Annotated in this window: 371 protein-coding genes, 7 tRNA genes, 1 other RNA gene and 13 pseudogenes (1 of these 392 cut by a window edge); 208 read left to right on the top strand and 184 right to left on the bottom strand. The window is 66.1% G+C overall.

The genetic code is table 11. The features are described 5' to 3' along the window. Positions 1-216 precede the first annotated feature (216 nt). The 3 genes and pseudogenes from gltX to IPG63_17515 all read left to right on the top strand — a co-directional run bounded on the left by gltX (position 217) and on the right by IPG63_17515 (position 3,441). A pseudogene (gene gltX / locus IPG63_17525) lies at positions 217-1,635 on the top strand (glutamate--tRNA ligase). Position 1,636: 1 nt separating this feature from the next. Beyond that, complete coding sequence (locus tag IPG63_17520; protein ID MBK6728987.1) at positions 1,637-2,116, top strand: transcriptional repressor; 480 nt, start codon at positions 1,637-1,639, stop codon at positions 2,114-2,116. Continuing rightward, on the top strand, positions 2,113-3,441 hold the full coding sequence (locus IPG63_17515) for a succinylglutamate desuccinylase/aspartoacylase family protein (protein MBK6728986.1): 1,329 nt from the start codon (positions 2,113-2,115) through the stop codon (positions 3,439-3,441). The genes IPG63_17520 and IPG63_17515 overlap by 4 nt, the downstream gene beginning before the upstream one ends. Positions 3,442-3,444: 3 nt before the next feature. Here the strand turns inward: IPG63_17515 and IPG63_17510 are convergent, their stop codons facing one another. The 5 genes from IPG63_17510 to IPG63_17490 form a co-directional block, all read right to left on the bottom strand. Next, the gene (locus IPG63_17510) at positions 3,445-3,837 is read right to left on the bottom strand and encodes a hypothetical protein (protein MBK6728985.1); all 393 of its coding nucleotides are present in this window, start codon (positions 3,835-3,837) and stop codon (positions 3,445-3,447) included. 70 nt (positions 3,838-3,907) lie between these two features. After that, positions 3,908-4,801, bottom strand: a complete 894-nt coding sequence (locus tag IPG63_17505; protein ID MBK6728984.1) for a c-type cytochrome — start codon at positions 4,799-4,801, stop codon at positions 3,908-3,910. Between the two features lie 33 nt (positions 4,802-4,834). Then, a complete protein-coding gene (locus IPG63_17500) occupies positions 4,835-8,674 on the bottom strand; it encodes a hypothetical protein (protein ID MBK6728983.1) in 3,840 nt (1,279 codons plus the stop codon). A gap of 64 nt (positions 8,675-8,738) precedes the next feature. Then, positions 8,739-12,842 carry a DUF642 domain-containing protein gene (locus tag IPG63_17495; GenBank protein ID MBK6728982.1) on the bottom strand — a complete coding sequence of 1,368 codons (4,104 nt, stop codon included), beginning with the start codon at positions 12,840-12,842 and terminating at the stop codon, positions 8,739-8,741. Between the two features lie 87 nt (positions 12,843-12,929). Next, positions 12,930-13,154 carry a PIN domain-containing protein gene (locus tag IPG63_17490; protein ID MBK6728981.1) on the bottom strand — a complete coding sequence of 75 codons (225 nt, stop codon included), beginning with the start codon at positions 13,152-13,154 and terminating at the stop codon, positions 12,930-12,932. Positions 13,155-13,299: 145 nt separating this feature from the next. Here IPG63_17490 and IPG63_17485 point away from each other — a divergent pair, with 145 nt between their 5' ends. From IPG63_17485 to IPG63_17475, 3 genes are read left to right on the top strand one after another with little or no spacing between them, the layout of a single operon-like run. Then, positions 13,300-14,049, top strand: coding sequence for a sigma-70 family RNA polymerase sigma factor (locus IPG63_17485; protein ID MBK6728980.1), 750 nt, complete (start codon positions 13,300-13,302; stop codon positions 14,047-14,049). After that, positions 14,046-16,805, top strand: coding sequence for a protein kinase (locus IPG63_17480; protein MBK6728979.1), 2,760 nt, complete (start codon positions 14,046-14,048; stop codon positions 16,803-16,805). The genes IPG63_17485 and IPG63_17480 overlap by 4 nt, the downstream gene beginning before the upstream one ends. Further along, a complete protein-coding gene (locus IPG63_17475; protein ID MBK6728978.1) occupies positions 16,802-19,540 on the top strand; it encodes a serine/threonine protein kinase in 2,739 nt (912 codons plus the stop codon). The genes IPG63_17480 and IPG63_17475 overlap by 4 nt, the downstream gene beginning before the upstream one ends. A 21-nt stretch (positions 19,541-19,561) precedes the next feature. Here IPG63_17475 and IPG63_17470 read toward each other — a convergent pair whose 3' ends face one another. After that, positions 19,562-19,825, bottom strand: a complete 264-nt coding sequence (locus IPG63_17470; protein ID MBK6728977.1) for a hypothetical protein — start codon at positions 19,823-19,825, stop codon at positions 19,562-19,564. A gap of 263 nt (positions 19,826-20,088) precedes the next feature. On the opposite strand from IPG63_17470, the gene IPG63_17465 reads away from it, so the two are divergent. After that, entirely contained in the window at positions 20,089-20,799 is a 711-nt protein-coding gene (locus tag IPG63_17465) for a pseudouridine synthase (GenBank protein ID MBK6728976.1), read from the top strand. A 122-nt stretch (positions 20,800-20,921) separates the two neighbouring features. Here IPG63_17465 and IPG63_17460 read toward each other — a convergent pair whose 3' ends face one another. The 3 genes from IPG63_17460 to yidD are packed head-to-tail and all read right to left on the bottom strand — an operon-like array spanning position 20,922 to position 23,390. Then, positions 20,922-21,740 carry a M23 family metallopeptidase gene (locus IPG63_17460; protein ID MBK6728975.1) on the bottom strand — a complete coding sequence of 273 codons (819 nt, stop codon included), beginning with the start codon at positions 21,738-21,740 and terminating at the stop codon, positions 20,922-20,924. After that, the gene (locus IPG63_17455; protein MBK6728974.1) at positions 21,737-23,080 is read right to left on the bottom strand and encodes a dihydroorotase; all 1,344 of its coding nucleotides are present in this window, start codon (positions 23,078-23,080) and stop codon (positions 21,737-21,739) included. The genes IPG63_17460 and IPG63_17455 overlap by 4 nt, the downstream gene beginning before the upstream one ends. A 28-nt stretch (positions 23,081-23,108) precedes the next feature. Beyond that, positions 23,109-23,390 (bottom strand): membrane protein insertion efficiency factor YidD, encoded by a 282-nt coding sequence (gene yidD / locus IPG63_17450; GenBank protein MBK6728973.1) that lies wholly within the window; start codon positions 23,388-23,390, stop codon positions 23,109-23,111. A gap of 125 nt (positions 23,391-23,515) precedes the next feature. Here yidD and dksA point away from each other — a divergent pair, with 125 nt between their 5' ends. Then, positions 23,516-24,565 carry an RNA polymerase-binding protein DksA gene (gene dksA / locus IPG63_17445; protein MBK6728972.1) on the top strand — a complete coding sequence of 350 codons (1,050 nt, stop codon included), beginning with the start codon at positions 23,516-23,518 and terminating at the stop codon, positions 24,563-24,565. A gap of 51 nt (positions 24,566-24,616) precedes the next feature. On the opposite strand, the gene IPG63_17440 is transcribed toward dksA, so the two are convergent. After that, complete coding sequence (locus IPG63_17440) at positions 24,617-25,036, bottom strand: SufE family protein (protein MBK6728971.1); 420 nt, start codon at positions 25,034-25,036, stop codon at positions 24,617-24,619. Continuing rightward, positions 25,033-26,421 (bottom strand): cysteine--tRNA ligase, encoded by a 1,389-nt coding sequence (locus IPG63_17435; protein ID MBK6728970.1) that lies wholly within the window; start codon positions 26,419-26,421, stop codon positions 25,033-25,035. The genes IPG63_17440 and IPG63_17435 overlap by 4 nt, the downstream gene beginning before the upstream one ends. A 93-nt stretch (positions 26,422-26,514) precedes the next feature. Between IPG63_17435 and IPG63_17430 the strand changes: the two genes are divergently transcribed. From IPG63_17430 to argH, 8 genes are all read left to right on the top strand, one after another. Continuing rightward, the gene (locus IPG63_17430; protein MBK6728969.1) at positions 26,515-27,075 is read left to right on the top strand and encodes a glycine zipper 2TM domain-containing protein; all 561 of its coding nucleotides are present in this window, start codon (positions 26,515-26,517) and stop codon (positions 27,073-27,075) included. Positions 27,076-27,320: 245 nt separating this feature from the next. Then, a complete protein-coding gene (locus IPG63_17425; protein MBK6728968.1) occupies positions 27,321-28,358 on the top strand; it encodes an N-acetylornithine carbamoyltransferase in 1,038 nt (345 codons plus the stop codon). Further along, positions 28,355-29,572, top strand: coding sequence for an argininosuccinate synthase (locus tag IPG63_17420; protein MBK6728967.1), 1,218 nt, complete (start codon positions 28,355-28,357; stop codon positions 29,570-29,572). The genes IPG63_17425 and IPG63_17420 overlap by 4 nt, the downstream gene beginning before the upstream one ends. Then, positions 29,565-30,659 (top strand): acetylornithine deacetylase, encoded by a 1,095-nt coding sequence (locus IPG63_17415; GenBank protein MBK6728966.1) that lies wholly within the window; start codon positions 29,565-29,567, stop codon positions 30,657-30,659. The genes IPG63_17420 and IPG63_17415 overlap by 8 nt, the downstream gene beginning before the upstream one ends. Beyond that, positions 30,646-31,962, top strand: a complete 1,317-nt coding sequence (locus IPG63_17410) for an acetylglutamate kinase (protein ID MBK6728965.1) — start codon at positions 30,646-30,648, stop codon at positions 31,960-31,962. The genes IPG63_17415 and IPG63_17410 overlap by 14 nt, the downstream gene beginning before the upstream one ends. A gap of 2 nt (positions 31,963-31,964) precedes the next feature. Beyond that, positions 31,965-32,582: a GNAT family N-acetyltransferase gene (locus IPG63_17405; protein ID MBK6728964.1), complete on the top strand. Its 618-nt coding sequence runs from the start codon at positions 31,965-31,967 to the stop codon at positions 32,580-32,582. Further along, positions 32,573-33,526 carry an N-acetyl-gamma-glutamyl-phosphate reductase gene (locus IPG63_17400; GenBank protein ID MBK6728963.1) on the top strand — a complete coding sequence of 318 codons (954 nt, stop codon included), beginning with the start codon at positions 32,573-32,575 and terminating at the stop codon, positions 33,524-33,526. Before IPG63_17405 ends, IPG63_17400 begins: the two co-directional genes overlap by 10 nt. Continuing rightward, entirely contained in the window at positions 33,523-34,815 is a 1,293-nt protein-coding gene (gene argH / locus IPG63_17395; GenBank protein MBK6728962.1) for an argininosuccinate lyase, read from the top strand. The genes IPG63_17400 and argH overlap by 4 nt, the downstream gene beginning before the upstream one ends. Before the next feature lie 46 nt (positions 34,816-34,861). Here the strand turns inward: argH and IPG63_17390 are convergent. Beyond that, a tRNA-Pro gene (locus tag IPG63_17390) sits at positions 34,862-34,938 on the bottom strand. A gap of 120 nt (positions 34,939-35,058) precedes the next feature. Between IPG63_17390 and IPG63_17385 the strand changes: the two genes are divergently transcribed. After that, the gene (locus IPG63_17385; GenBank protein MBK6728961.1) at positions 35,059-36,441 is read left to right on the top strand and encodes a histidine--tRNA ligase; all 1,383 of its coding nucleotides are present in this window, start codon (positions 35,059-35,061) and stop codon (positions 36,439-36,441) included. Then, on the top strand, positions 36,438-38,330 hold the full coding sequence (locus IPG63_17380) for an aromatic amino acid lyase (protein ID MBK6728960.1): 1,893 nt from the start codon (positions 36,438-36,440) through the stop codon (positions 38,328-38,330). The genes IPG63_17385 and IPG63_17380 overlap by 4 nt, the downstream gene beginning before the upstream one ends. Here IPG63_17380 and IPG63_17375 read toward each other — a convergent pair whose 3' ends face one another. Beyond that, complete coding sequence (locus IPG63_17375) at positions 38,331-40,145, bottom strand: GGDEF domain-containing protein (protein MBK6728959.1); 1,815 nt, start codon at positions 40,143-40,145, stop codon at positions 38,331-38,333. 170 nt (positions 40,146-40,315) lie between these two features. Between IPG63_17375 and IPG63_17370 the strand changes: the two genes are divergently transcribed. The 12 genes from IPG63_17370 (at position 40,316) to IPG63_17315 (ending at position 49,147) form a co-directional block, all read left to right on the top strand. Further along, positions 40,316-40,663: a hypothetical protein gene (locus tag IPG63_17370; GenBank protein MBK6728958.1), complete on the top strand. Its 348-nt coding sequence runs from the start codon at positions 40,316-40,318 to the stop codon at positions 40,661-40,663. Continuing rightward, positions 40,660-41,559 carry an ATP phosphoribosyltransferase gene (locus IPG63_17365; GenBank protein ID MBK6728957.1) on the top strand — a complete coding sequence of 300 codons (900 nt, stop codon included), beginning with the start codon at positions 40,660-40,662 and terminating at the stop codon, positions 41,557-41,559. Before IPG63_17370 ends, IPG63_17365 begins: the two co-directional genes overlap by 4 nt. Beyond that, entirely contained in the window at positions 41,556-42,848 is a 1,293-nt protein-coding gene (gene hisD / locus IPG63_17360) for a histidinol dehydrogenase (protein MBK6728956.1), read from the top strand. Before IPG63_17365 ends, hisD begins: the two co-directional genes overlap by 4 nt. Next, positions 42,845-43,912 carry a histidinol-phosphate transaminase gene (gene hisC, locus IPG63_17355; GenBank protein MBK6728955.1) on the top strand — a complete coding sequence of 356 codons (1,068 nt, stop codon included), beginning with the start codon at positions 42,845-42,847 and terminating at the stop codon, positions 43,910-43,912. Before hisD ends, hisC begins: the two co-directional genes overlap by 4 nt. Beyond that, the gene (gene hisB / locus IPG63_17350; GenBank protein ID MBK6728954.1) at positions 43,909-44,976 is read left to right on the top strand and encodes a bifunctional histidinol-phosphatase/imidazoleglycerol-phosphate dehydratase HisB; all 1,068 of its coding nucleotides are present in this window, start codon (positions 43,909-43,911) and stop codon (positions 44,974-44,976) included. Before hisC ends, hisB begins: the two co-directional genes overlap by 4 nt. A 14-nt stretch (positions 44,977-44,990) precedes the next feature. Then, positions 44,991-45,572: an imidazole glycerol phosphate synthase subunit HisH gene (hisH, locus tag IPG63_17345; GenBank protein MBK6728953.1), complete on the top strand. Its 582-nt coding sequence runs from the start codon at positions 44,991-44,993 to the stop codon at positions 45,570-45,572. Then, on the top strand, positions 45,569-46,294 hold the full coding sequence (locus tag IPG63_17340; protein ID MBK6728952.1) for a 1-(5-phosphoribosyl)-5-((5-phosphoribosylamino)methylideneamino)imidazole-4-carboxamide isomerase: 726 nt from the start codon (positions 45,569-45,571) through the stop codon (positions 46,292-46,294). The genes hisH and IPG63_17340 overlap by 4 nt, the downstream gene beginning before the upstream one ends. Beyond that, complete coding sequence (gene hisF / locus IPG63_17335; protein MBK6728951.1) at positions 46,288-47,055, top strand: imidazole glycerol phosphate synthase subunit HisF; 768 nt, start codon at positions 46,288-46,290, stop codon at positions 47,053-47,055. Before IPG63_17340 ends, hisF begins: the two co-directional genes overlap by 7 nt. Then, complete coding sequence (locus IPG63_17330) at positions 47,052-47,684, top strand: bifunctional phosphoribosyl-AMP cyclohydrolase/phosphoribosyl-ATP diphosphatase HisIE (protein MBK6728950.1); 633 nt, start codon at positions 47,052-47,054, stop codon at positions 47,682-47,684. Before hisF ends, IPG63_17330 begins: the two co-directional genes overlap by 4 nt. Positions 47,685-47,753: 69 nt before the next feature. After that, a complete protein-coding gene (locus IPG63_17325) occupies positions 47,754-48,002 on the top strand; it encodes a type II toxin-antitoxin system Phd/YefM family antitoxin (protein MBK6728949.1) in 249 nt (82 codons plus the stop codon). Beyond that, complete coding sequence (locus tag IPG63_17320) at positions 47,999-48,193, top strand: hypothetical protein (GenBank protein ID MBK6728948.1); 195 nt, start codon at positions 47,999-48,001, stop codon at positions 48,191-48,193. The genes IPG63_17325 and IPG63_17320 overlap by 4 nt, the downstream gene beginning before the upstream one ends. 39 nt (positions 48,194-48,232) lie before the next feature. Next, positions 48,233-49,147 carry a glycerophosphodiester phosphodiesterase gene (locus tag IPG63_17315; protein MBK6728947.1) on the top strand — a complete coding sequence of 305 codons (915 nt, stop codon included), beginning with the start codon at positions 48,233-48,235 and terminating at the stop codon, positions 49,145-49,147. Here the strand turns inward: IPG63_17315 and IPG63_17310 are convergent. From IPG63_17310 to IPG63_17295, 4 genes are read right to left on the bottom strand one after another with little or no spacing between them, the layout of a single operon-like run. After that, the gene (locus IPG63_17310; GenBank protein MBK6728946.1) at positions 49,137-50,513 is read right to left on the bottom strand and encodes a hypothetical protein; all 1,377 of its coding nucleotides are present in this window, start codon (positions 50,511-50,513) and stop codon (positions 49,137-49,139) included. The genes IPG63_17315 and IPG63_17310 overlap by 11 nt on opposite strands. Before the next feature lie 3 nt (positions 50,514-50,516). Beyond that, on the bottom strand, positions 50,517-51,206 hold the full coding sequence (mtnC, locus tag IPG63_17305) for an acireductone synthase (GenBank protein MBK6728945.1): 690 nt from the start codon (positions 51,204-51,206) through the stop codon (positions 50,517-50,519). Beyond that, positions 51,203-51,748: a cupin gene (locus IPG63_17300; protein ID MBK6728944.1), complete on the bottom strand. Its 546-nt coding sequence runs from the start codon at positions 51,746-51,748 to the stop codon at positions 51,203-51,205. Before IPG63_17300 ends, mtnC begins: the two co-directional genes overlap by 4 nt. Continuing rightward, on the bottom strand, positions 51,745-52,389 hold the full coding sequence (locus IPG63_17295; GenBank protein MBK6728943.1) for a methylthioribulose 1-phosphate dehydratase: 645 nt from the start codon (positions 52,387-52,389) through the stop codon (positions 51,745-51,747). Before IPG63_17295 ends, IPG63_17300 begins: the two co-directional genes overlap by 4 nt. A 141-nt stretch (positions 52,390-52,530) precedes the next feature. Between IPG63_17295 and IPG63_17290 the strand changes: the two genes are divergently transcribed. The 3 genes from IPG63_17290 to IPG63_17280 are packed head-to-tail and all read left to right on the top strand — an operon-like array spanning position 52,531 to position 54,585. Next, positions 52,531-52,851, top strand: a complete 321-nt coding sequence (locus IPG63_17290; protein MBK6728942.1) for a high-potential iron-sulfur protein — start codon at positions 52,531-52,533, stop codon at positions 52,849-52,851. 52 nt (positions 52,852-52,903) lie between these two features. Beyond that, entirely contained in the window at positions 52,904-54,235 is a 1,332-nt protein-coding gene (locus tag IPG63_17285; protein MBK6728941.1) for a DNA recombination protein RmuC, read from the top strand. Continuing rightward, the gene (locus IPG63_17280) at positions 54,232-54,585 is read left to right on the top strand and encodes an Hpt domain-containing protein (protein MBK6728940.1); all 354 of its coding nucleotides are present in this window, start codon (positions 54,232-54,234) and stop codon (positions 54,583-54,585) included. The genes IPG63_17285 and IPG63_17280 overlap by 4 nt, the downstream gene beginning before the upstream one ends. A 3-nt stretch (positions 54,586-54,588) precedes the next feature. Here the strand turns inward: IPG63_17280 and IPG63_17275 are convergent, their stop codons facing one another. Then, complete coding sequence (locus tag IPG63_17275) at positions 54,589-55,134, bottom strand: NUDIX hydrolase (GenBank protein ID MBK6728939.1); 546 nt, start codon at positions 55,132-55,134, stop codon at positions 54,589-54,591. Between the two features lie 190 nt (positions 55,135-55,324). On the opposite strand from IPG63_17275, the gene IPG63_17270 reads away from it, so the two are divergent. Beyond that, entirely contained in the window at positions 55,325-56,770 is a 1,446-nt protein-coding gene (locus IPG63_17270; protein MBK6728938.1) for an amino acid permease, read from the top strand. Positions 56,771-56,779: 9 nt separating this feature from the next. Continuing rightward, positions 56,780-56,856, top strand: a tRNA-Arg gene (locus IPG63_17265). 77 nt (positions 56,857-56,933) lie between these two features. On the opposite strand, the gene yeiP is transcribed toward IPG63_17265, so the two are convergent. The 4 genes from yeiP to IPG63_17245 all read right to left on the bottom strand — a co-directional run bounded on the left by yeiP (position 56,934) and on the right by IPG63_17245 (position 59,787). Further along, positions 56,934-57,497, bottom strand: a complete 564-nt coding sequence (gene yeiP, locus IPG63_17260; GenBank protein ID MBK6728937.1) for an elongation factor P-like protein YeiP — start codon at positions 57,495-57,497, stop codon at positions 56,934-56,936. 25 nt (positions 57,498-57,522) lie between these two features. Continuing rightward, entirely contained in the window at positions 57,523-58,290 is a 768-nt protein-coding gene (locus IPG63_17255; protein ID MBK6728936.1) for an SDR family NAD(P)-dependent oxidoreductase, read from the bottom strand. Positions 58,291-58,350: 60 nt separating this feature from the next. Further along, the gene (locus IPG63_17250; protein MBK6728935.1) at positions 58,351-58,791 is read right to left on the bottom strand and encodes a cell wall hydrolase; all 441 of its coding nucleotides are present in this window, start codon (positions 58,789-58,791) and stop codon (positions 58,351-58,353) included. Between the two features lie 147 nt (positions 58,792-58,938). Beyond that, on the bottom strand, positions 58,939-59,787 hold the full coding sequence (locus IPG63_17245) for a hypothetical protein (GenBank protein MBK6728934.1): 849 nt from the start codon (positions 59,785-59,787) through the stop codon (positions 58,939-58,941). Positions 59,788-59,954: 167 nt separating this feature from the next. Between IPG63_17245 and IPG63_17240 the strand changes: the two genes are divergently transcribed. Continuing rightward, positions 59,955-60,383 carry a phasin family protein gene (locus IPG63_17240; GenBank protein MBK6728933.1) on the top strand — a complete coding sequence of 143 codons (429 nt, stop codon included), beginning with the start codon at positions 59,955-59,957 and terminating at the stop codon, positions 60,381-60,383. 49 nt (positions 60,384-60,432) lie between these two features. Here IPG63_17240 and IPG63_17235 read toward each other — a convergent pair whose 3' ends face one another. Both IPG63_17235 and IPG63_17230 read right to left on the bottom strand, forming a co-directional pair. After that, entirely contained in the window at positions 60,433-61,065 is a 633-nt protein-coding gene (locus tag IPG63_17235; GenBank protein ID MBK6728932.1) for a TetR/AcrR family transcriptional regulator, read from the bottom strand. Positions 61,066-61,079: 14 nt separating this feature from the next. Beyond that, positions 61,080-61,337, bottom strand: coding sequence for an acyl-CoA-binding protein (locus IPG63_17230; protein ID MBK6728931.1), 258 nt, complete (start codon positions 61,335-61,337; stop codon positions 61,080-61,082). A gap of 221 nt (positions 61,338-61,558) precedes the next feature. Here IPG63_17230 and IPG63_17225 point away from each other — a divergent pair, with 221 nt between their 5' ends. Further along, complete coding sequence (locus IPG63_17225; GenBank protein ID MBK6728930.1) at positions 61,559-63,541, top strand: SDR family oxidoreductase; 1,983 nt, start codon at positions 61,559-61,561, stop codon at positions 63,539-63,541. A 205-nt stretch (positions 63,542-63,746) separates the two neighbouring features. Here the strand turns inward: IPG63_17225 and IPG63_17220 are convergent, their stop codons facing one another. Together IPG63_17220 and IPG63_17215 are read right to left on the bottom strand one after the other, a co-directional pair. Then, positions 63,747-64,253, bottom strand: a complete 507-nt coding sequence (locus IPG63_17220) for a phasin family protein (protein ID MBK6728929.1) — start codon at positions 64,251-64,253, stop codon at positions 63,747-63,749. A gap of 107 nt (positions 64,254-64,360) precedes the next feature. Beyond that, positions 64,361-65,599 (bottom strand): patatin-like phospholipase family protein, encoded by a 1,239-nt coding sequence (locus tag IPG63_17215; protein ID MBK6728928.1) that lies wholly within the window; start codon positions 65,597-65,599, stop codon positions 64,361-64,363. A 104-nt stretch (positions 65,600-65,703) separates the two neighbouring features. Here IPG63_17215 and IPG63_17210 point away from each other — a divergent pair, with 104 nt between their 5' ends. Continuing rightward, a complete protein-coding gene (locus tag IPG63_17210; GenBank protein ID MBK6728927.1) occupies positions 65,704-66,408 on the top strand; it encodes a hypothetical protein in 705 nt (234 codons plus the stop codon). A gap of 3 nt (positions 66,409-66,411) precedes the next feature. Here IPG63_17210 and IPG63_17205 read toward each other — a convergent pair whose 3' ends face one another. After that, positions 66,412-66,687 carry a polyhydroxyalkanoic acid system family protein gene (locus IPG63_17205; GenBank protein MBK6728926.1) on the bottom strand — a complete coding sequence of 92 codons (276 nt, stop codon included), beginning with the start codon at positions 66,685-66,687 and terminating at the stop codon, positions 66,412-66,414. A gap of 82 nt (positions 66,688-66,769) precedes the next feature. On the opposite strand from IPG63_17205, the gene IPG63_17200 reads away from it, so the two are divergent. The 3 genes from IPG63_17200 to IPG63_17190 all read left to right on the top strand — a co-directional run bounded on the left by IPG63_17200 (position 66,770) and on the right by IPG63_17190 (position 71,116). Continuing rightward, positions 66,770-67,435, top strand: coding sequence for a hypothetical protein (locus tag IPG63_17200; GenBank protein ID MBK6728925.1), 666 nt, complete (start codon positions 66,770-66,772; stop codon positions 67,433-67,435). Beyond that, positions 67,422-70,124 (top strand): protein kinase, encoded by a 2,703-nt coding sequence (locus IPG63_17195; GenBank protein MBK6728924.1) that lies wholly within the window; start codon positions 67,422-67,424, stop codon positions 70,122-70,124. The genes IPG63_17200 and IPG63_17195 overlap by 14 nt, the downstream gene beginning before the upstream one ends. Before the next feature lie 164 nt (positions 70,125-70,288). Next, positions 70,289-71,116: an FHA domain-containing protein gene (locus IPG63_17190; protein MBK6728923.1), complete on the top strand. Its 828-nt coding sequence runs from the start codon at positions 70,289-70,291 to the stop codon at positions 71,114-71,116. Here the strand turns inward: IPG63_17190 and IPG63_17185 are convergent. Continuing rightward, positions 71,100-71,684, bottom strand: a complete 585-nt coding sequence (locus IPG63_17185; protein MBK6728922.1) for a sulfoxide reductase heme-binding subunit YedZ — start codon at positions 71,682-71,684, stop codon at positions 71,100-71,102. The genes IPG63_17190 and IPG63_17185 overlap by 17 nt on opposite strands. A gap of 2 nt (positions 71,685-71,686) precedes the next feature. Continuing rightward, positions 71,687-72,670: a protein-methionine-sulfoxide reductase catalytic subunit MsrP gene (msrP, locus tag IPG63_17180; GenBank protein ID MBK6728921.1), complete on the bottom strand. Its 984-nt coding sequence runs from the start codon at positions 72,668-72,670 to the stop codon at positions 71,687-71,689. Positions 72,671-72,886: 216 nt separating this feature from the next. Between msrP and serC the strand changes: the two genes are divergently transcribed. Genes serC through aroA form a run of 4 tightly spaced genes read left to right on the top strand, consistent with a single transcriptional unit; the run spans position 72,887 to position 77,548 of the window. Continuing rightward, the gene (gene serC / locus IPG63_17175) at positions 72,887-73,966 is read left to right on the top strand and encodes a 3-phosphoserine/phosphohydroxythreonine transaminase (protein MBK6728920.1); all 1,080 of its coding nucleotides are present in this window, start codon (positions 72,887-72,889) and stop codon (positions 73,964-73,966) included. Positions 73,967-73,974: 8 nt separating this feature from the next. Continuing rightward, entirely contained in the window at positions 73,975-75,135 is a 1,161-nt protein-coding gene (locus IPG63_17170; GenBank protein MBK6728919.1) for a phosphoglycerate dehydrogenase, read from the top strand. Beyond that, positions 75,132-76,232, top strand: a complete 1,101-nt coding sequence (gene pheA, locus IPG63_17165) for a prephenate dehydratase (protein MBK6728918.1) — start codon at positions 75,132-75,134, stop codon at positions 76,230-76,232. Before IPG63_17170 ends, pheA begins: the two co-directional genes overlap by 4 nt. After that, positions 76,229-77,548, top strand: coding sequence for a 3-phosphoshikimate 1-carboxyvinyltransferase (gene aroA / locus IPG63_17160; protein ID MBK6728917.1), 1,320 nt, complete (start codon positions 76,229-76,231; stop codon positions 77,546-77,548). Before pheA ends, aroA begins: the two co-directional genes overlap by 4 nt. Before the next feature lie 80 nt (positions 77,549-77,628). Here aroA and IPG63_17155 read toward each other — a convergent pair whose 3' ends face one another. The 5 genes from IPG63_17155 to IPG63_17135 all read right to left on the bottom strand — a co-directional run bounded on the left by IPG63_17155 (position 77,629) and on the right by IPG63_17135 (position 82,048). Next, positions 77,629-77,820, bottom strand: coding sequence for a hypothetical protein (locus IPG63_17155; protein ID MBK6728916.1), 192 nt, complete (start codon positions 77,818-77,820; stop codon positions 77,629-77,631). A gap of 188 nt (positions 77,821-78,008) precedes the next feature. Continuing rightward, a complete protein-coding gene (locus IPG63_17150; GenBank protein ID MBK6728915.1) occupies positions 78,009-79,121 on the bottom strand; it encodes a DNA adenine methylase in 1,113 nt (370 codons plus the stop codon). A gap of 23 nt (positions 79,122-79,144) precedes the next feature. After that, positions 79,145-80,266 carry a hypothetical protein gene (locus tag IPG63_17145; GenBank protein MBK6728914.1) on the bottom strand — a complete coding sequence of 374 codons (1,122 nt, stop codon included), beginning with the start codon at positions 80,264-80,266 and terminating at the stop codon, positions 79,145-79,147. 218 nt (positions 80,267-80,484) lie between these two features. Beyond that, the gene (locus tag IPG63_17140) at positions 80,485-81,756 is read right to left on the bottom strand and encodes a hypothetical protein (protein ID MBK6728913.1); all 1,272 of its coding nucleotides are present in this window, start codon (positions 81,754-81,756) and stop codon (positions 80,485-80,487) included. Positions 81,757-81,814: 58 nt separating this feature from the next. After that, positions 81,815-82,048, bottom strand: coding sequence for a hypothetical protein (locus IPG63_17135; GenBank protein ID MBK6728912.1), 234 nt, complete (start codon positions 82,046-82,048; stop codon positions 81,815-81,817). A 588-nt stretch (positions 82,049-82,636) separates the two neighbouring features. Between IPG63_17135 and IPG63_17130 the strand changes: the two genes are divergently transcribed. The 4 genes from IPG63_17130 (at position 82,637) to IPG63_17115 (ending at position 88,547) form a co-directional block, all read left to right on the top strand. After that, the gene (locus tag IPG63_17130) at positions 82,637-83,725 is read left to right on the top strand and encodes an SGNH/GDSL hydrolase family protein (protein ID MBK6728911.1); all 1,089 of its coding nucleotides are present in this window, start codon (positions 82,637-82,639) and stop codon (positions 83,723-83,725) included. Positions 83,726-83,732: 7 nt separating this feature from the next. Further along, complete coding sequence (locus IPG63_17125) at positions 83,733-84,449, top strand: hypothetical protein (GenBank protein ID MBK6728910.1); 717 nt, start codon at positions 83,733-83,735, stop codon at positions 84,447-84,449. A 47-nt stretch (positions 84,450-84,496) separates the two neighbouring features. After that, positions 84,497-86,926 (top strand): apolipoprotein N-acyltransferase, encoded by a 2,430-nt coding sequence (gene lnt / locus IPG63_17120; protein ID MBK6728909.1) that lies wholly within the window; start codon positions 84,497-84,499, stop codon positions 86,924-86,926. Positions 86,927-87,302: 376 nt separating this feature from the next. Continuing rightward, positions 87,303-88,547 (top strand): ATP-binding protein, encoded by a 1,245-nt coding sequence (locus IPG63_17115; GenBank protein MBK6728908.1) that lies wholly within the window; start codon positions 87,303-87,305, stop codon positions 88,545-88,547. A 114-nt stretch (positions 88,548-88,661) separates the two neighbouring features. Here IPG63_17115 and IPG63_17110 read toward each other — a convergent pair whose 3' ends face one another. From IPG63_17110 to IPG63_17080, 7 genes are all read right to left on the bottom strand, one after another. Beyond that, positions 88,662-90,320 (bottom strand): acetolactate synthase large subunit, encoded by a 1,659-nt coding sequence (locus tag IPG63_17110; GenBank protein MBK6728907.1) that lies wholly within the window; start codon positions 90,318-90,320, stop codon positions 88,662-88,664. Between the two features lie 20 nt (positions 90,321-90,340). After that, on the bottom strand, positions 90,341-91,489 hold the full coding sequence (locus tag IPG63_17105) for an L-lactate dehydrogenase (GenBank protein ID MBK6728906.1): 1,149 nt from the start codon (positions 91,487-91,489) through the stop codon (positions 90,341-90,343). Positions 91,490-91,557: 68 nt separating this feature from the next. Beyond that, a complete protein-coding gene (locus IPG63_17100; GenBank protein ID MBK6728905.1) occupies positions 91,558-93,405 on the bottom strand; it encodes a PKD domain-containing protein in 1,848 nt (615 codons plus the stop codon). A 96-nt stretch (positions 93,406-93,501) separates the two neighbouring features. Then, complete coding sequence (locus tag IPG63_17095; GenBank protein ID MBK6728904.1) at positions 93,502-97,722, bottom strand: EAL domain-containing protein; 4,221 nt, start codon at positions 97,720-97,722, stop codon at positions 93,502-93,504. A 113-nt stretch (positions 97,723-97,835) separates the two neighbouring features. Then, positions 97,836-99,467 (bottom strand): FAD-binding protein, encoded by a 1,632-nt coding sequence (locus IPG63_17090; protein ID MBK6728903.1) that lies wholly within the window; start codon positions 99,465-99,467, stop codon positions 97,836-97,838. 259 nt (positions 99,468-99,726) lie between these two features. Continuing rightward, positions 99,727-100,884: an isovaleryl-CoA dehydrogenase gene (locus IPG63_17085; protein ID MBK6728902.1), complete on the bottom strand. Its 1,158-nt coding sequence runs from the start codon at positions 100,882-100,884 to the stop codon at positions 99,727-99,729. Between the two features lie 70 nt (positions 100,885-100,954). Next, positions 100,955-102,061 (bottom strand): Glu/Leu/Phe/Val dehydrogenase, encoded by a 1,107-nt coding sequence (locus IPG63_17080; protein ID MBK6728901.1) that lies wholly within the window; start codon positions 102,059-102,061, stop codon positions 100,955-100,957. A 206-nt stretch (positions 102,062-102,267) separates the two neighbouring features. Here IPG63_17080 and IPG63_17075 point away from each other — a divergent pair, with 206 nt between their 5' ends. Further along, the gene (locus tag IPG63_17075) at positions 102,268-102,882 is read left to right on the top strand and encodes a hypothetical protein (protein MBK6728900.1); all 615 of its coding nucleotides are present in this window, start codon (positions 102,268-102,270) and stop codon (positions 102,880-102,882) included. A 92-nt stretch (positions 102,883-102,974) separates the two neighbouring features. Here IPG63_17075 and IPG63_17070 read toward each other — a convergent pair whose 3' ends face one another. Beyond that, on the bottom strand, positions 102,975-104,606 hold the full coding sequence (locus IPG63_17070; protein ID MBK6728899.1) for an alkaline phosphatase D family protein: 1,632 nt from the start codon (positions 104,604-104,606) through the stop codon (positions 102,975-102,977). A gap of 154 nt (positions 104,607-104,760) precedes the next feature. Between IPG63_17070 and IPG63_17065 the strand changes: the two genes are divergently transcribed. The 7 genes from IPG63_17065 (at position 104,761) to IPG63_17035 (ending at position 112,908) form a co-directional block, all read left to right on the top strand. Then, positions 104,761-108,432 (top strand): methylmalonyl-CoA mutase family protein, encoded by a 3,672-nt coding sequence (locus IPG63_17065; protein MBK6728898.1) that lies wholly within the window; start codon positions 104,761-104,763, stop codon positions 108,430-108,432. 14 nt (positions 108,433-108,446) lie between these two features. Further along, positions 108,447-108,950 (top strand): hypothetical protein, encoded by a 504-nt coding sequence (locus IPG63_17060; GenBank protein MBK6728897.1) that lies wholly within the window; start codon positions 108,447-108,449, stop codon positions 108,948-108,950. After that, positions 108,913-109,119 carry a hypothetical protein gene (locus IPG63_17055; protein ID MBK6728896.1) on the top strand — a complete coding sequence of 69 codons (207 nt, stop codon included), beginning with the start codon at positions 108,913-108,915 and terminating at the stop codon, positions 109,117-109,119. Before IPG63_17060 ends, IPG63_17055 begins: the two co-directional genes overlap by 38 nt. 64 nt (positions 109,120-109,183) lie before the next feature. Next, positions 109,184-109,450 (top strand): DUF4160 domain-containing protein, encoded by a 267-nt coding sequence (locus IPG63_17050; GenBank protein MBK6728895.1) that lies wholly within the window; start codon positions 109,184-109,186, stop codon positions 109,448-109,450. After that, positions 109,443-109,712 (top strand): DUF2442 domain-containing protein, encoded by a 270-nt coding sequence (locus tag IPG63_17045; GenBank protein ID MBK6728894.1) that lies wholly within the window; start codon positions 109,443-109,445, stop codon positions 109,710-109,712. The genes IPG63_17050 and IPG63_17045 overlap by 8 nt, the downstream gene beginning before the upstream one ends. A gap of 272 nt (positions 109,713-109,984) precedes the next feature. Next, positions 109,985-110,164: a hypothetical protein gene (locus IPG63_17040; protein ID MBK6728893.1), complete on the top strand. Its 180-nt coding sequence runs from the start codon at positions 109,985-109,987 to the stop codon at positions 110,162-110,164. Continuing rightward, entirely contained in the window at positions 110,164-112,908 is a 2,745-nt protein-coding gene (locus tag IPG63_17035) for a hypothetical protein (protein ID MBK6728892.1), read from the top strand. The genes IPG63_17040 and IPG63_17035 overlap by 1 nt, the downstream gene beginning before the upstream one ends. Before the next feature lie 196 nt (positions 112,909-113,104). Here IPG63_17035 and IPG63_17030 read toward each other — a convergent pair whose 3' ends face one another. Continuing rightward, complete coding sequence (locus tag IPG63_17030; GenBank protein ID MBK6728891.1) at positions 113,105-113,302, bottom strand: hypothetical protein; 198 nt, start codon at positions 113,300-113,302, stop codon at positions 113,105-113,107. Positions 113,303-113,314: 12 nt separating this feature from the next. Here IPG63_17030 and IPG63_17025 point away from each other — a divergent pair, with 12 nt between their 5' ends. The 4 genes from IPG63_17025 to IPG63_17010 all read left to right on the top strand — a co-directional run bounded on the left by IPG63_17025 (position 113,315) and on the right by IPG63_17010 (position 117,155). Beyond that, positions 113,315-113,536, top strand: a complete 222-nt coding sequence (locus tag IPG63_17025; GenBank protein MBK6728890.1) for a hypothetical protein — start codon at positions 113,315-113,317, stop codon at positions 113,534-113,536. 24 nt (positions 113,537-113,560) lie between these two features. Further along, positions 113,561-113,824: a hypothetical protein gene (locus IPG63_17020; GenBank protein ID MBK6728889.1), complete on the top strand. Its 264-nt coding sequence runs from the start codon at positions 113,561-113,563 to the stop codon at positions 113,822-113,824. A 158-nt stretch (positions 113,825-113,982) separates the two neighbouring features. Beyond that, the gene (locus IPG63_17015) at positions 113,983-114,174 is read left to right on the top strand and encodes a hypothetical protein (protein ID MBK6728888.1); all 192 of its coding nucleotides are present in this window, start codon (positions 113,983-113,985) and stop codon (positions 114,172-114,174) included. A gap of 707 nt (positions 114,175-114,881) precedes the next feature. Continuing rightward, the gene (locus tag IPG63_17010) at positions 114,882-117,155 is read left to right on the top strand and encodes a hypothetical protein (protein ID MBK6728887.1); all 2,274 of its coding nucleotides are present in this window, start codon (positions 114,882-114,884) and stop codon (positions 117,153-117,155) included. Positions 117,156-117,189: 34 nt separating this feature from the next. Here the strand turns inward: IPG63_17010 and IPG63_17005 are convergent, their stop codons facing one another. The 3 genes from IPG63_17005 to IPG63_16995 all read right to left on the bottom strand — a co-directional run bounded on the left by IPG63_17005 (position 117,190) and on the right by IPG63_16995 (position 119,687). Next, entirely contained in the window at positions 117,190-117,996 is an 807-nt protein-coding gene (locus IPG63_17005) for a type I restriction enzyme HsdR N-terminal domain-containing protein (protein ID MBK6728886.1), read from the bottom strand. A 124-nt stretch (positions 117,997-118,120) separates the two neighbouring features. After that, positions 118,121-119,110 carry a hypothetical protein gene (locus tag IPG63_17000; GenBank protein MBK6728885.1) on the bottom strand — a complete coding sequence of 330 codons (990 nt, stop codon included), beginning with the start codon at positions 119,108-119,110 and terminating at the stop codon, positions 118,121-118,123. A 232-nt stretch (positions 119,111-119,342) separates the two neighbouring features. After that, entirely contained in the window at positions 119,343-119,687 is a 345-nt protein-coding gene (locus IPG63_16995) for a helix-turn-helix transcriptional regulator (protein ID MBK6728884.1), read from the bottom strand. Between the two features lie 224 nt (positions 119,688-119,911). On the opposite strand from IPG63_16995, the gene IPG63_16990 reads away from it, so the two are divergent. Together IPG63_16990 and IPG63_16985 are read left to right on the top strand one after the other, a co-directional pair. Then, a complete protein-coding gene (locus IPG63_16990) occupies positions 119,912-120,835 on the top strand; it encodes a M14 family metallocarboxypeptidase (GenBank protein MBK6728883.1) in 924 nt (307 codons plus the stop codon). A 19-nt stretch (positions 120,836-120,854) separates the two neighbouring features. Continuing rightward, a pseudogene (locus tag IPG63_16985) lies at positions 120,855-121,408 on the top strand (DUF3228 family protein). 8 nt (positions 121,409-121,416) lie between these two features. Here IPG63_16985 and IPG63_16980 read toward each other — a convergent pair. From IPG63_16980 to IPG63_16965, 4 genes are all read right to left on the bottom strand, one after another. Further along, a complete protein-coding gene (locus IPG63_16980; protein ID MBK6728882.1) occupies positions 121,417-121,881 on the bottom strand; it encodes a hypothetical protein in 465 nt (154 codons plus the stop codon). A gap of 103 nt (positions 121,882-121,984) precedes the next feature. Then, complete coding sequence (locus IPG63_16975; protein ID MBK6728881.1) at positions 121,985-123,238, bottom strand: hypothetical protein; 1,254 nt, start codon at positions 123,236-123,238, stop codon at positions 121,985-121,987. Between the two features lie 98 nt (positions 123,239-123,336). After that, entirely contained in the window at positions 123,337-123,939 is a 603-nt protein-coding gene (locus IPG63_16970) for a DUF1579 domain-containing protein (protein MBK6728880.1), read from the bottom strand. A 60-nt stretch (positions 123,940-123,999) separates the two neighbouring features. Beyond that, the gene (locus IPG63_16965; GenBank protein MBK6728879.1) at positions 124,000-126,633 is read right to left on the bottom strand and encodes a DUF3857 domain-containing protein; all 2,634 of its coding nucleotides are present in this window, start codon (positions 126,631-126,633) and stop codon (positions 124,000-124,002) included. A gap of 126 nt (positions 126,634-126,759) precedes the next feature. Here IPG63_16965 and IPG63_16960 point away from each other — a divergent pair. Both IPG63_16960 and IPG63_16955 read left to right on the top strand, forming a co-directional pair. Continuing rightward, positions 126,760-127,027, top strand: a pseudogene (locus tag IPG63_16960) (DksA/TraR family C4-type zinc finger protein). A gap of 93 nt (positions 127,028-127,120) precedes the next feature. Beyond that, positions 127,121-127,891 (top strand): DUF2189 domain-containing protein, encoded by a 771-nt coding sequence (locus IPG63_16955; protein ID MBK6728878.1) that lies wholly within the window; start codon positions 127,121-127,123, stop codon positions 127,889-127,891. A gap of 15 nt (positions 127,892-127,906) precedes the next feature. Here the strand turns inward: IPG63_16955 and IPG63_16950 are convergent, their stop codons facing one another. Further along, the gene (locus tag IPG63_16950) at positions 127,907-129,277 is read right to left on the bottom strand and encodes a hypothetical protein (protein ID MBK6728877.1); all 1,371 of its coding nucleotides are present in this window, start codon (positions 129,275-129,277) and stop codon (positions 127,907-127,909) included. Positions 129,278-129,557: 280 nt separating this feature from the next. Here IPG63_16950 and IPG63_16945 point away from each other — a divergent pair, with 280 nt between their 5' ends. Beyond that, a complete protein-coding gene (locus IPG63_16945) occupies positions 129,558-130,181 on the top strand; it encodes a hypothetical protein (protein MBK6728876.1) in 624 nt (207 codons plus the stop codon). Next, positions 130,121-132,421, top strand: a complete 2,301-nt coding sequence (locus IPG63_16940; GenBank protein MBK6728875.1) for a GGDEF domain-containing protein — start codon at positions 130,121-130,123, stop codon at positions 132,419-132,421. Before IPG63_16945 ends, IPG63_16940 begins: the two co-directional genes overlap by 61 nt. A gap of 3 nt (positions 132,422-132,424) precedes the next feature. Here the strand turns inward: IPG63_16940 and IPG63_16935 are convergent, their stop codons facing one another. Continuing rightward, positions 132,425-133,033 (bottom strand): hypothetical protein, encoded by a 609-nt coding sequence (locus IPG63_16935; protein MBK6728874.1) that lies wholly within the window; start codon positions 133,031-133,033, stop codon positions 132,425-132,427. A gap of 128 nt (positions 133,034-133,161) precedes the next feature. On the opposite strand from IPG63_16935, the gene IPG63_16930 reads away from it, so the two are divergent. Then, positions 133,162-134,835 (top strand): hypothetical protein, encoded by a 1,674-nt coding sequence (locus tag IPG63_16930; protein ID MBK6728873.1) that lies wholly within the window; start codon positions 133,162-133,164, stop codon positions 134,833-134,835. 10 nt (positions 134,836-134,845) lie between these two features. Here the strand turns inward: IPG63_16930 and IPG63_16925 are convergent, their stop codons facing one another. From IPG63_16925 to smpB, 5 genes are all read right to left on the bottom strand, one after another. After that, positions 134,846-135,427, bottom strand: a complete 582-nt coding sequence (locus IPG63_16925) for a sigma-70 family RNA polymerase sigma factor (protein MBK6728872.1) — start codon at positions 135,425-135,427, stop codon at positions 134,846-134,848. A 617-nt stretch (positions 135,428-136,044) separates the two neighbouring features. After that, positions 136,045-137,472 (bottom strand): putative DNA binding domain-containing protein, encoded by a 1,428-nt coding sequence (locus IPG63_16920; GenBank protein ID MBK6728871.1) that lies wholly within the window; start codon positions 137,470-137,472, stop codon positions 136,045-136,047. Continuing rightward, positions 137,469-139,889 carry a DEAD/DEAH box helicase family protein gene (locus tag IPG63_16915; GenBank protein MBK6728870.1) on the bottom strand — a complete coding sequence of 807 codons (2,421 nt, stop codon included), beginning with the start codon at positions 139,887-139,889 and terminating at the stop codon, positions 137,469-137,471. The genes IPG63_16920 and IPG63_16915 overlap by 4 nt, the downstream gene beginning before the upstream one ends. Before the next feature lie 511 nt (positions 139,890-140,400). Further along, positions 140,401-140,749, bottom strand: a transfer-messenger RNA (tmRNA) gene (gene ssrA, locus IPG63_16910). A 626-nt stretch (positions 140,750-141,375) separates the two neighbouring features. Further along, positions 141,376-141,870, bottom strand: a complete 495-nt coding sequence (gene smpB / locus IPG63_16905) for an SsrA-binding protein SmpB (protein MBK6728869.1) — start codon at positions 141,868-141,870, stop codon at positions 141,376-141,378. 65 nt (positions 141,871-141,935) lie between these two features. On the opposite strand from smpB, the pseudogene IPG63_16900 reads away from it, so the two are divergent. Together IPG63_16900 and IPG63_16895 are read left to right on the top strand one after the other, a co-directional pair. Then, positions 141,936-142,381: pseudogene (locus tag IPG63_16900) on the top strand (type II toxin-antitoxin system RatA family toxin). Continuing rightward, entirely contained in the window at positions 142,362-142,667 is a 306-nt protein-coding gene (locus IPG63_16895; protein ID MBK6728868.1) for an RnfH family protein, read from the top strand. The pseudogene IPG63_16900 and the gene IPG63_16895 overlap by 20 nt, the downstream one beginning before the upstream one ends. Here the strand turns inward: IPG63_16895 and IPG63_16890 are convergent. Next, complete coding sequence (locus IPG63_16890) at positions 142,654-143,040, bottom strand: outer membrane protein assembly factor BamE (GenBank protein MBK6728867.1); 387 nt, start codon at positions 143,038-143,040, stop codon at positions 142,654-142,656. The two genes, IPG63_16895 and IPG63_16890, sit on opposite strands and share 14 nt — an antisense overlap. A 76-nt stretch (positions 143,041-143,116) precedes the next feature. Here IPG63_16890 and fur point away from each other — a divergent pair, with 76 nt between their 5' ends. Both fur and IPG63_16880 read left to right on the top strand, forming a co-directional pair. Further along, entirely contained in the window at positions 143,117-143,524 is a 408-nt protein-coding gene (fur, locus tag IPG63_16885; GenBank protein MBK6728866.1) for a ferric iron uptake transcriptional regulator, read from the top strand. Positions 143,525-143,577: 53 nt separating this feature from the next. Then, complete coding sequence (locus tag IPG63_16880) at positions 143,578-145,293, top strand: hypothetical protein (protein ID MBK6728865.1); 1,716 nt, start codon at positions 143,578-143,580, stop codon at positions 145,291-145,293. A 178-nt stretch (positions 145,294-145,471) separates the two neighbouring features. Here IPG63_16880 and recN read toward each other — a convergent pair whose 3' ends face one another. Further along, positions 145,472-147,139 carry a DNA repair protein RecN gene (gene recN / locus IPG63_16875; GenBank protein ID MBK6728864.1) on the bottom strand — a complete coding sequence of 556 codons (1,668 nt, stop codon included), beginning with the start codon at positions 147,137-147,139 and terminating at the stop codon, positions 145,472-145,474. A 104-nt stretch (positions 147,140-147,243) separates the two neighbouring features. Here recN and hrcA point away from each other — a divergent pair, with 104 nt between their 5' ends. From hrcA to dapE, 12 genes are all read left to right on the top strand, one after another. Further along, positions 147,244-148,299, top strand: a complete 1,056-nt coding sequence (gene hrcA / locus IPG63_16870; GenBank protein MBK6728863.1) for a heat-inducible transcriptional repressor HrcA — start codon at positions 147,244-147,246, stop codon at positions 148,297-148,299. Between the two features lie 47 nt (positions 148,300-148,346). After that, positions 148,347-148,880, top strand: coding sequence for a nucleotide exchange factor GrpE (grpE, locus tag IPG63_16865; protein MBK6728862.1), 534 nt, complete (start codon positions 148,347-148,349; stop codon positions 148,878-148,880). An 80-nt stretch (positions 148,881-148,960) separates the two neighbouring features. Then, positions 148,961-150,880: a molecular chaperone DnaK gene (gene dnaK / locus IPG63_16860; GenBank protein ID MBK6728861.1), complete on the top strand. Its 1,920-nt coding sequence runs from the start codon at positions 148,961-148,963 to the stop codon at positions 150,878-150,880. A 131-nt stretch (positions 150,881-151,011) separates the two neighbouring features. Then, positions 151,012-151,824 (top strand): NYN domain-containing protein, encoded by an 813-nt coding sequence (locus IPG63_16855; protein MBK6728860.1) that lies wholly within the window; start codon positions 151,012-151,014, stop codon positions 151,822-151,824. Between the two features lie 46 nt (positions 151,825-151,870). Beyond that, complete coding sequence (gene dnaJ, locus IPG63_16850) at positions 151,871-152,980, top strand: molecular chaperone DnaJ (GenBank protein MBK6728859.1); 1,110 nt, start codon at positions 151,871-151,873, stop codon at positions 152,978-152,980. A 119-nt stretch (positions 152,981-153,099) separates the two neighbouring features. Beyond that, positions 153,100-154,908: a DUF885 domain-containing protein gene (locus IPG63_16845; GenBank protein ID MBK6728858.1), complete on the top strand. Its 1,809-nt coding sequence runs from the start codon at positions 153,100-153,102 to the stop codon at positions 154,906-154,908. Positions 154,909-154,942: 34 nt separating this feature from the next. Continuing rightward, entirely contained in the window at positions 154,943-155,737 is a 795-nt protein-coding gene (locus IPG63_16840) for a glycosyltransferase (GenBank protein MBK6728857.1), read from the top strand. Positions 155,738-155,807: 70 nt separating this feature from the next. Further along, positions 155,808-156,605: a type I methionyl aminopeptidase gene (map, locus tag IPG63_16835; protein ID MBK6728856.1), complete on the top strand. Its 798-nt coding sequence runs from the start codon at positions 155,808-155,810 to the stop codon at positions 156,603-156,605. Next, on the top strand, positions 156,602-159,217 hold the full coding sequence (gene glnD, locus IPG63_16830; GenBank protein ID MBK6728855.1) for a [protein-PII] uridylyltransferase: 2,616 nt from the start codon (positions 156,602-156,604) through the stop codon (positions 159,215-159,217). Before map ends, glnD begins: the two co-directional genes overlap by 4 nt. Beyond that, complete coding sequence (gene dapD, locus IPG63_16825) at positions 159,214-160,041, top strand: 2,3,4,5-tetrahydropyridine-2,6-dicarboxylate N-succinyltransferase (GenBank protein ID MBK6728854.1); 828 nt, start codon at positions 159,214-159,216, stop codon at positions 160,039-160,041. The genes glnD and dapD overlap by 4 nt, the downstream gene beginning before the upstream one ends. A gap of 5 nt (positions 160,042-160,046) precedes the next feature. Continuing rightward, positions 160,047-160,409, top strand: a complete 363-nt coding sequence (locus IPG63_16820; protein MBK6728853.1) for a Spx/MgsR family RNA polymerase-binding regulatory protein — start codon at positions 160,047-160,049, stop codon at positions 160,407-160,409. Next, entirely contained in the window at positions 160,406-161,545 is a 1,140-nt protein-coding gene (dapE, locus tag IPG63_16815) for a succinyl-diaminopimelate desuccinylase (GenBank protein MBK6728852.1), read from the top strand. Before IPG63_16820 ends, dapE begins: the two co-directional genes overlap by 4 nt. Here the strand turns inward: dapE and IPG63_16810 are convergent. From IPG63_16810 to parC, 3 genes are all read right to left on the bottom strand, one after another. Then, positions 161,509-161,958, bottom strand: a complete 450-nt coding sequence (locus IPG63_16810) for a hypothetical protein (protein MBK6728851.1) — start codon at positions 161,956-161,958, stop codon at positions 161,509-161,511. The genes dapE and IPG63_16810 overlap by 37 nt on opposite strands. 57 nt (positions 161,959-162,015) lie before the next feature. Beyond that, positions 162,016-162,993, bottom strand: coding sequence for an energy transducer TonB (locus IPG63_16805; protein ID MBK6728850.1), 978 nt, complete (start codon positions 162,991-162,993; stop codon positions 162,016-162,018). A gap of 107 nt (positions 162,994-163,100) precedes the next feature. After that, positions 163,101-165,350 carry a DNA topoisomerase IV subunit A gene (parC, locus tag IPG63_16800; protein MBK6728849.1) on the bottom strand — a complete coding sequence of 750 codons (2,250 nt, stop codon included), beginning with the start codon at positions 165,348-165,350 and terminating at the stop codon, positions 163,101-163,103. 97 nt (positions 165,351-165,447) lie between these two features. Here parC and IPG63_16795 point away from each other — a divergent pair, with 97 nt between their 5' ends. From IPG63_16795 to IPG63_16785, 3 genes are read left to right on the top strand one after another with little or no spacing between them, the layout of a single operon-like run. Next, complete coding sequence (locus IPG63_16795) at positions 165,448-166,701, top strand: multidrug effflux MFS transporter (protein MBK6728848.1); 1,254 nt, start codon at positions 165,448-165,450, stop codon at positions 166,699-166,701. After that, a complete protein-coding gene (locus tag IPG63_16790) occupies positions 166,701-166,850 on the top strand; it encodes a hypothetical protein (GenBank protein ID MBK6728847.1) in 150 nt (49 codons plus the stop codon). Before IPG63_16795 ends, IPG63_16790 begins: the two co-directional genes overlap by 1 nt. Continuing rightward, positions 166,834-169,296, top strand: a complete 2,463-nt coding sequence (locus tag IPG63_16785; protein MBK6728846.1) for an ABC transporter permease — start codon at positions 166,834-166,836, stop codon at positions 169,294-169,296. Before IPG63_16790 ends, IPG63_16785 begins: the two co-directional genes overlap by 17 nt. A gap of 52 nt (positions 169,297-169,348) precedes the next feature. On the opposite strand, the pseudogene IPG63_16780 reads toward IPG63_16785, so the two are convergent. The 3 genes and pseudogenes from IPG63_16780 to IPG63_16770 all read right to left on the bottom strand — a co-directional run bounded on the left by IPG63_16780 (position 169,349) and on the right by IPG63_16770 (position 172,446). Beyond that, positions 169,349-171,276, bottom strand: a pseudogene (locus IPG63_16780) (M2 family metallopeptidase). Between the two features lie 47 nt (positions 171,277-171,323). Then, entirely contained in the window at positions 171,324-171,830 is a 507-nt protein-coding gene (locus IPG63_16775; GenBank protein ID MBK6728845.1) for a hypothetical protein, read from the bottom strand. Between the two features lie 10 nt (positions 171,831-171,840). Then, positions 171,841-172,446: a GNAT family N-acetyltransferase gene (locus IPG63_16770; protein ID MBK6728844.1), complete on the bottom strand. Its 606-nt coding sequence runs from the start codon at positions 172,444-172,446 to the stop codon at positions 171,841-171,843. Between the two features lie 121 nt (positions 172,447-172,567). Here IPG63_16770 and IPG63_16765 point away from each other — a divergent pair, with 121 nt between their 5' ends. From IPG63_16765 to rplS, 11 genes are all read left to right on the top strand, one after another. Further along, the gene (locus tag IPG63_16765; protein ID MBK6728843.1) at positions 172,568-173,797 is read left to right on the top strand and encodes a sensor histidine kinase; all 1,230 of its coding nucleotides are present in this window, start codon (positions 172,568-172,570) and stop codon (positions 173,795-173,797) included. Further along, entirely contained in the window at positions 173,794-174,435 is a 642-nt protein-coding gene (locus tag IPG63_16760; GenBank protein MBK6728842.1) for a response regulator transcription factor, read from the top strand. The genes IPG63_16765 and IPG63_16760 overlap by 4 nt, the downstream gene beginning before the upstream one ends. 87 nt (positions 174,436-174,522) lie before the next feature. Beyond that, a complete protein-coding gene (locus IPG63_16755; protein ID MBK6728841.1) occupies positions 174,523-175,575 on the top strand; it encodes a hypothetical protein in 1,053 nt (350 codons plus the stop codon). Between the two features lie 160 nt (positions 175,576-175,735). Next, positions 175,736-176,668 carry an ATP-binding cassette domain-containing protein gene (locus IPG63_16750; GenBank protein MBK6728840.1) on the top strand — a complete coding sequence of 311 codons (933 nt, stop codon included), beginning with the start codon at positions 175,736-175,738 and terminating at the stop codon, positions 176,666-176,668. Beyond that, on the top strand, positions 176,665-177,402 hold the full coding sequence (locus IPG63_16745; GenBank protein ID MBK6728839.1) for an ABC transporter permease subunit: 738 nt from the start codon (positions 176,665-176,667) through the stop codon (positions 177,400-177,402). The genes IPG63_16750 and IPG63_16745 overlap by 4 nt, the downstream gene beginning before the upstream one ends. 12 nt (positions 177,403-177,414) lie before the next feature. After that, positions 177,415-179,277 carry a Gldg family protein gene (locus IPG63_16740; GenBank protein ID MBK6728838.1) on the top strand — a complete coding sequence of 621 codons (1,863 nt, stop codon included), beginning with the start codon at positions 177,415-177,417 and terminating at the stop codon, positions 179,275-179,277. A gap of 13 nt (positions 179,278-179,290) precedes the next feature. Next, complete coding sequence (locus IPG63_16735; GenBank protein MBK6728837.1) at positions 179,291-180,472, top strand: DUF4340 domain-containing protein; 1,182 nt, start codon at positions 179,291-179,293, stop codon at positions 180,470-180,472. 183 nt (positions 180,473-180,655) lie between these two features. After that, on the top strand, positions 180,656-180,907 hold the full coding sequence (gene rpsP / locus IPG63_16730; protein MBK6728836.1) for a 30S ribosomal protein S16: 252 nt from the start codon (positions 180,656-180,658) through the stop codon (positions 180,905-180,907). A gap of 8 nt (positions 180,908-180,915) precedes the next feature. After that, complete coding sequence (gene rimM, locus IPG63_16725; protein ID MBK6728835.1) at positions 180,916-181,419, top strand: ribosome maturation factor RimM; 504 nt, start codon at positions 180,916-180,918, stop codon at positions 181,417-181,419. 13 nt (positions 181,420-181,432) lie between these two features. Then, positions 181,433-182,185 carry a tRNA (guanosine(37)-N1)-methyltransferase TrmD gene (trmD, locus tag IPG63_16720; protein MBK6728834.1) on the top strand — a complete coding sequence of 251 codons (753 nt, stop codon included), beginning with the start codon at positions 181,433-181,435 and terminating at the stop codon, positions 182,183-182,185. Between the two features lie 46 nt (positions 182,186-182,231). Beyond that, the gene (gene rplS / locus IPG63_16715) at positions 182,232-182,591 is read left to right on the top strand and encodes a 50S ribosomal protein L19 (protein ID MBK6728833.1); all 360 of its coding nucleotides are present in this window, start codon (positions 182,232-182,234) and stop codon (positions 182,589-182,591) included. 64 nt (positions 182,592-182,655) lie between these two features. On the opposite strand, the pseudogene IPG63_16710 reads toward rplS, so the two are convergent. Further along, positions 182,656-184,690: pseudogene (locus IPG63_16710) on the bottom strand (enoyl-CoA hydratase/isomerase family protein). Between the two features lie 93 nt (positions 184,691-184,783). Here IPG63_16710 and IPG63_16705 point away from each other — a divergent pair. From IPG63_16705 to recO, 12 genes and pseudogenes are all read left to right on the top strand, one after another. Beyond that, positions 184,784-185,293, top strand: coding sequence for a hypothetical protein (locus tag IPG63_16705; GenBank protein MBK6728832.1), 510 nt, complete (start codon positions 184,784-184,786; stop codon positions 185,291-185,293). Between the two features lie 7 nt (positions 185,294-185,300). Then, complete coding sequence (locus IPG63_16700) at positions 185,301-186,269, top strand: PAS domain S-box protein (GenBank protein MBK6728831.1); 969 nt, start codon at positions 185,301-185,303, stop codon at positions 186,267-186,269. A 166-nt stretch (positions 186,270-186,435) separates the two neighbouring features. Continuing rightward, on the top strand, positions 186,436-187,890 hold the full coding sequence (locus tag IPG63_16695; protein ID MBK6728830.1) for an EAL domain-containing protein: 1,455 nt from the start codon (positions 186,436-186,438) through the stop codon (positions 187,888-187,890). A 148-nt stretch (positions 187,891-188,038) separates the two neighbouring features. Beyond that, positions 188,039-188,641, top strand: a complete 603-nt coding sequence (gene rpoE / locus IPG63_16690; protein ID MBK6728829.1) for an RNA polymerase sigma factor RpoE — start codon at positions 188,039-188,041, stop codon at positions 188,639-188,641. Continuing rightward, on the top strand, positions 188,638-189,252 hold the full coding sequence (locus IPG63_16685) for a sigma-E factor negative regulatory protein (GenBank protein ID MBK6728828.1): 615 nt from the start codon (positions 188,638-188,640) through the stop codon (positions 189,250-189,252). The genes rpoE and IPG63_16685 overlap by 4 nt, the downstream gene beginning before the upstream one ends. A 1-nt stretch (position 189,253) precedes the next feature. After that, positions 189,254-190,132, top strand: a complete 879-nt coding sequence (locus tag IPG63_16680) for a MucB/RseB C-terminal domain-containing protein (protein MBK6728827.1) — start codon at positions 189,254-189,256, stop codon at positions 190,130-190,132. A 52-nt stretch (positions 190,133-190,184) separates the two neighbouring features. Then, positions 190,185-191,591, top strand: coding sequence for a DegQ family serine endoprotease (locus tag IPG63_16675; GenBank protein ID MBK6728826.1), 1,407 nt, complete (start codon positions 190,185-190,187; stop codon positions 191,589-191,591). Positions 191,592-191,680: 89 nt separating this feature from the next. Beyond that, positions 191,681-193,474, top strand: coding sequence for an elongation factor 4 (lepA, locus tag IPG63_16670; protein MBK6728825.1), 1,794 nt, complete (start codon positions 191,681-191,683; stop codon positions 193,472-193,474). A 20-nt stretch (positions 193,475-193,494) separates the two neighbouring features. Next, entirely contained in the window at positions 193,495-194,322 is an 828-nt protein-coding gene (gene lepB / locus IPG63_16665) for a signal peptidase I (GenBank protein ID MBK6728824.1), read from the top strand. Positions 194,323-194,536: 214 nt separating this feature from the next. Further along, positions 194,537-195,376 (top strand): annotated as a pseudogene (rnc, locus tag IPG63_16660) (ribonuclease III). Further along, positions 195,373-196,266 carry a GTPase Era gene (gene era, locus IPG63_16655; GenBank protein MBK6728823.1) on the top strand — a complete coding sequence of 298 codons (894 nt, stop codon included), beginning with the start codon at positions 195,373-195,375 and terminating at the stop codon, positions 196,264-196,266. Before rnc ends, era begins: the two are co-directional and overlap by 4 nt. A gap of 3 nt (positions 196,267-196,269) precedes the next feature. Next, positions 196,270-196,998, top strand: coding sequence for a DNA repair protein RecO (recO, locus tag IPG63_16650; GenBank protein ID MBK6728822.1), 729 nt, complete (start codon positions 196,270-196,272; stop codon positions 196,996-196,998). Here the strand turns inward: recO and IPG63_16645 are convergent. Further along, a complete protein-coding gene (locus tag IPG63_16645; protein ID MBK6728821.1) occupies positions 196,964-197,680 on the bottom strand; it encodes a response regulator in 717 nt (238 codons plus the stop codon). The two genes, recO and IPG63_16645, sit on opposite strands and share 35 nt — an antisense overlap. 62 nt (positions 197,681-197,742) lie before the next feature. On the opposite strand from IPG63_16645, the gene rlmD reads away from it, so the two are divergent. From rlmD to IPG63_16605, 8 genes and pseudogenes are all read left to right on the top strand, one after another. After that, entirely contained in the window at positions 197,743-199,059 is a 1,317-nt protein-coding gene (gene rlmD, locus IPG63_16640) for a 23S rRNA (uracil(1939)-C(5))-methyltransferase RlmD (GenBank protein MBK6728820.1), read from the top strand. Positions 199,060-199,061: 2 nt separating this feature from the next. Next, positions 199,062-199,557 (top strand): annotated as a pseudogene (locus IPG63_16635) (CYTH domain-containing protein). Then, complete coding sequence (nagZ, locus tag IPG63_16630; protein MBK6728819.1) at positions 199,551-200,564, top strand: beta-N-acetylhexosaminidase; 1,014 nt, start codon at positions 199,551-199,553, stop codon at positions 200,562-200,564. Before IPG63_16635 ends, nagZ begins: the two are co-directional and overlap by 7 nt. After that, positions 200,561-201,112: a hypoxanthine-guanine phosphoribosyltransferase gene (locus tag IPG63_16625; GenBank protein ID MBK6728818.1), complete on the top strand. Its 552-nt coding sequence runs from the start codon at positions 200,561-200,563 to the stop codon at positions 201,110-201,112. Before nagZ ends, IPG63_16625 begins: the two co-directional genes overlap by 4 nt. A 4-nt stretch (positions 201,113-201,116) precedes the next feature. Beyond that, positions 201,117-201,869, top strand: a complete 753-nt coding sequence (locus IPG63_16620; protein MBK6728817.1) for an S-methyl-5'-thioinosine phosphorylase — start codon at positions 201,117-201,119, stop codon at positions 201,867-201,869. 88 nt (positions 201,870-201,957) lie between these two features. After that, positions 201,958-202,164, top strand: a complete 207-nt coding sequence (locus tag IPG63_16615) for a cold-shock protein (GenBank protein ID MBK6728816.1) — start codon at positions 201,958-201,960, stop codon at positions 202,162-202,164. 79 nt (positions 202,165-202,243) lie between these two features. Next, complete coding sequence (locus tag IPG63_16610; GenBank protein ID MBK6728815.1) at positions 202,244-205,117, top strand: serine/threonine protein kinase; 2,874 nt, start codon at positions 202,244-202,246, stop codon at positions 205,115-205,117. 37 nt (positions 205,118-205,154) lie between these two features. Then, on the top strand, positions 205,155-206,447 hold the full coding sequence (locus IPG63_16605; GenBank protein ID MBK6728814.1) for an NCS2 family permease: 1,293 nt from the start codon (positions 205,155-205,157) through the stop codon (positions 206,445-206,447). 195 nt (positions 206,448-206,642) lie between these two features. Here IPG63_16605 and IPG63_16600 read toward each other — a convergent pair whose 3' ends face one another. From IPG63_16600 to IPG63_16575, 6 genes are all read right to left on the bottom strand, one after another. Continuing rightward, positions 206,643-208,355, bottom strand: coding sequence for an OmpA family protein (locus IPG63_16600; protein ID MBK6728813.1), 1,713 nt, complete (start codon positions 208,353-208,355; stop codon positions 206,643-206,645). Further along, on the bottom strand, positions 208,352-209,206 hold the full coding sequence (locus tag IPG63_16595) for a hypothetical protein (protein ID MBK6728812.1): 855 nt from the start codon (positions 209,204-209,206) through the stop codon (positions 208,352-208,354). The genes IPG63_16600 and IPG63_16595 overlap by 4 nt, the downstream gene beginning before the upstream one ends. Continuing rightward, positions 209,203-210,852 (bottom strand): AAA family ATPase, encoded by a 1,650-nt coding sequence (locus IPG63_16590; protein ID MBK6728811.1) that lies wholly within the window; start codon positions 210,850-210,852, stop codon positions 209,203-209,205. The genes IPG63_16595 and IPG63_16590 overlap by 4 nt, the downstream gene beginning before the upstream one ends. 4 nt (positions 210,853-210,856) lie before the next feature. Continuing rightward, positions 210,857-211,615, bottom strand: coding sequence for a PspA/IM30 family protein (locus tag IPG63_16585; GenBank protein ID MBK6728810.1), 759 nt, complete (start codon positions 211,613-211,615; stop codon positions 210,857-210,859). Positions 211,616-211,721: 106 nt separating this feature from the next. Next, the gene (locus IPG63_16580; GenBank protein ID MBK6728809.1) at positions 211,722-212,141 is read right to left on the bottom strand and encodes a type II toxin-antitoxin system VapC family toxin; all 420 of its coding nucleotides are present in this window, start codon (positions 212,139-212,141) and stop codon (positions 211,722-211,724) included. Further along, positions 212,138-212,383, bottom strand: a complete 246-nt coding sequence (locus IPG63_16575) for a plasmid stabilization protein (GenBank protein MBK6728808.1) — start codon at positions 212,381-212,383, stop codon at positions 212,138-212,140. The genes IPG63_16580 and IPG63_16575 overlap by 4 nt, the downstream gene beginning before the upstream one ends. A gap of 127 nt (positions 212,384-212,510) precedes the next feature. Here IPG63_16575 and IPG63_16570 point away from each other — a divergent pair, with 127 nt between their 5' ends. From IPG63_16570 to IPG63_16550, 5 genes are all read left to right on the top strand, one after another. Beyond that, positions 212,511-217,166 carry a hypothetical protein gene (locus tag IPG63_16570; GenBank protein ID MBK6728807.1) on the top strand — a complete coding sequence of 1,552 codons (4,656 nt, stop codon included), beginning with the start codon at positions 212,511-212,513 and terminating at the stop codon, positions 217,164-217,166. 148 nt (positions 217,167-217,314) lie between these two features. Then, entirely contained in the window at positions 217,315-218,367 is a 1,053-nt protein-coding gene (locus IPG63_16565; GenBank protein MBK6728806.1) for an efflux RND transporter periplasmic adaptor subunit, read from the top strand. A 10-nt stretch (positions 218,368-218,377) separates the two neighbouring features. Beyond that, positions 218,378-221,491 (top strand): efflux RND transporter permease subunit, encoded by a 3,114-nt coding sequence (locus tag IPG63_16560; GenBank protein ID MBK6728805.1) that lies wholly within the window; start codon positions 218,378-218,380, stop codon positions 221,489-221,491. Between the two features lie 75 nt (positions 221,492-221,566). Further along, positions 221,567-222,466: an ankyrin repeat domain-containing protein gene (locus tag IPG63_16555; GenBank protein ID MBK6728804.1), complete on the top strand. Its 900-nt coding sequence runs from the start codon at positions 221,567-221,569 to the stop codon at positions 222,464-222,466. After that, entirely contained in the window at positions 222,463-222,717 is a 255-nt protein-coding gene (locus IPG63_16550) for an N-acetyltransferase (protein MBK6728803.1), read from the top strand. Before IPG63_16555 ends, IPG63_16550 begins: the two co-directional genes overlap by 4 nt. A gap of 9 nt (positions 222,718-222,726) precedes the next feature. On the opposite strand, the gene IPG63_16545 is transcribed toward IPG63_16550, so the two are convergent. The 7 genes from IPG63_16545 to IPG63_16515 all read right to left on the bottom strand — a co-directional run bounded on the left by IPG63_16545 (position 222,727) and on the right by IPG63_16515 (position 228,862). After that, the gene (locus IPG63_16545) at positions 222,727-222,966 is read right to left on the bottom strand and encodes a hypothetical protein (protein ID MBK6728802.1); all 240 of its coding nucleotides are present in this window, start codon (positions 222,964-222,966) and stop codon (positions 222,727-222,729) included. Positions 222,967-223,018: 52 nt separating this feature from the next. Then, positions 223,019-224,254 (bottom strand): TIGR03862 family flavoprotein, encoded by a 1,236-nt coding sequence (locus IPG63_16540; protein ID MBK6728801.1) that lies wholly within the window; start codon positions 224,252-224,254, stop codon positions 223,019-223,021. 5 nt (positions 224,255-224,259) lie between these two features. Next, positions 224,260-224,454, bottom strand: a complete 195-nt coding sequence (locus IPG63_16535; GenBank protein MBK6728800.1) for an addiction module toxin, HicA family — start codon at positions 224,452-224,454, stop codon at positions 224,260-224,262. Continuing rightward, positions 224,451-224,663 (bottom strand): type II toxin-antitoxin system HicB family antitoxin, encoded by a 213-nt coding sequence (locus IPG63_16530; protein MBK6728799.1) that lies wholly within the window; start codon positions 224,661-224,663, stop codon positions 224,451-224,453. The genes IPG63_16535 and IPG63_16530 overlap by 4 nt, the downstream gene beginning before the upstream one ends. 34 nt (positions 224,664-224,697) lie before the next feature. Next, positions 224,698-225,519: an enoyl-CoA hydratase/isomerase family protein gene (locus IPG63_16525; protein ID MBK6728798.1), complete on the bottom strand. Its 822-nt coding sequence runs from the start codon at positions 225,517-225,519 to the stop codon at positions 224,698-224,700. A 10-nt stretch (positions 225,520-225,529) separates the two neighbouring features. Beyond that, positions 225,530-227,449: a DEAD/DEAH box helicase gene (locus IPG63_16520; GenBank protein MBK6728797.1), complete on the bottom strand. Its 1,920-nt coding sequence runs from the start codon at positions 227,447-227,449 to the stop codon at positions 225,530-225,532. 288 nt (positions 227,450-227,737) lie between these two features. Further along, complete coding sequence (locus tag IPG63_16515) at positions 227,738-228,862, bottom strand: hypothetical protein (protein ID MBK6728796.1); 1,125 nt, start codon at positions 228,860-228,862, stop codon at positions 227,738-227,740. Positions 228,863-229,017: 155 nt separating this feature from the next. Here IPG63_16515 and IPG63_16510 point away from each other — a divergent pair, with 155 nt between their 5' ends. After that, on the top strand, positions 229,018-232,575 hold the full coding sequence (locus IPG63_16510; GenBank protein MBK6728795.1) for a DUF11 domain-containing protein: 3,558 nt from the start codon (positions 229,018-229,020) through the stop codon (positions 232,573-232,575). Between the two features lie 243 nt (positions 232,576-232,818). Here IPG63_16510 and IPG63_16505 read toward each other — a convergent pair whose 3' ends face one another. Beyond that, positions 232,819-234,948 (bottom strand): M3 family metallopeptidase, encoded by a 2,130-nt coding sequence (locus IPG63_16505; GenBank protein ID MBK6728794.1) that lies wholly within the window; start codon positions 234,946-234,948, stop codon positions 232,819-232,821. Between the two features lie 268 nt (positions 234,949-235,216). On the opposite strand from IPG63_16505, the gene IPG63_16500 reads away from it, so the two are divergent. Then, positions 235,217-237,406: a TonB-dependent receptor gene (locus tag IPG63_16500; protein MBK6728793.1), complete on the top strand. Its 2,190-nt coding sequence runs from the start codon at positions 235,217-235,219 to the stop codon at positions 237,404-237,406. A gap of 388 nt (positions 237,407-237,794) precedes the next feature. On the opposite strand, the gene IPG63_16495 is transcribed toward IPG63_16500, so the two are convergent. From IPG63_16495 to IPG63_16480, 4 genes are all read right to left on the bottom strand, one after another. Beyond that, positions 237,795-238,574, bottom strand: a complete 780-nt coding sequence (locus IPG63_16495; protein MBK6728792.1) for a ferredoxin--NADP reductase — start codon at positions 238,572-238,574, stop codon at positions 237,795-237,797. Between the two features lie 81 nt (positions 238,575-238,655). Next, positions 238,656-240,812, bottom strand: coding sequence for an acetyl-CoA hydrolase (locus IPG63_16490; protein ID MBK6728791.1), 2,157 nt, complete (start codon positions 240,810-240,812; stop codon positions 238,656-238,658). Between the two features lie 59 nt (positions 240,813-240,871). Then, a complete protein-coding gene (locus IPG63_16485; GenBank protein ID MBK6728790.1) occupies positions 240,872-241,342 on the bottom strand; it encodes a DUF2721 domain-containing protein in 471 nt (156 codons plus the stop codon). Further along, positions 241,339-242,913, bottom strand: a complete 1,575-nt coding sequence (locus tag IPG63_16480) for an amidase (GenBank protein MBK6728789.1) — start codon at positions 242,911-242,913, stop codon at positions 241,339-241,341. The genes IPG63_16485 and IPG63_16480 overlap by 4 nt, the downstream gene beginning before the upstream one ends. A gap of 134 nt (positions 242,914-243,047) precedes the next feature. Here IPG63_16480 and IPG63_16475 point away from each other — a divergent pair, with 134 nt between their 5' ends. The 6 genes from IPG63_16475 to IPG63_16450 all read left to right on the top strand — a co-directional run bounded on the left by IPG63_16475 (position 243,048) and on the right by IPG63_16450 (position 247,563). Next, complete coding sequence (locus IPG63_16475) at positions 243,048-243,683, top strand: chromophore lyase CpcT/CpeT (GenBank protein ID MBK6728788.1); 636 nt, start codon at positions 243,048-243,050, stop codon at positions 243,681-243,683. 138 nt (positions 243,684-243,821) lie between these two features. Further along, positions 243,822-244,046 (top strand): addiction module protein, encoded by a 225-nt coding sequence (locus IPG63_16470; protein MBK6728787.1) that lies wholly within the window; start codon positions 243,822-243,824, stop codon positions 244,044-244,046. Further along, positions 244,043-244,342: a type II toxin-antitoxin system RelE/ParE family toxin gene (locus IPG63_16465; GenBank protein ID MBK6728786.1), complete on the top strand. Its 300-nt coding sequence runs from the start codon at positions 244,043-244,045 to the stop codon at positions 244,340-244,342. Before IPG63_16470 ends, IPG63_16465 begins: the two co-directional genes overlap by 4 nt. A gap of 197 nt (positions 244,343-244,539) precedes the next feature. Continuing rightward, positions 244,540-246,054, top strand: a complete 1,515-nt coding sequence (locus tag IPG63_16460; protein ID MBK6728785.1) for a fumarate hydratase — start codon at positions 244,540-244,542, stop codon at positions 246,052-246,054. 77 nt (positions 246,055-246,131) lie between these two features. Next, positions 246,132-246,617, top strand: a complete 486-nt coding sequence (locus IPG63_16455; GenBank protein ID MBK6728784.1) for a glutathione peroxidase — start codon at positions 246,132-246,134, stop codon at positions 246,615-246,617. Between the two features lie 133 nt (positions 246,618-246,750). After that, complete coding sequence (locus IPG63_16450) at positions 246,751-247,563, top strand: hypothetical protein (protein ID MBK6728783.1); 813 nt, start codon at positions 246,751-246,753, stop codon at positions 247,561-247,563. A 17-nt stretch (positions 247,564-247,580) separates the two neighbouring features. Here the strand turns inward: IPG63_16450 and IPG63_16445 are convergent, their stop codons facing one another. From IPG63_16445 to IPG63_16435, 3 genes are read right to left on the bottom strand one after another with little or no spacing between them, the layout of a single operon-like run. Beyond that, complete coding sequence (locus IPG63_16445) at positions 247,581-249,125, bottom strand: hypothetical protein (GenBank protein ID MBK6728782.1); 1,545 nt, start codon at positions 249,123-249,125, stop codon at positions 247,581-247,583. 13 nt (positions 249,126-249,138) lie between these two features. Beyond that, positions 249,139-250,215: a Rieske 2Fe-2S domain-containing protein gene (locus tag IPG63_16440; protein MBK6728781.1), complete on the bottom strand. Its 1,077-nt coding sequence runs from the start codon at positions 250,213-250,215 to the stop codon at positions 249,139-249,141. Continuing rightward, positions 250,212-250,682 (bottom strand): TerB family tellurite resistance protein, encoded by a 471-nt coding sequence (locus IPG63_16435; GenBank protein MBK6728780.1) that lies wholly within the window; start codon positions 250,680-250,682, stop codon positions 250,212-250,214. The genes IPG63_16440 and IPG63_16435 overlap by 4 nt, the downstream gene beginning before the upstream one ends. A gap of 321 nt (positions 250,683-251,003) precedes the next feature. On the opposite strand from IPG63_16435, the gene IPG63_16430 reads away from it, so the two are divergent. Next, complete coding sequence (locus IPG63_16430; GenBank protein ID MBK6728779.1) at positions 251,004-251,216, top strand: cold-shock protein; 213 nt, start codon at positions 251,004-251,006, stop codon at positions 251,214-251,216. A gap of 95 nt (positions 251,217-251,311) precedes the next feature. Further along, positions 251,312-253,381, top strand: a complete 2,070-nt coding sequence (locus IPG63_16425; GenBank protein ID MBK6728778.1) for a GGDEF domain-containing protein — start codon at positions 251,312-251,314, stop codon at positions 253,379-253,381. A 50-nt stretch (positions 253,382-253,431) separates the two neighbouring features. Here the strand turns inward: IPG63_16425 and IPG63_16420 are convergent, their stop codons facing one another. Together IPG63_16420 and IPG63_16415 are read right to left on the bottom strand one after the other, a co-directional pair. Further along, the gene (locus IPG63_16420) at positions 253,432-254,505 is read right to left on the bottom strand and encodes a hypothetical protein (GenBank protein MBK6728777.1); all 1,074 of its coding nucleotides are present in this window, start codon (positions 254,503-254,505) and stop codon (positions 253,432-253,434) included. A gap of 134 nt (positions 254,506-254,639) precedes the next feature. Beyond that, a complete protein-coding gene (locus tag IPG63_16415) occupies positions 254,640-257,144 on the bottom strand; it encodes a hypothetical protein (GenBank protein ID MBK6728776.1) in 2,505 nt (834 codons plus the stop codon). A 144-nt stretch (positions 257,145-257,288) separates the two neighbouring features. On the opposite strand from IPG63_16415, the gene IPG63_16410 reads away from it, so the two are divergent. Continuing rightward, entirely contained in the window at positions 257,289-258,089 is an 801-nt protein-coding gene (locus tag IPG63_16410) for a tRNA threonylcarbamoyladenosine dehydratase (GenBank protein MBK6728775.1), read from the top strand. Here the strand turns inward: IPG63_16410 and IPG63_16405 are convergent. Together IPG63_16405 and IPG63_16400 are read right to left on the bottom strand one after the other, a co-directional pair. Next, on the bottom strand, positions 258,065-258,850 hold the full coding sequence (locus IPG63_16405; protein ID MBK6728774.1) for a TatD family hydrolase: 786 nt from the start codon (positions 258,848-258,850) through the stop codon (positions 258,065-258,067). The two genes, IPG63_16410 and IPG63_16405, sit on opposite strands and share 25 nt — an antisense overlap. Before the next feature lie 3 nt (positions 258,851-258,853). Then, positions 258,854-259,042, bottom strand: a complete 189-nt coding sequence (locus IPG63_16400; protein ID MBK6728773.1) for a hypothetical protein — start codon at positions 259,040-259,042, stop codon at positions 258,854-258,856. A gap of 67 nt (positions 259,043-259,109) precedes the next feature. Between IPG63_16400 and IPG63_16395 the strand changes: the two genes are divergently transcribed. Further along, on the top strand, positions 259,110-259,799 hold the full coding sequence (locus IPG63_16395) for a DUF4124 domain-containing protein (GenBank protein ID MBK6728772.1): 690 nt from the start codon (positions 259,110-259,112) through the stop codon (positions 259,797-259,799). Here IPG63_16395 and IPG63_16390 read toward each other — a convergent pair. Continuing rightward, on the bottom strand, positions 259,734-260,078 hold the full coding sequence (locus IPG63_16390; protein MBK6728771.1) for a hypothetical protein: 345 nt from the start codon (positions 260,076-260,078) through the stop codon (positions 259,734-259,736). The genes IPG63_16395 and IPG63_16390 overlap by 66 nt on opposite strands. Before the next feature lie 225 nt (positions 260,079-260,303). Here IPG63_16390 and IPG63_16385 point away from each other — a divergent pair, with 225 nt between their 5' ends. Then, positions 260,304-261,689 carry an APC family permease gene (locus tag IPG63_16385; protein ID MBK6728770.1) on the top strand — a complete coding sequence of 462 codons (1,386 nt, stop codon included), beginning with the start codon at positions 260,304-260,306 and terminating at the stop codon, positions 261,687-261,689. A gap of 33 nt (positions 261,690-261,722) precedes the next feature. On the opposite strand, the gene IPG63_16380 is transcribed toward IPG63_16385, so the two are convergent. The 4 genes from IPG63_16380 to ppsA all read right to left on the bottom strand — a co-directional run bounded on the left by IPG63_16380 (position 261,723) and on the right by ppsA (position 268,471). Further along, positions 261,723-262,919 (bottom strand): acetyl-CoA C-acyltransferase, encoded by a 1,197-nt coding sequence (locus tag IPG63_16380; GenBank protein MBK6728769.1) that lies wholly within the window; start codon positions 262,917-262,919, stop codon positions 261,723-261,725. 20 nt (positions 262,920-262,939) lie between these two features. Beyond that, complete coding sequence (locus IPG63_16375) at positions 262,940-265,315, bottom strand: 3-hydroxyacyl-CoA dehydrogenase/enoyl-CoA hydratase family protein (protein MBK6728768.1); 2,376 nt, start codon at positions 265,313-265,315, stop codon at positions 262,940-262,942. Positions 265,316-265,341: 26 nt separating this feature from the next. After that, on the bottom strand, positions 265,342-265,986 hold the full coding sequence (locus IPG63_16370; GenBank protein ID MBK6728767.1) for a TetR family transcriptional regulator: 645 nt from the start codon (positions 265,984-265,986) through the stop codon (positions 265,342-265,344). Positions 265,987-266,077: 91 nt separating this feature from the next. After that, positions 266,078-268,471 carry a phosphoenolpyruvate synthase gene (ppsA, locus tag IPG63_16365; protein ID MBK6728766.1) on the bottom strand — a complete coding sequence of 798 codons (2,394 nt, stop codon included), beginning with the start codon at positions 268,469-268,471 and terminating at the stop codon, positions 266,078-266,080. Between the two features lie 134 nt (positions 268,472-268,605). Between ppsA and IPG63_16360 the strand changes: the two genes are divergently transcribed. Both IPG63_16360 and IPG63_16355 read left to right on the top strand, forming a co-directional pair. Beyond that, the gene (locus IPG63_16360; protein MBK6728765.1) at positions 268,606-269,421 is read left to right on the top strand and encodes a kinase/pyrophosphorylase; all 816 of its coding nucleotides are present in this window, start codon (positions 268,606-268,608) and stop codon (positions 269,419-269,421) included. A 77-nt stretch (positions 269,422-269,498) separates the two neighbouring features. Beyond that, positions 269,499-269,960: a DUF1249 domain-containing protein gene (locus IPG63_16355; GenBank protein MBK6728764.1), complete on the top strand. Its 462-nt coding sequence runs from the start codon at positions 269,499-269,501 to the stop codon at positions 269,958-269,960. A 48-nt stretch (positions 269,961-270,008) separates the two neighbouring features. Here IPG63_16355 and IPG63_16350 read toward each other — a convergent pair whose 3' ends face one another. Together IPG63_16350 and IPG63_16345 are read right to left on the bottom strand one after the other, a co-directional pair. Further along, entirely contained in the window at positions 270,009-270,824 is an 816-nt protein-coding gene (locus tag IPG63_16350) for a PhnD/SsuA/transferrin family substrate-binding protein (protein MBK6728763.1), read from the bottom strand. Positions 270,825-270,907: 83 nt separating this feature from the next. Beyond that, positions 270,908-271,675 carry a hypothetical protein gene (locus IPG63_16345; protein ID MBK6728762.1) on the bottom strand — a complete coding sequence of 256 codons (768 nt, stop codon included), beginning with the start codon at positions 271,673-271,675 and terminating at the stop codon, positions 270,908-270,910. A gap of 102 nt (positions 271,676-271,777) precedes the next feature. Here IPG63_16345 and IPG63_16340 point away from each other — a divergent pair, with 102 nt between their 5' ends. Genes IPG63_16340 through IPG63_16285 form a run of 12 tightly spaced genes read left to right on the top strand, consistent with a single transcriptional unit; the run spans position 271,778 to position 280,948 of the window. Continuing rightward, positions 271,778-271,936, top strand: coding sequence for a DUF1674 domain-containing protein (locus IPG63_16340; protein ID MBK6728761.1), 159 nt, complete (start codon positions 271,778-271,780; stop codon positions 271,934-271,936). Positions 271,937-271,966: 30 nt separating this feature from the next. Beyond that, positions 271,967-272,356, top strand: a complete 390-nt coding sequence (sdhC, locus tag IPG63_16335; protein MBK6728760.1) for a succinate dehydrogenase, cytochrome b556 subunit — start codon at positions 271,967-271,969, stop codon at positions 272,354-272,356. After that, positions 272,353-272,733 carry a succinate dehydrogenase, hydrophobic membrane anchor protein gene (gene sdhD / locus IPG63_16330; GenBank protein MBK6728759.1) on the top strand — a complete coding sequence of 127 codons (381 nt, stop codon included), beginning with the start codon at positions 272,353-272,355 and terminating at the stop codon, positions 272,731-272,733. Before sdhC ends, sdhD begins: the two co-directional genes overlap by 4 nt. Before the next feature lies 1 nt (position 272,734). Beyond that, positions 272,735-274,525, top strand: a complete 1,791-nt coding sequence (locus tag IPG63_16325; GenBank protein MBK6728758.1) for a succinate dehydrogenase flavoprotein subunit — start codon at positions 272,735-272,737, stop codon at positions 274,523-274,525. Between the two features lie 8 nt (positions 274,526-274,533). Next, positions 274,534-275,322, top strand: coding sequence for a succinate dehydrogenase iron-sulfur subunit (locus IPG63_16320; protein ID MBK6728757.1), 789 nt, complete (start codon positions 274,534-274,536; stop codon positions 275,320-275,322). A 20-nt stretch (positions 275,323-275,342) separates the two neighbouring features. Continuing rightward, the gene (locus IPG63_16315; GenBank protein MBK6728756.1) at positions 275,343-275,567 is read left to right on the top strand and encodes a succinate dehydrogenase assembly factor 2; all 225 of its coding nucleotides are present in this window, start codon (positions 275,343-275,345) and stop codon (positions 275,565-275,567) included. Next, positions 275,539-275,958 (top strand): hypothetical protein, encoded by a 420-nt coding sequence (locus IPG63_16310; GenBank protein ID MBK6728755.1) that lies wholly within the window; start codon positions 275,539-275,541, stop codon positions 275,956-275,958. Before IPG63_16315 ends, IPG63_16310 begins: the two co-directional genes overlap by 29 nt. Positions 275,959-276,005: 47 nt before the next feature. Continuing rightward, positions 276,006-276,443 (top strand): putative toxin-antitoxin system toxin component, PIN family, encoded by a 438-nt coding sequence (locus tag IPG63_16305; protein ID MBK6728754.1) that lies wholly within the window; start codon positions 276,006-276,008, stop codon positions 276,441-276,443. Then, positions 276,443-276,682 carry a hypothetical protein gene (locus IPG63_16300; GenBank protein ID MBK6728753.1) on the top strand — a complete coding sequence of 80 codons (240 nt, stop codon included), beginning with the start codon at positions 276,443-276,445 and terminating at the stop codon, positions 276,680-276,682. Before IPG63_16305 ends, IPG63_16300 begins: the two co-directional genes overlap by 1 nt. A gap of 42 nt (positions 276,683-276,724) precedes the next feature. Then, positions 276,725-277,969, top strand: coding sequence for a lipoprotein-releasing ABC transporter permease subunit (locus tag IPG63_16295; protein ID MBK6728752.1), 1,245 nt, complete (start codon positions 276,725-276,727; stop codon positions 277,967-277,969). Beyond that, positions 277,966-278,655, top strand: coding sequence for an ATP-binding cassette domain-containing protein (locus IPG63_16290; GenBank protein MBK6728751.1), 690 nt, complete (start codon positions 277,966-277,968; stop codon positions 278,653-278,655). Before IPG63_16295 ends, IPG63_16290 begins: the two co-directional genes overlap by 4 nt. Positions 278,656-278,662: 7 nt before the next feature. Then, entirely contained in the window at positions 278,663-280,948 is a 2,286-nt protein-coding gene (locus tag IPG63_16285) for a DNA internalization-related competence protein ComEC/Rec2 (GenBank protein MBK6728750.1), read from the top strand. 5 nt (positions 280,949-280,953) lie between these two features. Here the strand turns inward: IPG63_16285 and IPG63_16280 are convergent, their stop codons facing one another. The 4 genes from IPG63_16280 to IPG63_16265 are packed head-to-tail and all read right to left on the bottom strand — an operon-like array spanning position 280,954 to position 287,041. After that, complete coding sequence (locus IPG63_16280) at positions 280,954-281,100, bottom strand: hypothetical protein (GenBank protein MBK6728749.1); 147 nt, start codon at positions 281,098-281,100, stop codon at positions 280,954-280,956. Next, positions 281,057-281,530 carry a hypothetical protein gene (locus IPG63_16275; GenBank protein ID MBK6728748.1) on the bottom strand — a complete coding sequence of 158 codons (474 nt, stop codon included), beginning with the start codon at positions 281,528-281,530 and terminating at the stop codon, positions 281,057-281,059. Before IPG63_16275 ends, IPG63_16280 begins: the two co-directional genes overlap by 44 nt. Position 281,531: 1 nt before the next feature. After that, positions 281,532-282,122: a hypothetical protein gene (locus IPG63_16270; protein ID MBK6728747.1), complete on the bottom strand. Its 591-nt coding sequence runs from the start codon at positions 282,120-282,122 to the stop codon at positions 281,532-281,534. Then, on the bottom strand, positions 282,119-287,041 hold the full coding sequence (locus tag IPG63_16265; protein ID MBK6728746.1) for a hypothetical protein: 4,923 nt from the start codon (positions 287,039-287,041) through the stop codon (positions 282,119-282,121). Before IPG63_16265 ends, IPG63_16270 begins: the two co-directional genes overlap by 4 nt. Before the next feature lie 351 nt (positions 287,042-287,392). On the opposite strand from IPG63_16265, the gene IPG63_16260 reads away from it, so the two are divergent. The 16 genes from IPG63_16260 to fdhF all read left to right on the top strand — a co-directional run bounded on the left by IPG63_16260 (position 287,393) and on the right by fdhF (position 303,122). Further along, positions 287,393-287,965: a MotA/TolQ/ExbB proton channel family protein gene (locus tag IPG63_16260; GenBank protein MBK6728745.1), complete on the top strand. Its 573-nt coding sequence runs from the start codon at positions 287,393-287,395 to the stop codon at positions 287,963-287,965. A gap of 2 nt (positions 287,966-287,967) precedes the next feature. Then, on the top strand, positions 287,968-288,393 hold the full coding sequence (locus tag IPG63_16255) for a biopolymer transporter ExbD (GenBank protein ID MBK6728744.1): 426 nt from the start codon (positions 287,968-287,970) through the stop codon (positions 288,391-288,393). Between the two features lie 3 nt (positions 288,394-288,396). Then, positions 288,397-290,169: a lipid A export permease/ATP-binding protein MsbA gene (msbA, locus tag IPG63_16250; GenBank protein ID MBK6728743.1), complete on the top strand. Its 1,773-nt coding sequence runs from the start codon at positions 288,397-288,399 to the stop codon at positions 290,167-290,169. Next, positions 290,166-291,170 carry a tetraacyldisaccharide 4'-kinase gene (locus tag IPG63_16245; protein ID MBK6728742.1) on the top strand — a complete coding sequence of 335 codons (1,005 nt, stop codon included), beginning with the start codon at positions 290,166-290,168 and terminating at the stop codon, positions 291,168-291,170. The genes msbA and IPG63_16245 overlap by 4 nt, the downstream gene beginning before the upstream one ends. Next, positions 291,152-291,961: a 3-deoxy-manno-octulosonate cytidylyltransferase gene (kdsB, locus tag IPG63_16240; GenBank protein ID MBK6728741.1), complete on the top strand. Its 810-nt coding sequence runs from the start codon at positions 291,152-291,154 to the stop codon at positions 291,959-291,961. The genes IPG63_16245 and kdsB overlap by 19 nt, the downstream gene beginning before the upstream one ends. Then, positions 291,961-292,449, top strand: a complete 489-nt coding sequence (locus IPG63_16235) for a low molecular weight phosphotyrosine protein phosphatase (GenBank protein MBK6728740.1) — start codon at positions 291,961-291,963, stop codon at positions 292,447-292,449. Before kdsB ends, IPG63_16235 begins: the two co-directional genes overlap by 1 nt. 3 nt (positions 292,450-292,452) lie before the next feature. After that, positions 292,453-293,880, top strand: coding sequence for a hypothetical protein (locus IPG63_16230; GenBank protein ID MBK6728739.1), 1,428 nt, complete (start codon positions 292,453-292,455; stop codon positions 293,878-293,880). A 4-nt stretch (positions 293,881-293,884) separates the two neighbouring features. Beyond that, complete coding sequence (gene uvrC / locus IPG63_16225; protein ID MBK6728738.1) at positions 293,885-295,708, top strand: excinuclease ABC subunit UvrC; 1,824 nt, start codon at positions 293,885-293,887, stop codon at positions 295,706-295,708. A 21-nt stretch (positions 295,709-295,729) separates the two neighbouring features. Further along, positions 295,730-296,293 (top strand): CDP-diacylglycerol--glycerol-3-phosphate 3-phosphatidyltransferase, encoded by a 564-nt coding sequence (gene pgsA, locus IPG63_16220; protein MBK6728737.1) that lies wholly within the window; start codon positions 295,730-295,732, stop codon positions 296,291-296,293. A 70-nt stretch (positions 296,294-296,363) separates the two neighbouring features. Next, positions 296,364-296,439, top strand: a tRNA-Gly gene (locus IPG63_16215). An 82-nt stretch (positions 296,440-296,521) separates the two neighbouring features. Beyond that, positions 296,522-296,595 (top strand) — tRNA-Cys (locus IPG63_16210). A gap of 65 nt (positions 296,596-296,660) precedes the next feature. Then, positions 296,661-296,746: transfer RNA gene (locus tag IPG63_16205), tRNA-Leu, on the top strand. An 89-nt stretch (positions 296,747-296,835) separates the two neighbouring features. Further along, positions 296,836-299,466: a DUF559 domain-containing protein gene (locus tag IPG63_16200; protein ID MBK6728736.1), complete on the top strand. Its 2,631-nt coding sequence runs from the start codon at positions 296,836-296,838 to the stop codon at positions 299,464-299,466. A gap of 177 nt (positions 299,467-299,643) precedes the next feature. Beyond that, positions 299,644-300,030 carry a hypothetical protein gene (locus IPG63_16195; protein MBK6728735.1) on the top strand — a complete coding sequence of 129 codons (387 nt, stop codon included), beginning with the start codon at positions 299,644-299,646 and terminating at the stop codon, positions 300,028-300,030. Between the two features lie 96 nt (positions 300,031-300,126). Further along, positions 300,127-300,363, top strand: a complete 237-nt coding sequence (locus IPG63_16190; protein MBK6728734.1) for a heavy-metal-associated domain-containing protein — start codon at positions 300,127-300,129, stop codon at positions 300,361-300,363. Between the two features lie 65 nt (positions 300,364-300,428). Then, the gene (gene fdhF / locus IPG63_16185; GenBank protein ID MBK6728733.1) at positions 300,429-303,122 is read left to right on the top strand and encodes a formate dehydrogenase subunit alpha; all 2,694 of its coding nucleotides are present in this window, start codon (positions 300,429-300,431) and stop codon (positions 303,120-303,122) included. Positions 303,123-303,194: 72 nt separating this feature from the next. On the opposite strand, the gene IPG63_16180 is transcribed toward fdhF, so the two are convergent. The 11 genes from IPG63_16180 to IPG63_16130 all read right to left on the bottom strand — a co-directional run bounded on the left by IPG63_16180 (position 303,195) and on the right by IPG63_16130 (position 313,353). Next, positions 303,195-304,361: an aminotransferase class V-fold PLP-dependent enzyme gene (locus tag IPG63_16180; protein MBK6728732.1), complete on the bottom strand. Its 1,167-nt coding sequence runs from the start codon at positions 304,359-304,361 to the stop codon at positions 303,195-303,197. 13 nt (positions 304,362-304,374) lie between these two features. Beyond that, complete coding sequence (gene galU / locus IPG63_16175; protein MBK6728731.1) at positions 304,375-305,256, bottom strand: UTP--glucose-1-phosphate uridylyltransferase GalU; 882 nt, start codon at positions 305,254-305,256, stop codon at positions 304,375-304,377. After that, a complete protein-coding gene (locus tag IPG63_16170) occupies positions 305,256-307,142 on the bottom strand; it encodes a polysaccharide biosynthesis protein (protein ID MBK6728730.1) in 1,887 nt (628 codons plus the stop codon). Before IPG63_16170 ends, galU begins: the two co-directional genes overlap by 1 nt. 5 nt (positions 307,143-307,147) lie before the next feature. Continuing rightward, positions 307,148-308,170 carry a glycosyl transferase family 4 gene (locus IPG63_16165; GenBank protein MBK6728729.1) on the bottom strand — a complete coding sequence of 341 codons (1,023 nt, stop codon included), beginning with the start codon at positions 308,168-308,170 and terminating at the stop codon, positions 307,148-307,150. 1 nt (position 308,171) lies between these two features. After that, positions 308,172-309,347, bottom strand: a complete 1,176-nt coding sequence (gene lapB, locus IPG63_16160) for a lipopolysaccharide assembly protein LapB (protein MBK6728728.1) — start codon at positions 309,345-309,347, stop codon at positions 308,172-308,174. Further along, positions 309,344-309,616, bottom strand: coding sequence for a LapA family protein (locus IPG63_16155; GenBank protein ID MBK6728727.1), 273 nt, complete (start codon positions 309,614-309,616; stop codon positions 309,344-309,346). Before IPG63_16155 ends, lapB begins: the two co-directional genes overlap by 4 nt. 8 nt (positions 309,617-309,624) lie before the next feature. Then, positions 309,625-309,930 carry an integration host factor subunit beta gene (locus IPG63_16150; protein ID MBK6728726.1) on the bottom strand — a complete coding sequence of 102 codons (306 nt, stop codon included), beginning with the start codon at positions 309,928-309,930 and terminating at the stop codon, positions 309,625-309,627. 70 nt (positions 309,931-310,000) lie between these two features. Further along, positions 310,001-311,671, bottom strand: coding sequence for a 30S ribosomal protein S1 (gene rpsA / locus IPG63_16145; protein MBK6728725.1), 1,671 nt, complete (start codon positions 311,669-311,671; stop codon positions 310,001-310,003). A gap of 135 nt (positions 311,672-311,806) precedes the next feature. After that, positions 311,807-312,490, bottom strand: a complete 684-nt coding sequence (locus tag IPG63_16140; protein ID MBK6728724.1) for a (d)CMP kinase — start codon at positions 312,488-312,490, stop codon at positions 311,807-311,809. A gap of 151 nt (positions 312,491-312,641) precedes the next feature. Next, positions 312,642-313,142, bottom strand: a complete 501-nt coding sequence (locus IPG63_16135; GenBank protein ID MBK6728723.1) for a putative toxin-antitoxin system toxin component, PIN family — start codon at positions 313,140-313,142, stop codon at positions 312,642-312,644. Beyond that, positions 313,087-313,353 (bottom strand): hypothetical protein, encoded by a 267-nt coding sequence (locus IPG63_16130; GenBank protein MBK6728722.1) that lies wholly within the window; start codon positions 313,351-313,353, stop codon positions 313,087-313,089. The genes IPG63_16135 and IPG63_16130 overlap by 56 nt, the downstream gene beginning before the upstream one ends. A 319-nt stretch (positions 313,354-313,672) precedes the next feature. Here IPG63_16130 and IPG63_16125 point away from each other — a divergent pair, with 319 nt between their 5' ends. The 4 genes from IPG63_16125 (at position 313,673) to IPG63_16110 (ending at position 319,551) form a co-directional block, all read left to right on the top strand. Continuing rightward, positions 313,673-314,572 (top strand): IPT/TIG domain-containing protein, encoded by a 900-nt coding sequence (locus IPG63_16125; protein MBK6728721.1) that lies wholly within the window; start codon positions 313,673-313,675, stop codon positions 314,570-314,572. Positions 314,573-314,641: 69 nt separating this feature from the next. After that, positions 314,642-315,199: a sigma-70 family RNA polymerase sigma factor gene (locus IPG63_16120; GenBank protein ID MBK6728720.1), complete on the top strand. Its 558-nt coding sequence runs from the start codon at positions 314,642-314,644 to the stop codon at positions 315,197-315,199. A gap of 1 nt (position 315,200) precedes the next feature. Next, entirely contained in the window at positions 315,201-317,915 is a 2,715-nt protein-coding gene (locus IPG63_16115) for a serine/threonine protein kinase (GenBank protein MBK6728719.1), read from the top strand. 124 nt (positions 317,916-318,039) lie between these two features. Further along, positions 318,040-319,551 carry a DUF3369 domain-containing protein gene (locus IPG63_16110; GenBank protein ID MBK6728718.1) on the top strand — a complete coding sequence of 504 codons (1,512 nt, stop codon included), beginning with the start codon at positions 318,040-318,042 and terminating at the stop codon, positions 319,549-319,551. Here the strand turns inward: IPG63_16110 and IPG63_16105 are convergent, their stop codons facing one another. Beyond that, positions 319,552-323,334 carry a PAS domain-containing protein gene (locus IPG63_16105; GenBank protein ID MBK6728717.1) on the bottom strand — a complete coding sequence of 1,261 codons (3,783 nt, stop codon included), beginning with the start codon at positions 323,332-323,334 and terminating at the stop codon, positions 319,552-319,554. 115 nt (positions 323,335-323,449) lie between these two features. Here IPG63_16105 and IPG63_16100 point away from each other — a divergent pair, with 115 nt between their 5' ends. The 3 genes from IPG63_16100 (at position 323,450) to IPG63_16090 (ending at position 326,781) form a co-directional block, all read left to right on the top strand. Further along, positions 323,450-324,631, top strand: coding sequence for an acetyl-CoA C-acyltransferase (locus IPG63_16100; GenBank protein ID MBK6728716.1), 1,182 nt, complete (start codon positions 323,450-323,452; stop codon positions 324,629-324,631). 99 nt (positions 324,632-324,730) lie between these two features. Beyond that, complete coding sequence (locus IPG63_16095; GenBank protein MBK6728715.1) at positions 324,731-325,072, top strand: hypothetical protein; 342 nt, start codon at positions 324,731-324,733, stop codon at positions 325,070-325,072. Between the two features lie 101 nt (positions 325,073-325,173). Further along, positions 325,174-326,781, top strand: a complete 1,608-nt coding sequence (locus IPG63_16090) for a methylcrotonoyl-CoA carboxylase (GenBank protein ID MBK6728714.1) — start codon at positions 325,174-325,176, stop codon at positions 326,779-326,781. 3 nt (positions 326,782-326,784) lie between these two features. Here IPG63_16090 and IPG63_16085 read toward each other — a convergent pair whose 3' ends face one another. From IPG63_16085 to IPG63_16065, 5 genes are all read right to left on the bottom strand, one after another. Further along, positions 326,785-327,183 carry a type II toxin-antitoxin system VapC family toxin gene (locus tag IPG63_16085; GenBank protein MBK6728713.1) on the bottom strand — a complete coding sequence of 133 codons (399 nt, stop codon included), beginning with the start codon at positions 327,181-327,183 and terminating at the stop codon, positions 326,785-326,787. An 11-nt stretch (positions 327,184-327,194) separates the two neighbouring features. After that, on the bottom strand, positions 327,195-327,428 hold the full coding sequence (locus tag IPG63_16080; protein ID MBK6728712.1) for an AbrB/MazE/SpoVT family DNA-binding domain-containing protein: 234 nt from the start codon (positions 327,426-327,428) through the stop codon (positions 327,195-327,197). A gap of 75 nt (positions 327,429-327,503) precedes the next feature. Beyond that, positions 327,504-327,761 carry a hypothetical protein gene (locus IPG63_16075; protein MBK6728711.1) on the bottom strand — a complete coding sequence of 86 codons (258 nt, stop codon included), beginning with the start codon at positions 327,759-327,761 and terminating at the stop codon, positions 327,504-327,506. Next, positions 327,758-329,605 carry a ferrous iron transport protein B gene (gene feoB, locus IPG63_16070; protein ID MBK6728710.1) on the bottom strand — a complete coding sequence of 616 codons (1,848 nt, stop codon included), beginning with the start codon at positions 329,603-329,605 and terminating at the stop codon, positions 327,758-327,760. Before feoB ends, IPG63_16075 begins: the two co-directional genes overlap by 4 nt. Continuing rightward, on the bottom strand, positions 329,602-329,844 hold the full coding sequence (locus tag IPG63_16065; GenBank protein ID MBK6728709.1) for a ferrous iron transport protein A: 243 nt from the start codon (positions 329,842-329,844) through the stop codon (positions 329,602-329,604). The genes feoB and IPG63_16065 overlap by 4 nt, the downstream gene beginning before the upstream one ends. A 133-nt stretch (positions 329,845-329,977) precedes the next feature. Between IPG63_16065 and IPG63_16060 the strand changes: the two genes are divergently transcribed. The 9 genes from IPG63_16060 (at position 329,978) to IPG63_16020 (ending at position 340,466) form a co-directional block, all read left to right on the top strand. Continuing rightward, the gene (locus tag IPG63_16060) at positions 329,978-330,772 is read left to right on the top strand and encodes an enoyl-CoA hydratase/isomerase family protein (protein ID MBK6728708.1); all 795 of its coding nucleotides are present in this window, start codon (positions 329,978-329,980) and stop codon (positions 330,770-330,772) included. A 55-nt stretch (positions 330,773-330,827) separates the two neighbouring features. After that, on the top strand, positions 330,828-331,097 hold the full coding sequence (locus IPG63_16055) for a type II toxin-antitoxin system Phd/YefM family antitoxin (GenBank protein MBK6728707.1): 270 nt from the start codon (positions 330,828-330,830) through the stop codon (positions 331,095-331,097). Positions 331,098-331,107: 10 nt separating this feature from the next. Next, on the top strand, positions 331,108-331,512 hold the full coding sequence (locus IPG63_16050) for a type II toxin-antitoxin system VapC family toxin (protein MBK6728706.1): 405 nt from the start codon (positions 331,108-331,110) through the stop codon (positions 331,510-331,512). 63 nt (positions 331,513-331,575) lie between these two features. Next, positions 331,576-333,573: an acetyl/propionyl/methylcrotonyl-CoA carboxylase subunit alpha gene (locus IPG63_16045; GenBank protein MBK6728705.1), complete on the top strand. Its 1,998-nt coding sequence runs from the start codon at positions 331,576-331,578 to the stop codon at positions 333,571-333,573. Further along, positions 333,570-334,250, top strand: coding sequence for a hypothetical protein (locus tag IPG63_16040; protein MBK6728704.1), 681 nt, complete (start codon positions 333,570-333,572; stop codon positions 334,248-334,250). Before IPG63_16045 ends, IPG63_16040 begins: the two co-directional genes overlap by 4 nt. Continuing rightward, positions 334,243-335,160, top strand: a complete 918-nt coding sequence (locus IPG63_16035; protein ID MBK6728703.1) for a hydroxymethylglutaryl-CoA lyase — start codon at positions 334,243-334,245, stop codon at positions 335,158-335,160. The genes IPG63_16040 and IPG63_16035 overlap by 8 nt, the downstream gene beginning before the upstream one ends. Then, complete coding sequence (locus IPG63_16030) at positions 335,157-337,268, top strand: tetratricopeptide repeat protein (GenBank protein ID MBK6728702.1); 2,112 nt, start codon at positions 335,157-335,159, stop codon at positions 337,266-337,268. The genes IPG63_16035 and IPG63_16030 overlap by 4 nt, the downstream gene beginning before the upstream one ends. Before the next feature lie 58 nt (positions 337,269-337,326). Then, positions 337,327-339,942, top strand: a complete 2,616-nt coding sequence (locus IPG63_16025) for an EAL domain-containing protein (GenBank protein ID MBK6728701.1) — start codon at positions 337,327-337,329, stop codon at positions 339,940-339,942. Between the two features lie 41 nt (positions 339,943-339,983). Continuing rightward, positions 339,984-340,466, top strand: coding sequence for a GNAT family N-acetyltransferase (locus tag IPG63_16020; GenBank protein ID MBK6728700.1), 483 nt, complete (start codon positions 339,984-339,986; stop codon positions 340,464-340,466). Here the strand turns inward: IPG63_16020 and orn are convergent. From orn to guaB, 4 genes and pseudogenes are all read right to left on the bottom strand, one after another. Then, complete coding sequence (gene orn, locus IPG63_16015) at positions 340,463-341,023, bottom strand: oligoribonuclease (protein MBK6728699.1); 561 nt, start codon at positions 341,021-341,023, stop codon at positions 340,463-340,465. The two genes, IPG63_16020 and orn, sit on opposite strands and share 4 nt — an antisense overlap. A gap of 28 nt (positions 341,024-341,051) precedes the next feature. Then, positions 341,052-341,534 (bottom strand): tRNA adenosine(34) deaminase TadA, encoded by a 483-nt coding sequence (gene tadA, locus IPG63_16010; GenBank protein ID MBK6728698.1) that lies wholly within the window; start codon positions 341,532-341,534, stop codon positions 341,052-341,054. A 264-nt stretch (positions 341,535-341,798) separates the two neighbouring features. After that, positions 341,799-343,540, bottom strand: a pseudogene (gene guaA / locus IPG63_16005) (glutamine-hydrolyzing GMP synthase). A 183-nt stretch (positions 343,541-343,723) separates the two neighbouring features. After that, entirely contained in the window at positions 343,724-345,178 is a 1,455-nt protein-coding gene (gene guaB, locus IPG63_16000; GenBank protein MBK6728697.1) for an IMP dehydrogenase, read from the bottom strand. A 98-nt stretch (positions 345,179-345,276) separates the two neighbouring features. Between guaB and IPG63_15995 the strand changes: the two genes are divergently transcribed. After that, entirely contained in the window at positions 345,277-347,124 is a 1,848-nt protein-coding gene (locus IPG63_15995) for a sulfatase-like hydrolase/transferase (GenBank protein MBK6728696.1), read from the top strand. Here the strand turns inward: IPG63_15995 and IPG63_15990 are convergent. The 10 genes and pseudogenes from IPG63_15990 to IPG63_15945 all read right to left on the bottom strand — a co-directional run bounded on the left by IPG63_15990 (position 347,088) and on the right by IPG63_15945 (position 356,321). Then, the gene (locus IPG63_15990; GenBank protein MBK6728695.1) at positions 347,088-348,368 is read right to left on the bottom strand and encodes a TRAP transporter large permease subunit; all 1,281 of its coding nucleotides are present in this window, start codon (positions 348,366-348,368) and stop codon (positions 347,088-347,090) included. The two genes, IPG63_15995 and IPG63_15990, sit on opposite strands and share 37 nt — an antisense overlap. Next, on the bottom strand, positions 348,365-348,850 hold the full coding sequence (locus IPG63_15985; GenBank protein ID MBK6728694.1) for a TRAP transporter small permease: 486 nt from the start codon (positions 348,848-348,850) through the stop codon (positions 348,365-348,367). Before IPG63_15985 ends, IPG63_15990 begins: the two co-directional genes overlap by 4 nt. Continuing rightward, positions 348,847-349,863, bottom strand: a complete 1,017-nt coding sequence (gene dctP / locus IPG63_15980) for a TRAP transporter substrate-binding protein DctP (GenBank protein MBK6728693.1) — start codon at positions 349,861-349,863, stop codon at positions 348,847-348,849. The genes IPG63_15985 and dctP overlap by 4 nt, the downstream gene beginning before the upstream one ends. Before the next feature lie 10 nt (positions 349,864-349,873). Next, positions 349,874-350,737: a hypothetical protein gene (locus IPG63_15975; GenBank protein MBK6728692.1), complete on the bottom strand. Its 864-nt coding sequence runs from the start codon at positions 350,735-350,737 to the stop codon at positions 349,874-349,876. Positions 350,738-350,791: 54 nt separating this feature from the next. After that, positions 350,792-351,646, bottom strand: a complete 855-nt coding sequence (folD, locus tag IPG63_15970; protein MBK6728691.1) for a bifunctional methylenetetrahydrofolate dehydrogenase/methenyltetrahydrofolate cyclohydrolase FolD — start codon at positions 351,644-351,646, stop codon at positions 350,792-350,794. Between the two features lie 78 nt (positions 351,647-351,724). Continuing rightward, positions 351,725-352,435: a purine-nucleoside phosphorylase gene (gene deoD, locus IPG63_15965; protein ID MBK6728690.1), complete on the bottom strand. Its 711-nt coding sequence runs from the start codon at positions 352,433-352,435 to the stop codon at positions 351,725-351,727. Between the two features lie 11 nt (positions 352,436-352,446). Then, positions 352,447-353,639: pseudogene (locus IPG63_15960) on the bottom strand (phosphopentomutase). Continuing rightward, positions 353,636-354,970 (bottom strand): thymidine phosphorylase, encoded by a 1,335-nt coding sequence (locus tag IPG63_15955; GenBank protein ID MBK6728689.1) that lies wholly within the window; start codon positions 354,968-354,970, stop codon positions 353,636-353,638. Before IPG63_15955 ends, IPG63_15960 begins: the two are co-directional and overlap by 4 nt. A gap of 102 nt (positions 354,971-355,072) precedes the next feature. After that, on the bottom strand, positions 355,073-355,333 hold the full coding sequence (locus IPG63_15950) for a hypothetical protein (protein ID MBK6728688.1): 261 nt from the start codon (positions 355,331-355,333) through the stop codon (positions 355,073-355,075). A 349-nt stretch (positions 355,334-355,682) separates the two neighbouring features. Beyond that, a pseudogene (locus IPG63_15945) lies at positions 355,683-356,321 on the bottom strand (S1 RNA-binding domain-containing protein). 313 nt (positions 356,322-356,634) lie between these two features. On the opposite strand from IPG63_15945, the gene IPG63_15940 reads away from it, so the two are divergent. The 3 genes from IPG63_15940 (at position 356,635) to IPG63_15930 (ending at position 361,056) form a co-directional block, all read left to right on the top strand. After that, complete coding sequence (locus IPG63_15940; GenBank protein ID MBK6728687.1) at positions 356,635-356,886, top strand: hypothetical protein; 252 nt, start codon at positions 356,635-356,637, stop codon at positions 356,884-356,886. 1,019 nt (positions 356,887-357,905) lie between these two features. Next, complete coding sequence (locus IPG63_15935) at positions 357,906-358,181, top strand: tail fiber domain-containing protein (GenBank protein ID MBK6728686.1); 276 nt, start codon at positions 357,906-357,908, stop codon at positions 358,179-358,181. Positions 358,182-358,359: 178 nt separating this feature from the next. Further along, complete coding sequence (locus tag IPG63_15930; protein MBK6728685.1) at positions 358,360-361,056, top strand: serine/threonine protein kinase; 2,697 nt, start codon at positions 358,360-358,362, stop codon at positions 361,054-361,056. A 4-nt stretch (positions 361,057-361,060) separates the two neighbouring features. Here the strand turns inward: IPG63_15930 and IPG63_15925 are convergent, their stop codons facing one another. From IPG63_15925 to IPG63_15800, 26 genes and pseudogenes are all read right to left on the bottom strand, one after another. After that, a complete protein-coding gene (locus tag IPG63_15925) occupies positions 361,061-361,615 on the bottom strand; it encodes a hypothetical protein (GenBank protein MBK6728684.1) in 555 nt (184 codons plus the stop codon). Positions 361,616-361,819: 204 nt separating this feature from the next. Then, complete coding sequence (gene pnp, locus IPG63_15920) at positions 361,820-363,925, bottom strand: polyribonucleotide nucleotidyltransferase (GenBank protein ID MBK6728683.1); 2,106 nt, start codon at positions 363,923-363,925, stop codon at positions 361,820-361,822. Positions 363,926-363,949: 24 nt separating this feature from the next. Further along, positions 363,950-364,219, bottom strand: coding sequence for a 30S ribosomal protein S15 (rpsO, locus tag IPG63_15915; protein MBK6728682.1), 270 nt, complete (start codon positions 364,217-364,219; stop codon positions 363,950-363,952). 150 nt (positions 364,220-364,369) lie between these two features. After that, positions 364,370-365,236 (bottom strand): tRNA pseudouridine(55) synthase TruB, encoded by an 867-nt coding sequence (gene truB / locus IPG63_15910; GenBank protein MBK6728681.1) that lies wholly within the window; start codon positions 365,234-365,236, stop codon positions 364,370-364,372. A 6-nt stretch (positions 365,237-365,242) separates the two neighbouring features. Then, on the bottom strand, positions 365,243-365,584 hold the full coding sequence (gene rbfA, locus IPG63_15905; GenBank protein MBK6728680.1) for a 30S ribosome-binding factor RbfA: 342 nt from the start codon (positions 365,582-365,584) through the stop codon (positions 365,243-365,245). Between the two features lie 12 nt (positions 365,585-365,596). Next, on the bottom strand, positions 365,597-368,245 hold the full coding sequence (infB, locus tag IPG63_15900; GenBank protein MBK6728679.1) for a translation initiation factor IF-2: 2,649 nt from the start codon (positions 368,243-368,245) through the stop codon (positions 365,597-365,599). 34 nt (positions 368,246-368,279) lie between these two features. Next, positions 368,280-369,765: pseudogene (nusA, locus tag IPG63_15895) on the bottom strand (transcription termination/antitermination protein NusA). A 38-nt stretch (positions 369,766-369,803) separates the two neighbouring features. Then, positions 369,804-370,319, bottom strand: coding sequence for a ribosome maturation factor RimP (rimP, locus tag IPG63_15890; GenBank protein ID MBK6728678.1), 516 nt, complete (start codon positions 370,317-370,319; stop codon positions 369,804-369,806). Positions 370,320-370,477: 158 nt separating this feature from the next. Next, a tRNA-Met gene (locus IPG63_15885) sits at positions 370,478-370,554 on the bottom strand. A 61-nt stretch (positions 370,555-370,615) separates the two neighbouring features. Beyond that, on the bottom strand, positions 370,616-372,064 hold the full coding sequence (nuoN, locus tag IPG63_15880; GenBank protein ID MBK6728677.1) for an NADH-quinone oxidoreductase subunit NuoN: 1,449 nt from the start codon (positions 372,062-372,064) through the stop codon (positions 370,616-370,618). 45 nt (positions 372,065-372,109) lie between these two features. Beyond that, positions 372,110-373,621 carry an NADH-quinone oxidoreductase subunit M gene (locus IPG63_15875; protein ID MBK6728676.1) on the bottom strand — a complete coding sequence of 504 codons (1,512 nt, stop codon included), beginning with the start codon at positions 373,619-373,621 and terminating at the stop codon, positions 372,110-372,112. Positions 373,622-373,631: 10 nt separating this feature from the next. Then, on the bottom strand, positions 373,632-375,677 hold the full coding sequence (nuoL, locus tag IPG63_15870) for an NADH-quinone oxidoreductase subunit L (protein MBK6728675.1): 2,046 nt from the start codon (positions 375,675-375,677) through the stop codon (positions 373,632-373,634). A 4-nt stretch (positions 375,678-375,681) separates the two neighbouring features. Continuing rightward, positions 375,682-375,987 carry an NADH-quinone oxidoreductase subunit NuoK gene (gene nuoK, locus IPG63_15865; protein MBK6728674.1) on the bottom strand — a complete coding sequence of 102 codons (306 nt, stop codon included), beginning with the start codon at positions 375,985-375,987 and terminating at the stop codon, positions 375,682-375,684. Further along, positions 375,984-376,598: an NADH-quinone oxidoreductase subunit J gene (locus IPG63_15860; protein ID MBK6728673.1), complete on the bottom strand. Its 615-nt coding sequence runs from the start codon at positions 376,596-376,598 to the stop codon at positions 375,984-375,986. Before IPG63_15860 ends, nuoK begins: the two co-directional genes overlap by 4 nt. Before the next feature lie 9 nt (positions 376,599-376,607). Beyond that, positions 376,608-377,096 (bottom strand): NADH-quinone oxidoreductase subunit NuoI, encoded by a 489-nt coding sequence (gene nuoI, locus IPG63_15855; protein MBK6728672.1) that lies wholly within the window; start codon positions 377,094-377,096, stop codon positions 376,608-376,610. Positions 377,097-377,104: 8 nt separating this feature from the next. After that, positions 377,105-378,151, bottom strand: a complete 1,047-nt coding sequence (gene nuoH, locus IPG63_15850) for an NADH-quinone oxidoreductase subunit NuoH (protein ID MBK6728671.1) — start codon at positions 378,149-378,151, stop codon at positions 377,105-377,107. Between the two features lies 1 nt (position 378,152). After that, positions 378,153-380,510: an NADH-quinone oxidoreductase subunit G gene (locus IPG63_15845; GenBank protein MBK6728670.1), complete on the bottom strand. Its 2,358-nt coding sequence runs from the start codon at positions 380,508-380,510 to the stop codon at positions 378,153-378,155. Continuing rightward, positions 380,507-381,820 (bottom strand): NADH-quinone oxidoreductase subunit NuoF, encoded by a 1,314-nt coding sequence (gene nuoF, locus IPG63_15840; protein ID MBK6728669.1) that lies wholly within the window; start codon positions 381,818-381,820, stop codon positions 380,507-380,509. The genes IPG63_15845 and nuoF overlap by 4 nt, the downstream gene beginning before the upstream one ends. A gap of 7 nt (positions 381,821-381,827) precedes the next feature. Then, a complete protein-coding gene (gene nuoE / locus IPG63_15835) occupies positions 381,828-382,355 on the bottom strand; it encodes an NADH-quinone oxidoreductase subunit NuoE (protein MBK6728668.1) in 528 nt (175 codons plus the stop codon). 19 nt (positions 382,356-382,374) lie between these two features. After that, positions 382,375-383,628, bottom strand: coding sequence for an NADH-quinone oxidoreductase subunit D (locus IPG63_15830; protein ID MBK6728667.1), 1,254 nt, complete (start codon positions 383,626-383,628; stop codon positions 382,375-382,377). Positions 383,629-383,630: 2 nt separating this feature from the next. After that, a complete protein-coding gene (locus IPG63_15825) occupies positions 383,631-384,359 on the bottom strand; it encodes an NADH-quinone oxidoreductase subunit C (GenBank protein MBK6728666.1) in 729 nt (242 codons plus the stop codon). 9 nt (positions 384,360-384,368) lie between these two features. Continuing rightward, a complete protein-coding gene (locus IPG63_15820; protein ID MBK6728665.1) occupies positions 384,369-384,917 on the bottom strand; it encodes an NADH-quinone oxidoreductase subunit B in 549 nt (182 codons plus the stop codon). After that, the gene (gene ndhC / locus IPG63_15815) at positions 384,908-385,267 is read right to left on the bottom strand and encodes an NADH-quinone oxidoreductase subunit A (GenBank protein ID MBK6728664.1); all 360 of its coding nucleotides are present in this window, start codon (positions 385,265-385,267) and stop codon (positions 384,908-384,910) included. Before ndhC ends, IPG63_15820 begins: the two co-directional genes overlap by 10 nt. A 75-nt stretch (positions 385,268-385,342) precedes the next feature. Then, positions 385,343-385,427, bottom strand: a tRNA-Leu gene (locus IPG63_15810). Between the two features lie 28 nt (positions 385,428-385,455). Beyond that, the gene (gene secG / locus IPG63_15805; protein ID MBK6728663.1) at positions 385,456-385,935 is read right to left on the bottom strand and encodes a preprotein translocase subunit SecG; all 480 of its coding nucleotides are present in this window, start codon (positions 385,933-385,935) and stop codon (positions 385,456-385,458) included. A 19-nt stretch (positions 385,936-385,954) separates the two neighbouring features. After that, the gene (locus IPG63_15800) at positions 385,955-386,701 is read right to left on the bottom strand and encodes a triose-phosphate isomerase (protein ID MBK6728662.1); all 747 of its coding nucleotides are present in this window, start codon (positions 386,699-386,701) and stop codon (positions 385,955-385,957) included. A gap of 67 nt (positions 386,702-386,768) precedes the next feature. Between IPG63_15800 and IPG63_15795 the strand changes: the two genes are divergently transcribed. Further along, positions 386,769-387,587 carry an SDR family oxidoreductase gene (locus IPG63_15795; protein MBK6728661.1) on the top strand — a complete coding sequence of 273 codons (819 nt, stop codon included), beginning with the start codon at positions 386,769-386,771 and terminating at the stop codon, positions 387,585-387,587. A gap of 13 nt (positions 387,588-387,600) precedes the next feature. Here IPG63_15795 and glmM read toward each other — a convergent pair whose 3' ends face one another. From glmM to smc, 5 genes and pseudogenes are all read right to left on the bottom strand, one after another. Further along, the gene (gene glmM, locus IPG63_15790) at positions 387,601-388,941 is read right to left on the bottom strand and encodes a phosphoglucosamine mutase (protein ID MBK6728660.1); all 1,341 of its coding nucleotides are present in this window, start codon (positions 388,939-388,941) and stop codon (positions 387,601-387,603) included. A 13-nt stretch (positions 388,942-388,954) separates the two neighbouring features. Next, positions 388,955-389,915, bottom strand: a pseudogene (gene genX, locus IPG63_15785) (EF-P lysine aminoacylase GenX). A 3-nt stretch (positions 389,916-389,918) separates the two neighbouring features. Further along, positions 389,919-392,099 carry an NAD-dependent DNA ligase LigA gene (ligA, locus tag IPG63_15780; GenBank protein ID MBK6728659.1) on the bottom strand — a complete coding sequence of 727 codons (2,181 nt, stop codon included), beginning with the start codon at positions 392,097-392,099 and terminating at the stop codon, positions 389,919-389,921. Further along, complete coding sequence (gene zipA, locus IPG63_15775) at positions 392,005-392,844, bottom strand: cell division protein ZipA (protein MBK6728658.1); 840 nt, start codon at positions 392,842-392,844, stop codon at positions 392,005-392,007. The genes ligA and zipA overlap by 95 nt, the downstream gene beginning before the upstream one ends. Positions 392,845-392,853: 9 nt before the next feature. Further along, a complete protein-coding gene (gene smc, locus IPG63_15770) occupies positions 392,854-396,354 on the bottom strand; it encodes a chromosome segregation protein SMC (protein MBK6728657.1) in 3,501 nt (1,166 codons plus the stop codon). 113 nt (positions 396,355-396,467) lie between these two features. Here smc and queF point away from each other — a divergent pair, with 113 nt between their 5' ends. Further along, complete coding sequence (queF, locus tag IPG63_15765; GenBank protein MBK6728656.1) at positions 396,468-396,857, top strand: NADPH-dependent 7-cyano-7-deazaguanine reductase QueF; 390 nt, start codon at positions 396,468-396,470, stop codon at positions 396,855-396,857. A gap of 3 nt (positions 396,858-396,860) precedes the next feature. Here queF and IPG63_15760 read toward each other — a convergent pair whose 3' ends face one another. Genes IPG63_15760 through IPG63_15745 form a run of 4 tightly spaced genes read right to left on the bottom strand, consistent with a single transcriptional unit; the run spans position 396,861 to position 398,154 of the window. Beyond that, positions 396,861-397,256: a type II toxin-antitoxin system VapC family toxin gene (locus IPG63_15760; GenBank protein MBK6728655.1), complete on the bottom strand. Its 396-nt coding sequence runs from the start codon at positions 397,254-397,256 to the stop codon at positions 396,861-396,863. Further along, a complete protein-coding gene (locus IPG63_15755; protein ID MBK6728654.1) occupies positions 397,253-397,528 on the bottom strand; it encodes an AbrB/MazE/SpoVT family DNA-binding domain-containing protein in 276 nt (91 codons plus the stop codon). The genes IPG63_15760 and IPG63_15755 overlap by 4 nt, the downstream gene beginning before the upstream one ends. A gap of 51 nt (positions 397,529-397,579) precedes the next feature. Continuing rightward, positions 397,580-397,855 carry a BolA family transcriptional regulator gene (locus IPG63_15750; GenBank protein ID MBK6728653.1) on the bottom strand — a complete coding sequence of 92 codons (276 nt, stop codon included), beginning with the start codon at positions 397,853-397,855 and terminating at the stop codon, positions 397,580-397,582. Continuing rightward, a complete protein-coding gene (locus IPG63_15745) occupies positions 397,855-398,154 on the bottom strand; it encodes a YciI family protein (GenBank protein ID MBK6728652.1) in 300 nt (99 codons plus the stop codon). Before IPG63_15745 ends, IPG63_15750 begins: the two co-directional genes overlap by 1 nt. A 275-nt stretch (positions 398,155-398,429) precedes the next feature. Here IPG63_15745 and IPG63_15740 point away from each other — a divergent pair, with 275 nt between their 5' ends. From IPG63_15740 to IPG63_15710, 7 genes are all read left to right on the top strand, one after another. Next, positions 398,430-399,299 carry a segregation/condensation protein A gene (locus tag IPG63_15740; protein MBK6728651.1) on the top strand — a complete coding sequence of 290 codons (870 nt, stop codon included), beginning with the start codon at positions 398,430-398,432 and terminating at the stop codon, positions 399,297-399,299. 14 nt (positions 399,300-399,313) lie between these two features. Beyond that, the gene (scpB, locus tag IPG63_15735; protein MBK6728650.1) at positions 399,314-400,120 is read left to right on the top strand and encodes an SMC-Scp complex subunit ScpB; all 807 of its coding nucleotides are present in this window, start codon (positions 399,314-399,316) and stop codon (positions 400,118-400,120) included. Between the two features lie 10 nt (positions 400,121-400,130). Next, positions 400,131-401,582: an rRNA pseudouridine synthase gene (locus IPG63_15730; GenBank protein ID MBK6728649.1), complete on the top strand. Its 1,452-nt coding sequence runs from the start codon at positions 400,131-400,133 to the stop codon at positions 401,580-401,582. A gap of 74 nt (positions 401,583-401,656) precedes the next feature. After that, positions 401,657-403,750, top strand: coding sequence for a hypothetical protein (locus IPG63_15725; protein ID MBK6728648.1), 2,094 nt, complete (start codon positions 401,657-401,659; stop codon positions 403,748-403,750). Further along, entirely contained in the window at positions 403,747-404,370 is a 624-nt protein-coding gene (locus IPG63_15720) for a sigma-70 family RNA polymerase sigma factor (GenBank protein MBK6728647.1), read from the top strand. Before IPG63_15725 ends, IPG63_15720 begins: the two co-directional genes overlap by 4 nt. Next, complete coding sequence (locus IPG63_15715) at positions 404,367-407,195, top strand: serine/threonine protein kinase (GenBank protein ID MBK6728646.1); 2,829 nt, start codon at positions 404,367-404,369, stop codon at positions 407,193-407,195. Before IPG63_15720 ends, IPG63_15715 begins: the two co-directional genes overlap by 4 nt. A gap of 73 nt (positions 407,196-407,268) precedes the next feature. Then, positions 407,269-408,144 carry a neutral zinc metallopeptidase gene (locus tag IPG63_15710; protein ID MBK6728645.1) on the top strand — a complete coding sequence of 292 codons (876 nt, stop codon included), beginning with the start codon at positions 407,269-407,271 and terminating at the stop codon, positions 408,142-408,144. Between the two features lie 47 nt (positions 408,145-408,191). Here the strand turns inward: IPG63_15710 and IPG63_15705 are convergent, their stop codons facing one another. The 7 genes from IPG63_15705 to IPG63_15675 all read right to left on the bottom strand — a co-directional run bounded on the left by IPG63_15705 (position 408,192) and on the right by IPG63_15675 (position 412,408). Next, positions 408,192-408,557, bottom strand: a complete 366-nt coding sequence (locus tag IPG63_15705) for a Txe/YoeB family addiction module toxin (protein MBK6728644.1) — start codon at positions 408,555-408,557, stop codon at positions 408,192-408,194. Continuing rightward, entirely contained in the window at positions 408,457-408,738 is a 282-nt protein-coding gene (locus IPG63_15700) for a type II toxin-antitoxin system prevent-host-death family antitoxin (protein ID MBK6728643.1), read from the bottom strand. The genes IPG63_15705 and IPG63_15700 overlap by 101 nt, the downstream gene beginning before the upstream one ends. Before the next feature lie 357 nt (positions 408,739-409,095). Continuing rightward, on the bottom strand, positions 409,096-409,629 hold the full coding sequence (locus IPG63_15695; protein ID MBK6728642.1) for a transposase: 534 nt from the start codon (positions 409,627-409,629) through the stop codon (positions 409,096-409,098). A gap of 359 nt (positions 409,630-409,988) precedes the next feature. Further along, on the bottom strand, positions 409,989-411,218 hold the full coding sequence (locus IPG63_15690; protein MBK6728641.1) for a hypothetical protein: 1,230 nt from the start codon (positions 411,216-411,218) through the stop codon (positions 409,989-409,991). Between the two features lie 251 nt (positions 411,219-411,469). Continuing rightward, positions 411,470-411,739, bottom strand: coding sequence for a type II toxin-antitoxin system RelE/ParE family toxin (locus tag IPG63_15685; GenBank protein MBK6728640.1), 270 nt, complete (start codon positions 411,737-411,739; stop codon positions 411,470-411,472). Beyond that, a complete protein-coding gene (locus tag IPG63_15680) occupies positions 411,723-411,953 on the bottom strand; it encodes a ribbon-helix-helix protein, CopG family (protein MBK6728639.1) in 231 nt (76 codons plus the stop codon). The genes IPG63_15685 and IPG63_15680 overlap by 17 nt, the downstream gene beginning before the upstream one ends. 44 nt (positions 411,954-411,997) lie before the next feature. Then, on the bottom strand, positions 411,998-412,408 hold the full coding sequence (locus IPG63_15675) for an MGMT family protein (protein ID MBK6728638.1): 411 nt from the start codon (positions 412,406-412,408) through the stop codon (positions 411,998-412,000). Here IPG63_15675 and IPG63_15670 point away from each other — a divergent pair. From IPG63_15670 to secF, 4 genes are all read left to right on the top strand, one after another. Continuing rightward, on the top strand, positions 412,379-412,783 hold the full coding sequence (locus tag IPG63_15670) for a hypothetical protein (GenBank protein ID MBK6728637.1): 405 nt from the start codon (positions 412,379-412,381) through the stop codon (positions 412,781-412,783). The two genes, IPG63_15675 and IPG63_15670, sit on opposite strands and share 30 nt — an antisense overlap. Before the next feature lie 79 nt (positions 412,784-412,862). After that, positions 412,863-413,192 (top strand): preprotein translocase subunit YajC, encoded by a 330-nt coding sequence (gene yajC / locus IPG63_15665; GenBank protein MBK6728636.1) that lies wholly within the window; start codon positions 412,863-412,865, stop codon positions 413,190-413,192. Positions 413,193-413,216: 24 nt separating this feature from the next. Next, on the top strand, positions 413,217-415,082 hold the full coding sequence (secD, locus tag IPG63_15660) for a protein translocase subunit SecD (protein MBK6728635.1): 1,866 nt from the start codon (positions 413,217-413,219) through the stop codon (positions 415,080-415,082). A gap of 14 nt (positions 415,083-415,096) precedes the next feature. Further along, positions 415,097-416,035: a protein translocase subunit SecF gene (gene secF, locus IPG63_15655; GenBank protein ID MBK6728634.1), complete on the top strand. Its 939-nt coding sequence runs from the start codon at positions 415,097-415,099 to the stop codon at positions 416,033-416,035. Positions 416,036-416,218: 183 nt separating this feature from the next. On the opposite strand, the gene IPG63_15650 is transcribed toward secF, so the two are convergent. Beyond that, the gene (locus tag IPG63_15650) at positions 416,219-417,013 is read right to left on the bottom strand and encodes an inositol monophosphatase (GenBank protein ID MBK6728633.1); all 795 of its coding nucleotides are present in this window, start codon (positions 417,011-417,013) and stop codon (positions 416,219-416,221) included. Between the two features lie 122 nt (positions 417,014-417,135). On the opposite strand from IPG63_15650, the gene IPG63_15645 reads away from it, so the two are divergent. The 3 genes from IPG63_15645 (at position 417,136) to IPG63_15635 (ending at position 421,055) form a co-directional block, all read left to right on the top strand. Beyond that, a complete protein-coding gene (locus IPG63_15645) occupies positions 417,136-417,900 on the top strand; it encodes an RNA methyltransferase (protein ID MBK6728632.1) in 765 nt (254 codons plus the stop codon). Between the two features lie 102 nt (positions 417,901-418,002). Continuing rightward, a complete protein-coding gene (locus tag IPG63_15640; protein MBK6728631.1) occupies positions 418,003-418,959 on the top strand; it encodes a phosphate/phosphite/phosphonate ABC transporter substrate-binding protein in 957 nt (318 codons plus the stop codon). Then, positions 418,956-421,055: an EAL domain-containing protein gene (locus tag IPG63_15635; GenBank protein MBK6728630.1), complete on the top strand. Its 2,100-nt coding sequence runs from the start codon at positions 418,956-418,958 to the stop codon at positions 421,053-421,055. The genes IPG63_15640 and IPG63_15635 overlap by 4 nt, the downstream gene beginning before the upstream one ends. Here the strand turns inward: IPG63_15635 and IPG63_15630 are convergent. From IPG63_15630 to IPG63_15620, 3 genes are all read right to left on the bottom strand, one after another. Continuing rightward, the gene (locus IPG63_15630; GenBank protein MBK6728629.1) at positions 421,048-421,701 is read right to left on the bottom strand and encodes an exopolysaccharide biosynthesis protein; all 654 of its coding nucleotides are present in this window, start codon (positions 421,699-421,701) and stop codon (positions 421,048-421,050) included. The genes IPG63_15635 and IPG63_15630 overlap by 8 nt on opposite strands. Continuing rightward, entirely contained in the window at positions 421,701-423,002 is a 1,302-nt protein-coding gene (locus tag IPG63_15625) for an HlyC/CorC family transporter (protein ID MBK6728628.1), read from the bottom strand. Before IPG63_15625 ends, IPG63_15630 begins: the two co-directional genes overlap by 1 nt. Before the next feature lie 95 nt (positions 423,003-423,097). After that, complete coding sequence (locus tag IPG63_15620) at positions 423,098-423,847, bottom strand: sulfite exporter TauE/SafE family protein (GenBank protein ID MBK6728627.1); 750 nt, start codon at positions 423,845-423,847, stop codon at positions 423,098-423,100. 141 nt (positions 423,848-423,988) lie between these two features. Here IPG63_15620 and IPG63_15615 point away from each other — a divergent pair, with 141 nt between their 5' ends. Together IPG63_15615 and IPG63_15610 are read left to right on the top strand one after the other, a co-directional pair. Continuing rightward, positions 423,989-424,618 carry a DUF47 family protein gene (locus tag IPG63_15615; protein MBK6728626.1) on the top strand — a complete coding sequence of 210 codons (630 nt, stop codon included), beginning with the start codon at positions 423,989-423,991 and terminating at the stop codon, positions 424,616-424,618. 7 nt (positions 424,619-424,625) lie between these two features. Beyond that, positions 424,626-425,759, top strand: a complete 1,134-nt coding sequence (locus IPG63_15610) for an inorganic phosphate transporter (GenBank protein ID MBK6728625.1) — start codon at positions 424,626-424,628, stop codon at positions 425,757-425,759. Positions 425,760-425,831: 72 nt separating this feature from the next. Here IPG63_15610 and IPG63_15605 read toward each other — a convergent pair whose 3' ends face one another. Then, a complete protein-coding gene (locus IPG63_15605; protein MBK6728624.1) occupies positions 425,832-427,859 on the bottom strand; it encodes a M13 family metallopeptidase in 2,028 nt (675 codons plus the stop codon). A 111-nt stretch (positions 427,860-427,970) separates the two neighbouring features. On the opposite strand from IPG63_15605, the gene IPG63_15600 reads away from it, so the two are divergent. After that, the gene (locus tag IPG63_15600; protein MBK6728623.1) at positions 427,971-429,359 is read left to right on the top strand and encodes an MBL fold metallo-hydrolase; all 1,389 of its coding nucleotides are present in this window, start codon (positions 427,971-427,973) and stop codon (positions 429,357-429,359) included. Positions 429,360-429,553: 194 nt separating this feature from the next. Continuing rightward, the gene (locus IPG63_15595) at positions 429,554-430,891 is read left to right on the top strand and encodes an ISL3 family transposase (protein MBK6728622.1); all 1,338 of its coding nucleotides are present in this window, start codon (positions 429,554-429,556) and stop codon (positions 430,889-430,891) included. Between the two features lie 94 nt (positions 430,892-430,985). On the opposite strand, the gene merA is transcribed toward IPG63_15595, so the two are convergent. From merA to merT, 3 genes are read right to left on the bottom strand one after another with little or no spacing between them, the layout of a single operon-like run. After that, positions 430,986-432,680 carry a mercury(II) reductase gene (merA, locus tag IPG63_15590; protein MBK6728621.1) on the bottom strand — a complete coding sequence of 565 codons (1,695 nt, stop codon included), beginning with the start codon at positions 432,678-432,680 and terminating at the stop codon, positions 430,986-430,988. Between the two features lie 7 nt (positions 432,681-432,687). Beyond that, entirely contained in the window at positions 432,688-432,966 is a 279-nt protein-coding gene (gene merP, locus IPG63_15585) for a mercury resistance system periplasmic binding protein MerP (protein MBK6728620.1), read from the bottom strand. Between the two features lie 11 nt (positions 432,967-432,977). Beyond that, a complete protein-coding gene (merT, locus tag IPG63_15580; protein MBK6728619.1) occupies positions 432,978-433,328 on the bottom strand; it encodes a mercuric ion transporter MerT in 351 nt (116 codons plus the stop codon). 71 nt (positions 433,329-433,399) lie between these two features. Between merT and merR the strand changes: the two genes are divergently transcribed. Both merR and IPG63_15570 read left to right on the top strand, forming a co-directional pair. After that, positions 433,400-433,861 carry an Hg(II)-responsive transcriptional regulator gene (gene merR, locus IPG63_15575; GenBank protein ID MBK6728618.1) on the top strand — a complete coding sequence of 154 codons (462 nt, stop codon included), beginning with the start codon at positions 433,400-433,402 and terminating at the stop codon, positions 433,859-433,861. Between the two features lie 129 nt (positions 433,862-433,990). After that, positions 433,991-434,547, top strand: partial view of a DEAD/DEAH box helicase family protein gene (locus IPG63_15570; GenBank protein MBK6728617.1) — the beginning only. 1,990 nt of this gene lie beyond the right edge of the window; 557 of the gene's 2,547 nt are visible here — the first part of the coding sequence; its start codon is at positions 433,991-433,993; the stop codon falls past the right edge of the window.

Here is a 434,547-nt window from a genome sequence, read left to right as displayed (position 1 = left end):
AGCCGCTGGTCGGGCCACACGCCGCAGAAGTCCAATTGATTGCTTGATCGCGGCTTCCTGCGTCGAGAGCAGGGAAGTACTTCTGCATTCGGATCGACTTCGACGCGATTGCCCGCATCGAGCCCGCACTGAAGGCGGTTCGGGTGTAGCTGCCATTTCGGTTCCGGTTTCGTTCGCGCTTGCTAGACTCCGCGCCTTGTTTCGGAAGCTCTCCGGATGACCTATCGCACCCGCTTTGCCCCGAGTCCCACCGGCCTGCTGCACCTTGGCGGGGGCGCGCGCACCGCCGCTCTACTGCTACTGGGCTCGCAGCGAACGGCACCTTCATCCTGCGCATCGCAGGACACCGACCGCGCGTTCGACCAGGAATCAGGTGAACGCGATCCTGGACGCGATGGAGTAGCCCGGCCTGATTACGACGAGGGGCCGTTCTATCAGACACGATGCCCGATCGTCTGGTCCTATCGCCAGGTCGCACAGCACCTGGTCGCAGATGGCAAGGCGCTCATCGGTGCTGGTGCAGCAAGTAACGGCTGGAAACGCTGCGCGAGGCACAGATGGCGAACAACGAGAAGCGCCAGCGACGGCAAGTGCCGCCATGTTGCCGACGCAGTCGAGGCCCGGTGGTGCCGGTGATCCGCTTCAAGAATCCGCAGTCCGGCACGGTGGTGTTCGCGGACAAGGGTGCGCGGCCAGCATCGAGATTTCTAACGGGGACTTCGGATGATCGATCATCTGGCTTTCAGACGATTTCCGGCCTACAACCGCGCGGTCGTGGTCGACGACATCGACATGAAGATCACCGAGGTGATCCGCGGCGACGACCACATCAACAACACCCCGCGCCAGATCAACATCTACTACGCCATGGGCCACGAGCCGCCGGTGTTCGCGCACTTGCCGATGATCCTCGGCCAGGATGGCGCGCGCTTCCAGCGCCATGGTGCGGTCAACGTGATGAACTATCGCGACGACGGTTTTCTGCCGCACGCGTTGCTGAACTATCTGGTGCGCCTCGGCTGGTCGCACGGCGACCAGGAAGTGTTCTCGCGCGAGGAACTGGTCCAGTTGTTCGATGTGCGCGACGTGAACCGCGCACCGGCGCGCTTCGACATGGACAAGCTGCACTGGCTGAACCAGCACTACCTCAAGACCGACCTGCCGGAGAAAGTCGCGGCGCATCTGATCCCGCACCTGGAGGACCTCCACTACGCGATGGCGCACGGACCGAAGCCGGCCGAGATCGTGATCGCTGCACGACCGGGCGGAAAAACCCTCGGCGAATTGGCCGAGAAGGCGCGCTGCTGGTACGAGGAGTTCGAGAGCTACGACGCCGATTCCGCGGCGAAGCATCTGGTTGCGGGCGCAGCGCCGGCGCTCGAAGCTGCGCACGACGCGCTGGCCGCGATCGGCGAAGGCGAATGGTCGCCAGCCACGGTGGATGCCGCGCTGCGCGCCGCGGCCGAGAAGATCGGCGTCGGCCTCGGCAAGGTCGCGCAGCCGCTGCGCGTCGCGATCACCGGCTCGCAGGTGTCCCCGTCGATCGACCAGACCGTGTACCTGACCGGCCAGAAGCGTGCGCTCGCGCGCATCGACGCCGCGGTGCGTCGCGGCCAGCGCCAGCACGCGGCCTGAGATGAGTCCGCTGCGGCACGGAGGGCATCAGCATGCGCATGCGCCGGTGTCGTTCGTGCACGCGGTGGAGGCGGCCTGCGCTGCGCGTAGCCTCAAGCTGACGCCGATGCGACGACGCGTGCTGGAGCTGATCGCGGCCGCGGATCGCCCGGTCAAGGCCTATGAACTGCTCGACCAGTTGCGCCCGGACGTGGCGCGCGCTGCGCCGACCCAGGTCTACCGCGCGCTCGACTTCCTGATCGAGCACGGCTTCATCCACAAGCTCGAATCGATCAACGCCTTCACCAGTTGCCATCACCCGGCGGAGCAGCACACGGTGCCGTTCTTCATCTGCGACCGCTGCGGCGTGGCCACCGAGTTCTGCGATTCCAGGGTGGCGTCGATGCTGGTGGCGCACGCCGACTCGCTCGGATTCACGCCGCACGCGCAGACGCTGGAAGTGCACGGTGTCTGCGCGCATTGCCGGGTGGCGGGCGCATGAGGCGGGTGCTGGCTGGCGTCTGGTTGTGCGCGGGGCTGGCCGTGGGTGCCCAGGATTTTCCGATCGACGCCAAGCCCGGGCCCGCGCAGAGCACCAGCGAGCCTGCGCGCGAGGCAGCCGCAGCGCCGGCGGCAGTTGCACCCGCAGCGTTGCCAAAGACGCCGATGGCGGTGGTGGCACCGACCATGGACGCAGTCGCGGTGACGCCGTTGCCGATCATGGCCGAGGGGGCCGAAACCACGCCGCTATCGCTGCTCGGCCAGTCGGTGCGGCCGGGAACACGCGCCGAATTGCACTGGGCGTCCGGACAAAGTTTTGACGGCACCGTGGTGACCACGCCGGTAATCGTCGCGCACGGGACAACGGCGGGGCCGCGCATCTGCTTGACTGCAGCGGTGCACGGCGACGAACTCAATGGCATCGAGATCGTGCGCCGCCTGATGAATGAGTTGGATCCTGCGAGCCTGTCCGGCACCGTGGTCGGCGTGCCGATCGTGAACTACCTCGGCTACGCGCGCGGCTCGCGCTACCTGCCGGATCGGCGCGATCTCAACCGCTATTTCCCGGGCACGACGAGCGGCAGTTCGGCCTCGCGCATCGCGCACAGTTTCTTCTCTGAAGTGGTGTCGAATTGCCAGGCGCTGGTGGATTTCCATACCGGATCCTTCGATCGCAAGAATCTGCCGCAGGTGCGCGGCGACCTGCGCATCCCGGCCGTGCTCGAGTTCTCGCGCGGCTTCGGAGCGACCGCGGTACTGCATTCGCCGGGTTCGCGCGGCATGCTGCGCCATGCCGCGGTGGCGGCCGGCATTCCGGCGATCACCTTCGAGGTCGGGTCGCCGATGCGCCTGGAACCGGCCGAGATCGACCATGCGGTGCAAGCCCTGCACACGCTGCTGCACAAGATGGGCATGACCCGCAGCTTTCGCATGTGGGCCGAGCCGCAGGCGCTGTTTTACGCGGCCAAATGGGTGCGCTCGGATAGCGGTGGCATGCTGTTCTCGGAGGTGAATCTTGGCGATCGCGTGCGCGTCGGCCAGCGTCTTGGCAAGGTCATCGACCCGGTGCAGAACAGCGAGCGCGCGATCGTGTCGCCGGTGCAGGGCAAGGTCATCGGCATGGCCCTGAATCAGATCGTGCTGCCCGGTTTTGCTGCCTATCACATCGGCGTGCAGACCGACGAGCAGCAGGTGCGCGAGGCCGCCACGAATGACCCGCAGAACGCCGAGGCCGCCGCCGCGGCTGGCGATGAATCGGCGGAGACCGAGGACGGCGATGCCTCGCCGATCGAGACCCCGCGCGACGACGAGGACGGCGAGCGCTGAGCCTCAGTGCCCCTGCGCGAATTGCGCGAAGGTGACGTAGTGCCCACCGGGATCGATGAAGCCGGTTTCCTCGGAGCCGTAGAAGGTGCTGCGCCGTGGCATGTACACGGCGTGGCCGGCGAGCGCGGCCTCCACCGCCGCGAGGTCGGGCACTTCCATGAACAGGAAACCGCGGCCGCGCGCGGCAGCGCTCAGCGCCGGCATGTCCGCGGCCAGCGACGCGAAGCTCTGCAGCATCACCTCGACGCCCGCACAGTCGAGGATGCAGAAGCCGAGCCGGTCGCCATCCGGCACATCCATCACCTTGACGAATCCGACCGCCTCGAAGAACGGCAGCGAGGCTTCGATGCGCTCGACGAACAGGATCGGGGTGGACTTGCGTACGGTTGTGGACATCGAGGGGATCTCCGCAGGAGGTGGCATGGTGCCGTCGCCGCGTGGCCGCTGCAAGCCAGACGGCTCGGCGTCAGCGTGCACGCGGCGGCAGCGAGCGCAGGTAAGCCCAGAGCGCGCTCAACTCGATGTCGTCCATGTGCCGCAATTCGCGCCAGGGCATGACCGCGTCGATCGCGCTGCCGTTCGGGCGCTTGCCTTCGCGTATCGCGCGGAAGAAATCCGCTTCGGACCAGTCGGCAAGGCCGTTCGCGTGTGGTGTCAGGTTCGCCGCAGCGATGAAGTCCGGCGGCGTGCCCGGGATGCGGCCGCCCACCAAGGTGGCGCCATGGCAGCCGATGCAACCTTGGGCGACGTAGGCACCGTAGGCGACATCTGCTGTCGCTGGCGGCGCTGGTGCGCCACGGCTGGCAAGTGCGTGGTCGATGCTCCCTGCCTTCCACACCGGCAGTTGCCCGAACAGGTACAGCACGCGGCCCAACGGTCCGATGCGGCTTGCGGGCTGGGTCGTGGTCACCGGCGGGAGTTGCTTCAGGTACACGAACAGTGCGACCACATCCTCGTTCGAGAGCAGCGCGAAATCCTCCGCGGGCATGACCAGCAGGGGACGGCCGTCGCGAGCCACGGCGTGGCGCAGCGCGTGCTCGAAGCGGGCAAGGTCGTGCGTGGCGAGCACGCCGCCCGGGGTCAGGTTCGGCGTGTAGACCTGCATCACCGGGCCGGCATCGATCATGTGTTCGCCCATCAACTCCGGGCCGTGGCAGCCAGTGCAGCCGCGAGTGCGCGCGAGGTGCTCGCCACGAGCGATGCGTTCGGGCGTGACGGTGGCCTCGATCGCCAGGCGAGGCAATGCGTAGTGTCGGTTGCGTGCCTGCTCGGAGCGAAACCACGCGAGTCCGAACACGAATACGGCGAGCACCACGCACAGCGCGGCGAGGCGGATCAGAAAACGTAGCAGGGTTCTCATCGAGACTCTCCGTCTGGGAAGGGTGCAGCCTTGTTACTCGAAGCCATCGAAGAAAACCAACTCGGCGAGGTCGTCGCTGAGGATGCTGCCGGTGCCGCTCAGCGAGGCCGGGCTGGCGTTGGTCACGCCGGTGGCGTTGAGGGTGAAGGTCTCGTCGGCTTCCTCGACGGTGTCGCCGAGCACCGGCACGTTGACGGTGAGCGTGGTTGATCCAGCCGCGATGTTGCGCGCGGTTGCGGCGTGCGCGGTGTAGTCGCTGCCGGCAGTGGCGGTACCGTTGGCGGTCGCAGTGTTGAAGGTCACCGTCTTTCCGCTGGCTGCGGACAGGCGCAGCACGAAGGCGCAGTTCACCGACCCGGTATCGCCCTCGATCACGCTGCAGCCGGCGCCGTCGATGCCGAGCGTCGGTGGGGCGTCGTCGTCGCTGATGGTGCCGGTGCCGCTCAGCGAAGCTGGAGTGGCGTTGACAACACTGGTGACATTGAGCGTGAAAGTCTCGTTGTCCTCGTCGAGCGCATCGCCGAGTACCGGCACGGTGACGCTGAGCGTGGTCGTACCGGCGGCGATGCTGCGGGCGGTGCTGGCATGCGCGGTGAAGTCACTGCCGGCGGTCGCCGTGCCGCCGGTAGTGGCGGTGTCGAACGTTACCGTCCTGCTGCTGGCGGCCGACAAGCGAAGCACGAAGCCGCAGTCTATCGACCCAGTGTTGCCCTCGGTAATGCTGCAGCCGCCGGCGTCGATGCTCAGCACGGGCGCAGCGTCGTCGTCGGTGATCGTGGCGGTGCCGCGGTTGTCGCTGATGCTGCCGGCGCTGGGGTTGGACAGGTCGATGTGGAAGGTCTCGTTGTCTTCGTCCAGGGTGTCGCCGATGACCGGGCGCGTGATGGTGGCTCCGGTGGCATTGGCGGCGATGGTCAAGGTGCCGCTGCCTGCGGTGTAGTCCGCAGGCGCTGCGGCGCTGCCGTTGGCGCTGGCCCAGTTCAAGGTGATGGCGGTCTTGCTGGCGTGGCTGAGCGACACGGCAAAGGTCGCGGTCGAGTTGCTGCCGGTGCCCTCCACGATGGCCGCAGGGTCGGCGATCGAGATCTGGCAGGGATTGACTGTGGCTGTGGTGGCGCCGGCCGGCCCGGTGACGCCGCCGATGGTAGCGGTGACGCTGTAGTTGCCACTGGCGGCGGTCGTGGCGTTTGCGATCGCCGGGTTCTGCAGGGTGGAGGTGAATGCGTTCGGGCCAGTCCACGCATAGCTCGCGCCGCTGATCGTGCTGGCCGTGAGTTGCAGCGTCTGCCGGTTGCAGATCGCGCCGTTGTTGCCGGCGGTGGGGGCGGGCGGTGGCGTGACCACCGTGACGCAGGCGGAAAACTCCGAGGTGCTGTAGTCGATGAAGGGTTCGGTGCCGCTGACCACGGTGGCCGTCGCTGTCACCTTGCGTCCGTTGGCCAGTGCGGGCAGATCCACGCTGAAACCGGCATGGCCGGCGCCGTCGGTCGTGGCGTTGGCGCTGCCGAGCCAGTTCGCGCCCTCGCCATGGCCACTGGGGTCGCAAGTGGCGTTGTCGAAAAACTCGATGCGGTAGTTCAGGCTGGCCGCCGCGTCGAGCGCGCCCTGCACGCGGGTTGCGCTGCCGAGGTTTGCGGCGCTCGCCAGCACCGGGAAGTTCTCGCGCCACACGTCTCCATCGCCGGGGTCGTTCGCGGTCACGCCGTCATTGTCGATATCGATCGCCAGGCCGCCATTGCCGTTGAAGGTGTTGCGCAGGAAGCCGAAGCCGCTGTCGTTGCCGAGGATGGTGATGCCATTGCCGACGTTGCAGTCGATGCGATTGCCCTCGCCAGCGGCGATGCCGCCGACTTCGATGAAGCGCGAGCCGTCGTTCAGGCGGATTCCGTCGCGACCGTTGCCGAGGCAAGCACCGTTGGCAGCAATGCCGATCGCATTGGCGCGCACGGTCTGGCTGGCCGACATGGCCGGTTCGTTTTCGACGAACTGGATGCCATCGCCGCCGTTGCCCGAAAGCTGGTTGCCCTTGCCGGCCGCACCGAGTTCGAGATTGATGCGGTCGGGCCCGATATGGACACCATCGCCGCTGTTGCCGACCGCAGCGAGGCCATCGGCACTCGTACCGATGCGGTTGCCGTAGAGGCTCAGCCAGCCATCAACCGCAGTGATGCCGCTGCCGGTGTTGCCGGAGATCAGGTTGCCTTCGCTGCCGACACCGCCGATTTCGGCATAGGCCTGCACCAGCACGCCACCAGAGCCATTCGCCCGCGCTGCCGTGCCGGCGAGATTGCTGCCGATGAAGTTGCCTTTTACCGCGTGCGGCCCGTTGGAGGTGTTGCCGAGGCGCAGACCGTAGAGTGTGTTGCCGGAGATCAGGTTGCAAGCGCGGTTGCAGGTCCACGCATCGTGGTCGCCGCTGCCGATCACGGCGCCGTTGTAGACCGACTGAACCCAAATGCCGTAACCGTTGTTCGAGAGCGCGGCGCTGCCGTCCGCCGTAGTGCCGATGCGGTTGCCGAGGATCGTCAGCAGGCCTTCGCTCTGGATGTCGATGCCGGTGCCGGCGTTTCCCGAGATCAGGTTTCCGGCGGTGATGGAGCCGATCACGGTGTTCCAGCCGTTGTAGATGTCGATACCGCCGGAGCCGTTGGGAAGTGCCTGTGTCCCGTTGACATCGGTGCCGATGCGGTTGCCCTGGATCAGGGTGGCATTGGCATTGTCGATCTGGATCCCGGCCCAGCCGTTGCCCGAGATCATGTTGCCGCCCGCGCCCCAGCCGCCACTGCCGATGACGTTGCCGGAGGGAATGTCGCTGCCACCGCTGGTCGGAGCGACGTTGACGCCAGCGCGACCGTTGCCGCGGTCGAGCGTGCCGAACAGGTCGGAGCCGATCACGCCGCGCTGCACGACATTGTTGTCGCTGGCATCGCCGCTGATCTGCACGCCGTGGTGCCCGTTGCTGCTGAGGACATTGAAGGTGCCGGCAACGTCGCCGCCGATCTTGTTCGAGGGCGAGTCGAGAATGATCACGCCGTTCTCGCCGTTTCCGAGCGGTGCCGCGCCGTCGGTGGCGACCCCGATGTGGTTGCGCTCGATCAGGTTGCCGCTGGCACCTGCGGCGATGCCGATGCCGTTCAGGGAGTTGCCCGAGATCACGTTGAGGTCCGCCGCTGTTGTGCCGCCGATGCGGTTGTTGCTGGCCGCGGTGATCACCACGCCGTTGTAGCCGTTGGGAATGGCCGCGGTTCCGGCGGGGTTGGTGCCGATGCGGTTGCCGGCGACGACGTTGCCGGTGGCGGCGGCCGCGTCGATGCGCACGCCATCCACGCCGTTGCTGGAAATCGTGTTGCCCGGGCCGATGACGTTGTTCGGGCTGGCCGCGATGAACACGCCGCTGCCGTCGTTGCCGGACGCCCCTCCGGCGTTGTTGAGGCCGATGTGGCAGTACGCCACCGTGTTGCCGCCGCCGGCGCCGTCAATGCGGATGCCGACACCGTTGAAGCGCATCACCGAGAAGCCGCGGATGGAGCTGCCCGAGGTCGACAGCTGAAGGCCGATCGCCCCGGCGCCGGCGTTCAGTCCGTCGAGCTGGATCAGCGGCGAACCGGCGTACCCTGGCTGCGTCGTGGCGTCGATGCTGGCCGGCCCGGTGAGCGCGGGCAGCGCCGTCGCGAGCGCGATGTTGCGGCCGCCGCCACCGCCGATGTTGAACACGATGCTGTCGGCTCCGGCGTTGGCGTTGGCCTGCTGGATGGCCCAGCGCAGCGTGTTGGTGCCGGAGTCGTTGGCGGAGGTGACGGTGTAGGTCGCCGCCGCCGCCAGCGTGGGCAGGGCGGCGAGCAGCAAGGCGAGCAGGTGGCGGCGTGCGGTCATGGTTTTCCCCAGGTTTCGCTTACCCATACGCGCTGGCGGGGAATTTCTTTCGTGGGCGCGGAAGTCAGTCGAACCCGTTCCGGAAAATCGCGTCCGGCCAGCTGTCGTCGTTGATGATGGATGCGCGCTGACGGACGCACAGGCCCTCCTGCAGGCAGACGTGCAGGTCGAAATCCTCGTCGGCCTCCGGTGTGGTGTCGCCAATCACGTCGACCAGAAACGACTGCATGGTGGTTCCGGCCGCGATCTGTAGCGGTGAATCGGGGGAGGCCCAGGCAGGGACGAAGTCGATGCCGCTGCTGGCAACGCCGACCGGAACAATGGAGATGTCATCGAGCGTGGGACCACAGCTGCCCGGGGTGGTGCTGGCAAAACGCATCCGCATGCTGCTCGCGTTTGCCACCACGTCCACGGCGTGATACTGCCAGCCCATGTTCGAACTGGTGTGGCCGCTGCCGTTGAAGCTGAAGTTGCCAAGCGTCTGTCCGCCGAAGCTGACGGTCATGGTTTTGGTCACGGACGGACAGGAAGGGTCGCCCGCCATCGCGAAGGAAACGACGTAGCGCTGCCCGGGCACGGTTGCAAAGTCGCGTCCCAATGTCGCGGGAACGGTTCCCTGCAGATCGAGCGACTGGCGATAGTGCGAAGGCTGCCATTGCTGCCAGGACTTGAGTTGGATGTCGCCGCTCTCGATCAGCCACAGTCCCATGCTTTGTCCGGTGCCGAAGGAGATCGGTGTGTCGGTCACCAGCGGCATGTCGAAGCTGCTGTCAGCGGCACCCTGGAGCAGACTGTCGTCGGCGTCGGTCCAGGCGATCAGCTCCAGCGCGCGCCCCGAGGCAGCCGCCAGCCGGACCTCGAAGACACAGGGGCGGGTGGCAGAGTTGCCCTCCGCGACCACGCAGGGCTCGACGGTGAAGGTCGGCGTCGCGTCGTCGTCTTCGATCGTGGCGGTGCCGCGGCTGTCGCTGATGCTGCCGGCGTTGGCATTGGACAGGTCGATGTGGAAGTTCTCGTCGTTCTCATCGAGCGTGTCGCCAATCACCGGGCGGTTGATGGTGGCGGTGGTGGCGTTGGCGGCGATGGACAGTGTGCCGGCGCCGTTGCCGTAGTCGGCCGGTGCGGTGGCGGTGCCGTTGGCGCTGGCCCAGTTCAGGCTGATCGCGGCCTTGCTCGCGTGCGAGAGGCTGACCGTGAAGCTCGCGTTGCTGTTGCTGCCGCTGCCTTCGGTGACCGCAGCGTCGCTGATCGAGATCGAGCAGTTGTTCACCGTCGCGGTGGTCGTCCCGGCTGGACCGGTGACGCCGGCGACGGTGGCGGCGACGCTGTAGCTGCCACCGGCGGCGGTCGTGGCGTTTGCGATCGTCGGGTTCTGCAGGGTCGAGGTGAATCCGTTCGGGCCGGTCCACGCATAGCTGGCGCCGCTGATCGTGCTGGCCGTGAGTTGCAGCGTCTGCCGGTTGCAGATGGCGCCGTTGTTGCTGGCGGTTGGGGCGGCGGGTGGTGCGCTGATCTGGCGGCAGGCGGAGAACTCTGAGGTCTCGCTGCCTGCACCGTTGGTCGTGGTGGTCGCGGTCAAGTACTTGCCGGCGGCTACGGTGGAGGGCACGGTGGCCAGGAGTACGCCGTCGCCGTTGCCGTCGGTGGTGAGGTCCACGTACCCGAGGTAGCTGCCGCCCTCGCCGTAGCCCGTCGCGTCGCAGGCATCGCTGGCGAAGAACTCGATGCGAAGCGTCGCGGGCTGGCTGTTCAGCGTGCCGCTCACGTGCAGGCTCGCGCCATCGGCCACGGCGGCGGAAAGCACGGGGAAGTTCTGCTCGTTGTTGGCGCCGCCATCGCCATCGCCGGCGTCGTTGGTGGTCACACCGTTGGCGCCCAGATCGATTCCCAGCCCGCCGTTACTCGAGATGTTGTTGGCCACGATCTCGTTGCCGTCGCCTCCTGCGGCGGCTAGCACGATGCCAGTGCCGGCGTTGAAGCGGATGGTGTTGCCGCGCGCCGGGCTGTATCCGCCGATGCCGTTGTTGCCCGCGGAATTGGCAATGAAAATGCCGTGACCGGCATTGCCCAGCGCAGTTGCGCCATCGATTTGCGTGCCGATCTTGTTGGACTGGATCAGCACGTTGCCCGCATCCGCCGCATCGATCACGACGCCATGGCTGCCGTTGCCTGAAATCAGATTGCCCTGGCCGCCGGTGCTGCCGATGACATCGGTGCCGCTGGGCCCCAGGTCGCCGCTGACGCGCACGCCGGCCCCCGTGTTGCCGAGCCGAATCGTGCCGCTGATGTCGGTACCGATGTAGTTGCCGTACAGATAGCGATCGGCATTGAATCCGTAGTCCAGATCGACGCCGTCGCCGCCGTTGGCCGAGATGATGTTGCGTTTGGACGGGGTCGAACTGCCGATGATCAGATTGTTGGCGTAGAGTGCGTAGATGCCGTCGCCGGCGTTGGGCATGGGCCCCGTTCCGGCCGAATCGGTGCCGATCAGGTTGCCGATCACCGTCGTCGCATCGCCCTCGATGGTCACCCCGTTGCCGCCGCTGTTGGCGATCACGTTGTACATCAGCGTCGTGCCCGAGCCGTTGATGGTGACGCCTGCGCCGATATTGCCCAGCGCCGCACCGCTCGCCCCCAAGCCGATCCAGTTGCGGGCGATGACGGTGCTGGTGTTGTCGCCGCCAAAGAGGCGGATGCCGTTGGAGCCGGCAATGATGTTCCGGTAGCTGTCATCGTCGCCGCCAATCCGCGTGCCGGTGTTGTTGAAGACCAGATCCACGCCACCGATCCCGCCCGATGCGGTATTGCCATCCGCCAGCGTACCGATGACATTGCTCTGAATTCGGGTATTCGAGGAGTAGCTGAGATCAATGGCCCAGAACGAGGACGGACCGGCGATGACGTTGCCGGCACCGGGTTGGCCGATGGTGGTGTTCGTCGATTGCGCGATTAGGAGGTCGTAGCTGTTGTTGCCTAGGCGGACATCGCCCGCGAGGTTGGTGCCGATGCGGTTGCCCTGAATCAGGGTGCCGCTGGCGCCTGGATAAGGGATGTAGATGCCGGCCGCATTTGCGCTGATCAGGTTTCCGCCGCTGCCCCAGGCGCCGCCACCGACGACCGTATCGGGGGCAGCATCGATCTGGACGCCGAAGTTGTTTCCGCGAGCGAGGGTGCCAAACAGATCGGAGCCGATGATGGCTCTCTGGATCACGTTGCCGCTCGCCGCGGCTCCGGTGATCTTGACACCGGAGGCGACATTGGCACTGATGATGTTCCAGGTGCCGGCCACGTCGCCGCCAATCTTGTTTGTGGGCGAATCGATGATGTACACGCCGTTCCAGCCATTGCCGAGCGCGCTGACGCCATCGGCCGCGAGCCCGATGTAGTTGCGCTCGACCAGATTGCCGCTGGCGCCGCCGCCGATGCCGATGCCGTTGCGGGTGTTGCCCGAGATCACGTTGAGGTCCGCCGCCGTGGTGCCGCCGATGCGGTTGTTGTTGGCTGCCGTGATAACGATGCCGTTGAACCCGTTTGGCATCGCCGCCATGGCGCTCGGGTCGGTGCCGATGCGATTGCCTTTGATCACGTTGCCCGTGGCGTTGGCGCCGTCGATGCGGACGCCATCGATGCCGTTGCCGGCCACGAGGTTCCCCGGTCCGATCGTATTGTCGGGACTGCTGCCGATCCAGATGCCGCTGCCCGCGTTGCCTTGCATCACCGTGGTTCCGGTGCCGACCTCGCACAGGCTGACGGTGTTGCCACCGGCGCCGCTGATATCGAGACCGTGCAGGCTGAAGTTGTTGATCGCCAGCCCCTTCACGGTACTGCCTGCGCTGCTGAGCCTGAGTCCGGTCACGCCCGAGCCCGCGTTGCCCCCGGTCAGTTCGATGACCGGCGTGCCGGCATAACCGGGCTGCGTGGTGCCGTCCAGGTTGACGGTGCTGGTGACCGTCGGCAGGGCACTGCCGGGCGCGATGGCGTGCACGCCGCCGCCGGGAATGTTGAAGGCGATGGTGTCGGTGCCGGCATTGCCGTTGGCCTGGTTGATCGCCCAGCGCAGCGAGCCCGAGCCGCTGTCGTTGGTGTTGGTCACGGTGAAGGTCGAGGCACCGGCCAGCGCGGGCAGGGCGGCGAGCAGCAGGGCGGACAGATTGCGGCGTGCGGACATGGTTTTCCCCTGATCTGCCCATCCATACGCGCTGGCGGCGGAATATTTTCGCATGGCCGCCGTGGCCGCACTCCGCGCCGCGCGGCCTTACACCAGCGGGTTGCGGATACGCAGACCGGAAAACCGGCTGAAGTCGCGGTCGGCTGACCACAGTTCGCGCACGCCATGGCTGAGGCACAGCGCGGCGATGCGCGCGTCGTGCACCATCGGCCCCTGCACTCTGGCCCTGTCGATCAGGCCGCGCAGCAGCGACCAGTGGTGTTCGTTTTCGGCCAGCAGCACCAGTGAGGGCGAGGCCAGCCAGGCATCGATCTGGAATGCGGCCGGCGCCGCGAAACTCCGGTGTCAGGCCGTTGCCGCCGACGCTGGCATCTGCGAGTTGGAACGGTGGCTGCTCACGCGGCTCGGCCAGTACCGCGCGCAGGCCCTGTTCCGCCAGCGCCTTCAGTGTGATGCGATGCGCCTCGATGTAGCGCCGAGCCTGCTTGAACAGTGCATTCGGGATCTCGATGGTGGTTTTTCATATGGGCGCCCATGTCCGGAAGTGCGGGCGCCCTTACTAGTGTTGCCGGCGCCGATTTCCCTCTGGCCCGCCGACAGCGCAGAATCGGGCATCGGCGTGGGCCTGGGGGCGGATGTGGCGCAGGACGACGGCAAGGGTGCGGACCTGACCGGCTGGCTCGCGGCCTGGCACGGTGGCGATCGTGCCGCGGCCGAGCGATTGTTCTCGAAGGTCTACCGCGAATTGCGGCAGATGGCCGCGGGTCTGCTCTCGGGCGGGGCGCCGGCGCGCACGTTGCAGCCGACCGCGCTGGTCAACGAGGCGATGATCAAGCTGATCGGCGGCACGCCCGACTTCGAGAATCGCGCCCACTTCTTTGGCGCCGCCGCGCGCGCGATGCGACAGGTGCTGGTCGACCATGCGCGTCGCCACTACGCCGACAAGCGCGGCGGCGGCCAAACGCTGGAGGCGCTCGATGCCGCCGCCGGCGTCGCCATCGACGACAGCGCCGAACTGATCGCGCTCGACGATGCGCTGTCGCGTCTCGATGCGCTCGATCCGGAGGCAGCGCGCGTGGTCGAGCTGCGCTATTTCGCCGGGCTCTCGATCGAGGAAGCCGCCGTGGTGATGGGTCAGCACCCGTCCACCACCTATCGCGAATGGCAACACGCCAAGGCCTGGCTCAAGCGCGAGCTCTCGGCATGAGCGAAGCCGCCGCGCGCTACCGCCAGGCGAAGGCGATCTTCCTGCTGGCGCAGCAGCGCCCGCTGGAGGCGCGCGACGGGTTTCTGGCGGAGGCTTGCGGCAGTGACGCGGCCTTGCGCGCTGAGGTCGAGGCGCTGTTGGAAGAAGACCGCACGCGTGGCGCTGCGCTCGATCATCTCGACCATGCCAGCGCGCTTCCGAAGCTGCCGCCGGGGTACCGGATCGAGCGCGAACTGGGTCGCGGCGGCATGGGCGTGGTCTGGCTGGCCGAGCGCGACAGCGGAGACTTCAAGCAGCGTGTGGCGCTGAAGCTGCTCGGCTTCGACGCCTTGCGCGATCCCGACCGACACGCCCGCTTCCGCGCCGAGCGGCGCATCCTCGCGAGTCTGGAGCACCCAAACATTGCGCGCCTGATCGACGGCGGCAATCTCGCCGACGGCACACCGTTCCTGGCGATGGAATACGTCGAGGGCGAGCGGCTGGATGTCTGGGTCGAGCGTGCCGCGCCCAAGCTGCGCGAGCTGCTGCGCCTGTTCGTCGCGATCTGCCGCGCGGTGCAGGCCGCGCACCAGCGGTTGATCGTGCATCGCGACCTGAAGCCGGCGAACATCCTGGTCGATGGCTACGGTGCGCCCGCGCTGCTCGACTTCGGCATCGCCAAGCTGCTCGACGACAGCGTCGAGGCCGAAGTCGCGACCGGCACCGGCATGCAGCTGTTGACGCCGCGCTACGCCGCACCCGAGCAGGTGCGCGGCGAAGCGATCACCACCGCGACCGATGTCTATGCGCTGGGCGTGATCCAGTACGAACTGCTCACCGGCAGTTCGCCCTACGGCCGCGCGGCGGCGATGCCGGACCAGTTGCGCGCGATCTGCGACACCGAGCCGGCGCGCCCCAGTCAGGCCACACGCGCCACCGGCACCACCTCGGCTGCGCACCTGCGCGGCGACCTGGACGCGATCCTGCTCAAGTGTCTGCGCAAGGAGCCGGGCAAGCGCTACCGCGGCGCCGCCGAGCTCGCCGACGATCTCGAGAGCTTCCTCGACGGCCGCCCGGTATCGGCACGCGCCGGCAGCACCCGCTATGCGTTCGGCAAGTTCGTCGCCCGCCACCGCGTGCTGGTCGCGAGCACGGCGGTGGTGTTCGCGGTGCTGGTGGTAGCCATGCTGTTGCTCAGCCGGCAGCTGGCCGAGACCCGCCGCGAGCGCGATATCGCCGAACATGAGCGCGACCGCGCCACGCAGAGCTTCGCCCTGCTGCAGGAAGTGTTGGTCAGCGCCGATCCGTCAATCAGCAAGGGCGAGGAGCTGACCGCGCGCCAGATCCTCGAAGCGGGAGCGCGGCGCATCGAGGCGCAGGCCTGGGTCGCGCCGGAACTGCGCGCCGAACTGCTGGCGCGGATTGCCGACACCGAGACCACGCTCGGCATGCGCGAGACGGCGCGCGCCCACCTCGACCGCGCCGATGCGCTGACCGGCCCGGATGATGTCGCGATCCGCGGGCTGATCGCGGTACGCAGGCTGGTGTCGGCCAGCGTCGCGGGGGAGATGCAGGAGGTCGAGTCGCAGAGTGCCGTGCTGCTCGCGCAGATCGACGCAGGAGACAGCACGCTGTCGCTTGCAGACCGCGCCGACGTGCTGATCACGCGCGCCAACGCGCTGAACTTTCTCGGACGCGGCGGCGAGAGCCTGGTTCTGCTGCAGCGCGTGCTCGCGCTGCTGCCGCAAGGGCCGGAGCTGGCGCGCAAGCGTCTTTCGGCGCACAGCCAGCTCGGCCAGAACCTGCAGAACCTCGGGCGGCTGCAGGAGGCCGAGTCGCACCTGCGCGAGGCGCTGCGGGTGAGCCTGGCAAACGGTTTCGACCCGCTGCGCGTCTCGCGTGATCGCAACAACCTGGCCGGGGTGCTGGCGATGCAGGGGCGCTTCGCCGAGGCGATGGCCGAACACCGGCTTGGCATTGCGGACTTCATCGCGGTCGCCGGGCGCGAGCATCCGGAATACGGCGTGCGCCTGAACAATCTCGGCATGACCGAATACGGCGCAGGGGATATCGATCACTCGCTGCAGCACATGCGTGAATCGGTCGCGCTGAACCGCGAACGCTATGGACCGCAAAGCCACATCGTTGCCGTGGCCGAGGCCAACCTGGCCGGCGTACTCACCGCCGCCGGGCGCTTCGCGGAAGCGCAGTCGCTGATCGGTGCGGCGCATGCGAGCCTGCTCGCCAAGTACGGGTCGAACAGCCTGCTGGTGCTGCGTGCCGCGCGCGCGGCCGGGGTGCTGGCGATGGAACAGCAGGACTTCGCAGCCGCGCGGCGCTGGTTCGGGGCCTGCGAGCAGACCGCGCGCGCAGCGCAGCTCGAAGCCAATCCGGCGACGATGCGTTGCCAGGTCGGACTCGCGGAACTGGAACTCTACGGCGCCGACATCGATGCCGCGTCGACGCGCATGGAACGGGTCGCGGTACAGGCGGCGAAGCTCGACCCGCGCCACTACGAACGCGGCATGGCGACGCTGGTTGCGGCGCGACTCGCGTTCGCCGCGGGCGATCGCGAGTCGCTGGCGCAGCAACTCGGCGCGGTGTCGGACGAAGCGTTGGTCGAGCTCTGGCAGCTCGCCTGGCGCGACCTGTTGCGCGCCGCTGGCGAAACCCGTTGTGACGCGGCCGCGGCAAACGCCCGCGGCCTGCTGCTGGCGCGCTCCGGACGCCCGCATCCGCGCTTCGCGCCGCTGTGCGCGAAAGAGGACGGGGCATGAGCGAGCAGGCGGAGCGCTATCGCCAGGCCAAGGCGATCTTCCTGCTGGCGCAGGAACGGCCGCTGGCTGGGCGCGCGGCTTTCGTGGCCGAGGCCTGCGGCGACGATGCCGAACTGCAGCGCGAGGTCGAGACCTTGCTCGCCGACGACCAGACCCGCGGCGCCGCGCTCGACCATCTCGACCACGCGCCGGCGTTGCCGAAGCTGCCGCCCGGATATCGGATCGAACGCGAACTCGGTCGCGGCGGCATGGGCGTGGTCTGGCTGGCCGAGCGCGACAACGGCGACTTCAAGCAGCGCGTGGCGCTGAAGCTGTTGGGCCACGACGCCTTGCGCGATCCCGACCGGCGCGCGCGGTTCCGCGCCGAGCGACGCATTCTCGCCAGCCTCGAACATCCGCACATCGCGCGCCTGATCGACGGCGGCACGCTCGCGGATGGCACGCCGTTTCTGGCGATGGAGTTCGTCGATGGCGAGCGTCTCGATGTCTGGGCCGAACGCGCACGACCGGACCTGCGCGAGCTGCTGCGGCAATTCGTCGCGATCTGCCGCGCGGTGGCAGCGGCGCACCAGCGCCTGGTCGTGCACCGTGACCTCAAGCCGGCGAACATCCTGATCGACGCTTACGGCACGCCCAAGCTGCTCGACTTCGGCATCGCCAAGCTGCTCGACGACAGCGTCGAGGCCGAAGTCGCGACCGGCACCGGCATGCAGCTGTTGACGCCGCGCTACGCCGCACCCGAGCAGGTGCGCGGCGAAGCGATCACCACCGCGACCGATGTCTACGCGCTCGGCGCTGTGCTGTATGAACTGCTCACCGGCAGCACGCCGTTCGCGCGCGCCTCCTCGACTCCGGACCTGCTGCGCGCGATCTGCGACACCGAACCGCTGCGCCCGAGCGCGGCACTCGCCGGCACCACGCATGCCGGCGGCACCACGGCTTCGAACTTGCGCGGCGACCTCGACGCGGTGCTGCTCAAGTGCCTGCGCAAGGAACCCGGCAAGCGCTACCGCGGCGCCGCCGAACTCGCCGACGACCTCGAAGCCTTCCTCGACGGCCGCCCCGTATCCGCCAGCGCCGGCAGCACCCGCTACGCGCTCGGCAAGTTCGTTGCACGCCATCGCGTGCTGGTTGCAAGCGCCACTGTCGTGTTCGCAGTGCTGGTTGTGGCGCTAGCGCTGACCAATCGGCAGCTCGAGGAGACGCGCAGTCAGCGAGATCTCGCCGCGCAGGAGAGAGATCGGGCGGAAGCGGTGACCGAGTACCTGGTCGATGTATTCGAGCAGGCCACGCCTTTGCGGCATGGTGGCCGCGAGCCTACCGTTCGGGAGGCGCTGGAGTCGGGAGCCAAGCAGTTGGAGCAGGACCGACGGCTGCCGGAGGAGACACGCGGCGTCATCGAAACAGCCATGGCCTCGGTGCTGCAGGATCTCGGTGATTACGACACCGCGATCTCGATTGCGCAGCGAGCAGTAGCGCGTTTCGAGCTGCAAGCAGTGAGAGACCCCCGGCGCTACGCCGAAGCGCTGGCAAGACGCGGTTCGTTGCGACAGGAAAAGGGGCGCTACGCGGAAGCGGCGGCGGACTTCCGCCTGGCGATCATCGCTCTCGGGCGAGCGGACCCAACCGCCACCGCGTCCTTGCTCAACAACCTGGCGACCGTGGCGATGGACCGTGACCGGCCGGAAGAGGGTGATCGCTATCGAAAGCGGGCGATGAAACTGCTGCTTGTCCTTGCGGGCAGCGAGACCCTCGAACAGGCGGCGAAAGAGGTTCCGTCGGGAGAAGTCGCCGAATTGATGGCCGTAGTTGCGCACAATGAGTGCGGAGTCCTGGAGATGGGCGGGCACTATGCCGAAGCGCTGCGTGTGTGCGAAGCGACCGTGACGTTGAAGCGCCGGCTCTTTCCGGAGTCGCCAGCGAGATGGCAAGGCACGCTCTCGGTCATCGGCAATGTCCACTCCGGACGCGGCGACTACGCTGCGGCTGCGCGTGCTCATGGCGAGGCGCTGGAGATCTCGGAGCGCGTGTTCGGCCCGCGGCATCCGCAGGTGGCCATCGCGTCCTTGAACCTGGGGGTGGACCTGCGGCAACTGGGGGACATCGCTGGCGCCCGCGACGCCTACCAGAAGGCCGCGTCCATCTTCACTGGCAGCCAGGGGCCGGAACATCGATACACACTGATCGCACGCAACAATCTCGCCAATCTCGAAATTGACGCAGGCAACTTCGCCGAAGGACTCGCCGAGCACCGCGCGATCATGGAGATTCGCCGTCGCGTGCTTGGCGCTGACGCGCCTGAACTCGCGCAATCGCTGTCGAACATCGCGAATGCGCTGTCAGCGTTGGGGGACGAGAGCGGTGCAGTCGCGGCCAATCGCGAAGCGCTGCGGATTCTGCAGCGGGTTCGCAGCAGCGACCACCCCGATCTCGGGTATGCCCGCCTCGATCTGGCCCAGCGGCTGGTCAGTCGGGGGCAGTACGAAGAGGCGTTGGCATTGCTCGAGTCGGCGCACGCGTGCTTTGCAGGAACGGGTGATAACGCGCTTGCACGCGCGCAGATCGACTTTCTTCGAGCACAGGCCCGCATCGACCAGGCCGGGCAACGCGAAATTTCCATCGCTTTGGCGCGCAGTGCGCTGGCTGTGGCTCAAGCTCAGCCGGACAACGACCGAATCGATCCGGTCGAAGTCCAGGCATGGCTGGAGAAGCACGGAGCAGCGTTTGGGCCTTGAACGGCGAGGCAGGCGCGATGGTTACTGCTCGCAGCCGAAACCGACCATGCAGAGCAGCCACGTGAGCATGTCTCCGCCATTGAGTCCTGGCGTATCACCAAAGTTGCCGCCGGCACCGGCAACCGTGTCGCCGCCATTCAGTCCCGGCGTATCACCGAAATTGCCCGTGGCTTTGATGGTGGTGGGCATGTCAGCGCCATTGAGGCCCGGGGTGTCGCCGGCGCTGGCGGTGGAAGCAAAGGCGAGGAGAGCGGCGAAAGTCGTCGTGGCGAGGAACTGCTTCATGGGAGAACTCCGGAGGTGGCTGAAAAGGTGTAACGATCCGTTACAGCCAGGCATCGTAGGGGAGACTGTCGCGCCGGAGCAAGCGCGGGATCTGCAGGCCTTCTGCTTTGGCGAGAGCATTCCGAGTCCCGCGCGCGAGCTTGCCGCGCAATTCCGAACCGACTGCGGCCGCGGGCACCCTCAGCGCTCGTGCCCATCGCGCGATGTGACGGTTCGGCGGCGATGTGCCAGCATCGCGCCCCGTTTTCGATCGAGCGCCCGCCATGCGCATCAGCAAACACATCGCCGACACCGGATTTTGCTCGCGCCGCGAGGCGGACAAGTTGCTGGCCGAGCGGCGGGTGACGGTGAATGGCGTGCCGGCCGCGGTCGGCACGATGTACGCGGAGGGCGACGACGTGCGCGTCGATGGCCAGGGCCTGCGCGCGCGGGTGAAGAAGGCGGGGCGCACGCATGTCTACATCGCGTTGAACAAGCCGGTCGGCGTCACCTGCACCACCGACACATCGGTGAGCGGCAACATCATCGACTTCGTCGGCCACGAGAAGCGCATCTTTCCGATCGGCCGCCTCGACAAGGACTCCGAAGGCCTGATCCTGCTGACCAGCAACGGCGACATCGTCAACGAAATCCTGCGCCACGAAAACGGGCACGAGAAAGAATACCTGGTCGGCGTCAACAACGAAGTCACGCCGGAGTTCCTGCGTGGCATGGCCAAGGGCGTGCGCCTGCACGAGCAGACGACCAAGCCCTGCAAGACCGCGCGCATCGCCCGCTTCGGCTTCCGCATCGTGCTCACCCAGGGCCTGAACCGGCAGATCCGCCTGATGGCGGCGGCCTTCGGTTATCGCGTGGCCGAGCTGCGCCGCGTGCGCATCGACAACGTCAAGCTCGGCGCCCTCAAGATCGGCCAATGGCGCAACCTCACCGACGCCGAATTGCACGGGCTGATTCCGGGAAGGGCCGAGTGGTGACGGCGTGCTGCAGCGGTGTCACCGGCGGCGCTGAGGTTGGGTGCCGGAAAAAGTCGGGCTGAAGCCTGACCCACGTTCGGAGCCCTGTGGGTCAGGCTTCAGCCTCACTTCTTGCACAGCAACTACTTCGGCATCGGGCCGGCGGCCAGCTGCGGATCCAGTCGTGTCTCGAACCAGTTCATGCCCCAGTGCAGGTGCGGGCCGGTGGCGCGGCCGGTGGCGCCGACGGCGCCGAGCACCTGGCCCTGTTTGATGCGTTGTTCGGGCTTCACGTCGATGCGGCTCATGTGCACGAACACGCTCGATAGCCCGTACCCGTGGTCGAGGATGACGGTGCCGCCGGTCAGATACAGGTCGTTCGCGACGAAGCTGACGATGCCGCCCGCAGGTGCATGGATCGGCGTACCGGTGCCGACCGCGATGTCGACGCCGTAGTGCGGATTCTTCGGCGTGCCGTTGAGGATGCGCTGGCTGCCATAGACACCACTGATGCGGCCCGTGTTCGGCCAGAGGAAGCCGAAGCGCCAGTCCTGGCGCGGATCATCGCGTTCGCGCGCTGTCGCAACCATTGCCTGCTCACGGGCGATGCGCGCGGCCAGCTTCGCGTCGGGATTGACCGTGGACTCGGGCAGGCCATCCACGCGTTCGATCGCGAATTCGCGCGGCGTGACCGGAATCTCGAACGCCTGCGCGGCGCCATCGCGATAGCGTACGTTCACCGCCACGCGGCCGTTGATGTCGCGGCCAAGCCCGAACACGAAACTACCGTCTTCGCTCACGCGCAGACTGCGCCCGCCAAACTGCACCTCGGCGCCCGGCTCGGTGCGGCCGACCACCAGCGCGCCCGGCGTGGTCGAGGCGGGCAGCTCGGTGCGCAGTTCCAACGCGCTGGCGCCGGCTGCGAGCGCGGCCAGCACCAGGGCCGAGGGCGCGCGCATCATTGCGCGTCGAATTCCAGCCGCATCGCCAACGCCGGCTGATCGAACGCTCCGTTGTACCAGACGCGGCGGCCGTTGACGAAGGTCGAGTGGATCGACGATCGAAACGTATCTCCCTCGAACGGCGACCAACCGCAACGCGACAGCGTGTCCTCGCGACGCACGAGCTGCGAACGGTTCGGATCGACCAGCACCAGATCGGCGAAACCGCCCTCGCGCAGGAAGCCACGGTCGCGAATCCGGTAGCGCTTTGCGGCCGCATGGGCGAAGCGTTCGACCAGGGTGGCGACCGCGAGATCACCATCGAACGCGCGCTCCAGTGCGCATTGCAGCGCGTGCTGCACCAGCGGCAGCCCGGACGGCGAAGCGGTGTAGTGGCGCGACTTCTCCGGCAGCGTGTGCGGTGCATGGTCGGTGGCGAGCACATCGATGCGGCCCTCGACCAGCGCGCGCAGGATGGCCGCGCGATCCGATGCGTGCTTGATCGCCGGATTGCACTTGATCAGCGCGCCGCGGCGCAAGTAGTCGCGGCTGTCGAAGTGCAGGTAATGCACGCAGGTTTCCGCAGTGATGCGCTTGCTTTCGATTGGCCCGGGTTCGAACAGCGCCACTTCCTCAGCAGTCGAGAGGTGCAGCACGTGCAGGCGCGTGCCGTGCCGGCGTGCGAGCGCCAGCGCCAGCGTGGTCGACTTGAGGCAGGCTTCGCGCGAACGCAGCTCCGGATGCAGTTCGACCGGGATGTCGTCGCCGAAGCGCGCCTTCGCGGCCGCGACGTTGGCGTCGATCATCGGCGTGTCTTCGCAGTGCGTGATGATCGTGCACGGCGCCTCGCGGAAGATCGCGTCCAGCGTGTCGGGATTGTCGACCAGCATGTTGCCGGTAGATGCACCCATGAAGATCTTCAATCCCGGCACGCGCTTCGCGTCAATGCGGCGGATCTGGTCGAGATTGTCGTTGGTCGCACCGAGGTAGAAGCCGTAGTTCGCCGCCGAAACTTCCGCCGCACGCGCGTACTTCGCCTCCAGCGTCTCGATGTCGACCGCCGGGGGTTTGGTGTTCGGCATCTCCAGGTAGCTGGTGATGCCGCCTGCTACGGCTGCGCGCGATTCGCTGGCGATGTCGCCTTTGTGCGTCAGGCCGGGGTCGCGGAAGTGCACCTGCGAGTCGATCATGCCGGGCAGGAGCCACAGGCCGCTGGCATCGATCACGGTTTCGTCCGCGCGCGCCTGCAGGCCGCGTTCGATGCGTTCGATGCGACCCTCGGCGATGCGCAAGTCGGCATGGAAGCTGCGCCCCTCGTTGACCAGCAGGGCGTTCGTGATCAGCCAGCGTGGGTCGCTCATGGAGGGCTCGCGTTGTGGAGCGCAGATTCTAGCGGTCCGGGGCATCCGGCGGCGGGTCGGAGGAGGCGTTGCGTGCCCAGAAGCGTCGGGTGAACCTCTCCGGCACCGGGTCGAGTCCGCCTTCACACAACGGTTGGCAGCGCAGCAGGCGCGTGCTGGCCAGCAACGAGCCGCGCATCGCGCCATGGCGTTCGATCGCGGTGATCGCGTAGTGGGAGCAAGTCGGGTGAAATCGACAGCGTTGCCCGAGCAGCGGGCTGAGGAAACGCTTGTAGGTTTGCAGTGACTTGATCAGCAGGCGATCGATCATGCGAATATGCTAGCCGCTGCATCGCGGTTGTGACCGCCGGCTGCATCAGATATAAAGCGCCCCCTTTGAGGCGTCGGGCTTTCCGGCATCTCGATTGCAAGCAACTGGACGGAGGTTGTCCGATCATGGCAAAACCCGCAAAGAAGCCCGCCGCCAAGGCGAAAGCCGCGAAGTCCGCCGCCAAGGCGGCAAAGAAGCTGGCGGCGAAGAAGGCCGCGAGCAAGACCCCGGCAAAGAAGCCCGCTGCGAAGCCGGTGGCCAAGAGCAGCCTGGTCAGCAAGCTCAAGTCGTTGCTCGGCAAAGGCAAAAGCCCGACGAAGCCGACGAAGCCGACCAAGCCAGTGAAACCCGCGAAACCGGTCAAGTCGGCCAAACCCGCGAAGGCCGCGAAGCCGGCGCCCGCCAGGAAGCCGTCGAAAGCGGTCAAGCCAGCGGCCAAAAAGCCCGCGTCGAAGCCCGTCACCAAGCCTGTGCCGAAGCCCGCTGCGAAGCCCACGGCCAAGCCTTCGGTGAAACCGTTGGCGAAGCCGACGCTGGCTGCGCCCGTAGTGAAGCCGACCATGCCGCAGAAGGGCCCGGCCAAGGCCGCAGCCCAGATCGCAAGGCCGATCCCGCCGCCACTGGTCAAGCCGACGCCCGCGCCGGGCAAGCCTGCGAGCAATGTGCGCAAGGCGGTGGCAGTGGCACCGAAGGTCGACAAGAATTCCAGGAAACAGCAGAGCCCGATGCAGCCAGTACGTCAGTTGGAAAAGAAGAAGCCCGTACGCGTGAACCTCCCCGCCGGCTACAGGCCGAACGCGAAGGAGCGCTACATGAACGAGTTCCAGGTCGAGTATTTCCGTCAGAAGCTGCTCGGCTGGAAGAACGAACTGGTCGAAGAGTCGAAGCAGACCATCGACAATCTGCGCGACGAGGTGCGTGACGTCGGTGACGAAGCCGAGCGTGCCACGCGTGAGACCGAGAACTCGCTGGAACTGCGCACGCGCGATCGCTACCGCAAGCTGATTTCGAAGATCGACGAGGCGCTGCGCCGCATCGAGGACGGCGAATACGGTTTTTGCATCGATACCGCAGAGGATATCGGTTTGGACCGTCTTGAGGCACGTCCGACCGCGGAACGCACGGTGGATGCGCAGGAGCGCTGGGAGCACCGTCAGCGCCAGATCGGCGATTGATCGCACTCCTCGCGATGACACGAAGACCCCGCTGCGGCGGGGTCTTCCGTTTCAGGCCTTGGCGGCGGTGTCCTTGATCCTTGCGATCAGTGCGGCCAGACCGTTGGCTCGGGTGACCGACAAATGCTTGCCCAGGCCGATGGCCTCGATGAACAGAGGTTCGCAGGCGAGGATCTCGGCGGCGCTGCGTCCGGAATACACGCGCAAAGTGAGGGCAATCAGCCCGGACACGATCGAGGAATCGCTGATCGCGTGGAAGACGAGTTTGTCGGCGTTTCCTTCATGGACGACCCAGACCATCGACTGGCAGCCATGCAGGCGGTTCGCCTCGGTGCGCCATTCCTCGGGGAAGGGCGGCAACTTGCGGCCAAGGTCGATCAGGTACTGGTAGCGCTCGCTCCAGTCTCCGAAGAAACCGAACTCGTCGGCGATTCCCTGCTGGACCGGGTCGGTCAGCGCGACGTCGCTCATTTCGCGGCGACCTTCCAGCGCGGACCGGCCGGCGTGTCCTCGACTTCGATGCCCTTCTCCGCCAGTTCCTTGCGGATGGCATCGGCTTTGGCGAAATCACGCGCCTGCTTCGCCGCGTGGCGTTCCTGGACGCGGGCGTCGATGGCGGCGGTATCGAGCTTGCTTCCCGCAGTGCCGCGCGCGAACCATGCTGCCGGGTCTTGCTGCAGCAGTCCCAGCGCAAGGCCACCGGAAAGCAGCTCCGCCTTCAGTCGTGCGCGATCGGCATCGTTGTCTGCGCGACGCGCATCGGCAGCGATCTGTGACAGCGCGGCCAGGGCTTGCGGCGTGTTCAGATCATCGAGCAGGGCCGACTCGACGGCGTCCGGGACCGTGCCGGGTGCGGCTTCGATCGACACCAGATCGCGCAGGGTGCCGTACAGCCGGTCGAGACTGCGCACGCATTGCTCGATCAGGCCCTCGGTCCAGTCCAGCGGCTGGCGGTAGTGCGCCGACATCAGCGCCAGGCGCAGCGCCTCGGCCGGGTGGTGGGCCAGCACCTCGTCGATTCGGAAGACATTGCCGAGCGATTTCGACATCTTGCGCCCGTCCATGTTGAGCATGCCGTTGTGCAGCCACCAGCGCGCGAACGGTTTGCCGCCGTGGGCGCATACCGATTGCGCGACCTCGTTCTCGTGATGCGGAAACTGCAGGTCGATGCCGCCGCAATGAATGTCGATGGTCTCGCCGAACGCGGACTCGCACATCGCCGAGCACTCGATATGCCAGCCGGGGCGGCCGCGGCCCCAAGGTGAGTCCCAGCCGGGCAGTTCCGGCGTGGACGGCTTCCACAACACAAAGTCGCCGGCGCTGCGCTTGTACGGCGCCACTTCGACACGCGCGCCGGCCAGCATCTCGTCGGTCGAGCGCCGCGACAGTTGGCCGTACTTTGGATAGGTGTCGACCGCGAACAGCACATGGCCTTCGGCGGCATAGGCGTGCCCGGACTCGATCAGGCGCTCGCACATCGCGATGATCTGCGGGATGTGCGCGGTCGCGTGCGGCTCCAGATCGGGAAGGTCAACGCCGAGCGCGCCCATGTGTTCGCGATAGGCGGCGGTGAACTTGTCGGTGATTGCCGTGATTGGCACCTGTTGATCGATCGCCGCCTGGTTGATCTTGTCGTCGACATCGGTGATGTTGCGGGCATAGACCAGTTTCGGATAGTGGCGGCGCAGCAGCCGCGCGAGGATGCCGAACACTACTGGACCACGCGCATTGCCGATGTGCACATAGTTGTAAACGGTGGGTCCGCACACGTACATGGTCACGCGGTCGTGCTGCAGCGGCACAAAACGCTCGGGCTGGCGGGTCATGGAATTGAACAGGGTCAGGGGCATCGGCATGGGTCCTGGCGAGCTGCCTAGTCTATCCGCCATTAGCAGCCGTTCAGTCCGTACCTGCTGTAATTTCACTGACTTCCCAGGAACGCGCCGACCATGAATCGCAACCTGATCGCTCTTGTGCTCGCCCTCGCCAGTTCGCTGGTTGCGGCCCAGTCCGCGTCCTACGACGACCGTTACGGACGAGCGCCTGCGGCCGAAAGTGTCAGTTACGGGTATGCCGATGTGTTGCGCGTCGATCCGGTCTACGAGACCGTGATGACCAGCGAACCTCGCGAAGAATGCTATGAACGCGATGGTCGCTATCGCGGCCGTTCCGGCGGCGATCCGAGCGGTGGCACCGTGCTCGGCGCAATCATCGGCGGGGTCATCGGCAACCAGGTCGGCAAGGGCGACGGTCGCCGCGCAGCAACGGTTGCCGGTGCGGTCATCGGCGGCGCCATCGGCCACGATGTCGACAAGAACAACGGCTCCGCCGGCGGGCGTTACGAGCGCGGTGGCGAGGTCTGCCGTATGGTCGAGGTGCAGCGCGAGGAGCGGCGCGTGGTCGGTTACGACGTCGAATACCGCTACCGTGGCGAAGTGTTCATGTCGCGGCTCGACTACGACCCGGGCGAGCGCATGCGCGTGCGGGTGTCGATTGCGCCGGCGGACTGATTCCGCTGGCAAGCATCGAAGTTCGGGGCCGCCTTGCGCGGCCCTTTGCTTTTTCCAGCCATCGCATGTTTCAATGCGGCCATGCAGCAATTCAACGCCAACGCCATGTTCAACAGCTCGGCCTACCAGGCCTCGGGCATGACCTCGCGCGCGCGCCGTCGATCCGACTGATCCGGCCGGCATTCCGTTTTTTCCACGAAGCCCGGCCCTGTGCCGGGCTTTGTCGTTTTCGTCCAGGAGAATCCATGATCCGCCATTTCTTGAATACACAGGACCTGAGTCGCAACGAACTCGACGGCTTGCTCGACGAGGCCGCGTGCCTGAAGCAGTCGCCGCTCGGCAAGGACCTGGCCGGACGCACCATCGCGCTGCTGTTCTTCAATCCGTCCATGCGCACGCGCACCTCGTTCGAGATCGGCGCCTGGCAGCTGGGCGCACACGCCGTGGTGCTGGCGCCGGGCAAGGACGCCTGGGGCATCGAGTTCGAGCCGAACGTGGTGATGGATGGCGATGCCGAAGAACATGTCGCCGAGGTCGCGCAGGTGTTGTCGCGCTACTGCGACCTGATCGGCGTGCGGGCTTTCCCGAAATTCCGCGACTGGGCCCATGACCGCGAGGACCGCGTGTTGAAGGCTTTCGCCAAGCATTCGCGGGTGCCGGTGATCAACCTCGAGACGATCACCCATCCCTGCCAGGAACTGGCGCATGCGCTGACCCTGCGCGAGAAATTCGGCCGTGACCTGCGCGGCAAGAAGTACTTGCTGACCTGGACCTGGCACCCGAAGCCGCTGAACACCGCGGTCGCGAATTCGGCGCTGACGATCGCAACCCGACTCGGCATGGACGTGACCCTGCTCTGTCCGAACCCGGACTATATCCTCGACCCGCGCTACATCGATATCGCGAAGCAGAACGTCGGCGAAGCCGGCGGATCGTTCCGCATCACCCATGACATCGAGGACGGTTATCGCGGCGCCGACGTCGTTTATGCCAAGAGCTGGGGCGCGCTGCCTTATTTCGGTGCCTGGGAAGGCGAAGCGCCGATGCGCGCGATGCTCAAGCATTTCATCGTCGACGAAGAAAAGATGGCGCTGACCAACAACGGTCTGTTCTCGCATTGCCTGCCGCTGCGCCGGAACATCAAGGCCACCGACGGCGTGATGGATGCGCCGTACTGCGTCGCGGTCGACGAGGCCGAGAACCGCCTGCACGTGCAGAAGGCGGTGATGAAACAACTCATTCAATGGCAGTCGAATCAGCAAGAGACGGGAGCAAAGGCATGAGCGGGAAGGACGACAACAAGCGGGTGGTACTGGCGTTCTCGGGTGGTCTCGACACCAGCTTCTGCATTCCCTACTTGCAGGAGCGCGGCTGGGAGGTGCACACCGTGTTCGCCGATACCGGTGGTGTCGATGCCGAGGAGCGCGCCTACATCGAGCAACGCGCCGCCGATCTCGGGGCCAAGACGCACCAGACCGTCGATATCGCGCAGCCGATCTGGGACTCGTTCGTGGTGCCGTTGATCCAGGCCGGGCAGTGGTACCAGGGCCAATATCCGCTGTTGGTCTCGGATCGCTACCTGATCGTCGAGCATTCGCTGAAGCGTTGCGACGAACTCGGGACGCGGGCGTTCGCACACGGGTGCACCGGCATGGGCAATGACCAGGTGCGCTTCGACCTGACCGTGAAGGCGCTCGGCGACTACGAGATCCTGGCGCCGATCCGCGAGATCCAGCGCGAGGTGGGCGAGGTGCGCAAGTACGAACGCGAATACCTGGAAGCGCGCGGCTTCGGCGTGCGCGACAAGGTGAAGGCGTACACCATCAACGAGAACGTGCTCGGCGTGACCCTATCCGGCGGCGAGATCGACCGCTGGGAGGAACCCGGCGTCGGCGCGCGTGGCTGGTGCAAGCCGCGCGCACAGTGGCCTGTGCAGCCGCTGCGACGCCGGATTCGCTTCGAGCAGGGCGTCGCGGTCGCGGTCGATGGCGTCGCCATGAATGGTGCCGCGATCCTGGCGCAGTTGAACCGCGAGTTCGCCGATTACGGCGTCGGTCGCGGCCTGTACACCGGCGACACCACGATCGGGCTCAAGGGTCGCATCGTCTACGAGGCGCCGGCACTGACCGTGCTCGCTTGCGCGCACAATGCACTCGAGGAAGCCGTGCTGACCAAGGCGCAGAACCGCTTCAAGCCGATGATTGGGCAGAAGTGGGTGGAACTGGCCTACGAAGGCTTCTTCCATGATCCGCTCAAGCGCGATTGCGAGGCGTTCATCGCGTCCAGCCAGGCGCGCGTGAGCGGCGAGGTCACGGTCGAGACCCAAGGGGCCAAAGTCGATGCCATCAAGGTCGAGTCCGACTACCTGCTGACCAGCCGTGGCGCCACCTATGCGCAATCCGCGAACTGGGGTGTGGCCGAGGCCGAAGGTTTCATCCAGCTCTATGGCATGTCGTCCAGCCTGTGGGCCGAGAAGGGCAGGGCCAAGGGTGCGTGAGCAGATCCTGAGCCATCTCGAACGACTGGTCGCGTTCGACACACGCAATCCGCCGCGGCGGATCGACGAGGGCGGCATTTTTGCGTACTGCGCGTCGCAGCTGGCCGGATTCGACGTGCGCATCCGTGATCATGGTGCCGGCTCGGTCAGCCTGTTCGCGACGCGGGGCACGCCGCGCGTGCTGGTCAACGTGCACCTCGATACCGTGCCATCGAGCCCGGCCTGGACCGCCGCACCGCACGTGTTGCGCGTCGCCGGCGATCGCGCGATCGGGCTCGGCGCCTGCGACATCAAGGGCGCAGTCGCGGCCCTGCTGGCCGTCGTGCAGCAGGTGCCAGGCGACATCGCCTTGCTGTTCACCAGCGACGAGGAAGCCAATGATGCCCGCGGCGTCGCCGCGTTCCTCGCCGAGAAGCCGGCCTTCGACGCGGTGCTGGTCGCCGAGCCGACCATGTGCAAAGCCGTGCTTGCGCATCGCGGCATCAGCTCGGTGCTGCTGCATTTCAGCGGCCAGGCCGGACATGCCAGTGGTGCGAACGCGCTGCTCGATTCGGCGCTGCACCAGGCGGTGCGCTTCTCGAACGCGCTGCTCGATCGCGTCGAAGCCGACCGCTCCCTGCGCTTCGGTGGACTGACCGGCCTGCGCCTGAACATCGGTCGCATCGAGGGTGGCATCAAGGCCAACATGATCGCGCCGACGACCGAACTGCGCTTCGGGTTCCGCCCCTTGCCGTCGCAGGAGGTCGAACGCCTGCATGCGGACTTCCGTGCCCTGCTGCCGGTGGCGGAGCGTGCGGTGTACCAGGAGACGTTCCGCGGACCGTCGTTGCCGAGCGGCGACGTCGCCACTGCCGAGGAACGTCGATTGGTCGCGCGCGATCTCGCCGATGCGCTCGGCCTGCCGATCGGCAATGCCGTCGATTTCTGGACCGAGGCCTCGCTGTTCTCGCAGGCCGGCTACCACGCGATCGTATTCGGCCCGGGCGACATCGCTCAGGCGCACACGGCGGACGAATGGGTCGCGCTCGAACAACTCGAGCGCGCAGCAACGCATTATGCAAAGGTGATCCAACATGGACTCGGCTAAGGACGTGCGTCCCGTCATCCTGCGCCTGCTCTCGGGCATCGGCAGCGCGAAGGAGATCAACCAGTACCTGAAGCGCTTCTCGCAGCTCGATGCGGCGCGCTTCGCCGTGGTCAAGGTCGGTGGCGCGATCCTGCGCGACGAGATCGAGGATCTCGCGTCCGCGCTCGCCTTCCTGCAGCAGGTCGGGCTGACGCCGATCGTCGTGCACGGCGCCGGCCCGCAGTTGAACGATGAACTCGCCGCTGCCGGCATCGACACGCCGACCCGCGATGGCTTGCGCGTCACCTCGCCCGAGGCACTGGCGGTGGTGAGGCGCGTGTTCCATGCCGAGAACCTCAAGCTGGTGGAGGCCCTGCATGCGGTCGGCGCGCGCGCGAGTGCGATCGTCGGCGGCGTGTTCGAAACCGAGCTGCTGAACAAGCGCAAGTTCGGTCTGGTCGGCAAGGTCACCAACATCGACCTGACCCAGATCCAGGCCTCGCTGCGCGCGAGTTCGATCCCGATCATCGCCTCGCTCGGCGAAACCCCGGGCGGGCAGATCCTGAACATCAATGCCGACATGGCCGCGAACGAGCTGGTGGTGCGGTTGAAGCCGTACAAGATCGTGTTCCTGACCGGCACCGGCGGGATGCTCGATGGCGACGGCGAGCTGATCGATTCGATCAACCTGAGCACCGATCTCGATGCGCTGCGCGCCGCGCCCTGGCTGCATTCGGGCATGCGTCTGAAGATCGAGCAGATCGCCGACCTGCTCGATCGATTGCCGCTGTCGAGTTCGGTCTCGATCACGCGCCCGGCCGAACTCGCCAAGGAGCTGTTCACGCACCGCGGGTCCGGCACCCTGGTGCGCAAGGGCGAGAAAATCAGGGTCCACAGCAAGTGGTCGACGCTCGACAAGAAGCGCCTGCAGGCACTGATCGAATCCGGTTTCCGCCGCAAGCTGACGCCGGACTGGTTCGAGAAGACCCGGCTGCTGCGCTGTTACGTGTCCGAGAACTATCGTGCCGCGCTGGTGATCACGCTCGATGAGGGCATGCCCCACCTCGACAAGTTCGCGGTCGCCGACGACGCGCAAGGCGAGGGCCTCGGGAAGGCCGCCTGGCAGGTCATGCGCGCGGACACGCCGAAACTGTTCTGGCGCTCGCGCCCGGACAACACGGTGAACGAGTTCTACACCGAGGAGTGCGATGGTTGCCTGAAAGGCGAGAAGTGGACGGTCTTCTGGTACGGCCTCGAGTCCTTCGACGAGATCGAGCGCGCGGTCACGCATTGCCGCGTACGTCCGGCGACCTTGAAGGGATGAACATGCTCGGAGCCATCGATCCAACCTGGTGGGTGCAGCCGGTGGCGCTCGCGAGCCCGCAGGTCTCGCTGTCGCCGCTGTTGCCCGAACATGCCGAGGCGCTGGGGCGCGCGGCCAGCGATGGTGAGCTGTGGCGACTGTTCTACACCTCGGTGCCGACGCCGCAGACCACGGTCGATTACGTCGTGCAGGCAATGCAGCAACAAAGCGCTGGCTGGGCGGTGCCCTTCGTCGTGCGTGACCCCAGTGGCGAGATCGTCGGCAGCACGCGCTACTGCAATATCGACGTCACCAACAGGCGCCTGGAGATCGGCTGGACCTGGTATGCGCAGCGGGTGCAACGCACGGCATTGAACACGGCCGCCAAGTCCCTGCTGCTCGCGCACGCCTTCGAGGCGCTCGGCGCCGGTGCCGTCGAGCTGCGCACCAGTTACATGAACCATCGCTCGCGCGCCGCCATCGCCCGCCTTGGCGCCAAGCAGGACGGCATCCTGCGTAACCACATGAAACTTCCCGGTGGTGGATATCGCGATACTGTGGTGTTCTCGATCATCGAATCGGAGTGGCCGGCGGTGAAGCGCAATCTGCAATTCCTGCTGGAAACGGGAGCATGTCCATGAATGCGAAACGCATCGGCATCGTTGGTGCACGCGGCCATGTCGGCCAGGAGCTGCTGCGCCTGCTGGTCGCGCACGGCGAGCTGGAGGTCGACTTCGTCGCCTCGCGCGAATGGGCGGGGCAGGAGGTCATCGTCGACGACGACAAGCCGTTCGGCCTGCTGCGTTACGAGCACCTGAGCGCGGACGCGGTCAGCCGGCGCCAGGTCGATGCGATCGTGCTCGCGTTGCCGAACGGACGTGCGGCCGAGTTCGTGACCGCCATCGACGCGCGGGGCCACGATCCCGTGCTGCTCGACCTCAGCGCCGACTATCGCTTCGACGACGGCTGGTATTACGGACTACCCGAACTGACGCGGTTCAGCGCGCCGGGTCAGCGCCGGATCAGCAACCCGGGTTGTTACGCGACCGCGATGCAGCTGGCACTGGCGCCGATCGCCGATCTGTTGTCCATGCCGGCGCAGTGTTTCGGCGTGTCCGGCTACAGCGGTGCCGGCACCACGCCGAGTGACAAGAACGACCCGTTCAAGCTCAAGGACAACCTGATGCCCTACAGCCTGATCGGGCATCTGCACGAGCGCGAGGTGACCCGCCATCTCGCGCATCCGGTCGAGTTCCTGCCGCACGTGGCCGCGCATTTTCGTGGCATCACCATGACCGTGAATGCGCATCTGTCCGACCGCTGCGATGTCGAGACCTTGTACGAACGCTTCCGCGACCGCTATGACGACGAGCCGCTGATTTCGATCCGCGAGGAGGCGCCGTGGGTGTCGTCGATCGCGAACAGGCACGGCGTGCTGATCGGCGGCATCACCGTCAGCGAAGACCAGCGTCGCGCGGTCGTGGTCTGCGTGCTCGACAACCTGCTCAAGGGCGCGGCGACGCAGGCGATGCAAAACCTGAATCTCGCGCTCGGCTTCGACGAGCTCAAGGGCATCGAACTGTGACGGCGCCGATCTGGAACAAGGCAGGCGTGGAGATCGACGCGGAGTTGATGCGCTTCATGGCCGGCGACGACGTGCGTCTTGACCGTGAACTGCTGGTGCACGACATCGCCGCCAGTGCGGCGCACGCGCGCGGCCTGGCGCGCATCGGCATCGTGACCGCAACGGAGTGCGCGCAACTCGAGACCGAGCTCGCGGCGCTGTCGAGCGCATTTGAGAGCGGTGCCTTCGTGCTCGATGAGCGCTTCGAGGACGGCCATAGCGCCATCGAATGGTGGCTGACCGAACGGCTCGGCGATCTCGGTCGCAAGATCCACACCGGGCGCAGCCGCAACGACCAGGTGCTGGTCGCGTTGCGACTGTGGCTGAAGCAGCAGTTGCTCGACACGCAGCAAAGCTGTGTCGGCATCGCGGCATTGGCGCTGCAACGTGCCGACGCCGAGGGCGACTTGCCGATGCCGGGCTACACCCACCTGCAGCGCGCCATGGTTTCGTCGACCGGCATGTGGTGGGCGGCGCTGGCCGAGTCGTTCATCGACAACGCCGAACTCGCGCGGCAGACGCGATCCTGGATCGACGCCAATCCGCTTGGCACCGCCTCCGGTTATGGCGTGAACCTGCCGCTGGATCGAGCGGGCGTCAGCGCCGACCTCGGCTTCGCGCGCTTGCTGCTCAACCCGATCGCGGCGCAGTTGTCGCGTGGCAAGTTCGAATGGCAGGCACTGGCCGTGTTGGCGCAGGCCTTGAACGACGTGCGCCGCTTCGCCTGGGACCTGAGCCTCTACAGCAGCGCCGAGTTCGGCTTCATGGCGCTGCCGAATGCCTTCACCACCGGCTCCTCATTGATGCCGAACAAGCGCAATCCCGATGTCGTCGAGCTGCTGCGTGCGAGCCCGTCGGTGGTGTACGGCGCGATGTCCGAGCTGCAGTCGCTGACGTCGCTGCCGCTTGGCTATCACCGCGATCTGCAGGCGAGCAAGGGACCGCTGCTGCGCGCATTCGCGCATGGCCGAGCCGCGCTCGCAGTGGCGCAGCGCCTGTTCGTGGCCGTCGAATGGAGCCCCGACGCGCTGCGTGCCGCCATCGATCAGGGCATGTACGCGACCGATCGTGCGATCGAACTCGCGGTCGCCGGTCTGCCGTTTCGCGAGGCCTACCGGCTGGCTGCGGACACCGCGAGCGAGGACCGCGAACGCAGTCCCGAGACGAGTTTGGCTGAGCGCGTGTCGCCCGGCGCCGCCGCCGCGCTGCACCTGGATGTGCTGACCACGCGCCTGCAGTTGCTGCGCTGAGGCCACAAACGACGACGCCACCCGAAGGTGGCGTCATGGTCTGGATTGGTCGGGGTGACAGGATTCGAACTTGCGACTTCTACCTCCCGAAGGTAGCGCTCTACCAGGCTGAGCTACACCCCGAACACGTGAGGGCGCGCATCTTAGCGAGGGCTTCCGGGTTCGGCAACACCTGCAGGATCGGCCGTTTCATTCTGCTAGCCTTTGCGGCCTTTCGGACCACCTTCTGCCGCGCCCATGAGCCTGACCAAGCCCCGCACCATGCCCGGTGTGCTCGAACTGTTGCCGCTGGAACAGATCGCGTTCCAGGGCGTGCTCGACAGCATCCGCCGCAACTTCGAACGCTTCGGCTTCCTGCCGGTCGAGACGCCGGCGATCGAGCTCAGTGACGTGCTGCTCACCAAGACCGGAGGGGAGACTGAGCGTCAGGTCTATTTCGTGCAGTCGACCGGTAGTCTGAAACAGGGCGACGAGCCGGAACTGGCACTGCGCTTCGACCTGACCGTGCCGCTGGCGCGCTACGTCGCCGAACACGAGCACCAGCTGCAGTTCCCGTTCCGTCGCTACCAGATGCAGCGCGTCTATCGCGGCGAGTCGGCGCAGCGTGGGCGTTTCCGCGAGTTCTACCAGTGCGACATCGACGTGATCGGCAAGGACGCGCTGTCGGTGCGTTTCGATGCCGAGCTGCCGGCGGTGATCCACGGCATCTTCTCGGAACTCGCGATCGGGCCGTTCACGATCCAGATGAACAACCGCAAGCTGATGCGCGGCTTCTTCGAGCGTGTCGGTGTGACCGATCCGGAACAACAGGGCCTGGTCTTGCGCGAAGTCGACAAGATCGACAAGCGCGGCGAGGCCTATGTGCGCGATGCCTTGATCGGCGAGCACTTCAAGCTTGGCGCCGACACGGTTGCGCAGATCCTCGCTTTCATCTCGCAGCGTTCGAGCGGCCACGACGATGCGATTGCCAAGCTCGATGCGCTCGGCAGCGGCAACGCCATGCTCGAGGCCGGAATCGCCGAACTCCGGGAAGTGCTGGCTTTCGTTCGTGCACTCGGCGTGCCGGAAGCGAATTACGCGATCAACTTTTCAATTGCGCGCGGCCTCGACTACTACACCGGCACCGTCTACGAAACCACGCTGAACGACCATCCACAGATCGGCTCGATCTGCTCGGGCGGCCGCTACGAGAACCTGGCTTCGCACTACACCAAGTCGAAGCTCCCTGGTGTCGGCATCTCGATCGGATTGACGCGACTGTTCTGGCAGTTGCGCGAGGCCGGACTGATCGGTGTTGCGAACAGCAGCGTGCAGGCGATGGTCGCGTTGATGAACGAGGCCGACCTGCCGAAGTACATCGAGCTGGCCACGCAGTTGCGCGCGGCCGGCATCAATACCGAAGTGCAGTTGGAGCCAAAGAAGCTCGGCAAGCAGTTCCAGTACGCATCCAAGGCCGGCATTCGCTTCGTGCTGGTGCTGGGCGAAGACGAGATGGCCAAGGGGACGGTGTCGGTGAAGGACATGCCGCGCGAATTGCAATACGAGGTGCCGCGCGCCGAGCTGGCGAAGACGCTGCGTGTGGAAATCGAACAGTTGGCGGCGATGCCGAAGGGGCTGGCCTCGTGAGCACGAGCGTGATCCGACTCGATGGGCATTCGCTGACGCGCGCCGATGTCGCTGCGCTCGCCGCCGGCGCTAGCGTTTCGCTGGCGCCGGAGGCGCTGCGCCGCGTTGCGCGCGCCGCCGACTTCCTGGCCGAAAAGGTGACGGCCGAGGAACCGATCTACGGCGTCAACACCGGATTCGGCAGCAATGCCGACAAGCTGCTCGGTGCGCGCCGTGCGCGCGACGATCTGCCCGGCGGCAATCCCGAGGCGCATGAGCGCAGCCTGATGGAAGAGCTGCAGCACAATCTGGTGATCACGCACGCGGTCTGTGTCGGCGAGCCGTTTTCCGAGTCGATCGTGCGCGCGATGCTCGGCATCCGCATCAACACCTTGCTGCGTGGACATTCCGGCATCCGCGTGTCGACGCTGGAATCGCTGGCGGCGATGTTGAATCGCGGCGTGATCCCGGTGATCCCGGCCAAGGGTTCGGTCGGTGCGTCGGGTGATCTGGCGCCGCTGTCGCATCTTGCGATCGTGCTGCTTGGCGGCGGCGAGGCCTTCCACCAGGGCGATCGCATTGCCGGTGCGGAAGCGCTGAAGCGTGCCGGCCTGGAGCCGGTGCGGCTGTCGTTCAAGGAAGGTCTGGCGCTGAACAACGGCACCACGCAGATGCTGGCGCTGGGCGCGCTGGCGCTGAATCGCATCGAGCAAATGATCCGCACCGCCGATCTCGCTGCCGCGATGACGCTCGAAGCCTTCGCCGGCCGCTCCGGCGCGTTCCGACCCGAAGTGCATGCGCGGCGTCCGCATCCGGGCCAGGTCGCGACAGCGGACTCGCTGCGCGACCTGCTAGCCGGCTCCACCCTGATCGACATTCCCTACCACCTGGTGCCGCGCTTCCGCACCTGGCTGGCCGATGCCTGGCAGGAGCCCGAGGACCAGGCCCAACGCTTCGATTTGAGCTGGGACTGGGTGCCGTCGAGCCAGCGCCACGGTCGCGAGAAGTTCTACACGCGTTTCTTGCCGTTCAAGGGCGGCAAGAAGCACCAGCCGCAGGACGCGTATTGCCTGCGCTGCATTCCGCAGGTGCATGGCGCGGTGCGCGATGCCTGGGCGCAGGCGGCGCGGGTGATTGACGTCGAACTGAATTCGGTCACCGACAATCCGCTGGTATTCCCGGAGCAGCCCGACGCCCGCGAGATCGAGGACCAGGTGATCTCGGCCGGTCATTTCCACGGCATGCCGCTGGCGCTGGTGCTGAGTTATCTGAAGGTGGCGATTCCAGTGCTCGCGAGCATTTCCGAGCGGCGCACGAACAAGCTCCTCGATCCGGCCAACAATGACGGCTTGCCGGCATTCCTGATCGGCAACGAGGATGCGACCGACTCCGGCTTCATGATCGTGCAGTACACCGCGGCCGCACTGGTCAACGATCTGGCGACGCGTGCGCATCCGGCATCGGTCTATTCGATCCCGACCAGTGCCAATGCCGAGGACCACGTGTCGATGGGTGCCAACGAAGCGCGCCACGTGCTCGACATGTGCGACGACCTGGAGCGCGTGATCGCGCTCGAGCTCTACACCGCGGCGCAGGCGCTGGAGTACCGCCAGGACATGCTCAACGCCGCGCGCCGGCTCGCCGCCCGCGGTGATCTGGCCATGCTCCGGCGCAAGATCAGCAATGCCCCGCGCGAGGACTCGCCTGAAGCCGCCGCGTTCGATCGCGATTGCGCCGACTTGCTCAAAGCCTTGGCGACGGCGGACTCCTTCCACCCTTCGCCGCGCGTGGCTCAGGCGTTTGCCGCGATTCGCGAGCGCATTCCGTTCATGACTCGCGACCGCGCCATGGACGGCGACATCCGCGCGATTTGCGATTGGGTGCGCGACGCGAACCCCGGCTCGGCCTGATCAGTCGGCGCAGACCAGGCGATTGCGGCCGTCGCGCTTGGCCTTGTACAGCGCCGCGTCGGCGGCGCGGATGAGCTTGTCCGGGCCGGAGTGGATGTCCTGGCCGTCGAGCGCGGCCAGGCCAATGCTGATGGTGAGCGTGATCGGCTCACCGTGGCCATCGATGCGCAATGCCGCGATCTCCTTGCGCAGAATCTCGGCACGACGCGCGGCATCCTCGCGCGCGGCGCCCGGCAGCAGCACCACGAACTCCTCGCCGCCATAGCGCGCGACGAAATCATCGCCCTCGCGCACATGCCGGCGCAACACCTCGGCAACCGCGCGCAGGCAGTCGTCCCCGGCAAGATGACCATGACTGTCGTTGATGCGCTTGAAATGGTCGATATCGAGCATCAGCAACGCGATCGGTGCGCTGCGTTCGCGCGCCTGCGCCACCGCGTGCGCCAGCGTCTCATCCAGATAGCGGCGATTGTGTACACCGGTCAGTCCATCGCGCAGGCTGAACTCGTGCAGGCGGCGGTTGGCGGTGCGCAGCTCGCCCATGGCGCGATTGAGTTCGCCGGTGCGCTCGGCGACGCGCAGTTCCAGACGCTCGGTCGCTTCCAGTTGCAGCTGCAGATTCTGCTCGCGCAGCAGCTTGAAGCGGTAGGCGAGGCCGAGCGAGAGCAGAATCATCTCGATGGCGGCGCCGAACTGGATGCCGTATTCAGTGAAGAAGTTCTTCGGCAGCAATCCGAACGAGACGCTGGCGTAGACGACGATGCCGACCAGCATGAAACTCCACGCAAACAGGAAGTAGAACGCCGGGCGATAGCCGGCCAAGCGCGCGCGGATGCCGGCGTACACGACCATCACCGCCAGCAGGAACACCGAGGCGGTTTCCAGCAGGATGGCATGGCGATAGCCGATGAACGGGGACGACACCGTGAGGGCCGCAAGCACCCAGGCGCCGGTGCGGAACACCCGCGCCAGTCGCGGCTGGCGGCTCTGCATCTCCAGAAAGCTGTTGGTGAACAGCAGCATGCACAGCAGCGAACTGCCGATGGCGAGCAGCAGCACCGCGTCGTCCCAGACTGGCCAGTTCGGCCACAGCAACTGGTAGCTGATGCCATTCAGGCACGCTTGGCCGAGTCCGAAGGTAGCGACGTAGCCGATGTAATAGGTGTAGCTACGATCGCGCACCGACAGGAACAGCAGCAGGTTGTACAGCAGCAGGCCGATCAGGATGCCGTAGAAGACGCCGAGCCCGATCTGGGTGCGCTGATGCTTCTCCAGGAAAGCGTGGTCGGAATAAATCGCCACCGGCACCTGCACCGAACTCTCGGTCTGGACGCGGAGCAGGGTGTGCACGGCCTGCCCACGCGGCACCTTCAAGGCGAAATTGAAGTGGCGATGGTCGACACTGCGCGCGCTGTAGGGTTCGCGGTCGCCGGACCGGAAGCGTTGCTCGCCGCCGAGATCGTCGCGCACGCGCAAGTCCAGATGGTCGAGCAGGGCGTATTCGATGACGTACAGCCAGCTCGTGTCGGCGTGGTCGAGGTTGCGCAGGTCAAGCGCAAACCAGTACACGCCGTCGGCGAAGCCAAAGGTCGGCGGCCAGACCTCGATGCTGCGGAACTGCCCATCGCGCAGCGCGGCGTCGGCGTCCTGTTCCGTGGAGTCGGGGTTGGCATCGACCCAGTAGCGCAGCTGCTCGGCGGGCTGGTAGCGCGACTGGCCTTGTTGCAGCGTCAACGCATTCGCATCGACTGCCGCCGGCCACGCCAGCAGCGCAGCAGTGATCGCCAGGAGCAGCAACGCCAGCGCGCGAACCATGCGCTTTCCTCCGTCATTCGCCAGAGCATAACCACAGCGCCCCGGCACGATGCGCGACCAACTGCAACCACTTGCAACAGGAGGCGCTGCGGCTACCCGACGCGTGGCCCCGCTTGCCCGAACGCGTGCGCTGATGTAACAATGCGCTATCGCAATAGTGAGGCAGCCCAATGAAGCGCAAGTCGATCGAGGCCGAAGCACCGCCCGAAGTCGCCGAAGCATCGCTGTACGCGGCTTTGCTGACCTTGCGCAGCGAGGCCGAGTTGCATGCGTTCTTCCATGACCTGTGCACGCCGGCCGAGCTCGAAGCGCTGCGCGACCGCTGGCGCGTAGTGCCGTTGCTGGCGCGCGAGCTGCCGTACCGCGAGATCCACGATCGCACCGCGGTCAGCGTCACCACCATCGGTCGTGTCGCGCGCTGCCTGCAGATGGGCGAGGGCGGCTACCGCATCGCCGCCGAGCGCTTGGGCTGGATCGCAGCCCCGGTCAAACCTTCGAAGAAACGGAATCCCCGATGAAAACCCGTGACCGACTGCGCATCGCCGTGCAGAAATCCGGAAGGCTCTCCGAGCCTTCGCAGAACCTGCTGGCACAGTGCGGCCTCAGCTTTCGCCAGAGCCGGGACAAGCTGTTCTGCTACGGCGACAACGCCCCGGTCGACCTGCTGCTGGTGCGCGACGACGACATCCCCGGCCTGATCGACGAGGGCGTTTGCGACCTCGGCTTCCTCGGGCGCAACGTGTTGGAGGAGGCGCGCCTGGAACAGATCGCGGCCAAGGGTGCAAGTGGGCTGGAGGAAATCCGCGCGCTCGGTTTTGGCGGCTGCCGCTTGTCGATTGCGGTGCCGCAGGAGGAGAACTACGCCGACGCCGCGCAGCTCGCCGGCCGGCGCATTGCGACCAGCTATCCGCGCTTGCTCGCGAATTTCCTGTCCGGGCGCGGTGTCGCGGCCGGCGTGGTCACGCTGTCTGGCTCGGTCGAGATCGCGCCGCGGCTCGGCACCGCCGATCTGATCTGCGACCTGGTCTCCTCGGGCGCGACCCTGGTCGCGAATCAGCTCAAGGAGGCCGAGGTGATCCTGCGCAGCGAGGCGGTACTGGCCTGCGCGACCATGGCCTTCGGCGACGAACGCGATGACATCCTGGCGATGCTGATGCGCCGTCTCGACGGCGTGCTCGCGGTGCGCGAGACGCGCATGCTGATGCTGCGCACCAGCCGCGTGGCATGGCCGACGGTGCGCGATGCGCTGCCGCCAGGTTCGCTCCCGACGCTGACCGGGATCGAGGGCGAGGCCGCCGACATCGCGGTGCAGGCGATTGTGCCGCGCCCAGTCGGTTGGCCCGAGCTCGAAGCGATGAGCCGCGCCGGCGCGCGCGGCCTGATGGTGCTGCCGGTCGAGAGGATGCTGGCATGAGGCGGGTCGACTGGAGCGCACTCTCTGCAGCCGAGCGCGCGACGCTGTTGCAGCGGCCCGCAAGCCTGCGCAGCGAAGAATTGCGGCGCACGGTGGGGCGCATCCTGGAGCAGGTGCGCGCCGATGGCGACGTGACGCTGCGCGCATTGACGCGCAAGTTCGATGGCGTCGAGATCGGCGAGTTGCTTGTGGATGATGCCGAGTACGCGGCTGCCGCCGGCGCCATCAGCGACGCGGCGCGCGCCGCCATCGACGAAGCCTATGTCCGCATCGGCAGCTTCCACGAAGCGCAGCAGCCGCTGCCGTTGCGCGTGGAGACCGCGCCCGGCGTGGTCTGCGAGCGCATCGCGCGGCCGATCGCTTCGGTTGGACTGTACGTGCCGGCCGGTAGCGCGCCGCTGCCGTCGTCGGCACTGATGCTCGGCGTGCCGGCGCAACTCGCCGGCTGCGAACGCATCGTGCTGTGCTCGCCGCCGATGCGCGACGGTCGCATCGAGCCGCACGTGCTCTACGCTGCGCAGCGCTGCGGCATTCGCGAGGTGTTCAAGCTCGGCGGCGCGCAGGCGATCGCGGCGATGGCCTGGGGCACCGAGTCGGTCCCACGCTGCGACAAGCTGTTTGGGCCCGGCAATGCCTACGTCACCGAAGCCAAGCTGCAGCTTGCCGGCGCGGGCATCGCCATCGATATGCCGGCGGGACCTTCGGAAGTGATGGTGATTGCTGACTCCGGCGCCGATGCGGCCTTCATCGCCTCCGACCTGCTGTCGCAGGCCGAGCACGGTTCGGACTCACAGGTGTTGCTGGTGGCGACCGATGGCGCGCTGATCGATGCCGTGCTGCGCGAGATCGAGACGCAGATCGCGAAGCTGCCGCGCGCCGACATCGCACGCGCCGCGCTCGCGCACGCCCTGCTGATCGCGGTGCCGGAGCTGGCGACCGCGGCTGATGTCGCCAATGCCTACGCGCCCGAGCACCTGATCGTGCAGACGCGCGATCCGGGCGCGCTGTTGCCGCGGCTGCGCGCAGCCGGCTCGATCTTTCTCGGCGCCTATGCTGCGGAGTCGCTCGGCGACTACTGCTCCGGCACCAACCACGTGCTGCCGACCAGCGGCGCGGCGCGCGCCTTCAGCGGCGTGTCGCTGGCGAGCTTTCTCAACTTCATCACCGTGCAGGAGGTCTCGGTCGCCGGCTTGCGCGCGATCGGACCCTGCGCGATCACGCTGGCCGGTATCGAAGGCCTGGACGCGCACGCCAACGCCGTGCGCCTGCGCCTGGAGCGTGCGCCATGAGCGTGCTCGATCTGGCGCGGCCCGAGTTGCGTGCGATGGCGCCGTATTCCTCGGCGCGCATGGAAGCGGTTGGCGGCGACATCTGGCTCAATGCCAACGAATCGCCATGGAATCCGTTGGCGAGCGGGCGCATCAATCGCTATCCCGATCCGCAACCGCCGCCGTTGCTGGCCGCGCTCGCGGACCTCTACGCGGTGCGCCCGGAACAGCTGCTGGTCGGCCGCGGCAGCGATGAGCCGATCGACCTGCTGACGCGCGCTTTCTGCCGCGCCGGCGTCGATTCGGTGCTGGTCTGCCCGCCGACCTTCGGCATGTACGCGGTCGCCGCCAACGTGCAGGGCGCGCGCGTGCTGCAGGTGCCGCTGCGCGCGGAGGATGACTTCCGCTTCGATGCCGACGCCGTGCTCGCTGCGCTCGGCACCGACACGCGCATCGTCTTCGCCTGCACGCCGAACAATCCGACCGGCAACGCCACCGCGCCGGAACTTCTGCTCGATCTCGCCGAGCGATTGCGTGAGCGCGCGTTGTTGGTGGTGGACGAGGCCTACATCGAGTTCTCGGACCGCCCGTCGTTGGCGACGCGCGCGGGCAGCCCGGAGAATCTGGTGGTGCTGCGTACCTTGTCCAAGGCGCACGGCCTGGCCGGCGTGCGCATCGGCACTGCGATCGCCGCCCCCGCCGTGATCGATCTGCTCAGGCGCATCATGGCGCCGTATCCGCTGCCCGAGCCCTGCATCGACGCCGCGTTGCGCGCCCTGGCTGTGGACGCACGCCAACGCACCGGCGAGCGCATCGCCAGCATTCGCAGCGAACGCGAACGCATGCGCGCGGCACTGGCGCGCTGCACCGGCGTGCGTGCGGTGCTGCCGTCCGAGGCGAACTTTCTGGCCGTGCGCTTTGACGACCCGGTGCAGCGCTACGCGCAGTTGGCAGGCGCCGGCGTGATCGTGCGGCAACTGATGAAGTACCCGGGCTTGGCCGACGCGCTGCGCATCAGCATCGGCAGTGTCGATGAGAACAACGCCGTGCTGCGTGCGCTCGGCGCCAGCGAGGAGGCCGCATGAACCGCCGCAGGATTCTGTTTCTCGATCGCGACGGCACGCTGATCGAGGAGCCTGCCGACTTCCAGATCGATTCGCTGGCCAAGTTCCGGCTGGTGCAGGGCGTGATCCCGGCACTGCTGAAACTCAAGGCCGCAGGCTACGAGTTCGTGATGGTCAGCAATCAGGATGGGCTCGGCAGCGACAGCTTCCCGCTCGCCGATTTCGAGCCGCCGCAGCGCTTGCTGCTTCAGATCCTCGAATCGCAGGGCATCGGCTTCAGCGCGATCCACATCGACCCGCACTTCGAGCAGCAGAACGCACCCACGCGCAAGCCCGGCATCGGCATGCTGCTCGACTACCTGCGCTCCGGCGATCTCGACTTCGAACGTAGCGCCGTGATCGGCGACCGCGAGACCGATCTGCAACTGGCGCGCAATCTCGGCGTGCGCGGCTTCCGGCTCGGTCCCGACCACGACGACTGGGCAACGATCGCGCACCGCATCGCCGATGCGCCGCGTGTGGCCGCGGTCGAGCGCGTGACCAGCGAGACGCGCATCCGCGTCAGCGTCGATCTCGATCGCGAAGCACGCGCCGAGGTCGCGACCGGGATCGGCTTCTTCGACCACATGCTGGAGCAGATCGGTCGCCACGGCGGCTTCGCGCTGACGCTGACCTGCGCCGGCGACACCCACATCGACGAGCACCACAGCATCGAGGACTCGGCGCTCGCGCTCGGCGAGGCGCTGCGCAAGGCGCTCGGCGACAAGCGCGGTATCGGTCGCTACGGCTTCACCCTGCCGATGGACGAGACGCTGGCCAGCGCCGCGCTCGATCTGTCCGGGCGCGCCTGCCTGGTGTTCGAGGGCGTGTTCCCGCGCAGCGAAGTGGGCGGCATGGCCACCGAAATGGTGCCGCACTTCTTCCGCTCCTTGTGCGATGCGCTCGGCGCCAACCTGCACCTGTCGGTGCGCGGCGAGAACACGCACCACATGGTCGAGGCCTGCTTCAAGGTGTTTGCGCGCGCCCTGCGCCAGGCGATCCGCCGCGAAGGCGACGCCATCCCGAGCACCAAGGGCACGCTGTGAGGACGGACGTGGTCATGCTCGACTCCGGCGGCAGCAATCTGGCTTCGGTGCAGTTCGCGTTCGAGCGTCTCGGCGTGGCCGCAGCGTTGTCGCGCGATCCCGAGCGCATCCGTGGCGCCAGCCATGTCGTGTTGCCCGGGGTTGGCGCCGCCGGGCCGGGCATGGCGCGCTTGCGCGAGACCGGATTGGACCGATTGATCCCGACGCTGACCCAGCCGGTGCTCGGCGTCTGCCTTGGCATGCAGCTGCTGTTCGACTCCAGCGCCGAGGGCGACACGGCTTGTCTTGGCATCCTTGCGGGGCGGCTCGAACGCTTCGATGCGGCGCGTTGCGGCCGCGTGCCGCACATGGGCTGGAACCGCATTGATGCTGTGCGTGACTCGCCGCTGCTCGCGGGTCTCGGCGCCGATGCCTTCGCCTATTTCGTGCACAGCTACGCCGCGCCGCTGACTTCCGCGACGGTGGCGACCTGCGACTACGGCGGGCCGTTCGCCGCGGTGGTGTCTGAACGCAATTTCCACGGCGCGCAATTCCATCCCGAGCGTTCGGCGGCGGTCGGCGCGCGATTGTTGGCCAACTTTCTGGAGCTCGAATGATCCCGATTCCCGCGATCGACCTGCGCGGCGGGCGCGTGGTGCGCCTTGCGCAAGGCGACTACAACCAGCAGCGCGACTACGACTTCGACGCCGTGACACTGGCGCAACGCTATGCCGCCGAAGGCGCGCAGCGCCTGCACGTGGTCGATCTGGATGCCGCGCGCGATGGTGGCAGCCGCAACCGGCTCGCGATCTGCGAGATCGCGACTGCGCTCAGCGTGCCGGTGCAGGCCGGCGGCGGCGTGCGCGATGAGGCCGACCTCTATGCCCTGTTCCGCGGCGGCGTTGCCGCCGCCGTGGTCGGCAGCGTGGCGGTGCGCGATCCGCAGCGGGTGATCGAGTGGGCGCGCAGTTTCGGGCGCGATCGCATCGTCATCGCACTCGACACGCGTCTGGTCGATGGCGTGTGGACGCTGCCGCTGCACGGCTGGACCGAGGCCAGCGGCACCACGCTGCCGGAACGCCTGTCGCGCTATCTCGACGCCGGGCTCGACCAGTTCCTGGTCACCGACATTGCCCGCGACGGCATGATGGGCGGGCCGAGCTTGGCGCTGTATCGCGAACTGCGCCACAGCCATCCCGATGCGCGCATCCAGGCCTCGGGCGGGATCGACAGCGTCGCTGCGCTGGCCGCGCTGCGCGCGCTCGGTGTGGCCGGTGCGATCATCGGCCGCGCCCTGCTCGAAGGCCGCTTCGGCGTGGCCGAGGCCAACGCATGCTGACGCGGCGGATCATTCCCTGTCTCGACGTGCGCGATGGCCAGGTGGTCAAGGGCGTGCGCTTCCGCGACCACGTGGTCATGGGCGGGATCGAAGAACTGGCGCTGCGCTATCGCGACGAAGGCGCCGACGAGCTGGTGTTCTACGACATCACCGCGAGCCCGCAGGGGCGTTCGGCCGATGCCGCGTGGGTGCGCCGGGTCGCGCGCCATCTCGACATTCCGTTCTGCGTCGCCGGCGGAATCCGCTCGGTGGCCGATGCCGAGCGCATCCTGCATGCCGGCGCCGACAAGGTCTCGGTCAACTCGCCGGCGCTGGAGCGGCCACAGCTGGTCGACGACCTGGCCGCCGCGTTCGGCGTGCAGTGCGTAGTCGTCGGCGTCGATTCGCAGCGGGTCGAGGGCGAACTGCGCGTGCACCAGTACACCGGCGATCCCGACAAGACTCGCGTGTCGCCACGCGAGACCACTGCCTGGGTGCGCGAGGCGATCGAACGCGGCGCCGGCGAGATCGTGCTGAACTGCATGAGTTCCGACGGTGCCCGCCATGGCTACGACCTCGCGCAGTTGCAGGCGGTGCGGGCGGTCTGTGGCGTGCCGCTGATCGCCTCCGGCGGTGCCGGCACGGCGCAGCATTTCGCCGATGTGTTTCGCGCCGCCGATGTCGATGGCGCGCTCGCGGCCAGCGTGTTCCATTCCGGTACGCTGCCGATCCCTGAACTCAAGTCATTCCTGCGCGGGCAGGGCATCGAGATGCGACCATGAGCACAGTGCCATTCGATATCGCCGCAGTCGATTTCGCCAAGGGCGAAGGCTTGGTGCCGGCGATCGTGCAGGACGCGACCACGGCGCGCGTGCTGATGCTCGGCTACATGGATCGCGAAGCACTGCGGCACACGCTGGAGCACGAGCGCGTGACGTTCTGGTCGCGCTCGAAACAGCGCCTCTGGACCAAGGGCGAGACCTCCGGACACACGCTGGACCTGGTCTCGGTCGCTGTGGATTGCGATGGCGACACCTTGCTGCTGCTAGCGAAGCCGAACGGTCCCACTTGCCACCGCGGTTCCGAGACCTGTTTCGATCCGCAGCAAGACACGCTGGCCGCGGAGCTGGCACGGCTCGACAGCGTGATCGCGCAGCGCCTGCGCGATCGTCCCGCAGGCAGCTACACGACCCGGCTGGTCGAGGGCGGCATCCGCCGCGTCGCGCAGAAGGTGGGCGAGGAAGGTGTCGAAGTCGCGCTCGCCGCCGTCGCCCAGGATGAAGACGCCCTGGTCAACGAAGCCGCCGACCTGATCTTTCACCTCGGCGTCGCCCTGCACCTGCGCGGTCGCAACTTCCAGGATGTGCTGAGGCGGCTGCGGGAGCGGGCCAACGGCGGGGCTGCCCGATGAAAATCGGCGGGGTGCGTGGTGCTTGTTGCCTGGCCAGACTAGACTAAGGTACAAACGGGAGTTGCACCCATGCCGTCGGTCAACATGCTGGAAGCCAAGTCTTCGCTATCGCGCCTGGTCGAAGCGATCGAGCAGGGACGCGAACGCGAAATCGTGATCGCGCGCAACGGCCGCCCGGCGGCGCGTCTGGTCCCGGTGGACGCTGTGCCGGCCGGCAAGCGCCTCGGTGTGGCCAAGGGCAAGTTCAAAGTTCCCGACGATATCGACTCGCACAATGCGGAGGTCGCGGACCTGTTCCTTGGCGCAAGTCCGCTGTGAACCTGCTGCTCGACACGCACGTTGCGCTGTGGGCGATTGCCGAGCACGCGCTCGCGGTCGAAGCCCTGCCGGCGCACCATCGAGACCCGTTCGATCGCATCCTGATCGCACAGGCGTTGGTGGAACCGCTGCGGCTGATGACCCACGATGCGATCGTGGCCCGCTATAGCGACACCGTCATCGCGGTCTGAACCCGGCATGCACGAACCTGCGCCGCGCGGAGCGAAACCATGATCCAGTGGCAGACCCTCGATGGCCGACCGACTCGCATCATCGCGCACCGCGGTGCTTCCGGGCTGCGGCCGGAGCACACCCGGGTGGGTTATGAACTGGCGATCGCGCAGGGCGCGGACCTGATCGAGCCGGACCTGGTGCCGAGCCGCGATGGGGTGTTGTTCGCACGCCATGATGCCGGGCTGCGACGCAGCACCGACATCGCGCGCCGCGTGGTATTCGCGGCGCGCAGCGAGCGCGATCGCTGCGGTCGCCACGATTGGCCGGTGCACCACTTTCGCAGCGAGGAGCTGGCGACGCTGCGTGCGTTGCAGCCATTTGGCCAGCGCAGTCGGGTGTTCGATTCGCGCTTTCCGCTGCCGCGCTTCGAGGATTTGCTCGACATCGCCGCAGCCGCGAGCGCGACGGGGGCGCGCGTCGGGGTCTATCCCGAGCTCAAGCATCCGGCCTTCTTTGCCGCTGCTGGCATCGACGTCAGCGCGATCTGTATCGACCTGCTGCGCGCGCGCGGTCATGGCGGCAAGCTCGATCCGGTGTGGCTGCAGTGCTTCGAGACCGAGCCCTTGCGGCGCGTGCACGAGGCGCTGGCGCTGCCGGTGTTCCTGTTGCGCGAATCCGCAGACCTTGCCGATCCCGCGTGGTTGCAGAACTTGCAGCGAACTCATCCCTGGCTCGATGGCGTGGCCCTGCCGAAGTCGGCGCTGATCGGCGCTGGGGGCGATGCCGGTCTGGTGCGCGCGGTGCACGATCGCGGCTGGCAGGTGCACGTCTGGACCTTGCGTGATGATCAGGTGATGCCCGGATTCGCCGATGTGCGCGCCGAACTGCGCGCGCTGTTCGATCTCGGCGTCGATGCGCTGTTCGCGGATTTTCCCGCGACCGCGGTCGCGGAGCGCGCGCTCAACGCTTGAGCGCGACCGGCGGGCGTTGCTGCCGCCACGCGGCGAGTTGCGCCAGCACGGCGTCGCCGGCGGAGATCTGCGGCTCCGACGCTTCGAAGCCTTCGGCGCGTTCGCGTTCCGCGACTTTCTTCGCCGCCGCGGCGAACGCGGCCACCAGGTCGTCCTCGACCGCGAGCGCGCCGGAGAGGAATGCGCGGCCGAAGTAGGTCAGTTCGGCATCGCGGCCGCATCCGAACGAAGTACGGTCGGCGCGGGCCGAGCTGATGACCAGGCTGGTCGGCGAGCGCAGCGGTTCGATCCAGCCGCCCGAGTAGCAGGCCGAGACAATGGCGATGCGCCAGCGGATGCCGGCGTCGTCGAAGGCGTCCGCGAGGTCCTCGGGGACGATCTGCGTCAGCGCGTAGTCGCCGACTTGCACCAGCCATTCGTGGTCGGGCGAACCATGCGAGGTCAGGAACACCAGCACCAGGTCTTCGGTCGGGTCGATGATCCGCCCGATACCGGCGAGCGTGCGCGCCAGGTTGCGGCGCGTTGCCAGCGGTGTGTCGTCGAGCGTGTCGATGTGGTTGAGCAGCCGCAGGCTGCGCTGCGTGGTGCCGAAGCGTGCTTCGAAGCGCTGCAACGCGAGATTGACCTCGTTGCGAAACACCGACTCGGAGGCATCGCCGCCGAGCGCCAATGCATACAGGTCGATGGTGCCCGGACGCTGCGCGGCCAGGCCCGCGAGTTGCGTGTCGACCAAGTCGTCCTGAATCGCGAGCAGGTCTTCGGGATCGACGTCGAGATTGGCATCGGCGCGAGGTGGTTCTGCGGTCGCAGCGGCTTCCTCCATCGCGTCCTCCTCGGTGTAGTAGTACGAGGACCAGTTATCGCTGCGGCCCAGCAGGAACATGGCCAGCGCGGGCACCACGAGCGGCGCGGTCCAGCGCCGCAGGCGCGTGGCGTCCGGGACGAAGTGTCGTGTCCGGGCCAGGCAGACGAGTGCGGCCGCCGGAAGCGCTGCGCGCCACGCGCTGCCGAAGGAATAGTCGAGATCGTCGTGGGATACCGTTGCCCAGCCGAACAGGTCGAAGGCCAGCACGATTGCGGTCGGAGTCACGAGCAGCAGGATGCCGAACGTGGCACCCGCGGCCGGGCGCCCGAGCCAGCGTGCGGTCAGTGCGCCGCTCGCCGCGGCGAGCACGATCAGCAGGGCCCAGGCGCCGCTCGCCGACCACGTGAAGCGCATCCCTGGCTCCGCCGCGGCCCAGTCGCCAAAGGCGCCAATGAGCACGCAGGCGAACGCCACCAGTGCGAAGTCGCCGGAGCCTGCGAGTGCCGCCGGCTGTCGCACCCGCCAGCGGACGGCGTCGCGCCAGAAACGCGGGTTCAGCATCGCTCAGGCTCCACCGTCCAAGCGGATCTCGCGGAAGCTGGTGGCGCTGGCGTGACGGCCGTGGCTTTCGGGCAGCGTGTCCGGGCGCAGCAACTGCGTCGTGGCCATGCCGGCGCCGCGCGCGGCGTCGAGTTCGGCCTCGATGTCCGACAGGAACAGAATGTCGCCCGCCGGAACGCCGATCGCCGCGGCGATGCGGCGGTAGGACTCGGCTTCGCGCTTGCCGCCGATGTGGGTGTCGAAATGGCCGGCGAACCATGGCAGCAGATCGCCGAATACCGAGTGCGCGAAAAACAGCTTCTGCGCGGCGACCGAACCGGACGAGTAGACATACAGCGGCACGCCCTCGCGCTGCCATTGGCGCAGGCGGTCGAAGGCATCGACATAGACGTGCGCGCTGAAGTCGCCTGCGGCGTATCCGGCTTCCCAGATCAGCCCTTGCAAGGTCTTCAGCGGCGTCGCCTTGCGGTCGATGTCGATCCAGTGCAGCAGGGTTTCGATTGCGGCCGCGTCATCGGCAGCGCCGCTCTCGGCGCGTACTGCATCCAGCGCCGCGCGCACCTCCGGTTGCGCGGCATGGGCGTGGACAAACGCGGGCAGCCGCTCGCGCGAATACGGAAACAGCACGCGGTGTACGAAGTCGATGGCGCTGGTGGTGCCCTCGATGTCGGTGAGGAGGATGCGGGCCATCAGTTCTCCAGACGCGGGAAGCGCGTGGCGATGTCGTCGCCGCTGAATTCGGCGACCCAACCGTCGGGGTTGGAGAAGATGCGGATGGCGATGAACGATGGATTCGGGCCCATGTCGAACCAATGCCGCGCTCCATCCGGCACGCCGATCAAGTCCCCCTGTTCGCAGCGCACCTCGAACACGCGCTCGCCGAGGTGCAGGAAGAACAGGCCGCAACCGGCGACGAAGAAACGCACTTCGTCTTCGCGATGGCGATGCTCATTGAGGAACTTGCTGCGCAGCGCTTCCTTCTGCGGGTGGTCCGGCGCGATGCTGATCACGTCGAAACTGCGGTAGGACTTCTCCGCCATCAGACGATCGATGTCGCCACGATACGCGGCGATCACGGCGTCGGTGTCGGCGCCCGCTGTGAGTGCAGCGCTCGCTTGCCAGCGCTCGAAGCGGACGCCCTCGGCTGCGAGCAACGCGGCGATGCGCGCGCCATCGTCGGTGTCTTCGAGCAGCGTGGCTGCGTCGTGTTCGGGGTAGATACGCAGGCGACTCATCGGCGCAGGCTCCGCAGGTCGAGTTCGCAGGCGAGCAGGAACTCGAAGGCATCGAGGTGACGGCGCGCCTCGGCGAGGTCGCGGCCCCAGGCGTAGAGGCCATGGCCGTCGATCAGATAGCCGTGCAGCGGCTGCGGATGCGCAAGCCAAGGCGCGATCAGGGCGCACAGCGCCGGGATGTCCTGCGAGTTCGGCAGCACGCGCAGGCTCATGCTTGCTTCGTGCGTCTCGTAGCCGCGGAAGGCCTTGAGCAGTTCCCAGCCGGCGAACAGCACTTCGCCACGCTCGGCGAAACAGCGCGAGGCCACGGTCTGCACGCGCGAGTGCGTATGCAGTACGCAGCCGATCGCGGCGTCGTGCGCATACAGCTGGGTGTGCAGCAGGGTTTCGGCCGAAGGTCGGTGCGCGCTGCCTACGGCGCGGCCAGCGAAATCCACGACCATGATGTCTTCGGCGCCGAGCCTTCCCTTGTCACGCCCGGAGATGGTGATGGCCGCGAGTTGCGGCGAGAGGCGCAGCGAGAAGTTGCTGCTGGTCGCGGGCGTCCAGCCGCGCAACGCGAGCTCGCGACCGGTTTCTGCGAGCGCTTCGGCGGCAGAACGAAAATCATTCGCATCAATGACTTGCTTAGGCTGAAGCATTCTTGACCGCGATCAACCAGAGGGCGCGCGAATATACCCGAGATGTTGCATGATCGCGGCGCGAACGCGGCTCCGATTCATGGGCCGGCCGCGAGTTGTCTGTTTCCAGATTTCATCCACAGGAGTTTGCGCATGAACGAGATCAAGACCAGCCGCCGCCAGTTCCTGGCCATCGGCATGACCGCCGTGGCCGCCGCCGCTGTCGCACCGCGCCTCGCACATGCGCAGGGCGCGCTGCCGCAGATTGACGAAGCGGATGCCACCGCCGCCGCGCTTGGTTACAAGCACGACAGCAGCAAGGTCGACGCCGCCAAGTATCCGGCGCACAAACCGACCCAGACCTGCGCCAACTGCAAGCTCGCGACCGGTGCCGACGGCGACGCCTGGCGTCCGTGCAGCATCTTCCCGGGCAAATCGGTCAACGCCAAGGGCTGGTGCGCGGCCTACGCCGCCAAGGCCTGAGCAACAAGCCGGCGGGGCGACGCGATACGCCGCCTCTGCTAGCGTTCGCGACATGGATGTTGCCAGTGTCCTGATCGGAATCTTCATCGGCGCTGCCCTCCTGGCCGCGCCGATGTCGTTTTGGGCTGCGCGCAATGCGCAGCGGCGCTTCGACGCCGGACGTGCCAGCCGCGATGGCGAATTCGCGGCACTCGCTGAACGCCTGCAAACGCTTCAGGCTGACCTGCACGAGGAGCGCACGCGCGCCCGCGAGGCGGCAGAAGCGCGCGCCGCGCTCGCGGCGCGGATCGAGGAGTCGACCCAGGCGCAGGGCGAGAAGCTGCGCTGGATCGACACCGCGCGCGAGCATCTGGGGCAGCAGTTCCAGACGCTGGCCACGGCCATCCTCGAAGCCAAGAGCGAACGCTTCAGCACGGCCAACGCCGAGCAATTGGGTGCCTTGATGGCGCCGCTGCGCGAGCAGTTGCAGCAGTTCCAGCAACTGGTGGTCGAATCGCGCGCGCAGGAAGGCGAGAGCCGCGCGGTGCTGCGCACCGAGATCGTCCACTTGCGCCAGATGAGCGAGCGATTGAGCGGCGATGCATTGAACCTGACGCGCGCGCTGACCGGCGACAGCAAGAGCCAGGGTGCCTGGGGCGAACTGGTGCTGGAGCGCTTGCTCGAAGCCTCAGGCCTGTGCGCGGGCCGCGATTTCGAAACCCAGGTGGTATTGCGCGACGAGGGCAGCGAGGTACGGCGCCCGGACGTGATCGTGCGTCTGCCCGGTGGCCGCGATGTGGTGATCGATGCCAAGGTTTCGCTGACCGCGTTCGAGCGCTGGTGCAACGAGGTTGATGCGACCGCGCGCGAGCGGCATCTCGCCGAACACGTCGGTTCGATGCGCCGCCACGTCGACGACCTCGGACGCCGCGGCTATGCCAACTCGAGCGGCCTCGCGTCGAATGGCATCGTGCTGATGTTCGTGCCGATCGAAGCGGCCTATCTGGAAGCGATCCGCGTCGAGCCGAAACTCTACGAACTGGCGCTGCGCAGCGACGTGGTCGTGGTCAGCCCGGGCATGCTGCTCGGCATGCTGCGCACCATTGATCACGTCTGGAAGGCCGAGGCCCGGCAGCTGAATGCCGAGAAGATCGCCGAGCGGGCCGGGCTGCTCTACGACAAGTTCGTGGCGCTGATCCAGGACCTGCAGCGCGCCGCCGAGCAGGTGGGCAAGGCGCGCGAGGGCATTGATGCCGCGATCAGCAAGCTCGGCAGCGGACGCGGGCATCTGCTCGGGCAGGTCGAAAAATTGAAACAATTGGGGGCACGCAGCAGTCGCGACCTGCGCAGCGTGTTGCCGGTGCACGACAATGGCGACGACGACCCCGAGGAGCCGCTGCCATGACCACGGTGCAGATCGATCAGTCGATGCTCGACCAGTTCCGCATGCTCGAACGCGCAGGCAAGCCCGGAGTGCTGAAGCAGATGATCGGCATGTTCCTCAAGGGCTCGGCCGAGCAGGTCGCTGCGATTCGCGCCGCATCGGCCGCCGCGGATGGCGAGAAACTGCGCGTTACCAGCCACACGCTCAAGTCGAACGCGGCCAGTTTCGGCGCGACCGCGCTGGCCGAACTCTGCCGCGAAATCGAGTACGCCGCCAAGGCTGGTACGCCAACGCTGGCGGCGCAGTCTCTGGCGCAGCTCGAAGCCGTGCACCAGGCCAGTTGCGAAGCACTGCGCCGCGAAATCGCCTGAGCGTCAGCCGGCGCGGGCCAGCCAACGCCGCGCCATGCGCCGGATCGAGGCATCGAGTTCGAAATCGCTCGCGATGTCCGTGATCGCGCGCCAGGCCATGTCGCGGGATTCGCTGTTGGCGATGAACTGCTCCGATGCAGTGGCGCGCACCACGAAGCGCAGATCGTAGTGCCAGTGTTCCGGTTCGTCGCCGCGCGCGGGAATCACATGGGCGTCGAGATCGAACAGATCGGCATCGACGGCCAGCCCGGCGAGGCCGGTTTCTTCAGTAGCCTCACGCAACGCGACGCGCGCCAGGTCGCTATCGCCATCGGCGTGACCCCCCGGCTGCAGCCAGCGTGCAAGCTTGCGATGGTGCAGCAGCAGGGCACGTTCGCCATCAGCGGACACCAGCCAAGCCGACGCCGTGAAGTGCGCCGGAAAACAGTCGCGCGAGAAGCAGCGCGGACTCTCGCCGAGCAGTGCCAGGAAACGGCTGCGCGTCGCGGCTTCGATGGCTGAGCTGGCTTCGTGTTGGCGCAAGGCGCGGTCGAGATCGAAGTCGTGCATGGCTCGTGAAAGGGCTTCGGAGGCCAGCAGTTCAGCACATTCGGGCTTGCCGCATGCGTGTGGCAACAGTATGTTACCGGCGCTTAGCAGGGGCGGACTCGTGATGGCGCAAGCCAGTCGATGCGCGATCTGCGCACCACAGCCTCGGTCGTGCACGACCGGTGCCGACCACATCTACTGGGAGAACCGAATGCTGTTCGATCGCATCAAACCGCTGGATCAGATCCTCGCGGCCGCCGAAAAGAAGGGACTGAAGCGCCAACTCGGCGCGTTCGACCTGACCATGTTGGGCATCGGCGCCATCATCGGCACCGGCATCTTCGTGCTGACTGCGGTGGCGGCGAACAAGGCCGGTCCAGGCATGATGTACAGCTTCGTGATTGCCGGTGTGGTCTGTGCGTTGACGGCGTTGATCTACGCCGAAATCGCGGCCATGGTCCCGGTGGCCGGCTCTGCCTACACCTACTCTTACGCTGTGCTCGGCGAGTTGATCGCGTGGATGGTTGGTTGGGCGTTGATTCTGGAATACGCCGTAGCGGCCGGAGCGGTCGCGGTGGGTTGGTCGGGATATGCAAATGGCTTCCTGCGCGAGATCGGGATGGGGCTGCCTTTGGCCTTGACCGCCGGACCCGCCGACACCATCACCCTGGCCGATGGCACCACCGCCAAAGGAGGTTTCAACCTCATCGCTTGCCTCATCTCGCTGCTGATCACTTGGCTGCTGGTGATCGGCACGTCGAAGAGCGCGAAAGTCACCGCGGTGCTGGTCTTGGTCAAGGTCGCGGCACTAATCGCTTTCATTGCGGTGGCCCTGCCGGCCGTGGACACGGCCAATTTTGAACCGATGCTGCCGAATGGCTGGGGTACGCCGCTGTCCGGCACCGGTGTGCTCGGTGCAGCTGCCTCGATCTTCTTCGCTTACGTCGGATTCGACGCGGTCTCGACCGCGGCTGAAGAAACCAAGAATCCGAATCGCAACATTCCGATCGGACTGATCGGCTCGCTGGCAGTGTGCACGGTGTTCTACCTGTTGGTTTCTTACGCGGCGATTGGCACCACGGGTGCGCAGCCGGGCGGAGCCTTGTCGCAGTCCAAGGAACCACTGGCATTCGTATTGCGCAATCTCGGTTGGCCGCAACTCGGCAACTGGGTCGGCGTTGCCGCGATCATTGCCTTGCCCTCGGTCATCCTGATGATGATCTATGGTCAGACTCGAATACTGTTCACCATGTCGCGCGATGGACTGATGCCCAAGATGTTCTCGGACATCCACCCGCGCTTCTTCACGCCGCACAAGGTCACGATCGTGACCGGTGTTGCGGTATCGCTGTTCGCCGCGATGTTCCCGGTTGATGCACTGGCCGATATTTCCAACTCCGGCACCTTGTTCGCGTTCTTCGTGGTGGCGGCGGGCGTGATGATGCTGCGGGTCCGCGAGCCGAACCGTCCGCGTCCTTTCACCACGCCGCTGGTGTGGCTCGTGGGCCCGGCGGCGATGGCGGGTTGCGGCCTGCTGTTCGTCAGTCTCGGCTGGTACACCATCAAGTTGTTCCTGATCTGGGCGGTGATCGGCATGGTCGTTTACTTTGCCTATGCCCGGTCGCGCAGCGTTCTCGCCCATGGGGAGCGTGCGTAGTCACCCGCAGCGTCCGTAGCTCAGCTGGATAGAGCACCGGGCTTCGAACCCGGTGGTCGGGGGTTCGAGTCCCTCCGGGCGCGCCAATGCAGAAGGCCAGTGGATGCGAATCCACTGGCCTTCGTGTTTCAAGCTGCGCGCGTTGCGTGGAAGTCGGCGATGTTCAGGCGCGGCCGGCGAATTCCCCGGTGGTCGTGCTCACCTGGATCTTCTCGCCGTTGACGATGTACTCCGGCACCATGATCTCGATGCCGGTGTTGAGCTTGGCCGGCTTCGGGCGCTTGGTGGCGGTTGCACCGCGCAGCTCGGGCGCGGTCTCGACCACCTGCAGGATCACGTTCGGCGGCAGCTGCAGGCCCACCGGCGACTCGTCGAGCAGACGCACGTAGCACTCCTCCAGGCCTTCGGTGATGTAGCCGGCATTGTCGCCGACCAGATCCGGATCCAGTGTGTAGGGCGTGAAATCCTCGACATCGAGAAAGACGAAGGCGTCACCGTCCTTGTACGAGAAGGTCACCGCGCGCCGCGACAGTTCGACTTCGGGCAGATCGTCGTCGGCGCGCAGGCTCAGGTCGAGCTTGACGTTGCCGGGCACCGAATACATCGCGAAGCGGTAGGTGGTGTTACCGCCGCGTCCGGTCGGCGCGCTGCGCTCGACGTCCTTGATCTGCCAGATGCGGCCGTCGTGCTCGACCGCGGTACCGCGCTTCATATCGTAGGCTTTCATCGGTTGGTCCTGGAGGCTGGATGGGTTATTTCGGCTGCATGCGGATGGCGCCGTCGAGGCGGATCACGCTGCCATTGAGATAGCGGTTCTGCAGGATGAAGGCGACCGCGTCGGCGAACTCCTCGGGCTTGCCGAGGCGCGGCGGGTAGGGCACCTGCGCGCACAGCGAGTCGTAGATCGCCTGCGGCATGCCATCCACCATCGGCGTGTGGAAGGCGCCGGGCGCCAGCGTCATCACGCGGATACCGATGCGGGCGAACTCGCGCGCCATCGGCAGCGCCATCGCCACTACGCCGCCCTTCGACGCCGAATAGGCGCATTGCCCGATCTGGCCTTCGAAGGCGGCAATCGACGCGGTGTTGATGATCACGCCGCGCTCGCCATCCTCGCCCGCCGCATTCGTCTGCATCAGGTTGGCGGCGGCCTTGGCGACATTGAACGAGCCGATCAGGTTCACCCGCACCGTGGTCTCGAACTGCGACAGCGGCATCGGGCCTTCCTTGCCGAGCACGCGGCCGGCGCCGAGGATGCCGGCGCAGCTGATCACCGCATTGAGCCCGCCCATCGCCGTCTGTGCCTGCGCCAGAGCGGCTTGCACTTCGCTTTCCGAAGTCACGTCGAGTTTGGCGAAGCGCGCGCGCGTCCCCAACTCGGCTGCGGCTGCCGTTCCCTTGTCGGCGTTGACGTCGAGCAGGGTCACCGCAGCGCCGTGCGCAATCAGATGGCGGGCTACGGCGAGGCCGAGCCCGGAGGCGCCGCCGGTGATGGCAGCCTGGGTCGATGCAAGTTGCATGGAGGTCTCCGGAAAGGCCGCGATTGTAGCGGACGCCGGCGACCGGTCGATGCTGCTTGCTCAGGGACTCAGGCGGTAGAACGCGTGGTCGCCGATCTGCGCGATGCGCACGCCGTGCGCGGCCCAGGAGGGTTCGCCGTAGGCAACAGCGAAGAAGTGATCGGCAGTAGGAACCACCGAGAGTCGATCACCCTGGTGGCTCCAGCGCGCCATCGTTGCCGCGGAGATCCGCGAAGCGCGGTTCCATGCCGCGAGGTTGCGGAAACGGAAGTGCGGCGAGACCATGGTGAGCGCGAACTGCTTGGGCATGCTCAGCACGTGACACAGATCCAGGGGCGATCGACTCGCGCGCTGACGACGCAGCGCCACCTCCGCCACCGCCACCTGGCCCAGGATCGGCTGGTCGCGGGCTTCGAGGTACAGTGCCGCGGTCAGGCAGGTCTGGTCCGCAAGTGGTTGCGGGAGCCAGTTCGCGATCATCAACAGCGTGGCGAGTTGCATGCAGGATTACTCCGTCATTCGTCCCCAGAGCATCGACCGCATGCTCGGGAAGGATTTTCGGGGGCCATCCTGCGGGTGGCCGCTAGAGTCGCCGCTCTAGTGCTGAACGCACGGTTCATGCGCGCAGCTCGCGGCCAGGCGGGTGGGCTACTCCATCTGTGCCTTGGCGTAGGCGATGTCGAGGGCTTCCATCGCCTCGTGCGGCTTGAGCTTGATCGCCTTCGCGTACAGCGCGGCGGCCTCGTCTTCCTTCTTGTCGCCGTGAATGAGCATCAGCGCGTTGGCGTATTCGATGAGCGCGATCGGTGACTCCGGGGTCAGCTTGATCGCAGTCTTGCAGTGTTCCTCGGCCAGTGACGCCTTGGCGCCGTAGGTCAGGCTGGCGATCATGCCGCCGATCTTGCCGACGATCTCGGCGTGGTACAGGCCAAGGGCAGTGTGCGCCTCGGCGTGCTTGGGCGCGAGCTTGAGCGTTGCATCCAGGCTCTCCTTGACCTTGCCGGCCAGGCCTTGCGACAGCGCCTTTGCAATCGACAGCAACTGGCTGTAGCGACCCAGCGCGAAGGCGCGGAAGTAGTGGCTGTTGGCTTCCTTGGGCAAGGCGGCGATGGCGTCTTCGGCGCGCTTGGCCACGGCCTCGAATCGTTTCAGCTTCTCCTTCTCGTCATCGACCAGATAGACCGCGTGGATGCCCATCGCCTTGTTCGCAAGCGTGGCGCCGAGTGCGCCGAGTGCTTCGCCGGTCTCGAACGCATGCTGGAATTCTCCGGCGTGGTAGGCGCACCAGCCCTCCTGCAGGCGCGCCGCGTGCTTGGCGGCGTCGGCGGACTTGCCGAGCTTGCTGTTGCCCTTGAGCAGAGCGGCGATGCGGGCCTCGTCCGGAAACGGCTCCTGGTCGCCAGCGTGCAGTTTCGACCAGGCCTTGTGCAGCTTGTCGCCGCTGTAATCGAAGGCCTTGTTGCTGTGTGGAAACGCCGCCCATTTTTTCGCTGCCATGGTGTCCTCCCTCCGGAAGCCGCGAGCATCCTGCAATCGTGGTGTCGCGACAAGCGCCGGTAGTGTGATTGTTCTAGCGCCGCTGTCGAAGATGCGCCGCAGGCGACGCGTGGGTCGGCGGTCGATGTGACCGCAGCGCGGCGCAACAGTCCCAGCGGAGAATGTCGATGCGTATCCAGAGCAAGTCGAAGAAGGTCAGCAAGGTCGTCGAAGCCAACGAAGCCACGCGCAAGTTCGTGCTCGCTGGTCTCGGCGCGGTGTCGCTGGTGCAGAAACAGGGCCAGAAGGCGATCGACGCCCTGGTCGCCGAAGGCGAGGGCTTCCAGGCGCGCACCAAGAAGTTCGTGAAGACCGCGAACAACGACGCGCGCAAGTTCACCGCCGGTGTGCGCAAGCAGGTCGGGGGCTACATCAACCCGCTGCGTGCCAAGGCGCGCAAGAACGTGACGACTGTCGAAAATGCAATCGGCGAACGCGTCGGCGCCGTGCTCGGCCGCTTCGGGGTGCCGTCCAAGGGCGATGTCCAGGAACTGCTGGCGCGCGTCGCCGAACTGAACCGCGAAATCAAGGGTGGCGCCCGCCGCGCGGCGCGCTGATCCCCAGAGAACGGTTTGAACGAAGCCCCGGCCGCGAGGTCGGGGTTTTCTATTTGCGGTAGTTGTCGGCCAGCGTGTTCAGGTGCAGGCGCTCGGCGTCGCGCAGGAACGGGGCGATCAGCATCATCAGCTGGAAGATGCCCTGGGTCAGATCCTCGGAGCCCTTCTCCAGTGCTCCGCCGCGGACGGTGTTGAAGCTCAACCAGAAGGTCGCGACGAGGATCACGTTGCTGGCGGTGGCTTCGATCTCGGCGCGGCTGGCGCGCATGATCCCGGCTTCGACCAGACCCTTCAGCACGTCGGTCGCGTTTTCGGTTGCGCGCTTGAGGATGCGTGCGAAGTGCATGCGCAGCTTGCGATTGCGGCTGGTGATATCGACCAGGTCGCGGTACACGAAGCGGTACTCCCACATCGTTTCGAACGCCAGGTGCAGTTGCAGCCAGATGTCCTCGAGATTGGGCAGGCGTTCGTCCGGCGCAACCATCACCCGGTCGATTTTTTCTTCGTAGCGCGCGAACAGGTTCTCGACGATGTCTTCCTTGTTGCGGAAGTGATAGTAGAGATTGCCCGGGCTGATCTCGAGTTCGTCGGCGATGTGGTTGGTAGTGACGTTCGGTTCGCCGCGATCGTTGAACATGGCGAGGCTGATGTCGAGAATGCGCTCGCGGGTCTTGGGTGCCACGGCGGCCAACGGCCTCAGCCGGCCAGTTTCTTGACGAGATCGACGTACTGCTTCTGGGCCGCGTCCTGCGCCGTGCCCTTGAGCTTGGCCCAGGCTTCGTACTTGGCAACGCCGACGAAATCGAAAAAGCCGGGCTTCTCGCCGCTGACATCTCCCTGCGCGCCCTGCTTGTACAGCGCGTAGAGCTTGAGCATGGTGTCGTTATCCGGACGCTCCTTCAGATTCAGCGCCTTCTTTCCGGCATCTTCGAACTGCTTCTTGAGATCGGCCATGGGGTGCGCTCCGGTGCATCGCGTCGAGGGGAACGCTGGGCTTGTAGCACGCGTTTCCGGAAACGGTCAACGCGCGCCGAATCGTCGTCGCGCATGGTCGTCAGGGCTAGGAAAGCGGTTGGGGCAGGGCTATCTTTGGGCGGTCGCGACGCCACGTCGCGCGCCTGATGCCAGTCCCGCAGCGCGGCCCGCACGCGCTGCTCCAACCTGAGGGGAGCACCATGACGTATTTCGTGACCGGCGCCACCGGCTTCATCGGCCGCCATCTGCTCGAAAACCTGCTGAAGCGTCGCGGCAAGATCTATGCGCTGGTGCGCAAGGGATCGCTGGAGAAACTGGAGGCGCTGATCGAGAAGCTCGGGGCCGGCAAGGGAGAAATCGTCCCGGTCATCGGCGACCTGACCAAGCCAAAGCTCGGGGTGACGCCAGCGCAGCAGAAGCTACTTACCGGCAAGGTCAAGCACTTCTTCCACCTTGCGGCGATCTACGATGTCGAGGCCGACGAGGAGACCAACCATCTGGTCAACGTCGAGGGCACCAAGCACGCGCTGCAGTTCGCCGAGGCGATCAAGTCCGGCTGTTTCCACCATGTCAGTTCGATCGCGGCTGCTGGCCGCTTCCCGGGCGTGTTCAAGGAAGACATGTTCGCCGAAGCCGAAGGTCTCGATCACCCCTACTACCGGACCAAGCACGAATCCGAGGGACTGGTGCGCACGGACGCGAAGATTCCCTATCGCATCTATCGTCCGGCCATCGTCATCGGCCACTCGAAGACCGGTGAAATCGACAAGATCGATGGTCCCTACTACTTCTTCCGCCTGATCAAGCGTATGCGCGAGTGGTTGCCGGCGTGGATGCCGACGATCGGGATCGAGGGCGCACGCGTGAACGTGGTGCCGGTGGACTATGTCGTCAATGCCATGGACCACATTGCGCACAAGAGCGGGCTGGACGGACATTGTTTCCAGTTGGTCGATCCCGAGCCGATGCGCGTTGGCGAATTGTTGAACACCTTCGCGCGCGCTGCGCATGCGCCGGAAATGACCATGCGCCTCGATGCGCGCATGTTCGCGGTGATCCCGCCGATGGTGCGCGGCGCAGTCGCCAACCTGCCGCCGGTGAAACGGTTCACCACCTCGCTGCTCAAGGACCTCGGCATCCCGCGCGAGGCCTTGAAGTACGTGAACCAGCCGACCCGCTACGACAACCGCGAGACCGAGCGCGCCCTGCGCGGATCGAAGATCAAGCTGGCGCCGCTCGACAGCTACGCCTGGCGCCTGTGGGACTTCTGGGAGCGCCACCTCGATCCAGACCTGTTCATCGACCGATCGCTGGAAGGAAAGGTCAAGGGCAAGGTGGTGATGATCACCGGCGGCTCCTCGGGGATCGGGCTTGCCGCAGCGTTGAAGCTGGCGCCGACCAAGGCGAAGATCCTGATCGTCGCGCGTGGCGTCGAGGAATTGAACCAGGCCAAGGCCACGGTGGAGCAGGAAGGCGGGCACTGCTGGGTCTATTCGGCCGACCTCACCGACGAGAAGAGCTGCAATGACCTGGTCGCGAGCGTGATCAAGGACCACGGTGGCGTCGACATCCTGATCAACAACGCCGGCCGATCGATCCGCCGCAGCGTCGCGCTCAGCTACGACCGCTTCCACGATTTCACCCGCACCATCGAACTGAACTACTTCGGTTCGTTGCGTCTGATCATGGGCTTCCTGCCGGGCATGACCGAAAAGAAGCGCGGCCACGTCATCAATATTTCATCGATCGGTGTACTCGCCAATTCGCCGCGATTCTCGGCCTACGTCGCGTCCAAAGCCGCACTCGATGCGTTCTCGCGCTGCGCCCAGGCCGAGTTCTCGGACTCCGGCATCGCTTTCACCACGGTCAACATGCCGCTGGTGCGCACGCCGATGATCGCGCCGACCAAGATGTACGACAGCGTGCCGACCTTGTCGCCGGAAGAGGCAGCAGACCTGATCGTGAAGGCGATCATCGAGCGCCCGAGTCGAGTCGCGACGCGCCTTGGCATCTTCGCGGCGACACTGAATGCGGTCGCTCCCAAGGCCTACGAGGTAGTCATGAACACTGCCTTCAACCTGTTCCCGGATTCGGCGGCGGCGAAGGGCATGAAGGGGCGCGACGAGAAGCCGTCGAGCGAACAGATCGCGTTCGCGGCAGTAATGCGCGGCGTGCACTGGTAGCAAGGCGCAAACAGCATCGACCTGTAGGAGGCCCACTTGTGGGCCGATGCGTGGCTCGCGAGCCGATGCGCGGCCCGATCCGCGGCCCGATCCGTGGGCTTGCGTCCACGGAAATAAGAAGCCCGCCAGCCGGCCGAAGGGGAGGGATCTGTCGGCGTGATCGGATGGCGGGCTAAGCGGTAGGCGCGCGGGGCGCCGAATGCAGTTACTTGGCAGCAGTCTTGCGCACGGCGTTCTTGGCCGAGGCTTTCTTCGCCGGGGCTTTTCTGGCCGCCGGCGCTGCCGCCTGCGGGTTCAGCTTCTTGACCGCCTTGCTCAGCTCCTCGACGCGCGAAACCAGCGCTTCCATCTCGTCGCGGCCGGGCACGCCGAGCTTGCCGAGTGCACGCGAAACGCGATCCTCGAACACCTTTTCGAGCTTGTCCCAGGTATCCGATGCGCGTTCCTTCACTTTTTCCACCTTGGTCTCGACCACGTCACGGACTTCGTCGACCTTTCCGGTCGCAAACTTGCGCGTCTTCTGTTCGATCGACATGCCTTCCTTCACCAGCGACTCGAACAACTTGCCGCCCTGGCCCTGCGCATTCTTCAGCGCGCCGAGGCCTGCGGACCAGATTTGCTGCGCCGACTCGACCAGTGCCCCGGCCTTCTGGGCGGCAGCGGCGGAAGCCTGGGACGAAGTGCTCTTGGACTTGAACTTGGGCTTGCTCATGTTCCCTCCACGGAATGGTTTGACCAGCGAGACGCTGGTTCAGTGCGCAGGATCATCTGCACGCAGCCTAGAATAATCACACTATGCAGCCGCGTCGCTCGCGGCGCTCAGCGGCGCTTGCGCTCGACAATGGCGCGATCGAGATCGTCGAGCGCATGGCGCAGGCGCGCGGTGACATCGGTGCGCCGCGGCCGCCGACCGAGGCCATCCATCAGGTTGCGAGCGGGATCGTCGATGACGTCGCGGCGCAGGGTGATGCCGTGACGCGCGAAGATCGGCGCCACCTCGTCGTAGCGCGAGGCGAGGTCGTCCAGCGTCGCTCGGTAGGCATGTTCGGCGACGCGCTGGCGCATGGTGTAGCTGAACGGGTTGGTGAAGAACATTTCGACGTCGTCCGGGCTCGGCTCGAACACCATCAGGTCGGCGCGTTCGAACTGCTTCTGGTACTTGTCCAGGCCGACCTGCATGCGCGACTTGAGCATGGTGCGAAAGGTCTGCGACAGCACCGCCGGCAGCCCGTTTTCGGTGAGGCTTTCGGGCGCCTTGTGCAGGTTGCGGGTGGCGAGCGCGGCGTCGAACGGCACCAGCGGGTTGATGCCCAGCACCAGTTCGGCACCGGCTTCCAGCGCCACTGATGCGTGCAGGGTGCGGCGCAGGGCGCCGTCGACGTAGAATTTTCCCTCGATTTCGACTGGCGGATACAACCCGGGCAGCGCGGAACTGGCCTGGATCGCGCGCGAGATCGGGATATGGTCGAGCCCGGGCGCGCCGAAACGCACGGTGGCGCCGGTATCGAGTTCGACCCCGATGACGTAGAGTTTGCGCGCCAGTTCGCGGAAATCGTTGGTACGCCCGTGCGTCTCGAACAGCTTGCGCAGGAAACTCTCGATCTCGTTGTTGTCGAACAGTCCGGTCGGGATCAATGCGCCGAGGCGACCGAAGACATCGGTAAAATTGGTCTCGAGCGGGTGCGTGGCGAGATCGCCCAGCCAGCCGAACAGCGTGCGCGGGATGGCTGCGAGGCGCTTGGCGTATTCGCCGAAGGCCGGGCGCAGGAAGATCTCGGGCCGGAAGCGCTCCTGGTCGGTGATGTCGGTCAGGAAAATGCGGCACATCTCGGCGGTGTCGAGGCGATTCGCCAGTCCCGACGCGAGGAAGGCCCCTGAGCTGACGCCGACGTAGACGTCAAAATTCGTCATGTCGAGGCCGTCGAGCGCTTCGTCCATTGCGCGCAGCGCACCAAGCTCGTACATGCCACCAATCGGTCCGCCGCCGGCGACCGCAAGGCCGATGCGCGGGCGAGAGCGTTTGCGCAGCGGTCGCGCGGATGCTTGAACAATCAGCATGCAGGTTCCATCTCAGGTGCGTAACCGTTCGATTCTAGCCGAGCCGTTCCAGTCACGGTCGCCTGTCACGACCATCGTTTACAGCCGGGGAAAGTCTGCACGCCATGACCGAGATCGCCGAACGCCTGCAAGGCCTGCTGCATGAACTGCACCGTGCCCGCCATCCGCAGCACGAGCCGCGCAATCGCGAGCCGCAGTTGCCGCGGTTGCGTCGCTGGCAGTCACAGCGCCTGGCGCGAAGCTTCGACGCCTTGCGCATGCACCCGCGTTACGGGCGCGCCGCCGAATTTTTCCTGAGCGATCTGTACGCTACCGAGGACGTGAGCTGGCGCGACCGCGACCTGGCGCGGGTGCTGCCGACGATGCTGCGCTGGTTGCCGAACGGCGTGCTCGGCTCGCTCGCCGACGCGCTCGAGCTGGACCTGATCTCGGTGCGCTGCGATCTCGATCTGGTCGCGCACTTGCCGCGCGGGGAAATCGACGTCGATGCCTATGCCCGCGCCTATCGCGCCAGTGCCGATGCGCGCCAGCGCCAGCGCCAGATCGCCCTGATCGGCAATGTCGGCCGCGAGTTGGAGGCGATCGTGCGCAAGCCCTTCATCCTCGGCGTGCTCAAGTTGGCGCGCGGACCGGCGCGCGGTGCCGGCTTCGGTGAGCTGCAGACCTTTCTCGAACGCGGATTCACCGCTTTCCGCGCAATGGGCCCGGCACACGAGTTCCTCGGCACCATCACCGCCGGTGAAACCCGCGCCATGACGCGTTTGCTGGACGCACACCCGGACCCGTTCGGGTTCCAACTCAAAGCCTGAGCCTCAGCCGAATTCCTGGTCGAGGTAGCGTTCGATCTCGTCTTCGACCGAGCTCTTGATCACCATCAGCAGAAAGCCGAGCGTGGCCTCCACGGTGACGCTGCCCTTGCCGAGCGCGATGTGGCCATCGACGCCGGGACGCGAGAAGTGCAACGTGTTGCCTTCCCACTCGTGGCTCACCGAGAACTTCTTGGCGATGCCCTTGGCGACGCGATCGACCGCGGCGCGGGCCTCGGTCGCGGACTTCTTGTGCTTGCGGGAAATCGAGATTGTCGCCATGCGGGGCCCCGTCGAAAGTCGCTGTTGCCGGTGAGGTAGTGCGCTAAGATCATGCCAGAAGCCCATGATCCGGGGGAAAATTGTGAAACACCTGCGCCTCCTGTCGATGCTCGTGCTGTGCGCTGCCGAGGTTTCTGCGGCGGATCTCTCTGGCACCTTGCGCCTGTTCGCGAACGGCAAGCCATTGCGCGAGTCCGAGGCGGCTGAAGCGATCATCTACTTTCGACCGGCGACGCCGGTGCCGGTGAAACCGGCCGGCGAGCCCGCGGTCATGTCGACGCGGCGCAAGCAGTTCGTGCCGCGGGTGCTGGCGATCACCGTAGGCGACTCGGTGCGCTTCCCGAACGAGGATCCGATCCTTCACAACGCCTTCTCGACCTCGCCGGAGAATGCCTTCGATACCGGACAATACAGCCGCGGTGAAGGACGTACGCAGATGTTCTCCAAGGCTGGCCTGGTGCGGGTGTATTGCAACGTGCACCACTCGATGTTCGGCTTCGTGCTGGTGCTCGACACGCCGTTTCACACCCGCGCCGATGCCAGCGGCCGCTTCCGGCTCGACGGCTTGCCGGCGGGCGAGGGTGAGCTGGTCGTGTTCCATGACCGCGGCGCTCCGTTGCGCCAGCAGCTCGCAGTGGGCGTGGGCAGCCGCATCGAATTGAAGCTCGATCTGAACAAGCGGCGGGTGCCCGAGCATTCGAACAAATTCGGCAAGCCCTACGTGAAGAAGCGCAATGGTCGCTACTGAGCCGCGCAAGTTCCGGCTTCCGCTCGGGGCGCAGATCTTTCTGGTCTGCGCCGCGCTGATCACCCTGGCCGTGGGTGCGGCGGTGGCGATCACCTACGTGCAGGGGCGCAAGATCGCCGAGGACAGCGTGCAGCGCGCGCTGGACACCAGTTCGCTGGCGCAGACCCATTCCAAGCGCGCGCAGTTGCAACAGGTCCAGAATCTGGTCCAGCTGATCGCCCAGGACCCGGCCATCGTACAGTACTTCGAGAGTTCGACCGACATCGAACTCGGCTTGGGCGATGTCGGCGGCGGCACCTCGTCCTTGCTCGACCTGCTGGCAGAACGACGCGACCAGTACGGGTTCGATCTCGGCATCTTCCTGGATGCGAATGGCGAAGTGCTGGCGCGCACCGACGAGGAGGCGGCGCTGAAGCAGAACCTGTCGGGCGATGTCTTCCTGGCGTCGGCGATCAGCGAGGCTTCGCCGATTTCGGGCCTGTGGCGGCAGCAAAACACCCTGTTTCAGGCCGCGGTGATGCCGATCCTGCGCGGCGATGATCTGCTCGGATTCCTGGCGCTGGGCGAGGCAGTGGATGCCGACCTGGCCGAGGAGATCAGCAAGGTCAGCGGTGCCGATGTCGCTTACGTGTTCGTTGACAGCGACCAGTCGGTGCTCAGCGCCAGCAGTCTCGACGTGGATACGGCCGAAGCGCTGATGGCAGTGCTCGGAACGCGTGCCGATCTGCGCAGTGCCATCGCCGAAGCCAGCCCGCTGGAACGCGTCGACCTGCGGCTTGGCAGTCGCGACTGGATCGGGCGCATCGGTCCGGTCGAGCCCGACGCCGGCGGAGCGCTGGGGGCAACCGTGTCGCTCACCTCGCGTGATCGCGCCTACGCCGGTTTCCAGCGGATACTGAATCTGGTGCTGGCCACCGGTATCGGTTCGCTGCTCGCGGCGCTGCCCTTGTCCTACCTGCTGGCGCGCGTGTTGCTGCGCCCGGTCGGAACGCTGGCGGTGGCTGCGGAGTCGGCGGCCGACGGGCACTACCAGACCCGACTTGCGATCGCCGGCAACGATGAACTGGCGCGGCTGTCGCGGGCGTTCGAGCGGCTGCTGTCGGATCTGCGCGAAAAATCCGATATCGAAGGCTACGTGACCAATCTCTCGCGATTCCTCCCGGACACGTCCAGCGAAAAGGCCTCGGGGGCGGGCGAAGCGCGCAGCAGCAATCCTGCACCAGCGAAGCGAGCCCCCGATCTGGCGACACGCGTGCTGCTCGGTGTCGACTGCCGGGCACTGGCCAAGCCGGTGGCGCGCGATCAGGTGGAACGCATCGGCAATGCCGTCGAACAGTTCGCCGCAGCGGTGGATGATCTCGCCCGACGTGCTTCGGCGCACGTGCTGGCGTTCAATGGCGTGCGCGCGGTGCTCGGACTTGCTGGTGCTGAACCGCTGTCGCGTGCCCTGGGTGGCGCTCGCTTCCTGCGCCGCGATTCGGCCTTGCCGGATTCGCTGTCGGCGTCGCTCGCATTCGCGCTGCACGAGGGCGATGTCGTCGAGGGCCTGCTGCCGATGGGAGGAGGCTCGGTCCCCGTCGCCGCGGGCGGGACCATGTACCAGATGGACCGGCTGCTATCCGAGGCGAACGAAGGTCAGGTCCTGGTCGCCAAGCCCATGCTCGAACAGGTGAAGCAGGCAAGCGGTCAGGACGTGCGAGCCGGCACCGGCTTGGTCAGTGGGCGAAATTTTCCGGTGCTGGAACTCACCGCGCTGGATGCGTTGCCAGGCCTGACGCAGTCGGCAGCAGCTGCGGTCGATTCGGCAACCGTGATCACGCCCGCAGCTTCGCTGGTCACGGCTCAGCGCGCATCGACCCAGGCGGTAGCCATCGGCAGCGTGTTCGCCGAGCGTTACGAAATCCTTTCCGAACTCGGCGCCGGCGGCATGGGCGTGGTCTACAAGGCCCGCGACCTCGAACTCGACGACATCGTTGCGATCAAGATGCTGCGCGGCGCCGGCCTGATGGATGGCGAACAGCTGGAACGACTGAAGAGCGAAATCAAGCTGGCGCGCAAGATCACCCATCCCAACGTGCTGCGCACCTTCGATTTCGGCGACTCCGGCGGGCACCCCTATATCTCGATGGAGTATGTGCGCGGCATGACCTTGCGCTATCTGATCAAGCAGGCCGGGCGCATTCCGTATTCGGCTGGACTGCGCATCGCCAAGCAGCTGTGCGCGGGCCTCGGTGCAGCGCACGAGGTCGGTGTCCTGCATCGCGACATCAAGCCCGAGAACCTGATCCTCGAAGCCAGTGGCAATGCCAAGCTGATGGACTTCGGTATCGCCCGGCCGATCCGTCGCACCGAGCCGGGCCACACCCAGCAGGGCATGTTCGTCGGCACCCCGCACTACGCGGCGCCCGAGCAGCTGGCCGGGGACGAGGTTGACCATCGTGCCGATCTCTATGCCTGCGGCGTGCTGTTGTGCGAGATGTTCTGCGGCAAGCTGCCCTTCACCGGCAGCAACACCATGGAGATCTACATGGCGCAAATGCAACAGGCGCCGACGCGGCCTTCGGAGTACTGGCCGGAGATTCCGGCCGGGCTCGAAGCCTTGATCTTGCGTTCGATCCAGCGCCGCGCCGAGGATCGATTCCAGAGCGTGGCCGAGCTGGGTGCGGCGCTCGCGCAGTTGCGGGCGTGAGCGTGGGCGCCGCTCGCAGCCTCGGTGACCTCTCCCAGGGCTGCGCGAGAGCAGGCACAACCCTGTGCTACATTTCCTGAAGTCGACGGATACGGCGGTGTATGCGGCTCCATTTTCCGCACGGTGAGCTAACGGATGTGCTGCTTCGCGAAGGTGAGACTTCGTTGGGCTCGGCTGCCTCCAATCTGGTAGCGCTGAAAGGCGAGGGCGTGCAGCCGATCCATGCGTCGCTGCTGCATGATCGGCGCGGCCTGGTGCTGATCGTGCGCGAAGGCGTCGGTGGCACGCACCTGAACGCGCGCCCGGTCCGCGAGAAGGCCATCGTGCGCGTCGGCGACCTGATCAGCATCGGCAACGTGCTGATCGCGGTAAAACCCGACAGTGACACTTACATCACCAGCCGCGTGCCACCGAAAAGCACGCCTGAAGAGCCCATGTCCGAAACCAACAACGAAACCCGTTATCGCATGGCGCCGCCGAAAGCAGTGCTTCGTGGCGTTTCCGGTCCCTACTTCGGCAAAGTCATTCCGATTTCCGGAAGGCTTGCCATCGGCCGCGGCAGCGACTGCGATCTGGTGCTCGACGAGGCCGAGATGTCGCGACGGCACGCCATGGTCGAGGTGACGCCGGGCGGAATCTGGTTGAGGGATCTCGGCTCCGCGAATGGCACTTTCGTGAACGGCGTGCAGGTGCGTGACGCGGTGCTGTTCACCGGCGATCAGTTGGCGTTCGATCGCAACCGTTTTCTAATCGAGGCGCCCGGGACGCCGACGCGTCCGCTCGGCATGGATGTTCAGGAAATCGGCGGTGCCAAGGCGCCGGTTGAGATCACCCAGACCCTGCACACGCTGCGTCCGGTAACTGCGCAGCCGACCGCGCCTACCGGGTCGCCCGAAACTGTCGACGCGAAGTCGGGCAGCCCGTGGCTGCTGGTGCTGGTCGGGGCCTTGATCGCGATTGGTGTCGTGGCGCTGTTCAGCTTCGGTCGTTGAGGCGACGCGGGCGCCAGCGCGCCAGCATCAACACCACGAACAGGGTGGCGTATAGCAAGGGCTCGCGCAGGTCGGCCTTGACAAGCCAAAGAAAGTGCAGCACCCCAAGCAGCGCGATCAGGTAGCTGAGCCGGTGCAGTTGCTGCCAGTGGCGGCCGAGGCGGCGCATCATCGCGTTGGTCGAGGTGAAAGCGAGCGGCACCAGCAGCAGCCAGGCGCTGAAGCCGACGGTGATGTACGGGCGTTTGACGACGTCGGTGAGCAGTTGCGACCAGAACGCGCCGAGGTCGAGCAGCAGATAGCTCGCAAAATGCAGGCTGGCATAGAAGAACGCGTACAGCCCGAGCATGCGCCGGAAGCGGATCAACCCGTTCCAGCCGCTGACCCGGCGCAATGGCGTCACCGCGAGCGTGAGCAGCAGCAGGCGCAAGGTCCACGCTCCGGTTTCGTGCACGATGCGTTCCACCGGGTCTGGCCCCGGATCGCCAAGCAGCACTTGCCAGGTCAGCAACACTGCGGGCAGCAGGCACAGCACGAACAGCGCAAGCTTCGCGAATGCGATCGGCATCGTCAGTACAGTGTCGTCGGGTCCATGCCGGCGTACAGCGATGCGACCTGCTCGGCATAGCCGTTGAAGGGCAGGGTCGCGATGCGTGCCTTGAAGATCGACGCGCCCTCGGCGATGCGCCGCTCCGAAGCCTGGCTCCAGCGCGGATGATCGACCGCCGGGTTGACGTTTGCGTAGAAGCCGTATTCGTCCGCTGCCATGTCGCTCCAGCTGGTGTAGGGCTGGGTCTCGGTGAACTCGATGCGCACGATCGACTTGGTGCTCTTGAAGCCGTACTTCCACGGCACCACCAGACGCAGCGGCGCGCCGTTCTGGTTGGGAAGCCAGCGGCCGTAGATGCCAACCGCAAGCAGGGTGAGCGGGTGCATCGCCTCGTCAATGCGCAGCCCCTCGCGATAGGGCCAGTCGAGCGTGTTTCGACGCTGTCCCGGCATCTGTTGCGGGCGTTCGACGGTGGTGAAGGCGACGTACTTGGCCCGCGAGGTGGGCTTGAATCGCTGCAACAGGGTCGAGAGCGGAAAGCCGTTCCAGGGAACCACCATCGACCACGCTTCCACGCAGCGCAGGCGATAGATGCGCTCCTCCAGTGCGATGCCCTTGAGCAGGTCGTCGAGATCGAAGCGCCCGGTGATTTCGGCGGCGCCGGCGATCTCCACGCTCCACGGTCGCGGCCGGAAGCGACCTGAATGCTTGGCCGGGTCCGACTTGTCGGTGCCGAACTCGTAGAAATTGTTGTATTGGGTCAGGTCGCGGTAGCTGGTGCGCGCCTCACTCGTGCTCTCCGGCCAGCGCCGCAGCCCCGGGATTTCCGGCTTCGGCGCTGGCGCGGGGGGCGTTGCGTTCATCGCTTCGGCAGGACGTTCGCAACCGGCAAGAGCGAGGGCCACGCCGGCCGCTGCGGCGCGGATCAGCTCACGGCGTTGCAGATACACGGTCTCCGGGGTGATGTCGGAAGACAGGATCGGGTCGAACAGACGACTTCGCATCGGCTTACCTCCGGGTCATGAGACCCGAACCATGCCGAAATCCTGACAGTGCCCCGTGCATACGTTGTCAACGTCCCGGCTCGGTTTCCTGCCCCAAGCTTCGCTGGTAGGTTCGGGTGGTCTGCGGCCGTGCACGTGCTGTTCTCCGCGCGCGGTCCGCTCCGGGTTCCCCATCGCAAGTCGTTCCGTGTCGAAGCGGAGCGCAAAGGAGTGTTTGTGAGCCGCGCATTCAATTTTTCTTCCGGCCCCGGAGCGATTCCGGAACCTGTCCTGACCCAGGCGCGCGACGAGATGCTGGAGTGGTCGAGCGCGCGCGCGTCTGTGATGGAGATCAGTCATCGCGGCAAGCACTTCATCGCGCTGGCGGAACAGGCCGAGGCCGACCTGCGCGCGCTGATGGCGATCCCGTCGAACTACAAGGTGCTGTTCCTGCAGGGCGGCGCCACCCAGCACTTTGCGCAGATTCCGATGAACTTCGCCGCCGGCGCCAGCGCCGACTACATCGTCACCGGCCAGTGGGGACAGAAGGCAGCGAAGGAAGCCAAGCCCTACACCAATGTGCGCGTGGCGGCTTCTTCCGAGGAGGACAATTTCTTCAAGCTCCCACCGCGCGAACACTGGCAGCTCGACCCCAACGCTGCCTACCTGCACATCACGCCGAACGAAACCATCCAGGGCGTCGAGATCCATGAGGTACCGGAGACGGGCAGCGTGCCGCTGGTCGCGGACATGTCCTCGAACATCCTGTCGAAGCCGGTCGACGTGTCGCGTTTCGGCGTGATCTACGCCGGCGCGCAGAAGAACATCGGTGCCTCGGGCCTGGTCGTGCTGATCGTGCGCGAGGACCTGCTCGCGCGATGTCCCGCGAGCATCGCCGGCATCTTCAACTACGCCGCGCATGCCAAGGAAGGTTCGATGCTGAACACGCCGAACACCTTCGGCTGGTACCTGGCCGGACTCACCTTCCAGTGGCTCCAGCGTGAGGGCGGGCTCGCGGAGATGGAGCGGCGCAATGACGAGAAGGCGCGCCGTCTGTACGACTACATCGATGCGTCCGGCTTCTACAGCAACCCGATCGAGAAAACGGCGCGCTCGCGCATGAACGTGCCGTTCCGCCTCGCCGACGAGGCGCTCGACGATGCCTTCCTGAAGCAGAGCGAGGCCGCTGGTCTGATGGCGCTCAAGGGCCACCGCTCGGTCGGCGGCATGCGCGCCAGCATCTACAACGCGATGCCGATGGCCGGCGTCGATGCATTGATTGCCTTCATGCGCGACTTCGCGCAGCGCCACGGTTGAGGTTGCCCATGTTCCGCATCGCCACCCTGAACAACATTTCCCAGAACGGCCTGAAGCGCCTGCCCGCGGAGCGCTACCGCGTCGTCGACGCGCTGGCCGATGCCGACGCCGTGCTGCTGCGTTCCGCCGACATGCATGCGCTCGACATCCCCGACTCGGTGCTGGCCATCGCGCGCGCCGGTGCCGGCACCAACAACATCCCGGTGACGGCCATGTCCAAGCGTGGCGTGCCGGTGTTCAACGCGCCCGGAGCCAATGCCAACGCGGTCAAGGAGCTGGTGATCGCCGGCATGCTGCTGTCGGCGCGCAACATCGCTGACGCGCTGGCGTTCACGGCAACCTTGCCGGCGGAAGGCGGCGAGGAACTGATGGAGAAGGAGAAGAAGCGCTTCGTTGGCGGCGAGTTGATCGGGCGCACGCTCGGCGTGATCGGCCTCGGCGCGATCGGCGTGCGCGTGGCCAACGCGGCGCGCGCGCTCGGCATGCGCGTGATCGGTTTCGATCCGCACATGACCGTCGAGGGCGCGTGGGCCTTGTCGTCCGACGTGATCAAGGCCGGCAGCATGAACGAGGTCTATGCCGGTTCCGACTTCATCAGCTTCCATGTGCCGTTGAACGACGCGACCCGCGGCTCGTTTGCGCTGGCATCGCTCGACGTGGTCAAGCCCGGTGTGGTGTTGCTCAACTTCTCGCGCGACGGCATCGTCGCCCATGACGCCATCCAGGCCGGTCTCGCCGACGGCCGCATCGGTCGCTATGTCACCGACTTCCCGAAGCCGGACTACCGGGGCAATCCGCGCGTGATCGGCCTGCCGCACCTCGGAGCCTCGACCGCCGAGGCCGAGGAGAATTGCGCGCTGATGGTGGTCGACCAGCTGCGCGAGTTCCTGGAGAACGGCAACGTCGTCAATAGCGTCAATTTCCCGACCACGCGCATGCACCGTGCCGGCAAGGCGCGCATCTGCGTCGCCAATGCCAACAAGCCGAACATGATCGGGCAGCTCTCGGCCACGCTGGGTGCAGCCGGCATCAATATCGCGCAGATGCACAACGCTTCGCGCGGCGACCACGCCTACAACCTGGTCGATGTCGACAATGAAGTCGGTCCCGAAGTGATCGAGCAGCTGCGTGCGATCGACGGCGTGCTGATGGTGCGGGTGATCGGATGAGCGACCCGTCGCCCAAGCCCAGCCTGGCCGAGGTGCGCAGCCGCATCGACGCGATCGACACTGCGATCCAGCAGCTGATCGCCGAGCGTGCGCAGTTCGCGCGCCAGGTCGGGCTGGCCAAGGGACCGCTGCGCGCGGCGGTCGACTACTACCGGCCGGAACGCGAAGCCCAGGTGCTGCGCATGGTCATCGAGCGCAACCAGGGGCCGCTGTCGAACGAGGAGATGGTGCGGCTGTTCCGCGAGATCATGTCCGCTTGCCTGGCGCAGCAGGAACCGCTGACGATTGCCTTCCTCGGTCCCGAGGGCACGTTTTCGCAACTGGCGGTGCACAAGCATTTCGGGCACTCGGTCCATGGCCTGCCGCTCGGTTCGATCGAGGAGGTGTTCCAGGAAGTCGAGGCTGGGCATGCCGATTTCGGGGTAGTGCCCGTCGAGAACTCGACCGAAGGTTCCGTGCACCCGACCCACGACATGTTCCTGACCTCGCCGCTCAAGATCTGCGGCGAGGTCGAGCTGCCGATCCACCAGTACCTGCTCGCGAAGCAGGAGGATCTGGCACGCATCGAGCGCGTGTTTTCGCACCCGCAGTCGCTTGGGCAGACGCGCAACTGGCTGCGCCAGCACCTACCCAAGGCCGAGCGCATCGCGGTCGCCAGCAACGCCGAGGCGGCGCGTCGCGCCAAGGCGTCGGAAGACGCGGCCGCGATCGCGGGCGAGGGCGCGGCGCGCGTCTATGATCTCAAGGTGCTGGCCGGTCCGATCGAGGACCGGCCCGACAACACCTCGCGCTTCGTCGTGCTCGGTCGCGACATCTTCTCGCCGAGCGGCCAGGACAAGACCTCGCTGATGCTGATCGCCAAGGACCAGCCTGGCGCGCTGCACCATCTGCTCGAACCGCTCGCGCGCCACGGCGTCAGCATGACCCGCATCGAGTCGCGACCGACCCGGCAACGCAAGTGGCAACACGCGTTCTTCATCGATGTCGAAGGCCATGTCGAGGACGCGAAGCTGAAACAGGTGCTGAACGAACTCGGTCCGGTCACCGACCAGTTGACCATCCTCGGTTCTTATCCGGTGGCGGTGTTGCCGGGATGAGCGGCGGCCTGCGCTTCGTCACCGGTGCGGCCGGGCCGCTGCGCGGTCGCGTTCGCGTGCCGGGCGACAAGTCGGTATCGCATCGCGCGATCCTGTTCGCCAGCCTGGCCGATGGCGTGTCGCGCATCCGCGGTTTTCTGGAAGGCGAGGACACGCTGGCGACGGCGGCGGTGTTTCGTGCGCTCGGCGTGCGCATCGAAGCGCTTGGTCCTGGCGAACGCGTTGTCCATGGCGTCGGCATCGACGGCCTGCGCGGCTGCGACGCGGCGCTCGACTGCGGCAATGCCGGCACCGCGATGCGCCTGCTCGCCGGCCTGTTGTCTGCCCAGCGCTTTGGCTCGACGCTGATCGGTGACGCCTCGCTGTCCAAGCGGCCGATGCGACGAGTGATTGAGCCGCTGGAACGCATGGGCGCGCGCATCGAATCGCACGATGGTCTGCCGCCGTTGCGCATCCACGGCGGGCAAGCCCTGCGCGGCATCGACTACACGCTGCCGGTGGCCTCGGCGCAGGTGAAGTCGGCGCTGCTGCTTGCCGGCCTGTACGCTGAGGGCGAGACCACGGTGCGTGAGCCGCACCCGACGCGTGACTACACCGAGTCGATGCTGCGCCAGTTCGGCGTCGCCATCGACTACGCACCAGGCCATGCGCGGCTGCGCGGCGGGCAGCGGCTCGCGGCCAGCGATGTCGAGGTTCCGGCGGATTTCTCGTCCGCGGCGTTTTTCCTGGTCGCCGCCAGTATCGTGCCCGGTTCCGACCTGCTGCTCGAAGCGGTCGGCATGAATCCGCGTCGCACCGGCTTGCTCGCCACTTTGCGCGAGATGGGCGCCGACATCGCGGTCGTACGCGAGGCAGTGCAGGGCGGCGAAGTCGTCGCCGACCTGCGCGTTCGCTACGCGCCACTGCACGGCATCGAGGTGCCGATCGAACGCGTGCCGGACATGATCGACGAGTTCCCGGCACTGTTCGTCGCCGCCGCAGCGGCCACAGGCCCAACCGTGGTGCGCGGCGCCGCCGAATTGCGCGTCAAGGAAAGCGACCGGCTGGCGACCATGAGCACGGTCCTGCGCACGCTCGGCGCCGGCATCGATGAAACTCCGGACGGCGCCACCATCCACGGCGGCAGCCCGCTCGCCGGCGGCCATGTCCACGCCCACGGCGACCACCGCATCGCCATGAGCGCCGCCATCGCCGGCCAGATCGCCAGCGCCGCCGTCACCATCGACGACTGCGACAACGTCGCCACCTCCTTCCCCGGCTTCGTCGAACTCGCGACCTCGATCGGCTTCGACCTCGCGGCACGGCGCGACGCGTAACCGATTCGCAGCGGGCGTATTGCGCGGTCGCATGCATGCGCGAGCGCGCAGCGCCACTCGCCGATCGCTGTCGACCACAATCAGCCGCGGCGCTCGCGCTTGAAGGCACTGATGTCCTGCGGGTGGAACTCGACGTTCGCCAACGCGGCGCGCAGTGCGCGGGCTCGTTCCAGCCGTTCGGCCACCGCGACGCGTTCCGAAAGCGGCATGGATTCGAATCCCGCGATGCGCTCGAAACTCGCGCTGTGGTGGTGGTTGGCTGGTGGTTCCATGGTGGTTGCAGCATGTAGGCGATCTTTGGATCTGCAAGTCCCTTGGCCCGCAAGGAACACAGCCACGCCCTCGTCGCAAAGGTTTCACGTCTTAATTGGCTTTGTCCTCACGTCACCGCCCTCGTCCATCGAACGATTTCCGCTCGCCTGCGATCACCTTCGATCAATAGGCATCCAAGAACCTGGCGTTACGCCGAGCGCTTGGGTGACAGTTGCAAAATCAATTCGTTGGCTTGTTGGCGCGCGGCTCTTTCACTACCTCTCGCCGATAGGCCAGATGTGCCTCCCAGAGTACTAAACTTGCTCGAGACAACTTTCTCCCGCACTTCGAAGTGTTGTCTCGCGACGCTCCGAACGATGTCACCTGACAAGCCGTTGGAGCAGTTGTGATCCGGGAACGTGAGGATGGCGCTAGCGCCTTTCATTGCGACCCTACCTAGTAGCTTGTCCAATGCGCCCTTCGATTTGGTCTTGAAGCTGAACTCGGATTTCGGGCGACGGATCGCCTCCGGATACCGGCCGACACCTTCGGCCTTGCAGCGGTCTCCCGTCGCGATCGTTTCCAGTACGTGATAGAAGCGGCTGTAGTGAACACCCGAGTACGGCGGGTCTATGAAAACGAGGTCGCCCTTGCGGAGTCCGTTGGCGAGTTTCGTCGCTTCGCCCACAATCGCCCTGCCATGCTGCTTGGCGTGAATCTCACATAGCTGGACAAAGTTCGCCTTCACTCGGGACGGCACGTCCCGATTCCACGCATCGACCAGGAAGCGCTTTGCAGTTCGCGTGGGCTGGAACGGTTGCGCGGTATGGCCTGGCGCCGCGACGCACTGACTGGCGGATTCAATCAATGCGGCCAACGCCACAGTGAAGTAGGGCGATTTCGAGGGAAGCGTCGCTCGAAGCGCATCGATCCAGAGTGCTTGGATGGGGGAAAAGTAATGTCCACCGTACGCAGCGGTGATGGGGCGGGAACGCCGAAGCTCGCACCATCGTCGAGCAGCGCGAACAGTCTCACGCGTCACTCTCGAAACATCTGGTGTGTCTCGAGCAGAGCGAACCTTTCGCAGCGCTGCATCGAACCACGTGTCCCACGCCTTGTCCGCATCGAGGCGCTTTGTTCGTCCGATGATCGCTGTCGCCAAGACGCTGCTGTAGGCCTGAAGGTCAACGGCCAGCACTGGAATCGCGTGTCGCGTGGCCACGAATCGCGCCACGGCCGTCGATCCGGAGAAGAGATCCACGAATCGAGTCGCCGTTGGAACAGTGGCATCTATCAACTCGCCAAGACCGTTCTTCAGCATCCATCGCTTCGACCCCATGTACTTCAAGGCAAGAGTCCCCAGATCGAACCGATCTCAAAGCCAGCCAGGCATCGCATTGGCGTAGCGATGCTTCGGCTCGCCGTGTGAAGCGTGAAATCGGCCGGTTGACTTGTGCGCCAAGCTCGAATTTCATCGAGGGAATCGGTGACCTCGCTCCAGAAGTCCAGAGAATCGTCGGGCTCTCCTCCGAGAGGCCATAGACCGCGCTGAACGCCAAACTGGTGCCACCAAAACGATAGCGCGTTGGAATCGAAGCCACCGACCGCCAAGTGACGCCTGGTCGAAGCGGACGCGAGGAAGAGGATGAGAGCCGCGCGGCTGAGGACCTGAAGATGGCAGCGCGAGTCATCAACGTCACTCTTCTTCTGTGAATCATCCAAGGGAACCAACGTTTCGTTGCTGGCCAGAAAACGAGACCAGTTGATCGCTTCTGCCTGATCAATACCGAGACTCTCGATCATTGTCGCCGAGGGCGTCACACCAGACATGCGTAGGATCTGCTTGAGCAGGTGTTGCTCGAGTGTTTGGAAGCGCGTTCGCTGCGCGCTCGGCTCGAACAGTCGCCAAAGGTCTTCCACGAAATCGAGGACTTGCGCTGGGGCTAGCCGATCGGGACTGCGAAAACACGAAGGACGGTAACTGACCAAGTTCCGATTGGAGTGATCGTCGTTCGTAGCTGCGAGATCGACACCCCATTTCGACATGCACCGATAGGCCGCGGCAGATGAAACGCCCAGCCCACACCCATGCATCCAGCGAGAAAGTGGAACTCCAGCGGGCTGAATGATGTGGTCAAACAGACGCTCAGCGCTCTTCTGCTGCGCCCAATGCTCGAGACAAGGCCAAACGATGGCGTGCGTTCCTCCGAATCTGTAGCCCGACTCCATCTTGATCTTGGGAATGACTGTGACTGTCCCGTCCTTCAGGATTGCCGGGTGCCGTTGGTTGAAGATTCCGACTCCCTCTGACGCCAAAAGACCCATCGCGGCTCTCAATTCGGCGTAATAGCCGAAGTGCAGTGCCGAATAGGTGTCGCCTCTCACCGCGCAGTCAACACCGCGACTGAGGAATGACCATCCGTCGACGACGTGTGCAGGCGCAGACGCCGAGACGTATTCGATCAAATGGCCTCGGTTGATTGTTGATCCATGGTTATCAGCGTCAAATCGCTCAGTGCAGTCAATTCGATATCGATTCGATTGCCGCATCCATCGCTTCCCACGAACGGGACTCCGTTGCGCTACGAAGTAGCTCTCAATTGCGTCCCTCGAAATGTTCCGAAGCGTCTTCTTCGCTTTCACACCAAGCTGAGCGGGTCTTTTCGCCATGTTCTTGCCCCGACTCAGTTGACCGATCCAAGCACAGCCTTGGCCGCTTCGCCAACGTCTCCGCCATCCTTCTCTAGGTGCCTGAGAAGCTGGACGCGCATTTCCTTGTAGCCACTGCTCCCGCGAAAAACTGCCTGACGCAGCCGCGCGCTTTCGGTAAGACCGGGTGCGGATGAAGTCCGCCAGTCATATCCCGCGAGTGAATTCGCGGCCTTCTTCAGGAAAGCCGCGAGAGCCGTGGTCTTGAGAGACGCGAGTGCGCCGCTAACTGCACTGTCATCCGTCGCCGCATTCTTCTTGCCTTTGGCCGATCCGAAGATTTCGTCCTCGGTCCAGGCGTGCAACTCCAGTTCCTCGGCTTGAACAAAGCAGATGTCATTGAAGACGTGCAGGAATCCGCGAATGCCCTGATCGGTTGTGAGCAATGAGTGTCGTCCGAAGAAGGTCTGGTCAGTTTCGGAACTGAACAGTTCGGGATCTTTCACCTTGCGTAGAGACTCCGCCCAAGGCGCTTTCGACTTCTCGACTGCATTCTGCAAGAGCATGCCGCTGAAGATCAGAAAGGCCGCTTGCATCGATCTTGTCCAGGGCAACACCGGTTCGTTGGAAGCCTTCGGCGCACCGAACAGCCCGCCCATTCGCGTCGGGCCATTCTCGAACGGCTTCACGAAGGTCGCCATCAGAGACCTGATCCACGCGGCTTGCGTCACCATCAACGCCGCACCGGCAAGTTCGGACGACTTCTCCCCCAACATGTTGATGCGTTGTTTCCAAGGGCTTTCGGGGTGGCGCCACAGCGACTCCACTAGCTCCTGACATCTGGTTTCTCGATAGATCGAATGACCGGCCAGCTTGTCTAGCCAGGTTTCGCGGCGCAGCAGCGGATAAAGGTCGAATGCGAGCGATCGATTGATTCGCTTCGGCGTGATGTTTACAGACCAGAATAGGTAGGCCTGCCAGCTGTGATCCAAACCCGCGAACAACACGACTGGTAGTTCATAGTCGTCACCTGGATCGAATCCTTCGAACGCCCACAAGCGATGTTGGCCATCGATAACCTCGAGAGGATAAATCGATGACGGATTCCACTTTTCTGAAAACCCTTCCGGCAAGACCAATTGCGAGTGTCCGTCCGCTTCCTCGACGACAACCAGGTCGGACTTCTCGATCTTCTTCTTGTGTCGCTCGGCATTCGGAGGCAGGACATTGACCAGGATGGCCGTGGGCAGCCATCCAGGCTTTCGAAGCTCATCCGCGTCGGGACTCGTGCGGTTTGCCTCACTCATTTCACACCAAGGATACCCGAACTTTACGAATTCCCGGATGGTGGCGGACCGCGCTTCCTCATGCCCTCGTTGCCGTTTGGGTCTTGCGCGCGCAATCCCCAGACTTCGTGCTGCGGCGATAGACGCCGGTCAAGGCCTTCAAGTCAGATGCCTTCAGCGAGCACAAGTAGAAATGGGGATTCGGCTTCTTTTGGAGCGCCTTTTCATTGAATTGGACGCGGTCCCATTCCTTGAGCCACTGGTGCACCTTTAGACAGGGCACAGTCTTGCGTCCTTTTTGCTTACTGCTCATGGTTCTCCCCTTCGCCAAGAGTGCGGCCAAATTCGCCAGAAAGTTTGATGCTGCCCTGGCAGGTTCGACCACTGCGCCAATTTGCCAACACGACTTCTCCGACGTTGTTATCGTCGCTTTGATCGCTGCGAGTGTACTCGGTGGTGCGTCGACCTTGGCGTCCGACCGACTACCGTGCCGAGTTGAAGGGACGTCTAGTTCATCTGGGCGTGTTGGACGGATTCCGCAGTTCGAGGCGAACAACCCCGGCGGGTGGGCGGGCACGAAGGCGAACCATTCCCCTTCTCTTGATGACAGCAACGCAAACCGGTGGTCCGACCGGTACCGGCCAAGTGTCGTGACTGTCCTTCGCAACACCCGTTGTCAGCGACCGTCCCGATGGCGCCATTCCGCAGGCTGGGGCTCATTCCGCCACTTCTTGTTGCAATGCGACGTGACAGTGAACTGGTTCACACCATACGGTGCCGTCCGGTCAGGGTTGGGTCGTGAGGGAGCGACCCGCCAGGGCGGCAGTACAGCCATCGGCGAGAGGCCGGCGGCTTGAAAGATGCGATGTCGAAGAACACCACTTTCCTCGGGAGGGAAAACATGAATATCCAGCATCACGGCTGCCGCCTGCGGCTGCTGACAGCCATGGCCATGCTCGCGCTCGGTTCCTCGGCGTGGGCCAGCACCCTGAACCAGAACGTGTCGTGGACCGTGGACCGGTCGGGCACCGCCGCGAAGTACCGCATCGTCGCCTACGGCGATTCGATCTACGCCGGTTACAACGGCTCGGTCAGCAACGCCGCGAAATACTCCGCGCCCACGGTTGATGCCGAGTATCTCTCGGCGCTGTGGAACGCGGACATGGAGAGCATCCGCCGCGCCAAGTCCGGCGCGGTGGCCAAGGACGTGTACGACAACAAGATCGTTGCCGAGCGTTCCTACATGCAGGCCAGCAGCACCCGCGTCGTCACCTTCGAGATGTGCGGCAACGACGGCCTGCAGGCGCGCACCGCGTTCAAGGACCAGAGTGGCACCTGCAGCTACAGCGGCATGCAGACCGCGCTGAACAACTGCAAGACCTACGTCGCCGCGGCGATGGACTACATCAATGCCAACGCGCACGCGAATACCCGGCTCAAGGTGATTTCGAACGTGTACTACCCGGGCTACAACGCCGACAACGTGCAGAGCACCTGCAAGGACGCCTCCACCGGCGCAACGGTCAACCTGCGCGACCGCTTCCTGCCGTACCTGAGCAAGATGAACTACTGGATGTGCGAGTACGCACGCCAGAAGGGCTTCAAGTGCGCCGACAGCTTCGCCGAGTTCATGGCCGCCGACTACGACAGCAACGGCGATGGCCAGGTCGATTCGGCCGCGCTGCGCTACGTCGCCGGCGACACCGAGGCGGCCTATGTGACGCGGATCACCTCGACGCTGAAGTCGACGCTGCGCGATGCCAACGTCAAGCTGGTCAGTTCGTCGAGCAGCTACGACTACATCCAGTCCGACGACACGCACCCGACCTACAGCGGCGGTACGGTCAAGGCCGGCCTGTGGGGTGGCAGCACCGGCACCGGTGCGCCGCGTTACACCAGCTTCAGCGGCGGCAAGAGCCCGATCTGGCGCAACTACGGGCATGAGCGCATGGGCTGGACGGTGTCGGTGTTCAATCCGCCGAGTCCGTGAGGGCAGGGTGAGCTCGACGAGCGACCGTCATGCCGCGGCGTCCGCAACGGACGCCGACGGCGTGTGCGTGCAGCGTGCGGAACGATCCGGCGGCCACTGGCGCCGCTGGATCGGACCCGGGTGCGCGATTGTGGGACTGCTCGCCGGGCTGGTGCTGGTCTCACGTGACAAACCGCACGAAGTCGCGACGAGCGCGCAGCCGGCCGGCACCGTGGTGGTCGAACGCGACCGCAGTGGCGTGGTGAGCGCGGTGCGGGCTGCGCAATCCAGTTCGTTGCCCGCGGTGAAGCGTTCGGCGCCCACGCCGCAGAGCGATGCACGCATCGACGCCAGCGATTTCACCGAACCGAGCAACGATGCCGATGACATTGCCGCCTACTTCAGTCCAGGCGATGCGGAGCCGACCATGGGCGAGCTGATCGAGGCACTGCGCGACAGCGGCGTGCGCGAGGGCATTGCCGCATTCAATCCGCCGGGCACGAGTCCGCTGCTGCGCGGCATCGCCGTACCGCCGGATTTCGCACTGCCGCCGGGCTATGTGCGCCATCACCAGGTGACCGATCAGGGCGAGGACATCGAACCGATCCTGATGTTCGCGCCCGAGGTGCAGTTCTCTGACGAGCAAGGTCAGCCGATCGCGATCCCGCCAGACCGGGTGGTGCCAGCGGAACTGGCACCGCCGGGATTGCCGATCCGCACCATCGAACTGCCGCCGGAATCGTGAGCCCGGCGAACGAGGCCCAGGGTGGGCTCCGCAGCGCCTCGGTGGCGTTGGCCGGCATCGTCGTGAGCGGCGTGTTGCTGGCGCTGTACGCGCGCGGCGGCTTCGGCTGGCCGCTCGGCTTCGTGGTGCTGGTGCCCTGGCTGTGGACGCTGCACCGCCTGCGTTCCGTGATCGCCGTGCTCGCCTACGCCGCGTTGATGGCTGCGGTATTCGCGCTGGCCGCGCTCGGCTGGTTCGGAGCCGCATTCGGCGCCTACGTCGGCATCAACACCTGGCTCGCGACGCTGCTGTTCGTGCTGCTCGCGCCCTTGCTGCAGCCGCAGTTCCTCGCCTTCGCGTTGGTGTGGCATGCGCTTCGACGCCAGCTCCATCCGACAGTGCGGGCGCTGGCTGCAACTGCGGCGTGGGTCGGCTGCGAATGGCTGTTGCCGAAGCTGCTCGGCGACACGCTGGGACATGGCCTGCAGCCATCGCCGCTGCTGCGCCAGGCCGCAGACCTCGGTGGGGCCGCCTTGCTGACCGCGGTGCTGTTGCTGGTCAACGCGGCGCTCGCGCAAGCGCTGCGCGCGGGTCGCGCGGCGTGGCGTCCGTTCGGCGCCGCCATGATGCTGGTCGCGGTGCTTGCGGGCTATGGTCAGTGGCGCCTGTCCTCATTGCAGACGGCGCTGTCCGGGCCCGCGCCGGCGTTGCGCATCGGCGTGGTGCAGGCCAATCTCGTCGATCTCGAACGCGCGCGTGCCGAACACGGCAGTTACGCGGTGGTGCGGCAACTGCTCGACTCCCACTTCGCGATGTCCGAGCACGCAGTGCGCGCGCAGGGCGCCGAGGCGCTGCTGTGGTCGGAGACGGTGTATCCGACCACGTTCGGCAGCCCCAAGAGCGACGATGGTGCGGCGTTCGATCGCGAGATTGGTGACTTCGTTGCCGAGCTCGGCGTGCCGCTGGTGTTCGGTACCTACGACCGCGACACGAGTGGCGAATACAACAGCGCGGCAGTGATCGATCCGGCGCGCGGCCTGCTCGGGCACTATCGCAAGACGCATCTGTTCCCGTTCACCGAGCGGGTGCCGGACTGGCTCGATGGTCCTCGCGTGCGCCGATGGCTGCCGTGGACCGGTCGTTGGCGACCGGGCGATGGTGCGCGCGCGTTCCCGTTGACGCTCGCCGATGGCCGCGAAGCCAATGTCGTGCCGCTGATCTGTCTCGACGACGTGCGCCCGCAACTGGCGATCGATGGCGCACGACTGGGCGCGCAGGCGATCGTCGGGTTGTCCAACGATTCCTGGTTCAGCGCGCATCCGGCAGGGGCGCGATTGCATCTGCAGGTCGCGGCCTTCCGCAGCATCGAAACGCGCCTGCCGCAGTTGCGCGCGACCACGAATGGACTGAGCGCGATCATCGACGAGTCCGGCGAAGTGGTCGTGCATACCGAAATGGGTCAGCAGGCGGTGCTGGTCGGCGAGATTCCACTGCGCGCGTCGGTGCCCACGCTGATGCTGCAGCTGGGCGATTGGGTCGGCCCGGCCGCGCTCGGTTTCCTCGGGTTGCTTGTGCTGACCGGCCTGTGGCATCGATGGGGAAGGGCGACGGCGCCGAACCCGGTCGTACCGCTGGCGACGACGCCGGTCGCGCCAGTTGCGGTGGTGTTGCTGTCCCCGCAGTGGTGCTACGCCGCGATGCTGTTGCGCATCGGCGCAGCGCTGACGCTGGCCTGGCTGGGCTGGCGCATGTTCGCGGTCGATGGCCTGCAAGTGAATTCGCTGCTGCAGGTGCGCGGCTTCGTCTTCGGCGTCGCCTTGCCGCTGGTGCTGGCATGGGCGATCCGTCACGGGCATGCGGCGACGGCGCGCGTCGAGGCCGCGACGCTGGTGTTCGAGTCCGGGGCGCAACGCTTCGACCTGCCGATCGCCAGCATCGCGTGCCTGCATGCCATCTGGGTCGGCGGCCCGGGCGCAGCGCTGCAACTGGGCCTGGCCTCGGGTCGGCGCTGGCCGACCACCATCGCGCTCGCCGATCCGCAGCCGCTGGCATCGCTGCTCGAAGGCGCTGGCAGCGGCGTGACCTGGGCGACACCGCGCGCGCAACGACTCGCCGAATTCGCCACGCTGCGCGCAGTCACCGGCCAGCGCTGGCTCGACCACGCCGCGATCAAGTTCCTGCTGTTCCCGTTGCTGCCCGCGCTGCTCGCATTCCGGTTGCACCAGCACATTGCCTTCGGTGGGACCTTCGGCGAACTCCAGACCTACGGACCCATCGCCTGGTTCACCGGCCTGCTGATCTGGTGGGCGGCGTGGTCGCTCGGGTTGATGCTCCTCGCTGCAGCAATGCGCCTGCTGATCGAAGCCACCACCACCGCCATGTTCTTCGCGCACCGCGCTGCGGCACCCGCAACGCGTCGGTTGCTCGAACGCATGGCGCACCTCGTCTACTACCTCGGCGTGCCGGCGTGGCTGGTGCTGCGGTTGCTCTGGGGCTGAGTCGGCGCTGCGTTTCTGTCGGGCAGTGACTGAACCGACCTGCACTCCCTCGGCGTCCCGACCCTGACCGGATCGGCCGCCCTCTGCGCCAAGCTCGCCGCCATGTGCGACTCCGGCAATCGGAACGCCTGCCTGCAATACGATCGCATCTGCGATTTCGGCAACTGATCCGTCGAATACCCTGCAATCTCCCCGTCGCGCAGAGCCTGCGCGGCGGGGACCTGACGACGGAACGCCTCCGCTTGCTGCGGACACCAAAGCGGCCCATGAATCAGCAACCAGCCAACGCGCGAACTAGCATTCAGCCGATGGTCGAACTAGCATTCAGCCGAGGCCCGAACTAGCATTCAGCCGACTGCCAACTTCGACCCTCAGCATGCGTAGCGCTCACCCGTTCCCTCGGTTTCTTGCACCGCGCCTGCGCGAAGCGCTGCGGGACACGCCAGCCGTGCTCATCCATGGACCTCGGCAAAGCGGCAAGACCACGTTGGCCAGAGAGGTCGGGGAGGGCCGTGGCTACCGGTACTTGTCTTTCGACGATGACGCCATCCGGACCGCGGCACAGGCCGACCCGGTCGGGTTCGTCACGCGGCTGTCGGCGAAGACCATTCTCGATGAAGTTCAGCGGGTCCCGGAAATCTTCACCTCGCTGAAAGCTGCGATTGATTCGCGGCGTACTTCCGGCAGGTTCATTCTGACCGGTTCTGCCAACGTACTGCTGGTTCCGAACCTGGCCGACTCGCTTGCCGGTCGGATGGGCATTCTTCAGCTGCATCCGCTCGCGCAGTGCGAGATTCAGCGTATTCGTCCGCGCTTCCTCGATGATCTGCTGCGCGGACGGTTCCGGACTGTTCTGGGCGAGCCGCTTGGACGTGATTTGGCGCGTCGCATCACGGATGGCGGTTATCCAGCCGTCCATGCACGGAGAGAGGCAGCGCGGCGGCGAGCCTGGTATCGCGATTACGTCGAGACCCAGATCCAGCGCGATGTGCGCGATCTGAGCCGCATTCGCTCACTCGACACGCTTCCGAAGTTGATGCGCCTGGTGGCCACCCACACCGCTGGGCTGATCAATGTGGCGGACCTGGCCGCGCCGTTCGAACTGACCCGCCAGACGATCCACGAGCACGTCACCCTACTCGAACGCGTGTTTCTGCTCGAGCGTCTGCCCTCATGGCACGTCAATCCGTTGAGTCGGCTCGTCAAGCGACCGAAGCTGCACATCGGTGATACCGGGATCGCATGCGCGCTGCTCGGGCTCGATGCCGCCCGACTGGACTCCAACCGGACCCTGCTCGGCGCCCTGCTGGAGACCTTCGTGTTGCAGGACTTGCGTCGCCAGGCCAGCTGGCGCCGCGATCCGATTGACTTCTTCCACTACCGGGATCGTGACAACTTTGAGGTCGATATCGTGGTCGAAGGCGAAGGCGTCGTCGCCGGCGTGGAGGTGAAGGCCGCTGCGACCGTAACCGATTCGGACCTGCGCGGGTTGCGCAGACTGCAGAGCGCCGCAGGACCGCGTTTCGCCGCGGGCGTCGTGCTTTACGAGGGCAGCGCCACGATCAGCTTTGGCAACGCGATGTTCGCAGTGCCCGTGCGCCGACTTTGGGAAACGGAATAGGCGCAACTTCCTGCACCTGGACGCCCGGCGGAATGTCGGGGGTCTTGCTCGGCACGACGACCCGCCGCATCTGCGCGCTGAAGGGATGGCGCCAGTCCATCGCCGATTGCGGCCTCACGGCGCCAGCTTGCGCTTCAAGGCCTGCGCGATGGCGGGGGGCAGCGAGGGCAGTGCGCGCAGGAGCCAGGGGAGGATGCGGCGTTTGGTGCCGCTGAGCGACTCCGGGATCAGCGCTTCGATCAGGTGCGGGCCCGGGTGCGCGAGCGCATATTCGAATGCCGTGCAGAAGTCTTCGGCGGTGTCGGCGCGGGCGGCGTGCACGCCCATGCCCTGGGCGAGGCGTGCGAAGTCGAGGCGCGGTCCGCTGAGGTCGAGCTGCGAGCGCGCCTTGGCGCCAATGCGTTCGGCGCCGACGCGTTCGAGTTCGACGTTGAGCACCGAGTAGCTGGCGTTGTTGAAGATGATCGCGGTGATGTCGAGCTGTTCGCGCGCCATCGTCCACAGCGACTGGATCGTGTACATCGCAGTGCCGTCTCCGATGAGCGCGATGACGGGTCGCTGCGGGCAGGCGATGGCGACGCCGATCGCGTTCGGCAGGCCCTGGCCGATGGCGCCGCCGGTCAGTGTGATCAGATCGTGTGCGGGGCAGCCGGCGGTCATGCGCGGCAGCATCAGTCCGGAGGTGATCGCCTCGTCGATGACGATCGCGTCCTCGGGCAGCAGATGGCCGACCGCCTTGCACACCTTTTCCGCGCTGAGTCGTCCACGCGGCCGACCCGGGCGTTGCGCGGGTTGCAGTGTGACGGGTGCCTGATCGGCATCGAGCGCACGCGCGAGCGCCGCGAGGCTGCCGGCCGCGTCCTGCGCGGGCGTCGAGAGCGTATGCACCGTGCAGCCGGCGGGCACCAGGTCGCTGGCCTTGCCCGGATAGGCGAAGAACGACACCGGCGACTTGGCATCGACCAGGACCAGATGCTCAAGGCCGGCGAGCTGCACGCCGGCGAGTTCGGCCAGGTAGGCGATGCGTTCGATCGGTGGGCGGCCGGCGCCGCGTTCGAGCCGGGTCGGGAACACTTCGGACAGCAGCTTGGCGCCGGATTTCGCGGCGATGCGCGCCGCGGCCATCAGGGCCGGTTCGCGCAGCGCACGGCCGCCAAGCAGCAACGCGCTCTTGCGACCGGAGCGCAGGATCGCGGCGATGGCTGCGACGGTGGCGGCATCGGCCGCTGCGGGCGTCGGTGCCGGTGGCGGTGGACAGGGCACGCCGCCCTCGCCCCAGGACACGTCGGCGGGCAGGATCAGCGTAGCGACCTGACCCGGCAAGCCACGCGCGGCGGCGATGGCATCGACCGCGTCGCGGCACAGTTCGGCCGTGGACTTCGAGGTGCGCACGAAACCCGGCGACACGTTGCGCGCCACGGTCTCGATGTCGGACTGCAGTTGCGCGTCGAGCGGCGCGTGGTAGGTGGCGTGGTCGCCGACGATGTTCACCACCGGCACCTTGCCCTTGCGCGCGTTGTGCAGGTTGGCAAGCCCGTTGCCGAGGCCGCAGCCCAGGTGCAGCAGGGTCGCCGCGGGGCGGTCGGCCATGCGCGCGTAGCCGTCGGCAGCGCCGGTGGCGACCCCCTCGAACAGGGCCAGCACGGCGCGCATGCGTGGCTCGTCGTCGAGCGCGGCGACGAAGTGCATCTCGCTGGTACCGGGGTTGGTGAAGCACACGGTGACGCCGGCATCGGCCAGGGTCTGCATCAGGGCTTGGGCGCCATTGGGCATGGGATTCTCCGGAAACGGGATCAGGGCGGGTCGAGGTGCTGCGCGCCGATGTCGGCGATGCGGGTGACGCCGGTCAGCGCCATGGTGATGGCGAGTTCGCGCTGCCAGCGCGCGAGCATCGACGTCAGCGCGCTTTCGCCACCGGCGGCGAGCGCGAAGATCCACGGCCGCCCGATCAGTACGCCGCGGGCGCCGAGCGCCAACGCGCGGAACACGTCGATGCCGCTGCGCACGCCGCCGTCGACCAGCACCGTTGTCTGGTTGCCGACCGCGGCGACGATGGCTGGAAGTTTCGCCGCCGTCGCCGCCGCCCCATCGAGCTGGCGCCCGCCGTGGTTGGAGACGACCAGGCCGTCGGCGCCGGCCGCGACTGCGGCACGTGCGTCGTCGACATCGAGGATGCCCTTGAGCAGTAGGGTGCCCGGCCAACGCTCGCGCAGCCAGGCGAGGTCGGCCCAGGTCACGCGCGGATCAAACTGCGCGTCGATGAAGCGACGGAAGGCATCCAGATCCCGCGCCGTGGGCACGTGCGTCTCCAGACTGCCGAGGCGCAGGGGACCACCGCGCAGCGCCACGTCCCGGATCCACGCCGGCCGAGCCAGCACCTGCGCGAGCTTCTGCCATCGCGCACGCAGCCCCTGCTGGCCGAGGCCATTGCGGGCGTCGCGGTGGCGGGCGCCGGCGAGCGGCAGGTCCACCGTGAACACCAGCGTGCGGCAGCCGGCGGCCTTGGCCCGCTCGATCAGCGCGGCGACGAGGGCGCGGTCGCGCAGCCAATACAACTGGAACGCAAACGGCGCGCCGGTCGCGGCCACCTCGTCGATGCCACACAGCCCGACCGTGGACAGCGTGAACGGCACGCCCGCGGTGCGCGCGGCGCGCACCGCCTGCACCTCACCGCGCCGCGCCATCATGCCGGCGAGCCCGATCGGTGCGAGCGCGAGCGGCATCGTGCAGTCGAGGCCGAACAGCGAGGCCGAGCTATCCACACCACCGACATCGACCAGCACGCGCTGGCGCAGTTGCACGCGCGACCACGCCGCCACGTTTGCTGCCAGCGTCTGCTCGGCACCGGCGCCGCCGTCGATGTAGTCGAACAGGAACCGCGGCAGACGGCCGCGCGCCAACGCGCAGTAGTCATCCGCAGTGACGGGCAGGGATCGCGGCATCGACACGGGGCTCGATCGGTGGAGCGCCGATGCTGCCACGTTCCGACCCGCAGGTGGCGTCGCGCTGCTCAGCCCTCGAAACCGTTCGCGAACAGCAGGCCGATAGGAACGAACGCCTCGCGCTCGATCGCGCCGATGTCCGGCGCCGGCGCACCCTGACCATCGCCGTCCTGTGGGCGCGGACGACCGTGGTAGTCGGCCTGCGTGCCGCTCGGCAGCGCGGAATCCACCGCGGGGCTGGTGGCGAGCAGGTCGAGGAAATTCGCCGCGTTCGGGTCCAGCGAGACGAATTGCGGTGCGGCCTCGATTGATCCGGTGTCGATGCCAAGCGTCATCCACTGCGCCTGCGTGTGGTAGCCGGCATTCGGGCCGCTGGCAATGAAGTTGTCGATGGCGTGGTCGGGCTTGTAGACCAGGTTGTGCGACAGGGTGATGCCGTTGCCGTCCTGCAGTCGGATGAACAGCCCGGGCTCCGGGTAGGCGGATCCGGCCACGGTGGCCAGGATCGCCACCAGGTTGTGGGCGAACACGAAGTCTTCGAGGGTCTGGTGGAAGCCGATGAAATCGCCGTTGGCCAGGTTGAGGCCGCGCACGGCATCGGTCATCAACACCGTGTTGTGCAGCACCCGCACATCGGCCGCGTGCCCTTCGCCGCCACCAAAGGCGATGTTCATGTCCACCAGCAGGTTGTTGCGCACCATGACTGCGGTGTTGAAGCCGAAGCTGACGCCCCAGGTGTTGTAGTCGTCGACCACCGGGTTGCCGTTCGGCTCCAGCCGGTTGCGCTCGATCAGCAGCATGCCGAGGTCGCGATCGACGTCGAGGCCCGTCGGCGACCCTTCGGAGTTGGATAGCCCGATGCGCGAGGTGCCGGCGCGGATGCGGTTGTCGGTGATCACGCCCTGGCGGCCATGCCACTTGATGCCGGTGGTTGGCGCCGGCCGTGAGGCGTCGATCACGTTGTGCGCGATGAACACCTTGCGGCTCTCCAGCGGGCGCAGAAAACTGGTCGCGACCCGCACCTGGTCGATGCGCGAACCCATCACCGCCACACCAACGCCGTCGGTGTAGACCGAGAAGTAGCTGTTGTCCTCGATCACCGAATCAACCAGGAACACGTCGTCGCCGCCCATGCCCCAGCCGACCAGCGGCGCGTGATGCGCGCGGATGCGCAGTGCCAGCACGTCGCTGCCACCGGCGCCGCCCGCGCTTTCCGCGGCGCCCATCTGGCTGCCGTTGATTTCGATGTCCATCACGCGCCAGTCGGTGCCCGACACGTCGACGCCATCCTGCGCCCCCGCCTGGGTGTGGAACACCGGGGGTGCGCCTGGACCGAAGGCCCCGAGCGTTGCCGGACCGGCGCCGGACAGATGCAGATTTCCCGTCCACGACTCGCCGCGCCGGAACAGCAGGCGCCGTGTCGCTGCGCCGTTCAGCCAGGCCAGTTGCGCCGCGAGATCGGTGGAGCTGACCGTGCTGCATCCGGCTGGGGCGGCCGTGAAATCCCCGGTGCGCGATACGCAGCGGGTGCGTCCGGCGTAGGCCGATTCCGGGTCCAGCACCTGGATCTGGACGCTGGCGCTGGCGCTGTTGCCGGCGACGTCGGTGACGCGGACCGTGGCCGTGTACTGCCCCGGCGTCTCGAACACATGCGCGGCCAGGAACCCGGTGGCAAGGTTGCGCGGTTTGCCCGTGGTCGACCAGGAGCCCGCGCCCACGTCGCCGAATTCCCATTCGATGTGCGCACCGAGCAGGTCGTTGCCGGACAGACCGGTGCTCGACGTGGCGTCGAAGTAGACCGCAAGCGGCGCCACCCCGCTGCTGCGGCTGGTGTCAATCTGGGCGAGCAACTGCGCGTGGACCGAGAGCGGCAGGGCGCACAGCAGAAGGGCGAAGCGAATCAGGGTGGCTCGCATGGTCGAGGGCTCCGGAACTTGGGTCACGGAATGTAACGTCTGCCGGAGCCGCGGAACCGTGCGCGCGTCGAGGTCCGGAGGAACGGCGCCGGGTGATCAGCCGATCGTCGTGGAGGCCAGGACGCCACGCCCGGACTGTGCGCGCAGATACTGGGTGAAGGCCTCGGCCTCCAGCGGGCGGCTGTGGAGGAATCCCTGCGCCTGGTCGCAGTGCTGCTGGCGCAACAGCGCCAGCTGCTCGGACGTTTCCACGCCTTCCGCCACCACCAGATGGCCGAGCGCATGGCCCATGGCGATGATGGCACTGACGATCGCGGCGGCGTCGCGGTCCTGGCCGATGTCGAGCACGAAGCTGCGGTCGACCTTGAGGATGTCGATCGGGAAACGCTTCAGTTGCCCGAGGCTGGAGTAGCCGACGCCGAAGTCATCGATGGCGATGTGCACGCCGAGCGCCTTCAGTTCGCGCAGCACGGTAATGGCGAGCTCGGCGTTGCTGGTTACCGCAGTCTCGGTGATCTCGAGTTCGAGCCGCTCCGCTGGCATGCCGGTCTCTTGCAGCACCCGCTCAACCAGCGCGACCAAGCCACCACGCATCAACTGCAACACCGAAACGTTGACCGACAGTGCGAAGGGCGACAACCCTTGGCGCTGCCAGTGCATGTACTGCTCGCACGCGCTGCGGAGCAGCCATTCGCCGAGCGGCAGGATCAAGCCGGAATCCTCGGCCACGGGGATGAACTCGGCCGGCTCCACCGCACCCAGTTCGGCACTCTGCCAACGCGCCAGGCTTTCGGAGCCGACAAAGCGCTCGTTCGCGATGCCGATCCGAGGCTGGTACACCAAGCGCAGTTCGCCGCGTTCGATGGCGCGGCGCAGCCCGTTCTCGATCGCCAGCCTGCGTACGACGGCCTGGTTCATTTCCCGGGTATAGAACTGAAACCCGTTGCGACCTGCATTCTTGGCGCCGTACATCGCGGTGTCCGCGTGCTGAAGCAGCACCTCGGCACCGTCACCGTCGTCCGGGAACAGGCTGATGCCGATGCTCAGGCTCACCGCCAGTTCGCGGCCGTCTACCCACAGCGGCGTGGCGAAGACCTGCAGCAGCTTGTTGGCCAGGGCAGCCACCTCGTGGGCACCCTGGATGCCTTCAAGCATGACCGTGAATTCGTCGCCGCCGAGTCGTGCGACCAGGTCGCCTTCGCGCAAGCTGTGCCGCAGTCGCTGCCCGACCACCTTCAGCAGACCATCTCCGACCCCATGTCCGAGCGAGTCGTTGACGTGCTTGAAGCGGTCCAGGTCCACGAACAGAAGGGCCAGCTGCGATCCCTGCCGGCGTGCCTGCGACAACGCCGCGTGCAGGCGGTCGAGGAACATCGCGCGGTTCGGAAGCCCGGTGAGCGGGTCGTACTTGGCGAGTTGCAACAACGCCTGCTCGGTTTCCTTGCGCGCCTGATCGTTCTTCAGGGTGCCGGCGATGCGCGTGACCTGGCCGCTCACCGGGTCGGTCTCGACCACCTTGCCGCGATCGAGCACCCACAGCCAGTGGCCATCCTTGGTGCGGACGCGGAACTCGGCGCTGTAGTCGCTGGCCTGGCCGCGACGCAGGCGCTCCAGTCGCTCCATCACCCCCGGCAGGTCGTCCGGATGGATCAGGGCCTCCATGGTCGAGATGGTCGGCGCCAGGTCGTTGGCTTCGTAGCCGAGGAATTCCAGTCCGGCGCGGTGCACGCTGCCGTGGGCGAGATCCCAGTCCCACACGCTGTCGCCCGAGCCCCACAGCGCGAGCTTGAGGCGCTCTTCGGAAGCGCGCACGGCGGCGAGGTGACGTTGTTCGGTGCGGTGTTTCTCGCGACGCGTCCAGGCCCAGCGCCCGCCAATCGCCGCGAGCGTCAGCAGATAGCCGAGGTAGGCCAGCGGTGAGCGCCACGGTGGCGCCAGCACCTCGATTTCGAGACTGGCCGGCTGCGCGCTCCAAAGCCCATCCTCGTTGCTGGCCTGGACCTCGAAGCGGTATTGCCCGGCTTCGAGGTTGGTGTAGGTCGCGAAACGCCGGCTCGACGGCGTCTGCTGCCAGTCGCGATCAAAGCCGACCAGACGATAGCGATAGCGGTTGCTGGCCGGATCGGCGAAGTGGGGCGCCGCGAATTCGAGGGCGAACACGCTTTGCCGATGATCCAGCCGTACCGACGGCGCGAACTCGATGGCGTCCGACAGCGGCGAGTCCGCCTGTTGCCAAGCCAGCGGCACCGGGCTGTTGAACAGCAGCAGGTCGGTCAGCCGCACCGGTGGTGGAAACGGGTTGTCGCGCACTAGCGCCGGTTGCACCACGCTGACCCCGGCGAGGCCGCCGAAGTAGAGCCGCTGGCGATCGCTCGCGGCGAGGCCGGAATGCACGAAGTAGCCGTTCGCCTGCGCGCCGTCGCGGGCACCGTAGTTGCGAATGCGGCTGGTGTCGGGAGCGAGCGAGGACAGTCCCGCGGTGGTACTCATCCAGAGCCGGCCGTCCGGCGCTTCCAGCACCGTCCCGACCGATTCCGCGGCCAGACCCTGTTCCGGTCCGTGCGCGATGAAGTGCAACCCGTCGCTGCGTGCCTCGATCCGGTCCAGCCCTGAGCCGGTGCAGGCCCAGAGGCGCCCTTTGCTGTCCTCGTACAGGCAGTTCACGCGATCGTGGGCGAGGCTGTCGGGTTGCCCGGGCTGGTGACGCCAGGACTCGAAGTCGGCGCGCTCCGATCGCCAGCGGTTGAGTCCGCCCTGGGTGCCCACCCAGAGCTGCCCGTGTCGATCCTCGAGCAACACGTTGATCCAAGGGTTGCCGAGGCTGCCGGGCTGCCCGGATGCGGGACCCGCACGCTCGGCCCGCCCAGTGTCGCGGTCGAAGCGGTACAGGCCAGCGCTCTCGGTGCCGACCCAGAACCGACCCTGGCGGTCCTCCAGGATCGCGCGCACGGGGCCCGCACCCAGACTGCCCGGTGACTCGCCATGACGGAAGTGATCGAAGCCGCCATCCGCTCGCAACCGGTCCAGTCCGGCATGGGTACCGACCCAAAGCGTGCCCGCGCGGTCGCGCGCCAGCGAGCGGACCACGTCGTGGCTGAGGCTGTGCGGGTCGTCGGGATCGTGGCGGTGGGACTGCAGCGCACGGCCATCGGCCGCGACTCGCTGCACGCCGTGGCCGATGGTGCCAAGCCACAGACCGCCATCCTCCGCACCGGCGATCGCATACACCTGCCAGGCAGCCTCGTCGGTGACGCCGAAGCGGTCGAAGCCGACGCTGACCAGATCCAGGCGGTGCAGGCCGTGGTTCCAGTTGGCCACCCACAGACCGCCGCTGCGATCGGGGAGCAGCGCCGAGATGCGGGCATCGGCGAGTGCCCGCGGATCGGCGGGCTGCGCCGGGAAGTGCCGCCAGCTGCGCCGGTCGGCCTCGAGTAGCCAGAGCCCATCGGCGAAGGTACCGAGCCACAGGCGGCCATCGGCATCGCTGGTCAGGGCGGTCACGGCGTTGGCGCGAAATTCGGGGGGCATGGGCGTCGGCTGCAGGCGGTCGCCGCCCGCAGGCAGCCAAAACAGCGTGCCGTACTCGCTGCCGACCCACAGGCTGCCGTCGCGCATGCGGTGCAGCGCCGAGATCGGGGGCAGGGGGGATGCCTCGGCAGCCACCACCGGCTGCCAGTTGCCGTCCGCGTGCCAGTGCCCGAGCTGCCGACCGCTGCCCACAAATGCGCCTCCGGCACCGTCCGACACCAACGCACTGACCCGATCTGAGCGCGCGCGTGCCGCTGCAGCGTCATGGTCGGGCCAGTCGATCGGCTGCCCGCTGCGACGATCGATACGCGATAGGCCTGCGCTGCCGCCGAGCCAGAGGGGGCCGCTGTCGCTGTCGAGCGCGCGCGCATCCGCCGTAGATGGGCCGTTGGGCGGCGCCGGCGTCCGAAACAGCTCGAACCGTCGCTGCTTGGGGTCGAAGCGATTCAGTCCGCCGTCAAGGGTGGCCACCCAAAGCCGGCCGTCGGCGTCCTCGTGCAGCGCCCAGACCCAGCCGTCGGACAGGCCGGCGCCACGCTCCGGTGCGCGTTGGTAGGCACGGAACTGGTAGCCGTCGAAGCGGAACAGGCCGCTCTGGGTGCCGATCCAGAGGAATCCGAGGCGATCCTGGAGCAGGGCGGTCACGTTGCCGTTGGGCAGTCCCTGCTCGACACCAAGTCGTTCGAAGCGGCCATCGACCTCGGCCCGCGACGCGCCCGCCGCAAGCAAGCCGAGCAGCCCGATCAGCCACCCGACACCGCAGCGGAACAGCGCCGTGCATGCATTCACGCAGGCCTCGCAGTAGAAACACGGGCATCCAGGGCCCTGCCGCCCGAGCATACGCCGTCGCCTCGGGCAGGCAACGGCTGAATTGGAACCAATGATGGAGCCCGCGTGGACGCTCAGCCGCCACCCACGATCGAGCGCGCCGCCGCGCGAGCGGTGAGGATGCAACCGGGCAGAAAGGTGCCTTCGAGCGAGCGCTTGCCGCTGCAACCGCCGCCGCCGAAGCCGGCCGCCTCGCCGATGCAGTACAACCCGGGGATCGCTGCGCCAGCGCCATCGAGCACACGGCTTTCGAGGTCGGTACGCAGGCCGCCGAGGCTCTTGCGCGTCACCAGTTGCGTGCGGATCGCGATCCAGGGGCCGGCGCCCGCTTGCTGCAACGGCGCCGGCTTGCAGGTGCGCAGCCGGTCCGGCGGCCATTGCCGCGCATGCACGATGCGACGGATCTGGTCGTCGTTGGCGAGCGCCAGGCCGCGGGCGAACTGCGCGTCGAAGGCGTCCACGGTCGCCTGCAATCGCGTCGCGTCGATGTCGTGCGTCGCGGTCAACGCGTTCATCTGCGCCGACAGCCCGGAGAGCGTTTCGTCGACCAGGAAGTCGGCGCTCTCGCGGCTCATCTGGCGGACCAGGCGATGGTTGCCGAACAGCGTCTCCCACAGAAACCGCAGGAACTGGCGGTCGCGGATGCGCTGGTTGTGCTCGCCGCCCGAGATCGCGAACTCCTTGGCCGCGATGCGCCAGTTCAGCAGCTGCCAGGTCCAGGGCTTGGCCTGCTCGGCGACGCGCTGGCACAGCCAATGGGTATCGAAGCCGGTGACCAGCGGCTCCGGCCCGATGCGCTCGCCGCGATGGTCGAGCCATAGCGCCGACTTGCACGGGATCGTCGAGAGCCCGTGGCCGTCGAAATGCGGGAACGGGTGGGGAAAGCCGGCGGCGTAATTCCACATCTCGCCGGCGTTGACGATGCGCCCGTCGAGCGTTTCGGCCACGTGATGGTGCAGCTTGCCATCTGCAAACGGATGCGCACCGTTGAGCATCGTTGCCGGCTGCGGCCGATCCTTCGGCCAGTTCGCCCGGCATTCGTCGTGGGCGCCATTGATGCCACCCATCGCCAGCACCACCACCGGCGCCTGCAGGCGGAGCTCGCGGCCGCTGTTCTCGTCGATCGCCAGCGCGCCGTCGATGCGGCCGGCGCTGTGCTCCAGTGCAATGACGCGATGACGATGCAAGCGGCGCAACGATCCGCCGCGGTCGGCGCGGTCGAGCGCCGCGCTCAGGCACAACACCAGTTTACGCGCGCAGCCCCAGATCACGTGGTAACGCGGCAACGAATTGCCCTCGCCGAAGCGTCCGCGCTCGACCCAGTTCACCGCCGGCAGGAAGGTGATGTTTTCCTTGAGCAACCAGTCATAAACGTCTGATCTGGAACGCTCAACGTAGCATCGCGCCCAGGCCATCGAGCACTGATCGGCGGGGTCGAGTTCACCGAAGCGGACCCAGTCGCGCAGCGCGATCTCGGGTGTATCCGCAATCCGCAAGCGTGCCTGCAGCGGCGTCCCGACCAGCGCCATGCCGCCGAAGGCCCAGCGTGCCAGCCCGCCGAATCGCTCGCGCGTATCGCGATCCACCAGCGTCACGGAATGCCCGGCGCGCAACAATTCCAGCGCCGCGACCATGCCTGCGAGACCGCCGCCGACCACCACGACGTCCGAGGCGTGAGTCACGCCGAGGGCCTGGCCAGTCTGCATCTGCGCGAAATGCTTCGCGGCTTCTTCTGTGCAGGGGCCATGCGTGAAAACCCTCCCGAAGCGTTAACGCCGATGCGGCAATTCCCCGTTGGAAGCGTCGGGTGCATGGCTGGAGTCTGAGGCTGCGGCGCCGAAGCAGTCAACGCGAGCGGCCTCGCCACCCGGACGGTGGGCACGGCTACCGGTTCGGTGCTTGGGCAGATGCGTGGTGGCCATGCTGCAGGAGCCGCGGCAGGCACGACCGAAGCATTGCGTATGCTCAGGCACGCCCTTCGAACAACTCTCGCCCGATCAACATCTGGCGAATTTCGTTGGTGCCGGCGCCGATCTCGTAGAGCTTGGCGTCGCGCAACAGGCGGCCGGTGGGGTATTCGTTGATAAAGCCGTTGCCGCCGAGTGTCTGGATGGCTTCGAGCGTGACCTGGACCGCCGAGCGCGATGCGTGCAGCAGGCAAGCGGCGGTGTCGATGCGCGAGCGGTGGCCGGCGTCGTAGTCGCGGGCGATCTGGTAGGCGAAGGCGCGCGAACTCTGCAGCGCGGTGTACATGTCGGCGAGCTTGGCCTGCATGATGCCGAAGGTCCCGATCGGCGAGTCGAACTGCTTGCGTTCGCGCGAATACGCGAGCGCGATCTCCGTCGCCGCCTGCATCAGCCCGAGCGGGCCGCCGCTGAGCACCAGGCGCTCGGTGTTGAGGCCGCTCATCAGCACCTTGACGCCGTTGTTGACCTCGCCGAGTACGTTCTCGGCCGGGATGGCGCAGTCCTCGAACACCAGTTCGCAGGTGTTGGAGCCGCGCATGCCGAGCTTGTCGAGCTTCTGCGCGGTACGGAAGCCGGGCATGCTCTTCTCGACGATGAACGCGGTCATTGCACGCGACTTCATTTCCTTGCCGGCGGTGCGCATGTACACGACCAGCACGTCGGCCTCGGGACCGTTGGTGATCCACATCTTGGAGCCGTTGGCGAGCCAGTGGTCGCCACGCAACTCGGCGCGGCAGGCCATCGAGCCGACCACGTCGGAACCGGCGCCGGGTTCGCTCATCGCCAGTGCGCCGACGTGCTCGCCCGAGCACAACTTCGGCAGGTAGCGCGCGCGCTGCTCCGGTGTGGCGTTGTTGTACAAGTTCTGCACGCACAGGTTCGAGTGCGCGCCGTAGCTCAAGCCCACCGAACCCGATGCGCGCGAGATCTCTTCCATCGCGACCAGATGCGCCAGATAGCCCATTTCCGAGCCGCCGTATTCGGCCGGCAGGGTGATGCCGAGCAGGCCCAGTTCGCCGAGCTTGCGCCACAGGTCCGCCGGGAACAGGTTGTCGTGATCGATCTGCGCCGCGCGCGGCGCGATCTCTTTCTCGGCAAAGGCGCGCACCGTGTCGCGCAGCAGGTCGATGTCTTCGCCGAGGGGAAATGCGCGCATCGCGGAAACTCCGTAGGTCCGAATAAAAACGCCACGCGCGGGGTGCGCGTGGCGTCGGGGGCGCCAGTGCTCAGCCCAGTCCGCGCATGCGGCCGAGGAAGCGCGGGGCGCCGTTGCCCATGTGCGGCAGGCGGATCTTGCCGATGGTCTGGATGCGCTCTTCCGCCATGCGGTCGGCGGCCTTGTACGACGGAATGTTGTCGCGTTTGGCGATCGCGAAGATCTTGCCGAGGTTGTGGTAGATCGTGCGCATCATGCGCATCGCGCGTTCGCGGTTGTAGCCGTCGATCTCGAGCGACACGTTCATCAGACCGCCGGCGTTCACGGCGTAGTCGGGCGCATAGATGATGCCGCGCTTCTCGACTTCGTCGCCGCAGTCTTCGGTGGCGAGCTGGTTGTTGGCGGCGCCGCAGATGACCTTGAACATGAAGCGCGGAATGGTGCTGTGGTTGACGGTGCCGCCGAGCGCGCACGGCGAATAGACGTCGGCATCGACGTCGTAGATGTCGTCCAGGCTCACCGCCTCGCAGCCATAGTCGTCGACGCAGCGCTGCACCGACTCCTTGTTGATGTCGGTGACGAACACCTTGGCGCCCTGTTCGCGCAGCAGCTTGACGAACTCGCCGCCGACATGGCCAACGCCCTGCACCGCGTAGCTGTACTTGCCGACGTCTTCATTGCCGAACTTGGCGTTCAACGTCGCCATCAGGCCCTGCAGGGTGCCGTAGGCGGTGAACGGCGAGGGGTCGCCGGAGCCGCCATGCACCTGGTGCACGCCGGTGACGAAATCGGTTTCCTTGAGCACCCATTCCATGTCGTTGACGTCGATGCCGACGTCCTCGGCGGTGATGTAGCGGCCGTTCAAGGAGTTCACGTAGCGACCGAAGGCGCGGAACAGCGCTTCCGACTTGTCCTTGGACGGATCACCGATGATCACGCCCTTGCCGCCGCCCAGGTTCAGGCCCGAGACCGCGGCCTTGTAGGTCATGCCGCGCGACAGGCGCAGCACGTCGTTCAGCGCGTCCTGCTCGGTCTTGTACGGCCACATGCGCAGACCGCCCAGCGCCGGCCCGAGGACCGTGTTGTGGATCGCGATGATCGCCTTCAGTCCGGCGTCCTTGTTGTGGCAGAAGACGACTTCCTCGTGACCCGTGGACGCGAGCGTTTCGAAAATCATGGGATGGAACTCCAGAACGGAAGGATGAGGCGGGTTGCGGCGGCAGTCGAAGGCCCTCCCGGGAACGGCCGGCCGCGAGCGGCGCGAAGTGTAGCCACGTCGCCGCGGCGCGGGAACCCGGCGCCGTTTGAAGGGGAGTGGCCGGTTCTGCCGTGGTTCTGCGGAGGCTTGCTATCGTTCGCGTCCCCCACCTGAGGAGTCCAATGATGTCGATCCGGTCCCTGCTGCTGTCGCTCGCGCTCGCCTGCGGCAGTCTCGTTGCCCCTGCCGTGCATGCCGATGATCTGGCCGCCCGCGCCGAACTGATGGGTCTGTGGGCGAAGATGTTCGATGCCCGCGACCTGGCCTTCACCGCGAAGATCAGCAGCACCGACAAGAAGGGTCGGGTGACGAGCTCGGAGATGCGCACCAACTGGCCGAACAAGTTCCACATGAAGTCGGCGGAGAGCGAGTTCATCATCATCGGCGACGGCACCTGGATGAAGCACCAGGGCGGCAACTGGATGAAGTTTCCGATGAGCATGAGCAAGATGATCGATGCCTACAAGCCGGAAATGATGAAGGCGTCGATGGAAGGCACGCGCAACGTGCGTATGCTCGGCGACGAAACCATCAACGGTCACGACTGCAAGGTGTTTGCCTACGACTTCGACGTGAAGATGATGGGCATCCGTTCGGCCGGCACCAGCACCATCTACCTCGACAAGGCCAGCGGCTACCCGACGCGAATCGATACCGATGGCGAGGCGATGGGCCAGCGCAGCAAGACCGTGGTCGATTACGACTACGACCCGGGGATTCGGATCGTGGCGCCGAATTGAGCCAAGGCATCGCGGGCCGGAGCCCGCTCCCACAGGGGCCCCAGGTGGGTTTGTCTGTGCACCTGTGGGAGCGGGCTCCGGCCCGCGATGCTCTAGACCTTGTCCACCCCGGCCTTGCCGTCTTCGACGCGGAAGCTGGCCAGCGTGCTGATGCCGCTGTCGGCGCGCTTTTCGTTGTCGAGCACGCGCAGGCGGGCGTCGCAGCCGCGACGGTTGATGTCGAAGGCGATGTAGCCGCGCTTGGTGGTGTTGCCGAACTGCACGTGCGGGTTCTGCGGCAGGCGCGGATTGAACATGTCCTCGCTCCAGCCTTGCGAGGCGATCGAGGTGCCGCAGAACTCCGCGGCCACCTTCGCCGATTCCGGATTGCCGGCTTCGCGATGCACGTTGGCGACCACGGTGGCGTGGATGTCGCCACCGAGGATCATCGGGTTGCGCACGCGGTGCGTTCGCAGAGACGCGAGCAGGCGCTCGCGCGTGGCCGGGTAGCCGTCCCAGCCGTCGGTCCAGGCACTCATCTCGTCCTCGCGGAGGCTGCCGAAGCGCGAGAAGATGGTCTGCTGCGCAATCACGTTCCACTGTGCACGGGCGGTTGCAAACGTCTGGTCCAGCCACCGCTCCTGCGTGGCGCCGAGCATGCTGCGCGACGGGTCCTTCAGTTCCGGGCACTGGCTCGGCAGCACGTCGGTCGAGCCACCGCCCTTGTAAGCGTCCGGACACGCTTGTGGGGCGCGGTACTGGCGGTTGTCGACCAGATAGAAGCGGGCGAGATCGCCGTAGTCGAGGTGGTCGTAGATGCGCATCTCGTTCGTCTGCGGACGCATCGTCAGCGGCACCGGCATGTGCTCGAAAAACGCTTGATACGCGGCGGCGCGGCGTAGCAGGAACGACGGGTCGAGATTCTCGCTCTGCGCGCCGGCGTAGTCGTTCTCGACTTCGTGGTCGTCCCAGGTGAAGGCCCAGGGCACCGATGCGTGGATGCGCTGCAGGTCGCGGTCGGTCTTGTACTGGGCGTGGCGCACGCGATAGCGCGCCAGCGTATCCGCTTCCGGGCCGACATGGCGGCGCACCAGATCATCGCCCCAGTTGCTCTCGTAGATGTAGTCGCCGACGAAGAACATCAGGTCGAGGTTTTCGTCAAGCAGATGCCGGTGCGCCGAGAAGTAGGCCTGCTCGTAGTGCTGGCAGGAGGCCACGGCGAAGCGCAGGCGGTCGAGCTTGGCGCCCTTGGCTTCGGCGGTGCGCGTGCGTCCGACCGGGCTGACCTCGTCACCGCAAGTGAATCGATACCAGTACCAGCGGCCCGGTTCGAGACCGCGCACGTCGACATGCGCGCTGTGCGCCAGTTCCGGTACCGCGCGCACGCCGCCCTTGCGCACGACGTTGGCGAACTTGTCGTCGCTCGCCACTTCCCATCCGAGATGGATCATGTCCGGGACCATGCCTCCATCCGGCTGCAGCGGTTCCGGTGCCAGGCGCGTCCACAGCGATACGCCGTCGGCGCGTGGATAGCCGGAGGCGACCCCGAGCGTGAACGGGTACCCGGTGAAGCGCGGTGTTTCGAAACCGTAGGCACGCGCCGGTTTCGGCAGCAGCGACGCAGCGATGCCGGCGGCGCTGAACGCGAATGCGGCGCGGATCACATCGCGGCGCGTCGGACGCGGCAGACGCTCGCGCAGTCGACGGATCAGGCGTTGGGCGCGGTCGAATGAGTCGTCTTGCATGCGCGGCTCCTTGGGGCAGGATGGGGCTCGAATCGTCGGAGCTTAGCGTTTCCGGAACATTTCCGTACCGCTGCGCACGGACTCCGGCAGCGGGCCAATCGCGCCGATGGCGTCGCTACAATGCGCGCCTCACCTCGATGCACCGGAGTTCCCGATGAGCACACCCGCGAGCCAGATGCCCGCCGCCGAACGCTTGAGCGAGGCGACGCCGCTGCGCTTTGTCACCGCCGCCAGCCTGTTCGACGGCCACGATGCCGCGATCAACATCATGCGCCGGCTGATCCAGGCGCAGGGCGTGGAAGTGGTGCACCTCGGTCACAACCGCTCGGTCGAGGACGTGGTGCGCGCTGCGCTTCAGGAAGACGCCGACGGCATCGCGCTGAGTTCGTACCAAGGCGGCCATGTCGAGTATTTCAAGTACATGGTCGACATGCTCAAGGAACGCGGCGCAGCGCATATCCGCGTGTTCGGCGGCGGTGGCGGCACCATCACGCCGGAGGAAATCCGCGAGCTGCAGGACTACGGCGTCGAGCGCATCTACCACCCCAACGACGGCATGGCCATGGGCCTGGTCGCGATGATCGAAGATCTGGTCCGCCGCACCGGACAGCGGCATGGAAAACGGGGTCAGAGTCCATTTCCGGTCGGCAACAAACATGCTGGCGCCGCGATCGCCCGGGAAAAGGACTCTGACCCCGTTTTTTCGGTTTCGATGGACGATGAGATTGCGGTCGGGCGGATGCTGTCGGCGATCGAGAACGGCGAGTTCAGCGATTCCGAGTTGACCACGCTGCGCAAGCAATGGCAGCTGGCCGGCGGCAAGACGCCGGTGATCGGGCTGACCGGCACCGGCGGCGCCGGCAAGTCCTCGGTGACCGATGAACTGCTGAACCGCTTCCTCGCCAGCTTCCCGGAGATGCGCATCGCGGTGATCTCGGTTGATCCGACCCGCCGTCGCAGCGGCGGCGCCCTGCTCGGCGATCGCATTCGCATGAACTCCCTGCGCAGCCCGCGCGTGTTCATGCGTTCGATGGCGACCCGGCGCCAGCACGTCGCGACGAATGCGGTGCTCAAGGACTGCATCGCGTTCCTGCGCGGCCAGGGCTACGACCTGGTCATGGTGGAGACCGCCGGCATCGGCCAGTCGGATTCGGAGATCGTCGACCTGGTCGACTTCCCGGTCTATGTCATGACCAGCGACTTCGGCGCGCCGAGCCAGCTCGAGAAGATCGACATGCTCGATTTCGCCGAACTCGTGGTGTTGAACAAGTTCGACAGACGCGGCGCCGAAGATGCGCTGCGCGACGTGCGCAAACAGTGGAAGCGCAACCGCGTCGCGTTCAAGCTCGCCGACGAGGAGGTGCCGGTCTATCAGACGATCGCGAGCCAGTTCAACGACCCCGGTATCGGCTGGATGTTCGCGAACCTGTGTCGCTTGCTGCGAACCAAGTTGCAGTTGCCGGAAGCGAAGTGGACGCCCGACATCGACACCTCGCTGCGCGAACCACGCGCCACCGTGCTGATCCCTGGCAACCGCACGCGCTACCTGGCCGAGATTGCCGAGCAGGGCCGCGGCATCAACCGTTCCGTTGAATCACAGTCCGAGATCGCGAGCAAGGCGCAGAGCTATTACGAAGCCCTGCGTGACCTCGAGGACCCGGCGTTGCCGAAGCCCCTGGAGTTGTATGCGCCACAGGCTCTGCATCCCTCTCCCACCGGGAGAGGGACCGAGGGTGAGGGAGCGGGCTTGCGGGAAGCTTCGTGGCAGGCTGTCCCTCACCCCCAGCCCCTCTCCCGGGGGGAGAGGGGAGAAAGCGAGATGATCGACCGCTCCCTGCTGACCCTGCGCCAGCGCTACAACGAGGCGATCAAGGCGCTGTCCAACGACGCGCTGAACCTGTTGCGCGAATGGCCGCAGCGGCGCGCGTCGATCACCAGCGAGTTCAACGAATACACGGTGCGCGACAAGGTCATCCGCGTCGAGAACTACCGCGAGTCGATGAGCCACCAAAAGATCCCGAAGATCGCGGCGCCGACCATGCGCGACTGGGGCGACCAGCTGCGTTTTCTGCAGAAGGAGAATCTGCCGGGTGCGTATCCGTACACCGGCGGCGTCTATCCGTACCGGCGCAGCGGCGAGGACCCGACGCGCATGTTTGCCGGCGAGGGCACGCCCGAGCGCACCAACCGCCGCTTCCATTACCTGAGCAATGGTCAGGCTTCGGCGCGGCTGTCGACGGCGTTCGACTCGGTCACGCTGTACGGCGAAGACCCGGCGCCGCGCCCGGACATCTACGGCAAGATCGGCAACTCCGGCGTCAATGTGCCGACGCTCGACGACATGAAGAAGCTCTATTCCGGCTTCGACCTGTGCGCGCCGACCACATCCGTGTCGATGACCATCAACGGACCGGCGCCGATCATCCTGGCGATGTTCATGAACTGCGCGATCGACCAGCAGGTCGAGAAGTACCTGCGTGCCGACCAGGCGCGCTGGGACCGTGCGCACAACACCATCGAGAAGCTGTTCGAGGGCAAGCACCGCCCGAGTTACCACGGCATGTTGCCGGACGGGAATGATGGCCTCGGCCTTGGCCTGCTCGGCGTCACCGGCGACCAGGTCGTCGAGCCCGAGGTGTACGCGCGCATCAAGGCGGAGACACTGCAGTCCGTGCGCGGCACGGTGCAGGCCGACATTCTCAAGGAGGACCAGGCGCAGAACACCTGCATCTTCTCGACCGAGTTCGCGCTGCGCATGATGGGCGACATCCAGCAGTATTTCGTCGACCAGCGCGTGCGCAACTTCTATTCGGTGTCGATCTCCGGCTACCACATCGCCGAAGCCGGCGCGAACCCGATCTCGCAGCTGGCGTTCACGCTCTCGAACGGTTTCACCATCGTCGAGTACTACCTCGCGCGCGGCATGAAAATCGACGACTTCGCGCCGAACCTGAGCTTCTTCTTCAGCAACGGCATGGACCCGGAATACACGGTGATCGGCCGTGTCGCGCGCCGCATCTGGGCACGCGCGATGCGCGAGCGCTACGGTGCGAACGAGCGCAGCCAGATGCTCAAGTACCACATCCAGACCAGCGGCCGTTCGCTGCACGCGCAGGAGATCCAGTTCAACGACATCCGCACCACGCTGCAAGCGCTGTACGCGTTGTTCGACAACTGCAATTCGCTGCACACGAACGCCTACGACGAAGCGATCACCACGCCGACCGAGGAGTCGGTGCGGCGTGCGGTGGCCATCCAGCTGATCATCAACCGCGAGCTGGGATTGAATTTCTGCGAGAACCCGTGGCAGGGCAGTTTCGTCGTCGAGGCGTTGACCGACATCGTCGAGGAGGCCGTGTACAAGGAGTTCGAAGCCATCAGCGAACGCGGCGGCGTGCTCGGCGCGATGGATACGATGTACCAGCGCGGCAAGATTCAAGAAGAGTCGATGTACTACGAGCAGAAGAAGCACGACGGCTCGCTGCCGCTGATCGGCGTCAACACCTACCTGCCGCGCGAACACGGCGGCGAAGTCGCGACCGAGATCGAATTGATCCGCTCGACCGAAGCCGAGAAGCAGCAGCAGATCGACAACGTCGCGACGTATCAGTCCTTGCGGAACACTGCTTGTCTTCCCTCTCCCCCCGGGAGAGGGACCGAGGGTGAGGGCCGGGTCAGCGCGCATGGCCTCGCATTCCTCCAATCCACCGCCCGCCGCCGCGAAAACTTGTTCACCGCCCTGATCGAAGCCGTGAAGACGCACAGCCTCGGCCAGATCAGCCACGCCCTCTACGACGTCGGCGGCGAGTACCGGCGGAACATGTAGACCGGACCTCAGCCATGGACATCGAAAGCATCTTTGAGACACTGAACGACGCCGGCGTTCGCTATGTGTGCGTCGGCGGTGTCGCAGTAGTGCTTCGAGGTGTGGATCGGATCACGGCAGACCTTGACCTGATTCTCGACTTGCAGCGAGCCAACGCACTCGCGGCCGTCGATGCGCTGTTGGGCGCTGGATTTCGCGCGAAGATCCCGGCGGATCCACGCGGATTCGCAGACCCGGCCATTCGCCAATCGTGGATCAGTGACAAGGGCATGCGGGTCATGAGTTTCTACGATCTTTCCAGTGCGCGCCCGGATGTCGATTTGTTCGTAGAGAATCCGATCGAATATGCCGAATTGGATGCGGCTGCGACCACGGTCGCGCTGCGCCGTACCCACTGCCGGGTCGCCTGTGTCGAGCATCTGGTACAAATGAAGCAAGCCGCCGGCCGCCCGAAAGACCTGAGCGATATTCAGCAACTGCATGAACGCCAACGATCCCAAATCCAATCCGATCCTTGATCGCATCGACGAACCAAGCGAGCGCTGGGGCACCTGGGAAGACGCCGAGCACTGGCGCAAGGAGAGCTTCATGCGCCGCACTCCCGCGCAGCGTCTGCAGTGGCTCGAAGAGATGATGGACTTCGCCCGCATCGGCAAGCAGCAGGGCCGTGATCGGTCTTCGGAGTGATCCGGGCGGGTGGATTGCGGGCGGGCAGGTAGACTCGATCCCTGGCCCAGTGGAACATGTAGCCATGCCGATCATCGCCAGTTTCTTCGGGATCTATGTGCGCATGTACTTCGCGGATCATCCACCGCCGCACATGCGCGTGGAGTATCAGGGCCGGGAGGCGCTGGTATCCATTGTTGACGGATCGATCTTCGAGGGCGCACTGCCGAAACGCGCCCATGTTCTCGTCAAGCAATGGTGTCTCGACCATGCCGCAGAACTGGCGCAGAATTGGGACAACGCTCAGGCGTTGCTGCCCCTCTTTCGAATCTCGGGAGCGGACAATGATTAAGCTGGTCAGCGTTGAGCCGAAGCAGGGTTACTGCCTGCTGCTGCACTTCTCGGATGGTTCTGGAGGTGTGTACGACTTCGCGCACTTCGTTGAGGCGAACACAACCATGACGGCGCCGCTGCGCGATCCGGCGTATTTCAGCCGACACTTCATCGAACTCGGCGCATTGTCCTGGCCCAATGGCTTCGACCTGAGCGCAGCTTCCTTGCACCGAAGTCTGGCCGAACGCGGCGAACTGAATCTCGCGACCGCGGCCGCATAATGCCGATGGACGCGACGGCGGGCATGTCATGCGGCCGGGATCAGGTCGCGCGCGACCATCTGCGCATTGAGAATTGACCAGGAGTGGATGCCGGGAAAGTCCCTGCCGGCGGGTTCGACGGTAGTCGCTGGAGCCTCGGTTGGAACGGTTCGGGGAGATGCGGTGAGAGCGTCCGAACAAATGCGGACCCACAAAGGCAGCGCGCGTCACAGTCCAGGATCGATGGCGGCGTTAGCGTTCGCCGCCGTGGATGGCATGAGCGGGGCTGGGTGATGCGAAGCGGATGGAAGCTGATCGGGTGTTTGCTCGCGGCGGTGTTCGCGGGCGAGGTCTGCGCGCAGGTGGTGAGCTACGACATCGTCTATGTGCGCCAGCCGCGTTTCGGCGACAACGTCAACACCACCTGGCCGGAGGTGTTTCACCCGGCCGAGATCGATCCCGGGCTGATCTGATGCTGCTGCACCCGAACGGCAGCGAAGAGGTGCTGGTCGCCGGCGGCAACGGCAGCGTCACCGACCCGTTCCTGTCGTTCGATGCGCAGTGGGTCTACTACAGCTATTTCCCGGACATGCGACCGGCAGCAATCAACCCGCAGCGTGGCTTGCCGCATGCCGGCGCCGATATCTTCCGCATCCATTTGCAGACGCGTGCGATCGAGCAGCTCACGCACGGCGAGTTCACGCCGAACACCGGCGCCGGGAACTGGGACGAGAGCAATCCGCTGAATCCGCCGGGCCAGTTCAATCGGCTCGGCTATGGCATCCTCAATCTTGGCCCCTGCCCGCTGCCGGGCGGCAAGATCGCATTCACCAGCAATCGCAATGGCTTCGAGCCGCCGAAGGCCTATACCAATCCGACGCTGCAGTTGTACGTGATGGACGAGGACGGCCAGAACGTCACCCCGATCGCGCCGATGAACATTTCCAGCGCCCTGCATCCAACCATCCTGCGCGATGGCCGGATCATGTTCAGCACGCATGAGAGCCAGGGTCTGCGCGACCGCCGCCTGTGGGGCATCTGGTCGATCTGGCCGGACGGCCGCAATTGGGGGCCGATCGCGAGCGCGTTCAACAATGATCGTGCCTTCCACTTCATGACCCAGCTCGGCAATTCCGATCTGGTCATCCTCGACTACTACAACTTGAACGCCAACGGCTTCGGCGCGTTGTATCGGCTGCCGCTGAATCCGCCGCCTGGCATGCCCGGGTTCCATAGCGCATTTCCGGCCGAGAACCCGGCGATCGCGCAAACCGTTGGCGCCGGTTACCGCTACGACTTCCGCATGGGATTCACGCCGCGCGGGCTGTACTCGATCACGCCGTTCACCACCGCGCAGGACGAAGCCGCACCGATCGGAGCCGATGGCGTCACCCGTGTCGGCAAGTTCACGCATCCCTCGGCGGCGCCGAACAACGATCTGCTGGTGGTGTGGACGCCCGGTCCCGCGAATGATCTGAATCGGCCGACGCCGCTGCCGTATTACGACGCCGGCCTCTATCTCGCGCCCGGCGGCAACGTTCTCAACAGCCCCGCCGATCTGGTGTTGATCAAGAACAATCCGGCGTACAACGAAGCCTGGCCGCGCGCGGTGGTGCCGTATCAAGCGGTGCATGGCGTGGCCGAGCCGGCGACGCTGCCGTGGCTGCCGAATGACGGCAGCGTGCACGCGGCGCTGCCCGCGGGCGGCGCGCATGGCCTCGTGGGTACGTCGAGCTTCTACAAGCGCGAGAGTTTTCCGGGACTGGTGCTGTCGTGGTCGAACACCTTCGATGGCCTGGATGCCTTCAATACCGGCGAGAACGGCCAGTCCGGCAACTGGGGTAGCCAGGGCGCCGATGCCGGCAAGTACAACAACAGCGACATCTGGGCAGTGCGCGTGGTCGGCATGGAGCCGCACAGCCATCGCAGCTACGGGCCGAACATCGGCCGTCAGTTCACCAGCCATGCCGAAGAGCGCCTGCGCATCCTCGGCGAGATTCCGCTGCGCAAGTTCAATGGCCAGGGCCAGCCGGTGCTCGATCTCGAAGGCAACCCGGACACCAGTTTTCTCGCCAAGCTCGCGGCCGATACGCCGTTCACGTTCCAGACGCTCGACCGCAACGGCATGCTGCTGAACATGGCCCAGACCTGGCACCAGGTGCGGCCGGGCGAGTTGCGCGCCGACTGCGGTGGTTGTCATGCGCATAGCCAGCAGCCGCTCGCGTTCGAGAGCACGGCCGCGAGCCTGCCGAGCTACGCGCTGTTCGACCTGAGTCGACAGACCCCGCTGCTGACGCGCAGCGCGCCCGGTGGCGATCCCGGCCTGCGCGTGGAGAACAACGGTGCGGTGAGCGTCGAGTTCCTGCGTGATATCCGCCCGATCCTGCAGGCGCGTTGTGTCGGTTGCCACCAGGGCACGAATCCGCCGGGCAATTTGAATCTGGCCGATACCACGGTCGTCAATGGCCTGCCTGGTGACTATCGCCGCCTGGCCGCCGACGAGAACGCGCAGTACGGGCATCCGCCGGTGATCGCGAATGGCCGCTGGCGCCAGACCAATGCCAGCCGCTACATCCGCAGCTTCCAGAGCCGCAGGAGCCTGCTGATCTGGAAGCTGTTCGGGCAGCGTCTCGACGGCTGGAGCAATGCCGATCATCCGACCGAGAGCGTGCCCGGCAATGCCGCGACGCTACCGGCGGGCGCCAACGCCAACGAGGCCGATCTCGACTTCAGCGGCACGATCATGCCTCCGCCACCGATGCAGCCGCTGACGGAAGAAGAGAAACTGATGTTCGTGCGCTGGATTGACCTCGGTGCCGCGATCGACACCGGCAACCCTGCCTATGGCTTCCTGCTCGATGACTTGAAGCCGACGCTGACGGTGAGTTCGCCGCGACCCGGGCTCAACGCGACGGCCATCGAGGCACTGCGCTTCGCCGCTGCCGACAATCATTCGGGGCTCGCCCTCGGCACGCTGTCGGTACGTGCCGACTTCGCGGTCAATGGCCGCGCCGCCGACAGCGAACTCGCAGACCTCGCGAGTGCGCTCGGCGATGGCCGCTACGTCATCGCGTTGTCGACGCCGATCAGCACCGCCAGCGACCGCCACCTGCGTGTCGAGATCCGCGATGTGCAGGGCAATGTCACCCGCGTCAACCAGGCCTTCAGCGTCGACGCCATCGCCGATCGCCTGCTGCTCGACGGCTTCGAGTTCTGAGCCTCCGGGCCGCAGCTGCCCGCTGCTCACCGGCGGTCGCGAATGACCCGGAGTTCTTTCGCGACCAGCAGGTCCTTGTCGCGACCGAGCGCTTGTTTCGCCTGAATCAAGTCATCGAGCCAGATCGGGCCATGAAGCGAGATCGCGCGTCCGCACGCTCGAACCGTGCAGGACCGCGGCGAACTCGATGCCGGACTCAGCGAGCCGACGCAGCAGCCGTTGCAGATCGATCACGCAAGTCCTGTCCGACACGTTCGAGTTCGAGGGCGAGGTTCAGCGCGTCCTGATGCTGCAGCACGCGCTGCTCGTGGCTCAGTCGCAGGTCGTCCGCGAGCAAGCCGAGGTCGATGCCGGCGCGGCGGGCGATCTCGGCGGCGGTGGAAGGTTTCTGCATGCCGCGAGGATAGTGCACCCACGGCGCGGAGACGAGTTCGCCGCAGTCGCATCCCGGTGCCGCGCCGATGCCAGCACCGGCGAACCCGGCTTCATCGTGTTCGCGGGCGGGGTGCTGAACGACGAGCACAACAACACCGTGCAGTCGCACGAGATGGGCCACTTCGCCGCTGCGCTGTGCGACGAATACTCGACCTTCGGCGGCTTCCACTGGCTCACCGGCTCGACCACCTAGGACCTCGAATGCGCCAACGCCGCCGTGCGCGTCGACCCCGCGCAGATTCCCTGGCGCGATCATCTGCCCGAACCGGATGCCCCCGTGCCCACCGTGCACCGCGACGGCGTGCTCGGCGTCTACGAAGGCGCCAGCTACTACAGCAACGGCGCCTACCGCCCCTCGCGCGACTCGACCATGCGCTTCAACCGCCCCTTCTTCAATCTCCCCTCCCGCCTCGCCATCAACGCCGCCATCCAAGCCCACACCACCGCCGCCGACACCCTCTTCGCCTCCAGCTTCGAATAGCGCTCTCGTCGTCGCGCTCAGCTCTGGTGGGTGCGCTCTGCTCTTGTGGGTGCGAACTTGTTCGCACGCTCTCCCAGCCCCCAGCTTCAATCCACACAGTTGCCGCCCAAGCGGCCGCGCTGCATCATCAACCGCAGCCAACCCCACCGAGCCCCGACTTGAAACCGCAGCGTCTGTTCGCGCCCATGGTCGCCCTGATGCTCGCCGCGTGCACAGACGCGTCGGCGCCGTCTGCATCGACGGCAGAGCGCAAGCCGCAGCGCGCCGGCGAACCCGTACCCGTCGCCGACACCGCAGCCAGCGTTACCATGCCGGCGTATTGCTCCCCTCTTGGCGAGGAGGAACACTGAATGATGTTCGTGGTTGACTACGACAACATTGCCAATTCGGAGAGGCAACTAGGCGTTGAGCACGTAGTCCGGAAAATGCTTCGGTTGTGTGAGGCGGAAATCCCCGCAGACGTTTCGAGAGTCGAGGTGCGCCTGTATGGCGGTTGGTACGAGAGGGGCTCCCTGACTCGAATCGCTCAGAAGATCAGCGCCGATCTCGCTCAGTACTCCCCGATAAGTCACCAATGCCAAGTGGGTCGGCGCATTCTCGCAACCGTGGCGCTCGCCAGCTCTCTTCTTGCAGACCCAGCCACGCTCGTGGATAACACGTTTCGTTCTCGATCAGCGCCTAAGAACATACTGTGCAAGTCGCAACCTTGGGTGAAGTGTTCGAATCCATCTAGATGCCCGAGTTCGGATGTTCACGCATTCATGACGAGCGGTTGCTCAGAGGCGAACTGCAGTGTTTCGCACGCAGATGTACTGGAACGAGGTGAACAGAAGGTGGTGGACACCATGATGGTGGCTGATCTTATTGAGTATTCCACGAGAGCGAGCGCACACATCGCAATCGTCTCTCGAGACGATGATATATGGCCGGGGATAAACATGGCCGCGCAGAGGGCGCGCGCAGTCATTCACCTTGTGCCGACGGGCGGTGCAAGTCTTCCCGCGTATTACCAGTCTGTTCGTCGATCCGCATACAAACAAATAGATTGGAGATGACCGTGAAAGTAAAGGACTTCAAACGAGTTGTTGGATGCTTCTCCGAGTCGCCAGCCAATTTTGAGAACAGCAACGGGCAGTTCATATTGCAGATGATGGATGAAGTCATCGATGCGCACTTCGAGATGCGTGAAGGTGCTCTGTACGTAACCGAAGGCTCCGATACTCTTCTTGCGCAAAACTGGATTATTCGGCGTCTCGCTCGCGTCCAGACGCTCGCGGATCGGATACTGATGTCGATTCCAGAGGTTCAGAGTTTTGTTACTCCGGGCGCTAGCTACCTACCGAGCCTCGAATCAGCGCAAGGATCGACGTCAATCGAAGAGGCGGATGCTCTAGCCGCTTGCACTCGTCTTCTTTCCAGTCAGAGTCCAGGTACTACCCAAGTCGTCTACCTAACATCCGATGCGGGAGAGGGCAAGACCACACTAATCGGACGCATGGCTAGACAGATAGCCGAAAAATACAAGCGGAGAGAAGTCGATTGGTTGCTAGTGCCAATTCCTCTGGGCGGAAGGGCATTTCTCAGATTTGATGAAGTCGTGCTCGGCGCATTGATGACCACCTACCGATTCCAGTACTGGTTCTTCGATGGTTTCATCGAGCTCGTCCGGATGGGCGTTGTGGTTCCGGCGTTTGATGGATTTGAGGAAATGATAGTTGAGAACTCGTCTGGCGAAGCTGTTTCGGCGCTAGGCAACTTGGTTGACCAACTTCAGTCTGAAGGCAAGGTTCTATTTGCGGCAAGGAAGGCATTTTTTGAGTACCAAAGCTTCAGAACTCAGGCAAGGCTTTTCGATGCAATCGGGTCCGAAGAGTCGGTCTCTTTCTCCCGTGTGGCACTGAAGCGGTGGTCAAAGATCCAATTTCTCAAGTACGCGAGTAAGCGCGGACGCAAGGATGCTGAGTCGATTTATGAGGCTGTGCGATCCAGACTTTCTGAGGATCATCCGGTCTTGACTCGAGCAGTTCTCGTTAGAAGGCTATTTGATGTAGCTCAAGACCTGAAACAGGCGCACCAACTGGTTGACCTTATGGGCGTGACGACTCAGCAGTACTTTCATGCCTTTGTGATCGCTATCGTCGAGCGAGAAGCCGCGGAGAAGTGGCGTGACAAGGACGGACATGCCAACCTTTTAACCGTCGACGAACACACCCGGCTGCTCGCAGCTGTAGCTAGGGAGATGTGGGCTTCGACGACGGATGTTCTTCGGGCTGATGTCCTGCAAATCGTTGCAGACATGTTTTGCGAGGAGAATCAGAAGGGTCCAGTCATTGCACGCCAAGTTACAGAGCGGTTGCCAAACCATGCTCTATTGGTCAGCACGCTCGGCGGTCGTGGGGGCATTGGATTCGATCACGAGGACTTCAGGCAGTTCTTTGTCGGAATCAGCCTTGGCAATGCGCTGGTGAAGGGCGATTCGGAAGAGATCCGCTCGTTTCTGCGGGTGGGGACTGTTGCAGAAGTCACGATCGATGAGGCAATCCATGAATGCTTGCGCCAAGAACGCGATGCGAGATCTCTGGTTGCGCTACTCACCGCGGTCGCAAGGGGAGAGCTCTCTACCTCGTTCGTGCCGGAAAACGTGGGCAACTTGGTGATTCGATTGGTGACCGACGGTGAAAGCGCCAATTGGACAGGGTTTGAACTTGACGGGCTCTCATTCGGAGCGCAGGCCATGCGCGGTAGGCGACTGCGCGAGTTGACTTTCCGAAACTGCAGTTTTGGCCCCACTGGATTGGCGCATTCTGAACTCATTTCGATTGAGTTTTCGAACTGTTCTTTCGAGCGCATCGAGTTGGCGGGGATCGTTGTTGCAGATGCAACGTTCGTTGACTGCCATGTTGCTTGCGCTGTTGGTGACGATGAAGACGCCCCCTACTTTGATCCCAGCATGATCTCATCCCAACTGATTCGAGCTGGATTCCGCTTAAGCTCGCAGCCAGGCGGGGAGGCAGCGCCAATCATTGATCGCGACGAGGAGCTGACGCTAGTCGAGAAGGTGATGCGGGCATTCATGCGTTCCACGCAGCACAATGAGGATACGTTGCGAGTCAGACTAGGAGCTTCGGCCAGCAGCTTCTTCGATGGAGTACTTCCCAGGCTTCTGGATTGTGGGGTTTTCGCTGAAGTTCCCTATCGCGGCTCTGGCACGCAAAGACGATTTCGGTTGGCCCGGCACATGAGCGAAGTGGAGGAAGCTCTCGCGAAGTGCGAAGGGCGATTCTCGAGATTCGTCCGCTTCTGGAACGAAGGGAAGAAGAGTCAGCTTTGACTTGACCTGGAAAGGATCGCAAAGCGGGAAGCGCTCATGAGTCGCTACTCGCTGCATCTTGTGGGGATTGTGCTGCAGGCGCAGACCTCGGTTGTGCTGCGCGAAGGGCCTTGGATGCCGCACGGGCGATTCGTCGTCTTGCGTCGTCTGCCTTTTCGCCTTCGAGAACGTCCCGCTTCAACACCTCTGACGTCAGCACTTCCCGAATCTGGTCCGTGTCGATGCGCGCGTCAGGAGTCAGTCGGCGCAGTTCGCGCCGTATGACGTCCAGGATCGGGTCGGTCATGATCGTCGCGGCAATCACGAACCGGCTCAGCGCGTCCTTCCGGTCCTTGAAGTCGCCCAGAGCAGACTTCACCCAGCCTTCCTTGCACCAGAGATAGAGCTTCTCGATCGTCGCGTCTGAGCGCGGATTGAGCTGGAGAAAGTCGATATCCACGATGAGTTCGAAATCTATCGGCTTGCCGAAGATCAGGTGGTAGACGCGCCATGACACACCGTTGGTCAGTAGCACCCACTCCACGCCCTGATTGGCTGCGTAGTCGACCGCTTGCTTGACGTGCTGGTCTTTGAGATCGATTCCGATCGCCTTCACTTCGATGAGCGTCGCGATGCGTCCATCCAACTTGGTCGCCAGATCGCAATAGCTGCCGCGAATCGCGAATTCCGAGGTGACCTCGGTGTACTTGTCGTAGCCGAAGACGTCGGCGAGCATGTCCTTGATGATCGTTACCGTGTCCGCTTCGTTGACGTCGCGCGCTCGCGCGGCTGCCAGGATTGCCTGATAACGCTTCAGGCCAGCAACCACTCGCTCTGCAACTCGCTTTGGTACGGCAGCCATTTCGTTCTCCCAGGGGATCGACAAGCGCTCGAGTGTCGACAATTACCAGAACTATTCGGTTCGGCCAACGTCAGGTCGGCGAACGGTGCGTTGCTGACTTGCACACAGCGCGAAGCGCGAAGTGTCAGTTGGCAGCCACGCCCGCATCCGTGGTCGCAGTCGCGGCCACGGTGCATGGTCGGGGCCAGTCGGCGCGGTTTTTGGAGAGTTCGGAGATGAGGGCGTTGACCAGGGGTTTGCCGCCGGGGAAGGGGAGGTAGAGGCCGACGACGCGCGGGGAGGTGATGGTCTCCTGGGCGTAGAGCAGGGACTTGATCGAGCCGACGGCGACGATGGCGTTCTGGGCGGTGGTGCGGTTCAGTTCGCTCTGGATCGGCAGCGCTGCGGCGATGGCCTTGCCGTTGATGCCGAGCGTCTGCACCACGAGTGATCCGCGCAGCCGTTCGGCTTCGGCTTCGTAGCCGATCACGCCGATGCCCGAGATGTTCGCGTTCGCGCCGATCACCGTCACGTTGGCCGACACGCGCAGGCCGACGCCGACGTACACCGGAATGTTGAAGACCGCGCGCGGGTCGACGTCCGGGTCGGGCGCCGTGGTGTCGATGCGCTGCACGCGGTAGCTGACGCGCTTGGGGTCATGCTCGGGACCGAGCTCGGAGAACAGGTCGACTTCGTGCTTCGTGCCGTTCGCCTGATGCGCGAGCCGCGTGATCGCAACCGGGACATTGATGGTGTCGGCGTTGATGTAGTCCACCGTCACCCGATACGACTCGCCCTTCGCGCCCGCCTTCGACGTGCCGTAGGTGATTCCACCGCTGCGATCGAACTGCTCGACCAGCATGCGCACCGCATTGTCGGGCAAGGCCTCGAGCAGCGGCTTCCAGACGCGCTTTCCCGCGGCTTGCCCGTCGGAGCCTTCCTTGCAGCTGTCGCCATCGACCGACTTGACCGGGAACGGATCGACCGGCACATAGGTGTAGCCCGACTCCGATTCACCGAGACTGGTTGAAACGCCGATCGAGCCGGTTTCGGTGAAGGAGTGCATCGACGCGCATCCGCCCAGGGCCAGCGCCAGGGACACAGCGACCAGCAAGCGCGTTCGTGCAGGGATCATGCCGTGCTCCTGACCATGGGATGGGGCCTGCGGCGAAGCGCTGGCTGCTTCGTCGCGTGCGCGTCTGGATTGGAGCCAGCTCGGTGCGTGCCGGGCAACCTGTCAGTAGTGGCAGCTTGACAGGCACCGCGGCGGCGCGGACGGTTGCTCGAATGAATGACGCACGCATCGCGCCGAGACAGGTGAACGGGCAGGGTGCGTTTTCAGCGGTCCGGGTCGATGACCGCGGGCATCAGCGCGCAGTGCGCGATGGCGCCGGCTGCGCTTGCGGCATCCGCCGGGCGTTGCCGCGCCGCAGTGCGTTGTCCTGCAGTTCGCGGCCGAGACGGTCCTGGGTGGCGATCAGGTCGATGTCGTCGGTGAGGCCGAGCGCGGTCAATACGCGCAGCATCGTCGCCAGGCTGGTCGAAGGCTCGCCGCTCTCCAGCTTGGCGATGGTCGGGACGCTGACCCCGACGCGCTCCGCCATCACTTCCTGGGTCATCGAGCGGCGCAGCCGGGCTGCACGCAGGCGTTGCCCCAGCGCCTCGATCTGGCGCCGCACGCGCGGATGGGTGGGTGGGGTGCGCTTGGCCATACCAAATTAAAGCATGATTCCTGGCCTTAAATGCAATTTAATTTCTGATTGAGCGGTCAGAGCCTGTCTCCCGGGGTGATGCCGCGGGCTCACCTCGGCCGCGCCTTCGGCGCTCAAGCAAGGCCGATGACGGGTGGGCGCAGATCATCCGGACGGTCGGTGCGCGGAGCCGGGGACAGGCGATAGAGTTCGGGACTGTCCTTCCTGATCAGAGCGAGTCCGCCATGTCGACACCTGTTGCCTATCCCATCGGTATTCCCGGTACACCCTGGGGCGCGGCGGAGCGGGCGGCGTGGTTGGCGGGGCGGCGGCGGTTGCGGAGTTTTGCCGAGGAGGTGTTGGCGAAGATCGAGGCGCTGCGCGGGCGGTTTGGGGTGGAGCAGTACGGGGAGGTCGCGTACGGCGGCGAGCGGTTTCCATTGTTGGCGATCCGCAGTCGAGGTTGGGATGAGGCGCGGCCGTTCGCGCTGGTTACCGGCGGCGTGCATGGCTACGAGACCAGCGGCGTGCAGGGCGCGCTGCGCTTCCTCGAAGCTCACGCCGAGCGCTATGCCGGGCGCTGCAACCTGCTGGTCGCACCGTGCATCAGCCCCTGGGCGTACGAGCGCATCCATCGCTGGAATGCCGATGCCGTCGATCCGAACCGCTCGTTCCGCGATGGCGGCCTGTGCCAGGAGGCGGCGGCGCTGATGCGCTTCATTGCGCCGTGGCGCGAGCGGATCGTGGTGCACGTCGATCTGCACGAGACCACCGACAGCGACGAGAGCGAGTTCCGCCCCGCGCTCGCCGCGCGCGACGGCAGCGCGTTCGATCCCGGCACCATTCCCGATGGCTTCTATCTGGGCGACGACGCCGCCAACACACAGCCCGCGTTCCAGCGCGCGATCATCGAGGCGGTGGCGAAGGTGACGCACATCGCGCCCGCCGACGCCCGTGGCGAGATCATCGGCTCCAAGGTACTGGCGGAGGGCGTCATTGCCTATCCGTTCAAGTCGCTCGGGCTGTGCGCCGGCATGACCGATGCGCGCTACACCACCACCACCGAGGTCTATCCGGACAGCGCGCGTGCCACGCCCGAACAGTGCATCGCCGCGCAGGTGGCGGCGGTGTGCGCGGCGCTCGACTTCGTGCTGGGCGCGGCGCATTGAAGCCGGGGATCATGCTTCCATGGCGATCGTGCTGACCGAGTTCGCGCGGCCGCGGCTGTTCCCGCGCGAGCCGCGACGCAACACCCTCCAGGACATCAGCGCCGAACAGTTCGAGCGCTACCTCAACGAGCACGCGCCGCTGCAGGTGCTCGCTGGCTACGCGCCGTTCTGCAAGTTGCACGTGCATCGCAACTGGACCTCGACGCGCTGCCTGACGGTGCCGATCACCGACGCGAACCGGCACCTGCTGCGCTCCGACTACGAAGCGCGCAACAGTACCGAGCTGCCGGTGCTGGTGCGCTGGTTCGAGGGCGTCGGGCGCCGGTTGCGGACTATCTGGTGGTGATCCTCTACAGCCGCGAGCAGATGGCGAAGGAGGGCACGCCGATCGATGCCGACTGGGGCGTGGTCGGTTGCATGTACACCGCCGAACCCGAGGAGACCCCGATGGCGCCGATCACCATGCTGCGCAATGCGCTCGGGGTCGAAGAAGGTGGCTCCGGCGTGGCCATTGACCGCGAAGCCTTTGCGCGCAGCGTGGCGTTCTGGCGCACGCACGCGAACTGGCGGTAGCGCCTGCTTCAGTCCTCGAAGCCGTCCGCGAACAGCAGCGGCGAGTCGATGACGTTGATGGTGCCGGTCATCGCGGAGTGGAACTGGCAGTTGTAGAACAGCGTCGACGGCGCGGACGCGGCGACGGTCCAGGTGATGCTGCCGACCTGGGCGCCGTTGCCGACCACGCCGTCGCTGACCAGATTGCCGGTGCCGCTGCCCTGCACGGTCTTGAGCAGAAAGGGATGGCCGGAGGCGTTGACGTTGAAGGTGTAGCTGCAGCCGCGCACGACGGTAAGAGTAGGGTCGCCGATGCCATTGATCAGGTAGTCGGAGAAACCGCTGTTGGTGACCGCGAAGGTCGGTCCATCGCCGGCCGAGCAGAGGTCGCCGGCCTGGCTGGCGAATGCCGTCAGCGCCAGCGCCAGACCGATTGGAAAACGCAGTGCGGCGCGCGCGCGGGGGGATGCGAGGTCGTAGTCACGACGGTGCATGGGAGTCTCCGGAGTCAGGCATGGGCTGCGCAGGGCAGCCGCTCCTTGTAGTCCGCAACTTGTAGAACAACTGTGAACTGCTCCGGGCTACGAGTGGGCGCGATTACTCGAATCCGTCGGCGAAGATCGCAGCGGGCAGGGCGCCGCCGACTTCGACCGCACCGATGTCGCAGGGACCGGCATTGCGCTGGTAGTCGCGCTGGTCATCTGCCTCGCAGCCGCTGCCGGCGCTGTTGATCGCGGCGCTGCCGGGCTGTGGCAACAGCGTCTTGGTGGCGCCGCCATTGTTTGCGAGGGGGCCAAGCGCGAGCGCCAGATCGCTGATGTTGATCAGATTGCCGGCCGGAAACGCGCAGGTGTTGCCGGGGCTTTCCAGATTGCTGCTGGCCGTGATTGCAGCACCCGAGCAGGTGCCGGCGACGATGCTGTTGCCAAGCGTCACCAGCGGCGCACCGAGGAAGGCCAGCTCGCTGCTGCTCGGGTTGGCGATATGCCGAAACGTCACGTTGTTGATGCTGCCGCTGGTGCCGGAACCGCGCACCGACAAGCCGCTTCCGGCAGTGGTCGCGACGTTGCCCCAGAAGGTGCTGTTGGCCAATGTCATCTGGTTTACCGAGATCACCGCGCCACCGCCGTCTTGCGCCGCGGTGTTCTCGGCGATCAGCGCGTTCGTGATCGTCGTCGGCGTGTTGGCCGTGTAGATGCCGCCGCCGCGGACGCCCGACTCGTTGCGTTCGATGCGCGAATGTCGCACCTCCAGCGTGCCGCCATCGATGAACAGGCCACCGCCCTCGCCACCGGCGACGTTGTAGCTCAGTTCCACCTGATCGAGCAGCAGCGCGGTATCGCGCGCGTAGATGCCGCCGCCCTGGCCGCCGCTGGCGGCGGTACCGCCGCTGACGATCGAGTCGTGGATGCGCAGCGACGTGGGCGGTGTCGGCAGCAACGGGAATGCCGCGATCACGCCGCCCTGTCCGCTGATCGTGCCGCCCAGCAGGTCGAGCTTGCGCAGCGTCAGATCGGCGTTGCGCACCGTCAGCACGCGCGTGGTCGCGACATTCAGGCGCAGCCGCGATGGCGCCGCGAGCGCACCGATGATGGCGAACTGGGCGTTGTCGATGATCAGCATGCTGTCGAGATTGCATTGCGCGACCGCGACCAGCACGCGGTGCCCACTGCCACTCGCGGCCTGCTGTACCGCTTCGCGCAAGGTGCACGGCTGCCCGCTCGCGCAGTTGAAGCCGAATGGAATATCGCCGGACTGGTTGACCACGAAGTCGGTCGCGGCCGCGTTACCCAGCAGCGCCCAGCCCGACAGCATCAGCCACTGCCAGCCACATCGCATCGCAACGCGCATGGTGCCTCTCCATCCAACCGGTGCCGCCAGAGTAGCCGAGCCGCGTGTGCTGGAAACTGCAGCGGCCCACACTTGCAAGAGCCAGCCTCGGCAGAGACTCAGGGCTTCTGGCGGCGGTAGCGGATCTCCATCATCTGGAACTCCTTGCCGTCGGGGCCGGGGGCGAACATGGCGAAAGTCTCGGTGTCGGCGTCGCTCCAGTTCGAGGTCATGCGCGCGTTGACCTTGGCCTTGCTGATCGGGTCATCCCAGCTCCCGGTGAAGCGGCAGGCGCCGGCGTCATCGCAATCGCCCTCGGCCACCATCAGGCCCGTGGACATGCTGTCGTTCCAGGTCGACCAGTGCTTGCCGGTGACGTTGTTGAAGCCGCTGAGGCCGAAGCCGCTGAATGGCTGGCCGCCCATCGATGAGGACATCTCCTCGACCATCACCCGACCGTCGAGAATCACCCGGCGCGTGACCGTGCCCTGGTCCACCGTCGGCTCGGCGCCGGGCTGCTGCCAGCTCTTCACCGTGATCATGTAGCTGCCAGCGGCTTTGGCCATCCGCGCATGCTGCGCGCCCGGTGTTCCGGCCTTGACGAAGGCCTCCATCATCGCCTGTTCCTCGGGCGACATCTTCGGCGCCTCCTCGCCAGCCACGACCGACAGCGAGAACGCGAGTGCGAGCGGAATCAATGCGAGAACGGGTGAGCGAATCATGGAAATCTCCGGTTGAGGAAGACGCCGCGTCGAGGGGAATGCTTCCACCCCGTGCCGCGGCTAGGCAATGGTATCGAGCGGCAGCTCGGGAGGGGACGGTGCGGCATGGGCCGTGGTCGCTGCAGCGGTGCGGCGCCGCGTAAACGTCGCCTTGACCCGTTGCGATCTCTGGAAGTAGAGCGTCCAGATCACTGCGGCAACAAACGCGCGCACCGACTCCTGGATGTCTTCAGAGTTGACTTGCACCCCTGGCAAGGAGGATGCGCCAGCGATGAAGAGGTCAAGCACCAGAAATCCGAGGGAGAACCACAAATAGGCCGTGTACATGCGCGGCGCGCTGGTGCGTCGGGTGAACCAAAGGGCCAGCACCAGGAAGACCATGACCAGTTGCACGATGTTGCCGCCGAGTTCGAACAGCAGAATCGGTGCCCAAGCAGCGTGGTAGGCCTCACCACCGGGGCTGGTCAGACTCGCCCAGGTCGACATCGCGAATGGGGCGAGCACGGTGTTTCCATGGCGCAGGACAAGGAAGACGTTGGCTACTGCTGCGATGGTCGGCAAGACCAGCCAGCCACCGAGGCCGATCGGTGCACCAGGCGCTGGTTCGGCCTGCGGCGCAGGATCGTAGGCATGCAGACGACGGGCCGCCCAAACGGCTGCGCCGAGCATGAACAGTCCGATCAGCGCAGCGCTCCAGTTCATTTCGTCCCATGGCGACGCTTCGGCCACGCCGAGGTTGTAGTAGTACTCATAGCCGACGCTCTCTCGCGCCTTCTGCACATTCGAGGTGAATTCGCTGACGCGGCTTGCCGGCACGTGGTCGGCAAGAGAGCGGTAGCGTTGCTTGAACACCTGGTGGCTTTGGTCGCCGCTGATTGCATGCGAAAAAGAGAATTGTGGATCGTCTACCGTCACTGTTTCCGGGGTGATGGGCCAGGCTTCGGGCAGGCGTACTTCGGTGTCGACGCGCAATTCGAATGGATGGCGCAGGCCGAGCGGAGCAGTGCGCACTGCTTCGGATGGCTGCGTCAGGTAGCTGAGCAGATCGGGGGCGCTGATCGACGCCGTGCGCCGCTGCTTGGCATCGTCGAGTGGCCAGAAATCGGGCACGCGGTAGTGCTCGGTGATCGTGAGCCGGTTCGACGACGGCGAATCCTGCACGTCCAGCGGTGCAGCGCTCTCGATGCCCGGGTAGTACGAGGCGTAGAAGTTCAGGTATTGCTTCTGGACCGCATCGGTGTTGTTCCCGACCAGCTCCGAGCGCTGCTGCTCGGCGCCAGCGCCCTGGTACGTGGTGCGCACGACCATCAATGCCGGAGCATCCATTCCATTGCGCAGGTCGATGTCGACATGCACTTCGCGAACCTGCCGGCGCTCCGGCGTCATCGGCACCAATGATCGCGTCGAAGCGTGGACGATGAGGGCCAGGCCGAAATCGGGCTGGTACAAGGTTGCCAGCGACGAGGACTGGGTGGGCCGGGTGGGATCGAGCCAGTAGCTGCGCCCCTCGCGCTGGACCTGCACGATGGCATGGTCGAACCAGTTGGGACTCGGTGGGCGATCGCTGGCATCCACGATCCGGTCGCTGTGCACCAGGGCCACGTGCGCATCGATGTCGAGCGACTTGAGCAGGCTCACCAGCAGGCGCGACTTGTCCTTGCAGTCGCCGAAGCGTCGCTCGAACACGACATCGGGCGGAGACGGTGCATGAGATCGATTGCCGATCTCGATGCCAAGGTAGCGGACCTTGCCCTGCGCCAGGCGCAGTGCCGCGAGCAGTCGTGACTCCTGGTCCGCGTGGGTGCTGCGGATGGCGGCAAGTTCCGCCTCCAGCTTCTCGCCCAACGCGGCGGGGGTTCGATAGAGCGGCTCGGCCCACTTCGCGACCGCGACCCAATCGCCGAAATCACTCCATTGCACGGTCGGGTAGGGGTCGAACCAGGCGGGCGCCTCGGCGTCGACGCGCAGACCGGGAACATCGTCCAGGCGCCAGACGTACTCGCGACGGGTGCCGCGGTGTCGCTTGTTCGGCGCGCGATCGCTGCGCACCAAGACCGGCTCCAGACTCCGAGCGTGCGGAACCAGCAGTCGCAACTGCAGCCTGGACAATGGACGTTCCCATTGCAATGGCAATGCGCCGGCTTCTCGACCGCCGAACACCGGATTCGAGCCACGCACGGTATATGCGTATTCCAGAATGTCGCCGATCCGCACATCGTCGAGGATGATGCTGGCGGTGCGGCTACCGTCGATGATGCTTGCCTCGAGGTTGGTCTCGCGCTGCAAAATGCGCACCGCGGCGCGGTCGCGCTGCGAGATCACCTGGTCGCCGCGCGTCAGCCGGAGCGTGTGCAGCGTCAGCTCCTGAAACGACGGATCGAAGTCGATCTCGATGCTGCCCAATGCAGCGACACCCTCATCCGTGATTGCGCGAGCGGCAAAGTGGCGATAGATGCTTCGCCCTTCGAGGGCGAGATCGACTTGATAGTCGGCAAGCAGGTAATGCGTTCCGTCCTGGACCAACGCATCGTCCCCGGCGGGCCGTGCATCGAATTCCGCCGGTTCGACCCAGTCGGGTTCGGCAGCCCGGCGCAGCGTGTCCTGCGCATTCACCAGCGTGGCAGCCGCGGCACATAGCATTGCGAGGATCAGGTGCTGGAGGTTTGGAACACGGACCCGGCTGTGCTCGTTCATCACGTTCCCTGTGGATCAATCTGTCGCCCGCGGCACTGCCGCCATGATCGCATGCAGCCGAGGATGCGTGCGCGGAGTGATCGCCGGCGCGTGCGTACAATGCCGGCTCGGCGGAAGGAGAACCTCATGGCCACCGGTTGGGCCGGCGACGGCGCGGTGCAGAACCAGATCGATGCGACGGTGAAGGACGCCGTGGAGCGCGCGCGCAGCCGATTGGCGAAGGGGCCGTCACGGGTGCTGTGCGAGGAGTGCGGCGCGGCGATTCCCGAGGCGCGGCGCAAGGCGGTGCCGGGGGTGCGGCTGTGCGTGCCGTGCCAGGACGTGGCCGATCGCAATTCCACGGCGGTCGGCGGCTACAACCCGGCGCGGCAGCAAGGACAGCCAGTTGCGCTGATTTCGTTCGTCGCAGGTCCGACGTTCGCGCGCCGAAGACATCGCGACGACTAGCTTCGCTGGTGGCGGCGGTGGGAGACAGCGGGTGGATGCGATGCAACAACCAGTAGGCAGTGGTGGTGCGCTGCGGCCGTTCGTGACGCCGTGCCGCACGCTCGATGCGCGCGCGCCCTGGCGTTGGCTGGCGCTCGGCTGGCACGACCTGTGTGCAACACCGGTGCTCAGTGCCGGCTTCGGGCTGGCGATCGTATTGGTCAGCGCACTGGTGTCCTTGCTGGCCTGGTCGCTCGGCGGCTTCGCGCTGCTGACGATGCTGCTGTCCGGGTTCGTGTACGTCGCGCCCTTGGTGGGTGTCGGGCTGTATGCGGTCAGTCGTGCTCGCCTCGCCGGGCGCGAGCCGAGGCTGGCCGATTCGGTCTGGATGATGCGGCGCGTGCTCGGCCATGCCGGCATCTTCGCGTTGGTGCAACTGGTGATCATCCTGGTCTGGGCGCGTGCCGGGATGTTGGTCACCGCCTTTATCGAAGTGCGCGCCGGCGACACCCGCGCCTTGGTCGAATTCCTGCTCGTGGGATCGGTGATCGGTTCGCTGTTCGCGGCGCTGACCTTCGCGACCAGCGCGTTTTCGTTGCCGATGATTGCCGACCGCCGCGTCGACATGGTCACCGCCTGCGTGTCGAGTGTGCATGCGGTGCTGCGCAACAAGGGGGTGCTGCTGCAGTGGGCGCTGCTGATCTGCGCGCTCACCGCGCTCGGCTTCGCCACCGCACTGCTCGGCCTCGGCCTGGTCATGCCGTGGCTGGGCTACGCCACCTACCACGCGTATCGCGAAACCATCGACGCGAGCACATGGCCGGAACCGTGAGCCGGTGCTGCGCACCTACTCGAAGCTGTCGCGGAAGATCTTGCGTTCGTCGGGCGTCAGCCACAACAAGGTGACGCGATTCGCCGGTCCGTGGCCGACGGCGAGTTGGCCGCGGCTCGGGTCGTAGTCGTAGTAAAGCGCGGAGCCTTCGTCGGTGACGGTGCCGAGGACCGAGTGGCTGGCGGGGACGATGCCGGTCAGACCGCCGAGGGGAAGCAGGGTAGTGGCGCCGCTATCGGTCGCGGGTGGTTGGTCGAAGTACTCGCTCTGGATCACCGCTCGACCGTCGGGCAAGGGGTCGAGCGCGCTGACACCGAACTGGTCGTCGGCGAGCGCCCCAACCAGCGAGTTGGCCATCGCCACCGTGCCGATTTTTCCGCCGGCCCCGCACCAGGTGACGGCGCCGACATCCAGCAGCGCGCCGTTGTCCCAATACGGACTGCCGACCAGATACCCGCCCTGGGTCAGCGCGTAGACGTAGCGGCCGGTGCGGTCGCCGGCAGCCGGGCCGACCAGCGAGTTCGCGACACTGACCGTGCCGCTCAGCCCGGCGCTTCCCGACGCCCAGGTAGCGGCGCCGGCGTCGAGCAGGGCGCCGTTGTCCCAGTCCGGGCTTCGGACCACGTAGTTGCCATCACTCAGCGGCGTGACGCCACTGACCGGGCTGCCGGCCGTACCGACCAGCGCGTTCGCGGCCGAGATCGGGCCGCTGCATCCGGTGTTGCCGTTGCACCAGGCGTTGGCTCCGGCATCCACGACGGCGCCGTTGTCCCAGAACTGGCTGAAGACGACGTAGTGGCCGTTGGCGAGCAGCACGGCGCCGTCTTCCGCGACGCGGTCCATGGTCGTGGTGCCGTACAGTGAGTTGGTTGCGCTCACGGTACCGGTCGCGGGTCCGCTGCCGTTGACCCAGGTCGAGGCACCGGCGTCGCCGACGCCATTGATGTCGACGCGCCCGCAGTTGATCACGTAGTGGCCGTTGGCGAGCGCCAGCACGCGGCTGGAGCCGATGAAGTCGCCAGCGATGGTGCCGAGGATCGAGTTCGATGCATTGACGGTCCCGGTGGTCGCCGCAGCGCCGTTGGCCCAGGTGACGGCGCCAGCGTCTGCGGCTGCGCCGTTGTCCCAGTAACGACTGACCACGACGAAGTGGCCATTGTCGAGCACGCGGATGCCCCAGTTGCCGATCTGGTCGTTGGCGCTGGCGCCGCGCAGCGTGCTGATCAGGGTGCCGGTCGGCGAGAACAGGTGCACGGCGCCGGCCTTGGTGGCCGGGATCGAGGCCTCTTCGTCGCGCACCACGATGTTGCCGTTCGGCAGCACGATCACGTCGCTGCCGAACGTCACCGATCCGATCGGTGGCACGAGTTCGATCTGTGCCGCCATGGCCGCGTGTGCAAGCAGCCAGGCCGGTAGAGCCAGCCCGCAACAGACTTCCTGACCCTCGGGTGCGCGGTTCGTGGTCGGTTCGGAGTGTTCATGGGCACATGCCTTGGTCGGGCGATCTTGGTGGAAACCAGGGTGTTGCCATCATCATGCGGACTTCACGATCAACATACGCGGCCACGCGGAAAATCTTTCAACGCAACAGTTCGCAACCGCTGCGCAAACCACGACTGTCGCCGCGGTCGCGCTCACTAGACTGGGGGCGGGCGCAGAGGTGCAGATGGTTCAACGCAGTCATGGACGCGGGTGGTGGGGGTGGCTGCTGGCGGTGGCTTGCGTGGCCGCCCAGGCACAGCAGTTGCTGGCGGTGAAGTTCCAGCCCGACCTGCGCGTCTATCCGCAGTTTTTCACGCTGATCCAGGGGAGCGAGGGCGATCTGCGAATCGGCGGCATCGACGGCGTGTTGCGTTTCGACGGCGGTCGCTGGCACTGGTTGGCGCTGCCGCGTCCGGGCGCGGTGCGCGCGCTGTTGGCCGGTTCGGACGGCCGCACCTGGGTCGGTGCCGCGAACAGCTTTGGCTACATCGAGCGCAGCGACAGCGGCCGCGAGCGCTATGTCGATGTCTCGGCGCAGTTCGAAGCCGACCTGCAGGGACGCCGCTTCGCCGATGTCTGGGAAGTGATCGACGCCGGCGACACCGTGTACTTCCGTGCCCTCTACGACGTGTTCGCCGTTGGCAAGGACGGTCGGCGGCGGGGTTTCTGGCATCACCCGGGCGCTTCGGCGGGATCGCCTGGGTCGATGGTGAAGTCTGGCTGCAGTGGCGCGGACAGGGGCTCAAGGTGCTGCGCGGGCAGAACTTCGAACTGCTGCCCGGCGGCGAGCGCTTCTCCGAGGCGCTGATTTACAACCTGCTGCCGCTCGCCGATGGTCGCGTGCTGCTGCATGACGTACGGCCGTCGCTGTCATTCTGGCAGGACGGCGCTTTTGTCGATCGCACCACGCCGGAGCTCGCGCGCGAGATCGCCGAGGCCGGCCGTGGCGAACTGTTCGATGACGGGCACGCCGTGCTTGCGGCATCGGACGGGGCATTGCGCGTGCTCGACCTCGCCCTCGGCACGGTCGAGAAGGTGCCGCTCGGAAATCACTTTCTGGTCGACGTAATCCGCGCACGCGATGGCAGCCTGCTCGCCCTGGACCTGTCCGGTGTCTCGCGCCTGGACTGGCCACCGAGCTGGCGCCGGGCCGATCCTGCAACCAACGAGGTGGGTGGCATCTACGCACTCCACCAGTCCGCGGGTGCGCTCTACGCCAGCACCTGGAACGGCGTCTTCGCGAAGACCCTGGCGGGGGAGGATGGGTTGCAGCGGCTGCTGCCCGCTGAGGCGGCGGACGCCGAATATTGGGGCGTGCATGGCGATGGCGGCGGACTGCTTCTCGCCAGTTCGAAACAGCTGTTCCGGCTGCGCGCGGGAGTGATGACGGCGTTGTCCGACGATGGCTTGTATCCGCGCCAGTTCCTGCCCGACCCGCTTGATCCCGCGCTGCTGTGGGTCGGCACCGAACATGGCCCGGCGCTGTTCGCGAAGGTCGAAGGCGAGTGGCAGCTGCGCCGGCAGCAGTCGTCTCCGGGTTGGCAGATCCAGTCGATGGTCGCGTCGGCCGGATCGATCTGGCTCGGTTCCAGCGACCGCGGTCTGCATCGCTTGCGGCGTGACGTTGCCGATCCCGGCAATTGGCGCTTCGAGGCGGTGGGCGAGGGGTCCGGCTTGCCGGCAAGCGCGGAGGTGCCGGCGCTGGTGTCGATGTTCGATGGCGCGTTGTACGTGAGCCTGGCGCGCGGCTTGTATCGCAACGATGGCGAGCGCTTTCGCAGCGACGATGCCGATGGACTGGCCGCCCTGCTCGATGAGAACGAGCAGGTGCTGTTTCGCACCGGCGCCGATGGCAGCATCTGGGCGTTCAGCTTCCACAGCGTGTACCGCCACGACGCCGGGCACGGCTGGTCGGTGGTGCTGCTTGGAGGCGTGCATACCGGAGCCGTCTACGACCTGCTGCCGCAGTCGCACGATGCCGCTTTCGTCGGCAGCGAAGCCGGCCTGCTTCGCTACGCGCCGATGCCGACGGCGGCACGGCCGGAAGCGTCGTCGGTGCGGCCGCGCATCAGTGCGGCCCGCGTGCTGCATGGTCGCGCGGCGCCGCTCGACTTGCCGCTGAACCGCCCCGCGCAGGTGCAGCTGAATGGCGGCAGCCTGGAGTTCGAGTTCGCCTATCCGCGACTGGACGGCGTGGGGGTCAGCGAGTTCCAGTTCACGCTCGATCCGGAAGGGCGCACCTGGTCGCCGTGGCGCAATCGCGCCAGTGCCGCGTTCTTCGCGCTGGCGCCGGGCGACTATCGCTTGCGCATGCGCGCGCGCAGTCGCTATGGCCCATCTGCAGAGGCGGCAGCGTTCGAGTTCAACATCGTGCCGCGCTGGTACCAGCGTGCCTGGGTCATCCCGCTCGCCATCGTGTTGCTGGTCGGGCTGCTGGCCTTGGCACTGGTGCAGCGCCAACGCCTCAAGGTGCGGCGGCTGCGTGCGAGCAATCGCGAGCTCGATGCCCAGGTGCAGGCGCGCACGCGCGAGCTGCAGCACGCCAACGAGCAGTTGCGCGGACTGGCGCAGAGCGATGGCCTGACTGGGCTCGCCAACCGTCGTCACTTCGACGACGAACTGGCGCGATCGTCCGCGGCGATGCTGGCGGAGCCACGTCCGCTCAGCCTGCTGTTCGCCGATGTCGACCACTTCAAGGCCTACAACGACGATCGCGGCCACCAGGCCGGGGACGACGTGCTGCGCACGGTCGCGCGCGTGCTGCGCGACGTGGTGCCGCGCGAACAGCTGGTGGCCCGCTATGGCGGCGAGGAGTTCGCGGTGGTCGCTGCCGGGCTTGATGCGGCGGCGGCAGGGCAGTTGGCCGAACGCATCCGTGCTGCGGTCGCCGCGGCGATGTCCGGTGTCACCATCAGCATCGGCATCGCCACCCGTTCGGGCGACCGCGAGGAATCCGCGGCGGCGCTGATCGCGCGCGCCGACGCGGCGCTGTATCGCGCCAAGCGTCTCGGCCGCAATCGCGTGGAACTGGCGGTCGACGCCGCCTGATGGTCAGCGGCGTTGAGCAGCGGCATCGCCGGCAAAGCGTGACCACAGCGCATTCGCGGCAAGTTCGACCGCGAGCTTGAGCGCCGCGAACAGCATCAGGATGTTGCGCGGCTCGGCTGCCGACAGCGCCAGGAAACCGCCGACCAGCACGATCACGTGCAGCACCAGCACGCGGGCGTAGGGCTCGGCCATCAGTCGGCCGCTGCTGCTGCGCATCGCACCGTCGGCGCGCTGCCATTCGCGGTAGCCCTGCCATTGCAGGAACACCACGACGGCCGCGGACAGCCACCAGCCGTTCGCGGCTTCGCGGAAGCCGCCGCTGGCGAGGCCGAAGAACGCCAGCACCAGGATCCCGTGCACGCTGGTGAAAATGCCGTAGTGCATCGCGAAGAAACGGCTCATCGGGAACGGTTGCCGCGGGTCCGGGCGCGCACGTTCGAGATCGCTCATGCGCCGGTACTGGAACCAGCCGGTGCAGGCATTCTCGAACCAGTACAACCCGAGCACCGGGAACACACCCCACCAGCCGAGCCCGATCGGCAACAGTGCAGCGAGGTTCCAGAACAGGATCAACAGATAGGCCATGGCGGCTAGGGTAACCGCCGTCGGCACGTTGCTTGCAGTGACCGGCTCGACGATTCGTCTTGCCGTGGCGGCCTACCATGCGCGCGCTTGATCGGCGTCAAGGGCGCCGCTGCCATCACTGCCTAGGCTCGCTGTAAAGATTGTGGGGAAATATTATGGGCAATATGCGGGGACGAGGCCGGATCGCGCTGGCGGCGATGCTGGCTCTGGGCTGGGCGCTGACGGCAGCGGCACAGATTCCGATGACCCAGACCGACTTCCATGTGCCCGGCACCCAGATCGGCGACATGTCGCTAGCCTACCTGCGCCCGGCCAGCGAATGCGCGAACTGCCACGGCGACTACAACGCCGCGGCCGAACCCTCGGCGACCTGGGCCGGAAGCCTGATGGCGCTCGGCGGCAAGGACCCGCTGTTCTATGCGCAGATGACCAATGCCAACCAGGACGTCGCCAACGTCGGCAGTTTCTGTCTGCGCTGCCACGTGCCAGTCGCGGTGGTGACCGGGCACGTTGCGCAAGCCAACGGCAGCACGCTCGATGCCCGCGACAAGGAAGGCGTGACCTGCCACTTCTGCCACAGCATGGTTGACCCCAGCTACCAGGCCGGGGTCAGCCCGCCGGAAGACCAGGCTGTGCTCGCAGCACTGGCGGCGGTGCCCAACTACGCGGCGAACGCCATGTTCGTGCTCGATCCGCAGGGCCGCCGGCGCGGCCCGCGCAGCGACCACTCGGCATCGCATGAGTTGCTGGTCTCGCCGTTCCTGCGCGAGGCCAAGCTCTGCGGCACCTGCCATGACGTGGGCAATGTCGCGGTGTCGAAGCAGGGCGATGGCACCTACCTGTACAACCTGGTCAATGCCGAGTCGCCGAGCCACGACCCGTGGCAGCAGTTCCCGCTCGAGCGCACCTATACCGAATGGAAACTGTCGGCCTTCGCGACTGGCGGTGTCGATCTCGGCGACCGTTTCGGCGGCAACCGCAGCCCGGTGGTGGCGACCTGCCAGGACTGCCACATGCCGACGGTTGCGGCCAAGGCCTGCTTCTTCGGGCCAGACCGCAACGACATGGCCACCCACGACTTCGCCGGTGCCGCGGTGCCCTCGCTCGATCTGATCGCGGCCTACACCGTGGGCGATCCGGACGTGAACCCGGCGCACGTGGCGGCCGGTCGCGCCAAGGCGCTGTCGATGCTGCAGCGCGCGGCGACGGTCGAACTGTCGCGCGACGGTGCCGACGTGGTTGCGCGCGTCATCAACCAGTCCGGACACAAGCTGCCGACCGGGCACATCGAAGGCCGTCGCGTCTGGCTGAACCTGAAGTTCTACGACATCAACGACACCTTGCTGCTCGAACGCGGTCACTACGACAGCGGCACCGCGCATCTGGACGAAGCTACGACCACGGTCTATGAAATGCAGGTGGCGCTGAGCGCGGGCGCTGCTGCCGCCACCGGTCTGCCGGCCGGCGTGACCACGCACATGGCGCTGGCCGACACCATCGCCAAGGACACGCGCATTCCGCCGCGTGGTTTCAACAACACGACCTTTGCGAACGCCGGCGCGCCGGTGGTCGGTATCAGCTACGGTGACGCCGAGTACTGGCACGAACAACACGTCGCCATGCCGCCCAACACCGCGCGCGTAGTCGCCAAGCTCTACTACCAGACGCTGACCCGCCACTACATCGAGGCCCTGCGCGACGGCAACGTCACCGACAGCTGGGGCACCACGCTGCATACGCTGTGGGAAAGCACCGGTCGCGGCGCGCCGATCGAGATGACCACGGCGACGCTGGAGCTGGAGCGCGTGTTCGCCGACAGCTTTGAGTGACCGCGCCGCCTCAGCCTGCCGCCACCCAGCCCAGCTGCTCGCCGATGAAGGCACGGGCGAAGCGGGCGTCGCGCTTGACGGTGGGGGCGGAGATTGCGAGCACCTGGGCGACGTCGTCGACTTCAAGACCGGCGAAGAAGCGCAGCTCGAACACCTGCCGGGCCCGTGTGTCGAGTGCGTCGAGGGCAGCGAGCGCGGCGTCGATCGCTACGATCTGATCGGCGTCGGCATCGACCGAGAAGTCGAAGTGTTCCAGCGCATCGAGCGAGGTGACCTGGCCGCCGCCACGCTTGCCGGCGAGGCGCGCGCGGGCATAGTCAACCAGCACCTGGCGCATCGCGGTTGCGGCGATCGCGAGGAAGTGGCCGCGGTCACGGAAGCGCTGCTGGTCCTGGCCGAACAGCTTGAGATAGGCCTCGTTGACCACGGCGCCGGTGCACAGGGTCACGCCGCGTTCGCCGCGACGCAGCGCACTGCGCGCCAGGCGTTGCATTTCGGCGTGGACGTAGGCCATCAACTCGCGATCGTCACGCGTTGCTGCGTTCAGGCGCTCGGTCAGCTGCGGAGCGTGCTCGGGTTCGATCAGCGGCATCGGGCGGGCTCCTGCGTGACGCGGCAAGCGTAGCGGGGCACAGGCGTGCTTGTCGCCGCACGTCATGGTGCGGAGCAGTGTATTTGCATGCGTCATTTTTCGACGAGAACCACCCTCGAAAGTGGGTCAGCCTTGCGCGAGCATCCAGACCGAAAGGCACCCATTCTGCTTCCCACGCTCGCAGTCGCGCGCCCGAGCGAACGAAGATGCAAACTGCTGTGCCGCGACGCTCCATGCGCTTGATTGAGATGAATCTGAAGAGCCGGAAAGGCCAGAGCGTTGCGTGTCCATGACGAAGCCTGCTTTCAGCAATTGCGGAGCGGTGGCTGTCTCAGGTCGCATTGGCACGGGGGGCAACCTGCGCACAAGCAAGGGGCTCAAAGCGCTCGGTCACTCCGTCAGGATCGCGTAGCGAGTGCGCCGATTGCGGAGCGCACATGAAGACGGGGATCAAGGCGTCGGGCTTACGCCCCAACCTTGACCCCCACAATGTTGCAAGCCCCTAAAACCCAAGGACTTCTTTGATTGGTGGCGGATGGTTGACGGTTCAATTCCGCCTTTCTCCATTGAATAGCAATGCAGCGGACTGGCGAGAAAGTGCGCGTGAGCCGCGAACATCAGGTCTGGCCACCACCGGCATGCTTCTTCAACCACTGTCGCCCGAGGGCGGTTAACCGGTAGCGCTGGTTGCTGCTGCGCGGCTTGTCGGGCAGGGTCATCTCCACCAAGCCCGACCCGAGGGCCGGCAGCAGGTAGGCTTTGCGGAAATGCTCGTCGTTCTTGAGTGCCAGGCCCTCCTGCAGTTCTTGGCGGGACATCTCCACGACCAGCGCCCGTAGCACGCGTTCGACTTCCGTGGCGACTTCCGTGGTGACTTCCGTGGTGACTTCCGTGGTGGTCGGCCTCGGAATCACCGCCCTGAACTCGTTCCCCTCCACATCGTCGAGTAGCCGTGTCTCCGGCCAGTCTTCCAGGACGCGCGGGATGCCGGTGCCGATGCCGCGGTACGGCAGGATCTTCACGGCGTGATCGGTCAAGGTCGGGTTGCGCCGGTTCGACTTGCCTTTCCGGATCTGCGCCGTGCTGAGGTTGTCGGGCAGGTGGCCGGGGCTGATGATTTCGATGCGGTCGGCGAAAATCAGCAACCGAATCGACGCGCTGGTGAAGTAGTCGCGGTGGATCAGCGCGTTGACGAGCAACTCGATGATCGCCTGTTCCGGCACCTCCAGAACGCCCAACGAATTGAAGTTCTGACCTGCCTGCACGTGGTGCAGGTTGCGCTTGATGAAGGCGAGGCTGCGCTGGTACTGCTCCAGCAGCGTGCCGTCGATGTCTTCGCTGTCGAGGTAGTGATGGCTGGCCAGCGAGGTGCCGGGGAAAGCCACCGCCTTGACCATGAATGCAGGGCGGTACCGCTGCGGGCGTTGGCCGAACAGCAATAGCCCTGCGAGATTGAGCTCGCGCCCATCGCCCAGTCCGATGTTCTGCAGCACCTGCGACAAGGGCTGGCCGGAAGCCTGGGCCGACTGGCCGTAGCGCCGACTGAAATACCCATCGAACGCCTTGTCATCGATGTCGGCGGCCGAGGTGCCTTCCACCGGCACGACGTCGGCGTAGATCAGGCCGGCACGCTGGAACAGCCGCTGGATTTCCTCACGTGCCGTGACGTGGCGTTTGTCCGCACCGCTCTTGACCCAGATGCGGCCCTGATTGTCGAGGTAGGGCTTGCTCAAGCCATCGGGAACGGTGACGGCGATCACCACGCCCTGCGCCGTCTGGACGTTTTCCGTGGTCGGATGAATCGGCGGCCGCACGTTCTGCGAAGCCGCGTTCGAGATCAGCTGGTTCAAGCGCCGCACGCTGGCCGCGTCCAGCCCGATCACGCTGCCATCGTCGCCCGCGCCCAGCAGCAACATCCCGCCGCCGCTATTGGCGAACGCCGCCAGCTCGGCCGCGATGCTGTCGGCGCTGGTCTCGTCGCGCTTGAACTGGTGGCGACTGTCTTCGCCGCGCGCGAGGATCTGCAGGAGATCGACTTCGGTCATGACGTGCTCTCCATTCGATATCCCATCGCGCGGTAGCCACGCTGGCGCTTGTCCCACATCCGGAGCAGCGCGGGGTGCCCGGTGTCGACGAAGTCGATGATGCGGACGTCTTCTTTGCCGGCATGATCGCGGTGCAGCCGGCCGGCGTACTGTTGGAGGGTGCCCTTCCACGACACCGGCATCGCCAGCACCAGGGTATCCAGCGGCGGATGGTCGAAACCTTCGCCGACCAGTTTTCCGGTGGCCAGCAAGACGCGCGGTGCGTTGGGCGGAAGCGCGTTGAGCGCGGCGACCAAAGCAGCGCGTTGTTTCTTCGACATCCGACCATGCAATACGAACGGTGCAGGGATCTCCTCGGCTACGGCCGCCTGGATGGCGTCGATGTGCTCGGTGCGTTCCGTGAGCACGAGTACCTTGCGACCCTGCCGATGGGCTGTGGTGATGGCATGGGCGACGGCACGACTTCGCGCCGAATCCTGTGCGAGATGGCGAAAGACATCCTGTATGCCGGCTTCCGGCGCCAGTTCAATCGGTGATTCGATGAAGTTCGGTGTCACCGACAGGTGGTGAGGTGCTTCCGCCGGTCGCGCAGCGCGGTGACGAATGGGTCCACACTGCATGAAGATGATGGGCTGTTGGCCATCTCGGCGGATCGGTGTTGCGGTCAGGCCGAGCACGTACTTCGCCTTTGCGCGGCGCAGGATGGCGTCGAACGATGCCGCGCCGACGTGGTGGCATTCGTCGACGATCACCTGGCCGTAGTTCTCGACCAATGGATCGACATCGCCCTGTCGCGACAACGACTGCATGACGGCAATGTCGATCTTGCCCGTGGGCTTGGCTTTGCCGCCGCCGATGACGCCGATCAGGCCCTTGCCTGCGCCAAGGAAGGCGCCAAGGCGTTCGTGCCACTGCTTGAGCAGTTCGGTGCGGTGCACCAGCACCAGGGTGTTCACACGGCGTCTTGCGATGATCGCCGCCGCCGTCACGGTCTTCCCGAATGCCGTCGGTGCGCACAGAACGCCGGCATCGTGGGCCAACATCGCGGCAACCGCGGCCTCCTGGTCGGGGCGCAGTGTGCCGACAAAATCGACCTCGATGGATTCGCCGAGATAACGCTCGTCGTGCAGGTCGATGCTTACGCCGTTGTCGGCCAACAGTTCGGATGCGGCGTCGAGACAGCCGCGTGGCAGCGCAATGTGCCGCGGGAAATTCTCGGCGCGGCCTATGACGCGGGGCTTGTCCCATACCGAGATCCGCATTGCCTGTGCCCGGTAGAACTCGGGATTCTGAAAGGCAGCCAGACGGATCAGTCGATTCGCCAGCGCTTGCGGTAGCTGGCTCTTTTCGAGATAGACCTGATTGGCCAGCGTCACCGTCAGCGTGGTCGGCATGTCGACGGTCAAGTGCTGAACCGCGGCGCCAGTCCGCCGCCACGGCGTGGCCAGGTCTTCGTCTTCGATAAAGGTGACGTCCAGCGGATGAACACCGCCGGTTGCCCGCAGGATGATCGGCTCGATGTCGTGGGCAGGCATCGGAACGATGGATGCGAGAAAGCCCCACTGATCGGCTAAGGGTTGCAGATCTGCATCCACGAAGACGCTGAAACCATCCTCGCGCGGCTTCTTCTGCAGCGGCAAAGCGATCAGGTTGCCGAAGCCACCCTTTGGCATCGTGTCCTGATTCGGAAACAGCCGGTCGTAGGAAGCCAACTGCAGTTGCCGGGTGCGTGCGCAGGTGTGGCTGATGATGGCCGTGCCCAGGCGTCGTGCGTCGCGCGCCGGTACCGCGCTGGCGAAGAAAATCCATGCATGCGCGCCATTGCCGGAGCGCGAGATTTCCAGGGCAGCAGGTACCCCTAAGTCGGCGCATGAGTGCATGAACGCGCGGGCGTCGTCGCGCCAGTCGGCTTCGTCGAAATCGACGGCGAGGAAGTGGCAGGTATCATCTTCGAGCAGCGGATAGACGCCGACTGTCAGGTCGCCAGCCAGATGCTTGTAGATGACGGCATCGGTGAGCGGCAACAGCAGGCGATGGCCGCAGTCGCCACACTTGATCCGCGGTTTTTCGCAGACGCGGGCACGCCATTCACTCGGGCCATCCATGGCCCTCGCCCTGCGGGCGGCTTCGCCGTGCAGATCTGCATTCCGTGCAAATCTGTCATTTCCACAGGCCGGCGCGTAGCCTGACTTGCCGCTGGTCTTGCCCTCCCAGCGGACCGGGTAGACATCGGTACGCCCGCGGGACAGCTTGCGGAACAGCGCGATCTTCTCGTTCTTGCTGAGGCGCGACGGCTCAGCAACCTGCGGCTTCGGCGCTTCGGGTGGCCCGCGCCAGGCGATGCCGTGAGATGCGAGCAGCGCGATGAGGCGAAAGTTCTCGGCGCGAAGGGCCGCCAGGTCATCGAGATTCGGCATTGAACCTGAACCTGGAGCACAGGGCGTCGATGGCTGGCGGTTGGTAGTGCATCGCGTTGTAGCGTCTTCCGTTGGAGGCGGTTACCCGGAATTTCCGGGCAACTGAATCTTCATGCGGCTTGCTGTCGCTTAAGATCCCTTGCGGGTGAGGTAGCTGGAATAGCGGGCGATGCGCACATCGTCGACTTCGCGCTGGGCACCGGAGCCGATACCGACCCATTCCGAGGGCATCCTCGAAATGGTCGGCCACGCGCTGGCCACTGGCTTGGCAGGCCGCCTTTCTTCCTCGTTGAATGGCGCCGTTGCCCCCTCGGGTGGGTCCAAATCTAACAGGCGTTGATCGAGCCGGCCACGCGTCAGGTACGCCGACGAGTCGCCTTGCGCAATCCTGTCGTGAATCTCCTCCCTGCGGCGCGAGACTGATCGATGGATTCCCGGTCAATGGCGACAGTTCGAAGGCGACGGCGCTCAAGAAAGAAAAAGGGCCCGGAGAGTATCCGGGCCCATCGATTGGTGGAGATGGCGGGAATCGAACCCGCGTCCGAAAGTGATCCATCCCAGGCACTACATGCTTAGCCCTTCTTTGGTCTCGTGTCTGGCATGCCGAAGGGCGCGCTTATCCAGACACCAGCTCGTTGATTTTGGTCGCTGCAACCCGAGCACAGGCAGCGCTTATCCCGCGAGCATGACTCAACTTTTGAGAGCACGGGCACTCTCGCAGTCGAGGCTTAGGCCTTAAGCGGCCAGAGCGTAGTTGTCGTCGTTGGCAACTAAGAGTTTGCAGCTGGATTAACGAGGAAAGCCACCCCCTCGGCATGCACCCGGTAACTTCACGACTCCCGTCGAAGCCGATCATCCCCGTGTGTTACGACGGGGAGCAGTATGGGTGTGCAGGAGGCGGGATTCAAGGCGAGGTTTGTGGTTGTCGTTCAGCTGATCGCGAACGCCCTTCGACAAGCTCAGGGCGAACGGAAGCGCGCCCTTCGACAAGCTCAGGGCGAACGGGGGCTGGTTGCGAACGCCCTTCGACAAGCTCAGGGCGAACGGGGCTGATCGCGAACGCCCTTCGACAAGCTCAGGGCGAACGGGGCTGATCGCGAACGCCCTTCGACAAGCTCAGGGCGAACGGGGCTGGTTGCGAACGCCCTTCGACAAGCTCAGGGCGAACGGGGCTGGTTGCGAACGCCCTTCGACAAGCTCAGGGCGAACGGGGCTGGTTGCGAACGCCCTTCGACAAGCTCAGGGCGAACGGGGCTGGTCGCGAACGCCCTTCGACAAGCTCAGGGCGAACGGGGCTGGTCGCGAACGCCCTTCGACAAGCTCAGGGCGAACGGGGCTGGTCGCGATCGCCCTTCGACAAGCTCAGGGCGAACGGGGCTGGTCGCGAACGCCCTTCGACAAGCTCAGGGCGAACGGGGCTGGTCGCGAACGCCCTTCGACAAGCTCAGGGCGAACGGGGCGGTCGATCAGGGCAACGCGGTGGCGGTCAGGCGTCGCGGTTCTTGGCGCGCATGGTGCGTTGCTTCTCGATCTGCCACTCGCGGTCCTTGATGGTGTCGCGCTTGTCGTGCTCTTTCTTGCCGAGCGCGAGTCCGAGCTCGACCTTGGCGCGGTTGTGCTTCCAGTACAGCGCGGTCGGCACCAGCGTGTAGCCCTTGCGCTCGACCTGCCCGGTGAGGCGGTCGATTTCCTCGCGATGCAGCAGCAGCTTGCGTGTGCGGCGGTCGTCGGCGACCACGTGCGTGGACGCCGCGCCGAGCGGGACGATCTGCGCGCCGAACAGGAACATCTCGCCATTGCGGATGATCGCGTAGGCATCGGTGATGTTGGCGCGACCGGCGCGCAGCGATTTCACTTCCCAGCCCTGCAGCATCAGCCCGGCTTCAACGCGCTCGTCGAACTTGTATTCGAACTTGGCGCGCTTGTTCAGTGCGATCGTGCCGCTGTGGCTGTCGTCCTTGTCTTTTTTGTTCTTGCTCATGGCAGCGAGTGTAGCGGTGTGCGCACGCTGGTTAGAATGCGCGCCCTTGTCGGAGTGGATGGCCCGTGAGCCGGATTGATCGCAGCAGCCTGATCGCACGGCCGAGCGTCGTTGTGTTCGATCTGGTCAATGAAGTGGCGGCGTATCCCGGTGCATTCAACTGGTGCCGTGGCGCGCGCGTGCTTGAATGCGATGGCGACTCGATGCTGGCGCAACTCGATCTGGCCTACGCCGGCTTTCGCTCCTCGTTCACCACGCGCAACCGATTTCTGCGCCCGAGCCGCATCGATCTGGAGTTGGTCGAAGGTCCGTTCAGCGCCCTGCGTGGTGCCTGGACCTTCACCGCGCTTGGCGAACATGGTTGTCGGGTGAATTTGCATCTCGACTTCGAGATGGCCGGAAATTCGTCGGATCGGCTCTGGCGATCGGCTTCCAAGGATTGGCCGATCGCATGGTCGATGACTTCGCGCGTGTCGCCCGCACCCTGACGGATCCGGGCGATGCGCGTTGAGGTGGTGTACGCATTGCCCGACGCGCAGCAGTGCATCGAACTTGATCTGCCTGCTGGGGCGTCAGTGGCCGATGCAATTGCCGCTGCGGGTCTGGAAGCGAAAGCTTCCGGCGACGAGCAGGTGGGCATCTGGAATCGCCGCGCCACGCTGGCGACGCTGCTGCGCGAGGCCGATCGCGTCGAGATCTATCGGCCCCTGCGCGCCGACCCGATACAGGCGCGGCGCTTGCGCGCCGAACGCAATCCGGTCGGGGTGCAGGCGAAGCGGCGCGTCAGCCGTTCTTGACCTTGCGGTTGTCGTCCGGGCTGTGGCGCTGCAGGTCGCGGCTTTCTTCCAGCAGCTCGTCGCCCGACTTCGGCAGCCAGTCGCCCTCGATCTTGCTCAGCGTGCCGCTATCGAAGTGCAGGGTCAGCGTCTTGATCTCGGGTTCCTTGCGGCGGTGGCTGTTGCTGGTCACATATTCCCAGCGGTCCTGGTTGAATGGCGAAGCCACCTGCGGCGTGCCCATGACCAGTTCGACCTGACGCATGGTCATGCCCGGCTTCAGCTGGTCGACCATTTTCTGGTCGACCAGATTCCCCTGACGCATGTCCATCTTGTAGATCAGGGCACAGCCATTGAGCAGGGCCAGAACGAGCAGCAGGGCGATTCGGAGCATCGTGGGTCACCGGGAAAACGAGGCGGCGATGATACACTGCGCGCCTGAATCACAACCGTTCCGGAACTCACGCCGCATGGAAACGCAGGATCTGCGCAAGGCCGGCCTGAAAGTCACGCTGCCGCGCGTGCGTATTCTCGAAATCCTCGAGGAGAAGCACGGCACGCACATGACTGCGGAGGACGTGTACAAGGAACTGCTCAAGCACAACGACGACATCGGCCTCGCCACCGTGTATCGCGTGCTGACGCAATTCGAGGCCGCCGGCATCGTCTCCAAGCACAACTTCGAGAGCGGCCAGGCGGTGTTCGAACTTGATCGCGGCGAGCACCACGACCACATGGTCTGTGTCGAGACCGGCAAGGTCATCGAGTTCGTGGACACCGAGATCGAGCAGCGCCAGCAGGAGATCGCAGCGCGCCATGGATACGACCTGGAAGAGCACAGTCTCGTGCTCTATGTCCGCCCGAAGCGGAAAAAATAGTCGGGAACGCAGGCTCGCTTCGGGCGACGCCGCCAAAGCCAACGGGAAACGAGATGAAGAAGCTGCTGATTGCCGGCGCGGTGCTGGTTGCCGCGGGTGTCGGTTATTACGTGATGAAACCGGCTGCGCCGGGTGGTGCATCGCGATCGCTGTCGGCGGTGGTCGGACCGCTCGACTACGTGCCTGCCGATACCGCATTCGTGATCGCGAACGTCGAACCGATGCCGCGGCCGGTGACCCAGGCGTGGATGGAACAGTTCGCGCAGATTTCCGGCGTCTATGCGATGCAGGCGAGTCTGCTCGAGAAGAAGCTGGCCGAAGAGGATCCTGAGGCCAAGGGCTTGAACTGGGTGCGCGCGCTGGCGGCCGAGGTGAAGGACCGCACGCCCGAACAGATCATGACCGAGGTCGGCATCGACCTGCAGATGCGTTACGCGGTCTATGAAGTCGCCGGCAAGCCGGTGATGCGTTTCGAGCTGGCCGATTCGGCGAAGACGCGAGCGTTCGTCGCGCGGGTCGAGCAAAAGGCCGGCGACAAGGTGCCGACCGCCAGGCTCGATGCGCTCGACTACTGGAACTTCGTCGACCCGGAAGGCAAGGCGCGTATGGTTGCGGCCATCGATGGCTCGCAACTGGTGATCGCCCTGCTCGAAGGCAGCGCCGATGAAGCTGCGCTGCGCACGGCACTCGGTCTGACCCGCCCGCAGCAGTCCCTGGCCGCCTCCGGCAAGCTGGTGGCGCTGAACAAGGAGTTCGGCTACACGCCGTATGCCAGCGGCTACGTCGATACGCGCAAGCTGATCGCGCTGGTCGATGACGCCGTACCCGCAGCCGATGCCGCAGACACGGCGCAGCTGAAAGCCGACTGCAGCAAGGACTACGACGCGATCGCGCAGGCGATGCCGCGCATGGTGTTCGGCTACACCCGCTTCGAGGCCAAGGCCATGCACGCCAGCATGCTGCTCGAATTGCGCCCGGACATTGCCAAGGGTCTGCAGCCGTTGCCGGCGCCGATGCCGGGCTTGGGTGCGACCGCCGGCAGTGCCTTCAATTTCGGCTTCGCGATGAATCTCGAAGCGCTCGCCGGCTTCGTCAACACGCAGGCCGACGCCGTGCTTGCGGCGCCCTACACCTGCCCGGCGCTGGTCGATCTGAATGACGGCGCGAAGAAGGCCAAGGAGCAGTTCAACAACCCGATGCTGTACGCGACCGCGGCGGCGTTCCACTCGATCCACGTCATCGCCAGCCGGTTCACGATGCCGCAGCCGGGCGTGGAAGCAGCATCGAGCGAACCTGACTTCGCCGGCAAGCTGCTGATCGGCTCCAAGAGCCCGGCCGGGCTGATGGGCATGCTCGCCGGGTTCGCCCCGCCGATTGCCGCGTTGCAGCTCAAGCCAGATGGAGAGCTGAAGGAAATCCCGGCGGATCCGTCGATGCCGGTGAAGGGGCCGATGCACGCGGTGATGAACGATTCCGCGATCGGCGTCAGCGTCGGTGATGGCGAATCGGCCGGGTTGAAGGATGCACTCGCGGTGGATGCCGACAACAAGGCGTTGTTCGTGTTCGGGTACGGCGGCGTGTTCTTCAAGACCCTCTTCGCGCAGGCTGCGGCCGACCTGGCCCGGTCGGGCGATCCGGAAGCCGCCGAGATTCAGAAAACCATGGAAGCGCTGCAGCAGATGTATGCCGAGAAGATCGAGCGCATCGACATGCAGATGCGCGCCGGCGAACGCGGCATCGAGTTCGTGCAGGATGTGCGGTTGAAGTAGCGCCTGCAGAGCAACCCCCATCCGATCTCCCCCTGGCTGCGCCAAGGGGAGGAGACAAGAGAGAGCAACCCCCACCCGACCTCCCCCTGGCTTCGCCAAGGGGAGGAGAACAGCGCGGCGATCGAAGCTTCGCGATCTTTGCCCGCTTGCGCGCGAAGCGCGGAGGGGAGGGCTTTCCTTAGCGCGCCGCCGCGATCAGTTCCTTCGCGGCCGAGCGCGTGGCGCTGGTGATCTCGGCGCCGCCGAGCATGCGTGCGATCTCGTCGATGCGGGCCTTGGCTTCGATCGCGTCGAAACGCGTGTGCGTCTGGCCGTTGGCGACCGACTTGCGCACGGCGATGTGCTGATGGCCCTGCGCAGCAACCTGTGCCAGATGCGTCACGCACAGCACCTGCCGCGTGTTGCCGAGTTCGCGCAGCTTGCGTCCGACCACTTCCGCGGTGGCACCGCCGATGCCGGAATCGACCTCGTCGAACACCATCACCGGCACATCGTCGGAGCCGATCGCGGCGACCTCGATCGCCAGGCTGATGCGTGCCAGCTCGCCGCCCGAGGCGATCTTGCGCAATGGCCGTCCGGGTTGCCCCGGATTGGGTGCGACCACGAACTCGATCTCGTCGCGTCCGGCCGCCGGAAACTCGTTTTCGCCGCGCGCTTCCATGCGAATTTCGAAAGTGCCGGCGATTGCCAGTTCGCGCAGCAACACGGTTACGCGTGTGGCCAGCGTGGTCGCTGCGAAGCGGCGCGACTCGGACAGGGCGCGCGCGGCGCGCGTGTAGTCGACGGCGGCGCTGTCGCGCTCGCGCCGCAGCGTTTCGATCTTGCTGCCGGCATGTTGCAGCCGGTCGATTTCCGCGGCCAGTTCATCCAGGCGGATGGCGAGATCCTGCGCCGGCACGCGGTGCTTGCGCGACAGGTCATGCAGCCGGGCCAGTTGCGAGTCGATCTCACCGTAGCGTTCCGGATCGAGGTCCTGGGCCGCGCGATAGCGTTCCAGTTCGCTGATCGCCTCGACCAGCTGGATGCCGGCCGATTCCAGCAGTTCGGCCACCGGTGCGAGCGTGCCATCAACCTGCGCCAGCTTGCGTGCGTCGCCGGCGCAGTGCGCGAGCAGCGAGGTGGCCGAGCGCTCATCGTCGCTGTCGAGCGCGTCGATCAGCTGCTGGCTGCCGGCGAGCAAGGTGGCGGCGTGCGCGAGGCGGCGATGGTCGTCGATCAGGCGCGCGTAGGATTCCCCGCCTAGCGCGAACTTCTTCAGTTCCTGGTGCTGGAAGCGCAGGTAGTCGAGACGGTCCGGATCGCCCTTCTCGGCGCCCGCCAGGTCGCTGATCTGGCGGTCGATTTCAAGCATGCGCCGGGCGCTACGTTCCACGTCCTGCAATCGCTCGGAGTGCTGGGCGAAGGCATCGAGCAGGCGCAACTGGTGGCGACGCGAGAGCAGCGCCTGGTGTTCGTGCTGGCCATGGACCTCGACCAGGAAGGCGGCCGCCTCGCGCAACACCGCCAGTGACACCGGGCGGTCGTTGATCCAGGCGCGCGAGTTGCCATCGGCGCGGACCACGCGGCGCAGGCGCATCTGTTCTTCGTCGTCGAGTTCCTGCTCGCGTAGCCAGGCGCGCGTTGCGGGTAGCGCGCGCAGGTCGAACTCGGCCGAGATCTCGGCGCGATCGGCGCCATGGCGCACCACACCGGCGTCGCCGCGCGCGCCCGCCAGCAGCATCAGGGCGTCGACCAGCAGCGACTTGCCGGCGCCGGTTTCGCCGGTGAGCACGCTCATGCCGGACGCGAAAGCGACGTCGGCGGCGTCGATGATGGCGAAGTCTTTGACGAACAGGGTGCGCAACATGGACCAGAGGCTAGCAAAGGCCGGGCCATCGCGTCACCGAGCCCGGCGTTGACCGCTGCCGCGCGCAATTGATAGCGTCGCTGCCGCCCCCAAATGAAGCGATCATGCGCCGCCGCCTAGCCGACCACCTCGATGCCCGTGCCCGCCACCTGCTGCGCACCCTGATCGCGCAGTACATCCGCGACGGCGAACCGGTGGGCTCGCGCACGCTGGCGCGCCAGAGTGGGCTGGACTTGAGCCCGGCCACGATCCGCAATGTACTTTCGGATCTGGAAGAAATCGGCCTGATCGCGGCACCGCATACCTCGGCCGGTCGCATTCCGACCGCCCAGGGCTACCGCCTGTTTGTCGATTCGCTGCTGCAACTGCAGGCACCGCGACCCGACGAGATGGACGCCCTGCAGCGCGAGATTCCACCCGGCGCCAGCACCCAGGACATGCTTGGCCGGGTGTCCGCGGTGCTCAGCGAGCTGACCCACTTCGTTGGTCTGGTGACGGTGCCAAAGCGCGAGCAGTTCGCGTTTCGCCAGATCGATTTCGTGCAGCTCGGTCCGAACCGGGTGCTGGTGATCCTGGTGTTCACCGACAACGAAGTGCAGAACCGCGTGCTCGATCTGCCGCGCGCCTATGCCCCGGGTGAGTTGGAGCAACTCGCGAATTATCTGAACCAGAACTTCTCCGGCATGGCACTGGACGAGATCCGCCGCCGCATCGTTGCGGAGATGGAAGCGGCACGCGACTCGATCGACCGCGTCTTGCGCTCGGCGATCGACCTGGCCAGCGCCTCGTTCCAGGTCGAGTCGCGCGAAGCCTTCGTGGTCAGCGGGCAGACCAATCTGATGGGCCTGTCCGAACTCGCAAGCGTGGATCGTCTGCGCGAGCTGTTCGAAGCCTTCAACCGCAAGCGCGAGATCGCCAAACTGCTCGATGGCTGCATCCATGCCGAAGGCGTGCGCCTGTTCATCGGCGACGAGTCCGGCTACGCCCCGCTCGGCGGCTGCAGCGTCGTCACCGCCCCCTACGGCGCCGACGGCAAGATGCTCGGCGTGATCGGCGTCATCGGCCCGACGCGCATGGACTACGACCGCGTGATCCCGGTCGTGCAGACCACCGCCCGGATCCTGTCCGGCACCTTGAAGAACGCCGGACTGGCCCCATAAGCCCGCCGGGGCAATCCGGCCACGACGGCCGCAGTACGGAGAATCCAATGAGTCAGGACACGACGTCGGCAGAGTCCGGCGACGATTTCGGCGCGCTGCCGGTGGAGGAGCTGGAGGCGCGCCTGCGCGATCTCGAGAACCAGCTGGGCGTGGCCAAGGACGAACAGGTGCGCCTGCTCGCCGAAATGGACAACCAGCGCAAGCGCGCCGCGCGTGATGTCGATGCGGCGCGCAAGTTCGGCGTGGAGCGGCTGTTGAACGACTTGATGCCGGTGTGCGACGGGCTCGAGATGGGCCTGAGCCAGGGTGGCTCCGACCCGACCCGATTGCGCGAAGGCATGGACCTGACCCTGAAGCTGCTGCTCAAGGCGGCCGAGGGCCATGGTCTCAAGCGGCTGCATCCGGTCGGCGAAGCGTTCAACCCGGAGTGGCACCAGGCCATGGCCATGGTGCCGACCGGTGATCGTCCCGCCGGCAGCATCATCGACGTCTACCAGGCCGGCTATCGCCTGCACGAGCGCCTGATCCGTCCGGCCATGGTCACCGTCGCCGCCGACCCGCTGCCGCCTGAAGACGCCTGACCCAGACCCTTGAACCTCGCTTTCACAGCCACATAACAGCGCCATCCGCCGCAAGGCATTTGCTATTCCGGAGACATCCCATGGGCAAGATCATCGGTATCGACCTCGGCACCACCAACAGCTGCGTTGCGATCATGGACGGCGGTTCGGTCCGCGTGATCGAGAACGCCGAGGGCGACCGCACCACGCCGTCGATCGTCGCGTTCGCGAAGGACGGCGAAGTCATCGTCGGCGCCGCTGCCAAGCGCCAGGGCGTGACCAACCCGAAGAACACCTTCTACGCGGTGAAGCGCCTGATCGGGCGCAAGTTCACCGACGCCGAAGTGAAGAAGGACCTGGATCTGGTGCCCTACAGCATCCTCGCCCACGACAACGGCGACGCCTGGGTGCAGACCTCGGATGGCAAGCGCATGGCGCCGCCGGAAATCTCGGCCAAGGTGCTGATGAAGATGAAGAAGACCGCCGAGGATTTCCTCGGTGAGGCAGTCACCGAAGCGGTGATCACGGTGCCGGCCTACTTCAACGATTCGCAGCGCCAGGCGACCAAGGACGCCGGCCGCATCGCCGGCCTCGACGTCAAGCGCATCATCAATGAGCCGACGGCGGCCGCGCTCGCCTATGGCCTCGACAAGTCCGGCGGCAAAGATCGCAAGATCGCCGTGTACGACCTCGGTGGCGGCACCTTCGACGTGTCGATCATCGAGATCGCCGAGGTCGATGGCGAGAAGCAGTTCGAAGTGCTGGCGACCAATGGCGACACCTTCCTCGGCGGCGAAGACTTCGACAAGCGCGTGATCGATTTCCTGGTCGAGGAGTTCAAGAAGGAGCAGGGCATCGACCTGCGCAAGGACCCGCTCGCGTTGCAGCGCCTGAAAGACGCCGCCGAACGCGCCAAGATCGAACTCAGCACGCTGCAGCAGACCGACGTCAGTCTGCCCTACATCACCGCCGACGCCAGTGGCCCGAAGCACCTGACCGTCAAGCTGACTCGCGCCAAGCTCGAGTCGCTGGTAGAGGACCTGATCCGCAACACCATCGAACCCTGCCGCACGGCGATGGCCGACGCCAAGATCAAGACCTCGGATATCGCCGAGGTGATCCTGGTCGGCGGCATGACGCGCATGCCCAAGGTACAGGCCGCAGTCACCGAGTTCTTCGGCAAGGAACCGCGCAAGGACGTGAACCCGGATGAAGCCGTGGCCGTTGGTGCCGCGATCCAGGCCGGCGTGCTCTCGGGTGCGGTCAAGGACGTGCTGTTGCTCGACGTGACCCCGCTTTCGCTCGGCATCGAGACCATGGGCGGCGTGTTCACCAAGCTGATCGAGAAGAACACGACGGTGCCGACCAAGGCTAGCCAGATTTTCTCGACGGCCGAAGACAACCAGACCGCGGTGACCGTGCACGTGCTCCAGGGCGAACGCAAGGAAGCGCGCTACAACAAGGCACTGGCGAAGTTTGATCTTGCCGGGATCGATGCAGCCCCGCGCGGGATGCCGCAGGTCGAGGTGACCTTCGACATCGATGCCAACGGCATCCTGCACGTGTCGGCCAAGGACAAGAAGACCGGCAAGGAACAGAAGATCGAAATCAAGGCCGGCTCGGGCTTGTCGGAAGCCGAGATCGAACAGATGGTGCGCGATGCCGAAGCGCACCGCGAGGACGACAAGCGCTTCGCCGAACTGGTCGAAACCCGCAACAAGGCCGACCAACTCGTGCACAGCGTGCGCTCGTCGCTCAAGGAACACGGCGCCAAGGTGCCGGGTGACCAGATCGGCCGCATCGAGGAAGCGACCAAGGACCTGGAGTCCGTGATGAAGGGCGACGACAAGGCCAAGATCGAATCCAAGATCGCCGCCCTCGAAGCCGCCGCCGCGACCCTCGCCGCCGCCGCCCAAGCTGGCGCCCAGGGCCCCGGCCCGGAAGCACCGGGCGCAGGTGCCCAGGCAGCGCGAGACGACGTGGTGGACGCCGAGTTCACCGAGGTCAAGGACGACAAGTAAGCCGCTCGGGCGTGCCGCTGGCTTGACACCGGCGGACATGCCCTTAAGATGAGCCCATCGCTCCGACTACTATTCATGGAGCGGTCTACTATGGGGCTCCCTCGGGAGCCCCTTATTTTTTGGAGGTGTCGATGAAGCAGGTCGCGGTCTTCGTTGATGCCGGCTATCTGTTCGCCCAGGGGTCACAGGAACTGTTCGGAGAGAAGCTGCGACGGGGCGAGTTGGTTCTGGACGAACGCGCAGTCATCCAGAAGCTGACGGAGTTCGCGGGCGCTGTCTCGGGCCGGAGGCTGCTGAGGATCTACTGGTACGACGGCACATCGGCGGGTCCGACAGCGCAGCATGCGTCCCTTGCCTTTCTCGACAATACCAAGGTGAGGCTCGGCTTCGTCAACTCGGTTGGCGAGCAGAAGGGCGTTGACTCCTTGCTCGTGACCGACATGATCACGCTGGCACGCAATCGCGCGATGTCGGACGCCGTGCTGCTCGCTGGTGATGAGGATCTCCGGGTCGGAGTCCAGCAAGCGCAGGAGTTCGGCGTGCGTGTGCACCTGGTGGGCATTCGGCCGGCGCGTGGAAGCCAGTCCACGTTCTTGCTGCAAGAAGCCGACACCAAGGTCGAGTGGGATGGCGCGCAGCTTGGCGCATTCCTGTCTCGTCGCGAGCGCGTCGATGCGTCCATCGTGGTGGCACCTGTCGTAGCGACGACGGGGCTGCTCGCAGAGGTGGAATTTGGCGCCTTGCTCGACGAGTTGACGGAATCCGAACTACAGGCGTTGATCACCGAGTTCGAGCAGTTGCGCGGTGTGCCCAGAACCATCGATGCCAGGCTGCTCACGATCGCGCGAGCGCAGTTGGGACGAGATCTGGAGCAGAGCGAGAAAAGGCTGCTTCGCGAGCGCTTGGTGGGAGGCGCGAGAGACCGTGTCCTCAAGACCCCATGACGTTTTCGGCAAGTGAACTGATCTTGGCAGGCATCGAAGCGAGAGCATGAGCAAGCGCGACTATTACGAAACCCTCGGCGTGGCCAAGGATGCGTCGGAAGACGATCTGAAGAAGGCGTATCGCCGTCTGGCGATGAAGCATCATCCGGATCGCAATGACGGAGACAAGGAGGCCGAGGTCAAGTTCAAGGAGGCGAAGGAGGCCTGGGAAGTCCTTTCGGACCCGGGCAAGCGCCGCGCCTACGACCAGCACGGTCATGCCGCGTTTGAGCAAGGCATGGGTGGCGGTGGACATGCCGATGTCGGTGACATCTTCGGCGACATCTTCAGCGACCTGTTCGGCGGCGGTCGCCGCGGACAGGCACCGCGGCGCGGTGCCGACCAGCGTGTCGTCGTCGAACTCGATCTCGAGGAGGCCGTGTTCGGCGTCGCCAAGGAGATCGACGTTCCCGCTGTGGTGAACTGCGACGAGTGCGACGGCACCGGCTCGCAGGATCGCAAGACCAGCACCTGCTCGATGTGTCGGGGACGCGGACGAGTGGTTGCCGCGCGCGGGATCTTCCACGTCGAGCAGGCCTGTCCGACCTGCAGCGGCAGCGGCAAACAGATCGAGAAACCGTGCAAGAGCTGCCGTGGCCATGGCCGCGTGCAGAAGGAAAAGACCCTGTCGGTGAAGATTCCTGCCGGTGTTGATACCGGCGACCGCGTGCGCCTCGCCGGCGAAGGCCATGCCGGGCCGCCGGGCACGCCGAACGGTGATCTGTTCGTCGAGATGATGGTACGCGAGCACAAGATCTTCTCGCGCGAGGGCAACGACCTGTATTGCGAAGTGCCGATTCGCTTCTCGCTCGCCGCGCTCGGCGGCGACGTGGTGATCCCGACACTGGAAGGCGATGCCCGGATCAAGGTGCCGGCCGAAACCCAGACCGGCAAGCTCTTTCGCCTGCGCGGCAAGGGCGTCAAGTCGGTGCGCGGTCACGACTACGGCGACCTGCTGTGTCGCGTCGTGGTCGAGACCCCGGTGCGGCTGAGCAAGCGCCAGCGCGAACTGCTGGAGGAATTCGAGGGCACCTTCGACGATGGCCGTGACCACATGCCGCGTCAGACTTCCTGGCTCGACGGCGTCAAGTCGTTCTGGGACAAGATGACCTCGTGACCCCGGGTCTGGGCGTGCGCCTGATTTGAACCGTGCCCGGGCCGTGATATTCACGCGCGGCGCTTGCCGCCGGTGGTGGCAGCGCTGCTAGTCTGCGCTCCCGTTTTCCGGAGCCTGCCATGACTGCTGCACGTCTCGCGTTTGCGATCGCCCTCGTCCTCGGAGTGCCGTTGATTGCGGCGTGCACGCAAAAGCCGGCGCCGGTGGTGGAGCCGGCGAAACCGCTGGCGGTGAACCACGATCAGCAGTTCGAGGCCTTGTCGCGTTCGTGGCTCGGCGACTGGTTTCGCTTGAACCCGGTGTCGGCCACCCAGGTCGGCAGCCATATCGTCGATGGCAAGCTCGACGACCTGAGCGAGAAGGGGCGCAAGGCTGCACTCGATTTCGCGCGCCAGAGCTTGGTCGCTCTGGATGCGATCGACCCGGCGACGTTGTCGCGCGAGAACCAGATCGACTACGCGATCTTGCGCAACCAGTTGCAGAGCGATGTCTGGAGCACGGAGACGCTGCAGGCCTGGGCCTGGGACCCGCAGGTCTACAGCCAGCTCGCCGGCAGCGCCATCTACACGCTGATGGCGCGGGACTTCGCGCCGCTGCCCGAGCGCCTGAAATCGGCGACCTTGCGCATGGAGAAGTTGCCGAAGCTGTTTGAGCAGATGCGCAGCAATCTCAATCCGGCGCGGGTGCCGTCGATCCACGCCGAGACCGTGGCAAAGCAGCACAACGGCATCCTCGGGCTGGTCGACCAGTTCATCACCCCGAACCTCGGGCAGCTGGGCGAGGAAGACCGCGAACGCGCCGAGAACGCGATCGGCAACCTGCGCATCGCGGTGGCCGCGCACCAGACCTGGCTTGACCAGACGTTGATGCCGAGTGCGCAAGGCGATTTCCGCATTGGCGCCTCGCTGTACGACCGCAAGCTCGCCTTTGCGCTGAACTCGCCGCTCGGCCGCCGCGAGATCCGCACTCGTGCCGAGGCCGAACTGCAGCGCGTTCGCGCCGAGATGTACGAGATCGCGCGTGCCGTGCTGGCCGACCAGAAGGGCGCACCCGAACTGCCCGAGCAGCCGACGCCGGAGCAGCAGCAGGCGGCGATCGCGGCGGCGCTGGAACTCGCCTACGCCGACCGTCCGGAACGCGACAAGGTGGTCGAACTGGCGACTGCGAGCACCGAGCGCGCGACCGCCTTCGTGCGCGAGAAGGGCCTGATCACCCTGCCGGAATCACCGGTGAAGATCATCCTGATGCCCGAGTTTCAGCGCGGCGTGTCGGTCGCCTACTGCGACTCGCCGGGTCCGCTGGACAAGCACCTCGACACCTTCTACGCGGTCTCTCCGATCCCGGACGAGTGGACGACCGAACAGGTCGATTCGTTTCTGCGCGAATACAACACGCGCTCGATCGAGGAGTTGAGCATCCACGAAGCAATGCCCGGCCACTTCCTGCAGATCGCGCACTCGAACAAGCATCCCTCGGTGCTGCGCGCGGTGCTGTCTTCCGGCTCCTTCGTCGAGGGCTGGGCGGTGTTTTCCGAGAAGCTGATGGTCGATGCCGGCTACATGGACAACGACCCGCTGTTCAAGCTCGTGAACCTGAAGTGGTACCTGCGCGTCATCACCAACGCCATCATCGACCAGGCCATCCATGTCGATGGCATGAGTCGCGACGAAGCGATGTTGCTGATGACCGAGCAGGGCTTCCAGCAGGAGCGCGAAGCCGCCGGCAAATGGGTGCGCGCGCAATTGACTTCGGCGCAGCTGCCGACCTACTTCGTCGGCTTCCAGGAACACCTGGATCTCGAAAAGGCCGTGCGCGAACGCGACGGCGAACAGTTTGATCTGCGCCGGTACAACGACACGGCGCTCTCTTTCGGCTCGCCACCGGTGCGCTTCGTGCGCCAGATGATGCTGGACGAAGCGATTCGATGAGGGCGCTGCGTCGCGATCGGTCGGGACTGCCGAGATGCTGATTTCGGTCGTACTGCCCTCGCGCCTGGCGCCGCTCGATGCGGCGACGCCGGACGGTCGCTGGTTCGTGGAGCGAGCGCTCGACTGCATCGAACGGCAGACGGTACTCGCCGACGGGCACCGCATCGAAGCGGTCGTCGGTGTCGATCCCGGCCAGGGCCAGCGCGCCGGACTGCGTCTGGGTGCGCGTGCGCGCGTCGCCGAGGCGGAAGCTGGTGGTCAGGCACAGGCCTTGAACGCGGCGGCGGCCGCGATTCGCGGCGACTTCGTCGCGTTTCTCGAAGACGACGACTGGTGGGACGACGACTACCTCGCCTTCGCCCTGCGCGCGCTGCAGCAGGTCGACTTCGTCAGTTCGACGCAGCTCGAGCGCACACCAGACGGCACCATCCTGCGCATTTTCGATTACCCGACGCCTTCGTCGTGGGTGATGCGTCGCGCGGTCTGGGACGCGGTCGGTGGCTTCGATCCCGGCTATCGCTGGCATCTCGATTCCGACTGGCTCGGACGCCTGCGCGAGCAGGACGCGAAGCGCTTGCATTTCGTCGAGGCGACGGCGCCGATCACGCTGAACGAGATCGGCGAGTCGCGCCTGCAGCTCGCCTATCTGGTGCGCTTCGCGCGCGAGAAACTGCAACTGGCACGCCACACCCGTTTCCTGCCGCTGGTAACGCGTACCGTGCATCCGGGTTCGGGCATGGCCCGCATCCGCATCGATCCGGTGTTGCGCGGTGAAAGCCAGCTGGAATATGCACGCCTGCAGGAGCGCTTCGGTGGCCTGCCGTACTGAGCGTGCTCGTCACCGATTCGTCACGATCGCGGCGTGGGCAGGGCGTGCCGCGCTTCGCTAGACTTGTGCCATGGAAACACCAGCGCGCAGCAACAAGTTCAGCATCAAGTCGGCGGCCGACATTGCGCGCATGCGCGAAGCGGGGCGTCTGGCCGCGGATGTGCTCGACATCGTCACCGAGCACGTCAAGCCCGGTGTCAGCACCGAGGAGCTGGACCGCATCTGCCACGAGTACATCGTCCAGGTGCAGCAGGCGGTGCCGGCCAACCTCGGCTACAAGGGCTTTCCGAAGGTGCTGTGCACCTCGGTCAACAACGTCATCTGCCATGGCATTCCGAGCGCGTCGAAGATCCTGAAGGACGGCGATATCGTCAATATCGACGTGACCGTGATCAAGGACGGCTGGCACGGCGACACCAGCCGCATGTACTGCGTCGGCACGCCGCCGGTGCTGGCGAAACGGTTGGTCGATGTGGCGTTCGAGGCGATGTGGCGCGGCATCCGCGTGGTGCGGCCCGGGGCCACCCTCGGCGACATCGGGCACGCCATCCAGAGTTTCGCCGAATCGCACCGCTTCTCGGTGGTGCGCGAATACTGCGGCCACGGCATCGGGCAGGTCTACCACGAAGACCCGCAGGTACTGCATTACGGTAAGTCCGGCACCGGCCCGGTCCTGGTCCCGGGCATGACCTTTACCATCGAGCCGATGATCAACGCCGGCGCCGCTGCCACGCGGCTGATGCCGGATGGCTGGACCGTGGTCACGCGCGACCGCTCGCTGTCGGCGCAGTGGGAGCACACCATCGCGGTGACCGACGACGGCTTCGAGGTGCTGACCTTCGGCGCTGCGGACCGGGCCACGACATGAACGACCCGCGCGGCGCCGAATCCGCCGCGCCCGCGGCCTTTGTCACTTCGCACTGGCGCGAACGCCTGCGCAAGGAGCAATTCGGCGACGAGGCCAGCTTTGCGCTCGGCACTCCGGCCGAACAACTGATTGCGGCCCGTGCCGCTCGTGTCGACGAAGCGCTGCAGGCGGCGTATGCGGCCGGGCTGGCGGATGCGCCCGGCATGGTGCTCGCCGCCACCGGCGGCTATGGCCGCGGCGAGTTGTTTCCACAGTCGGACATCGACCTGTTGCTGATCATCGCCGAGGACGACGACGCTCGCCATGTCGCGATCGAACACTTCCTCGCAGCGATCTGGAACATCGGCCTCTGCGTCAGCCACATCGCGCGCACTCCCGAGCAATGCCTGCGCATCGGCGCCGAAGACCTGTCGTCGGCGACCGCGATGTTCGAGTCGCGCTATCTCGCCGGCGACGAAGCCCTGCTGACGAGCACGCTGGCAGCACTGGATGCGCAGGGCGTGTGGCCGCCGCAGGCGTTTTTCGCGGCCAAACGCGACGAACTGCGCGCGCGCCATGCGCGCTTCAACGACACTTCGTTCAACCTCGAGCCCAACCTGAAGGAAGGCCCGGGAGCAATCCGCGACCTCGACACGCTCGGCTGGATGGCGCGCCGCTGTTTTGGCGTCAGTGCACTCTCCGGGTACGCGGCCGCCGGAGTCTGCAGCGACGCCGATCAGGCCGCACTGCTTGCCGCGCGTGCGGTACTGGCGAAGTTGCGTTATGGCCTGCACCGCGCGGTGCAGCGGCGCGAGGAGCGGCTGCTGTTCGATCATCAGCGCGAACTGGCGAAACTGTTCGGTTATGCCGATCAGCATCGCGAGAACCTCGCCGTCGAGCAGTTGATGCAGGGCTTTTTCCGTGCCGCTTCGAGCGTGCGCCGCATCACCCAGCGGCTGCTGCTCGATTGGGAGGAACGGCTCGCTTCCGAGCCCTCGCCAACGATCTGGTTCGAGGACGACTTCGGTCTGCGCCGCGGACGCCTTGCGCATCGGGATCCGCACCGGATCGCCGCGAGCATGGCCGGTGCAATGCAGGTCTGCCATCGGCTGGCGTTGACCGCGGCGGCCGAGGGCTTGGCGCCGGAGCTTGCGGCCACGATCCAGCAGGCAGTGCGCGGCTATGCGCCCGAGGCCGAACGCGATGATTGCGTCGGTGCTTTCCGAACGATCCTCAAGCAACCGCTGCGTGCGGCGCGCGTGTTGCGCGTGATGTCCGAGCTGGATCTGCTCGGGCGCCTGATCCCCGCGTTCGAGCGCGTGACCGGGCGCATGCAGTACGACATGTTCCATGCCTACACCGTCGACCAGCACACGCTGCGCGTGCTCGAGCACCTGGCGCGTTTCGCCGATGCCGCCACCGCCGCGGCGCTGCCGCTCGCGGTCGAGGTGCGTGCACGCCTGCGCAAGCCGGAACTGCTGCTGCTCGCCGGCTTGTTCCACGACATTGCCAAGGGCCGTGGTGGCGACCACTCCGAACTTGGCGAGCGCGATGCGCGCGAGTTCGCGCGCTGGCTCGGCCTGTCGCAGGCGGATGCCGACCTGGTCGCGTGGCTGGTCCGCCACCATCTCGACATGTCGCTGACCGCTCAGAAGCAGGACGTTGGCGACCCCACGGTGGTGCACCGCTTCGCCTCCTTGGTGGCCGACTGGGAGCGGCTCGATTACCTCTATCTGCTCACGGTCGCCGACATTTCCGGAACCAGTCCCAAACTCTGGAACGCGTGGAAGGACCGCCTGCTCGCCGACCTCTACAACGCCACGCGCTATGCGTTGCGGCGCGGTCTTGAACATCCGGTGCATAGCCGTGAGCGCGTCGCCGAGATGCTGGATCAGGCGCGCGACGCGATGCAGGCCGCTGGCGGCGATGTGGCCGCTGCGGAATGGGTGTGGGCCGACTATCCCGAGGACAGCGTGCTGCGTTTTTCGCCGGCGCAGCTCGCGTGGCAGGCACAGCAGATCCTGGCGCAGGGTGGTACTGCCGAGGCTCGCGTTGCAGTGCGCAACGATGACAGCGGCGGCACCGAATTGCTGGTGATTTCTCCGGATCGCGACGGGCTGTTCGCGACCATCACTGCCGTGCTCGATCGCATGCAGGTCAACGTGCACGATGCGCGCATCGTCACCACGCGCGGCCAGCGCGTGCTCGATACCTTCCAGATTCTCGATGCCCAGGGCCAGCGGCTGACCGATCCGGCACGCATCGATGATCTCTGCCGGCGCCTCGCCGAAGAACTCGGCAAGCCGGAGCTGAACCTGACTCCGGCACGGCGTGCCTGGTCGCGCCAGCAGAAACACTTCCAGGTGCCGCTGCAGTTCGAGTTCAGCGAGCGCGAAGGCGGCAGTCGCACGCAGTTGGCGCTGGTCTGCTCGGATCGGCCCGGGCTGCTGGCGCATGTCGCGCAGGCGTTCCGCGCCTGCGGCGTGCGTGTACACGACGCGCGCATCGCCACGTTCGGCGAGCGCGTTGAAGACTTTTTCGTGCTCTCCGACGAACAGGATCGCGCGCTCGATGCCGCCGCGACCCAGGCGCTGGAACGCACCCTCGGCAACGAACTGGCGCCATTGAGATGACTCGCGAATTGCAGGAACGGATCGACGCCGCTTTCGAGCGGCGCATGCTGCTCACGGAGGCGGAGATCGAGGCCGAGGTACGCCCGGCGGTGGACACGGTGATCGCTGCCCTGGACACCGGCGTGCTGCGTGTTGCCGAACCAGGCGAGGGCGGCTGGGTCGTGCACCAGTGGCTCAAGAAGGCGGTGCTGCTGTCGTTTCGCATCGAGCACAACCGCGTGATGCCGGGTGCGCCGTCGCCGTTCTTCGACAAGGTGCCATTGCGCTACGAGGGTTTCGACGAAGCCGCGTTCCGCGCCGGCGGCGTGCGCGTGGTGCCGGGTGCGATCGTGCGTCGTGGCGCCTACCTCGCGCGCGACGTCGTGCTGATGCCGAGCTTCGTCAACATTGGCGCGCACATCGGTGCTGGCACCATGGTCGATACCTGGGCCACCGTTGGCTCCTGTGCGCAGATCGGCGCCAATGTGCACCTGTCCGGCGGCGCCGGCATCGGCGGCGTGCTCGAACCGCTGCAGGCCGCTCCGACGATCATCGAGGACGACTGTTTCATCGGCGCGCGTTCGGAAGTGGTCGAGGGCGTGATCGTCGAGCGCGGCTCGGTGATCGGCATGGGCGTGTTTCTCGGCGCCAGCACGCGCATCTACGATCGCGAGAGCGGCGAGGTCCACCTCGGGCGCGTACCCGTCGGCAGCGTCGTCGTCTCCGGCTCGCTGCCGGCCCGCGACGGTTCGCACAGCCTGTACGCGGCGATCATCGTCAAGAAGGTCGATGCGAAGACGCGTGCCAAAACCAGCCTCAACGAGCTGTTGCGCGGGATCGAGTGATGCAGTTGCCGATCCTCTACGGCCTCGATACCTGCGATACCTGCGGCAAGGCGCGGCGCTGGCTGGACCGCGAAGGTGTGGCCTACCGTTTCATCGATTACCGGGCGCAGCCGATTCCCGGTGAAACACTGAAGGCCTGGGCTGCGGCGCTGGGCTGGGATGCGCTGATCAATCGCAGCAGCACGACCTGGCGCAACTTGCTGCCGAACCGCAAGGACCCGCGCAGCGATGCCGAGTACATCCTGTTGCTGCGCGACCATCCGGCGTTGTTGCGACGGCCGTTCGCGGTGATCGGCGACGAGTTCTTGATCGGCTTCAGTGGGGGTCACTACGAAAAGCGCTTTCGGCGCGCGGACTCGCCGTCGTGAGCACGTTCTCGGACACGATTCGCCTCGCGATCGACCTGTGCGCGCGTGGCTCGGTGACGCCAGCGGATGCCGGCTGCCAGGACCTGATCGGCGAGCGCTTGGCGCGCTCCGGCTTCACCATCGAGCGCATCGACACCGGTGGCGTGTGCAACCTCTGGGCCTGGCATGGCAGCGTCGGTCCGGTGTTCGCTTTCCTTGGCCACACCGATGTGGTGCCGACCGGCGACCCGGCCGCCTGGACCTCGCCGCCGTTCGTGCCGAGCCTGCGCGATGGGCTGTTGTTTGCGCGCGGTGCCGCTGACATGAAAGGCAGTGTCGCGGCGATGGTGGTCGCGCTCGAAGCCTTCGTCGCCGCGCATCCGGCGCATGCCGGCGTGGTCGGTCTGCTGCTCACCAGCGACGAGGAAGGCGACGCGGTCCACGGCACCCGCCACGTGGTCGATGAGTTCCTGCGCCGCGGGCAAGCCATCGACTATTGCGTGGTCGGCGAACCATCGAGCGAGCAGTATCTGGGCGATCGCATCCGCATCGGTCGCCGCGGCTCCCTGCATGGGCACCTGCGCGTGCGCGGCGTGCAAGGCCATGTCGCGTTTCCGGAGAAGGCGTTGAACCCGATCCACGCCGCAGCGCCGGCACTGGCCGAGCTCGCGGCGCGGCGCTGGGACGACGGCAACACGCATTTTCCGCCGACCGGCTTCCAGATATCGAACATCCACGGCGGCAGCGGCGCATTCAACGTGATCCCGGCCGATCTCCGCGTCGACTTCAACTTCCGCTTTGGCACCGCCTGCAGCGCCGAGGAACTGATGCGCGACAGCGAAGCGGTGCTGGTGCGCCACGGCCTCGACTACCGCATCGAGTGGGATTTGTCCGGCGCGCCATTCCTCACTGCGGACGGCGTGCTGCGCGACGCAACGCTGGCGGCGCTGCGCGCGCGCGGCATCGCCGAAACCATTGCCGATACCGGTGGCGGCACCTCCGACGGCCGTTTCATCGCCACCCTCGGCAGCGAGATCGTCGAACTCGGACCGGTCAACGCCAGCATCCACAAGATTGACGAGCACGTGCGTCTCGCCGATCTGGAGGCGCTCGCCGAAATCTATCGCGACATTGCCGAACGGGTGCTACTCGCGTAGTCGCGCAGTGCGGGATCGCCGACGAGGACACAATCAGGCGGAAGGTTGGCAGCCGCGAATGGCTCGGGCCGGAAGCTGAGAAAGATCCCGTGCGGCGCGCCGGCTTCGGTCACGTCGGATTGCGAGGCGTCATCGCGGATGGCGGTGATCCGGACGGGGATGCGCTGGTTTTCGCGGTCAAGCAGGTACAGACGGTCGCCGACGCGGATGCGGCCATGCTCAAGCACGGCGCCGGCCATCCACGGGTCGCTGTCGCCGAACACCATGCCGAGGCGGATGCGGGCGGTGGCGTCGGTCGCGGTTTCGCTCGTGTCCGGTTCGAATGGCTTTGCTGCGCCCGGTGCCTCGGGCGCGTCAGTTGAACAGGCGACCAGCGTCAGCGCGAGCAGGAAGAAAAGCAGGGTCTTGGTCATCGGACGGCAGGGTAGCGGACACACTGCCGTCGCACATGGGGACGCGCGGCGCTGGCCTCAACTCAGGCGGAAGTTCATGGTCGTGCGCGTGGTGGTGGCTTCCGCCGCGCCATTGCGTTCCGCCGGCTTGAACTTCCAGCGCATCAGCGCGCGCACCGCGCTGCGGTCGAACAAGCCCTCCGGTTCGCTGCGCACGACGCGGATCTCCTGCGGGCTGCCGCTGGTGGTGACGAGGAACTCGAGCTCGACGAACCCTTCGATCTTGCGGCTGCGTGCCTGCGGCGGATAGTCGGGTGTGACCTTCGCGATCGGACGCGGTGCGGTCAGTGATGGGCTGGCGGGAGCGGTGGCGGTCGCCGGCACGTTCGGTGCCGACGCTGCAACGGCCGGCGCGGAAGTTGGCTGAGACGTTGTCTTCGCATGGTCCGCATCCGCAACAGCTGCTGGAGCCGGCTTCGCGATCAAGTTCCGCGACCGAGATGCGGCCGCGGTTTCGGTTTCGTTGTCGCTGCTTGGCGGGCTGGCCGGCGCGGCCGCGGCGATCCGCGCCGTGGCCTCGGCGGCGGCTTCTTGCGCGATCTGCTGCCTCAGTTGCGTCAACTGGGTGCGCGCACTGTGGGTGACCGCAGAATCGCTGTTGAGGCGCGTGAGCAGTGCCAGCAAGCGTTCTGCCTCGGCCGGGTCGCGATTGCGAATGGCGGCTTCGAGCGCAAAGTTCGCCAGCGGCATCAGTTCAACCAGCGCTTCGGCCAGGCCTGGATGCAGCGGATCTAGATCGCGCACCGCGAGGAAGATCTCGACCGCGTTGTCGCCAGCCGGGGACGCGATGCGGTTGGCGCGGAAGGCGTCATTGGCACGGCGCATCAGCTCGGTCGCCGATGCGGGCGCGGCTTCTGGCACTGCGGCGATCGGCGATGCGCCAGCCGGCACGGTGGCCGTGGGGAGGTCCGAAGGCGGTTCCGTGCAGCCATTGATCAGGGTGGCGATGGCGATGGTCAGCAGCAGCGGACGCAAGCGCGGGAAGGGTGCGGACATGGCGAGGGCTCGGCACGGGGAACGGACGCGGAGCCTACGGGCCAGCGATGACAAGGTCGCGACATCACCCTGACGCGCGCCCGAACTGCGACGCGCATCACACGAAATCACCCGCGCGTGATGCCTTCGATCTTCTGGTAGCCACGTGGCAGCAGGGTGCCGCGGGTGGCGCGGGCGGCGGCGACTTCGACGAGGTCCGACCAGGAACGCTTGAGCGGGCGACCGCCGGCGGTGACGATGACGTCGGCGCCTTCGGGGATGACCACAAGACCGAGCAGGCGCTCGCCGGTGGCGAAGCTCTTGCGCGGGATTTCGATCAGCTTGTTGCCCTTGCCGCCCTTGTCCAGTTCCGGCAGTTCGGCGACCGAGCACATCAGGATGTAGCCGGCGCTGGTCACCGCGACGATGCGGTCGCGTGCCGAGTCGTTGCAGACGGACACCGCCGCCACGCGCGCACCTTCGGGCAGCGACACCAGCGCCTTGCCGGCCTTGTTGCGCGAGGCGAGAGCGTCGTAGCGGGTGACGAAGCCGTAGCCGAGGTTGGTCGCGATCACCAGTTTCTGTTCGACATCGGCGATCGCGACGGCATCGAAGCGTGCGCCCGCCGGCAGCGTGAAGCGACCGGTCAGCGGCTCGCCATTGCCGCGCGCCGAGGGCAGGGTATGCGCCGGCGTGGTGTAGGCGCGGCCGCTGGAGTCGATGAAGGCCGCCTGCTGGTTCGACTTGCCGCGCGCGAACCCGAGCAGCCCGTCGCCTTCGCGGTAGGACAGGCTGGCCGGGTCGATGTCGTGGCCCTTGGCCGAGCGCACCCAGCCCTTCTCCGAAATCACGATCGTCACCGGCTCGGCTGCGACCAGATCGGATTCCGACAGCGCCTGCGCCGCGCCGCGTTCGATCAGCGGCGAGCGGCGCGGATCGCCGTACTGCTTGGCGTCCTGCAGCAGTTCGTCCTTGACCAGTGCGCGCAGTCGCTCCTTCGACTTGAGCGTACTGACGATGCGCGCGCGCTCCTCTTCCAATTCATCCATCTCGCCGCGGATCTTCATTTCCTCGAGTCGCGCGAGTTGCTTGAGGCGCGTGTCGAGGATGTAGTCGGCCTGGATCTCGCTGAGTTTGAAGCGCGCCATCAGCACCGGTTTCGGTTCATCCTCGGTGCGGATGATGCGGATCACTTCGTCGAGGTTGAGATAGGCGATGCGCAGGCCTTCGAGCAGGTGCAGGCGCTTCTCGACCTTGTCGAGACGGAACTGCAGGCGCCGCCGCACGGTGTCGGTACGGAACGTCAGCCATTCGCCGAGGATGGTCTTCAGCGGCTTCAGCTGCGGTCGGCCATCGAGGCCGATCAGATTCATGTTGACGCGGAAGCTCTTCTCCAGATCGGTGGTCGCGAACAGATGCCCCATCAGTTCTTCGGCGTCGACGCGGTTGCTGCGCGGAATGATGACGATGCGCACCGGGTGTTCGTGGTCGGACTCGTCGCGCAGGTCCTCGACCAGTGGCAGCTTCTTGGCGCGCATCAGGTTGGCGATCTGCTCGATGATCTTGGTCGGCGAGACCTGGTGCGGCGTTGCGGTGATGACGATGTTGCCGTCCTCGCGCGTGTACACGGCGCGTGCCCGCACCGAGCCATTGCCGGTCTCGTACATTGCCAGCAGTTCGGCACGCGGGGTGATGATCTCGGCCTCGGTCGGGTAGTCAGGCCCGAGGATGTGCTCGCACAGATCGCGTGTGCTCGCCTCGGGGTCGTCGAGCAGGCGGATGCAGGCGCTCGCGACTTCGCGCAGGTTGTGCGGCGGAATGTCGGTGGCCATGCCCACCGCGATGCCGGTGGTGCCGTTCAGCAGCACATGCGGCAGCCGAGCCGGCAGCCAGTTCGGTTCCTGCAGGGTGCCGTCGAAGTTCGGGCCCCAGTCGACCGTGCCCTGGCCGAGCTCGTCGAGCAAGACGGCGGCGATCCGGGTCAGCTTCGACTCGGTGTAGCGCATTGCCGCGAAGCTCTTCGGGTCATCCGAGGAGCCGAAGTTGCCCTGGCCCTCGATCAGCGGATAGCGGAACGAGAACGGCTGCGCCATCAGCACCATCGCCTCGTACGCGGCGCTGTCGCCGTGTGGATGGAACTTGCCGATCACGTCGCCGATGGTGCGCGCCGACTTCTTCGGCTTGGCCGCGGCATCGAGTCCGAGTTCGCTCATGGCGTAGATGATGCGCCGCTGCACCGGCTTGAGCCCGTCGCCGACAAAGGGCAGGGCGCGGTCGAGCACGACGTACATCGAGTAGTCGAGGTAGGCGCGTTCGGCGTAGTCCTTGAGCGGAACTTGCTCGAAGCCATGGAAACTGGGGCGGGCGGGATCGGTCATGCGGGGTCCTTCGGGGTCGGGCATTATCCGGCTTCGCATCGTGGCGACAAGGTGCACCGGCTGGCGATATGCTGCCGGCGCCCCTGTTCGCACCGGCATGCCGCATTCCGCAACCGACCTGAAACCCCGGGCCATCGTGCCGCTGCTCGCAGCGCTGGCGATGTTCGGGCCGTTCACCATCGACTCGTTCTTCCCGGCCTTCGCGGAAGTGGCGACGAGCCTGCACGCCAATCCGTGGCAGATGCAGCAGACGATCAGCGCCTACCTGCTCGGCTATGCGCTGATGTCGTTCCTGCACGGACCGCTGTCGGACGCGCACGGCCGGCGCGTCGTGATCCTGTATGGAGTTTCCAGCTACATCCTGGCGTCGATCGTGTGCACGATCGCGCCGAACATCGAAACCCTGCTGCTTGCGCGCTTCTGGCAAGGCTGCTCGACCGGCGCCGGCATGATTGTGGGGCGCGCGATCATCCGCGACCGCTTCCATGGCGGCGAAGCGCAGCGCGTGATGTCGTGGGTGGCGATGCTGTTCGGCATCGCACCGGCGCTGGCGCCGATCGTCGGCGCCATCATCCATGGCTTCGCCAGCTGGCGCGCGATCTTCGCGTTCATGGTCGTGTACGGCGCACTGATGCTGTGGGCCTGCGTGCGCCAGTTGCCGGAAACTCACGCGCCGGCGGCGCGGGTGCCGCTGCGGCCGATCTCGCTGTTCGCGACCTACCGACGCATCGCGCTGGATCGCCCGTTCATGCTCTGGATCGGCGCCACCGGCCTGTTCTTCGGCGGGCAGTTCGTCTACATCAGCTCGGCGCCGGTGTTCATCGAGCAGTTCCTGAAGCTGGATTCGTTCGGCTACGCCTGGTACTTCGTGCCGACCATCGTCGGCATGAGCATGGGTTCGGCGCTTTCGGCGCGGCTGGCCGTGCGCACCAGCCCCGCGCGCTGCGCCTACATCGGGCTGCTGGTGATGGTCGCAGGCCAGGCGATCAACCTGGCCTACAACGCAGTGGCCGAGCATCCGGCGGTGCCCTGGGCAGTACTGCCGTTCGCGATCTACGGCTGCGGCGTGTCGCTGGCGACGCCGCCGATCAACGTCGCCACCCTCGATCGCCACCCGCTGCACCGCGGCGCCGCGGCTTCGGTGCAGTCGGCGATGTGGTCGCTGATGATGGTGTTCGTCTCCGGCTTCGCAGCGCCGCTGGTGCACGACACGCCGCTGCACCTGGCGCTGGCCTCGCTCGCCTTCTGGACCGCCGGCGCGCTGTGCCTGTGGCTCGGCCCGCAGATCGTTTTCGTGCAAGCACCAACGCGCGCGGACGCGGCGGAATCGGAGCTCGAGGAACCGGTTTGATGAGGCGAGTCGTGGTCGATGCAATGCTAGACGTCGAACCGAAACGCAGCGCGGTCGTGAGTGCGGCGCATGCGCGTGGCGGACGCATGGTGCCGGTGCAGCGCCTGCTCGCGTTGCGGGAGACCACGACCGATGCGCGCCCGGCTTGAGCTGGCCTGTACGGCACTGCGGCAGGCGCTGCGTGCGTTGCGGCGTGCGCCGGGATTCACCGCGACCGCGCTTGTCGCGCTGGTGCTCGGGCTGGCCGCGGCTGGTTCGATGTTCGCCATCGTGTACGGCGTGTTGCTGGCGCCGCTGCCTTACGGCGATTCGGAACGCCTCGTCGATGTCGGGCTGCAGTCGGCCGATGGGCAGCGCATCCAGCAGCCGCCCGCCGCCTACCTGACCTATCGGGCGCTGGCGGATCGGCTCGACGGCATTGGGTTCCACCGCAGCGGCAACGCCATCATCGGCGACGAAGGCGAATCGGTCGAACGCGTCGCCGCGACCTGGGTCACGGCGTCGACCCTTCCGCTCCTGCGCGTGAATCCGTTGCTCGGCCGCAGCTTCAATGCCGACGAGGAGCGCCGCGACGGTCCGCAGGCGGTGATCCTGAGCGAGTCCGAATGGCGGATCCGGTTTCATGCCGCGCCTGATGTCATCGGACGGACGCTCGTGGTCAACAGCGTGCCGCGCGTGATCGTCGGCGTGATGCCCGAGGGTTTCGCGTTCCCCTTGGCCGGCGCTCGCATCTGGCTGCCGGTGCGCACCCATGGCGATGCGCTCGTGGGAGAGTTCCTGTTTTCCGCCGTGGCGCGACTGGCACCGGGGGTGTCGGTGGCCGAGGCCGAAGCGCAACTCGCGGCCGTCTTGCCGCAGATGGGGGTGTCCGCGCCGCGCCTCGCGTCCGGCGCTTCGACCGCCAGCTGGTTTGCCGAAGTGCGGCCGCGCCCGGTGGTCACGCCGCTGCGCGAGCACATCACGGGGCGCTTCGCGAGTACCCTGCGGCTCGTCGCGGCAGCGGCCGTGCTGGTGCTGCTGGTCGCCTGGGCCAATGTCGCGAATCTCGTGCTGATTCGCGCCGAGGACCGCGCCGCCGAGTTCGGCTTGCGTGCCGCTCTGGGCGCCGGTCGATTCCGCACGGTCGCGCATCTGCTCTCGGAGTCGCTGTGGCTCGGGTTGCTGGCCGGGGCCATCGCCCTGGTCCTGATCGCGATTGCGCTGCGCCTGTTCGCGACGCTGGGGCCGCAGGCGTTGCCGAGAATGGCCGAGATCGGTCTGGGCTGGGCGACGTTCGGGTTCGTCGCGCTGGCGGCGCTGACCGGGGCGTTGCTGTGCGCCGCGGTGGCGGTGCTGCGCATTCGCTCGGCGCAGGCGGCGCTCGATCTGCGCGGCGGCAGCCGGATGGCCTCGGGCGGACGTGGCCGGCAGCGGCTGCGCGACATCGTCGCGGCGCTGCAGATCGCCTTGGCCTTCGCGGTTGCGGTCGGCGCGTTGCTGCTGGCGCGCACGGCGTACCGGCTGGATGCCGTGGAACCCGGTTTCGAGGCCGAAGGCGTGATCCTGGTGCGCACTGGATTGCCCATGGCCCGCTATGACGATGCGTCCGCGACAGCGTTTTATGCGCGTCTGGGCGAACGCACCGCGCAGTTGCCGTCGGTGCGCGCGGCCGGCGTGGTCGCGACCGCGCCGCTCGAGGGCCGAGACACCATGAAGCTCAGCCTCGATCGCGGCGTAGGCGGGCAGTCCCTGGCCTTGCCGGTCAACGTCGCCGATGCCGGCTACTTCCGCGCGATGCGGATTCCGCTGCTTGCCGGTCGCGGGTTTCGATCCGCAGACCTGGAAGACGGCCGCAACGTCCTGGTCAGCCAGCGTGCCGCAGCGATGCTCTTCGGCGAAGGCGACATCGGCCGCATCGTTGGAAAAACGCTGGCCGTGACCTCGTCGGACCTGCGCTACACCGTGGTCGGCGTGGTCGGCGACGTGCATGCGCACAGCCTGGCGCTGCCACCGACGGCGATGCTCTATCGGCCGAATCGGGCACCCAGCGAGCCGTTGCGCGAGCCCGGCGCGCGCGGCGGGATGGTGCTCGCGGTCCGTACCGAAGTCGCGGCGGACGCCGTGTTGCCGGCGATCCGCAAGATTCTGCGCAACATCGATCCCGGCATCCCGATCTTCAGCGTCGAACCGATGCGCAACGTGCTCGGCCGTTCGCAGGCGCAGTGGTCGCTGGCACTGGCGCTCACCGTCGCCGCTGCGGCGGTCGCTTCGGTGCTGGGCATGATCGGCCTGTACGGAGTGATGGCGTATTGGGTGGCACTGCGCCGGCGCGAGTTCGGCATCCGCGTCGCGCTCGGCGCCAGCGCAAGCGCGATCGCGCGTGCCGTCGTGGTGCGTGGCCTGCTGCTCGGCGTCCTCGGCGTCGGGGCCGGATGCTTCCTGTACGCCCTCGGCGCGCCCCTGCTGCACGCGCTGCTGTACGGGGTGACGGCGTACGATCCCGCGACGCTTGCAGCGGCGGCGCTGCTCGTCGTCGGCATGGCGATGACGGCGAGCTCGCTGCCCGCGCGGCGCGCGGCCAAACTCGACCCGGCGGAAGCGTTGCGCGCCGACTGAAAGAAAAACGGGCCGAAGCCCGTTTTTCGTTCGCATCGAGCCGACGTGCGGATCAGGCCGCCGGCGGCGTCCACGAGCACTGCTGGCCCTGGTTCTTTTCCTGTAGCCAGGCCATCAGCGGCGCGAAGTAGTCGAGGATGGCGCTGGCGTCCATCTGCTCGGTGCCGGTGAGTTCCTTGAGTGTGGCCGGCCACGGCTGGCTTTGGCCATGCTGCAGCATCGCCCAGTACTTCTTGCCGGCTTCCTTGTTGCCGTAGATCGAGCATTCGTGCAGCGGCCCTTGAAGCCGGCCGCATCGCAAAGCGCCTTCTGGAACTGGAACTGCAGGATGAACGACAGGAAGTAGCGCGTGTACGGCGTGTTGCCCGGGACGTGGTACTTGGCGCCCGGATCGAAATCGGCTTCGCTGCGTTGGTTGGCCGCGGCGACGCCCTGGTACTTCGCGCGCAAGTCCCACCAGGCCTTGTTGTAGTTCTCCGGCGCGATGCGGCCGGAGAACACGCCCCAGCGCCACTGGTCGATCATCTTGCCGAAGGGCAGGAACGCGACCTTGTCCATCGCCATCTTCATCTGCTCGTTGATCAGCGCTTCCTTGCTCACCGTCGGGGTGCCGACCAGGCCGATCGAGTTCAGGTAGTTCGGCGTCAGCGACAGCACGATGGTGTCGCCGATGGCTTCGTGGAAACCGTCGTGCGCGCCGCTCTGGAACAGCGGCGGCAGATGGTTGTAGGCGAGGTAGTAATAGACGTGGCCGAGCTCGTGGTAGATCGTGGTCAGCTCGTCCTCGGTCGGGGCGATGCACATCTTGATGCGCACGTCGCCGCTGTAGTTCATGTCCCAGGCGCTGGCGTGGCAGACCACATCGCGGTCGCGCGGCTGGACGAACTGGGTGTTGGTCCAGAACGATGCCGGCAGCTTGGGCATGCCGAGCGAGACGTAGAAGCCCTCGGCCAGTTCGGCCATCTTCTTCGCGTTCGCCAAGTCGGCCTGGCGGCCGATTTCGATCTGGCGGGCGGGGTCGACCTTGCCGGCGGCCTTCATCATCGCGTCGAACCCGGCATCACGCTGCTTCTGCAGGCCGGCGTTGACATCGAGGCTGGACACGCCCGGGTAGGGTTCGACCAGGTCCCAAATGTTGCCCCACTGCTGCGCCCACATGTTGCCGGTCAGGTGCGCCGGGATCATGCCGTTGACCTGGCCCTTGTCACCGTACTTCTCGACCAGTTTGCCGCGGGTGTAGCAGTGCAGCTGTTCGTACAGCGGCTTGACCTGATCCCACAGGCGATCGGTTTCCTGCTCGAACGCGGCCGGGCTCATGTCGTAGCCGGAGCGCCACATCTCGCCGACGTCGGCGTAGCCAAGTTCCTTGGCGCCTTCGTTGATCAGCCCGGCGAAGCGCTGGTAGTCGGCGCGCATCGGCTTGGAGATGGTGTGCCAGCCGTTCCAGGCATCGAGCTGGGCGTCGTAGTCGCGGCTTTTCGCGAGCACTTCGGAAAGTACGACCAGGTCGCGGCACTGGTCGCCGCTCTCGCCGTCGCGGCAATACTTGCCGGCGCCGTACATGCCTTCCATCTTGGTCGCGATCGCGGTCAGTTCGCCGAGTTTGGTCGGGTCCTTCGGAGCCGGCATCGCCGTCGACAGCTTCAGCAGGTCGATGGCGCGGCGTGTATCCGGCTTCAGTTCGACGCCGTTGAACTGTACCGACTTGTCGACGTTCGCCTTCAGCTCACCGAGAAACTTCTCGTTCGATTTCGCCGCCAGCAACTGGGTGTCGCCATTGATGTAGGTGACCGAGAGCCACTGCGCCGCGGTGATTTCCGGATAGTCCTTCTTGATCTTTGCGTTGATGTCGGCGACGAACTTGTCGGCGCCGGCGGCATCCGGCTTGGCACTGTCGGCGGCCGGCTGTGCGGGCTGGTTCTGGCAGGCGGCGAGGCCGAGCGCGACCGCGCCGGCGAGCAGAGTACGGGTGAGATTCACGGAATGCTCCGAGGTAGCAGTGTAGGTGGGAGAGGGGGCGGCGCAGGCTAGTGGCCGCGCCGGTCGGCGGCAAGTGAGGTTGCAGCATGCGTGAGCGGGTCGATCAGGCCGCGGCAAAGCAGCCAGGCGCGTGCATCCTCGGCATCACGCTCGAACCACGCGCGCGTGCTGCCGAGGCGGAAGCTGTAGCCCCAGAGGTCCATGTCGGCCATGAGACGGTCGCGGCCCACGTCGGGCAGTTCGTCGCCCAGCAGGATCTGCAGATAGCAGGCCGCGTCTTCCTCGAGTTGGCAACTGCTGGCATCGGTGTGCAGCGCTGCGCGCTTTTCGGGGGGAGCACAAATGACGTGGCAGGCCTCGTGCAACAGCGAGTGCAGCGGCGTGTCGGCTCGGGCGTACAGGTGCATGCCTATGATGCCGGCCTCGGGCTCGCCCCAATAGCTGCCGGGAATCTCCGCTCCGGCATCGACCCGGTTCAACACCAGCCCGAAGCGCCGCAGCAGCGCGACGAGGCGCTCAGGATCGACCGCGGCCAAGGTCAACACTTCGCCCATGGACCAGCGCTCAGCCGTGCTTGACGGCCCGCGTCGCCGCCGCCACGCGCTCGCGTTGCGCGAGCCAGGGCATCGACGGCAGCCGGCTCTGGCCGCTGCTGCCATAGGTGTCGCGAACCCAGGGGAAGCTGCACAGGTCCTTGGCCAGAAGACTCACGCGACCGTAGGGTTCGAGCGCCTGTTGGCCGACTTCGCGGAAGCCATAGGTGCCATGAAACAACACTGAGGCGTCGTCGCGCGGCTCGAGCTGGACTTCACAGCACAGGCGCGGGCTGCGCACTTCGGCGAAGCTCTGCACGTCGGCGTAGAACACACGACCGAGACCGTGGCGGCGATAGGCGCTGGCGACGACGATGCGATCGATGTAGACGAAATCATCGTATTCGCGTCTGAACCAGTGGAAGTTCGGGCTGTGGTAGTCGGCGTCGGGACTCAACGCGACCAGGAATCCGGCGAGGTGACCGTCGATCTCGGCGACCCGGAAATAGTGCGCCTCCGCGAAAAACCGGCGCGCGCTTTCGCCATCGATCGGCAGGATGGTGGGTCCGGCGCTGTTGTTCAGGGCAAGAACTTGGTCGAGTTCGTGATCACGAACATCGCGCAGACGTAGCGTCATGAGGTCGCGGCGGGACAGGGGAGCGGGCGCGGATTATGGCAGACCGGGAAGCATTGACCAGTCGCGCGGGCATGACTTTCGTGGCGTGCTGTGGCACTGGACGAGGCCCTATCATGGCGCTATGGCGCTGACCCGCATCGACCACGTGAGCTGGCTCCGCTACGGCGGGCTGTTCACCTATGCCTGCGTCGGCGTGCCGCTGTTGCGCGAGTCGTGGCTGCTCGCGATCGACGTCGGCTGGCTGTCCGGATCGACGAGTGACGCGCCGCTGCTCGAGCTGAGTCCGCTCGAATGGCGCAATTTCATCGGGTGGTGGCTCGCGTACGTCGCTTTCGGGCTGTCCTACTGGTGGCTGACACAAGGCTTGTTCCGCGTCCGCCGACGCGCGGTACGCGTGCCGCTGCTCCTGGTGATGACGCTGGCGGCCTCCGCGATCAGCTGGTTCAGCCAGAGCGGCCTGTCCGGGATCCTGTTGGCGGTGATGGCCGGCGTGCTGCCTTGGCTGCTGTCGCAGCGCGCAGCGGTCGGCTGGGCGGTGGTGCAGAACCTGAGCCTGCTGCCGGTGTTCATGGGGCTTCGCGACCTGACCGGTGAGCCCTTGTACGGCTGGTTCGATGCGGTTCTGCAGAGCTTTCTCTACCTCGGATTCTCGAGCTTCACCTTCGTCACCTCGATGGTCGCGCGCGGCCAGACCGACGCGCGCGAGGAACAGCGCCGGCTCAACTCGGAGTTGCGCGCGACCCGTGCTCTACTGGCCGAGTCCAGTCGCATCGCCGAGCGCGTGCGCATCGCGCGCGAGTTGCACGACCTCGTCGGTCACCACCTGACCGCACTTACGCTCAACCTCGAAGTCGCGAGCCACCTGGTCGAGGGCAATGCCAAGGACAAGGTGCGCCAGGCGCAGTCGGTGGCCAAGCTGCTGCTCTCGGATGTGCGCGAAGTCGTCAGCCAGTTGCGCGACGAGGCCGAAATCGACCTCGGCGGTGCATTGCGCTCGCTGGTCGAGGGCGTGCCCGCGCCGAAGGTGACCATGGAGTTGCCGGAGGACTTCCGCGTGGAAGACGCGCGGCGTGCCCACGTGCTGTTGCGCTGCGCCCAGGAGATTCTTACCAATACCATCCGTCACGCCCGCGCCGAGCATCTGTGGCTGAGTTTTGCGCGCGAGACCGACGGCACGCTGACGCTGCGCAGTCGCGACGACGGAGTTGGCGGCGAGGCAATCGCGGTCGGCAACGGCTTGTCCGGCATGCGCGAGCGCCTCAATGAATTCGGCGGAACACTGGAATTCGAAACTGCCCCCGGCCGCGGCTTCCGGCTCGCGGCCCACTTGCCAATGGAGAGCAAACCATGATTTCCGTCGTACTCGTTGATGACCAGACTCTGGTGCGCCAGGGCGTGCGCAGCTTGCTTGAGCTGTCCGATTCGATTCGCGTGGTCGCCGAGGCCGCCGACGGTGCCCAGGCGATCGAGATCATTCCGCGTCTGAAGCCCGATGTCGTGCTGCTCGACATGCGCATGCCGAACCTCTCCGGGCTCGACGTACTGAAGACGTTGACGGCGCGCAGCCAACTGCCACCGACGATCATTCTCACCACCTTCGACGACGACCAGTTGGTGCTCGCCGGGCTCAAGGCGGGCGCACGCGGGTACCTGCTCAAGGACGTGACCTTGGAGCAGTTGGTGGACGCGGTCAAGACCGTTGCCGGCGGCGGCTCGCTGGTCAAGCCGGCGGTCACCCAGCGTTTGCTGGCCGGCCTCGAGCACATGCACAACCAGTTCGCCAGCCTGGATCAGCCCGACCCGCTGACCGAGCGCGAGACCGAGATCCTGCGGCTCATGGCTGGCGGTTACAGCAACAAGGAAATCGCCAATTCGCTAGGCGTGGCCGAGGGCACGGTGAAGAATCATGTCTCCAACATCCTGTCCAAGCTCGGCGTGCGCGATCGCACGCGGGCCGTGCTCAAGGCCTTCGAGATCGGTATCGTGTGACGGTTTTCGCAGCCGCCGGTAGCAAAGCAGCGGCCGAAGCCAGTAACATCGCCCACCTTTTGCGCCCCCGGAAAGAAGCCCCTGCCCATGTTGCGAATCGTCGAAATTGTCCTGGCGGTCATCTTTGCCGCGCTGTTCTTTGTCGTGCTTGGCCTGTTCTTCGGCAAGGACGCCCGCATCACCCGCACGGTCGAGGTTGGCAACCCGATCACCCAGGTGCATGACAACCTCAACGGTTTCCACAACTTCACGCAGTGGAATCCGTGGCTCCATGTCGATCCGGAGATGAAGCAGACGGTCAGCGGCGAGACCTTCGGGGTCGGTGCGCGGCTCGACTATGAAAGCGCCGAAGACCGCGTCGGCAATGGCTCGCTGCAGTTGATCGAGAGCTCGCTTGAGGAGACTGGCAAGATCCGTTTCGCGGTCGACAACGACTGGCTCGGTACCAACAAGGAACTGGTGTTCCACTTCAGGCAGGACCCGAAGACCCGCGCCGTCAGTATCGTTGCCGAGTTCGACGTCGAATATGGCTGGAACGTGATCGGGCGATACGCCGGTCTCTATCTGGACGGCCGCATCGGCGAGGATCTCGAAATCGCGCTGGCGCGCCTGGCCACCAACCTGGCCACCGTGCCCAAGGTGGACTACAGCCAAATGCTGGTGGAAGAGGTCGATCTCGCCGGGCAGAGCATTCTTTATGTGGGTGGCGGCATTCCGGCGGCACCGCGCAAGTGGGAAGAGGCCCAGATCGAGATGGACAAGGCCTGGAAGCAGGTCGAGGACTTCATGAAGTCGAGCAACATCACCGCGACCGGCCCGAAGCTGCGCGTGGTCAATGTGCTCGGTGAGGAGTTCAACGACTTCAGCATGGCTTATCCGGTCGACTCCGACAGCATCGCGGTCAAGAACAACGTGCGCATCGGCAAGACCTATGCCGGCAAGGCGCTCAAGTTGCAGTTCGTCGGTGACCGTCTCGCCATTGGGGTGCCGCGCGGCCCGCGCGAGGCGCTCAAGGCGTACGCGATGACCCACGGCCACGTCTATCCCTGGGACGGTTCCGGCCAGTACGACGAGTGGGTGGGCGACGATCCAGCCACCGGCTATCCGATGACCAATGTGTTCCTGCCGCTGATCAAGTAGTCCGGCAGCTGCTGCGCACCTCTCGCCCCGGTTTGTCCGGGGCGAGTCGTTTGTGCGGGAACTTTTCTTCCGCAGCGCGCACCCAGCACGGTTTGAAAATCCCGGCGCCTGCCCCCTGTCCGCGGCGCTGTTCCCGGTTCCACCAGCGCGAGTCGCGACCATGATCGAAACCAGAGACCTCGGCAAACGCTACGGCGATCTCGTCGCCGTGGATGGCATCAGTTTTTCTGTCCAGCCCGGACAAGTGCTCGGCTTCCTCGGGCCGAACGGCGCCGGCAAGTCCACGACCATGAAGATGCTGGCCGGATTCCTGACGCCGAGCGCCGGCAGCGCCAGCATTTGCGGTTACGACGTGATCGACTCGGCGCTGGCGGCAAAGCGACTGGTCGGCTACCTGCCCGAAGGCGCACCGAGTTATGGCGAGATGAGCGTGCGCGCCTTCCTCGAATTCGTCGCCGACATTCGCGGGCTCGATGGCAGCGCGCGGCGCCGGCAGCTCGACGATGCCATCGGTCGCCTGAGCCTGCAGGGCGTGGTGCAGCAGTCGATCGATACCCTGTCCAAGGGCTTCAAGCGCCGCGTCGGTCTGGCGCAGGCGATCCTGCACGATCCCAAGGTGCTGATCCTCGATGAACCGACCGACGGACTCGACCCGAACCAGAAGCACGAGGTGCGCGCCCTGATCCAGGCGATGGCCAAGGACAAGACCATCATCGTGTCCACGCATATCCTCGAAGAGGTCCATGCGGTGTGCAACCGCGCCATCATCATCGCGCGCGGCAAGGTGCTGGCCGACGACACGCCGGCCGCGCTCGAAGCACGTTCGCGCTTCCATCAGGCGGTTTCGCTGACCGCCGACAACGCCGCCGCAGTGCGCGATGTCCTGGTCCGCATCGGTGATGTCGCGGCGGTCGAGATCGACGCCCAGGACCTGCGCCTGACTGCCTTTCCGCGCAAGGGCAAGGCGATCTTCGCCAGTGTCGTCGAGGCCTTGCGTGCCAACGCCATCCAGGTGCGCGAGATTGCGCTCGAACAGGGCCGTCTCGACGAAGTATTCCGCCAGATCACCACGCCGGCAACGGAGGCAGCATGAACCCGATCCGTATCCTGTTCCGGCGCGAACTCGCGAGCTATTTTGCGACACCGGTCGCGTACGTGTTCATCGTCATCTTCCTGCTGCTGTCGGGAGCATTCACCTTCTACATGGGCGGCTTCTACGAACGCGGCCAGGCCGACCTGCAGCCGTTTTTCGGCTTTCACCCGTGGTTGTACCTGTTCCTGATCCCGGCGGTCGCGATGCGGCTGTGGGCCGAGGAGCGCAAGTCCGGCAGCATCGAGTTGCTGCTGACGCTGCCCGTGACCATGGGCCAGGCCGTGCTCGGCAAGTTCCTCGCCGCCTGGGCCTTTGTCGGCATCGCCCTGGCGCTGACCTTTCCGATCTGGATCACTGTCAACTATCTGGGAGATCCCGATAACGGCGTGATAGTCGCCAGCTACCTGGGTTCGTTGCTCATGGCCGGCGCATTTCTCGCGGTCGGTTCCTGCCTGTCGGCGATGACGCGCAACCAGGTGATCGCGTTCATCCTGACCGTGGTCGCCTGTTTCCTGCTGCTGCTGTCCGGCTTCCCGCTGGTGCTCGACTTCTTCCGCGGCCTGAACTTGCCGCAGGGCGTGATCGATGCGATCTCCGGGTTGTCGTTCCTGACCCATTTCAACGCGATCAGCAAGGGTGTGCTCGATTTGCGCGACCTGTTCTATTTCGCACTGATGATCGGCTTCTGGCTGTATGCCACGACCATCGTCATCGACCTCAAGAAAGCCGACTGAGGAGGCCGAGCCATGTTCCCACTGAATCGACGTACCCTGACCGGCGGCTCGCTGGTGCTGCTCGGCGTGCTGCTGGTCGCAGTGCTGGTGATCGGCAACGTGGTGCTGCGCGGTGCGCGCATCGACCTGACCGGAAACCGCCTGTACACGCTGTCGCAGGGCACCCGCAACATCCTCTCCGACATCGACGAACCGATCAATCTGTATCTGTTCTATTCCGACCGCGGCACCCAGGACATCCCGTTGCTGCGCAACTACTCGGTGCGCGTGCGTGAATTGCTGGAGGAAATGGCGGCGAAGAGCGGGGGCAAGCTTCACCTCTCGGTGATCGACCCGCTGCCGTTTTCCGAAGACGAGGATCGTGCCTCGGGTTTCGGGCTGCAGGCGCTGCCAGTCGGCCCGGCGGGCGAGTCGGTGTTCTTCGGTCTGGCCGGCACCAACAGCACCGACGGCCAGAGCGTGATTCCGTTCTTCCAGCCGGACAAAGAGGTGTTCCTGGAGTACGACATCGCCAAGCTGGTGCACAGCCTGGCGGTCGGCAAGAAGCCGGTGGTCGGCGTGATCTCGACGCTGAACATCGCGCCTGGTTTCGATCCGGCGACGCGCCAGATGCGCGATGGCTGGGCTTTCTACCAGGAACTCGGCGACCTGTTCGATGTGCGCCAGCTCAATCCGGCGGCAACTACCCGAATCGATGATGAGATCGGCACGCTGCTGCTGGTCCATCCCAAGGGCTTCAGCGAGGAGTTGCAGTACGCCATCGACCAGTTCGTGCTGCGCGGCGGGCGTCTGGTTGCATTCGTTGATCCCTATGCGGAGCGTGACGACTCCGGCAACGACCCGGAGAATCCACAAGCGGCGATGTTCGCCAAGCGCGATTCCGATCTGCCGGCGCTGTTCAAGGCCTGGGGTATCGACTACGACCCGGGCAAGGTGGTGCTTGACGCGGCCAATGCGCTGCCGGTGCAGACGCAGCCAAATGCGCCACCGACGCGTCATCTTGCGATCCTCGGTCTTGGCAAGGGCAGCCTGAGCCAGGACGAGATTCCGACCGCACAGCTGGAAACCGTCAACTTCTCGACTGCCGGCCAGTTCAAGCTGGTCGAGGGATCTACGTTGAAATTGATCCCATTCGCGCAGTCGAGCGGCGACGCCATGCTGTACGACGCCGAGCAGATGAAATTCATGCCCGATCCCGAGCAACTCTACGAGCGTTTCGCGGCGACCAAGGAGCACTACGTGATCGCCGGTCGGCTGGTGGGCAAGTTGAAAACCGCGTTCACGGGTCGCAGCGGCGACGGTCATCTCACAGACTCCAAGGGCGAGGCCAACATCGTGCTGGTCGCCGACACCGATGCGCTCAGTGACCGCCTGTGGGTGCAGGTGCAGAGCTTCTTCGGGCAGAAGCTGATGAACGCATTCGCCAACAATGGCGACCTGATCATCAACATCGTCGACAACCTGGCCGGTTCCGCCGATCTGATCGGAATTCGCGGTCGCGCCGCGTCGGCGCGTCCGTTCACCACCGTCGAGGCGATCAAGCGCCAGGCCGACCAGCGCTTCCGTCAGAAGGAGCAGGAGCTGCAGCAGCAACTCGCCGCGACCGAGCAGAAGTTGAACGAGTTGCAGCAGGGCAAGGCGGCCGAGAGTGCGACCATCCTGACCACCGAGCAGCAGACGGAACTGGAACGATTCCGTGCCGACAAGCTGCGGATTCGCAAGGAGCTGCGCCAGGTGAGGCGCCAGCTTGATGCCGATATCGAGTCGCTTGGCAGTCGTCTGAAACTCATCAACATCGGCCTGGTGCCGTTCCTGATCACGCTCGGCGCACTCGGTGTGCTGTGGTGGCGCAGGCGTGAGCGCATCAAGGCCTGAGCGGGAGAACACCATGACACGACAAACGCTGATCAAGCTCGCCGTCGGTACGGTGGTGGCCGTGGTACTGGCCCTCTGGGCAAGTTCCTCGCGGACGCCGGGTAGCGAGGTCGCCGGTACTGGCGGCCCGCTGGTCAAGGGGCTGAGAGCGGCGATCAACGAAGTCACCTTGTTACGCGTCGTCGAGGCCGGCGACAAGACGGCGGTGACGCTGCAGCGCTCCGCGGAAGGTTGGCAGGTGCTCGAGCGCGACGGTTACGCTGCGGATATCGCCAAGGTGCGAGAGACCTTGATCCAGTTCGCGGAATCCAGCCTGATCGAGGCCAAGACGGCAAATCCGGAACGACATTCGGTACTCGGTCTGGAGGATGTGACCAAGGCCGATGCCAAGGGCATGCGCGTCGAGATCGAGGGCAAGGTCGCGGCCAGGATCGTGGTCGGCAGTTACAGCAGCCAGGGCGGCGGCAGCTTCGTGCGCCGTAATGACGAGGCCCAGACTTGGCTGGCGAAAGGCAATCTGGTGGTGGATCGCCTGGTCACGAACTGGTTGCAGAAGGACCTGCTCGACATCGGATCGGACCGCATCATGCGCGTCGAGATCCGTCGTGGCGATTCTGTTTTCGCGGTGTTGAAGACATCCCCCGAAGCGGACAACTATCAGGTTGAACCGATGCCGGCAGGGCGCGAACTGCTCTCGGAATATGAGCCGAACGCGATCGCTTCGGTACTCGCAGGGCTGAAGCTCGACGATGTGGCCAGGGTCGATGCCGTCGTGCCGGACCCTGCTTCGATGTTGTTGGTCCGCGTGCACACCTTCGATGGCCTGATCGTCGAAGTCGCCGGTTTCGCGTCCGCGGGCAAGCGTTACGCCACGTTCAAGGCCGAGATCGACGGCGCACGCGCGAATCTTGCGGCCAAGGCCGCCCAGCTGAATGCGGTCGCGGAGCATCAGCGGGCGGCCAAGGATGATGATGCGGCGGCGACCGGCCCGGACGCGGCAACGCCTTCGGAACCCGCTTCGACGCCCTTGGCGGTGTCCGATCCGGCGGCGTTTCAGGCCGAGCGTCGTCAGGCGATCGAGGACGAGGCGGCAAGTCTGAATCGCCGCACACAGGGTTGGGCCTACGTGCTTCCGGCCTACAAGTATGCGAACATGGACAAACGCCTTGAGGATCTGTTGAAGCCCAAAGGCTGAGTCGAGGTTCCTCGCCTTCGGGCTGGGTTCCGCCCCGCACGACGTGTCGTGGCGGTCATTCCCCCGCAAGGGCAGTGGAGCGAAAAGGGCTCCGGCTTTCTTTTTTGCGAACGGGTGGCTATAGTCGCGCGCTTTGTTTACCCCGCCGGATCACCGGCAACGATCGCAAGAGAACCCCAAGCCATGGTCAAGATTCGCCTTTCCCGCGGCGGCGCGCCGAAGCGTCCCTTCTATCACATCGTCGTGACGGACAGCCGCAGCGCCCGTGATGGTCGTTCGCTCGAGCGCATCGGCTTTTACAACCCGGTCGCAGTCGGCAAGGAAGTCAAACTGCAGATCGACGCCGCGCGTGCCGCCCACTGGGTGTCCCAGGGTGCGCAGCCGAGCGACAAGGTCGCCTATCTGCTGAAACAGGCCGCCAAGCCGGCAGTCTGAGCACAACGATGAGTGGCCGCCAGATCACGGTTGGCCGCATCGTCGGGGTGCATGGTGTGAAGGGGTGGGTGAAACTGCTCTCGCACACCGATCCCATCGACAATCTGTTGCGCTATCGGCCTTGGCGCGTTGCGCTGGACGGTGTCGAAAGCGTGTTGGTGCCGGTGGAGGGCAGGATGCAGGGAAGATCGCTGGTCGTCCGCTTGGAGGGCGTTGCCGATCGCGACCAGGCCTTGCGCTGGGTCGGAGCCGAAATCCGCATCGACCGCTCGCAGTTGCCGCCGCCCCGCAAGGGAGAGGTGTACTGGGTCGATCTGGAGGGACTCAGGGTCAAGACCATGGAAGGCGTGCTGCTCGGGACCGTTTCGCATCTGTTCGCCACCGCGGCGAACGATGTGCTGGTGGTACGCGGCGAGCGCGAGCGCATGCTGCCCTTCATCCACGACCGTTTCGTGAAGTCGGTGGATCTGGGGGGTGGAGAGATTGTCGTCGACTGGGATCCGGAGTTCTAGGCGATGCGCTTCGATGTGCTCAGCCTGTTTCCCGAATTCGTGCTCGACACGGTCAAGGTTGGTGGTGGGGCGCGCGATGGATCGTGGCCTGCTCGACGTGCGGGGATGGAATCCGCGCGACTACACCGGGGACGTGCACCGCACGGTCGATGATCGGCCTTGTGGCGGTGGCCCCGGGATGGTGATGCTGATCGAGCCGCTGCGCCGTTGTCTGGCCGCAGCGCAGGCGGCGGACCCACGGCCGGCGCCGGTGTTGTATCTCAGTCCGCAGGGAGCGCGGCTGACGCAGCGCAGGGTGGAAGCATTGGCGCGCAGTGGGCGGGTGGTCTTGCTGTGCGGGCGCTACGAAGGCGTCGATGAGCGCTTTCTCGCCACCGCGGTGGACGAGGAAGTTTCGATCGGCGATTATGTGCTGTCCGGCGGCGAGTTGGCCGCTGCGGTGCTGATCGATGCGGTCGGACGACTGCAGGAGGGCGCGCTCGGTGATGCCGCTTCTGCGCAGGAGGATTCGTTCTCCCACGGATTGCTGGACTGTCCGCATTACACGCGGCCGGTGTGCGACGCAGGGCAGGATGTACCCGAGGTGTTGTTGTCCGGGAACCACGCGCTGATCAGGCGCTGGCGACTGAAACAGTCCCTCGGCAGAACGTGGTTGCGTCGCCCCGACCTGTTGGCGCGATGCGATCTGGACAAGGCAGCGAGGAAGCTGCTTGAGGAGTTTCGGCAGGAGTATTTCGCCGAGCGTGGCGCAGGCCGGTCAGGATGATCGGACAGCCGAAACTGAGCAATACGGATTTCCATAAGGTGATGTCATGAACTTGCTGCAGCAATTTGAACAGTCGCAAATCACCCGCACGCTTCCGGCCTTCGGTCCGGGCGACAGCGTCGTCGTCAACGTCAAGGTCAAGGAAGGCAACCGCGAACGCGTGCAGGCCTATGAAGGCGTCGTGATCGCGATCGCGAATGCCGGCCTGAACTCGTCCTTCACCGTGCGCAAGATCTCGCACGGCACCGGCGTCGAGCGCGTCTTCCAGACCCACAGCCCGATCATCGACTCGGTGCAGGTCAAGCGCCGCGGTGCGGTGCGTCGCGCCAAGCTCTACTACCTGCGTGATCTGGAAGGCAAGGCCGCGCGTATTCGCGAGGACCTGTCGCAGAGCATCTCGGGCTGATCCAGTCCCGCAGATACGAAGAAGCCGCGCGTCGCGCGGCTTCTTCGTTTCCCGTGGTGCTCGACTACAGCGTTTCCCATCCCGGCTTCGGCCGGAATCGATCGCCGTAGCGGATGGCAAGCGCTTCCAGCCGTGGCTTCAGCACCGCCGCACCGCTATCGCGGATGTGCTGGATCGGACCGCCCGGAACGGCGCGAAGCCGGTGCCGAAGATGATGCCGGCGTCGAGTTGCTCGGCGTCGTCCACCACGCGCTCGTGCCAGCAGGCCACCGCCTCGTTCAGGAAGGCCAGGATCATGCGGTCTTCGATATCCTCGGGGGCGCGATAGCCGCTGGCGACTTCCGGTTTCTGGGCGCGTCCGTCCCGCCAGACATAGAAGCCTTCGCCGTCCTTCTTGCCGCGCTTGCCCGCGGCGATCATCGACTGCAGTCTTTCCGGGATCGAAATCCCGAGGAACGGACATAGCACCTTGGCGACACCGGTCGCGACGTCCAGTCCGACCGTGTCCATCAGTTCGATCGGCCCCATCGGCATCCCGAACGTCTTGGCTGCGCGATCGATGACGGGGCCCGGCACGCCTTCCGCGTAGAGCGTCGCGGCCTCGAGCAGGTAGGGGAACAGCACGCGGTTGACCAGAAAACCGGGCGAGGTCGCGACCGGCACCGGCAGTTTGTCGATCGCCTTCGCGAACGCGGCGATGCGGGCGGCGATGGTCGGGTCGAGGCCATCGTGTCGGACGATCTCGACCAGCGGCATCATTGCCACCGGGTTGAAGTAGTGCAGTCCGACGAACCTGTGCGGCTGCGCGAGTTGGCTGCGCAACTCGGTCAGCGGGATGCTCGACGTGTTCGACGCGAGGATGGCCGAGGTTTTCATGCGCGCTTCGAGACTCGCATACAGGCGCGCTTGGCGTCCAGATTCTCGAAGATCGCTTCGATGACCAGGTCGGCTTCCGGCACCTTGGTCGAATCGACATCGGCGACCAGGCGTGCGCGCACCGGTGCGATGCGGTCCTCGGTCTTGAGCTTCTTCGCAAACAACTCCTCCGCGCGCTTCAATGCCGGCTCGATGTACTTCATCTCGCGGTCCTGCAGGCTGACGCTGAAGCCCTGCAAAGCGCACCAGGCAGCAATATCGCCGCCCATCACCCCGGCACCGATCACATGCACATGACGGATGCCGTGGTCGGTACCGCCGCCGAGGCCTTTGAGCATCTCCTGCAGGAAGAAAATGCGTACCAGATTGCGGGCAGTCGGGGTTTCGGCGAGTCTTGAAACCGAGTGCGGTTCGGCCATCAGGCCGCTGACCACGCTGCCGCCGTGGCGACGCCAGAATTCAATCATCGTGAACGGTGCCGGGTAGTGCTTGGGATTCGCCTTGCGCGCGACCTGCTTGCGCATCTGTGGTGCAAGGATCTGGCGTGTCAGCCATTGGTTGCTTGCCCAGACCTTGAGTCGATGAGCAGCGGGTTGCGTGGCGCCGCGCAGGGCGAGTTGCTTCGCCTTGGCCGCCAACTCCTCCACTGCGCAGACCTGGTCGACCAGGCCGATGGCGCGCGCATTGCTGGCACTGAGGCCGCGTCCGGTCAACATCATGTCGAATGCGGCCGGCGCACCGACCAGGTGGGGCAGGCGCGCGGTCCCGCCCCAACCGGGCTGGATGCCGAGCTTGACCTCGGGCACGCCGAGTCGCGTCTTCGGATCATCGCTGGCGACGCGGTGCCGACAAGCCAAGGACAGTTCCAGTCCGCCGCCCATGCAGTGGCCATGGATGGCGGCGACCGTTGGCAGTGGCAATGCCGCCAGTTTGGCAAAGACGCGATGTCCGCGCCGAATCGCCTCGATCGTTTCTCCACGTTCGGCGAAGCTGCGGAACTCGCGGATGTCGGCGCCGGCGATGAAACCGGCCGGTTTTGCCGAACGCAGAACGACCGCCCGCGGCGGCTCGATGCAGATGCGTTCGATCAGGCATTCGAGTTCCTCCAGGACCTCCCGTGACAGGCTATTTACCGACTCTCCAGCGCGATCCAGAAACAGGGTCAGGACCCGATCGCCATCGAGTTCGTGCTTCCAATGGCGTGGGCGCAATCCTTCGAACATTACGGACCTCGTGGTCGTCGGGGCAGGGGACGACCATCTTCCCGGCGCGGCCTCTGTCTGGTCAATCGCTCCGCGCGAGGCTATGGTTGGCACATGAGCGCAGAAGCCCGGGTCAGCACCACGTCGGAAGCTACGTCACTTTTCGTGACGCCGAAGCTGTACGACGACATTGCCGGATGCGACAAGCACCTGATCGTGATCGAGTCGCCGCGGGTGGACGACATCATCGCCCAGTTCCGCCAGTTCGCGATGCGCAGTGGCAATTCCGTGTATCACTGGTCCGAGGGCGCCGGTGTGGTGTCGATGCGCGAGAGCGAATTGGCGGTCCCCGGCAGCCAGCGCTTCCATGAAGCCTTGCGTCACATCCAGAATAGCCTGCACGTCGGGGTCTATCTGTTCACCGGGTTTTCCAAGCTGCTGCGACCCCCGGTGACGGGCGTGCTCAGGCAGTTGGCCAGGCAGCAGGGCCATGCGCGCAAGTTGGTATTCATCGATGCCAAGGTGCGCATGCCCGAAGGCCTCGATGCGATGGTGCATCGCATCGTCCACGACATCGATTCAAGGCGCCCGCCGCGATTGCGCGACGGCCGCTGGGTGACCTGAGGCAAACATGGCGAACGGAGCGGTACTTCTTCTCGTCAACGAGCGCGGCGACCGGCGCCTGCTCTGGGAACTGATGGACGGACAGGAGTTCGAGGCCATCTATGCGGCCAAGGACCCGGCACAGGCGCGCTCGGTAATCGCGCAGGACAGCGGCATCGAACTGATCGTGCTCGAAGTGCCGGAAGACGACGTAGAGGTCAAGGCCTTCTGTGCAGAGCTGGAAAATGACCCGCACACGGCAGCGACGCCGGTTCTGTTGGTCAGCACGATCGAGCCGAAGGTGCTGTGGCCGATGGCGACGCCGAGGAACATCCGTGGCTGGCTGCATTCTCCGGTGGATGCGGAAGATGCCTTGGCGCGGATCCTGGTGGCGATGACCCCTGCGGCGATGCCGGTGCCCGAGATTGGGCTGGGTACGGGTGCGAGCACCGAAGACTATCGTTTCGCATTCGACGCCAGCCTCGACGAGTTGCTGGTGTCCGATCCCGAGACCGGTCTGGTGCTGGACGCCAATCCGGCCTTTCTCAAGCAGTCCGGCTTCAGTCTGGCCCAGGTGCGCGCGCAGACGATCGATCAACTGGATCTCACCCATCGCGGTGATGCTCGCCGTGAATTGATGCAGCTGGCGCGGCGCCAGGGCAGTGTGCGCACGCGCCAGATGACGCCGCGCGCGGATGGCCGTCGCGTTCCGGTGGAAGCGGTTTCTTGCCCGGTCCAAATCGGTCCGAATCTGCGCCTGCTGACGTCCATGCGCCCGATCCCGCCCGATGCCGTGGGGCGTCCGTTTGGCGAGTTCCTCGACCTGCTGTGGAGCCAGCGTGGCAGCGACGGTCTGGCCAAGGCGTTGACCCAACGCCTGATCGAGTGGGCCAAGTTTGATTTCCTGCATCTGGTGGCGCAACGCGCCGAGATCGGCGAGGAGGGCGATCTGGTCGTCAGCTTCCAGCGCCCCCGGATTGCCGCCGGTGATCGGTGAGCACCTGCGCAACGCGGCACTGCGTAAGGTCGTTAATGGCGATGCCTTCGCGGTGCATGCCGATGCCTGGAAAGCGCTTGGCGGCGAAGCGATCGCGAACTCCTATCGTTTCGAATCCCTGATCGGTATTCCCTTGCGCGACGAACGCCAGGTCGTGGTCGGTGGCATGGTCTGCGCTGGGCGCCATGTTCTCGCCGAGGATTCGGGCATGGTGCAGGCGGCGCGCTCGGTGGTAGCGAGGCTCTCCATCGAACTCGAGATCGAGCGCGCGCATGAGCTCGGCCGCGCCAAGGGTTTGCAGGATTCGCTGACCGGGTTGCCGAATCGCTTGCTGTTCAATGACCGCCTGGAGACCACGATCAAGGAAGCGCACCGTACCGGTGAGTGCTTCGCGGTGCTGTTCGTCGATCTCGACCGCTTCAAGACCGTGAATGACAGTCTCGGTCACGGCGTCGGTGACGAGTTGCTGATTGCGGTGTCCAAGCGCTTGCGCGCCTGCGTGCGCGGCAGCGACACCGTGGCCCGCTACGCCGGAGACGAGTTCACCCTGATCCTGCGCCACATCGTGCAGCGCGATGATGTTCTGCGCATCGCCGACAAGATCTGTCGCGTGCTGGAAACCCCGCTCACGCTCGGCGATGGCCGCGAGCTGCACATCACCTCGTCAATCGGCATCAGCTTCTATCCGGATGATGCGACCACCGCCGAGAAGATGCTCAAGCATGCCGACATCGCCATGTACAACGTCAAGGGCATGGGTCGCAACAGCTTCCAGGCCTACGTTGCAGTGCCCGAGGAGTCGCACCAGCAGCGCCTGTCGTTGGAGACCAAGCTGCGCGTCGCCGAGCGCAACAACGAGCTGCGCGCCTACTACCAGCCGCAGGTCAATGCCCAGACCGAGGACATCATCGGCATGGAGGCGCTGATCCGCTGGGAGCACCCGGAGCTCGGCATGATTTCCCCGGGCTTCTTCATCCCGCTGGCCGAGGACAATGGGCTGATCATCCCGATCGGCGAGTGGATGCTGCGCACCGCCTGCGCAGACACCAAGCGCTGGCACGACAAGTTCGGGGTGCCGTTGCGCATCTCGGTGAACCTGTCGGCCCTGCAACTGCGCCAGCCGAACCTGGTCGAAGTGGTGCAACGGGTGGTGACTGAAACCGGGCTGGACCCGAATCACCTCGAACTGGAAGTGACCGAGAGCATAAACGTCAAGACCATTCCCAATCTGATCGAGACCCTGCAAGGATTGCGCGACATGGGTTGCTCAATCGCGATCGACGACTTCGGCACTGGCCAGAGTTCGCTCGACTACATCAAGCGCTTCCCGGCCGACCGCATCAAGATCGACCAGACCTTTGTGCGCAACATTGGCGTCGATCCGGACGACGAGGCCATTGTCCGCGCCACCATCAACATGGCCCAGCACCTCAATCGCGGCGTCATCGCCGAGGGCGTGGAGTACGAAGAACACCTGAACTTCCTGCGCGAGCACGGTTGCGAGGAACTGCAGGGTTACCTGTTCTGCCGTCCGCTGCCGGCCAGTTCGTTCGAGAACCTGATGGCGGAGCGTCAGCGCCTGATTGAGGGTGGCCCGGTCGAAGCAGCGGAACTCACATGAACTTTGTCGTGCGCCGGTGGTCTACGCACCAGAATCCTCACTCCTGGACCCTGCGATGCCAGCCAGCCTGTCTCTGCTCCACAAATCCGCAGGAATCCTGCCGCTCGCGGTAGTGATTCCGGCGCAGCCAGACACCGGAGCGCCGCGCATGAGCGAGGCTGATGCCGATCTAGAACTCGTCCGTCGCGTCCAGGCTGGGCACAAGAATGCCTTCGATCCGCTGGTTCGCAAGTATCAGCACAAGGTGTTCGCGATCATTTCGCGCTATGTGCACAACCACGCCGAAGCCCAGGATGTCGCCCAGGACACCTTCCTGCGCGCTTATCGCGCGCTCGCGAATTTCCGCGGCGACAGCGCGTTCTACACCTGGCTGTACACGATCGCGACCAATACCGCCAAGAACCACCTGGTGGCGATGGGTCGCCGTCCCCCCGGCGACGACATCCAGATCGACGACGCCGCGCAGTTCGAGAGTGCGATGCGGCTGCGCGACCCGGCCACGCCGGAACGCGAGCTCATGCGTCAGGAAATCGAACGTGCGGTCACGACTGCTGTTGCGCGGCTACCTGAAGAGTTGCGGCGCGCGATCACGATGCGTGAGGTGGATGGGCTCAGCTACGAGGAAATCGCCCAAGCCATGGATTGCCCGATCGGCACCGTGCGTTCGCGAATCTTCCGTGCGCGCGACGCCATTGACCAGAACCTGCGGCCGCTGCTTGACGACCGCACGACAGCAGTGGAGGCAGTATGAACGACGAAACCGTGCGCGAACAATTGTCGTCCCTGATGGACGGCGAACTGGCCCCGGACAGCGCGCGCTTCCTGAGCAAGCGTCTGGGCAATGACCCCGAGCTTGCCGCCACCTGGGAACGCTGGCACTGCCTGCGCGACAGCCTGCGCCAGCAGGGAACGCTGGCGCCGGTGGACCTGTGCGCGCGGGTCCGCGAGGCAATGGCGGATGAATCGACGCCGGTCGTCGCGCCGCGTGCCGGAAAGCTCTGGCGCGGACTGGCCGGTGGCGCGATTGCTGCCAGCGTCGCTGCGGTCGCACTGATGTTCGGACAGACGGCGCTGGTGCCGGAGACGGCGATGCCGCCGGCAGAAGCGACGCTTGCGCACGTGGCACCGGTCACCACCACCGATCTCACGCCCAACTGGCGGCTGTCGCCGGTCGCGGATCGCCAGAGCTATCTGCTGGCGCCGCCGCAGCTCGGCAGCGAATTCGACGGCTACTTTCTTGACCATGGCTTGACCAGCGGTAGCGCCGGTGCGCTCGGTATCGTTTCCTATGTGCCGGTAGTGGCGATGCCGGCCACGCGTGAAGGTGGCGATCAGGTTTCCTCCGGATCTTCGTCGCGCTGAAATGATCAAGCAGTGGCTGCAATGGTTGTGTTTGGTGCTGGCTGCCGTAGCGGCGTCGCCGTTGCGGGCTGGCGATGCGCTCGCGCTGCTCGCCGCGGCGCAGCGGGCGCAGGCGACGCGTTCGTTTGAGGGCGAGGTCGTGTTCATGCACGATGGACGATTCGATGCGGCTCGTGTGACGCATCGACCCGGCAGCGGCGGCTACGAGCAGTTGGCCACGCTCAGCGGCATGCCGCGCGCCCTGTTCCGCGATGCGCGCGAGGTACGTATCGAATCCCCCGGTCGCGCGCAGCGCTTGCCAGCGTCAGTATTCGCTTCGCCGGCGTTCGATTCCGCGCGTGTCGGCGCCAGCTACCGGCTCGACGACGTCGCCGAGGAACGCATTGCCGGATTCAACGCGCGCATTGTCGACGCGGTGGCGCGCGATACGCTGCGCCACTCGCAGCGGCTGTGGATCAATCCAGACAACGGCCTGCTGATGGGTGTCGCGCTGATCGGGCCGCGCCGGGAGACGCTGCAACAGGTCATGTTCACCTCCCTGGTGGTCGACGCCCGGCAGCAAGCGGACGCGGTGGCATCGGTGCCGGCGGCTGAAACTCCCGGCAATCTCCCGGTGGCGTTGCCGGCCGGGTTCCAGTGGGTCGCCGAGCGCAGCGTCGACGGGCGGCGCAGCCTGATGCTGAGCGACGGTCTTGCGATGATCACGCTCTACTTGGAGCCGCGCAGCGAGTCGCTGGATCGACTAACCACCCTGCGCCGTGGCGCGACCCATCTGGCGTCAAGGCAACTTGGGCAACAGCGCGCAGTGGTGATTGGCGAAGTACCGCTCGCGACCGCGGTCGATCTCGCCAATCGCGCGGCGCAGGCATTGAACGATTGAGCAGCCGGCCGCATCTGTGCCGGCGATGAACCCAGTGAAGGAGAACCCATCCATGTGGAAACGTTGTCTGCAGATCGGCATTTTTGTCGTGGTCACAGCGGTGTCGCCGCTGCGCGCGCAAGGCTTGCCCGATTTCACGCAACTGGTCGAGCGCAATGCGCCGGCCGTGGTCAACATCACCGCACGCAAGAATGCGTCCGACGCGAACGACCCTTCACAGCTGAGCGAAGAGGAAGTGCCGGAGATCTTCCGACGCTTTTTCGGTGATCCGCGCCAGTTCCAGGACCCGCGACGCGGCGGTGGTGAGCGCGTTTCGGGCGGCTCGGGCTTCGTGATCTCGCCCGATGGCTACCTGTTGACCAATCACCATGTCGTCGATGGTGCCGACGAGGTGACGGTGCGTACCAAGGATCGACGCGAGTTCAAAGCCAAGGTCATCGGCAGCGACCAGCAGAGCGACGTCGCCCTGCTCAAGATCGACGCTACCGGCTTGACCGCTGCGACGCTCGGTGACTCCTCGAAACTGAAACCCGGCCAATGGGTGGTCGCGATTGGTTCACCGTACAACCTGGATTTTTCCGTAACCGCCGGCATTGTCAGCGCGGTTGGACGCAATCTCGGCGACGACCAGCGCTATGTGCCCTTCATCCAGAACGACGCGGCGATCAACCGCGGCAACTCCGGAGGGCCGCTGTTCAATTTGGCCGGCGAAGTCGTCGGCATCAATTCGCAGATCTTCTCGAACACTGGCGGCTCGATTGGCCTGAGCTTCGCGATTCCGATCGACTACGCCAACCAGATCGTGGCGCAGTTGCGCGCCAAGGGCAAAGTGTCGCGCGGCTACCTCGGGGTGGCGCTGGAAGAGGTCGATTCGCTCAAGGCCAAGGCGCTCGGGCTGTCACGGGTCACCGGGGCGCTGGTCAACCAAGTCAACAAGGACACGCCGGCCGCCAAGGCCGGACTCAAGGAGGGCGATGTGATCGTCAGCGTCGACGGCACCCGCATCGAGCGCTCCGGCGACCTGCCCCCGGTCATCGGCGCCACCGCGCCGGGAACCAAGGTGCATCTCGGCATCGTGCGTGATGGCAAGCCGTTGACAGTGCCGCTGGTGGTCGGCGAACTCCCGGGCAATCTTGCCGCAGGCGCCACTGCGCCCGGGCCCGACGCGAGCAAGGTGCACGGCGACGCACTCGGTCTGGCCGTGCGCGAACTGAGCGACGAGGAGCGTGAGCAATCGGGCATCGACAACGGCGTGCTGATCGAGAACGTGACCGGCACTGCCGCACGGCGGATTGGATTGCGCGCCGGCGACGTCGTCATCATGGTCGGCCGCAAGCGCGTCAACAGCGTCGCCGAGTTCAAGGCCGCAGCCGCAGGCGTGGCCAAGGGCGAGTCGGTGATGCTGCTGGTGCGGCGTGGCGGCAGCAATTCCTTCCTGGCGCTGCCGCCCGAGGACTAATCCGGCGCCGGAAACGGGCCGCTTCGTGCGATAATCCGCCATCCCTTCGAATGAGTGGCCCCGGCATCCCGCCGGGGCCTTGGTATTGCATGAAGCACATCCGCAATTTTTCGATCATCGCCCACGTCGACCACGGCAAGTCGACCCTGGCTGACCGCATCATCCAGATCTGCGGTGGCCTCGAGGCGCGCGAAATGGAGGCGCAGGTGCTCGACTCGAACCCGATCGAACGCGAGCGCGGCATCACCATCAAGGCCCAGTCGGTGTCCTTGCCGTTTACCGCGAAGGACGGGCAGACCTACCTGCTGAACTTCATCGACACGCCCGGCCACGTCGATTTCTCCTACGAGGTGTCGCGCTCACTCGCCGCCTGCGAGGGCGCGTTGCTGGTGGTCGATGCCGCCCAGGGCGTCGAGGCGCAGTCGGTCGCTAATTGCTACACCGCCGTCGAGATGGGCCTCGAAGTGCTGCCGGTACTCAACAAGATCGACCTGCCGACCGCCGATGTCGAGCGCGTCAAGAAGGAAATCGAGGCGGTCATCGGCATCCATGCCGACGAAGCGTTGCAGGTCAGCGCCAAGACCGGTCTGAATGTGCGCGACGTTCTGGAAGCCATCGTCGAGCAGATCCCGCCACCGGCGCCGCGCGACTGCAGCCAGTTGCAGGCGCTGATCATCGACTCGTGGTTCGACAACTACCTCGGGGTGGTGTCGCTGGTGCGGGTGATGCAGGGCGAGATCAAGCCGAAGGACAAGATCCTGGTGATGTCGACCGGCCGCGTCCATGACGTCGACCAGGTAGGCATCTTCACGCCGAAGCGCAAGATCACCGATCGACTCGGGCCCGGCGAAGTGGGTTTCGTCTGTGCCTCGATCAAGGAAGTGCATGGCGCCCCCGTCGGCGACACGCTGACCTTGGCCAAGGATCCTGCGCCAAGCGCTCTTCCGGGCTTCCAGAAGATGCAACCGCGCGTGTTCGCTGGCCTGTTTCCGACCAATGCCGACGATTATCCGGATCTGCGCGAGGCGCTCGAAAAGCTGACGCTGAACGACTCCTCGCTGCATTTCGAACCGGAGAGTTCGGATGCGCTCGGTTTCGGCTTCCGCTGCGGCTTCCTCGGCATGCTGCACATGGAAATCGTGCAGGAACGACTGGAGCGCGAGTACGACCTCGATTTGATTACCACGGCTCCCACCGTTGTATACGAGGTGCTCGACAGCGACGGCAAGATCCTGACGCTCGACAATCCCTCGAAGCTGCCGCCTCCGAACCGGATCGCCGAATTCCGCGAACCGATCATTCAGGCCAATATCCTGACGCCGCCCGACTATGTCGGCAATGTCATCAAGCTGTGCGAGGAAAAGCGTGGCGTACAGCGCTCGATCACCTATCTCGGCTCGCAGGTCCAAATTGTCTACGAGATGCCCTTGGCCGAAGTGGTGCTCGACTTCTTCGATCGACTGAAGTCGGCGAGCCGCGGCTACGCATCGCTCGACTATCACTTCCTGCGCTTCGAGGCCGGCAGCTTTGTGCGCCTCGATGTAATGATCAACGGCGACAAGGTCGACGCGCTGTCGACGATCGTGCACCGCTCGCAGTCCGATCGTCGTGGCCGCGACCTGTGCGAGAAGATGAAGGAACTGATTCCGCGGCAGATGTTCGACGTTGCGATCCAGGCGGCAATCGGCGCCCAGATCATCGCGCGATCCACGGTCAAGGCGATGCGCAAGAACGTGCTCGCCAAGTGCTACGGCGGCGACGCGACGCGCAAGAAGAAGTTGCTCGAAAAGCAGAAGGAAGGCAAGAAGCGCATGAAGCAGGTCGGCCGTGTCGAAATTCCGCAGGAAGCCTTCCTCGCCGTGCTGCAAACCGACAACAAGTAATTCCAGACACGGATACCCGCATGGGAAACATCAAGCTCGATTTCGCCCTGATTCTGGTCAGCCTCAGCGCCATCACCGGCGTGATTTGGGCGATCGATCACCTGTTGTTCGCCCTGGCGCGTGCCACGCGCAGTGGCGATGCCGGCAAGGAGCCCTTGCTGGTCGAATACTCGCGTTCGTTTTTCCCGGTGATCTTCATCGTGCTGATCATCCGTTCGTTCATCGCCGAACCGTTCCGCATCCCGTCCAGTTCGATGATGCCGTCACTGCTGATCGGCGATTTCATCCTGGTCAACAAGTTCTCCTATGGCCTGCGCATTCCGGTACTGAACCGCGAGTTCGTGGCGATCGGCAAGCCCCGGCGTGGCGATGTCGTCGTGTTCAAGTATCCGGGCAAGTTTCCCGGTGACCCGATGGCCGGTACCGACTACATCAAGCGCGTGATCGGCCTGCCCGGAGACACCGTCAGCTACCTGGACAAGGTCGTGCACATCAATGGCGCCGCGGTATCGCAAGTGCCGATCGGTCGCTACGAAGGAGTGGGACAGGGCAGCGGCATGACCGGATCGATCCGCTCGATCGAACAGTTGCCCGGCCGCGAGCACGAGATCCTGCAGGACCCCTACGCGATGCGCCCGCTGCCGCTTGGCGATACCTGGGTGGTGCCGGAAGGCGGCTATCTAGTGCTCGGCGACAATCGCGACAATAGCGAAGACAGCCGCTATTGGGGTATGGTTCCGGAGGCGAATCTGGTCGGCCGTGCGTTCTTCATCTGGATGAACTGGGACAGTCAAAACGGCGGCGTGGATTTTGGTCGAATCGGCACGGTCATCCGAGGAGGAGAGTAAGATGAGGGTTTTGCGCGCGCGTCAGCAAGGCGTCTCGTTTCTGGGTTTCATCATCATTCTCGCGGTCGCGGGTTTTTTCGCGTTTCTCGGCATGAAGATCTTCCCGGCGTACTCCGAGTACTACAACGTGGTTAGTGCCATGGAGCAAATCGCCCGAGAGCCCGGCGCTGCACGCTGGTCGCCAGCCGAGATCCTGACGTCGCTGGAGAAGCGGATGTACATCAACTACGTCGATGAGAAGAACGTCAACAAGCGGAGCTTCCAGATCAAGCGTGCCGGCACCGGCTATACCTTGTCGGTGAAATACGAGCGTCGCGAGCCGCTGCTCTACAACCTCGACTATGTCGCCAAGTTCGAGCGTGTGGTGCAGATTGGCACGAATTCCAGCGATCAGAACTGAGGCGTGAATGCCACGCTCAGCGAGCAGGCGCTGACCCACCGCAGCGCCCGCGGCGCCAACAATGAGCGGCTGGAGTTCCTGGGTGACGCGGTGGTCGGTCTGGTGGTCGCGGAACTGCTCTACGAGCGCTTTCCCAAGCTGGACGAGGGCGTGCTGACACGCATGCGCGCGCATCTCGTCTGCGAACCCGGATTGGCCGAAGTGGCGCGCGCCTTGAATCTCGGCGAACGCCTGCAACTGGGTCCGGGAGAACTGAAATCGGGCGGGCACCGCCGTGAATCGATTCTGGCCGATGCACTCGAGGCGCTGGCTGCAGCGCGCTACTTCGAAGCTGGCTGGGAGGCCTGTCGTGCCGAGGTGCGCGCCTGGTTCGAGCCGCGCTTGAGCGGTTTGCGCAGCGATGAGTTCGGCAAGGACGCCAAGACCCGGCTGCAGGAGTGGCTGCAAGCACGCGCGCTGGGCTTGCCGCAGTACCGGTTGGTGGACGCCACCGGACCGGAACACGCCCGCGAGTTTCTGGTTCATTGCCGGGTCGATGCGCGTGCCCGCCAGACGGAAGCCCGCGGACACAGTCGCAAGCTCGCCGAGGCACGCGCTGCGCAGGCCATGATCACCCAACTCGAAGCCGATGAACGCAAGGCGGAATCCGCATGACCGAGCACCGTTTCGCCACTGTCGCCGTCGTAGGCCGTCCGAATGTCGGCAAGTCGACCCTGCTCAATGCCCTGGTCGGTTTTTCGTTGAGCATCGTTGCGCCCAAGCCACAGACCACGCGCCACCGCCTGCTCGGCGTGCTGACGCGCGACGAGGTGCAGTTCGCGTTTCTGGATACTCCCGGCATCCACCGTGCCCAGGCGCGGGCGCTGAACAAGATGCTGAATCGCACCGCCTTCTCGGCGCTGGAGGAAGCCGACATCGTGCTCTGGCTGCTCGATGCCATACGCCGCACCGATGAAGACGAACTGGTTGCCGAGCGTCTGCGCGGGCGCAAGGTCCCGGTGGTGATCGCCTTGAACAAGGCGGACAAAATTGCGGACAAGGGCAAGTTGCTGCCGATCATTGCGGAGTTGCAGCAGGCCTATGCGCCCGAGGCGATCGTGCCGATCTCTGCGCTGAAGAACTCAGGCACCGAACAGTTGCTCAAGGTGCTGGCCTCGCTGGCGCCGATCGGCGAGGCACAGTTCGATGCCGAGGACCTGACCGATCGCAGCGAGCGCTTTCTTGCCGCCGAGCGCGTGCGCGAGCAGTTGATCCTGCAGTTGCACGACGAGTTGCCCTACGCGACCAATGTCGAGATCGAACGCTGGGAGCAGGAGGGCGATCTGGTCAAGATCGGTGCGGTGATCTGGGTCGAACGCGATGCGCAGAAGGCGATCGTGATCGGCGCCGGGGGCGCACAGTTGAAGGCGATCGGCACGCGCGCGCGCAAGGTGCTGGAAAAGCTGCTCAATGCCCGCGTGCACCTGGAAACCTGGGTGCGCGTGCGCGAGAACTGGTCGGACGACGAACGCGCGTTGAAGCGCATGGGCATCGACCAGGCCTGAGCCATGCGCGAACGCGTCGATCGGCAGCCGGCGTTTGTGTTGCATGAACGCGCCTACCGTGAAACCAGTGCAATCCTCGAACTGCTGACCCGCGACCATGGCCGCGTCGCGGTGGTTGCGCGCGGGCTGCGTGCGCCAAGGCCGCGATTTTCGCGAGGCAGCTTGCGTGCACTGCAGCCGGTCGAGTGCGACTGGATCGGGCAGGGCGAGATGGGCCTGCTGGTCGCGGTCGAGGCGACGGCTTTGCCGATCGCCGCCGCCGGAGTGCAGCTGCAGTCGGCCCTGTACGTGAATGAGCTGCTGGTACGCCTGCTTGCGCGCCACGATCCGCACCCGAAACTGTTCGATGCCTACGCCGGCTTACTCGCAAACCTGCCTGGAGACCATGCTGCGCTGGGCTTCGCGCTGCGCCGCTTCGAGGTCCAGTTGCTGGCCGAACTCGGCTACGGCATCGATTTCGCATGGGACCTGTCTTCGCGGTCAGTCGTGCTGCCGGAGCAGCACTACCGGGTCGATCCCGAGCAGGGCGTGTTCGCGGCAACCGGGCCGGGTCGTGGTGCCGTGTCCGGGCGTGCGCTGCTGGCGCTTGGCGGCGACCAGTTGCCTGCGGCCGATGCGCTCGCGGACCTGCGCCGGATGATGCGCAGCTTGTTGTTGCATCACCTCGGCGGCCGCGAGCTGAATGCCTGGCGCGTGCTCAGGTCGCCAGTGCGGCCAGCAGATCCGGTTTGAGTGCGGCGCAGGCGTCGTCGTAGCGCTGGAGCAGCGCGTTCCAGTCGGTCGCATCACGCGGCGTGGCCTGGATGAAGGTCTGCAGTGGTTTCGCGCCACAAAATCCTGCCGACGACTTCATTCGATGCAGCGCATCGCGGAGCCTGACTTCGTCGTGGCTGGCCGCGGCGGTTTGCAGCATTTCGCGATACACCGGCAGTTCCCCGAGCAGGATGCCGCGCAACGAACGCACCGTTTCCGGCGAGCCCCAGATCGCGAGTGCCGCCGCGTCGTCGAGGGCAGACGTGCCAGCTGGTTCGGTCGCGGGCGAAAGGTCTCCGGCCAACGCGAGTTGCAGGCTTCCGGCCGTGATCGGCTTGGCCAGAGCGACGGCGAAGCCGCATTGCCGCAGCTGGCGTTGGCGGGCGTCGTCGAGTTCGGCGCTGATCGCGATCGCGCGCGCGTGCCGGGCTCCTGCGATTTCGCGCAGGCTGGACAGCAGCGAGCTGCCGTCCTCCCCGGCCAGGTTCTGGTCGAGCAGGATCTGGTCGAAGCGCGCGTCGAGCGCGGCGGCGATTGCGGCGGCAGCCGAGGCCGCTGTGGTCACCGTATGCCCGAGCGCGCGCAATTGTGCCGACAGAACTTCGAGCACGATCGGGTCATCGTCGACCAGCAGGATGGATTGGCTTGCGGTTACGTTCACCAAGACGCCCTCGGGGATGGCTTGCCGGTAGACTACACGGCCCGAATCCAGCGGTTGATGTCCTGTTGAACCGACGTGTCCCCGCCGAGCCGGTGCAGCTCGAGATCCACAACCTCGGCCATGACGGTCGTGGTGTCGCGCGCCACGAGGGCAAGGCCACGTTCGTGAGCGGTGCGCTGGCCGGCGAGCGCGTGCTCGCCAGGCTCACCGCCCGCCATCGCCAGTACGATGAGGCCGAGGTTGTCGAAGTGCTTTCGCCGTCGCCGGACCGCGTCGCCCCAGGCTGCGCGCACTTCGGCGTCTGCGGCGGCTGCGCGCTGCAGCATCTCGCGCCTGCGGGCCAGATCGCGGCGAAGCAGAACGCACTGCTCGAAAACCTCGTTCGCATCGGCGACGTCGAGCCCAAGCGTGTGCTCGACCCGCTGCGGGGCGAGCCCTGGCGCTATCGCCGCCGTGGCCGCCTGTCGGTGCGCCATGTCGAGAAGAAGGGGCGGGTGCTGGTCGGCTTCCGCGAGACCAATGGCAAGTATGTGGCCGACATCGCGTCCTGCCCGGTACTTTTGCCGGCGATCGGCGAGCGCATCGGGGCGATCGCCGAGCTGCTGGCGACGCTGGATGCGCTGCGCGAGATTCCGCAGATCGAGTTTGCCTGCGGCGATGCGCTGACCGTTCTGGTGTTCCGCCACCTGCAACCGCTGTCGGCGGGTGACCAGGACAAACTGATCGCGTTCGCGAAGCAGCATGATCTGGCAGTGATGCTGCAGCCCAAGGGTCCGGACTCGGTACATGCCCTGTGGCCGGAGACGGTCGAGCTGTTTTTCGACATCCCGCGTTTCGACCTGCGCCTCGGCTTCGATGCGCTCGACTTCATCCAGGTCAATGCCGCGATCAACGCGCGCATGATCGACCACGCGTTGGACTTGCTCGATGTGCAGCCCGGTGACTCGGTGCTGGACCTGTTTTGCGGCCTCGGCAATTTCACTTTGCCGCTGGCGCGTCTGGCGAAGGCGGTGGTCGGCATCGAGGGTGACCATGCCCTGGTCGCGCGCGCCAAACGCAATGCCGAGCGCAATGGCATCAGCAATGCCGAATTCTTCATGGCCGACCTCGCCGAGAACCAGCGCGACGCTTCGTGGGCGCGGCGACACTACGATCGCGTACTGCTCGACCCCGCGCGCGCCGGCGCCGACAAGCTGATCGAGTGGTTCCCGTTCAAGCAGGTCAAGCGCGTGGTCTATGTGTCCTGCCATCCGGCGTCGCTGGCGCGCGATGCCGGAATGCTGGTTCGCCAGCACGGCTTCAAGCTCAAGGCCGCCGGGGTGATGGACATGTTCCCGCACACCGCGCATGTCGAGTCGATCGCGATGTTCGAGCGTTGAGCATGGCGGTCGAGATCGAACGCAAGTTCCTGGTGCGTGGTGCCGACTGGCGCCCTCAGACGGTGCGCAGCATCGCGATGGACCAAGGTTATCTTGGGGGCGACCGTTGCTCGGTGCGCGTGCGTCTGGAAGGCGAGGCGGCGGCACTGAACATCAAGTCACGCGAGGCGGGTGCGGCGCCTGGAGTTCGAGTACCCGCTGCCGATGGCGGACGCCCTGGAGCTGCTCGACCGACTGGCCGGAACACGGGTCACCAAGACCCGGCATCATGTCGAGGTCGATGGCCATCTGTTCGAGATCGACGAGTTTGCCGGCGCCAATGCCGGGCTGATCGTGGCCGAGATCGAGCTGGATGCAGTCGATTCGCCGTTTCCGCGGCCAGCTTGGCTCGGTCGCGAACTCACCGACGAGGCGCGCTTCTACAATTTGCGCCTGGCGACGACGCCGTTCGCGACCTGGCCGGATCGCGACGCCATCCTGGAGGAAATCGCATGCTGATGATCGGCATCGCCGGCAAGACGCTGGCGCCCGAGGAGTGGGACTGGATTCGCGCGCCGATGGTCTGCGGCGTCATCCTGTTCACCCGCAACTTCGAGTCGCGCGAACAGGTCAGTGCGTTGTGCGCCGAGGTTCGCGCGTTGCGCGGCGGGCTATTCCTGATCGCGGTGGACCAGGAGGGCGGCCCGGTGCAACGCTTCCGCGACGGCTTCACCGAATTGCCCGCCTTGGCCGGGCTTGGTCAGCGCTATGCGATAGATGCCTCGGGTGCGCTCATGCTTGCAGAACGGCATGGCTGGCTGATGGCCGGCGAGATGCTCGCGCTCGGCATCGATCTCAGCTTCGCGCCTTGCATCGACCTCAAGCGCGGCAATCGCGCCATCGGTATCCGCGCCTTCCACGATGACCCGGCGGTGGTCGCGGCGTTCGCGGCAGCCTATGTGCGTGGCATGCACCGGGCTGGAATGGCGGCCACGCTGAAGCACTTTCCCGGCCATGGTTCGGTGCTCGAGGACACGCATTTCGATGCCGCGCTCGATCCGCGCCCGCTCGCAGTGATCGAACGCGAAGACCTGTATCCGTTCGGCGCCGGCTTCGCCGCCGGGGCCGAGGCGGTGATGATGGCGCACGTCGCTTATCCCGAAGTGGCACCGGAGCCGGCCGGCTATTCGCCACGCTGGATTCGCGAGATCCTGCAGCAGCAGATGAAGTTCGCCGGCATCGTGTTTTCCGACGACATCGGCATGGCCGCGGCCGAGTCCGCGGGCGGCATCAAGGCGCGCATCGATGTGCATCTGGATGCCGGCTGCGACATCGTGCTGGTCTGCGCGCCGACAATCGTCGCCGAGGCCATCGCCGCGGTTTCGAGCCGTGAGCCAGTCGCCCCGCCGCGCTGGGTGGCGCTGCTGGCGCGGGCGCAGCCTGATTGGAGCGCGCTGGTCGAAGCCGAAGAAGTCCAACAAACCCGCGCAGACCTCGCTGCGCTTCGCCTGGAGACCTTGGCATGAACGCACATCCGCTTTCCGATGCACTGAAGCACTCCGACCGGCTGTGGTCGCGCGAGCAATTGTTCGCGGCCATCACCCGCCTCGGGGCCGAACTCGACCAGGCCTATGCAGATGCGCCGCAGCCACCAGTGTTCCTGACGGTGATGAACGGTGGCATGTTCTTCGGCACTTATCTCGCCCACGCCAGCAGGCTCGATTACCACTTCGACTATGTGCATGCGACGCGTTACCGCAGCGGCACCATGGGCCACGCGCTGGAGCTGGTGAAGGCGCCGCGCACGCCGCTTGCGGGACGCGACGTGCTGATCGTCGATGACATCCTCGACGAGGGCAAGACGCTGGTGATGGTGCGCGACTGGTGCCTGGCGCAGGGCGCGTCCAGCGTGCGCATCGCGGTGCTGGCGGAGAAGAAGCACGACCGCTGCGTGCCCGGCTTCAAGGCCGACTTCGTTGGCGTTGAAGTTGCCGACCGCTATGTCTACGGCTTCGGCATGGACTACTACGAACAGGGCCGCAGCCTCGATGCGATCTACGCACTGAAGGATTGACGCCATGGCGATCGAACTGGGCTTGATCGGTGGCACCGGCTTGTACGCGTTCCCCGGGTTGCAGCACGCGACCCGCGTCGAGATCGACACGCCCTACGGCGCGCCGTCCGGCGCCTATGTTTGCGGCGAGATCGATGGTCATCGCGTCGCCTTCCTGGCGCGCCATGGCGAGTCGCATACGATCGCGCCGCACCGGGTGAATTACCGCGCCAACGTGCACGGCTTCCGCCAGCTCGGCTGTCGGCGCGTGCTGGGCATCAACGCCGTGGGCGGCATCCGCTACGACAGGGGGCCGCGTGCGCTGGTGGTGCCGGACCAGATCATCGACTACACCCACGGCCGCTGCACCAGCTTCAGCGATGCGGCCGGGGTCAAGGTCGAACACGTAGATTTCTCGCATCCGTACTCGCCGCAGTTGCGCACGCGGCTGCTGGCCGCGGCAGCGCAGGCGGGGATCGAGGTGATCGATGGCGGTTGCTACGGTGCCACCCAAGGGCCACGTTTGGAGACCGTCGCCGAGATCGCTCGCATGCGACGCGACGGCTGCGACCTGGTCGGCATGACCGGCATGCCGGAAGCGGTGCTCGCGCGCGAACTTGGTTTCGAGTACGCCTGCATCGCGCTGGTTGCGAACTGGGCCGCGGGTTGTGGCGATGCGAGCGAGATCAGCATGGAGGAGATCCACGCGCATCTGGCCGCCGCCACAGCGTGCGTTCCGGACCTGGTGCGGACCCTGCTGGCGATGAATCCGGCCTGAAGGCTTGTAATTATTTTCAATCTGGGAAAAACTCCGGTCGCTGCGCCGCTGTGGCCAGCCGTGTTTCCCAGCAAAGGTTTGTTCAGCAATGCGCACCGGTACCGTGAAGTGGTTCAACGACGCGAAGGGCTTCGGCTTCATCGCGCCCGATGACGGCGGCGAAGATGTCTTCGTCCATTACTCTGCCATCACCGCGAAGGGCTTCCGTAGCCTTCAGGAAGGCCAGAAGGTGAGCTTCGAGGTCCAGCAAGGACCGAAGGGCGCACAAGCCGCAGGCGTCGTGCCGGTCGGCTGATCCGACCTTCGACGATGTCCGGAAAAGCCCCGCTTCGGCGGGGTTTTTCTTGTCAATGGGGCCATCATGAGATCGTGCGGTGAAGAGCCGATGGCGGGTGGCCGCACTCGATCTCGGCATTGTTGGTCTCCGCATCGGCGTCGCGGCGATCGCGGGTTATGCTCGGCGCATGGCTCCCGATCCCGAACGCTTTGCCAGGGCGCGTGCCCTGTTCGATGAACTTGCCGCGCTGCCGGGTGCGGAGCGCGATGGCGCGCTGGCGGCGCGCGGCGATGTCGATCCGGCGGTGCGCGCGCAGGTGGCGGCGTGGCTGGCGGCCGATGACGGCAACGATGAGGATGCGACCGCGCCCGGGCCGATCGCGGCGCTGCGTGGCCAATGGCAGGCCGAGCGCGCGGCGCAGGTACAGGCGGTGTGGGTCGGGCGACGCGTCGGTCAGTTCGAGCTGGTGCGCGCGATCGGGCAGGGCGGCATGGGCACGGTCTGGCTTGGCGAGCGTCGCGACGGCGCCTTCGTGCAGCGGGTCGCGGTCAAGCTGCTCGGCGCCGCGCACGACCCCGAGGGCGAACTGCTGCGCCGTTTCCGTACCGAGCGCGAATTGCTGGCGGCGCTCGATCATCCTGGCATCGCGCGCCTGATCGACGGTGGCGAGACCGAGGAGGGCGTGCCCTGGCTGGTCATGGAATACGTCGATGGCGAGCGCATCGACCGCTGGTGCGAGCTGCAGCACGCCGACTTCGTCACGCGCGTGCGCCTGGTGCTCGCCGTAGGCGAGGCGCTGGAGGCAGCGCACGCGGCGCTGATTGTGCATCGCGATCTCAAGCCGGCGAACATCCTGGTCGATCGCAACGGGCGGCCACGCCTGCTCGACTTCGGCATCGCCAAGGCCATCGACGCGCGCGGCCTGCAACACACGATCCAGCAGACCGCCGCCGACCAGCGACTGATGACGTTGCGTTACGCCAGTCCCGAGCAGGTGCGCGGCGGATCCATCGGAACCGCGTCCGACCAGTATTCGCTGGCGGTGGTGCTGTACGAACTGATTGCCGGCCAATCGCCCTACGGCGAGGTCGACACTTCCAGCCTGGATCTGATGCAGGCGATCTGCGAGCACGACCCCGCGCCGCCGAGTCGCGTCGCGCGCGCGCTGGACGCCACTGGCCGCACGCTCGAGCGCGCCCGGCGCGGCTTTGGTTCCGACCTCGACGCGATCCTGCGCAAGGCCTTGCGCAAGGCGCCGGGCGAACGCTACGCGAGCATCGGCGCATTTCTCGACGACCTGCGCCGCCTGCTCGACGGCCAACCGGTCGCTGCGCGCCAGGGCGATCGCGCGTATCGGGCGCGCAAATTCGTGCGCCGCCATCGCGTCGCCATGACGATGCTGGCGACGGTGCTGTTGGCGCTGACCACGGTGGCGCTGAACTGGCGTTGGCAGCGTGACGCGATCACACGTGAACGCGACCGCGCCGAGCAGACCACGCGTTTCCTGACCGACCTGTTCGAGCAAGCCAATCCGATGCGTCATCGCGGCCAGGTGCCCGACGCGGTGGCGATGGCCGGGCGCGGTGCCGACGCATTGCTCGCCGACGCCGCGATGGACCGCGCCACGCGCGCCGGACTGCTGCGCACTTCGGCGCACGTGCTGCTGGCGCTCGGCCAGTATGCGAAGGCGCTGGAGGTTGCCAATGCCGCACTCGTCGGCAGCGAACAATGGCGTGTGCGCGACGCTGATCTGCGGGTCGCGCTGCAACTGCTGCAGGCCGACGCGTTGGCGGGCAACCGACGCGATGACGAGGCAGTTGCGATCCTCGAAGCATTGCGTCGCGATGCGTCGCTGCGCGATGGCCTGGTACAGGGTCGCGCGCTGCGCACCGAGGTGCTGAACCTGCTCGCGCGCGTCGAGTTCGAACGCAACCGCATCGACGCCGCCGCCGCTGCCCTCGCGGCCGCGCTGGCTTCCTGGCAGAACGTGTTCGGTCACGATCCGGAACGGGCCCTGCTGGCCGCGCCACAGGCCGGTGTCAGCGGTGAGTTGCTGGCTTCGTTGCTGCTGACGCGCTGTCGCATCGCCGTGCTTCGGGCTGCCGGCGGCGATGCGCTGGAGCGCTGCAACGAGGCGCAGCAGTATCGCGAGCGCTATTTCCCGGCCGACCACCCGGGCCAACTGAACGTGCTGAACGAACTCGCGGTGCTGGCCGGCAACGCCGGCGAGGCGACGCGCGCCCGCGAACTGGCGCAGCGCATCTTCGACCGTACCCGCGAGATCTTCGGCGACGCCCACCCGCGCACCGCCGTCGCGGCGCTGAATCTCGGCATCGAGTACCGCGCTGCCGGCCGCTATGAGGAAGCGATCACGCTGTATCGCCTTGCGCACCAGGTGTTCCTGGCGACGCGCGGACCCGACCACCCGCACACACTGCTGGCGCTGAACAACTGGGCGAACGTGCTGTACACGCGCGGCGACTACACGGCGGCATTGCAGATGCACCGTGACGTCCAGCTGCAGCGGCGCGCGTCATTGCCGGCGGATGATGCGGACCTGGCGCAGTCGGCCGCCAATGTCGCGAAGTGCCTGTGGCGCCTGGGTCGCAACGCCGAGGCGCAGGCGGAGCTGGCGGCATCACCGACGCAGGTCGATGCCGGCGCGCGGCGAGCGCGGCGGCTGCTGCTGGCGCACCTCGCCCTGGCCCGCGGCGAGGCCGAGCAGGCACTGGCCGAGGTGCGCGCGGTGCGCGCGGAAATCGCTGCTGCAGCGCCGGACGTGCGTGGTCTGGCTGCCAGTGCCTGGATCGAAGCCCTGGCGCTCGCCGCCATGAACGCCGACGTCGAAACCTTGCGCAGCGCGTTGACCGCCACCGAAGCCGCGCTCGGCCGTGACCCGGGGCGCGAGTTCGTGCGCGAAGACGAAGTCGCGCGCTGGCGTCGCGAACATCCGCGACTCGCGAAGCCCTAAGCTTCGCCCCTGGTCCACCGAAGGCATCGCCGCGTCCATGTTCGAGTCCCTGTTCGACCTCAAGGCCCATGGCAGTACGCCGCGCACCGAGTTGCTGGCCGGCTTCACCACCTTCCTGACCATGGCCTACATCCTGTTCGTGAACCCGGACATCCTGTCGGCGGCCGGCATGCCGAAGGAGTCGGTGTTCGTGGCGACCTGTCTCGCGGCCGCAATCGGCTCGGCGGTGATGGGGCTGTATGCGAACTATCCGATCGCGCTCGCGCCCGGCATGGGCCTGAATGCGTACTTCGCCTTCGTCGTCTGCGGCACGCTCGGCTATGCGTGGCAGGCCGCGCTTGGTGCGGTGTTCCTGTCCGGTTGCCTGTTCGTGCTGGTCAGTCTGTTCAAATTGCGCGAGTGGATCGTCGATGCCATCCCGCGCTCGCTCAAGCTCGCGATCTCGGCCGGCATCGGCCTGTTCCTGGCCCTGATCGGGCTGAAGAACGCCGGCATCGTGGTCGCCGATGCGGCCACCTACCTGCGCCTTGGTAATCTGCACGCGCCGGCGCCGCTGCTGGCGCTGGCCGGGTTGGCGCTGATCGTCGCGCTCGAAGCGCGGCGCGTCGTCGGCGGCGTCATTCTTGGCATCCTGGCAGTGACCGCAGCCTCGATCGCGCTTGGCCACTCCGCCTTCGCCGGCGTGTTTGCGCCGCCGCCATCGCTCGCTCCGACCTTCCTGCAGCTCGATATCCGTGCGGCGCTCGATGTCGGACTGGTGAGCGTGGTGATGAGTTTCTTCCTGGTCGAACTGTTCGACGCCACCGGCACCCTGATCGGCGTCAGTCATCGCGCCGGGCTGCTTGCTGCCGACGGCAAACTGCCGCGACTGAAGCGCGCGCTGCTGGCCGATTCCAGCGCCATCGTCGCCGGCAGCCTGCTCGGCACCTCATCGACCACGGCCTACATCGAGAGCGCCGCCGGCACCGCGGTCGGCGGCCGCACCGGGCTGACGGCGGTGGTGGTTGCGCTGCTGTTCCTGCTGGCGCTGTTCCTGGCCCCGCTCGCCGCCAGTGTGCCCGCCTACGCCACTGCCCCGGCACTGATCTACGTGTCCATCCTGATGACGCGCGGACTGGCCGAGATCGACTGGCGCGACCTCACCGAAACCGCGCCGGCGGTGCTGTGCGCGCTGGCCATGCCGTTCACCTTCTCCATCGCGCACGGCATCGCCTTCGGCTTCGTCAGCTACGCGTCGATCAAGCTGCTCGCCGGTCGCGGTCGCGACGTGCCACTCGCGGTCTGGATCATCGCCGCCGTGTTCGTCGCCAAGTTCGCGTGGTTGGGCTGAACCGTCCCGATCGCGCCGCAATACAACATCGGAGCGACGTAGGAGCGGCTTCGGCCGCGACCGTTGACGCGGTGCGTTCGATGTTCGCGATGCGGCGTGTTCGGGAAGACCGCGGGCGTCCGCGTCATCGGTCGCGACCGGGGTCGCTCCTACATCGCTTCGTGGAAAATCATCGGTGCGAGATTGTGGCGGTGCTTATTCCAGCGTGAACCACTGCACCTCGACGCGGCGGTTGAGGTCGCTGTCGGGGCCGGCGGGTTCTTCCCAGCCGCGGCCGACGACTTCGATGCGGTCGGCGGCGAGGCCCTGGTGTTTCTTCAGCAGCGCGTCGCGCACGGCTTGCGCACGTTGGCGCGAGAGCTCCATCGCCTTCATCGCCATCGTGCGCACCAGCGCCTGGCCGCCTTCGCGTTCGAACTCGCCGACGCGGGCGTTGTCGACATGGCCGCGCAGCACCACGATCGAGCCCGGGCTCACCTGCAGGAAGTTCTTGATCGAGTCGAGGTACTTCAGGTTCTCCTCGGCATCGCGATCGAGCGCGGACGAGTTCGGTTCGAAGAAGAAGCGGATGTCCTTGCTGAGCAGCGCGTCGCCTTCGAGCGAACCGCCATCGCGGGTCTTGATCGGCGCGATCGCAATCGTCTGCTTCGCGAACTCGGACTTGCCCTTCAGCGCGTCGAGCGGCTTGCCATCGAGGAAGCGCGCCGGGTCGGCCGGGTTCTTGATCAGCTTGCCGTAGGCCAGCACCGACGACTGGAAGATGCCGTTGAACGAACCGGCGGCGTCGATGGTGCCGGCGAAGAAGGCCTGGTTCTCCGGCAGGTTGGACAGATGCACCTTGCTCAGTTCATCGCGGGTGTCGGCATCGGTCCACTTGAAGGCCTTGGCGATGGTCGCGATCTGCGTCTCGGGTTCGTCGCGTACGCGGCGATTGCCTTCAAGCAGGCCGTGCACCAGGCCTTGCACCCATTCGGGCTTGGCTTGGGCGAAGCCTTTGTTGACCACCAGGAGGTCGGCGATGATCAACAGGTTGCGGTTCGAGACCAGCATCTTCGCCTTGCCGGCTGAGGCCTCGATCACCTCGTCGGTGCGCGGCGACCAGCCGATGCAGCCATTCAGACGGGCATGGCCGGTGGCGAGTTCGTGCTCATAGGCATCGCAGGCGACGTCGTTGTCTTCGTAGAACACCAGGCCGAGTTGGTCGGCCGGCGGGCGCGCATCGAGATCGCGCAGGATGGTCACAGGCACATTGGCCTCGGAAGCGAGATAGCGGATGAAGAACTCGCTCTCGTTGAACTGCGAGGCCGACAGCACCTTGCCTTTCAGCTGGTTGATGCTGCTGATGCCGGTGTCGACCACCACCATGTCGGCGCCGCGCGAGAACCCAATCTGCGCCGGCACCGTCACTTCGAACTGGCGGCCGAGTGCAGCCAGCACGTCGGCGGTGGTCACGCTCGCCGCAACCTTGCCGTTGTTGAGCTTGGACCAGCTTTCCTCTTCGCTGAGCGTGAGGCGTACCTGGAAGCCGTAGTTCTTCGCGAAGAACGAATCCGGATTCGGATCCAGGCCACCATTGGCGACGACCAGTCCGGCGTAGCCGGCGTATTCGCTGATGTCGACTTCGACGATGCCATTCTGCGCCTGATAGGCCGCCGCCGCGTCGAGCGTGGGCAAGCCATCGACCGGTTCGATCGGCGTCGGTGCTTCGCCATCGACCACGGGTGCGGGGCCGTCGCTTGTGGGTGACTGTGTCTGCGTGGTCGACGCGGCGCTGTCGGCATCCGGCGCCTTCTTGTCGCGCAGCATCAACCAGGCGCCCATGCCGAGCAGGGCGAAGATCAGCAGCAGGGTGAGCACCGTGCCGGCGGAGTTGCCGCGCATCGCGAAGCGGGAGGGAAGACGGGTCATGACGATGCTCCTGAGGACAGGGGAGGTGGCTTGCTGGCCGCATTGCGGACGCGCTGCGGCAACGGTTGCGGCGTGCCGGATTCGAACGCGCCGAGCAGATCACGCTGGCTGTTGAGCCAGCGGTGGGTTTCATTGAACGAGGTGGTGAGCGCGTTCAGCGATGCGCCGACCGCGCCGTCATCGGATGCGAGCAGGGCTTGTTCGCGGATCAGCGCGATTTGGTGGTCGATGCGTACCAGTTCGGCTTCGACCTGTTCCAGTCGCTGGGCAGCATCGTCGTGCGCCTGCTGGCGCTGGTCGATGACTTGCTGCTGCTGCTCGAGGCTGCGCTTGAGTTCGGGACTGATGTCCGGCTTTGCGAGGCGCGCAGCGATCTGTTTTTCCTGCTCGGCCAGTTGCGTGCGTTCGCGTGCGGCGGTGTCGATCACGCGATTGATCGAGACCAGCGCCACCAGCAGGCGCAGATGCAGCCAGACCAGCTGTTCGACACTGTCGCTGTGGCTGTCGAGCAGGGGCGTGCGCTTGAGCGTCGCCAGGATCTCGCTGGCGCGACGCTCGATCTCCTGGTGGCGACGCTTCTCGGGATAGCCGAGTTGCCCCACGAACTCGTCATAGCGCGCGTCCGCAGGATCGACCGGCGGTGGCGTGCCATTAGCGGCATCGACGGTCTTGCGGAAGCGTGGGTTGCCAGACAGCGTCTTCAGATAGGCGAGTTCGAGCCCGGCACCGAAGAACCAAAGGCCAGGGTTGAGAAAGGTGCCGAGCAGTGCGATCGCAGCCAGACCGAACCAGTTCGGCGGAATCGGCATGCCGAGCGGTCGCGCATTGAAGGCGGCCCACCAGTACTTCATGCCACGCCGCCCTGGGCGAGCGCGCGCAGCGAAGGCGGCACGAACTGGGTGTCGGTGGCCTCACGGATCGCGATGCGCATCTGGAATTCGAGCACATCCGGCGCGACCGGTGGCTGGTATCCATCGAGACAGGCCGTCAGTGCGACCAGGGGCATTTCGTTCGCGGTGCGCACGCGTCGGTACACCTTCACCGACAGCGCCTCTGCGGCGCCCGGCGTCAGCAGCAGGGGCAGCTCGAGCTTCTCCATCTCGGCCGGATCGATCGCGATCTCGAGACGCTTGAGCAGGGCATTGATGAGACCCGCACTCTCGGCCTTGGTCGTGGTCGGCAGCAGCGGCACCTTCACGTCGATGCGACCGGGACGCTTGAGATCGACCTCGATCAGGTCCGGGCGCGAGGTCGCGAGGATCCAGACGACACGCCCGCGATTCGATGCGTCGCTCATTTCCTGCGCGATCATCGAATACAGGCGACCGGAGAGGCCGCTGTCACCGCTGCCCGAGTCGCGCTTGCCAAGGCTCTGGTCAGCCTCGTCGATGAACACGATGCAACGACCGAGGGCACGGATCAGGCGGAAGATCTTCTCGAGATTGCCTTCGCTGGAACCGACCCAGCGGTCGCGGAAGTTCTTGAGTTTCACCACCGGCACGCCGGCCTCGCCGGCCAGGCATTCGACCAGATAGGTCTTGCCGGTGCCGACCGGTCCGCAGAACAGATAGCCCATCGGCATCGCCCGTAGATCATGCGCCTGCCACAGCGCGATGTCCTGGCGCAGCCAGGTCTTCAGCGCGTCCTGGGCGTGATAGTTCGCGAGGGTCTTCTTCGATTCGATGAATTCGATCAGTCCCGCCGAATCGGCTTCGACCATCTGTTTCTTCGCGGCGACCCAGTCGGATTGGGTCAGCGGCTTGCCCTCGTGTTCGCGCAGCTTGACCAGGGCATTCAGCGCGGTGACGGTGACGCCGGCGAGCAGCGGCGCCGCCTGCGCGCCATCGTTCTCGGCGAAGGCCTTGCGGTGGTCGAGCTTGAGCTGGGCCAGTGCCTGTTCGATGACCGGGATATCGGGCAGGGGCACGCGTACGCGGGCGACGCGCGGATTGGTCGCGATCAGCGGATGCAGGTCATTGAGGTTGTCGGCGATCAGGAAACTCGCGAACGGCAGGTCGGTGAATGGCGGCTCGGCCGCCCAGTCGCGCACCAGGCTGGCCAGGCTGGCGGTCTCGAACTCGCCCTGGCGGTTGGCGGGCAGGACCTGGTCGGCACCGCGGATGATGCAGGCGATGTGTTCGGGCTTGTCGCGGCCCATCGCGCTCAGGTTCGCGCGGTAGCGCAGGTAGCGCGTGATCAGTTCGACGGCGGCGCGCGGTTCGCGCGTTGCGGCGCCGACCAGTTGCGCGCCCGGCCATTTCTGGAAGGCCTCGCTGGCGCGCGGCACGCTGAGGCCGTTGCCCGGGTCGTACAGGAACACCAACTCGAAACCAGACAGCAGTTGCGCATCAAGAAATGCGGTCAGGCTGACGAAGCGACCGCGCAATGGAAAGCGGTCGGCGACATTGCCGTACAGCACGAACTGGCCCTGCGCGCCGCTTTCATAGGCCAGCGCGAGTTCACGGGCCCAGGCGGGCGCGTCGCCTTCGAGCGGCATCCGATCAACCCTGCTGCGATTCGGACGGTTTCTCCGCCGCCGCACCCATGTTGCGCGCCGCCGGGGCGGGTGCTGCCTCGTTGCCGAGCGAAAGGCCCTCCGCGGCCGCGAAGTCGGCCAGCGCCTGGTCGGCGAGCGCGGTCATCTCGGCTTCCTTGAGATTCACGTCGGTCATGTCGAGCGCGTCCTTGGCGACACGGGCGCGGCCGGCGGCCTTGGTGCGCTCCTCTTCGACCATTTCGTGCAGACGGTTCAAGGTATCGCCGGAACCGCCGATCGAGCCGATCATGCCGGCTGCCATCTCGTTCATCTCGGCCATCGCCTTCTTCATCTTCATGTCGTTGATCGCGCCCTTCAGGCCTTCGATCTTGGCGCGCGCGGCATTCACCGCGACGTCGCGCGCCTTGATCAGGTCCTTGTAGGTGCCTTCGGCCGACTCGAGCTGCTTGCGGTTCTCTTCCAGCTCGCGCGCCACGGTCTGCAGGCGCAATGCGTACTGGCCCGCGGCCTGCTTGTTGCCGGCGCGCAGGTGCGCGGTGGTCTTGGCGCGCAGTTCGGATTCCTCGCTCTCGAGCTTGCGCACCTGGCTCATCAGCCGCTCGGCCAGCCCGGCATGGCCGGCCAGCCCCTGGTTGTAACTCGCGATCTGCTTGCGCAGGTTTTCCTGCTCGAGTTCGAGCAGCGCTTCCGGGCTGCGCTTCTCCATGTCCTTGACGAACAGGGCGAAGAAGCCTTTGAACACATTGATCAAGCGCTGGAACATGACCACTCCTCAAGCAAGCGCAAAGCCTCGCGGCGACGGCCGACACGTTAGCGGGTTTATGCTGCGCTGCAAGGGGTGTGAATTCGCCCGGAAGCCCGCATGCGCATCAGGCCGACCATGGATCGATCAAGTCGATTCCGCAATCGTTGAAGTGCCGTAGGTTTCTGGTCGCGAGCCGTGCGTTTCGCTGGCGGACGATGCCCGCGATCATGGCGTCGCGCTGTTCGATCGGGCGGCCTTGCTTGCGGGTCAAGGCCGAGATCGATGCGGTTCGCGCCGCGGCGTCGGCGTCGAAGGGAAGAACCCGCCCGTCGAGGTCTTGCTCCACCATGGACTGGAATGCACGGCGCAGCCGCAGTCGACGTGCGCTGTCGTCGATCAGCTCCAGGCCGAATTCGATTTCGTAGACGGTGATGGCGCAGATCCAGATGTGGTCGGCGATTTGCGCATCGAGCCATGATGCGACCGCGATGCTTGGCGCCGGCCGCATGAACTCGGACACCACATTCGTATCGAGGACGATCACTCGAACAGCTCGGCTGGCTTCGCAATCGCCGGGTCGGGCAGCTCCAGTTCGACACCGCCGACCCGGGCAAACCGCTTCCTGAAGCGAGTGCCCAAGCCGGCTCGTGCGACGGACGGACGCAGCAAGGCACGTTGCAGGATCTCGCGCGCCTCGGCTTCCATGCTCACACCGCGACGCGCGGCACGTTGCTGGAGGGCGGATTTCACCGCTTCATCAAGGTTCCTGACGAGGATCTGGGCCATCGCTGCGCTCCCGGGCACCGGACAGCGATGATAGCGCGATAGCATCGCGAGGGTTGTCGAGTGCCAAACCAGAGGGCGGTCGCGCGACATGTTATGTTGCAATTTTCACGGAACGGTGGAGAGGACGATGCATCGACAGTCCGCAGGGTATGAAGGCTTGGGCCGGCTGGTGCTGCTGTGCTTGCTCGGTCCATCGCTGGGGCAGGCAGCGGTGATCCGCACGGTGGATCGCACCGATGACGCGCTGGTCAGCACCTGCAGCGCGGCGGCTTCCGACTGCACCTTGCGCGGTGCGCTGACCGTAGCCGGAACCGGCGACACCATCGTCTTCGATGCAGCGGTGTTCAACCCCGGCGTGATCAATCTCGGCTCGGCCTTGCCCAACCTCGCGGTCAACACGCTGACCGTCGAGGGACCGCTGGCCGCACAGCCGCAGGTGATCCTCGACGGCACTTCAGCTGGTGCCGGCACCCATGGCCTGCACGTGACCGCCAATTCAGTGGTGGTGCGCGGCTTGTGGCTGCGCAACTTCGGCGGCGACGGCGTGTTCATCAGCGGCGCCGGCAACAGTTTCGGTCAGTCGAACTGCAGCTTCGGTGTCGTCATCAGCACCGGCAACGGTGGCTACGGTTTCCATATCAATGGCGAGGCGGCAGATGGCAATCTGCTGAATCACTTTCGTAGCGGTACCGACGGCAGCAATGCGCTCGGCAATGGCCTGGGCGGCGTGCTGGTCGACGGTGGCGCCGACGCCAATCAGATCGGTGCGTATGGATGCTACGGCGGCATGGTGCGCGCGAACCAGGGCCCCGGAGTCAAGCTGCAGGGCAGCGCCACCACCGGCAATCTGCTCCGTAGTGTCGAAGCGGGCAGCGTGGCGCAGCCCAATACCGGCCACGGCATCTGGATCGACGGCGCCTCGAACACGGCGATGTCCTACGTCGTCAGCGCCATCGGCAACGGCGGCGATGGCATCCGCATCGAAGCCGGTTCCGGCAACTGGTTCGATGGCAACTATTACGGGGTCATTCACAGCAATGGCGGGCTCGGCATCAATTTGGTGGCGCCGGGAGATCCGCCGAACGGGGTGACGCCGAACGATCCCGGCGATGCCGACAGTGGTCCGAATGGCTTGTTGAACTTCCCGGTGATCACGACCATCGTCGGCGCCGGCAGCGGCAATGTCGCGTTGACCGGCAGCGCCTGCGCCGGGTGCACCGTCTCCCTCTATCGCGTCGCCGCCGACCCGTCGGGCCACGGCGAGGGACTGGACTACATCACCACGGCCACGGCCGACGGCGGCGGCAACTGGAATGCGATCGTGCCGCTCGCGATCGGCCAGTCGCTGACCGCATTCGCGAAGGACCCGGCGAACAACCTCTCCGAGTTTGGCGCCAACGTGCTCAATCCGGTCGATCAGTTCACCGTCGACCGCACTGATGACGCACTGGTCAGCGCCTGCACGGCAGCGGCTTCGGACTGCACCCTGCGCGGCGCATTGACCGTGGCCGGCGCCGGCGACAGCATCGTGTTTGATGCCGGCGTGTTCAGTCCCGGGGTAATCAGCCCGCTGACGAGTCTGCCCGCGATCACGCAGGGGTCGCTGACCATCGAGGGCCCGATCAGTGCCACGCCACAGGTCATTCTCGATGGCTCGTCCTTCGATACCAATGGCCAAGGTCTGCTCCTGGCCAGCAACGGCAATGTCGTGAGCGGGTTGTGGATCCGCGGATTTGCCACCGACGGCGTGGTCGTGACCGGGTCCGGCAATCACCTCGGGCACAGCAGCTGCACGCCGATGCGCGGCCTGGTCGTTACCGGCAACAGCAACTGGGGCATTCGCATCAGCGGCGAAGCGGCTGACGCCAATCAGCTGTTCAGCCACATGGTTGGCACCGACGGCAGCAGCGCGCTCGGCAATGGCCTCGGCGGATTGCTGGTCGAGGGCGGCGCCGACGGCACCGGCATCGGCGGATACGGCTGCGCCGGCGGCGTCTACCGCGCCAACCTGGGGCCGGGAATCAAGCTGCATGGTGTCGGCACCAATGCGAACCTCATCCGCAACGTCGAGGTCGGCAGCGTGACGCAACCGAATGCCGGCCATGGCATCTGGATGGACGGTGCGGCCGACACGGCGATGTCGTATGTGGTCAGCGTCATTGGCAATGGCGGCGATGGAATCCGCATCGAGGCCGGTTCCGGCAACTGGCTGGACGGCAACTCTTACGCGATCGTCCACGGCAATGGCGGGCTCGGCATCAACTTGGTGGCGCCAGGCGATCCGCCGAACGGAGTCACGCCGAACGATCCCGGCGATGCCGACAGCGGGCCGAATGGCCTGCTGAACTTTCCAGTGATCACCACGATCAACAGCATCGGTGCCGGAAACGTGGCGGTCTCCGGCAGCGGCTGCCTCGGTTGCAACGTCTATCTGTATCGCGTCGCCGCCGACCCCTCCGGCCACGGCGAGGGGATCGAATACCTGATTTCCGCGGCGGTGGACGGCAGCGGCAACTGGAGCACCGTGGTGCCGCTCGCGATCGGTCAGTCGATCACGGCGTTCGCCAAGGACGCCGCGAATAACGTTTCCGAGTTCAGCGCCAACGTCGCCAATCCCGCCGTCCAGCGGGTCGTCGACCGTACCGATGACGCGCTGGTCAGCGTCTGCACCGCGGCTGCCAACGACTGCACCCTGCGCGGTGCGCTGACCATCGCAGCGAGCGGTGACACCATCGTCTTCGATACCGGCGTGTTCAATCCCGGCGTGATCAACGTCGGTTCGACCTTGCCCGACCTGGCCGTCAACGCATTGACCGTGCAAGGACCGGTGTCGACACAGCCGCAGGTGATCCTCGACGGTACCTTGGCCGGTGTCGGAGCCACTGGTCTGCGCGTGACCGCCGACCAGGTGCTGGTGCGGGGCCTGTGGCTGCGCAACTTCGGTGCCGACGGCGTGTTCATCAGTGGCGCTGGCAACAGTCTCGGGCAGCCGGGTTGCAACGGCGCGGTCATCGCCACCGACAACGGCGGCTTCGGTTTCCACATCCATGGCGAGGCTGCTGATGGCAACGCGCTGAATGCTTTCCGCAGCGGCACCGACGGCAGCAATGCGTTCGGCAACCTGCAGGGCGGCGTGTTGATCGATGCCGGTGCTGACGGCAACCTGCTGGGCGAGACCAGCTGCATCAGCGGCGCGGTCCGCGCCAATCAGGGCCCGGGCATCAAGCTGCAGGGCAGCGCCACCACCGGCAATTCCATCCGCAGCGCCGAAGTCGGAAGCGTGGCGCAGCCGAACAACGGCCACGGCGTCTGGATCGACGGCGCCTCCGGCACCACGATGGGCTATGCGGTCAGCGTCATCGGCAACATGGGCGACGGCATCCGCATCGAGGCCGGTTCCGACAACCGCTTCGACGGCAACTATTACGGCGTCATCCACGGCAATGGTGGGCTCGGCATCAATCTGGTCGCACCCGGTGACCCGCCGAACGGAGTGACGCCGAACGATTCCGGTGATGCCGACAGCGGTCCGAACGGACTGCTCAATCATCCGGTGATCCTGGCGCTGACCAGCCTCGGTGGCGGCAACTATCTGGTGCGCGGACGCGCCTGCGGAGGTTGCCTGGTGACGGTGTTCCGCGACGGCGCCGATCCCAGCGGCTATGGCGAGGGGCAGGTGCATCTCGGCGAAAACATCGCCGATGGCTTCGGCATCTTCTCGGTCGGCGTGGTGCTCGGCGTGCCTGGCCCGGGCATGACCATGGCGGCCATCGCCGAGCATTCCGTGCACGGCGTCTCCGAGTTCTCGCCGAGCATCAACGTGCTGGTCATGCTCGCGGCCACCCAGGTCTGCGGCAACACCCTGACCGAACCGCCGGAACAGTGCGACGACGGCAATGCCGTTTCCAACGACGGCTGCAGCGCGGTGTGCACGCTGGAAGGCTGCGGTGACGGCTGGGTCCACACCGGCATCGGCGAGCAATGCGACGACGGCAACACGATCAACAGCGACGGTTGCACCAACAGCTGCCAGGCGATCAATCCGGCGGTGCTGTTCAGCGCCACCTCGGGGCTGCAGACGTCCGAACTCGGTGCCACCGACACCTTCACCGCACATCTGAGCGTGCAGCCGCAAGCCAGTGTCACGCTGAACCTGGCGAGTTCCGATCCGGGCGAGGGCACGGTGACGACTCCGCTGCTGTTCACCACCGGCAACTGGCAGACGCCGCAAGTCGCCACCCTCACCGGCGTCAATGACTTGCTCGGCGACGGCGATGTCGCTTACAGCATCGTGACCACGCTCGCCTCCGCCGACACGAACTACGCGGCGGTCAACCCGGCCAATATCGGCGTGGTCAACATCGACAACGATGCCGATGCCTCGATCACGATGAGTGATGGCGGCATCGCCGTGGCCGGGCAACCGATCGCGCTGACGATCACGGTGAGCAATGCCGGACCCAAGCCGGTCAGCGGCGCGGTGGTGACCTCGTCGATTCCGGCCAGCGTGCTCGGCAAGACCTGGGCCTGCACGCCCGGCCCGGGCTCGACCTGCACCGCGTCGGGCAGCGGCAATGTCGCCGATGCCAGCGTTACCGTGGCGGTGGGCGGTAGCGTCGTCTACGTCGTTTCCGGCACCGTGGATCCGCTCGCCAGCGTCGCCATCGTCTCGGCGGCGGCGGTGTCGTTGCTCAGCGGCATGGACGATCCGGTGCCAGCCAACAACAGCACCCTGCTCACCACGTTGATCGAAGGCCTGTTCAAGGACGGCTTCGAGAATTGAGGGCAACCGTGCGCACGCTGTGCGGAGCAGTGCGCCGGTTGACACGACGTGACAGGCGCGGGCTCGCGGCGGCGGCATAATCGCGGCCTGTCCATGGAGTCGCGGTCGCTTGCGCTGGCTGCGAAACGGAGTGTCGATGAAATCTGCAATGAACTTGGCTGGCGGCGCGACGCTGCTGGTCGTGGCAAGCCTGCTGGCTGGCTGCGCTGGCAAGCCTGGGTCGCAGCCGGGTGGTGCCGGAGCCCCGATCACGGTCACCACCCTCGTGCTGGCACCGAGCGAATGGCAGGACCGCGTGCAGGCGCTGGGTACCGCCAAGGCCAACGAGTCGGTGACGATCACCGCCAAGGTCAGCGAGACGGTGCAGAAGGTCGTGTTCGATTCCGGCGATTTCGTCGAGGCCGGGCAGGTGCTGGTGGACCTGACCGGCCAGGTGCAACTGGCTGGGCTGGAAGAGGCGCGCGCGGCGTTCAAGGAAGCCGAGCAGCAGCTCAAGCGCGGTGAGGAACTCGCGGCCAGGAACCTGATCCCCGGCAGCCAGCTCGACACCCAGCGTGCCACCCGCGACGCCGCGCGAGCGCGCATGGACCAGGTGCGCGCACAGTTGTCGGACCGCGTCATCACCGCGCCCTTCGATGGTGTGCTGGGCCTGCGTCAAATCAGCGCCGGTTCGCTCGTGACCCCGGGTGCGACGATCGCCACGCTCGATGATGTCTCGGTGATCAAGCTCGATTTCTCGGTGCCGGAGACGCTGATTCCGGCGTTGGCGCCGGGCCAGCAGGTGCAGGCGATTAGTGCCGCGTGGCCGCAGCAGCCGTTCGCCGGCGTGCTGCGGCACATCGATTCGCGCGTCGACCCGGTCACGCGCTCGGTGCTGGTGCGGGCCGAACTGCCGAACCCGGAACGCCGGCTGCGCCCGGGCATGCTGCTCACGGTCGAAGTACAGCGCGCACCGCGGCCGGCGCTGGCGCTTCCGGAGCTGGCCTTGCTGCAGGTCGGGCGCAACAGTTTCGCCTGGCGTGTCGCGGCCGATGGCAGTGTCTCCCAGGTGGCGGTGCGCACCGGGGCACGCGAACGCGGTCGCGTCGAGGTGCTGGAAGGCCTCGCCGCGGGCGACCGCGTGGTGGTCGAAGGCATCGTGAAGCTTCGCCCCGGGGCGAAGGTGGTCGAGGCGGCGGCTGCCGCTGCGGCCCAGGGCTGAGGGCGCGCCGATGGTGCTCTCCGATCTTTCGGTGCGTCGGCCGGTCTTCGCCACGGTCGCTAGCCTGATGCTGGTCGTGCTCGGCCTGATCGCCTTCGTGCGCCTGCCATTGCGCGAACTGCCGAACATCGACCCGCCGATCGTGTCGGTGGATGTCAGCTACCCGGGGGCCTCCGCCGGTGTCGTCGAGACGCGCGTTACCCAGCTCATGGAAGACGCGCTCTCGGGCATCGAAGGGGTCGAGACGATCCAGTCGCAAAGCCGCAACGGGCGCTCCTCCATCACCCTCGAATTCTCGCTCGGGCGCGACATCGAGGGCGCCGCCAACGACGTGCGCGACGCCGTCAGCCGCGTCGCCGACCGCTTGCCGCAGGAGGCCGATGCGCCGCAGGTGGCCAAGGTCGAGGGCGACGCCGAGGTCATCCTGTGGCTGAACCTGAGTTCGCCGCAACTCGATTCGCTGGCGCTGACCGACTACGCCGAGCGCTACATCGTCGATCGCCTGTCCAGCCTCGAAGGTGTCGCGCAACTGCGCATCGGCGGCAGCCAGCGCTATGCGATGCGCATCTGGATCGACCGCGACGCGCTGGCCGCGCGCGGTCTGACCATCGCCGAGGTCGAGGCGGCGCTGCGCTCGGAGAACATCGAACTTCCGGCCGGACGGCTGGAGTCGGACACCCGCGACTTCACCCTGCGGCTGGATCGCGGCTATGCCGAAGCGCGCGACTTCGAAGCGCTTCCGCTCACGCGCGGCGACGACGGCCATGTCGTGCGACTGGCCGAAGTGGCAACGGTAGCGATCGAGTCGAGCGACCGCCGCGCGCTGTTCCGCGGCAATGGCACGCCGCAGATCGGACTCGGCGTGATCAAGACCTCGACCGCGAACAGCCTGGATGTCGCCAATCGGGTCAAGGACGAGATCGCGCGCATCAATGCCGGGCTGCCCGAGGGCATGAAGATCGGCGTCACCTTCGACAGCACCATCTTCATCGATGCCGCGGTTTGGCAGGTCTACAAAACCCTGGCGGAAGCGGTGTTCCTGGTCGTGCTGGTGATCTGGCTGTTCCTCGGTTCGGCGCGCGCCGCGCTGATCCCGGCGGTGACGGTGCCGGTGTGCCTGGTGGCTGCGTTCATCGCGCTGTGGGCGTTCGGCTTCTCGATCAACCTGCTGACGCTGCTGGCGCTGGTGCTGGCGATCGGACTGGTGGTCGACGATGCCATCGTCGTGCTCGAGAACGCGCAGCGTCGCGCCGACCTGGGCGAGCCGGTCGCGGTGGCGGCCTTGCGCGGCACGCGCCAGGTCGCGTTTGCGGTGATCGCGACGACGACGGTGCTGATCGCGGTGTTCGTGCCGGCGTCGTTCATCGAGGGCAACAACGGACGCCTGTTTCGCGAACTGGCCGTAGCCCTGGCCGCGGCGGTGGCGATCTCGGCATTCGTGGCGCTGACGCTGACGCCGATGATGTGTTCGCTGCTGCTGCGTCCGCACGCCGCCACGAGCGGCTTCGCGGTGCGCGTCGATGCCGCGCTGGTCGCCATTTCCGGCAGCTACCGACGAATGCTGGAACGCGCCATCGGCCGCCCGTCGCGCTGGGCACTGCTGATGCTCGGCGCACTCGCGGCCAGCTACGGGTTGGCGCAGTGGGTGCCGCGCGAACTGGCGCCGCCGGAGGATCGCGGTGCGTTCTTCCTGTCGGTGGTCGGGCCCGAGGGCGCGGGCTTCGACTACACCGCGACCCAGGTGCTCGCGGTCGAGCAGTTGCTGCTGCGCTACACCGGCGAAGGCCAGCCGATCGAGCGCGTCAACATCCGCGTGCCCGGCGGCTTCGGCGCCAGCGAGGAAATGCATACCGGCCAGGGTATCGTGGTGTTGAAGCCCTGGGACCAGCGCACGCTGTCGACTGCTGCGGTGGTCGACCGGGTGCGTGCCGACATGGCTGCCGTTGCCGGCGTGCGCGGCCTCGCGCAGATCCGCCAGGGACTGGTGCGCAGCCAGGGACAGCCGTTCCAGCTGGTGATCGGCGGTCCCGACTATGCCGAACTGGTGGACTGGCGCGACCGCCTGCTGACGCGCATGGAGAAGAACCCGCGCCTGTTCGCGATCGACTCCGACTTCAAGGAAACGCGTCCGCAGATTCGCGTCGCCGTCGACCGCGAACGCGCCGCCGCGCTCGGCGTATCGCTGGCCGACATCGGGCGCACGCTCGAGACGATGATGGGTTCGCGCCGCGTCACCACCTACGTCGAAGACGGCGAGGAATACGATGTGGTGCTGCAGGCCAGGCGCGATGACCGGGCGCAGCCGGCCGACCTGCAGAACCTGTACGTGCGCGCCCGCTCCGGCCAATTGGTGCCGTTGGCGAGTGTGGTCACGCTGTCCGAGCTGGCCGAGCCTGGCAGCCTCAATCGCTTCAACCGCCTGCGCGCGATCACGGTCTCGGCCTCACTCGCGCCGGGCTACACGCTGGGCGAAGCGCTGGAGTGGATCGGCCAGGTGGCGCGCGAGGAGTTGCCGCAGGCCGCGCAGCTCGACTACAAGGGCGAGTCGCGCGAATACCAGCAGTCCGGCTCGGCGCTGTTGTTCACCTTCGCGATGGCGCTGCTGATCGTGTTCCTGGTGCTGGCGGCGCAGTTCGAGAGCTTCCTGCATCCGCTGATCATCATGCTCACGGTGCCGTTGGCGATGCTCGGCGCATTTGCGGGCCTCGCCATCAGCGGCAGCTCGCTCAACCTGTTCAGCCAGATCGGCATCATCATGCTGGTCGGGCTGGCGGCGAAAAACGGCATCCTGATCGTCGAGTTCGCCAACCAGCGGCGCGATGCCGGCCTGTCTGTGCGCGATGCCGTGCTGGAGTCTGCGGCAACGCGACTGCGCCCGATCCTGATGACCTCGATCGCGACCATCGCCGGCGCGTTGCCACTGATCATCGCCGGCGGCCCCGGCTCGGCCAGCCGCGCCACCATCGGCATCGTCATCGTGTTCGGCGTCAGCGTCTCGACGCTGCTGTCCCTGTTCGTGGTGCCCGCGTTCTACTTGTGGCTGGCGCCCTTCACCCGCTCGCCCGAAGAACGCACCAAACGCCTCGAACGCCTCGAACACGAAGCGCCGGAAGTGGAGTCGTAGCGCCAGTGGGCTGGTGGTGTCAGATGGACGCGCGCCCTAAGCTTCAGCGATCGCGGATTCGCGGAGCGCGCAGACATGACGGGAAAGCGGCATCCTTTGGTCCTTGTGGCGCTGCTGATGGTCACGGCGGGGCTTCCGCTTCGCGCTGGTGATAGCGAGGCAGCGCCTTCGGTACCTCTGATCGAGGCAACGGCGGCGGGCGATGCCGGCGAGGTCCGGCGCTTACTCGACGCCGGCACGGCAGTCGATGTTCGCGACGAGTCGGCGGCGACTGCGCTGATCTACGCTGCTGCGCGTGGGCACGATGATGTCGCGCGGCTGCTGCTCGCGCGCGGTGCCGATGCTTCGTTGCAGGATGCGCAGGAATACAACGCCATGGACTACGCGATGGAGCGTGGACGCCATGGCGTGCTGCTGGCGCTGCTCGAACATCGCGTCGCCCGCGCCGATGCCACCGGTGAGCGCACGGCCCGACTGTTGCTCGCCAGTGCGCGTGGTGATCTTGCGGCGGTCGCGGATGTGTTGGCTGACAAGGTCGCCGCCGATGCCGGCGCCGCGCACGGCTACACCGCGCTGGCCATGGCCGCGCGCTGGAATCATGGTGAAGTCGTCGCGAAGTTGCTTGCTGCCGGTGCCGATCCGAACCAGGCAACGCAATCGCGCTATCGCACCGTGCCGCTGATGGAGGCCTCGCGCGATGGTCGGGTGGCGATCGCGGATCAGCTGATCGCTGCGGGCGCCGACGTGAATCGCGGCGACCGCTACGGCGATCACGCCCTGAACTGGGCCTGCTATTTCGGCCATGCCGATTTCGTCGCATTGATGTTGCGTCACGGCGCCGATTTGACCCGTACCGGCCAGACCGACGACCAGCCGCTCGAAATTGCGCTGCGCGAGAAGCACGCAGCAGTGGTGGAGTTGCTGCGCGCCGCCGGCGCCGTCGCGCGTCCCGGCAAGGGCGGCGGCGCGCCATGATCGAGGTCGTGCACGACCCGCAGGACGAGTGTTTCGTAGCCACCGTGGATGGGCTCGATTGCCGCGTGCGCTATCACATCGACGGGCCGGTGCTGCAGGTGCTGGCGACGTTCGTGCCGCCGGTGCTCGAAGGGCAGGGGATCGCCGCGGCACTGACGCGGGCGGTAATCGAACATGCGCGCGAGCGCGGGCTGCGCGTCGATCCGCGGTGTTCCTACACCGCCGCCTACCTGCGCCGGCACCCGCAGTGAGCGCGGGCTTCAGCGGATGTCGAAGCCGGGATTTTCGTCGAGGCTGCCGTCGGACTTGAGCACCGCGAATTTCTTGCGGGCGGAATCGAACACGACCGGAATCGGCGTCTTGGACGGCGGGCGACGCACGAACTTGAGTTCCCAGCCGTACCGCTCGAGTCCGCGCAGGGACATGATCTGGTCTTCGTTGAGGTCGCGTTCCATGGCACGCAGCGGCCTGGGCATGTCGAGACGCCGTTCCAGACTCATCGAGGATCCCCCGTGGCTCGTGGCCCGATTGTTACCCCAGTGCCATGCAAGTTCAATGCCGCGACTGCAACCAGGCTGCCGCCGCGGAGCCGGCGACGTGGCCGCTGGCGAAGCAGGCGGTGAGCAGGTAACCGCCGGTGGGTGCTTCCCAGTCGATCATTTCGCCGGCGCAGAACACGCCGGGCAGGCGCTTCAGCATCAGTCCCGCGTCGAGTTCGGCGAAGCGCACGCCGCCGGCGCTGCTGATCGCTTCCGCCAGTGGTCGTGGTCGCAGCAGTTCGATGCCGGCATCCTTGATCGTTGCCGCCAGTCGTTGCGGATCATGCCAATCGGCGCGCGGCAGCAGTTCGAACACCAGCGCCGACTTGGCGGCGTCGATGCCGGTCTGGCGACGTAGATGCTCGCCGATGCTGCGGCTGCCACGTTCGCGCGCCAGCGCCGCGGTCAGCCAATCGCGGCTGCGACCGGGCAGCAGATCGAGGTGCAACCGCGCCGAACCGTGCGCACGAATGCGCTCGCGGATCGCCGCCGAGAGTGCATAGACCAGGCTGCCCTCGAGTCCGTAGGCGCTGAGCACGCATTCGCCGCTGCGCACGCTGTCGCCAGGGTCCAGCCAGGCGGCGATGCGCTTGAGCGGGGCGCCGGCATGGCGGCTGCGCAGCACCTCCGACCAATTCGCTTCGAAGCCGCAGTTGGCCGGTTCCAGCGTGGCCACGTCGATGCCCACCGCGCGCAGCAGATCGACCCAGCGGCCGTCGCTGCCGAGCGCCGGCCAGGAACCGCCGCCGAGCGCGAGGATGCTGGCCTCGGCCCGAACCGACACGTTGCCCGCGGGCGTTGCGAACTGCAGCGTCTGATCGGCGTCCCAGCCGAGGAAGCGATGATGCATGTGCATGCGCACGCCCTGCGCGCGCAGCCGCCGCACCCAGCCGCGCAGCAACGGCGCCGCCTTGAGATCGTGCGGGAACACGCGGCCGGAGCTGCCGACGAAGGTCTCGACGCCGAGTCCGCGCGCGAACTCGCGCAGGGCATCGGCATCGAACTGCCGCAGCCAGCCGCGCACTTCCGCCTCACGGCCGCGGTAACGCGAGACGAAAGTCTCGAACTCGTCGCTGTGGGTCAGGTTCAGCCCGCCCTTGCCGGCGAGCAGGAACTTGCGCCCGACCGAACCCATGGCATCGAACAGATCCACTTCGATCCCAGCCATGACCGCCCGCTCCGCCGCCATCAACCCGGCAGGGCCGCCGCCGAGGATGGCCAATCGACTTTCTTCGATGCGGGAAGTCATGTGGGTCAAAACGAGGTCGGCGACTGGATGCCGAGATCACGGCAGATCTTGCGCACGAGGTGGTTATCGATTTCGGCGTGCCGTGGCACCGCCGACCGGGCCTTCGATGCTGGCTGATGCCACCAGGAATTACGCGCACCTTCCCGCAACATGCGACAACCGTGCTGGGTCAGGTGGCGCAGCAAGTCGAGCCGCTTCATACCGCGATCGGCAATTCCTCGAAGCCCCTGCCGGCTGCCGACCGCGCATCTTCACGGTTGAGCGCGATGGCCTCGGTCAGGGTGACACGGAGCGATTCGATCAGCGCTTCGCGCGTTGGCTCCTGACAGTTCACGCCGGGGACCTCCTCGATCCAGCCGATCCAGGCGTCGGCCTGCTGCTTGATCACTGCGGTGTAGGTGGCGTGCATGCTCGGACTCCGGTCGCGGTCGGACACAGTGTACTCAACTCCCCCGAAACACCGCTTCGCGGCGCTCGATGAATGCGCGCATGGCTTCGGCGAAGTCTTCGGACTGCATCAGCAGGCCGTTCTGGATCGCGGCGTCGCGGTTCACGCGCGTCACTTCAGCGTCGATGCGCGCGTTGAGCGTGCGCTTGATCGCGGCCACCACCATGGGCGGATTCGCGGCCAGGCGCGCGGCCAGGCGCAGCGATTCGCGTGTGAGCGCGTCGGAGTCCTCGACCAGATGCGTGACCAGCCCGATGCGCAGCGCGGTCTCGGCGTCGATGTCGTCGCCGAGCAGGGCCAGTTCGCGCGTCCATGCCTCGCCGATCAGATGCGGCAGTCGCGACAGGCCGCCGAGATCGGGCACCAGCCCGACGCGCACTTCGCGCAAGGCAAACTTCGCCGACTTGGTGGCGATGCGCAGGTCACAGGCGGCGATCAATTCAATGCCCGCGCCGATGCACCAGCCGTCGATCGCCGCGACCACCGGCAGGCGACTCGACGCCAGCGCCGCAAAGCCGCTGTGCATGCGCTCGGCCAGGGCCGGAACCTCGACGCGGCCACGCGCACCGTCGTTCAGCAGCGCGCCGATCTCGGCGGCCATCGACGGCAGGTCGAGCCCGTAGGAAAAGTGTTCGCCGGAACCGCGCACGATCAGCGCGCGGATATCGGCCGCGGCATCCACCGCCGCAACCGCTGCCGGCAGTTCGCGCCAGAAATCGGGGCCGAGCGCATTGCCGCGGCCGTGGCCGAGCAGGCGCAGCTCGGCCACGGGCGAATGCACGGCATCGAGCTTCAGCGAGCGATGGTCGGTGAGCATGGCCGCTTCCTCAGAACGAACGACGCGGTTTGCCCTTGGGCACGAAGCCGCCGGACTTGCGGATCGGTGCGCGCGGCGGCACGCCGTCGACGCGCGAGATGCGCATCGGCTGGCCAGCCACGCGTACGCGCTTGAGGTGCTCCATCACGTCGTCGGGCATACCTTCGGGCAGGTCGAGATAAGTGTGATCCTCGCGGATGTCGATGCGGCCGATGAACTTGCTGTCGAGGTCGATCTCGTTGGCGACCGCGCCGACGATGTTGCCTGGTTTGACGCCGTGTTCGTGGCCTACCTCGATGCGGAAGGTCTCCATGCCGACTTCGGGCTCGCCGCGCACGCGCGGCTCGCGTGGGCGATCCATGTCGGGTGCCGAGCGTTCCGCGAACTCGCGCTGCGGACGCTCGCCGCGTGGCGCAGGCGCGGCCTGCTCGCCGGCGGCGTACTCGCGGCGCGGACGATCCTCGGCGGCATGCTCGCGCACCGGTTTGCGCTCGGCGAACTCGCGTCGAGGCCGTTCACTGAACGGTGTGCGCTCGCTGCGTTGCGGACGTTCCGGGCGTTCGCCGCGCTCCTGGTATTCGCGCGCCGGCGGTGGATCGAAGGCGTCGAGCAGCAGCGGCTTTCCGCCCTGGTACAAGCGCGCCAGCGCAGCGGCGATCTCGATCGCCGGAACGTTCTTCTCGGTCTCGAACGACTCCACGATCTTCTGGAACGAGGCCAGGTCTGGCGCGGACAACGCTTCGACGATCTTCTCCTTGAAGCGCTCGATGCGGCGGTCGTTGACCGCGGCCACGGTCGGGAGGTTCATCTGCGTGATCGGCTGGCGCGTGGCACGCTCGATCGCGCGCAGCATGCCGCGCTCGCGCGGCGTCACGAACAGGATCGCCTCGCCGGTGCGCCCCGCGCGCCCGGTGCGGCCGATACGGTGCACGTAGCTTTCGGTGTCGTAGGGGATGTCGAAATTGAACACGTGGCTGATGCGATCGACGTCGAGCCCGCGCGCGGCGACGTCGGTCGCGACCAGGATGTCGATGTCACCACCCTTGAGCTTCTGGATGGTCTTCTCGCGCGCCGCCTGCTGCATGTCGCCGTTGATCGCCGCCGCGCGGAAGCCGCGCGCCTCGAGCTTCTCGGCGAGTTCCTCGGTGGAGACCTTGGTGCGCGCGAACACGATCATCGCGTCGAACACCTCGGTTTCCAGGATGCGGGTGAGCGCGTCGAGCTTGTGCAGGCCACTGACCAGCCAGTAGCGCTGGCGGGTGTTGATCGTGGTCGCCGTGGCCGCAGCGATCTTGATTTCGGCCGGGTCTTTCAGATGGGTGCGGGCGATGCGCCGGATCGACTCCGGCATGGTCGCCGAGAACAGCGCGATCTGGCGCGTGGCCGGGGTCTTCTGCAGGATTTTCTCGACGTCGTCGATGAAGCCCATGCGCAGCATCTCGTCGGCCTCGTCGAGCACCAGGTGGCGCAGCTGCGACAGGTCGAGCGTGCCCTTGTCGATGTGGTCGATGATGCGCCCCGGCGTTCCGATCACCACGTGCACGCCGCGGCGCAGCGCCGACAGCTGGGCGCCGTAGCCGCTGCCGCCGTAGATCGGCGCGACGTGGAATCCGGGGATGTGATGCGCGTACTTCTGGAACGCCTCGGCAACCTGGATCGCCAGTTCGCGCGTCGGCGCCAGCACCAGCGCCTGCGGCGCACGTGCCAGCGGCTGCAGGCGCGCCAGGATCGGCAATGCGAACGCGGCGGTCTTGCCGGTGCCAGTCTGCGCCTGACCCAGCAGGTCGCGACCTTCGAGCAGCGGCGGGATGGTGGCGGCCTGAATCGGCGAGGGCGATTCGTAGCCGACGTCGGCGAGCGCCTTCAGCAGGGAATCGGGCAGGCCAAGGTCGGCAAAGGAGGAAGCGACGGGCACGGGCGCGTCAGACATGGGAGTTCCCGGAAAGCGACGCACAACGCGTACCCGCACAAACTAGCGGAAGCCCGTGGAGCTGACCAGTCGCGATGGGGTTTTGTGGGTCCGAATTTATTCGGACGCTCTTCGCGATGGGCTTGGCAGAGAAGCGTCCGAACAAATTCGGACCCACGAAAGAGGCGATGCGATCGCCCAACCCGATCGTCGGCTCGGCCGCTGCGCGGCTTGAGCCGACCTACTTCAACCCGCGCCGCACCAACAGCGGTTCGATCACCGGGTCGCGGCCGCGGAACCGACGACGACTCAACCACTCCTCGCCAGACGCTGCAACTCGCCCTGGCTGTGCACGCCGAGTTTCAGGAACAGGCTCTTGATCTGCGAGCGGATGGTTTCGACCGCGAGTCCGCTGTGCGCGGCAATCTCGCGCGTGCACTGGCCGCGCAGCAGGTCGAGGCAAACCTCTTGTTCGCGCAGTGACAGCGCGTTTGCGCGCGTCCAGCGCTCGACCATGCGCCGTTGCTGGCGTTCCGGAAAGCTCACGTGCAACAAGTGGCTGTGCTGCGTGCAGCCTGGGCTGCTGTCGTCGATCAACGGCGTCAGCGTCCATTGACAAGCCTCGCCACCGAGCAGGAACGAAGCGCTGCGCGCGGCCAGGTCGTGACTGCGGGCGGGTGGTTGCAGCAACGCAAGCAGCGCGCGCTGCGCGTCGGCTTCGCGGCAGATCAGCCGGCTGGCGAACAGGCGCACGTGGCGCTGGCCGAGCAGCCACGTCTCCGCTGCCGGGTTGGCGATCTCGACGCGGCCGGTCGCGTCGATCAGGAGCAGTGGCTCGGGCACGCTGTCGAATGCACGCGACAGCAGTCGCTCGCGCAACCGCTGCCGTTCGAGTTCGAAGCGCGTGCGCAACGCCGCGCCGAAGTGCGGGTTCAGCGCCGCGAGCAGGTTCTTCACCGCGCTCGGGTATGGCCCGAACCGGCGTGCGCGCGGGAAGGCGATGTGGCCATAGCGTTCTTCGTCGATCGCGAACAGGCTGCCCGTGGTGTGCATCAGATCGGCGTGCGGGCGCCAGAAGTCCTGGTAGTACTCGGTGCGACGAAACTCGTGGACGCTGACCATGTCCTCGAACAAGGCCGGCGTGCCGACTCCGATGCCGGCACGCGCGGCATAGCCCTGCCAAGGTTCCAGTCGGTGGAAGTAGGCGGCGTAATCGCGCTGCGCGGCTTCGGGCAGACCGTGGGTGGTGAACAGCTGCGGCGCTGATCCGTCGTGCGGATGCGCGAGCACCACCGACCACTCGGCACCGATGCTGGCGCCGATCCGTCGCAACAGTTCCCGCAGCGACTGCTCCTCGACCACCGAGCGATACAGCAACGGCAACCAAGCCGAGACCAGGCTCGGCACATCCAGCCCGCTGCCGCTCTTGCGCATGCTTGGACCCCTTTTTCCGCAGGCCAGGATCACCCGAGCGCACGCTACCGCGTTCCCCCGGAAGGGTGAAGACAGGAGCGGGGCATGCGGGCATGCTCCGCGTGTCCGTGGCTGCGCGGTTCGGGCCGCGCGTGGTTGGGTGGCAGGGGAACATCATGCAAGAGCGAGGCGGTATGCGTGCAGCGGCGCTGTGTGGTTGGCTGATCGTGCTCAGCGCGGGGCCGATTGCGGCGCGTGCCGGCGAACTGTCCGCGCCCATTCGACCGACGACCCTCAGCCCCAGTTCGATCGCCACCGGGGAACAGCACTCCTGCACCCTGGCCGCTGCTGGTGCAGTCAAGTGCTGGGGCAACAACGGCAACGGCCAACTCGGCAATGGCACGACCACGAACAGCAATACCGCGGTCGATGTCACTGGCCTGAGCAACGCCATCGGGCTGGCGACTGGTTACTCCCACACCTGCGCTTTGTTGAGCGACGGCACGGTGCGCTGCTGGGGGCACAACGGTCATGGCCAACTCGGCGATGGCTCGACCACCAGCAGCAGCGCGGCGGTGGCGGTTTCCGGGATCAGCGGCGCGACGGCTCTGGCGGCGGGCGCCTTCCACACTTGCGCCCTGGTGGCCGGCGGCCTCGTGCAGTGCTGGGGACGCAACTCTGAAGGCCAGCTCGGCGATGGCACGACCACGCAAGCCAGCACGCCAGTCGCTGTCTCCGGCCTCAGCGGCGCGTCGGCGCTCGCGGCCGGCGGCTACCACGCCTGCGCGGCGGGTGGCGCCGGTGTGCAATGCTGGGGTTACAACAGCGACGGCCAACTCGGCAACGGCACGACTGTGAGCAGCAGCATCGCGGTTGCGGTTGGCGGTGCCAGCGGTGCGACATCGCTGGCGGCGGGTTTCTTCCATGTCTGCGCGCTGATGCCCGGCGGCGCGATCAAGTGCTGGGGCCGCAACGCCGAAGGACAACTCGGCAACGGCGCATTCTCGAACAGCACCACAGCCGTCGATGTTTCCGCGATCAGCGGAGCGGTGGCGTTGGCGTCCGGGTTCCATCACACCTGTGCGGTCATGGCGAGTGCCGCGCTCAAGTGCTGGGGGTACAACGCCCAAGGTCAGCTCGGCAACGGCACCACGATCGTCAGCAACACCGCGGTCGATGTCATCGGCATCGGCAACGTCGCAGTACTCGCGGCCGGCGGCTACCACACTTGTGCGCTGTTGGCGGATGGCGCGGTTCGGTGCTGGGGTCGCAACAACATCGGGCAGCTCGGCACCGGCCGGATCAATTCCAGTGCCGTCCCGTGGGATGTTGACGACATCAACAGCGCAACCACACTGGCCGCGGGGATCTACCACACCTGCGCGACGCTGGCTGGCGGTGCCGTCCAGTGTTGGGGGCTCGACGATTACGGCCAGTTGGGCAACGGCACGACCGCGAGCAGCGGCACACCCGCCAGCGCCAGCGGGATCGGCGGTGCGCCGGTGGCGGCGGCCGGGGGCCATCTCTCGTGCACGGCGGTGAGCCTCGGTGCGGTGCGGTGTTGGGGCTACAACGGCGTCGGTAAACTCGGTAACAGCACAACTACGAGCACCAATGTTCCGGTGGCGGTCACGGGTGTCAGTGGCGCCATCGCGCTGGCGGGAGGCGAGCAACATGTTTGTGCGCTGATGACTGGTGGCGCGCTCCAGTGTTGGGGTTACAACGGCAGCGGTCAGCTCGGCAATGGCACCGCGGTGAACAGCAGCATTGCGATCGCGGTCAGCGGCATCAGTGACGCGACAGCAGTGGCTTCGGGCTCCTACCACAGCTGCGCCGTGGTGACCGGCGGCGCGGTTCGTTGCTGGGGCCACAATGGATACGGGCAGCTCGGTGATGGATCGACCACGACCAGCGCCACGGCGGTGCAAGTCAGCGGAATCAGCGGCGCAACCGCGCTGGCGGCGGGACAGCAACACACCTGCGCTTTGGTGGCCGGAGGCGCGGTGCGGTGTTGGGGCGGCAATGGCTACGGCCAACTCGGTAACGGCACCTTCAGCAACAGCAGCGTTCCGGTTCCGGTCACCGGCATCAGTGGGGCCACCGCACTCGCGGCGGGGGCCTACCACACGTGCGCAGTCGTGGCGGGCGGTGGTGTTCGCTGCTGGGGCAACAATTTCAGCGGCCAGCTCGGCGACGGCACCACCACGACCACCAGCTTCGCGGTCGCTGTGGCCAGTCTCGGCGGCGCGACGTTATTGACTGCAGGCCTGAGCCATACCTGCGCGCTGCTGACTGGCGGTTCGGTCAAGTGCTGGGGCGACAACTACAACAATCAGCTTGGCGCCGGAGGTCGCGACAGCTACTACGCTCTGCCGCAGCGAGCCCTTGGTTCCCCCTTCCTCTCAACTTACGCGGTGACCTACACCGCCGGAGCCAACGGCAGCCTCAGCGGCTCGGCTTCGCAGACGGTACTGCATGGCGGCGACGCCTCCGCCGTCGCCGCCGTTGCCGACTCCGGTTACCACTTCGCGCAGTGGAGCGATGGTTCGACCGCCAATCCGCGCACGGACAGCACCGTGACCGGGCCGATCAACGTATCCGCGCAGTTCGCGAACGACGCGCCGGTGATCGCGTCGATCGCGGCGCAATCGGTGTTGGAGGATTCCGGTGTCGCGAGCGTGACCATCAACGTCTCCGACCTGGAATCTGCCGCGGCCACGTTGGCCGTCACCGCTGCATCCGGCGATACCGGGGTCTTGCCGCATCCATCGGTCGCGACCGGCTCGACCGATGGCGAGCGCGTCGTATCCTTCGCGCCGCTGGCGCAGCAGAACGGGGTCGTCACCGTGACACTGACGATCACCGACCCGATCGGCGCGAGTTCGCAGCGGACGTTCCAGCTGACGGTGACCGCAGTGAACGACCCGCCGCTGCTGACGCTCGGCAGCGTCGCGACGCACCCCGCTGCAACCAGCGGCGCGCAGAGCGTGGCGGGCTTCGCCAGCGTCGATTTCGGTCCGCCGGACGAAGACAGCGCGCAGGCGGTCGATGATTTTCTGATCGACAATGTCAACGATCCCGATGGCGTGCTCGCCGGCGGTAGTGTCGATCTCGCCAACAACGGCACGCTCGGCTACACGCTGAGCGGTGTCGGCGGCAGCGCCACGATCGGCCTGCGTGTGCGCGACACGGGTGGAACCGCGAATGGCGGCGCCGACACTTCGGGCACGCAGCAGTTCACGATCGCGGTCGCGCCCGGCGCTGATCTGCAAGTCGCCAAGGACAACCACCGCGTCGGTCTGCTCGATGGCGAGACCATCACCTATGCCATCGTCGTCGCCAACGCCGGGCCGAATGCCGTCGCCGGCGCCACGCTCACCGATCCCCTGCCCAGCGCGCTGATCGGCGGCGCCTGGCAGTGCATGCCGGCAAGTTCCACGGCCACCTGCCCGGTGCCCGCAAGCGGCAGCGGGAATCTGAGTACACCGATCAACCTCGGCGTCGGCCAATACCTGCGCCTCGATGTGGTCGCCGAGGTCGATGGCAGCGTCGGTGCGTTTGTAACCAACAGCGCCAGCGTGACCTTGCCCATCGGCATCAGCGCACTCGACACCGCCAACGACACGGCGACGGACCAGGACCCGATCGTCCCGATCGGCTTGTTCCTCGATGGCTTTGAAACCGCAACGCCACCGCCGACGGTGCCGGGGGCGGTGCAGGCGCTGCGCCACTGACTGGCAGCGGTGTCGCAGGAGCGCACCCTCTCTCCCGGCCGCTCTCCCGCGAGGGGAGATGGGTCGGCGAGATGGTGATGCGGCGCTGAACAGTCGGACCGCGCTTGGTGGGTCCGAATTTATTCGGACGCTCTTCGCGATGGGCTTGGCGGAGAAGCGTCTGAATAAATTCGGACCCACGAAGGAGGCGATGCGGTCGCCCAACCCGATCGTCGGCTCCGCCGCTGCGCGGCTTGAGCCGACCTACTTCAACCCACGTCGAACCAGCAGCGGCTCGATCACCGGGTCGCGGCCGCGGAAGTCGCGGAACAGCTGCATGGCGTCCACCGAGCCACCCTTGGACAGCAGGGTGTTGCGGAAGTGATCGCCGTTCTCGCGCTTGAGGCCGCCGTGTTCCTTGAACCACTCGACGCTGTCGGCGTCGAGCACTTCCGACCACAGGTAGGCGTAGTAGCCGGCGGCGTAACCGCCCGAGAAGATGTGGCTGAAGTAGGTGCTGCGATAGCGCGGCGGCACCGGCGCGAAGTCGAGTCCGATCTGCTTCAGCGTCGTCTGCTCGAAGGCGATCGCGTCAGTCGGCACCTGCTCGGGCTTGAGCTGGTGCCAGGCCTGGTCGAGCATCGCCGCACCCAGATACTCGGTGGTGGCGAAGCCCTGGTTGAAGGTGCCGGTGGCGAGCACCTTGTCGAGCAGTTCCTTGGGCATCGCTTCGCCGGTCTCATGATGCTTCGCGTAGTTCGCGAGCACGGTCGGGTCGGTCATCCACATCTCGTTGACCTGCGACGGATACTCGACGAAGTCGCGCGGCACGCTGGTGCCGGAGAAGCGCGGATAGCGCACGTTCGAGAACATGCCGTGCAACACGTGGCCGAATTCGTGGAAGGTGGTGTTGACCTCGTCGTAGCTCATCAGCGTCGGCTCGCCCTTGGGCGGTTCCGGTACGTTCAGGTGCAAGGCCACCACCGGCTTCGTGCCGAGCAGGGTGTTCTGCGCGACGTAGTCGGTCATCCACGCGCCACCGCGCTTGGAGCTGCGCGCGTACATGTCGGTGACCAGGAGCGCGAGCTTGCTGCCATCGCTGTCGAACACATCGAAGATGCGCACGGTCGGGTGGTACTTCGGCAGGTCCTTGCGTTCCTTGAACGAGAGACCGTAGAGCTTGCTCGCGGCGAAGAACACGCCGTTTTCGAGCACCGAATCGACCTCGAAATAGGGACGCAGCTGGTTCTGGTCGAAGGCGTACTTCTCGGCGCGCACCTTCTCGGTGTAGTAGGACCAGTCGGCCGCACCGAGCCGGAATCCGCCTTCGCCGGCGCCGATCAGCTTCTGGATCTCGCCCGCCTCGCGGCGCGCGTTGGCGACCGCCGCCGGGGCCAGTTCGCGCATCATCTTGTTGACTGCGGCCGGTGTCTTGGCGGTCTCGTCTTCGAGCACGTAACTTGCGAAATCGGCGTAGCCGAGCAACTGCGCGCGATCGGCGCGCAGTTTCGCGAGGCGCAAGGCGATACCGCGATTGTCGAACTTGCCGTCGGTGGCGCAGCGCTGTTCCGAGGCCTGCTGCAGCTTCGCGCGCAGATCGCGGTTCACCAGCGCGGCGGTGGCCGGCTGGCCGCTGGTGTTCATCAGCGCGATCAAATAGCCCTTGTCCTTGCCTGCCGCCTTGGCGGCAGCTTCGGCAGCGGCGATGGCGTTGTCGCCGAGTCCGTCGAGCTGCTTGCGTTCCTCCACATACACGCCCGAGGCATTGGTCGCATCGAGCACGTTCTGGGTGAACTGCGTCTGCAGCGTCGCGATTTCGGCATTGAGCTTCTTGAGCTTGTCCTGATCGGCGCCCTTGACCAGCGCGCCGGCGCGCACGAAGTCGGTATGGTAACGATCGAGCAGGCGCAGCGACTCGGCATCCAGCCCGAGCGACTCGCGCTTCGCGTGCAGCGTCTGCACGCGTGCGAACAGCGCCGGGTTCAGCAGAATCGCATCGAGATGCGCGGCCAGCTTCGGCGCCACCGTCGCGCGCACCTGGTTCATCGTGTCGTTGGTGACGGTGCCGCTGAGATTGAAGAACACCGTGGTCGCGCGATTGAACAACTGGCCGCTGCGCTCCATCGCGACGATGGTGTTGTCGAAGCTCGGCGCGTCCTTGCTGGCCGCGATTGCGGCGACTTCGGCCAACTGCTCGCGCATGCCCTGTTCGATCGCCGGCAGGTAGTGCTCGTCGCGCAGGCGGTCGAACTGCGGGAACTGGAACTCGAGCGGGCTCGCTTGCAGCAGCGGGTTGGCAGTGGCGGTTTGCGACATCGGGCGGTCGGCTTCAGCGTGGGCGAGTGGGGCAAGGCCGCAAACAATGGCGACGGCGAGCAGGATACGGGAGGGCATGGTGGGTTCCGGTGTCGATCGGGGACCCACACCCTAAGTCACCCGATGTGCAGACGCCGCAGGCAAAGGTCACTCGGGCCGGCGCTTCGCCCCGGCGTGGGCACGCTTCGTCCAACCGGGAGGCGGCGCGACGGCTTCCCGCCGTGCGCAAGAAGGAATAGGCTCGGCGCACCCTCTGCGCCAACCACAGGAGAACGTCATGCGCTGCCACCCGCACCGTTTCGCATTCCGCAGTTCGAGCTTTGCCGTTGCCGTTGCCGCGGCGTTGATGGTCGGCAGTGTGGGCGCCCAGGACGTGCCGAAGCCCGAGTCCGAGGACGACGCCGCGCAACTGGATGTCGTCACCGTGACTGCGCAGCGACGCGTCGAGGATGTGAACGAGGTGCCGATCGCGGTCACCACCCTCGCCGACGAGAAACTCGACGTGATCGGTTCCGGCGGTGACGATATCCGTGTGCTGTCCGGTCGGCTGCCGAGCCTGAACATCGAGTCGAGCTTCGGTCGCGCTTTTCCGCGCTTCTACATCCGCGGTCTCGGCAATACCGACTTTGATCTCAACGCATCGCAGCCGGTATCGCTGATCTACGACGACATCGTGCAGGAGAACCCGCTGCTCAAGGGCTTCCCGATGTTCGATCTGGACAGCGTGGAAATGTTGCGTGGGCCCCAGGGCACGCTGTTCGGCCGCAATACGCCCGCGGGCGTGCTGAAGTTCCAGTCGCGACGCCCGGACCAGGAACACGACGGCTATGCCCAGGTCAGCTACGGGCAAATGGGCAATGCGAACTTCGAGGGCGCGGTCGGTGGCGGCCTGAACGATGCCTGGTCGATGCGCGCTTCGGCGCTGTACCAGCGCCGCGACGACTGGGTCGACAACACCCACAGCACCGGCGGCGATGACCTGGAGGGGTACAAGGAGTTTGCAGCGCGCGTGCAGCTGCTGTACGCGCCATCGGACGACAGCGAGGCCTTGTTCAACATCCACCTGCGGTCGCTCGATGGCACGGCACGCTTGTTCCGCGCCAACATCATCCAGCATGGCAGTAATGACTTCGTGCCTGGGTTTGATCGCGACAGCATCGCGATCGACGGCGACAATCACCAGGAACTGGATACCTGGGGAACCAATGCGCGCCTGCGCTTCGATCTCGGCCGCGTCACGCTGTTCTCGGTGACCGGCTATGAAAGCGCCGAGAGTTTCAGCCGTGGCGACATCGACGGCGGCTTCGGTGCCGTGTTCGCGCCACCCTCCGGACCGGGCTTCATCCCCTTCCCGGCGGAATCGGCCGACGGCCTGCCGGAGCATCGCCAGCTCTCTCAGGAGTTCCGCTTCGAATCCAACGACTGGGGCGACTTCGACTGGCAGGCCGGCGTGTTCTGGTTCGACGAGTCGATCAGCATCGACAGTTTCAGCTACGACACGCTCGCCGGCGGCACCCAGAACGGCTACGCGCGCCAGGAGCAGGACAACACTGCCTGGGCGCTGTTCGCATCCGGCGAATACCAGGCCAGCGACGCGCTCACCCTGCGCGCCGGCCTGCGCTACACGCGCGACGAGAAGGACTTCGTTGCGTTCCGCACGCAGTCGCCATTCGGCGCACCGGACATCGGGCCGCTGACCGCGAATCCGTCCGATTCCGATGTGAGCTGGGATCTCAGCGCGGTGTACGCGCTGGGCGACGAGGTGAATCTGTACGGACGCGTGGCGCGCGGTTTCCGCGCCCCCAGCATCCAGGGCCGCATCGTGTTCGGCGACGTGATCTCGGTGGCGAACTCGGAGACCTCGCTGTCCTATGAAGTCGGCATCAAGGCCGACCTGTTCGATCGCCGCGCGCGCCTCGGTTTCGCGGTGTTCGACTACACCGTGGACGACCTGCAGCTGACCGCGGTCGGCGGTGCGGCGAACTTCAATACCCTGATCAATGCCAGGGAAGCCGACGGACAAGGCTTCGAACTGGATCTCGAGGCCCTGCTCACCGACCGTCTGAGCGTCACCGTCGGCGCCAGCTACAACGACACCGAGATCAACGACCCTGGCCTCGGTATCCAGGCCTGCGGCGGCGGCTGCACGGTGCTCGATCCGGCCGGCAGCGTCGCGGGCACGGTATCGATCGATGGCAACCGTCTTCCGCAGGCGCCGGAGTGGGTCGGCAACCTGACCGCGCGCTACGGCATTCCGATGGGCGAGGGGGCCGAGTGGTTCGTCTTCACCGACTGGGCCTATCGCGACGAGGTCAATTTCTTCCTGTACGAGTCCGCCGAGTTCCATGGCGACGCGTTGCTCGAGGGTGGCCTGCGCGTTGGCTACAACTGGGACTACGGCAATCGCGAGATCGCGCTGTTCGGTCGCAACATCACCGACGCCGAGGAACTCGTCGGCGGCATCGACTTCAACAACCTGACCGGCTTCGTCAACGAGCCGCGGCTGTGGGGCGTGGAGTTCACCGCGCGGTTCTGAGGCTGGGCAGATAGGGCGTTCGAATGAATTCGAACCCACCAGAGCAGGGTCCGCTGCATTTGTGGGTCCGAATTCATTCGGATCTGAGGCTGGGCAGATAGGGCGTTCGAATGAACCCACCCAGAGCAGGGTCCGCTGCATTTGTGGGTCCGAATTCATTCGGATCTGAGGCTGGGCAGATAGGGCGTTCGAATGAATTCGAACCCACCAGAGCAGGGTCCGCTGCATTTGTGGGTCCGAATTCATTCGGATCTGAGGCTGGGCAGATAGGGCGTTCGAATGAATTCGAACCCACCAGAGCAGGGTCCGCTGCACTTGTGGGTCCGAATTCATTCGGACGCTGCACTGCACTTGTGGGTCCGAATTCATTCGGACGCTCCTCTACCTGTCACTTCTCCACAAACGCACGCTCGAAAACGTATTCGCCGGCGCTGCCGATACGTGGCGCTGCGTGGAAGCCGCGGGCGTCGAGGATGCGGCGGAAGTCGGCGAGCATCTGCGGGCTGCCGCAGATCATCGCGCGGTCTTGCGCCGGGTCGAGCGGTTCGAGACCGAGGTGGTGCTGCACGCTGCCGTCGTCGAGCAAGGTGGTGATGCGGCCGTGGTGCTGGAAGGCTTCACGGCTGACCGCGGGGTAATAGAGGAAACGGTCGCGCACCAGGTCACCGAGGAACTCGTGACGCGGCATCTCGCGCTCCAGATAGTCGCGGTAGGCGAGGTCTTCGAGGTTGCGCACCCCGTGCATCAGGATCACCCGCTGGTAGCGCTCGTAGGTCTCCGGGTCCTGGATGATGGCGAGGAACGGCGCCAGCCCGGTGCCGGTCGCGAGCAAGTAGAGATTTCGGCCCGGGTGCACGTCGCTGACCAGCAGCGTGCCGGTCGGCTTGCGCGACAGCAACAACTCGTCGCCGGGTCGAATGTGTTGCAGGCGCGAGGTCAGCGGACCGTTCTGGACCTTGATCGAGAAGAACTCGAGGTGCTCCTCCCAGTTCGGGCTGGCGATCGAGTAGGCGCGCATCAGCGGCTTGCCCTCGACCATCAGCCCGATCATCACGAACTGGCCATTGTCGAAGCGGAAGCCATCGTCGCGGGTGACGGTGAAACTGAAGTAGGCGTCGGTCCAGTGACGCACGTCGAGCACGCGCTCGCTGATGAAAGCTGAAGACATTCGCAGGCTTCGCGGCGGGCGCCGCGCAAAGGAGACTGGCGCGCATTCTACGGGATGCGCGCAGCACCAGTTTGACTGCAGTCAACGCGGATGTGGCGTAGCGCTGGCGTCGAGCGCTGCGCACAGCAGCTTGGCGTAGAGCCGCTCCTCGGCGTTGGTCGGAGCCGCAAGTCCCATGCGCGCGAGCGCGGCTTCGTGCTCCGGCAGCCGGCGCGCGCGCAGCAGCGCGTGGCCAATTGCGCCGATGCGGCCGATGCGGGTAGCGGTCTCCGCCTTGAGTTGGCGCAGTGCCGGGATCAGCTGCAGTTCGGTGGTGTCGAAGTCGGCGCCGAACGGCCACTTCGGCAATTCGGAAAGCGCGCCGGTGGCGCGCAGGCGCTGGTACAGCCCTTGCGGCGTGTTGGCGCGGATGGCGTCGGGGAGCACGTAGTCGCGCGCCAGCTTGCCTGCGGCCTTGGCCCGGTTCGCCAGTTCTTCGACGAAGCGTGCGTCGCAGATCGCGAGCATGCGCTGGATGCACTCCTCGTCAGTGGCACCCCTCAGATCAGCGATGCCGTACTCGGTGATGACCAGATCGCGCAGATGTCGTGGAATGGTGACGTGGCCGTAGTTCCAGACGATGTTCGACTGGGTGCCGTGGGCGTTGTCGCGGGTGGCGCGCAGGGTCAGCGCCGAGCGCCCGTTGGGAATCTCCTGCGCCATCGCGACGAAGTTGTACTGGCCGCCGACGCCGCTGACCAGTTGTCCATCGGCCAGGCCATCGGAAACCGCCGCACCGAACACGGTCGCCATCATGCAGGTGTTGAAGAAGCGCGGCTGGTGGCGCTGCGCGATGTCGAGTGCCTCGCGCCCGCCATAGAGCTGATTGATGTGCGCGACCCGGGTCATGCACAGGCCGTCGTAGTCCGCGCCGTCGAGCGCGCCGAGCCATTCCTGCAGCAGGCGTGTACCGAGCCAGAACGCGCCATGCAGGTAGCGGCCGCCGCGCAGGTGTTTGCCCTGCACATGCTCGATCAGCATGCGCCTGGCACCGCGGTCGGCAAGGTCGGCGCCGCTGCGCATGCCGTCCGGCCAGCGCAGTTCGCCATCGACCAGGTCCACGCGCGCATCGACCAGACCGAATTTCTGCAGCCAGTCGAGCGAGGGCCGGTCGAGTTGCATGGCCACCAGTCCGGCCTCGATGCAGCGGTCGATGGTGGAGGCATCGGCGGCTTCGGCGATGGCACCGCTGTTCAGCAGTCGCTGCAGGCCCAGGTCATCGAACACATGGCGGCGCAGGATGCCGGCGCGGCGCAGATGCATGAATCCGTCCATCACCATTTCGCTGGCGCCGTAGAGGCCGCGTTCGAACTTCGCGGTTTCGTAGGGTAGGCGTTCGCTGCGCTGTGCGCCAAGTGCGCGCACGCTGCGGTCGAAGGCGGCCGGGTCGCGGTCGCGCCAGAGCAGAGCGTGCACGATCGCATCCGACAACGCGCCAATGCCGATCTGCAGGGTGCCGCCGTCCTTGACGATGCTCGCCGCGTGCAGGCCGATCGCGTGCTCGCTCGGCAGCACCGGCTCGCGCGGCAGCGCGAACAGCCGGTGCGATTCGCCCGGGTCCTCGACCAGCAGGTCGGCGAAATCGAGACCCACCTCGGCGTCGTTGCCGAGGAAGGGCAGCTGCGGATGCACCACGGCGACGACGTAGGGCCGCGCCTGGCCGTTCGCGGCCATGCGCTCGAGCAGTTCCAGGGTGACATCGGGGTTGCACGACAGGCTGAGCCGATCGCCGCGGCGCGCGACCATCTGCAGCAGCAGGGTCGGGCCGCGCGCGGCCATGTCGCGCGCGACATGGGTGTAGTTGATCGAGGCGTAGTGGCGCTGTGCGGCTTCGACACCGAGCCAGGCACCGGACTGGAAGTAGAACTCGTGCACGCTGACGTTCGCCGGTGCTCGCCCGGCGCGCAGATCGAGCACGTAGTCGAGATCGGGGTAGTCGGGCCCGAAGTGGCGCTCAATGAACGGCTGCGCGAAGCGCGCCTCCAGCCCCGGCTTCGGCTGCGGCCGCGCCAGCGACAGTGCGGTGAACAGCTGCAGCGAACGACTGGTGTCGTCGCGCACCGCGCGATAGACGGCGTTGAGCAAGCGATTGGGCTTGCCGAGCCCGAGCGGAGCGGCCACGACGATGTGCTGCGGGCAACGTTCGAGGATACGCGCGAGCGCGCTGGCGGTGTCGTGGACGAGGTCGGGTCGGGTCATGGCAGGTTCCGTTGTCGCCCGAATCCTAGCGCCGCCGCGGTACCTGCGACTGACCGCGGTCAATCCGGATCGCGGCGACTGAGCTCGACGAAGGTGGCGCCACCGAAGCGCAGCGTTGACAGCGCCAGGTGCACTTCGCGCAGGAACAGGGCCAGCGCCGCGATCATCGAACCCATCGCGGCGATGAACAGCAGCGCCACCGGCACCGAAGCATCGAAGGCGAAGAAGGCGCCGATAAACATCAGCGCGATCACCGCGGCGATCAGCAATGCGGTCAGCGTGCACAGCGCGATCGACCAGCTGACCACGCGGCCACGCTGCGCGATCACGCGCAACTCGGCGCGCGCGCGGCGGCCAATGTGCCCTTCGGCTTGCGCGATCGGCTCCAGGTCACGCGCCCGATCGACGATGCGTGCGAGGCGATTGGTGATCACCGCCAGCAGCGCGGCCACGCCCGAGAGCAGGAACACCGGCGCCACCGCGAGCTGGATGGCATGGGCGATGCCGGGCGTGCCGAGGTTGGGAATCATGGGGTTGTTCCGAAGGGCGAGACCGGGGTGCGCGGGACCTCGCTTGAGTTGCTCACCCGCGTTTCCAGTGCCTGCATCAGTGCCAGCACGCGCGACTCCTGCCAGGGCGGGGCGGCCAGTTGCACGGCGACCGGCAGGCCGCTGGCGTCGCGTTCGCACAGTTGTGCGGCGTGGGTGGCACGATCGCGCGTGGTGGCGCGGCCGAGGGCTTCGTCGGCACGGATGCGCGTCACCGGCACGATGCCGGCCGGCCAGCCGAGCACGTTCCACAGCGAGGAGTAGGTGCCGGCCACGCCGAGATCCGAGGCCTGGCCGTGTCGGTACGGCGGGGTGCCGAAAGCGGGCATCAGCACGGCGTCGAAACCGGCGGCCTGCAACTGCGCATGGAAGCGTTGCTCGAACTGCTGGCGGCGGATCACGTTGCGCCAGTAGTGGTCGGTGTCGCCGTGGCCGAAGCAGGCCAGCATCTCGGCAGCATTGATCTGCCCGAAGATGCGCAGCAACGCAGCGACGGCGAGGTTGAACACGCGTCCGCGCGAGGCGAAGAACTTGAGCCGGGCGATGCGTCGATCCACCGGCGAGCCTTCGAGCTGGCGGCGGATCTCGGCACCGCGGTCGCTCGACAGCAGGTGATAGAACAACTCCTGCGCCTCGATCAACGGTGGCGGCGTCCACGCCTCGACGAACACGCCCTGCGTGCGCAGATGGTCGGCGGCTTCGCGCAGCGCGCGTCGACCGGCGGCGTGCACCGGAAACACGCCATCGTTTTCGATCATCGCCACGCGCAGCGCGCCGAGTTCGATCTGACGCGGATCGGCGAGAGGCGACAGCGGCGCGCTGCTGCGGTGGGCATCGAACTCGCCCAACACGACGCGCGTGCCGAGTTCGATGTCGGCGGTACAGCGGGCGAGCACGCCGGCCTGGGAGATGATGGCGCGCTGACCGGCGGAAAAGCCAAGTCCGCAGGCGTCGTTGCTGCGGCCGTTGCCCGGCTTCAGTCCGAAAATGCCGCAGAACGCGGCCGGCACGCGAATGCTGCCGCCGATGTCGGTGCCGAGCCCGAGCGGCGAACCACCGGCGGCGACCAGCGCGCCTTCGCCGCCGGTCGAGCCGCCGCAGGCGCGTTCCGCATGCCAGGGATTGCGCGTCAGCCCGTACAGCGGATTCTCGGTTTCGACGAAAGCCATCAGTTGCGGCACATTGGTCTTGCCGAGCACGATCGCGCCGGCTGCGCGCAGACGTGCGACATGCGGATCATCGACGGTGTCGATCATGTCCTTGCGCGGCAGCAGACCGCCGGTGGCGGCGGTGCCGGCGACGGCGAGGCATTCCTTGATGCTGATCGGCAGCCCGTGCAAGGGCCCGAGCGCATCGCCGCGCGCGCGTCGGGCGTCGGCGGCATCGGCCTCACGTCGCGCCTGATCGAAACATCGCACGACCAGCGCGTTGATCGCCGGATTCACCGCCTCGATGCGCGCGATCTGCGCCTCCACCGACTCGCGCGCCGACACTTCCCCGCGCGCCAGGCGTCGGCACCATTCCGTTGCGGTCAATTGCCAGAGTGCGGTCATGGTGGACGGCGTCGCCTCGCTGCACGGTCCTCGCCAAGCGAGGGGACGCCGGCGAGCATAACCGAGGCGCTTGCCAACGCCGCCCCTGGGCGCAAGCATTGGCCGGCGTTCCGCATCCGTATTCTGGAGAACCCATGATCCGTCGTATCGTGCCCGCCGTCGTGCTGCTCGCGTTTCTCGCCGCCTGCGCCGCCACCCGTGAGGCAGCGCCGGCCCGCGCATCGCTCGACGAATTGCTCGGACATCTGAACGGTGATTTTTCCAGCCGCGCACAGGCCGAGCGCGACCACGCCTACTTCGAGGTGCTGCTGTCGATGCGCCCGATCTGGAGCGAGCGCAGCGACGGACCCTGGCTCTATGTCGAACAGGCAATCGCCGGCAGCGAAGACAAGCCGTATCGCCAGCGCATCTATCACCTGCGCGCCGAGGCCGACAGCGTCGTCAGCGAGGTCTATGAACTGCCGGGCGATGCGCTGCGCTTCGTCGGCGCGCAGCGCGACCCCGCAAAGCTGGCTTCGCTCGATCCCGCGCAACTGCTGCCGCGCATCGGCTGCGAGCTGCGCCTGCAGCGCCACGACGATGGCAGCTACGTCGGCCGCACCGGTGAGCGCAGCTGCTCGAGTGACCTGCGTGGTGCCAGCTACGCCACCTCGGAAGCCGTCATCGTCGCTGATCGATTCCACTCCTGGGACCGCGGCTTCGACGCCACCGGCAAACAAGTCTGGGGCGCCGCCGCCGGACCCTACGAATTCGTGAAGCAACAGCGCTGATGCGGCTCCGGTCGAGCTTCGGGGCGGGGCGGACCGAAGCGTTTGACGTGGAGCCCAACGTGCCAAACTTCGAAGTGCTGGAATTGCAGGCTCGCATCGCCCAAAATCCTGCACTACTGCTGTCAGGAAGTGGAAGCCATGAATGCCACCACGCTCGAAGAAGCTGCTCTGCGCTTGCCCATTCAAGAGCGCGCCGCGCTGACGCACAAGCTGCTGCTCAGTCTCGAGGAACAAAGCGAGGAAGAGATTGCCCAAGCTTGGCATAGCGAAGCTGCGCGCCGAGCGGCGGAGATCGACAGCGGAATGGCCGACACGGTGTCGTCTGAGGAAGCGCGCAGCGCCGCTCGCCTGTTGTTGCGATGAACTTCCGCTTCCACCGTGCCGCTCTGCGCGAGCATCTCGATGAGGTCGCGTTTTATGAAGGTCGTCTGCATGGATTGGGCGCGGACTACCTTGCCGAGTTTGAGGCGATCATGGTGTGCGTTTGCGCCTCGCCCGATGCTGATCCGGTGGTGACACCGCAGGCAATCCGCAAGGCCAGACTCAAGCGCTTTCCGTTCGATGTCCTCTTCCGCGTCGAGTCAGCGCAAGTCGTGATTCTCGCGATCGCCCACCAACGTCGTCGACCAAACTACTGGATCGGGCGCGCCGTCAAGTGAGCGAGGTGATTCCGCAGCCGCCACGACGCGGTTGCGGCCCCGCTGTTTGGCCTGGTTGAGCGCCTGGTTGAGCGCCTGGTTGAGCGCCTGGTTGAGCGCCTGGTTGAGCGCCTGGTCGGCGCCCGCATCGGCGCTCAAGCGTGACCTGTCACCGCATGCAGCCGTAAACTCGGCGTTTGCCGCAGCGAACCCGCCCCGTGACCACGATCCAGCAAGAACACTTCATCCAGTCCGTCGCCGACGCGCTGCAGTACATCAGCTACTACCACCCGGTCGACTACATCAAGAACCTGGCGAAAGCCTACGAACGCGAACAGTCGCCGGCGGCCAAGGACGCGATTGCGCAGATCCTGATCAATTCGCGCATGTGTGCGGAAGGGCATCGGCCGATCTGCCAGGACACCGGCATCGTCACCGTGTTCCTGGAAGTGGGCATGAATGTGCGCTGGGACGCGACGCTGTCGGTCGAGGACATGGTCAACGAAGGCGTGCGCCGCGCCTACCTGCATCCCGACAACAAGCTGCGCGCCTCGGTGCTCGCTGACCCCGCTGGCAAGCGCACGAACACGAAGGACAACACGCCCGCCGTCGTCCACGTCAAGATCGTGCCCGGCGACAAACTCGACGTGACGGTGGCGGCGAAGGGTGGTGGTTCCGAGGCGAAGTCGAAGTTCGCGATGCTGAATCCGTCCGACTCGGTCGTCGACTGGGTGCTCAAGACCGTGCCGACCATGGGCGCCGGCTGGTGCCCGCCGGGCATGCTCGGCATCGGTATCGGCGGCACCGCCGAAAAGGCGATGCTGCTGGCGAAGGAAGCGCTGATGGAGCCGATCGACATCCAGGACCTGATCGCGCGTGGTGCGAAGACCCGTGCCGAGGAACTGCGCATCGAGCTGTATGGCAAGGTCAATGCGCTGGGCATCGGCGCGCAGGGACTCGGTGGGCTGACCACCGTGCTCGATGTGAAGGTGCGCGACTATCCGACCCACGCCGCCAACCTGCCGGTCGCGATGATTCCCAATTGCGCGGCCACGCGGCACGCGCACTTCACCCTCGATGGTTCCGGCCCGGTGATGCTCGATCCGCCGTCGCTCGATGCCTGGCCGAAGCTCACTTACGACGTATCCAAGGGTCGGCGCGTGAACCTGGACACGATCACCAAGGCCGAGGTCGCGACTTGGCAGCCGGGCGACGTGATCCTGCTCAGCGGCAAGCTGTTGACCGCGCGCGATGCCGCGCACAAGCGCCTGATCGACATGCTCAACCGGGGCGAGCCGATGCCGGTCGATTTCCGCAACCGCTTCATCTACTACGTCGGCCCGGTCGATCCGGTGCGCGATGAAGTCGTCGGCCCCGCCGGCCCGACCACGGCCACGCGCATGGACAAGTTCACGCGCCAGCTGCTCGAGTCGACCGGATTGCTCGGCATGGTTGGCAAGTCAGAACGCGGCCCCGAGGCGATCAGTGCGATCAAGGACAACGCCGCGATTTATCTGATGGCCGTCGGTGGCGCCGCCTACCTGGTGTCGAAGGCGATCAAGGCCGCGCGCGTGCTCGCTTTCGCAGATCTCGGCATGGAAGCGATTTACGAGTTCGAAGTGCGCGACATGCCGGTCACCGTCGCGGTCGACAGCAAGGGCACTTCGGTGCACCAGACCGGTCCGCGCGAATGGCAGGCGCGCATCGGCAAGATTCCGCTGGTCGCGGTCTGATCTGGGAACCGGCTTGATGCCGCCTGCACGTCGGGCGCGATAGTGTGAGGGCCATTCCATTCGCAAGGGGCGTAAACATGACCGCGATCCACGATTTCAGCGCGCAGGACATCGACGGCAAGAACGTCAAGCTGTCGGCCTATGCGGGCAAGGTGATGTTGATCGTCAATGTCGCCTCCAAGTGCGGGTTCACGCCGCAGTACACCGGTCTGGAAGCGCTGTGGCGCAAGTATCGCGAGCGGGGCTTGGTCGTGCTCGGATTTCCCTACGACCAGTTCGGGCACCAGGAGCCGGGCGATGCCGAGGAGATCAGGAACTTCTGCGCGCTGAATTACGAGGTCAGCTTCCCGATGTTTGCCAAGGTCGAGGTGAACGGCGCCAACGCGCATCCGCTGTGGCAGTGGCTGAAGTCGCAGAAGTCCGGGTTCCTCGGGCTCGACGCGATCAAGTGGAACTTCAGCAAGTTCCTGGTCGACCGTTCCGGCAATGTGGTCAAGCGCTACGCGCCGACCGACACCCCGGAGAAGATCGAGAAGGATCTGGCGGCGGCGCTGCTGAGCTGAGGACCGGGGCGCAGAGCGCCCCTTGCAGCGCGGCCTATACTGCGGCGGACTCCGCCGGCTTGGCTCCGGACGAGAGTCGCCGCCGGAGATTTTCCTGCCGGCGGAATCGGCTCCATCTGCAGCAGGAGGCTCCATGAAGCCCGTGCAACTGCTTTGCGCCATTGCCCTCACCAGCGTCTGCGTACTCGGCGCCATGCCGGCCCTGGCCGCAACCACGCCCTACGTCGAGGACTTCGAAAGCTACCCGCCCGGCGACGTCGCGGTGACAAACTTCACCGAGATCGCGACCGCAGACTGGACCGTGGCTGCCCCGAGTTTTTCCGGCAAGGGCTACGAGAACGCGATCAGCGTAAGTGTGGCGGGCGTTGGCTTCGCGGCCGGAAAAGCGTCGTCGTCGGCGATCCAGCTCACCGACATTGCCGGCACAGCGTTTTCGATCTCGACTTTTTTCCGTATCGACAGTCTGGTCGCCACCAGCGTCGACCCGAGCGGGAATGCCTTCATCGGATTGGCCGCACGGGCCGGCGACGGCAGCTACGCCGCGTCCAGCGCCGACCGCTACGAACTGGCGTACTACCTCGACGGCATCAGCACTCGTCCGACCGGCAAGTTGTACTTGAGCGAGAAGAACATCTCGTTCGGCGACGGCCTCGGCGGCGCCCTGTCGGCGGGGACATTGGTCCCGGTTCCGGGCAATGTCTACTGGCTCAACCTCAGCGGAACGCCGATGGGTGGGAGTCTCGCGATCACCGCGACCCTGGTTGACATCACTGGCGGTGGTTCGATCACGGTATCCGCGACCGATGGCGCCAACGTGCTCACTGGCAGCTATTTCGGCTACTCGAGCTACGTCCGCGTGCAAGACGGCGGAGTGACCGCGATCAATGTCGACTTCGACACCTTCTCGACGCTCGCCAACCAACTGTTCAGCGACAGCTTCGAGTAAGTGCGCCGGCGCTCGCGCTAGTTCTTGCCCGCCGCTGCGGATGCTGCGGCGGTTTGCGCCTTGGTCCAGACCACTCGTACCGAGACCACGGTGTCCTTCGGTACCTCCAGTTCCATGCCCGGACGATTGCGCAGGGCGATGCGCAGGCCGGCGCGGTTGAAGGACTTGAGTTCGCCTTCGCGGGTCGAGCTCATGGTGGTTTCGATGATCACGCGTTCGCCGATCATCAAAGCCAGGTCGTCGTAGCTGACTTCCTCGACCACCGGCTTGTCGGCGGTCGGTACCTGGCCGTCAACGCCGATCATCGTCGATTCGGCGTTGACCAGCATGGTCGGCACGGCCGGACCGGGCGCCAGCGCCGGCTCCGCAGCGGCGGCGACCTGCGCGTCTGCCGGCAACGCCGACAAGGCCTGGGCCACGAGGTCGTGGATCTGTGGGGCGCTTTCGATTTTCCCGGCATCCGGATAGGGAACCGCGGTGACGAAGTGCAGCTTGAATGGCACCGCCTTCTCCTCGTTCACGCGCAGGTTCGCGTTCAGCATCCACAGCAGGTCGCTGCCCGAGTAGCTGGCGAGTTTTTCCAGAGACACTGCATCCGCTGGCGTCGCTTCGTAGGTCATGGCACCGCCGGAGGTGACGAAGTTGCGGTAGCGCTCGACCAGTTGCGGGCTCGCGAGCATGCCCCAGTTCAGCAGTCGACGTTGCACGTAATCGATGTGCTGGTCGACGAACTGCGCTTCCGTCAGTTGCGCCCGCTCGGCGCAGTAGGCATTGCGCGCCGCGATGAAACCGTCGTCCTGCACCGTCCAGCGTTCGTTGCGCAACTTGGCCTGCTCCCAGTCGACCAGCACCATGTTGCCTGCGTGCGTGGCTTGCCAATTGGCCTCATAGCGCCACGACGAACGCCCAGGTGCGGTGAGCGCGAGCACCATGGCGATGCTGTCGCTGCCGCTGGCGTTGAGATCGAGTTCCAGATCGACGCCGCGGGTCGGCAGCTGCATTGCCCCGTGCAACTCGTCCTCGGTCCAGTACAGATCCTGGTCGCAACCCTCTCCCTCGAACACGGATCCGGAGGCGAGACCGTGGACATCGTCGTCCCACATGTACTGATGCGCGTAATCGGAAAACACCACGCCCTCGAAGCGCGCATGGATGCGCGGCATCGCTGGAATGTTCTCGAGCGGAGAATCTCCGCTGGCCTGCTCTGCGGCCTTTGCAGCCCAGCGCGCGGCGCGGCTCTTCAGTAAGCCACTCGGCGCCCCGAACGAGAACGCCGACTTCAGCACCCAGCCCCAGCCGGGGGTGTCGATGATCATGCGTTCGGCGGTGATGGCGTCGGTTTCGGGGTCGCCGTCCCAGGCCCAGAGTCGCACCTTGTGCGCGCCAATGTCGCCGTTCCAGTCGACGAACGTCCCGTCGAAACTGGCCCAGCCGATCAGGTTCAAGGACTGCATCGCATCGGAAGCGACGCCGCGAATGCGCACGTAAGCGAAGCCGCCGAGTCCGACGAGCAGAACGAAGACCTTGGCCCACCATGGCCAGCCAGCAGTGGATTTCGACACCGGAACTCCTGGGTCAGGTTCGGGCTGCGCGATAGGCGTCACGCAGCAGTTCGTGGAAATGGAACAGCGCATTCTCGCGCTTCGGATTCAGGCGCCCCGCAGCATAGCGACCGCTCGCCAGCGATTTCTGCACGTGTGCACAGATGTCCGCGTCCTCGGCCTGGACTTCGTCGCTGAAACGCTGGTCCTGCTCGTTGCGGCGAAGTGCTTCGGGTGAAGCATCGGCCGGGTAGTAGAAATCAAAGTCGACGGCACAGCGGTCGATCGCAAGCGGCACGATCCGGTTCGTCTGCAGCCGGTTCGGCAGGATATTCAACATCAGGTTTGGCCACAGATAGAAATACAGCGCCACGCCATCGCCGTAGAAATTGCCGGCGCCCTCGATCGGGCTGTACTGCAGGGAATGCCAGCGTGCGGTCGTGGTGACGTAGCTGCGATAATCGAGCAGGCGGTTCAGCACCGGATGCACGTGCGGGACGTGGTAGCCCTCCAGATAGTTGTCGGCGTACACCTTCCAGTTGCATGCGACCGGATAGCGTTGAGAACGCGCGAAACGGTAGTCGGAAAAGTCGCGGTCGTCGAGATGTTGCTCGCTGCCCGCGAACAGGTCGGCGAGCGCCAGTTGCGGGTCGAGTGCGGCGAAGACCAAGCCGCGCCAGACGTCGACGGCGATCGCTTCCAGATGGATGGTCGCCGGATTGAACGCCTCGGCATCCTGCATTTCGGTGGCGGCCTTGAGCGCACCGTCGAGTGTATAGGTCCAACCGTGATAGTGGCAGCGCAGGCTGCGGGCGCCACGGCCGTCGCAGGTGGCGAGCGGGCCGGCGCGATGTCGGCAGGCATTGACGAATCCGCGCAGGCGACCGTCTTCCCCACGCACCACCAGGATCGGCACGCCGGCGATCTCGGAGACGACGTGGTCACCACCTGCAGCCAGTCGCGAGACGCCCGCGACCAGTTGCCAATGCCGCGCGAAGATGGCGCGGCGTTCGAGATCGGCGATGTCCGACTCGGTGTAGAAGCGTGCGGCGAGCGCCGTTGCGGTGGCGAGTGCCTGCGCTTGCGACTGCGAATCGGCGACCGTGGTCATGCGACCGGTCGGCGCTCCATCGCTTGCAGGCGCGAGTTGAGAATGTCTGGTGTGAAGCCCAGCCCGGCCGTCACCTGCTCCAGGAACTCGCGTTCACGTGGGCGCACGCGACCATCCGATCCGGCCAGGTTCAGCAGCGTTTCGTAAAGCCGGCCGACCTCGGGCGATCCGGCGGGATGCACCGAGAGGAAGCGTTCCAGCTCCACGCCGATGTCGATCTGGCGGGCCTTGCCGCGGTTCATCGCCTCCAGGGCAATCTTGCGTGCGGAGATCGACAGGTGCATGTCGTCCATCAAATTGTTGAGAAATGCCGCCTCGTCGTCGGTGACGATCGAATCGGCGCGTGCCAGGTAACCGAGCAGTCCGAACACCACCTGCAGGGTGACCTGTTGGTTGTCGTCGATCTTGCCACCGGAGAACAGCTCACCGAGCGCCAACCGGATGTCCTTCAACAGTCCACTTGCCATGGAAGCCTCCACTCTGTCGGGATGCCGATGGTGCGCCGTCCAGACCGTTCTGAAAAGAGGGCCGCGAGCCACCCGATTGCAGCGAGCGGTAAACGAAACGAGCGCGAATTCGCGCGACAGGCCCCTTTTTGCGTTTTTCGTGCTAGGGTGCCGCCGCTGTGTGTGTTCGGACGCCCGGAAACGGGATCCGCCCAGCGGCCGCTTCGCCTAGTCTGATCCATGATCTGCATGACGAATCGCCCTCGGTTTTGGGCATTTCCAGCAAGTCGGTGATCCTTTTTGATCACCTGGTCTAAATCTTTGGAAATTGGAGTTACAGCAATGTCAGCAGATCGTCAGGTTGGTACCGTCAAGTGGTTCAACGAAGCCAAGGGCTTCGGTTTCATCGCCCGCGACAGCGGCCCGGACGTGTTCGTTCACTTCCGCGCCATCCAGGGTACGGGTTTCAAGACCCTCCAGGAAGGCCAGAAGGTGAGCTTCAAGGTCGTGCAGGGCCAGAAGGGCCTGCAGGCCGATCAGGTCACGCCGGTCTGATTTCAACCCGCAACGGTTGATACCGAAGACACCGGGAGCGATCCCGGTGTCTTTTTTTATGCGCTCGCCAACGTCGGCCTTGCTAGATTCGGCGCATGACCCGCGCCATCCATCCGCGTCGTACCAGACCGCTGCCCGCGTGGCTGCTGCTTTTCGCCAGTGTGCTCTGCAGCGCCGGGGAACCTGTCTGGTTTGAGCCCCTGGATCTGCTGATCGGGGCGCAACCCGGTCGTGGGCGCGCAGAGGTCGAACGGCGTCTGCGGGAAACCCACGACCCCGTCGAACAGCGCTGGCTGCGCGCGCTGGCTGCACAGGCCTATGCCGAGCAAGACCCCGGTGGGGCGATGCAACTGTTCGCGGCGGTGGAACGCGAGGCGCGCGCGGTCGGGGATGACGAACTGCTCGTGCTCGCCGTGTCCAGACATGCGCTGCTGCTCGATGGCAGTGGCGGAGCGCAGCGCGCACGCGGGCTGCTGCTGGACTTGCGCGATGAACTGGGCAAGCGCGGCCACCCGCAAGCGGAGGCCCGGTTGCTGCGCTCGCTGGGCGTTCTCGAGCGCCGCGCCGGGGAGATCGACCGCGCGTTGGCATATTTCGATCAGGCGCTTGCCCTCGACGGCAGACGCGGCGACGCACTGGGCGAAGCGGCGTCGCGCAATCTGCTGGCCAGCCTGCAGGTGCGCCGCGGCCAGTTCTACGAGGCCATCCAGAATCACTCGCGCGCGCTCGGCATCTACCGCGGCGCCGGCCGTGACCGTGATGCCGCGCAGACACTGCGCGCGGTAGCTGCGCTGTATCTGACCCTGCGCGACTACGTCCAAGCCGAGGCGACGGCGGTGGAGATGTTGGCAATGCTGCCGGGCGAAGCGGTCGGTGGGCGCGTCACCGGGCTGTGCCTGCGTGCGCAGGCACTTCAGTCGATGGACGATTTCGAGACCGCGGAAGCACACGCGCGCGCGGCGGTGGCCTTGGCCGAATCGCGCGGTGGCCTGCCTTCCCAGTCGGAAGCGCTGCGTACGCTCGCGCGCGTATTGGTCGCGCGCGGGCAGGGTGTCGCCGCGGTCGTCATCGCCGAGCGTTCGCTCGCGATCTCGCTCAAGGTCGATGGCTCGCGCGCGCAACTGGACAAGCGGCTGACCCTGGCGTCGGCGCGGCACGCGGCCGGATCGCTGGCGGAGGCGCGAGGCGAAACCGAGGTTGTGCTTGCCGCCGCGCGCCAGCAACAGGATTCGGTGCTCGAGCGCGAGGCACTGGAATTGCTGTCGCGCATCCTGCTGGCGCAGGGCAAGAGCGCTGAAGCGTTTGCCGAGCGACTGCGCTACGAGGAGGTCGATGCCAGCCTGGAGACGGCGCTGTCGAGTCGCCGCATCGCCGACCTGATCACCGGTCTGGAGCGTGATCGGCAGAAGGCGGCGATCGAACTGCTGGAGAAGGACAACCGCATCCAGGCGCTCGATCTGACGCGCAATCGCTGGACCGTGATCGGACTCGGCGCAATCGCGGCACTGGTGGCGATTGTGGCGGTAGTGTTCTTCCTGCGCGCCCGCTATGCCGACCGGGTAGCCGCGTTGACCAACGCTCGCCATCGCGAAACCGAGGCACAGCATGCGGCGCTGCGGGCTGCGCACGAAGCGCTGGAGCGCAGCGCCGCCGAACTGGAACATGTTGCCAGCCACGATGCGCTCACCGGCTTGTGGAATCGACATGCGCTCGGACGGCGGCTGGCGAGTTTCCTGGATCGGGGCCGGGACGGTGCGCAGCGCGCGCTGATGCTGATCGATGTCGATCACTTCAAGTTGATCAATGACACCCACGGCCACCACGTCGGCGATGCCGTGCTGTGCGAGATCGCGCGGCGCATGCGCGATGCGCTGGACGCCGACGAACTGCTCGGACGCTGGGGCGGCGAGGAGTTTTTGCTGGCCTGCCGCGGCGCCGATGCGGGCAAGGTTCGGGAGGCCGCGCAAGCGCTGCTCGAATCCCTGCGCGGTCGACCGATCCGCGTCGACGAACTGTCGATCGCGGTCACCATCAGCATCGGTTTGTCGGAACTCGGTAGCGATACACCGATCGATCTGGATGCCGCATTGCGCCGCGCAGATGCCGCGCTGTATCGAGCCAAGCATCTGGGTCGCGACCGCGTCGAGGTCGTGGCCCAGGTATGAAAAACCCGGCGCAAGGCCGGGTTCTTCAAATACCGCGTGGATAGCGCCGGTCAGTTCTGGCTGGGCGTGTTTTCCGAGAAGTACTCGTGGTTGTCGGCGTTGTCGAGGGCGTTGTCCGGGTTGCTGAGCGCGAGGCTCTTGGCGCCGCTCTGGCCGTAGACGTGGTCGTCGGTGCCGGCGACGGCGTTGAAGTGGCTCATCTCGTGGATCAGGGTGCCGGCGCGCGAATCGGTACCGGTGTTGGCCGCAGACCAGAACGCCTTGCAGACGTAGATCTTGTAGGGCTGGGTCGGATAGACGTAGGCGAAATAGGTCTTCTTGCAGCCACAGTCGACGGTGATCGGCTTGGTCGCGAACGCGGCCTGGATGGCGTCGAAGTGGTTCTTGCCAGTGGTGTAGCGGGAACTGGTGGCCGCTCCAAACCAGGTCGAGTAGCGCGCGCTGATGTTCGTGTAGGAGTGCGATGCGAAGTACGACTTGGCGTTGCCGGCGTAACTGTCCGCAGAGTTCAGTGCCGTCATCAGCTGCGATTTCTGCGTGGTCGTGCACTTGGTGAAGGTCGGCGTGATGCCGAGTGCCTTCACGCCCAGACCGGCGTAGGGATCATCCCCGGCGCGCTGGGCGAGGAACTGGTCGGAGCCGTCCACCCACATCAGCGTCGGCGTGGTGTTGATGCGCTTGGCGCGGCCAGAGTTATCGAACAGGAACTCGTCGTAACGGACTTCGTACTGGCCGCTCTTGGCGAAGTTGTAGAACGCCGAGAGGTCGAGTTCGACCGAGCGTGTCTCACCCGGGCGCAATGTCATGTAGTCGCGCGAGGTCGGTTCGCCACGCTTGATCATGCGTCCGGTGTAAGCAACTTCCTCGCCGCCGACGTTGATCGCGAACAGCTTGCCGTTGACGCCGAAGAAAGGGGTCTGCCACTTTAGGATGCGCACGACCTGGTCGCTCGGGTTGCGCATGGTGAAGCGCACCGACCCCAGATAGTCGCCGACCGACTTGTCGAGGACCGGCGCCATCTCCACCTGCAGCGAGGCGCCGCCGGAGACGTTGGCAGCCAAGGCGTGGCCGATGGAAGCGGCGAGCAAGGTCGTGCCCAGCGCGAATGCACCCAGATGCTTCATTCTCGATTCCCCTGTTGGTTGGACGTGCCGGCGTGGTGTCGGCACGAGCGGAACTTACGCGCCGAAACTGTGAACTGGCAAGCACTTTCGATGTTGCGCCGCGGCAGTATGGCGGCGCATCCAGGGGGCTGCAATCAGGCCAGCAGGCGGCCGAGCGCCACACGAATGCGCTCGTCGAAGGCACTGCGCGCATTGCTTCCGCTGCCAGGCAGAGCCAGCCACTCTCGCCACAAACGTTCCGCCTCGTCAACCGCGGCTTGCGCTGCGCCGCCGCTGAGCTTGTCGGCCAGCCGAGCCATCTGCAGCTGGCGGCGTTGTTCGCGATCCGCTTCGGGCGAGGCGACCCCGGCGAGCAGTTCGCAGCGAATCGCGAGTACGGTAATCGCGATGTCGTCAGCCAGCTCGTCAGCCAGGGCAGCGGCCTGTGCCGCGTCGCTAAGTGCGGTCACGAGCGACTGGTGCCGCGACGCCAGTTCGGCCGGAATGCCTTGCTCGCGCAAGGCGTCCAGCACGCTCGCCTCCGAGCCATCGGCGCTGGCGTGGGCGATGCGCTGTTCGATCGCGGCGAGCCGCGCGGCAAGTTCCGCCGTGTGTGTGCGAGCCTCGCGCAGCTGCTCGGCTCGAAGCACCGCCATGCGGCGTTCGATCCGGGCCTGGGCGCGATCGCAGGCGAGATCGTCGTCGCGCTGGCGGCCTTCGAGACTCTGGAAGCGCTGGCGCAGCTGGGATGACTGTTGACGCAAGGCGTCCAGCGACAGCTCGGCGTCGGCGAGAGCTTCGATCTCCGCCAGCGTCGAGGCCACCGCCTGCTGCTGCGCGCCGCGTTCGTCGCGCACGCGCTGGCTGTCGTCGCGCTCGCGTTCGAACACCGGGTCGATCAACGCACGCAGCTCTTCCCACAGCGCGTCTTCGCTCTTGCGCTGCCCGCGTGGCAGCGCCTTCCATTGCGGCATCACCGCCTTGGCGATGTTCACCTGGTCGCGGGCATCGGCGGCAGCAAGTTGGCGTCGCACCTGCGCGATCAGTTTCTGCTTGGCTTCGCGTGCCTCGCTGTTGAAGGCCTCGATGCGGGAGTGCACAGCGTCGGCGAGTTGCTTGCGCCGTTGCCCGCTGTCGCGGCGGGCGCTGCCGACCAACTCGGCGACTGCGGCACCGGCGTCGTTCAACTGTTTTCGCCAGTCGAGCAGGGCCGGCAGTGGCAATGCCGGGTCGGCCAGCGCAGCCTCGGCACTGTCGAGCAGCTCGCTCAAACCGCGACCTTTTTCATCGCGCAGCTCCTTGCGCTTTTCGAGGTACGGCTTGGCCGGCGCAATTGATTGATTGAGGATGGCGCGAAAGCGCCTTGCGATGCTGTCGCCGGACTCGCTGGCAGCGTCGGTGATGGTCAGACGCTCCCACTCGCCCTGCAGTTCGCGCACCCGCGTGAGCAGGGCGTCGGGATGCAGGCCGCTGCCGATCAAGGCCTCGGCGGCTTCGCACAGGCGCTGCTTCTGTTCGCGCGACGACCACTGTTGCCAGCGCTCCAGTTTGGCGTAGTCGTGGTCGAGTGCCGCGAGGCGCTTGCCTTCGTCCCAGTGCGCGCGTGGCCATTCGCCTTCCAGCTGCTGCAGCGCCAGACGGGCACTGCGGGCGTCGACGAAACGGCCGCCATCGAGTGCCTCGGCGTAGCGTTGCACAGCGGCATGGACGCGCTCGCGCTGTTGTCGGCGCAGGCTCTGCGCGGCTTCCTGCGCGGCCGCAGCCTGGGCCTTTGCGGCTTCGGCGCCAGCATCCGGCAACACCGCCTCCGCCACCACCTCGACCACGGGGACCATTTCGGCCGCGACCGGCACTGGCTCGGAAACGGCAGGCGGCTCCGGTTTCGGCGGCGGGTTGAGCATGTGCCGCAGGGTATCGACCAGACCGCCGAAACGGCGCGAGATCGGTTGCTCCGCAGCGATGGCCAGATGCAACCAATTCTCCTCGATCTCTGCCAGGCGGCGCTCGGCGTCCTCGCCGCGCGCGCGCAGCAGCTGGTCGACCGCGGCGCACAGTTCCTGCGCGCGCGCCTCGATGGCTTCGGCATCTCCGGCCGCCAGGCGCAGCCGTTGCAGCCGCTCGCGCGCCATCCGCGCCAACTGCTTGTCGTTCTTGCGCGCGCGCTCGTGGATACGTTCGATCTGTGCCGGTTCGTCGATGCGCTCGAGCAGTTGCAGGCGCAGGCTGGCATCGGTGTCCTTGACGCAGCGATCGGCCAGGAACGCGACGCGCTGGATACGTTCCAGGGCGCAGGCGCGCAGTTCGCGTTCGCGGGCTTCGCTGGCGATGAGTTCAAGCAGCGGCGAGTTGTCGAGCACGCGCACGATGCGGACGCGGGCGTCGAGCGCGACACCTGCGTCGAGCAACTGCTGGCGCAGCCGCGCGCCGGCGGCATCGCGTACTTCCGGCGACAGGTCGAGCCGTGCGCGATCTCCGAGCAGCGAAAGATCGACGATGCGTCTCACCGCCGCCAACCGCACCTTGGCGTCGGCGTCATGGCGGGCGATGTCGGGCAGGCGCTCGGTCAGCGCGCTGTCCTGCGACGTGGTCACGGCCTGCGCGCGCTTGTCGGCGTCGGCGCTTTCCCAGGCCGGTCTGGAGAACAGGGAGAACAATTTCATCGGGGCATCCTTGGCGGGTCCGCGTCAGTGCTGCGCGGACGATTTGTCGCAAGCCTAGCAAGGGCGGTCGCCGATCGGCCAGAAGGCAATGCATCGCGGCGCTGCCGCTATGCTGCGCGCCCGCCATTGCACCGAATTGCGCCGATGTCCGATGCCAGCAGATTCTCCGGGATCGACCGCCTCTACGGGCGCGGTGCGGTGTTGCGCCTGCAAGCCCGGCATGTGGCCGTGGTCGGGGTCGGCGGTGTCGGGTCGTGGGCAGCCGAGGCGCTGGTGCGCAGTGGCATCGGCGAGCTGACCTTGTTCGATGCCGACGAGATCTGCGTGTCCAACAGCAACCGCCAGGTGCACGCTCTGGTCGGCCAATTCGGACGGCTCAAAGTCGAGTCCCTGGGTGAGCGTTTGCGCTTGATCTCGCCGCAGATCCGGATCAACGAGGAGGCCGCCTTCGTGACGCCGGCCACGCTCGCCGAGCAGATCGGCCGCGGTTATGACCTGGTGCTCGACTGCTGTGATGCGTTTCGGGTCAAGGTCGAGCTGATCGCTTTCTGCCGGCGGCGCAAGCTGCCGCTGATCGTTTCCGGCTCGGCAGGCGGGCGCACCGATCCGACCCGCATCAGCGTGCGCGATCTGTCCAAGACCGAACACGACGCGATGCTTGCGCTGATCCGCAAAAAGCTTCGCGACGAGTTCCATTTTCCGCGCGGACCCAAGCGCTACTTCGGCGTGCAGGCGGTTTATTCGCTGGAGAACGTGCGCTATCCGCAAGCCGATGGCAGCGTCTGCGGGCTGCGTCCGCAGGCGGGCGAGGGCGGCAAGCTGGACTGCGGTGGCGGCCTCGGCGCGGCCATGCACGTGACCGCGGGATTTGCCATGGCCATGGTCGGACGGGCACTGGAGCGCCTGCTGCTGGAGCCGCCTCAGGAGGCGGCGAAACCGGCCTGATCGAGCCCGAAAAGGCGGACCGCGTTGGCGGTGGTTGCGGCGGCGATGTTCGCCGCATCGACCCCACGCAGGCCCGCGACGACGGCCGCGACCTCGACGATCGACGCCGGCTCGTTGCGGGCGCCGCGAGCGCTGGCGTTCGGCTGGTCCGGTGCGTCCGACTCCAGCAGCAGCCACTCGATCGGCATGGCCGCGACGATGCCCCGCAGGCGCTGCGCACGTTCGTAGGTGACCGGCCCACCGATGCCGAGATGGAATCCGAGCGCCCACAGCTGCTGCGCCTGTTCCAGGCTGCCGCTGAAACTGTGCACGACGCCACGCAGGCCGCGCTCGCGGCGCAGCCACTGGATCACCTCATCGACGGCGCGGCGCGCGTGCAGGATCAGCGGCAGGTCGAACTCGCGCGCCATCCGCAATTGCGCGGCGAACAGGGAGCGCTGACGCTCGCGGTCCAGACCCCCGACAAAGTAGTCGAGACCGCATTCGCCGACTGCCACCGCGCCTTCGCGCTCGATGAACGCTTCGATCTGCTGCAGGTCCGCGTCGCGATGCTGTTCCAGATACACCGGATGCAGGCCATATGCGGCAAAACGGTCGCGGCGTCCACGACAAAGCGCGGCCAGCGCCGGGAAGGCTTCGGCCGCGACCGCGGGCAGGATCTGTGCGATTACGCCGGCGTCCCGCGCACGCGCACTCACCGCATCGCGGTCAGCGTCGAACTCCGTCGCATCGAGGTGGCAGTGGCTGTCGATCAGGCGCATGACTCACGCCGCCGGCGGCCGCTCGCCACGCTTCCACGCCGAGAACAGCAGCGTGAGCGCGCCGAGCAGGATTTCATCGACGAACGGGATGAAATCCGGAATCAGCACGTCAACGATGAAGATCGCGGCGCTGAACAGGAACAGGGTGCGAAATCGCAATCGCGACAGGAAGGCGAGGATCAGGGCCGGCATGCGCTCACCACGGCTGGGCAGGGACGCCGGAATATCGCATGCTCCGCAAATGCCTGCGTGGAAACCCATGGTCGCGGTCGCCCTGTTCCTCGCCGCGACCGCGGCGATGGCGCAGCCGCGGCTGTATCGCTGCCGCCAGGCGAACGGTCAGTGGGTGTTTCAGGGCCAGCCCTGCGCCGCGGGCGAAGCACCGAGTGACGCCGAACGCGGCCAGCCGCCGGAAATCACGCCGGGCGGGCGCACGGCAGCGCTGCCGGCGCAGTGCGAGACGGTGCCGCTGCATTTCCCGCTGGCCGATCCGGCGCTCGATGGCGCCGAACTCACCTTGTTGTTGCGGCGCGATGCCAACGGCTACCAGGTGGTGTTGCGTCTGGCCGGTGTGGTGGAACGCGATGGCGGTCCGGTGCCGGTGCAATTCAGCGATCGGCTGGGCGCGCAGGGCCTGCGCTTCGACGACGGCGAACGCATCCGACCGGACTTCCGTCGCGGCGATCGCGAGATCGGATGGGGCTACGCACGTTCGGCGGCGCTGCTCGAACGCGCCGGAACGTCGATGCTGGTCGATGTCGAGGTTGAACCGCGCGGTTATGCGCAGTCGCTGCTCTCGGCTCCGCTCGCAACCACCGCATTGGCTGCGGCTCGATCGGAAATGCTGCGTTGCCACCTGCTGCGCGAACGCGTGCGCAAGGCCTCAGATGCGGAACGCGCAGACCAGGTCGACCAGGCAGGCAGCGATACCGAGGCACCGCGTCCCTAGCGAGTACCCGCGCAGCCGCGCGGCGACCATCAGTGCCCGCTCGCCGCTGCATGCGTCAGCCAGTCCGTTGGGTGGAGTATCTACGCCAGCGGGCGGGTATTCGTGTTGTGCTTCGGTCTTCGCGGCAAGCTCGTCGAGACGACTGGACAGGAGTGCCGCCACGATCACGACAACCGCAGTCAGCGCCAACATGATCCAGCGCATTTCCCCGAAGAACGCGGGCAGGCCCTGCTCGGTGACTGCACCCATGCGGCCGAGTTGCACGGCGGCCGCAGCCATCACAACACATCCGGCCGCAATCGTGAAACGGGCCGTAGCATCCGGCTTGAACTTGGGCATGGGCTCGCTCTTGTTGCCGATGGGCGCAAGGTATCGAAAATTGTGAAATTCGGGCAAGCCATCCGATCGGCTCGAGCGCTCCGCTGGTCCGGAAATGCGCCGCCACTCTGCGCCGGTTTTTGAACTATGTTCGGCGAGGTGTCTACCAGCCGCAGGGCAAGCAACATGTCCGAGCAAGGAAACCGGTCCGACCGGGAGCAAGGCGCAGTAGCAGGGGAAGCGAAGCGGACCGGGCGGCTGCTGAGTGTGCTCGGCGTCGCCTTCGGGCTGGCGGTGCTGGTCGGCAACACCATCGGCATGGGCATCCTGCGCACGCCAGGCGAAATCGCTGCGCATCTGCCCTCGGCCGCAGCGTTCCTGCTGGTATGGGTGGCCGGCGCGGTGTATGCGCTGCTCGGAGCGCTGTGTGTGTCCGAACTCGGCGCGATGCGGCCGCGCTCGGGCGGTCTCTACACCTTCGTGCACCACGCGCTCGGCGGATATCCCGGATTTGTCTCCGGCTGGACCGACTGGATCGCTACCTGCGGCAGTGCCGCGGCGGTGGCGATGGTGATCGCCGAATACCTTGGACCGCTGGTGCCGGCACTGGCCGATTGGCAGACCACGGTCGCCGCGGTGCTGCTGGTCGCCTTCACGCTGCTGCACTGGCGCGGCGTGCGCATGGGCGACCTGGCGCAGCAGGGCACCAGCCTGCTCAAGGGCATCGCCTTGGTGGTGCTGGCGCTGGTGGCGCTGGTGGTATCCGTGCCCGAGGCCGCTGGCGCGCCGGTTGCTGCTGCTGCGCCCACGCTGCCGGCGGGCATGGCGCTGGCCGCGGCGGTGGTGCTGTCGTTGCAGTCGGCGATCTACACCTATGACGGCTGGACCGGCCCGGTCTATTTCGGCGAGGAAGTACGCGACCCCGGGCGCAACCTGCCGCGCGCGATGATTGGCGGCGTGCTGATCGTGCTCGCGATCTACCTGCTGCTCAACGCCGCGTTCCTGCGCGTGGTGCCGATCGAGCAGATGGCCGGCGATCCGTTCGTCGCCGCGACCGCGGCCACACGCCTGTTCGGCCCGGTCGGCGACACCGTGCTGCGCGTGCTGATGATCCTGTCGCTGGTCGCTTCGCTCAGCGCGCTGCTGATGATGGGTTCGCGCGTGCCGTATGCGCTAAGCCGCGACCGTCTGTTCCCACAAGTCCTGCAGCGGGTCAACTCCGGCGGCACGCCGGTTCCGGCGCTGCTCGCCGGATTGCTGCTGGCGCTCGCGTTCATCGCCAGCAACACTTTCGATACCGTGGTGTCGCTGCTGGCGTTCTTTTTCGTCGCCAACTACGTGCTGACTTTCACCAGCCTGTTCGTGCTGCGCATCCGCGAACCCGACGCACCACGCCCGTTCCGCGTCCCGCGCTATCCGCTGGTGCCCGGCCTCGCGCTGCTCGGCTCGCTCGCCTTCCTCGCCGCCGCGATCTACAGCGACACGAAAAACAGCCTGCTCGCCCTCGGCCTGGTTGCGGTCAGCTGGCCGGTGTATTGGCTGTTGCGCAAGGGCCACGCCGGATCCAAGTGACGCTCGCGCCGCGGGCGTCACTTCTCCGAGCGCTTAGACCCGCTCGAAGATGCCGGCGGCGCCCATGCCGGTGCCGATGCACATGGTGACCATGCCGTACTTCTGCTGGCGGCGTTGCAGGCCGTGGGTGAGGGTGGCGATGCGGACGGCGCCGGTGGCGCCGAGCGGGTGGCCGAGTGCGATGGCGCCACCGAGCGGGTTCACCTTGGTCGGATCGATGCCGAGGTCCTGCATCACCGCGATCGCCTGCGCGGCGAAGGCTTCGTTGAGCTCGATCCAGTCCAGATCCTGCATCGAGATGCCGGCCAGCGCGCAGGCCTTCGGGATCGCCGCCTTGGGGCCCATGCCCATGATCTCCGGCGGCACGCCGGCGACCGCGAACGAGACGAAACGGGCGAGGGGAGTCAGGTTGAATTCCTGGATCGCCTTCTCGCTGGCGAGCAGCACCGCACCGGCGCCATCCGACATCTGCGAGCTGTTGCCGGCAGTGACCGAGCCTCCGGCGCGGAACACCGTCTTGAGGCCGGCGAGCGCCTCCAGCGTGGTGTCGGCGCGCGGGCCTTCGTCCTGCTGGATCAGCTTGCGCAATACGCGCACGTCGCGCTTGTCGAGGTCGGGCAGGCGATCGTCGATCTCGTAGGGCAGGATCTCGCCGCCGAACTCGCCGGCTGCGATCGCGGCCGCGGCCTTCTGATGGCTGGCCAACGCAAACTGGTCCTGCGCCTCGCGCGTGACCTTCCACTGCTCGGCCACCTTCTCGGCGGTGATGCCCATGCCGTAGGCGATGGCGAAGTTCTCGTTCTGGTAGACCGCCGGGTTCATCGCGATCTTGTGGCCCATCATCGGGATCATGCTCATCGACTCGGCGCCGGCACCGATCATCAGGTCGGCCTCGCCGAGACGGATGCGATCGGCCGCGAGCGCCACGGCCTGTACGCCCGAGGAGCAGAAGCGGTTGATGGTCATCGCGCTGATCGTGTTCGGCAACCCGGCGAGCAGCATGCCGATGCGCGCGAAGTTCATGCCTTGCTCGGCTTCCGGCATGGCGCAACCGACGATGATGTCGTCGATGCGCGTGCGGTCGAGTTGCGGCAGCGGATCGAGAATGCCGCGCAGTGCATGCGCGAGCAGGTCGTCCGGGCGGGTGTTCTTGAACACGCCGCGGGGCGCCTTGCCGACCGCGGTGCGGTTGGCGGCGACGATGTAGCAATCCTGGACTTGCTTGGACATGGGATTCTCCGAATGCCTGATCAATTGCGCAGCGGCTTGCCGGTCTTGAGCGTATGCAGGATGCGCTCCTGGGTTTTCGGCATCTGCGCCAGCGCGACGAAATGCTTGCGTTCCAGATCGAGCAGCCACGGCTCGTCGACCAGCGAACCGCGTTCGATCTCGCCGCCGCACAGGGTGTCGGCGATGCGGCGACCGATCTCGGCGTCGTGCTCGGAGATGAAGCGGCCTTCGAGCATGTTGATCAGCAGCATGCGCAGCGAGGCGGTGCCGGTGTCGCCGGCGACCGGGATCGCGCGCGCTGGCAGCGGCGGGCGATAGCCCGATTCGTACAGTGCACGCGCTTCGTTCTTGGCCACGTACAGCAGCTCGTGGCTGTTGAACACGACCACGTCGGAGGATCGCAGCAGACCCAGTTCCTTCGCTTCCAGCGCGGAGCCCGAGACCGTCGCCATCGCCACTGCCTGGAACGCGCGTTGCAGGAACGGGAACAGATCGCCGCCTTCGGCCTTCTGCGCGCAGCGCACGCTCAGTTCCTTGAGACCGCCACCGGCTGGCAGCAGGCCGACGCCGGCTTCAACCAACCCGATATAGCTCTCGAGCGCAGCCACGGTGCGCGCCGAATGCATCTGGAATTCGCAGCCGCCACCGAGCGCCATGCCGCGCACCGCGCACACCACCGGCACCAGCGAATGCTTGATGCGCATCGAGGTCTGCTGGAAGCGGTCGATCATCGCCTCGAACTCGGCCAGCTTGCCGGCCTGCAGCGCACCCATCGCGCCGGTGAGGTCGGCGCCAGCGCTGAACGGCTCGCCGTGCTGCCAGATCACCAGTCCCTTGAAGCCGCGCTCGGCTTCGTCGACGGCGCGATGGATGGCGTCGAGCACTCCGCCGCTGACCGTGTTCATCTTGGTCTTGAAGCTGAGGATCGCGATCTCGTCGCCCTGGTGCCACATGCGCGCGTCCGCGGTATCGAACACGGTGGTGCCTGGGTGTGGCAGTTCGCCGAGCAGCGGATCCGGGAACAACTGGCGCTGATACACGGCCGCCTTGCTGCGCGCACGATAGGTGTTGTCGCGCGGTGCGAAGGAACCATGCGAAGCATGCACGCCGGCGCGCGTGGCATCGACCGCCCACTTCGGCAGGGCAGCGTTCGACATCGACTTGCCGGCATCGATGTCGGCCTGGATCCACTCGGTGATCTGTTTCCAGCCGGCGGCCTGCCAGGTCTCGAACGGGCCCTGCGCCCAGCCGTAGCCCCAGCGAATGGCAAAGTCGACGTCACGGGCATTGTCCGCGATTTCCTCGAGGTGCACCGCGGTGTAATGAAACAGGTCACGGAAGCAGGCCCACAGGAACTGCGCCTGCGTCTCGGTCGAGTTGCGCAACGCGGCCAGCTTCTCGGCCGGGTTCTTGATCTTCAGGATTGCCTCGACCTCGGGCACCACCTTGCCGGTCTGCGCGACGTAGGCGCCCTGGGCGAGGTCGATCATCTGGATGTCGTTGCCGACCTTCTTGAAGATGCCGGCCTTGCTCTTCTGGCCGAGCGCGCCTTTCTCGATCAGCGCCTTCAGCCACAGCGGCGCCTGGAAGTAGCTGCGCCACGGATCGTCGGGCAGGGTATCGGCCATGGTCTTGATCACGTGCGCCATGGTGTCGAGACCGACGACGTCGGCGGTGCGATAGGTCGCGGATTTCGGGCGGCCGATGGCCGGCCCGGTGAGGGCATCGACGACATCGAAACCGAGACCGAACTTCTCGGTGTGGTGCATCGTTGCCAGCATCGAGAACACGCCGATGCGATTGCCGATGAAGTTGGGGGTGTCCTTCGCGCGCACCACGCCCTTGCCCAGCGTAGTGGTGAGGAAGGATTCGAGTGCATCGAGGATGGCCGGCGAAGTCGCGCGGATCGGGATCAATTCGACCAGATGCATGTAGCGCGGTGGGTTGAAGAAGTGCACGCCGCAGAAGCGTTCGTGACGCTCTCTCGGCAGGCCTTCCGCCAACTGCTGGATCGGCAGCCCGGAGGTGTTGCTGGCGATCACCGCGTCGTCCTTCAGGTGCGGCACGATCTTGCGGTACAGGTCGTGCTTCCAGTCCATGCGTTCGGCGATCGCCTCGATCACCAGATCGCAATGCGCGAGCAGCGGCAGGTGCTGCTCGTAGTTGGCCGGGATGATCTCGCCCGCCTTCGACTTCAGTGCCAGCGGCGTCGGGCTCAGCTTGCCGAGATTGGCGATGGCCTTGGTCGCGATGCCGTTCGGATCGCCTTCCTTCGCGGGCAGGTCGAACAGCAGGACTTCGACATTGGCATTGGCGAGGTGCGCAGCGATCTGCGCGCCCATCACGCCGGCGCCGAGCACGGCGGCACGGCGGATTCTGAGCGTTGCGTCGGTCATGGGAGCTTTCCGGGTCGGGGTTTGGATTACGGTGCGCGCAGGCCGGCGGCGGCGAAGCGCACGAAATGTTCGGCGGCGGTGCGGCGATGCTGTTCGTCGCTGACCCCGGCCGGCTTCTTGATCATGCCGAAGTCGGACATGGCGTAGGTCAGCGCGCCGCTGACGAAGTCCAGACGCCAGTACAGGGCGTCCTTGGGCAGGTTTGGCAACAGGTTCGCGATCACCTTGGCGAATTCGCCCAGCACGTGCCCGTAGTTGTCGGAGACGAAACGGCGCAGGCGCTGGTCGTGTTCGGCGAAGGCACGCGCGAGCAGGCGCACGAACGAGGAACCACCGCGTTCCGAGGCCAGCGACAGCGCCGGCTGCACGAACGCCTCCAGCACCTGCTCCAGCGTCGCCTGGCGCGAAGAACGAACTTTTTCGAGCGCGGCCATGCGCGCTGCGGTGAGGTCGTCGAGGCGGCGCTTGAACAGTTCGTTGATCAGGTTTTCCTTCGACCCGAAGTGGTAATTCACCGCGGCCAGATTGACGTTGGCCGCGGAAGTCACCTGGCGCAATGACGCGCCCGCGAAACCGGACTTCGCGAACAGGTCTTCGGCCGCACTGAGGATGCGTTCTTTGGTCGAGAAATGGGGATTGATCACGGGAGGCGCCTGGGATGCGGGGAACATGGAGGCCGATTGGTCGCCGCCACGGCTCGCTCGAACGCTTCAAACGGGCGTTCGAAGGCTAGCGACCACCACGCCCTTCGTCAATGCGCGTTCAGCCTTGCCGGTGTTTTGCCAGACGCAACCAGGTGTCGACGACGGTGTCCGGATTCAGCGACACCGACTCGATGCCCTGGTCCATCAGCCACTCGGCGAGGTCGGGGTGGTCGCTCGGGCCCTGGCCGCAGATGCCGATGTATTTGCCGCGTGCGCGGCAGGCCTGGATCGCCATCGCCAGCAGGAGCTTGACGGCATCGTTGCGTTCGTCGAACAGGTCGGCGACCAGGGCGGAGTCGCGGTCGAGGCCGAGCGTGAGCTGGGTGAGGTCGTTCGAGCCGATCGAGAAGCCGTCGAAGTGATCGAGGAACTGGTCGGCGAGCAGGGCGTTCGAAGGCAGCTCGCACATCATGATCAGCTTGAGCCCATCCTTGCCGCGTTCAAGGCCATTTTTCGCGAGCACTTCGACGACGCGGCGGGCTTCGTCGACGGTGCGCACGAACGGGATCATCACCCAGGCGTTGGTCAGGCCCATTTCCTCGCGCACCTTCTTCATCGCGCGGCATTCGAGCGCGAAGCAGTCGGCAAAGTCGGCGGAGACGTAACGACTGGCACCGCGATAGCCGATCATCGGGTTCTCTTCATGCGGCTCGTAACGCTTGCCGCCGATCAGGTTCGCGTATTCGTTCGACTTGAAGTCGGACAGGCGCACGATCACCGGGTTTGGTGCGAACGCGGCAGTCAGCGTCGCGATGCCTTCGGCGAGGCGGTCGACATAGAACTGCACCGGGTCGGTGTAGCCGGCCATGCGTTCGTCGATCAGCTTCTTCGTCGCCGCGTCCTGCTGCGCGTAGTTCAACAGCGCCTTCGGGTGCACGCCGATGTGGCTGTTGATGATCATCTCCAGTCGCGCCAGGCCGACACCGGCATTCGGCAACTGGGCGAAGTCGAAGGCGCGCTCCGGGTTCGCGACATTCATCATGATCTTGAGCGGTGCCGGTGGCATCTGCTCGAGATCGGCGGTGATGCGTTCGAACGCGAGTTGGCCCTCGTAGATGAAACCGGTGTCGCCTTCGGCGCAGGACACGGTGACATCGGTACCGTCGGGAATGCTCTCCAGCGCATTGCCGCAGCCAACGACGGCGGGCACGCCGAGTTCGCGCGCGATGATCGCGGCGTGGCAGGTGCGGCCGCCGCGGTTGGTGACGATCGCCGACGCGCGCTTCATGATCGGTTCCCAGTCCGGGTCGGTCATGTCGGCGACGAGCACGTCACCGGGCTGCAGCTTGTTCATCTCCTTGATCGAGCGGATCACGCGCGCCTTGCCGGCGCCGATCTTGTGACCGATCGAACGACCCTCGCACAGCAATGGGCCCTTGCCGCTCAGGTGGAAGCGTTCGAGTTGGGTGGTGCGGCCGCGCGATTTCACCGTTTCCGGACGCGCCTGCACGATGAACAGCTTGCCGCTGATGCCGTCCTTGGCCCATTCGATGTCCATCGGGCGCTGGTAGTGCTGTTCGATCACCAAGGCCTGCTTCGAGAGTTCCTGCACGTCGGCATCGCTGATCGAGAAGCGGTTGCGCAGCTCGGCGGGTGTCGGCTCGGTGCGCACGCGCTCGCCGGGCTGGTTCGAATAGACCATGCGGATCAGCTTGGAGCCGAGCTGGCGACGCAGGATCGCCGGCTTGCCGGCGCGCAGCGTCGGCTTGTACACGTAGAACTCGTCCGGGTTCACGGCGCCTTGCACGACGGTTTCGCCGAGGCCATAACTCGCCGTCACGAACACCGCGTCGCGGAATCCGGACTCGGTGTCGAGCGTGAACAACACGCCGGACGCGCCGACGTCGGAGCGCACCATCAGCTGCACACCGGCCGAGAGGAACACGTCCTCGTGCTTGAAACCGTGGTGCACGCGATAGGCGATGGCGCGATCGTTGTACAGCGACGCGAACACTTCCTTGACCCGATGCAGCACGTCGTCGATGCCGACGACGTTCAGGAACGTCTCCTGCTGACCGGCGAACGACGCATCCGGCAGGTCCTCGGCGGTCGCCGAGGAGCGCACTGCAACGCTCACGTCCGCTGCCTGCCCTGAGCCTGTCGAAGGGCCGTTGTCGCTGCACAGCTTGGCATAGGCGACGCGAATGGTCTGGTCGAGCGCTGGGGTCAGCGCAGTTTCGATGACCCAGCTGCGGATCTCGTTGCCGGCCTTGGCGAGTGCGTCGACGTCCTCGATGTCGAGCGTGGCCAGCTTCGCGAAGATGCGCGCCTTCAGCCCACTCTGGTCGATGAACTCGCGGAAGGCGTGTGCGGTAGTGGCGAATCCACCCGGTACCGACACACCGAGACCGGCGAGGTGGCCGATCATTTCGCCGAGCGAGGCATTCTTGCCGCCCACCTGGGCCAGATCGGACAGACGCAGACGATCGAGCCAGAGCACCTGGTCGGTCATGGAGTTCTCCGGGAGCGTGCGGCGGGGCGCCGTGATGGCTGGATTTTCGGGGATCACGCCGCCAGCGGCAACCCTCGATGCGCGTCGGAGGTGGGCATTGCGTATGCTCGCCGCAAGACAGATGGGGCAATTCCATGGCGCGACAGATTTTCTACATCTCCGATGGCACTGGCATCACCGCGGAGACCATCGGCCATTCGGTGCTGACCCAGTTCGAAAGTGTCGAATTCGAGACGATGCGCATTCCCTTCGTCGACTCGGTCGAGAAGGCGCTCGAAGCCGCCGAACGCGTGCGCCTGGCCGGGATCGAATCCGGCGAACGACCAATCGTGGTCAATACCGTGGTCGATCCGGAATGGTCGCGCATGATCGCCGACAGCGGTGCGCTGATGCTGGATGTGTTCGCACCCTTCATTGCACCGCTCGAGCAGGAGCTTGGCACCAAGCGTCAGCCGCGCGTCGGCAAGGCCCACGGCCTGGTGAACTTCGCGCAGTACGAGGCGCGCATCAATGCGACCAACTACGCGTTGACCCACGATGACGGCATCGACTTCAACTACAGCGATGCCGATGTGATCCTGGTTGGGGTATCGCGTTCCGGCAAGACGCCGACCTGCCTGTTCATGGCCCTGCACTTCGGCGTGCGCGCAGCGAATTTTCCGCTGACACCGGACGATCTGGAGAGCCAGGAATTGCCGCGGCGACTGGCGATGCATCGGCACAAGCTGTTCGCTCTGACCATCGACCCGGCGCGCCTGCAGCAGGTACGCGAAGCGCGCAAGCCGGGCAGTCGTTACGCGACGCTGGAGCAATGTCGATTCGAAGTCAGCACCGCCGAAAAGCTGTTTCGGCGCGAGCGACTGCCGGTGCTGAGCACCACGCATACATCGATCGAGGAGATCGCCAGCAAGGTGCTGTCTGCACTCGGCATCGAGCGGCACCTGTACTGAGCGGGCTTCGATGATACGCCGCATTTCCGTGCATGTGCAGGCTGGTGGGAGTGAAGCGAATCGCTACCATCGAACCCATGAATTCGATCCTGCGCCAGCACGACTTGCAACGCCCGAGCCGATTCGGCTATCTGATGGGCTTGTACGGATCCAACTACTGGCAGCTGACGCGCTTGTTCGGGCCGCGCGGCTTGGCCCCGGGCGGCTACCGCTCGTTGGGGCAGGTCGGGCTGCCGCTGCGGCTGGATGTTCTGGAGCAGCATGCGTTCACCACCGACCTGCGGCTCAGCTATGAGTTCGTCGATGACCTGACCGGCCAGCCCGATCCCTCCGCACGCCTGCGCCTGTTCAGCGACGCGCGCATGGCCGAGGTCACGGCCTGCTATTTCGGGTCACGGCTGGAGGATGTGCTCGGTCGCAGCGCGCCTGCGGCTACCGTGTTCCGCCACCGCTTGCGGATGAATGCGTTTCTGTCGAAGTGGCTGGAGTATCTGGAGCAGAGCGGGCACTCGCGCTTCGGTCTCGAAGCCGTCGCCTGAAAACGACACGGGCGCCCTGCGGCGCCCGGTGCTGAAAGCGGAAGTCGATCACTTGTAGCCGAAGAAGCCCTCGAGCACCTTTTCGTTGCCGTCATAATTGGCCGCGGACGCTTCGATGAACTGGGTGACGCCAAGCTCGGCCAGCACTTCATAGGCGCCCTGATCCTCGTGCAGCTTGAGCAATGCATCCTTCATTGCCTGCTTGGCCTCCGGCGGAACCGTTGGCGCCGCCGACATCGCTGCACCCGGGTATTCCTTGGAGGTCGCGATCGGGATCAGGTTCGGGTACTGGTTCATGAGCCAGGTCGGCACGATGGCCGCGTCGGCCTCGCCGGCAAACACGATCTCGACCCCGTCCACCCAGCTTTGCGCGGTGGACATCAGGTTGGGTTGCCGCACCGGGTCCGGGAAGAACTGCAGCAGCATCGCGAAACCCATGCTCGGCGACGGCATCGACACGATGTTCTTGTTGATCAAACCACGCAGCGTGGTGTCGGTGAGCTGGTCGCTGCCGAGCAGGGTGTAGCTGGTGTTCTCGACAGTGCGCGCAATCGGTTCGTACTGGAAACGCTTGGCGCGAAAATCGGTGAAATGGGCTTCGGAAAACATGAAGTCGACCGGCGCGTTCTGGCGCACGTCGCGCCAGAAGAAGTGGTAGTTGCGCGAGGTGACCAGGGTGATCTTGTGTCCCGTCGCCTTGCTCAGATATGCCACCAGCGGCTGGTAGACCTCGGTTGCCCGCTGCACGTTGTAGCTGGGCTCGACCAGCAGCTTGTATTCGGCAGCCGAAGCGCTGGTGACGGCGGTGACGCCGAACAGCGTCAACACTGCGAACTGCTTGCCCTTGCGCAACACCTGGTTCATGGAGCTGTCTCCTCCTGATGCTGCTGCTATAGCACTTTTTCTCTGGAGTGCCAACGATCTAACGAAACTCTTTGTATCTGTTTCTAGGTGACGGGCGCGTACAACCGCAGCACCGCGCTGTCGATGCCGCCAGCACCGACCTGCAGCCGCGATGTGGACGGCACGCCAGCGATCACCGCAAGCGCGAGACTGCGGCCCGCGAGCACGATCTCGCCGAGTTCGGCGCCAGCGTCGAATACGGCGTCCACCGATTTCCAAGCGGCGCAAGGCGTGGCTTCGAGCAGCACCAGCGAGCGCTTGTTGCGGCCGAGGAAATGCGTTCGCGCAACGATCTCCTGCCCCGGATAGCAGCCCTTGCCGACGCTGAAGGCTGCGAACCGGTCGATCTGCAGCGAATGCGCCAGCTGCCTGCCGCTGGCGGTGACGTCGATCAGAGCCAGCCCGGCGCGCGCGAAATCGTCCAGCGCCTCGGCCGCCAGCGCCCGTGCGTCCTCGCGTGCAACCAAGGACACGCGCATCCCGGCGACATCGCAGTCCACACCCTCGGCGTCGCGTCCCAGGGTTCGAGACGCATCGACCTCAATCCGCACCTTGCGCCGGAACACCATGCGGCGCAGTGACGCGCCCAGTTCCTCACCGCGCGCGAAGGGCACCAGCAGGCGCCAATGATCGGCGGCGACGCGCCACACGCCAAGCACATGCAACACGCGCCCCTGCGCGTTCAGCAGCGCCGACCAGCGCCATCCGGCATCGGCCAATGAATTCAGATCGGCCGCCAGTTGCGCCTGCAGGAACGCCAGTGCATCGGGGCCGCGCACTTCGAGCAGATCAAACAGCGGCGCGTGGTTCATTGTGCAATTGTGCCTGCGCCGGGTGCACCGCGCACGAGGTCGCGAACAAGCGCGCAGCTTGTGGCTGATGGGCCCGAGCGCATAAACTCCACTGGCTACGCCATGAACGAACAGCCCGCTCTCATTCCTGCTCCCGACCTCCCGGCAACTGCGCCACTGGCGCCCGCGTCCGGCACGGCTATCGAGATCGGTGGCCGCAAGGGTCCCGAGCCGACACGCTATGGCGACTGGGAAAAAGACGGTCGCTGCATCGACTTCTAAGCGATTCCACTTTCCGAACAGGAGATTTCGATGAGCGCGCAACGCCCGTTGTCGCCTTTCATGATCGGACCGTACTACCGGCCCCAGCTCACCAGCGTCCTGTCCATCCTGCATCGCATCACCGGCTTGTTCCTGTGCCTGGGGGCGATCGGCCTGATTGCCTGGATTTTCGCCTTGGCTTCCGGTCCGGACAGCTATGCCGCGTTTGCCGGATTGGCCCATGGCGTCATCGGCAAGTTGCTGCTGGCGTCCTCGGTGTTCGCGCTCTGCTATCACTTGGGCAATGGCATCCGCCATTTGTTCTGGGACGCGGGCAGGGGCTTGGAGCTGAAGTCCGCCTACGCCAGCGGCTACGCGGTAGTCGCGTTCGCGATCGTGGCAACGGCAGGCGTGCTGCTCCTGGCGGGAGGTGCGCGATGAGCCTACGCACACCGCTCGCGCATGTGCGCGGCCTCGGTTCTGCAAAAGACGGCACCTCGCACTGGTGGATGCAACGCGTCAGTTCGGTGCTGCTCGCGCCGCTGTCGATCTGGTTCCTCCTCTGTGCGCTGCCGCTGTTCGGCGCCGATTACGCCGATGCCCGCGTCTGGCTGGCGCAGCCACTGAACTCCTTTCTGATCCTCGCGCTGGTGCTGACCGTGGTCTACCACGCGCTGCTCGGAGTACAGGTCGTGGTCGAGGACTACATCCACACGCGTTGGCTCGAAGTCGCCGTGCTGACTTCGATCCGGCTGCTCGCTTTCCTTGCCGCGCTCGCGACTTCGCTCGCCGTCGTGCGCATCGCCGTTGGAGGCTGACATGGCGAAGGACGCCTACAAGATCATTCACCACAAGTACGATGCGGTCGTGGTCGGCGCCGGCGGCGCCGGGTTGCGCGCCACCATGGGACTCGCGGCCAAGGGGCTCAAGACCGCCTGCATCACCAAGGTGTTCCCGACCCGTTCACATACCGTCGCGGCGCAAGGCGGCATGTCCGCCGCACTCGCGAACATGGGCGCGGACGACTGGCGCTGGCACTTCTTCGACACCGTGAAGGGTTCGGACTGGCTCGGCGACCAGGATGCGATCGAATACATGTGCCGCGAAGCGATTCCGGCAGTGATCGAACTCGAACACTATGGTGTGCCGTTCTCGCGCACCGAAGACGGCAAGATCTACCAACGCCCGTTCGGCGGCATGACCACCAAGTTCGGCGAAGGTCCGCCGGCGCAGCGCACCTGCGCCGCCGCCGACCGCACCGGCCACGCCATCCTGCACACCCTGTACCAGCAGTCGCTGAAGCACGACGCGCGCTTCTACATCGAGTACTTCGCGCTCGATTTGATCATGGACAACGGCGTCTGCCGTGGCGTGATCGCCTGGGATCTGGCCGAAGGTACCCTGCACGTGTTCCGTGCGCATGCGGTGATCCTCGCGACCGGCGGCTATGGCCGTGCCTATTTCTCGGCAACGTCCGCGCACACCTGCACCGGCGACGGTGGCGGCATGGTGCTGCGCGCCGGACTGCCGCTGCAGGACATGGAGTTCGTGCAGTTCCACCCGACCGGCATCTACGGCGCCGGATGTCTGATCACCGAAGGCGTGCGCGGCGAAGGCGGCTACCTGACCAACGCCAAGGGCGAGCGCTTCATGGAACGCTATGCGCCGAGCGTGAAGGACCTGGCGCCGCGCGACATGGTCAGCCGCTGCATGACCATCGAGATCCGCGAGGGCCGCGGTGTCGGCGCCGAGAACGACCATATCCACCTGCACCTCGAACACCTGGGCGCCTCGACCATCCACGAAAAGCTGCCGGGCATCGCCGAGTCGGCGCGCATCTTCGCCGGCGTCGACGTGACCCGGGAACCGATCCCGGTGATCCCGACCGTGCACTACAACATGGGCGGCATCCCGACCAACTACCACGGCGAAGTGGTGACCAAGCAGGGCGACAACCCGGATGCGGTGGTGCCCGGACTGTTCGCGATCGGCGAGGCGGCGTGCGTGTCCGTGCATGGCGCGAACCGGCTCGGCTCGAACTCGCTGCTCGATCTGGTGGTGTTCGGCCGCGCGGTCGCGAACCGCTGCGGCGACGTGGTCCAGCCCGGCGCGATCCACAAGGAGCTGCCGGCTTCGGCGCTCGATCCGGCACTGTCGAACTTCGATCGCCTGCGCCATGCCAACGGCGGCACTCCGACCGCCGATGTCCGCATGAACATGCAGCGCACGATGCAGCGTGACGCCGCGGTATTCCGCACCGGCGAGACGCTGAAGAACGGCTGCACCAAGATGAGCGAGGTGTTCGCCTCTTTCGCCGACGTCAAGGTGACCGACCGCTCGATGGTCTGGAACTCGGACCTAGTCGAAACCCTGGAATTGCAGAACCTGCTCGGGCAGGCGGTGGCGACCATCTACTCGGCCGAGAACCGCACCGAGAGCCGCGGCGCGCACGCGCGCGAAGACTTCGCCAGCCGCGACGACGTGAACTGGATGAAGCACACGCTGGTCAGCGTCAGCGACGCCGGCGCCTGCTCGTTCGACTATCGCCCGGTGCATCTGTACACCCAGGGCGGCGTCGATGCGGTGCCACCCAAAGAACGCAAGTACTGAGGTCCGCCATGGCCGAATTCTCTCTTCCGAAGAACTCGAAGGTCACCGCCGGCAAGCACCATGCGGCCAAGGCCGGCGCCAAGCAGGTGCGCCAGTTCAAGGTCTATCGCTGGAGCCCGGACGATGGCGCCAATCCGCGCACCGACACCTATGAAGTCGACGTCGGCAACTGCGGCCCGATGGTTCTCGACGCGCTGATCAAGATCAAGAACGAGATCGACCCGACCCTGACCTTCCGGCGTTCCTGCCGCGAGGGCATCTGCGGTTCGTGCGCGATGAACATCGACGGCACCAACACGCTCGCCTGCACCAAGTCGATCGGCGAATGCGGTTCGGGTGAAGTGAAGATCTATCCGCTGCCGCACATGCCGGTGGTCAAGGACCTGGTGCCGGATCTGACGCGGTTCTACGCACAGTACGCATCGATCCGCCCCTGGATCCGCACCCAGAGCGCTCCGCCGCCGGACCAGGAGCGGCTGCAGTCGAAGGAAGATCGCGCCAAGCTCGACGGGCTCTACGAGTGCATCCTGTGCGCCTGCTGCTCGACCTCGTGCCCGAGCTACTGGTGGAACGGCGAACGCTACCTCGGCCCGGCGATCCTGCTGCAGGCCTACCGCTGGATCATCGACTCGCGCGACGAAGATGCAGGCGACCGCCTCGACCATCTCGAGGACCCGTTCCGGCTTTATCGCTGCCATACCATCATGAACTGCACCAAAACCTGCCCCAAGGGCCTGAACCCGGCCAAGGCGATCGCCGAGATCAAGAAACTCATGGTGCAGCGGCGCACGCTGTGACCGAAATCCGCATCAAGCGCATGCGCTGGCACTGCCGGCGTGGGACACGCGAACTGGATCGCGTGCTGGAGCGCTGGCTGGATGAACATGCGGCGACCGCCGACGATGCGCTGCTGACGCAGTTCGAGTCCGTGCTCGCCTGCGAGGACCGGGAATTGCAGCGCTGGATTCTCGGTTACCACGACTGCGACCGCGTGGAGCTGAAGGCGCTCGTTGATGCGATCCGCGCCAAGCCTCTCGTTTGAGGCCTCGCCCTCGCGCATCGCCGGAGCGCTGACGCTCTGCATCACGCTGATGGCGATGCTGGCAGTGGCGGCCAGTGGGCTCGCCAGCAGTGCGAAGCTTGTGCTGCTCGCGCTGATCGTCCTCGCCGGCTCGCTCCAGCTGCGACTGCGCCGCGGCGATCCCGGCCCGCGTTGCACGCTGCAATCCGAAGGCGACTGGTTGCTCGTGCTCGGTACGGACGAAACCCGCGCCGAACTGCAGCGCAGCCACGACCTCGGCTTCCTGATCGCGCTGCAGTTCCGGAGCGACGGCGGCCGTCGCATCGATCTCGCCCTGTGGCACGATTCCATTCCCGCGGAGACCAGGCGACGCTTGCGGGTATGGCTGGGGCGAAAGGGCGGGCTGCACTGAGCCGCGCGCAGGTTGACTTGTGCTGTCGCAGCCATATCATATGCGATATGAGTTTGTTTCGTGTCGCGCTCGATACCAACGTACTCGTCGCGGCTTCGCGTAGCCGAACCGGCGCGTCCTTCGCCGTGCTGCAGGCGTGGAGAAGCAGGCGCTTCAAGGCACTGGTGTCGGTGCCCTTGATGCTCGAATACGAAGCCGTGCTGAATCGTCCGGAACAGCTTGCAGCGAGCGGGCGCAGCATCGCGATGAATCATGCGTTCCTGGATGCCATGTGTCTGCTGATCGAGCCGGTGCATCTGCACTACCTCTGGCGGCCGCAATTGCGCGATCCGTCCGACGAGATGGTGCTGGAGACAGCTCTGAATGGCCGCGCCAGCGGCATCGTCACACTCAATGGCCGGGATTTCGACGCCGCATCGGATTTCCGTATGTCCGTCATGACGCCTGGCGCGTTCCTCCGTCAACTGACCAAGGAGAATCTCTGATGGCCAACTACGCTCTGCGAGTTCCGGATTCACTGCTGGACTACGCGCGACAGGTCGCGGAGGAGGAGCATGTGTCGATGAACCAGTTCTTCGTCATGGCGATCGCGGAGAAGGTGTCGGCCCTCAAGACCGAGGCGTACTTCCGCATGCGCCAGTCGCGTGCTGATCTGGCTTCGCTCGACACCTGGCTCGCGGCCACCCCGGATCTTGCACCCGAGAAGGGTGACGAACTGCCCTGATCGCGCCTTCGCTACACTGTGCGCCTGCCACGAAGTCCCTGCATGTTCCGACCCCTAGAACTGTTCATCGGCCTGCGCTACACGCGCGCCAAGCGCCGGAACCATTTCATTTCGTTCATCTCGATGGTGTCGATGCTCGGCATTGCGCTCGGGGTGACGGCGTTGATCACGGTGATATCGGTGATGAACGGCTTCGAGGGCGAGTTGCGCGCGCGCATTCTCGGCATGGTTTCGCACGCGACCGTGGCCGGGGTCGGTGACGGGCTGGAGAACTGGGAAACCGCGCTGAAGACGGCGAAGACGCAGGCGCATGTCGTCGGTGCGGCGCCCTACATCGAGCGCGAGGCGATGCTGCAGGGCGGACGCGTCAGCGGCGCGATCCTGCGCGGCGTCGAACCGACCCTGGAACGCGAGGTCAGCGAGATCGCCGATCGCATCGTCGAAGGTTCCTGGGACGCACTGCAGCCCGGCGAATACGGCATCGTGCTCGGGCGCGAACTGGCGATCTGGGCCGGCGCGGAACTCGGCGGCGACGTGCTGGTGTACGCGCCGCAGGTGCGCGCCACGCCGGCGGGGGTGCTGCCGCAGATGCGTCGCTTCAAGGTCGTGGGCATCTTCGAAGCCGGGATGCAGGAGTACGACCGCGGCATGGCCATCATCCATGTGGGCGATGCCGCGAAGCTGTTTCGCATGGGCGACAAGGTCACCGGCGTGCGCCTGAAACTCGACGATTTGTTCCAGGCCAAGCGCGTCTCCGCCGATCTCGCCGACACGCTCGGCGGCTTCTACCGGGTGCGCGACTGGACCCACGAGCACTCGAATTTCTTCCGCGCGATCCAGACCGAGAGGATGGTGATGTTCATCATCCTGTCGCTGATCGTGACCGTGGCCGCGTTCAATCTGGTGTCGTCGCTGGTGATGCTGGTGACCGACAAGCAGGGCGACATCGCGATCCTGCGCACGCTCGGTCTCAGTCCACGCTCGGTGATGGGCGTGTTCGTGGTGCAGGGCACGATCATCGGCCTGGTCGGCATCGTGCTGGGCAGCATTGGCGGCGTGCTGCTGGCGGAAAATGTCACCAACGTCATGCGCTTCCTCGAATCCATGCTCGGCTTCGAGCTGATGCCGGCAGACATGTACTACATCAGCGATCTGCCCTCCGACCTGCGCTGGGACGACGTCACCACCATCATCGGTATGACGCTGGTACTGTGCCTGATCGCGACCCTGTACCCGGCCTGGCGCGCCGCGCGCACGCATCCGGTCGAGGCCCTGCGCTACGAATGAACGCTCCCGCCGACATCGTCCTCGCCGCCAGCGGCGTGTCCAAGACCTACCGCGAAACCCGTGTCGAAACGCAGGTGTTCGCTGACATCGACCTCACCGTGCGTGCCGGCGAGGCAATCGCGATCATGGGCGCTTCCGGCGCCGGCAAGAGCACGCTGCTGCATCTGCTCGGCGGGCTCGATGTGCCGGATCGCGGCGAAATCACCGTTGCCGGCCAGCACATGAACTCCCTGAGCGACAGCGCGCGCGGACGCCTGCGCAACGAGGCGCTCGGCTTCGTCTACCAGTTCCATCACCTGCTGCCCGAGTTCACCGCACTCGAGAATGTGGCGATGCCGCTGCTGATCCGCGGTTTGCGTGCATCCGCGGCGCGCGCCGAGGCGACGCGGATTCTGGAACGCGTCGGGCTCGGTCCGCGCCTCGAACACAAGCCCGGCGAACTTTCCGGCGGCGAACGCCAGCGCGCCGCGATCGCGCGCGCCCTGGTGACGCCCGCGAAGTGCGTGCTCGCCGACGAGCCCACCGGCAACCTCGACGCCGGCAACGCCGACGCCGTCTGCGCCATGCTGCTGGAACTGAAGCGCGACCTCGGCACCGCGGTGGTGATCGTGACGCATTCGGCCGAACTGGCTTCGCGCATGGACCGCGTGCTGGAACTGCGCGGCGGCAAGCTCGTCGCACGCTGAGGCGACGATGGCCTTGCACCTGCTGCGATTCGCGCCCGGTTTCCTGATCGGCGCGGTCGCGGCGCTTGTCGTTCCCGCACTGCCGGCGCGACCGGTCGCACTCTCGCTGCTGATCCTGGCCGCTGCCGCGCTTTGGTCGCGCGCGCGTTGGGTGGTCGCGATCGCCACGGTTATCGTCGGCATGTCCTGGTTTTGGCTGCACGCCGACGCCGCGCTGCGCGCACGGCTGCCGCCCGCTGCGGATGGCGGTGATGCCGCGATGCGGATTGAAGTGGTCGGCCTGCCCGAGGCGGGTGAACGCCAGATCCGCTTCGAGGCGCGAGTGCTGGAATCGAACTTGCTCGCACCCGGCACGAAGCTGCGCCTGGGCTGGTACGCACCGACACCCATGTTGTCTCCGGGCGATCGTGTCCAGGCGACCCTGCGCCTGCGGCGGCCGCGTGGTCGCGTCAATCCCGGTGGCTTCGATTTCGAACGCCACGCGCTCACAGAACGCATCGCTGCGGTCGGCTACGTGCGTTCCGGCGAGGTCGTGGCCGGGCAGGGCGGTGGCGCGATCGACCGCTTGCGCCTGCGTATTGCCGAGCGGATCGATGCCCGCGTGGCCGATGCGACGATGGCGGCGTTGCTGCGCGCGCTCGCGATCGGCGACGTGCGCGGTCTGCACGATGCCGACTGGGACGTGCTGCGCGCCACCGGCACCGGGCATCTGGTCGCGATCTCCGGCTTGCACGTCGGCCTGGTCGCGGCATTCGGCGCGTGGTGGTTCGTGTTGCTTTACCGGCTGTTTCCGCGCCTTGGCTTGCGCTGGCCGCGGCCGCAGGCGATGGCGGTCGGCGCGCTGGTCGCCGCCAGTGGCTATGCGTTGCTGGCCGGCTTCGGCGTGCCGGTCGTGCGGACCCTGCTGATGATCGCGGTGGCGCTGTCGGCGACGCTGATGCGACGTTCGCTGCGCAGCGTCGATGCGCTCCTGCTCGCCGCGCTGGTGATCGTCGCCATCGATCCGCTCAGCCTGCTCGGCGCCGGCTTCTGGCTGAGTTTCGTCGGCGTGGCGTTCCTGATCTGGGCGTTGACCGGATCGGAGACCTCGTTCGCCGGTTTGTGGCGCGCGCAGGTCGCGATGAGCATCGGCCTGCTGCCGATCGGCGCCTGGTGGTTCGCGCAGACCAGCGTGATCGGCTTTGCCGCGAATCTGTTCGCGGTGCCATGGATCACCTTCGTGATCGTGCCGCTGCTGTTGCTGGCGATGCTGGTCGATGCCGTCAGCGGCTACTCGGGGCTGTTCGCGCTGCCCGCCGCGCTGCTGCAACCGCTGTGGTCGGGGCTGAGCGTGAGCGCGCAGTCGCCGCTGGCCGAATGGCAGTTTGCGCAATTCTCTTGGTGGGCGCTGCCTCTGGCCGTGCTCGGATCCGCGTGGATGCTGCTGCCGCGCGGCGTGCCGCTGCGTATTCTGGGATTGGCGCTGCTGCTGCCGTTGCTGGTTCCGGCGCGAGACGATTTCGTCGACGGTGAGGTCGAGCTGACCACGTTCGATGTCGGCCAGGGCTTGTCGGTGCTGGTGCGCACGCGCAACCATGCTCTGCTCTACGACACCGGCGCGCGGCTCTCGGCCGACTTCGATCTTGGCGATGCGGTGGTGGTGCCGAGCCTGCGCGCGCTCGGCGTGCGCCGATTGGATCATCTGATGATCAGCCATCTCGACGGCGATCACGCTGGCGGCCGCGGCTCGGTGCTGCGCGCTTTCCCGGACACGATCGAGAGCATCGGCAACGAGGCCGACCCGGCGCCGCGCTGCGCGGCCGGGCAGCACTGGGAATGGGACGGCGTGCGCTTCGAACTGCTGCATCCGCCGCCGTATTTCCCCGACCTGGACAACGACAATTCCTGCGTGTTGCGGATCAGCTCCCGCCACGGCAGCGCGCTGCTGCCCGGCGATATCGGCGCGCTGATCGAGCAGCGCCTTGCGCGCGAGCAGGCGCACGCGATCGACGTCGATGTCGTGATCGCCGCGCACCACGGCAGCAAACACTCCTCCTCGCCCGAGTTCGTCGCCGCCACCTCCGCCGAAACCGTGATCTTCGCCCGCGGCTGGCGCAATCCTTTCGGTCATCCCGCGAATGAAGTCGTCGCTGGCTGGACAGCGGCCGGTAGCGAAGCGCACGACACTGCGGTCGAAGGCGCGATCAGCGTCCGCTTCACCGCCAAAGGCCGCAGCGTCCACTCGGCGCGTGCCGCCAGCCGCGCGTTCTGGCGGGAACACGGCGCAGAGCAGGATGGTCGAGCAACGCGTTGAACCGATTATTCGAATCCGTTCGCGAACACGAGTTCGCTGCCGATCACGATCAGGCCATCCTGCAACAGCAGGTGGCCGTTGGCGACGGTCTCGCTCTCGGTGGCGCTGTCATCGATCAGCGCGGCGTTGGTGGTCTGCAGTTGCAGCGGCATCGGCGGTTCCAGGCGCCAGGCCGGGATCGAGCAGGACCACCAGTTCGCCGATGACATCACCGGGCGCCACGGCATTCAGCGTGAACGCGAGCGGATTGCTGCTTTCGTCATAGGCCTTGAGCACGTAGACGTTGCCCGCCCCGGGCGTGACCTGGCTGAAGAACGCGGTCTTGCCAGCGGTGACACCGGCCGCGTCGAAGCCGATGCCATCGACCGCCGCCGCCGGAAACAGCACCTGGAATGCGAAGCTCTGGATCTCGTGGTCCGGCCCGTCGCCTTCGTCGAGCAGGGTGCCGGCGTTGTCCTGGACACGTACCGGCACCCGCACCGTAGTGCCAGCGTCGGCCGTTTGCACCGCGATCGACAGCCGATCGGCGGCCACGCAGGGCAGCGACGCCCACAACGTCAGCAAGGCGGCAACGACGCGCACCTCAGGGCACCTTGATGGAACCGTCGCGCAGCTCGAGCCAGCCGTTGCCGATGCTTTCCTCGATGCTGCCATCGCGATTCGCGAGCAGGCTCGTGCCCGGGTCCAGTTGCAGACGGATGCGCGCACCGCTGGCCAGGCCGGGCGCAAGGCGCAGGCGCAGCTGCGCGACCATGCCCGTAGCATCGGTGGTCTGGCGCGGGCCGAACAGGCCTGCGTCGAGGCTGACCAGCCACGACGCGCCGTCCGCGGTCCGCGGGTTGACCTCGAACAGCGGCACCACGTTCGTCAGCAACCCGGCGCGCTCGATCTGCGCGCTCGTGACCGCGGTGCCCGGAAGGATGCGCACGCGCAATGCGATGCCCTGCACCTGCGCTTGCCGTGGCTGCTCGGGGCCTAGCGGCGTGCCGCGCCGATCCTGGATGCGGATCGGCACCAGCACCTCGCTCGCGCCGCGCGGCGCTTCGACGCGGTCGAGTTCGAGCACGCTCTGTGTCGGCCGTGCCGTGACAGGGGTTTCTGCATCGCCCGCGACCGCGGGCACTGTGGCGAATGCGCAGCACAGCGCAAGCGCGAGCCAGCGGGACCTTGTCATGACACGCCTCCCGTGGATACGACGGTCGGGATCGGACCGCCGCCGAAGAAGTAGTTGATCAGGAAGAAGATGTCGGTGACGGTGACGGCACCGTCGCCGTTGGCGTCGCCATCGCCGAGCGGCGCCGCGCCGTCGCCGAGCAGGAAGTTGATCAGGTAGAAGATGTCGGCGACATCGAGCGCCCCGTTGCCGTTGGCGTCGCCGGCGCGCGTCGAGAAGGCGACCAGGGCGCAGGCGCTCGATTCCTGGAAGGCCCGGTTCATCGCGCGCAGCTCGTAGCTGTGCACGGCGGCGGTGTCGTAGCCGCTGTCATCGAACTGGGTCGCGGACGCGGGCAGTTCCGCGGTCAGCCCGCCGTCGCGGTAGACGTGGAAGCGCCACAGCCCGGACTCTGGATCGCTGATCGGCGCCCAAGTCAGGCGCACGTGGTTCGCCACCGATGCCACGCTTGCACTCGGGCAGGGCGGTGGCGTCGGATCGGCCAGACAGCGATCGGTCTGGAAGTGGATGTCTTGGGTCTGCGGCGCGCGCCAGGCGAGCGCCAACGTGGCACCGTCGTGCGCGGTGGCGATCGAGGCACTGGCCCGGTTGGCGAGGAAGCGGCTGCCGGCCACCACTGCGCTTCCCGGCACCAGGTCGATGTCGATCTCGCGCAGTCCGCTCGTACCCTCGATGTCTGCCGCATAGACCAGGTGGAAGCGTCCCCCGCCGTGATGCAGTTGTGCGGGTCCGTCCCAGTAGGGGGTCGCCACCAGAGCCACCTCCGGGAAGACCTTGCTGCCGTCGCGATTCAACGTCGTGAAGTAGATGTCCTGGCCGGGCGGATCGGCACCGCGCACTTCCGACCAGGTTACTGCGAGCGAGCTTCCGTCGTAGTCCAGGCCGAGATCGCCGGAGGTGAAATAGGGCGGTGTGGTGGCAGCGGACAGCGGCGTCGGCGCGAGCAGGATGCTGCCGTCGCTGGCGAAGCGTGCGAAGCGTGGCGTGCCGTCGCTGGCATCGACCAGCAGCAGACCCCAGCCATCGCCCATCCAGGTCGTGCGCCAACCCGAGAAGCCTTGGGTCAAGCCCAGGGCCAGCGTGATCGGGGTGCCGGCGACGCCGGCCTCGTTGATGCGCGCGTAGCGCAGGCTGCCGCCCTGGCCCCAGGTGACGCCGAACTGCTCCCCGTCCCAGCCCAGCTCCACGTTGCCTGTGCCGACCCCGCTCAGGACGGTGGTCTCCGGCAGCAGCACCGTACCGTCGCCGGCCAGTCGCATGAAGCGCAGCGTGCCGCCGGCCACGCGCCAGGCCAGCGCGACCGTGTTGCCGACCGCGGCGACGCCTGGACGCGCGGCGGCCGAGGTGGACAGTGGCGCGAAGCTCGCTGCGAGATTGCCGGCGGCGTCGTGGATCTGCCCGTGGATCTGGTTCGTACCTGCGACCGGCTCGGTCCAGAAGCTGGCGAATCCGCCCGCCATCGACACGACGCGTGGTTGTCCCGGGGTCACCACGCCGGCTGTGTTCGCCGTGTCGTGGCCGCTGGTGAACCACACCTCGGGATCGAGGTTGCCGCTGACGCCATCGCTCAGCCGCCCGGCGACTTCCAGGGTGGTGTTCGCTTCGTTCCACAACAGCAGCGCGCGCGCGCCATCCGTGGCCATGCGCGGCCGGCCCGAGCGGCGGCTGTCGAACGCCGATACGGCGGTCGGGCCGGTCAACGGCGCGCCGTTGGCGTCGAGGTGGTAGCGCACGATTTCCTCCACCGGCTGCCACGATTCCAGCAACAGCACATAGCCTCCGGGTCTGGGCGCCAGGCGCAGCCGGTAATCCAGGCTGCCGGGCGGGCTGATCGACACGCGCCCACCCGGGTCTGGCGTGCCATCCGCCGCGATGCGGCGGGTGTAGGCCAGGCATTCGCCAGTGGCATCCGCGCAGGCCGACCACGCCGCCAGCCAGCCACCACCGGGCATCGCCACCAGATCGGTACCGCCGATGCCGCTCGCATCCGTCACCGCGTCCAGAACGGCGGGAGCTGCCAGCAAAGGGACACCCGTGGATTCCTCGACGCGCTGGAAGCGCAGTTCGGTCAGTGCGTCCTTGTTATACAGCCACGCCAGGCCGAGTTCGCTGCTTGCTGGTTGCCAGGCCGCCGTGGGTTGCCCGATCCAGGCATCGGCCGCATTCGCGACGGTGACCGGACCGAGCACGCGGTCGCCATTCTCGGCGAGCCGGAAATAGTCGATCCGGGCCACGAAACCGACCGCCTGTCCCGGCGCGAACAGGGCCCAGTGGCTGCCATCCCAGTGCGGACGAACGACCTCGTTGGCGCCGAGATTGTTGATCACCGGGGGCGCAGCCTGGATGCGCCGGGGCTGGCGCAGCACCTGGCCGTTGCCATCGAGTTCGGCGAAGCGCAGCTCGGAGGCCGGGAAGGACCCCGGTGCGCCGCGCAGCGCTTCAATCCAGGTGAGGGCGTAGTGGTTGCCGTTGTAGCCAATCGCCGCCATGAACGCGGTCGTGGCGCTGGTGCTGACCTGCACCCGCGGCCCGATCGGCGCGAGCGTGCTGCCGTCGATGCGCTGGAAGTACACCTGCTCATGCGTGCCATCGTCGCGATCGTGATAGACCAGCCCCCACTCCGGGCCTCGATAGGCCGCGTCCGGCGAGCGTGCCCAGCGCCGCGACACGACCTGCGCATCGACGCAGACATTGGCGCCGATCGCGGGCGCGGTGCTGGCAGTGGCGCGGTTGGAGACACCGCCCGCATTGCCGCCGACCAGGCTGCGCACACGGTAGTAGTACAGCGTGGCCTGGGCGAGGCCGCTGTCGTCGTGGCTGGTCACGTCGGGACCGAGGTCGATCACCGGGAGGTAGGTGCTGCCGTCGGTCGAACGCTCGATGCGGAAGCCGGTCTCGACCAGGTTCGGATCGAACCAGGACAGGTGCACGGTGGACGCCGAGGTCGCGATCGCGAACAAGCCGCTCGGTCCGTTGCCGGTCACCGCCAGCGTGGACCCGACCCGTTGCAGGGTTCCGGTGCCTGCGTTCTCGGCCAGCGTACCGGCCTGGTTCGACAGTTCGCTGACCAGGTCGAAGTCGAGCGGCAGGGTGCCACTCGGCTGGTCGGCAGCGACCGTCAGGTTAAGCGTGGCGACCACGTCACCGGGGGCCGCGGCATCCAGCGTGAGCGGGATCAGGTTGCCGGTCTCCTCGTACGCGACCAGATAGCTGACATTGCCCGCGCCGAAGCTCGAGGTCGGGCCGAACAGCGGCGCCAATGCAGCGGTGATGCCGGCCGGCACGATGATGGCCGCGCTGATGCTGCCCGCCGGGAAGGTCACACGCAGCGCCAGTCCCTGGATGCGCTCGCCCACGGCGCGGTCGCGGCCGAGCGGGGTGAAGCCAAGATCACGCAGGTGGATCGGGACACTGATCGGCGTGCCGGCGATGACGCCGCCGCCGCTGACTGACACGACATCGGCGCCGGTGCCGTAGGCGAGGTTGTCGGCGAACTCCGAGGTGTTCCCCAGCGGGTCCGTGGCAGTGGCAGTCACCAGGCTCGGCTGGGCCGGCAGCGGCAGGGTCAGTGAAAAAGTGCCGCCGGGTGTGGCGACGGTGTCGGCCAGGAAGCTGCCGGCCTCGCCGGCGCCGCTCGGGTCGGCCACGGCGATGAACACTTCGACCGTGGCGCCAGGTGGCGCAGTGCCGCTCAGCGTGTAGTTGCCACCGCCGGCGCTGGCGATGCCGGTGAACTCCGGTCGGTTCAGCCAGGTATTGGCGCCCAGATCGGTATCGCCCGCGTCGTTCGGGAGCGGCCCGCCGCAGCAGCGCAGCTGGATGCCGAGATCACCGTTGTCGGCAATGCGGTTGCGGGTGATGCGATTGCGCTCGTGCGCATTGCGCAGTTGGAACAGCTCTGCGCATAGTCCGGGTTGACCGGTGGCGCAAAGCGCCTGGGCATTGGTCGAGAGTGTGGCGCTGCCCGGTCCCGCGATGGCGAGCGCGACTTGCGCCCCGCCCGAATACTCGACGTAGTCGACGCGGATGGTGTGCGCGCCGGGTGTCAGGCTGATCGAACCGCTGAGCGGCCCCGGACCGTTGCCGCTGACGACGAGGCCGGCATCGACGGTGACGCGCACCTCGTCGTCGAGCGGGTCGACAGTGAAGGTGTAGCTGCCGGCATCGGACACCACGAGTTCCCCTCGCAGGCGCATGCCGAAGTGATCGGTAAACGGATGGCCGCTGCCGTCGAGCGGTGTGGTCGCGCTTGCAATGTGGCGCAGCGCATCGTCCGGGGCATCGAACGCGATCGGCGTGTAAATCCCGACGTGGTCCGCGGTCAGTGCCGTGAACTCGGGATAGCCGGGCAGCATCGAGTCATGCACCAGCACACCGACCCAACCGTTGTGGCTGATCACGTTGTCTGGGCCGATGACGTTGTCCGACCCATAGATCGCGACGCCGTAATCGGTGTTGCCGAAGCCCGTCGCCTGCGCGGCGTTGGTGCCGATGTGGTTACAGGTGACGGTCGATGCGTCGCTGTCAAGGTAGAGGCCATTGCGGAAGCGCTGGATCGATAGGCCGCGGATGATCTGCCCGGGCGCGGTCAAGTGCAGACCATCGATGTTCGATAGCGCGCTGCCGTCGATCGCGATGTCCGGCACGCAGTCGCTGTTGCGGTCACCGTCGATCGTGGTGCCGGCCTCGGCAAGATCGGGAAAAGGCGTGCTCGGAGCGATGGTCTGGCCATCCAGCAACGCGTCGAAGGTGATCGTGCTCGGCCCGCCGTCGCCATTGGCGTCCATCACCGCCTGGCGCAGGCTGCCGGCGCCGCTGTCGGCGATGGTGGTGACCACATAGTCGGCAGCGAGCAGGGGCGCGCTCAGCAGCGGGGCGAGGAGCGGGAACAACCATCGAGTGAAGTGAAGACGGTTCACGAGACACCTCCAGGGGCGTCCGCGAGTGGGCCGGCTCAGGATCCAGACGTAACGGTGCGCCACCGACAGGCAGCGCCGGGCGACGGTTGGACCCTGGATGAGCCCAGGGGCGTGTTTGCGGGGGGATCGGGGCGCGCAGTTCCCGTGATGCCTGCGGCAAACGCAGGCCAGTTGGCGCGAGCTGGACCGATCGTGCCCAAGAAGAGCCTCCACATCGCGGTCAAGCGAGCGGGAATCTACTCCGGAGCCGGAGCCGGGTCAACGCTCGCGGACGCCAGCGCCTTCGTGCGCGGCCGCTCCTCGGGTGGGGCTGTTAGAATCCGCGCGTTTTGGACTTCGGGAGTAGGGCGCGTGTGGGAACTTCTGGCAGCGGGTGGCAAGGCGATGATTCCGATCGGCATCGCGGCGGTGGTGGCGCTGGCCATCATCCTCGAACGGTTCTGGTCGCTGCGTCGCAAGGAGGTGCTGCCGCCGAACCTGCCGGGCGAGGTGCGCCGCGTGTGCGCGGCGGCGTTGCGCGCACGGCACCTCGGGCGTGAGGCGATCAAGGAGCGCGTCGAAGACGCCGGCCGCCATGTCATGCACGACATGGAGAAGTTCCTGAACACGCTCGGCACGATTGCGCTGATCTCGCCGCTGCTCGGTCTGTTCGGCACCGTGATCGGCCTGATCAACATGTTCCTGGCGATTCTGAACTCCGGTATCGGCGACGCCAACCAAATGGCCGGCGGCATCGGCGAGGCGCTGGTCTGCACCGCGGCCGGCCTCAGCGTCGCGATCCCTGCGTACATCTTCCATCGCCACCTGCGCGCCAAGGTCGTCGGGCTCGGCATCGAACTGGAGAAGGAAGTGGTGGCGCTGATCGACACCATCGAAGCCGAGGTGCCGGTGCAGGTGGCAGCCGCGCGGAGAGCGGCGAAGTGAGGATCGCGCGTTCGGCGACCGCGCACGACGAGTTCGAGATCAACGTGATCTCGCTGATCGACGTGATGCTGACCTTGCTGATGTTTTTCGTGATGACCGCGACCTTCGAGCATCGCTCGCTGATGAAGGTCGCGCTGCCCGAGGCCGAAAGCAAGGAAGTGGCCGCGGCGCAGAAGGCGCTGGAGATCCTGGTCGACCGCGAGGGCCGCTTTTACATCGGCGCCAACGAGGTGATCAACCCCAGCTTGGCGACGTTGAAGGAAGCGATTGCGCAGGAGGCGGGCAGCGACCGCGAGCGCCCGGTGACGCTGCGTGCCGACGGCCGCACGCCGCACCAGGCGGTGGTTATCGCGATGGATGCGCTCGGCCAACTGGGTTTCGCCCGCCTTTCCATCGCCACCGTGCCGACCAAAGCCGGCAACGAGTAGCCGATGCAGCCCAGCGCCGCGTCCGCGCGCCCAGGCACCGTGGCGCTGTATCGCCGTCTGCTCGGCTTCTCCAGGAGCTATTGGCCGGTGGCATTGGTGGCGCTGCTCGGCATGCTGCTCGAAGCCGCCGCGGCGGGTGCCTTCACCTGGCTGATGCAGCCGCTGATCGATGGCACCTTCGTCGAACGCGACGTCGAGGTGGTGCGCTGGCTGCCCGGCGTGATCATCGCGATCTTCTTCGTGCGAGGCATCGCGACCTTCACCGCGGACGTCGCCATGGCGCGGATCGGCCGCGGCCTGGTGCGCGACATGCGCGATCGCATTGTCGAGAAGTCGTTGCGGATGCCGTCGAGTTGGTTCGACCGCGAGGCTCCGGCGGCGCAGATCTCGCGCCTGACCTACAACACCGAGCAACTCGCCTACGCGGCAGCCGAGGCGGTCAAGGTGGTGCTCACCGATGCCCTCACGATCGTGTTCCTGCTTGGAGTGATGCTCGCCAACAGTGTCAAGCTGACCCTGACCATGCTGTTCATGGTGCCGCTGATCGCGTTGATCGTGGCCACCGTCGGCAAGCGCTACCGGCGCATCAACAGCACGCTGCAGGATGCCTTCGCGCAGTTCTCGCACCGCGCCGAGCAGGCGCTGGCCGGGCAGGAGGCAATCAAGATCTACGGCGCGCAGGCAGTGGAACGCGCGCACATCGCTGCGCTGGCGCAGCGCAACTACCGGCTCAACCTCAAGGTCATCGCCACCCAGGCGATGAGCTCGTCGCTCGTGCAACTGCTGGCGGCATGCGCGCTGGCTGCGATCGTCTATGTCGCCGGGCGCGAGGCGGTGCGCGACGGCATGACCGCGGGTGGCTTCATGGCGCTGATCAGCGCGATGATGGCGATGCTGCCGTCGCTGAAACGGATCACCAACGTGCAGAGCCTGATCCAGCGCGGCATCGCCGCCGCCGAGTCGGTGTTCGCCGTGCTTGACGCCGAGGCGGAGCCCGACCACGGCACGCGTCGCATCGAACGCGCGCGGGGCGAACTGGTGTTCGATGCGGTCGGATTCGCCTACGCCGGGGGCAAGGGCGCGGCGCTCGACGGCGTCGGTTTCCGCGTGGCGCCGGGCACGACCACGGCCATCGTCGGTCGCTCGGGCAGCGGCAAGAGCACGCTGGCCCGGTTGCTGCCGCGCTTCTATGAGCCGGGTTCGGGAACGATCCTGCTCGATGGCGTTGCGCTCTCCGACTATCGCCTGGAAGACCTGCGCCGGCAAATCGCGGTGGTCAGCCAGAACGTGGTGTTGTTCGACGACAGCATCGCCGCCAACATCGCGTTCGGCGCGCTCGCCGGCGCCGCGCAGGAAGACATCGTGGCCGCCGCGCGCGCTGCCAATGCGCTGGAGTTCATCGACCGCCTGCCGCAGGGGTTCCAGACCCGGGTCGGGGATCGCGGCGTGCTGCTGTCCGGCGGCCAGCGCCAGCGCATCGCGATCGCCCGCGCGATCCTGAAGAACGCGCCGATCCTGATCCTCGACGAAGCCACGTCGGCGCTGGACAGCGAGAGCGAACAGCTGATCCAGGAGGCGCTGGATCGCATCCTGGCAAGCCGCACCGCGATCGTGATCGCACACCGACTCTCGACCATCGAGCATGCTGACCAGGTGGTCGTGCTCGATGACGGCCGCGTCCAGGAGATCGGCAATCACGCCGAACTGATCGCGCGCAATGGCGCCTACGCCCGCCTGCATCGTCTGCAGTTTCGCGACGCCGAGGACGCGGGATGAGCGGGCGTGCGCGGCTCGAATCGCGCCTCATCCGGATCTGGTACGAGGGCGCCGCCGTGCCGTTGTGGGCCGAACTCGGCGAACGGCTATACCGCGGTCTGCTTGGACTGCGGCGCTGGGCCTATTCGCTGGGCCTGCGGCGCGCGACACGATTGCCGGTGCCTGTGGTCATCGTCGGCAACCTCACCGCTGGTGGCACCGGCAAGACGCCGCTGGTCGCCTGGCTGGCCGGCGAATTGCTTCGGCGCGGCTGGAAGCCGGGAATCGTCACCCGCGGCTACGGCGCCGCGGCGCACTCGGCGCGACGCCTGCCTCCGGGCGCGGAACCGGCCGAGTTCGGCGACGAACCGGTGTGGCTGGCACACGCCACTGGCTGTCCGGTCGCGATCGGTCGCCGCCGTATCGAAGCGGCGCGGCTGCTGATCGAGAGCGACGGCGTCGACGTGCTGATCAGCGACGACGGGCTGCAGCACTGGGCGCTGGCGCGTGATCTGGAGATCGTGCTGATCGACGGCCAGCGTGCCTTCGGCAATGGTCGACTGTTGCCGGCCGGTCCGCTGCGCGAACCGGTCGAGCGACTGCACCGCGTCGACGCCGTGGTCGTCAACGGCGGCGAACGCGAGGGCGCGTTCTCGATGCAAGTGCACGCCGAGCGCGCGCTGTCGCTGCGCGACCTGGCACATGCGCGGCCCATCGCCAGTTTCTCCGGGCAACGCGTGCATGCCATCGCCGGCATCGGCAACCCGAACCGGTTCTTCCAGTTGTTGCGCGGCCACGGCATCGAGGTCGACGCGCATGCGTATCCCGACCACCATGCGTTCGATGGCAGCGAACTGGTCTTTGCCGATGACTTGCCGGTGCTGATCACCGAGAAGGACGCCGGCAAATGCGCGCCCCATGCCGACGGGCGCATCTGGGTGGTGCCAATCGACGTCGAACTTCCACCCGCCTTCGGCGACTTCGTCCATCGCCAACTGCATGCATGGAGAGCGCAGCCATGATCCCCGCGTTCAGCGTTGCCATTCCCGCCCGCTTCGGCGCCAGCCGCCTGCCGGGCAAGCCACTGCGCCTGTTGCGTGGGCGGCCCCTGATCACCCACGTGGTCGAGCGGGCACTGGTCGCCGGGGCCGAAGAAGTCGTGGTCGCCACCGACGACGAACGCATCGCGGCGGCGGTGCGCGACAGTGCGGTCCGCGTCTGCATGACCCGGGCCGACCATCCCTCCGGCACCGACCGGCTCGCCGAAGTCGCCCTGCAACTCGGCTGGGACGATCAGCGAGTGGTGGTGAACCTGCAGGGCGACGAGCCGCTGGCGCCGGTCAGCGGCATTCGCCTGGTCGCCGCGACATTGGCCGCGAGCAGCGCTGCCGTGGCCACGCTGGCGACGCCGGTACTGGACGCGGCCGAGCTGTTTTCCCCGAACTGCGTGAAACTGGTGCGGGCGGCCAACGGCGACGCGCTCTATTTCAGCCGTGCGCCCATTCCGTGGGCGCGCGACGCCTTTGCGGTCAATCGTGATCACCTGCCGGACGGCATCGAGTTCCTGCGCCATATCGGCATCTACGCGTATCGGGCCGGGTTCCTGCGGCGGTACCGCGCGATGGCGCCGGGAGCGCTGGAGCGCATCGAGTCATTGGAGCAGTTGCGCGTGCTCGAGGCCGGTGAGCGCATCGCCGTCGCCCTGGCCCCCGAACCGTTCCCTGCCGGCGTCGACACCGAGGCCGATCTGGCGCGAGTGGAAGCCCTGCTCGCACAAGAGAATTCACTTTATGATATTCACGTAAAACGCTGATGCAAATACTTTTTGTCTGCATGGGAAACATCTGCCGTTCGCCCCTGGCCGCGATCGAGGCGCGACGCTCCCTCGCCGCTGCGGGTCTGGACGGCGTGATCGGAATCGACTCCGCGGGCACGCTCGACTTCCATGCCGGGTACCCGGCCGACGCCCGCGCACGATCGCTCGCGACCGACCACGGCATGGACCTAGGTGCGCACCGGGCACGTCAGGTCAAGCCAGCCGATTTCAGCCGCTTCGATCTGGTCATCGCCATGGACCGCCAGAACCTGGCGACGTTGCGGCGACTGGCGCCCCCGCAGGCGAGCGGGCGCATCCGCCTGCTGCTCGAGTTCGCCGGCCGACCGCAAGACGAGGTGGCCGATCCCTATTCCGGTACGCGAGCCGATTTTGACTCGAGCTTCAGCCAGATCCGCGAAGGCGTTGCGGGACTGACCAAACACCTGCTGCGCCTGCATAATGCCGGGCACAGGCTTACGGAGTAGAGCATGTCCGCGAATCTGATCGCACCCGAACTGCCGTCCACGCTGCAGTGGCTGAACGTGCAGCATGCGCCGGTGCTGGAGAAGCTGCGCGGCCGCATCGTGCTGCTGCATTTCTTCAACGCTGCCAACGTCAATTCGCTGCACATGACGCAGGATTTGCGCTCGGTCGAGATTCGTCATCACGACGGCCTCAGCGTCATCGGCATCCACACCCCCAAGTTCGACCACGAACGTCAACCCGACAACGTGCTCAAGGCGGTAAATCGGATGCATCTCTCGTATCCGGTGGCGAGCGACGCCGACTGGGTGGCTTGGCGTCAGTTCGGGATCCAGGCGTGGCCCTCGGTCGCGGTGATCGACGCCGAAGGCCGGATCGCCGGTGTGATCGCCGGCGAGGGCAATCGCGCCCAGATCGACGCCCTGGTCGGGTCGCTGCTCGAAGATGCCGCCAACCGCGATATTCGCTTCTACGAACCGACCCAGCCCGTCAGCCGTCCGGAACCGCGCACGCCATTGGCCTTCCCGGGAAAGGTCATGCTGACGGATACCGCCTTGTTCGTCGCCGACTCCGGGCATAACCGCGTGCTCGAATGCACCCACGATGGCCGCATCATCCGCCAGATCGGTACCGGCACCAACGGTTATCTGGACGGCAAGTTCGGCGATGCCGCATTCAACGACCCGCAAGGGATGGCGCTGATCAAGGACATGCTCTACGTCGCCGACCGGGGCAACCACTGTATTCGCCGCGTGCACATGATCACCGGCGAGGTCGATACGGTCGCCGGCACCGGCCAGCATGGGCGACCGGCCACGCAGGACTACAGCGAACCGACTACGGTCGCGCTCAATTCCCCATGGGACCTGATCGCGGCGAACGAGAAGCTGTTCATCGCCATGGCCGGCCAGCACCAGATCTGGGCGCTCGACCTGAACCGCAAACGCCTGAACCTCTACAGCGGCACCGGCAAGATCGGTCGCGACGACGGCGACGGCATGTTCGCGACCTTCGCCAAGCCCACCGGGCTCGCCTACGTCAACCAGGTGCTCTATGTCGCCGACGCCGACGGCTCGGCGATCCGTGCGGTGCGCAGCGATGGCCGCGTGCAGACGCTGGTCGGCGCCGGGTTGTACGAGTTCGGCGATGTCGACGGGCCTCCGGCCCAGGTTCGGCTGCAGCACCCGATGAGCGTGGCCGCCGACGCCAACGGCCAGATCCTGTGGCTCGTGGATACCTACAACAACAAGCTCAAGGCGCTGTCGTTGCGCGGCGGCGGGGCCAAGTCGATCAACCTGGCCTTCAGGTTCAACCAACCGTCGGGAGTCGCCAGCCTTCCGGGCAAACTCTTCGTCGCCAACACCGGCGCCCACGAAGTGGTGCGCATCGACACCAGCAACGGCCAGGTCACGCGCTTGCCGATTGGCGAGTGAACGCATGACTGCGGGCGCGCCGCCGGCGTTCGATGGCCGCGCCTTCGTGCGCGACCTCAGCGGCGCGCCCGGTGTCTACCGGATGCTGGATGGCGGCGGTGCGCTGCTCTACGTCGGCAAGGCCAAGAGCCTGAAGAAGCGCGTCGCCAGCTACTTCGCGCGGCCGCAACTGGAGCCGCGCATCGCGGCGATGCTGGCGCAAGTGGTGGCAATCGAGACCACGGTGGTGCGCACCGAGTCCGAGGCGTTGATCCTCGAAAGCGAGCTGATCAAGTCGCTGAAGCCGCGATACAACGTGCTGCTCAAGGACGGCAAGGGCTATCCCTCGATCTTCCTCAGCGCGGACGATTTTCCGCGAATGGCTTTCCATCGGGGTGCGCGCAAGACCAAAGGCCGCTATTTCGGGCCGTATCCGAGCACGGTCGCGGTGCGTGAAAGCATCAATCGGCTGCAGAAGCTGTTCCGCCTGCGCAACTGCGTCGATAGCTTCTTTCGCAACCGGTCGCGCCCCTGCCTGCAGTACCAGATCCAGCGTTGCACGGCACCCTGCGTCGGGCTGGTGTCCGCGGCCGACTACGCCCGCGACGTGCGCCATGCCGCGATGTTCCTGGATGGACGCTCGTCGGACGTGATCGACGAGTTGGTGCGGAGCATGGAGCAGGCCAGCGCCGATCTCGCGTTCGAGCGGGCAGCCACACTGCGCGACGAAATCTCGCGCCTGCGCCAGATGCAGGCGCGCCAGTTCGTGACCGGCAACGAGCAGGATGCCGACGTCATCGCCTGTGCCGTGCGCGATGGCCAGGCTTGCGTGCAGGCGCTGTTCTTCCGCGATGGCACCAGCCTCGGTAGTCGCCACTGGCTGCTGCGCGCGGCCGAGGACGCAGGACCGGCCGAAGTGCTGGAAGCATTCGTTTCGCAGCACTACGCCGAATTGCCGGCGCCGCGCAGCCTGATCCTGAGCCACGACATCGATGATGCCGAACTCATCGCCACCGCGCTCTCGACGCGGTCCGGGCGCAAGGTCGAAATCCTGCGCCCGCAACGCGGCGAACGCGTGAAACTGGTCGAACTGGCGCTGCGCAACGCCGCCATCACGCTCGGCACGCGGCTCGGCTCCGACGCCATGCAACGCGAGCGCTGGCAAGGACTGGTGCCGCTGCTCGGACTGGCCGAAGCGCCGGGACGCATCGAGTGTTTCGACATCAGCCACACCATGGGCGAGGGCACCGTCGCCGCCTGCGTGGTGGCCACCGAGGACGGCCCGCAGAAGTCGCTGTACCGCCGCTTCAACATCCGCGACATCACCCCCGGCGACGATTACGCAGCGATGCGACAAGCGATCACGCGGCGATTCCGGCGGCTGCTCGACGCGCAGACCGACCTGCCCGACCTGCTGCTGATCGATGGCGGCGCCGGCCAGGTCGGCAAGGCGCTGGAGGCATTGCGCGAACTCGGTATCGACGGCGTCAACGTCGTCGGCATCGCCAAGGGCCCCGAACGCAGGCCAGGCTGCGAGGAACTGGTGCTCGGTGACAGTGGCCGCGTGCTGCATCCACGTGCCGATGCCGGCGGGCTGCTGGCGCTGCAAGCGGTGCGCGACGAAGCGCATCGTTTCGCCATCGCCGGGCACCGCGGTCGCCGCGAGAAGGCGCGCAGCGGCAGCGTGCTCGACGAGATCGAGGGCATCGGCGCGCGGCGGCGCAGCGCCTTGCTCAAGCAATTCGGCGGATTGCAGGGCATTGCCGGCGCCGGTGTGGAAGAATTGGTCCAGGTGAAGGGGATTGACAGTGCACTCGCAGAAAGGATTTATGCGCACCTGCATCGATGACAGCCACCGCGGCCGGCGCCCATGAAGCTGACCATCCCGAATCTGCTGACCCTGTTTCGCATCGCGCTGGTGCCGATCCTGGTCGCCACCTTCTACCTCGACTTCAAGGGCGCGCACATCGTCGCGGCATTGATGTTTGCCGCCGGCGCCATCACCGACTGGCTCGACGGCTGGATCGCGCGTCGCTTCGGACAGATGTCTGCGTTCGGCGCGTTTCTCGACCCCGTCGCCGACAAGCTCACCGTTACCGTCACCTTGTTCCTGATCGTTCAAGCCGACCCCAGCCCGCTGATGGCCATCGTTTGCGCCGTCATCGTCGGCCGCGAGATCACCATTTCCGCGCTGCGCGAGTGGATGTCCGAAATCGGCGAGCGCCGGCACGTGAGCGTAGCCGGCATTGGCAAGATCAAGACCATCGTGCAGATGGTCGCAATATCTTTTCTGCTCTGGCGCGAGCCCATTTTCCAGATTCCGATCTACCTGATCGGCCAGGGCCTGCTGTTCGTCGCCGCCGTGCTGACCATCTGGTCGGCCGCGATCTACATGCGCGCCGCCTGGCCCGTCATCAGGGCGCGCGATGATTGAGCACTGGTGAACGAGTGGCTGAGTGAGTGTTGACACGAAAAAATTTGCCACTAAGATGCGCGGCTCCCAAGCGGGAATAGCTCAGTTGGTAGAGCACGACCTTGCCAAGGTCGGGGTCGCGAGTTCGAGTCTCGTTTCCCGCTCCAGATCAAGCGAAACCTCGGGAAACCGGGGTTTTCTTGTTTAAGGTACGGACGCCGCGATCCCGGTCGCGTCGCCCACGCCGCCGGCCTGGTGGCAGAGTGGTCATGTAGCGGCCTGCAAAGCCGCGTACGCCGGTTCGATTCCGACCCAGGCCTCCAAACCCGAAAGCCCGCCCGCAAAGGCGGGCTTTTTTGTTGCCGCATTCACCGCAACAATGCCCCATGCCCCGGTGGCGAAATCGGTAGACGCAAGGGACTTAAAATCCCTCGGCCAAAAGCCATGCCGGTTCGAGTCCGGCCCGGGGCACCACGGTCGTCTCCCTTCTCCCACCGGGAGAAGGGCTGGGGATGAGGGCGGGCTTGCGTTAGCCTTCACTGCTTGAACGTGGAGATGTCGCCGTGACGGAAGCCAGCAGGGATGCGACGCAGCGTTTCATCTCGAAGTGGCAGGGCATCAGTGCCTCGGAACTGTCGACCTCGCAGAGTTTCCTGATCGACCTGTGCGCATTGCTCGGGGTCGAGGTGCCGCATGCCACGGCTGCGCAGGACTACATGTTCGAGCGGCCGATCACGTTCAGCCATGGCGACGGTTCGACCAGTGCCGGGCGTATCGACCTGTATCGACGCGGCGCCTTCGTGCTCGAATCCAAGAAGCTGAAGTCGGCGACCCACAGCAAGGGTTTCGACGACGCGCTGTTGCGCGCGCGTTCGCAAGCCGAGGCCTATGCGCGCGCCCTGCCGGCGAGCGAGGGCCGGCCGCCGTTCGTGGTCGTGGTCGATGTCGGCAACCGCATCGAGCTGTACGCGGAGTTCTCGCGTTCGGGCGCCACCTACACGCCGTTCCCGGACCCACGCTCGCATCGCATCGCGCTGGCCGATCTGGCCAGGCCGGAGATCCTCGACCGCCTGCGCCGGGTCTGGACCGATCCGCTCTCACTCGATCCGAGCCGCGAGTCGGCACGGGTCACGCGCGAGATCGCGGCGCGTCTGGCCGAGTTGGCCAGGAGTCTGGAGCGGGCAGGGCATGCGCCGGAACAAGTCGCGCAGTTCCTGATGCGCTGCCTGTTCACGATGTTTGCCGAGGACGTGCGGCTGTTGCCGGAGGCCAGCTTCCGCAACCTGCTGGCGCAGCATGAGGAGCGGCCGGACACAGCGATGCGCATGCTCGCGCAGTTGTGGCGCGACATGGATGCGGGCGGCTTTTCGGCGGTGCTCGCCGGTGATGTGCTGCGCTTCAACGGCAAGCTGTTCAAACAACCGGACACGTTGCCGCTGGACCGTGAACAGGTCGGCTTGTTGATCGAGGCCGCACGCGCCGACTGGAAACACGTCGAGCCGGCGATTTTCGGCACCTTGCTGGAGCGTGCGCTGTCGACCAGCGAGCGGCACAAGCTCGGTGCGCATTACACGCCGCGCGCCTACGTCGAGCGCCTGGTGCTGCCGACGGTGATCGAACCCTTGCGCACCGAATGGAGCGATGCGCAGGCGGCGGCGATGACGCTGGCAGCCGAGAGCCGGCACGACGAGGCGGTGGCGGCGTTGCAGCGCTTTCACCATCGCCTGTGCACGGTGCGGGTGCTCGATCCGGCCTGCGGCAGCGGCAACTTCCTGTACGTGACACTCGAACACCTGAAGCGGCTGGAAGGCGAGGTGCTGAACGCGCTCGATGAACTCGGCTTCCGCCAGACCGGGCTGGCGCTCGGCGGTGAGCGTGCCGACGCGCTCGGTGGCGAGACGGTGGACCCGCACAACCTGCTCGGCATCGAGTTGAATCCGCGCGCGGCGGCGATTGCCGAAGTGGTGTTGTGGATCGGCTACCTGCAATGGCACTTCCGCACGCGCGGCGACGTCAACCCGCCGGTGCCGGTGATCCGCGACTTCCGCAACATCGAGAACCGCGATGCGGTGCTGGCCTATGACTCGGTGGAGGTGGTGACGGATGCGGCGGGGCGGCCGGTGACGCGCTGGGACGGTCGCACGATGAAGCCGTCGCCGGTGACGGGCGAACTCATCCCCGACGACAGCGCCCGTATTCCGCTCGAACGCTACACGAACCCGCGCAAAGCCGAATGGCCACAAGCCGATTTCGTGGTTGGCAATCCGCCGTTCATTGGTAACAAGCGCATGCGTACTGCGTTGGGGGATGGCTACGTGGAAGCATTGCGTTCGTCGTGGAAGGACGTGCCCGAGTCGGCGGACTTCGTGATGTTCTGGTGGGACCACGCTGCCGAACTGACGCGCCACGGCAAGCTGGAACGTTTCGGTCTGATCACAACCAATTCGATCAGCCAGACCTTCAACCGTCGCGTTGTTGAACGCGCACTTCTCCCTTCTCCCACCGGGAGAAGGGTCGGGGATGAGGGCGGACTTGCGGCAAAGCCTCCCTCATCCGGCCCTGCGGGCCACCTTCTCCCGGTGGGAGAAGGAAAGGGCGCGGGTTCGCTTGGCGCCGAGAGCCCCTCATCCGGCCCTGCGGGCCACCTTCTCCCGGTGGGAGAAGGGAAAAGCGCGGAGGTACTGGCTGTCGGGGGAGAAGGGAAAAGAAAACCACGCTTGCCGGAGGATGCGGTGTTCTTTGCACGCGAGTTGCGCAAGTCGATGACTGACCCCGAACAGATGATGTGGGCGCTCTTGCGCGATCGTCGTCTGCAGGATCGCAAGTTCAGGCGGCAACATCCGTTTCCACCGTACACCCTCGACTTCTATTGTCACGACTTGCGCCTCGCGATCGAACTCGACGGTAGCCAGCATCTCGATTCAGCAACCGATGCACGGCGGGATGCCGTACTCAAAGACGCTGGCATTGAGACGATCCGCTACTGGAACCATGACGTCTCGCATCGGACGGATGCAGTGCTCGAAGACATCTGGAACCGGTTGTCTGCGCGCGCAGATGCCTGTCTCCCTTCTCCCCCCGGGAGAAGGGCCGGGGATGAGGGCGGGCTTGCGGGAGAGCTTCCCTCATCCGGCCCTGCGGGCCACCTTCTCCCGGTGGGAGAAGGGAAGAGCGTGGGTGGCCTTGGTGCTTAGAGCCCCTCATCCTGCCCTGCGGGCCACCTTCTCCCGGTGGGAGAAGGGAAGAGCGTGGGTGGCCTTGGCGCCGAGAGCCCCTCATCCGGCCCTGCGGGCCACCTTCTCCCGGGGGGAGAAGGAAAGACGCGCGACGAGGCGAAGCGAGCGTTTGACGAGGCGATTCTGGAGCGATTGGTGGCGTTGAATGCCGAGCGGGCGGTCGAGGAAGCGCGTGGGCTGGTGCGTTGGTTGCGGCCTGAGTTTCAGAACTCTGGCGTGGGCGCGAAGCCGCAGCAGGTGGAGATCGACACCGCGGCGATGGAGGACGAGGCGCCGGTGGATGGCGCCGTGGCGGTGGTGGGCAAACCGCAGCCGTGGCCGAAAGATGCGATCGAGCAGGTGCGCGCCGTGGCCGATCTGCTGGCGGCGAGACCGGCGCCGCTGACGGTGGACGAGATCGCCGCGCGCTTCAGCGGTCGATGGCCGTGGCGGAAACGGCTACCGCAGCTGTTGGACATGCTGGTCGCGCTTGGACGCGCGCGGCAGGACGGCGAGGGCGCGTTCCACTTCGGCATGCGTTGATCGGGCACGGAGCGAGTCGCGCGCTTGACGAAGGTCAGTGCCGGCCGCGGCCATGGGCGGCAAGCTCGCGGCCTTTCCATCAAGCGGGGAATTACCATGGATTTCAAGGTGCAGGGTCTGGAATGCGGTCACTGCGTGGCGGCGATCGAGAAGGCAGTGGCGAAGTTCGATCCGACGGCGGTGGTGGAAGTCGAGATCGAGTCCGGTACGGTGCGCATCAGCGGACTGATCACGGAAACCCAGGCGCGGCAGGCGATCGGCGATGCCGGCTACCAGGCCGAATTGATGGGTGGCCCGGCCAAGGCTGAGCGCTGCTGCGGCTGTTGCGCCTGATCCATGGCCGCCGGTGCCGCGCCGGCAGTTGCGTCCAATGACCTGAAAGCCCGACGATGCGCGGCATGAGTATCCGGGCCGTGATCGATGGTGTGGCGCACGAGTTCCCTTCCGGCCTGAGCGTGCTGGAGGCGCTGCGCAGCATCGGCGTCGAATTGCCGACGCTGTGCCACGACCCACGCCTGGAACCGGCGGGCCAATGCTGGGCCTGTTCGGTGGACATCGCCAATGCGCCGGGCGAAGCATTTCGAACACGACCCTCATGCCGCGAGCCGTTGCGCGATGGCAGCAGCATCCGCAGCACCCATGCCGCGCTCGACTCGTTTCGTCATGACCTGATCGGACAACTCGCGGCGCGCGTCGCGCCCGACGAGCAGGCGCGCTTCCCGGACAAGGCCCTGCACCGCCTGCTGCGCGAACACGGCATCGCCGGCAGCGCGCCGGCATCGCCGCCGGCGTCGATCGACACCTCGCATCCGTACATCCGCGTCGACATGAGCCGTTGCATCGCCTGCAGCCGCTGCGTGCGCATCTGCGAGGAAGTGCAGGGTGAGTCGATCTGGCATGTGTTCGGTCGCGGTCCGGACCTGCGTATCGCGACCGCAGGCGACGTGCCGCTGGCCGCGAGTGCTTGCGTCGGCTGCGGCGCCTGCGTCGATACCTGTCCGACCGCTGCGCTGACCGATGCCAGTGCCTGGCACGATCCCATCGCCGAGACCTGGACGCGCACCACCTGTGCCTACTGTGCGGTCGGCTGCGAACTGCAGGTCGGCGTCGCCGACGATCGCATCGTCAGCGTGCGCCCGGCGCTCGATGGTCCATCGAACCGCGGCCATGCCTGCGTCAAGGGCCGCTACGCGCACGGCTATGTCGATGCCGGAGACCGTGTCACCACGCCGATGCTGCGCCGTGATGGGCAGTGGCAGCGCGTCGACTGGGACGAGGCCGAAAGCGAAACGGTGGCACGGTTGCGCGGCATCCTGGCCAAGTACGGACCGGACTCCGTCGGCGTGCTCGGCTCTGCGCGCGGCACCAACGAAGAAGCATTCCTGACGCAGAAATTCGCGCGCCTCGTGCTCGGCACCAACAACGTCGACGGCTGCGCCCGCGTCTGCCACATGCCGAGCGCCGCGGCGCTGAAGCGCGTGCTCGGTACCGGCGCCGCAACCAACAGTTTCGATGACATCGAGCAGGCACGCTGTTTTCTGGTGGTCGGTGCCAATCCGCTCGCGAACCACCCGGTGGTGGGCGCGCGCATCCGTCAGCAGGTGCGCCGCGGCGCGCAGCTGATCGTCATCGATCCGCGCCGCACGCCGCTTGCCGAAATCGCCAACGTGCATCTGGCGCTGCGCGCGGGCAGCAATGTGCCGCTGCTGAACGCGCTGGCACACGTGCTGGTGGTCGAGAACCTGGTCGATCGCGCCTTCGTCGCGGCGCGTGTCGATGACCTGGACGAGTTCGTGAACTTCATCGCCGACTGGACGCCAGAGCGCGTCGCGCCGATTTGTGGCGTCGGCGCTGCCGATATCCGCAAGGCGGCGCGCCTTTACGCGGAACATATGCCGGCGATGTGCGTGCATGGTCTCGGGCTGACCGAGCATGTGCAGGGCACCGAGGGAGTGATGGCGCTGATCAACCTGGCACTGCTCACCGGAAATCTGGGCCGTGCCGGGGCAGGGGTGAACCCGTTGCGCGGACAGAACAACGTGCAGGGCGTGGCGGTGATGGGTTGCGAACCGGATTCGCTGACCGGCGGCGCCAGTCTCGCCGACGCTCGACCACGCTTCGAGGCACGCTGGGGTGCGCCCGTTCCGGCGCAGCCCGGCCTGAACGTGCTGGGCATGATCGACGCGGCACGTGCGGGGCGCTTGAAGGCCCTGTACGTGATCGGCTTCGACATTCTGGCGAGCCTGGCCAACGCCCGCGAGACTGCGGCGGCCTTGGCCCAGGCGGAGCTGGTGATCGTGCAGGACCTGTTCCTCAACGACACCGCGCGCGAGTTCGGGCACATCTTTCTGCCAGCGGTCACCAGTTTCGAGAAGGACGGCACCTTCATGAACTCGGAGCGGCGCATCCAGCGCATTCGTCGCGCCATCACACCGCGTGGTCACGCGCTGGATGACGCCACCATCCTGGTGCGTCTCGCTGCAGCCTTCGGCCACGGCACGCAATTCCCGAGCGCCGATGCGCAGCAGGTGTGGGACGAGGTACGCGAACTCTGGCCGGCCGGCGCGGGCATCAGCTATGCGCGCATGGAGCAGGGCGGAATCCAGTGGCCGTGCCGCGACGAGGCCCATGCCGGCACGACCATCCTGCACACCGAGCGCTTCGCCCACGGACCACGCGCCAGTCTGCGTCGCATCGACTACCACCCGACGGTCGAATCGATCGACGACGAGTACCCGTTCCTGCTCAGCACCGGCCGCGACCTGCACCAGTTCAACGTCGGCACCATGGGCGGCCGCACCGCGCAGAATCGACTTCGCCCGACCGACACCCTCGACATGCACCCGCAAGACGCCACCGCACTCGGCCTGCACGACGGCCAGGACCTGCGCGTGACCAGCCGCCACGGTAGCGTGGTGCTGCCACTGCGCCTTAGCGACGGCATCGTGCCCGGCCAACTGTTCACCACCTTTCACGACCCGGCCCGCGCCGTGAACCAGCTCACCGGACCAGCCCGCGACAACATCACCTCAGCGCCGGAATACAAGGTCACCGCGGTGCGGGTGGAGGGGATGCCAGCACGTGCAGCGTGAGGAACCAAGGTCGAGTGACCGTGGGTTACTCTGTACTAGACATAATATACATTGTGCGCTGATTGCGGCCGTTCAGATCGCTGCCAGCGCCTGGTCCAGATCGGCGATCAGTGCCGCAGGATCTTCGAGTCCGATCGAGAGGCGCACGAGGTTGAGCGGTACGCTGGCCGGTGCATCCAGACGACCCCAGTCGCGCACGCCGGCGACCGGGAATGCCAGCGATTCATAGCCACCCCAACTGGCTGCGAGCAGGAAGCGCTTGAGCGCATTGCAAAAGCGATCGATGGCGGCGAGGTCGGGCACGTCGAGTTCGATCGAGAACAAGCCGCTGGCGTGGTGCAGTTGCGCGGCGCTCAATTCGGGTTGCGTCGAATACGGTGTCACCGGTGCATGGACGCAGCGCACCTTCGGGTGCTTCGCGAGATGCGCAAGCACCGTGGCGGTGGTGGCGGCGATGCGCTCCAGCCGCACCGGCAGCGTGCGCAGGCCACGCAGCAGCAACCACGCATCGAACGGCGACAGGATCGCCCCGAGCGTCATGTATGGGCCATCGAAGACCTTGCGCAGCATCGCATCCGAACCGCACAGCGCACCGGCGATGACATCGCTGTGGCCATTCAGGTACTTGGTCGCCGAGTGCGCAACCAGATCAATGCCGAGCGCGACCGGCGATTGCCCGAGCGGGGTCGCGTAGCTGTTGTCGACCAGGGTGACGATGCCCCTGCCCTTCGCCAGCATCGCGATGGCGGCCAGGTCCTGCTGCTCGAAGGTCAGCGAGTTCGGACTCTCAAGCACGATCAGGCGCGTGGCCGGCGAGATCGCTGCCGCCACCGCGGCGGTATCGGCGGCGTCGACGAACACGCCGCGCATGCCGAATTGCGCCAGCAGCTTGCGCACCAGTTGTCCGGTCCAGAAGTAGGGCTTCTCGACGCAGAGCACCTCATCGCCGGCGCGCACGTTGGCGAGCACTGCGGCCGCCATCGCCGCGGCGCCGGAGCCGAACATCAGCGCGCGCTCGGCGCCTTCCAGCGCGGCAAGTTTCTTCGCCACGATCTCGACCGTCGGGTTGTTGCCGCGGGTGTAGACGTGGGCGTTGAACTCGTCGGCGAGGCGCGCGCGCATGGTCGCGATGTCCGGGTGCGCGAAGATCGCGCTCTGCACGATCGGCGGGATCACCGCATCGAAGTAGCGGTCGCGCTCCTCGCCCAGGTGGTTGATGATGAACGACAGGTCGCGCACCACCCTGCCCCGCTCAGTTCGCTTCGAGCGCGAGCCGTTCGCGCATCATCGCGACCACGGCGTTGTGCAGTTCGGGATCTTCCAGCGCCAGGTGCACGGTCGCCTGGACCATGCCGAGACGGTTGCCGCAGTCGAAACGGCGCCCGATGAAGCGATACGCCAGCACCGGGTCGTTGACCAGCAGCGCAGCGATCGCGTCGGTCAGCTGGATCTCGCCGCCACTGCCGGCGCGGGTCGTCTCCAGCAGCTCGAAGATCTTCGGCGACAGGATGTAGCGGCCGACGATGGCGAGCGTGGATGGCGCGACATCGGGCCTCGGCTTTTCGATCACGCCGCGCACGCGCGCCAGGTGGTCGTCGACACGCTCGGCCGAGACGATGCCGTAGCGGTGGGTGTGTTGGCGCGGGACGTCTTCGACCGCGATCACGCTGGCGCCATCGCGCTCGGCGATGTCGGCCATCTGGTGCAGTGCGCCGCGACCGCGGTTCCAGATCATGTCGTCGGGCAACAGCACCGCGAAGGGTTCGTCGCCGACGATCGCGCGCGCGCAGAGCACGGCATGACCGAGACCGAGGGCCTCGTGCTGGGTCACAAACACCGTCTGCACATGGCGCGGCAGGATGTCGCGCACCATCTCCAGCAACTCGTGCTTGCCGGCGGCTTCGAGCTTGGCTTCGAGTTCGTAGGCCTTGTCGAAGTAATCGGCGATCGCGTGCTTGTAGCGATTGGTGATGAACACCAGGGTGTCGCAGCCGGCCTCGACCGCTTCCTCGACCGCGTACTGGATCAGTGGCCGGTCGATCAGTGGCAGCATCTCCTTGGGCACCACCTTGCTGGCGGGCAGGAACCGGGTGCCAAGCCCGGCCACCGGGAACACGGCTTTGCGGATTCGCATCAGGAGACCGCCTTGTGGATCGAGACGATGTCTGCGTCGCGCTCGGTGCGCAGCTGGTCGAACTCCGGCACCAGCGACTGCAACAGGCGCAGCACTTCGTCTTCATCGAAGCGTCGCGCCGCGGCATCAAGCTTGTGCAGGCAAGGCGTCAGCTCGGTAAACGGCACCATGCGCGGCTGCGACAGGAAAATCTTCGGATGGCCGGTGCTTTCGTGGTTCTCCTGCTCATGGAACAGCTCCTCGAACAGCTTTTCGCCGGCCCGCAGGCCGGTGTAGACGATCTGGATGTCGCGCTCCGGCACCTTGCCGGCGAGCAGGATCATCTGGTCGGCGAGATAGCGGATGCGCACCGGCTCACCCATGTCGAGCGCGAAGATTTCGCCGCCGCGACCGAGTACCGCCGCCTGCAGGATCAGCTGGCAAGCTTCGGGGATGGTCATGAAGTAGCGCGAGATTTCCGGATGCGTGACGGTGACCGGGCCGCCGCGGTGGATCTGGTCGCGAAACAGCGGCACCACGCTGCCGGCGGAATCGAGCACGTTGCCGAAACGAACGGTGATGAAGTGCGTATTCGACTGCTGCGCCAGGCTCTGGCAGAAAATCTCCGCGGCGCGCTTGGTCGCGCCCATCACGCTCGACGGATTCACCGCCTTGTCGGTCGAAATCAGCACGAAGTTGTGCACGCCATGCCGATCCGCCGCCAGCGCCAGCGCCTGCGTCGCCAGCAGGTTGTTGCGCACCGCTTCGCGCACCTGCTGCTGCAACAACGGCACGTGCTTGAACGCCGCAGCATGGAATACCGCCTCGGGCCGAACGCGGCTGAACACGCGCTCGAGTGTCGCGGCGTCGCCACAGTCTCCCAGGATGGGATCGATCACCAGGTCTGGAAATTCGACGCGCAGTTCCTGCTCGACCTTGTACAAGTTGAACTCGGACAGTTCGAGCACGGCCAGGCGTTCGACACCGAGACGAGCGACCTGACGGCAGAGTTCGGAGCCGATCGAGCCGCCACCACCGGTGATCAGCACGCGCCGCGAGGCGAGCCCGGCGCGGATCGCGGTCCAGTCCAGTGACACCGGTTCGCGCCCGAGCAGGTCCTCGATCGCGACTTCCTTGAGTTCGTTGAAGTTGGATCGGCCTTCGACCACGTCCTCCAGTCGCGGCACGGTGCGAAACGGCAGCGTGGTCTGCTCGCAGATGCCGACGATGCGCTGCATCTGCTGGTTGCTCGCGGTCGGGATCGCGATCAGCACCATTTCCGCTGCGACCTCGCGCGCGATCTGCGGCAACTGCTCGATCGGGCCGAGCACTGGCACCCCATGCACATTGGCACCGCGCAGACCCGACTTGTCGTCGAGGAAACCGACTACACGGTACGCGCCCTCGCGACGCAGGTCGCGCACCAGGGTCTCGCCGGCGCGTCCGGCACCGAGCACCAGCACGCGCTTGACCGGGGCGCCACCGCTGTCATAGCGACTGTCCTTCCAGTAGCGATACGCCATGCGCGGCGTGCCGAGCAGCAGCATCAGCGCGATCGGATACATCAGCAGCACCGAGCGCGGCGTGCCCTCGAGCCGATCGAGGAAGAACAGACCGAGCGCGATCGCCAGCGCGCCGAGCACCGAGGCACGCGCGATGTTCCACAGGTCAGGCAGGCTGGCGAAGCGCCACAGCCCGCGATACAGGCCGGTCCAGGCCAGGATCAGGGTCTGCGCGACCAGCACGATCGCGTGCTCGGTGCCGAACCAGGCGACAACCGGCGGATCGATTTGCAGGTTCCAGCGCAACCAGTTGGTGCCGAACCAGGCCAGCCAGATCATGCACAGGTCATGTGCGACCACGGCGAGGCGCGGATGGAGGATGGCGATCAGTCGACGCAAGTGCATGCCCGCTATTGTGCCCGATGCGCGCGCCGCAGCGCACGTCGCGCAGCGATCCAGACGCCGATTCCGAGTCCGTAGACCGCGACCGCGAGTGCAAATTCCAGCAGTGGCGGATGCGCGCGCAGTTCGAGCAACGCCAGCGCCGGCAACACGATCAGCAGATTCCATCCCTGATAAGCGGCTACCACGCGCGCGGCACGCCAGCCGCGACGACGCAGCCATTGGTACAGGTGATCGCGATGCGGCTTGAGCCAATGGCGGGTGCGGCGCATGCGCCCGAACAAGGTGGCTGCCGCATCGACCATGAATCCGGACGACAGGATCAATGCCCCGCCCCACCCGATCAGTCCGCGATCCACCGCGACCAGCGAGAATGCCGCGACCAGGAATCCGAGCGAAATGCTGCCGACGTCGCCGAGAAACACGCGCGCAGGCGGCCAGTTGAACGGCAGGAACGCGAGCACCGCGGCCGCGGCCGCGGCGAACAGCACAGCCGCGGCATCTGCATCGTGCCGAGCCGCGAGCAACGCGAGCACGGAGAAAACGAACAGCGACTGGCTCGCGAGGTGCGCATCCGAGCCATCCATGAAGTTGTGCAGGTTCATCGACGCGACGCCCATCGCAATCAGCAACAGGCCCGCTTCGAACCAGTACTTGCCATCGAGCCCGCTGTTCGCGATGAAGGCCACCGCGAGCACCGTCGCCGCGAGCAGATGCACGGCAAGGCGCAGGCGCACCGAGCGCGCACGATGGTCGTCCGCGGCGCTGACGCCGGCTGCGAGCAGCAGCCCGGCGATCAGCGGCAAGGAGAACCCGGCGAGTGCAGCGGGCTGCACCGTGTGCTGGGCCAGCAGCACGAGCAGGATCGCGGCGACCGGGCCGATGCCGCCGCCACGCGGCGTCGGTGCTTCATGCAACCGCCGCCGCTCCGGCGCGTCCAGCAACTGCAGGCGCTGCGCGCGCCGGATCCACAACGCGGTCAGCAGCGGCGACACGAGCAGAGCCAGCGCGGGCAGCCACCAGAGCGACACGTCAATTGCCGGCGATGCCGTGCACCGGCTTGATCGTGCTCCACGACTTGCAGCCCGGGCACTGCCAGTGATGCGCGCGCGCACTGAACCCGCAACGCGAACAGCGGAACAAGGCCTGGCCGTCGAGCAGCTGCTTGAGCAGGTCGCGCAGACGTTCCAGCTGTTCGCGGGCGTCGCCGTGCAGGCCGCTCAATTGCAGATCGACCAGCTCGGCCAGGCCGCGTACTGAAGGCTTCTTGCTCAGGCGGTCGGAAAGAAAGCGAATGGCGGCCTCATCACCGTCGCGGTCGCGCACGCGACGCGTCATCTTGATCACCGGCGAGATGCCGGGATAGCGGCGCATCGATTCCTCGAGCATGGCGTCGATCGACTCGCGTCGGTCGAGCTGCTCCAACGCATCGAGCAGCGGCCCGATCGCGATCGGCAGGTACTCGATGTCGTTCTCGACCGCGCGCTCATAGGCATTGGCGGCGCGGCTCCAGTCCTGGCGTTCGTGCGCGAGGCGTCCTTCGATCAAGCGCGGACGCACCGCCAGCGGCGCCACCGTCACCGCCTCGGTCAGATAGGCGCGGGTCTGCTCGGCATCTTGTTTCACCGCCGCGTGCTCGGCCAGTTCGCACAGGAACTGACTGACCAGTTCCGCCTGTGATTCGCCGGTGATCTCCTCGAGCCGGCGCGCGTGTTCGATCGCGCGCTTCCAGTCGCGTTCCTGCTGGCAGATCGCGATCAGATGACGCAGCGCCGCCGGCGCATGCGCATCGATGCCGACCAGATCGGTGAACAACGTCTCGGCGCGATCGAGCAGGCCGGCACGCATGTAGTCCTCGCCCAGTTCGAGCAGCGCCAAGGACTTCTGCTCCGACGTCAGATTGGCGCGAGCGATCAGGTTCTGGTGCACGCGGATGGCGCGGTCGGTCTCGCCGCGGCGACGGAACAGATTGCCGAGTGCCAGGTGCGTCTCGACCGTCTGCTTGTCGATTTCGGCGATCTGCAAGAACACCTCGATCGCCTTGTCCGGCTGCTCGTTCAACAGATAATTCAAGCCGCGGAAGTAGTTGCGGCGCAGACGGTCGGCCTGCGCACCCACGGCAGCGCCGGGATCGCGTCGCGCCAGGATCCAGCCGGTGAGGAATGCGGCCAGTACCAGCAGGGCCAGTACCGACAGATCGAGCGTCATGGAGCGGCTGGTCCGCCCTGGCGGGCGATGCCGAGTTGCCGCTGCAGCGAGCGCATGCGCAGCCGCTGTGGGAGGATCACGGCGACGGCGAGCGTGGCACTGGCGAGCAGGAACCCGGCGAGCAGACTGGTCATCACTAGCAGACCCAGCGATACGTCCAGCGCCAGTACATGGAAATCGAGATGCACCACGGCATCGTTCAGCAGTGCAAAAGCGGCGGCGAGCAGCGCCACCAGCAGCGCCAGGACGATGACGATCCAGCGCTTCATCGCAGGCCTCAGTCGTCCGCGCCGTCGGCGGAGACGATGCCGTTGACGCGGTCGCGCAGTTCCTTGCCGGGCTTGAAGTACGGCACGTACTTGCCGGGCAGCGCGACGGAATCGCCGGTCTTGGGATTACGGCCCACACGCGGCGGGCGGAAGTGCAGCGAAAAGCTGCCGAAGCCGCGAATCTCGATGCGCTCGCCGGTCGCCAGCGACTGGCTCACGTACTCGAGGATTTCCTTGACGCCGAGTTCTACGTCATGGTGCGCGAGATGGATCTGGCGCCGCGCCATGGCTTCGATGAGTTCGGATTTCGTCATATCGGTCCGGACGGTTCTGCGTGGAAAAACAGCACCGCCGGCAGGGTGACTGCCGGCGGTGCAGTGGGACTTACTTGTTGCGCATCTGCTCTTTCAGCAGGGCGCCGAGCTTGGTCGTGCCGCCCGCTGCCGACTGATAGTCGGCTAGCGTGTCGGCCAGCTCCTGCTCGTCCTTGGCGCGAATCGACAGCTGCAGCGTGCGGCCCTTGCGGTCCATGCCGATGAACTTGGCTTCGACTTCGTCGCCCACCTTCAGGCGCGTGGTCGCGTCCTCGATGCGCTCCTTGGCGATGTCGTTGGCTCGCAGGTAACCCTCGACACCCTCGCCGAGGTCGATGGTCGCACCGCGCGCATCGACTTCCTTGACCGTGCCCTTGACCACCGAACCACGCGGGTTGTTGGCCATGAACGAGGCGAACGGATCCTGTTCGAGCTGCTTGATGCCGAGCGAGATGCGCTCACGTTCCGGATCGACGGCGAGCACGACTGCATCCAGGTTCTCACCCTTCTTGAAGTTGCGCACGAGGTCTTCGCCGGTGCCCTGCCAGGAGATGTCGGACAGATGGATCAGACCATCGATGCCGCCGTCGAGGCCGATGAACACGCCGAAGTCGGTGATCGACTTGATCGTGCCGGAGACCTTGTCGCCCTTCTTGTTCATGGCGGCAAAGGTTTCCCACGGATTGCTCGTGCACTGCTTCATGCCGAGCGAGATGCGGCGGCGCTCTTCGTCCACGTCCAGCACCATGACTTCCGACTCGTCGCCGACCTGGACCATCTTGCCCGGGTTGACGTTCTTGTTGGTCCAGTCCATTTCCGAGACATGCACCAGGCCTTCGACGCCCGGTTCCAGCTCGACGAAGCAGCCGTAGTCGGTGACGTTGGAGACCTTGCCGAACACGCGCGAACTCGACGGATAGCGGCGCGCGATGTTGACCCAGGGATCTTCGCCGAGCTGCTTGAGTCCGAGCGAAACGCGGTTGCGCTCGCGGTCGAACTTGAGCACGCGCACATCGAGTTCCTGGCCGACTTCAACCACTTCGGAGGGATGGCGCACGCGCTTCCAGGCCATGTCGGTGATGTGCAGCAGGCCATCGATGCCACCGAGGTCGACGAATGCGCCGTAATCGGTGAGGTTCTTGACCACGCCCTTGACCACGGCGTTTTCCTGCAGGCGCTCCATCAGCTGTTCGCGCTCGGCGCTGAACTCGCTCTCGACCACGGCGCGGCGCGAGACCACGACGTTGTTGCGCTTGCGATCGAGCTTGATGATCTTGAACTCGAGTTCCTTGCCCTCGAGGTAGCTGGTGTCGCGCACCGGGCGCACATCGACCAGCGAACCCGGCAGGAACGCGCGGACGTCGCCGATGTCGACGGTGAAGCCGCCCTTGACCTTGCCGCTGATGCGACCGTTGACCGTGGCGTTGGCTTCCAGCGCCTTCTCGAGTTCGTCCCAGACCATCGAGCGCTTGGCCTTCTCGCGCGACAGCACGGTTTCGCCGAATCCGTTCTCCAGCGAATCGAGCGCGACCTTGACCTCATCGCCGACGGCCACGTCGATCTCGCCCAGGTCGTTCCTGAACTGCTCGATCGGCACGATGCCTTCGGACTTCAGTCCGGCGTGGATGACGACCACGTCGGTGCGCACTTCGACCACGATGCCAGTCACGATGCTGCCCGGCTTCAGGCGCGACAACGAGGCTTGGCTCAGTTCAAACAGTTCAGCAAAACTTTCGGTCATGTTGGGTTCCAATGGGGATGAACCGTCGGACCGCTGCGCGGACCACGACGGGCTTGGGTGGATGGCGTTGCCGCCGTTGCGAATACCCGGCCGGAGCCGGAACCACGTCTGCGCCGAGTCGGCGGCGGGTCGATGTCAGACCAGGTTCGTCGGAACCAGGGCCAGCACGCGCTCCACCAGTTCATCGATGCCGATGCCGGTGGTGTCGATCAGGATCGCATCGGCTGCGGGCTTGAGCGGTGCCACCGGACGCTCGGCGTCGCGGGCGTCCCGCGCGAGGATCTCGCGCAAAAGGGCCGAGAGTGTAACCTCGAAGCCCTTTTGCTTCAACTGCTTATATCGCCTCTCCGCGCGCTCCTCGGCGCTCGCGGTCAGGAACACCTTGAGCACGGCATCGGCGAAGATGACCGTACCCATATCGCGCCCGTCCGCGACCAGCCCTGGCGCCTGCCGGAACGAGCGTTGCTTGTCGACCAGCGCCTCGCGCACCGCCGGCACCGCAGCGATCGCCGAGGCGGTCGCACCCGCCAATTCGGTGCGCAACTCGCTGCTCGACTCCACGCCGTTCACGAACACCAGCGGATCATCGCCTTTGCGATCAACGAACTGCACTGAAGTCTCGAGTGCGCATCGAGCCAGCGCGTCGTGGTCGTTGAGGTCGATGTCGGCCCAGCTAGCGGCCAGCCCCACCGCCCGGTACAGCGCCCCGCTGTCGAGGAAATGCCAACCGAGTTTCTCTGCCACCGCCCGCGAGATCGTCCCCTTGCCCGAACCACTCGGCCCGTCGATCGTCACCACCGCAATCCCCGATCTGTCCATGCGCATCCTCCGAAAGCGCGCATTGTAGGTCTCGCTTTCAGTGCGTGCGTTGTTTTGATCGGCGAGCCGCGCCAGCCTGACCGCGATTCTCGACGACGGGCTGCCGGGCTTCAATCAAGAGCGCCATCAGTCAAGGCGGGCGTTGACAATCTCACCGGCGGGGCTTCGTCAACTCGCGGCAGTCTCGATCTTCTCCACGCCGCCCGAGGATGGCAATGCCGCGCCAGTGCGGTTGCAGGCCGAGCAGATGGCGGTCGCCGGAGACGATGATGTCGGCGCAGGCAGTGAGCGCACAGGCGAGCACGTGGTCGTCGTCGGGATCGTCGGCGATCACGCGCGGGACTTCGGTCGGCACGACGATCTCGACGACGACGACGTAATCGGCCAGCACGCCGGTCGGGGTCTTGCCGATGGCGGCCATGGGCTTGACCAGATGCGGTCGCGCAAGCACTTCGGCCAGTTCGGTCAGCAGCGCTTCGCTGCTGTAGAGATGCACCGCCTCCGGCCGGCGGCGGATGGCTTGCAGGAGTCGGTACGGGGCGCCGTGCCAGACCAGGCCTGAGAGCGCGACATTGGTATCCAGCACCAGCCGCACGTCAGGCGCGATCCTTGGGATCTTGCGCTGCGGCCGCCCGGGCGCGCCGTTCGGCACGGGCAGCCTGAATCTCGGACTGGATCTCCTCTTCGGTCATCGGCTGCAGGCCGGCGGCTTCCATTGCCGGCGCAATCGCCATCAGCCGGTCCAGCGCCGCAATTTGTGCCTCCTTGCGGGCTAGGAAGTCCATGAAGTCTTCCACCTCCGCGCGGCGTTGTGGCGGCAAGGCCTTGAGTTTTTCGTACAGCACATCGGGATTGGCGCTCATGGCGTGGTCCTGTTAGCGGCTGGCGGAAGCGCGACGCCCGGCGCGGCCGCACTTGGGCATGCGTTCAACCGGATGGCGCATGATAGTCCGGGCAGCATCCAATCGGCGGAACCTTTGCAGGAGCGGCAGAATCGGCAACGGAGGGTAATGGATCGTGCGTCGCGACTACACCGGCATCACCGCGGTGGCGGCGGATCGGGCGACGCAATGCGTCGGCCATGCGGGGTAGTGCGCCGACTCTTGCCTTACCGCATGCGTGAGCGGTTTGCGATCGAAACCGTGCCTTGGGGAGTGAACCCACCCGCCCGAGGAGAAGTCCATGTCGTACCTGCGCTTGTTTCGATCGGTCCTGTCCGTGGTTGCCGTGCTGGCCAGCGCGACGGCTCTTGCGGGTGGGTTGCCCACCTTGACCGGGATCCAGCCTGCCGGCGCGAATGTGGCGGGCGGCAACTCGGTGCTGCTGACCGGGAGCAACTTTCCGCCCACCACGTTCGTCACCTTCGATGGCGTGGCCGCCAGCATCCTGAGGCTGGATGCCAACAACATCTACGTGACCGCCCCGGCGCATGCCGCCGGGACCGTTGCGGTGGTGGTCTACGACAACACGCGCTCGACCAGCGGTGCTCCGACGCTGCCGTTCACCTACAGCGAGGACTTCGACGCCAGCCGCGACTTCTCCGCGGTGCAGAATCCGGTCGGTGTCTGGACCTACGGGGTCGCGCCTACCGAGGGTCAGGCGATCACCGTCGCAACCGGCACGACGATCGATGGCTGCGTCGACACCTGGAGCGCGACCGACTTCTTTCCGGTGATCGGGCGCAACCGCACCGGCACTACCTGCAACCAGTACACCTGGTCCTGGCCAGCCGGAATGATCGGAATCCATCCGGACAACACCGCGGAATTCGGAGTGATCCGCTTCACGGTGCCCCAGGCCGGACGCTACGAGATCGACGGACTGTTCCTGTGCATCGACTATGTGGTGGCCTGCACCATCGACGTCTCGATCCGGCACAACCTGAGCAACGTGCTGTTCCAGAGCCCGATGAACCAGGGCGGCGTGCCCAAACCCTTCGGCCTGGTGCTCGACCTGAACCTCGGCGACACCATCGACTTCGGCCAGGGCAACGGCGGCAACGGCCTTCCCTACGACCAGATGGTGCTCGACGCCCATGTGCGCCCGGCTCTGTTCGGTGACGGCTTCGAAGAACTGAATTGATTGCCGTGCGCGGTATCCGCAGCCGGGAATGGGCGGCTAGAATCGGTCGCCCCCCGGTCCGGACCGCGCATGGACGACAGCTCCGATCTTTCGCAACGGTTCAGCGCCGCCCGCGCCGGCGATTCCGAGGCCCTCAATGCCCTGCTGCCCCTCGTCTATGCCGAACTCAAGCGCATCGCCCGCGCGCAGTTGGCGCGCGAGAAACCCGGACACACGCTGCAACCGACCGCGCTGGTGCACGAGGCCTGGCTGCGGCTGTTGTCCTCGCACTCGGTGGATTTCGCCGACCGCGCCTATTTCCTCGGCCTGGCCGCGACGATGATGCGGCGCATCCTGGTCAACCATGCCCGCGACAAGGCCGCCGACAAGCGTGGCGGCGGGATGGCCCGCACCGATCTGCCCGAGCACCTTGCCGCGCCCGCGCCCGATCCGGATCTGCTGGCGCTGGATGGCGCGCTCGAACGGCTCGCACAGCAGGACCCGCGCAAGGCGCGCGTGGTCGAGCTGCGCTACTTCGCCGGCATGGAGTTCGACGAGATCGCCGACCACCTGTCGCTGTCCAACGCCACCGTGCGGCGCGACTTCAGTCTGGCCAAGCTCTGGCTGGCCGAAGCGATGCGGGACTGAAATGAGCGGCGTCGCGCCCACGCTGTCGCGCTGGCCCGAAGTCGAGCGCGTGTTGGCCACGGTGATCGATCTGCCCGCAGCCGAGCGCGAATCGCAGATCGCCGCGGCCTGCGGCGGCGATGCCGCGCTTGCGGCCGACGTTCACCGGCTGCTCGGGCACGAGCACCGATTGCCCGATGCCTTGCCGGTGCAGTGGTTCGCGAACGTCGCTGAAACCGGCGAAAGCGAAGACTGGATCGGCACGCGGATCGGTCCGTACCTGATCGAGGCGCTGATCGGCGAAGGCGGCATGAGCCGCGTCTTTCGCGCCAGCCGCGCCGCGGACTTCCGCCAGCGCGTCGCGATCAAGCTGCTGCGCACGCTCCCCGACGCCCACGCGATGCGGCGTTTTCGCAACGAACGCGATGCACTTGCCGCGCTTGAACACCCGGGCATCGCGCGCCTGCTCGACGCCGGCGTGCTCGCCGAAGGCACTCCCTATCTGGTGCTGGAACTGGTTGAAGGGCGCAGTTGGGCAGGATGGCTTGGCGAATGCCCGGCAACGCCTGCGGCACGCATCGAACCGTTGCTGCAGGTGTGCGACGCGCTGCAGTACGCGCATGCGCATTCCCTGATCCATCGCGACCTCAAGCCCGGCAACCTGCTGGTCGGCAACGACGGCCGCGTGCGCCTGCTCGACTTCGGCGTGGCCCGACTGCTCGAAGGCAACAGCGGCACGCTGACGCGCGACGCCGGGATCGCATTGACGCCGGCCTACGCCGCTCCGGAGCAATGGCGCGGCGAAACCGCGACCACCGCCACCGACATCTACGCACTCGGCCTGCTGCTGCACGAGACCGTGAGCGCGACGCGAGTCTTCGCCGATGCCGACTGGCAGCAGGCGATGCAGCGCGCGCAGGCACCGGTGCCGCTGCCGAGCAGCTGTCGCGCGCCGCACGGACTTCCCGCGCGGCAACTGCGCGGCGACATCGACAACATCGTGCGCAAGGCCTGCGATCCCGATCCGCGGAGGCGCTATGCCTCGGTGGCGGCGGTCGCCGACGACCTGCGCGCCGTGCTGTCGGGCCGCCCGGTGTCGGCGCGTGCGCCGGCGACGCTGTATGTGGCGCGCAAGTTCATCGGGCGCCACCCATTGGGCAGCCTGCTCGCGGCTGCAGCCGTGTGCGTGATCGGCGCCAGCCTGGCCCTCGCCCTGCGCGAGGGCGCCCGTGCCGAGCAGCGTTTCCTGGAAGCGCGCTCGCTCGCCAACCGCACCCTGTTCGACTACAGCGATGCGCTGGCTGAAGTGGCCGGCACCTTGCCGATGCGCCGACGCATGGTCGACGACGCCCTGCGCTATCTGGACTCGCTGCGCGCGAGCGCGGGCAACGACGCCACGCTGTGGTCCGACCTCGCCCGCGGCTATCTGCAGGTCGGCGATCTCCAGGGCCATCCCTGGCAGCCGAACCTGGGCGATTTCGCCGCCGCGGCCGCAAATTACGACCAGGCGGCCGCGGCGCTCGCGCGCTGGCGCTCGTTGACACCCAACGACGGCACGCTGGCCGTGGTCGACGCGCGCCTGACCCTGCGCCGCGCCGTGCTCGCCCACCAGGGCGGCCGCCTCGATGACGCCGATCGCGACTATCGAGCCGCGACGGCGGCGTTCGCGGCGACCGCGGGGCTGGACGCGACCAGTCGCCTCGAATATGCCGAGGCGCTGGATGACTACGGCGATCTGCTCGGTGACCCGAGTCAGCCCTCGCTGCTCGACCAGGCCGGCGCCGCGGCGCGTCATGCCGAGGCCCGGCGCGTGCGCGAGGCACTGCTTGCCGCCGATCCCGACGACGACCGCGCGCACTTTGCGCTCGCCGGATCGCTGCTGCGCGCAGGCGACGCGGCCCTGGGCGAGCGCGACCTCGCCACGGCCGAGGCGCACTACGCGACGGCTCGGGCCGAGGTCGAGCGCGCCCTCGCCGCGGCACCCGCAAACGCCGTGCGACGACGTGAACTGGCCAGCATCGATACGCGCCGGGTCCAGGTGCTGGAACAACTGGAGCGCCGCAGCGAAGCGATCCGCGTGGCCGAGCAGGCGCTGCGCAGCACCGAGTCATTGCTGGCGGTCGATCCGGACAACGATCAACTGCGCCAGGGCGCCGGGGCCCTCCTCGGCGCGCTCGCCAAGCTGTTGCTCCAGGAAGGCCGCGCCGATGCCGCGGCGCCGCTGATCGAACGCCAAATCGCGATCAACCAGCTTCGCACCGCCACCGCACCCGAAGACCCGGATGTGGCGCTGGCGCTATCGCTGTCCTATCGGCGCCAGGGCGAACTGCGTGCCGCGCGCGGCGATCCGGCCGGCGCCATCGCCGCGCACCAGCAAGCGCTCGCGCTGCAGGAACCGATCGCGCCGCAGGCCGCGTGGTACGAGTCGAACCGCAGCATCAGCCTGCTGCACCTGGGTCGCCTGCACGCAGCCAACGGCGAGACCGCGCAGGCGCGCAGGCGCCTGGATGAGGCCACCCGTGCGATCGCCGCCCTGCACGCGGCCCACCCGGACACGCCGATGTTCACCGAGGACCTTGCCGACGTGCACGAGGCACTCGGTGACCTGGGCAGCACCGATGCGGCCGAACACTACCGCAGCGCGCTGGCCGCCCTCTCCGCCTTGCCGGCCGAGGCGCACACCCCAGCGGTCAGCGAGCGCGAACGGCGCCTGCGACAGAAACTTGTCCATCCATGACCCGCCGCGGCGGCGAGTGATCTTTCCGGGCGCGGCCATGCACGCGGCGGTGTCGCCGCGTGCGGCTTCCGTTTTCATGCGGGGCTGGTATGTTCGGTCGGCCGCTTGAGAGGGGGTCGTCGCGATGGATGAACTGTTCGCACCCGAGGAAACCGCCACGGTGCAACCGTGGAAGGTGATGATCGTCGACGATGAGCCCGAGGTGCACAATGTCACCCGTCTCGTCCTGTCGAACTTCCGCTTCGAGGGCCGGCCGCTGCTATTCCTGCAGGCGTATTCGGCCAGGGAAGCGCGCGGGTTGATCGCGCAGCATCCGGACACCTCGGTGATGCTGCTCGACGTGGTCATGGAGAGCGACCAGGCCGGGCTCGACCTGGTCAAGGTGATCCGCAACGAGATCGGCAACCGCTTCGTGCGCATCGTGCTGCGCACCGGTCAGCCCGGCCAGGCGCCGGAACAGGAAGTGATCGCCAACTACGATATCAACGACTACAAGGAAAAGACCGAGCTCACCGCGCAGAAGCTGTCGACGATGATGTACGCGACCCTGCGCGCGCATCGCGACATCATGACCATCGAGGCCAACAAGCGTGGCCTCGAGCGCGTCATCGAGGCGTCGGCCAGGATCTTCTCGCACCAGCATTCGCACGAGTTCGCCTCGGCCGTGCTCGGCCAGTTGACGACACTGGTCGGGGTCGAACGCGGCGCGCTCTATTGCAAGGTGCCGCGCCCGGCGGCGCAGACACCGGAGCACTTCGTGATCGCGGCGGCGAACGGCGACTACGCCCGTTTCGTCGACAACAACGCCGACGAGCGCCTGCCGCCGCACATCGCCGACACCCTGCGCGACGCCTACACGCGCAAGCGACACGTGTTCAACAAGGACCACTACGTCCTGCATTTCACCGACAGCCACCGCACCGAGAGCCTGCTCTACGTCGGCGAGACCTGGGACCTGACCCCGCTCGACATGAAGCTGGTCGAGGTGTTCTGCACCAACGTGTCGATCGCATTCGAGAACCTGCACCTGCAGCGCGAGATGTTCGACTCGCAGGTGGAAATCGTCACTTTGCTCGCCGGCGTCGCCGAGAGTCGTTCCAAGGACACGCTGAACCACGTCAAACGCGTCGGCCACCTCGCCGACCTGATCGGCGAGGCCTGCGGACTGGAATCCCGTGCGCGCGAAATGCTGCGATACGCAGCGCCGCTGCATGACATCGGCAAGATCGGCATTCCCGATTCGGTACTGAACAAGCCCGGGACGCATTCAACCGAGGAAACCGACGTGATGCGCACGCACGCGCGCATCGGGGCGCAGTGGTTGGCGGCATCGCGGCTGCCACTGCTGCAGCTGGCCGCGATCATCGCCGAGGACCACCACGAGAACTGGGATGGTTCCGGCTACCCGCGCGGCCTGCGCGGCGACGAAATTTCGATCGGGGGTCGCATCACCGCGCTCGCCGATGTCTTCGACGCACTCGGCAGCAAGCGATGCTACAAGGAAGCCTGGCGCGCCGAGGACATCCGCGCCTTCATCAGCGAACAGACCGGCAAGAAGTTCGACCCGCGCCTGGTACAGCTGTTGTTCGACAACTGGCAGCGCGCCGAGCAGATCCGCGCCCGCTTCCCCGACTGATCAGTCGATCGCTTCGAGGTCACCCTGCGGAAAGCGCAGCAGGAAGTGCACGCCATGCCCCGGCGCGCTCTCGCAGTCCACGGTGCCGCCGAGCATCTGCGTCACCAGGTTGTAGACAATGTGCATACCAAGCCCGGACCCGCCCTGGCCGCGCTTGGTGGTGAAGAACGGCTCGAAGATGCGCGTTCGCACCGTTTCGCTCATGCCACAACCGTCATCGCTGAAGTCGACTTCGATCTGGCCTTCGACGCAGCGCACGATGATGCGCACGGTGCCGTTCTCACGATTCTCGAACCCGTGCACCAGCGAGTTCATCACCAGATTCACGATCACCTGGTAAAGCGCACCCGGATAGGTGTGGGCGCGGATCGATGCGTCGCAGTCGACCAGCACGCGGTGCCCGGTGCGCTTGAGTCGCGGGTGCAACGAGGTCAGGATCTCGTCGAGATATTCGGCCAGATCGACGACGCGGCGCTGTTCGCTCGACTGATCGACGGCAACTTGCTTGAAGCTCTTGACCAGGTGGTCGGCGCGCTTGAGGTTGCGCAGGATCAGCTCCGAACTGTCGCCGGCGGTCGCGAGGTAGCCATCGAGATCGGAGCGCTTCATGCTGCCGTCGGCCACCAGCGTCTGGATGCGCCGCGATTCGGTGGACAGGTGCGAAGCCGCGGTGACGCCGATGCCGAGCGGCGTGTTGATCTCGTGCGCGACGCCGGCGACCAGCCCACCCAACGCAGCCATCTTCTCTGATTCGACCAGTTGTTTCTGCGCCAGGCGCAATTCGTCGAGGGTGCGGCGCAGTTGTGCGTTGGCGCCCTGCAGGTCGCGCGTGCGCGCGTCGACGCGATGCTCCAGCTCGCTGTTCAGGCGTTGCAGCGCCTCCTCGTGCTGCATGATGTCGCTGATGTCGCGCGAGACGCCGATCAAGCGTGTGGCGCGGCCCTGGGCATCCCGTTCGACCACGCGCCCGTAGGACAGCGCCCACAACCAGCCTCCGTTGCGCGTGGCGATGCGGAAGCTGGTCTTCAGTCGATCGCTCAAACCCTTCACTGCGGCGTGGTACGCATCCAGGAAGCCCTGCTGGTCGTCGGGATGCACCGCCGCAAAGATGTCCTGCACGCCGAGCCGATCGCGGTCCGGAATGACCGTCTCCGGATTGGGATTGCGGCGCACGATGCTGCCGCCAACGAGGTCGGCATCCCAGATCTCGTCGCCCGAGGACTCCAGCGCCATGCTCAGCCATTCCTCGCTCTGCTTGAGCCGGCGTTGCTCGTCGAGACGCTGACGCGCGTAGCGGGCGAGGCGCCCGAGCGCCAGCCAGCCGAGCAACAGCATCGCAGCGGCGTAACCCGTCACCGCCCACCAGGACCACCACGGCGCGGGCAGCACCCGCAACTGCAGCGCGTCCTGCGACTCGATCCAGCGATCACCGAACGGCCCGGTGGCGCGCAGCCGTAAGCGATAGTCGCCGGGCCGGAGGCTGGTGAAACTGGTGCTGGCGGTGCCCGCGGCCAACGCGATCCAGCGCTCGTCGAGGCCGTCAAGCTGGTAGGCGTAGCGAGTCGATGCCGCATCGATGAAATTGAGCGCGCTGAAATCCGCCTGCAGCACGGTGTCGTCGTGGCGCAGCAGCACACGCTCGCCGTCGCGTTCCGGGCGCCGCTCGGCGGACTCCGGGTCGTGATCCCGCGACCGACTCGGACCGAGCACGCGCAGCGCCGCCACGATCGGCGCCTTGGGTGGACGCGGTTCGGCCACCGCGCGCGGGTCGAAGATGGTTACGCCTTCCAGGCCACCGAACGCAAGCTCTCCGGCCGCGGTGATCGCCGCCGATCCGACAAAATAGCCGCGACCCTGGGCACCTTCGGCCGCGCCGTAGTTGACGATGGCGAGGTCGGCGATGCGCACGCGGGTGATGCCCACCGTATGCGCAACCCACAGGTGCCCGGCGCCATCGGGCAAGATCGAGGCGATTGCATCGGCGGCGAGGCCGCCGTCGCGACGAAGCGCGATGAACCCGTAGCGCCCGTCCGGCCCACGCCGTCCCCGGTTCAGGCCGCCTCCCTGCGTGCCGACCCAGAGTTGTCCCTCAGCGTCCTCGTACAAGTGGGTAACCAAGCTGCTGCTCAGGCTGCCAGCCCCGCCGTCTGCGCGGTAGGGCGTCAGCGTCTGCGTCGCGGCGTCGAACCGCACCAGGCCACCGGCACGCAAACCGAACCACAACGCGCCGTCGCGCGTCTGTCGCGTCAGATTGACGAATTGCAGCGGCAGTCGCTGGCCGCCCGAGATCTGCTCGAAACTCTCGAAGCCGGCGCAGGTCGGGCAGGTCCGCGCGACGCCGGCACCGATGGTCGCGACCCAAACGCGACCATCGCGGTCCTCGAACAGGCTCGAAACATTGCGCGCACGCAAGGAGGCCGGATCGTCAGCATTCGGCACGAATCGCTGGAAGCGGTCGGCACCGCCACGAAGCAGGCTCAGCCCGGCGGTCTGCGATCCCACCCAGAGGCTGCCATCGCGGGTTTCGAGCACGGCCTGCACCGACGATGCGCCGAGCGAACGAGGGTCTCCGGGTTCATGCAGCCAGTGCGTGTCCACCCCCGCGCGCGGATCGAGCCGCACCAGCCCGCCCTCCTCATTGAGGCCAACCCAAAGCTTGCCACCGGCCGCGGCGGCCAGGGCAGTGGCGGTCGGCCGCGGCAGGAAGCGCGGATCCCCCGGACGGAACGGCGCCAACCGGAAGCCGGTCGCCAGTGGATCATGCAAACTCACGCCGTTGGCCCAAGTCCCCACCCAGAGCAGTCCGTCACGATCCAGCATCATCGACTCGATGCGGTGCGCGCCAAGCCCGGTGCGCCCGTAGGGGTCGTAGTGCCAGGACAAAAACTCTCCGCGCTGCGGGTCCAATCGCCCAAGCCCGTTGAGAGTTCCGATCCAGAGCCGACCCGCACGGTCGAACTGCAGCGCGCGCACGGTGTCGCTGACCAGGCCGTCTGCCCGCTGCAGTCGCCGCGGCGCGGCGTCGGCAGCGGGCCAGTGCAGCAGTCCGGCATCGCCCGATCCCAACCAGAGGCTGCCATCTGGACCCTCGCTTACGGAGTAGCAATCGGGCGCCTCGCCGCGCTCATCGAGCCAGCTGCGCAACAGCACGCCCTCTCCGTCGAGTTCGTACAGACCGCTGCGCGTTGCCACCAGCAGGTGGCCATCGCGCCGGAACTGGAGATCGCGGGTAGCGTTCAGTCCGGGCAGTTCAGTTGCATCGCGCACCCGCACGAAATGGCGCTGGCCGGGCACGATGTATTGCAATACTCCGGCCGAAGTCGCCAGCCAGACGCGGCCCTGCCCGTCCACGGCCATCGCCGTGACCGCATCGCCAGCCAGTGCGCCCGGCTCGTCCGAACCGTGCGGGAATCGCTCGAAGCGCTCGCTCTGCGGATCAAAACGATTCACGCCTCCGGCCGCGGTCCCCACCCAGATGCCACCCTCGCGGTCCTCGACCAGGGTCCAGATGTGATTGTCGGACAGCGAATCCGGCTGTGTGGCCAGCGCGCGAAAGGTGCGGATGCGCACGCCGTCGCTGCGATTCAGGCCGTCGAGCGTGCCCATCCAGACGAAACCACGGCGATCCTGCAACAGCGCGCGCACCGTCGCCTGGCTGAGTCCGTGCTCGACCGTGATCGAACGAAAGCGCACGCTGTCGACCACCGGGGCACCGCCCGCGCTGGCAACCGTCGCAAGGAACGCGGCCACGACGACGATGCAGGAAAGCCACAGGCGATGCATGGGACGAGGCTATCGCTGCGACCGCACGCCGACAACCGTGACGATTCTTGATTGCCCCGAGCATGTTGCACCGCGATAATCGGGCGTTCGCACCATCCCACCCACTGGAGTCGCCATGTCGCAAAATCCCGTTGTCATCGTCGGCGCGAAGCGCACGGCGCTTGGGTCGCTGCTCGGTCAGTTCACCGGTGTTGCGACGCCGCAACTGGGTGCTGCGGCGATTCGCGCGGCGCTCGCGCAGGCTGGTATCGCCGGCGACCAGGTCGAGGAAGTGTTGATGGGCTGCGTGCTCCCGGCGGGCCTGGGCCAGGCGCCGGCGCGTCAGGCGGCACTCGCCGCTGGCGTCTCCACCGCAGCGGCCTGTCTAACCTTGAACAAGGTCTGCGGCTCGGGCATGAAGGCAATCATGCTCGGCCATGACGCGCTCAAGCTCGGAAACGCGAGCGTGGTCGTCGCCGGTGGCATGGAGTCGATGACCAATGCTCCGCACCTGCTGCCGGGCAGTCGCACCGGCGTCAAATATGGCGGTTTCGAGGCATTGGATCACATGGCCTGGGACGGTCTGGTCAATCCCTACGACAAGCAGTCGATGGGCGTGTTCGGCGAACTGTGCGCGGACAAGCTCGCCTTCACCCGCGAAGCGCAGGACGCGTTCGCCGCCGAATCGGTGCGGCGCGCGCTGGCAGCGCAGGCTTCCGGCGCGTTCAAGAACGAGATCGCGCCCGTTACCGTCGCCGGTCGCAAGGGTGATGTCGTCATCGATAGCGACGAACAGCCGGGACGCTGCGACATCGGCAAGATCGGCACGCTGAAGGCCGCCTTCAAGAAGGACGGCACCATCACCGCAGCCAGTTCCTCGAGCATCAACGACGGCGCCGCGGCGACGGTGCTGATGCGCGAAAACGACGCGCGGGCGCGGGGTCTGCGGCCGATCGCACGTGTGCTCGGACACGCCACCCACGCCCAGGAACCGGCCTGGTTCACGACTGCGCCGGCGCCGGCAATCGCGAAGTTGCTGAAGCAGGTCGGGTGGTCGGTCGCCGACGTCGATCTGTTCGAAGTCAACGAGGCCTTCGCCGTGGTGGCGATGGCAGCGATGCAGGAACTGGGCATCGCGCACGAGCGCATCAACGTCAACGGCGGCGCCTGCGCACTCGGTCATCCGATCGGCGCCAGCGGTGCTCGCATCGTGGTCACGCTGATCCACGCGCTCGCTGCGCGCGGGCTGAAAAGGGGCGTGGCGTCGCTGTGCATCGGCGGCGGCGAAGCGACCGCGATCGCGATTGAACTCGTGTAATATCCCGCCCCGACCTTGTCACCCCTCCGCGACCGACTGGCAGGCCAGCCCGGCGGCGCGGAAAGGTCGTGTCTTTCACTGACTCCTTGGAGAAAACCCATGCAACTGAACAAGCTCGCCCTGATCGCCGCACTCGCCGCCGCCCTGGCCGCCTGCGGTGGTGATGCCCAGCAAGCCGCCGACACGGCCGCCACCGAAGCCACTCAGGCTGCGGAACAGGCTGCCGACGCCGCCGCCGCTGCCGCCACGGAAGCCGCCGCCGCCACGACCGACGCAGCCACCGACGCCGCCGCTGCCGCGGGCGAAGTCGCTGCCGATGCCGCGACCGCCGCGGGTGAAGTCGCCGCCGATGCCGCAACTGCTGCTGGCGAAGTCGCTGCCGACGCCGCTGCCGCTCCGGCCGATGCCGCCGCTCCGGCCGAAGAAGCGCCGCAGCAGTAATCCGCTTCGCTGCTTGCAAGACCATGAAACCGCCGGGGCAACCCGGCGGTTTTTTGTTGCGCGCTCGCTAAACTCGCCGCTTCCTCCAGGAACGCCTGCCCATGCCCAAGATCCAGTCGAGCATCGATCCGCGCGCCGCGGACTTTGTCGCCAATGCCGAACACATGCTCGGTCTGGTCGCCGACCTGAACGCGCAGACCGCGCACGTGGCCGGCGGTGGCGGCGAAAAAGCACGGCGGAAACACACCGAACGCGGCAAGCTGCTGCCGCGCGAACGCATCCGTGCCCTGCTCGACCCCGGCTCACCATTCCTGGAGCTTTCGGCTTTGGCGGCACACGGCATGTATGACGACCAGGCACCGGCGGCCGGCGTGGTTACCGGCGTGGGCCGCGTCCATGGCATGGAAGTGATGGTCGTCGCCAACGACGCCACCGTGAAAGGCGGGTCCTACCTGCCGATGACGGTCAAGAAGCACCTGCGCGCGCAGGAAATCGCGCTCGAGAACCGTCTGCCCTGCGTCTATCTGGTCGACTCTGGCGGCGCCTTTCTGCCACTGCAGGACGACGTGTTCCCGGACAAGGAGCACTTCGGCCGCATCTTCTACAACCAGGCGCGACTGTCGGCGCGCGCCATCCCGCAGATCGCGGTGGTGATGGGTTCGTGCACCGCCGGCGGCGCCTACGTGCCGGCGATGAGCGACGAATCGATCATCGTGCGCGAACAGGGCACGATCTTCCTCGGCGGTCCGCCGCTGGTGAAGGCCGCGACCGGCGAGATCGTCGATGCCGAGTCGCTCGGCGGTGCCGAGGTGCACTGCTCGGTCTCCGGCGTTACCGACCACTTCGCCGAGAACGACGAGCACGCGCTCGAAATCGCACGCGACGTGCTGGCGCACTTGAATCGCGGCAAGACCCTGCCGGTAACGGTACGCCCACCGGCGGATCCGGCCTACGCCGCGCAGGATCTCTACGGCATCCTGCCGCGCGACACACGCTATCCCTTCGACGTGCGCGAGATCATCGCGCGCCTGGTCGATGCCTCCGAGTTCCAGGAGTTCAAGGCGCGCTACGGCAAGACCTTGGTCTGCGGCTTCGCCCATCTGCACGGTTACCCGGTTGGCATCGTCGCCAACAACGGCATCCTGTTCTCCGAATCCGCGCTCAAGGGCGCGCACTTCGTCGAGCTGTGCAACCAGCGCAACATCCCGCTGGTGTTTTTGCAGAACATCACCGGTTTCATGGTCGGCAAGAAGTACGAGAACGCCGGCATCGCCAAGGACGGTGCGAAGATGGTGACCGCGGTCGCCTGCTCGCACGTGCCCAAGTTCACCGTGATCATCGGCGGCAGTTTCGGCGCCGGCAACTACGCAATGTGCGGCCGCGGCTACCAGCCGCGCTTCCTGTGGATGTGGCCGAACGCGCGCATCAGCGTGATGGGCGGCGAACAGGCCGCGAGCGTGCTCGCCACCGTGCGCCGCGACGGCATCGAAGCCGCCGGCGGCAGCTGGTCGAAAGAAGAGGAAGACGCCTTCAAGGCCCCGATCCGCGAGCAGTACGAGCGCCAGGGCCATCCCTACTACGCCAGTGCCCGCCTCTGGGACGACGGCATCATCGACCCCGCCGACACCCGCCGCGTCCTCGCCCTCGCGCTCTCGGCTTCGCTCAATGCGCCGATCGAGAAGACCGGCTTCGGGGTGTTCCGGATGTAGTCGTCAGAGCCAGTTTTCGGAGACCAGTCCGGGCACGCATTCGAATTCGCGCAGATTGTTGCTGACCAGGATCAGACCTTCACCGCAGGCATGCGCGGCGATGTGCAGGTCGTTGACGCCGATGGGCGTGCCGGAGCGCTCCAGCACCGCCCGAATCCTCCCGTAGTGTTGCGCGGCCTTCTCGGTGTAGGGAAGCACCACCAAGCGACTGCAGAAAGACTCGACGACTTGCTGGTTTCGAACCGGTTCCAGGCTCTTCTCCGCACCAAAAGCCAACTCGGCGTAAACGATGCTGGAAATGGCCATCTGTCCATGGCGCTGATTGAACACGTCCAACACCTGCAGTGGCTTTCGCTTCAGCACGTACACCGCGATGTTCGTGTCCAGCATGTACCTGAGCATCGTGCGCTGCCTCAGAATTCTTCGCGGGGCGATTGATGCTGGCTGCCACGATCCTCGAGAAAGTCCTCGGAGACCGTATTGCCGTCGCGGAAAAAGCTCTCCCAGGACGACTCAACGGGAGAAATGATGCGGTCGTTGCCGATCACACGAACCTCGACACGCCGGACGCCTGCCGGGAAGCGCGCATCCTCCGGCAGCGGAATCATCTGGACTTGGTCCTTGATCAACACGGTGCTGTGCGTCATGGCCGCTTCTCCTGAGCCGATTTCTGCGGGGAATATACAGCCTCCCAACGACCTCCTTCGGATGCCGAATGAAGGCTACTTCGAGCGGTCGCCTTTGGTTTCACACCCATCGCAAGACCCGCCACCGCATCCGCCACCGGCCTGCGGCTTCGGCGCAAGCCAGCGGCCGATCCGGCGTGCGCTCGGGCCGCGGCTAGGTTGCAGGAAGACCAGGGCGATCTCGGTGCGGACGCGGCGCACGCTGCGCGGGGCGAGCCTGTGGATGGCGTAGCTCGCGCTCGCCAGCACCGCGAGCGCGATGATCGTCCACTGCATCGCGTCGTAGCCGCTCATGTCAGCCACGAGGTCAGTTGATAGGTGACCAGCGACGCGGCATAGGCGAGCGCGAACAGATAGACGGCGGCAATGCCGACATGCTTCCAACCATTGGTTTCGCGCCGGATCACCGCGAAGGTGCTCAGGCACATCGGCGCGTAGATGTACCAGACCAACAGCGACAAGGCGGTGGCCAGCGACCACTCGCTCGCGACGATGCCGGACAGTTGCATGATCGCGACATCGTCACTGGTCGCAGACAGCGCGTACACGGTCGCCAGCGAGGACACCGCCACTTCGCGCGCGGCGATGCCGGGGATCAATGCGATGCAAATCTGCCAGTTGAAGCCGATCGGTGCGAACAGCGGCTCCATCCAGTGGCCGATGCGACCGGCGAAGCTGTAGTCGATGGCCGGTCCGACAGCGCCCGCCGGCGCTGCCGGAAAACTCGACAGGAACCACAACAACACGGTGAGCGCGAGGATGATCGTGGTCACCCGGCGCAGGAAGATCGCGGCGCGTTCCCACAGCCCGATCAGCAGGTCGCGCGGATGCGGCCAGCGATACGAGGGCAATTCCAGCAGCAGTGCGTGCTCGCCACGGTCGCGCCGCCAGCGCTTCATGATCGTCGCCACCAGCAGCGCACTGGCGATGCCGGCCGCGTACAGGCCGAACAGCACCAGACCCTGGAGATTGAACAGGCCAACGACTTCGCGCTGCGGTACAAACGCGCCAATCAGCAGGGTGTACACCGGCAAGCGCGCCGAACAGGTCATCAGCGGCGCCACCAGAATGGTCGCGATGCGATCGCGCGGGTCCTGGATCGAGCGTGTCGCCATGATGCCGGGGATGGCACAGGCGAAGCTCGACAACAGCGGGATGAACGAGCGCCCGGACAACCCGGCCGCGAACATCAACCGATCCAGCAAGAATGCGGCACGCGGCAGATAACCGGATTCCTCCAGCGTCAGGATGAACACGAAAAGCAGCAGGATCTGTGGCAGGAACTCGAGCACTGTACCGACACCGGCAAAGACGCCGTCGGTCAGCAGGCTCTGCAGCGGACCATCCGGCATTGCCGCCGCCAGCCAGGCACCGACGCTCGCGGTGCCTGCGGCGAGTGCGTCCTGCAACGGTGCCGCCCACGCGAACACCGCCTGGAAGATCAGGAACATCACCGCGCCGAGGATGGCGAGCCCGAATACCGGATGCAGCACGACGCGGTCGATCGCATCCTCCAGCTCGGCGTGCTGCATGGGCAGTTGTACCGCGGCGCGCAGCAGGCGCCGGGTTTCGGCATGCAAGTCGAGATCGGCCACCACCGCGGGCGCCGCTGGCGGTGTGCCGTCGATCGCGGCGCGCAGCGCATCGGCGCCGTGCCGCCGCACCGCCACCGTCTCGATCACCGGAATGCCGAGTTCTCCAGCGAGCTTGGCGACATCGATGCGAATACCGCGTCGCGCCGCCGCGTCCATCATGTTCAGCGCCAGCAGCATCGGCTGGCCGAGCTGGCGCACTTCGAGCACGAAGCGCAGGTGCAAGCGCAGGTTGGTGGCATCAGCCACGCACACCAGCAGGTCCGGCTTCGGTTCTTCCGGATGGTGGCCCTTGCAGACGTCGCGGGTGATCTGCTCGTCCGGGCTGGTCGCGTCGAAGCTGTAGGCACCGGGCAGATCGAGCACGCGCACCAGACGGCCGGAGTCCGTGGTGAAGCGGCCTTCCTTGCGCTCGACGGTCACGCCGGCGTAGTTCGCGACCTTCTGGCGGCTGCCGGTGAGCGCGTTGAACAGCGCGGTCTTGCCGCAGTTCGGATTGCCGACCAGCGCGATTTGGCTGGCGATGGTGGCGGCTGCGGTGGTCACGGGCTCTGCGCCTGCAACCGCACGCGCGCCGCCTCGGCGCGACGCAACGCGAAGCGCGCATCGCCGATGCGCACCAGCACCGGCTCGGAGCCGAGGGGCCCGAACGCGAGCACGCTCACCGCCTCGCCAGCGACGAAGCCGAGATCGCGCAGACGCCGAGCAATCGCGTCGTTCGCTCCGACTGCGTCCACCGCAACCACGATGCCTCCGCCGCCACGCGGCAACTCCGACAGTTTCACCACCGAGCCCACCCGGAACGAATGCGAATGGTTCGCATTATAGACAGAAATCGAGGCAGCGGAATCTCCCGGCCGGAAGCGACCTCGATTGCCCCACCGTTATCATCCGCGCCCCAGACCGCCCGGAGCCGCCATGACCTCGTCCATCCGCATTGAACGTCGTGGCGCGATCGCCGAACTTGTCCTCGATCGCGCTTCGGTCCACAACGCCTTCGACGATGGCTTGATCGCCGAAATGACGCTTGCGCTCCAGCAGTTGGAACAGGACGACAGCGTGCGCGCCCTGGTGCTGACTGGCGCCGGCAACACCTTCTCGGCCGGCGCCGACCTGAACTGGATGCGGCGCATGGCCCGGGCATCGGCCGATGAAAACCGCCGCGATGCGCTCGGACTGGCTACGCTGATGCGCACCCTGAACTTCCTCGGCAAACCGACCATCGCCCGCGTCAACGGCTCGGCCTACGGTGGCGGCGTCGGTCTGATTGCCTGCTGCGACCACGCCATCGCCACGCCCGCCGCAAAGTTCTCGCTCTCGGAAGTGAAGCTCGGGCTGGTGCCGGCGGTGATCTCGCCCTACGTGGTCGCGGCCATTGGGCTGCGCCATGCGCGCCGGCTGTTCGTCAGCGGTGAGGTGTTCGATGCCGACTACGCGCTGCGTATCGGCCTGGTCCATGAACTTGTCGCTGCGGATGAACTGGACGCCGCCGTCGAACGCGCCCTGCACTTCCTCGCCAAGGGCGGCCCGCTGGCGCAGCGCGAAGCCAAGCAACTGGCGCTGCGCCAGGCCGGCATGACGCTCGAAGTACAGCACGCCCTGGATAGCGAAAACGCCGACCTGATCGCCCGCCTGCGCGTCTCCCCGGAAGGCCAGGAAGGCCTCGGCTCCTTTCTCGACAAGCGGCCGCCGCGGTGGGTCAACGCGACTTGACGGCGACAGCGGCGAAGCCCATGATCTGGACAGATCAACTGGTCAGATCGTCGCCGTGAACAAAGCGAAGCGCAACAACTGGATCCTTCAGGACGCCAAGAACCAGTTCAGCAGCGTGGTCAATGCAGCGTTGTCGGGCCAGCCGCAGCATGTGAGCCGTCGCGGCAAGCCCGCGGTCATCGTGCTGGATGCGGCCGAATTCGAACGCCTGAGCCGCCTCGACAAGCGCCAACACGGGTCGCTCGCGGAACTGCTGTGCGCGATGCCTGGCGACGACGGGGCATTCGAGCGTCGATCCGTGCCGTCCCGCGACTTCAAGTTCTGACTCGAATCGCATGTACCTCCTCGATACGGACGTGCTCTCGGGCTTGCGCAAGCGGCAACGCAACCCGCGGCTCATGGCGTGGATCGGGGCACAACGCGACGCCGACCTGTTTCTGAGCGCCATCACCATCGCCGAGATCGAACGCGGGGTGATTCAGGTGGCGCACGACAACCCGCAATTCTCTGGGGAACTGGCGCGCTGGCTGGACCGCGTGCTCGACCATTACGGGGACCGCGTGCTGCCCTTCGACCGCTCCGCCGCACGCCGCTTCGGCGCCCTGAGCGCGCGCATCGGCAACGATTCCCCGGACCTGATGATCGCTGCCATCGCGCTCGACCGCGGTTTGCGCGTGGTCACTCGAAACGTCCGCCATTTTGTACCCACCGGAGTCGAGACGATCGACCCGTTCCGATGAACCAGAAGGCCTCCTGCTTGGCTTGCGCTGCCCGTACAATCGCAACCCCCGCAAGGAGCGACCGTGTTCCGTAAAGTCCTGATCGCCAACCGCGGCGAAATCGCCTGCCGCGTGATCCGCACCTGCCGCCGGCTCGGCATTGCCACCGTGGCCGTGTATTCGGATGCGGATGCCAACGCCCAACACGTGATGCTGGCGGATGAAGCCGTGCACATCGGCGGGTCGCGCCCGGTCGAGAGTTACCTGCTTGGTGACGTGATCCTCGAAGCGGCGAAGCAGACCGGCGCACAAGCGATCCATCCGGGCTACGGATTTCTGTCGGAGAACGCCGACTTCGCCGAGGCGGTCGAGACCGCCGGGCTCGTCTTCATCGGGCCGAATGCGGCCTCGATGCGCAAGATGGGCTCCAAGGCCGGCGCCAAGATCCTGATGCAGGGCCACGGCGTGCCGGTGGTGCCGGGCTACACCGGCGAGGACCAGGACGCCGCGCTGCTGCAGCGCGAGGCCGACCGCATCGGTTACCCGCTGATGATCAAGGCGGCGCACGGTGGCGGCGGCAAGGGCATGCGCATCGTGCGTGCCTCCGGCGAATTCGCCGCCAACCTCGAGAGTTGCCAGCGCGAGGCGAAGAACGCCTTCGGACGCGAGCGCGTGCTGCTCGAGCGCTATGTCGAGACCCCGCGCCACATCGAGATCCAGATCTTCGGCGACGCCCACGGCGAAGTGATCCACCTCAACGAGCGTGAATGCTCGGCGCAACGCCGCTATCAAAAGGTGATCGAGGAATCGCCCTCGCCGTTCCTGACGCCGCAACTGCGTGCGCAGATGGGCGCCGCCGCGGTCGCCGCGGGCAAGGCCATCGACTACCGCAATGCCGGCACGGTCGAGTTCATCGTCGGGCCGCAGGGCGATTTCTACTTCATGGAGATCAACACCCGCCTGCAGGTCGAGCATCCGGTGACCGAACTGGTGACCGGTCTGGACCTGGTCGAGTGGCAACTGCGCGTCGCCGCCGGCGGCACGCTGCCGCTGCGCCAGGAACAGGTCACGACGCGCGGCCACGCCATCGAAGTGCGTCTCTACGCCGAAGATCCGGAACAGGGCTTCCTGCCGGGCTCCGGCCGCATCACGCGCCTTGCGCTACCGGCCGCGGACGCGCATGTGCGCATCGACGGCGGTGTGGTCGAGGGCGACACCGTCTCGATCTACTACGACCCGATGATCGCCAAGCTCATCGTGCACGATGCCGATCGCCCGGCGGCCTTGCGACGCCTGGCCGAAGCGCTGGCGCAGTGTGACGTGCTCGGGCCGAAGTCGAACATCGACTTCCTCGAGCAGTTGATCCGCCACCCCGCGGTGGTGGACGCGACCATCGACACCGGCTACCTCGACCGCCATCTGGACGAGATCCTGGCGACACCGACCGAACTGCCCGAAGCCGCGCTGATCGCCGTTGCCTGCGCGGAATTGCTCGACGAGGAGACCGCCGCGATCGACGCCGCGCGTGCCAGTTCCGACCCGCATAGTCCCTGGGGCCGCGCCGACGCCTGGCGCCTCGGCCACGCCGGCAAGCGCGTGGTTCGCTTCGAGTGGCGCGAGCACAAGCCGATGCTGGTCGCGCATGGGACCAATGGCCGCTACGCACTGGATATCGCCGGCCGCCACCTCGAAGTGGCGCGAGCACTGCACCAGGGCGAATGGCTGAGCGCACGCCTCGGCAGCGGCGCCATGCGCGTGCGCGTGCGCCGTTCGGGCGCCGACTGGCTGGTGTTCGTCGATGGCCGGCGCTATCGCCTGCACCCGAGCAGCCCGTTCGCGTTCGATGCCGCAGCCGCGCACGGCACCGGAGTGATCAAGTCGCCGATGCCGGGCCGCATCATCGCGGTCAAGGTCGCGATCGATGTCACGGTCGAGGCGAACCAGGAACTCGTCATCATGGAAGCGATGAAAATGGAGATCACGCTGCGCGCGCCACATGCGGGCAAGGTCGTCGACCTGCGCGCAGTTGCCGGTGATTTCGTCGAAGCCGATGTCCTGCTCGCCAAGGTGGAGGCCGCATGAAACACATCCTCTGTGCCCTGATCGCCGCATTCGCGCTCGCCGGCTGCGAGCAGTTGCACGTCGAGTCGATTCCGACTGGCGAGGTCATCGCCTGCGATCCGGCCTTCGCCGGCTGGTGGCGGGTGGAGTCCGAAACCGTCGACGACACCGGCGATGACCCGATGCATCTGCACGTCGATGCGGACTGCGCGCACTGGGTCAGCGTCGAGACCGCCGCCGATGGCAAGCGCGAGCGCGAAGATCTCTCCGAGAAAATGCGCTTCGAGTTCCGTCGGGTCAACGACGACGTTTATCTCGCGGTCTCCGATCGCGATCCGGGCGAATCCGGCAAGCGCGAAGTGGGCGATGGCCATGTGCTGCTGCGCTATGTCGCGCGCGCCGACCGCATCGACCTGTTCGACGGCGACCCGCGCCGCGAGGCACACCGCATCGCCGAAGGCCTGGTCAGCGGCAAGGTCGAAACCGGCTCACACGCCAACTGTGGTGCGGATGGCAAGTGCAGCGTCAACACCATGATCAGCGGCGACGGTGATGCCATCGCGGCCTGGCTGAGACGCTTCGACCCGATCGACCGCGCGTTCATGGAATTGCGCCGCGTCGATGCCAAACAACAGGCGCAACTCGACGCGCTCTTGAAAAGCCCGCCCGCCGACGGCAAGCCCAAACCCCATGAATGAGCCCATGAACGACAGTGTCCGCATCGTTGAAGTTGGTCCGCGTGACGGCCTGCAAAATGAAAAACCCATCGTGCCGACCGCGACCAAGATCGCACTGATCGACCGCCTGTCCGCGGCCGGCTTGAGGAGCATCGAGGCGACCAGCTTCGTCAGCCCGAAGTGGATTCCGCAGCTCGCCGACGCCGCCGAGGTGTTCGCCGGCATTCAAAAGCACGAAGGCGTCGCCTACCCGGTGCTGGTGCCGAACCTGCAAGGCTACGAACGCGCGCTCGCGGTCGGCGTGCGCGAGGTCGCCCTGTTCACCGGCGCCTCCGAAACGTTCACACGGCAGAACATCAACGCCAGCATCGAGGAGTCGATCGATCGCTTCCGACCGATCCTGGAGCGCGCCGGCAACGATGGCGTGAAGGTGCGCGGCTACGTGTCAACCACGCTCGGCTGCCCGTACCAGGGCGCGGTCGATGTGCGCGAGGTCGTGCGTGTCGCGCGCCGCATCCATGAGCTTGGCTGCTACGAAGTTTCGCTCGGCGACACCATCGGCGTCGGCACCCCGTCCAAGGCGCGTGCGATGTTGAAGGCGGTGGCCGGCGAAGTGCCAATGGGCGCACTGGCGGTGCACTTCCACGATACCCGCGGCCAGGCGCTGGCGAACGTATTCGCCTGCGTCGAAGAAGGCGTGCGCGTGGTCGATGCCTCGGTCTCCGGTCTTGGCGGCTGCCCCTACGCCACCGGCGCCAGCGGCAACGTCGCGACCGAAGATGTCGTTTACCTGTTGCATGGCATGGGCTTCGTCACCGGCGTCGACCTTGACGCGCTGGTCGAGACCGGTCAATGGATCAGCAATGAAATCGGCCGCGGCAACGGCTCCAAGTTCGGACGGGCACTGGCCGCAACCGCCGCTCTGGCATGAGCGCAGACCTGCTCGTCCGCGCCCATGCCGCGTTTCGTGCAGGCGACCACGGCGCCGCGCTGCAGATCAGCGAACGCGTGCTGGCCCGCGATCCGGGCCACGCCCAAGCGCTGGCGCTCAAGGCCAACGCCGCGATGCAACTTGGTGACAACGACGCATTGATCTCTGCACTGCAACGATTGCATGCGCTGCGCCCGGATGATGCCGCCATTCGTCGCAACCTGGCGACTTGCCTGAACCGGCGCGCCAACCGCGCGCTGGAACGAAATGACTTCGACGCCGCAGAAGGCGACTGGCGCGCCGCGCTGGCCCTGGTTCCGTGGCATCGCGAAGCACGTTTCAATCTCGGCGGACTGTACCGGCGCGTCGGCGACGGCGCAGCGGCCCTGGTCCTGTACCAACCCTTGGCAGCGGAGGCAGACGAGCCGGCGCTGCGTCTTGCGATCGCCGATTGCCTGGCACTCGAAGGACGTGCCGACGACGCGCGAGCGCTGTTCGACGGACTGGATCTGCCCGACGATCTGCGCGCGGCCGGCGCCGCAATTGCCGCGCGTTGCAGTGCCCATGCACTGGCCGCTTCGCTGCTGCCGTCGCCGGAAGCACCGCCCGAACAGCGCGTCGAAGCTGCGGCAGCGGTAATTCGCGAACTCGTCGCCCATCGCGTCGATAGCGCTGGCTTCCTCGCCGCCTATGCTCCGCCACCACAACTCGGGGAGCGTTCGCCCGAACTGCGCGTCGCCCTGGCCCAGGCCCTGGCCCTGCCCGAAGTACTCGACAGCGTTGAGGAAATCGCGGCCGTGCGCGAGAACTTTCGACAGCGACTGGAGGCGCTGGTCGAACGATTCGACCACGATCGTCTGCGACGCTGCGAGCCGCGTATCGCGCAACTGGCCGCCTCCACCTTCCTGCTCGCGTATCACGGCCACAATGACCATCCACTGCAATGTCGCTACGGTGACTGGCTCGATGGCGCCACGCGCATCCTCGGTGCCGATCTCCCGGCCCTGGCCGAGCGCCGGCAGCCTGGGCGTCCGCGCATCGGACTCATTTCGGCGAACTGGTACTACTGCACCGTCGGCTCATATTTCGGCAGCTGGATCGACGCCCTGGCACAGCTCGATGTCGATCTGCACGTGATCCAGCTCGGTCCGCGCGAAGACGATGAAACCAGCGCATTCGCGCGACGCGCGCCGCACTTCCATCGATTCGGGCCGGACGCGGATGCTTTCGCCGCCGCTGTCCGCCGACTCGATCTCGACCTCGCGATCTATCCCGAACTGGGCATGGATCAACGCCTGTTCGCGGCCGCCGCTGCCGGCCTCGCCCATCGCCAGTGGATGGCCTGGGGCCATCCGGTCACCTCGGGGCTGCCATCCGTCTCGCACTATCTGACCTGTGGCGACATGGAACCCGAAGGCGCAGCTGCCGTCTATCGCGAGCAATTGCTGCCGCTCCCGGGGCTTGGCACACGCTTCGCGTTGCCGCCGCAGCCAGTGGGCCGCACGCGCGCCGAACTCGGGCTACCGGCCGGCCGTCTGGCGGTAGTGCCGCAGTCGATCTTCAAGGTCCTGCCAACCAACGATCCGGTGTACGCCGAGTTGCTCGACCGCGATGCGTCGGTCCGGCTGTTGTTCTTCGGCGGCGAGCTGAACGCCGAGGCACAGCGTTTCCGCAAGCGTCTGCGCCAGTCGGTCGGCGCCGCCGCGGCCAGTCGCCTGCATTTCCTGCCAGAGCTTTCGCGCCCGCGATATCTCGAAACCCTGACCGCCTGCGACCTGATGATCGACACCCTCGGCTGGTCGGGCGGAAACTCGGCGCTGGATGCCCTGCGAGCCAAGCTTCCGATCGTGACCTGCCCGGGCGAGTTCATGCGCGGCCGCCAGTGCGCCACCATGTTGCGCCTGCTGGGGATCGAAGGCGCCTGCGCCGAGTCGGCTGCGACTCTGGCCGAACTCGCGGTGCAGCGCATCGCCAATCGCGACTACGCCGCACAGTTCCGTGCCCGTGTCGAAGCCGGCCTGCCTGCTCTGGTCGACGACACGACCTGCGAGCGCTCGCTACGCGCCCATGTCGAAGCGGAACTCGCTCGCAGCTCGCGCATTTTCTGATCTGAAAGTGTTATCTTGATCACAGTTTTCGGTACTCGATGGAGTTCCGGTTGCGGTCATGAAGCCTGATCCAGCGCGCGCACTGGCGACCGGCCCAGCCTCGCCGAGGCAACTCTGGGAAGACGCGGTTGCCCGTCTCGCCGACGCCATTGCCGCACTCGAACCGGAAGCCCCCGCCGCACAGCCCTTGCGGCGCGCGCGTGACCGCCTGGAAGCCCTGTTGCGTTCGACAGAGGCGCTGGAATCGCGATATCGCACCCTGCTCGATGCTGTGCCGGAAGCGGTGACCGTGCATGATCGCCACGGCCACATTCTGGAAGCCAACCGCACTGCCGAGGGCGTCTACGGCTATCCGCTGGAGCAACTGCGCCGATTGCGCGTGCAGGACCTCAACCCGACCCTGCCCGACAACTACATGGAGCAGGTGTTCCAGACCTTCCAGGTAGGCCGCACCGAAACCGTCGAGACCAGCAACCGTCACGGCGACGGCCACTACTTCCCGATCGAGGTGCATTCGCGCATGTTCCTCGACGGCGAGGAGATGCGCATCATCGCAGTGGTGCGCGACGTCAGCGCCCGACTGCGGGCGGAAAGCGAGTTGCGCGCCTCGGAACGGCGCTATCGCAAGCTGTTCGACGCCGTCGACAAGGGCATTCTGGTGCAGGACCAGAACGGCCGTGTGACCTCGGCCAATGCCGCCGCCGAACGCATGCTCGGCATGCAGGACTCGGAACTGCGTGCAGAAGCACTGAGCATCGCCGAGTGGCGCTTCGTCGACGCCGCTGGCAGGGCGCTGAAACCACGGGATCTCCCACCGCTGCGAGCCATCAGCGAACGTCGTGCAATCCAGTCGACCGTGATCGGCATCAACAGCCCGGCGCTGGGGGGGTACTCCTGGTTTTCCGTGACCGCGGTGCCGCAGTTCCGTGACGACGTACCTGCGCCCTTCGAAGTGATCACGCTGTTCAGCGACATCACCGCACTGATGCTGGAATCGGTGCTGTTCGACGAAGTGCAGTCGCTGGCCAGCATCGGCGGCTGGCATTACGACTTCCGCCGCCGCCGCATGTACGGTTCGCGCGAATTGCACCGGCTGCTCGAACTGCCGCGCGACGGTGTGCTCGAGCGCGAGGCGATGTATGCGCTGTTCGTGCCCGGCGACCGCGAGCGCCTGCGCACCGCCATGGATGCGGCGCGCCTGAGCAGCGAAGCCTTCGATCTGGAGTTGCGCATCGTCACTGCCTCCGGCCAGCGCCGCTGGCTGCGCGTGATCGGGCAGCCGCAGCTGCAGCGCGGCGCTGCCGAAAGCGTGATCGGCACCGCCCAGGATGTGAGCGCGCGCAAGCGCCAGGAAGAACAGCTGCGGCGCCAGGCGTTGACCGATTCGCTCACCGGCCTGTCCAACCGCGATGCGCTGATGCGCGCGCTGGCCTTGGCCCTCGATGAAGCGCAGCCGGGCAGCGGCCCGGCGCTGCTCTATGTCGATCTCGACCGCTTCAAGGTGATCAATGACCTGCTCGGCCACGCCGCCGGTGACGGCCTGCTGGTCGCCGCCGCCCAGCGCTTGCGCCGCGCGCTGGGCCCGAACACGCTCTTGGCGCGCTTCGGTGGTGACGAGTTCATGATCATGATCGCGCCGTGCAGCGACGAGGTGCAGGCACGCGACACCGCGGTACGTATCACCACCGCCTTCGCCGAACCGTTCCCGCACAGCGGCGAAGAGTTCTCGATTACCGCGTCGGTCGGCGTTGCCCATTACCCGCAGGACGGCGCCACCATCCAGCAGCTGATCAACCACGCCGATGCCGCGATGTTCGATGCCAAGCGCCGCGGTCGCAACAACTGGCAGGCGTTCTCTCCGGCACTGGCGCGCAAGCTCACCGATCGCCTGCTGATCGAGACCCAGTTGCGCCGCGCGCTCGACAACCAGGAGTTCTACCTGCGCTACCAACCGCAGGTGGACCTGCGCAGCGGTCGTGTGACAGCAGCCGAAGCGCTGATTCGCTGGCGCAACCGCGTGCTCGGCGAACTCGCGCCAGACCTGTTCATTTCGCACGCCGAGAACACCGGCGACATCGTGCGCATCGGCGTCTGGGTGATCCGCGAAGCCTGCCGCCAGCTGCGCCTCTGGCACGACGCCGGGCTGACGGTGCCACGGGTCGCGGTCAACGTCTCCTATCGCCAGTTCCTGAGCGACAACCTGCCGGAAGTGGTCGCCGCAGCACTGCATGACCACGGCCTGCAAGGTTGCCATCTGGAACTGGAGATGACCGAGCGCGTGCTGGTCGAGGACGTGCCGGACACCCTGGAGATCTTCAGGGCGATCAAGCAGCTCGGCGTCTCGCTGGTCATCGATGATTTCGGCGAGGGCTACTCGGCCTTGAACTACCTGCGCCAGCTGCCGTTCGATGGGCTCAAGATCAGCCATCACTTCATGCAAGGCATTCCGGCGACGCCGAGCGACACGGCCATCTGCGAAGCCATCATCCGCATCGCCCAGAGCCTCGGCATGACCGTGATCGCCGAGGGTGTCGAGATGGAGACGCAGCGGCAATTCCTGCTGCGCCAGGGCACGACGCTGGCGCAAGGATTCCTGTTTTCGCGACCGATTGCGCCGGACGAGATCGCCGATTTCGTGCGCCTGCACGGCTGCGCCGAACAGCAGGCCGGATAGCGACAGTTGCCGAACCCGCCGCAATGGTGCAGATTGCGCCGATGAGCCAGGTCATCCGTCCCATCACCGCCGCTGACAATGCCGCGGTTGCTTCCATCATTCGCCGAGTCATGCCCGAATTCGGAGCCGACGGCCCCGGCTTCGCCATTCACGACGCCGAGGTCGATGACATGTGCGCAGCGTATGCCATTCTGCGGGCCGCGTATTTCGTGGTCGAGAAGGATGGCGTGGTCATGGGTGGCGGCGGCATCGCGCCGCTGGTCGGCGGTGATGCCGACACCTGCGAACTGCGCAAGATGTACTTCCTGCCCGAACTGCGCGGACTCGGCGCCGGCAACGCGCTGATGCAGACCTGCCTGGCCAAGGCCAAGGAACTCGGCTACCACCGCGTCTACCTGGAAACGCTGACCGGCATGGACGCCGCCAAGAAGCTCTACCGCATGTCCGGTTTCACCGCAATCCGCGAAGCCCTCGGCCGCACCGGGCACTTCAGCTGCGACAGCTTCTTCGTGCGCGAGATCTAGGTGGCTCCACCGAGCTTGCCCATGAACTGGCGGTAGTAGCGCAACTCGGCAACGGATTCACGGATGTCGCTCAATGCGGTGTGCGTACCCTGCTTACTGAAGCCCTCGAGCAGGACCGGGTTCCAGCGTCGCACCAGTTCCTTGAGCGTGGACACATCGAGGTTGCGGTAGTGGAAGTAGTGCTCCAGCTCCGGCATGCAGCGCGCCAGGAAGCGGCGGTCCTGACATATCGAGTTGCCGCAGATCGGCGACTTGCCGCGCGTGACCCAGGACTCGAGGAAGCGGATCGTATCCGCCTCGGCCTCGGCCATGCGGATGGTCGAGTCAAGAACGCGCTGCCATAGCCCGGTCTTCTGGTGGGTGTTGTGGTTCCACTCGTCCATCGCCTGCAGCCGCGAGAGCGGATGCGCGATTGCGTATTCGGGGCCTTCGGCGATCACGTTGAGTTCAACGTCGGTGACGATCGTCGCAATTTCGAGGATCGAGTCGCTATCCGGGTTCAGCCCGGTCATTTCCAGGTCGATCCAGATCAGATGGTTGTCGTTCGCAGAGGCCATGCCGGTGTTCGCGGTGGATGGACGCGGATTAGAGCGCAGCTTTGCCGCGTTTGCGACGGAAATAGTTGCTGAGCAGGCGCCCCGCCTCCTCGGCCAGCACGCACTCACTCACCTCGATGCGGTGGTTGTGCTGCGGTGCGGTGAGCAGGTCGAACACGCTGCCGGCCGCGCCAGTCTTGGGGTCGCGCGCTGCGAACACGACCCGTGCAACGCGCGCGTGCACCATTGCCATCGCGCACATCGCGCACGGCTCGAGCGTCACGTACAGCGTCGTGCCCGGCAGCCGGTAATTGCCCAGCCTGCGTCCGGCCGCACGCAACGCGACGATCTCGGCATGGGCACTCGGATCAGCATCGCTGATCACGCGGTTCGACCCCTCCGCCAGCAACTGCCCCTCGGCATCGACGATCACCGCCCCGACCGGCACTTCGCCATCCCCCCCCCCCCCCGCCTCGTCGGCTCGGTTTCGCCCCCCCCCGTTCGGCCTGACTTGCGCAGGCGCTTGCTGCATCCAGCTTGCCGAAGGGCGCTCCGTTTCGCCCTGGGTTGTGAGGCGCTGACATCGCTGCGACGGCCTGCGAGCGCCGGCAACAAACAAATCGCGGGGCGCCCTTTTCCCGCCGCCATCCTGATCCTCGTGCGCCGCGCCTTTGGCGCGTGAAAAGCCCGCTAACAGACGCGATGCCGTGACACGCGGCGAAGTTCGCTGGCCGGGAGCCCCAGGAAGAGGCGTGGAAGGCCGGAGAATGGTGGTCTGTCGCAACGCCCTGCAAGCTCAGGGCGAAATCTGCGGCATTACTCGTTCCGTCGGCAACGCCCTCGAGTGGAAATCGCGCGAAATCGCACTTGTCCGGCGCCTGACAAGCTCGGGCGAACGGGGTCGGGTGATCTTGGCAAGTGCCCTTCGACAAGCCCGGGCGACCAGTCCGGGCATGTCGATCCGCCGAGATCCCTTCCAAGCCCGCGGCCCCCCCCACTCGATCGTCGCCGGCGGCTTGCCGGAGATGTCGTAGACCACGCGCGAGATGCCGCGGACTTCGTTGACGATGCGGCGGGCGACGTGGTCGAGCAGGTCGTAGGGCAGGTGCGCCCAGTGCGCGGTCATGAAGTCGATGGTTTCGACGGCGCGCAAGGCGACCACCGGTTCGTAGGCGCGGGCGTCACCGACGACACCGACCGAGCGCACCGGCAGCCACACCGCGAAGGCCTGGCTGACGCGGTCGTACCAGCCGTGCTTGCGCAGTTCCTCGATGAAGATCGCGTCCGCGCGCGCCAGCGTGTCGGCGGCTTCGCGGGTGACTTCGCCGAGGATGCGCACGCCAAGCCCTGGGCCCGGGAACGGATGGCGATAGACCATCTCTCGCGGCAGTCCGAGCTCGACGCCGATGCGGCGCACCTCGTCCTTGAACAGTTCGCGCAGCGGCTCGACGAGTTTCAGGTTCATGCGCTCGGGCAGGCCACCGACATTGTGGTGCGACTTGATCACGTGTGCCTTGCCGGTCGCGGAGCCGGCCGACTCGATCACGTCCGGGTAGATCGTGCCCTGTGCGAGGAAGGCGCGTCCTGGAGCTTCGCCGATTCTTCCTCGAAGATCTCGACGAACAGGCGGCCGATGATCTTGCGCTTGGCTTCCGGATCGCCGACGCCCTTCAATTCACTGAAGTAGCGGTCGGCGGCGTTCACGCGGATCACGTGCACGCCCATGTGCTGCGCCATCGTCTCCATCACCTGGTCGCCTTCGCGGAAGCGCAACAGGCCGGTGTCGACGAACACGCAGACCAGTTGATCACCGATGGCGCGTTCGAGCAGGGCTGCGACCACCGAAGAATCGACGCCGCCGGACAGGCCGAGCAACACCTTCTGGCTGCCGACCTGGGTGCGCACGCGCGCGATTGCATCCTCGATGATGTTGGCGCTGGTCCAGCGCGTCTCGCAGCCGCACAGATCGACGACGAAACGGCGCAGCAATTCGCTGCCGAACTGGGTATGCGTCACTTCCGGATGGAACTGCACCGCGTAGTAGCGGCGCCTGGCGTCCATCATCGCCGCGATCGGCAGGTCGTCGGTGGCGCCGAGGGTGGAGAAACCGTCGGGGATGCGCACGACGCGGTCGCCATGCGACATCCACGCCGTGAACGCATCGCCTTCGGCCTGCAGCAGCGGATTCGCGACGGCAATGCCGAGTCGCGCCAGGCCGAACTCGCGGTTGTGGCCGCTCTCGACCTTGCCGCCGAGTTGCTCGGCCATGGTCTGCATGCCGTAACAGATACCGAGCACCGGCACGCCGAGCGTGAACACTTCCTCCGGCGCACGCGGCGAATTCGCTTCGGTCACCGACTCCGGACCGCCGCTCAGGATGATGCCGGTCGGCTTGAACTCACTGATGCGCCCCGCGGCGCGGTCCCAGGCCCAGATCTCGCAGTAGACCCCGATCTCGCGCACGCGGCGCGCGATCAGCTGCGTGTACTGCGCGCCGAAGTCGAGGATCAGGATCTTGTGCTGGTGGATGTCGGTCATGGCAGGCCGTTCACGGTTCGACAGGCTCACCACGAACGGCGCTGAAGCCACTCGCAGACACCGTTCGCCCTGAGCCTGTCGAAGGGTGAACGATAACGTGCATCAGTCCCGACCCACCGTTCGCCCTGAGCCCTTCGACCGGCTCAGGACGGGCCCGTCGAAGGGTGAACGGTGCGCGACCAACTAGCCCATCCGGTAGTTCGGCGGTTCCTTGGTAATCGTCACGTCATGCACATGCGATTCGCGCATGCCGGCGCTGCTGACGCGCACGAACTGCGGCTTGCTGCGCATCTCGGCGATCGAGGCGCAGCCGACGTAGCCCATCGACGCGCGCAGGCCGCCGGCGAGCTGGTGCACGATGTTGCGCAGCGGACCGCGATACGGCACGCGCCCCTCGATGCCTTCCGGCACCAGCTTGTCGGCGTCGGACGCGTCCTGGAAGTAGCGGTCCTTGCTGCCCTGCTGCATCGCGCCGAGCGAACCCATGCCGCGATAGCTCTTGTAGGAACGACCCTGGAACAGTTCGACTTCGCCCGGGGCTTCCTCGGTGCCGGCGAACAGACCGCCGATCATGACCGCACTCGCGCCCGCGGCAATCGCCTTGCCGATGTCGCCCGAGTAGCGGATGCCGCCGTCGGCGATCAGCGGGATGCGGTCCTTCAACGCGGTCGCGACCAGGTCGATCGAGGTGATCTGCGGCACGCCGACGCCGGCGACGATGCGCGTGGTGCAGATCGAACCGGGGCCGATGCCGACCTTGACCGCGTCCGCGCCGCAGTCGGCGAGCGCAATCGCGGCCTCGCCGGTGACGATGTTGCCGCCGATCACGCACAGGTTCGGAAACTGCTTCTTGACCCAGGCGATGCGATCGAGCACGCCCTGCGAATGGCCGTGCGCAGTGTCGACCACGAGCACGTCGACGCCAGCCTCGACCAGCGCGGCGATGCGTTGTTCGGTGTCGCCGCCGGTGCCGACCGCGGCGCCGACGGCGAGGCGTTCGGCCGAATCCTTGGCGGCATTCGGGTTGTCGCGCGCCTTCTGGATGTCCTTCACCGTGATCAGGCCGCGTAGCTTGAACTGCTCGTTGACGACCAGCACCTTCTCGATGCGGTAGCGATGCATCAGCTGCAGCACCTCGTCGTCACTGGCGCCTTCGCGCACCGTCACCAGGCGATCCTGCTTGGTCATGATGCGGCTGACCGGCTCGTCGAGGTGGGTCTCGAAGCGCAGGTCGCGGCTGGTCACGATGCCGACCAGATGCCCGCCCTCGACCACCGGCACGCCGGAGATGTTGCGCGCGCGGGTCAGGCTCAACACGTCGCGGATGCTGGTCTCGGGCGAAACCGTGATCGGATCGCGAATCACGCCGGCCTCGAACTTCTTGACCAGCCTCACTTCAGCCGCCTGCTGCTCCACCGACATGTTCTTGTGGATGATGCCGAGACCACCAAGCTGGGCCATCGCAATCGCCAGCGAGCCTTCGGTGACGGTGTCCATCGCCGCGGCGATGATCGGAAGATTCAACTCCAGGCTTGGCCCGATCCGCGTCGCAAGACTGACGTCACGCGGCAACACGATGGAATGGGCAGGAACAAGGGAAACATCGTCGAAGGTCAGGGCTTCGGCTAGGATGCGCATGGCGACTCCCGAAAAGGATCGCGCATTTTAACCGCGCGGCGGCCCGGCCGCGGAACCGGAACCTGCGCCCGGCGCGCTGCCCACGAATTGCCACTTTGATGCCGACTTCTTCCCGCAACCCGATGGCTGCCGCCGGCGTCGTGCTCGCGCTGCTGCTGTTGCTCGTGATCGCCGTGATCCGCGCCCACTTCGTCGATGCCATCTACGCACCGGTGGTGGGCTGCGATGCCTGCTTCGTGCTGCCGGCGCTGACCCATGACCTGACCCTGGTCGCGGCCGCCCTGCTCTGGATCACGCTGATCCTGGTGTTGCGTGCGCGCTGGCTGCGCGTGTTGCTGCTGGCGCCGCTGCTCCTGTTCATCGTGCTGCTGATCGCCGATGTCGCCTTGCTGCGCCTGCTGGCGCAGCGCCTGCTGCTCAGCGACCTGTTCAAGTTCGGGCATGAACTGGCCGCGATCGAACGCATCACCCGCGCCGGTTTCTCGATGCGCGATGCGCTGGTGCTATTGGTGCTGCTGACCATGTCCCTGGTCCTCGGCTTGCTGCTGCGCCACGCCGCACCGCTGCAACGGCGCGGCTTCACGTGCCTGGTGCTCACCGCTGCCGCTATCGCCGCTGTCGGCGCCTGTGGTCGCAGCAGCGCGCCCGGCTACGTGCACGCCGACGCCTATCGCAACTGGGTCGAGGTCAATCTTGCGCAGTCGATTGATGCGCCCTACAGCGAGGAGTTCCTGGCCGAGCAACGGTCGATACCGGTAACCAAGCTGGTCTGCGCTCCGGGGCAGGCGCGTCCGATCTCGATCATTCTGGTGGTCGTAGAGTCGCTTTCCGCCTATCACTCTTCGCACTACGCGACCGATGAGTCGTATGTCCCGGCGCTGGATGCATTGGCGGTACGGGAAGGCAGCTGGTTCTCCGAGTTCATCGCCAACGGGTTCACCACCGATGGCGGCTTGATCGCAACGATCACTGGGCGCGCGCCGATTCCCGGCTTCTTCCGCTACTCGAGTACGGATGCATTTGCCGGATTTGACGAGCCCGCGGGCGGTTTTGTCGATGCGGTGCGTGCGTCCCATGCCAGCGCCTTCTTCACGACCGCGACGCTCGATTTCGTCGAAACCGGCGTGTGGCTGCCGAAGCTCGGCTTCGAGCACTACGAGGGCGCCGAGGCGCCGTTCTATGCCGGGATGCCGCGCGGAATTTTCGGCGCCGCCGACGATGCCGAGTTGTTCGCCCGCGTCATCGACTGGTACCACAGTGAGCGCGACCCATCGCGACCGTTTGCCGCAGCCCTGCTCACCGTCGCCACGCACCCTCCGTTCCTGGTGCGCGGCGATGGCGAGCGCAGCGAACGCAGAGTCTTTGCCGATCTCGATCGGGCGCTGGTGGCATTCCATGAATCGCTGCGTCGTGCAGGATACTTCGAGAACGGACTGCTCCTGATCACCGGCGATCACCGCTCGATGACGCCGCTGAGCCGCAGCGAACTGGACCGCTACGGGCCGACCGCTTTTGCGCGTGTTCCGCTGTTCGTGTTCGGCGCCGATTTGCTGCCCGGCGGCGCGATCCGTGGCCTCACCCAGCAAACCGACCTGCCGGTCTCACTGCGTGACCTCACCGCAGAACGTGCCTGCCGTGATCCATCGCAGGGCCTGTTCCTGCGCCCGGACCCGATTCCCGCGACTTACGCGCTGCATGCGCGAGGTATGCCGCGCAGCCAGATCGATGTCTACCGCCGCGAGGGCAGCTTCGCGCTGCAACTCGCCGGTGACGACAGTCGTTGGGTCGGGGCCGCACCGCCGGATGCGGCGCTGATCGCGGCGCGCATCCATCTCGACCGTGCGCGTCGTTCACCGAACCGTGGCGACCTGCTCGAGCGCTTGATCGAGCTCAATGCCGCTGCGGCCGATCACTCGATGAAGACCAGCGACAGCGACGGCCAGTAAGTGATCACCAGCACGCAAGCGAGCAGCAGGAAGAAGAACGGCACGGTGTAGCGCGCCAGCGTCAGCAGCGGCCGCTCGAAGCGGTAGCTGGCGATGAACAGGTTCATGCCCATCGGCGGCATGAAGTAGCCGATTTCCATGTTCGCCAGGAAAATGATGCCGAGATGCACCGGGTGCACGCCGTAGTGCATCGCGATCGGCAACAGGATCGGCACCATGATCACGGTCGCCGAGAACACGTCGAGCATCATGCCAAGGCCGAGCAGGAACAGGTTCAGCAGCAGCAGGAAGGCGAGCTTGCTGTCGACATGCGCACTCACCCACTCGATCAACCGCGCCGGCACCTCGGCGTCGATGATCACGTTGGTCAGACCCATGGACACGCCCAGGATGAGCAGGATGGCGCCAACCAGCATCATTGACTCGCGCAGCACCGCCGGCAGGCGCGCGATGCTGATCTCGCGGCGCACGACCACGGTCACGAACAGCACATACAGCGCAACCACGGCTGCGGCTTCCGAGGTAGCGAAGACGCCGCCATAGACACCGCCCAGCAGGATGAAGGGCAATGGCAGTTCCCAGCGTGCATCCCAGATCGCGGCCTTGGCCTCGGCCAACGAGAACGGAATGTCGTGCGCGCGCTTGGGCGCCCGCCACATCGCGTAGGCCGAGACCACGACCAGCATCATCACGCCGGGCAACACGCCGGCAACGAACATGTCGGTGATGCTGACGCTCGGCGTGGTGCTCAATTGCTGCGCGACGATGCCGTACAGGATCAGCGGCACCGAGGGTGCGAACAGCATGCCGAGGCTCGGTGCGGTCGTGACCAGGCCGAAGGAGAATCGCTCCGGATAGCCGGCCAAGCGCAGCGCCGGCAACAGCAACGCGCCGAAGGCGATGATGGTGACGCCGGACACGCCGGTGAACGCGGTGAAGAACGCACAGACCAGCAGCGCGACGATCGCGAGCCCACCGTGCAACCAGCCGAGCAGGGCTTCGGACAGGCGCAACAGGCGTTGCGGTGCCTTGCTCTCGGTGAGCAGGTAACCGGACAGCGTGAACAGCGGGATCGCGATCAGCACCGGCATCTCGGTGAGACTCCAGAACTGCACCGCGAGCAAGGTCTCGTCATAGCCCGCGGCACGCAGTCCCAGCCAGGCCACTGCCGCGACCAGCGCGAACAGCGGCGCACCGAGCGCCGCGAACAGCAACACCACCAGCGCCACGACCAGCAGGCTCATGCGCCGCCCTCGCGTTCCGGAGCAGCAAATGCGCGCAGCACGAAGCGCAAGGCCAGCAGACCAAACGCCACCGGCAAGATCAGCTCCGCCCACCAGGTCGGCACGCTACCGAACAGCATCGTGCCGGACTCGCGGTCCATTTCGATCAGCCCGAGCGAGGCGCGCAGCAGGGTGCACGCGGCGAGCGCCGCGAAGCCGAACGCAAACACGCGTGCGACGCGCACGCCGCGACCGTGCAGCAAGCGTCCGATCAGGTCCAGGCTGATGTGCTTGTCGTGACGCGCTGCCGCCACCGCGCCGAGCAGCGCCACCCAGATCACCAGCACGCGCAGCAACGGGTCCAGCCACACCAGCCCGTGTTCGAGCAGGCGCAGCACGATCTGCAGACCCGACAGCAGCACCAGCGCCAGCGCCAGCGTTGCGATCAGCCAGTTCTCGATCGTGTTGATGACGCCGAGAACGCGTGCGACGCCGCTTCTCACGGAGCCTTGCCAGCCGCGACCGACGTCGCCTTGGCGCGGTATTCGACCTGCGCCTTCGCAATCAAGTTCAGCAGTTCCCTGGAGATTTCGCTGCTCGCGAGCATCTGTTTGCGGGTTTCTTCGCCGATGCTTCGCCAGTAGCCGATCTCGTCGCTGCTCGGCGCCTTGAACACGATGCCCTGCTTGGCCAGCGCCGCGCGCGCCAATTCGTTGTCGCGCTTGTTCGCGGCATCGAGGTCAGCGAACGCCTGGCCCAGTTCCTCGCGCACGATCGGCTGGTCGGCCGCGCCGATGCGATTGAACGCCTTCTGGTCGATGGCGAGGATGCCCATCACGTAAGTCAGCGGCAGGTCCACCGCATGCTTGACCTTGGTGTGCCACTGGAACGCGATCGCACCACTGGTGGTGATCGCCACCGTCTCCAGCAGACCGGTCTGCAGCGAGGTATTGACGTCGCCCAGTGGCAGCGCGATCGGGTTGACGCCGGCCTTGTCGAAGGCGACCTGGGCGATGCGGTCGTTCTGCGGCACCCAGACCTTGGTCGCGCGCAGATCCTCCTTGTTCGCAATCGGCTTGGTGCTCATCAGGTAGGCAAAGCCGCCACCCGAGAGACCGACCGCGACCAGCCCGACTTTCTCGAACCCGGCGCGCAGCAACGGATCGACCTTGCCGCGCACGTACTCGACCTCACCCAGATCGTTGAACAGGAACGGCAGGCTGTAGACGGTGGCATCGCGATACACCGGCGACAGTTCGGCGCCGGAGAACGCCCCTCCTTGCAGCTGGCCAAGCTTGATCTTGCGCATCACTGCGGCGTCGTTGCCCATCACGCCGCCGGGGAAATACTTGATCTCGACGCGACCCGCGGTGCGCGCCTTGATGTTGGCACCGGCCTCGCGCATCTCCTTCATCCACACCGTGCCCTCGGGCGCGATGGTGGCGATCTTCAGGATTTGGGCATCGGCGGCCGTGGCGGCGCAGGCGGCAAGGGCGAACAGAATGCGCTTCAGCATCGGGTGTTCCTCAGAAATAGTCCTTGCCGGAGACGACCAGTTCGGCCGCGCGGCGTTTGGCGATGGTGTTCGACAGCGTCAGGCCGGGGATGTTCGCGTCCGCAGCCTGAACCTCGTCCAGCAGGCGATCATGCGCCTGCTGATCGAACAGCAGGCGCTGGCAGTACTCGGCATCCAGCACCTTCGGCAACAGGTTGCGCCCGGCATCGACCGCGGCGGCTGCCTGCATGCGCTGCTGCCCACGCTCGGGGTTGCCGCCGAGCGAAGCCGGCCGCAGGCAATCGAGCACGCCGAGATAAGCGAGCACATTGCCGTGGTCGTGCGCCGGCGAGAGTTCGTTGACGCGATTCAGCAGGGTCTCGATGCGCGGCAAGTCGGCGACGCGGTTCCAGTCGGCGCTGTCGGCGCGCAACCAGCCGACCCAACTGGACGCCAAGGTGTAGGTGGCGTCGATGTCCTTGGGCCCGACATTCGCCGTGACAAAGGCGTTGAAGGCATCGAAGTCGTTGCTGTCGAACTGCTTGCAGAACGCCGCGTCGCGCGCGCAGATGCCGCGCGTGGCGTAACCGAAGCTGCGGTCGGAGAGACGCTTGGCGCGTTCGGCATCAGCAACGAAGCCGCCGGCATAGGTGCCATAGAGCCTGGCTGCGGAGAGCAGCAGCGCCGGATTTTGCGGATCCCCTTCGATCAGACCATCGAGCAACAGCAGGTAGGCCGGCAGACCAGCCGCGACGGTGTCGACGTCGTCGTGGTTGCTGACGCCTTGGGTCAATCCAGCGCCGAGTCCATCGGCGGCGCGCTGCACGACCATGGCGCAGGCGCTGAGCGTCGCGAGCGCGAAAACAAGGACGGCGGAACGGAGAATCGGGCGCATGTGCAACATCAGCTTCGGGAGCGTGGATTGTAGGCGAGCGAAGATGACATTGGTTCAACCGCCGCGAACTTCCGCCGCTTCCAGGGTGTTCTGCATCAACATCGCGACCGTCATCGGACCCACCCCGCCCGGCACCGGCGTGATCCAGGAGGCGCGCTCGGCCGCCGCGGCGTACTCGACATCGCCGGTCAGGCTGCCATCCCCGAGACGGTTGATGCCGACATCGATGACCACCGCGCCGGGCTTCACCCACTCGCCACGGACCAGACCCGGAATGCCCACGGCCACGGTGAGCAGGTCGGCCTTGGCGACCTGCTCCGCCAGATCGGCGGTGAAGCGATGGCAGGCGGTGACGGTGGCGCCGGCCAACAGGTACTCGAGCACCAGCGGACGACCGACATGGTTCGAGACGCCAACGACGACGGCGTGCCGCCCGCGCACCGGTTTGTCGGTATGCGCGAGCAGGGTCATGATGCCCTTTGGCGTGCACGGGCGCAGGCCCGGCTGGCGCAATGCGAGGCGGCCGACATTCTCGGCGTGGAAGCCATCGACGTCCTTGTCCGGGCGAATACGCTGGATCAGGTCAGTGGCGTCGATCTGCGGCGGCAGCGGCAACTGGATCAGGATGCCGTCCACCGCGGCATCGGCGTTGAGCCGATCGATCAGCGCATAGAGTTCAGCACCGTCGATCGATGCCGGCAGATCGAAATCCCGGGTCACGAAACCGACGCGCTCGCAGGCGCGGCGCTTGTTGCGCACGTACACCGACGAAGCCGGATCGGCCCCGACCAGCACCACCGCCAGACCCGGCCGCCGCTGCCCGCTCGTCACCCGCGCGCGCACCCGAACCGCGATGCCGTCGAGCACCTCGTCCGCGATGCGCTTGCCATCAAGAATGCGTGCCGTCATCGGACCTCCTCGAAGGCGCGCATTATCCCCGAGCGCGCGCATCGCGTGGCAGGCGGAATCGGGGCGCGCGTGACGCGGCTACCTGCCGACGACCGCATCCAGCACCAGCCGCACCATGGCATCGACGCCGAGCTGGCGTTGTTCCGGCGACCAGCTCCGGTGCGTGCGCAGATGATCGGAGACGGCACACACGGCCAGCGCCTCGGCGCCGTACTGCGCGGCGAGTCCATAGAGTCCGGCCGCTTCCATCTCGATGCCGAGGATGTTCATCGCCGCCAGCGTGTCGACCATGGTCGGGTCGGGGCCGTAGAACAGGTCGGCGCTGAACAGATTGCCGACCTGCACCGCGATGTCCTGCCGCTGCGCCTCGTTGGCCACCGCGGCCAACAGGCCGTAGCTCGCCACCGCGGCGTAATCCATGCCCTTGAAGCGTGCGCGATTGACGCCGGAGTCGGTGCAGGCACCGATGCCGAGCACGATGTCGCCGAGTTGCAGCGAGTCGGCCACGCCACCGCAGGTGCCGATGCGCACCAGGCGCTTGACGCCATATTCGCGCACCAGTTCGGTGGCGTAGATCGACGACGAGGGAATACCCATGCCGGTGCCCATCACCGACACGCGCCGACCGCGCCAAGTACCGGTATAGCCGCCCATGGCGCGCACCCGGGTCACTTCGACGGCGTCGTCGAGCAGGGTGTTGGCGATATGCAGCGCGCGCAGCGGGTCGCCCGGCAGCAGTACGGTCTCGGCGAAATCACCGGGCTTGGCGGAGATGTGCGGGGTTCCCATGGCGGGCTCCTTCAGTGCGGATCGTTCAATGGCAGGGCGCGGCCGTGCGCCAGCGCGGCAATGCCGAAATGGCGGGCGAGCGTCTGGCCAAGATCGGCGAAACCGTCGCGCAATCCGGCGTTGCCGGGTCGCAGGCCACCGCCGAGCGCGAGCAGCGGAACGCACTCGCGGGTGTGGTCGGAACCGGGCCAGGTTGGATCGTTGCCGTGATCGGCGCTGAACAGCAGCAGGTCGCCCTCACGACGCGCGGCCAGCAACTCGGGCAGGCGCGCGTCGAACCGCTCCAGCGCCGCGGCGTAGCCGGGAACATCGCGACGATGGCCGTATTCGGAATCGAAGTCGACCAGGTTCACGAACACCAGACTGTCATCGGGCGCATCACGGAAACTTTGGATCGTGGTCTCGATCAAGGTATCGAGCCCGCTCGCCGGCAATGAGCGGCTGATGCCTTGCGCGGCGAAGATGTCGGAGACCTTGCCGATCGCGATCACTTCGCGGCCCGCGGCAACGAGCGCATCGAGCAGGGTTGGCGCGCTCGGCGGCACCGCGTAATCGTGACGGTGGCCGGTGCGCTTGAAGCCCTGCGTGGCGGAGCCGAGGAAGGGCCGCGCGATAACGCGCGCGATGCGGTATTCGTCGACCAGTTCGCGCGCGATTTTGCAAACGTGGTACAGGCGCTCAAGCCCGAACGCATCTTCATGCGCGGCGATCTGGAACACCGAATCGGCCGAGGTGTAGACGATCGGCTTGCCACTGGCGACGTGTTCCGGACCGAGGCGGTCGATGATCTCGGTGCCCGACGCGCGGCAATTGCCAAGCACCCCGGCAGGCCGGCGCGTTCGATCAGCGCATCCAGCAGCGCCGGCGGAAAACTGTTTTCGTAGGCGGTGAAATAGCCCCAGTCGAAGGTCACCGGCACGCCGCACATCTCCCAGTGGCCGCTGGTCGTGTCCTTGCCGGTGGAGCGCTCGTGCATCGCCGCGTACACCGCGTCCGCGCCGGCACGCTCGCGATCCGTGGGTTCGCGCCCCTGCGCGAGCGCATGCGCCGCGGCCAGCCCGAGCGCGGTCAGGTGCGGCAAGTTCGGCGCACAACGCTCGACGATATGACCGTAGGTATCGGCGCCGACATCGCCGAAGCGTTCGGCATCGGGCGCGGCACCGATGCCGAGCGAATCCAGCACCACCAGCAAGGCACGGCTCATGGCGTCGCTCCCATCGTGACCTGCGCCTGCACCAGAGCCACCGCCGGGGCGGCGTCGCCGATTTCGAACGCAGCCAACACGCGCTCACGCGCCCAGGCTTCCTGCGCCGCATCGCGCAGACACAGGCGCAGCAACGGATCGCCTGACTGCAGCGCGGTGCCGACGGCGCGAACCTGATCGAGACCGACGGCGAAATCGATCACGTCGTCGGGATGGCGGCGGCCGCCGCCGAGATCGACCACCAACTCGCCGAGGCGACGGCAGTCGATCGCGCGAATGTGTCCTGACGTCGGCGCCAACACGTCGCATTGCAAGGGCGCCTGCGCCAGTGCGGCTGCGCCACTGCGCAGCACATCGCTGCATCCACCGAGTGCCACGACCATGCGCTCGAAGTGCTCGGCCGCAGCACCGCTGGCGAGCGCGCGTTGCAGGAGCGCGTGCGCCTCTTCCGGCGTCGAAGCCAAACTACCGCGCCACAACACTTCGGCGCCGAGTGCGAGGCAGGCCGCGTGCATCCGCGCTGGCTGTGCATCGCCACGCAAGTAGGCAAGAACGGCGCGCATCTCGGTGGCATTGCCAACCGCCGGCACCAGTGGCTCCCCCATGTCGGTGATCAGTGCCGAGCACGCCACCCCGGCGCCATTCGCGACATCGACCAGGCCGCGCGCGAGACGCAGCGCGTCGTCGCGATCCGGGAAGAACGCACCACTGCCGCACTTCACGTCGAGCACCAGCGCATCGAGTTCGACCGCGAGCTTTTTCGACAGGATCGAGGCAACGATCAGCGGCATCGCGTCGACGGTTGCAGTGACATCGCGCACCGCATACAGGCGCCGATCGGCCGGCGCCAGGCCCTTGCCGGCGCCGACGATGGCGCAACCGGCAGCACGCAGCGCGCGGCGCAACATTTCGGTATCGACGTCGACGCGGTAGCCGGGAATCGCGCAGAGCTTGTCCAGCGTGCCGCCGGTGTGGCCGAGCCCGCGCCCGGACAGCATCGGCACCGCCGCACCGCAGGCCGCCAGCATCGGCGCCAACGCCAGGCTCACGGCATCGCCGACGCCGCCGGTCGAATGCTTGTCGAGCAAGGGCAGATCAATGCCGAGCATCGCCCGCGTCAATCGCTCGCCGCTGTCGCGCATCGCCAGCGTCAGCCGCACGGTGTCGGCATCCGCCAGGCCGCGCAGCCGCACCGCCATCGCGAACGCCGCCATCTGCCCCTCGCTGGTACGGCCATCGGCCATGCCCTGCACGAACCGACCGAGCGCGCCCGGATCGGGCGCGCGTCCATCCCGCACATCGGCGATCACCGCCTGCGGCGAATCGTTCATCTGCACTGCTCTCCTGCACCTCGCCGCGACACCAAGCCACGACCGTCCCGCACTCCCGGATGGTACGACAGTCGCCGCCGGACGCCCTACCCCGCCATGGCGTCAGCGTCGCACGCCAGCCGGCTTCCGTCTCCCGAACACCCACCAGGCGGGAATGCCGAACAGCGACAGCAACAAGGCCGGCTGGATCAGCAGCAGCGGCAAGTCCTGCAGTCGGATCGGCGGCTTCGGGTAGAAGTTGGGATCCAATGGCCGCCATGAGGCGATGTCGTCTTTCTCGCCCCGGTCGTCGATGCCGTCCGCGCCGAACGAATAGACGCCGACTCCTTCGCTCAGGGCGATCGGGCGACGCCACGAGTCCACTGGCCGCCGCACGCTCGCGTAGGAACACTGCCAGGCGTCAAATCCCGCAGGAGGGGCAGACAGAATTCCTGGCCACTCCTCGGAACGAAGCGGGCGCCCGATTGCGCGCTCCAAGTCCACACGGCAACCGTCGGCCAACCGCACCAGGGCGGCTGTGCTACCACTCTTCGTCGAACTTGCATGTGCAAGCGGCGCGACGCAGGCGGCGCCGCAAGCGACGATGACGCAGCCAAGGATGGTGCGAAGGAGATCATCCACTCTTTCGCAGACCTGGGATCGATCACGAAGTTCGCGGCAACAGAAAACGGGCCGAAGCCCGTTTGTTGTTTGGTGCGTTTCGCTGAAGCGATCAGGCTTCGGCGGCGGCGTCTTCGAGGACGGCTTTGATCGAGAGGCGGATGCGGCCCTGCTTGTCGACTTCGAGCACCTTGACCTTGACGATGTCGCCTTCCTTGAGCTTGTCCGAGACTTTCTCGACGCGCTCGTTGGAGATCTGGGAGGCATGGACGAGACCGTCCTTGCCTGGGGCGATGGTGACGAAGGCACCGAAGTCCATCAGTTTGGCAACCTTGCCTTCGTAGATGCGGCCCGGTTCGACATCGGAGGTGATCTGCTCGATGCGTGCCTTCGCTGCTTGCGCGGCGGCGGCGTTGACCGAGGCGATGATGATCGTGCCGTCGTCCTGGATGTCGATCTGGGTGCCGGTTTCCTTGGTGATGCCCTGGATCACGGCGCCGCCCTTGCCGATCACTTCTCGGATCTTGTCCGGGTGGATCTTCATTGTCAGCAGGCGCGGCGCGTAGTCCGACAGCTCGGCACGCGGCGCACTCAGGCCCTTGGCCATTTCGCCGAGGATGTGCAGACGGCCGGCCTTGGCCTGGCTCAGCGCGACCTTCATGATCTCTTCGGTGATGCCGTCGATCTTGATGTCCATCTGCAGCGCGGAAATGCCTTCCGAACTACGGGCAACCTTGACATCCATGTCGCCGAAACATCGCGTCGCCGACGCCGCTCGCCTACGAAATGGCGCGAACCGCAGGAAGCCATCTGGCGAATGGCTCCGCGCGGGAGTGAAGTGCCCCGCGAGCGTCGCGGGCGCCCCAGAATGGCGCAGCAAAGGCCTGCGCGGCATGCGTGCGGGACGATTAACGGTATCCGCCCGCGGCGTACACTGAGCCCCGCACGGCGCGCAGCGTGGTTCTGGATTTCCTATCCCTACCCGCTTCGACGCGCAGGCCAATGATCGCTGACGCCGGCAAACGTCGTTCCTTGATCTCGACGTACTTCGACGAGATCCACTCATGCCGCAGTTCCTCAGTCTCACCCTGGCCGCGCTATTGGCGGCCCCTGCTGCTCCCGACAGCCCTGCGCGCTTTGCGCTGACCGGCGCGCTGAACGAGGCCCCTGCCCGCTCGGCCGATGCCCGCTTCGAGATCGAGGCAAGCGCCCGTGTCGATGCCGACAATGCCGCCAGCACCGGGCGCTTTGCCCTGAAGTCCGCCCAGGCCGTCTGCGACACCAGCAACGGCATCTTCCTCAATGGTTTCGAATAAACAGGACCACCGCATCATGACCACACCTGCGCGCAAACTGCTGCTGTTGTCGCTGCTGCTTTCCCTGGGCCATGTCGTCTCGGCCGCGCCAATGCGCTACCACGGCCAACTCAGCGACGGCGGGCGGCCGGCCAACGGCCGCTATGATTTGCAGATCAGCCTTTACAGCAGCGCCGAAGCGGGCACACCGCTTGACTACCCGACGACACTGGAAGACGTCGAGGTCGTCGACGGTCAATTTCAGGTTGAACTGGATGCGCCGCCGGCGGCTCAGAACAGCCCAGCCTGGCTGCAGGCGGCGGTGCGCGACGGCGCCAGCAACGGAGCATTCAATGAAATCGCTGGCCGCGAGAAAGTGACCCTGGCGCCGCTGATCGGCGCCTGCTGGAGCACCACCGGCGACAGCGGCAGCGATCCGGACGTCAATTTCGTTGGGAACACCGACAATCAGACCCTGGTGCTGAGTTCTCCGCGCGGAGTGCGGGTCAATGCGCTGGGGCAGATTGCAGACACAGCCGGCGATCTGGTGGTCCACGCCCGACCCGCCAGCGGCGGCGGTGACGCCGATGCCGATTTCCGGCTGACGTCCCGCTCGGGCAAGACTGGATCGATCTACTTGATCGACTCCAGCGGCGACCTGGTGGTGCGCTCGGAAGCAGCATCGTCGGGACTGCTGTTCTCCAGCAATTTCACTCCAGCAATCCAGAACGACGGCCGGCCGGTGGCTACCTTCGACGGGCGGCTGCGGCTGGGAGCCGCGGGCGCGAGCGCCGGTGATGTCAGCGGCGGCATCTGGCTCGATGACGAAGCGCAGCAACGATCCTACCTGGGACGGGGCAGCAACAGCCAGAACTGGACTGGCGTGTTTGCCGACAACGCCTGGCGCATGGCTGTGCATGACGACGGGCTGGTCACGATCAACACGACCGTCGAAACGCTGTCCGGGGCTGATCTGACGCTGGGCGCACGGCCAGCCAGCGGCGACGCCGACGCGCGAACTCAAGGAAGGCTTCGCAGCGATCGATCCGGGCGCGATCCTGGCCAAGGTGCTGACGCTGCCGATCACCACCTGGAGCTACAAGACCTCGACCGAGGGCACCCACATCGGCCCGGTCGCCGAGGACTTCAAGGAAACTTTCGGCTTTGCCGGCGACGGCAAGTCGATACCGACCGTGGATGCCGATGGCGTCGCGTTGGCGGCGATCCAGGGCTTGAATGCCAAGCTGGAAGCCGAGAACGCCGATCTGCGCGCGCGCCTGGAACGGATCGAGCAGCGTTTGCAGGTGGGGCAGTAGCCCCGAAAGCAAATCGCGCGCGCGCACTCCTACCAGCCTGGCGTCAGTCCACGAAGAACTTGTGGGAGCGCGCTCGCGCGCGATCAGGGACCCGCCTCTCGATAGACTCGACCGATCAACGCAGTTCCAGCCCGCTTTCGGCGATGATTGCACCCTGTCGTTGATCGCTGGGTCCTGCATGTCCGTCTCCCCGCACGCCACCCGTGCCGCCGAGTTGTTTGTCGAATGGATCGAACTGCCACCGAAGGCGCGCTCGGCGCGGCTGCGGGAGTTGTTGGCTGTTGAACCCGAACTCGGCGCAGAACTGGCGGTGTTGCTGCAGCATTTCGACGCCGATCCGCCGCCACCGGATATGGTGCAAGCCTTGGGCGATGCTGCCCCAGTGGACAAGCATCAGGCCGGCCAGCGCCTCGGCGCCTATGAGCTGATCGAGGAGATCGGTCGCGGCGGCATGGGCGCGGTGTGGCGCGCGCGGCGCGTGGATGGGCAGTTCACGCAGGAAGTCGCGATCAAGCGTCTGCATCCGGGCTCGGCGACGGCTGCCAGCGCCGCGTTGCTGGTCGAGCGCTTCCTGCGCGAGCGCCAGGCTCTGGCGGGACTGAAACATCCGCACATCGCCGCGCTGCTCGACGGCGGCGTCGACGCCGACGGCCTGCCCTGGTTCGCGCTGGAGTTGATCGAGGGCATGCCAATCACTGAGTTTGCGCAGACGCGCGAATTGCCGATCAGCGACCGCGTGCAGCTGCTGCTGCAGGCGCTGGAGGCGGTGCAGTTCGCCCACCAGCACCTGATCGTGCATCGTGATCTGAAGCCCGACAATTTGCTGGTGACGGCGGCGGGCGAGCTGAAGTTGCTCGATTTTGGCATCGCCAAGTTGCTGGATGGGGTGGATGCCGATGCCCGAACACAGACTGGCGCACGCGTATTCACCCCCAACTATGCCGCTCCGGAGCAGGTCGAAGGCGGCGAGATCAGCGTCGCCACGGACGTCTATGCCCTCGGTGTGGTTCTCTTCGAACTGCTGGTCGGGCGGCGGCCCTTCGTCAACACGGGCGGGATGCAGTTGCCCCAGGTGAGTGCGAACTGGCGCGTCGAGGCGCCGTCCAAGGTGCTGGCTCAAGGCCAGCTGCGCGCGGCGCGTAGTTTGCGCGGCGATCTCGACATCATCGTGTTGCGCTGCCTGGCGCGCGAACCGCAGCGGCGCTATCCGACGGTGCAGGCCGTGACCGACGATCTGCGACGCTATCTGGACGGCCGGCCGATTCAGGCACGCCCCGACAGCGCCTGGTACCGCGGCAGCAAGTTCATGCGTCGGCACACTCTGGGCGTGGGCGCTGCGGTGCTCGGCCTCGGTCTCTTGCTTGCGATGACCGCATTCAGCGTGCGCCAGGCCGACCGCGCCGCAGCCGAAGCCCTGCGCGCACAGGAGTTTGCCGCCACTGCCGAACGCGAGCGCGATCTCGCCAACGCGGAGGGTCGTCGCCAGGAGTTGTTGCGCGAGCACTACGCCAATGTGCTCAATCGCGCCCTGTTGAGTGGAACTGCGGTCGAACCCACAGCGCTTCTGGACTTGATCGGCCAGGTCGACCTGAGCGCCGCTGCCAGCGACGCCGCCGCACGGCGCTCGATCCTGCTCGGCGTGGCCGAGCTCTACCTCGTCCGCAACGACTTCGCCCGCGCCATCGCGCTGCTCGAGCCGATGGCTGCGGAGCGTGCGAAGTTCAGCGCCAGCGAGCAGGTGGCCTTTGCCGAAACGCTGGCGACCAGCTACTTGCGCACCGGCAAGCCAGAGCAGGTCGATGCCGTCTTGCAGGGTGGCGAGGCGGCCGCGGCGAGCCTGGGCGAGCGTCGCCCGGCGGCGCTGGCGCCACTGCTGATCCTGCGCGCGCAGTGGTTGCGCAGCAGCGGCCAGATCGAGGCCGGCTACGCCGTGGTGCAACAGGCGGTGGCGCTGGCGCGCACCTCGACCACGATGAGCCCGTTGATTCATGGACAACTGCTGATCAACGCGGCACAGACCGCGATGGCGGCGAATCAGTTCGAAGCAGCTGCGGCGATGGCCAGCGAAGGCCTGAAGCGCTGGGCCGACGCCGACCTCAGCGGCAGCATCGGTTACCGCGTCGGCCAGACGCTGCTGGCCAATCTGCAACTGCTGCGCGGCCAGCCACGACTGGCGCTGGCCGCCTATGAGCAGATCGCGGCGCAGCCCGATGTGGGTGAGAACCTTCCGGCCGCTGCAGCGCGCCGATCCTCACAGGCACGCGCGCTGTCGTCGATGGCGCGGCACGCTGAGGCCATCGCGCTGGCGCAATCGGCGAGTCGGCAGTTCTGCGATGCCGTCGGCAGTGCAACGCCGGATTGCCTGCGCATGCGCCTGATCCTGGTCGATGTCGCGCTCGCCGCCGGTGAGTCGACACTTGGCCAGGACGAACTGGATCAGGTCGACGCCATCGCCGGCGACACGCCACCTGCGGCCATCGTCCCCTCCCTGCTGGTCTACCGCGCGCTGCTGCAGTTGCTCGACGCGCCTGGGCAGGAAACGCTGCGCAGCACCGATCAGGCGATGCTTGCCATAAGCACCTCAGGACCGAACGGACCGCGCAATGCGCTGCGATTGCGTCTGGGCGCCGCCGAGCGCCTGCTGGCGTCAGGCCAGGAGTCGCTGGCGCAGGAGTTGCTGGCGACGACCTTGGCAAACGCGGCGCCGGTGGATGCGACCAAAGGCGGTATGGATGCGGCGCTGCTGGCGTTGTGGCGCAGTCGCCGGGACAGCAGTGCTGCCGCTGATCACGCTGCGGCATGGAGGGTTCTGGAGGAACAGTTGGGACCGATGCATCCGAGTGTGCTGCGCTGGCAAGCTCACGTCGCCCCTTGAGCCATCAGCCAGCCTGCAACCAGTGCTGCACCAGCGTACACGCGGCGCGAAAATCGCGACGCACGGTGATCTCGGCGATCTCCAGCAAGGTCGCGATTTCCTTCATCTCGAGCCCGGCCAGCACGCGCAGTTCAAACACCTCCGCCTTGCGCGCGTCGACTAGTCGCAACTGGTCGAGGGTGCCATCGAACAGAACGATGTCGAAAGGCTGCACCGAATCACTGATGTCGAGCCCGGTCAGCGTCACCCGATTCAAGTCGCCACCGTGGCGCCGGGCATCCTTGACGCGAACGCGATCGAGCAGAATCTGACGCATCGCCAGCACCGTCAATCGGTACAGATGCCGGCGGTCAGCGACACTGCCCGCGTGCTGCAGCAACTTGAGGAAAGCCTCGTGGACCAGACCCGTCGTGTTCAGAGTCTCGTTGCGGTGCGCACTCAGCAATTGATGCGCCCGCGGTTTCAACTGAACGTAGATCTCGCCGAAAACGGCGACATCCGCAGGCGACAAGCCACGCGAACGGGCGGCAATCGATTCGAACGGCAGCGCCGCGGGCATCAGCAGTTTCCTTGATGAGCTTGGTCTGATTCCATGGCCGCGCACCCTGATCGCACCCGCCGGAGTGTAGCGGCTGGCACCCACCGGTAGCGTCCGCGCCGAACGCCCGGCTGCAACGCACGCGGGAACGCCGCAACGGTGAGCGGAAGCCAACAAAAAACGGGCCGAAGCCCGTTTGTTGTTTGGTGCGTGTCGCTGAAGGGGTCAGGCTTCGGCGGCGGCGTCTTCGAGGACGGCCTTGATCGACAGGCGGATGCGGCCCTGCTTGTCGACTTCGAGCACCTTGACCTTGACCAGATCGCCTTCCTTGAGCTTGTCCGAGACTTTCTCGACGCGCTCGTTGGAGATCTGCGAGACGTGGACGAGGCCGTCCTTGCCCGGGGCGATGGTGACGAAGGCACCGAAGTCCATCAGCTTGGCAACCTTGCCTTCGTAGATGCGACCCGGTTCAACGTCGGAGGTGATCTGCTCGATGCGTGCCTTCGCGGCTTGCGCGGCGGCGGCATTGACCGAGGCGATGATGATCGTGCCGTCGTCCTGGATGTCGATCTGGGTGCCGGTTTCCTTGGTGATGCCCTGGATCACGGCGCCGCCCTTGCCGATCACTTCGCGGATCTTGTCCGGGTGGATCTTCATCGTCAGCAGGCGCGGCGCATAGTCCGACAGCTCGGCACGCGGCGCACTCAGGCCCTTGGCCATTTCGCCGAGGATGTGCAGGCGACCGGCCTTGGCCTGGCTCAACGCGACCTTCATGATCTCTTCGGTGATGCCGTCGATCTTGATGTCCATCTGCAGTGCGGAAATGCCTTCCGAACTACCGGCCACCTTGAAGTCCATGTCGCCGAGATGATCTTCGTCGCCGAGGATGTCGGACAGCACCGCGTAATCGGCGCCTTCCTTGATCAGGCCCATGGCGATACCGGCGACCGGCGACTTCAGCGGGATGCCCGCGTCCATCATCGCCAGCGACGAACCACAGACCGAGGCCATCGACGAGGAACCGTTCGACTCGGTGATTTCCGACACGCAACGGATCACGTACGGGAAGCCTTCGATCGTCGGCATCACTGCCGCGACGCCGCGCTTGGCGAGGCGGCCGTGGCCGATTTCGCGACGCTTCGGACCACCACCGCGACCGGTTTCGCCGACCGAGAACGGCGGGAAGTTGTAGTGGAACAGGAACGGGTCCTTGGTCTCGCCTTCGACCGCGTCGATGATCTGCGCGTCGCGGGTGGTGCCGAGCGTGGTCGTGACCAACGCCTGCGTCTCGCCGCGGGTGAACAGCGCCGAACCGTGGGTGCGCGGCAACACGCCGACACGCACGGTGATTGGACGCACCGTCACCAGGTCGCGGCCGTCGATGCGGACCTTGGTATCGAGCACGCTGCGACGCATGGTGTGGTACTCGAGATCGACGAATTCCTTGTTGATCGCGGCCGGCTTCCAACCATTCGCTTCCGCCTGCGCGGCGAGCGCTTCCTGGACTTCCTTGCGGATGACCGCGATCGCATCACGGCGCTGGCCCTTGTCGTGGATCTTGTAGGCGGCACCGAGACGATCGCCGATGACGGCCTTGATCGCATTGATCAGGGCGTCGTTACGCGCCGGCGTCGTGTACTCGAAGGTCTTGCGACCGGCTTCTGCGGCGAATTCGTTGATCGCGTTGATCACGACCTGCATCGCCTTGTGGCCGTGCGTGACCGCGCCGAGCATCACTTCTTCGCTGAGCAACTTGGCTTCGGATTCGACCATCAGCACCGCGTTCGCGGTACCGGCAACGACCAGTTCGAGCTGCGAGGTCTTCAGTTCGGTCGCGGTCGGGCACAGCAGGTACTGGCCATTCGCGTAACCGATCTTGGCCGCGCCGATCGGGCCGCCGAACGGCAGGCCGGACAGCATCAACGCAGCAGACGCACCGATCAGAGCCGGGATGTCGCCATCGACTTCCGGATTCAGCGACAACACGGTCGCGATGATCTGGACCTCATTGCGCATCTCTTCCGGGAACAGCGGGCGGATGGGACGATCGATCAGGCGCGAGATCAGCGTTTCCTTTTCGGTCGGGCGACCTTCACGCTTGAAGAAGCCACCGGGGATACGGCCACCGGCGTAGAACTTCTCCTGATAATCCACCGTCAGCGGGAAGAAGTCGGTGCCTTCACGCACCGACTTCGCGCCGACGACCGACACGAGTACTACCGTGTCGGACATCTTTACGACTACCGCCCCGCTGGCTTGGCGCGCGATCTCACCAGTTTCCAGGGTGACATCATGATTTCCGTACTTGAACGTCTTGACTGTCTTGGCCACGAGGCGGTTCCTTTGGATGATCGATTAGCGACGGAGGCCGAGTTTCTCGATCAGCGCCTTGTAGCGCGCGCTGTCGTTCTTCTTCAGATACGCCAGCAGGCGACGTCGGCTGTTGACCATGGTGATCAGGCCGCGGCGGGAATGATGGTCCTTCGCGTGCGCCTGGAAGTGCGGCGCGAGCACGTCGATCTGGGCCGAGAGCAGTGCGATCTGGACTTCCGGCGAGCCGGTGTCGTTGGGCTTGCGGCCGTGCTCGGCGATGATCTTGGCGGATTGTTCAGCAGTCAGGGACATGGTGGTTTTTTCCTGAAACGGGACGATGCCGCACGGCGCCAGATTCGCGCAGTCGGTCTCGGGGAGTGGTTTTGGGCGAAGGAAGGCGCGCATTCTAGGGGCGTGCCGTGGTCTCCACAAGCAAAGCCGCGTGAATTTCCGCAGGCGTCATCATCCGGTAGCCATCAGCCGGTCCGCCCGCAAGCAACGGTTCCCGACCAGACCGAGCCCGAAAAAGCCGCCATCGGGTCGATACAGGCGATAGCGACCCTCGGCCTCGGTGCGCGCGCCGAGCACGCGCCCGAATCGCAGTTCGGCCAGGGACGCCGTATCCAGCGCCAATGCCGGCAACTGACCGAGGGCTCGGTCGATCGGCAACAGGTGCACGCAGGGATCGACACAGTCGTTGAGTTCGTCCAATCCCAGCATCGGTTCCTGTTCGAACGGACTGACCCATAGCCGTCGCAGTGCCGACAGGTGCGCGGCCGAACCCAGCGCTCGTCCGAGATCGACCGCGAGACTGCGGATATAGGTTCCGGAACCGCAGGCGACCTCCAGTTCCAGCGCCTCGGGTGAATACGCGCGCACCTCGATGCGTTCGATCACGACCTCGCGGCTGGGCGCCTCCACCATCTGTCCCTGGCGCGCAAGCTTGTACAGCGGCACGCCATCGCGCTTGATCGCCGAGTAGACCGGCGGCGTCTGCCGGATCCGGCCGACGAAGCCGGCCAGTACCGCATCAAGTTCGGCGCGTGACACGAGCGGCAGCGCCGCGGTGGCCACGACGTCGCCTTCACGATCCGCGGTCGCCGTTTCGCTGCCGAAAGCGAGTGTCGCCCGATACGCCTTGCGTGCGGCGATGACGTGCTGGATAAACTTGGTCGCCTCGCCGAGGAAGATCGGCAACATGCCGGTGGCGAGCGGGTCGAGCGTGCCGGCGTGACCGGCCTTGATGCGATCAAAGCGCCGACGCACGCGCTGCAGGGCCGCATTCGAACTCAGGCCCAGCGGTTTGTCGAGCAGGACGATGCCATGCACTCGGTTCTATTCCGGCTCGCGCAGCAGCGTGTCGATACGCTCGCCGCGGTCGACCGAGTCGTCGTACTTGAAGTGCAGGGCCGGCACCGTGCGCAGCTCGACGCGATGCGCAAGCTCGCGCCGGAATTCCCAGGCCGCCTCGTTCAATTCCTTGACCGCCGGCTTGCCCTGCTCGCCGCGCAAGGCGGTCACGTACACCGTGGCGTGCGCAAGATCACGCGTCACCTCGACATCGGAGACCGACACCGAGGGGATCAGCTTGTCGCGCACGGCATCATGCACGAGCGCGCCGATCTCGCGGCGCAACAGCGCCGCGATGCGATCAGTTCGATGAAAGCCGGCGCGCATGGTCCCTGCTCCTTACAGCGTGCGCGCCACTTCGATGCGCTCGAAGCACTCGATCTGGTCGCCCGCCTTGACGTCGTTGTACTGCTTGACGCCAATGCCGCACTCCATGCCGTTGCGCACCTCTTCCACCGCTTCCTTGAATCGGCGCAGTGACTCGAGTTCGCCCTGGAAAACCACGACGTTTTCGCGCAACACGCGAATCGGCTTGTTGCGCTTGACCTGGCCCTCGATGACCATGCAGCCCGCGATCTGGCCAAACTTGGAGGAGCGGAACACGTCGCGCACCTGGGCGACACCGATGATCTCCTCGCGCACTTCCATGCCGAGCAGCCCGGTTGCCACCTGCTTCACCTGATCGATCACGTCGTAGATGATCGAGAAGTAGCGCAGGTCGAGGCCGTTGTCCTGAACGATCTTGCGCGCGGTGGCATCGGCACGCACGTTGAAGCCGATGATGACCGCCTTAGACGCTGCCGCGAGCGTTGCATCCGATTCGGTGATGCCGCCGACGCCGCTGGCGATGACGTTGATCTTGATCGCGTCGGTGCTGAGTCGGGTCAACGAGTCGCGTAGCGCCTCGACCGAGCCCTGCACATCGGCCTTCACCACCAGGTTCAGCGTACGCAAGTCGCCCTGGGTGACGCTTGACCAGACATCTTCCATCTTCGCCGACTGCTGCTTGACCAGACGCGTCTCGCGGCGCTTCTGCTCGCGTTGCTGGGCAACGTCCTTGGCCAGACGCTCGTCCTCGACCGCGATGAAGTCATCGCCGGCGTCGGGCACACCCGACAGGCCGAGCACAACCACTGGAATCGAGGGACCGGCGTCGCTCACCGGCCGACCGGCTTCGTCGAACATCGCACGCACGCGTCCATACTGGATGCCGCACACGAGGAAGTCGCCGCGATTCAGGGTACCGCTCTGCACCAACACCGTGGCCACCGGACCGCGGCCCTTGTCGAGGCTGGATTCGATCACCGTGCCGCTGGCGCGGCCGTCGGCCACGGCAGTGAGCTCCATCATCTCCGCCTGCACCAGCACCGCATCGAGCAGGTTGTCTACGCCCATGCCGGTCTTGGCCGATACCGGAACGAAAATCGTGTCGCCGCCCCACTCCTCCGGCACCACTTCGTGCTGGATCAGGCCCTGCTTCACGCGCTCCGGATCAGCATCCGGCTTGTCCATCTTGTTGACCGCGACGATCAACGGCACCTTCGCCGCACGTGCATGTTGCACCGCTTCGATGGTCTGCGGCATGACGCCGTCATCGGCCGCCACTACCAGGATCACGATGTCGGTCAGCTTGGCGCCGCGTGCGCGCATCTGCGTGAACGCGGCATGGCCGGGCGTATCCAGGAAGGACACGACGCCCTTGTCGGTCTCGACGTGATAGGCACCGATATGCTGGGTGATGCCACCGGCCTCGCCCGCGGCAACCTTGGTGCGGCGGATGTAGTCGAGCAGGGAGGTCTTGCCGTGATCGACATGGCCCATGATCGTGACCACCGGCGGACGCGTCGTGCGCTCGCCCTGCTGCTGATCCACTTGCGCCGCCAGCGCCGACTCGGCATCGGTCTCGGTCGCGCGCATGGCCTTGTGTCCGAGTTCTTCCACCACCAGCACCGCAGTGTCGTGGTCGATGCTCTGGTTGATCGTGGCCATCACGCCCATCTTGAACAGGGCCTTGACCACGTCGGCACCCTTCGACGCCAGTTTCGTCGCGAGATCGGCGACGACGATGCTCTCGCCGATCGCCACTTCGCGCACCATCGGCGCGGTCGGGCGCGAGAAGCCGCCGGAGACGCCGCTGTTGGTGTTGCCGCGGTCGCCGAACCGGAAATCCGGTTTGGACGGGCGCGGCTTCTTGCGCGGCCGCCGGGCATGGTCGCCCGGCAGGTGCAATTCACCCGCGGCGAAGCGCGTTGCGGCGCCGTCATCTTCGACCACATCGGTGACCACCATGCGATGGCTACCCTTGGCACCCTTGTGCCGGTGCGGCGGCTCGCTGCCCTTCGGGGCCTCCTTGCGCACCGGTGCCGGCGCCTTGTCCTCGATCTTCTTCGGAGCCTCGTGGTGGTGCTTCTTGCCCGCGCGCGCCTCCTCTTCCTCGCGCAGGCTGGCGGCCTCGACCTCGGCGCGCTTGGCCGCTTCCACGACCGCTTCCTCGGCACGCTGGCGATCTTCCAGCTCGCGCCGTTGCGCGTCGAACTCCGCGCGGCGCGCGGCATCCATCTCGCTCAGCCGCTTCTGCTCGGCGTCATTGCGCGCCTTGGATTCGGCCAGCAGCTTCAGCGCATTTTCCCGTTCCGGATCCACTTCCGGCGCCGCCTGCTGATCGTCGACCTCGCTGCGCTTGACGTAGGTGCGCTTCTGGCGGACCTCGACGTTGACGGTCTTGCCCTTGGCCGCGCCGCTCGACACGGTCAGCTCGCCGACCTGCTTGCGCTTCAGCGTGATCTGCTTGGGCGCGCCGGTTTCGACGGCCTCTTCCTTCTTGCCATGCGTGCGTCGCAGGAAGCCGAGCAGTTTGACCTTCTCGGTGCTGCTCACGACTTGATCCGCCGCGTCGAACTTCATTCCCGCTTCGGAAAGCTGCGCGAGCAGCTTGTCCGCGGTCATGCCGAGGACTTGCGCGAGCTGTTGTACGGTGACATCGGACATGCTGTGCCTCTTTGCGGCTTTCGCTGCGGCGTAATTACTGGAACCACGGCGCACGCGCCGCGAGGATCAAGGCGGCGGCGCGTTCGGCGTCCATGCCTTCGATGTCGGTGATTTCATCCGCAGCCAGTTCGGCCAGGTCTTCCTGGGTACGAATGCCGCGCTCGGCCAGAGCATAGGCAATGGTTTCGTCCATGCCGTCGAGTGCGAGCAGGTCTTCCGCTGGCTTGTGCGTCTCGACATCTTCCTCGGCCGCGATCATCTGCGTCAGCAGCGAATCGCGCGCACGCGCGCGCAGCTCGGCAACGATGTCCTCGTCGAACTCTTCGACGGCGAGCAGTTCGCTCTCCGGAACGTAGGCGATTTCCTCGATCGAAGAGAAGCCTTCCTGCACCAGGATCGAGGCGATCTCGGAATCGACTTCGAGTTTTTCGACGAACAGCGCGTGCCGTTTCCTGCTCGGCCTCACTCTTTTCCTGCACCTGGGCCTGGGTCATGACGTTGAGCTGCCAGCCGGTGAGCTTGCTCGCCAGACGCACGTTCTGGCCGCCGCGGCCGATCGCCTGCGACAGCTTGTCCTCGGCCACCGCCACGTCCATCGAGTGCTTGTCCTCGTCGACGATGATCGACTGCACCTCGGCCGGGGCCATCGCGTTGATCACGAACTGGGCCGGATTCTCGCTCCACAGGATGATGTCGACGCGCTCGCCGTTGAGCTCGTTCGAGACCGCCTGCACACGCGAGCCGCGCATGCCGATGCAGGCACCGATCGGATCGGTGCGGTGATCGTTGGCCTTGACCGCGATCTTGGCGCGGTCACCGGCGTCGCGGGCACAACCCATGATCGTGACCAGACCCTGGCCGACCTCGGGCACTTCGAGCTTGAACAACTCCATCATGAACTCGGGCGCGGTGCGCGAAACGAACAGCTGCGGTCCGCGCGCCTCCATGCGCACGTCATGCAGGTAGCCGCGCACGCGGTCACCGGCGCGCACGTTCTCGCGCGGGATCGCCTTGTCGCGCGCAATGAAGGCTTCGGCATTGCTGCCGAGATCGAGATAGACCGCGCCGCGCTCGACGCGCTTGACGATGCCGGTGACCAACTCGCCGATGCGATCGGTGTAGGCATCGACCACCTGCGCACGCTCGGCCTCGCGCACGCGCTGCACGATCACCTGCTTTGCGGCCTGTGCGGCGATGCGACCGAACTCTGCGTTTTCCACCGGTTCCTCAAGGAACTCGCCGACTTCGGCATCGGCCTTGACGTCGACCGCGTCCATCAGTCGCGTCTGGCGATCGGGCGACTCCATGACCACGTCGTCGGCGACCACTTCCCAGCGCCGGAAAGTCTGGTATTCGCCGCTGTTGCGATCGATGGCCACGCGCATTGCCACGTCGGCTTCGCCGTAGCGCTTTTTCGCCGCGGACGCGAGCGCCGCCTCCAGTGCGTCGAAGATGACCCCGCGCGCGACGCCCTTCTCGTTGGCAACCGCGTCCACCACCATCAGCATCTCTTTGCTCATCGCAACTCTCCAAGGCTCGCCTTCGCGGGCCGACGTGATCAGGATTTCTTCTTGCTCTTGCCCGGTTTCGCACCGCTCGGCTTGGGCGCCGGGTCAATGTCCGAAAAGTCCGGTACCAGCTTCGCCTTCTCGATATTCGAATGGGCGATTGCAACTTCGCTGCCGTCCTGGCTCAGGACGATGTGTTCGCCCTCGACGCGCACGATCGACCCCTGGAACCTGCGGCGACCGCCGACTGCAAGATTCACGCTCACCTTGGCCTGCTCGCCGATGAAACGCGCGAACTGCTCGGGTTTGAACAGCGGTCGATCGAAACCGGGCGACGACACTTCGAGCGTGTAGCGTCCGCTGATCGGATCGTTCACGTCGAGGATGCCGCTGATCTCTCGGCTGACCGCCTCGCAATCCTCAACCGTGACGTGTCGATCTTGCACATCGATGTAGACGCGCACCAGGCCGTTGCCGCGGCTGGCGACGAACTCGACGCCGAGGCACTCCAGCCCGAGCGAGGCGATCACCGGTTCGAACAGTTCGGTCAATTGTTCGGCATTCATCTCGTCTCCTGCAACGCAGGACTCCAAAAACAAAAATGGGCCCGTAGGCCCATCGCATCGTGCACGGTCCGCTTCCGTGCGCGCCGCGCAGCGTGACCGGAGTCACGCATGCGGTGCGAAAGAAAAGGGCCTCCGAAGAGGCCCTTTCCATGGATCATTGGTAGCGGGGGCAGGATTTGAACCTGCGACCTTCGGGTTATGAGCCCGACGAGCTGCCAGACTGCTCCACCCCGCATCAGGCGACGCGCACTATAGTGTCGGGCGTTGCGCAAAGCAACAAAAAACACCGTTTCAATTCAACTGGCAGCCACTGCGTTCAGGCACCAGGTCATCAACGGACCACCGAAGATGCCGAGCGCGATCAGCGCCAGCACGTTGCCAGACAACACCAGGCGGAAACCGAGATCGGCATCGGCAATCACCGGCGCGTTGCCGACCGGCTGGTCGAAGTACATCACCTTGATGACGCGCAGGTAGTAGAACGCCCCGATCACCGCGCACACGCCCGCGACCAGCGCTAGCCACAGCGCGTCGGCACGCATGACCGCCTTCAACACCTGCAGCTTGGCCAGGAAACCAACGAACAGCGGCACGCCGGCGAACGAGGCCATCACCGCCAGCATCAGGAAGGCGTAGAACGGATTGCGCTGGTTCAATCCGCGAAAATCGTCGATTTCCTCGGCCTCGAATCCGGCCCGTGACAGCAGCACGATCAACCCGAACGCGGCGACCACGGTGATCGAATAGGTGGTGGCATAGAACAGCGCTGCAGCGAAACCGTCAGGGCCGCCGCCGATGATGCCGAGCAGCAGGAAGCCAACGTGGGAAATGGTCGAATAGGCGAGCATGCGCTTGAGGTTGGTCTGCGCGATCGCGACGATGTTACCGATCACCAGCGACAGCACCGCCAGCACCGACAGCATCGCCGCCCAGTTCGCCCACAGCGACGGCGTACCGAAGCCGTTGTCGAGCAGACGATAGGCCATGCCGAATGCGGCGACTTTGGGCGCGCTGGCGACGAACAAGGTCACGCCGGTGGGCGAACCCTGGTAGACGTCAGGCACCCAGGCGTGGAACGGTGCGGCGCCGAGCTTGAAGGCGACGCCGACGACGAGGAACACCAGACCGAAGCGGAGCAGATCCGGATGCAGCATGTTGCTCGACGCCATCGCGCGAATGCCGCCGAGGTCGAGGGTACCGGTGGCGCCATAGACCATGCTCATGCCGTACAGCAACAGCCCCGAGGCCAGCGCGCCGAGCACGAAATACTTCATCGCCGATTCCGACGACAAGGGGCTGTCGCGGTTCAACGCGACCAGCGCGTACGAGCACAGCGCCAGCAGTTCCAGCCCGAGATAGGCGCTGAGCAGATTGCCGGCGGACACCAGCAGCATCATGCCGATCACCGCGAACAGGCTGAGCGTGTAGAACTCGCCCTGGAACAGGCCGCGCGGCTTCAGATGCGGTCGCGCATAGACAAAAGCGAGCGCACTGCTGCCGAGGATGAACAGCTTGCACAGCTCCGCCACCGGGTCGCGCAGGTACATGCCGCCAAAGGCGGTGCGCGCCAGCGAATCATCGCCGCTCGAACGCCAGACCAGCACGCCCGTCACCAGCAGCGAGCCGATCGCCAACCAGTGCGTGACCGAACGCTGCGCCTGCGGGATGAACAAGTCCGCCATCAGGATGACGAAGGCGGCGGCGAGCAGGAACATCTCCGGCAGCATCACCCGGATGTCGGCCATCGAGATCGCGATTTCGACTGCATTGTGGACCATGTCGCGAACTCCTCAGACCTTCACGCGCATCAGTTGCTCGACGACACTGCCGAGCGATGCGTTCATCAGATCGGTCAGCGGCGCCGGCCACAGACCCAACAGCAGCGTGGCCGCCGCGAACCCGCCGAGCACGATCGCCTCGCGCCCATTGATGTCCTGCAGCGTCTTCACGTGTGCGTGTTGCGCCTCGCCGAAGATCACCCGCTTGACCATCCACAAGGTGTACGCCGCACCCAGGATCAGGGTCAGCGCAGCGGTTGCCGCGATCCACGGCTTGGCCTGGAAGCTGGCGAGAATGACCATGAACTCGCCAACAAAACCCGAGGTACCGGGCAGGCCGCTGTTTGCCATCGCGAAGAACACCGCGAAGAAGGCGAACCAGGGCATGCTGTTGGCAACGCCGCCGTAGTCGCCGATCATGCGGCTGTGCACGCGGTCGTAGAGCACGCCGACGCAGGAGAACAGCGCCGCCGAGATGAAACCGTGCGAGATCATCTGCACCATCGCACCCTGCAGCGCCAGTTGCGCGGCGCCCATGTTGCCGGCGTCGCGCGCCAGCATCAGCGGCAGGAACGCACCCAAGGTCACGAAGCCCATGTGCGAGATCGACGAATACGCGATCAGCTTCTTCATGTCCTGCTGCACCAGCGCGACGAAACCGATGTAGACGATCGCGATCAGCGACAGCGCGATCACCAGCCAGGCGAACTCGTGCGATGCGTCCGGCGTAATCGGCAGTGCGAAGCGCAGGAATCCGAAACCACCGATCTTCAGCATGATCGCGGCCAGGATCACCGAACCGCCAGTGGGCGCCTCGACGTGCGCATCCGGCAGCCAGGTATGCACCGGGAACATCGGCACCTTGACCGCGAACGCGAGCAGGAACGAGAAGAACAGCCAGGTCTGCTCGCTGCGCGACAGCGGATATTGGGCCAGGAACGAAAGGTCGAAGCTGCCTGACTTGAGGTACAGGTAGATCAGGCCGATCAACATGAAGATCGAGCCGAGAAAGGTGTACAGGAAGAACTTGATGGTCGCGTAGACGCGCCGCGGCCCGCCCCAGACGCCGATGATGATGAACATCGGAATCAGCATCGCCTCGAAGAACACATAGAACAGCAGTGCATCGAGCGAGCAGAACACGCCGATCATCAACCCCTCGAGCACCAGGAACGCGGCGTAGTACTGATGCACCTTGTCGTCGATCGCATCCCAGGCGCCGATCAGCACCAGCACCGTGGTAAATGCAGTCAATGCGATCAGCGCCACCGCCACGCCATCGACACCGACGTGATAGTTGACGTTCAGCGCCTCGATCCAGGGCAGGTTCTGCACGAACTGCATGTTCGCCGCGGAGGCGTCGAAGCCGGTCCACAGCGGCACGCACAACGCCAGCGTCGCCACTGCGAACAGCAGCGCAATCCAGCGCGCCCGGTTGCTGTTGCTGCCGCCGGAGGCGAGGGTCGCGGCGCCACCGAGTACCGGCAGCGCGATCAGCCAGCTGAGCAAGTGAGTTGAGATCATCGACTATTCCTCACTCGATCCAGACGAACGCGCCAAGCAGCGCGATGAGCCCGAGGATCATCGCGAAGGCATAGTGGTAGAGGTAACCGGACTGCATCCAGCGCAAGATGCTGGCGGCCCGTTCGATCACCGCAGCGGAGCCGTTGACCATTGCGCCATCGATGATGGCGACGTCGCCGCCTCTCCACAGGCCGCGCCCCAGCAGCAGGCTTCCGCGTGCGAACACCGCCTGATAGAGGTCATCGAAACCGTACTTGTTCTCGAGGATGCGCGCCAGCGGCCGCAGCGCCGAGTAGATGCGAGCCGGCATCGTCGGATTGAACAGGTACAGATAAGTCGCCACGGCGAAACCGGAGAACGCCAGCCAGAACGGCAGCGAGGTCAGCCCGTGCAGCGCGAACGCGACCACGCCATGGAACTCCTCGGCGAAATGCCCGAGGCGCGCATGCTGCGGCTCGACCAGAATGGCGCCGGCGAAGAAATCGCCGATCAGCATCGGTTGCACAAAGAACCACGCGATCACCACCGACGGTATCGCCAGCAGGATCAACGGAATGGTGACCACCGCCGGCGATTCGTGCGGTGCATGGGCGAGATGGCCGGGCGTGTGGTGATCGTGGTCGTCGCCATGACCCTCGTGGCCGGCGTCGCCGTGATGCGCATCGACCACGAAGCGTTCCTTGCCATGGAAGGTCAAGTAGAGCAGACGGAATGAGTACAGCGCGGTCACGAACACGCCGAACAGCACCGCGTAGTGGGCGTAGGCGAAGGCGACGCCGCCTTGGTGTGCCGCGGCTTCAGCGGCGACGATGATCGCGTCCTTCGAGTAGAAGCCGGAGAACAGCGGCGTGCCGACCAGCGCCAGCGTGCCGATCACCGCCGTCCAGTAGGTCACCGGCAGGTATTTGCGCAGGCCGCCCATGTAGCGCATGTCCTGCTCGTGGTGCATGGCCATGATCACCGAACCGGCACCGAGGAACAGCAGGGCCTTGAAGAACGCGTGCGTCATCAAGTGAAACACCGCCGCCGAGTACGCCGACACGCCTAGCGCCACGGTCATGTAGCCGAGCTGCGACAGCGTCGAGTACGCGACCACGCGCTTGATGTCGTTTTGCACCAGGCCGATCAACCCGGTGAAGAACGCGGTCGTTGCGCCGATCACCGCAACCGTGGCCAGCGCCGTCTCGGACATCTCGAACAGCGGCGACATGCGCGCAACCATGAAAATGCCTGCGGTGACCATGGTCGCGGCGTGGATCAGCGCCGAGATCGGGGTTGGGCCTTCCATCGAGTCCGGCAGCCAGACATGCAACGGCACCTGCGCCGACTTGCCCATCGCGCCGATGAACAGCAGGATGCAGATCACCGTCGGCACCGCCCAGGCGTGCCCGGCGAGCAGCTCGATGGTCTTGCCATCGATCGCCAGGCGATTGGTGAATACCGTGGCGTAGTCGAGGGTGCCGAAGTACATCAGGATCGCGGCGATGCCGAGCAGGAAGCCGAAGTCGCCGACGCGGTTGACCAGGAACGCCTTCAGGTTGGCAAAGATCGCGCTTGGCTTCTTGAACCAGAAGCCGATCAGCAGGTACGAGACCAGACCCACCGCTTCCCAGCCGAAGAACAGCTGCAGGAAGTTGTTGCTCATCACCAGCATCAGCATCGAGAAGGTGAACAGCGCGATGTAGCTGAAGAAGCGCTGGTAGCCGGGGTCTTCGGCCATGTAGCCGATGGTGTAGATGTGCACCATCAACGAAACGAAGGTGACCACCACCATCATCATCACGGTGAGACGGTCGATCAGGAATCCGATGTGCGCCGAGTAACCGCCGATGTCGAACCAGGTGTAGAGGTTCTCGTTGTAGCTCGGCATGCCGTCGAACGCGACCAGCTTGAACACGTACAGCGACAGCAGGCAGGACACCGCGACGCCACCGATGGTGACGATGTGCGAACCGCGACGCCCGATCTGGTTGCGCAGGAAGCCGGCGACAATCGCGCCGAGCAGCGGCGCCAGCGCAATGGTCAGGAGAATTGGACTGAGGGATGTGGCCTGCATCGGATCAACCCTTCATCGTGTCGAGTTCTTCGACATTGATCGTGGCGCGGTTGCGGAACAGCAGCACCAGGATCGCGAGACCGATCGCCGACTCCGCCGCTGCCACGGTGAGAATGAAAAACACGAAGATCTGGCCGCCGGCGTCGCCGAGGAAAGCCGAAAACGCGACGAAGTTCATGTTCACCGCGAGCAGCATCAGCTCCAGCGCCATCAGCAGGATGATGACGTTCTTGCGATTGATGAAGATGCCGGCGACGCTGACACAGAACAGGATGGCGCCGAGCACGAGGTAGTGGCCGAGCGTGATCATGCCTGCTTGCTCCCGTTGCCGCGCGCCAGGTCGACCAGATGCAGGCGGTCGGCCTTGCGCGTCGCTGCCTGCGCCGTCGGGTCCTGGGTGCGCACGTTCGGGCGCCGCCGCAGGGTGAGTGCGACCGCAGCGACGATCGCCACGGTCAGGATCACCGCAGCGATTTCGAACGGCAAGATGTAATCGGAAAACAGCGTGCGGCCCAGCCATTCGGTGTTCGAAAGGCCCTGCTCGGCAGCGGCATCGCGCACCGGCCCGCCGGCCATCAACTTGCGCGCACCCATCAGGCCGACCAGCTCCGCGAGCATGACCGCCGCGACCACCAGACCGGCCGGCAGATAGCCGGTGAAGCCTTCGCGACCGGGCAGCGTCTTGATGTCGAGCATCATCACCACGAACAGGAACAGCACCATCACCGCGCCGACATAGACCAGCACCAGGGCGATGGCTAGGAACTCGGCGCGCAGCAGCAACCACAGGCAGGCGCAGGTGAAGAAAGTGAGTACCAGCGCCAGCGCGCAGTGCACCGGATTGCGCAGGGTCACCACCGCGAGGCTGGCCGCGACCAGGACCGACGCGAAGAAGTAGAACAGCAGGGCTTCGAAGGACATGCGGGCTCCTCAGCGATACGCCGCGTCTTGCTGACGCGCGGCCGCGATCTCGGTCTCGAAGCGGTCACCGAGCGCAAGCAGCTTCTGCTTGCTCAGGATGTTCTCGCCGCGATGCTCGAAATGGTATTCGTGGACATGGGTCTCGACGATCGAGTCGACCGGGCAGCTCTCCTCGCAGAAGCCGCAGAAGATGCACTTGAACAGATCGATCTCGTAGCGCGTGGTACGGCGCGAGCCATCGGCTCGCTGCTCGGAATCGATGGTGATGGCGAGCGCCGGGCACACCGCTTCGCACAACTTGCAGGCGATGCAGCGCTCCTCGCCGTTCGGGTAGCGACGCAAGGCGTGCAGGCCGCGGAAGCGGTTCGACTTGGGGATCGACTCTTCCGGGTAGCGCACCGTGTACTTGGGCGCGAACAAATACCTGCCGGTGAGCGCCATGCCCTTCAGCAGCTCGATCAGCAGCAGACTCTTGAAATAGCGGACCACGGCGTTCATGCGTTTCCTCAGGCGTTCGGCACGAGCACGCCGGTGTAGACGAGCACACCGGTGACCATGACCCAGGCGATCGTGATCGGGATGAAGACCTTCCAGCCAAGACGCATGATCTGGTCATAGCGATAGCGCGGGAAGGTGGCGCGGAACCACAGGAATGAGAACGCGATGATGGCGACCTTGAGCGCCAGCCAGTGCGGTCCACCCGTGCCGATCCAGCCCCAGTCCTTAGGGAACGGCGACAGCCAGCCGCCCATGAAGAACAGCGGCACCAGGAACGACACCAGAATCATGTTGGTGTATTCGGCGAGGAAGAAGATCGCGAATGCCGAACCCGAATACTCGACGTGGAAGCCGGCAACGATTTCCGACTCGCCCTCGGCGACGTCGAACGGCGCGCGGTTGGTTTCGGCCACGCCCGAGATCAGATAGATCACGAACAGCGGGAACAGCGGCCACATGAACCACTCGCCGATGCCGAGATTGCCGGCCTGCGCCTGCACGATCTCGGACAGGTTCAGCGTGCCCGAGGCGATCAGCACGCCGACCAGGGCGAAGCCCATCGCGATCTCGTAGGAGATCACCTGCGCCGCCGCGCGCATCGCGCCGAGGAAGGCGTACTTCGAGTTCGAGGCCCAGCCAGCGAGGATGATGCCGTACACGCCCATCGAGGTCATTGCCAGCAGGTACATCAGTCCGGCGTTGACATCGGCATGCACCATGCCCTCGCCCGCCGGCACCACTGCCCAGGCTGCGAACGCCGGGATCAACGCCAGCATCGGCGCAAGGCGGAACAGGAACAGGTTCGACTTCGACGGGATGATCAGTTCCTTGAACAGCAACTTGAAGGTATCGGCGAACGGCTGCAGGATGCCCATGCCGATGTAGACCGGACCGCGGCGCACCTGCATCCAGCCGATCACCCAGCGTTCGGCGAGCGTGTAGAACGCGACCGCGATGATCAGCGGCAGGATCGGCAGCAGCAGGATCTTGAGGGTCAGCCACAGCGTCGGGAACTGCGCTGTGTAGCTGTTGAACAGGGACAGCATCTGGTCCATGTCAGGCCCTCGTCACGGTCAGGCGGGCACCGTTCGGTGCCAGTGCGGCGGTTTCCGAATGGCCGAGTTCGATCCAGACGCCGCCAACCGGCACGCGCGCATCGGCCACGGCCGGCAATTCGATACTGTTCACGCCATCCGACACCTTCGCCCGGCCACCGTCACTCAAGCCGGCAGCGAGGAAGTCGGCCGGGTTCAATGCGGCCTGCGCCGGGTTCGCCAGCGGCGTCGCCTGCAATGCCGGCGAGCGGCGCAGCACGGCATCGGACTTGTAGATCGGCACCGTCGCGATGCGGGTGAGGCCCTTGCCTGGTGCGACGAGCTTGCCCGCTTCCGAGCGCGTCGCCACCGCGCTGGACAGCATGCCGGCGATGCGTTCGCGCAGCTCGGAGAGTTCGGTGAAATCGAAACCCGGAAGACCAAGTGCCGCACCCAGCGCGCGCAACACACGCCAGCCAGGACGCGCTTCACCGGGCAACTTCGCGCCCGCAGCAACGACCTGCACGCGGCCATCGACGTTGACGTAACTGCCGTCGATTTCCGGCGCCAGTCCGATCGGCAGCACGGCGTGCGCGGTGCGACGCACGCCGGTACAGGCATAGCCACCCAGATAGACGTGGAACTCCGCGCCGCTTCGCGCTGCGTCGTAGGACTTCGAGCGCAAGGTATCCTGGGATCCGGCGTGGTGGACGATCAGCGCCTTGCGCGGCTGCGCCAGGATCTGCGCTGCAGCTGCCCCACCCTCACCCGGCAGCACGCCGACACGAGCCAGACCAACGCCGTTGGCACCCGAGGCGATTTCGTTGAACGCGGAGTTCGTGGCCTTGGCGATGAAGCGCGCCAATGCGCGCAAACTTGATGCCGCCGGGTGCTGCACGGCGAAGTCGCCGAAGATGAGCACCGAGCACCCGCTTTCGTGCAAGCGCCGGGCGATCTCGCGATGCGCGTCTGCAACCCTGGCATCGACGACCAGTGCCGAGATTGCGGCATCCGCGCCGACGCCGGCCAGTTCGGCAGCGGCCTTGGCCACCGCCGCGGTCTCGTCGAGCATCTGCCACGGCTCGACGATGCGCGCCGAGCGCGTGTCGAAGTGGAAATCGAAGTCCAGGGGATTGATCGCATCGATGGCAGCGCCGTGCTTCCATGCCTTGCGCACGCGGTGCCCGAGCAGCGGCTGGTCCAGGCGCGGATTCGAGCCGAGCAACAGGATCGCACCGGCCTTCTCGATCTCCGCAAGCGGCAGTTCGAAAGTGGCGCCGCCACTGCGATCGTCGGCATCGACCACGCGCAGGCGATGATCGATGTTGCGACTGCCAAGCCCGCGCAGGACTTCGGCCAGCAGGTAGCCTTCTTCGCTCGAAGCCATCGGCGCCAACAGCGCAGCGATCTGGTCGCCACCGTGCGCCGACTGCACGCGACTGAGGCCCGCAGCGACGAAGCGCAAGGCCTCGTCCCACGATACCGGCTTCAGCTCGCCGTCCGCACCGCGGATCATCGGCTGCGTTGCGCGATCATCGGCGTACAGCCCCTGGTGGCTGTAGCGGTCGCGATCGGACAGCCAGTTCTCGTTGATCGACTCGTTCGCGCGCGGCACCACGCGCAGCACTTCGCCGCGTCGGGTGTGCAGGAACAGGTTGGATCCAAGCGCGTCGTGGTATCCGATCGACTCGCGCGCGATCAGTTCCCACGCGCGCGCCCTGAAGCGGAACGGCTTGTTGGTCAGCGCGCCGACTGGGCAGACATCGATGATGTTGCCGCCGAGTTCGGACTCGATCGACTTGCCGATATAGGTGCCGATCTCGGTGGCCTCGCCGCGGCCGATGCCGCCAAGTTCCGAGGTGCCGGCGATCTCGCCCATGAAGCGGACGCAGCGCGTGCACAGGATGCAGCGGGTCATGTCGGTTGCGATCAGCGGCCCGATGTCCTCATCTGCGACCACGCGCTTGCGCTCGACGAAGCGGGAGACCGAGCGCCCGTAGCCCATCGCGACGTCTTGCAACTCGCATTCGCCGCCCTGGTCGCAGACCGGGCAGTCGAGCGGATGGTTGATCAGCAAGAACTCCATGACATTGCGCTGCGAGTTCAGCGCACGCTCGGAGCGGGTGCGGATCTTCATGCCTTCCATCACCGGGGTAGCGCAGGCCGGCACCGGCTTCGGCGACTTCTCGACGTCGACCAGGCACATGCGGCAATTCGCCGCGATCGGCAGCTTCTCGTGGTAGCAGAAGCGCGGCACCGAAATGCGCGCCTGGTCGGTGGCGTGGATGATCATCGAGCCCTTGGGCACCTGCATCGCCTTGCCATCGACCTCGACGTTCACCAGGTCGGGCGCGCTGCTGTTGGTGGGCTGCGCGCTCATGCCGCGACTCCGTTCTGCGCGTCGACCAACGAGCGCTTGTGGATGATGAAGTGTTCGAACTCGTGCCAGTAGTGGCGCAGGAAGCCCTGCACCGGCCACGCTGCGGCCTCACCGAAGGCGCAGATGGTGTGGCCCTCGATCTGTCCGGCGGCCTGCTTCAACATGTGCAGGTCATCCATCGTCGCCTCGCCGGCGACGATGCGTGTCAGCATGCGATACATCCAGCCGGTGCCTTCGCGACAGGGCGTGCACTGGCCGCAGGATTCGGCGTAGTAGAAACGCGAGATGCGCTGGCAGGCACGGACCATGCAAGTGCTGTCGTCCATCACGATGACCGCTCCCGAGCCGAGGCCAGACCCGGCCTTCTGGATCGAGTCGTAATCCATGGTGCAAGCCATCATCGTCTCCGCCGGCAACACCGGCATCGACGAGCCACCCGGAATCACCGCCTTGAGCTTGCGACCCGCTCGCACGCCGCCGGCCATCTCCAGCAGATCCTTGAACGGCGTGCCGAGGCGAATCTCGAAGTTGCCGGGCTTGGCCACATGGCCTGATACCGAAAACACCTTGGGCCCACCGTTGTTCGGCTTGCCAAGAGCGAGGAACCACTCCGGCCCATTGCGAATGATCGCCGGCACCGAAGCGTAGGTCTCGGTGTTGTTGATCGTGGTTGGCTTGCCATAGAGGCCGTAGTTGGCCGGAAACGGCGGTTTGAAGCGCGGCTGGCCCTTCTTGCCTTCGAGCGATTCCATCAACGCGGTTTCTTCACCGCAGATGTAGGCCCCGGCGCCGAGCGCCGCATGCAGGTCGACGTCGACGCCGCTGCCGAGCACGTTCTTGCCGAGCCAGCCGTGCTGGTAGGCGGCTTTGAGCGCTTCCTCGAAATGCTCGAACGGCTCATGGTGGAACTCGCCGCGCAGGTAGTTGTAGCCGACCGTCGAATTGGTCGCATAGCAGGCGATCGCCATGCCTTCGATCACCGCGTGCGGGTTGTAGCGCAGGATGTCCCGATCTTTGCAGGTGCCGGGTTCGGATTCGTCCGAATTGCACAGGATGTACTTCTGCCCGGCCGCATTGCGCGGCATGAAGCTCCACTTCAAGCCGGTCGGGAAGCCGGCGCCGCCGCGACCGCGCAGCGAACTTTGCTTGACCATCTCGATCACCTGCTCGCGCGGGATCTGCTCGGCGAGGATCTTGCGCCAAGCCTGGTAGCCACCGGCCTTCAGGTAGCTGTCGTAGCTCCACGGCGTGTCGAAATGCAGCGTGGTGAAGACGACGTTGTGTTCTTGCGGGGCGGGTCCGACGGCCATGGCGCTCTCACTTCAGTCCGTCGAGAATCTCGTCCACCGCAAGCGGCGTGAGTTTCTCGTGGTAATGCCCGTTGACGACCATCATCGGTGCGCAGGCGCAGGCGGCGAGGCATTCTTCTTCGCGTTTGAGATAGACGCGGCCGTCGGCGGTGGACTCGCCGAGCCGGATGCCGAGCTTGTTCTCGCAGTGGCGCACGATGTCCTCGGCGCCATTCAGCCAGCACGAAATGTTGGTGCACACGGCGACGTTGTTGCGTCCGACCGGCTTGGTCTCGTACATCGAGTAGAAGCTCGCGACCTCGTACGCCCACACTGCCGGCAGGTCCAGGTAACTCGCGACCGCTGCGATCAGCGCATCGGTGAGATGGCCGTGGTTCTGTTCCTGCGCCGCCCACAGCGCCTGCAGCAGCGCGGAACGCTTGCGCTCGGGCGGGAACTTCGCGCGCCAGTGCTCGATGTGCTCGATCGTGTGCGCGCTCAGCACGGACGTCGGATCGATGTTCCTGACCTGGTCGAAATTGCCGGTGGCTTTCATCTGGATTCCTGCATTCCGCTCAGCGATCGATCTCGCCGAAGACGACGTCAAAGGTGCCGATCAATGCGACCACGTCGGGCAACATGTGTCCGCGCACGATCTCATCCATCGCCGAAAGGTGGGCAAAGCCGGGTGCGCGCAGCTTCAGGCGGAACGGCTTGTTGGCGCCGTCGGCGATGATGTACGCAGCGAACTCTCCCTTGGGCGCCTCGACCGCGGCATAGACCTCGCCGCTCGGCACCGAGTAGCCCTCGGTGAACAGCTTGAAGTGATGGATCAGGGCTTCCATGTCCTGCTTCATCTCTTCGCGCTTCGGCGGCGCGACCTTGTAGTTCTGCAGCATCACCGGACCCGGGTTGCTGCGCAGCCAGGCGACGCACTGCTTCATGATCCGGTTCGACTGGCGCATCTCCTCGACGCGTACCAGGTAGCGGTCGTAGCAGTCGCCGTTCTTGCCGATCGGGATCTGGAAATCGAACTTGTCGTAGGCGGCATAGGGCTGCTTGCGGCGCAGGTCCCACTCGACGCCGGAACCACGCAGCATCGGGCCGCTCATGCCCCAGGCAAGCGCCTGTTCCGGCGAGACCACGCCGATGCCGACGGTGCGCTGCTTCCAGATGCGGTTGTCGGTGAGCAGGGTCTCGTATTCGTCGACTCGCTTCGGAAAATCGTCGGTGAAGGCGTCGAGGAAGTCGAGCATCGAGCCTTCGCGCCAACCATTGACGCGCTTCAGGTCGCGGCCCTTGGTCCACGGCGACTCGCGGTACTTCGGCATCTGCGCAGGCAGGTCACGATAGACGCCGCCGGGACGGTAGTAGGTCGCGTGCATGCGCGCACCGGACACCGCCTCGTAGCAGTCCATCAGCTCCTCGCGCTCTCGGAACGCGTACAGAAACAGGGTCATCGCGCCCAGATCGAGCGCGTTCGAGCCGAGCCACATCAGATGGTTGAGGATGCGCGTGATCTCGTCGAACAGCGTGCGGATGACCTGCGCCCGCTCCGGCGCCGCGATGCCGAGCAGCTGTTCGATGGCACGCACGTAGGCGTGCTCATTGCACATCATCGATACGTAGTCGAGACGATCCATGTAGCCGATCGACTGGTTGTAAGGCTTGGACTCCGCCAGCTTCTCGGTACCGCGATGCAGCAGGCCGACGTGCGGGTCGGCGCGCATCACCACTTCGCCGTCCAGTTCCAGGACCAGGCGCAGAACGCCGTGCGCGGCCGGATGCTGCGGGCCGAAGTTGATCGTGTAGTTGCGGATCTCTTGCATGCTCATTTCCCCGCCGCGGACTTCGCGGACTCGGTGCGCGCCTGCTCGTAGCGGGCGTCATCGCGCACCACGCGCGGCACACCGACGCGCGGTTCGATCGACACCGGCTCGTAGACGACGCGCTGCTTCTCGGCGTCGTAGCGCACTTCGACATTGCCGATCAGCGGGAAGTCCTTGCGGAAGGGATGCCCGACGAAACCGTAGTCGGTGAGAATGCGGCGCAGGTCCGGATGGCCCTCGAACAGGATGCCGAACAGGTCGAACGCCTCGCGCTCGAACCAGTTCAATCCACGCCAGACGCCGATCAGCGACGGCACCACTGGCAGATGCTCATCGGCAGCGAAACAGCGGATGCGCAAGCGGCGGTTGTGCGCAAGCGACAACAGGTTCACCACCACCGCATAGCGATTGTTCTTGTGCGCCGACTCGGGGCGCTCCGACCACTTGAATCGTCCCGGTCCGAAGCCTTCCACGCCACGCGAGAAGCCCTCGCCGGAGACATCGCTGGTATCCCATTCGGCATCGCCAAAACCGAGATAATCGACTCCGCACAGGTCCAGCGCCTGCTCGAAGCGGAACCCGGGTTCGTCGCGCAGCGCGCGTGCAACATCCAGCCAGTGCTCGGGCTTGATCTCCAAGGTCGGCACATCGACCGCGTCGATCAAGCACAGGATCTGGGCGGCAAAGCGCTCGCGCAGGCGGTCGGAGAAGCTGGTCGCGGCTTCGTTCATGGATCCACCTCAGCGCGCGATGATGGTGTTGGTTTTGCGGATCTTCTTCTGCAACTGCAGAATGCCCCAGATCAGCGCTTCGGCCGTCGGCGGGCAGCCGGGGATGTAGATGTCGACCGGGACCACCCGGTCGCAGCCGCGCACCACCGAATACGAGTAGTGGTAGTAGCCGCCGCCGTTGGCACACGAGCCCATCGAGATCACCCACTTTGGTTCCGGCATCTGGTCGTAGACGCGGCGCAACGCCGGCGCCATCTTGTTGACCAGGGTGCCGGCGACGATCATCACGTCGGACTGGCGCGGCGACGGGCGAAACACCACGCCGTAGCGATCGGTGTCGAGGCGCGAGGCACCGGCCTGCATCATCTCGACCGCGCAGCAGGCGAGCCCGAAGGTCATCGGCCACATCGAACCGGTACGCGCCCAATTCACCAAGGCATCCATCGACGCCACCGCGAAGCCGCGCTCGATCAGCGGGTTCGATGCGTCCGGGCGCAGGATGTCGTCCACTTCCCCGATCGGCTCGGGATTGTGGAAGAACGAGGTTTTCACTCCCATTCGAGGGCTCCTTTCTTCCAGACGTAGACGAAGCCCAGCACCAGCAGGAGCAGGAACATGCCCATCTCGATGAGTCCGATCAGACCGATGTCGCGAAACACCACGGCCCACGGAAAAATGAACGCGATTTCAAGATCGAAGACGATGAACAGGATCGCCATCAGGTAGTAGCGCACATCGAACTTCATGCGCGCGTCCTCGAAGGCGACGAATCCGCACTCGTACGGTGCGTGCTTGTCCGCGCCCGGACGTTTCGGGCCGATGATGGTGCCGATCGCGAGCAATGCCGCTGCGATGACCGCCGCCAATCCGAGAAACAGCAGCACCGGCAGGTATTCGGACAGTTCCATGGGTCGTCCCGCTCTTGTTTGCTTCGTTCTTCGCGCTTCTGAAAAAAAAGCCGCGATGCGGCTTCTTGTTCGGTCTGGTGCCCAAGGGGGGACTCGAACCCCCACGACTATCGTCGCTACCACCTCAAGGTAGTGCGTCTACCAATTCCGCCACCTGGGCATTCGTTCATTGTAGCCGGTCGGAGACCTCAGTTAGAAGACTCCACCGGCTTGGTTTCGCCTTCCACTTCCGCTTTTGGCACTTCCACATCGGCGCTCGCTGCGGGCACGCTGGCATCGGCTGCGGCGGTGGGCACATCGCTTGCCGCGGCCGGTGCCACCGGCACTTCGGGGGAACCCGTGACGGGCGCCTTGGCATCGCCGGCGGGTGCTTCGGTCTGGCCCATCACGCCCAAATCGGCCGCACCCGGCACGGCCTTGGAATTGCGGCTGATGTAGACGCCCATGCCGATGCTCAGTGCGAAGAACAGCACCGCCAGCCACTTCGTCGAAATGCTGAGGAAGTTGGCTGATCCGCGCGAGCCGAATACCGTGGCCGAGGCGCCGCTGCCGAAACCGGAACCCGCCTGCGCGCCTTGGCCGCGCTGCAGCAGGATCAGGCCGATCATCGCCAGCGCGACGACGACATACAGCGCCAGCAGGATCTTGAGACCGAGTTCAAAGCTCATTTCGATTTCCAGGAAGGGTTCAGTGGGCCGCGGCGCGGATGATCGCGACGAAATCGTCGGCGACCAGCGACGCTCCGCCGATCAGTCCGCCGTCGATGTCCGTTTGCCCGAACAGTGTCGCCGCGTTGCCGGGCTTGACACTGCCGCCATACAGAATGCGCAGCGAGCCGGCGATGCTAGCAGAACTCGCGGCGACGATGCCACGCAACAGCGCGTGCACGGCCTGGGCCTGCTCCGGCGTGGCGGTACGGCCGGTGCCGATCGCCCACACCGGTTCGTAGGCGAGCACGGCGTTCGCGAACGCATCGGCTCCCGCGGCTGCGAGTACCGCGCGCAACTGCGCACCCACCACCCCATCGGTTTCGCCGGCGTCGCGTTGCGCCAGCGATTCGCCGACACAAAGTACCGGCGTCAGCCCAGCCGCCTGCACTGCGAGAAACTTCGCCGCAACCAAGGCATCGCTCTCGGCATGGTACTGGCGTCGCTCGGAGTGCCCGAGGATCACGTAGCGGCAGCCGCATTCCTTGAGCATCGTCGCCGAAACTTCTCCGGTGAACGCGCCCGCGGCATGCGCGCTCGCGTCCTGGGCGCCGACGGCGATGGTGGTCGCCACTGCGAGTGCCGGCGGCAGGTAGGGATAGGGCGGCATCACTGCGACCTCTACACCGGGAAACGGACCGGCGGCCTCAATCGTGCTCAGCAGATCGCGCACCATCGCGAACGACCCGTGCATCTTCCAGTTGCCGGCGATCAGGGGGCGACGCATGGCCGAGGCTCCGTTGCAGGGGCGCGCAGGATAGTCTTGCGCCCTCCCCCGGCAATTGATCTCGCTCATGTCCAGTGCATTCGAATGGCGCGGCCGCCGCGCCCTGGTAACCGGCGCTTCCGCCGGCATCGGCCAGGCCTTCGCCGAAATACTTGCCGCGCGCGGCTGTGCGCTGGTGTTGACCGCGCGGCGTCTGGACCGGCTCGCTGCCTTGGCGACGAACCTGCGCGATCGCCATGGCGTCGATGTCGTCTGCATCGCCGCGGATCTGGCCGAGGCCGACGCCGTCGCCGCCATCTGCAGCGAATTGCAGGCACGGGCGCTGGCGATTGATGTGCTGGTGAACAACGCCGGCTTCGGCGTGCCCGGTGGCTACCATCGCAGTGACTGGCCGACGCAGTCGCGCTTCCTCAAGGTGATGGTCGAGGCACCGGCGGAACTGGTGCATCGCCTGCTGCCCGGCATGCGCGAGCGTCGCTGCGGCGCAATCCTCAACGTCGCATCGCTCGCCGGGCTGGTGCCGGGATCGGCCGGCAGCACGCTGTATGGCGGCGCCAAGGCGCTGCTGGTGCGCTTCTCGCAATCGCTGGCACTGGAAAACCGCGACTGCGGCATTCGCGTGCAGGCGCTGTGCCCGGGATTCACCCACTCCGAGTTCCATGACGTGACCGGCGCTCGCGCCCTGGTCAGCCGGCTGTCTCCGCGTTACTGGATGAGCGCGCAAGCCGTGGTCGAAGAGTCACTGGCCGCGCTCGATCGCGACCAGGTGCTGTGCGTGCCCGGACGCATGAACCGGTGGCTCAAATTCGTCGCCAAGCATCTGCCTGACCAGATGGCGCTGCGCCTGGTCGGACGCCGCTCCCGGCAGTTTCGCGAGTTCGACTAGGAACCTGCCCAGATCAGCCTGCGGCCGCCAGCACCGTCGCCGCCAGCGATTGCGCGATGCGTTCGACCAGCGCCACATCGTCGGCCTCGACGGTAACGCGGATCACCGGCTCCGTCCCGGATGCGCGCAACACCAGCCGCCCGCGACCGGCCAGCGATTCCTCTGCGCGTGCGCGTGCATCGACGACCAAAGCATGTTCCAGCGGCCGCGCCCCGGCGCCGTAGCGCACGTTCACCGTCTGCTGCGGAAAACGCGGCATCGCACGTCGCCAGTCGCCGGCGCGGCGTCCGCTTGCGGCCAGTGACTCCAGCACCAGCAGGGCCGCAATCATGGCGTCGCCGGTGCCGGCGCGATCAAGGCAGAGCACATGGCCCGAGGCTTCGCCGCCGAGCACGCCGCCGGTCTCGTGCAGGCGCTGATGCACATGACGGTCGCCGACGTTGGCGCGCGCGAATCCGATCTCGTGCGTGGCCAGCTTCAGTTCCAGCGCCATGTTCGTCATCAGCGTGCCAACCACCGGCCCACGCAGCCGCCCGCTGCGCTGCCACTCCACGGCGAGGATGTGCAGCAGGTCGTCGCCATCGAGGATTTCGCCGTCACCATCGACCAGCAACACGCGGTCGCCATCGCCATCGAAGGCGATGCCGAGATCAGCGCGCTGCGCCCGCACCTCGGCCTGCAGCGCCGCCGGCTCGGTCGAACCAACGCCGCGATTGATGTTGAGCCCGTCCGGACTGATGCCGATTGCGGTGACTGCAGCGCCGAGTTTCGAGAACAGCCGTGGTGCCAGCTTGTAGGTTGCGCCGTGGGCACAATCGAGCACCAGGCGCAGGCCATCGAGCCGGAACCGCGGCGGCACCGAGGCGGCAACGAACCCGAGATAGCGCTCGTCGGCATCGTTCATGCGTACGGCACGCCCGAGTCGTTCCGGCGCCACTGTCTGCATCTCCATCGCGAGCGCCGCCTCGATCGCATGTTCGACGTCGTCGCCGAGTTTCTCGCCGCGCCCGGAAAAAAACTTGAAGCCGTTGTCGTGATGCGGATTGTGCGAGGCACTGATGACCACGCCGGCACAAGCGCCAATGGTCTGGGTGAGATGCGCCACGCCGGGCGTCGGCATCGGCCCGAGCAGGCGGACATCGGCGCCGGCGGAAATCAGCCCCGCTTCCAGCGCCGATTCCAGCATGTAGCCGGACCGGCGCGTGTCTTTGCCGATCACGACCACGCCACCCTCGGATTTCGCCAGCACGCGCCCGGCGGCATGACCGAGCCGCAACGCGAACTCCGCGGTGATCGGGGTCACGCCAACCTGACCGCGAATGCCGTCGGTACCGAACCAGTGCTTGCCGCTCATGCGTCCCGATCCTTCATGCGTTGGCGAAAGCATAGGCGAGCACGTCGCCCAGGTCATCCGCGCCGAGCATCGCCTGCAGCAGCCGCTCGATGCCGAGCGCCACGCCGGCGCAGTCCGGCAACTGCGGCAGCGCCGCGATCAGACGCAGGTCAATCGCGACTTCAGGCTGGCCGCGAGCACGTCGCACCGCGAGATCAGCCCCGAAGCGCCGCCGCTGCTCGCGGGCGTCGTTGAGCTCGTGATAGCCGTTCGCCAGCTCGCGCCGACCGAGGTAGCACTCGAAGCGCTCGGCGACCAGCACGTCGCCGCGCTCAACCACCCGCGCCAGCGCGCACTGCGATGCCGGGAAGTCGTGCACGACCAGTGCCGCGTCGGCATCCATCCGCGGCTGCAGTTGGTGCGTGACCAGCAGGTCGAGCCAGTCGTCACGCACCAGGTCCTTGGCCATCGATGCGCACGTTGCCGAGTGCCTGTTGCAACTCCGTGTTCGAGGCGAGGAACGGGTCGAGGTCGATCTCGGCGCGAAACCAGTCGCGGTAGCAGATCGTGCGCCGTTCCACGCTGCGCCCGACCATGGCCATCGCCATCGCGACCAGATCCAGCACTTCGCTGGCCAGCGCGCGGTGGTCGATGCCAACGCGGTACCACTCCAGCATCGTGAACTCGGGATTGTGCGTGCGTCCGGCCTCGCCATTGCGGAACACCCGCCCGAGTTCGTAGCAGTCGCCAACGCCCTCGGCCAGCAGTCGCTTCAGCGGAAACTCGGGCGAAGTCCGCAACCAGCGCCGCGCCGCGCCGGCTTCGACATGCCCAGCGAACGTGGTGCGGAAGCTCTCGATGTTCGGATCGGTGTTGCCGGCGGCAGAGAGGATCGGCGTCTCCACTTCCAGCACGCCGCGCTCGGCAAAAAATGCGCGCAGCGTCGCGTACAACTCGGCGCGCAGATGCAGCGCCCGCAGGCGATCGGCGTGCATGGCTCAGGCGCCGTGCTCGGCCAGCAAGGCCAGCAGCGCGTCTTCGTCGAGCACCGCGATGCCGAGCGCCTGTGCCTTGTCGAGCTTGCTGCCGGCTTCGCTGCCTGCGACGACGAAACTGGTCTTCGCCGACACGCTGCCCGAGACCTTGGCGCCCAGGGCTTCCAGGCGTCCCTTGGCTTCGTCTCGCGTCAGCGCGTTCAGGCTGCCGGTGAGCACGATGGTCTTGCCGAGCAAGGGCCCGGCTGCGGCCAGCGGCTCGCCCTCGTCCCACTGCACGCCGCGCACGCGCAGCAGCGCGATCACTTCGCGCTGATGCGGAGCCGCAAAGAACGCCGCGATGCGCGAGGCCACCACGGGTCCGACATCGGGCGCGCTCATCAGGTCCGCCTCGCTTGCAGATGCGATCCGATCGAGTGCACCGAAATGCCGCGCCAGGGTCTTCGCAGTCGACTCACCGACGTCGCGGATGCCGAGTGCGAACAACAGGCGAGGCAAACTGGTCTTACGGCTGGCGTCGATCGCCGCCAACAGGTTTTCGGCCCAGCGGCTCGCGACCTTGCCCTTCTTCACGGTCTCCGGCACCACGCCATCGCGCTCATCGGCGCGACGCTTCATCTCCAGCAGTTGCTCGAGCGTCAGCGCATACAGGTCGGCGACATGATGCACGTAGCCGAGATCAACCAGGTTCTCGATCCAGGCGTCGCCCAGGCCTTCGATGTCCATCGCCCGTCGTGACGCGAAATGGCGGATCGATTCCTTGCGCTGCGCCGGGCAGACACCGGTGCCAGTGCAACGCAGCACCGCCTCGTCGCCTTCGCGCGCGAGCTGCGAGCCGCACTCGGGACAGGCATTCGGCATCTCGAACGGCATGGCGTCAGCCGGACGCGAATCCAGCACCACCGCCACCACTTCCGGGATCACGTCGCCGGCGCGGCGCGCGATCACGGTGTCGCCGACACGCACGTCCTTGCGGCGTACTTCGTTTTCGTTGTGCAGGGTGGCATTGGTCACGACCACGCCGGCAACCTGGACCGGACGCAAGCGCGCGACCGGCGTGATGGCGCCGGTGCGGCCCACCTGCACGTCGATCGCCTCGACCACGGTTTGTTCCTCGCGCGCCGGGAACTTGTGCGCGATCGCCCAGCGCGGGGCACGTGAGACGAAGCCAAGTTCGCGCTGCGCCGCGATGTCGTCGACCTTGTACACCACACCGTCGATGTCATACGGCAAGTGGTCGCGTTGCTCGCCAATGCGCCGGTAGTACGCCAGCAGGCCATCGAGCCCGACGGCGCGATCGGCCTGCGGACACACTGGCAATCCGTAGCGGCGGAAGTCTGCGAGCATCGCCGTGTGTGCCGCCCAGTCGGCCTCTGGCTCGATCTTGCCCAGCGCGTACGCGAAAAATGCGAGCGGGCGCGAAGCAGCCACTTTCGGATCGAGTTGTCGCACCGACCCCGCCGCGGCATTGCGCGGATTGGCGAGCGTGCGCTCACCACGTTCGCGGGCGCGCTGGTTGAATGCTTCGAACGCGGCGCGCGGCATGTACACCTCGCCGCGCACCTCCAGCACGCGCGGCCAGTCGGCTCCGAACAGGCGCAAGGGCACCGACGGAATCGTGCGCACGCTGTGGGTCACGTCTTCGCCGGTACTGCCATCGCCGCGGGTCGCGGCGCGGGCAAGCACACCGTCGACGTAGCGCAGGCTGATCGCCAGCCCATCGATCTTGGGTTCGACCGAGAACGCGATGTCCTCGCGGCCGAGCTTGTCGGCGATGCGGCGAAAGAAGTCCTGTGCATCCTCGTCGCTGAAGGCATTGCCGAGACTCAGCATCGGCACGTCGTGACGCACTTCGGCGAAGCCGCCCGCGACGACGGCGCCGACGCGCTGGGTCGGCGAGTCCGCACTGACCAGATCGAGATGCGCGGCTTCCAGCGCCTGCAATTCACGCAGCAAGGCATCGAAGGCGCTATCGGAAATCGTCGGCGCGTCGAGCACGTGGTAGCGATGATTGTGGGCCGCGATCTCGCTGCGCAATTGCGCGACGCGCTGCGCGGCCTCGGCATGGGGAGCGGCGCGGCTCACGCGATCACCAAGTCTTGCGGATGGTGTTCTTTTCCTGCGCGCGGTCGTAGGCACGCAGCTCGTCGCGCAGGTGCTGGATGCGCTGGCGGCCGAGCGCATTGCGCTCCTCGTCGAGCACCTGCCCGCCCAACAGCTCGGCGAGGCGCTGCGCAGTCGGCAACATCGCGTCCCAGGCATCGAGCGCGGACTGCGCATTCGGCAGCACCATGAACAGCGACAACCCGGGCGTACGCAGCGACTGAATCTGTGCCATGTCAAAGCGACCCGGCCGAACCATGTTGGCGACGCTGAATACCGCGCCGTACTCCGAAGTCGTGGCCGGCATGCGGTGGAAGATGCCGAGATGGCCGTAGCGCAATCCGGTCTTCTCGGCGGCGACGATGATGTCGCTACCGGCGAAGGCATGGCCTTCCGGCGCTGCCACGTACACGGTCACGATGCGATCGCTCTTGTCGAGCGAGCGAGCGCCGTCGTTGGATTCGACATGGGCCAGCACCGGCGGCACGGCCGGGGACACGGATGGCGGCACGTCGATCTGCAACTCAGCCTGTTGCGGCTCGGGTTCGTCGCGCATCGGCGCCGCGCCCCTTGCCACTTCCGACTCGGCGCCTTCGCCCTGGATCTCGCGTCCAAGACGCGCCAGCTCGGCGGCCAGTTCGGGATCGAGATCCGGCCTTGCGACTGCGCGCAGGTCACCGATCTGCGGCTCGGCGCGTTCGCCTCCCTGCTTGGCTGGCATGCGCCGACCCTGCGGTGGCGCCGACCGCCGTCCGTTCCAGTAGATCAGACCCAGGATGAGCGCACCGACGATGGCGAGGATGATGCGCAGGGTGTTTGCGTCCATGGGGCCTCCCTACGCCGCGCCGGCCAGCTTGGCCGCTTCGGCAAGGTCAACCGAGACCAGTCGCGACACGCCCGGCTCGCGCATGGTCACGCCGCAAAGCTGGTTCGCGGCTTCCATGGTCGCCTTGTTGTGGGTCACGAACAGGAACTGCACGCGTTCGCTCATCTCGCTGACCATGTTGCAGAAGCGGCCGACATTGGCTTCGTCGAGCGGCGCATCGACCTCGTCGAGCAGACAGAACGGCGCCGGATTCAGGCGGAAAATCGAGAACACCAGGGCGACCGCAGTCAGCGCCTTTTCACCTCCCGAAAGCAGGCTGATCGAGGTGACGCGCTTGCCGGGCGGTCGCGCCATGATCGAAACGCCGGTATCGAGCAAGTCTTCGCCGGTCAACTCCAGATAGGCATGGCCGCCGCCGAACAGGCGCGGGAACAGTTCCTGCAAACCAGTGTTGACCTTGTCGAAGGTCTCCTTGAAGCGCGTGCGGGTTTCCTTGTCGATCTTCTTGATCGCACCTTCGAGCGTCTCCAGCGCCTGGGCCAAGTCGGCATTCTGGGCGTCCAGATACTGCTTGCGCGTCGACTGCTCGGCGAACTCCTGGATCGCGGCCAGGTTTACCGGTTCGAGACGACGGATCTTCTGCTCGAGATCGATCGCTTTCGCTTCCCAGACCTCGACGGTTGCCTCCGCCGGCAGTTCCGCAGCGACCGTATCGCTGGCGAAACCAGCTCCGGCAATCGCCTCGGCGTGGCTGTCGGCGCGCATGCGCAGGCTCTGCTCCTCCAGGCGCACGCCGGACAGCTTCTCGCGCTCGACGGAGAGTTCGCGTTCGACGCGATGACGGTCCTGCTCCAGCGATCGGAACGCGAGATCGCAGGTTTCCAGGGCCTTGCGCGCCTCGATCAGGCGCCTGTCGACCAGCATGCGCTGATCGAGATAGGTGCGTAGTTCGGCATCCAGCTGCACCCCCGGGTCGCTTTGCGTGGCCATCTGGTCGGCCAATTCCGACTTGCGCGACTGCAGCGTCGCCAACTGCTGCAGCATGCGCCCGAGCGACTGTTCCAGCGAGGACAGCGCCGAACGCTTGGACTCCGTGCGCAAAGCCAACTGGTGCGCCTGCTCGGAAGCTTCGCGCGCTGCACCGCGTGCGTCCTCGCGGCGTTCCAGGAACTGACGACGCTCGCCGTCGAGGCGCACCCGCAGCTCTTCCTGGTCGCCCATGGCCATGACTGCGCTATCCAGTCGTCCGCGCGCTTCGCGCGCCTCGGCATCGACCTGTTCGATGCGCGCGCGCAGTTCGACCAGTTCGGCGTCGATCCGTGTCGTTCGTTGCTGTGCGGCTTCGAGCTTGCCGCGTTCGCTCTGGATCTGCCCGGCGATCTCGGACAACTGCCGATGCGAGAAATACAGGTCACGCTGGGCATCGTCGCGCGCACGCTCGGCTTCGAAGTTCGCCTGCTTCAGTTCTTCCTGGTGCGCGATCAACTCCTCGATCTGCGCGTCCAGGGTCTGGATGCTCTCACCCAGCGTTTGCAGCTCGCGCTCGCGCGCCAGCACGCCGCTGCCGGCCTGGCTGCCCTTGGCCACCCGCAGCCAATCGCGACCGAGCCACTCGCCCTCAGGGGTGACGACCGAGTCGCCGAGGCCGAGACCCGCCGCGATCTGCTTGGCCGCCGCAAGCGAGTCGGCGACGCGCACGCGATCGAGCTGGGCGATGGCCGCGGCCGGTCCCTGCACGCGCGCCGACAAACGATCGTCGCCACTGGCCGCGCCGTTGCGACCATCGAGAACGGTGATCTGGCCGTCCTGCAGGGACTCCAGCGCGTCGCCGAACTGGTGCGGTGCATCGCCAATCGCGGCTTCGAGCCAGCCGGCGAGCACGGTTTCCACCGCCCGCTCCCAGCCATCCTGCACGCGCAGCGACTCGCCGAGACGACGCGACTTGCCGAGCCCGACCGCGTCGAACCACGCGGCCGCGGCGTTCTTCTCCTGGCCGAGTGCCGCATGCTGCAGCGCCTCGAGCGAAGACAGCCGACCCTTGGCCGATTGCAGGCGACTGCGCGCGTCATTCAACTGGTGCTGCAGTTCGCGCGTCTGCTCCTGCACCTGGCCGAGAGCGAGCTTGCGCTCATCGAGCATCTGGGTCAGCTGCTCGACCTTCTCCCTGGTCTCTTCCTGGCGCAGTAGCATAGCTTCGGCGCCGTCGCTGAGCGTTGCCACATCCATCTTCCGGCGCTCGTCCTCGAGCTGGGCAAGACGATTCGCCGCATCCAGCGACTGCTTGTCGAGGAAGTTCAGGCGCGTGCGTTCGACCTCGGCGGCACGCGCGGCTTCGCCGCTGTCGCGCGCATAGGCATCCCAGCGCGACTGCCAGTCGACGATCGCGGCTTCGGCTACGCGCATTGCCTCCTGGCGATTCTCGGCCTCGATCTGCAGGGTTTCGATCTGCGGTTCGGACTCGGCAAGTGACTCGCGCAGCAGTTCGATCTGCTCCTGGTCGCCGCGGATGTGTTCGGCCACCTCGTTCAGCGCGGTGTCGGTTTCCTTCGCGGCGCGCTGCAGGCGCTCGGCGAGATCGCGGTTGTAGGTGATCTGCTGCTCGACGCGGGCGATCTCGCCGCCGACTCGATACAACTCGCCCTGCACCGTGTTGAAGTGATCGGTCGCTTCGATCTGCTTGCCGCGTTCTTCCTCGAGCCGCGCCTCGATCGCGCGTTGCTCGCTGGTCAGCTGTTCGCTGCGCAATTCGATCTGGCGCAAAGCCTGGCCGCGGGCATCGAGCTCGCCCTGCAGTTCGCGCAGGTGCAGCGCCTTGAGTTCGGCGTCGACGCGGGCATGCTCGGCCTTGAGCTTCTGGTAACGCTCGGCCTGCTTGGCCTGGCGATTGAGATGGTCGAGGTGCTTGTCGACTTCCTGGCGCAGATCGCTCAGGCGATCGAGATTTTCGCGCGTCGACTTGATGCGCGATTCGGTTTCCTTGCGGCGCTCCTTGTACTTGGAGATGCCGGCGGCTTCTTCGAGATGCAGGCGCAAGTCTTCAGGACGCGCTTCGACGATCTGGCTGATCATGCCCTGCTCGATGATCGAGTAGCTGCGTGCACCGAGGCCGGTGCCGAGGAACACGTCGACGATATCGCGACGGCGGCACCGGGCGTTGTTAAGGAAATAGTTCGACTGGCCGTCGCGACTGACCTGGCGCTTGATCGAGATCTCGTTGAAGTTCGCGTATTCGCCCTGGATGGTGCCATCGGAGTTGTCGAAGATCAGTTCGACCTGGGCACTGCCGACCGGCTTGCGCTGGCCGGAGCCGGAGAAGATCACGTCGGTGATGGCGTCGCCGCGCAGGCGGCTGGCCGCGCTCTCGCCCATCACCCAGCGGATGGCGTCGATGATGTTCGACTTGCCGCACCCGTTCGGACCGACGACGCCGGTCATGTTGGTCGGGAGATGAAGGGTCGTCGGATCGACGAAGGACTTGAAGCCGGAGAGTTTGATCGTCGAAAGTCGCATCGTGCGTGTTTCGTCATGAATTCGTGAGCGTCGGACGACGGACAAACATTCGTTTGCGGCACCAAGGTCGCTTCGCTACCTTTGCGCGCCCAACCGTATCCGAGAGAACGACCGTGTCGACCAAACCGTCGAAAACGCTGGAGACCTTCCCCAACCCACAGCCGGGCCGGGACTATACCATCCGGATGCGGATTCCCGAGTTCACCTGCGTCTGCCCCAAGACCGGACAACCGGACTTCGCCACCCTGCACCTCGACTATGTACCGGAAAAGACTTGCGTCGAGTTGAAGTCACTCAAGCTCTATATGTGGAGCTACCGCGACCAAGGCGCCTTCCACGAAGCAGTGACCAACCAGATTCTCGACGATCTGGTCAAGGCGACCAAACCGCGCTTCCTGCGCCTGACCGCCGAGTGGTACGTGCGCGGCGGCATCTACACCACCGTGGTCGCCGAGCACCGCGCCAAGGGCTGGAAGCCGGCGGCCAAGGTGGAATTGCCGTAGCCCCTACTTCAGCAGGGTCATGCCGTAGCGGCACGCGCCCTGGTCAAAGCTGGCCACCTGACTACAGCCGGCTTCACGTGCAATTTCGACCACCAGCGCATCATTGAAGCGATCGCCACGACCGTCGATGCGCATCAACGCACGAGCCACTGCGGTCCTGTGCTCGACCTGCAATTGCCGAACGTCGAGCAGCATGCGCAACAAGTTCAACCGCTCCGGGGCGGCGACACGGTACCGGCTGCGCAAGATCCAAAGGGTTTCCAGCAACACGGCGATGCTGATGAATCCCGGCTGACGATCCGATAGCTGATCCTGGATCAAGCGCGTCGCCAGCCTGGCCTGAACGGGCTCGTCCTGGACCAGATATCGCACGAGCACATTGGTGTCGATCCCGATCAACGCACCTTCTTCCGGCCCACGGCGCGTTCGAAGCGGAGTGCGGCCTCATCAAGGATGGCGTGCTCCATCTCCTGCAAGGTCACCGGTTTCGCGACGCGACCAGCGAAAATTCCGCGCAATTCACGAATGTCCCTGCGTCGCGGCAGGACGCGAAACCCGCCCTCGGCATCGCGCACGAAATCGACCTTGTCGCCTGCATCCAGACCCATCGATTCACGCACGTCCTTCGGCAGCGTGATTTGCCCCTTGCTGGTTACCGTGGCAGTGGACATCGAATTCTCCTTACCTCTGGTAAGGGATATTCCAGCGGCGCTCCGAGGAAATCAAGCCTGGGGCGCGCCGGACTTGATCGCCAGCGCGGGAATGTCGGTGCTCATCAAAGCTCCGAGTGCCGCGTAGATGGCGCGGTGCTGGGCCAGGGTTGGCTTGCCGCGGAAGGCCTCGGCACTGATCTGCACGCTGAAATGGCCACGGCCGTCGCGCGCGCCTTCATGGCCGGCATGCTTGTGGCTGTCGTCGATGACTTCGAGTGCCACGGGCTGGAACGCGGCCTCGAGCCGGCGACGAATCTCGGCGACGCGTTGATCGCGCGGCAGCATCAGGGCAAAGCCTTGCGGAACGGACGCACGTCGACGCGCGCATACACGCCGGCCGCGACATAAGGATCGGCCTCGGCCCAGGCACGTGCGTCGGCGAGCGCATCGAACTCGGCGATGATCACGCTGCCGCTGAAACCCGCCGGGCCGGGATCTTCGGCGTCGATCGCCGGGCATGGACCCGCCATCAGCAGGCGGCCGTCATCAAGCAACGCGCGCAGGCGATCGAGATGGGCCGGGCGCGACGCGAGACGCGCCGGCAGCGAATCAGGATGATCGAAGCCTTCGATGAGATACCACATGCGTTCAGTATCGGCGGCCGGCCCGCTCTGGACAAGCGCCGTCGCGCCACGTAACCTGCGCGCCACGAATGGAACAAAGCCTCGCAGGCCGAGCGTTCCGAAGCCGCCCGACGAGTGGCCCGTTGTCTCCCAGACCCTGGACCGGCACCGCACAGCGCGGTCCCCTCGTGGGTTGCGGATTTCTCTATTGATCGATCATTGCAATGTGGCGCGCCCTGGGCGCGAACGTCCTTGGCGCATGGCGCAAGCCTGATGCGTTTCGACACCGGAACTCCATGAGCAGCGAAGCCGCTGAACCCAACGCCAACGTCGTGCCGTTCCCGGTGCAACCACAGCAGCAGGAAATGCCGTTGGCGACCGTGCGTGGCCAGCCGATGCTGCAGATGCCGCAGGACCTGTACATCCCGCCGGACGCGCTCGAGGTGATCCTCGAAGCGTTCGAGGGACCGCTTGACCTGCTGCTGTACCTGATCCGTCGCCAGAACCTCGACATTCTCGACATTCCGATCGCCGAGATCACGCGCCAGTACGTCGACTACATCGACCTGATGCAGGACATGCGACTCGAACTCGCCGCCGACTATCTGGTGATGGCCGCGATCCTGGCCGAGATCAAGTCGCGACTGCTGCTGCCGCGTCCGCCCGGCGCCGAGAATCTTGAGGACGATCCGCGCGCCGATCTGGTGCGCCGCCTGCAGGAGTACGAGCGCTTCAAGAAGGCGGCCGAGGACATCGAGGCGATGCCGCGCCAGGACCGCGATTTCTTCCCGGCCAGTGCCGAAGTCGGCGAGCGCAATGTGGTGCGCATCCCGCCGCCGGTCGAACTGAAGGAGTTGCTGCTCGCGCTCAAGGACGTGCTCAAGCGTGCCGACCTGTTCGGCCGCCACAACATCAAGCGCGAGGCACTGTCGGTGCGCCAGCGCATGACCGAGGTGCTGGGCGCGCTCGAGGATCGCGAGTTCCACGTGTTCGAGGCATTGTTCACCATCGAGGAGGGACGTCTCGGTGTGGTCGTCACGTTTCTTGCGATCCTCGAGCTGGCCAAGGAAAACCTGGTCGAGATCACCCAGAACGATGCGTTCGCGCAGATCTACGTGCGCACCCGCACCGTTGCCGCCGAAACCGTAGTCGAAGTCGAACCCTGATGTTCACGCCCACGATGGAAATCGCCCAACTGAAGCGCATCATCGAAGCCGCCCTGCTCGCCTCCGGCCAGCCGCTGCCGCTGATCCAGATCAACGAACTGTTCGGCGAGGAGGAAATGCCGGGCGTCGACAGCATCGCCAATGCGATCGCGGAACTGCAGCAGGACTGCAGCGACCGCGGCATCGAGTTGGTCGAGGTTGCGAGCGGCTGGCGCTACCAGATCCGCCGCGAAACCCAGCCCTGGGTCTCGCGCCTGTGGAGCGAACGTCAGACCAAGTATTCGCGCGCGCTGCTCGAAACCCTGGCGCTGATCGCCTACCGGCAACCAATCACGCGCGCCGAGATCGAACAGATCCGCGGCGTCGCGGTATCGACCAACATCATCAAGACGATGGAGGAGCGCGAATGGATCCGCGTCGTCGGCCATCGTGATGTGCCCGGCCGGCCGGCGCTGTTTGGCACCACCAAGCACTTCCTCGACTATTTCAGCCTGAAGAGCCTGGACCAGTTGCCGCCGCTGGCCGAACTGCGCGACCTGAGCGAACTAGACCCGCAGCTCGACCTCGATCCGCAGGCGATCGGGGCACTGCCGACGCCGCTTGCGTCTGCCGGCGACGACGCCATGGACCCAGGTGACGATGGCGCCGCTGAGACCTTCATCGAGCGCCAGCAACTGGTCGAGTCCAACAACATCGAATCCACCATTGCCCCGGCCGAACACGGCGCCGGCGTCGAATCCGCAGAAACGCCGAGCGAAGAACGCAGCGGCGACGACTACGACGCGCCGGATGGCGGCGTCGATCCCGAGGACCACCCATGAGCACAGCAGCATGAGCACCGAAGAATCCCCGCGCCGCGTCCTGTCACTGAAGCGCGAGGGCCGCGACGGCGGCCCGGTCGTCGAAGAACGCCTGCAGAAGGTCATGGCGCAAGCCGGCATCGGTTCGCGCCGCGCCATCGAGGAGCGCATCAGCGCCGGCGAAATCAAGGTCAATGGCGGCGTCGCGGAAATTGGCTCCAGCATCCGCAATGGTGATCGCGTCGAAATCGACGGCAAGGTGTTCATGGCGATGCCGACGCCGGCGGAAGAGGTGCAACTGCTGCTCTATCACAAGCCCGAAGGTGAACTGACCACGACCGACGATCCGGACGGTCGCCGCACCGTGTTCGAGCGCCTGCCCAAGCTCAAGGGCGCGCGTTGGATCGCGATCGGCCGGCTCGACATGAACACCACCGGCCTGCTGCTGCTGACCACCGATGGCGAACTCGCGAACGCGATGATGCATCCTTCGCATGAGGTCGAACGCGAGTACGTCTGCCGCATCCATGGCACCGTCACCGAAGAGATCCTGGAACGCCTGAAGAATGGCATCCTGCTGGAAGATGGCAGCGCCCAGTTCGACGAGATCCACACCATCTCGCTCGGCGAAACGCACAGCTGGTTCCGCGTCACCCTGCGCGAAGGACGCAACCGCGAGGTGCGACGCATGTGGGAAGCAGTCGGGCTGCTGGTGTCGCGCCTCAAGCGCATCCGCTACGGCAGCATCGAACTGCCGCGTCAACTGCGTCGCGGCCACTATCAGCCGTTGCCGATCGAGGAAATCGTCGCGCTGCGCAAGCAGGCCGGCCTTGGCGATGTCCCCGATACACTGACCCTGCAGGCGGTGCTCGGCGTGCGCCGCGCGCAGAAAAACGTCAACGAATTCCGCCCCGCGGGCAAGGCCGAGGGCTGGAGCGGCCAGCAGGATGAGGGTCGCGAACTGCGCGCCTTCGACCGCGTTTCCGACGACGGCTTCCGCCGCGATCGCAAGCCCGGCTCGGGCGCGCGTCGCGGCAAACCCGGCGCCAAACCGGGTGGCGGCTACAAGGCCGGCGGACCGCGTCCGCCCGGCGGAAAGCCAGGCGGCTTCAAGGGCAAGCCGCGCCGCGATGGCGCCGCTCCCGGCGCGCATGGCGGTGCCGAGCGCGGCAACAGTTTCGGCGGCGAAGAACGCCCGAGCCACGACGACGACAACCGCGGCAACCGGATTGACGCGCGCCCGGCGCGCCCCTCGGGCAATTTCGCGCCAGCCGGCCCGGGCGGCAAACCGCGTCGCGAAGGCGGCGGTGGCCGGCGTGCTCCGGCCACGTTCACCGGCCCGATGGACTCGCACAGTTTCATGGACAACCCGCGTCCGCAGGGCCGCGGCCCCGGCCCGCGCCCCGCAGGCGGCCCGCGCCCGGGTGGCGCGCGTCCCGGCGGCGGAAAGCCGAACCGCGGCGGTCCGCGCGGTCCGCGCTGAGACGAGATTGGCGCGTGTCGTGATCGCCCGCCAGACTTCGCTTGCTCCGGTGCATCCCCTGCCCGGAGTTCCCGATGTCCTTGCTGCGTTCGAAGTCGTTGCTTCCGCTGTCTGCGTTGCTGCTGGCGGCCACCGCCGCACCAGCCGCCGTACGCACCTGGCCGGGCGCGCCGCCCTGCCATCACACGCTGCAGAACTGCCTCAATGGCGTTGACCCTGGCGACGTCGTGGAGATCGCCAGCGATGCCACGATCGACGAGTCGCTGCTGATCGAGGATCGACTGGTCAGCCTGCGCGCAGCGGAGGGCTTCCACCCAACCCTGGCCGCCGGGCGCAACCTGATCGTCGACTTCTCGCCAAGCAGCACCGGTTTCTGGGTTCCCTACGACCTGGTCTACGCCGGACTGGCATTCGCAGGCGGCCGCTTCGAGTTTGCGACGACGCGTGCCGGGCACGCGCTGATCGAACGCATGGACGTCACGCAAGTCGGCACGAGCGGTGGCTTGTACCTCGCAACCCTCGGCACTGACACCGGCTCGGCCACCGAGATCACGCTGCGCCAGAATCGCGTGCGGGCATCGCTCGACGCCGTACAGGCGCTGTTCGTCGGACTGAACGCACCGACGCAGATCCTGATCGAAGACAACCTGATCGAATCGCAACCCGGCCCGCCCAACCCGAGCGCGTCGCGCGCAGGGCTTTCGGTGATCGGCACCACCCAGAACGGCAGCGTCGAAATCCGCCGCAACCGCATCGTCGCGAGTGTCGATCCCGATGCCGTCGTCAGCCCGCTGCGCGAAGGAATCCGTCTGACTCCTTTCGGCGCCAGCGTGTCGTTCGAGGTTCGCGTCATCGACAACCTGATCGACACCGGCACGCAGTGGACCGATGTCGCCATCGCCAGCAGCGTCGGCACTGGCAGCAGCCGCTACGACATCACCAACAACACCATTCGCAGCTTCGGCCGCGGCATCGCCCTGTACGACACCTCGCCGTCGCACACCGCCCTGACCGCGCGCATCCGCAACAACATCGTCGCACGCACGACTGCGGCCGGCTCGGAGCCCGGCCTGACATGGACGCCTGGACACCCCGACATCAGCAACGACCACAATCTGCTGTTCAACACGGTGGGCAACTCCACGCCGCTGGGGCCGAACACGTTGCTGGCCGATCCGCAGTTCGCATCCGTGCACGATCTGCGCCTGCAGCCGACGTCGCCCGCCATCGACGCCGGCAACTACCTGGCGCGCGAGGCGCTGCTCCATCTCGGCGTACCCGCGCCGCTCGACAACGATGGCCTGCGCCGGGAGATCGGTGCCTGGGTCGATCTGGGTGCCTTCGAGTTCGGCGACCAGAGCTTCACCCACAACGCCGGTACCAGTGCCAGCGCCACCGAATTGAGCCGCCCGGGCCTGGACGACAACCCCGCGGCACTGATGCACATCACCCGCAGCGGCGGCAGCGATTCCAGCTCGATCGTTGCCAGCCCCGGGCCGCTGTCGCAGTCGTTCGGCGAGTTCACCCAGCGCTGGTCGCTGATCAGCAGCGACGGTGTGAATCTGCCGGCAGACACCGGGTTCACGATCCGACAGTTGGCCAGCGGCGGACACGCGGGAACCCACCTGACCTCTGCAGCGAACAACTTCTCGGTTTCCGGCACCAGCCTGAGCGCCTCCTGGGCCGATCTGCCGAGCAACTGGATCTTCCTGGTCAGCGCCACCCGTGGCGCCGGACTCAGCAGCACGCACAATCCCCACCCGTTCGGTGCGGCGCACCTCAACGGCGCCTGGCGCATCGTCAACACCGACAGCGCCGCCATGCCCAATGCCACCGCCTTCGTGGTCTACGCCCAGGCTCCGAGCCGGAACGCGTTCCTGCACACTGTCTCGGCCGCCAATCTGGTGACGCCGGTGGTGTCGCTGCTGGATCATCCGGCACTGAACGGCGTGCACTGCGCCAATCCGCACGTTGCGGGGAGCGGCAGCGGCCAGATGCCGACGCCGTTGGTCAGCGTTCGCTACGAACCTTCGCTGCAACGCTGGTACCTGCTCAATGCCAGCCCCGCGATCGCGATGGCTGCGGGCAACCGCTATGCCGTCGTGATTGACCCGCGGTTCAGTGCGGACGCCTGCCGCGGCCCGCTGTTCGGGGATGGTTTCGAATGATTGCGCCGCGGATTGCCGAACGGCTGGCGGCACGCAAGAATGCGGCTCTGTTGCGTTGCCTGCGCGAGTCGCCGATGTCCGACGCCCGACCCGAGACCGTGTCTTCCCGTCCCGGCATCGACGATGCCTTTCACCGCCTCTACGCCGAACTCAAGCGCCTGGCGCGGGCGCAGCGCCGCCGCCGCGGCGATACCCTGAACACCACCGGCCTGGTCCACGACCTCTACCTTTCGCTGGCCGCGCGCGACGATCTGGACCTGCGCGAACCGGTGCGCTTCTATGCCTATGCCGCGAAGGCGATGCGCCATCTGCTGGTCGACCGCGCGCGTGCCCGCGCCCGCCTCAAGTCCGGCGGCGACCAGATCCTGGTCGAACTTCCGCACGATGACGAGACCCTGCTCGCCGGCTGGCTCGACACTCCCGAGCGCGCCTTCGAGCTGGACAGCGCCATCAATGCCCTGGAACGCGAAGACGCGCGCGCCGCGGACGTGGTCGAGCTGTACCTCTTCGGCGGGCTGACGCTGGAGCGCATCGCCACCATGCATGGCCTCTCGACGCGCACGGTCGACCGCGATTGGCGCTTCGCGCGCGCCTACCTGCAGCAGGCGCTGGCACCATGAGCGAAGCCCCCGGTTCGACGCTGCGCGCCTGGTTCGAGGCCGCTCTCGAACAACCGACGCAGGTGCGCTCCACCTGGCTCGAAGCGCACTGCACCGATTCCGCGCTGCGCGCCCAGGTCCAGTCGTTGCTGGCGAACGCGCACAAGGACATCGACGCCACCCTGCTCGACCATCTGCACGCGCATTTCGCCACCGCCGACGCCAGCGCCGAACACGTCGCCGCCGACTGGAGCGGACGCGCGCTCGGCAGCTACCGCCTACAGCGTTGCATCGGCGAAGGTGGCATGTCGGTGGTCTACCTGGCACAGCGCCTCGATACGGACGACACGCGGCCGGTCGCGGTCAAGATCCTGCGCATCGGCATGCACGCCGAGGAGCGCCAGAAGGCGTTCCGACGCGAGCGCGAGGCATTGTCCAGACTCGACCATCCGAGCATTGCGCGCTTGATCGACGGCGGCATCCAGGAAGGGCTTCCGTATCTGGTCATCGACTATGTCGATGGCCAACCGCTGACCACCCACGCGCGCGCGCAAGCGCTGCCGCTGCGTGCGCGACTCGGATTGTTTGCCACCGTGTGCCGCGCAGTCGAGTCCGCACATCGGCAACTGGTCGTGCACCGCGACATCAAGCCCTCGAACGTGTTCCTGCGCCGCTCCGGCCGGCCCATGCTGCTCGACTTCGGCATCGCCAAGCTGCTCGACTCCGACGAGGCGACGACGCGCACCACGCACATCGCGTTCACGCCGGACTACGCTGCTCCGGAACAGCTCGCCAACGACCCGGTATCCACCGCCACCGATGTGTTCGCGCTCGGCGTCGTGCTGCATGAATTGCTGACCGGGGTGCGCCCGGAACGCGGCTGGACGACGCGCCCATCGGTGATCGCCACCCGCATCGGCGACGACGAATTGCCCGCCGGGCTGCAATTGCGGGCGCTGCGTGCGAGCCTGGTCGGGGATCTGGACAACGTCATCCTGAAGGCAATCGACCCGGATCCGCAGCGCCGATACGGCAGCGCCGGAGCGTTCGCTGACGACATCGACCGCTATCTCGACGGACGCCCGGTGTCGGCCCACCCGCACTCACGCTGGTACCGCACGCGCAAGTTCGTGCAACGCCATCGCGGTGCGGTGAGCCTGAGTGCGGCGCTGGCCGTGGCGCTGGTCGCAAGCCTTGCCGTCGCCGTGCAACAGGGCCGCGAGGCATCGCAGCAGGCGCAGGCCGCGCAACGCGCGGCCGCGACCGCGCGCTCCGAGTCCGCACGTGCCAACGCCGTGCGCGACTACCTGCTCGGCATCTTCAAGGCGGCGCAGGAGCAGCTTCCCGAGGGCCAGCGGCCAACACCGCAGCAACTGGTGCAGGCGGCCGCCGCCAAGCTCGAAACCAGCACCGACCTCGACCATCCCACGCGCGCCGCACTCTACGCTGCCTATGCCGACATCAGCTCCACGATGAGCGAGCACGCCGACGCCATGCGCGCCTATGCGCGTGCGGCAGACTTGGTGTCAAAGCAGCCCCAGGATCGCCGCGACTGGCTCGTATACAACCTGAAACATGCGTACTCGCTGAACCTGGATGGCCAGAATGGCGCCGCGCTGGCACTCGCCGCACCGCTGATCGAGGAACTGCGCGCCCTGCCCGACGAAGCGGCACTGACCGGCCTGGTCGACTGGACCGATATCCTGGTCGGCGCCGCGCGTTTCGATGAGGCCATCGACTCCGCCGACGACGTCGCCAAGCGCGCCGCACGACTGCCCGACCGACCTCCGCAGGAAGCACGCTTTCTCGCCCTGTTGCCGGGATGGGTGCGCGTTTCGGCCGGGCGTCCGAAAGACGCCGTGATCCCATTGCAACGCGCCCTCGACGCATGGCGCGCATCGTCGGCCCCAAAGGACACCGAGTTCGCTGGCGGCCTGACTGCACTATCGGTAGCGCAATACCAACTCGGGCGGAAGGACGAGGCCCGCGTCTTGCTGGAAGAAGCGCTGGCGTTGTCCAGGACCATCTTCAAGGCACCGCACGAACGTCTCGCCAGCCTGATCGAGGACCTGTCGCTCATCGAGCTCCAGCAAGGCAATCTCGACGCGGCGGCAAGACATGCGGCGGACGCCATTGCGATGTCTTCCGCACTATTTGGCCCCGCCCATCCCAGAGTGCTGTCGGCGAGACTGTCCGCCGCTACCATCGACTGGGACCGCATCGGCGTCGCGCACGCCATCGCCGAATACCGCGCCATCGCAGAAATCTGCGCCACCTCCGGGCAGGAGACGAACAACCCCGACTGCCCGCGCGCTTGGCGAAACTTGGGCAATGCGCTGGTGCATGTGAAGCAACTGGATCAGGCGTTACTGGCGGGCGAAAAAGGCCAGGCGCTGACCCTGGCCATGTATGGAGCACAGCACAACGAGTATGGGACGGCGATGGCGGTGCGCGCCACCATCATCTTCGCGATGAAGCGCTACGACGAGGCGTTGTTGTGGAACGATCGTGCGCTGGCGATCTTCAAGCACAACGGCACTGATCAGAACATTTTGGGTGCCGATTTGCACCGCAACCGCGTCGCCTCGCTGCGTGGACTGAAACGCTACCCCGAAGCGCTCGCGGCACTGGCCGCTGCGGCCGAGATCTTCGAGCGCTACGCCCCGAACGACCTGCCACGGCAGGCCGACATGGTCGGGCAGCGGGCGCTGATCCACGCTGCCCAGGGGCAGTCGCAATTGGCGGAGAAAGAGGCACGAGAGGCCCTGCAACTCGACCCGGACCTGACCAAGTGTTTCACCCTCGACCGCCCTCGACTCCGCGCCCTTGCGACACCACCCGGTTAAGACTGACCGCGACGCTGATGCAGGCCGGTCCGGCGCTAGACTCTGCGCGAGCTCCTTATGGTGGAGAAAGCCGATGTTGTGGAAACGCGGTCGTCGCAGTGACAACGTAGTGGGTGCCGATGCCGGCGGCGGTCGCCGCATGCCGATGGGCCGGGGCGGCATGGGCATCGGCGGCGTGCTGATCGTGGTCGTGATCGCGCTGGTGATGGGCAAGAACCCGGTCGAACTGCTGGCCCTGCTCGGCAACAGCGGTGCGCCGACAACGCAGGGCGAAGCGCCCATCGACACCGCGCCTGCTGCGCTTCCTGAAACCGAATCCACCGACTTCGTGCGCGCGATCCTCGGCAGCACCGAGGATGTGTGGTCGCAGGCGTTTGAAGGCGGTCGGTATCCGGCGCCGAAGCTGGTGGTGTTCGCGGGCGCCGTCGCCTCCGCCTGCGGCAACGCCACCTCGGCGGTCGGGCCGTTCTATTGCTCCGGCGACCAGCGCGTCTATCTCGACACGTCTTTCTTCGACGACATGACGCGCCAGCTCAACGCTCCCGGCGAGTTCGCACGCGCCTACGTGATCGCGCATGAAGTCGGCCACCACCTCCAGAACGTCACCGGAGTGATGCAGCGCACTGCCAAGTTGCGCGCGGAGGGCGAGGAAATGGAAGGCGCCGATGGCTTGAGCGTGCGCCAGGAATTGCAGGCCGACTGCTACGCCGGCGTCTGGGCCAACCACGCGCAACGTCAGCTGCAATGGCTCGAACCCGGCGACATCGAGTCCGCCCTCAACGCCGCCACCGCCATCGGCGACGACCGCCTGCAACAACAATCCCGCGGCCACGTCGTCCCCGATTCCTTCACCCACGGCACCAGCGCCCAGCGCGTGCGCTGGTTCAAGATCGGCATGGAGTCGGGTGACGCGCAGAAGTGCGATACGTTCAAGGCGGATCGGTTGTAGGCACGACCACGGCGATTTGCGCGCTTGCAGCCAATCGTCGTCGGCCTTCAGTAGTGGTATCGACCCTGCAGGAAATCGATGCGGTCGTTCTTGACCAGATAGACGCAGCGATGTTCCTGCGTGATGCGCCGCGACCAGACGTCGCTACCCAGGTACTTCAGCGGCTCCGGTTTGCCGATCCCGGCAAACGGATCGCGAAGCACGGCATCCACGAGATCCAGCAAACGCAAGGCCGCGCGGCGGTCGGTGTCGACCCACCAGCGCAGGTCTTCGATGAACATCGGATCGAAGACGGCGATGCGTCCCGCGGTCCTAGGCGTCAAGCCCGACCTCTTCGCGCAGCGCGGCCGCAGACTTTGGCTTCCCAGTGCCCTTGCGTGCACGCCCCAAGGCCGCAAGCAGGCGCTCGGCATTGGCCGGCGAACGCAGCAGATGCGCGGTTTCCATCAGGCTCGCCAGTTCATCCGCCGCGATCATCGCCACCGGCGGACGGTCCCGCCGCTTCACGATCACGACCTCACGATCGTCGCTGACACGATCCATCAAGCTCGCGAACTCGGCGCGGGCCTGGCTGTAGGTGGTTTCGATGGACATGAGGCGCTCCGGCAGTGTCGTACAGATATCTTGTACAACTCGAACCGGGCACCGTCAACCCGGGAATCATGTGACGCAGACTGGATTCGAACTCGCTGCAGCTCCGAGTAGCGCCTCCGCTGGTTCAAGATCGACACGGAATCCGGCGACACCCAACGCTGCGACGCGTGCGCGACGGATCGGTTGCAGGTCGGCGAACCAAATTTCAGCGGAGACGATACCTCTATGCCCGCCCGCCCGTTCGTCACAAACAGAGCAAGGCTGTTCTCGATTGGCCGCAGCCAATTCGTTCGGCTACCCGAATCAATGCAATTTGCGGGCGACATGGTCGTCGCCAAGCGCATGGGAAACGGGGTGCTATTGCTGCATCACGAAATCGATGCCTCGCAGCGAAAGGGCAGCCAGCAAGAAGTACGAACAGTAAGCGCGGTCGGCGATTACCACCTCGCCAGGCGCGAAGTGATCCAGCAAGTTCCATAGCTGGCTGCACTCCCCGTTACGCTTGCCTTGAGCCGCCGTTATGGTCCAATCGGTGACACATCCCGACCCGAGCGAGATCACGCCGACGATCAGCGCGTGCGGAAAGCCTACACCTGGCGCCTGGCTGCGACTCTGCGGAAACGCGGCCTGCAGGCTGGGTGTGTCCGGCATCGAGACGCCAGTGCCATCGATCAGCTTGATCTCTCGCCCCCGCCAGCGCGCCGCTGGCGACAGTGCTCGCGCTGCGATGGTCGCAACCTCGGCTGCGCAGTCCTGGATCAGCGCCAGCGGCAATCGCTGGCGCGCCTTGCAATACGAGCTCGTTCCCAGCCCATTCGGTGCCAGCCCCAATGCGGTTCGCTCGCTCAGGTAACGCCCCACAACATCCTGGCAGGCAGCGTCGACATTCATCACTTGCTCGACCAACAGCCCCAAGGTGACGCCAGGCGGAAAGACGCGCTGGCGGTGTCTGCCGCAGTGCCGAGCGACCACGTCGTCGAGCCCGCTGCTCGACAACACGCCCAACAGCCGACCACGCGCACCCGCTTGCAACAGCAGGCGCTGCTGCTCAATGGCTGCGCACAGGCGTTTTTTTGGTAGTCTGCATCAGGGCTGATCCTCTCAGTGCACTCAGCGGTTTAGACATCTGCAGAGTACCCGCCGTGAGGCTCTCAGCCCACTCCCTTAAACTGTTGATTGACCAGCGCTTCGGGGCTTAAGGAAGTGCCATTGGGGTCAGAGTGAATTACTGGTCTGCCGAGTTCATCCCGCTACTGCTCGAAGCCATCGCCCAGTAGGCAATCGCCGGCGCCTGGAAACACCGGAAAGCCGTGCTTGCAGGTCAGGCGCGTGATCGCTTCCATGCGCGCGTCACCGGCAGCGGGCTGTAAGGTCTGCAGCAGTTCGGCGACCAGCGCATCGCGAGCGGTGGCCGAGCCCGCACCGGCGATCAAGACGCCGCGGACGGCGGCGAAGGCCGCGAGTTCGTCGTAGCTGCGGCCAAGCGCCGCCACCAGGGTCTGGTCGGTCTCGGCCAACAGGCTCTGGTCGATGCCGACTTCCCATTCGTGACGCAAGGCATGCAGGCCCTGGCCACAATCGGGGTTGCTCAGATCGACGGTGAAACCGCGCAAGGGCCCCACCGCCGGGCCTTGCAACGCGCTGCGATCAGTGCAGACATGATGGGAGATGCGATCACCGAGCGCGTGCAGGTAGATGCCGAGCCGGGCCGCGGCCGCGCGCGATGCACCGCCGCCGACGACGGCATCGAACGACTCGGCGTACAACGGCCCGCCCGGCTCGTCTGCGGTGACGATCATCTGCGATCCGGTCGGCGTCACGAATGGCAGCGAGGTCGGGCCGAAGATCGAGACGTCGCTATCAATTTCGGCGGGATCGCTGTTGTCGCGGGCGAAGCACTGCGTGCCGAGCGCGTAGTCGCTGCCGGTGAATGCCGTCAGGCCATCGGTGCAGGCCGGGCGCGTCGGGCCGGAGCCGGCCATCGCCCAGGATCGCAGGTGCACCAGAAAGCCTTCGGCATCGGCGTCGCTGAGATTCGGATGCAAGCCATCGACGACCGGTTGTGGCCCGAGCGGACCCGTGCGCGGCGAGATGAAGTGGAAGAACATGCCACCGGATGGGACGTTGGTCCGCACCAGCCCGTCGAGTATCGCCGTCGCCAGCGCGCCACCATCGACCGGCGCACCGTGCAAATCGACCGGAGCGTAGGAACCGAAGTCGACCGCTTGATCGTAGGCCGCGATCCAGTAGGCGTCGCTGCTGCTGAAACCGACCGCCTGCGCCATCAGATAGGTCGCGTCGGCATGCACCAGGCTGCGCGCGTGCGGATACGAAGCAGCCGCCACGTACTGCGCGGTAGCTGCCGTCAGGCAGGTCCCGGTGGTCGTGCCAACCGGCAGACACTCGGCCGGCAACGGCGTGCACGCCAGCACACCGCTGCCATCCGCGCTCCAGCACAGGTCCTCGCTGAACGCAGCCACGTCCGCGCTCCACGCGCTCAACCCGACCGCAGCCAGCAGCAAGCCCGCTCGAACAACTGATTCGATCCACATGTCGAATGACTCCCCACGGCACGCACCAGGCACCGTCGGGCGCAGCATCGCCGCACACGGCAAGCAACAGGTGTCGGCAACCGACGCCAATGTGAGCGGATGTTGCTGCGCACGCGGCGACCGCCCAGCGGGCCAGCGCCGCGCCCGCAAGCAAATGGCGATACTGGTTGTCTGACCAGTCAACGGTAGACGTCGCCTCGGTTGCCAACACGCACGACCAGGACACGCAACATGGCGTCCTCGATGCAACAAACGATGCGAAAGTCGCCGACGCGGTACTTCCAGAACTCACCGAGATTCGATCCGTGCAGTGCCTGACCAAGGCTGCGCGGATTCTCGGCCACCGCAACCCGACCGTGCAGGAAGACGAGTATCCGCTTCGCAACCACCGGGTCGAGCTTCTGCAGTTCCTTCCTTGCCTTGGGATGAAATTCAACCCGCCAGGCCATACTGCTTCATCAAATCATCGAGTGGCGCCGTCTTGGCCCTGCCCGCGCGCACTGCGAGCAGGCGCTGCTCAGCCACATAGAGATCCTCCAGATCCGCGAGATGCTCGCGAATTGCCTCGATCATGTAGTAGGTCTTGCTGCGACCGGTGCGATCGGCAAGTTCCTGCAGTCGCGCAGCAATGTCGTCGGGTAGGCGAAGCGAAACGGCGCTCATGGCGGCCTCCGGAACCGGGATTGCGATACAAGTATCGCCCAGGGCTAACCCCACAACAACTCATCCAGCGACTGCCCGGCGGTCCAGGCGTGGGTGGCGAGATCGACGCGTCCGGTTTTCGAGACCGGAACGCCTTCCTTGCGCAGACACTTCGACTGTTCCTTGAAGGCGTCGCTGCCAAGCGGAAAGGCGATGCGGCCGTCGGACTTGAGCACGCGGTACCAGGGCACCGGATCATCCTCCGGAGCCATGCCGAGCACGCGCCCGACCATGCGCGCGCGGCCCTTCAGGCCGGCGCGGGCAGCGACTTCGCCATAGCTGCTGACCCGCCCGGCAGGAATGCGGCGGACGCTGGCGAGAATGGCGGCGATGGCGGCTGCGGTGTCCACGCGAGTAGCATAAGCGCATCGGATTGGAGAACGACCATGCGCAGTTTCGAAGACGTCCGCGCCCATCTCGGCGCGCGATTTGCCCTCACCGCCAGCGATCCGTACCAGATCGGCTTCGATCTCGACATCGACGATGAGCGCCGCCAGGGCGTGTTCCTCGGCGATCTCGAAACCGAGGGTGGGCGCCGTTACCTGCGCATCTCGACGCCGATTGCACCGCTCGCCAAATCGAACGCGACGCGCTCGCTGCGCTTCAACTGGGAACAACGCGTCGGCTACCTCGCGGTCAACGATCTCGATGGCGTGCCCTACCTGCATCTGTGCGAAAACCGTCCGTATGAAGGCCTCACCAGCGAGGAGATCGATACCCTGGTCGAGGACGTCGGACGCTTGGCCGACAACCTGGAGCGGCTGATCAACCTGGGTGCCGATGCGGTTTGAGCCCCACGCTGTGGCATAATCCGCCGCCTTTTTTTGTGGCCGACCGTCCCCATGTCGGCTGCTCCCAACGAGAGAGCCCATGAGCTTGCTGATTTCCGACGCCCACGCCCAGGCGGCGGCCGGCGCCCCTGCCGACGCCTTTTCGCCGCTGATCATGATGGCGGTGTTCTTCGCCATCTTCTATTTCATCGCCATCCGCCCGCAGATGAAGCGCGCCAAGGAACACCGTTCGATGCTCGACGCGATCGCCAAAGGCGATGAAATCGTGACTTCGGGCGGAATCCTCGGCCGCGTCACCGACATGAGCGATGCCTTCATCACCGTCGAGATCTCCGACAAGCTCGAGATCAAGGTGCAGAAGCACGCAATCAGCGCCGTATTGCCGAAAGGCACGATCAAGTCGGCCTGATCGCCGGCGACAGGGAACCCTGCCATGACCCTTGAATACCCCAACTGGAAGAAAGCCATCATCTTTGTGGTGCTGGCCTTCGGACTGCTCTACTCGCTGCCGAACCTCTACCGCCAGGACCCGGCGGTGCAGATTTCCGCCAGCCGCGGCGCCGTGCTCGACGAAACGATCAAGGACAAGGTGCAGGGCGACCTGGAGCGCGCCAAGATCGGCTTCAAAGCGATCGAACTGAGCGAGAAGCGCCTGCTGGTGCGACTGCTCGACGGCGACACCCAGCTTCGCGCCTCGGAGCTGCTGCACGGTTCGCTGGGCGAGAACTACACCGTCGCGCTCAACCTCGCATCCACCGTACCGTCGTGGCTGACCCGCTTCGGCGCCCACCCGATGACGCTCGGTCTCGACCTGCAGGGTGGCGTGCACTTCCTGATGGAGGTGGATCGCAAGTCGGTGATCGAACACGCCGACGAGCGCCTGGTCGACGACATCAAGACCACGCTGCGCGACCGCAACATTCGTGGCACCGCGGCGCGCGCAGACAACGGCGTGCTGGTCACGTTGCGCAGCGACGAGGATCGCAAGCGCGCCGCAAGCGAGATCGCGAATCTCGCCCCCGGCGTGGTGATCGAGGATGTCGCCGGTTCGCTCGATTCCTTCCCGCTCTCGGTCAAGGTACCGGACGAGGCGCGCATCGCCGCCATGGACCAGGTGATCGACCAGAACCTGTCGACGCTGCGCAACCGCATCAACGCGCTTGGTGTGGCCGAACCGGTGATCCAGCGCCAGGGCGCAGCGCGCATCGCGGTGCAACTGCCCGGCATCCAGGATACCGCCGCCGCGAAGAAGATCCTCGGCGCCACCGCTACGCTGGAATATCGTTTGTCCGACGTCGAGAATGCGTCGCGCGTCATGGAGGCGGTGCAGACCGGCCGCGTTCCAGCCGGTGCGCGGCTCTACTACACGCGCGACGGCCAACCGGTGCTGCTCAGTCGCCGCGTCATCGCCCAAGGCGACGAGATCGTCACCGCCACCAGCATCATCGACTCGGACAGCGGCACCCCCGCCGTCTCGATCCGTCTGAACAATGCCGGCGGCAGCAAGATGCTGCAGGTGACCGAGGAAAACGTCGGCCGCCCGCTGGCCGTGGTGTTCATCGAGCGCATTCCGGAAACCCGGATGGTCGACGGCAAGGAAGTGCGCTCGGCGCGGATCAAGGAAGAAGTGATCAGCATCGCCAACATCCGCGAGCCGTTCGGCAAGAGCTTCCTGACCACCGGCCTGCAAAAGGCCGAGGCCGACGAACTCGCGCTGCTGCTGCGCGCCGGCTCGCTGTCGGCGCCGATCGACATCGTCGAGGAACGCATCATCGGACCGAGCCTCGGTCGCGACAACATCGAGGCCGGCGTCGATGCGGTGTTCTACTCGTTCCTGTTCGTGATGGCATTCTTCGTCATTTACTACAAGATGTTCGGCATCGTCACCAATCTTGCGGTGCTTTTGAACCTGCTGCTGGTGGTCGCGGTAATGTCGCTGTTCGGCGCCACCCTGACCTTGCCCGGTCTCGCCGGCATCGCGCTCACCATCGGCATGTCGGTCGATGCCAACGTGCTGATCAACGAACGCATCCGCGAAGAATTGCGCGCCGGCACCTCGCCGCTTGCGAGCATCGCGGTCGGCTATGAGAAAGCATCGGGCACCATCCTCGACGCCAACGTCACTGCCCTGCTCGGCGGCATCGCGTTGTTCTCGTTCGGCTCCGGCCCGATCCGCGGCTTCGCACTCTCGCTGTGCGTCGGCATCCTGACCTCGATGTACACCGCGGTCTCGGTATCGCGCGGCATCGCCTCGCTCTTCTACAGCGGCCGCAAGAAACTTGCGCGCCTGTCGATCTGACCCGGAGATCCGACGTGAATCTTTTTCCGTATGACAGCAAGTTCGACTTCATGCGCCTGCGCAAAGTGTCGCTCGGCATCGCCATCGCGCTGTTGGTGATCGCGATCGGCTCGCTCACCGTGCGCGGCCTCAAGTTTGCGCTCGACTTCACCGGCGGCACCGTCGTCGAACTCAAGTTCGAGAAGGAAGTCGATATTGGCGACCTGCGCGGCAAGCTGGAAGCAGCCGGTTTCGAAAGCGCCCAGGTGCAGACCTTCGGTGCCTCGAACGACATCGTCGTGCGACTGCAGCCGCTCGCGGGCCAGGTCAATGCTGAGAAAACCGGCGACTCGGTGCTGGCCGCGGCACGGATCGAGGGCAATCCAGCCAAGCTCACGCGCGCCGACTTCGTCGGGCCGCAGGTCGGCAAGGAGCTGGCCGAACAGGGCGTGATCGCAGTGATCTTCGTCGCGTTCGGCTTCCTGCTCTACATCTCCATCCGCTTCGAGTGGAAGTTTGCGATCGCGGCGATCCTGGCGACCATGCACGACGTGATCATCTGCACCGGCTACTTCTCGGTCACCGGCAAGGAGTTCGACCTCAACGTGCTCGCCGGCATCCTCTCGGTGATGGGCTACTCGATCAACGACACCATCGTCGTGTTTGACCGCGTGCGCGAGAACTTCCGCGGTCTGCATCGCCTGGAGGCCTACGAAGTGCTGAATCGCTCGGTCAACCAGACCCTGTCGCGCACCATCATCACCTCGTTCGTGGCCCTGCTGACCGTGCTCGCGCTGTACTTCTTCGGTGGCTCCGCACTGCGCGGGATGGCCGAATCGCAGATCATCGGCATCATCATCGGCACGCTCTCGTCGATCTTCGTCGCCTGCCCGCTGCTGCTCTGGTTCGGCACCACCCGCATCGACCTGCTGCCGCGAGCGAAAGACGACGCCGATCTGGCACGACGGCCCTGAAGGCGTCCGGCCAAGGCCGGACCCACGCCAGCAAAAAGGCCGGGGAATCCCGGCCTTTTTGTTGATGCGGATCTGGATGCGGGTTCGGATGTGGGTCCGGATTTATCCGGACGCCTTTCTGGCGGCCCTAAGAGCGTCCGGCTGAAGCCGGACCCACACCGGACCCACGCCGTTACCGGAGCCTCAGTTCAACCCACCCACAAACGGCTCGATCGCTGCACGCAGTTCGCCACCGACATTGAGGTTGGCGGCGACGATGTGGCCCTTGGCGAGGAAGCCGTCGCCACCGCGCATGTCGGTGACCTGGCCACCGGCTTCGCGCACCAGCAGCACGCCGGCCGCCATGTCCCAGGGTTGCAGGCCCATCTCGAAGTAGGCATCGAAGCGACCGCAGGCAACGTAGGCGAGATCGAGCGCGGCCGATCCGGTGCGGCGCAGATCCTCGCCGGTCTTGAGCAAGGCCTTGACCATGTTCAGATGATCGTCGAACAGCTTGCGCTGGCGGAACGGGAAGCCAGTCGCGATCAGCGCACCCTCGATTCCCTTGCGCGGGGTGACGCGCAGGCGCCGGTCGTTGAGCAGCGCACCGCGGCCCTTCTCGGCCGTGAACAGTTCGTCGCGCAACGGATCGAAGACGACGCCGAGCAACGGCTCGCCCTTCTCGACCAAGGCGATCGACACCGCGAAATGCGGAAAACCGCGCAGGAAGTTGCTGGTGCCATCGAGCGGATCGATCACCCACTGTTGTTTGGTGGGTCCAACCTGCCCGCTCTCCTCGCCGAGGAAACCATGGGTCGGAAACGCCCGCCGGAGTTCCTTGATGATTTCGGCCTCTGCCAGGCGATCGACTTCGGTCACGAAATCGAGATGCGCCTTCTCGTGGATGATGATGCTGTCGCGCTTGGGCAGTGCGCGCGTGATGATGTTGCCAGCCGCGCGCGCAGCCTTGATGGCGATGTGGAGGGCGCCGTTTGCCATGATGTCTCCGGGAAAGAACAGCCCGGCGCGGGGCCGGGCGAAGTGGCTGCAGGGTAACAAACCGGCCGCGTGCAGGAAAGGCGAGCGCGCCCCGCACTGCCGTCACCGGATAAACTGCAGCCATGTCCCTCAACGATTTCCTGCGCCCGATCCGCGTCGTCCTGGTCGAACCCTCGCTGCCCGAGAACATCGGCGCCAGCGCGCGCGCGATGAAGACCATGGGCCTGTCCGATCTCGCCCTGGTGCAACCGAAACTGTTCCCCGACGCCCGCGCCAGCGCGCTCGCGGCTGGCGCCGAAGACATCCTGGAGCGCGCCCGCATCTGCACGACGCTGGCCGAAGCGCTGGCCGACTGCGTGTTCGCGGCCGGTTGCAGCGCACGCCGCCGCGACGTCGCCCTGCCGCTGCTGGAGCCCGCCCCCGCCGCACGCGACCTGCTCGGACGCCTGAGCGCGGGTCCGGTGGCGCTGGTGTTCGGCGCCGAGCGCACCGGACTGAGCAATACCGACCTCGGTTGCTGCGACATCGCCGTGCACATTCCGACCGAGCCCGACTTCAGCTCGCTGAACCTGGCGCAGGCGGTGCAGGTGTTGGCCTTCAGCGTGCGCATGGCGGCGCTGGAGCAACGCCCGAACGCGCCGCAGTCGACGGAGGATCGCGAGGATCCGCCGGCCAGCATCGGCCAGCTCGAAGGCATGTTCGGGCACTTCGAGGAAGCGCTGGAGGAAATCGACTTCTTCAAGGGTCGCCCGCACGGACAATTGATGCTGCGCATCCGGCGCATGCTGCATCGGGCCGAACTGGACACGCGCGAGGTGATGATCCTGCGCGGCATCCTCGCCGAAGCGCAACGCATGGCGCGGCTCGCGGCCCGATTCAACAACTGACAAACGCGGGCGTGGCGGACGCGGCTGCGACAGCGGCCGCGTGCTAAGGTCGGCGAGGCTTCGATCTGCCGGCAACGCCGGTCCCTGGGCGGCTCACGCGGAATGATATCGATCGGCAAACGGCGCGGAATGCGCGCACGACTCGGCGCTTGCATCGCACTCTTGCTGGCGCTGGCCGGGCTGGCGCCGGCAACCGTGCACGCCGATGCACAGCAGCCGCATCGCCTGGTGCTCGGACGCATCACCGACAATCCGCGCAGCGACTACGTTCGCCTGAAATCCATGCTCGACATCGTGGTGCCGCGACTCGCGGCGGCCGGCATTTCCGAAGGCGCGGTGCTGCTCGCGCGCGACCCGCAGCAGATGGCCGGCTATCTGCGCCGCGGCCGCGTCGACTGGGTCACCGAGACCCCGGCGATGGCCGCGGAACTGCAGGGACGCTCCGGCGCCCTGCCGTTTCTGCGCTCCGTGCGCGAAGACCGCAACGTCTATCGCAGCCTGATTTTCGTCCGCCGCGACCGCGGCATCGCCCGCATCGACGACCTGCGCGGCAAGCGCGTTGCGCTGCAGACGCGTTCCTCGACCAGCGCCTTCTACCTGCCGCTGATGACCCTGGTCGGAGCCGGTCTGCCGCTGGCCGAACTGGCGACACCGGATGACCTGCCGCGCGCCGATGAGGTCGGCTTCCTGCTTGCACGCTCCGAGCTGAATATCGCCACCTGGGTGCACAAGGGTCTTGCCGACGCCGGCGCCGTAAGCAATCTCGACTGGGACAACCCGGCACGCATGCTGTCGGCTTTCCGTTCCGACTTCCTGGTCATCGCCGAGAGCGACAGCGTGCCGCGTGCGATCGAGCTGGTGCGCGCCGATCTGCCCGTGGCAGTAGCCGACGCGCTGCGCGCAGTTCTGCTCGACCTTGACCGCGACCCGACCGTCGGCGACGCGCTGCGCGGCTACTTCGCCACCGCGCGCTTCGAGGCGGTGGATGTGGCCACGCGGCAATCGCTCGAAGCGCTCAATCAGCGCCTGCTGCCGCTACGTCGGGAGCTTGAGCGATGAGCGCACGCCGCACCTGGTGGCTGGTCGCGACAGCCGTCGCGCTGCTGCTCGCCGCCTGCGCGGCGATCGTGCTGCAGCAACACCGCAACCACGCGCATCGCGTCGCCAATGCCGCCACCCAGAACGAGTTCGCGCTGAGCGAGCAGGCACTCGCCGAGCGCACCCGCCTTGCCGCCGCGATGCTCGCGGATTCGCTGATCAACCCGACCTACTTCTTCGACCTGCAACGAATCGGCGACGTGCTCGAAGCCGGGCTCGACCGCGAGCAGACCGCCTACATCCTGCTGATCGACGCGAAGGGCCGCATCCTGCACGACGGCAGCCACGACATCGCCCGTTACGGCCAGCAGCCGGACGATGCCTTCGCCGCAACCGCGGCCGCGGTGCCCCAGCCGACGGTGCTGATCGCCGAGGCCTTCATCGAGGTCGCGCAGCCGATTCAGCTCGGGGACCAGCGCCTGGCGACGCTGCGCCTCGCGTTTAAGCGAGATGCCGCCACCACGGTGGCACCGCTTGCGGTGCCTGCGCTGGCGCCGTGGATCGACCCGGTGCTGCTGCTCGGACTGCTTGGCGGCGTCGTCGCGCTGTTGCTGGTCGGCGATCGCCTGCTGGCGCGACCGCTGGCGCAGGTCGACCACCGCGTCGGACAGCTCGCGCGCGTCTACACCGGCGCCGAAGCCGAGACCTCGTGGCGCGAGTCGCTCGACCGCATCACCGGGCGGCTCGCCGGTTTCGACCGCGAACTGCAGCAACTCGGCCGCATCGACCCGCTGACTGCGCTGCCGAACCGCATCGCGCTGCGCGAACGCATCGCCGAGACCATCGGCGCCGCGCCGGGGTCGAGCGAAACGGAAATCGCGCTGCTGTTCATCGACCTCGACGATTTCAAGCGCATCAACGACACCCTCGGCCATGACATCGGTGACGCCATCCTCGCCAACGTCGCGCGCCGCTTCAGCGACGTGCTGCGCGAGGAATATCCGGGCGAGCAGGGTTTCATCGCGCGCTTCGGTGGCGACGAGTTCGTGCTGCTGCTCGCCGGCGTCGACGCCCGCCGCCGCGCCGGCGTGCTCGCCGAACTGCTGCTGTCGTCGCTGCGTACGCCGCTCAGCGTCGCCGACCAGGTGTTGCACGTGAGCGCAAGCATCGGCATCACCTCGTTCCCCGAGGACGCGCCGGACGCGGCGCGCCTGCTCAAGAACGGCGACATCGCCATGTATCTGGCCAAGGTGCACGGCCGCAACTGCGCGCGTTTCTTCACCACCTACCTGACCCGTCTCGCCGACGACCGTCTGGCCATCGAACAGGACCTGCGCGCCGCGCTCGACCGCGACGAGCTCAAGCTGCATTACCAGCCGATCATCGACTTCGCGAGCGGTGCGATCCACGGCGCCGAGGCGCTGCTGCGCTGGCAGCACCCCAGTCGCGGCCTGGTGTCATCGAGCCTTTTCGTCGGCATCGCCGAGGACGTCGGCATGATCGACGTGCTCGGAGATTTCGCACTGCGCACCGCCTGCGAGACCGCGGTGCGCTGGCCCGCCAGCGGCGAGCAGCGCCCGTTCGTCGCGGTCAATGTCTCGGTCAAGCAGCTGCGCAATGCGCGCTTCCCGGCGCGGGTCGCGCAGGTGCTCGACGAGACCGGGCTGACGCCGGCATTGCTGCACCTGGAACTTACCGAAAGCTCCCTGCTCGACGACGAATCAAGCGCGATCGCGGCACTCGAAGAGCTACACCGGATCGGCGTGAAGATCTGGCTCGACGACTTCGGCACCGGTTTCTCCGGCCTGAACCATCTGCGCCGCGTGCCGGTGGATGGCGTCAAGATCGACCGCAGCTTCGTCGCCGACCTGCTCACCGACCGCCACGACGCCGCGCTGACCAGCGCCATCATCGCCATGGCGCGCTCGCTCGACATCACCGTGGTCGCCGAGGGCGTCGAGTCGGCGGCGCTTGCCGGCGTGCTCAAGCAACTGCACTGTCCATTCGGCCAGGGCTACTGGATCGGCGAGCCCGCGCACAGCGAGAAGCTGGTGGAACGCATCGTCGCGCAACGTCTGGGCGAGGCCGGCAAGGGGCGCGGAAGCAAGGTCAGCTGAAGACGGCGCGCACGCTGTCGATGACGCCGCCGAGGTGCATCACCACCCAGTCGCCGAACCAGAACGCGGCGCCGAACTGGATCAGGGTCACCGCCCACAGCGCCGCCAGCCAGCGGCCGTCGCGTTCGAGCAGCGCCATCGCGTAGCCAATCATCGCCATCGCGAACGGCATGTTGGTCATCGGCACCGGCAGCGCCAGCTCGATGCCGAGGAACACCAACAGCAAGCCGGTGAAACGATGCGCATGGTGGCTCAGGAAAAAAGTCCAGCTCGGCTTGCACAGCTTCTCGATGCGCAACAGCCAGGGGTCGAGCACGCGCACAAACTTCGCCACCGAGGTCTTCGGGATCTCGATGCGGCGCACGAAACCGGGCAGCCAGGGATGGTCGAAGCCGAGCAGCATCTGCAGGCCGATCAGGCTCAGCAGAGTGCCGAAGATGCCGCCCATGAAGCCGACCGGAAGCGGGATCATGCACGGCAATGCGGCGAGCAGGATCAGGGCACCGAACCCGCGTTCGTGGATGGCGTCGACCAGCACGCCGAAGCCGATGCGTTCCTGCTGCCAGCCTTCCAGCGTCTGCGACAGCAGCTCCGACACACGTGGCGGCTTCGGGTGCGGTTGCCGCGAGCGCAGGCGTAGTCGCATCAGCCGAGCGCCGCCGCCGGCATCGGCGTCACCAGCACCTTGTCGATGCGCGCGCCATCGAGGTCGATCACCTCGAAGCGGAAGCCGCCGAACTCGAAGTGCTCGCCGACCCCGGGGATGCGCCCGAACTGAGCCATGAACATGCCAGCGAGGGTGCGGTATTCCTGGTCCTCTTCGTGCGGCAGCTGGCCGAGACCGAGCAATTCACGCAGGTCCTGCACCGGCAGGCTGCCGTCGATCAGCCAGGAACCATCAGCGCGCTGCACGATCGGCTGCTCATTGGCCTCGATCGCGTGTGCCAGGCGCCCGAACACCGCACCCATCAGGTCACCCATCGTCACCAGGCCCTGGATGTCGCCATATTCGTCGACCACGAATGCCAGCGCCGCCTCGCTCTCGCGCATCTGGTCGAGCAACTGCATCGCCTTGGCCGCCTCCGGAACGAACAACGGCGCCTGCACTTCGCGGAACAGATCGGGGACCTTTCCCGAGGCCAGTTCCGCCACCATCATTTTGGTCTCGACGACGCCGAGCACCTCTTGGTCGCTGCCGCGAAAAACCGGATAGCGCGAATGTCGGGACTCGCGCAGCACGGTCAGGTTCTCGTCCAGCGAAGCCGCCGCATCCAGCCAGGCGATGCGCGTGCGTGGCGTCATCAGGCTGTCGACCGTGCGATCGCCGAGATTCAGCACGCGATTGACCATGTTGCGTTCGTCGACGTCGATCACGCCTTGCTCGTGGCTCTCGGCGACCAGCATCTTGATTTCTTCTTCGGTCACGTCGCTGTCCTTGCCGTGACGCACCGGAAACAGCTTGAACAGCATCTCGGTGGTGACGCTGAGCAAGGTCACCGCGGGCGCAGCCGCGATCGCCAGCACGCGCATCGGGATCGCGACCGCAGTCGCAACCTTCTCCGGGCGCACGATGGCGAGACGCTTGGGCACCAGTTCGCCGACCACGACCGAGACGAACAGGATCAACCCGACGCTGACACCGACGCTGACCGGGCCGGCGTGGCGTGCGATCCAGGGCAGTTGCGCGAGTTCGTCGCGCAGCGCGAGCGCGATCGATTCGCCGCCGAAGTAGCCGGTGAGGATGCCGATCAGCGTGATCCACACCTGCACCGAGGACAGGAAGCGCTCCGGCTTCTCGGCCAGCTCCAGCGCGATGCGCGCACCGCGGCTGTCTCCGGCACGCTGCTTCAAGCGCGTCTTGCGCGCCGTCATCACCGCCATCTCCGACAGCGCGAAGAAGCCGTTGAGCAGGATCAGCAACAGGACGATGGTCAATTCAAGTGGCATGCAGCCACCGTAACCGCAACCGATGACTCGGGCGTGGCAGCGCGGCAAACACCGCTGGAAGTACCGGGAGACTGCGTCTGGAGTCGGGCATCGGTTCAGGACATGAGGCGCGACAGCGAGTGCACGCTCAGCGCGATGACGGCAAAGCCTACCATGCCGGTCAACAGCCGCATCGGCAGATGCCGCGTCAACCACGCCGCCACCGGTGCCGCCAGGATGCCGCCGCAGACCAATCCCGCCAGCCACACCCACGACACCACGCCCAAGCTGGCCGTAAGCGTCGCGCTGATGGCGATGGCAACGAAGAACTCGGAGGCGTTGGTGGTACCGACCGCATAGCGCGGTTCGGCACCCTGGGCGATCAGCGACGCGGTCACCACCGTGCCCCAGCCGCCGCCGCCGATTGCATCCAGCGTTCCCGCGACCAGTCCGGTGCCGTGCGCGCCGAGCGCGTGCACGCGCTTGCGTGCGACCCGATTGCGCAGCGCACGCAACAGCAGCCACAGCCCCATGCCGCTCAGATAGGCGCTGATCACGAAGCGCAGCAGCGCAGCGGGCGCGCGCTGCAGCACCAATGCTCCGGCCAGTCCGCCGATCATGCCCGGCAGCACCAGATGCAGAAACACGCGGCGGTCGATGTTGCGGAACCAGGCATGCGACAGCGCCGAGGCACCGCCGGTGAACACCTTGGCGGCGTGGATGGCGGCGCTCGACGCCGCCGGCGGTGTGCCCATGGCCAGCAGCACCGCGTTCGAAACCAGGCCGAAACCCATGCCGAGCGCGCCGTCCACCAGTTGCGCGGCGAATCCGATCGCCATGAAGGTCAGGAATTCGGAAAGATCCATGGGGCGCGAAGCCTAGCGGAGGCGGATGAAGGCAGGCAGTCCCGACCGGAGTCATGGGAATGTAACCTATCCGTCTTATGCTGTGCCGATTGCGCGCCCCGCCGCAGCACCCCAATTCCTCCAACTTCGCGAGTCAAGCCCATGTTTTCGCTGCAAACCATCTTCGGAAAAGGCGATCGCTTCTTCAGCCTGCTGGAACAAGCCTCGGAAGCCGCGCACGAGTCGGCCAAGGCGCTGACTGCGCTGCTCGGCCACCAGGGCAAGACCGGTTCACTCGAGGATTTCACCCGCACCCACTCGCGCGAAAAGGAACTGGCGGCGCAGATCAGTCATGAACTGGTCAACACCTTCGTCACCGCAATCGAGCGTGAAGACATCGAGGCGCTCGGCGCCGCGCTGTACAAGATTCCGAAAGTGGTGCAGAAATTCGCCGAGCGCTACGCATTGACCGCCGAGCGCGTCGGCGAGGTGGACTTCGCCCCGCGCGCGGCGATGCTGGAGAAAGCGGCAGGCGTGGTCGTACGCATGGTCCGCGAACTGCGCCGCGGCATGGCCATCGAGACCTACAAGGGCATGTACGACGAACTGCAGGCGATCGAGACCGAGGCCGACCGCCTGATCCTTGATCTGTATCGCGACCTGTACAAGGACGAGGCCGACCCGGTGCGTTACCTGATCCGCAAGGACCTGTTCGAGATCCTGGAGAAGGCCATCGACCGCTGCCGCGACGCCGGCAACGTCGTCTACCACATCGTCCTCAAGAACAGCTGAGGTCGCAATGACCACTGCCCTGCTGGTGCTGCTGGCCGTCATCGCGGTCGCGCTGATCTTCGAGTACGTCAACGGTTTTCACGACACCGCCAACTCGATCGCCACCGTGGTGGCGACCAAGGTGCTTTCACCGCGCCAGGCGGTGGTGCTTGCCGCCTCGATGAACCTGATCGGCGCGCTCGCCGGAAGTGCCGTGGCCAAGACGATTTCTTCCGGCCTGGTCGATACCAATGTGGTCACGGTGACCTCGGGCGTGCTGATCTGTGCCCTGCTCGGCGGCATCGTCTGGAACCTGATCACCTGGGCGATGGGCCTGCCCTCGTCGTCGACGCACGCACTGGTCGGCGGCCTCTGCGGAGCAGCGCTGGCGGCGGCCAGCGGCAACTTCGACGCGCTGATCTGGTCGCAAACCGCCGGCGACTGGACGCAGAACAAGGGTCTGCTGTGGAAAGTGGTGCTGCCGATGCTGTCGTCACCGGTGGCCGGTTTCACCCTCGGCATCCTGATCATGGGCGGTTTCATGGCGGTCATCAGCGGCATGAACGGTGCGGGTGGCTGGTTCGCGCGCATCTCGCGCCCGCGCTGGGTCAATGCCTTCTTCGGCAAGGCGCAGATCGCGAGCGCCGCTTACATGGGCTTCGCGCACGGCACCAATGATGCACAGAAGACCATGGGCATCATCGCGCTGGCGATCTTCGGCGCCGAAGCCGCCGGCACCCTGAACGGCCTGCCGTCCTGGCTTTCGTTCCTGCATCCAGGCGGCAAGGAAGGCGACATCGACCTGTGGATCGTGGTCACCTGTGCGCTGGTGATGGCCGCCGGCACCGCCGCCGGCGGCTGGCGCATCATCAAGACGCTGGGCCACAAGATGGTCAAGCTGCACCCGATCCACGGCTTCGCCGCAGAAACGAGTTCAGCGACGATCCTGACCGTGGCCGCGCACTTCGGCATGCCGGTCTCGACCACGCACAGCATCTCGACCGCGATCATGGGCGTCGGCTTCGCCAAGAACCCGAGGGCGCTGAAGTGGACCGTGATCGAGCGCATCGTCTGGGCCTGGATCCTCACCATCCCGGCCGCCGGCGGCATCGCCTACGGTCTGGTGCTCGCCAGCTGCGGCATGGGCTGGATCGGCAGCTGAGACCGTGGACATCGGCGCATACGACAACGGCGCCTCTCGGCGCCGTCGTTGTTTCCGGATCTGCCTCGGGGCTTACCAGATCACCACGCGTTCTTCGGGCTTCGCGACCATCTGGTCGCCCGGCTTGCACGCGAACGCGGTGGCGAAGGCGTCGATGTTGGCGTAGGGGCCGAGCACGCGGAAGCGCGCCGGGGCGTGCACGTCGGTGTTCAGACGCAGCTTCAGGTCCTGCTCGGTGTGCAGGCGACGCCAGCCCTGGGCCCAGCCGTGGAAGAAGCGCTGCTCGGGGCTGAGGCCATCGATCGCTTCCGGTTTCTGCTTGGCGGTGGCGAGGCGCCATGCGTCGTAGGAAACCAGCAGGCCACCGAGGTCGGCGATGTTCTCGCCCAGCGTCAGCTTGCCGTTGACGTGCAGGTCGTCGATCGCGACGAAGCCGTCGAACTGTTTGGCGAGCTGGTCGGTGCGCGCGGTGAACTTGGCGCGGTCCTCGTCGGTCCACCACATGCGCAGGTTGCCCTTGGCGTCGAACTGGCTGCCCTGGTCGTCGAAGCCGTGCATCAACTCGTGGCCGATGACGCCACCGATGGTGCCGTAGTTCAACGCGGCGTCGGCCTTGGGATCGAAGTACGGCGGCTGCAGGATCGCCGCCGGGAACGCGATCTCATTGGCCAGCGGGTTGTAGTAGGCATTCACCGTCTGCGGCAGCATGCCCCATTCGGCCCGGTCCACCGGCTGTCCGATCTGCGCGAACTGGCGCGCACTCTCGAACGCCACGCCGGCACGCACGTTGTGCCAGTATTGCTGGCGCTTGATTTCGAGCCTGGAGTAGTCGCGCCACTTGTCTGGATAACCGATCTTGGGCGTGAAGGTGTCGAACTTCGCCATCGCCTCCTTCTTGGTGGCATCGCTCATCCAGTCGAGTTTCATCAGCCGCGCCTTCAGCGCCTGCTGCAGGTTGCCGACCAGTTCGAGCATCTGCGCCTTGGCCTCGGGCGGGAAGGTCTTGGCGACGAACAGCTCGCCGAGCGCTTCGCCGAGATTGCCGTTGACCGAGTCGATCACGCGCTTCCAGCGTGGCCGCAGTTCCTTGGCGCCGCGCAGGGTGCGTCCGCCGAAATCGAAATCGGCTTCGACGAATTGCTTCGACAGGTAGGGCGCCGCGGTTCCGATCAAGTTCCAGCGCAGGTAGGCCTGCCAGGTCGCGATCGGCGTGTCGGAGAGCGTCTTGTCCATCTCCGCGAAGAACAGCGGATGCGACAGCGAGAACGTCGTCACGTCCTTGCGTCCGATCGCGCCGAGCAATTCGTTCCAGGCGTAGTTCGGCGTTGCCTGGTTCGCAGCATCGAGGCTGACGACGTTGTAGCTCTTGTTCGGATCGCGCAGCTCCAGCCGTGTCAACGACGCCTTGGCCAGACGCGTCTCCAGCGCCAGGATCGCGGCGGCATCTTGCTTGGCCTGTTCCGGCGTGTTGCCGATCAGGCTCAGCATACGCTCGACATGGGCGAGGTACTTGGCGCGCAACGCCTGCGACTCGGCGTCGTCCTTGGTGTAGTAGTCGCGATCGGGCAGACCGAGTCCGCCCTGGGTGGCGTAGGCGATGTTCATCGCCGAGTTCTTGAGGTCGGCCTCCTTGCCGAAACCGAACAGCACCCCCATGCCCTGCGCGTGCCAGCGATTGATCAACGCGATCAGGTCGGCGCGGGTCTTCAGCGCATCGATTTCGGCCAGTTGTGGCCGAACCGGTTCCAGACCGGCCTTCTCGATGCCGGCCTCATCCATCGCCATCGCATAGAAATCGCCGATCTTCTGCTGGCTCGAACCGGGCTTGGCCTCAGACTTGGCGGCGCTGTCGAGCATCTGTCGCAGGACATCGAGGTTGCGCTCGGAGATTTCGTTCATCGTGCCCCAGGCGGAATACTCCGCCGGGATCGGGTTGTTCTTCAGCCAGCCGCCGTTGGCATGCTGATAGAAATCGGTGCAGGCGGGCGTGGTCGCATCGAAGTTGGCCGGGTCGATGCCGCGCTCGTTGGTCTTCGCTGCGGCAGTGAGGGTGAGCGTCAGCGCGATGGCTGCCGCGAGCGGGCGAAAGCTGGGTTTCATGGCGGATTCCAATCAGTGGAAAGGCCACACTAGCCGCCAGCGGGCCGATGCTAAAGTGGCTGCAGTCACGCAGTGCCGCGCGGCGGCCACGGTTCAACCCATGGAGGATGCATGAAGCTCAGCTTTTTCGGTGCTGCCGGTGAAGTCACCGGCTCCTGTCATCTGGTCGAAGCTGCCGGCAAACGCATCCTGCTCGACTGCGGCATGATCCAGTCCGGTCGCGACCAGGACAAGCGCAATGCGGCGAAGTTCGACTTCGACCTGAACCGGCTCGACGCGATGATCCTGTCGCACGCGCACATCGACCACGTCGGGCGCCTGCCGCTGCTGCGCAAGCGCGGCTATCGCGGGCCGATCTACACCCAGCGCGCCACCCGCGATCTGTCGAAGATCATGCTCGAAGACTCGGCGCGACTGGCCGCCGCCGACGTCGATTATGAAAATCGTCGACGCGCGCGCCGCGGCCTGAAACCGCAGGAACCGCTGTACGACGAGGGCGACGTCGAAGACGTGTTGCGCCAGTTCAAAGGTGTCGACTACGACAAGACCACCGAGCTGTTTCCCGGCATCCGCTTCCGCCTGCGCGATGCCGGCCACATCATCGGCGCGGCGATCGTCGAGCTGTGGGCCGACGAAGACGACGGCACCCGCAAGCTGGTGTTCTCCGGCGACATCGGCCCCAAGGGCACACCGATCCTGCGCGATCCGAGCACCGTCGACGAGGCCGACCTGGTGATGCTCGAAAGCACCTACGGCGATCGCCTGCACCGCGACCGCGAGAACACTCTGGTCGAACTTGGCGAGATTTTCCGCTCGGTGGCCGAAAGCGGCGGCAATATCCTGATTCCGGCATTCGCGGTCGGGCGCACCCAGGAAATCCTGTACCAGTTCGCCCAGCATTTCGACGAGTGGCATCTCAAGCACTTCCGCATCGTGCTCGACAGCCCGATGGCGACCAAGGTGGTCAAGGTCTACGACGACCACCAGGAGCTGTTCGACGAGGAAGCCCAGCGCGTCTGGCGCGGGCGGGTGCATCCGTTCCGGCTGCCGAACCTGCAACTGGTCGCGAACCTGCAGGAGTCGATGGCGCTGAACCGCGTCGGCGGCGGCCTGATCATCATCGCCGGCTCCGGCATGTGCAATGGCGGCCGCATCCGCCACCACCTCAAGCACCAGCTCTGGCGCAACCAGACACACGTCATCTTCCCCGGCTACCAAGCCGCCGGCACGCTTGGGCGCGAGCTCGTCGACGGCGCCAAGTTCGTCAAGATCTTCGGCGAACAGATCAAGGTCAACGCCACCCTGCACACCGTCGGCGGCCTCTCCGCCCACGCCGACCAGGCCGGCCTGTGCGAATGGTACGGCGCCTTCCGCAACCGCCCACCAGTGTGGCTCGTACACGGCGAAGACCGCGCCCGCGAAACCTTCGCCGAAAAACTGCGCCAGGATTTCGGCGCCACCGTGCAACTCGCCCACCCGGGGGAGAGCGTGGTGTTCTGAGCACCGCTCCCTTCTCCGCCCCATCCGCGCGAGCGAGGCCGGGGCTATTTTTTGGGTATCCGGAATCTGGTGTGGGTTTCAGGGTTTATGGCTGTTGTAGCTCTCATTTCAAAAGGCGGATTCTAGTGTTGGAACCGAGAACGAGCATGCTAAGCTAGAAACCGGATTTCAGTGTGGGCTCGCCCAAGTGTTGAGTGACCGATTTTCTGCAGTTGCGTAGCCTCAATACACTTGAAGTCGTAGGCGATGACGAGCGCTATGTCGTCAAGGCTGAAGGCGTTGCGCCAGTGGCAACCTGCCCGCTGTGCAAGGTCGGACGTTTGCACGGTCACGGCTCACAAGAGCAGTCGTTTCAGGATACGCCGACGCACGGCAAGCCGGTCGTGGTGTTCATCCAGCGCAGGCGATATCGCTGCATCTCGTGCAATAAGACGCTCTTCGAGCCTGTCGCCGATCTCGACAGCAAGCGTCAAGCCACGGCCCGCCTGGTGCGTTATATCCATAAAGAGAGCTTCACCAAGACCTTCGCGGCGCTGGCGCGCGAAGTGGACTTGGACGAGAAGACGGTCCGCCACGTCTTTGACGACTTCATCGAGGAGTTCGAGGCCAAGGTCCGGTTCCGGACGCCCCGCATCCTGGGGATCGACGAGCTCAAGATCATCGGCCAGTACCGGGCGATGATCACCAACATCGAACGCAAGACGGTATTCGACCTCCGGCCGAGCCGGGCCAAGGCCGACCTGCTGCCCTATTTCCGCAACCTGCGGGACAAGGACACCATCGAGTGGGTGGCGATGGACATGTACCACGTTTACAAGCAGGTGGTGCGTGCCACGCTGCCGCAGGCGCGGATTGTGGTCGATCGTTTCCATATCCAGCGGATGGCCAATGACGCGCTGGAGAAGCTGCGCAAGCGCATTCGCAAGGATCTGCCGGCTCGGCAGCGCCTCAAGCTCAAGGATGAGCGCTTCCTGTTGCTCAAGCGGCAGCACGATCTGAAGGGCGCAGACATGACACGGGCCCTGGAATGGTTCCGCCAGTTTCCCCAGCTCGGGGAGGCGCACGCCCTCAAGGAAGGCTTCTTGTCGATCTGGGATCACAAGAGCCGTCCGGAGGCTGAAGCGGCATGCGCGACGTGGTTAGGCAACATTCCGCCGGAGCTGGCGGCCACGTTCAAGGATCTGACCACCGCCGTGCACAACTGGCACGACGAAATCTTCTCTTACTTCGAACAACCCATTACCAATGCCTATACTGAATCCGTCAACCGACTGGCCAAAGACATGAACCGCATGGGCAGGGGCTACAGCTTCGAGGTGATTCGGGCGCGGATGCTCTACAACGAGAAGGCGCGCAAGGACGGGGCCGTAGTCGAGACCGTAGATGTCGATGATGACCAGGTATCAACGAACTTCGAGTTCCAGCGAATGACGATGGCATCGATCCGCAAGAAGCAGGTCAGACGCGTGGTCGAATATGGACCTTACATTCCGACGTTGGTGCGGCTGCTCGAAGAGGGGTATTTCGAGTAAACCTTGACCCATCGCACAAGCCCCGAAGCTTCAACCTGGGTGTTTGGCTCAACGGATGAAGCTGAGCATTTGGGCCTGAACGCTCAGCACAGCACTACCCCGCGCAGCAGGACAGTTGCTTCACATCCTTGGTGAAAGTCTGCGCTGCGAGCTTCAGTCCCTCGACCATGGTCAGGTAAGGGAACAACTGGTCGGCCAGCTCCTGCACCGTCATCCGTGCCCGGATGGCGAGCGCGGCCGTCTGAATCAGTTCGCCCGCCTCGGGGGTCACCGCCTGCACACCGAGCAACCGGCCAGTGCCGGCTTCCGCGACCAGCTTGATGAAGCCACGTGTGTCGAAGTTGACGAGCGCCCGGGGCACGTTGTCGAGTGTCAGCGTGCGGCTGTCGGTCTCGATGCCGGCATGGTGTGCTTCGGCTTCGCTATAGCCCACGGTGGCGACCTGGGGATCGGTGAACACGACCGCCGGCATCGCCGTCAGGTCCAGCGCCGTGTCGCCGCCGGTCATGTTGACCGCGGCGCGGGTACCGGCCGCCGCTGCGACGTAGACGAACTGCGGCTGGTCGGTGCAGTCGCCCGCGGCGTAGATGTGCGGTGTGCCGGTGCGCATCCCATTGTCGATGATGATGGCGCCCTGCGCGTTGACCGCGACACCTGCCGCGTCGAGATCCAAGGCGCGGGTGTTCGGTGTGCGGCCGGTGGCGACCAGCAGTCGGTCAGCGCGCAGTTCGCCGCGCCCGGTCGTGAGCACGAATGCTCCGCTTGCAAAGGCCACCTCACTGGCCTGCGTGTGCTCCAGCACTTCGATGCCTTCGTTGCGGAACGCGGCCGTGACGGCTTCACCTATAGTGGGATCTTCGCGGAAGAACAGCGTGTTGCGCGCCAGGAGAGTCACCTTGCTGCCGAGTCGGGCAAAGGCCTGCGCGAGTTCGACCGCCACCACCGACGAACCGATCACCGCCAGCCGCTCGGGAATACGGTCGCTGACCAGCGCCTCGGTGGAGGTCCAGTAGGGGGTGCCCTGCAAGCCGGGGATCGGCGGAATCGCCGGGCTGGCGCCGGTGGCGATCAGGCAGCGGTCGAAGGCGACTGCGCATTCGCCGCCTTCTGCCAGTTGCACGTTCAGATGGCGGTCGTCCAGGAAGCGGGCGTCGCCGCGTAGCACGGTGATGGCGGGAGTGCTGGCCAGAATACCTTCGTACTTGGCGTGACGCAGTTCGTCGACGCGCTCCTGCTGCTGCGCCAGCAAACGCTCGCGCAGGATCGCCGGCGAAGCGGCCGCAATGCCGTCGTCGAACGGACTCTCGCGCCGTACATGGGCGATATGCGCGGCACGGATCATGATCTTGGACGGTACGCAGCCGACATTGACGCAGGTACCGCCGAGGGTGCCTCGCTCGATCAAGGTGACGCGCGCTCCTTGCTCGACGGCTTTCAGCGCCGCCGCCATCGCCGCGCCGCCACTGCCAATCACAGCGACGTGCAATGCCGGCTCTGCATCTCCGCGCTTCGGCTCGCCGTTTAACCCGCCCAGCGTCTTGTTCAACAGGTCCGCAGGCTTGCTCGGCATGTCGGCAGCCTGCGCCCGGTAACCGAGTGCAGACACGGCGGCGACCAGCGGTGCCATCTCCAAATCGGCGCCCGCATCAGCCGTGATTTCAGCCCGCCGTTGCGGATAGGACACCGCTGCCGAACGCACACCGGGCACCTTCTCCAAAGCTTGCCGGACGTTCTCGGAGCACGCCCCGCAGGTCATGCCATCGACGTGCAGTGTGATCGCCTCGGTCATGGGACGATCACTTCTTGACCGTGGAAGGGTAGCCTGCGTTCTCGGTGGCTTTGGTCAAGGCGGCTGGCGTCGTCTTGGTGTCGTCGTAAGTCACCACCGCTTCCTTGGGCTCCCAGGTCACCTTGGCTTCAACGACGCCTTCGACCTTGGACAACGCCTTCTTGACCGTGATCGGACAGGTGGCGCAGGTCATGCCCGGTACCGACAGCGTGACGGTTTTGGTGGCGGCCCAAGCTGGAGCGCTCAGGGCTACAGTCAAAGCGAACAGTGCGACAAATTTCTTCATGACAGTCTCCTTCAGTAGAACAGGGGCATGACGTAGGGGAACGCGAGGGCGATCAGTACCAGGGCGGACACGATCCAGAAAATCACCTTGTAGGCTGTTCGCACCTGGGGCACGGCACACACGTCGTCCGGTGCACAGGCGCGGGCGGGCCGGAAGATGCGGCGCCAGGCGAAGAACAGCGCGACGAGCGCGGCGCCGATGAAGATCGGCCGATACGGTTCGAGCGCGGTTAGGTTGCCGATCCAGGCGCCAGAGAAGCCTAGCGTGATCAGCACCAGCGGGCCGAGGCAGCAGGTCGAGGCAAGGATGGCGGCCAAGCCGCCGGCAGCCAGTGCACCGCGGCCGTTGCTAGGTTTTGCCATGAGGGTCTCCTTCCGGGACTTTGCGTGATGCGCTAACGTTACTTCCGTAGCCAAGTACGGAGTCAAGCGCCATGATGAACATCCCGGAAACCCTGACCATCGGGGCCTTCGCCAAAGCAGCCGGGGTCAACGTGGAGACCATCCGGTTCTATCAGCGCAAGGGCTTGCTGCTGGAGCCGGATCGGCCCATCGGCGGCATCCGCCGCTATGGGCCGACGGACGTGGACCGGGTGAAGTTCGTGAAGTCCGCTCAGCGCTTGGGCTTCAATCTGGACGAGGTTGCGCAATTGCTCAAGCTGGAGGACGGCACCCATTGCCACGAGTCCGCCGACCTCGCGGCAGCGCGGCTGGCGGATGTGCGCCTGCGGCTGGCCGATCTCCAGCGCATGGAGTTGGCGCTATCCCAATTGGTCAAGGCATGCAGTTCGAGCCAAGGCAAGGTGACCTGCCCACTGATTGCTTCCTTGCACCGACATGCGCCAGCAGGAAAAACCCACACTGAAGGCTTGAAACGGACGAGCCTGCGAAACTAGAAACCTACAAGCAAGAACAGTCAGACAAGCAAGTGCTTTAGCTGTCGTCCCACACTAAAATCCGGATACCCTATTTTTTCCACGTTCACGTCATGTCGCTTGACCCCCATCGCCGGAATCGGACCCTGAATGTCTGACAAGGAAGCCACCGCCCGCATCAAGATCAACAAGCTGCTCGACGCTGCCGGTTGGCTCTTTTTCGCGGAAGGTGACGCACCGGCCAATGTTCGTCTTGAGCCCAGTGTGACGATCAAGTCGACTGACCTGGACGCGCTCGGTGCCAACTTCGAGAACAGCACAAGGGGCTTCGTCGACTTTCTCTTGCTCGATGCCAATGGCTTTCCACTACTTGTCCTCGAAGCCAAAGCCGAAGACAAGAATCCGCTTGTCGGCAAGGAGCAGGCCCGCAAGTACGCCAGATCCCAGAACTGCCGCTTCGTGCTGCTCTCTAACGGCAACCTGCACTACTTCTGGGATCTCGAACGGGGTAACCCGCACGTCATCACCTCGTTCCCGACGCCGGACTCGGTCATTGGTTACCAGAGGGTCACGCCCAATCCGCAGCGCCTGATCGAAGAACCGGTTGGCGAGGACTACATCGTGCGCACCCAGCGCCCGAATTACGCATCTGAAGCCGCCTGGCGAAACGAAACAGAGCGCGCCGGCTACATCCAGACCAACAAGCT

The sequence above is a fragment of the Lysobacterales bacterium genome (assembly GCA_016703225.1).
In the GTDB taxonomy this organism is placed as follows: Bacteria; Pseudomonadota; Gammaproteobacteria; order Xanthomonadales; family Ahniellaceae; genus JADKHK01.
Note: the sequence above shows the minus strand (reverse complement) of the source record. Positions and strands in the feature narration are given on the sequence as shown.

Bases quoted from the DNA above. Each gene is read 5' to 3' on its own strand.
- lepB (MBK6728824.1), top strand. From the start codon at position 193,495: ATGGGAAACATCAAGCTCGATTTCGCCCTGATTCTGGTCAGCCTCAGC.
- IPG63_16190 (MBK6728734.1), top strand. From the start codon at position 300,127: ATGGATTTCAAGGTGCAGGGTCTGGAATGCGGTCACTGCGTGGCGGCG.
- IPG63_16995 (MBK6728884.1), bottom strand. From the start codon at position 119,687: ATGGCCAAGCGCACCCCACCCACCCATCCGCGCGTGCGGCGCCAGATC.
- lepA (MBK6728825.1), top strand. From the start codon at position 191,681: ATGAAGCACATCCGCAATTTTTCGATCATCGCCCACGTCGACCACGGC.
- lapB (MBK6728728.1), bottom strand. From the start codon at position 309,347: ATGACGCTCGATCTGTCGGTACTGGCCCTGCTGGTACTGGCCGCATTC.
- IPG63_15670 (MBK6728637.1), top strand. From the start codon at position 412,379: ATGCGCAGTTTCGAAGACGTCCGCGCCCATCTCGGCGCGCGATTTGCC.
- nuoI (MBK6728672.1), bottom strand. From the start codon at position 377,096: ATGAACGCCGTGGTCCGCTATTTCAAGAGTCTGCTGCTGATCGAGCTG.
- nuoH (MBK6728671.1), bottom strand. From the start codon at position 378,151: ATGGACCAGATGCTGTCCCTGTTCAACAGCTACACAGCGCAGTTCCCG.
- IPG63_15825 (MBK6728666.1), bottom strand. From the start codon at position 384,359: ATGAACGAAGCCGCGACCAGCTTCTCCGACCGCCTGCGCGAGCGCTTT.
- rpsO (MBK6728682.1), bottom strand. From the start codon at position 364,219: ATGTCCCTGACTGCTGAACAATCCGCCAAGATCATCGCCGAGCACGGC.
- IPG63_17410 (MBK6728965.1), top strand. From the start codon at position 30,646: ATGGACTCGGCTAAGGACGTGCGTCCCGTCATCCTGCGCCTGCTCTCG.
- IPG63_17430 (MBK6728969.1), top strand. From the start codon at position 26,515: ATGAATCGCAACCTGATCGCTCTTGTGCTCGCCCTCGCCAGTTCGCTG.
- dapD (MBK6728854.1), top strand. From the start codon at position 159,214: ATGACTCGCGAATTGCAGGAACGGATCGACGCCGCTTTCGAGCGGCGC.
- IPG63_15600 (MBK6728623.1), top strand. From the start codon at position 427,971: ATGAAGCTCAGCTTTTTCGGTGCTGCCGGTGAAGTCACCGGCTCCTGT.
- IPG63_15730 (MBK6728649.1), top strand. From the start codon at position 400,131: ATGAGCACCGAAGAATCCCCGCGCCGCGTCCTGTCACTGAAGCGCGAG.
- merA (MBK6728621.1), bottom strand. From the start codon at position 432,680: ATGACCGAGGCGATCACACTGCACGTCGATGGCATGACCTGCGGGGCG.
- glmM (MBK6728660.1), bottom strand. From the start codon at position 388,941: ATGAGCGGCAAGCACTGGTTCGGTACCGACGGCATTCGCGGTCAGGTT.
- yajC (MBK6728636.1), top strand. From the start codon at position 412,863: ATGAGCTTGCTGATTTCCGACGCCCACGCCCAGGCGGCGGCCGGCGCC.
- msbA (MBK6728743.1), top strand. From the start codon at position 288,397: ATGCAGCCCAGCGCCGCGTCCGCGCGCCCAGGCACCGTGGCGCTGTAT.
- nuoN (MBK6728677.1), bottom strand. From the start codon at position 372,064: ATGGCCGACATCCGGGTGATGCTGCCGGAGATGTTCCTGCTCGCCGCC.
- IPG63_16685 (MBK6728828.1), top strand. From the start codon at position 188,638: ATGAACGACGAAACCGTGCGCGAACAATTGTCGTCCCTGATGGACGGC.
- IPG63_17480 (MBK6728979.1), top strand. From the start codon at position 14,046: ATGAGCGAAGCCGCCGCGCGCTACCGCCAGGCGAAGGCGATCTTCCTG.
- IPG63_16760 (MBK6728842.1), top strand. From the start codon at position 173,794: ATGATTTCCGTCGTACTCGTTGATGACCAGACTCTGGTGCGCCAGGGC.
- IPG63_17100 (MBK6728905.1), bottom strand. From the start codon at position 93,405: ATGCGAGCCACCCTGATTCGCTTCGCCCTTCTGCTGTGCGCCCTGCCG.
- IPG63_15640 (MBK6728631.1), top strand. From the start codon at position 418,003: ATGATATCGATCGGCAAACGGCGCGGAATGCGCGCACGACTCGGCGCT.
- IPG63_16150 (MBK6728726.1), bottom strand. From the start codon at position 309,930: ATGACGAAATCCGAACTCATCGAAGCCATGGCGCGGCGCCAGATCCAT.
- IPG63_16480 (MBK6728789.1), bottom strand. From the start codon at position 242,913: ATGACCGCACTCTGGCAATTGACCGCAACGGAATGGTGCCGACGCCTG.
- IPG63_15755 (MBK6728654.1), bottom strand. From the start codon at position 397,528: ATGTCCACTGCCACGGTAACCAGCAAGGGGCAAATCACGCTGCCGAAG.
- hisF (MBK6728951.1), top strand. From the start codon at position 46,288: ATGCTGACGCGGCGGATCATTCCCTGTCTCGACGTGCGCGATGGCCAG.
- IPG63_16395 (MBK6728772.1), top strand. From the start codon at position 259,110: ATGGTCGCGGTCGCCCTGTTCCTCGCCGCGACCGCGGCGATGGCGCAG.
- IPG63_17140 (MBK6728913.1), bottom strand. From the start codon at position 81,756: ATGAGTGAGGCAAACCGCACGAGTCCCGACGCGGATGAGCTTCGAAAG.
- IPG63_17505 (MBK6728984.1), bottom strand. From the start codon at position 4,801: ATGAGAACCCTGCTACGTTTTCTGATCCGCCTCGCCGCGCTGTGCGTG.
- IPG63_16565 (MBK6728806.1), top strand. From the start codon at position 217,315: ATGAACTTGGCTGGCGGCGCGACGCTGCTGGTCGTGGCAAGCCTGCTG.
- IPG63_15990 (MBK6728695.1), bottom strand. From the start codon at position 348,368: ATGAGCCTGCTGGTCGTGGCGCTGGTGGTGTTGCTGTTCGCGGCGCTC.
- orn (MBK6728699.1), bottom strand. From the start codon at position 341,023: ATGGCCTCTGCGAACGACAACCATCTGATCTGGATCGACCTGGAAATG.
- IPG63_17365 (MBK6728957.1), top strand. From the start codon at position 40,660: ATGAAAACCCGTGACCGACTGCGCATCGCCGTGCAGAAATCCGGAAGG.
- IPG63_16235 (MBK6728740.1), top strand. From the start codon at position 291,961: ATGCAAATACTTTTTGTCTGCATGGGAAACATCTGCCGTTCGCCCCTG.
- IPG63_16855 (MBK6728860.1), top strand. From the start codon at position 151,012: ATGAAGCAGGTCGCGGTCTTCGTTGATGCCGGCTATCTGTTCGCCCAG.
- IPG63_17270 (MBK6728938.1), top strand. From the start codon at position 55,325: ATGCTGTTCGATCGCATCAAACCGCTGGATCAGATCCTCGCGGCCGCC.
- IPG63_16320 (MBK6728757.1), top strand. From the start codon at position 274,534: ATGGCCGAATTCTCTCTTCCGAAGAACTCGAAGGTCACCGCCGGCAAG.
- secD (MBK6728635.1), top strand. From the start codon at position 413,217: ATGACCCTTGAATACCCCAACTGGAAGAAAGCCATCATCTTTGTGGTG.
- scpB (MBK6728650.1), top strand. From the start codon at position 399,314: ATGGAAATCGCCCAACTGAAGCGCATCATCGAAGCCGCCCTGCTCGCC.
- rimM (MBK6728835.1), top strand. From the start codon at position 180,916: ATGAGTGGCCGCCAGATCACGGTTGGCCGCATCGTCGGGGTGCATGGT.
- IPG63_16430 (MBK6728779.1), top strand. From the start codon at position 251,004: ATGTCAGCAGATCGTCAGGTTGGTACCGTCAAGTGGTTCAACGAAGCC.
- IPG63_16880 (MBK6728865.1), top strand. From the start codon at position 143,578: ATGAAGAAGCTGCTGATTGCCGGCGCGGTGCTGGTTGCCGCGGGTGTC.
- IPG63_16785 (MBK6728846.1), top strand. From the start codon at position 166,834: ATGCGCGCCCGGCTTGAGCTGGCCTGTACGGCACTGCGGCAGGCGCTG.
- IPG63_16170 (MBK6728730.1), bottom strand. From the start codon at position 307,142: ATGCACTTGCGTCGACTGATCGCCATCCTCCATCCGCGCCTCGCCGTG.
- IPG63_16130 (MBK6728722.1), bottom strand. From the start codon at position 313,353: ATGAGCGCCAATCCCGATGTGCTGTACGAAAAACTCAAGGCCTTGCCG.
- pheA (MBK6728918.1), top strand. From the start codon at position 75,132: ATGAGCGACCCGTCGCCCAAGCCCAGCCTGGCCGAGGTGCGCAGCCGC.
- IPG63_15750 (MBK6728653.1), bottom strand. From the start codon at position 397,855: ATGCTGCCGCGCGATCAACGCGTCGCCGAGATTCGTCGCCGGCTCGAG.
- IPG63_17045 (MBK6728894.1), top strand. From the start codon at position 109,443: ATGATTAAGCTGGTCAGCGTTGAGCCGAAGCAGGGTTACTGCCTGCTG.
- folD (MBK6728691.1), bottom strand. From the start codon at position 351,646: ATGACGGCACGCATTCTTGATGGCAAGCGCATCGCGGACGAGGTGCTC.
- IPG63_15820 (MBK6728665.1), bottom strand. From the start codon at position 384,917: ATGGGAGTGAAAACCTCGTTCTTCCACAATCCCGAGCCGATCGGGGAA.
- IPG63_16085 (MBK6728713.1), bottom strand. From the start codon at position 327,183: ATGCTCAGGTACATGCTGGACACGAACATCGCGGTGTACGTGCTGAAG.
- IPG63_17440 (MBK6728971.1), bottom strand. From the start codon at position 25,036: ATGAGCGACGTCGCGCTGACCGACCCGGTCCAGCAGGGAATCGCCGAC.
- IPG63_15650 (MBK6728633.1), bottom strand. From the start codon at position 417,013: ATGGCAAACGGCGCCCTCCACATCGCCATCAAGGCTGCGCGCGCGGCT.
- IPG63_16475 (MBK6728788.1), top strand. From the start codon at position 243,048: ATGATCCGTCGTATCGTGCCCGCCGTCGTGCTGCTCGCGTTTCTCGCC.
- IPG63_17460 (MBK6728975.1), bottom strand. From the start codon at position 21,740: ATGATGCGCGCGCCCTCGGCCCTGGTGCTGGCCGCGCTCGCAGCCGGC.
- tadA (MBK6728698.1), bottom strand. From the start codon at position 341,534: ATGCAGCAAGCGCCTGCGCAAGTCAGGCCGAACGGGGGGGGGCGAAAC.
- IPG63_15635 (MBK6728630.1), top strand. From the start codon at position 418,956: ATGAGCGCACGCCGCACCTGGTGGCTGGTCGCGACAGCCGTCGCGCTG.
- IPG63_17185 (MBK6728922.1), bottom strand. From the start codon at position 71,684: ATGCCGATCGCATTCGCGAAGCTTGCGCTGTTCGTGCTGTGCCTGCTG.
- IPG63_16340 (MBK6728761.1), top strand. From the start codon at position 271,778: ATGAACGAACAGCCCGCTCTCATTCCTGCTCCCGACCTCCCGGCAACT.
- IPG63_15860 (MBK6728673.1), bottom strand. From the start codon at position 376,598: ATGTCCTTCGAAGCCCTGCTGTTCTACTTCTTCGCGTCGGTCCTGGTC.
- IPG63_16945 (MBK6728876.1), top strand. From the start codon at position 129,558: ATGGTTCAACGCAGTCATGGACGCGGGTGGTGGGGGTGGCTGCTGGCG.
- IPG63_17110 (MBK6728907.1), bottom strand. From the start codon at position 90,320: ATGCCCAATGGCGCCCAAGCCCTGATGCAGACCCTGGCCGATGCCGGC.
- IPG63_16615 (MBK6728816.1), top strand. From the start codon at position 201,958: ATGCGCACCGGTACCGTGAAGTGGTTCAACGACGCGAAGGGCTTCGGC.
- dksA (MBK6728972.1), top strand. From the start codon at position 23,516: ATGGCAAAACCCGCAAAGAAGCCCGCCGCCAAGGCGAAAGCCGCGAAG.
- IPG63_17225 (MBK6728930.1), top strand. From the start codon at position 61,559: ATGACGTATTTCGTGACCGGCGCCACCGGCTTCATCGGCCGCCATCTG.
- IPG63_17040 (MBK6728893.1), top strand. From the start codon at position 109,985: ATGCGAAGCGGATGGAAGCTGATCGGGTGTTTGCTCGCGGCGGTGTTC.
- IPG63_16805 (MBK6728850.1), bottom strand. From the start codon at position 162,993: ATGTCCGCACCCTTCCCGCGCTTGCGTCCGCTGCTGCTGACCATCGCC.
- IPG63_17455 (MBK6728974.1), bottom strand. From the start codon at position 23,080: ATGAGCGACCCACGCTGGCTGATCACGAACGCCCTGCTGGTCAACGAG.
- IPG63_17080 (MBK6728901.1), bottom strand. From the start codon at position 102,061: ATGATTTTCGAAACGCTCGCGTCCACGGGTCACGAGGAAGTCGTCTTC.
- IPG63_16325 (MBK6728758.1), top strand. From the start codon at position 272,735: ATGGCGAAGGACGCCTACAAGATCATTCACCACAAGTACGATGCGGTC.
- IPG63_16930 (MBK6728873.1), top strand. From the start codon at position 133,162: ATGGGCAATATGCGGGGACGAGGCCGGATCGCGCTGGCGGCGATGCTG.
- kdsB (MBK6728741.1), top strand. From the start codon at position 291,152: ATGGAGAGCGCAGCCATGATCCCCGCGTTCAGCGTTGCCATTCCCGCC.
- IPG63_15925 (MBK6728684.1), bottom strand. From the start codon at position 361,615: ATGCCCGCGGCGCTGCCGTTCGAATCGATTGCCGCCCGTTCGCGTGGC.
- IPG63_16300 (MBK6728753.1), top strand. From the start codon at position 276,443: ATGGCCAACTACGCTCTGCGAGTTCCGGATTCACTGCTGGACTACGCG.
- IPG63_16500 (MBK6728793.1), top strand. From the start codon at position 235,217: ATGGTCGGCAGTGTGGGCGCCCAGGACGTGCCGAAGCCCGAGTCCGAG.
- IPG63_17230 (MBK6728931.1), bottom strand. From the start codon at position 61,337: ATGGCCGATCTCAAGAAGCAGTTCGAAGATGCCGGAAAGAAGGCGCTG.
- IPG63_16505 (MBK6728794.1), bottom strand. From the start codon at position 234,948: ATGCCCTCCCGTATCCTGCTCGCCGTCGCCATTGTTTGCGGCCTTGCC.
- IPG63_16575 (MBK6728808.1), bottom strand. From the start codon at position 212,383: ATGGCCCAGATCCTCGTCAGGAACCTTGATGAAGCGGTGAAATCCGCC.
- pgsA (MBK6728737.1), top strand. From the start codon at position 295,730: ATGAAGCTGACCATCCCGAATCTGCTGACCCTGTTTCGCATCGCGCTG.
- IPG63_17155 (MBK6728916.1), bottom strand. From the start codon at position 77,820: ATGGAACCACCAGCCAACCACCACCACAGCGCGAGTTTCGAGCGCATC.
- IPG63_16060 (MBK6728708.1), top strand. From the start codon at position 329,978: ATGACCTCGTCCATCCGCATTGAACGTCGTGGCGCGATCGCCGAACTT.
- IPG63_16530 (MBK6728799.1), bottom strand. From the start codon at position 224,663: ATGCACGCCACCTACACCGCAGTGATCAAGCAGCAGGCCGACGCCTGG.
- IPG63_16280 (MBK6728749.1), bottom strand. From the start codon at position 281,100: ATGCCGCTGCAACTGCAGACCACCAACGCCGCGCTGATCGATGACAGC.
- ppsA (MBK6728766.1), bottom strand. From the start codon at position 268,471: ATGACCGACCAGGTGCTCTGGCTCGATCGTCTGCGTCTGTCCGATCTG.
- IPG63_16355 (MBK6728764.1), top strand. From the start codon at position 269,499: ATGAATTCGATCCTGCGCCAGCACGACTTGCAACGCCCGAGCCGATTC.
- IPG63_16510 (MBK6728795.1), top strand. From the start codon at position 229,018: ATGCAAGAGCGAGGCGGTATGCGTGCAGCGGCGCTGTGTGGTTGGCTG.
- IPG63_16735 (MBK6728837.1), top strand. From the start codon at position 179,291: ATGACACGACAAACGCTGATCAAGCTCGCCGTCGGTACGGTGGTGGCC.
- IPG63_16095 (MBK6728715.1), top strand. From the start codon at position 324,731: ATGCAACTGAACAAGCTCGCCCTGATCGCCGCACTCGCCGCCGCCCTG.
- IPG63_15875 (MBK6728676.1), bottom strand. From the start codon at position 373,621: ATGATCTCAACTCACTTGCTCAGCTGGCTGATCGCGCTGCCGGTACTC.
- IPG63_16915 (MBK6728870.1), bottom strand. From the start codon at position 139,889: ATGCCGAATCTCGATGACCTGGCGGCCCTTCGCGCCGAGAACTTTCGC.
- IPG63_16600 (MBK6728813.1), bottom strand. From the start codon at position 208,355: ATGACCCGTCTTCCCTCCCGCTTCGCGATGCGCGGCAACTCCGCCGGC.
- fdhF (MBK6728733.1), top strand. From the start codon at position 300,429: ATGAGTATCCGGGCCGTGATCGATGGTGTGGCGCACGAGTTCCCTTCC.
- IPG63_16840 (MBK6728857.1), top strand. From the start codon at position 154,943: ATGCTGATTTCGGTCGTACTGCCCTCGCGCCTGGCGCCGCTCGATGCG.
- IPG63_16515 (MBK6728796.1), bottom strand. From the start codon at position 228,862: ATGCGCAAGAGCGGCAGCGGGCTGGATGTGCCGAGCCTGGTCTCGGCT.
- rimP (MBK6728678.1), bottom strand. From the start codon at position 370,319: ATGAATGCCGAACAATTGACCGAACTGTTCGAACCGGTGATCGCCTCG.
- IPG63_16380 (MBK6728769.1), bottom strand. From the start codon at position 262,919: ATGTCCAAGCAAGTCCAGGATTGCTACATCGTCGCCGCCAACCGCACC.
- IPG63_17245 (MBK6728934.1), bottom strand. From the start codon at position 59,787: ATGGCAGCGAAAAAATGGGCGGCGTTTCCACACAGCAACAAGGCCTTC.
- IPG63_16925 (MBK6728872.1), bottom strand. From the start codon at position 135,427: ATGCCGCTGATCGAACCCGAGCACGCTCCGCAGCTGACCGAGCGCCTG.
- IPG63_17325 (MBK6728949.1), top strand. From the start codon at position 47,754: ATGCCGTCGGTCAACATGCTGGAAGCCAAGTCTTCGCTATCGCGCCTG.
- IPG63_17170 (MBK6728919.1), top strand. From the start codon at position 73,975: ATGTTCCGCATCGCCACCCTGAACAACATTTCCCAGAACGGCCTGAAG.
- IPG63_16465 (MBK6728786.1), top strand. From the start codon at position 244,043: ATGAACTTCCGCTTCCACCGTGCCGCTCTGCGCGAGCATCTCGATGAG.
- IPG63_16740 (MBK6728838.1), top strand. From the start codon at position 177,415: ATGTTCCCACTGAATCGACGTACCCTGACCGGCGGCTCGCTGGTGCTG.
- smc (MBK6728657.1), bottom strand. From the start codon at position 396,354: ATGCGACTTTCGACGATCAAACTCTCCGGCTTCAAGTCCTTCGTCGAT.
- IPG63_16750 (MBK6728840.1), top strand. From the start codon at position 175,736: ATGATCGAAACCAGAGACCTCGGCAAACGCTACGGCGATCTCGTCGCC.
- IPG63_15705 (MBK6728644.1), bottom strand. From the start codon at position 408,557: ATGCCGAGCGCCTGCTTGCGGCCTTGGGGCGTGCACGCAAGGGCACTG.
- IPG63_17195 (MBK6728924.1), top strand. From the start codon at position 67,422: ATGGTCGCTACTGAGCCGCGCAAGTTCCGGCTTCCGCTCGGGGCGCAG.
- IPG63_16470 (MBK6728787.1), top strand. From the start codon at position 243,822: ATGAATGCCACCACGCTCGAAGAAGCTGCTCTGCGCTTGCCCATTCAA.
- IPG63_17250 (MBK6728935.1), bottom strand. From the start codon at position 58,791: ATGCAACTCGCCACGCTGTTGATGATCGCGAACTGGCTCCCGCAACCA.
- infB (MBK6728679.1), bottom strand. From the start codon at position 368,245: ATGTCCGATGTCACCGTACAACAGCTCGCGCAAGTCCTCGGCATGACC.
- IPG63_15940 (MBK6728687.1), top strand. From the start codon at position 356,635: ATGCCGCAGTTCCTCAGTCTCACCCTGGCCGCGCTATTGGCGGCCCCT.
- IPG63_17310 (MBK6728946.1), bottom strand. From the start codon at position 50,513: ATGCTGAACCCGCGTTTCTGGCGCGACGCCGTCCGCTGGCGGGTGCGA.
- IPG63_16700 (MBK6728831.1), top strand. From the start codon at position 185,301: ATGGCGAACGGAGCGGTACTTCTTCTCGTCAACGAGCGCGGCGACCGG.
- IPG63_16025 (MBK6728701.1), top strand. From the start codon at position 337,327: ATGAAGCCTGATCCAGCGCGCGCACTGGCGACCGGCCCAGCCTCGCCG.
- guaB (MBK6728697.1), bottom strand. From the start codon at position 345,178: ATGCGCATCCTAGCCGAAGCCCTGACCTTCGACGATGTTTCCCTTGTT.
- rpsA (MBK6728725.1), bottom strand. From the start codon at position 311,671: ATGACCGAAAGTTTTGCTGAACTGTTTGAACTGAGCCAAGCCTCGTTG.
- IPG63_16975 (MBK6728881.1), bottom strand. From the start codon at position 123,238: ATGCGCGTTGCGATGCGATGTGGCTGGCAGTGGCTGATGCTGTCGGGC.
- zipA (MBK6728658.1), bottom strand. From the start codon at position 392,844: ATGGACGCAAACACCCTGCGCATCATCCTCGCCATCGTCGGTGCGCTC.
- IPG63_16290 (MBK6728751.1), top strand. From the start codon at position 277,966: ATGAACGCTCCCGCCGACATCGTCCTCGCCGCCAGCGGCGTGTCCAAG.
- IPG63_16140 (MBK6728724.1), bottom strand. From the start codon at position 312,490: ATGGACAGATCGGGGATTGCGGTGGTGACGATCGACGGGCCGAGTGGT.
- dnaJ (MBK6728859.1), top strand. From the start codon at position 151,871: ATGAGCAAGCGCGACTATTACGAAACCCTCGGCGTGGCCAAGGATGCG.
- IPG63_17465 (MBK6728976.1), top strand. From the start codon at position 20,089: ATGCGCATCAGCAAACACATCGCCGACACCGGATTTTGCTCGCGCCGC.
- IPG63_17515 (MBK6728986.1), top strand. From the start codon at position 2,113: ATGAGGCGGGTGCTGGCTGGCGTCTGGTTGTGCGCGGGGCTGGCCGTG.
- IPG63_16765 (MBK6728843.1), top strand. From the start codon at position 172,568: ATGGCGCTGACCCGCATCGACCACGTGAGCTGGCTCCGCTACGGCGGG.
- IPG63_15795 (MBK6728661.1), top strand. From the start codon at position 386,769: ATGTCCAGTGCATTCGAATGGCGCGGCCGCCGCGCCCTGGTAACCGGC.
- IPG63_15630 (MBK6728629.1), bottom strand. From the start codon at position 421,701: ATGCGACTACGCCTGCGCTCGCGGCAACCGCACCCGAAGCCGCCACGT.
- IPG63_16790 (MBK6728847.1), top strand. From the start codon at position 166,701: ATGAGGCGAGTCGTGGTCGATGCAATGCTAGACGTCGAACCGAAACGC.
- IPG63_16105 (MBK6728717.1), bottom strand. From the start codon at position 323,334: ATGCATCGCCTGTGGCTTTCCTGCATCGTCGTCGTGGCCGCGTTCCTT.
- IPG63_16385 (MBK6728770.1), top strand. From the start codon at position 260,304: ATGTCCGAGCAAGGAAACCGGTCCGACCGGGAGCAAGGCGCAGTAGCA.
- IPG63_15680 (MBK6728639.1), bottom strand. From the start codon at position 411,953: ATGAGCGCCGTTTCGCTTCGCCTACCCGACGACATTGCTGCGCGACTG.
- IPG63_16115 (MBK6728719.1), top strand. From the start codon at position 315,201: ATGAGCGGCGTCGCGCCCACGCTGTCGCGCTGGCCCGAAGTCGAGCGC.
- uvrC (MBK6728738.1), top strand. From the start codon at position 293,885: ATGACTGCGGGCGCGCCGCCGGCGTTCGATGGCCGCGCCTTCGTGCGC.
- IPG63_16810 (MBK6728851.1), bottom strand. From the start codon at position 161,958: ATGACCAAGACCCTGCTTTTCTTCCTGCTCGCGCTGACGCTGGTCGCC.
- IPG63_17075 (MBK6728900.1), top strand. From the start codon at position 102,268: ATGTCGATCCGGTCCCTGCTGCTGTCGCTCGCGCTCGCCTGCGGCAGT.
- IPG63_16535 (MBK6728800.1), bottom strand. From the start codon at position 224,454: ATGAAGCGGCTCGACTTGCTGCGCCACCTGACCCAGCACGGTTGTCGC.
- IPG63_16075 (MBK6728711.1), bottom strand. From the start codon at position 327,761: ATGAGCGGCTACGACGCGATGCAGTGGACGATCATCGCGCTCGCGGTG.
- IPG63_16890 (MBK6728867.1), bottom strand. From the start codon at position 143,040: ATGCTCCGAATCGCCCTGCTGCTCGTTCTGGCCCTGCTCAATGGCTGT.
- IPG63_15625 (MBK6728628.1), bottom strand. From the start codon at position 423,002: ATGCCACTTGAATTGACCATCGTCCTGTTGCTGATCCTGCTCAACGGC.
- IPG63_16555 (MBK6728804.1), top strand. From the start codon at position 221,567: ATGACGGGAAAGCGGCATCCTTTGGTCCTTGTGGCGCTGCTGATGGTC.
- IPG63_17475 (MBK6728978.1), top strand. From the start codon at position 16,802: ATGAGCGAGCAGGCGGAGCGCTATCGCCAGGCCAAGGCGATCTTCCTG.
- IPG63_17300 (MBK6728944.1), bottom strand. From the start codon at position 51,748: ATGAGTCGCCTGCGTATCTACCCCGAACACGACGCAGCCACGCTGCTC.
- IPG63_15995 (MBK6728696.1), top strand. From the start codon at position 345,277: ATGCCGACTTCTTCCCGCAACCCGATGGCTGCCGCCGGCGTCGTGCTC.
- IPG63_15955 (MBK6728689.1), bottom strand. From the start codon at position 354,970: ATGAACGATTCGCCGCAGGCGGTGATCGCCGATGTGCGGGATGGACGC.
- ligA (MBK6728659.1), bottom strand. From the start codon at position 392,099: ATGCGCTCGGCCGCCAGCGCATCCAGCACCTGCGCGACGAGCTGCGTG.
- nuoK (MBK6728674.1), bottom strand. From the start codon at position 375,987: ATGATCACGCTCGGCCACTACCTCGTGCTCGGCGCCATCCTGTTCTGT.
- IPG63_16450 (MBK6728783.1), top strand. From the start codon at position 246,751: ATGAAGCCCGTGCAACTGCTTTGCGCCATTGCCCTCACCAGCGTCTGC.
- IPG63_17005 (MBK6728886.1), bottom strand. From the start codon at position 117,996: ATGGCTGCCGTACCAAAGCGAGTTGCAGAGCGAGTGGTTGCTGGCCTG.
- ndhC (MBK6728664.1), bottom strand. From the start codon at position 385,267: ATGGAACTGTCCGAATACCTGCCGGTGCTGCTGTTTCTCGGATTGGCG.
- IPG63_16770 (MBK6728844.1), bottom strand. From the start codon at position 172,446: ATGACGCTACGTCTGCGCGATGTTCGTGATCACGAACTCGACCAAGTT.
- IPG63_15725 (MBK6728648.1), top strand. From the start codon at position 401,657: ATGTCCTTGCTGCGTTCGAAGTCGTTGCTTCCGCTGTCTGCGTTGCTG.
- era (MBK6728823.1), top strand. From the start codon at position 195,373: ATGACCGAGCACCGTTTCGCCACTGTCGCCGTCGTAGGCCGTCCGAAT.
- grpE (MBK6728862.1), top strand. From the start codon at position 148,347: ATGAGTCAGGACACGACGTCGGCAGAGTCCGGCGACGATTTCGGCGCG.
- merT (MBK6728619.1), bottom strand. From the start codon at position 433,328: ATGGCAAAACCTAGCAACGGCCGCGGTGCACTGGCTGCCGGCGGCTTG.
- IPG63_17435 (MBK6728970.1), bottom strand. From the start codon at position 26,421: ATGCCGATGCCCCTGACCCTGTTCAATTCCATGACCCGCCAGCCCGAG.
- IPG63_16545 (MBK6728802.1), bottom strand. From the start codon at position 222,966: ATGAGTCTGGAACGGCGTCTCGACATGCCCAGGCCGCTGCGTGCCATG.
- hisD (MBK6728956.1), top strand. From the start codon at position 41,556: ATGAGGCGGGTCGACTGGAGCGCACTCTCTGCAGCCGAGCGCGCGACG.
- trmD (MBK6728834.1), top strand. From the start codon at position 181,433: ATGTGCTCAGCCTGTTTCCCGAATTCGTGCTCGACACGGTCAAGGTTG.
- IPG63_16435 (MBK6728780.1), bottom strand. From the start codon at position 250,682: ATGGCAAGTGGACTGTTGAAGGACATCCGGTTGGCGCTCGGTGAGCTG.
- IPG63_16495 (MBK6728792.1), bottom strand. From the start codon at position 238,574: ATGTCTTCAGCTTTCATCAGCGAGCGCGTGCTCGACGTGCGTCACTGG.
- IPG63_17070 (MBK6728899.1), bottom strand. From the start codon at position 104,606: ATGCAAGACGACTCATTCGACCGCGCCCAACGCCTGATCCGTCGACTG.
- IPG63_17065 (MBK6728898.1), top strand. From the start codon at position 104,761: ATGAGCACACCCGCGAGCCAGATGCCCGCCGCCGAACGCTTGAGCGAG.
- rplS (MBK6728833.1), top strand. From the start codon at position 182,232: ATGAACTTGCTGCAGCAATTTGAACAGTCGCAAATCACCCGCACGCTT.
- secG (MBK6728663.1), bottom strand. From the start codon at position 385,935: ATGAGCTTTGAACTCGGTCTCAAGATCCTGCTGGCGCTGTATGTCGTC.
- merR (MBK6728618.1), top strand. From the start codon at position 433,400: ATGATGAACATCCCGGAAACCCTGACCATCGGGGCCTTCGCCAAAGCA.
- IPG63_17340 (MBK6728952.1), top strand. From the start codon at position 45,569: ATGATCCCGATTCCCGCGATCGACCTGCGCGGCGGGCGCGTGGTGCGC.
- IPG63_17400 (MBK6728963.1), top strand. From the start codon at position 32,573: ATGTCCATGAATGCGAAACGCATCGGCATCGTTGGTGCACGCGGCCAT.
- IPG63_16410 (MBK6728775.1), top strand. From the start codon at position 257,289: ATGTCCGATGCCAGCAGATTCTCCGGGATCGACCGCCTCTACGGGCGC.
- IPG63_17205 (MBK6728926.1), bottom strand. From the start codon at position 66,687: ATGGCGACAATCTCGATTTCCCGCAAGCACAAGAAGTCCGCGACCGAG.
- IPG63_17240 (MBK6728933.1), top strand. From the start codon at position 59,955: ATGCGTATCCAGAGCAAGTCGAAGAAGGTCAGCAAGGTCGTCGAAGCC.
- IPG63_15675 (MBK6728638.1), bottom strand. From the start codon at position 412,408: ATGGGCGCGGACGTCTTCGAAACTGCGCATGGTCGTTCTCCAATCCGA.
- IPG63_17375 (MBK6728959.1), bottom strand. From the start codon at position 40,145: ATGGTTCGCGCGCTGGCGTTGCTGCTCCTGGCGATCACTGCTGCGCTG.
- aroA (MBK6728917.1), top strand. From the start codon at position 76,229: ATGAGCGGCGGCCTGCGCTTCGTCACCGGTGCGGCCGGGCCGCTGCGC.
- dnaK (MBK6728861.1), top strand. From the start codon at position 148,961: ATGGGCAAGATCATCGGTATCGACCTCGGCACCACCAACAGCTGCGTT.
- IPG63_16020 (MBK6728700.1), top strand. From the start codon at position 339,984: ATGAGCCAGGTCATCCGTCCCATCACCGCCGCTGACAATGCCGCGGTT.
- IPG63_16520 (MBK6728797.1), bottom strand. From the start codon at position 227,449: ATGTCTGACGCGCCCGTGCCCGTCGCTTCCTCCTTTGCCGACCTTGGC.
- nagZ (MBK6728819.1), top strand. From the start codon at position 199,551: ATGCTGATGATCGGCATCGCCGGCAAGACGCTGGCGCCCGAGGAGTGG.
- IPG63_17035 (MBK6728892.1), top strand. From the start codon at position 110,164: ATGCTGCTGCACCCGAACGGCAGCGAAGAGGTGCTGGTCGCCGGCGGC.
- IPG63_16585 (MBK6728810.1), bottom strand. From the start codon at position 211,615: ATGTTCCAGCGCTTGATCAATGTGTTCAAAGGCTTCTTCGCCCTGTTC.
- IPG63_16455 (MBK6728784.1), top strand. From the start codon at position 246,132: ATGACCGCGATCCACGATTTCAGCGCGCAGGACATCGACGGCAAGAAC.
- IPG63_16375 (MBK6728768.1), bottom strand. From the start codon at position 265,315: ATGACCGACGCAACGCTCAGAATCCGCCGTGCCGCCGTGCTCGGCGCC.
- IPG63_16485 (MBK6728790.1), bottom strand. From the start codon at position 241,342: ATGATTCCCAACCTCGGCACGCCCGGCATCGCCCATGCCATCCAGCTC.
- IPG63_17280 (MBK6728940.1), top strand. From the start codon at position 54,232: ATGACCACGGTGCAGATCGATCAGTCGATGCTCGACCAGTTCCGCATG.
- IPG63_17135 (MBK6728912.1), bottom strand. From the start codon at position 82,048: ATGAGCAGTAAGCAAAAAGGACGCAAGACTGTGCCCTGTCTAAAGGTG.
- IPG63_16605 (MBK6728814.1), top strand. From the start codon at position 205,155: ATGTTCGAGTCCCTGTTCGACCTCAAGGCCCATGGCAGTACGCCGCGC.
- IPG63_16285 (MBK6728750.1), top strand. From the start codon at position 278,663: ATGGCCTTGCACCTGCTGCGATTCGCGCCCGGTTTCCTGATCGGCGCG.
- IPG63_17000 (MBK6728885.1), bottom strand. From the start codon at position 119,110: ATGATCCCTGCACGAACGCGCTTGCTGGTCGCTGTGTCCCTGGCGCTG.
- IPG63_17085 (MBK6728902.1), bottom strand. From the start codon at position 100,884: ATGCGCGCATTTCCCCTCGGCGAAGACATCGACCTGCTGCGCGACACG.
- IPG63_16680 (MBK6728827.1), top strand. From the start codon at position 189,254: ATGATCAAGCAGTGGCTGCAATGGTTGTGTTTGGTGCTGGCTGCCGTA.
- IPG63_16230 (MBK6728739.1), top strand. From the start codon at position 292,453: ATGTCCGCGAATCTGATCGCACCCGAACTGCCGTCCACGCTGCAGTGG.
- IPG63_16695 (MBK6728830.1), top strand. From the start codon at position 186,436: ATGGTCTGCGCTGGGCGCCATGTTCTCGCCGAGGATTCGGGCATGGTG.
- IPG63_17405 (MBK6728964.1), top strand. From the start codon at position 31,965: ATGCTCGGAGCCATCGATCCAACCTGGTGGGTGCAGCCGGTGGCGCTC.
- IPG63_16315 (MBK6728756.1), top strand. From the start codon at position 275,343: ATGCGCTGGCACTGCCGGCGTGGGACACGCGAACTGGATCGCGTGCTG.
- IPG63_15845 (MBK6728670.1), bottom strand. From the start codon at position 380,510: ATGAGCGCGCAGCCCACCAACAGCAGCGCGCCCGACCTGGTGAACGTC.
- IPG63_17495 (MBK6728982.1), bottom strand. From the start codon at position 12,842: ATGTCCGCACGCCGCAATCTGTCCGCCCTGCTGCTCGCCGCCCTGCCC.
- IPG63_16125 (MBK6728721.1), top strand. From the start codon at position 313,673: ATGTCGTACCTGCGCTTGTTTCGATCGGTCCTGTCCGTGGTTGCCGTG.
- IPG63_15695 (MBK6728642.1), bottom strand. From the start codon at position 409,629: ATGAATGTCGACGCTGCCTGCCAGGATGTTGTGGGGCGTTACCTGAGC.
- nuoF (MBK6728669.1), bottom strand. From the start codon at position 381,820: ATGGCCGTCGGACCCGCCCCGCAAGAACACAACGTCGTCTTCACCACG.
- IPG63_16525 (MBK6728798.1), bottom strand. From the start codon at position 225,519: ATGCTCACCGACCATCGCTCGCTGAAGCTCGATGCCGTGCATTCGCCC.
- merP (MBK6728620.1), bottom strand. From the start codon at position 432,966: ATGAAGAAATTTGTCGCACTGTTCGCTTTGACTGTAGCCCTGAGCGCT.
- IPG63_17510 (MBK6728985.1), bottom strand. From the start codon at position 3,837: ATGTCCACAACCGTACGCAAGTCCACCCCGATCCTGTTCGTCGAGCGC.
- IPG63_16360 (MBK6728765.1), top strand. From the start codon at position 268,606: ATGGCGCGACAGATTTTCTACATCTCCGATGGCACTGGCATCACCGCG.
- IPG63_16425 (MBK6728778.1), top strand. From the start codon at position 251,312: ATGACCCGCGCCATCCATCCGCGTCGTACCAGACCGCTGCCCGCGTGG.
- msrP (MBK6728921.1), bottom strand. From the start codon at position 72,670: ATGCGAAGTCGTCTGTTCGACCCGATCCTGTCTTCCGACATCACCCCG.
- IPG63_17275 (MBK6728939.1), bottom strand. From the start codon at position 55,134: ATGCACGACTTCGATCTCGACCGCGCCTTGCGCCAACACGAAGCCAGC.
- IPG63_15620 (MBK6728627.1), bottom strand. From the start codon at position 423,847: ATGGATCTTTCCGAATTCCTGACCTTCATGGCGATCGGATTCGCCGCG.
- IPG63_16755 (MBK6728841.1), top strand. From the start codon at position 174,523: ATGTTGCGAATCGTCGAAATTGTCCTGGCGGTCATCTTTGCCGCGCTG.
- IPG63_16050 (MBK6728706.1), top strand. From the start codon at position 331,108: ATGTACCTCCTCGATACGGACGTGCTCTCGGGCTTGCGCAAGCGGCAA.
- rpsP (MBK6728836.1), top strand. From the start codon at position 180,656: ATGGTCAAGATTCGCCTTTCCCGCGGCGGCGCGCCGAAGCGTCCCTTC.
- IPG63_17060 (MBK6728897.1), top strand. From the start codon at position 108,447: ATGGACATCGAAAGCATCTTTGAGACACTGAACGACGCCGGCGTTCGC.
- sdhC (MBK6728760.1), top strand. From the start codon at position 271,967: ATGAGCGCGCAACGCCCGTTGTCGCCTTTCATGATCGGACCGTACTAC.
- IPG63_15610 (MBK6728625.1), top strand. From the start codon at position 424,626: ATGACCACTGCCCTGCTGGTGCTGCTGGCCGTCATCGCGGTCGCGCTG.
- IPG63_16955 (MBK6728878.1), top strand. From the start codon at position 127,121: ATGCAACAACCAGTAGGCAGTGGTGGTGCGCTGCGGCCGTTCGTGACG.
- galU (MBK6728731.1), bottom strand. From the start codon at position 305,256: ATGCGAATCCGCAAAGCCGTGTTCCCGGTGGCCGGGCTTGGCACCCGG.
- hrcA (MBK6728863.1), top strand. From the start codon at position 147,244: ATGCGCCGCCGCCTAGCCGACCACCTCGATGCCCGTGCCCGCCACCTG.
- IPG63_16625 (MBK6728818.1), top strand. From the start codon at position 200,561: ATGAACGCACATCCGCTTTCCGATGCACTGAAGCACTCCGACCGGCTG.
- IPG63_17130 (MBK6728911.1), top strand. From the start codon at position 82,637: ATGAATATCCAGCATCACGGCTGCCGCCTGCGGCTGCTGACAGCCATG.
- IPG63_16590 (MBK6728811.1), bottom strand. From the start codon at position 210,852: ATGCCGCTCGAAGGCGACGCGCCCGCCTGGGCCCGTGAACTCGCGCTG.
- IPG63_15830 (MBK6728667.1), bottom strand. From the start codon at position 383,628: ATGCAAGAGATCCGCAACTACACGATCAACTTCGGCCCGCAGCATCCG.
- IPG63_16350 (MBK6728763.1), bottom strand. From the start codon at position 270,824: ATGAACCAGGTGTTGCGCAAGGGCAAGCAGTTCGCAGTGTTGACGCTG.
- parC (MBK6728849.1), bottom strand. From the start codon at position 165,350: ATGACCGATCCCGCCCGCCCCAGTTTCCATGGCTTCGAGCAAGTTCCG.
- IPG63_16370 (MBK6728767.1), bottom strand. From the start codon at position 265,986: ATGTTCCCCGCATCCCAGGCGCCTCCCGTGATCAATCCCCATTTCTCG.
- IPG63_15720 (MBK6728647.1), top strand. From the start codon at position 403,747: ATGATTGCGCCGCGGATTGCCGAACGGCTGGCGGCACGCAAGAATGCG.
- IPG63_15740 (MBK6728651.1), top strand. From the start codon at position 398,430: ATGAGCAGCGAAGCCGCTGAACCCAACGCCAACGTCGTGCCGTTCCCG.
- IPG63_16675 (MBK6728826.1), top strand. From the start codon at position 190,185: ATGTGGAAACGTTGTCTGCAGATCGGCATTTTTGTCGTGGTCACAGCG.
- IPG63_16035 (MBK6728703.1), top strand. From the start codon at position 334,243: ATGAATGAGCCCATGAACGACAGTGTCCGCATCGTTGAAGTTGGTCCG.
- IPG63_16775 (MBK6728845.1), bottom strand. From the start codon at position 171,830: ATGGGCGAAGTGTTGACCTTGGCCGCGGTCGATCCTGAGCGCCTCGTC.
- nuoE (MBK6728668.1), bottom strand. From the start codon at position 382,355: ATGAAAGCCACCGGCAATTTCGACCAGGTCAGGAACATCGATCCGACG.
- sdhD (MBK6728759.1), top strand. From the start codon at position 272,353: ATGAGCCTACGCACACCGCTCGCGCATGTGCGCGGCCTCGGTTCTGCA.
- IPG63_16345 (MBK6728762.1), bottom strand. From the start codon at position 271,675: ATGAACCACGCGCCGCTGTTTGATCTGCTCGAAGTGCGCGGCCCCGAT.
- IPG63_17210 (MBK6728927.1), top strand. From the start codon at position 65,704: ATGACCGAGATCGCCGAACGCCTGCAAGGCCTGCTGCATGAACTGCAC.
- IPG63_17105 (MBK6728906.1), bottom strand. From the start codon at position 91,489: ATGCCGCGATCCCTGCCCGTCACTGCGGATGACTACTGCGCGTTGGCG.
- IPG63_15685 (MBK6728640.1), bottom strand. From the start codon at position 411,739: ATGGCCTGGCGGGTTGAATTTCATCCCAAGGCAAGGAAGGAACTGCAG.
- IPG63_17220 (MBK6728929.1), bottom strand. From the start codon at position 64,253: ATGAGCAAGCCCAAGTTCAAGTCCAAGAGCACTTCGTCCCAGGCTTCC.
- IPG63_17115 (MBK6728908.1), top strand. From the start codon at position 87,303: ATGCGTAGCGCTCACCCGTTCCCTCGGTTTCTTGCACCGCGCCTGCGC.
- IPG63_17150 (MBK6728915.1), bottom strand. From the start codon at position 79,121: ATGCTGAAGAACGGTCTTGGCGAGTTGATAGATGCCACTGTTCCAACG.
- IPG63_16595 (MBK6728812.1), bottom strand. From the start codon at position 209,206: ATGAAGTACTGGTGGGCCGCCTTCAATGCGCGACCGCTCGGCATGCCG.
- recN (MBK6728864.1), bottom strand. From the start codon at position 147,139: ATGTTGCGCACCCTGTTCGTCAAAGACTTCGCCATCATCGACGCCGCC.
- IPG63_17315 (MBK6728947.1), top strand. From the start codon at position 48,233: ATGATCCAGTGGCAGACCCTCGATGGCCGACCGACTCGCATCATCGCG.
- IPG63_16540 (MBK6728801.1), bottom strand. From the start codon at position 224,254: ATGACTTCCCGCATCGAAGAAAGTCGATTGGCCATCCTCGGCGGCGGC.
- IPG63_16560 (MBK6728805.1), top strand. From the start codon at position 218,378: ATGGTGCTCTCCGATCTTTCGGTGCGTCGGCCGGTCTTCGCCACGGTC.
- hisB (MBK6728954.1), top strand. From the start codon at position 43,909: ATGAACCGCCGCAGGATTCTGTTTCTCGATCGCGACGGCACGCTGATC.
- rpoE (MBK6728829.1), top strand. From the start codon at position 188,039: ATGAGCGAGGCTGATGCCGATCTAGAACTCGTCCGTCGCGTCCAGGCT.
- IPG63_15745 (MBK6728652.1), bottom strand. From the start codon at position 398,154: ATGTGGTATCTCATCGAAGGCTTCGATCATCCTGATTCGCTGCCGGCG.
- glnD (MBK6728855.1), top strand. From the start codon at position 156,602: ATGAACGACCCGCGCGGCGCCGAATCCGCCGCGCCCGCGGCCTTTGTC.
- IPG63_16980 (MBK6728882.1), bottom strand. From the start codon at position 121,881: ATGCACCGTCGTGACTACGACCTCGCATCCCCCCGCGCGCGCGCCGCA.
- IPG63_17370 (MBK6728958.1), top strand. From the start codon at position 40,316: ATGAAGCGCAAGTCGATCGAGGCCGAAGCACCGCCCGAAGTCGCCGAA.
- IPG63_16295 (MBK6728752.1), top strand. From the start codon at position 276,725: ATGTTCCGACCCCTAGAACTGTTCATCGGCCTGCGCTACACGCGCGCC.
- IPG63_17425 (MBK6728968.1), top strand. From the start codon at position 27,321: ATGATCCGCCATTTCTTGAATACACAGGACCTGAGTCGCAACGAACTC.
- IPG63_16420 (MBK6728777.1), bottom strand. From the start codon at position 254,505: ATGAAGCATCTGGGTGCATTCGCGCTGGGCACGACCTTGCTCGCCGCT.
- deoD (MBK6728690.1), bottom strand. From the start codon at position 352,435: ATGGGAACCCCGCACATCTCCGCCAAGCCCGGTGATTTCGCCGAGACC.
- IPG63_16845 (MBK6728858.1), top strand. From the start codon at position 153,100: ATGACTGCTGCACGTCTCGCGTTTGCGATCGCCCTCGTCCTCGGAGTG.
- IPG63_15710 (MBK6728645.1), top strand. From the start codon at position 407,269: ATGTTGTGGAAACGCGGTCGTCGCAGTGACAACGTAGTGGGTGCCGAT.
- rbfA (MBK6728680.1), bottom strand. From the start codon at position 365,584: ATGCGCGCCGGCTTTCATCGAACTGATCGCATCGCGGCGCTGTTGCGC.
- IPG63_16040 (MBK6728704.1), top strand. From the start codon at position 333,570: ATGAAACACATCCTCTGTGCCCTGATCGCCGCATTCGCGCTCGCCGGC.
- IPG63_17500 (MBK6728983.1), bottom strand. From the start codon at position 8,674: ATGACCGCACGCCGCCACCTGCTCGCCTTGCTGCTCGCCGCCCTGCCC.
- nuoL (MBK6728675.1), bottom strand. From the start codon at position 375,677: ATGCAGGCCACATCCCTCAGTCCAATTCTCCTGACCATTGCGCTGGCG.
- IPG63_17420 (MBK6728967.1), top strand. From the start codon at position 28,355: ATGAGCGGGAAGGACGACAACAAGCGGGTGGTACTGGCGTTCTCGGGT.
- IPG63_17215 (MBK6728928.1), bottom strand. From the start codon at position 65,599: ATGCTGATTGTTCAAGCATCCGCGCGACCGCTGCGCAAACGCTCTCGC.
- IPG63_16110 (MBK6728718.1), top strand. From the start codon at position 318,040: ATGGATGAACTGTTCGCACCCGAGGAAACCGCCACGGTGCAACCGTGG.
- IPG63_16950 (MBK6728877.1), bottom strand. From the start codon at position 129,277: ATGGCGGCACAGATCGAACTCGTGCCACCGATCGGATCGGTGACGTTC.
- yidD (MBK6728973.1), bottom strand. From the start codon at position 23,390: ATGATCGATCGCCTGCTGATCAAGTCACTGCAAACCTACAAGCGTTTC.
- IPG63_16400 (MBK6728773.1), bottom strand. From the start codon at position 259,042: ATGCCGGCCCTGATCCTCGCCTTCCTGTCGCGATTGCGATTTCGCACC.
- IPG63_16570 (MBK6728807.1), top strand. From the start codon at position 212,511: ATGCATCGACAGTCCGCAGGGTATGAAGGCTTGGGCCGGCTGGTGCTG.
- IPG63_16970 (MBK6728880.1), bottom strand. From the start codon at position 123,939: ATGATTCGCTCACCCGTTCTCGCATTGATTCCGCTCGCACTCGCGTTC.
- smpB (MBK6728869.1), bottom strand. From the start codon at position 141,870: ATGAGCAAGAACAAAAAAGACAAGGACGACAGCCACAGCGGCACGATC.
- IPG63_16990 (MBK6728883.1), top strand. From the start codon at position 119,912: ATGTCGACACCTGTTGCCTATCCCATCGGTATTCCCGGTACACCCTGG.
- IPG63_16965 (MBK6728879.1), bottom strand. From the start codon at position 126,633: ATGAACGAGCACAGCCGGGTCCGTGTTCCAAACCTCCAGCACCTGATC.
- IPG63_16405 (MBK6728774.1), bottom strand. From the start codon at position 258,850: ATGCGCCTGATCGACAGCCACTGCCACCTCGATGCGACGGAGTTCGAC.
- IPG63_15615 (MBK6728626.1), top strand. From the start codon at position 423,989: ATGTTTTCGCTGCAAACCATCTTCGGAAAAGGCGATCGCTTCTTCAGC.
- IPG63_16550 (MBK6728803.1), top strand. From the start codon at position 222,463: ATGATCGAGGTCGTGCACGACCCGCAGGACGAGTGTTTCGTAGCCACC.
- IPG63_17520 (MBK6728987.1), top strand. From the start codon at position 1,637: ATGAGTCCGCTGCGGCACGGAGGGCATCAGCATGCGCATGCGCCGGTG.
- IPG63_16270 (MBK6728747.1), bottom strand. From the start codon at position 282,122: ATGACAAGGTCCCGCTGGCTCGCGCTTGCGCTGTGCTGCGCATTCGCC.
- IPG63_16490 (MBK6728791.1), bottom strand. From the start codon at position 240,812: ATGACCCGACCCGACCTCGTCCACGACACCGCCAGCGCGCTCGCGCGT.
- IPG63_17330 (MBK6728950.1), top strand. From the start codon at position 47,052: ATGAGCACAGTGCCATTCGATATCGCCGCAGTCGATTTCGCCAAGGGC.
- IPG63_16745 (MBK6728839.1), top strand. From the start codon at position 176,665: ATGAACCCGATCCGTATCCTGTTCCGGCGCGAACTCGCGAGCTATTTT.
- hisC (MBK6728955.1), top strand. From the start codon at position 42,845: ATGAGCGTGCTCGATCTGGCGCGGCCCGAGTTGCGTGCGATGGCGCCG.
- IPG63_16440 (MBK6728781.1), bottom strand. From the start codon at position 250,215: ATGACCACGGTCGCCGATTCGCAGTCGCAAGCGCAGGCACTCGCCACC.
- IPG63_16705 (MBK6728832.1), top strand. From the start codon at position 184,784: ATGAGCGCAGAAGCCCGGGTCAGCACCACGTCGGAAGCTACGTCACTT.
- yeiP (MBK6728937.1), bottom strand. From the start codon at position 57,497: ATGAAAGCCTACGATATGAAGCGCGGTACCGCGGTCGAGCACGACGGC.
- IPG63_16080 (MBK6728712.1), bottom strand. From the start codon at position 327,428: ATGACGCACAGCACCGTGTTGATCAAGGACCAAGTCCAGATGATTCCG.
- IPG63_17030 (MBK6728891.1), bottom strand. From the start codon at position 113,302: ATGCAGAAACCTTCCACCGCCGCCGAGATCGCCCGCCGCGCCGGCATC.
- IPG63_17295 (MBK6728943.1), bottom strand. From the start codon at position 52,389: ATGCTTCAGCCTAAGCAAGTCATTGATGCGAATGATTTTCGTTCTGCC.
- IPG63_16620 (MBK6728817.1), top strand. From the start codon at position 201,117: ATGGCGATCGAACTGGGCTTGATCGGTGGCACCGGCTTGTACGCGTTC.
- IPG63_16920 (MBK6728871.1), bottom strand. From the start codon at position 137,472: ATGACCGAAGTCGATCTCCTGCAGATCCTCGCGCGCGGCGAAGACAGT.
- IPG63_15605 (MBK6728624.1), bottom strand. From the start codon at position 427,859: ATGAAACCCAGCTTTCGCCCGCTCGCGGCAGCCATCGCGCTGACGCTC.
- IPG63_16310 (MBK6728755.1), top strand. From the start codon at position 275,539: ATGCGATCCGCGCCAAGCCTCTCGTTTGAGGCCTCGCCCTCGCGCATC.
- IPG63_15800 (MBK6728662.1), bottom strand. From the start codon at position 386,701: ATGCGTCGCCCCCTGATCGCCGGCAACTGGAAGATGCACGGGTCGTTC.
- IPG63_15715 (MBK6728646.1), top strand. From the start codon at position 404,367: ATGAGCGAAGCCCCCGGTTCGACGCTGCGCGCCTGGTTCGAGGCCGCT.
- IPG63_15930 (MBK6728685.1), top strand. From the start codon at position 358,360: ATGTCCGTCTCCCCGCACGCCACCCGTGCCGCCGAGTTGTTTGTCGAA.
- IPG63_16415 (MBK6728776.1), bottom strand. From the start codon at position 257,144: ATGAAATTGTTCTCCCTGTTCTCCAGACCGGCCTGGGAAAGCGCCGAC.
- IPG63_17055 (MBK6728896.1), top strand. From the start codon at position 108,913: ATGAACGCCAACGATCCCAAATCCAATCCGATCCTTGATCGCATCGAC.
- IPG63_17485 (MBK6728980.1), top strand. From the start codon at position 13,300: ATGCGCCTCGATGTAGCGCCGAGCCTGCTTGAACAGTGCATTCGGGAT.
- fur (MBK6728866.1), top strand. From the start codon at position 143,117: ATGGAAACGCAGGATCTGCGCAAGGCCGGCCTGAAAGTCACGCTGCCG.
- IPG63_17255 (MBK6728936.1), bottom strand. From the start codon at position 58,290: ATGCAACTTGCATCGACCCAGGCTGCCATCACCGGCGGCGCCTCCGGG.
- IPG63_16030 (MBK6728702.1), top strand. From the start codon at position 335,157: ATGAGCGCAGACCTGCTCGTCCGCGCCCATGCCGCGTTTCGTGCAGGC.
- IPG63_16245 (MBK6728742.1), top strand. From the start codon at position 290,166: ATGAGCGGGCGTGCGCGGCTCGAATCGCGCCTCATCCGGATCTGGTAC.
- IPG63_17285 (MBK6728941.1), top strand. From the start codon at position 52,904: ATGGATGTTGCCAGTGTCCTGATCGGAATCTTCATCGGCGCTGCCCTC.
- IPG63_16795 (MBK6728848.1), top strand. From the start codon at position 165,448: ATGCCGCATTCCGCAACCGACCTGAAACCCCGGGCCATCGTGCCGCTG.
- IPG63_17090 (MBK6728903.1), bottom strand. From the start codon at position 99,467: ATGCAGACTGGCCAGGCCCTCGGCGTGACTCACGCCTCGGACGTCGTG.
- hisH (MBK6728953.1), top strand. From the start codon at position 44,991: ATGCTCGACTCCGGCGGCAGCAATCTGGCTTCGGTGCAGTTCGCGTTC.
- IPG63_16305 (MBK6728754.1), top strand. From the start codon at position 276,006: ATGAGTTTGTTTCGTGTCGCGCTCGATACCAACGTACTCGTCGCGGCT.
- IPG63_15975 (MBK6728692.1), bottom strand. From the start codon at position 350,737: ATGCGCCCGATTCTCCGTTCCGCCGTCCTTGTTTTCGCGCTCGCGACG.
- IPG63_16155 (MBK6728727.1), bottom strand. From the start codon at position 309,616: ATGAAGCGCTGGATCGTCATCGTCCTGGCGCTGCTGGTGGCGCTGCTC.
- dctP (MBK6728693.1), bottom strand. From the start codon at position 349,863: ATGCTGAAGCGCATTCTGTTCGCCCTTGCCGCCTGCGCCGCCACGGCC.
- recO (MBK6728822.1), top strand. From the start codon at position 196,270: ATGCGCGAACGCGTCGATCGGCAGCCGGCGTTTGTGTTGCATGAACGC.
- IPG63_16390 (MBK6728771.1), bottom strand. From the start codon at position 260,078: ATGGCTGCGGCCGCCGTGCAACTCGGCCGCATGGGTGCAGTCACCGAG.
- IPG63_16100 (MBK6728716.1), top strand. From the start codon at position 323,450: ATGTCGCAAAATCCCGTTGTCATCGTCGGCGCGAAGCGCACGGCGCTT.
- IPG63_15645 (MBK6728632.1), top strand. From the start codon at position 417,136: ATGTCCCTCAACGATTTCCTGCGCCCGATCCGCGTCGTCCTGGTCGAA.
- IPG63_17050 (MBK6728895.1), top strand. From the start codon at position 109,184: ATGCCGATCATCGCCAGTTTCTTCGGGATCTATGTGCGCATGTACTTC.
- IPG63_15700 (MBK6728643.1), bottom strand. From the start codon at position 408,738: ATGTCCATCGAAACCACCTACAGCCAGGCCCGCGCCGAGTTCGCGAGC.
- IPG63_17470 (MBK6728977.1), bottom strand. From the start codon at position 19,825: ATGAAGCAGTTCCTCGCCACGACGACTTTCGCCGCTCTCCTCGCCTTT.
- IPG63_16090 (MBK6728714.1), top strand. From the start codon at position 325,174: ATGCCCAAGATCCAGTCGAGCATCGATCCGCGCGCCGCGGACTTTGTC.
- IPG63_16120 (MBK6728720.1), top strand. From the start codon at position 314,642: ATGGACGACAGCTCCGATCTTTCGCAACGGTTCAGCGCCGCCCGCGCC.
- map (MBK6728856.1), top strand. From the start codon at position 155,808: ATGGAAACACCAGCGCGCAGCAACAAGTTCAGCATCAAGTCGGCGGCC.